324 protein-coding genes and 8 pseudogenes are annotated in these 381,966 nt (G+C 64.6%); 161 read left to right on the top strand and 171 right to left on the bottom strand.

What is annotated here, in order from left to right; all coding sequences use genetic code 11:
• Positions 1-223, bottom strand: a pseudogene (locus tag U8330_RS20735) (MFS transporter); the annotation flags it as partial.
• A 75-nt stretch (positions 224-298) separates the two neighbouring features.
• On the opposite strand from U8330_RS20735, the gene U8330_RS20740 reads away from it, so the two are divergent.
• Positions 299-664 carry an ArsR family transcriptional regulator gene (locus U8330_RS20740; protein ID WP_323107481.1) on the top strand — a complete coding sequence of 122 codons (366 nt, stop codon included), beginning with the start codon at positions 299-301 and terminating at the stop codon, positions 662-664.
• Between the two features lie 68 nt (positions 665-732).
• Here U8330_RS20740 and U8330_RS20745 read toward each other — a convergent pair whose 3' ends face one another.
• Positions 733-1,089 carry a helix-turn-helix domain-containing protein gene (locus tag U8330_RS20745; RefSeq protein WP_323107482.1) on the bottom strand — a complete coding sequence of 119 codons (357 nt, stop codon included), beginning with the start codon at positions 1,087-1,089 and terminating at the stop codon, positions 733-735.
• Positions 1,090-1,189: 100 nt separating this feature from the next.
• Here U8330_RS20745 and U8330_RS20750 point away from each other — a divergent pair, with 100 nt between their 5' ends.
• Entirely contained in the window at positions 1,190-2,152 is a 963-nt protein-coding gene (locus tag U8330_RS20750; RefSeq protein ID WP_323107483.1) for an NmrA/HSCARG family protein, read from the top strand.
• 659 nt (positions 2,153-2,811) lie between these two features.
• On the opposite strand, the gene U8330_RS20755 is transcribed toward U8330_RS20750, so the two are convergent.
• The 4 genes from U8330_RS20755 to U8330_RS20770 form a co-directional block, all read right to left on the bottom strand.
• Positions 2,812-3,030 (bottom strand): hypothetical protein, encoded by a 219-nt coding sequence (locus U8330_RS20755; protein ID WP_323107484.1) that lies wholly within the window; start codon positions 3,028-3,030, stop codon positions 2,812-2,814.
• Between the two features lie 11 nt (positions 3,031-3,041).
• Complete coding sequence (locus U8330_RS20760) at positions 3,042-4,832, bottom strand: EAL domain-containing protein (RefSeq protein ID WP_323107485.1); 1,791 nt, start codon at positions 4,830-4,832, stop codon at positions 3,042-3,044.
• A 474-nt stretch (positions 4,833-5,306) separates the two neighbouring features.
• Positions 5,307-6,311 (bottom strand): substrate-binding domain-containing protein, encoded by a 1,005-nt coding sequence (locus U8330_RS20765; RefSeq protein WP_323107486.1) that lies wholly within the window; start codon positions 6,309-6,311, stop codon positions 5,307-5,309.
• A 9-nt stretch (positions 6,312-6,320) separates the two neighbouring features.
• The gene (locus tag U8330_RS20770; protein ID WP_323107487.1) at positions 6,321-7,676 is read right to left on the bottom strand and encodes an ROK family protein; all 1,356 of its coding nucleotides are present in this window, start codon (positions 7,674-7,676) and stop codon (positions 6,321-6,323) included.
• 192 nt (positions 7,677-7,868) lie between these two features.
• Here U8330_RS20770 and U8330_RS20775 point away from each other — a divergent pair, with 192 nt between their 5' ends.
• The 9 genes and pseudogenes from U8330_RS20775 (at position 7,869) to U8330_RS20815 (ending at position 17,113) form a co-directional block, all read left to right on the top strand.
• A complete protein-coding gene (locus U8330_RS20775) occupies positions 7,869-8,696 on the top strand; it encodes a sugar phosphate isomerase/epimerase family protein (protein ID WP_323107488.1) in 828 nt (275 codons plus the stop codon).
• A 38-nt stretch (positions 8,697-8,734) separates the two neighbouring features.
• Positions 8,735-9,856: a substrate-binding domain-containing protein gene (locus tag U8330_RS20780; protein WP_323107489.1), complete on the top strand. Its 1,122-nt coding sequence runs from the start codon at positions 8,735-8,737 to the stop codon at positions 9,854-9,856.
• A gap of 123 nt (positions 9,857-9,979) precedes the next feature.
• On the top strand, positions 9,980-11,146 hold the full coding sequence (locus U8330_RS20785) for a Gfo/Idh/MocA family oxidoreductase (RefSeq protein WP_323107490.1): 1,167 nt from the start codon (positions 9,980-9,982) through the stop codon (positions 11,144-11,146).
• On the top strand, positions 11,143-12,717 hold the full coding sequence (locus tag U8330_RS20790) for a sugar ABC transporter ATP-binding protein (RefSeq protein ID WP_323107491.1): 1,575 nt from the start codon (positions 11,143-11,145) through the stop codon (positions 12,715-12,717). Before U8330_RS20785 ends, U8330_RS20790 begins: the two co-directional genes overlap by 4 nt.
• Entirely contained in the window at positions 12,710-13,651 is a 942-nt protein-coding gene (locus tag U8330_RS20795; protein WP_323107492.1) for an ABC transporter permease, read from the top strand. Before U8330_RS20790 ends, U8330_RS20795 begins: the two co-directional genes overlap by 8 nt.
• Entirely contained in the window at positions 13,648-13,950 is a 303-nt protein-coding gene (locus tag U8330_RS20800) for a putative quinol monooxygenase (protein WP_323107493.1), read from the top strand. The genes U8330_RS20795 and U8330_RS20800 overlap by 4 nt, the downstream gene beginning before the upstream one ends.
• Before the next feature lie 242 nt (positions 13,951-14,192).
• Positions 14,193-14,925: pseudogene (locus U8330_RS20805) on the top strand (transposase); the annotation flags it as partial.
• Positions 14,926-15,516: 591 nt separating this feature from the next.
• Complete coding sequence (locus tag U8330_RS20810; RefSeq protein ID WP_323107494.1) at positions 15,517-15,801, top strand: helix-turn-helix transcriptional regulator; 285 nt, start codon at positions 15,517-15,519, stop codon at positions 15,799-15,801.
• Positions 15,791-17,113, top strand: coding sequence for a type II toxin-antitoxin system HipA family toxin (locus U8330_RS20815; RefSeq protein ID WP_323107783.1), 1,323 nt, complete (start codon positions 15,791-15,793; stop codon positions 17,111-17,113). Before U8330_RS20810 ends, U8330_RS20815 begins: the two co-directional genes overlap by 11 nt.
• A 511-nt stretch (positions 17,114-17,624) precedes the next feature.
• On the opposite strand, the gene U8330_RS20820 is transcribed toward U8330_RS20815, so the two are convergent.
• The 12 genes and pseudogenes from U8330_RS20820 to U8330_RS20875 all read right to left on the bottom strand — a co-directional run bounded on the left by U8330_RS20820 (position 17,625) and on the right by U8330_RS20875 (position 31,423).
• Positions 17,625-18,917, bottom strand: a complete 1,293-nt coding sequence (locus U8330_RS20820) for a glycerate kinase type-2 family protein (RefSeq protein WP_416236949.1) — start codon at positions 18,915-18,917, stop codon at positions 17,625-17,627.
• A gap of 69 nt (positions 18,918-18,986) precedes the next feature.
• Positions 18,987-20,348, bottom strand: a pseudogene (locus U8330_RS20825) (NAD(P)-dependent oxidoreductase); the annotation flags it as partial.
• 75 nt (positions 20,349-20,423) lie between these two features.
• On the bottom strand, positions 20,424-21,857 hold the full coding sequence (locus U8330_RS20830; protein WP_323107496.1) for an NAD-dependent succinate-semialdehyde dehydrogenase: 1,434 nt from the start codon (positions 21,855-21,857) through the stop codon (positions 20,424-20,426).
• Positions 21,858-21,902: 45 nt separating this feature from the next.
• Entirely contained in the window at positions 21,903-23,162 is a 1,260-nt protein-coding gene (locus tag U8330_RS20835) for an NAD(P)/FAD-dependent oxidoreductase (protein WP_323107497.1), read from the bottom strand.
• Between the two features lie 41 nt (positions 23,163-23,203).
• Complete coding sequence (locus U8330_RS20840; protein ID WP_323107498.1) at positions 23,204-23,986, bottom strand: HpcH/HpaI aldolase family protein; 783 nt, start codon at positions 23,984-23,986, stop codon at positions 23,204-23,206.
• Between the two features lie 24 nt (positions 23,987-24,010).
• Entirely contained in the window at positions 24,011-25,702 is a 1,692-nt protein-coding gene (locus tag U8330_RS20845; protein ID WP_323107499.1) for a GMC family oxidoreductase, read from the bottom strand.
• Between the two features lie 11 nt (positions 25,703-25,713).
• A complete protein-coding gene (locus U8330_RS20850) occupies positions 25,714-27,192 on the bottom strand; it encodes an aldehyde dehydrogenase family protein (protein WP_323107500.1) in 1,479 nt (492 codons plus the stop codon).
• Between the two features lie 115 nt (positions 27,193-27,307).
• Positions 27,308-28,120, bottom strand: a complete 813-nt coding sequence (locus U8330_RS20855) for an amino acid ABC transporter ATP-binding protein (protein WP_323107501.1) — start codon at positions 28,118-28,120, stop codon at positions 27,308-27,310.
• On the bottom strand, positions 28,117-28,773 hold the full coding sequence (locus U8330_RS20860) for an amino acid ABC transporter permease (RefSeq protein ID WP_323107502.1): 657 nt from the start codon (positions 28,771-28,773) through the stop codon (positions 28,117-28,119). Before U8330_RS20860 ends, U8330_RS20855 begins: the two co-directional genes overlap by 4 nt.
• Positions 28,774-28,863: 90 nt before the next feature.
• On the bottom strand, positions 28,864-29,703 hold the full coding sequence (locus U8330_RS20865) for a transporter substrate-binding domain-containing protein (protein ID WP_323107503.1): 840 nt from the start codon (positions 29,701-29,703) through the stop codon (positions 28,864-28,866).
• A gap of 42 nt (positions 29,704-29,745) precedes the next feature.
• Positions 29,746-30,738, bottom strand: a complete 993-nt coding sequence (locus U8330_RS20870; protein ID WP_323107504.1) for a proline racemase family protein — start codon at positions 30,736-30,738, stop codon at positions 29,746-29,748.
• A gap of 1 nt (position 30,739) precedes the next feature.
• Positions 30,740-31,423 carry a GntR family transcriptional regulator gene (locus U8330_RS20875; RefSeq protein ID WP_323107505.1) on the bottom strand — a complete coding sequence of 228 codons (684 nt, stop codon included), beginning with the start codon at positions 31,421-31,423 and terminating at the stop codon, positions 30,740-30,742.
• A gap of 1,285 nt (positions 31,424-32,708) precedes the next feature.
• Here U8330_RS20875 and U8330_RS20880 point away from each other — a divergent pair.
• Positions 32,709-33,014 carry a hypothetical protein gene (locus U8330_RS20880; protein ID WP_323107506.1) on the top strand — a complete coding sequence of 102 codons (306 nt, stop codon included), beginning with the start codon at positions 32,709-32,711 and terminating at the stop codon, positions 33,012-33,014.
• A gap of 62 nt (positions 33,015-33,076) precedes the next feature.
• On the opposite strand, the gene U8330_RS20885 is transcribed toward U8330_RS20880, so the two are convergent.
• The 6 genes from U8330_RS20885 to U8330_RS20910 all read right to left on the bottom strand — a co-directional run bounded on the left by U8330_RS20885 (position 33,077) and on the right by U8330_RS20910 (position 40,383).
• Positions 33,077-34,135: a sn-glycerol-3-phosphate ABC transporter ATP-binding protein UgpC gene (locus U8330_RS20885; RefSeq protein WP_323107507.1), complete on the bottom strand. Its 1,059-nt coding sequence runs from the start codon at positions 34,133-34,135 to the stop codon at positions 33,077-33,079.
• Positions 34,136-34,146: 11 nt separating this feature from the next.
• Positions 34,147-36,237: an ADP-ribosylglycohydrolase family protein gene (locus U8330_RS20890; RefSeq protein WP_323107508.1), complete on the bottom strand. Its 2,091-nt coding sequence runs from the start codon at positions 36,235-36,237 to the stop codon at positions 34,147-34,149.
• Between the two features lie 12 nt (positions 36,238-36,249).
• A complete protein-coding gene (locus U8330_RS20895) occupies positions 36,250-37,083 on the bottom strand; it encodes a carbohydrate ABC transporter permease (RefSeq protein WP_323107509.1) in 834 nt (277 codons plus the stop codon).
• Positions 37,080-37,925 (bottom strand): sugar ABC transporter permease, encoded by an 846-nt coding sequence (locus U8330_RS20900; protein WP_323107510.1) that lies wholly within the window; start codon positions 37,923-37,925, stop codon positions 37,080-37,082. The genes U8330_RS20895 and U8330_RS20900 overlap by 4 nt, the downstream gene beginning before the upstream one ends.
• Positions 37,926-38,023: 98 nt before the next feature.
• A complete protein-coding gene (locus U8330_RS20905; protein ID WP_323107511.1) occupies positions 38,024-39,328 on the bottom strand; it encodes an ABC transporter substrate-binding protein in 1,305 nt (434 codons plus the stop codon).
• 14 nt (positions 39,329-39,342) lie between these two features.
• Positions 39,343-40,383: a LacI family DNA-binding transcriptional regulator gene (locus tag U8330_RS20910; RefSeq protein WP_323107785.1), complete on the bottom strand. Its 1,041-nt coding sequence runs from the start codon at positions 40,381-40,383 to the stop codon at positions 39,343-39,345.
• Positions 40,384-40,713: 330 nt separating this feature from the next.
• On the opposite strand from U8330_RS20910, the gene U8330_RS20915 reads away from it, so the two are divergent.
• Positions 40,714-41,142 carry a YeeE/YedE family protein gene (locus tag U8330_RS20915; RefSeq protein ID WP_323107512.1) on the top strand — a complete coding sequence of 143 codons (429 nt, stop codon included), beginning with the start codon at positions 40,714-40,716 and terminating at the stop codon, positions 41,140-41,142.
• Complete coding sequence (locus tag U8330_RS20920) at positions 41,142-41,588, top strand: DUF6691 family protein (protein WP_323107513.1); 447 nt, start codon at positions 41,142-41,144, stop codon at positions 41,586-41,588. Before U8330_RS20915 ends, U8330_RS20920 begins: the two co-directional genes overlap by 1 nt.
• A gap of 67 nt (positions 41,589-41,655) precedes the next feature.
• Here U8330_RS20920 and U8330_RS20925 read toward each other — a convergent pair whose 3' ends face one another.
• Complete coding sequence (locus U8330_RS20925; protein ID WP_323107514.1) at positions 41,656-43,614, bottom strand: putative bifunctional diguanylate cyclase/phosphodiesterase; 1,959 nt, start codon at positions 43,612-43,614, stop codon at positions 41,656-41,658.
• Positions 43,615-43,904: 290 nt separating this feature from the next.
• Here U8330_RS20925 and U8330_RS20930 point away from each other — a divergent pair, with 290 nt between their 5' ends.
• Positions 43,905-44,945, top strand: coding sequence for a class I SAM-dependent methyltransferase (locus U8330_RS20930; RefSeq protein WP_416236950.1), 1,041 nt, complete (start codon positions 43,905-43,907; stop codon positions 44,943-44,945).
• Positions 44,946-45,183: 238 nt separating this feature from the next.
• Here U8330_RS20930 and U8330_RS20935 read toward each other — a convergent pair whose 3' ends face one another.
• Positions 45,184-45,420: a hypothetical protein gene (locus U8330_RS20935; protein ID WP_323107516.1), complete on the bottom strand. Its 237-nt coding sequence runs from the start codon at positions 45,418-45,420 to the stop codon at positions 45,184-45,186.
• A gap of 253 nt (positions 45,421-45,673) precedes the next feature.
• On the opposite strand from U8330_RS20935, the gene U8330_RS20940 reads away from it, so the two are divergent.
• Positions 45,674-46,264, top strand: coding sequence for a DUF4360 domain-containing protein (locus U8330_RS20940; protein WP_323107517.1), 591 nt, complete (start codon positions 45,674-45,676; stop codon positions 46,262-46,264).
• Between the two features lie 189 nt (positions 46,265-46,453).
• Positions 46,454-47,851, top strand: a complete 1,398-nt coding sequence (locus U8330_RS20945) for a DUF4360 domain-containing protein (RefSeq protein WP_323107518.1) — start codon at positions 46,454-46,456, stop codon at positions 47,849-47,851.
• 96 nt (positions 47,852-47,947) lie between these two features.
• Here the strand turns inward: U8330_RS20945 and U8330_RS20950 are convergent, their stop codons facing one another.
• Positions 47,948-48,229 carry a WGR domain-containing protein gene (locus tag U8330_RS20950; protein WP_323107519.1) on the bottom strand — a complete coding sequence of 94 codons (282 nt, stop codon included), beginning with the start codon at positions 48,227-48,229 and terminating at the stop codon, positions 47,948-47,950.
• Between the two features lie 236 nt (positions 48,230-48,465).
• Here U8330_RS20950 and U8330_RS20955 point away from each other — a divergent pair, with 236 nt between their 5' ends.
• From U8330_RS20955 to repC, 8 genes are all read left to right on the top strand, one after another.
• Positions 48,466-49,779, top strand: coding sequence for a calcium-binding protein (locus U8330_RS20955; protein WP_323107520.1), 1,314 nt, complete (start codon positions 48,466-48,468; stop codon positions 49,777-49,779).
• A 388-nt stretch (positions 49,780-50,167) separates the two neighbouring features.
• The gene (bcsN, locus tag U8330_RS20960; protein ID WP_323107521.1) at positions 50,168-51,151 is read left to right on the top strand and encodes a cellulose biosynthesis protein BcsN; all 984 of its coding nucleotides are present in this window, start codon (positions 50,168-50,170) and stop codon (positions 51,149-51,151) included.
• 179 nt (positions 51,152-51,330) lie between these two features.
• Entirely contained in the window at positions 51,331-53,526 is a 2,196-nt protein-coding gene (gene bcsA, locus U8330_RS20965; protein WP_323107522.1) for a UDP-forming cellulose synthase catalytic subunit, read from the top strand.
• Positions 53,526-55,835 carry a cellulose biosynthesis cyclic di-GMP-binding regulatory protein BcsB gene (locus U8330_RS20970; RefSeq protein ID WP_323107523.1) on the top strand — a complete coding sequence of 770 codons (2,310 nt, stop codon included), beginning with the start codon at positions 53,526-53,528 and terminating at the stop codon, positions 55,833-55,835. The genes bcsA and U8330_RS20970 overlap by 1 nt, the downstream gene beginning before the upstream one ends.
• A gap of 90 nt (positions 55,836-55,925) precedes the next feature.
• The gene (locus U8330_RS20975; protein WP_323107524.1) at positions 55,926-58,403 is read left to right on the top strand and encodes a cellulose synthase; all 2,478 of its coding nucleotides are present in this window, start codon (positions 55,926-55,928) and stop codon (positions 58,401-58,403) included.
• 481 nt (positions 58,404-58,884) lie between these two features.
• The gene (gene repA, locus U8330_RS20980) at positions 58,885-60,096 is read left to right on the top strand and encodes a plasmid partitioning protein RepA (RefSeq protein WP_323107525.1); all 1,212 of its coding nucleotides are present in this window, start codon (positions 58,885-58,887) and stop codon (positions 60,094-60,096) included.
• Positions 60,093-61,058, top strand: coding sequence for a plasmid partitioning protein RepB (gene repB, locus U8330_RS20985; RefSeq protein ID WP_323107526.1), 966 nt, complete (start codon positions 60,093-60,095; stop codon positions 61,056-61,058). The genes repA (U8330_RS20980) and repB (U8330_RS20985) overlap by 4 nt, the downstream gene beginning before the upstream one ends.
• Before the next feature lie 152 nt (positions 61,059-61,210).
• Complete coding sequence (gene repC, locus U8330_RS20990) at positions 61,211-62,455, top strand: plasmid replication protein RepC (protein ID WP_323107527.1); 1,245 nt, start codon at positions 61,211-61,213, stop codon at positions 62,453-62,455.
• Positions 62,456-62,769: 314 nt separating this feature from the next.
• Here repC and U8330_RS20995 read toward each other — a convergent pair whose 3' ends face one another.
• Together U8330_RS20995 and U8330_RS21000 are read right to left on the bottom strand one after the other, a co-directional pair.
• The gene (locus U8330_RS20995; protein WP_323107528.1) at positions 62,770-64,068 is read right to left on the bottom strand and encodes a diguanylate cyclase; all 1,299 of its coding nucleotides are present in this window, start codon (positions 64,066-64,068) and stop codon (positions 62,770-62,772) included.
• Between the two features lie 228 nt (positions 64,069-64,296).
• Complete coding sequence (locus U8330_RS21000; protein WP_323107529.1) at positions 64,297-65,697, bottom strand: MFS transporter; 1,401 nt, start codon at positions 65,695-65,697, stop codon at positions 64,297-64,299.
• Between the two features lie 118 nt (positions 65,698-65,815).
• On the opposite strand from U8330_RS21000, the gene U8330_RS21005 reads away from it, so the two are divergent.
• Entirely contained in the window at positions 65,816-66,715 is a 900-nt protein-coding gene (locus U8330_RS21005) for a LysR family transcriptional regulator (protein ID WP_323107530.1), read from the top strand.
• Between the two features lie 111 nt (positions 66,716-66,826).
• Here U8330_RS21005 and U8330_RS21010 read toward each other — a convergent pair whose 3' ends face one another.
• The 9 genes from U8330_RS21010 to U8330_RS21050 form a co-directional block, all read right to left on the bottom strand.
• Complete coding sequence (locus U8330_RS21010) at positions 66,827-68,143, bottom strand: ArgE/DapE family deacylase (protein ID WP_323107531.1); 1,317 nt, start codon at positions 68,141-68,143, stop codon at positions 66,827-66,829.
• Positions 68,144-68,145: 2 nt separating this feature from the next.
• A complete protein-coding gene (locus U8330_RS21015; protein ID WP_323107532.1) occupies positions 68,146-69,102 on the bottom strand; it encodes an ABC transporter permease in 957 nt (318 codons plus the stop codon).
• On the bottom strand, positions 69,099-70,076 hold the full coding sequence (locus tag U8330_RS21020) for an ABC transporter permease (RefSeq protein WP_323107533.1): 978 nt from the start codon (positions 70,074-70,076) through the stop codon (positions 69,099-69,101). The genes U8330_RS21015 and U8330_RS21020 overlap by 4 nt, the downstream gene beginning before the upstream one ends.
• Positions 70,077-70,094: 18 nt before the next feature.
• A complete protein-coding gene (locus U8330_RS21025; RefSeq protein ID WP_323107534.1) occupies positions 70,095-71,081 on the bottom strand; it encodes an autoinducer 2 ABC transporter substrate-binding protein in 987 nt (328 codons plus the stop codon).
• A gap of 33 nt (positions 71,082-71,114) precedes the next feature.
• Positions 71,115-71,888 (bottom strand): ATP-binding cassette domain-containing protein, encoded by a 774-nt coding sequence (locus U8330_RS21030; RefSeq protein WP_323107535.1) that lies wholly within the window; start codon positions 71,886-71,888, stop codon positions 71,115-71,117.
• A 22-nt stretch (positions 71,889-71,910) separates the two neighbouring features.
• Positions 71,911-72,684: a glutamine amidotransferase gene (locus tag U8330_RS21035; RefSeq protein ID WP_323107536.1), complete on the bottom strand. Its 774-nt coding sequence runs from the start codon at positions 72,682-72,684 to the stop codon at positions 71,911-71,913.
• 39 nt (positions 72,685-72,723) lie between these two features.
• On the bottom strand, positions 72,724-73,902 hold the full coding sequence (locus U8330_RS21040) for a carbohydrate kinase family protein (protein ID WP_323107537.1): 1,179 nt from the start codon (positions 73,900-73,902) through the stop codon (positions 72,724-72,726).
• A gap of 249 nt (positions 73,903-74,151) precedes the next feature.
• Positions 74,152-74,916 (bottom strand): SDR family oxidoreductase, encoded by a 765-nt coding sequence (locus tag U8330_RS21045; RefSeq protein WP_323107538.1) that lies wholly within the window; start codon positions 74,914-74,916, stop codon positions 74,152-74,154.
• Positions 74,917-74,952: 36 nt separating this feature from the next.
• Positions 74,953-75,747: an SDR family oxidoreductase gene (locus tag U8330_RS21050; protein WP_323107539.1), complete on the bottom strand. Its 795-nt coding sequence runs from the start codon at positions 75,745-75,747 to the stop codon at positions 74,953-74,955.
• Between the two features lie 124 nt (positions 75,748-75,871).
• Here U8330_RS21050 and U8330_RS21055 point away from each other — a divergent pair, with 124 nt between their 5' ends.
• Positions 75,872-76,813, top strand: coding sequence for a GlxA family transcriptional regulator (locus U8330_RS21055; RefSeq protein WP_323107540.1), 942 nt, complete (start codon positions 75,872-75,874; stop codon positions 76,811-76,813).
• A gap of 76 nt (positions 76,814-76,889) precedes the next feature.
• Here the strand turns inward: U8330_RS21055 and rhaI are convergent, their stop codons facing one another.
• Positions 76,890-78,182: an L-rhamnose catabolism isomerase gene (rhaI, locus tag U8330_RS21060; RefSeq protein WP_323107541.1), complete on the bottom strand. Its 1,293-nt coding sequence runs from the start codon at positions 78,180-78,182 to the stop codon at positions 76,890-76,892.
• 93 nt (positions 78,183-78,275) lie between these two features.
• A complete protein-coding gene (locus tag U8330_RS21065) occupies positions 78,276-80,372 on the bottom strand; it encodes a bifunctional rhamnulose-1-phosphate aldolase/short-chain dehydrogenase (protein ID WP_323107542.1) in 2,097 nt (698 codons plus the stop codon).
• 201 nt (positions 80,373-80,573) lie between these two features.
• On the opposite strand from U8330_RS21065, the gene U8330_RS21070 reads away from it, so the two are divergent.
• The 12 genes from U8330_RS21070 (at position 80,574) to U8330_RS21125 (ending at position 92,207) form a co-directional block, all read left to right on the top strand.
• Positions 80,574-81,398 (top strand): DeoR/GlpR family DNA-binding transcription regulator, encoded by an 825-nt coding sequence (locus tag U8330_RS21070; protein ID WP_323107543.1) that lies wholly within the window; start codon positions 80,574-80,576, stop codon positions 81,396-81,398.
• A gap of 50 nt (positions 81,399-81,448) precedes the next feature.
• Positions 81,449-82,444: a rhamnose ABC transporter substrate-binding protein gene (gene rhaS / locus U8330_RS21075; protein ID WP_323107544.1), complete on the top strand. Its 996-nt coding sequence runs from the start codon at positions 81,449-81,451 to the stop codon at positions 82,442-82,444.
• A gap of 154 nt (positions 82,445-82,598) precedes the next feature.
• The gene (locus tag U8330_RS21080) at positions 82,599-84,134 is read left to right on the top strand and encodes a sugar ABC transporter ATP-binding protein (RefSeq protein ID WP_323107545.1); all 1,536 of its coding nucleotides are present in this window, start codon (positions 82,599-82,601) and stop codon (positions 84,132-84,134) included.
• Between the two features lie 7 nt (positions 84,135-84,141).
• Positions 84,142-85,143 carry an ABC transporter permease gene (locus U8330_RS21085; RefSeq protein WP_323107546.1) on the top strand — a complete coding sequence of 334 codons (1,002 nt, stop codon included), beginning with the start codon at positions 84,142-84,144 and terminating at the stop codon, positions 85,141-85,143.
• Complete coding sequence (locus U8330_RS21090; RefSeq protein ID WP_323107547.1) at positions 85,140-86,183, top strand: ABC transporter permease; 1,044 nt, start codon at positions 85,140-85,142, stop codon at positions 86,181-86,183. Before U8330_RS21085 ends, U8330_RS21090 begins: the two co-directional genes overlap by 4 nt.
• Positions 86,184-86,198: 15 nt before the next feature.
• Positions 86,199-86,513 carry an L-rhamnose mutarotase gene (gene rhaM / locus U8330_RS21095; protein WP_323107548.1) on the top strand — a complete coding sequence of 105 codons (315 nt, stop codon included), beginning with the start codon at positions 86,199-86,201 and terminating at the stop codon, positions 86,511-86,513.
• Positions 86,514-86,536: 23 nt separating this feature from the next.
• Positions 86,537-87,946: an FGGY-family carbohydrate kinase gene (locus tag U8330_RS21100; RefSeq protein WP_323107549.1), complete on the top strand. Its 1,410-nt coding sequence runs from the start codon at positions 86,537-86,539 to the stop codon at positions 87,944-87,946.
• A 378-nt stretch (positions 87,947-88,324) separates the two neighbouring features.
• Positions 88,325-88,780, top strand: coding sequence for a carboxymuconolactone decarboxylase family protein (locus U8330_RS21105; protein WP_323107550.1), 456 nt, complete (start codon positions 88,325-88,327; stop codon positions 88,778-88,780).
• A gap of 205 nt (positions 88,781-88,985) precedes the next feature.
• On the top strand, positions 88,986-89,735 hold the full coding sequence (locus U8330_RS21110; protein ID WP_323107551.1) for an SDR family oxidoreductase: 750 nt from the start codon (positions 88,986-88,988) through the stop codon (positions 89,733-89,735).
• A gap of 43 nt (positions 89,736-89,778) precedes the next feature.
• Complete coding sequence (locus tag U8330_RS21115) at positions 89,779-90,201, top strand: cupin domain-containing protein (protein WP_323107786.1); 423 nt, start codon at positions 89,779-89,781, stop codon at positions 90,199-90,201.
• A gap of 44 nt (positions 90,202-90,245) precedes the next feature.
• Positions 90,246-91,151 (top strand): sigma-70 family RNA polymerase sigma factor, encoded by a 906-nt coding sequence (locus U8330_RS21120; protein ID WP_323107552.1) that lies wholly within the window; start codon positions 90,246-90,248, stop codon positions 91,149-91,151.
• Positions 91,152-91,235: 84 nt separating this feature from the next.
• Entirely contained in the window at positions 91,236-92,207 is a 972-nt protein-coding gene (locus U8330_RS21125; RefSeq protein WP_323107553.1) for an oxidoreductase, read from the top strand.
• Between the two features lie 344 nt (positions 92,208-92,551).
• On the opposite strand, the gene U8330_RS21130 is transcribed toward U8330_RS21125, so the two are convergent.
• From U8330_RS21130 to U8330_RS21165, 8 genes are all read right to left on the bottom strand, one after another.
• Positions 92,552-94,045: a DHA2 family efflux MFS transporter permease subunit gene (locus tag U8330_RS21130; RefSeq protein WP_323107787.1), complete on the bottom strand. Its 1,494-nt coding sequence runs from the start codon at positions 94,043-94,045 to the stop codon at positions 92,552-92,554.
• Positions 94,046-94,082: 37 nt separating this feature from the next.
• Positions 94,083-94,592 (bottom strand): isoprenylcysteine carboxyl methyltransferase family protein, encoded by a 510-nt coding sequence (locus U8330_RS21135; protein WP_323107554.1) that lies wholly within the window; start codon positions 94,590-94,592, stop codon positions 94,083-94,085.
• Positions 94,589-95,641 carry a type III polyketide synthase gene (locus tag U8330_RS21140; RefSeq protein ID WP_323107555.1) on the bottom strand — a complete coding sequence of 351 codons (1,053 nt, stop codon included), beginning with the start codon at positions 95,639-95,641 and terminating at the stop codon, positions 94,589-94,591. Before U8330_RS21140 ends, U8330_RS21135 begins: the two co-directional genes overlap by 4 nt.
• 170 nt (positions 95,642-95,811) lie before the next feature.
• Positions 95,812-96,156: a DUF2147 domain-containing protein gene (locus U8330_RS21145; protein ID WP_323107556.1), complete on the bottom strand. Its 345-nt coding sequence runs from the start codon at positions 96,154-96,156 to the stop codon at positions 95,812-95,814.
• Positions 96,157-96,311: 155 nt separating this feature from the next.
• On the bottom strand, positions 96,312-97,568 hold the full coding sequence (locus tag U8330_RS21150) for an ABC transporter substrate-binding protein (RefSeq protein WP_323107557.1): 1,257 nt from the start codon (positions 97,566-97,568) through the stop codon (positions 96,312-96,314).
• On the bottom strand, positions 97,565-98,617 hold the full coding sequence (locus tag U8330_RS21155; RefSeq protein ID WP_323107558.1) for an aldo/keto reductase: 1,053 nt from the start codon (positions 98,615-98,617) through the stop codon (positions 97,565-97,567). Before U8330_RS21155 ends, U8330_RS21150 begins: the two co-directional genes overlap by 4 nt.
• A gap of 10 nt (positions 98,618-98,627) precedes the next feature.
• Complete coding sequence (locus U8330_RS21160) at positions 98,628-98,978, bottom strand: TIGR04076 family protein (protein WP_323107559.1); 351 nt, start codon at positions 98,976-98,978, stop codon at positions 98,628-98,630.
• Entirely contained in the window at positions 98,971-99,714 is a 744-nt protein-coding gene (locus U8330_RS21165) for a GntR family transcriptional regulator (RefSeq protein WP_323107560.1), read from the bottom strand. Before U8330_RS21165 ends, U8330_RS21160 begins: the two co-directional genes overlap by 8 nt.
• A 111-nt stretch (positions 99,715-99,825) precedes the next feature.
• Between U8330_RS21165 and U8330_RS21170 the strand changes: the two genes are divergently transcribed.
• From U8330_RS21170 to U8330_RS21190, 5 genes are read left to right on the top strand one after another with little or no spacing between them, the layout of a single operon-like run.
• A complete protein-coding gene (locus U8330_RS21170; RefSeq protein WP_323107561.1) occupies positions 99,826-100,635 on the top strand; it encodes an ABC transporter ATP-binding protein in 810 nt (269 codons plus the stop codon).
• Positions 100,632-101,375: an ABC transporter ATP-binding protein gene (locus U8330_RS21175; RefSeq protein ID WP_323107562.1), complete on the top strand. Its 744-nt coding sequence runs from the start codon at positions 100,632-100,634 to the stop codon at positions 101,373-101,375. Before U8330_RS21170 ends, U8330_RS21175 begins: the two co-directional genes overlap by 4 nt.
• Positions 101,372-102,283 (top strand): branched-chain amino acid ABC transporter permease, encoded by a 912-nt coding sequence (locus U8330_RS21180; protein ID WP_323107563.1) that lies wholly within the window; start codon positions 101,372-101,374, stop codon positions 102,281-102,283. The genes U8330_RS21175 and U8330_RS21180 overlap by 4 nt, the downstream gene beginning before the upstream one ends.
• A complete protein-coding gene (locus U8330_RS21185; protein WP_323107564.1) occupies positions 102,280-103,251 on the top strand; it encodes a branched-chain amino acid ABC transporter permease in 972 nt (323 codons plus the stop codon). The genes U8330_RS21180 and U8330_RS21185 overlap by 4 nt, the downstream gene beginning before the upstream one ends.
• Positions 103,252-103,255: 4 nt before the next feature.
• The gene (locus tag U8330_RS21190; RefSeq protein ID WP_323107565.1) at positions 103,256-104,716 is read left to right on the top strand and encodes an aldo/keto reductase; all 1,461 of its coding nucleotides are present in this window, start codon (positions 103,256-103,258) and stop codon (positions 104,714-104,716) included.
• Between the two features lie 106 nt (positions 104,717-104,822).
• Here the strand turns inward: U8330_RS21190 and U8330_RS21195 are convergent, their stop codons facing one another.
• From U8330_RS21195 to U8330_RS21220, 6 genes are all read right to left on the bottom strand, one after another.
• A complete protein-coding gene (locus U8330_RS21195) occupies positions 104,823-105,902 on the bottom strand; it encodes an ABC transporter ATP-binding protein (protein WP_323107566.1) in 1,080 nt (359 codons plus the stop codon).
• Positions 105,899-106,726 carry a carbohydrate ABC transporter permease gene (locus U8330_RS21200; RefSeq protein ID WP_323107567.1) on the bottom strand — a complete coding sequence of 276 codons (828 nt, stop codon included), beginning with the start codon at positions 106,724-106,726 and terminating at the stop codon, positions 105,899-105,901. Before U8330_RS21200 ends, U8330_RS21195 begins: the two co-directional genes overlap by 4 nt.
• On the bottom strand, positions 106,723-107,625 hold the full coding sequence (locus U8330_RS21205) for a sugar ABC transporter permease (RefSeq protein WP_323107568.1): 903 nt from the start codon (positions 107,623-107,625) through the stop codon (positions 106,723-106,725). Before U8330_RS21205 ends, U8330_RS21200 begins: the two co-directional genes overlap by 4 nt.
• Positions 107,626-107,826: 201 nt before the next feature.
• Complete coding sequence (locus tag U8330_RS21210) at positions 107,827-109,059, bottom strand: sugar ABC transporter substrate-binding protein (protein ID WP_323107569.1); 1,233 nt, start codon at positions 109,057-109,059, stop codon at positions 107,827-107,829.
• Positions 109,060-109,143: 84 nt separating this feature from the next.
• Positions 109,144-110,010 carry a sugar phosphate isomerase/epimerase gene (locus U8330_RS21215; RefSeq protein WP_323107788.1) on the bottom strand — a complete coding sequence of 289 codons (867 nt, stop codon included), beginning with the start codon at positions 110,008-110,010 and terminating at the stop codon, positions 109,144-109,146.
• Between the two features lie 48 nt (positions 110,011-110,058).
• Entirely contained in the window at positions 110,059-111,093 is a 1,035-nt protein-coding gene (locus tag U8330_RS21220) for a Gfo/Idh/MocA family oxidoreductase (RefSeq protein WP_323107570.1), read from the bottom strand.
• Positions 111,094-111,224: 131 nt separating this feature from the next.
• Here U8330_RS21220 and U8330_RS21225 point away from each other — a divergent pair, with 131 nt between their 5' ends.
• Positions 111,225-112,241: a LacI family DNA-binding transcriptional regulator gene (locus tag U8330_RS21225; RefSeq protein WP_323107789.1), complete on the top strand. Its 1,017-nt coding sequence runs from the start codon at positions 111,225-111,227 to the stop codon at positions 112,239-112,241.
• A 141-nt stretch (positions 112,242-112,382) separates the two neighbouring features.
• On the top strand, positions 112,383-113,516 hold the full coding sequence (locus U8330_RS21230; protein WP_323107572.1) for a VWA domain-containing protein: 1,134 nt from the start codon (positions 112,383-112,385) through the stop codon (positions 113,514-113,516).
• A gap of 65 nt (positions 113,517-113,581) precedes the next feature.
• Here U8330_RS21230 and cysG read toward each other — a convergent pair whose 3' ends face one another.
• From cysG to U8330_RS21295, 13 genes are all read right to left on the bottom strand, one after another.
• Entirely contained in the window at positions 113,582-115,057 is a 1,476-nt protein-coding gene (gene cysG / locus U8330_RS21235) for a siroheme synthase CysG (RefSeq protein ID WP_323107573.1), read from the bottom strand.
• Positions 115,029-117,686 (bottom strand): molybdopterin-dependent oxidoreductase, encoded by a 2,658-nt coding sequence (locus tag U8330_RS21240; RefSeq protein ID WP_323107574.1) that lies wholly within the window; start codon positions 117,684-117,686, stop codon positions 115,029-115,031. Before U8330_RS21240 ends, cysG begins: the two co-directional genes overlap by 29 nt.
• 174 nt (positions 117,687-117,860) lie before the next feature.
• Positions 117,861-118,199 carry a nitrite reductase small subunit NirD gene (gene nirD / locus U8330_RS21245; protein WP_323107575.1) on the bottom strand — a complete coding sequence of 113 codons (339 nt, stop codon included), beginning with the start codon at positions 118,197-118,199 and terminating at the stop codon, positions 117,861-117,863.
• Between the two features lie 4 nt (positions 118,200-118,203).
• Positions 118,204-120,654, bottom strand: coding sequence for a nitrite reductase large subunit NirB (gene nirB / locus U8330_RS21250; RefSeq protein ID WP_323107576.1), 2,451 nt, complete (start codon positions 120,652-120,654; stop codon positions 118,204-118,206).
• A gap of 5 nt (positions 120,655-120,659) precedes the next feature.
• Positions 120,660-121,457, bottom strand: a complete 798-nt coding sequence (locus tag U8330_RS21255; RefSeq protein ID WP_323107577.1) for an ABC transporter ATP-binding protein — start codon at positions 121,455-121,457, stop codon at positions 120,660-120,662.
• An 11-nt stretch (positions 121,458-121,468) separates the two neighbouring features.
• A complete protein-coding gene (gene ntrB / locus U8330_RS21260) occupies positions 121,469-122,365 on the bottom strand; it encodes a nitrate ABC transporter permease (protein ID WP_323107578.1) in 897 nt (298 codons plus the stop codon).
• A gap of 79 nt (positions 122,366-122,444) precedes the next feature.
• Positions 122,445-123,737, bottom strand: a complete 1,293-nt coding sequence (locus U8330_RS21265; protein ID WP_323107579.1) for a CmpA/NrtA family ABC transporter substrate-binding protein — start codon at positions 123,735-123,737, stop codon at positions 122,445-122,447.
• Positions 123,738-124,085: 348 nt separating this feature from the next.
• Complete coding sequence (locus tag U8330_RS21270; protein WP_416236951.1) at positions 124,086-125,366, bottom strand: CmpA/NrtA family ABC transporter substrate-binding protein; 1,281 nt, start codon at positions 125,364-125,366, stop codon at positions 124,086-124,088.
• 25 nt (positions 125,367-125,391) lie between these two features.
• Positions 125,392-125,985, bottom strand: coding sequence for an ANTAR domain-containing response regulator (locus U8330_RS21275; RefSeq protein WP_323107580.1), 594 nt, complete (start codon positions 125,983-125,985; stop codon positions 125,392-125,394).
• 682 nt (positions 125,986-126,667) lie between these two features.
• The gene (locus U8330_RS21280; RefSeq protein ID WP_323107581.1) at positions 126,668-127,732 is read right to left on the bottom strand and encodes a spore photoproduct lyase family protein; all 1,065 of its coding nucleotides are present in this window, start codon (positions 127,730-127,732) and stop codon (positions 126,668-126,670) included.
• 4 nt (positions 127,733-127,736) lie between these two features.
• Positions 127,737-128,387 carry a DUF2461 family protein gene (locus U8330_RS21285; protein WP_323107582.1) on the bottom strand — a complete coding sequence of 217 codons (651 nt, stop codon included), beginning with the start codon at positions 128,385-128,387 and terminating at the stop codon, positions 127,737-127,739.
• A gap of 164 nt (positions 128,388-128,551) precedes the next feature.
• Positions 128,552-129,049: an ABC transporter ATP-binding protein gene (locus U8330_RS21290; protein ID WP_323107583.1), complete on the bottom strand. Its 498-nt coding sequence runs from the start codon at positions 129,047-129,049 to the stop codon at positions 128,552-128,554.
• 296 nt (positions 129,050-129,345) lie between these two features.
• Positions 129,346-130,506 (bottom strand): DSD1 family PLP-dependent enzyme, encoded by a 1,161-nt coding sequence (locus U8330_RS21295; RefSeq protein ID WP_323107584.1) that lies wholly within the window; start codon positions 130,504-130,506, stop codon positions 129,346-129,348.
• Positions 130,507-130,628: 122 nt separating this feature from the next.
• Between U8330_RS21295 and U8330_RS21300 the strand changes: the two genes are divergently transcribed.
• Together U8330_RS21300 and U8330_RS21305 are read left to right on the top strand one after the other, a co-directional pair.
• Positions 130,629-131,702 (top strand): phosphosugar isomerase, encoded by a 1,074-nt coding sequence (locus U8330_RS21300; protein ID WP_323107585.1) that lies wholly within the window; start codon positions 130,629-130,631, stop codon positions 131,700-131,702.
• Between the two features lie 144 nt (positions 131,703-131,846).
• Positions 131,847-133,010 carry an ROK family protein gene (locus U8330_RS21305; protein ID WP_323107586.1) on the top strand — a complete coding sequence of 388 codons (1,164 nt, stop codon included), beginning with the start codon at positions 131,847-131,849 and terminating at the stop codon, positions 133,008-133,010.
• Here the strand turns inward: U8330_RS21305 and U8330_RS21310 are convergent.
• From U8330_RS21310 to U8330_RS21330, 5 genes are read right to left on the bottom strand one after another with little or no spacing between them, the layout of a single operon-like run.
• Positions 133,007-133,963 carry a sugar kinase gene (locus U8330_RS21310; RefSeq protein WP_323107587.1) on the bottom strand — a complete coding sequence of 319 codons (957 nt, stop codon included), beginning with the start codon at positions 133,961-133,963 and terminating at the stop codon, positions 133,007-133,009. The two genes, U8330_RS21305 and U8330_RS21310, sit on opposite strands and share 4 nt — an antisense overlap.
• Positions 133,960-135,069 (bottom strand): sn-glycerol-3-phosphate ABC transporter ATP-binding protein UgpC, encoded by a 1,110-nt coding sequence (locus U8330_RS21315; protein WP_323107588.1) that lies wholly within the window; start codon positions 135,067-135,069, stop codon positions 133,960-133,962. The genes U8330_RS21310 and U8330_RS21315 overlap by 4 nt, the downstream gene beginning before the upstream one ends.
• A gap of 12 nt (positions 135,070-135,081) precedes the next feature.
• Complete coding sequence (locus U8330_RS21320; protein ID WP_323107589.1) at positions 135,082-135,936, bottom strand: carbohydrate ABC transporter permease; 855 nt, start codon at positions 135,934-135,936, stop codon at positions 135,082-135,084.
• Complete coding sequence (locus tag U8330_RS21325; RefSeq protein ID WP_323107590.1) at positions 135,933-136,820, bottom strand: sugar ABC transporter permease; 888 nt, start codon at positions 136,818-136,820, stop codon at positions 135,933-135,935. The genes U8330_RS21320 and U8330_RS21325 overlap by 4 nt, the downstream gene beginning before the upstream one ends.
• Before the next feature lie 59 nt (positions 136,821-136,879).
• Complete coding sequence (locus tag U8330_RS21330) at positions 136,880-138,142, bottom strand: extracellular solute-binding protein (protein ID WP_323107591.1); 1,263 nt, start codon at positions 138,140-138,142, stop codon at positions 136,880-136,882.
• Positions 138,143-138,446: 304 nt separating this feature from the next.
• On the opposite strand from U8330_RS21330, the gene U8330_RS21335 reads away from it, so the two are divergent.
• Complete coding sequence (locus tag U8330_RS21335) at positions 138,447-139,079, top strand: FAD-dependent oxidoreductase (protein WP_323107592.1); 633 nt, start codon at positions 138,447-138,449, stop codon at positions 139,077-139,079.
• Positions 139,080-139,475: 396 nt separating this feature from the next.
• Here the strand turns inward: U8330_RS21335 and U8330_RS21340 are convergent, their stop codons facing one another.
• From U8330_RS21340 to U8330_RS21350, 3 genes are read right to left on the bottom strand one after another with little or no spacing between them, the layout of a single operon-like run.
• Positions 139,476-139,781, bottom strand: a complete 306-nt coding sequence (locus tag U8330_RS21340) for an antibiotic biosynthesis monooxygenase (protein WP_323107593.1) — start codon at positions 139,779-139,781, stop codon at positions 139,476-139,478.
• A gap of 41 nt (positions 139,782-139,822) precedes the next feature.
• Positions 139,823-141,385 (bottom strand): autoinducer-2 kinase, encoded by a 1,563-nt coding sequence (gene lsrK, locus U8330_RS21345; RefSeq protein WP_323107594.1) that lies wholly within the window; start codon positions 141,383-141,385, stop codon positions 139,823-139,825.
• Positions 141,386-141,389: 4 nt separating this feature from the next.
• On the bottom strand, positions 141,390-142,337 hold the full coding sequence (locus U8330_RS21350) for a sugar-binding transcriptional regulator (RefSeq protein ID WP_323107595.1): 948 nt from the start codon (positions 142,335-142,337) through the stop codon (positions 141,390-141,392).
• 237 nt (positions 142,338-142,574) lie between these two features.
• Here U8330_RS21350 and lsrA point away from each other — a divergent pair, with 237 nt between their 5' ends.
• From lsrA to U8330_RS21375, 5 genes are all read left to right on the top strand, one after another.
• A complete protein-coding gene (gene lsrA, locus U8330_RS21355) occupies positions 142,575-144,077 on the top strand; it encodes an autoinducer 2 ABC transporter ATP-binding protein LsrA (RefSeq protein WP_323107596.1) in 1,503 nt (500 codons plus the stop codon).
• Entirely contained in the window at positions 144,070-145,101 is a 1,032-nt protein-coding gene (locus U8330_RS21360; RefSeq protein WP_323107597.1) for an ABC transporter permease subunit, read from the top strand. The genes lsrA and U8330_RS21360 overlap by 8 nt, the downstream gene beginning before the upstream one ends.
• Positions 145,098-146,081, top strand: coding sequence for an ABC transporter permease subunit (locus U8330_RS21365; RefSeq protein ID WP_323107598.1), 984 nt, complete (start codon positions 145,098-145,100; stop codon positions 146,079-146,081). Before U8330_RS21360 ends, U8330_RS21365 begins: the two co-directional genes overlap by 4 nt.
• Positions 146,082-146,113: 32 nt before the next feature.
• Positions 146,114-147,145, top strand: a complete 1,032-nt coding sequence (lsrB, locus tag U8330_RS21370) for an autoinducer 2 ABC transporter substrate-binding protein LsrB (RefSeq protein ID WP_323107599.1) — start codon at positions 146,114-146,116, stop codon at positions 147,143-147,145.
• 66 nt (positions 147,146-147,211) lie between these two features.
• Positions 147,212-148,465: a class II aldolase gene (locus U8330_RS21375; protein WP_323107600.1), complete on the top strand. Its 1,254-nt coding sequence runs from the start codon at positions 147,212-147,214 to the stop codon at positions 148,463-148,465.
• Between the two features lie 264 nt (positions 148,466-148,729).
• On the opposite strand, the gene U8330_RS21380 is transcribed toward U8330_RS21375, so the two are convergent.
• Positions 148,730-149,923, bottom strand: a complete 1,194-nt coding sequence (locus U8330_RS21380; protein ID WP_323107601.1) for an ROK family transcriptional regulator — start codon at positions 149,921-149,923, stop codon at positions 148,730-148,732.
• A 311-nt stretch (positions 149,924-150,234) separates the two neighbouring features.
• On the opposite strand from U8330_RS21380, the gene U8330_RS21385 reads away from it, so the two are divergent.
• From U8330_RS21385 to U8330_RS21410, 6 genes are all read left to right on the top strand, one after another.
• Complete coding sequence (locus U8330_RS21385) at positions 150,235-151,443, top strand: ABC transporter substrate-binding protein (RefSeq protein ID WP_416236956.1); 1,209 nt, start codon at positions 150,235-150,237, stop codon at positions 151,441-151,443.
• Positions 151,444-151,545: 102 nt separating this feature from the next.
• Positions 151,546-152,445: a sugar ABC transporter permease gene (locus U8330_RS21390; protein WP_323107603.1), complete on the top strand. Its 900-nt coding sequence runs from the start codon at positions 151,546-151,548 to the stop codon at positions 152,443-152,445.
• Between the two features lie 2 nt (positions 152,446-152,447).
• Positions 152,448-153,314, top strand: a complete 867-nt coding sequence (locus U8330_RS21395; protein WP_323107604.1) for a carbohydrate ABC transporter permease — start codon at positions 152,448-152,450, stop codon at positions 153,312-153,314.
• 22 nt (positions 153,315-153,336) lie between these two features.
• Positions 153,337-154,851 (top strand): DUF5060 domain-containing protein, encoded by a 1,515-nt coding sequence (locus tag U8330_RS21400; RefSeq protein ID WP_323107605.1) that lies wholly within the window; start codon positions 153,337-153,339, stop codon positions 154,849-154,851.
• Between the two features lie 9 nt (positions 154,852-154,860).
• Positions 154,861-155,940, top strand: coding sequence for a sn-glycerol-3-phosphate ABC transporter ATP-binding protein UgpC (locus U8330_RS21405; protein WP_323107606.1), 1,080 nt, complete (start codon positions 154,861-154,863; stop codon positions 155,938-155,940).
• A 433-nt stretch (positions 155,941-156,373) separates the two neighbouring features.
• Entirely contained in the window at positions 156,374-156,919 is a 546-nt protein-coding gene (locus U8330_RS21410) for a LysR substrate-binding domain-containing protein (RefSeq protein WP_323107791.1), read from the top strand.
• A gap of 181 nt (positions 156,920-157,100) precedes the next feature.
• On the opposite strand, the gene U8330_RS21415 is transcribed toward U8330_RS21410, so the two are convergent.
• On the bottom strand, positions 157,101-158,249 hold the full coding sequence (locus U8330_RS21415; RefSeq protein WP_323107607.1) for an RHE_PE00001 family protein: 1,149 nt from the start codon (positions 158,247-158,249) through the stop codon (positions 157,101-157,103).
• A 185-nt stretch (positions 158,250-158,434) separates the two neighbouring features.
• On the opposite strand from U8330_RS21415, the gene U8330_RS21420 reads away from it, so the two are divergent.
• The 3 genes from U8330_RS21420 to U8330_RS21430 are packed head-to-tail and all read left to right on the top strand — an operon-like array spanning position 158,435 to position 160,235.
• Positions 158,435-158,692 (top strand): type II toxin-antitoxin system VapB family antitoxin, encoded by a 258-nt coding sequence (locus tag U8330_RS21420; RefSeq protein WP_323107608.1) that lies wholly within the window; start codon positions 158,435-158,437, stop codon positions 158,690-158,692.
• Positions 158,689-159,093, top strand: coding sequence for a type II toxin-antitoxin system VapC family toxin (locus U8330_RS21425; RefSeq protein WP_323107609.1), 405 nt, complete (start codon positions 158,689-158,691; stop codon positions 159,091-159,093). The genes U8330_RS21420 and U8330_RS21425 overlap by 4 nt, the downstream gene beginning before the upstream one ends.
• Positions 159,090-160,235, top strand: a complete 1,146-nt coding sequence (locus U8330_RS21430; RefSeq protein ID WP_323107610.1) for a tyrosine-type recombinase/integrase — start codon at positions 159,090-159,092, stop codon at positions 160,233-160,235. The genes U8330_RS21425 and U8330_RS21430 overlap by 4 nt, the downstream gene beginning before the upstream one ends.
• Before the next feature lie 123 nt (positions 160,236-160,358).
• Here the strand turns inward: U8330_RS21430 and U8330_RS21435 are convergent, their stop codons facing one another.
• Positions 160,359-160,607, bottom strand: coding sequence for a 2TM domain-containing protein (locus tag U8330_RS21435; RefSeq protein ID WP_323107792.1), 249 nt, complete (start codon positions 160,605-160,607; stop codon positions 160,359-160,361).
• Between the two features lie 320 nt (positions 160,608-160,927).
• Here U8330_RS21435 and U8330_RS21440 point away from each other — a divergent pair, with 320 nt between their 5' ends.
• From U8330_RS21440 to U8330_RS22460, 5 genes and pseudogenes are all read left to right on the top strand, one after another.
• Entirely contained in the window at positions 160,928-161,719 is a 792-nt protein-coding gene (locus U8330_RS21440; RefSeq protein WP_323107793.1) for an L-iditol 2-dehydrogenase, read from the top strand.
• 302 nt (positions 161,720-162,021) lie between these two features.
• Complete coding sequence (gene repA, locus U8330_RS21445; RefSeq protein ID WP_323107611.1) at positions 162,022-163,236, top strand: plasmid partitioning protein RepA; 1,215 nt, start codon at positions 162,022-162,024, stop codon at positions 163,234-163,236.
• Positions 163,233-164,228, top strand: coding sequence for a plasmid partitioning protein RepB (repB, locus tag U8330_RS21450; RefSeq protein WP_323107612.1), 996 nt, complete (start codon positions 163,233-163,235; stop codon positions 164,226-164,228). The genes repA (U8330_RS21445) and repB (U8330_RS21450) overlap by 4 nt, the downstream gene beginning before the upstream one ends.
• Positions 164,229-164,838: 610 nt before the next feature.
• Positions 164,839-165,546, top strand: a pseudogene (locus U8330_RS22455) (ketopantoate reductase family protein); the annotation flags it as partial.
• 112 nt (positions 165,547-165,658) lie between these two features.
• Positions 165,659-165,823 carry a ketopantoate reductase C-terminal domain-containing protein gene (locus U8330_RS22460; protein ID WP_416236957.1) on the top strand — a complete coding sequence of 55 codons (165 nt, stop codon included), beginning with the start codon at positions 165,659-165,661 and terminating at the stop codon, positions 165,821-165,823.
• Between the two features lie 61 nt (positions 165,824-165,884).
• Here U8330_RS22460 and U8330_RS21460 read toward each other — a convergent pair whose 3' ends face one another.
• The 9 genes from U8330_RS21460 to U8330_RS21500 all read right to left on the bottom strand — a co-directional run bounded on the left by U8330_RS21460 (position 165,885) and on the right by U8330_RS21500 (position 175,535).
• The gene (locus U8330_RS21460) at positions 165,885-166,952 is read right to left on the bottom strand and encodes a sn-glycerol-3-phosphate ABC transporter ATP-binding protein UgpC (RefSeq protein WP_323107614.1); all 1,068 of its coding nucleotides are present in this window, start codon (positions 166,950-166,952) and stop codon (positions 165,885-165,887) included.
• 47 nt (positions 166,953-166,999) lie between these two features.
• On the bottom strand, positions 167,000-168,298 hold the full coding sequence (locus tag U8330_RS21465) for a D-tagatose-bisphosphate aldolase, class II, non-catalytic subunit (RefSeq protein ID WP_323107615.1): 1,299 nt from the start codon (positions 168,296-168,298) through the stop codon (positions 167,000-167,002).
• The gene (locus U8330_RS21470; RefSeq protein ID WP_323107616.1) at positions 168,295-169,251 is read right to left on the bottom strand and encodes an SIS domain-containing protein; all 957 of its coding nucleotides are present in this window, start codon (positions 169,249-169,251) and stop codon (positions 168,295-168,297) included. Before U8330_RS21470 ends, U8330_RS21465 begins: the two co-directional genes overlap by 4 nt.
• Positions 169,252-169,262: 11 nt before the next feature.
• A complete protein-coding gene (locus U8330_RS21475; protein WP_323107617.1) occupies positions 169,263-170,120 on the bottom strand; it encodes a carbohydrate ABC transporter permease in 858 nt (285 codons plus the stop codon).
• Positions 170,120-171,037 carry a sugar ABC transporter permease gene (locus U8330_RS21480; protein WP_323107618.1) on the bottom strand — a complete coding sequence of 306 codons (918 nt, stop codon included), beginning with the start codon at positions 171,035-171,037 and terminating at the stop codon, positions 170,120-170,122. Before U8330_RS21480 ends, U8330_RS21475 begins: the two co-directional genes overlap by 1 nt.
• A complete protein-coding gene (locus U8330_RS21485; RefSeq protein WP_323107619.1) occupies positions 171,034-172,290 on the bottom strand; it encodes a sugar ABC transporter substrate-binding protein in 1,257 nt (418 codons plus the stop codon). The genes U8330_RS21480 and U8330_RS21485 overlap by 4 nt, the downstream gene beginning before the upstream one ends.
• Positions 172,291-172,307: 17 nt before the next feature.
• Entirely contained in the window at positions 172,308-173,279 is a 972-nt protein-coding gene (locus U8330_RS21490) for an N-acetylglucosamine kinase (RefSeq protein ID WP_323107620.1), read from the bottom strand.
• Complete coding sequence (locus U8330_RS21495) at positions 173,276-174,070, bottom strand: DeoR/GlpR family DNA-binding transcription regulator (protein WP_323107621.1); 795 nt, start codon at positions 174,068-174,070, stop codon at positions 173,276-173,278. Before U8330_RS21495 ends, U8330_RS21490 begins: the two co-directional genes overlap by 4 nt.
• Positions 174,071-174,218: 148 nt before the next feature.
• On the bottom strand, positions 174,219-175,535 hold the full coding sequence (locus U8330_RS21500; protein WP_323107622.1) for an alpha-glucosidase/alpha-galactosidase: 1,317 nt from the start codon (positions 175,533-175,535) through the stop codon (positions 174,219-174,221).
• Positions 175,536-175,705: 170 nt separating this feature from the next.
• Between U8330_RS21500 and U8330_RS21505 the strand changes: the two genes are divergently transcribed.
• Positions 175,706-176,482 (top strand): helix-turn-helix domain-containing protein, encoded by a 777-nt coding sequence (locus U8330_RS21505; RefSeq protein WP_323107623.1) that lies wholly within the window; start codon positions 175,706-175,708, stop codon positions 176,480-176,482.
• A gap of 50 nt (positions 176,483-176,532) precedes the next feature.
• Here U8330_RS21505 and U8330_RS21510 read toward each other — a convergent pair whose 3' ends face one another.
• The 4 genes from U8330_RS21510 to U8330_RS21525 all read right to left on the bottom strand — a co-directional run bounded on the left by U8330_RS21510 (position 176,533) and on the right by U8330_RS21525 (position 180,912).
• Positions 176,533-177,552 (bottom strand): LacI family DNA-binding transcriptional regulator, encoded by a 1,020-nt coding sequence (locus tag U8330_RS21510; protein ID WP_323107794.1) that lies wholly within the window; start codon positions 177,550-177,552, stop codon positions 176,533-176,535.
• Positions 177,553-177,675: 123 nt separating this feature from the next.
• Positions 177,676-178,686 carry a zinc-dependent alcohol dehydrogenase family protein gene (locus tag U8330_RS21515; RefSeq protein ID WP_323107624.1) on the bottom strand — a complete coding sequence of 337 codons (1,011 nt, stop codon included), beginning with the start codon at positions 178,684-178,686 and terminating at the stop codon, positions 177,676-177,678.
• Positions 178,687-178,696: 10 nt separating this feature from the next.
• Complete coding sequence (locus U8330_RS21520; RefSeq protein WP_323107625.1) at positions 178,697-179,467, bottom strand: L-iditol 2-dehydrogenase; 771 nt, start codon at positions 179,465-179,467, stop codon at positions 178,697-178,699.
• A 131-nt stretch (positions 179,468-179,598) separates the two neighbouring features.
• On the bottom strand, positions 179,599-180,912 hold the full coding sequence (locus tag U8330_RS21525) for a sugar ABC transporter substrate-binding protein (protein WP_323107626.1): 1,314 nt from the start codon (positions 180,910-180,912) through the stop codon (positions 179,599-179,601).
• A gap of 313 nt (positions 180,913-181,225) precedes the next feature.
• Here U8330_RS21525 and U8330_RS21530 point away from each other — a divergent pair, with 313 nt between their 5' ends.
• Together U8330_RS21530 and U8330_RS21535 are read left to right on the top strand one after the other, a co-directional pair.
• The gene (locus U8330_RS21530) at positions 181,226-182,206 is read left to right on the top strand and encodes a sugar kinase (RefSeq protein ID WP_323107627.1); all 981 of its coding nucleotides are present in this window, start codon (positions 181,226-181,228) and stop codon (positions 182,204-182,206) included.
• Positions 182,203-183,471, top strand: coding sequence for a D-tagatose-bisphosphate aldolase, class II, non-catalytic subunit (locus U8330_RS21535; RefSeq protein ID WP_323107628.1), 1,269 nt, complete (start codon positions 182,203-182,205; stop codon positions 183,469-183,471). The genes U8330_RS21530 and U8330_RS21535 overlap by 4 nt, the downstream gene beginning before the upstream one ends.
• Positions 183,472-183,522: 51 nt before the next feature.
• Here the strand turns inward: U8330_RS21535 and U8330_RS21540 are convergent, their stop codons facing one another.
• The 5 genes from U8330_RS21540 to U8330_RS21560 form a co-directional block, all read right to left on the bottom strand.
• Positions 183,523-186,279 carry a glycoside hydrolase family 2 protein gene (locus tag U8330_RS21540; protein ID WP_323107629.1) on the bottom strand — a complete coding sequence of 919 codons (2,757 nt, stop codon included), beginning with the start codon at positions 186,277-186,279 and terminating at the stop codon, positions 183,523-183,525.
• A gap of 111 nt (positions 186,280-186,390) precedes the next feature.
• Positions 186,391-187,719, bottom strand: coding sequence for an extracellular solute-binding protein (locus U8330_RS21545; RefSeq protein ID WP_323107630.1), 1,329 nt, complete (start codon positions 187,717-187,719; stop codon positions 186,391-186,393).
• 55 nt (positions 187,720-187,774) lie between these two features.
• Complete coding sequence (locus U8330_RS21550) at positions 187,775-188,656, bottom strand: carbohydrate ABC transporter permease (RefSeq protein WP_323107631.1); 882 nt, start codon at positions 188,654-188,656, stop codon at positions 187,775-187,777.
• Entirely contained in the window at positions 188,656-189,543 is an 888-nt protein-coding gene (locus tag U8330_RS21555; RefSeq protein ID WP_323107632.1) for a sugar ABC transporter permease, read from the bottom strand. Before U8330_RS21555 ends, U8330_RS21550 begins: the two co-directional genes overlap by 1 nt.
• Positions 189,530-190,657: a sn-glycerol-3-phosphate ABC transporter ATP-binding protein UgpC gene (locus tag U8330_RS21560; RefSeq protein WP_323107633.1), complete on the bottom strand. Its 1,128-nt coding sequence runs from the start codon at positions 190,655-190,657 to the stop codon at positions 189,530-189,532. Before U8330_RS21560 ends, U8330_RS21555 begins: the two co-directional genes overlap by 14 nt.
• 140 nt (positions 190,658-190,797) lie before the next feature.
• Between U8330_RS21560 and U8330_RS21565 the strand changes: the two genes are divergently transcribed.
• Positions 190,798-191,826 carry a LacI family DNA-binding transcriptional regulator gene (locus U8330_RS21565; protein WP_323107634.1) on the top strand — a complete coding sequence of 343 codons (1,029 nt, stop codon included), beginning with the start codon at positions 190,798-190,800 and terminating at the stop codon, positions 191,824-191,826.
• Between the two features lie 12 nt (positions 191,827-191,838).
• Here the strand turns inward: U8330_RS21565 and U8330_RS21570 are convergent, their stop codons facing one another.
• Positions 191,839-193,269 (bottom strand): FAD/NAD(P)-binding protein, encoded by a 1,431-nt coding sequence (locus U8330_RS21570; RefSeq protein WP_323107635.1) that lies wholly within the window; start codon positions 193,267-193,269, stop codon positions 191,839-191,841.
• A 69-nt stretch (positions 193,270-193,338) separates the two neighbouring features.
• Entirely contained in the window at positions 193,339-193,530 is a 192-nt protein-coding gene (locus U8330_RS21575; protein WP_323107636.1) for a hypothetical protein, read from the bottom strand.
• Between the two features lie 244 nt (positions 193,531-193,774).
• Here U8330_RS21575 and U8330_RS21580 point away from each other — a divergent pair, with 244 nt between their 5' ends.
• Genes U8330_RS21580 through U8330_RS21605 form a run of 6 tightly spaced genes read left to right on the top strand, consistent with a single transcriptional unit; the run spans position 193,775 to position 200,354 of the window.
• On the top strand, positions 193,775-194,572 hold the full coding sequence (locus U8330_RS21580) for a MetQ/NlpA family ABC transporter substrate-binding protein (protein ID WP_323107637.1): 798 nt from the start codon (positions 193,775-193,777) through the stop codon (positions 194,570-194,572).
• Between the two features lie 2 nt (positions 194,573-194,574).
• On the top strand, positions 194,575-195,762 hold the full coding sequence (locus U8330_RS21585; RefSeq protein ID WP_323107638.1) for a methionine ABC transporter ATP-binding protein: 1,188 nt from the start codon (positions 194,575-194,577) through the stop codon (positions 195,760-195,762).
• On the top strand, positions 195,743-196,396 hold the full coding sequence (locus U8330_RS21590; protein WP_323107639.1) for a methionine ABC transporter permease: 654 nt from the start codon (positions 195,743-195,745) through the stop codon (positions 196,394-196,396). Before U8330_RS21585 ends, U8330_RS21590 begins: the two co-directional genes overlap by 20 nt.
• Positions 196,397-196,427: 31 nt before the next feature.
• Entirely contained in the window at positions 196,428-197,693 is a 1,266-nt protein-coding gene (locus U8330_RS21595) for an SfnB family sulfur acquisition oxidoreductase (protein WP_323107640.1), read from the top strand.
• A 3-nt stretch (positions 197,694-197,696) separates the two neighbouring features.
• Positions 197,697-198,926, top strand: a complete 1,230-nt coding sequence (locus U8330_RS21600) for an SfnB family sulfur acquisition oxidoreductase (RefSeq protein ID WP_323107641.1) — start codon at positions 197,697-197,699, stop codon at positions 198,924-198,926.
• A 48-nt stretch (positions 198,927-198,974) separates the two neighbouring features.
• Complete coding sequence (locus U8330_RS21605) at positions 198,975-200,354, top strand: LLM class flavin-dependent oxidoreductase (protein WP_323107642.1); 1,380 nt, start codon at positions 198,975-198,977, stop codon at positions 200,352-200,354.
• 25 nt (positions 200,355-200,379) lie between these two features.
• Here U8330_RS21605 and U8330_RS21610 read toward each other — a convergent pair whose 3' ends face one another.
• The 9 genes from U8330_RS21610 to U8330_RS21650 all read right to left on the bottom strand — a co-directional run bounded on the left by U8330_RS21610 (position 200,380) and on the right by U8330_RS21650 (position 209,364).
• Complete coding sequence (locus U8330_RS21610) at positions 200,380-201,009, bottom strand: alpha/beta hydrolase (RefSeq protein WP_323107643.1); 630 nt, start codon at positions 201,007-201,009, stop codon at positions 200,380-200,382.
• 46 nt (positions 201,010-201,055) lie between these two features.
• A complete protein-coding gene (locus tag U8330_RS21615) occupies positions 201,056-201,922 on the bottom strand; it encodes an ABC transporter permease subunit (protein WP_323107644.1) in 867 nt (288 codons plus the stop codon).
• Positions 201,919-202,716 (bottom strand): ABC transporter ATP-binding protein, encoded by a 798-nt coding sequence (locus U8330_RS21620; protein WP_323107645.1) that lies wholly within the window; start codon positions 202,714-202,716, stop codon positions 201,919-201,921. The genes U8330_RS21615 and U8330_RS21620 overlap by 4 nt, the downstream gene beginning before the upstream one ends.
• 69 nt (positions 202,717-202,785) lie before the next feature.
• Positions 202,786-203,793, bottom strand: coding sequence for a taurine ABC transporter substrate-binding protein (tauA, locus tag U8330_RS21625; RefSeq protein WP_323107646.1), 1,008 nt, complete (start codon positions 203,791-203,793; stop codon positions 202,786-202,788).
• Positions 203,794-203,989: 196 nt separating this feature from the next.
• Positions 203,990-204,643 carry a methionine ABC transporter permease gene (locus tag U8330_RS21630; RefSeq protein WP_323107647.1) on the bottom strand — a complete coding sequence of 218 codons (654 nt, stop codon included), beginning with the start codon at positions 204,641-204,643 and terminating at the stop codon, positions 203,990-203,992.
• The gene (locus U8330_RS21635) at positions 204,624-205,706 is read right to left on the bottom strand and encodes a methionine ABC transporter ATP-binding protein (RefSeq protein ID WP_323107648.1); all 1,083 of its coding nucleotides are present in this window, start codon (positions 205,704-205,706) and stop codon (positions 204,624-204,626) included. The genes U8330_RS21630 and U8330_RS21635 overlap by 20 nt, the downstream gene beginning before the upstream one ends.
• Before the next feature lie 70 nt (positions 205,707-205,776).
• Positions 205,777-206,607: a MetQ/NlpA family lipoprotein gene (locus tag U8330_RS21640; RefSeq protein WP_323107649.1), complete on the bottom strand. Its 831-nt coding sequence runs from the start codon at positions 206,605-206,607 to the stop codon at positions 205,777-205,779.
• A 144-nt stretch (positions 206,608-206,751) separates the two neighbouring features.
• Positions 206,752-207,906, bottom strand: a complete 1,155-nt coding sequence (ssuD, locus tag U8330_RS21645) for an FMNH2-dependent alkanesulfonate monooxygenase (RefSeq protein WP_323107650.1) — start codon at positions 207,904-207,906, stop codon at positions 206,752-206,754.
• Positions 207,907-208,197: 291 nt separating this feature from the next.
• Positions 208,198-209,364, bottom strand: a complete 1,167-nt coding sequence (locus tag U8330_RS21650; protein WP_323107651.1) for a dihydrodipicolinate synthase family protein — start codon at positions 209,362-209,364, stop codon at positions 208,198-208,200.
• Positions 209,365-209,624: 260 nt separating this feature from the next.
• On the opposite strand from U8330_RS21650, the gene U8330_RS21655 reads away from it, so the two are divergent.
• From U8330_RS21655 to U8330_RS21775, 25 genes are all read left to right on the top strand, one after another.
• Complete coding sequence (locus U8330_RS21655; protein ID WP_323107652.1) at positions 209,625-210,671, top strand: LacI family DNA-binding transcriptional regulator; 1,047 nt, start codon at positions 209,625-209,627, stop codon at positions 210,669-210,671.
• Positions 210,668-211,672 carry a Gfo/Idh/MocA family oxidoreductase gene (locus U8330_RS21660; protein WP_323107653.1) on the top strand — a complete coding sequence of 335 codons (1,005 nt, stop codon included), beginning with the start codon at positions 210,668-210,670 and terminating at the stop codon, positions 211,670-211,672. Before U8330_RS21655 ends, U8330_RS21660 begins: the two co-directional genes overlap by 4 nt.
• An 8-nt stretch (positions 211,673-211,680) precedes the next feature.
• Positions 211,681-213,291 (top strand): acyl CoA:acetate/3-ketoacid CoA transferase, encoded by a 1,611-nt coding sequence (locus U8330_RS21665; RefSeq protein WP_323107654.1) that lies wholly within the window; start codon positions 211,681-211,683, stop codon positions 213,289-213,291.
• Positions 213,284-214,066 (top strand): enoyl-CoA hydratase/isomerase family protein, encoded by a 783-nt coding sequence (locus U8330_RS21670; RefSeq protein ID WP_323107655.1) that lies wholly within the window; start codon positions 213,284-213,286, stop codon positions 214,064-214,066. Before U8330_RS21665 ends, U8330_RS21670 begins: the two co-directional genes overlap by 8 nt.
• A complete protein-coding gene (locus tag U8330_RS21675) occupies positions 214,063-215,583 on the top strand; it encodes an aldehyde dehydrogenase family protein (RefSeq protein ID WP_323107656.1) in 1,521 nt (506 codons plus the stop codon). Before U8330_RS21670 ends, U8330_RS21675 begins: the two co-directional genes overlap by 4 nt.
• A 90-nt stretch (positions 215,584-215,673) precedes the next feature.
• A complete protein-coding gene (locus U8330_RS21680) occupies positions 215,674-216,930 on the top strand; it encodes an ABC transporter substrate-binding protein (RefSeq protein ID WP_416236952.1) in 1,257 nt (418 codons plus the stop codon).
• 170 nt (positions 216,931-217,100) lie between these two features.
• Positions 217,101-217,979 carry a sugar ABC transporter permease gene (locus U8330_RS21685; protein ID WP_323107657.1) on the top strand — a complete coding sequence of 293 codons (879 nt, stop codon included), beginning with the start codon at positions 217,101-217,103 and terminating at the stop codon, positions 217,977-217,979.
• Positions 217,979-218,863, top strand: coding sequence for a carbohydrate ABC transporter permease (locus U8330_RS21690; protein WP_323107658.1), 885 nt, complete (start codon positions 217,979-217,981; stop codon positions 218,861-218,863). Before U8330_RS21685 ends, U8330_RS21690 begins: the two co-directional genes overlap by 1 nt.
• Before the next feature lie 3 nt (positions 218,864-218,866).
• The gene (locus tag U8330_RS21695; protein WP_323107659.1) at positions 218,867-219,982 is read left to right on the top strand and encodes an ABC transporter ATP-binding protein; all 1,116 of its coding nucleotides are present in this window, start codon (positions 218,867-218,869) and stop codon (positions 219,980-219,982) included.
• A 19-nt stretch (positions 219,983-220,001) separates the two neighbouring features.
• Positions 220,002-221,507, top strand: coding sequence for a GMC family oxidoreductase (locus U8330_RS21700; protein WP_323107660.1), 1,506 nt, complete (start codon positions 220,002-220,004; stop codon positions 221,505-221,507).
• Positions 221,504-222,280, top strand: coding sequence for a 3-ketoacyl-ACP reductase (locus U8330_RS21705; RefSeq protein WP_323107661.1), 777 nt, complete (start codon positions 221,504-221,506; stop codon positions 222,278-222,280). Before U8330_RS21700 ends, U8330_RS21705 begins: the two co-directional genes overlap by 4 nt.
• Before the next feature lie 15 nt (positions 222,281-222,295).
• Entirely contained in the window at positions 222,296-223,951 is a 1,656-nt protein-coding gene (locus U8330_RS21710) for a GMC family oxidoreductase (protein ID WP_323107662.1), read from the top strand.
• A gap of 72 nt (positions 223,952-224,023) precedes the next feature.
• Positions 224,024-225,289: a glycerate kinase gene (locus tag U8330_RS21715; protein ID WP_323107663.1), complete on the top strand. Its 1,266-nt coding sequence runs from the start codon at positions 224,024-224,026 to the stop codon at positions 225,287-225,289.
• A gap of 139 nt (positions 225,290-225,428) precedes the next feature.
• Entirely contained in the window at positions 225,429-225,674 is a 246-nt protein-coding gene (locus U8330_RS21720) for a DUF982 domain-containing protein (protein WP_323107664.1), read from the top strand.
• A gap of 154 nt (positions 225,675-225,828) precedes the next feature.
• Positions 225,829-227,559 carry a dihydroxyacetone kinase family protein gene (locus tag U8330_RS21725; protein WP_323107665.1) on the top strand — a complete coding sequence of 577 codons (1,731 nt, stop codon included), beginning with the start codon at positions 225,829-225,831 and terminating at the stop codon, positions 227,557-227,559.
• 144 nt (positions 227,560-227,703) lie between these two features.
• Positions 227,704-228,708: a sensor domain-containing diguanylate cyclase gene (locus tag U8330_RS21730; protein WP_323107666.1), complete on the top strand. Its 1,005-nt coding sequence runs from the start codon at positions 227,704-227,706 to the stop codon at positions 228,706-228,708.
• A 142-nt stretch (positions 228,709-228,850) separates the two neighbouring features.
• The gene (locus U8330_RS21735) at positions 228,851-229,837 is read left to right on the top strand and encodes a BMP family protein (RefSeq protein WP_323107667.1); all 987 of its coding nucleotides are present in this window, start codon (positions 228,851-228,853) and stop codon (positions 229,835-229,837) included.
• Positions 229,838-229,845: 8 nt separating this feature from the next.
• Complete coding sequence (locus U8330_RS21740) at positions 229,846-231,252, top strand: amidase (RefSeq protein WP_323107668.1); 1,407 nt, start codon at positions 229,846-229,848, stop codon at positions 231,250-231,252.
• Positions 231,249-232,769, top strand: coding sequence for an ABC transporter ATP-binding protein (locus U8330_RS21745; protein ID WP_323107669.1), 1,521 nt, complete (start codon positions 231,249-231,251; stop codon positions 232,767-232,769). The genes U8330_RS21740 and U8330_RS21745 overlap by 4 nt, the downstream gene beginning before the upstream one ends.
• Positions 232,759-233,808 (top strand): ABC transporter permease, encoded by a 1,050-nt coding sequence (locus U8330_RS21750; protein ID WP_323107670.1) that lies wholly within the window; start codon positions 232,759-232,761, stop codon positions 233,806-233,808. Before U8330_RS21745 ends, U8330_RS21750 begins: the two co-directional genes overlap by 11 nt.
• A complete protein-coding gene (locus tag U8330_RS21755; RefSeq protein ID WP_323107671.1) occupies positions 233,805-234,749 on the top strand; it encodes an ABC transporter permease in 945 nt (314 codons plus the stop codon). Before U8330_RS21750 ends, U8330_RS21755 begins: the two co-directional genes overlap by 4 nt.
• Before the next feature lie 14 nt (positions 234,750-234,763).
• Positions 234,764-236,062 carry an amidohydrolase family protein gene (locus U8330_RS21760; RefSeq protein WP_323107672.1) on the top strand — a complete coding sequence of 433 codons (1,299 nt, stop codon included), beginning with the start codon at positions 234,764-234,766 and terminating at the stop codon, positions 236,060-236,062.
• Between the two features lie 122 nt (positions 236,063-236,184).
• Complete coding sequence (locus U8330_RS21765) at positions 236,185-236,442, top strand: DUF6894 family protein (RefSeq protein WP_323107673.1); 258 nt, start codon at positions 236,185-236,187, stop codon at positions 236,440-236,442.
• A gap of 106 nt (positions 236,443-236,548) precedes the next feature.
• Positions 236,549-237,226: a DUF2585 family protein gene (locus U8330_RS21770; RefSeq protein ID WP_323107674.1), complete on the top strand. Its 678-nt coding sequence runs from the start codon at positions 236,549-236,551 to the stop codon at positions 237,224-237,226.
• A 68-nt stretch (positions 237,227-237,294) separates the two neighbouring features.
• Positions 237,295-238,599, top strand: coding sequence for a glycosyltransferase (locus U8330_RS21775; RefSeq protein WP_323107675.1), 1,305 nt, complete (start codon positions 237,295-237,297; stop codon positions 238,597-238,599).
• On the opposite strand, the gene U8330_RS21780 is transcribed toward U8330_RS21775, so the two are convergent.
• Positions 238,596-239,423, bottom strand: a complete 828-nt coding sequence (locus U8330_RS21780; protein WP_323107676.1) for a polyprenyl synthetase family protein — start codon at positions 239,421-239,423, stop codon at positions 238,596-238,598. The two genes, U8330_RS21775 and U8330_RS21780, sit on opposite strands and share 4 nt — an antisense overlap.
• A gap of 238 nt (positions 239,424-239,661) precedes the next feature.
• On the opposite strand from U8330_RS21780, the gene fni reads away from it, so the two are divergent.
• From fni to U8330_RS21800, 4 genes are read left to right on the top strand one after another with little or no spacing between them, the layout of a single operon-like run.
• A complete protein-coding gene (gene fni / locus U8330_RS21785) occupies positions 239,662-240,693 on the top strand; it encodes a type 2 isopentenyl-diphosphate Delta-isomerase (protein WP_323107677.1) in 1,032 nt (343 codons plus the stop codon).
• A complete protein-coding gene (gene crtY / locus U8330_RS21790) occupies positions 240,690-241,952 on the top strand; it encodes a lycopene beta-cyclase CrtY (protein WP_323107678.1) in 1,263 nt (420 codons plus the stop codon). Before fni ends, crtY begins: the two co-directional genes overlap by 4 nt.
• Positions 241,949-243,442 (top strand): phytoene desaturase, encoded by a 1,494-nt coding sequence (locus tag U8330_RS21795; RefSeq protein WP_323107679.1) that lies wholly within the window; start codon positions 241,949-241,951, stop codon positions 243,440-243,442. The genes crtY and U8330_RS21795 overlap by 4 nt, the downstream gene beginning before the upstream one ends.
• Entirely contained in the window at positions 243,439-244,377 is a 939-nt protein-coding gene (locus U8330_RS21800; protein WP_323107680.1) for a phytoene/squalene synthase family protein, read from the top strand. The genes U8330_RS21795 and U8330_RS21800 overlap by 4 nt, the downstream gene beginning before the upstream one ends.
• On the opposite strand, the gene U8330_RS21805 is transcribed toward U8330_RS21800, so the two are convergent.
• The 11 genes from U8330_RS21805 to U8330_RS21855 form a co-directional block, all read right to left on the bottom strand.
• Positions 244,378-244,896 (bottom strand): sterol desaturase family protein, encoded by a 519-nt coding sequence (locus tag U8330_RS21805; protein ID WP_323107681.1) that lies wholly within the window; start codon positions 244,894-244,896, stop codon positions 244,378-244,380.
• An 11-nt stretch (positions 244,897-244,907) separates the two neighbouring features.
• The gene (locus U8330_RS21810) at positions 244,908-245,675 is read right to left on the bottom strand and encodes a fatty acid desaturase (protein WP_323107682.1); all 768 of its coding nucleotides are present in this window, start codon (positions 245,673-245,675) and stop codon (positions 244,908-244,910) included.
• A gap of 11 nt (positions 245,676-245,686) precedes the next feature.
• Positions 245,687-246,904, bottom strand: a complete 1,218-nt coding sequence (locus U8330_RS21815; RefSeq protein WP_323107683.1) for an ABC transporter permease — start codon at positions 246,902-246,904, stop codon at positions 245,687-245,689.
• Complete coding sequence (locus U8330_RS21820; protein WP_323107684.1) at positions 246,901-247,914, bottom strand: ABC transporter ATP-binding protein; 1,014 nt, start codon at positions 247,912-247,914, stop codon at positions 246,901-246,903. Before U8330_RS21820 ends, U8330_RS21815 begins: the two co-directional genes overlap by 4 nt.
• A 120-nt stretch (positions 247,915-248,034) precedes the next feature.
• Entirely contained in the window at positions 248,035-249,726 is a 1,692-nt protein-coding gene (locus U8330_RS21825) for an ABC transporter ATP-binding protein (protein WP_323107685.1), read from the bottom strand.
• On the bottom strand, positions 249,723-250,667 hold the full coding sequence (locus U8330_RS21830) for an acetamidase/formamidase family protein (protein ID WP_323107686.1): 945 nt from the start codon (positions 250,665-250,667) through the stop codon (positions 249,723-249,725). The genes U8330_RS21825 and U8330_RS21830 overlap by 4 nt, the downstream gene beginning before the upstream one ends.
• Before the next feature lie 79 nt (positions 250,668-250,746).
• Positions 250,747-252,366: an ABC transporter substrate-binding protein gene (locus U8330_RS21835; RefSeq protein ID WP_323107687.1), complete on the bottom strand. Its 1,620-nt coding sequence runs from the start codon at positions 252,364-252,366 to the stop codon at positions 250,747-250,749.
• A 28-nt stretch (positions 252,367-252,394) separates the two neighbouring features.
• Complete coding sequence (locus U8330_RS21840; RefSeq protein WP_323107688.1) at positions 252,395-253,315, bottom strand: ABC transporter permease; 921 nt, start codon at positions 253,313-253,315, stop codon at positions 252,395-252,397.
• Positions 253,315-254,163, bottom strand: coding sequence for an ABC transporter permease (locus U8330_RS21845; protein ID WP_323107689.1), 849 nt, complete (start codon positions 254,161-254,163; stop codon positions 253,315-253,317). The genes U8330_RS21840 and U8330_RS21845 overlap by 1 nt, the downstream gene beginning before the upstream one ends.
• A complete protein-coding gene (locus U8330_RS21850; RefSeq protein WP_323107796.1) occupies positions 254,163-254,744 on the bottom strand; it encodes an ANTAR domain-containing response regulator in 582 nt (193 codons plus the stop codon). The genes U8330_RS21845 and U8330_RS21850 overlap by 1 nt, the downstream gene beginning before the upstream one ends.
• On the bottom strand, positions 254,744-255,880 hold the full coding sequence (locus U8330_RS21855) for a transporter substrate-binding protein (protein ID WP_323107690.1): 1,137 nt from the start codon (positions 255,878-255,880) through the stop codon (positions 254,744-254,746). Before U8330_RS21855 ends, U8330_RS21850 begins: the two co-directional genes overlap by 1 nt.
• Positions 255,881-256,194: 314 nt before the next feature.
• Between U8330_RS21855 and U8330_RS21860 the strand changes: the two genes are divergently transcribed.
• Both U8330_RS21860 and U8330_RS21865 read left to right on the top strand, forming a co-directional pair.
• Positions 256,195-256,671, top strand: coding sequence for a DUF4126 family protein (locus tag U8330_RS21860; protein WP_323107691.1), 477 nt, complete (start codon positions 256,195-256,197; stop codon positions 256,669-256,671).
• Entirely contained in the window at positions 256,668-258,035 is a 1,368-nt protein-coding gene (locus tag U8330_RS21865) for an FAD-containing oxidoreductase (RefSeq protein WP_323107692.1), read from the top strand. Before U8330_RS21860 ends, U8330_RS21865 begins: the two co-directional genes overlap by 4 nt.
• Here the strand turns inward: U8330_RS21865 and U8330_RS21870 are convergent.
• From U8330_RS21870 to U8330_RS21895, 6 genes are all read right to left on the bottom strand, one after another.
• The gene (locus U8330_RS21870) at positions 258,026-260,305 is read right to left on the bottom strand and encodes a glycosyltransferase (protein ID WP_416236953.1); all 2,280 of its coding nucleotides are present in this window, start codon (positions 260,303-260,305) and stop codon (positions 258,026-258,028) included. The genes U8330_RS21865 and U8330_RS21870 overlap by 10 nt on opposite strands.
• 2 nt (positions 260,306-260,307) lie before the next feature.
• Positions 260,308-263,535 (bottom strand): glycosyltransferase, encoded by a 3,228-nt coding sequence (locus U8330_RS21875; protein ID WP_416236958.1) that lies wholly within the window; start codon positions 263,533-263,535, stop codon positions 260,308-260,310.
• A gap of 103 nt (positions 263,536-263,638) precedes the next feature.
• Entirely contained in the window at positions 263,639-266,083 is a 2,445-nt protein-coding gene (gene glf, locus U8330_RS21880; protein WP_323107694.1) for a UDP-galactopyranose mutase, read from the bottom strand.
• Positions 266,084-266,147: 64 nt separating this feature from the next.
• Positions 266,148-267,317, bottom strand: a complete 1,170-nt coding sequence (locus tag U8330_RS21885; RefSeq protein ID WP_323107695.1) for a glycosyltransferase — start codon at positions 267,315-267,317, stop codon at positions 266,148-266,150.
• A 92-nt stretch (positions 267,318-267,409) separates the two neighbouring features.
• A complete protein-coding gene (gene dinB / locus U8330_RS21890; RefSeq protein ID WP_323107696.1) occupies positions 267,410-268,507 on the bottom strand; it encodes a DNA polymerase IV in 1,098 nt (365 codons plus the stop codon).
• A 128-nt stretch (positions 268,508-268,635) separates the two neighbouring features.
• Positions 268,636-269,421, bottom strand: a complete 786-nt coding sequence (locus U8330_RS21895; protein WP_323107697.1) for a FadR/GntR family transcriptional regulator — start codon at positions 269,419-269,421, stop codon at positions 268,636-268,638.
• Between the two features lie 265 nt (positions 269,422-269,686).
• Here U8330_RS21895 and U8330_RS21900 point away from each other — a divergent pair, with 265 nt between their 5' ends.
• The 6 genes from U8330_RS21900 (at position 269,687) to U8330_RS21925 (ending at position 277,739) form a co-directional block, all read left to right on the top strand.
• A complete protein-coding gene (locus tag U8330_RS21900) occupies positions 269,687-270,658 on the top strand; it encodes a substrate-binding domain-containing protein (RefSeq protein WP_323107698.1) in 972 nt (323 codons plus the stop codon).
• A 103-nt stretch (positions 270,659-270,761) separates the two neighbouring features.
• Positions 270,762-272,294: a sugar ABC transporter ATP-binding protein gene (locus U8330_RS21905; RefSeq protein ID WP_323107699.1), complete on the top strand. Its 1,533-nt coding sequence runs from the start codon at positions 270,762-270,764 to the stop codon at positions 272,292-272,294.
• Between the two features lie 11 nt (positions 272,295-272,305).
• A complete protein-coding gene (locus U8330_RS21910) occupies positions 272,306-273,307 on the top strand; it encodes an ABC transporter permease (protein WP_323107700.1) in 1,002 nt (333 codons plus the stop codon).
• Between the two features lie 7 nt (positions 273,308-273,314).
• Complete coding sequence (locus U8330_RS21915) at positions 273,315-274,211, top strand: aldose 1-epimerase (protein WP_323107701.1); 897 nt, start codon at positions 273,315-273,317, stop codon at positions 274,209-274,211.
• Positions 274,212-274,247: 36 nt separating this feature from the next.
• Positions 274,248-275,885 (top strand): GMC family oxidoreductase, encoded by a 1,638-nt coding sequence (locus U8330_RS21920; RefSeq protein WP_323107702.1) that lies wholly within the window; start codon positions 274,248-274,250, stop codon positions 275,883-275,885.
• Between the two features lie 165 nt (positions 275,886-276,050).
• Positions 276,051-277,739 carry an FAD/NAD(P)-binding protein gene (locus U8330_RS21925; RefSeq protein WP_323107703.1) on the top strand — a complete coding sequence of 563 codons (1,689 nt, stop codon included), beginning with the start codon at positions 276,051-276,053 and terminating at the stop codon, positions 277,737-277,739.
• 24 nt (positions 277,740-277,763) lie between these two features.
• Here the strand turns inward: U8330_RS21925 and U8330_RS21930 are convergent, their stop codons facing one another.
• Entirely contained in the window at positions 277,764-278,072 is a 309-nt protein-coding gene (locus U8330_RS21930; protein WP_323107704.1) for a hypothetical protein, read from the bottom strand.
• A 192-nt stretch (positions 278,073-278,264) separates the two neighbouring features.
• Between U8330_RS21930 and U8330_RS21935 the strand changes: the two genes are divergently transcribed.
• Positions 278,265-278,573: a hypothetical protein gene (locus tag U8330_RS21935; RefSeq protein ID WP_323107705.1), complete on the top strand. Its 309-nt coding sequence runs from the start codon at positions 278,265-278,267 to the stop codon at positions 278,571-278,573.
• An 80-nt stretch (positions 278,574-278,653) separates the two neighbouring features.
• Here the strand turns inward: U8330_RS21935 and U8330_RS21940 are convergent, their stop codons facing one another.
• Positions 278,654-279,712, bottom strand: coding sequence for a LacI family DNA-binding transcriptional regulator (locus U8330_RS21940; protein WP_323107706.1), 1,059 nt, complete (start codon positions 279,710-279,712; stop codon positions 278,654-278,656).
• Positions 279,713-279,857: 145 nt separating this feature from the next.
• Between U8330_RS21940 and U8330_RS21945 the strand changes: the two genes are divergently transcribed.
• The 18 genes from U8330_RS21945 (at position 279,858) to U8330_RS22030 (ending at position 300,542) form a co-directional block, all read left to right on the top strand.
• Positions 279,858-280,952, top strand: a complete 1,095-nt coding sequence (locus U8330_RS21945) for a glycoside hydrolase family 88/105 protein (RefSeq protein WP_323107707.1) — start codon at positions 279,858-279,860, stop codon at positions 280,950-280,952.
• Complete coding sequence (kduI, locus tag U8330_RS21950; RefSeq protein WP_323107708.1) at positions 280,949-281,785, top strand: 5-dehydro-4-deoxy-D-glucuronate isomerase; 837 nt, start codon at positions 280,949-280,951, stop codon at positions 281,783-281,785. The genes U8330_RS21945 and kduI overlap by 4 nt, the downstream gene beginning before the upstream one ends.
• Complete coding sequence (locus tag U8330_RS21955) at positions 281,782-284,265, top strand: hypothetical protein (RefSeq protein WP_323107709.1); 2,484 nt, start codon at positions 281,782-281,784, stop codon at positions 284,263-284,265. The genes kduI and U8330_RS21955 overlap by 4 nt, the downstream gene beginning before the upstream one ends.
• 53 nt (positions 284,266-284,318) lie before the next feature.
• Positions 284,319-285,587 carry an ABC transporter substrate-binding protein gene (locus U8330_RS21960; protein ID WP_323107710.1) on the top strand — a complete coding sequence of 423 codons (1,269 nt, stop codon included), beginning with the start codon at positions 284,319-284,321 and terminating at the stop codon, positions 285,585-285,587.
• Between the two features lie 165 nt (positions 285,588-285,752).
• Positions 285,753-286,709, top strand: a complete 957-nt coding sequence (locus U8330_RS21965; RefSeq protein ID WP_323107798.1) for a sugar ABC transporter permease — start codon at positions 285,753-285,755, stop codon at positions 286,707-286,709.
• Complete coding sequence (locus U8330_RS21970; protein WP_323107711.1) at positions 286,706-287,773, top strand: carbohydrate ABC transporter permease; 1,068 nt, start codon at positions 286,706-286,708, stop codon at positions 287,771-287,773. The genes U8330_RS21965 and U8330_RS21970 overlap by 4 nt, the downstream gene beginning before the upstream one ends.
• A 10-nt stretch (positions 287,774-287,783) precedes the next feature.
• Complete coding sequence (locus tag U8330_RS21975; RefSeq protein ID WP_323107712.1) at positions 287,784-288,869, top strand: sn-glycerol-3-phosphate ABC transporter ATP-binding protein UgpC; 1,086 nt, start codon at positions 287,784-287,786, stop codon at positions 288,867-288,869.
• Positions 288,853-289,611 carry a 2-dehydro-3-deoxy-D-gluconate 5-dehydrogenase KduD gene (kduD, locus tag U8330_RS21980; RefSeq protein ID WP_323107713.1) on the top strand — a complete coding sequence of 253 codons (759 nt, stop codon included), beginning with the start codon at positions 288,853-288,855 and terminating at the stop codon, positions 289,609-289,611. Before U8330_RS21975 ends, kduD begins: the two co-directional genes overlap by 17 nt.
• Positions 289,612-289,802: 191 nt before the next feature.
• Positions 289,803-291,836 carry a vWA domain-containing protein gene (locus U8330_RS21985; RefSeq protein WP_323107714.1) on the top strand — a complete coding sequence of 678 codons (2,034 nt, stop codon included), beginning with the start codon at positions 289,803-289,805 and terminating at the stop codon, positions 291,834-291,836.
• 273 nt (positions 291,837-292,109) lie between these two features.
• Positions 292,110-293,123 carry a hypothetical protein gene (locus U8330_RS21990; protein WP_323107715.1) on the top strand — a complete coding sequence of 338 codons (1,014 nt, stop codon included), beginning with the start codon at positions 292,110-292,112 and terminating at the stop codon, positions 293,121-293,123.
• A gap of 34 nt (positions 293,124-293,157) precedes the next feature.
• Positions 293,158-293,664, top strand: a complete 507-nt coding sequence (locus U8330_RS21995; RefSeq protein WP_323107716.1) for a hypothetical protein — start codon at positions 293,158-293,160, stop codon at positions 293,662-293,664.
• 131 nt (positions 293,665-293,795) lie between these two features.
• Complete coding sequence (locus U8330_RS22000; protein WP_323107717.1) at positions 293,796-294,134, top strand: hypothetical protein; 339 nt, start codon at positions 293,796-293,798, stop codon at positions 294,132-294,134.
• Entirely contained in the window at positions 294,124-294,618 is a 495-nt protein-coding gene (locus U8330_RS22005; RefSeq protein WP_323107718.1) for a hypothetical protein, read from the top strand. Before U8330_RS22000 ends, U8330_RS22005 begins: the two co-directional genes overlap by 11 nt.
• A 169-nt stretch (positions 294,619-294,787) precedes the next feature.
• Positions 294,788-296,140, top strand: coding sequence for a pilus assembly protein TadG-related protein (locus tag U8330_RS22010; RefSeq protein ID WP_323107719.1), 1,353 nt, complete (start codon positions 294,788-294,790; stop codon positions 296,138-296,140).
• A gap of 421 nt (positions 296,141-296,561) precedes the next feature.
• Entirely contained in the window at positions 296,562-296,858 is a 297-nt protein-coding gene (locus tag U8330_RS22015) for a hypothetical protein (protein WP_323107720.1), read from the top strand.
• The gene (locus U8330_RS22020) at positions 296,855-297,904 is read left to right on the top strand and encodes a polysaccharide deacetylase family protein (protein ID WP_323107721.1); all 1,050 of its coding nucleotides are present in this window, start codon (positions 296,855-296,857) and stop codon (positions 297,902-297,904) included. The genes U8330_RS22015 and U8330_RS22020 overlap by 4 nt, the downstream gene beginning before the upstream one ends.
• A gap of 192 nt (positions 297,905-298,096) precedes the next feature.
• Positions 298,097-299,470 (top strand): oligosaccharide flippase family protein, encoded by a 1,374-nt coding sequence (locus tag U8330_RS22025; protein ID WP_323107722.1) that lies wholly within the window; start codon positions 298,097-298,099, stop codon positions 299,468-299,470.
• 88 nt (positions 299,471-299,558) lie between these two features.
• Positions 299,559-300,542, top strand: a complete 984-nt coding sequence (locus tag U8330_RS22030; RefSeq protein WP_323107723.1) for a glycosyltransferase family A protein — start codon at positions 299,559-299,561, stop codon at positions 300,540-300,542.
• A 13-nt stretch (positions 300,543-300,555) separates the two neighbouring features.
• On the opposite strand, the gene U8330_RS22035 is transcribed toward U8330_RS22030, so the two are convergent.
• The 5 genes from U8330_RS22035 to U8330_RS22055 all read right to left on the bottom strand — a co-directional run bounded on the left by U8330_RS22035 (position 300,556) and on the right by U8330_RS22055 (position 312,794).
• Positions 300,556-301,800 (bottom strand): glycosyltransferase family 4 protein, encoded by a 1,245-nt coding sequence (locus U8330_RS22035; RefSeq protein WP_323107724.1) that lies wholly within the window; start codon positions 301,798-301,800, stop codon positions 300,556-300,558.
• Between the two features lies 1 nt (position 301,801).
• Positions 301,802-303,424, bottom strand: coding sequence for an AAA family ATPase (locus U8330_RS22040; RefSeq protein WP_323107725.1), 1,623 nt, complete (start codon positions 303,422-303,424; stop codon positions 301,802-301,804).
• Positions 303,425-303,502: 78 nt separating this feature from the next.
• On the bottom strand, positions 303,503-304,774 hold the full coding sequence (locus U8330_RS22045; protein ID WP_323107726.1) for a polysaccharide biosynthesis/export family protein: 1,272 nt from the start codon (positions 304,772-304,774) through the stop codon (positions 303,503-303,505).
• Positions 304,775-304,866: 92 nt separating this feature from the next.
• Positions 304,867-306,276 carry an O-antigen ligase family protein gene (locus U8330_RS22050; RefSeq protein WP_323107727.1) on the bottom strand — a complete coding sequence of 470 codons (1,410 nt, stop codon included), beginning with the start codon at positions 306,274-306,276 and terminating at the stop codon, positions 304,867-304,869.
• Complete coding sequence (locus tag U8330_RS22055) at positions 306,273-312,794, bottom strand: polyketide synthase (RefSeq protein ID WP_323107728.1); 6,522 nt, start codon at positions 312,792-312,794, stop codon at positions 306,273-306,275. The genes U8330_RS22050 and U8330_RS22055 overlap by 4 nt, the downstream gene beginning before the upstream one ends.
• A gap of 293 nt (positions 312,795-313,087) precedes the next feature.
• On the opposite strand from U8330_RS22055, the pseudogene U8330_RS22465 reads away from it, so the two are divergent.
• From U8330_RS22465 to U8330_RS22065, 5 genes and pseudogenes are all read left to right on the top strand, one after another.
• Positions 313,088-313,531, top strand: a pseudogene (locus U8330_RS22465) (formyltransferase family protein); the annotation flags it as partial.
• Between the two features lie 411 nt (positions 313,532-313,942).
• Positions 313,943-315,304: pseudogene (locus tag U8330_RS22470) on the top strand (AMP-binding protein); the annotation flags it as partial.
• A gap of 129 nt (positions 315,305-315,433) precedes the next feature.
• A pseudogene (locus U8330_RS22475) lies at positions 315,434-317,293 on the top strand (MupA/Atu3671 family FMN-dependent luciferase-like monooxygenase); the annotation flags it as partial.
• Between the two features lie 90 nt (positions 317,294-317,383).
• Positions 317,384-317,689, top strand: coding sequence for a phosphopantetheine-binding protein (locus tag U8330_RS22480; RefSeq protein ID WP_416236959.1), 306 nt, complete (start codon positions 317,384-317,386; stop codon positions 317,687-317,689).
• A 34-nt stretch (positions 317,690-317,723) separates the two neighbouring features.
• On the top strand, positions 317,724-318,413 hold the full coding sequence (locus tag U8330_RS22065) for a 4'-phosphopantetheinyl transferase family protein (RefSeq protein ID WP_323107730.1): 690 nt from the start codon (positions 317,724-317,726) through the stop codon (positions 318,411-318,413).
• Here the strand turns inward: U8330_RS22065 and U8330_RS22070 are convergent.
• A complete protein-coding gene (locus U8330_RS22070; protein ID WP_323107731.1) occupies positions 318,376-319,365 on the bottom strand; it encodes a hypothetical protein in 990 nt (329 codons plus the stop codon). The two genes, U8330_RS22065 and U8330_RS22070, sit on opposite strands and share 38 nt — an antisense overlap.
• A gap of 294 nt (positions 319,366-319,659) precedes the next feature.
• On the opposite strand from U8330_RS22070, the gene U8330_RS22075 reads away from it, so the two are divergent.
• Positions 319,660-322,365, top strand: coding sequence for a glycoside hydrolase family 9 protein (locus tag U8330_RS22075; RefSeq protein ID WP_323107732.1), 2,706 nt, complete (start codon positions 319,660-319,662; stop codon positions 322,363-322,365).
• A gap of 130 nt (positions 322,366-322,495) precedes the next feature.
• Here the strand turns inward: U8330_RS22075 and U8330_RS22080 are convergent, their stop codons facing one another.
• Entirely contained in the window at positions 322,496-323,839 is a 1,344-nt protein-coding gene (locus U8330_RS22080; protein ID WP_323107733.1) for a glycosyltransferase, read from the bottom strand.
• Between the two features lie 6 nt (positions 323,840-323,845).
• The gene (locus tag U8330_RS22085) at positions 323,846-324,631 is read right to left on the bottom strand and encodes a WecB/TagA/CpsF family glycosyltransferase (protein WP_323107734.1); all 786 of its coding nucleotides are present in this window, start codon (positions 324,629-324,631) and stop codon (positions 323,846-323,848) included.
• A 353-nt stretch (positions 324,632-324,984) separates the two neighbouring features.
• On the opposite strand from U8330_RS22085, the gene U8330_RS22090 reads away from it, so the two are divergent.
• From U8330_RS22090 to U8330_RS22105, 4 genes are all read left to right on the top strand, one after another.
• Positions 324,985-326,181: a glycosyltransferase family 2 protein gene (locus U8330_RS22090; RefSeq protein ID WP_323107735.1), complete on the top strand. Its 1,197-nt coding sequence runs from the start codon at positions 324,985-324,987 to the stop codon at positions 326,179-326,181.
• Between the two features lie 280 nt (positions 326,182-326,461).
• Entirely contained in the window at positions 326,462-326,857 is a 396-nt protein-coding gene (locus tag U8330_RS22095; protein ID WP_323107736.1) for a hypothetical protein, read from the top strand.
• A 182-nt stretch (positions 326,858-327,039) separates the two neighbouring features.
• The gene (locus U8330_RS22100) at positions 327,040-327,471 is read left to right on the top strand and encodes a hypothetical protein (RefSeq protein WP_323107737.1); all 432 of its coding nucleotides are present in this window, start codon (positions 327,040-327,042) and stop codon (positions 327,469-327,471) included.
• 66 nt (positions 327,472-327,537) lie between these two features.
• On the top strand, positions 327,538-329,355 hold the full coding sequence (locus tag U8330_RS22105) for a GGDEF domain-containing protein (RefSeq protein WP_323107799.1): 1,818 nt from the start codon (positions 327,538-327,540) through the stop codon (positions 329,353-329,355).
• A 56-nt stretch (positions 329,356-329,411) separates the two neighbouring features.
• Here the strand turns inward: U8330_RS22105 and U8330_RS22110 are convergent, their stop codons facing one another.
• The 4 genes from U8330_RS22110 to U8330_RS22125 all read right to left on the bottom strand — a co-directional run bounded on the left by U8330_RS22110 (position 329,412) and on the right by U8330_RS22125 (position 333,243).
• Positions 329,412-330,077, bottom strand: coding sequence for a response regulator transcription factor (locus U8330_RS22110; RefSeq protein ID WP_323107738.1), 666 nt, complete (start codon positions 330,075-330,077; stop codon positions 329,412-329,414).
• A complete protein-coding gene (locus U8330_RS22115) occupies positions 330,074-331,453 on the bottom strand; it encodes a sensor histidine kinase (protein WP_323107739.1) in 1,380 nt (459 codons plus the stop codon). Before U8330_RS22115 ends, U8330_RS22110 begins: the two co-directional genes overlap by 4 nt.
• Before the next feature lie 129 nt (positions 331,454-331,582).
• Positions 331,583-332,902: an AarF/ABC1/UbiB kinase family protein gene (locus U8330_RS22120; protein ID WP_323107740.1), complete on the bottom strand. Its 1,320-nt coding sequence runs from the start codon at positions 332,900-332,902 to the stop codon at positions 331,583-331,585.
• The gene (locus U8330_RS22125; RefSeq protein ID WP_323107741.1) at positions 332,899-333,243 is read right to left on the bottom strand and encodes a DUF393 domain-containing protein; all 345 of its coding nucleotides are present in this window, start codon (positions 333,241-333,243) and stop codon (positions 332,899-332,901) included. Before U8330_RS22125 ends, U8330_RS22120 begins: the two co-directional genes overlap by 4 nt.
• A gap of 204 nt (positions 333,244-333,447) precedes the next feature.
• On the opposite strand from U8330_RS22125, the gene U8330_RS22130 reads away from it, so the two are divergent.
• Positions 333,448-333,954: a DUF427 domain-containing protein gene (locus U8330_RS22130; protein WP_323107742.1), complete on the top strand. Its 507-nt coding sequence runs from the start codon at positions 333,448-333,450 to the stop codon at positions 333,952-333,954.
• A 75-nt stretch (positions 333,955-334,029) separates the two neighbouring features.
• Here U8330_RS22130 and U8330_RS22135 read toward each other — a convergent pair whose 3' ends face one another.
• Genes U8330_RS22135 through U8330_RS22145 form a run of 3 tightly spaced genes read right to left on the bottom strand, consistent with a single transcriptional unit; the run spans position 334,030 to position 337,586 of the window.
• The gene (locus tag U8330_RS22135) at positions 334,030-334,848 is read right to left on the bottom strand and encodes an alpha/beta hydrolase (protein WP_323107743.1); all 819 of its coding nucleotides are present in this window, start codon (positions 334,846-334,848) and stop codon (positions 334,030-334,032) included.
• Positions 334,849-334,856: 8 nt separating this feature from the next.
• Positions 334,857-336,344: an NAD-dependent succinate-semialdehyde dehydrogenase gene (locus U8330_RS22140; protein WP_323107744.1), complete on the bottom strand. Its 1,488-nt coding sequence runs from the start codon at positions 336,342-336,344 to the stop codon at positions 334,857-334,859.
• Positions 336,345-336,359: 15 nt separating this feature from the next.
• Positions 336,360-337,586: an iron-containing alcohol dehydrogenase gene (locus U8330_RS22145; RefSeq protein WP_323107745.1), complete on the bottom strand. Its 1,227-nt coding sequence runs from the start codon at positions 337,584-337,586 to the stop codon at positions 336,360-336,362.
• A 202-nt stretch (positions 337,587-337,788) separates the two neighbouring features.
• Here U8330_RS22145 and U8330_RS22150 point away from each other — a divergent pair, with 202 nt between their 5' ends.
• Genes U8330_RS22150 through U8330_RS22170 form a run of 5 tightly spaced genes read left to right on the top strand, consistent with a single transcriptional unit; the run spans position 337,789 to position 342,708 of the window.
• Positions 337,789-338,481, top strand: a complete 693-nt coding sequence (locus U8330_RS22150) for a GntR family transcriptional regulator (protein ID WP_323107746.1) — start codon at positions 337,789-337,791, stop codon at positions 338,479-338,481.
• A 9-nt stretch (positions 338,482-338,490) separates the two neighbouring features.
• Entirely contained in the window at positions 338,491-340,065 is a 1,575-nt protein-coding gene (locus U8330_RS22155; protein ID WP_323107747.1) for a sugar ABC transporter ATP-binding protein, read from the top strand.
• Positions 340,062-341,054: an ABC transporter permease gene (locus U8330_RS22160; protein ID WP_323107748.1), complete on the top strand. Its 993-nt coding sequence runs from the start codon at positions 340,062-340,064 to the stop codon at positions 341,052-341,054. The genes U8330_RS22155 and U8330_RS22160 overlap by 4 nt, the downstream gene beginning before the upstream one ends.
• Positions 341,055-341,106: 52 nt before the next feature.
• Positions 341,107-342,057, top strand: a complete 951-nt coding sequence (locus U8330_RS22165) for a substrate-binding domain-containing protein (RefSeq protein WP_323107749.1) — start codon at positions 341,107-341,109, stop codon at positions 342,055-342,057.
• Positions 342,058-342,114: 57 nt separating this feature from the next.
• A complete protein-coding gene (locus U8330_RS22170) occupies positions 342,115-342,708 on the top strand; it encodes a DJ-1/PfpI family protein (protein WP_323107750.1) in 594 nt (197 codons plus the stop codon).
• A gap of 100 nt (positions 342,709-342,808) precedes the next feature.
• On the opposite strand, the gene U8330_RS22175 is transcribed toward U8330_RS22170, so the two are convergent.
• On the bottom strand, positions 342,809-343,432 hold the full coding sequence (locus U8330_RS22175) for a pyridoxamine 5'-phosphate oxidase family protein (protein ID WP_323107751.1): 624 nt from the start codon (positions 343,430-343,432) through the stop codon (positions 342,809-342,811).
• A 93-nt stretch (positions 343,433-343,525) separates the two neighbouring features.
• Positions 343,526-344,512 (bottom strand): MBL fold metallo-hydrolase, encoded by a 987-nt coding sequence (locus U8330_RS22180; RefSeq protein ID WP_323107752.1) that lies wholly within the window; start codon positions 344,510-344,512, stop codon positions 343,526-343,528.
• Positions 344,513-344,634: 122 nt separating this feature from the next.
• On the opposite strand from U8330_RS22180, the gene U8330_RS22185 reads away from it, so the two are divergent.
• A complete protein-coding gene (locus U8330_RS22185; RefSeq protein ID WP_323107753.1) occupies positions 344,635-345,531 on the top strand; it encodes a LysR family transcriptional regulator in 897 nt (298 codons plus the stop codon).
• Between the two features lie 316 nt (positions 345,532-345,847).
• Positions 345,848-346,360, top strand: coding sequence for a MucR family transcriptional regulator (locus U8330_RS22190; RefSeq protein WP_323107754.1), 513 nt, complete (start codon positions 345,848-345,850; stop codon positions 346,358-346,360).
• A gap of 51 nt (positions 346,361-346,411) precedes the next feature.
• Here U8330_RS22190 and U8330_RS22195 read toward each other — a convergent pair whose 3' ends face one another.
• The 4 genes from U8330_RS22195 to U8330_RS22210 are packed head-to-tail and all read right to left on the bottom strand — an operon-like array spanning position 346,412 to position 351,162.
• The gene (locus U8330_RS22195; protein WP_323107755.1) at positions 346,412-347,098 is read right to left on the bottom strand and encodes a hypothetical protein; all 687 of its coding nucleotides are present in this window, start codon (positions 347,096-347,098) and stop codon (positions 346,412-346,414) included.
• Positions 347,095-348,234, bottom strand: a complete 1,140-nt coding sequence (locus tag U8330_RS22200) for a glycosyltransferase (protein ID WP_323107756.1) — start codon at positions 348,232-348,234, stop codon at positions 347,095-347,097. The genes U8330_RS22195 and U8330_RS22200 overlap by 4 nt, the downstream gene beginning before the upstream one ends.
• A gap of 13 nt (positions 348,235-348,247) precedes the next feature.
• Positions 348,248-349,111: a glycosyltransferase family 2 protein gene (locus U8330_RS22205; RefSeq protein WP_323107757.1), complete on the bottom strand. Its 864-nt coding sequence runs from the start codon at positions 349,109-349,111 to the stop codon at positions 348,248-348,250.
• Positions 349,093-351,162: an HAD-IIB family hydrolase gene (locus U8330_RS22210; protein ID WP_323107758.1), complete on the bottom strand. Its 2,070-nt coding sequence runs from the start codon at positions 351,160-351,162 to the stop codon at positions 349,093-349,095. Before U8330_RS22210 ends, U8330_RS22205 begins: the two co-directional genes overlap by 19 nt.
• A gap of 99 nt (positions 351,163-351,261) precedes the next feature.
• Here U8330_RS22210 and U8330_RS22215 point away from each other — a divergent pair, with 99 nt between their 5' ends.
• The 5 genes from U8330_RS22215 to U8330_RS22235 all read left to right on the top strand — a co-directional run bounded on the left by U8330_RS22215 (position 351,262) and on the right by U8330_RS22235 (position 356,440).
• Positions 351,262-352,263 (top strand): glycosyltransferase family 4 protein, encoded by a 1,002-nt coding sequence (locus tag U8330_RS22215; protein ID WP_323107759.1) that lies wholly within the window; start codon positions 351,262-351,264, stop codon positions 352,261-352,263.
• Complete coding sequence (locus U8330_RS22220) at positions 352,260-353,486, top strand: glycosyltransferase family 4 protein (RefSeq protein WP_416236954.1); 1,227 nt, start codon at positions 352,260-352,262, stop codon at positions 353,484-353,486. The genes U8330_RS22215 and U8330_RS22220 overlap by 4 nt, the downstream gene beginning before the upstream one ends.
• A complete protein-coding gene (locus U8330_RS22225; RefSeq protein WP_323107760.1) occupies positions 353,483-354,061 on the top strand; it encodes a hypothetical protein in 579 nt (192 codons plus the stop codon). The genes U8330_RS22220 and U8330_RS22225 overlap by 4 nt, the downstream gene beginning before the upstream one ends.
• Entirely contained in the window at positions 354,061-355,050 is a 990-nt protein-coding gene (locus U8330_RS22230) for a hypothetical protein (protein ID WP_323107761.1), read from the top strand. The genes U8330_RS22225 and U8330_RS22230 overlap by 1 nt, the downstream gene beginning before the upstream one ends.
• Positions 355,051-355,135: 85 nt before the next feature.
• On the top strand, positions 355,136-356,440 hold the full coding sequence (locus tag U8330_RS22235; protein WP_323107762.1) for a DUF2254 domain-containing protein: 1,305 nt from the start codon (positions 355,136-355,138) through the stop codon (positions 356,438-356,440).
• 13 nt (positions 356,441-356,453) lie between these two features.
• On the opposite strand, the gene U8330_RS22240 is transcribed toward U8330_RS22235, so the two are convergent.
• Positions 356,454-356,705: a DUF982 domain-containing protein gene (locus U8330_RS22240; RefSeq protein ID WP_323107763.1), complete on the bottom strand. Its 252-nt coding sequence runs from the start codon at positions 356,703-356,705 to the stop codon at positions 356,454-356,456.
• Between the two features lie 203 nt (positions 356,706-356,908).
• Between U8330_RS22240 and U8330_RS22245 the strand changes: the two genes are divergently transcribed.
• Positions 356,909-357,670, top strand: coding sequence for a ZIP family zinc transporter (locus tag U8330_RS22245; RefSeq protein WP_323107764.1), 762 nt, complete (start codon positions 356,909-356,911; stop codon positions 357,668-357,670).
• 21 nt (positions 357,671-357,691) lie between these two features.
• Here U8330_RS22245 and U8330_RS22250 read toward each other — a convergent pair whose 3' ends face one another.
• Positions 357,692-358,510 (bottom strand): helix-turn-helix transcriptional regulator, encoded by an 819-nt coding sequence (locus U8330_RS22250; RefSeq protein ID WP_323107801.1) that lies wholly within the window; start codon positions 358,508-358,510, stop codon positions 357,692-357,694.
• A 111-nt stretch (positions 358,511-358,621) separates the two neighbouring features.
• On the opposite strand from U8330_RS22250, the gene U8330_RS22255 reads away from it, so the two are divergent.
• Positions 358,622-359,518, top strand: coding sequence for an SDR family oxidoreductase (locus tag U8330_RS22255; protein WP_323107765.1), 897 nt, complete (start codon positions 358,622-358,624; stop codon positions 359,516-359,518).
• A gap of 30 nt (positions 359,519-359,548) precedes the next feature.
• Here the strand turns inward: U8330_RS22255 and U8330_RS22260 are convergent, their stop codons facing one another.
• The 13 genes from U8330_RS22260 to phnG form a co-directional block, all read right to left on the bottom strand.
• Positions 359,549-360,124: a DUF1349 domain-containing protein gene (locus tag U8330_RS22260; RefSeq protein WP_323107766.1), complete on the bottom strand. Its 576-nt coding sequence runs from the start codon at positions 360,122-360,124 to the stop codon at positions 359,549-359,551.
• A gap of 80 nt (positions 360,125-360,204) precedes the next feature.
• On the bottom strand, positions 360,205-361,977 hold the full coding sequence (locus tag U8330_RS22265; RefSeq protein WP_323107767.1) for an SLC13 family permease: 1,773 nt from the start codon (positions 361,975-361,977) through the stop codon (positions 360,205-360,207).
• A gap of 147 nt (positions 361,978-362,124) precedes the next feature.
• Positions 362,125-363,264 (bottom strand): alpha-D-ribose 1-methylphosphonate 5-triphosphate diphosphatase, encoded by a 1,140-nt coding sequence (locus tag U8330_RS22270; RefSeq protein WP_323107768.1) that lies wholly within the window; start codon positions 363,262-363,264, stop codon positions 362,125-362,127.
• Between the two features lie 28 nt (positions 363,265-363,292).
• Positions 363,293-364,102: a phosphonate ABC transporter, permease protein PhnE gene (phnE, locus tag U8330_RS22275; protein ID WP_323107769.1), complete on the bottom strand. Its 810-nt coding sequence runs from the start codon at positions 364,100-364,102 to the stop codon at positions 363,293-363,295.
• 76 nt (positions 364,103-364,178) lie between these two features.
• Positions 364,179-365,174 carry a phosphonate ABC transporter substrate-binding protein gene (gene phnD, locus U8330_RS22280; protein WP_323107770.1) on the bottom strand — a complete coding sequence of 332 codons (996 nt, stop codon included), beginning with the start codon at positions 365,172-365,174 and terminating at the stop codon, positions 364,179-364,181.
• A 26-nt stretch (positions 365,175-365,200) separates the two neighbouring features.
• A complete protein-coding gene (phnC, locus tag U8330_RS22285; protein WP_323107771.1) occupies positions 365,201-366,040 on the bottom strand; it encodes a phosphonate ABC transporter ATP-binding protein in 840 nt (279 codons plus the stop codon).
• Positions 366,037-366,738: an acetyltransferase gene (locus U8330_RS22290; protein WP_323107802.1), complete on the bottom strand. Its 702-nt coding sequence runs from the start codon at positions 366,736-366,738 to the stop codon at positions 366,037-366,039. The genes phnC and U8330_RS22290 overlap by 4 nt, the downstream gene beginning before the upstream one ends.
• On the bottom strand, positions 366,738-367,451 hold the full coding sequence (phnL, locus tag U8330_RS22295; RefSeq protein WP_323107803.1) for a phosphonate C-P lyase system protein PhnL: 714 nt from the start codon (positions 367,449-367,451) through the stop codon (positions 366,738-366,740). The genes U8330_RS22290 and phnL overlap by 1 nt, the downstream gene beginning before the upstream one ends.
• Before the next feature lie 24 nt (positions 367,452-367,475).
• Positions 367,476-368,249: a phosphonate C-P lyase system protein PhnK gene (phnK, locus tag U8330_RS22300; protein WP_323107772.1), complete on the bottom strand. Its 774-nt coding sequence runs from the start codon at positions 368,247-368,249 to the stop codon at positions 367,476-367,478.
• Positions 368,246-369,136, bottom strand: a complete 891-nt coding sequence (locus U8330_RS22305; RefSeq protein WP_323107773.1) for an alpha-D-ribose 1-methylphosphonate 5-phosphate C-P-lyase PhnJ — start codon at positions 369,134-369,136, stop codon at positions 368,246-368,248. The genes phnK and U8330_RS22305 overlap by 4 nt, the downstream gene beginning before the upstream one ends.
• A complete protein-coding gene (locus tag U8330_RS22310; RefSeq protein ID WP_323107774.1) occupies positions 369,133-370,242 on the bottom strand; it encodes a carbon-phosphorus lyase complex subunit PhnI in 1,110 nt (369 codons plus the stop codon). Before U8330_RS22310 ends, U8330_RS22305 begins: the two co-directional genes overlap by 4 nt.
• A gap of 3 nt (positions 370,243-370,245) precedes the next feature.
• A complete protein-coding gene (gene phnH / locus U8330_RS22315) occupies positions 370,246-370,842 on the bottom strand; it encodes a phosphonate C-P lyase system protein PhnH (protein ID WP_323107775.1) in 597 nt (198 codons plus the stop codon).
• Complete coding sequence (gene phnG, locus U8330_RS22320) at positions 370,839-371,288, bottom strand: phosphonate C-P lyase system protein PhnG (protein WP_323107776.1); 450 nt, start codon at positions 371,286-371,288, stop codon at positions 370,839-370,841. Before phnG ends, phnH begins: the two co-directional genes overlap by 4 nt.
• Positions 371,289-371,407: 119 nt before the next feature.
• Between phnG and phnF the strand changes: the two genes are divergently transcribed.
• Positions 371,408-372,136 carry a phosphonate metabolism transcriptional regulator PhnF gene (phnF, locus tag U8330_RS22325; RefSeq protein WP_323107777.1) on the top strand — a complete coding sequence of 243 codons (729 nt, stop codon included), beginning with the start codon at positions 371,408-371,410 and terminating at the stop codon, positions 372,134-372,136.
• A 187-nt stretch (positions 372,137-372,323) separates the two neighbouring features.
• Here the strand turns inward: phnF and U8330_RS22330 are convergent, their stop codons facing one another.
• The 7 genes from U8330_RS22330 to U8330_RS22360 all read right to left on the bottom strand — a co-directional run bounded on the left by U8330_RS22330 (position 372,324) and on the right by U8330_RS22360 (position 379,483).
• Positions 372,324-373,277 (bottom strand): ABC transporter ATP-binding protein, encoded by a 954-nt coding sequence (locus U8330_RS22330; RefSeq protein WP_323107804.1) that lies wholly within the window; start codon positions 373,275-373,277, stop codon positions 372,324-372,326.
• A gap of 1 nt (position 373,278) precedes the next feature.
• Positions 373,279-374,295, bottom strand: a complete 1,017-nt coding sequence (locus tag U8330_RS22335; RefSeq protein WP_416236955.1) for an ABC transporter ATP-binding protein — start codon at positions 374,293-374,295, stop codon at positions 373,279-373,281.
• Between the two features lie 8 nt (positions 374,296-374,303).
• Positions 374,304-375,221, bottom strand: coding sequence for a dihydrodipicolinate synthase family protein (locus U8330_RS22340; RefSeq protein ID WP_323107806.1), 918 nt, complete (start codon positions 375,219-375,221; stop codon positions 374,304-374,306).
• Between the two features lie 19 nt (positions 375,222-375,240).
• Complete coding sequence (locus U8330_RS22345) at positions 375,241-376,131, bottom strand: ABC transporter permease (protein WP_323107778.1); 891 nt, start codon at positions 376,129-376,131, stop codon at positions 375,241-375,243.
• 3 nt (positions 376,132-376,134) lie between these two features.
• Complete coding sequence (locus U8330_RS22350; protein ID WP_323107779.1) at positions 376,135-377,094, bottom strand: ABC transporter permease; 960 nt, start codon at positions 377,092-377,094, stop codon at positions 376,135-376,137.
• Positions 377,095-377,168: 74 nt separating this feature from the next.
• Complete coding sequence (locus tag U8330_RS22355) at positions 377,169-378,710, bottom strand: ABC transporter substrate-binding protein (RefSeq protein ID WP_416236960.1); 1,542 nt, start codon at positions 378,708-378,710, stop codon at positions 377,169-377,171.
• A gap of 41 nt (positions 378,711-378,751) precedes the next feature.
• Entirely contained in the window at positions 378,752-379,483 is a 732-nt protein-coding gene (locus U8330_RS22360) for a FadR/GntR family transcriptional regulator (protein WP_323107781.1), read from the bottom strand.
• A 93-nt stretch (positions 379,484-379,576) separates the two neighbouring features.
• On the opposite strand from U8330_RS22360, the pseudogene U8330_RS22365 reads away from it, so the two are divergent.
• Positions 379,577-380,797 (top strand): annotated as a pseudogene (locus tag U8330_RS22365) (electron transfer flavoprotein-ubiquinone oxidoreductase); the annotation flags it as partial.
• Positions 380,798-380,992: 195 nt separating this feature from the next.
• Here the strand turns inward: U8330_RS22365 and U8330_RS22370 are convergent.
• A partial coding sequence (locus U8330_RS22370; protein ID WP_323107782.1) for an MFS transporter occupies positions 380,993-381,966 on the bottom strand: 974 nt, incomplete at its 5' end.

Below are 381,966 nucleotides of genomic sequence, written 5' to 3' on the forward strand. Positions count from 1 at the left end.
GGTCGGAGAGGGAACCCATGATCAGCAGCGAGACGAGCAGGGTTGCCGTATAAACTGCGAAGATGGCTGTGAGGGTCAACGGCGTGAAGCCGATCGCCTGTTGCAGAAGCGGATAGAAGGGCGAGGGAGCGCTGGCGGCCGCCATCATGACCACCATACCCGCCAGAGTGAAGCGGAGGCCGGCGGTCGAATGGGCCGGCGTGTTGGAAAGGACGTTGGGCATGGGGGCTCGATTGTTCGAAATTTTTCGAACGCAAATCTACTGGCAGTCCCCAGACGGTTCAACTAGAATCGAACCATGATCATCGATGAAGCGCCTGCCACCTCTCTCGACCTGCCCCATCCTGACGCCAGCGCGTTGAAGCTGACGCAGGTTCTGTTCGCACTCAGTGATGAAGAGCGCCTGGCGATCGTTCGCCAGCTTGCGGAAGGGCCGCTCGACATGGCGCGGTGTCACCTCTCGGATGCCTCGATCCCGAAGTCGACGAAATCGCATATGATGAAGGTGCTGCGCGAGGCGGGAATCATTCGCAACGAACCCTGCGGCCGCGGCCGTCGCCTGTCGCTGCGCGTGGACGATCTCGAGGCGCGCTTTCCTGGGTTGCTTGCTTCCGTGCTCGCTGCAGTCCCAGAGGCCGACGGCGCAGCCTCTCCGCTCGGTTAGGCCGTTCGCGGGCTACGCCAGATTGGGTTTCGCATGAGAAGACAACCTTTCGTTTCGCTCTTATGCGCTTACCGACGTTCGCGAAACGCAGCTTGAGCAGCGCGCACCTCATCGCGGTGGTCCTCCGTCCATTGGAGGATGGCGCGCAAATGCGGCTCCAGCGAACGACCAAGGGACGAGATCTCGTACACCACCGCCACAGGCGCCGTGCTGACGACGGAGCGGATGATGAAGCCACTTGCCTCTAGCCGGCGGAGGCATTGGGTCAGAGCCTTCTGCGTCACCCCGCTATTGGCGCGCCGAAGCGCATTGAAGCGCATTGGGCCGCTGCAAAGGCAGTCGAGCACCAGCAGCGACCATTTTGATGTGATCTCATCCAGCACTGCACGGTTGAGTTCCAGGCCCTCTCGGGATGAGGACGTCATGGCTCGGGATCCTTCAAGCAACCTGGTAGCAAACAGGTGCGTAATTGCATTCACGTATCATATGTATACCTAAGCAGTCTGCAGCAAAAAGGAGGCAGGCATGTCAGAGCGCGTTGTACGCAAAGCCGGCGGACCCGAGGGTAGTGAAACGGGGAAGACCATCCTGGTTTTCGGGGCCACCGGCCAGCAGGGCGGAGCAGTCGCGAAGGCGTTGATCGCGCGGGGATGGGCTGTCAGCGCGCTCGTGCGCGCGCCCGACCATCCCAAGGCACAGTCGCTGTCGCGGCTGGGCATAACACTCTTTGTCGGCGATTTTTCTGACCCCGGCTCACTCGCCAGCGCAATGAACGGCGTCTATGGCGTCTTTAGCGTCCAGCCGAGTTCCGGCCAGGGCGCTGTCTATAGCATGACGGATGAGCAGGAGATGTTGTACGGGAAGAGGGTTGCCGACATCGCCAATCAGAAAGGTGTCCGTCACTTCGTCTACACCTCTGTCAATGCGGCCGGGCCGGAGAAAACCGGCATGGGCCACTTCGACAGCAAGTCGGAGATCGAGGCACATCTCCGCAGCCTGCCCCTGACAAATACGATCATCCGCCCGTCCGGCTTCATGGAATTGTTGATGCTGCCCGGCATGGGGCTTGATAAGGGGAAATTTCTTTCTTTCGTGCGGCACGATCAGACGGCGCAGGTCATTGCCGTCGAGGATATTGGCAGGATCGTCGCCGCCATTTTTTCTGATCCCGCGCGCTACGGAGGGCGCACCCTGGAGATCGCCGGTGACGAGATCACCGGTCGTCGTCTCGAAGCGAGCCTCAGCCGCGCCTCCGGCCGGCCGATCACCTTCAGTCGCTTCCCCGACGGCCTTCTGCGCGAGAATGCGTTTCTCGGACGTCTCGCCGACCTTTTTGATGACGGGCGGCTGGCTGGTAACGCCGATCTAGAAGCGCTACGCCGCGAATTCGGGCCGTTGCTCAGCTTCGATGATTGGCTGGCCGGACCCGGGCGCCCGCTCCTCGAGAAAGCGTTAACAACACCCAGTACGCCTCTGGCGCTGCGATAGCGTCGTCCGTCGACAGCACATTTTGGCTGCTGTTCTTGCCGTCCCCGGGACGGCCCGGGCGGAGGACGAACCGCGAGAGAAATCAGCTTCAGATGACATTAACTGGAAGACCCGGCATCAGCACTTTGACGATGTCAGGCGAGGCCAGTGTATGCGTTGACACTGCATCTGACGTGGCAAGACCGATGTCGGATCCCTCAATCGAAGTCGTTGCTTCATCATGGAGTTCTTTCAGGGTATCCGGGCACCTCCGCAGGCTACGGGCCAATTCAGGACCGAGGACGGGTGATCTGCGACGGCTGGTCATGTCTTGATGGGCCGCGAAGCGCCTGGGAACTGCATTCATGCAAAGGCTGGTGCTGGACGCTACTTATCAGCATCCGGACATGATTCCCGAATGAGACGGGCGACAGGGTTCTTTCGCGCTGGGTCACGCGCGGGCGCAACGGCAGCACGTTCGAGCTGCCATCGACCGGCGAAGCAACCGAGGCATTCGAAGTCTTTCAGACGCTCCAAGAGGCGGGCGTGTAGGCACGCGGCGCGAATCGGGCCGTGGTCGCTTTGCCGTTCTGAAACTCTGGACGCTGAAATCTCGTACTCGTCCCCGTAATGGAGACGGCATGAGAATTTCAAGAACCGATTGGCTGGCATCCGCTGCCTCAAACCGCAGTCCTCGGCACATGCAGAGCCTCTGCTACCTCATCGCAAACGGTGCGGGCTTCAGCGCAAAAGAGCGATATCTCGCTGAGCGACTGCTGAGAAAAATGGATGGTGTCGTGCAGGAGGCCATTGCAGAAAGGGACCTGTTGCAAGCCATCATTCAGCGATTCATGCAGCTGGAGACGCAGGTAAGGAAGCGGCTCGATCTGCGCTCTCACCAAACTGGTCCTCAGCCAGCTGATCTTTCACGGCCAGCCGAGAGCCATTCTTCCAGCACGTGAGCTCTGACGGGGCGCGACATGAAAAATCCTTGCGCCTCGTTGCATCCCCACAGGCGCAACATGTCATAAGTCACTTGTGTCTCGATGCCCTCCGCCACCACCCTGTAGTGCAAATCGTGCCCCATCGACAGGATCGAGCGGACAAGGGTCCTGTCACGCTCTGACGTTTCCAGGCTACGGATAAAGGCCCTATCGATCTTGAGAACAGACGCCGGGAGGGACTGCAGGTACGAGAGGTTGCTGTAGCCGCTGCCAAAGTCGTCAATCGCGATGACGATGCCTGCGTCTCGCAATGCGTTAAGCTGTTCGACGACCCGCGCAGCGTTCCGAGCTACAGCGCTTTCCGTGAATTCGAACTCCAGCTGACTCGGCTTGGCGTAAGAGGCGCGAATGATGGCCAGTGCCCGTTGAGCGAAATCATGTTCATCAAGGTTGCGGGCTGATATGTTTAGAGAGACCTTCAAGCTGATGCCCCGGGCTTCCCAGGCCACTGCCTGCATTGCCGCCGCACGGATCACCCATTCGGTCAGCGGCCGTACGAGTGCGGTCTCTTCGACTGCCGGAATGAAATCGAATGGTGGGATCGGGCCAAGAACTGGATGCGTCCACCTCAGCAACGCTTCGGCGCCGATACACGCTCCAGATACGAGATCGATCCGTGGTTGGTAATGCAGGGATAGCTGCTCTGGATTGTCCAGGGCGGCCTTGAAGTCATTGATCAGCGTGAAGCTACGGGCGTGCTCATCGTCGCGTCTTGCGGAGTAATCGATCTCCTCACCGTCCGAGGCGATCGAGTCTTCGAGTGCGTTGAACAGTCGGCGCAACACGTCCTGAGGCGCAACCCGCCCCGAGGTAAAGCTGTAGCGGCCGAGTGACGGCTTTGGCAGCACGGGTATCCCGTTGCATTCGATCGGGAGCTCGAGCAGGCTCAAAATATCAGACGTTAGCTTGGGGATGTCCCCTCCGAAGTTGGAGGACAGCAGCAGCACGCATCGGGTAGGTGCCACCTGGTACAGTGTTGCTGAGTTGCCAACCAGTGACCGCAGTTGCGCCACCGCTCCCTGCATAAGAGCATTTGTGAAAGAGGCCCCAAGAACACGCTGCCCATGACCGGTCTGGTCCTGCGATGCAATTTCCAGCAAGAAGGCAGAGATTGCCTCATCCGCTTCGCGCGATGCCAGTTCCTCAAGGTGCTCTAGAAGCGCATACTGATTGGCAAGGCCTGTATTCGCGTCGACCCTTCCGATCGTGTTCTGGAGTTCGACTTGCGCCATGACCATGCCGGCCAGATCACGCAGCACCTGCCGGTCCGCGTCATCCAGTTCGCGCACCTTATCATCGACCACGCAAAGGGTGCCGAGCCCATGGCCCTGTTTTGTAAACAGTGGCGCACCGGCGTAGAACCGGATACCGGCGTTCACCAAAGGGCTGTCGATGAAACGCGGATCGGCTGACAGGTCCGATACGACGAAGACATCATTTCCTTCGATCGCATAAGAGCAGGGGGCTTGCTCGCGCGGGATCTCGGTGATGTCGACGCCGACCTTCGACTTGAACCACTGACGGTCCTGATCGGTCAAAGATATCGTCGATACGGGAGCGTTGAAGAGACGGCTGGCCAAGCGGGTCAGCCGGTCGAAGTTCTCGCTAGGCGATGTGTCGAGGAGGTTCAGGTTCCGTAGAGCGTTCAGCCGAGCCTGCTCATTGTGTGCGAAATCTACGACAAACCCGTCCATCATCAAAACATCCTTCTTGTACGACCTCTTGTCGCAAGCGATGCGTTAAGGCGGAGTATGCCGTCCGGCACGGCTTGCGGCGTGGTTAACACGCTGCTCTGCCGCACTCTTGGCCATTTGACGGGTATCAGAGGGTGACATCCGGGAACGTCTCGGCTGATCTATTCCTACGGTACTGGGGCTCGCCGCGACACCCGCGCCCTTAAAGAGGCGGTTCGCAGTCACACACGCAATTATAGTCCAAGCAATGCTCGTCTTTTCGTAGTCTGTTATGGACCATCTAACGTACGAGACAAGGTTTCTTTCTAGTTTCCGAGTACACCGGAACGCGTCGTGCTACTTCACGCCCGCTTTGATTGCGTTTAAATCCGTGGGGTCTAGACGAGGGCTCAAAAATTCCCGTCGAGGGGGCATGTCAGTTTCCATCCCGGCGCACCGAAAAAATCATTCACAGTATCAGCAAATTCCGGACCAAACTCAGCGGAGCAGGTTCTGCTGCCTTAAAACTTCCCGGGGTGCTGGAGACCTCCAGATCGTCTGGAAACATTCCACAACATTGGACGCCGTGACCGAGACGCCGGGCAGGGCAACCCAGGCTGGCGTCAGGCGATTGAGAAGGGCGGTGACCGTTGTTAAGGCGGCCGTCTGTCCCTGCCGGAACGGCTGCTGGGCCGCGATGGTCACGACGGGGCCGCCGCCCGACAGGCTGATAGCTGCTTCCTTGCCGAGATCTACCGTGCCAATCGAAACGGACAGACCTTTGGAGGCCAAGGCCGCAGCTGCCGCGATTGCGGGCGTATCCCAAACCACGAACAGGCCTTTTAGGCCCGGGTGCTTTTTCGCCAGCGCCGCGGCCGTCGTGCCAGCAAGGGCAAGAGCAGGGAAGCGGGCGACGTGCAGTCGATGGCGAGGACGGTTGATCCGCATCCATTTGACGAAGGCGATCTCGCGCTCGTTGGTCGCGAAGAAGTCCGAGTCGTAGCCGAGCACCCCCACATCGCCTTCCTCGCCGAGATGCGGCGCAAGACCTTCTGCCGCCATCTTGCCCAGGCCGAAATTGTCGGCGGAGATCAAAGACACGTAGTCCTTGCCCGGCAGCAGGCCCGTCGGGACATTGTCGAGCAGCACGAGCTTGATCCCGGCCGCGGAAACGCGGGCATGGGCGGCAGCGACTGTCGCATTGGCGACCGGCAGGGAAATGATCGCGTCCGGTGCTTCACGGATAAGCCGGTCCAGCGCCTCGATCTGAACCTCGGGCGTGAAGCCGCAATCAACCACGTCGATGACCGCCACACCGCAATCGCCGAGCGTTCCCACGATGCCTGCCAGCTGTTGCTTCGCCCAGTCGCTTGCGAGCGTATGAAGTACGATTGCAACGCGAAGGCCGGCAGCCCGTGCACGTGCCTTGTCCTCAGGCAAGAGCAGGACCCGTTCAGGGGCAGAGGCGCGTTCGCCGTGGGGTCCCAGGCCTTCAATCACCATTGGCGCACCTCATGCTTTCGGAGGCGGCACGACTGCGGCGACGTCTGCAGCCTGCGTCTCCAATCGGCCGCGAAGGGCTTCGAACTGCGGATGCGCCTGCGGGCGCCCTGCCATGATCCAATCCCGTAGAACCGCGGGTGAAAACAGGCTTTCCACGGCCACGATGGCCGCGCCAACGAGACCGGAGGAGCTGCCCATCTGAGAGCGGATGATCTGCAGATCCCGGCTGACCAGCGGGTGGGACGCGCCGTAGATGGCTTCGCGGGCCGCCGCCAAAAGGATGTCGTTGCTCTGGGCGATCGATCCGGAGAGCACAATCAGTTCGGGATTCAGCATGTTTGCCAGCGTCGCGACGACCTGGCCAATCATGCGCCCGCTTTGCGAGAGGATCTCGATCGCTGCGGCGTCGCCCATATGTGCAGCTTGCGCCACTTCGACGGCGGTGATCTCGCCGCCGCGCCGGACATGGTCCGACAAGATCGCGCTCAGACCCCTGTCCGCCTGAGCGCGGCCTTCACGGATGATCGCTTCCGAGCCAGCCATCGTTTCCAGCGTCCCGTGCCGCTCGCCGTAGCTGACCGGCACGGAGCCGATCAGTCCGACCGCGCCCTGGGCACCCCGAAAGAGGACGCCATCGTTGACCAGTCCAGCACCGATCCGCTTGCCTACCTTGACGAACAGCATGGTCCGACGGCCGGAGCCTGCGCCGGAGTGAAATTCCCCCATCGTCATCGTCTCGACGCTCGACCGTAGCCAGATCGGAACATCGAAGGCGTCCACCAATTTTTCAACCAGGAGAAAACTCTCCCAACCCGGCAGAACCGGCGGCGTTTCATCCTGAAAGAAACTTCCGCCGCTTTCCGTCACCACCCCGGGTACAGAAATAGAAATTCCCCAGAGTTCACCTGATCCCTGCTGCATGTCGAGAATCCAGCGGAAGAGGGTCGTCAGGCGATCGAGGAGAGCGGAGGCTGGCTGTGTCAAGTCGGCCGCCTCGTGGTGCTCCATCTTCAGATTACCACCGAGATCGGCAAGACCGACGCCGAGGGCCGTCTGGTCAAGTGTGGCGACGAGGATGCTGCCGCGACTGGCGGAGAACCGCACCAATCGCGGTGCGCGGCCGCCGGTCGCAGTTCCAAGCTCGCTTTCGTCCACGAACCCAAGATCCGTCAGCGTGCTTAGCCGGTCTGCCACGACAGCGCGCCCGAGTTCGCTCTGGCGCTCAAGCTCCTGACGGGTCGTGGCCCTCTCGGTTCGCACCAGGCTCAGGATTTCCACGAGGCTTGGCGCAGCCGTCTCTGCCGTGCGCGGCCGTCCTTTTCGGCGCGGTTGCACAGTGGCCTCATTCTTGGCCGTGGAAGGCATTTCCGATTCCTTTCAGCGCGAAGCAGGCGCTCAAACTCTTGATAATTCCGGCGCTTGCGGCGCGCAACCCAAAACTTCTGCATTAAATCAGCATAAGTACGGTGGTAAATGCATAAATATTGTTGACAAGCGCCTTATTTCGGCGCATTCAAGTCTCGCATTGGATGGAAATGTCTTTGGGAGGAGATGGCCATGGATGGTTGCAAGCTGGCCTATCACGCCAATTGTTGGGGCGACTTGGGTGGAAACGCTGTTGGCGTTACCTCGATCACGCAGCTTGCCTATCGCACCTTCGGCGACATGCGGCGCGCCTTTGCCGATATCGCCACGGCGGGGTACGAGGGTGTCGAGCTGTTCGATGGAAATCTGCTCGATTTCCCGGTGGGCGATATGCGCGCCCTGCTCGACGACACTGGTCTCTCGCTTGTCGCGACCTATGCTGGCGGAAACTTTATCTTCGACGATATCCTTCCGGAAGAGCTGGCCCGCGTGACTCGTGCCGCAGACCGGGCTGCCGAGCTCGGTGCTCCGCATCTGGTTGTCGGCGGCGGGGCGAAGCGCTTCGACGGTACCCGAGAGGCAGACTTCCACAAGCTTGCCGCCGCTCTCGATCGTGTCGATGAACTGGCGAAGGCGCGAGGCCTCAGCGCACATTATCATCCGCATCTATCGACCATCGTCGAGGGGCCGGCAGAGGTCGCCAAGATCTTCGCTCTCACGGGTATCGGTTTCTGTCCGGACACGGCGCATCTTGCTGCGGCCGGTGGCGATCCTGCCGTGCTCATCCGAGAGCATGCCGCGCGGATCACCTATGTCCATCTCAAGGGCTTGCAGCGCGAACCCTTCGCTTTCACACCGCTCGATCGGGGTGACGTGCCGACGGACAGCATCGTTGCCGCCTTGCGCGAGGTCGGCTTCGAGGGCTGGATCTGCGCTGAACTCGATGCCTGGCTCGACCCGTTGGAGGGCGCTCGTGCCAGCATGACTTATCTGAAATCGGCCCGTCTCAAGAAAGATTGAAGGCCGCTGGGGCAAGGCCCCATCCACGGGAGGAAACCATGATTACCAGACGCATTCTCTTATGCTCCGCGGCTATCGCGGCAGCTCTCTCCATCGCGGCTCCGACGCGTGCCGCCGATCCCGATGCCGCGCTTGCCAAGCTGCAGGAGACGGTTCTCTCGAAGGGGCCGTCGGGTGAGGACCCGTCGCCAGCCTCCGCCATCACGCTGACCGATGAGGAGTTGGCCAAGGTCAAGGGCATGAATGCAACGGCTGCCATCGTCATGCATTACGGCGGCAACGACTGGTCCCGCGCCCAGATCAATGGCTTGCAGACGCAGTTTGCCGCAATGGGCATCAAGGTGATTGCAGTCACCGATGCCGGCTTCAAGCCGGAAAAGCAGGTGGCCGATCTCGAAACCATCATGGCGCAGAAGCCGAACATCATCGTTTCGATCCCGACCGATCCGACCGCGACAGCGTCTGCTTACAAAGCCGCAGCGGATGCCGGCACCAAGCTCGTCTTCATGGACAATGTGCCGGCCGGCTTTAAGGCAGGCACGGACTACACGTCCGTGGTCTCGGCCGACAATTATGGCAATGGTGTCGCTGCCGCACATCTCATGGCCAAGGCTCTGGGTGGCAAGGGCGAGATCGGCCTGGTGTTCCACGCCGCGGATTTCTTTGTGACCAAGCAGCGCTACGACGCCTTCAAGAAAACGATCACTACCGACTATCCGGAGATCAAGATTGTCGCCGAACAGGGCATCGGCGGCCCCGATTTTTCCGGTGATGCCGAAAAGGCTGCCGGTGCCATTCTGACATCTAACCCGAATATCAACGGCATCTGGGCAGTCTGGGATGTCCCGGCCGAAGGCGTTATCGCCGCCGCACGCAACGCAGGGCGGGAGGACCTGATCATTACCACCATCGACCTCGGCGAAAACGTCGCGATCTCAATGGCGCAGAACGGTTTCGTCAAGGGCCTAGGCGCTCAGCGCCCCTATGATGCAGGCGTCGTCGAAGCCAAGCTTGCCGGTTATGCGCTGATCGGCAAGGAGGCCCCGGCCTTTGTTGCTCTGCCAGCCCTGCCAGTCACCCGTGACACTTTGAAGGATGCCTGGAAGACGGTCTACTCGACCGAGGCGACGGACAATATCAAGTCTAGTCTCGGCAATTGATAGCCTAGCGGGACGCGCGGCAACTGTGTGCCCCGCGTCCCCTGTTAGACCCGGTTGAAGGCAATCGCTGATCCCACCGGCACAGTCAGCAGCCCTTAGCTGCACCAATCAGGAGAAACCTCGATGACGAGAGTGATGAACGTCGCCATGATCGGCGGCGGCTTCATGGGCAAGGCGCATGCCATGGCCTATGCCGCCATGCCGATGTTCTTCTGGCCCGCCCCGGCCATTCCGCACCGCAAGGTGGTGGTGGATGTGACCGATGGCATGGCCGAGGAAGCCCGCCAGCGCTTCGGCTTCGAGGAAGCCTCCTCGGACTGGCGCGCCACCGTCAACCGGCCGGATGTGGATGTGGTCGATATCTGCACGCCGAACAATGTCCATGCCGAAATCGCCATCGAGGCGGCGAAGGCCGGCAAGCACATCATCTGTGAAAAGCCGCTGGCCCGCACCGTCGAGGAAGCCCGCGCCATGGCCGAAGCCGTCCGATCCGCCGGCGTCACCAACATGGTGGCCTTCAATTACCGCCGCACGCCAGCTGTTGCGCTGGCGAAGAAATACATCGAGGAAGGCCGGATCGGCCGCATCCTGAACTTCCGTGGCACCTATCTGCAGGACTGGTCGGCGGATCCGGATTCGCCGCTCTCCTGGCGCTTCCAGAAAAAGATCGCCGGTTCCGGCGCCGTCGGCGATATCGGCACGCATGTGGTCGATCTTGCGCACTACCTCGTCGGGCCAATCGCGGAAGTTATTGCGCTGACCACCACATACAACAAGAGCCGCCCGCTGCAGCAAGGTGGCATAGACAAGCTGGGTGCAGCAGAAAAAGCGGCCGATGCCGAACGCGGCGATGTGGATGTCGACGATGAGGTCGTTTCCATGCTCAAGTTTGCCAATGGCGCGATCGGCAGCCTCGAGGCGACCCGCAACGCCTATGGCCGAAATAACTTCATCACGCTTGAGATCCACGGCACGAAGGGTTCGATCCACTTCAACTATGAGCGCCGCGATGAGTTGCAGGTCATGTTCGCGGACGATCCTGCCGATGCAAGGGGTTTCCGCACCGTGTATACGGGTCCGGCGCATCCTTATGGTGGCGGTCTCTGGCCGATCCCCGGCCTCGGCATCGGGTATTCGGAAACGAAGATCGTCGAGTGCTATGATTTCTTCCAGGCGATCGCCAAGGGCAGGCCGGCGAGCCCGAATTTCGAAGACGGTCTGCTGACCGAACTCGTGGCCGATGCCTTCATCCGTTCCGGCGAGAGCGGTGTATGGGAGAGAGTGGGATGACCACGCCCGTCGCTGCCGTCCGGATGACCGGCATCTCGAAAACCTTCGGGGGCGTCCGCGCCCTTGAAGGCGTCGATCTGGAGGTAATGCCCGGTGAGGTCCACGCCCTTCTGGGCGGCAACGGCGCAGGCAAATCCACGATCCTTAAAATCCTGAACGGCGTCCACAAGCCGGATGAGGGCAGGGTCGTTGTCGCCGGCCATGAACTGACGGCGCATACGCCGGACGAGTCGCGCACCGCCGGTATTGCCATGAACTACCAGGAAATGAGCCTGATCCCGACGCTGACCGTAGCGCAGAACGTGTTCCTGACACGCGAAAGCCGCACCGTCGCGGGCTTGATCCACGATGCCGAGGCGGAGCGCCGCGCGGCGGACCTTTTTGCATTGCTTGAAGTCTCCGTCGATCCCAAGGCACTGGTCGGTGATCTCGGCGCCGGACAGAAACAGCTGACCGAGATTGCCAAGGCGATTTCTCAGAATGCGAAGGTTCTGGTGCTCGACGAGCCGTCGACGGCACTGGCCGTCTCCGACGTCGAGCGCCTGTTTTCCTTCCTGCGGAAGCTCAAGGCACAGGGCGTCGCGATCATTTATGTCAGCCATCGCATGGACGAGATTGCCCGCATTGCTGACCGCGCAACCATCCTCCGTGACGGCAAGCATGTCATCACAGCGCCGCTTTCCGAACTGCCGATCGACACCATGATCGAACATATTGTCGGCAAGCGCTCCAAGGGTCTCTCGGATGTCGTGCGCGGCTCGTCGGTCTGGGGTGAGGTTCTGCTGGAGGTTTCCGATCTCAGCGGCGTGCACAAACCGGACCATGTCTCCTTTACGCTTCATGCGGGCGAGGTCCTGGGCCTCGCAGGGCTGCTTGGCTCGGGACGGTCCTCGCTCGCCCGGCTCCTCGCCGGCATAGAACCCGCAGCCAGCGGCTCGATCCAGATCAGGGGCAGGGCGGCCACAATCCGCAAGCCCGGCGATGCGATCGCCAACGGCGTGGCCCTGGTGCCGGAAGCGCGCGCGACACAGGGCATCATCCCAGCGCATACTGTCGCCTCCAACATGGTGCTCGCCGTCATCGAGCGGCTGTCGCGCGCCGGCTTGGTCGACCGCAAAGCGGTGGCTGATCTCACCGATAAACAGATCAGCCGGCTTTCAATCAAAACCGCCAGCAGGGATCATGCCGTATCCACCCTTTCCGGCGGGAACCAGCAGAAGGTGGTGATCGGCAAGTGGCTGGCCACCGATCCCGATATCCTGATCCTTGACGAACCAACCGCCGGGATCGACATCGGCTCGAAGGCTGAAATCATTCGGCTGGTGCGTGACCTCGCCGCCTCCGGCAAGGCGGTCATCATGATCTCTTCGGAGCTGTCGGAATTGCTGACGGCCTGCGACCGCATCCTGGTCATGGCGGACGGCCGCGTCCACGCCGATCTTCCGCGCGAGACTTTCGACGACCCTACCGTGCCGGCCGAAGACATGGCGCATCGCCTGCAGGCAGCAGAGCAGAAGCTGCAGACCGAGATACAGCGGGCGCTCGCGGCCCAGGAGACATTCAATGCTTAAGTCTTTCGCTGCCAACTGGCGCCAGAACATCATCTATATTGGCTTCATCGCCATCTTTGTCGTCTTCGCGGTGGCGTTGAACGACAAGGGATTCCTCACGCCCAACAACCTGCTGAACATCGTTCGCCAGACGGCGATGATCGCGGTCATGGCAATCGCCATGACCTTCGTGTTGTCGGCAGGCGAGATCGATCTTTCGGTCGGTGCAGTCGCTGGCCTGACGACGGTGACCGTTGCCATGGCCATCGCCGTCGGCGGACCCATTGCCGGCGTGCTGGCTGGGATCGCCACGGGACTCGCAGTCGGCGCCTTCAATGGCTGGCTGACGACCCGCATCGGCATACCGTCCTTCCTTACGACGCTGGCAATGATGGGAATTGCCAAGGGCGTGGCGATGTGGATCTCGGCGACAGCGGCTGTTCCGATCCTCTCGCCCGGCTATACTTGGCTGTTCGGCGGCGGCAATTTCGGTCGGATCCCCGTGCTATTGATCTGGATGGTGGTGCTCGGCGTGATCGGCCATATTGTGCTGCGGCGCACCGGCTTTGGGCGGCGCGTGCTGGCGACGGGCGGCGGCGAAACTGCAGCCCGCTATTCCGGTATCGACACCCGCAATATCAAGTTCAAGGTCCTCGTCATGTCGTCCTCCGCGGCGGCTCTGGCGGGCATGCTCTATGCAGGCCGCCTGCAGTCAGGCCGCTTCCAGCTCGGCGAAGGCGACGAGCTCTCAGTCATCGCGGCGGCAGTGCTTGGCGGCACGAGCCTGTTCGGCGGCAAGGGCACAGTCGTCGGAACCATCGTCGGTGCGCTGATGATCGGCTTGATCAACAACGGGCTCATCCTCATGGGGCTGGAATTTAGCCAGCAGCTGATTGCCCGCGGCGGCATCATCATCCTCGCTGTCGCGCTTAGCCAGAAGAGGACCGCATCATGACCGTCACCATCATCGGAACGGTAACGGCGCGTCCAGACTGTCGCGATGAGCTGGAGGCCATACTCAGCAGACAGGTCGCCCCGACACGGTCGGAAGCCGGATGCATCAATTACGATTTCCATGTCGACGCGGCTGACGCGTGTGTCTTTGTTTTCTACGAGAACTGGCGAAGCCAGGAAGACCTGGATCAGCACATGAAAATGCCGCATCTCGTGCCGCTCCTGTCTGAGATGGACAGACTTCTGGCAAAGCCGATCGAGATCCGGCACCTGCGGATGTTCGGTTGCCTTGCCACCTAAGCAAGCTTCGCGGGGCTGCGCTTCTTGCGCGGAAAGGCGCAGCCAGATGCGCTCTGATCTCAATTTGGTGGATCTTGTCAGTCAAGAGCGTGAGGATTGCATATTGCCATTCCCGGATCTCGTATTGTGATGATGGCTTCGGCGAAACATGCAGCAGCTTTGCACCCAAAGCTGAAGAGGCAATCGCCAGGTTGTCGTTTGCTGCGATCGTGTCCCAAAACGTGGTGTGGCTGCATTCATAGCTGATCCGAGAGATGATCGGCGTTGCCGCTGATGGCGCTGAAGGGCGGGAAGACCGGCATGGGCCAGACGAGAGGAATGGCTTCCGGCTCGCCCAGTGCAACGGCTATCGCGACCGGGACTGGGAGACGCGTGCAGGAACCGTCGAGTCGCGCAGTCCCAAGCTCCGCACGAACAGCCACTCCCCGAGGCTCCTAGAGCCGCGCCGGAGACGGGGATGCCCTGACTGCGGTGATACAAGAGGCCTAGATCCAGGGCTGTTCGACCGGATCCGTGGATGACCACAGCGCAAACGAGGTTTGTCGCAACCTCAAGGCGCTGGGCATGTCGGGCATTTCCAAGAGCCAGGTATTCCGGTTCTGCGAAGAGATTGACGACAAGGTAAAGGCCTATCTCGACAGGCCGACCGGAGGCAAATACCCTTACCGGTGCATTATTGCCATCTGTCTGAAGGATCGTCGCGGCGGTCGCATCGTCTCGGTCGCTGTCATCATCTTCTTGGGGGTGAACACCGATGGCCGACGCGAGGTGCCGGGCTTGGAGATCGGCACATCCGAAGCCGAGCCGAGCTGGACAGAGCTTCTGTGCAAGGTGCCGAGGCGAGGGGCTCGGCGGCATGGACCTCGTGGTGTTCGATGCCATAAGGGCATCAAGGCAGCCGTGTCGAAGGTGCTTTCCGCTCCCTGGCAGAGGAGGAGGGTTCACTTTCGGCGCAATGCAGTGGGCCGTGCGGGGTAGAGCGGCCGGTGCGTCGTGTCGAGATGGCAAATCGAAATCGGGCGGCGGCCCGCAGGGTGGTGTCCGCAACCGCTCCTATCAGACGGAAGCGCTGCGCCTTTGAACTGCAGCCTAAGAGCGCTGCGTCGCGCGGGACCTGCGGACTTTTCCGGAAACTCAGGCCGACCTGAACTGGCTCGCTGGAAATGGTTTCAGGAGCGGGGCTGCCCGTCTCCGCCGCGCCCTCTCACGTTACAATCCTCGAGAAACAGAGACCGCTTTCAGCCAGGCGCTCTCTTCTCCCACCTGCCAAAACGCACGGCGAAGCTGCCCCATCAGGCGACGTCATACGCACACGCACCTATCCTGCTTTATCCGTGAACGTAGATCGCGCAACACCCCACGGTTCAACCTTCCCAAATGTACAACATTTTGGACACGATTAGCCTTGATGACCACTAGAATGAACAGCACTTGACGAACCATCAACCTCGTGGCTGAATGTACAAAATTATGGGCATAAGCCCGTTTCACGTCCACTCGAATGAACAATCGATAATCGTGTCCCGTCAAAGAGTCTATTCCAGGATCACACTCCAGGCGCTCATTATGCTCGGCAAGCTGATCCGCGTTGGGCGGACTCAGCGCGGCCTGACCGCGCAGGATCTGGCAGACCGCGCCGGTATCAGCCGCACGACCTTGTCCAGCATCGAAAAAGGCGCGCCAGGTCCCGAGATCGGCATCGTCTTCGAAGTCGCCTCCATCGTCGGCATACGCCTCTTCGACTACGACGAGCGCATGGTCCAGATGCACAATGCCCGCCTCGACGAAAAACTGACCCTGCTGCCCAGAAGCGTCCGCAACGCCGTGAAGGAGGTCGATGATGACTTCTGAGGCGGATGCTCGCGAAGCCTTCGTCTGGGTCTGGCTCCCGGGCGCAACGGAGCCGGTGGTTGCGGCCCGCCTCGATCAGGATGGCGAGCGCCTGCTCTTCACCTACGGGGCGAGCTACCGTCGCCGAAAAAGCGCCATTCCCATCTACGAGCCGGAACTGCCCCTCCAGGAAGGCACCATGGCGCCCATTCACGGCCTATCGATGGCCAGCTGCATCCGCGACGGCTCGCCGGACGCGTGGGGACGCCGCGTCATCATCAATCGGCTGACGGGCAAGAAACCTGATGCTGCCGGCCTACCCGAAATCAGCGAGCTCACCTTCCTGCTGCAGTCAGGCTCCGACCGGATTGGCGCTCTCGATTTCCAGGCATCGTCCACAGAATATATCCCCCGCCTTGCAGCACAGGCATCGCTTGACGAGCTTATGGAGGCAGCGACCCTCATTGAAGAAGGCGTCCCCTTGCCCCCGGCACTCGACCAGGCAATCAATCACGGCACGTCGATCGGCGGCGCGCGTCCCAAGGCACTGATCAATGACGGCGCGAAGAAATTCATCGCCAAATTCTCGGCCGCCAATGATACCTATAGCGTCGTAAAGGCCGAATTCATCGCGATGAAGCTGGCATCTGCCTGCGGACTGAACGCCGCGTTGGTATCGATGACTCGCGCCGCCCAAAAGGATGTGCTGCTTATCGAGCGCTTTGACCGCACACACACGAAAGGCGGTTGGACACGGCACGCTATGGTCTCAGCACTGACCATGCTTGGCCTTGACGAGATGATGGCACGCTACGCTTCCTACGAAGACCTAGCCGAACTCATCCGCCACCGCTTCAATGACCCAAAAGACACGCTCAAGGAGCTCTACGGACGGATGTGCTTCAACGTGCTGTGCGGCAATACAGACGACCACGCCCGCAACCATGCCGCCTTCTGGGACGGCAAGATGCTCACGATCACGCCGGCCTACGACATCTGCCCTCAGGGCCGCACCGGCAGTGAAGCGACGCAAGCCATGCTCATCAAGGGCGAGGGCCGCGCCAGCACGCTCGCTACGTTGCTCGCCGCCGCGCCCGATTATCACTTGAGGGAGGCGGAAGCCGCCGCGCTGATCGAACAGCAGATCACAACCATCGCCACCCTCTGGAAAGAGGTCTGCGACGAAGCCGACCTCAGCCCCGTCGACCGCAAGCTGTTCGCCGGACGACAGTTTCTCAACAGCTATGCTCTCGACGGCCTCGATACCCACAAGGCGCTACAGGACACCTTTTACAACGGCCGCAACACGCTGCTCACAAGCGCAGGCGCCTGAGCTGACAGCGCAAGGCAGCTCGAAAGACGCGCATGGCAGAAACCCTCTCTCCGCTTCCTCGGACATGCCCCATGGGCTGCCGAGCAACCCGCCTCCGGCATCATTTTCATGGCAGCCGCCACCAAGCGACCGCAGGCCTGCTCGGTCATTTGGCGTCTGTCTCTGACCTTTGCACCGTCGACCGACTCGGGTTCAAATAGCGCGGGGACGGGCTGGCTGACGGGGTTTTTCACGATGGAGATATCCACGGGAGTACGCAGTCCAGGCCTTATCGCAGAGGCTGAAGACGATCAAAGGCGCGTCAATGCTGCCGAAAACCCCTTTCGCAAACTTTACCGCAAAAACGCCGTGCCGGTCGGATCCGTCGATGCTCCAGATCAAGGGATGGGTAACCGGTACAATAGGTGCTCGACACATGCCGCGGCAGGTTTGCCGGCGATCCATCGGTGCATCGGCGGAAACCACGACCAGCGGCGTGTGTCAGCGCCCTCCGCTCATCGCGGCGCATGGATCATGTCATCAGGATCGCCCTGAAATCGTTCACATTGGTACCAGTCGGGCCTGTTTCGAAGAGGTCGCCGATCGCAGCAAAGGCCGAATAGCTGTCGTTGCGATTGAGGAGGCTGCGCGGATCAAGCCCGCAGGCGCGAAGCCGTCGGGCCGATGTCCCATCGGCGAAAGCGCCAGCATTGGTTTCCGAGCCATCGACGCCATCGGTATCAGCTGCCAGTAGCGCAATATCGAAACCATCGATGGCAAGCGCGCAGGCCAGCGCGAATTCCGCATTGCGCCCGCCCTTGCCGCCCTTCGAGCGCAGCGTCACGGTGGTCTCGCCGCCTGAGAGGAGGACGACCGGCTTTTCGAAGGGGCGGTTCCGGGTGGCGATCTCCCGGGCGAGCGCGGCATGCACGAAACCGACATCACGGGCCTCGCCTTCGATCGTATCGGACAGGATAACGGCCTCGATCCCGGATGCGCGCGCTGCGGCCGCGGCCGCTTCGAGCGACAGGCTGGCGGAGGCGACAATATGACAGCGATGTCCGGCAAGTCGGGCATCCTCCGAAAAGGGCGCGTCGGCGTCCGGCGACGACAGGTGGGCGATGGCGCGTTCGCTAAGCGTCAGGCCATATTGCCGGACGATGTCGAGTGCGTCGTGGCGCGTCGTGTTGTCAGGCACGGTCGGGCCCGAGGCAACGTGGGCGGGGTTGTCGCCGGGGATGTCCGACATGATGAGGCTGACGACACGCGCCTTTGTTGCCGCCGCCAGCCGGCCGCCCTTAATCATCGACAGGTGCTTGCGCACGACATTCATGGCCGAGATCGGCGCGCCGGAGGCGAGCAGCATCTCGTTCAGCGCGATCTCGTCAGCAAGCGTGAAGCCCGATGGCGGCGCGGGAAGCAGCGCCGATCCCCCGCCGGAGATGAGGGCGATCACCAGATCGTCCGCGGTGAGATCCTTCACGGCGTCCAACAGCCGCCTCGAGGCCGTAAGCCCGGCCGCATCCGGCACGGGGTGCGACGCCTCGATCACGTCGATCGACCGCGTGGCGCAGCCATATCCGTAACGCGTCACCACCACCCCGGACAGGGGACCGTCCCATAGAGCTTCGAGGGCGCGGGCCATCTGTGCGGCGCCTTTTCCGGCGCCGACGACGGCCGTGCGGCCTTTGGGCGGTGCAGGCAGATGGCGCCGCATGCCTTCTAGCGGATCGGCAGCGTCGACTGCCGCCCGAAAGAGGGTGGCGAGCAAGCGTCGGGCGTCGCTATCGGGACCATGAGGTCCCCCGATGCGCGGCTGGTTCAAGGGCTCCATCCTCCTTCAAGACTCGAACGACGCGAGCGCCGCGTCACATCCGTCACGGGCCGGTTTGCATCACCCCTGAAAGGGGCCTTCCAGAGCGTTTGCGCGCAGCGAAGCAGCCAGACCGTTGCTCTGCAACAGCACATCGCGCCCCGCCGCCTCTGCACCGTCGCTCACCAATCTGTCGAGCGCTTCGATCAGTCCGCGGGCTACGGCGCGCAGGGCGTCGATCCGCTCCGCATCGCCACGCAGTGCCTCCAGATCATTGGCCGTCACGCTACCGAGACCGGCAGGTGTCCGGGCACCCGCGTCAACATAGCCCTCGGCCAGATCGCCGACGCGATTGCGCACCACGCGGTGCTTGATGGCATCAAGGATCTGGTCTACCGCCTGAATCGCGCCCGACACGCGTGTCGGATGATCGGTGTCCGCGGTGGCATGCGGCAGCAGCGACAGCCGGGCGGCATGCTCCGGCAGAAGCGACAGATATGGCACCATCGGACCTGACAGGGCACCGCTCTCGGCATCACTGAAAAGATCCGCATCGATGGCGGCGTGAGATATCTGGCCCGAGGCAAGGGCGGCGGCTAAGGCAGGAACATCGACCAGCTGGCCGCGATCGTAGTTGATCAAGACCGCGCCTTTCGCCAGCGCGGACAGGGCCTGCGTGCCGATCAGGCCCGTATTGGCATGGCCGTCGGGACCAAGCGGACCGATGCCGAGATGAACGGACAGGACATCCGCGCCGGCGGCGGCATCGCTGACGCTCTCAGCATAGATGAAACCTTCGCTCTGGATCCATTCCTTGTGGCGGGGCCGAGCGAAGATGCGCACGGTCATCCCGAAGGCGCGCGCCAGTTTTGCGACTTCCCGGCCGATGTTGCCGTAGCCGATCACGGCGAAGACCCGTCCCTCCAGCTTGGCGGTCGGGAAACGCACGAGATCGCGGCCGGTGTCGAAACGACCGGCGGCGACCAGCCCATGCATCTTCTCAACCGGCAAATCGGGACAGACGCGCAGCAGCGCTTTCATCACCATCTGCGCAGTGGCGCGCGCATTGATGCCTGGCGTGTTCATCAGCGGCGCTACGCCGCCCCGGCCGTCGCCACCACCCCAGCTGGCGGACCCCATATTGCCGGTCCCGGCGCCGATCCGCACGCCGCCACGATCGAAACGCACGTTCTTCGGAAGGAAGGTGGCCGCTGCGATGACCGCGTCGTAGAGACCGTCACCCGCTTCGGCCAGAAGCTCGGCTTCGGTCGACAGCATCGGCTGGTAATAGAAATGCGGCCTGCCTGACTCCGGGGCCGACAGGGCACGCGCCGAGCCTTCATGGAAGACGCCGCCGCGGGTCTCGATATGCCGCTTGACCGCCGAATGATCGGGGCGGCCATCCGCACCGCGGGCAAGCCCCACGAGATCGACGATGAGGATTTTAGGCGTGGACGTGTCGGTCATCTTTTCTCCTGCGAGAGCTGGCGGATCTGCCGCCGGCCGCACCGCGCTCTTTCAAAACAGTTCGGAAACGAACTTGGTCCTCTGAAACGCCTCCAGCCCCTCGATCCCGCTTTCGGAACCGAAACCAGATTCGTTGACCCCGCCAAACGGTGTCTCGGGCGTCGAGATCATCGTGTGGTTGACGCCGACGAGCCCGGCATCCAGCGCCATCTCCGCGTCACGCGCAGTCGCACCATCCCTGGTGAAGACGAAGGACGCTAGGCCGAAGGGAAGCGCATTGGCCCGCGTAATCACCTCGTCGAAGGTCGAGAACGGCATGATTGCGGCAACCGGGCCGAACGGTTCTTCCGAAAGGATCCGGGCGCTTTCCGGAACGTTGTACAGCACGGTCGGCGCATAAAAATTGCCGGGCTGCTCGACGCGACGTCCGCCGGCCAGAAGCTCGGCTCCCTTGCCGACGGCGTCATCGACCAGCGCCTGGATCGCGTCGCAGCGGCGCGGGGCAATCATCGGGCCCATTCGCGTGTCGGGCTCGAGACCATTACCGAGCTTGAGCGCGGCCGCCTTTGCCGCCATGCCCTCGGCAAAGCGGGCCGCGATGCTCTCATGCACGAAGAAGCGCGTCGGCGAGGTGCAGACCTGACCGGCATTGCGGAACTTGGCCGCTGCCAGTGTCGCGACCGCGTGATCCACGTCGGCATCGGCGAAGACCAGCACGGGCGCATGGCCTCCGAGCTCCATCGTCGTACGCTTCAGCGTATCGGCCGCCCGCTTCTGCAGAAGCTTACCGACGGCTGTCGAGCCGGTCAGGGATACTTTTTTCGGGATCGGCGAGGCGAGAAGGTGGCGCGACACGTCATCCGGCACACCGAAAACGAGGTTCAGGACGCCGTTGGGCAGGCCGGCATCCTGAAAGCAGCGGGCAAACGCCACGGCCGTGCCGGGGGTTTCCTCGGCGGTCTTGAGGATGATCGTGCAACCGGCAGCGATCGCGCCGGAGATCTTGCGGATGACGTTCGAGGCGGGAAAATTCCAAGCGGCGAAGGCGACGACCACGCCCACCGGCTCCTTGTAGACCATCTGGCGCTGGCCCGGCACGCGACCCGGCACGATGCGCCCATAGGCGCGCTTGCCCTCCTCGGCATACCAGCGCGTCGCCTCGGCCGAGAAGGCCACCTCGCCGCGCGACTCGGCGAGCGGTTTGCCGTTTTCCATCGTCAGAACTCGCGCGATCATTTCCAGCCGGGCGTCGATCAGGTCGGCGGCTTTCATCATGATCTTGTAGCGGGCAACAGCGGTCTCAGCCTTCCAGGTGCCGAAGGCGCGCTGCGCCGCCGCAAGCGCCGCGTCAAGATCGGCGGCCGAGGCGTGCGGCACGGTGGCAATCTCGGCGCCGGTGGCGGGATTGACGAGCGGCTGCTCCTTGCCCTCGCTGCCCTTGCGGAACACGCCATCGATCAGCAGGTCGATTGTTTCTTCATACATAGGTGTCTCCTTGTCCGGCGTCTCGGCCGGGTTGCCGTCGCCCGGTCAGAACCGGGACGAGCGGAAATGCGACAGGTCAATCGAAGGGGAGCGTCCGGTAGCGAGTTCTGCGATCAGCCGACCGGTCACGGAACCGCCCATCAGCCCCTGATGACCGTGGCCAAAGGCCAGGATGACATTGTCGTGGCGCGGTGCGGTCTCGATTACGGGGATGCTGTCGGGCATGCCCGGTCGGTTTCCCATCCACCGTTCCATGCCGCCGAGGTCTGCGCCGGGGAACATATGAGCGGCCTGACGCAGCAGGATATCGGCCCGCCGCCAGTTGGGCTTCGCCTTCGGCCGGGCGAACTCCACCGTACCGGAAAGGCGCAGGCCGCCCTCCATCGGCGCGGCGACGAACTTGCGTTCGGCGGCGTTGACGTTGACCTTCAGACCCGTGTCGGCGTTCGGCAGCATGATGTGATAGCCGCGCTCGCTGATCAGCGGCACGCGCACGCCGACCTGCTTTGCGAAGGGGGACGAGAAAGCCCCGGCCGCGATCACGACCTTGTCGGCGTCGACCACGCCGCCTTCCGTCGCGACACCCGTGACTCGGCCCTGTTGCACCACGAGTGAGCGAACAGTGTGACGGGTGAAGACGGCGCCCTTGGCGGCGGCGAGCTTTGCAATGGCGGCGACCAGGCGGCCCGGATTGGGGCACTGTCCCTGCTCGGGCAGGAAGACGCCGGCACGATAGTCGGTTGATATGGCCGGCTCCAGCTCGCGCATCTGGCGGGCATCGAGGATCTCGACCTTGACGCCGCGTTCGCGACGCATGCCGATGGAAAGCGCGCTGCCTGCCGGTCCGTTCGGATTCTCATACGCAAAGAGCTGGCCGCGATGAAGGATCAGGTCCTCGCAGCCGGCCTCCTTCACGAGCGGCTCGTAGCAAGCAAGCGTCAGCCGGTTCAGCGCGATCATGCCATCCGAGATGCGCCTGACACGCGACAGGCGCGAATTGGCGAGGAAGCGCAGCAACCACGGCAAGGCGTGGGGCAGGTCGAAAAGGCGCAGGCCGATCGGTCCATCGGGGTCGAGCAGCATACCCGGCACCTGTCCGGCGATCCCCGGAAGGGAGTTGGGGATGCACGAGCCGGGGGAAAGCCCCCCGGCATTACCAAAGGAGCATTGCCCGGGGCTGCCAGGCTCCAGCGGATCGACCACCTTCACCGAGAAGCCTTCGTCCACGAGGGCATTGGCGGCACAGACACCGATGATGCCAGCGCCGATAACGACCACTTTTCCGCCGCGGTAAGATGGCACCATGGTGCGTGCTCCTGTCCTTCTTCTTCTGTTCTTTGGCGGGCTCAGGGAATGTTGGGCATCGGCGTGCCGGCGCGGAAGGCGGGAAGCGCGCGGCTGAAGGCCATCTGCAGCATGCGGAAGTCCGAGAGGTAGGCGATGAACTTGTAGCCGAGGTCGCGCATCTTCTGCCCGTATTCGATCGAACCGACATGGATGCCCGGTACGACGCCTGCCTTGATGCAGCGATCCGCGATCATGGCGATTGTTTCGTTCACGTCGTCCCATTTGGGATCGAAGCCGGGCGTGTAGCCCATGGAGACGGCAAGATCCGACGGACCGACGAAGATGGAATCGAGGCCGGGGGTCGCGAGGATCTCGTCGAGGTTGGCCACACCATCCTTGTGTTCGATCATCGCCATTGTGATGACTGTCGTGTTGGCATGGGCGAAATAGTCCGAACCGCCATAAAGACCGGCGCGGATCGGGCCGACCGAGCGACCGCCTTCGGGGTAGTAGCGGCACGCCTCGACAAAGGCGCGGCATTCGGCGGCGGTGTTGACCATCGGCACGATAACGCCATAGGCGCCGGCATCCAGCACGCGGCCGATGATAGCCGGGTCATTCCACGGCACCCGTACGAAGGGCGTCTTGTCAGTCGTGGAGATCGCCTGCAGCATCGACAGCATGTCGGAATAGTCGGCGCAGCCATGCTGCATATCGACGGTGACGGCATCGACGTCCTGCTGGGCCATCATCTCGGCCGACAGGCCCGACGGGATCGCCAGCCAGCCGGTGACGGCGCATTCGTCCTTGGACCACAGGGCCTTAACCTTGTTCTCACGCATGGGGAGTTCCTTTTTGTAATGCCATCAGGAGTTGAGGATGAGATCGGCGGCCTTCTCGGCCATGGCGATCGTGGTGATGTTGGTGTTGGCCGCAATGACCGAGGGCATGGCGGACGCGTCGACCACGCGCAGCCCTTCCACGCCGCGCACGCGGCACTGGTTGTCGAGCACGGCCATCGGGTCGTCGTCGCCGCCCATGCGGCAGCTGCAGGAGACGTGCCAGCCGGACCAGACCGCCTTCTTCGCCCAGTCGACAATCAGGTCGCGGTTCTGCATCATCTGGTGCATCCGCTCGGTCGTGCCGAACTTGCGGCGTAGCAGAGTGTCGCGGAAGAAGGGCGCATAGTCGAACAGGAGCGCGGCGGTACCGGTCTTGACATAGTTCGACAGCTTGCGAACGGAGAGCGCTCGCGCCTCCTCCGTATAGCCAGCGAGAAACCAGGTGTTCACATGCGCCCGCACGCGCGGGTCCTCCATGATCCGGTAGATCCGCTCGAAGCCATCGACGAGCCGCATCAGGTCGCGTTCGTCGCCGGCAAGGTTGAGGTTGATTATCGGCTCGTCACGCCAGTCGGACGACTTCAGGCTGACAGTGCCGCGCGAATAGGACTTGTTCACGCAGACATTCAGCGCGCCCATTGCCTTGCCGAGCGGATGCCAGCCCGCCCGGTTGACCGGCATCATCAGCATGTCCGACGGCGAACACCCCTCGTAACCCGAGGAATAGCGCACGCCGAGGAAGATGTGACGGCGCTGCCCGGACTTCAGCCGGGCGGAGCGCTTGAAATGGGCCCCCACGGCAAGATGCGGGTGGTCCATCAGATTGGCGCCGACACCCGGCAGATTGGAGACAACCGGAATGCCAAGGGCGCGCAGGTCGGCCGCCGGGCCGATGCCGGCGCGCAGCAGGATCGGCGGCGTGTGCAGCGCACCGGCGCAGAGAATGACTTCGCCCGCCCGCCACAGTTCCGGCGGACGATCACCGGTATGGGCATGAACGCCGGTGATGCGCCTGCCCTCCACCTCCAGCCCTTCGACCTGGGTATTGGCAAAGATGTGCAGGTTCTTGCGGGCCCGGACCTCGCGGGTGAGATAACCGAGCGCCGTTGACACGCGGTGATCGTTCTCGTTGGCGAGCGGCAGTGGAAAGGAGCCATCGTCGATGGAGGCGTTATAGTCCTCCTGGTAAGGGGCGTCCTTCTTGGTCACCGCCAGCACCGAGCGCGTGAAGCCCGCCCAGTCCTTGGGGAAGACGCGCCGGATCGGCATCGGTCCGCTCTTTCCGTGCAGCGGGCCGTCGAAATCGAGATCGCGCTCCAGCTTGCGGAAATAGGGAAGCATATCCTCCCAGCTCCAGCCTGAAACGCCCATCGCTTGCCACTCGTCATAGTCGGCCGGCAGACCGCGAACGGCGAACTGGCCGTTGATCGAGGAGCCGCCGCCCATGACACGGGCCTGCTCGAGACGGGTCGGCGGAACGATCTCCGAGTTGGAGCGCGGATTGCGCGCGTAGACGCGCAGTTTGGACCAATGGAACCGCGGATCGAAATAGGAAAGGCCGGGATAGCTGTCGGCAATCACATCCGGGACGTTGTCCGGCGGCGTATCAGGTCCCGCTTCCAGCAGCGCAACCTGTTTGGAGGGGTTTTCGGACAGGCGGCCCGCAAGCGCAGCGCCAGCCGACCCACCTCCCACAATGACGTAATCGTAGATCATTCGGGATGCTCTCAGAGATAGTTGATCCACACGGCCTTCTGCCGCGTGAATTCCTCGATGCCGGCGCGGCCCATGTCTTTGCCGAAGCCCGACCCCTTCCAGCCGCCGGCCGCATAGGTAAATTCAGGATCGCGTCCATGCTGATTGACCCAGACCATGCCGGCCTCCACGGCATCCGCGACTTTCATCGCGAGCTTCAGGTCCTGCGTGTGGACGGAGGCCGAAAGGCCGTAGGTGGGGTGCTGCGCCTCGGCGATGGCCTGCTCGATGTCGTCATAGGTCGTGACCGACATGACCGGACCGAAATACTCCTCACTAAAACCGACATTGTCGCGCGAGACTTTGGCGAGCACCGTTGGCGCGTAGAAGTTGCCTTCATTCGGGCCTTCCAGCCGTGTCGCGCCGGTCAGCACCTCCGCACCCTGCTTCACCGTCTCCTGCACCAGCGCGTCGATCCGATCGAACTGCCTTGCCGAGATGACGGGGGCAAAGGTGGTGGTCTCGTCCCAGGTGGGGCCGGCCTTGACCGCTTTCGTCTTGGCGATCACGCGGTCTATCAGTTCGTCGGAGATTGCGCTGTCGACGATGAGCCGCGAGGCGAGCGTACAGACCTGTCCGGCATTGACCATGAAGCCATTGGCAACGCGTGTCGCCACGGCATCCATGTCGCCTGGATTGCGAGTGACGATCTGCGGGCTCTTGCCACCGAGCTCCAGCACGACCGGCTTGATGCCCGACTGCGCGGCAAGTGACATGACCGCGGCCCCGGTGGCCGTGGAGCCGGTGAAGGAGACGATGCCGATGGCGGGATGAGCGACGATCGCGGCACCCGTGGTGTGGCCCCAGCCGTTGACCACATTGAGGAGGCCGCCCGGGAGCTCGGCCTCGGCTGCGCATTCGGCAAGCGCCAGAAGGCTGTGCGGCGTCAGCTCCGAGGTTTTCATTACGACGGCATTGCCGGCTGCCAGCGCAGGGGCGAACTTCCACGCCGCCGTGATCATCGGAAAATTCCAAGGCACGATCGCGCCCGCGATGCCATAGGGTTCGCGCCGCGTGTAGCTCAGCGTAGCGGCCTTGGTGGTCGTGACGATGCCTTCCAGCTTGTCGCAATATTCGGCGAAGTATCGCACCACGCCGGCGGTGCGCACCGCATCCCCCGTGATCGTGCCCGCCACCAGACGGCTGGAGCCCGCAGCCTCGAGACGGCCAAGATACTCGGCTTTCTCCTCGATCTTTTCGGCAAAGCGGAAGAGCGCCCTGGCGCGGTCGCGCGGGTTCATCCGCGCCCAGCCGGAGGAGGCGAGGGCGGTTTTGGCAGCCGTGACCGCCAGATCGACGGCGGCCTGTCCACCATCCCTGATCACGCCCATCGGCTGCGCATCCGAGGGGCGCAGCACCGCGATCTCTTCGCCCGGCAGGTCGACAAAACTGCCGCCAATATGATGTCCCGAGGGGATGGTGAGGGTGTCGGGATTGAAGCTGAGCGACATGAGCTTTCCTTCGTATGTGGCCTGCGCCTGGACGCAACGTGCCGCTCGGCCCCGCGACAGGGCCGACGCACGGATGAGAGGAGGGACGGACGGCTGCCCGTGGAAGCGTTCGGGATCAACCGCCTTCCAGGAAGGGCCGCAGCAAATCCGCGGTTTCGTGGAAGCGGCCGACGAAGCTTTTTAGGCGTGGATGGGTCGGACGCAGCAACACGTCCTTCGGCGGACCGTCCTCGGCGATCGTGCCGTGGTCGAGAAAGATTACGCGGTCGGCAATCTCGAAGGCAAAGCCGAGTTCGTGGGTAACAATGACCATGGTCATGCCGCTGCGGGCAAGATCGACCATCGCCTTCATCACCTCGCCCACCAGTTCGGGATCGAGCGCCGATGTCGGCTCGTCGAAGAGCATGACTTGGGGATGCATGGCGCAGGCCCGCGCAATGGCGACGCGCTGCTGCTGGCCACCGGACAGCTGGCGCGGATACTTGCCGACGTGATCCTGCAATCCCATCTGGGCCAAAAGGTCCAGCGCCTCCCTGCGGGTCGTTTCCACATTCGCCTTCTTGACCGTCACCGGCCCTTCCATGACGTTTTCCAGCGCGGTCATGTGCGGAAACAGGTTGAACTGCTGGAACACCATGCCGGTCTGCGAACGGATGCGGTTCACCGTCCCTGCCGGCACGGCGTTGCCATCGCGCGCCGCCGGACTGGCATCATAGATCGCCGCGCCGCCGATGGTGATGCGGCCCGCAGTGGGCATGTTGAGGAGGTTGATGCAGCGCAGCAACGAGGTTTTGCCGGAGCCGGACGCCCCGATCAGCACGACCACTTCGCCGGCTTCCACGCAGAGATCGACACCCTGTAACACTTCGCGCTGGCCGAATTTTAGCCGCACGCCTTCGAGCTTCAAGAGAGGATCGGACTTGCTCATTTGACGCGCTCCGAGATGGTTTCCAGCTTGCGCGACAGGAAGGTCAGCGGAACAAGCAGAGCGAGGAACATGACGCCGACCATGGTGTAGACTTCCATCGGCCGGTAGGTGAAGGAGCTGACGTAACTCGCTTGATACAGAAGGTCGGGCACGGTGATCATCGACATCAGCGTGGTGTTCTTGATCTGGATGATGGACTGGCCCGCAAGCGGCGGGATCATGCGGCGGAAGGCCTGCGGCAGGATCACGCGGCGCATGCGCTGGCCGTAGGTCATGCCGAGCGCGGTGGAGGCATCGGTCTGCCCCTTGTCGATCGACTGAACGCCGGCGCGCAGAATTTCCGCATAGAATGCGCCTGCATAGAGACTGAGGCCCGCAAAGCCGGCCCAGAACTTGGTGACCGCGAGACCCGCGAAAATGGGAAAGGCGTAATAGATCCACAGCAGGATCACCAGCAGCGGGATATTGCGGAAAATTTCGACATAGACCCGTCCGACGAGGGACAAAGCACGGGACCCGGTGAGCTGTATCAAGCCGATGAACAATCCGATCACCAGACCTGCGGCGATGGAAATCGCCGAGTAGAACAGCGTGACCAGGAGCCCGTTCCAGAACAATGGCCAGTTCTGCTGAATGACGGAAATATCGAACAAAAGCGTGACTCCAGGGCTGGTTCGACTGGCCGGGCTTTGTGCCCGGTACGAGGACCTGCCGAGCCTGAGCCCGGCAGGTCTTTCGGCAGATCAGAAGCTGAAGTTGCTGGGCAGGATCGACAGGTCGATACCGCGATCTTCCCAGGACTTGGCCAGGCGCCCCTGGGCCAGGCCCAGCGATCGCTGTTGCTGGATCCAGTTGATCAGGAAGTTGATGAAGCCCTCATTTCCCGGTTTGCGCGCGACGGCGAGCGTGGCCGGATTGCGCAGCATCGGCTCGGGAACCGAAACCTCGCCATTGACCTGCTTGGCGATCTGCAAAGCGTCGAAGATGGACTGGATCATGGCGTCGGCGCGACCGGCCTGCAGCTCCATGATTGCCAGATTGCGGTCCTCGACCACCGTGATCTTCGCCTTTGGCAGCAGCGACTCGGCAACGACCTGCATGGTCGAGCCCTTCTGGACGACAACGGTCTTGTCCGGCGAGTTCAGTTCGGCCCAGGTGGCGACCGGCTTGCCCTTCGGCGAGAAAACGCCCCAGGCATCCGTGAAGAGCGGCTCCCAGAGATAGTCGACTACCAGGCCGCGCTTCGGGTTCGGGTTCACGCCGATGGCGATATCGATCTTGTTGGACTGGAAATCGGCGGCGAGGTTGCCCCAGGTCGTCTCGACCGGAACGATCTTCACGCCGAGCGTCGTCGCCACGTCGGTCAGGAAATCGATGTAGAACCCGCTCCAGTTGCCGGTGGCCGGATCCTTGATGTAGCCGGGCTCCTCGCCGATCATGACGGGAACCTTGAGTTCGCCGCTGGCGCGGATCTGGTCGATTACCGCCGAAGGGCCTTCCTGAGCGGCTGCAGGGTTCCATGCGGCAATAGCTACCGCCGCCCCCAGGGCGCATGCCCGGAGGATTTTTCCGAAAAATGACATTTCAATTCTCCCTGTTTTGCGAAAGATTGAGGCCGGTTTTCCTCACCGGCTCAAGAACCCCTTGGAAAGTGGATCACCCTTTTCGAGGTAGAGTGTGCCCTGGGAGATAAGGTGAGCCTCTCCCCGGACGATGACGGAATAGCCCGTCGTACCAGCAACCTCGCTCTTTTCGGCGAGTTCGGCGGTAAATGGCACGCCGAAAATGTTCTCGGCGCGATAGGTATCGGTGTCGGAAAGCTCGCCACGCAGGAGCAGCTGCGCCAGTCGCGCGCAGGTGCCGGTGCCGCAGGGCGAACGATCGTATTTATTGGGCGCCAGCACCAGGAACTGGCGCGAATGGCCTTGGCCAAGATTGCTGTAGAACAGGACCGACGGGGCAGGCAGGCCGAGCATCTCTGGCAGGCCGTCCGTGACGTCAGCAATCGCCTGCTTGATCTTCCAGCCGAGCGCAAGGTTTGCCGACGCCGTGTCGGGGGTCAGCGCCACACCCAGCTGATCGGCATCCACCATCGCATACCACATGCCGGAATAGAGGATGTCCGTGCGGACCGCGCCGACCCCCTCGACATCGACCTCCAGCCCTTCGAAGCGCCTGTAGGCCGGGACATTCTTCAACGACACAGCGCCGAGACGCCCGTCTTCATGCCATTCCACCCGTACGTCGACGACGCCGGCCGGTGTCTCCAGAGTGAAGCGATCGCCGCTCTCCTGAGAGATCGCGCCCGTGAAGGCGAGTGTCTTTGCAAGGCCGATCGTGCCATGACCGCACATGCCGAGGTAGACATAGGACGAGATGAAGATGGCCCCGAAATCCGCCACCTCCGAGGGGACGGGGATCAGCCCGACCATGGCCGCATGGCCACGCGGCTCGTGCAGCAAGGCGGACCTCAGGTGGTCGAAGCGACGCTCGAAGTCTTCACGCTTTTCGCGCACGCTGCGGCCATGAAGAGGCGGAATCCCGCCCAGCACGGCGCGCGTCGGATGCCCGGCCGTATGGGTGTCGATATAGGGGAAAGCCGCCTCGAGGCCGATCATCTTACCGCCCCTCTCCGAATTCGGCGCGGATCGCATCGCGGGTCTCGTGCCAGATTTTCTCGATGAGATCGTGCTCCAGCCTATAAGCCTGCTCCGGCTGGCCATCGACAATCGCCCGGAAGACTCGCGCCGTGTCGTCGAGGGACAGATCAACGACAGAGCTGTCGTTGCGATAGAGATGGTAACGATAGCGCAGCGCCTGCTTCTCCAGCCCCTTCAGCAGGCGGCGAAGTGTCGCGTTATCGGCGATCTCGTAGATCAGCTGTGAGCCGCGCACATCATGCTGGAAGAACAGCCGGGCATTTTCCGCTTCCCGCGCCTGCTTCATATGGTCGAGGACATGCCAAAGCTGCTCCTTGAGCGCCCCGTTGGTCGAGCGGGCTGCCTGTTCCGCCGCAATGGCTTCGAGCGCGATGCGGCATCGATAGATGTCATCGAAATCCCGGAGCGACATGGGCGTGACCCAGATGCCCTTGCGCGCCTCGCGCAGCACAAGACCGTCATTCTCCAGGGAGCGCAGCGCCTCGCGGGCCGGAGAACGACTGACACCGTATCGTTCGGCAACGTCTTCTTCGGTCAGGCGCTCGCTGGGCGCGAGCTCGAGAAAGACAATTGCCTCTTCCAGAACCGCCACGAGGTTGCCAGCGATCCCCGCTGAAAGCTTGTGAGAAAACGTCATATCCATGAACCCACCATACTGCATCCTGTATACAATGCAAGCTCCTTTTGTGCTCGGCCCCCGCGAAGCCATGCTGCGCTTGACCATGTTGAATAGCAGTGAAAATCGCGACTGTGCACGCGCGCCGTGAGACGAATTGTGTAGCGGATTGTTCGGCGAAACCGGGGGCTGTGTTGAAACGGCGACTTGCATGCGGTCGAGGGAGTCACATTTTCGGCGGCCACGGGCGCTGCCCGCTTCCCTTTTGCGCCGCCCCCACCTTGTTCGCCTGCCTGCCACGCAACTCGGCGCAAACCGAACGGGACATCATGATGGAGCGGTCCGCGTCGGCAACCTGATCTTCAGGAAAAGCAGGACGGTCTAACTGTAAGTTAAGAAAAAAGTTATCGTTTACATTCTAATACGACGTAACAGAGCTGGCAGGCTGGCCAGCCGGTTTAGTCACTCATCTGCTTCGAATTGATCAACTCTTGCAGCCCGCTATGCTCCCCATTACGGCCTCGAACTTCGAAATATCATTGCTGACATGCGTTCGTAGTCGCGAGTGAGTTTTTCAAGCATCTTCGGGGTCGGAAGGAGCCGGTAGATGTCCGGGATGACGCGATCGTGGAGATGGTCCGGCGCGCGGAACATCAAATGTTTGTGGCTCTGCAGGCCTCGGCCGGTTCCCGCATTGAAGCCGTCGCTTTGCCGGACGCTTTGTTTGGCCAGATCTGATGGATATCGAAATAATGCCGTGAGTATAGATTGGGACCAGGAACTGGCCCTTCCGGCCGTTCCTCAAACCGCTCCCGGTCATTTCGGTCAACGGGAAGGATGAGCACCTTTTGCAGAAGGTTCTTTCCGGCTTCACCGTTGTCACGCCCTTAATCGTCAGGTGGTTGGCTGCGATCAGTTCTGAAGCGGTGTAGGAGGTGATCGTGCGTGCTTATACGTGCAACGGATCCGGCCGGGCTCCGCCCTTTATCCTGACCGCCGGCTGGACGTAATCAAGATCGCTTCCGAACACGCTCTTGTAGGTAACGATGAGAGTATCCAGTGCGTCCCGGAACGCAGGTTCATTTCCCCTCAGGAGCGCAATGCTGCAGCGCGAATCTTATGGGCCACTTGCGGCCCGCATGAAATGATCGCTTTGCGCTTTCATTTCGGACCAAGAGCTCAGCGTTAAAGGTAACCGAAAGCAGACATCGCTCCATGACGGTTTGATGTCGCCTGTGCCCCGATTGCAGTCACTCGTGAAATAGATAGTTTTATTTCGCCACCGCACTGATGGCTTACGGGACCAGGGTCGATGCATCTTGCCGCTATGAAAATTGTCGGCACCGTGTTGCGAGTTGATGGTACCCCTTGCGATTACCACAACAACTTGCAGCCTTCAGCCTTAGGGATTGGAGGGTTCGCGACCTGTGAAGTCGTGTTGACCGATCCAAATGGCTTCATCACGACGATACCACAGCCAGCCGAACTACATTTTTTTCGAGTCGTTCAGCTGCAGGACGGGGTCGCAGAGATTGATCTCTATGACGGCCCCAAGCTTATCATGAAATTCAGACCGGTGACCCTCGCGGAACTTCAGGCCGCTGGTGCCGCCGTATGATTGTCGGGAGGTCTGCTTTGGGACTCTTTGCGGAAATAATTTCCATTTAAAGCTTCCAAGGTTTAGCCCAGTCGCTCGCCTGTCTCCCCATCGAAGAGATGAACGGCTCCCCGGGAAAGCGAAAGGCTTTGTCGGCTTCCGACATCGAAGGTCGGGCGGTCGCGAAGCACAACAGAAATCAGGTTCTCGTCCATACGCGTTTCGACAAAAGTCTCCGATCCCGTCGGTTCGATATTGGTCACGACGGCCTCGATCCCCGTTCCAACGCTAATGGCGATTTCCTCCGGCCGTTTGCCGATGAGGACCTTCTGCCCCGGCTGCGCTGCGCCCGGCGCTCTTAAACCGGTTGGGCGGCTACCGTTTACGACCAACTCATCGTTGATGACTTCGGCTGAGAGGAGGTTCATCGCAGGCGATCCGATGAACTGTGCGACGAAGGCATTGGCAGGCCGATCATAGAGCTCCAGCGGCGTGCCGATCTGCTCGATCCGGCCGCCCTGCATCACCACGATCCGGTCGGCCATCGTCATGGCCTCGATCTGGTCATGGGTGACATAGACCATGGTCGTGCGCAAACGCCGGTGCAGGGCCTTGATCTCGCCCCGCATCTGCACCCGAAGCTTGGCATCGAGATTCGAGAGCGGCTCGTCGAACAGGAAAACCTGCGGATTGCGCACAATCGAGCGTCCCATGGCAACGCGCTGGCGTTGACCGCCCGAAAGAGCTTTCGGCTTGCGCTGAAGCAGCGGGACGAGACCGAGAATTTCGGCGGCCTCGCGCACCTTGCGCGCCTTCTCCTCCTTGGACGCGCCCGCCAGCGTCATCGAGAAGGCCATGTTCTCCTCCACCGTCATGTGCGGATAGAGCGCGTAGTTCTGGAACACCATCGAGATATCGCGGCTCTTCGGCGGGAGGTCGTTGACGACCCGGCCGCCGATCGCAATCGTGCCGCCGGAGATATCCTCCAACCCGGCGATCATTCTGAGCAATGTGGATTTGCCGCAGCCGGATGGCCCGACAAGGACGACGAATTCGCCATCGGCGATCTCGGCATCGATCCCGTGAACCACCTCCACGCTGCCATAGTTCTTGACGACCTTGCTGATCGTGACATTCGCCATGACGGATCCTCCTAGACTGCGCGGATGCGGATGCGGGTGGAGGAGAGGGCACCTTCGAAGATCTCCATCCCCGCTGCACCCCCGGCAAAGGTGTCGTCATGCGCCTCTAGGCGTGCATCGCCGACTGCAACCGACAGCCGTTTGCCCTTAGCCGAAGCGACCATGGTGAACGCGGTCTCGAACGGTGTTTCAAGCGGCATGGAGGCGAGAACCGTCTCCTCTGCATCGCGCCGCCTGACGATCTGCAGCGCGCCTGCACGCGTGACCCGCGCCGCATAATAGCGCCGCTGGCCCTCCGCCCGCAGCACAAGGCCGCCATACTCGCCGAGATGCAGCATCAGATCCGCCTCGACGGCATAATCGGTCCAGTCGCGCGTGCCCTGCAGAATGATGCCGGCGCCGCGGTTCTGGCTGATGCGGATATCCTGCGGAAAGTGCTTGGAGAAGAAGTGCACATTCGAGACCCAGGCGCGCCGCCAGAAATCGCCTGTTCCCTGTGGTCGGCGGAAGGTGACGTCGGGGCAGCCATCCCAGGTAAGCGAGGAAAGAAGAACCCGACCCTCGGCCCGTCCTGTCGGCGCTGTCAGCACAAGGCCCACCTCCGCGATTGGCTGATAGCCAGTCTGCGGAACCACCCAGTCAAGCATGGCCGTCTCTCCGGCCGAAAGAAGCGTACCGTTCGGCATGTCGAGGTCGACGAGCGTGTCCTCGCCCGAATAGTGGCGGATACGAAGCCTGGCTTCAACTGTACCCTTCAGTGCGACATCCGCTCGCACCGACGCGCGCAGCGTCTGGCCGGCGTGGAGGCGCGGGCTCGCCATCAGGTCATATGTGCGCATCTTCAGCACATCCTGGGGAATGAAAACCGGCGTCATCGCCGCAGCCTCGCGGCCCGGCGCCAGTGCACGGACGTCGATCGCCAGAGCGTGATCCTCGCCGCTGACTCGCAGATCTTCAAGCGCGATCTGGCTTTCCTGCGGGCGGAACCCCTGGACCGAGCCGGGGAGAGAGAAGTGGAACTTGGCACCGTCCTTCGGCGCCGGCTCGGCCGGCAGCCCGGCCAATGTGCGGCCGAGATTGGCAAGCCACAGCGAGACCTCGACCGCATCGGTGACCGACCGGCCGCCATCGGCCGAGGAGATGTAGAGCCGGTCGGCGACGGGACCACGCCAGTCCGGCCCGGCATCGAGCCCCTCGAGACCCAGCATGATGCCGTGCAGGCAGCCGAGATTGCCTGCATTGCAGTCGGTGTCCCAGCCGGAGGTGTTGACGATCATCTGCCCGCGCTGAAAGTCGTGCGGAGCATGCAGCAGCGCCATGATCATCAGCGCATGGTTCGGCACCACATGGCAATTGCCCGGATATCTGTCATAGCCATAATTGTCCTCGATCTTCTGGCGCGTCGCTTCCCAATCCTCGTTCCCCGAGGTCCAGGCACGGATATCGGCAACGAGCTTGGCGATCAGGCTGTCCTTCGGAATGAAGGACAGGCCGGTCTCCAGCAGATGATCGACATCCCTGCTGACGAAGGCCTCCGCTTCCATCGCGGCCCAGAGCACCGCTGCGTTGACCGCCTCACCGTCATGACTGACGGAACCGGCCGCCCGCGCCAGCTTTGCAGCCTGGGCCGGATTGCCCGGCGAAACCAGGGCCCAGCCATCGATGAAAATCTGCGCGCCGATCTGTTCGGCCACCGTCGCGCCGTTCGTTTCAATCGAACCGGAAGCCGGCGCCGGGATGCCGCGCGCGAGATTGAGCCAGGCGGTGTGCTCGGTGGAGTTGCCGGCGCCACCCCACCAGAGGATCGAGCGCTCCTCGATGATGTAGTTCAACCACGCCTTGCCGATATCTTCCGCCGACAGATCCGGGGAGATGCCGTAATCATCGAGCGCGCGCGGGAAGGTGAAGGTCCCCGCCACATCGTCATCGGTCACGACCAGCGGATCGCCCAGCCGATCGTGAACGTAATAGGTGATCGGCCCGAGCTTCTGCAGGATATCCTTGTAGCGCCAGTTCTCGAAGGGGCGTCCAAGATAGACGCCGATCAGCTTGCCGAGGACACCGGCATAGACGCGGTTTGTGTAGTCTGAGGGGAGGGACATGCTCTGCTCCTGTTAGCCCTTCACCGAGCCGCCAGCCATGCCGTCGATGAAGCGACGCTGCAGCAGGATAAAGAGAACGACGATGGGAAGGACGATGATGAGGGCGGCGGCCATGATGACGCCCCAGTCGGACGAGTACTGGCCGGAGAGAAGGAAGAAGGAGACGACCGCGGTCAGTTGATCCTGCCCCTGCAGGAAGGTTGTCGCGATCAGGAACTCGTTCCACGAATAAAGACCGATGATGAGCGCGACGGTGAGAATGCCCGGCGAGACGATCGGCAGGAAGACCTTCGTGAAGACCTGCCAGTGGCTGGCACCGTCAATCTGTGCGGCTTCCTCCAGCTCTTTGGGAACGGCGAGAAAATAGGTTCGCAGCAGCATGATCGCGAAGGGCGAATAGACGGCCGTGTAGATGAAGGCCACCGCGATCGGGTTGTTGATCAGGCCGAAGCGGGCGAAGCCGAAATAGAGCGGGAAGAGAAAGAGCTGGATCGGCGCTGTCGTGCTGGCAAGCAGATAGAAGGTGAGGATCTTCCAGCGCTTGATCTTGCGCCGGGCCAGGACATAAGCCGTAAGCGAACCCGTCGTGCAGACGAGAACGATGGTCATCGCTGTCAGTACGACGGAATTGAGGAGCGTTCGACCGAAATTGGCGTCGGCCCAGGCCCGGGTAAAGTTGTCCCAGCGCAGCTCGCTCGGCCAGGCGAGCGGGTTCTGTACGATCTCGGCGGATGGCTTGATGGCGTTGAGGACCATCAGCGCGATCGGGAAGAGCGTGATGATGAGGAGAAGGGCCAGCGTGATGTGCACGATCGCGCGCGTAAGACGGCTTTCGGTCATTGTCATTGGTCGAACTCCCTGGCCTGGATCCGGATATAGAGAAACGTTGCAGCGAGACCGAACAGGCTGATGACCACCGAGATCGCCGCAGCCTTGCCAACGGCGAGATCATAAAAGGCCGAGCGGTAGGCGAAGGTGGACAACACCTCGGAGGAATAGGCGGGGCCGCCCTGGGTCAGGATGTAGACGAAGTCGAAGACCAGGAAGGACCAGATCACCGTCATGATCATCATCAGCGTGATCGTCGGCATGATGCCGGGAAGCAGCACATAGCGGATCGTCTGGAAGAAGGTGGCGCCTTCGACACGCGCCGCTTCGATCTGTTCGGACGGGACCTGGCGCAGGGCTGCGAAGAAGATGACGCAGAGGAAGCCCCACCAGTGCCAGAGATCGACGACCGCGATGCCGTAGAGCGCGCTCGAGGTCTCGGTCAGTGGGTTCGCAATGTCGATGCCGAAACGCTGGAGAAGACCGGTCACGCCGGTGACCGGGGAATAGATCATGCCCTGCCAGACGCGGCCAGTGATGGCGGTCGCGATGATGACCGGCAGGAAGTAGATGACCTGGTAAAAATTGGCGCTGCGGCGGGCGACCAGCATCATCGTTGCTGCCAGCAGCCCCATGGCGATAGGCACGATCAGAAAGATGATCGTCCAGATGACATTGTTGGTCAGCGCCGTCCAGAAGACGCTGTCCTGGGAAAGCGCTCGGAAATTGTCGAGGCCGACGAAGATCGGATCGCTGATGCCGTCCCACTCGAAAAAGGCGAGCATGACCGTCAGCAGCGCAGGAATGGCGATCATGACGACATTGATAATTAATGTCGGCAGGACGTAGAGGCGGTGCATGGGTGGGATCCCTTCTGGAAACCAGCGCCGGCCCCCGACGGATCGGGGACCGGACGGCGCGCGCCAAGGCGATGTCGCGCGGTCTGGGAAAATGACAATCAGCGCGCCGGAACGGCAGGCACCTTTCCGGCCTTCTGTTCCTTCTGGAACGAGGCATCCAGTTTCGTCAGGAAGTCCGCGGTCGAGATCTTGTTCAACCAGACCTCCTCGATGCCGTTGATCAAGTAGCTGTCCGTCGCGGGTGGAAGAAAGGTCCAGGTCGTGTACCCATAGTCGCCGTCATTGACGGCAGCAGACAGCGTCTTCATCGTCTCGGTGAAGAGCGGCGTGACCTCGTTCGCCATCTTGACGGTGGAGATATCCTTCAGCGGAATGTTCCACTCACCCTGCCACGCCGAGTTCATCGTGCCGTAGACCTCCGGCGAGAAGACGTAGTTGATCACGGACGCAGCGCCGTCCGGGTTCTTCGCACGCGTCGCGATCGAGAAGGTTGAGCCGATGCCGAGCGGGAAGACCGGATCGCCGCTCGCGCTTGGGAACCCGACGAAACCAGCTTCCGATCCGGCCTTCTTGCCGTAGGCGGCAACGTTCTGGAACTGCCAGGTTCCCGTCGGCATCATGCCGGCTCGGCCGGAGGCCATCATGTCAGCCGCCTGTTCGCTGCTGGTCAGCGAGAAATAGTTCTTCCCGAAATAACCCTTCTGCCACCAGCCGTTCAGCCGGTCGACCGCCTTGGCGAAGGGCTCGGAGGTCCAAGGCGTTTCACCGCGCAGGGCCTTGTTAATTGCTTCCGGCCCGGCCACCGCATTCAGCGCCAGCGTGACGAACCATTCGTTCGCGCCGCGCCAGTCGGCATTGCCGGCCGCAAAGGGCGTTATGCCTTCCTTCAGCATGGCATCGGCGAGCGTCTCGAGCTCGTCGAGCGTCTTCGGCGCCGTCCATCCATGCTTCTCGAACAGCGTCTTGTTGTAGAAGAGGCCGACGGTTTCGTAGGTCTTCGGCAGGGCGTAAAGCCTGCCGTTATACTCCCCCATCTTGAGGAAGACGGGAAGGATGCGATCCTGCCACTGATACTTGGCGGCATAGTCATCGAGCGGAAGCAGTTGCCCCGACTGCGCCATCGGCGCGACATAGCTTGGGCCCGCCGTATAGACGACATCCGGCCCGTTTCCAGAGAGCATGGCGACCCGCAGCTGCTTGTCGAGCTCGCTTCCGCGATAATCGACGGCGAGCGCAACGCCCGGGTTCGCGGTATTGAACGGGGCGATGATGTATTCCTGAATCAGCTTCTGCTGGTCCGGCGTCGCCTGCTCATACCACCAGGAGACACGCTCCTGGCTTAAAGCCGCCGGCGCAGTTCCCAGCAGCAGCAGGGTCGCGATGGCAAGTGAACGTTTCCTCATGATCATTCCTCCCTTTATGACTTGGTTGGGCTTGCAGGCGAACGGGGTGGCGCAACAGATGCGCGGACGATCAGCTCGAAGGGCATCTCCTCCGCGCGGCCGGGATCGGTGTCGCCACTGGCAAGGCGGGCGAGCATGCAATCGGCTGCACGCGCCCCCATCCGGTCCTGAAACTGTGCGACTGTCGTAAGGGCGGGCGTGACGAGCGCGGAGGCGAGAATGTCGTCGAAGCCGGCAACCGAAACGTCGCCTGGAATGGAAAGGCCGTGCGCGATCAGGCTCTGCATGACGCCAATTGCCATCAGGTCATTGGCTGCAATGATGGCCGTAACCACCGGCCCCTTTTCCAGCAAACTGTCGGCCGCACGCCGGCCGCCTTCAACTGTGAAATGCGGCGCCTCGAGCGCAATCGGATCCGCTCCGATCGTCTGCATCGCACTCAAGTAACCTTTCATGCGGACCTGCTGCGGGCCACCCGGAGCGGCAATCATTGCAATAGCGCGGTGACCCATGTCGCCAAGATGGAGCGTCAGCGCCCGTGCGGCGGCCTCATTGTCGATGAACAGGTCATCGATCGGCAAGGCGCCGCCGGATTTCCGGCTCGCCTCGATTCGGACGACCGGCACGCCTGCTTTTTCCAAGGGCGCCAGATCCTTTGCACCGAGCCGGAAGAAGACGCCGACGATCCCATCAAAGCGGCCCTGCTGAGCAGCGGCGACCACCTGTCGCTCATTCGCGCGTTCACCCTCGGTATCGATGGTGATCACCTCGTAGCCGGCGGCTCGCACGACTCGCTGCACCGCGACCACGAGAGACGGATAAAACGGGTTCGCAAGGTCCGGCACGACGCAGGCAATCACGTAACTTCTCTGGGTGCGCAGCGCCTGGGCAAACCGGTTCGGCTGATAGCCGAGCTCTTCGATCGCCATCTCGATGCGCGCCGCCGTCTCGGCCGTTACCTTGTCGCGCCCGCCGTTCAGAACAAGCGACACAGTAGCCTGAGCCACGCCCGCCCGCTCCGCCACCTGGCGCTGAGTGACCCTCTGATCGCGCATCAAGTCCCCTATTGATACGTAACACTGATAATTGCTACGTATTAATAAGTCAATCGCCGAGTCGCACGATAGATGCTCTCCTCGACGGTGACGCGTGCGCTGAATTGTCACGAGGACGGTGGGAATGGGACGGAGCAGCACAGTTCATCGTGCTGCTACCATTCCGTTTCAGCATTGGCAGAGAGCCGGGCCACTATGCAGTCAGGCATAGTATGTGGTTCCATAAGATAGATTACGTGATCCAAACGCTTCCAGTCGATCTATCGCTTGCCCGCCTTCGCCGCCTCGATTAGGTTTGGCTGTTCTACTGTCGCGAGCGAGGAAGCGTTCATGCAGGGTTTGCCCTTCGTTTGGCCTCTTTCAGGTGGCCTGCTGATCGGTCTGTCTGCCGCGCTCTATCTGCTGCTCAACGGGCGTATCGCCGGGATCTCCGGGTTGGCGGCGGCGGCGTTCGTCGTTTCCAGAGCTGGTTCACGCGCTGGCGCGGTCGTCTTTCTCATCGGGCTCCTCGCCGGCGCGGCCGTCTCCTTGAAATTTATTCGTCAGGCTGAGCTGACTTTCACCGGGTCAACAGGGCTTCTCGTCGTCGGTGGTCTGCTGGTGGGCTTCGGCACGCGTCTCGGCTCCGGCTGCACGAGCGGACATGGCGTCTGCGGGCTGGCTCGGCTCTCGCCGCGCTCCATGGTCGCCACCGCGCTGTTCATGGCGGCGGCCGCGGCAACTGTCTTTCTCATGCGCCATGTCCTGGGGATGTCGTGATGAGCCGGCAAATCTTCGCCGCTCTGGTGTGCGGGGTGCTGTTCGGCGCCGGTCTCGTCGTCTCCGACATGATCAACCCGGCTCGTGTGCTTGCTTTTCTCGACGTTGCCGGGAATTGGGATCCCTCGCTCGCCTTGGTGATGGGCGGCGCGCTGGTGCCCTCGGCTCTTGGCTATGCGATCAGGCGGCGTCTGCGCCGGCCGGTGTTGGAGACGGCATTTCATGTACCCGAGCGGCGCGACATTGATGGCGCACTGGTCGGCGGTGCGCTTCTGTTCGGTCTCGGTTGGGGGCTGGTGGGTCTTTGCCCCGGCCCTGCTCTCGCCGCGCTGGTGACCGGCCGTATCGAGCCGCTGCTGTTCGTCGTCGCGATGCTGATCGGCATGATCGGCCACGCCCGTCTCGGTCCCACCCTCCGCCGACGGTTTTTCGCCAGGCGGGCTTAAGCCGCGCGCGTTGGAGACGATCGGTCGCAAGGGCCACCCGATCGGGGAGCGCTGGCGCAGTCCGGTGTCAGAAGCCGCTCGAAAGCTTCCATCGCGGATTGTCGTTCCGGGCGATGCTGGGGAGCATGATCGCATCGGTGCGCAGCTCTGCGGCCGGCATTGGCCGAGCGATGTGGTAGCCCTGTAGAAGGCCGATCCCGTATTGCTGCATCAGCCGCTGATGCTCGACGGTCTCGACCCCTTCGACGAGAATGCCGACCTGGCGGTTTCGCAAGAGGCTGATGATGTCGAGCATCATCCGCTTGCCTTTCTCGGTCGTGCAATCATGAAGGAAGGAGCGGTCGATCTTGACGGTGTCGAACTCGATCAGGCGCAACCAGGAGAGGCCGGCAAAGCCCGTGCCGAAGTCGTCCAGCCACATCTGCACGCCGAGCTTCTTCAGGTCGCTGATGCAGCGGACGACATCCTGGTTGATCTCCAGTTCCACGCCCTCCGTGACCTCGAAGGCAAGGCGCGAGCCCTGGAGATGGAATTCGGCCAGCGTGGCGGCGACATAGCTCGCGAAGCCGGGCATCTTCAGCTCGTTCGGAGAAACATTGATGCTGGCGACCTCGACACGGTTCGTGGCGAGCAGGTCCCGGCAGACGGTTCGGATGACCCATCGGCCGAGCGTGATGATCAGCCCCGTGCGTTCGGCGACGGGAATGAACTTGCCGGGCGAGACCGGCGTTCCGTCCAGCATCTTCAGCCGCATCAGCGCCTCGACCGCATCGGCCCGCCCGGTCTGCAGATTGTAGATCGGTTGGTAGACGAGCGAGACGAGATCGTGCTGGAAGGCGATCTTCAGCGTCGTCGCAATGTCCTCGCTCTCGTCGATATCCTGCGGGTCGTCGGGATCGAAGGCGACGAAGGTGTTTCGGCCGTTCGCCTTGGCGGAATAGAGCGCGCGATCGGCTTCCTGGACGATCCGGTCGACCTGCGTGGTCTGCGAGCGGGTGGAGGACATGCCGATGCTGACTGTGATGATGGAAAGTCCATCGCGCCGGTGCTCATGGGGCCAGGCAAGATTGCGGACCGCCGCGCTGACAGCGGCCGCCAAGGCCTCCGCCGCACCAGGACGGTCGATGGGCGTGATGAGGATGAATTCCTCCCCGCCATAGCGCCCGATCACCGCGCCGAATGAGGTCGCCACGGTCTTCAGGAGGCGGGATACCTCGATCAGACACCGGTCGCCCTGCTGGTGGCCATAACTGTCGTTGTAATGTTTGAAGTGATCGATATCGATCAGCAGGATAGCAAAGGGCGTCGCGTTGTCCTGCCACTTCTGCCAACACGCGCCCAGACGCTGGTCGATCGCGCGGCGGTTCTCGAGATTTGTCAGAGGGTCGGTGTTCGACAGCACCAACAGGGCCTCTCCCCTCTCCTCAGCCGCAGCTTGCTGCCAGCTTGCCTCGAGCGCGTTGAGGAAAACCTTGAAGCGCTCGCGGTTCAGTTGAAGGTTCACATAGGTGGTGAAGATGAAGCAGGAGATGCAGAACGCCGACAGGATCAGCTTGTGCATCGGCAACATGGGCGAGAAGGCGTAGAGGGCGCCCAGGAAAATGGCCATGTTGGTCGCCGACGCGATGAGGGCAAGCCTGAAACGGAACCGGAAAAACAGGTTGACGCTCATCATGAAGATTGCGCCGAACACCATGTAATAGGAGAAGTTGATCGCGTAGCTCGTCATCTGGCCGGTCAGCAGCCAGACGACATAGGCAAGCGAGACGGCGGTCGCGGCGACTACGTCGATCACATAAGCCTGCGCCCTGCGATAAAGAAGCAATTCCAGCACGAGAAGCGCCACGATGCCGACCGCGGAGCGGCCTGCCACCGCGAACGGCGCGACGTCGCCGATGAAAATGTAGTCCGTCATCGAATAGGCGAGATTGGCGGCGACCGCGATCCACAACCCGTTGCGCGTGGCTTGGCGGCGGCTGTCCTCATGGCTTTGGTCATAGAGGCGACGGAGTTCGGCCTGCGACATTTGCGGTCGCCCGGTTGCATCCGCCGTTCCAGCTGCTTCGTCCATCACTCACCTGTGGTCAACGTGTCGAGTAAGTCGGTCGGCAATAGATTCAGCTTAGCCGAATATCCCTTGACAAATTCTCTCTATAAATTAAAAAACTCTAATGTATAGAAATATAACTTTCAGCTTACTGCTCAGTTCGGCTTTCAATTCTGTTTAGAACGCGCCGTAACTTACGGCTGACGCATTGTGGATTGCTTAGGAATTTATATGGTATTTTAATCAAAACGGTTTGGATGAGGTTTTGCGTGACCCAGGCTCTTTTCTCTCTCGATGGACAAAGTTTGATTCTCCCGGCTTCGATCAACGGGAGGTTGGATCCTTCGGCCCCCTCCGATGACGCTGCCCGTCTTCAATTGGCACAGGCCGAATTTTCGATTCTCATCAGCCTCGCGCTGCAGCGCTTTTCCAACAGGGTGGATGTCCCGGAAACGGTCAAATGGCTGATCGGCGAACTGCACACGATCCGCCACAAGTTCGGTCCTCGTGTCTGGCAGCAGATGATCCCGTTCATCCAGGCGCACCCCTCGGCAGAAATTCTGCAGCAATGCCCCTTCACCCGCTGGTCGTTTGAGAAACCGCGCGGCTATTCGGGCGATGCCAGCCTGATCGACTTCATCTACCGCCACCCGGCCGTCGATGCGGAAATGGCTCGGTCCACCGAAATGGGCCTCGAAATCTTCGAATACACCATCAATGCGCCGGGTCCGGTGGCGGTGCGCGAGCGGCGCGACCTGCTGACGGCCCATGTGGACGCGACGGCAGACCGCGTGGACGATGGCGCCGAAATCCTGGCTGTCGCGGCCGGGCATCTGAGGGAAGCGGAAGCCTCGACGGCGCTCGCCGGGAAGCGCCTCAAGCGCTGGGTCGCGCTGGATCAGGATCCGCAAAGCATCGGCTCGATCGCCAGCCAGTTCCATGGCACGGCGGTGGAGGCCATCGACGGCTCGGTCCGCAGCCTTCTGGCCCGCAAGCATGCGATCGGCACCTTCGACCTGATCTATGCGGCCGGCCTCTATGACTATCTCGCCGATCGCGTGGCCATCAAACTGACGCAGACCTGCCTCGACATGCTCAAGCCGGGCGGCGTCTTCCTCTTCGCGAATTTCACCGACGAAATGGCCGATGACGGCTACATGGAATCCTACATGAACTGGGAGCTCCTGCAGCGGTCGGAAGCCGATATGTGGCGCATCGCCCATGAAAGTGCGGACGGCATCGGGGCGAGGAAGAAAGTGTGGTTCGGCACGAACCGCAACATCATCTACGCGACCATCGAAAAGCTGTGATGCGCGAATGGCCGGCACACCGCCGGCCGTCTTCTTCCTTAAGCAGCGGGCTGGTCTTCGCGTTCTGGCCTGTCGACCGGCAAGGCCGCGTGGCGCGCAGGGATGCCGTCCTCCCTCTGGGTAAGACCCGACAGCGCGGTGCGAATGGTCGCACCGTCAACGCTGGAACCGCGGCCCGCAATCGTCCTCTCCCCCCGCTTCAAGACGACGGGATTGTCTCATCCGTCAGAGACTGAGCCTAGTATGGCAGGCAGCCGCTGGTTGTCAGCCTGCAGGGCGGTGGCCGCACGACAGGGACGTAGCCGCCTTCCGCGGCACGCAGCGCCTGCTTGCGCTTGTGCGCAGCAAGCGCCTCGGCGGACGACGAGGCAGCGCTAGGACGACCTGTCTCGCCCGGTGCCGTCGTGCAGCCGGCGAGGACGGCGGCGACGAGAAGGCCAACCGTGGCCAGGCGCGCAAGGCGCAAGTTCTGCATGGTGACATCCTTCCCCGTAACCCTTGAGACGCCCTCTCCCAGCCACCGGCCAACCAGCACTTGGATGCGGACATGATCTTGCCACCATATGGCGGCATTTCCGACGCGTTTGATTAAAACACTGTTAAGTCTGTCGCTTTACCTCTGGCATCAGGGACATGAACGACGCCCCAACGATCCGCTCAGCGGTGGTTCATGTCGATGCTCTATCTTCTGCCAGGGATAAAGGCTCCCATCAAGTCGAGGACAATTCATGAAAAAGCTCGCCCTTCTGCTCGCATCACTGCTCGTGTCGTCGACGGCTTATGCCGATGACATTTCGCTGGGCGTCCCCGGTTATGGTGGCAGCGGCTGCCCGTCCAACAGCGTCTCCGCAACCATCAGCCCCGATGGCAAGGCGCTGAGCCTGCTGTTCGACGAATATGTCGTCCAGGCCGGCGGTGACACCGGCAAGAACTTCGACCGCAAGACCTGCAACGTCGCCATTCCAGTTCACGTGCCCCAGGGCCGGAGCGTTTCGGTTCTGGCGATCGATTATCGCGGCTTCAACCAGCTGCCGCGCGGCGCGCGGTCGCAGTTCAATGTCGAATATTTCTTCGCCGGCACGGCCGGTCCGGTGTTCCGCAAGACCTTCACCGGCCCGAACGAGCAGGATTACCTGATCTCGAACAAACTGACGGCGGACTCGCTGATCTGGTCGGCCTGCGGTGAGGACGTGAACCTGCGCACCAATTCCAGCATCCGCGTCAACACCACGCGCGGCCAGGAAGCCATGGCGACGGTCGACACGCAGGACGTCAGGGCTGCGATCGTCTATCAGCTGCAGTGGAAGACCTGCCGCTGACAAGCCGCTCGCCGCTTCAGCCGCGCTCGATCGAGGCCGCGGAAGGTCGCGGCGCGGCCATCCGGTCATCGGCACCTCGTGATGCCGATGACTGCCATGGCAGGGGGATGCGCTGTGGGTGACAGCCTGCCCTCCCCCCTGCCCGACCGGCGGCAGCGTCGCCCTCCCTCCTCGCTGAAAGAACTGCCGATGCGTCTGCGTCCGTCCCTCGCTTTGTGTCTTCTCGGCAGCGCCGCTGCCTTTCCCGCTCAGGCCATGGCCGCCAACGGATGCGCGGACGGAACCTTTTCCAGCGTCACCTCGCCGGACGGCAACGCCACCAGCCTTCTCTTCGACGACTTCTCGGCAACCGCCGGGGATGGCGCAGGACGCGGCCGGGCGCGCAGCACCTGTCGTGTCGAGGTTCCGGTCACGCAACCGGGCGGGTTCAGCGTGTACGGCGTGGATTATCGCGGCTTCGTAGCGACCGAAGCGGGCCAGACGGCCACGATCATCACGCGCCAGAACGGCGAGCAGGTGATGCGCTACCAGGTCACCGGTCCGCTGCAGGACGATGTCGAAACCGGCACCAAGGTCGGAACGTCCGGCACCGACAGGCTGGGGCTGACGGTCGTCGTCGAGGCCACCTCCCCGCTCGATCCGGCGCTTGGCGACGGGACGCTGCTTCTCGACACGATCGATATCGCGCGGCTCGGCTATACCACGCAGGCCTCGGTCGACGGCTCCGCCGATCAGCTGGCGCGCCAGCGGCAGGCGATCGCGACAGGGCTGATGACGACCGCGGACGGGCTTCTGGGTGCTGGCGAGCGCTTCGACGAAGGGAGCTCGCTGGGCCTCTTCGGCAGCTCGAGTGCCTCGGCCGGCTTCAAGGGCCGCTGGGAAGCCGGCAGCGGGATTACGGTTCTGGGCGGTGCCGCCTTCGTCGACCCGCATGAGGATGCCGTGTCGCTCGATCCCCTGGCCTTGATCGCAGGCGCCGTCCGTTACACGACCCCGCAGGCAACATGGCGCGGCTTCGGCGAGGTCGGTCTCTGGGGCTCGCCCAATGTCACGGCGCATCTTTCCCGCGACTATCTGAACGGAACCGATCGCGTTTTCGCAGGGGGCACCGTCGATGGGTCGCTCTTGAGCACCTATGCAAGGATCGGCGCCGTCTATGCGCCCGATGCGGCCAACGAGCTGGTCATTGCTGCGCGGCTTGGCCGCTCTTGGCTCGATCTTGACGGCTACAGCGAAGCGGCAACGGGCCGCAATCTTTTCGCAGCCACGGTGGAGGACGGAACCTCGCACCAGACCGTCGCCAGCGCGGAACTCGCCTGGAGCCACCAGACGGACGGTCGCTTCGATTATACGGTGTCCGGCGCCGCGGGTCGCATCTTCGCCGATGATCAGGCGGTACGCGCCAGGGTCGATTGGGTCGGGCGGGTTGATGGACAGGCACGCGACCAGAGCTTCGCCGCTCTCGCCGGCCGGCTGGGCTATCGTCTGGATGATGTCTGGCGGATCGACACATCCCTCTCCGCTACTTTCCGGGAGCACGAAAAGCCGGTCTGGAACCTCGGCGCGCAGGTCAAGGCCGCCTTCTGAGACCGTCATCCGCGTCTCCGAGCACCTCGCGGGCATCACGGCGACCGCCGTGACCATGCTTTGGGCCTATCCGCAGGGCTGCGGAGCTGCGCGCCGTCAATGCGCCGAAATAAGCCGTCTCGGCAGCTCGACTGCCGCACGCGGGCGATAGCCGCGTTTGCGCTTGGCTTTGAGCAGGTCGAGAAAAAGGGCAACGGCCTCCTGCTCCCGCTCGAAATGGTGGACCATCACCTGCCCCGTCGTCCCGATGCGGCCCCAGCGCCGCAAAAGGCAGACATCGCCGAAGAGGCTCCTCTCGATCGACAACGTATAATAGCGCGCCATCCGCCTGGAGGCATCACGTCGTTCGATCGTCACTCTGTAGGGTTGCGTGAGCATGGAGCGAAGATCGCGCGTCCGCGAATCCTCGTCCAACGAGAGTTATGAATCGATGAGGCGTGAGTGATTCATGAGCGTGATGGGTTCTCGGCGCGGGTGAGGACGGCGCTTCAGCTGCGACTATGCTCGGGGGTCGCTTGAGACGACGCTGGAGCCTAAAGGACGGCATTATATGTCTAGCATATTTTTTAGTGATGAGTAATATTGCGCCGTATTCACGCGTAAAGGATGCTGCGATGTTTGAATGGATTTCGAATTACGAAGGAACGTCCGACAACGACGATTATTCACCCGTAATGTGGGGCGAAAATCCGCTGAACATATGGTTCATGAACGGATATGGCGGAGACGACAGCCTCACAGGTGGTTACAATTCCGATGAAATTAATGGCGGGAATGGCAACGACACGCTGAACGGCCTGTCGGGCAACGACACGGTGACGGGCGGGAACGGCGACGACAAGCTTTACGGAGACAGCGGCGAAGATACGCTGAATGGCGGTCGGGGAGACGACAAGATCTATGGAGGGGCAGGGGCAGACGAGCTTAAAAGCGACCGTGGGGCGGATTTTCTGTCCGGCGGATCCGGCGACGATGTCATCTATCTGTCCGGCTACGGCGAGAAGACGGCGAACGGCGACTCCGGGGACGACACCTTCGTTCCGGATTGGGACTACGACACCATTAACGGCGGCACGGGGATCGACACGGTCGACTACTCCGGGAATGCCTTGAGAGGCGTCTGGGTCAACCTGCAACTCGGGCGGGGTGAGGGAGACATCGCGGATGGTGACACATACCGCTCGATCGAGAACGTGATCGGAACATCCTATTCCGACGTGCTGATCGGCAACGGAGCCTACAACATGCTGACCGGCGGGAAGGGCGACGACGTCATCCGTGGCGGTTTCGGAGGCGATGAACTGGATGGCGGGAAAGGTACCGATACGCTCAGCTATAACGGCTCGGGCGCCGGCGTCGTCATCGACTTGTCGACCGGGTCGGCCTCCGGCGGCGACGCTCAAGGCGATACTTATTTCAATTTCGAAAATGTCAGCGGGAGCGCCTTCAACGACAGCCTCACGGGTGACGAGGGTGACAATGTCTTGGTCGGCGGCGCCGGAGACGACGCCCTGTCGGGCGCGGGCGGTGCCGACATTCTGCGCGGCGGTGCAGGCAGCGACATCTTGACCGGCGGAGTGGGGAAGGATCTCCTCTACGGTGGAGGCGGAGCGGACAAATTTGTCTTCACGGATTTGACGGACTCGAGCGTTTCACGAGACAATCAGGATGTGATCATGGATTTCTCCGAAAGGCAGAAGGACAAGATCGATCTGTCAGCTCTTGATGCGAATGCAGCGGTCGCTGGCGACCAGGCTTTCCACTTCATCGGAAAGGCCCAGTTCAGCGGCCATGCCGGCGAGCTCCGCTTCAAGTCCACCTGGTATGAGACGATCGTCTACGCCGATGTCGACGGCGACAAGATCGCCGACTTCGCGATCCATCTCTATAATCCCATCAAGATGACCGACGGAATGTTCATCCTGTGACTGTATGAAGCAGAGGCAGGACGCGCGCGTTCTGCCTCTGCTCGCACTCTCCTATGGCTGCTGATCCAGAAACGCTCAATTGCGCCGAAACCTGCGCTCACCGCGGGTCATCCTGCGCTGGAAACGGCTCTTCTGTCCCGAAACGGGACGAATCGGACCGCGAAGCTTACGCGAGGCTGGTCATTTGGTCATACCCTTAGAAGGTGTGACCTCCGGACTCTTGTATTCCCGGAAATAAGTCAGAAAAGTCACTTGCAACGAATCTAATGTGGCGAGTGCGCTTGTGGCCCGATTGTTCTGCCGTTCCTTTTCCAAACACGCAATTCCGCAGCTGGCGGTCCTGGGTGTCGTCCTGGCAGCCCTGTCGGCCTGCAGCTCGACAGGCGGGATGAAGCAGAGTGCAGCACCGGCTGTCGTCGGCCGGGAGAAGGCGCTGGCCTTCCCGCCGCCCGGCGCCGCGGGCATCGTCAGCGTGATCGAACGCAAATATGCCAATGCCGTCGCGCAGGATATCATCCTGGAAACGGCAACTTCCACGCCCGGCGAGAATTATCTGAAGGTGCAGTTCTTCGGGCCTGCGGCCTCCGATTTCGCGGGGGCGGAGCGCCTGTCGCGCGCCGGGTTCAACCCTGCATTGATCGCCCGCGATCTTCGCAGCGAGTTCCCCGGAATCCGCATGGCGATGGCCGGAACCTACCAGCAGAATGGCTATGGCCCCTTCGCCTATGCCTATGGGGTCGATGAGCGCCGTGGGGAAAGCTGCCTCTATGCCTGGCAGCAGATCAGCTCCTCCGAACACGCCCGCAACGGCATCAACGATCTCGGCATGATCCGCACGCGGCTGCGGCTCTGCGAGCCGGACAGTTCGCTCGCCTCGCTCCTGTCGGTCATGCACCACTACACGCTGTCCGGCGGCTTCGCCGATCCGCGCTGGAACCCCTATGGCCCGCCGCCGGAGCCCGATCCGCGGATCGGCCAGGTGGGCAAGCCGATCTACAGTCTGCCGACGACAGTCGAGGTCGCAGCGCCCCGCGCCACTCCGGTTGCCGCACCGCGCCGGGCACCCCGTGTTGAGGCTGCCCGGGCCGAGATCGCAGCGCCAGCCCGGTCCGCGCGAAGCCCCATGCGTGAGGCCCTGATGCCCAGCCCGTCCGTCATGACACCGTCAGCGGTCAGCCCGACCGTCATGATCCCGGCACCGCGCCTGCCGCAACCGGCCGATGCCGCAGCCGAGGCGCGCACGGTGGGAATTCCTTCGTCCGGTCCTGCCCTTCCCGCCGCGACCACAGCGGGCGCTCCGGCAAATCCCGCGCCGCCTGCCATTCCTCCAGCGCCCTGCGCGGCGACAGGTGCCGGATGCGGCGGCTTTTGATCATTCCCGGCCGATGTGGCCGTCCGACGACGATCTTCCCCGGCGCAAGCGCTGGGGGAGTGCAGGAACATGACCGTATCTTAACGACAGGCCTCGTAAGGTCCGCGCATTCGCGGGCTGCGGCGCTGGTCGCGTCATTCGCAGCACAGTCCTCGCTCTATCGAGAGAAAGCGTAAGTCATGGCCAAGGCGATCACCATAATCAGCTGGATGCTCGTATCGCTGTTCGTCATCAATCTGGTGACCTTGCCGGTCAGCGTGTCGACGCACCTGGTCGCGGCCTTTCTCTGCATGGCTCTTCTGGCGGTGCTGAAGGTGTTCGACAAGACCGGCCGGTGGCGGCTGATCGGGCTCGGCTTCGGCACGGCCATCGTGTTGCGCTATGTTTACTGGCGCACGACGAACACGCTGCCGCCGCTGAGCCAGCTCGAGAACTTCATTCCCGGCTTCCTTCTCTACCTGGTGGAAATGTACAGCGTCGCCATGCTGGCGCTCAGCCTCTTCCTCGTGTCGATGCCGCTGCCGGAAAAGCAGAAGCGCGCGCCGCAGCCGACCGGCTCCCTGCCGAAGGTCGATGTGTTCGTGCCGACCTATAACGAGGACGCCCAGCTTCTGGCCAATACGCTGGCCGCCGCCAAGAACATGGACTACCCGGCAGACAAGCTGACGATCTGGCTGCTCGACGATGGCAGCACCGTGCAGAAGCGCTCGGTCAACGATGTGCCTTCGGCCAAGGCCGCCGAGCGGCGTCACGCCGAGCTGACTAAGCTCGCCGCCGATCTCGGGGTCAACTATCTGACGCGCGAGCGCAACGAGCACGCCAAGGCCGGCAATCTCAACAATGGGCTCAAGTATTCGGACGGCGAACTCGTCGTCGTCTTCGATGCCGACCATGCGCCGGCCCGCGACTTCCTTCACGAAACGGTCGGCTATTTCGAGGAGGATCCGCGCCTCTTCCTCGTGCAGACGCCGCATTTCTTCCTCAACCCCGATCCGATCGAACGCAATCTCAAGACCTTCGGCCATATGCCGAGCGAGAACGAGATGTTCTACGGGCTGATCCAGCGCGGACTGGACAAGTGGAACGCCTCCTTCTTCTGCGGCTCGGCCGCCGTGCTCCGCCGCAAGGCGCTGGAGGAAACCGATGGTTTCTCCGGCATCAGCATCACCGAGGATTGCGAAACGGCGCTGGCACTGCATTCGCGCGGCTGGAACAGCGTCTATGTCGACCGGCCGCTGATCGCCGGCCTGCAGCCGGCAACCTTTGCAAGCTTCATCGGCCAGCGCTCCCGCTGGGCTCAGGGAATGATGCAGATCCTCATGTTCCGTCTGCCCATGTTCAAGCGCGGTCTGACGCTTGCGCAGCGGCTTTGCTACATGTCCTCGACGCTGTTCTGGCTCTTCCCCTTCCCGCGCATGATGTTCCTCATCGCGCCGCTCTTCTATCTGTTCTTCGATCTCGAGATCTTCGTGGGCTCCGGCGGCGAGTTCTTCGCCTATACGATGACCTACATGCTCGTGAACCTGCTGATGCAGAACTATCTCTATGGTCGCTACCGCTGGCCGTGGATTTCAGAAATCTACGAATATGCGCAGACCGTGCATCTGCTGCCGGCCGTGATCTCGGTCATCCTCAACCCCAGCAAGCCGACCTTCAAGGTCACGGCCAAGGACGAATCCATCGCCGAAAGCCGTCTGTCGGAGATCGCCCTGCCCTTCTTCGTCATCTTCGCCGTGCTGCTTGCGGCCATGGGCATGGTGGTCTACCGGCTCTACACCGAGCCGGCGAAGACCGACGTGACGCTGGTGGTGGGCGCCTGGAACTTCCTCAACCTGATTATCGCCGGCTGCGCGCTCGGCGTGGTCACGGAACGGGGCGACAAGTCGGCCGCCCGCCGCGTCAAGATCATGCGGCGCTGCGAATTCAAGGTCGGCGAAAGCTGGTATCCGGCAGTGATCGAAAACGTCTCGGTCAACGGCATGCTCGTCCATGTCTACGACAAGGCGCTGATGCCGCTGACCCCCGGCACGTTCGAGGCGATCCGCGTCATCCCCTATAGCGACGGCGTGCCGGATACCTTGTCCGTCAACATCGTGCGCAGTTCCAAGGGCGAGGGTGAATCGATCAGCCTTGGCTGTGCCTTCGCGCCGCAATCGGCTGTCGATCACCGGCTCATCGCCGATCTGATGTTTGCCAATTCTGCGCAGTGGAGCGAGTTCCAGATGGGGCGGCGCAAGAACCCCGGCCTCATCCGCGGCACGGTGTCCTTCCTCGGCATCGCGCTTTTCCAGACCGGGCGCGGCCTCTACTACCTCCCGCGCGGCTTCTCCTCGATCCGCCCGAAACTGCCCGTTCTCGCTCCGAAGGCCCGGTGATGATGATGAAGCGCACCCTGCTCGCCTGCCTGCTCGCCGCCGTTGCCCTGCCTGCGCCTGTGCTTGCCCAGGATCAGCCGCGCGCGGCCGGCGTCATGCCCTTCGACATGTCGGGCGAGCGGAAGCCCGAGGCGGCATCTACCCCACAAACGGCCGCTTCCCCGCTGGAAGCACCGGCTGCCGATCCGCGCACCACGCGCCGCCTGATCCTGCCGCACGGCACGGTGCGGCTGTCTGGCGAAGAGGATCGCCGCAGCTTCGCCTTGACGCTGACGCCGGAACAAGCTGCCGCTGCTCAGTCGATCACGCTCGCCTATCGCAATGCCGTCGTGGTGGCGCCCGAGACCTCGCAACTCGTGCTCACGGTCAACAATGTGAAGATCGGCGAAACCCCGATCGCCGCGCCCGAGGACGAGGTCAGCATCGAGATGCCGATCCCGGGCGGGGTCATCCAGCCGGGCGTCAACATCGTCACGATCGCCAGCGCGCAGCGGCATCGCACCGATTGCAGCGTGCAATCTACCTTTGACCTGTGGACGGACGTGCAGGCCAAGGGCAGCTTCCTCTCCTTCTCCTCCCCCGTCGCCGGCCAGCTCCTGCGGCTGGAGGACCTGAACTCCGTCGGTCCGGACGAGGCCGGCCGGCAGACGATCACGATCGTGGCGCCAGCGCTGGCCACGGCGAGCCGCGCCGATGCCTTGATGCGCCTCTCGCAAGGCCTCGCGTTGCGCATGGGCGGCCAGAACGTCACCGTCCGCCCGGACCTGCCCTCGGCAGAAGAGAGCGGCGGACTGACCGTGCTGCTCGGAACCCACAGCGAGCTGGCGTCTCTCCTGCCGACCCTGCCGGCAGATTCCGCAAGCACGCCGACATTGGCCTTCGCCGCGCTTCCGGGCAATCCGGCCAGCGCGCTCATCGTCAGCGGGCCAACGCCTCAGGCCGTGCAAGCGGCGGCCGATCGCCTGGTCGAGCAGGCCACGACCGAAAACAGCAAGGAGCGCGGCCAGGAAACCGGCCTGAAGACCGTTCCGCTTCTCACCGGCAAATCGGCGCTCACCCTGGCGCAGCTCGGCGTGTCGACCACCGAGTTTTCCGGCCGCCGGCTGCGCACGGAATTCAGCGTCGGCCTGCCCGGCGATTTCTATGCGAGCGCCTATGGCGAGGCGGAGCTGCTGCTCGATGCGGCCTATGCCGCCGACGTGCTGCCCGGCAGCCGCGTCAATGTCTATGTCAACGGCAATATCGCCACGACGGCACCGCTGACGACGCGCGGCGGCGGCATTCTCAAGCACATGCCGATCCGCGTTACCATGCGTCATTTCCTGCCGGGCGAAAACCGCATCGCCATCGAGGCCGTGCTGCTGACCGATCAGGACGATGCCTGCGTTCTGGGAAGCGCCTCGCAGAGCGGGCTGCGCTTCGCGCTCTTCGATACGAGCGAGTTCCGCATGCCGGACTTCGGCCGCGTCGCGAATTTCCCGAACCTCGCGGCGACAGCCGGCATGGGCGCCCCCTACGGCACGGGCGAGGCGCCCCGCACGGCGCTCTTCCTCGACCAGCCGAATGCCGAGACGCTTTCGGCTGCCGCAACGCTGGTCGGCCGGTTGAGCGCGACCGCAGGCCAGGCCTTCCCGATCGAGACCGTCGATACGGTGGAAACGCTCGAAGGCCGCGATGCCCTGATCGTCGGGGCTCTGCCGAAACTTCCCCCCGCCTTCGTTACGCGCATGGGGGTTTCCGCCGGAACCGACACGGCCTGGGCGGGCGGCAAGTCGCCTGCAAACGGCAGCCGTGGCGATACGGTCGACAGCTGGCGCGACAAGGTTTCCGTGCCGGGCTGGCGCAGCAGCATCGATGGCATCGATACCTGGCTGCAGCGCACTTTCGATCTGTCGCTCGGCTCGCTGGCCATCCTGCCGGGGGAAGACGACAGCTATCCGCTGCCGGGAACAGCCGATGTCATGCTGGCCCAGGCGGAAACGGGCGGCGCGACCTGGACGCTCGCCGCCGCGCCGACGACGGCGGCTCTCTCCAACGGCATCGCCGCCCTCGTCGAACCGGATATGTGGCGCCGGCTCGCCGGTCGCGTCGCCGCCTATGATACGCGCGGCGCGCGGCTCGATACGATCGCGCCGCAGCGGATCGTTTTGGCGGCGACCCAGCCTTTCTCCTTCACCGGCTGGCGCCTGATCGCCGCCAACTGGATGTCGACCAACATCCTGCTCTTCTCCCTGCTCTTCGTCGCCGCCTTCGCGATGCTTGGTCTCATCACCACGCTCCTCCTGCGCGGCCTGGGACGCCGGCACTGATGCCGCAGTCCCGTTCACTTCGCCCTTGCAGGGGCGGCCTTCCCTCCAGGCTCCGCCCCGCACCGTTTTTCTTCCCTCTGGGAGATGGTCATGACTAGGTTCGCCGCTTTCCTGCTGTCGTCGACATTGTGTGTCACGGTCGGCTATCATCTTGGCCACCGCACCGCCGAGACTGCCGACATGGCGCCGCTCGGTCTTTCGATGGCGCCGAATGGTGCGTTTGCCACCGGCGCCATTCCTCGCACCTTCGTCAGGACGCCGGGCGACGACCAGCAAGGGCCTGGCGAACCCATGGACGTTGCACAGGCCATGTCTCCGCCGGTCACGGAGCCGGTCGCGGAGGGATCATCGCCGCCGATGCTGACCGCGGAAGCGGCACCCGCCGCACAGTCCATGGCCACGACGGCGGACGTCGAAGAGCCGCTCGACCCTGCTGATGCGGAACTGCTTCAGCAGATGGATGCGCCGCCGGCCCCGAAGGTGGACGAAAGCGCCTTGCGCTATTTCGCGCGCCAGGGCGACACGGCGCGGCTGCAGATCGAGATCAACCGTCTGAAGGCGCTCTATCCGGATTGGGAGCCGCCGGCCGATCCGCTTGCTCCGCGCGCGGCGCCGGACAAGGCGCTGGAGACCATGTGGTCGCTGGCAGGAGAAGGGCGCTTCGCTCTTCTGCGCAAGGCGATCGAGCGCCGGCAGCAGAAGCAGCCGGGCTGGACGCCCCCTGCCCCTCTGATCGCCCAGCTGGAGCTCGGCGAAGCCCGCCTGCGGCTGGTCGCGGCCTCGAACGACAAGGCTTATGAGCGCGTCATCGATGAGGGCGCCGCGCATCCGCAGCTTCTCGTCTGTGACGAGATGGACATTCTCTGGCGGGTCGCCGAGGCCTTCGCCAAGACGGGCCGCGAGCCTCGGTCTCAGGACACCTATCGCTATATCCTGACGAGCTGCGACGCAGCAAAGGAGCGGCTGGCGACGATGCAGAAGGCGGCGCAGCTGCTGCAGCCCACCGCGATCGTCGATCTGCTGACGCTTGAGCGACGGGACGCCGAGGGCAAGGGCGAGTTCGACAGCGTGCGCAACGATCTGGCTCGCCGCTTCCTTTCGGTCGCTGCCAAGGATCCGGCCGCCACGGTTCCGCGCGAGTTCTTGACCCATATGGAGGAGCTGGCGGAAAGCACGCATCAGGCCTCCGACGCCCTGCTTCTCGGCTGGTATCACGAACGGCGCCAGAAAATGGTGCAGGCCGAATACTGGTTCCGCAAGGCCCGTGCGATCGAGGACACGGCCGAAGCAGCGCAGGGCCTGGCCCTGACGCTGATTGCGCGTAAAATGCCGCAGGAAGCCGAGGACATCCTCTATCGCTGGCACGCGGAGTCCGACGAGGTCCACGCGACCTATCTCGCGGCCGCGGCCGAACTTCTGGCGCTCGATCCGCCCGTCGCCCTGCAGCCGGACGTTCTGGCGCGAATGGGCAGGGATGCCGCGGAAGTCAAGGATGCCGCGCTTGCCGAACAGTTCGGCTGGTATGCGCGCGCCTTCGGGCAATCGCAGCTCGCGGCGCAATGGTTCGCGACCTCGCTGAGCTGGAAGACGGACAATGAGCCTGCCGCCTTTGGCCTCGCCCTGACGGCAAACGATCTCAACCTTCCCGATGTCGTTGCCCGCATCCAAGCGGAGTGGCAGGGTCGTTCGCCCCGCATCGCGACGCTTGGCCAGGCAGCGCCAGAAACGTCAGCAGCCGACGGCGCGGCGCCAGCGCTGTCCAGTTACTACGCGCCGGCACAGGCTGCCGCCGATCCGACTGGCCGGCTGATGGATGTGGCTGCACCAATCGCCGCCTCGCCGGCTCAAAGAACGGCCGCTCCCGCCCCGCAGACTGCTGCGGCCCCTTCGCAGCGGTCCCAATCGCCTCAGGTTCAGCCGGCTGCGCGCATCGCACAGGCCGCCCCCGCAGCGGCCGCCACGCCCAGGCGACAGGCCTATGCGGCCGTGTCGCCGGAGGCCGCCCCGGCCCGCACGGCCCAGCCGAGACGGTCGGCCGGCGGCACGCGCGGTTGCTCCGGACGGGCCTCGTCCGCATCGCTCTCGCCGGCAGCCAGCCTGCAGCGCGGCTGGTGCCTGATGAATCTGAAGCGCCCGGCAGAAGCAAGCCGCGCCTTCGAGGCCGCGTTGGAGAGCAGCGATCCGCAGGTGCGCGGCGACGCAGCCTATGGACAGAGCCTCGCCTTCCTGCGTCTCGGCCTGACGGAAAACGCCGCCGCATCGGCGAGCCGCGGACCGATGGACCAGCGCAAGGCGAGCGAAATTCAGGTTGCCCTGCTGACCAACCAGGCGCTCGCCGCCTATCAGTCCAAGCGCTACACGGAGGCTTTGCTGTTGCTCGATCGCCGCGCCGAACTTGCGCCCGAACAGGCCGATCTGATGGTGCTGCGCGGCTATGCCTATCTGTCGATGCAGCGCTACCCGCAGGCAATCCGGATCTTCGAGACTCTGGCCTCGACCGGCAATCGCGACGCGCTCAAGGGCCTCGCCGAAGCCCGCGCCGCCAAAAACCCGATCCCGGGGCAATGACAGGCCGAGGGGCCGCCGCAGACTGGCGGATACCTCGATGAATGACGAAGGGCTGGCCCACGGGCCGGCCTTTTTCATGATTGTCTTTGAGGTATCGTTGCCTACCCAGATGCATGTCCCGGCGGATTGTCTGTCTTTTGCTCTGCGACTCGCAGTTCGGACACCAGCGATTCTCGCTCTCCCTTGATTCTCTTGGTCTTGCGCGCTGCAAACAAAGCGTCTTTCCGTTGGCGGAGCGGAGAGTTGGAGGCCCTATACAGATGAATCTTTCCATTCCTGCAGACCGGTTTTCCGGCTAACCTTTTGTTAACATCCTGTATCTGCGGCCCTTTTTGGAGAGAAGCTCTGAGCCCTAGCCCCGCGAGGGATCCTGACGTTCTGCAAGCCGCTTGCTCAGGTCTGAGAATCGCGGCTTATAGTGAGCAGCGGTTTATAAAACCATTTTCTCCACAAACCGCTGTTACCGAATTTTGGGCGGACGATGAAAACGAACGCAGAAGCGCTGGCATCCCGGGAGACGCTCGTCAGTCTCATCGACCGGCATTCGTCTGCGCTTGCCGTTCAGTTGCAGGCGCATCATCTAAATACCTTTCCGCCGACCTCGGAAAAAGGAATTCGCCACTTTCAGCCCTCCGAGGCCGCCCGGTTCCTGGGTGTCAAGGAGGTTTACCTCCGCCAGGTCTCTAACGACATCGACGATCTCGAGGTGACCACGACGCCTGGCGGCCGTCGGTCCTATTCCGTGGAAGATATTGACCGTATTCGTCGCCATCTGGACAAGGTCGGCCGAGCGGACCGCCGCTATCTGCCCCGTCGACGCGACGGCGAGGCGCTTCAGATCGTCTCGATCATGAACTTCAAGGGGGGGTCCGGCAAGACGACGACGTCGGTCCACCTCGCCCAGTATCTGGCGCTCAAGGGCTACCGCGTCCTCGCGATCGACCTCGACCCGCAGGCGAGCATGTCAGCCCTGTTCGGGCATCAGCCGGAACTCGACGTGCATGTGAACGACACGATGTACGGGGCGATCCGCTATGACGACGCCCGTCGCCCCGCGAAGGACGTCATCCGCAAGACCTATATTCCCGGCCTCGATCTCGTGCCCGGCAATCTCGAGCTCATGGAGTTCGAGCATGATACGCCGCGCGCCCTGATGCGGCGGCAGCCGGGCGACGTCATGTTCTTCCAGCGCCTTGCCGATGCGATCGACGAGGTGCGGGACGACTATGATGTGGTGATCATCGATTGCCCGCCACAGCTTGGCTATCTGACTCTCTCGGCGCTGAGCGCGGCCACCTCCGTCCTCGTAACGGTCCATCCGCAGATGCTCGATGTCATGTCGATGAACCAGTTCCTTGCGATGGTCGCCGACCTCCTGCGCGAGGTCGCCGAGGCGGGAGGCAATGTCGATTTCGCCTGGCTTCGCTACCTCATTACCCGCTTCGAGCCCTCCGACGGCCCGCAGAACCAGATGGTCGGCTATCTCCGCTCGATCTTCGGCGCCCATGTCCTGAATTTCCCCATGCTGAAATCGACCGCCGTCTCAGATGCGGGCCTGACCAACCAGACGCTGTACGAGGTCGCGCGTGGCCAGTTCACCCGCAGCACCTATGACCGGGCGATCGAGTCGATGAACAGCGTCAACGACGAGATCGAAACCCTGATCAAGAAGGCCTGGGGGCGCACGACATGAGCCGGAAGAACCTTCTGAACCTCATTCAGGTGGATGCCGGAACCCCGCTTAAAGGCGCGACATCCGACAACACGCTCGTCGGGCAGGTCGCCACCACCATGCGCGAGGAGAAAGCGCGCCAGGCGCGCGCCGACGAGATCGAGCGCCGTCTGGCAGCGGGCCAGTCCGTCATCGAGCTTGATGCGGCACTTGTCGAGCCCTCCTTCGTCAGCGATCGGATGCCGGGCGAGATAGATGGGCTTGTCGCTTCCATCCGCGACCAGGGGCAGCAGGTGCCGATCCTGGTTCGCCCGCATCCCGAAGCGTCAGGGCGCTATCAGGTCGCCTTCGGCCACCGCCGCCTGCGTGCGCTGAAGGCGCTTGGTCTGCCGGTCAAGACGGTCGTGCGGGCTTTGAGCGACGAGCAACTGGTTATTGCCCAAGGGCAGGAAAACAACGAACGCCAGGATCTCTCCTACATCGAAAAGGCGCGGTTTGCGCAGCGGCTGCGGGAGCGGTTCGCGCGTGACGTCATCACCGCTGCCATGTCAATCGACAAGACCGAATTGTCGCGCATGCTCTCCATCGTCGATGCGATCCCGGCCGAACTGATCGAGGCGATCGGGCCGGCGCCCGGTATTGGCCGGAGAAGCTGGCAGGAGGTGTCGGATCTCTTGGAGAAGACCGATCCCGCGGCTGCCCTTCAGCGTCTGCGAACAGACGAGATGCAGGAACGACCGTCGCAGGACCGGTTCAAGGCGCTGCTTGCCGCGCTGAAACCGAAGAACGCCGCGTCACGGGCGCCGGATGTGCTGACCACATCATCGGGTCGGCAGCTGGGCCATGTCCGGCAGAGCGCGTCGAAGATCGAAATCATACTCGACAGGAAGGACGCCGCGGACTTCGCCGCCTTCCTGCTCACCGATGCGATCGCTCTCTTCGAGGAGCATCGTGCCACGATCAACGCAACAGAGGACACGTAAGCGCAAAAGAAAAGAGCCCCCAAAACGTCGCCGTCTCGGAAGCCCCTATCTGTCTAAGCACCAGTAGAATCGCATTTCCGAGAATCATCGTCAAGAGCCTTGGCGCCGTTTCGGCGAACGAACTTCTTTTGCCTCTTGGAAGGTGAAGAACGATGCATTCGGATCATGTGACGACGCCCTTCGGGCGGCGGCCGATCACGCTTGCCCTTGTCCGAGGGCAGCAGGCGGCCGGCACGCTGTCGGGCAGCAAGACGGCTGACAAATGGAAGGTCTTTCGCGATGCCTGCGCCGCGATGGAGCCTCTCGGCCTTCAATCCGCGAGCCTCGCGGTGCTCGACGCCTTGTTGAGCTTCCATCCTCAGAAAGAGCTGCGCGGTGACGGTCAGCTGGTGGTTTTCCCATCGAACGTGCAGCTCTCGCTGCGTGCTCATGGCATGGCGCCGTCGACGCTCCGGCGGCATCTGGCGGCGCTGGTCGATGCGGGGCTGATCATCCGCAGGGACAGTGCCAACGGCAAGCGCTTCGCGCGGCGCGGGACGGGTGGTGAAGTCGAGACCGCCTTCGGCTTCGACCTCGCGCCGCTGCTCCTGCGCGCCGACGAGCTGGCCACACTCGCCGAGACGGTCTTGGCTGCGCGCGAAACGCTGCGAAAGCTTCGCGAGAAGCTGACGATCTGCCGGCGCGACACCCGCAAGCTGCTGTCCGCCGCAATAGAGGAGCAGGCAGAAGGCGATTGGCAGTCCGTAGAGGACATCTATATCGGCCTCGTTGCCCGAATTCCCAGACGCCCGACGCTGCGCGATGTCAGCGATGCGCTCGAAAGCATGGAACTGCTGAAGGAGGAGATCCTCAATCGGTTGCAAGACAACGGGAATTCGATGAATCCAAGCACCAGTGACGGTCAAAACGAGCGTCACATACAGAGTTCAAATCCCGAGCCCTCTCATGAATCTGAACCTAGCTCTCGAGAAGAGCTGGGGCGGCCGCTGGGGCAAGAACCTCCGCCGCTGTCTCTGCGGGAAGGGCGGGAGAAAGTGGTCCAAGCGCCGATCAAGGCCTTCCCGCTCGGGCTCGTGCTGCGGGCCTGCCCGCAGATCGTGGAGTACGGGCCGAATGGCCGCATCGAGCACTGGCGCGAGATGATGAAGGCGGCGGTTGTCGTGCGTTCCTTCCTGGGTGTCAGCCCTTCGGCCTATGAGGAGGCCTGTGAAACCATGGGGCCCGAAAATGCAGCGGTGGCGATCGCCTGCATCCTCGAGCGATCGAACGTCATCAACTCGGCCGGCGGCTATCTCCGCGACCTGACCCGACGCGCGCAACGCGGCGAGTTCTCGCTCGGGCCGATGCTGATGGCGCTGCTGAGAGCGAATGGTGAAAGTGGGGAGCGGACGGGGTGACGGGGCGGCACGTTGTGAAGAGCGGGGACTTCGCCCGGGCCACGGTCTCGCTCGTTCCGGATGGAACGGGCTGAGATGACGGTCAAGGCGGCCGGGCGCATCAGGATGTAGGTTGCCGAACCCGGATGCGGCGCTGCCGGAGGCCCTTAGACCGTAAGCGCAGGAAGCGTGTCGATGCAAAGGCGGTTGGTCGATACGGCAAGGCCACGGAACGTCAGTTGACCGCGGTCAACACCGAGCCTTGCTACTGCGTCATGCCTGGAGTGGACCGACCGACGTGGTCGAGCTGTCGTCGTCCCGGGTGGTCGGGAAACTCAATCGGATGGATGCCGCGACACGGTTTGGGTGCGCCCCGCCCGCCATTGATCCTTGCCTGCCATCTTGGCCTGGTAGAGCAGACGGTCCGCTTGTGCGGCAAGGTCTTCGAGATCGCTCTTCCTGTCGGTCCAGATGACGCCGACCGTGGCGCGAACCTCGACCACTGCCTCGCCGATCGCGATCGGCGCGCGCATGGCGTCCACCACTCTCTCGGCTGTCCCCTCGCCGGCTTCCGGCCGGCCGGCGGTAACGAGAAGGAACTCGTCACCGCCTCGCCGGCATACAAGGTCCGTTTCGCGCACGCTGCGCAGCAGCCGTCGCGCAGTCTCCACCAGCACCTCGTCGCCGGCCGAATGACCATAGGTGTCGTTGACGCCCTTGAATCCATCGAGATCCACAGCAGCCACCGACCAGCCTTGCGAGAGCGGCAACTGGCGGAAGTGATTGACGAGGCCGCGCCGGTTCAGGAGTCCGGTCAACTGGTCCGTTTCGGAATGATGGCGCGTGGCTTCGAGGCGCCGATGCTCTTCGGTGAAGTCGATGGCAACGCCGACGATGCGACGCGGGCGCCCATCCGCATCGCGGAGAAGCCGCCGGTCGCAGCGCATCCACTTCTCCCCGGCAAGCGTGTCGAGACGATATTCGGCGACCGACTGGTCCACCGTCCCTTGCAGCAGCGGCTCGAGATCCGCTGCCGACAGATCGTCCGGGTTCACCTTCTCCAGGTAGCGCCGCAGATCCAGCCGGGCAGCTTCGGGGCCGCCGATAAACTCGGCGAGGCGGTCGGACGTCTCGAAGGTGTTGCTGGGCACATCCATGTGCCAGAAGCCGCCGCGAACCGCCTCCATCGCCAATTCCAGCTGGGCGGCCTTTTCCGCCAGCTCCCGTTCATGCTGCTTGTGGAGGCTGATGTCCTCGATCTGCGACAGGAAACGCGCGACGCTTCCAGCCGCGTTGCGCATGGCGGCGACATGGATCAGCACATCGACGAGACTACCGTTCGGCCGCACATAGCGCTTCTCGATCGAATAACCATCGCGCCGTCCTGCAAGAACCTCCTTGAAGAGCGTGAGATCGGCCTCGAGATCGTCCGGATGCGTAAACGCCGCGAAGGGCGTTCCCCGCAGGTTCGTGCGTGCAATACCGACAAGCTTCGAAAAAGCATCGTTGCCGCGCATGATACGCCCGTGCACGTCCACCATGGCAATGCCGATCGGCGCATGCTCGAAGGCAAAATCGAAGAGCGACAAACGAGACTCAGCGCTCTCCTCGAGAGGATGATCGTCCGGGTTCATGAGTCCAACTCCGACATTCCACGTGAGATTGCAGATAGGTTTGCAGGTCACGGGCTCAAGTTTGAATAGGGCATTCGGAGGCCATTATGGTAAATAAACACTTACCCTTTACGGAGTATCACCCCGCTCGTGGTCATAAGACCCGCGCCGCGAGCTGCAGCGCCCGAATGGCACCGGGCAAGCTGAAGACCACGGATGAGGAACCGAGCAGACGCGCCGCTTGTTCCGTTACCCCTCCGCACGAGCAAGAGCAGGTGCCGCATCGAGGGTCGGTTCGTGGCGGCCGCGGGTCAGGCTGACGAGGCCGGCGAGAGCGGCGCAGGCGGCGGAGACCACCATTGCGCTGGTCAGCGCGGTGGATGGCGGCAGCAGGGCGAAGAGGATGGACATGAGGATGCCGCCTAGGGTCTGGCCGAGCAGACGCGCCGTTCCCTGCATGGCCCCGGCCGCGCCGTTGCGTGCCTTCGGGGCCGAGAGCAGCAGGATCCGGTTGTTCGGTGTCTGGAAGAGGCCGAAGCCGAGGCCCGAGACGACCGTGCCGAGGAGGAACAGCCTGCTGAGCGGCTCAGGCGGACTGACGGCGATCATCAGCAATCCGATGCTGAAGAGGCCGCCGCCGGCGGCGCAGAGCCAAGCCGTCTTGACGTGGTTTGCCAGGCGGCCGGACAGGGGCGCGATCAGTGCCGTGGCAAGCGGCCAGGGCATCATGGCAAAACCGGCCGAGACCGACGTCATATGCAGCCCATGCTGAAGATAGAAGGGAAGCGCGATGTAGCTCAGCATCTGTCCGCAGAAGCAGGCGACGGAGGCGATGACGGCGACGCGGAAGACCGGGGTTGCCAGCAGATCCGTCGGGATGATCGGTGCCTCGCTCCGGCGCTCCAGGCGCAGAAGGACGAGGAGGCACCCGATCGATGCGAGGATGAGCGCCGCGCCGCGAACGGGCGCGGTGGCGATCATGTCGGCGCCGCAGAAGAACAGGATGAACATCAGGGTGTTGGCGAGCAGGGCCCGCGCATTCAGCGGCCTCTTTCGTCCTTCGCTCTTTGCGAGCAGCCGGCCACCCAAGAGAATGAGCGCACCCATCGGGATATTGATGGCGAAAAGCCAGGGCCAGCTGGTGATCGACAGGATGGTGCCGGCAATCCCCGGCCCTGCCGCGGCCGAAATGCCGATGATCATGGCGTTGATGCCGATGATCGGCCCGAGCATGGACGGTGGCAGGAGCGCGCGCAGGTTCATCATGGCGAGCGCCATGATCGCTCCCGCACCTAAGCCTTGGGCAAATCGGCTGACGACAAGAACCGCAAGATCGCCTGCAAGAGCGCAGGCGGCAGAGGACAGGGTGAAAAGCACGACGCCGAAAAGATAGACCCGCCGCGCTCCATAGATATCGCCCAGCGCCCCGCAGGGCAGAAGCGCGACGAGAACCGCCAGCTGATAGGCCGAAACCACCCAGACCGTATCGTCCGCCTGCGCGCGCAGGGACAGCGCGATGCTTGGAAGCGCAACATTCGCGATCGCACCATCCAGCACGACGAGGATCGTCGCCAGCGAAATGACCGCGACGGCAAGATATTGCCGCGGCCTGACCGCGGTGTCAGGGGCAGAGGAAGCAGGCTGGGGCATCGGAACACTCGCCGTTTCAGGAGGCAAACCATGATCTAGCGCGATCGGACTGAGGGCGCCAGACGCAACGGGATCAAGCGACCGTTGCGTCTGACGCCCTTGGTTGGTAAGCAGGGATATGCCTGACCTCGACCTCAACCTTCTTGTGGCGCTCGATGCCCTGCTGAAGGAGCAGAGTGTGACGGCTGCCGCGCGTCGCCTGGGGCTCAGCACCTCGGCCATGAGCAGGACGCTGTCGCGCCTCAGGGCGCGGATCGGCGATCCCATCCTCGTGCCGGCAGGGCGTGGCCTGGTGGCGACGCCCCATGCGGTGAAACTTGCAGCCGAAGTGCACGCGTTGCATGAAGCCGTGCAGGCCGTTCTCAGTCGCCCTCCAGCCGTCGATCTTTCGAAAATCGACCGCCACATCACGATCCGCGCCAATGAAGCCTTCGTGCTGATCTTCGCAGCCGAGCTCAGTGCCGCGGTCGCGGCGTCCGCGCCGGGCATCCGGCTGCGGTTTGCGCCGCGGGCCGACAAGGACATCCGGCGCCTGCGGGATGCGGCCGTGGATCTGGATATCGGCCTCCTGCCGCCAGAAAGCGGGGAGCTGCGCTGCCAGACATTGTTTACCGACCGCTATGTCGGCCTCGCGCGGCCGGGGCACCCGATCTTCGAGAATGGGCCAATAACGGCCGCATCCTACAGCGCGTCCGGCCACGTCGTCTTTTCGCCGCAGGCGGATTATGCCGGCCCGGTGGATCGGGCGCTGGCCGAACTCGGCTTTCGGCGCGATGTGAGATTGATCGTGCCGAGCTTTCCCGCCGTGATCGCGGTCGCCGCCAGCTCCGATCTTCTCGGCTGCGTGCCGATGTCCTATCGGCAGTCGGTCACGAAGGGCGACGTCGAGACCTTCGAGCTGCCCTTCGCCGTGCCGAGCTTCACCATCGTGCAGGCCTGGCATCCGCGAATGGACGCCGATCCGGTGCATCGCTGGCTGCGGGGGCTCATCTTCGCGCGGTTCAAAACGATGGGGTGAGGAGCGGCGCGCCGCACTGCCCTTCAGGTGCCGTGCGACGATGAGAGCCAGCGCGCCGCCGTCCGGTCGGGGCGGCGAGCGCGTCGTTGGGCGGACAGAGACCGACCGGTGTCAGCTGCACCACTTCTGAACGGCAAGGGCGATCGCCTTGGTGCAGTCGATCAGGTCGCGGACGGAGACCCGCTCGTTCGGCTGGTGGGCCTGGGCGGGATCGCCGGGTCCGAAGTTGACGGTCGGTGTCTTCCCAAGTCCGGTTGGCAAGCCGATATCGCTGTGGGCGCCGAAGCCGGACAGCACGGGCGAGAGGCTGGCTTCCTCGACCGCCTGCTGGAACATCGAGACGAAGGGGCTGTCGGCAGGGATCTCGGCGCAATCGGCGTCGAGAATCCATTCGACCCGGGCCGGATGCTGGCGAAGATAGGGATCGGCCATGCAAACATTGTGCACATGCTCCTCGATCTCGCGCTTCACATGGCCGCCGAGCGCGAACTCGTCTTTCTCGCTCGGCAGATACTGGGCGTCGATGATGATCTCGGCGCGTCCTGCCATGGAGGAGGGGTGTTCGCCGGCATTGATCTGCGTGACGATGATCTGGTTCGGCAGGTCCATCAGCGGGTGATTCTTCTTCGGGTCGAACATCCAGCGGCGGTTGAGGATATCGATCCCGTCCAGCATCTGCCGGCAGAGTTGTACGGCATCGACCGGGCCGCTCGTGTACCAGGCATTGGGCGTCAGCTCCGCATGGCCGCCAATGCCGTCGATGATGATCTTGCCCCACAGGATGCCGTGACAGAGTGGCGCGATGCGGTTCGCCGTCGGTTCGGTCATGATCCCGGCATCGGCGGTGAAGCCGCGATCGACCATGGCGAGCGATCCCATGCCGCCGATCTCTTCGTCGACCACGGTGGTGAAGACCACGTCGCCCTTCAACGGCACGCCCATTTCCTGAAGGATCTCGACCGCCATCAGCATGCAGGCGACGCCGCCCTTCATGTCCACCGTGCCGCGTCCGTGCAGGAAGCCGTCCTTCAGAACCGGCTCGAAGGGATCGGTCGACCAATGTTCCGCCGCACCCGGCGGCACGACGTCGATATGCCCCGTCAGCATGATCGAGCGTCCGCCGCCCGTTCCCGCCAGCGTGCCGCCGAGGTTCGGCCGGCCTTCGAAGGTGCGGCCCTTGTTGGCACCGGGGCGGCCCTTGTATTTCTCGTAAAGGGCCGGACCATCCGGATCCCAGAGGTCGGTGGTGAAGCCGAGCGCCTCCAGGCGCTTCTGCAGATAGAGCTGGCAGTCGCGCTCGCCGGGGCCGGCCTCCTTCGGATTGGATTTGACGATCGAGGGGAAGGCGACGAGATCGCTGAGGGTCTGGACGATCCGCGCTTCGGCGGCCTCGACGCGTGTCGCGATCTGTTCTTCGATGGAAGGCATGCTTAACTCCAGCGTTTGGAAAGACGTTCGATGAGCAGGACGGCAATGAGCAGGGCCCCGACGATGCCGACCTGCCAGACCGTGTTGACGTTGAGCTGCAAGAGCCCGGTCTTGAGCGTGACGAGCAGGATGACGGCGGCGATGACCCCGCCGACACCGCCGATGCCGCCGGTAATCGCGATGCCGCCGAGCATGACGGCCGTCAGCGATTCAAGTTCGAGGTTCTGCCCGATATTAGGACGGGCACTGCCGAGCCAGGCGAGCGAAACGAGGCCTGCGAGCCCGGCCAGGAGGCCACTGAGCCCGTAGACCAGAAGCCGCGTGCGATCGACCGGAATGCCGACAAGGCGGGCCGAACGCTCGTTGTAGCCCATGGCGAGAAGCCAGCGGCCCCAGGCACTGGCAAGGAGCAGCACGGCCGCCAGCAGGAACACCGGCACCACGAGCGTGAGGAACGGCATGGGCAGCGACAGAACAGAGCCCCGCCCCCAAGCGAGCAACCAGGCCGGCACGCCCGATTGTGCGCCGCCCCCCGTGAGCGCGAGCGCCATGCCCGAATAGATGAACAGCGTTCCGAGCGTCGCGATCAGCGGCAGGATCTTCAGCCTGGTGACGAGCACGCCGTTGAAGAGGCCGAGCAGCAGCCCGACGCCGATGCAGACGAACGGGATCAGCCCCGGCGGCAGGCCGGCCTTGACCGCGAGCGTGGCGAGCACGACGGACAGCGACACCGTTCCGCCGACGGAGAGATCGATCCCCGCCCCGCCTGCCAGGATGACGAGCCCCTGACCGAGCGAGACCAGTGCGAGGATCGTCGAAAACTGCAGGATCGTCGTCACGGTCGACGCGCTGAACATGCCGGGCCGCAAGAGGGCGAACACCAGGATGACGAGCACCCAGAGGGCGGCAAGAAGCAGCAGGATGCGGCTCGAGCCGGATCGATTGAACAGAGCCATCATCGCAGAGCCCACCGTGCTTTCAGGTCCCCCATGCGCGCAAGCGGCATGTCCATCGCCAGCACGCCGATCAGAAGCGCGCCGGTGACCACCGGCTGCCAGAGCGAGGGGACGCCCATCAACAGAAGTCCGTTCTGCAAGACCCGGAGCAGAAGCACGCCGAGCGCCGTGCCGAGCAGGCTGCAGCGCCCGCCGAGAATGCTGGTGCCGCCGAGAACGACCGCCGCGATGGCGTCGAGCGCCAGCGTGCTGCCGATCGCCATTTCGACATTGCGGTAGCTCGCCACATAGAAGCTGGCCGCAAGCCCGGTCAGCGCGCCGCTGAGCACGAAGGTCGCGAAGCGGACCTTCGTGACCGGCACGCCGGAAAGCCGTGCCTTCTCCTCCGAATTGCCGATCGAAAGAAGATGCGGGCCGTAGGGCGTGGCGCGCAGCGCCAGCCACACGGCGAGATAGGCAAGAACGATCACCACCACAGACAGCGGCAGGCCCAGAAGCCGGGCGGAAAGCAGCTCCGTCAGCCCGGTCGGCAGGCCCGAGAGCCATTGTCCGCCGAGCAGGGCGAAGACCCCCATCCGGTAGACGCCGAGAAGGCCGAGGGTGCCGACGATGGCCGGCACCCGACCGAGCACGACGACGGACGCCGTGACCAGTCCCAGCGCGGCGCCGGTCAGCGGCCCGACAAGGACCGCCAGAGCCGGCGCCATGGACGCCAGCAGAGCATGGGCAACGGCAATGGCCGAAAGTCCCATGAGGATGCCGATCGAGACATCGATGCTGCCTATGGCGAGCAGCAGGGTCATGCCGAGACCGGCCAGCATCAGCTCCGTGCTGTTGCGGGCGATGGTCGCCGCATTCCCGGCTGTCGCGAAGAAGGGTGACGCGACAGAGAAGACGACCGAAGCGAGGAGAATGGCGCCGAGCAGGGCCCATTCCCGTCCGCCAATGGCAAGGAGACGTGAACGTGACTGTCGCATCGAGAGCTTTATCCGATCCTAGAAGTCGAACTGGTCGACATTGTCGGCGGTAAAGACGGCCGGAGGCCCGAGCAGCAGAACGCCGGTCTCGGCGTTGTAGGTCACCGGCTTGGCAAAGCCCGGAACGCTGTTCTCCGCCTCGAAGGTCTTGCCGTCGATCAGCTGCTTGCCGGCCCAGACCGTGAGATAGCCGAGCTGAGCCGGATCCCACAGGACCGAAAACCCGAAGGAGCCGCTTTTGAGATAGGCGCGCGCCGTGTTCGGGCTGCAATAGCCGGTGCCGACGACGCTGCCGGTCTTGCCGGCGGTCTCGATCGCCTGCGCGACGCCCGGGCAGGTCGAGGAGGCGACGGCGATAATGCCCTTGATGTCCGGGTTGGCCGTCATGAGGTCACCGGCGATCTGGGCGGCGCGCTGGGCGGTGCCGCCGGCAAATTGCGGCTCGAGCAGGGTCAGCTTGGGATATCTCTCCTTCGCCTGCTTCTGCATGAAGCCGATCCAGGCATTGAGGTTGGAGGCGGTCGCCTCGCCGGAAACGATGCCGATCTTGGCGTCTTCGCCGACGCGCTTGACCAGCTCGTCGATGATCGTCGCTCCGAGTCCCTCATCGGTTGCCTGCGCGACATAAACGGCGCGGCCGCTGTCCGGCGCGTCGCTGTCGCTGGTGAAGAGCTTGGCACCCTTTGCCTTGGCAGCCTCGACGACGGGGGCGATCGCGGATGCATCGAGCACGCTGACGGCAACGGCGTTGACGCCCTGGTCGATCAGGTTCTGGACGATCTGCAACTGATCGACTGGATTGGTATCGACCGGGCCGGAATAGATGAACTCGACGCCGAGCTCGTCGGCCGCCTTCTTGCCGCCGGCTTCCATGGCGTTGAAATAGGGAATGCCGATCAGCTGCGGCACGAACGCCACCTTCGGCTTGTCCTGTGCGACAGCCGGGGCGGCGAGAGCGATGCCAAGAAGCGACAAGGCTAGGGTCTTCTTGAAAGACGTATGCATGGTAGGACCTCTCTGGAACGGAAGTGACGCGCTTTATGAATTTTGGTTTTCAAGCGCTCGCACGTCGGGATGGGCGCCTGTGATGAGGGAGACGATCTCTTCGGGGTTGGTTTCGGCCTTGCGCCGCTCCGCCACCTTGCGGCCACGGCGGAAGACGACCATTCGGTCGGCCACCTCGAAGACATCGGCAATGTTGTGGCTGATCAGCACGACCGCGCAGCCGCGTTCGGCGAGCTTGCGGGTGAGCTGCAGCACCTTTCGGGTTTCCGCAACGGCGAGTGCTGCGGTCGGCTCGTCCATGATGATGAGCCTGGCGTTGAGATTGAGCGCCCGGCAGATCGCCACCGCCTGGCGCTGACCGCCGGAGAGACTGCCAACCGGCGCTTCCGGATCGGAGATATGGGCGTCGAGCTCCGTCAGGAGCCCGTCCACCCGTTCCCGCATGGCCTTGCGCTTGAGGAACGGGATGCCGAGCACGGATCGCTTTATCTCACGGCCAAGAAAAACGTTCTCGGCGATCGAGAGGTTTTCCGACAGAGCCAGCTCCTGGAAGATCGTCGCGATGCCGGAGCCTGCCGCATCCTTTGGCGAGGCGAACTGGACGGATTGGCCGCCGACCAGCAACTCGCCATCGCTTTGCGGATGGGCGCCGGCCAGGATCTTGATGAAGGTCGACTTGCCGGCGCCGTTGTCGCCGAGGAGCGCGAGCACCTCGCCTTCGTGGATGTCGAGATCGACGCCCCGCAGGGCCGTCAGCGCGCCGAAGCGCTTGGTAATGCCCCGCGCGCGCAGGAATGGGAGGGTCATGGGGTCATCCTTCGCGCGCTTGTCACTTGCCCTGGCTCGCCCAGCGCAGAATGTTCTTCCAGATCGTGGCGTAGCCCGGCCAGGCGACGAACTCGTTCGGCACCCAGTGCGGGCCGATATCCGAGGTCCAGGCCACGGTGCGGCCCTTGCCATATTCGCCGGTGACGAGCAGCGGATGGCCCCCCTCCTCCTCCGGCAAGGTCGCAAGAACCTCGACGCCGTCGGCCTCCTTCGCGACGACTTCGTTGGCACCGAGGAGAAGCGGCCAGTCGCCCTCGACACCGGCGAGGATCGGATGGGTCTTCGGGCCTGTCACCACGGCGCGGAAGCCATCCGGCACTTCCAGCCGGTCGTCATAGGAAAGGCAGGTCACGGGCAGTGCGTCTTCGACCGGCGTGCGGCGCCAGCGTGCCTTGCCGTCGATGCCCTGGAAGGAGAAATAGCCGCCCGCCATGACGAGGCCGCCGCCCGCCTTCGTCCAGTCGCGGATGAGCTTCAGGCGGTTCGGCACGGGCTTGCCATGCAGCCAGACGGCGGGCGGCAGGAGCAGCGAGTTGGCGCCGATATCGGAGAGCAGGATGACCTGGTATTCGGACAGTCCGTCCATCGTGAAGGGAAACTTCTCCACGCTGTCATGCGCGGTCATGTAGGTGATGTCGAACTCCTCACCCTGCAGCGCCGCGACCAGCGGCTCGGCCCCCAGGTGAAAGGTCACGCTGCCGAACTGGTCGAACCCCTTGTAGTGGGTGGCCGAGCTGACCCAGCTCTCTCCTACCAGCAATACCTTGGTCACCATGGGTGTCTCCTTCTCTGTCAATCACACTGTTTGGAACGCTTATCCGGCCTTGGCTTCGACGGCCGAAAGCAGGGCTTGAAGTTCTGCGGCCTTGGCGGTGCGCCCCTGCGCACCCTCCGCGGTCGTGGTCAGGCTGGCGCCGACGGCGGCATGACGCGCCGCTTCGGAAAGGGGCTGCCCGTGCAGCCACAGGCTGAGGAAGATCCCGGCAAAGGCATCGCCGGCCCCGGTCGCATCGACGCGGCTGACCGGCAAAGCGGGCACCTCGATCGGCGGGCCGCCGCTTCTGCGGAAGACGACCGCGCCGAATTCGCCGAGTGTCAGCACGACATCGCCGCGCGGGCGCACCCTGGCGATGGTGCGGGCGGCTTCCTCGATCATGGAGGCGAGCGGCGTGCGGATCTCGTAGATCTCCCGCAGCGTCTCGTCATTGATGAAGGTCAGATCGACCTGGCCGATCAACCGCTCGAAGGCAGCCGGATTGCGCGAGCCCTCGGGCAGGCCTGCCGTGTGCAGACTGACGCTCCACCCCGCCTCGTGAAAGCGCGGAATGGAAGGCATCATCCGCTCGTAGTGAAACCCTTCGATATGCAGGCAGGAGCGGACCGGACTGGGGGTGATGTCCATGTTCGCGGTCAGGTCGATCTCGCTGAGCTCGAACGTCTCGTGGATGATCGTGCGTCCACCATTGGCTTCGATGATGACCATCGCCCGCGGCAACCGGTTCTTGCCGGGCCGGCGGATCGGCAGAACATTGACATCTTGTGCCAGCAGTTCGGCCATGGCCCACTCGCTGTCGGCATCGTCGCCGACGGCGGTGGCGAGATCGACCTGCAGGCCGTAGGGCGCGCCGACCGCGGCAGCAGCCACGGCGAGGTTGGCGGCGGGACCGCCCAGCGCCTTGTCGATATGGCGTGCCGCGACCCGGTCGTCCCGGTGCGGAAGCACCTCGACGCGGCAGAGGTAGTCGACGCAGATGTGACCGACGACGAGCAGCCGGGGATTGCCCTCGGCCGCCTTGACCTTCCTTGCCGACATCATGGGCAGGGACCGCGCAAAGACGCTCGGCCGGTAGGCGAGCCGCTGGACCGCGGCTTGGATCTTCTCCGCCGTCTCCGCTTTGACAGGCACCGTGCCATTGAGGAAATTGGAGACGGTGCCGACCGAAACGCCGGCGGCCTCTGCAACATCCTTGATGGTCGGACGCTCTCTTCGCATCGCTTCCTCGGTCATTGAAACGCTTCAAAGCCTATGAAGGGATCGGGAGGTCGTCAAAAGAATTCTATTCTAAAGTAAACCATATCTCTGTGACGATCCTGCTAACGTCTGCTCGCAAGGGAAATATGAATCTTCAAAATGGCAGATTTGAAATTGGTTCAATTCACAGTGTCGCGTCGCGAAGGATTGCTCCGTCGATCATAGGGAGGCTGCGATGCCGGCCCAGTCCGCCGGCATCGCATGCTGCAGTCAGGCCCCGACGGGGATCGGGTTCGCGACGATGCTGCGATTGAAGGCGTCCACGAAAGCGTGTTCGTTCGCACCCGGGTTGTCGCGCAGCGGTCGGATGGCATCGACGATGACCTCCGGGTCGTCGGTGGCGAGGGCCTTGAGCGTCTGCTCGAAGAAACCGGGGAGCGGCATGGCGCGGGGGTCGCCGCTCTTGTAGATCAGATCGGTATCCACCCATGGCGGCGCGATTTCCTGAACGCGCACCGCGGTGTCGCGCAGCTGAAAGCGCTGCGACAGAGCGAAGGAGTGAAGCGCTGCCTTGGTTGCCGAATAGATCGCATTGCTGGCGATCGGGACGAAGGCGAGGACGCTCGTGGTGTAGAGCAGGGTCGCCGCGGGCCTGGTCTTCAAATGGTCGATCAGCGCCGAGGTGACACGGATCGGGCCGAGCAGGTTGGTGGCGATCAGCGCCTGCGCCACATCATCGTCGATCGGGCCGGAGACATCGTCGAACGGCATGAAGCCTGCGTTGTTGAAGACGACGTTCAAATCGGGATGGCGCGCGATGAGCGTCTCAGCTGCTGCCTGGATGCTGTCGGGGTCGGACACATCGAGCAGGAGCGCTTCCATGCCCGGATTGGCGCGGGTCACCTCGTCGAGCAAGGCCTTGCGCCGGCCGGCGATGATGACGGTGTTGCCGAGGCGATGGAAGGCTTCCGCAAATGCGCGGCCGATCCCGCTCGTGCCGCCGGTGATGAAGATGGTGTTGCCAGTCAGTTTCATGGGTTCGGCTTTCTTTCTGGAGAGGTTTTCGTTCGTTCAGGCGGCCGCGGTGAGGCGCGGGGCGGGACGGGTGGCGGAGAGTTGCGGGCCGAGGGCAAGCCGGGCCGCCTCGTACTCCGTCCAGAGCGCAATATCGCGGAGCGCAGGAATGGTGGTGGTTTCGCCCTGGTCGAGCCCGGCGAGTGCGGCATCGACCATGTCTTCGGCCGGCATGACGATCTCGCTCGGCAGATGGTCGACCGGCAGGCCGCCGAGCGCCCAGAAATCCGTGCGCGTCGCGCCGGGCAGCACGGCTTGGGCCCGGATGCCGCGCTCGCCGAGTTCATGGTTGAGCGAGGTCGTGAAGGCCTGAACGAAGGCCTTCGTGCCGCCATAGACACCGTTGAGCAGCTCCGGCGCGAGCGCCACGATCGAGGCGATGTTGATGATTGTGCCCCCACCTCGTGCCACGAAACCGGGCACGGCCGCATAGGTGAGGCGCATCAAAGCCGTCACGTTCAGGCGCACCATGGCCTCCATGCGATCGACATCGCTGTCGAGGAGCGTCGTGTGGGTGCCGATTCCGGCATTGTTGACCAGCGCCGTAATGCTGGCATCCTGGCGCAGCACCGTCTCCACGGCGTGGAGACCCTCGGCCTTGCCGAGATCCGCTGCAAGAACCTCGACCGTGCGTCCGGTTTCGTCGGCGATTGACGAAGCGAGCGCCTGAAGCTTGTCCCTGTTGCGGGCGACGAGGATCAGGTCGTAGCCGCGCTTGGCCAGGCGGTCGGCATAGATCGCGCCGATGCCTGTGGAGGCGCCGGTGATGAGGGCAGTTCCCTTGGTGGTCATTGGTCCATTCCTTGCTTGTGGCGTCAGCGCCATCGCTTTCGACAAGGACGTTATGGACCAAAGGCGCTTTGTCCGATATGACGTATAAAATACGTTTTTAGGACATGAGCACAGGGAGTGGACGATGCCGCAGGTGACGATGATGCTGACGCCCGGCTTCCAGTTCCTGGCGCTGGGCGTGCAGGCCGCCTTCGAGCTCGCCAATGTCCTGCAGGGCGAGCGCTATTACACTCTTTCGATTACTTCTGCGGAGGGCGGTGCCGTCCTGTCCTCGAGTGGATTTGCCGTGCCGACCACGCGGCTCGACGAGGCAGGTCCGATCGATACATTGCTGCTTCTCGCCGGCCTCGTTCCTCCGCCCCAGCAGGATGAGGAGATGCTTGCCATGGTGCGCGCGCGGGCGAAGGAGGCGCGCCGGGTCGCGGGGCTGTGCACCGGCGCGTTTCTGCTCGGGCAGATGGGACTTCTCGACGGACGGCGCGCCACGACTCACTGGTCCTATGCGCAGGAGATGCGCAAGGCTTTCCCGCAGGTGAAGGTGGAGGACGACCGCATCTTCATCAATGAGGGGCCGGTCTGGACATCCGCCGGGCTGACCGCCGGTCTCGACCTTGCGGTCGCCTTGGTCGAAAAGGATCTTGGACGCGAGGTCGCCGGCGCGGTCGCCCGCCGCCTGGTCATGCATCACCGCCGCGCCGGTGGCCAGTCCCAGCATTCGGAGCTGCTGGCGCTTGCGCCCAGCAGCGACCGCATCCAGAAGGCACTGCTCCATGCGAAGGCGCACCTGACCGATCCGCTGACCGTCGAGGACCTTGCCGGGGTTGCGGCGCTCTCTCCTCGCCAGTTCAGCCGGGCCTTCCACGCGGAAACCGGCCAGACGCCGGCCAAGGCGGTCGAGCAGATCCGCCTGGAGGCCGCCCGCCTGATGCTGGAGGATAGCCGGCTTTCCCTGGACCAGATCGCGCGCAACAGCGGCTTCGTCGACCTCCGGCGCATGCGCGAGGCCTTCATGCGCCACTACGGTCAACCGCCGCAAACCATCCGCCGGCTTTCGCGCGCGGCCTGAGAGCAGGCGAGGCCCTGCCCCTTCCCTTCAGCGGAAACGGAGGGCGAGTTCGTCTGAAGCAGGTCGGCGCCGCGGGCTAGATGATGCCGCCGCTGCCGGCTTTCGAGGCGGGGCGCTCGGCTGCGACGCGGGCGCGGTAGCCGCTGGCGCGGTAGGCGGCGATCGGGTCGATTGCGCCGCCTGCCCGCCGTCGCGCCTCGGCGAGGATCGGCTCGACATCGGTGCGGTAGGCCCGCTTGAGCGTCTCGCTTGCCATCAGCGCATCGTTCTCCTCCTGGAAGCCGGTCAGCGCCGTGCGGTCGACCAGCATGGCCTGGGCGTAGGCGCGGCGGATCTCGTTGGCGCTCGCCATCAGGCTTTCGATCGGATCGGTTACATTGTGCGACTGGTCGATCATATGGGCCGGGTGGAAGCCCTCGACGCCGCGCGCCTCCGCATCGACAAGCTCGTTGAAGACCAGGAACAGGCGGTAAGGCTCGATCGCCCCGGCATCGAGGTCGTCATCGCCATACTTGCTGTCGTTGAAATGGAAGCCGCCGAGCTTGCCGAACTGGATCAGCCGGGCGACGATCATCTCGATATTGGTGTTGGGCGCATGGTGGCCGAGGTCGACGAGACATTTGGCCTTGGGGCCCAGCGTCTGGGCAATGAGATAGTTGCTGCCCCAGTCCTGCACCACCGTCGAATAGAAGGCTGGCTCGTACATCTTGTGTTCCGAGAACAGCGTCCAGTCGTCCGGCAGGCCCTTGTAGATCTCGGCCATGGCCGCGAGATAGCGCTCGAAGGCGCGGGTGAAGTGGCTTTGGCCGGGGAAGTTGGAGCCGTCGCCGATCCACACGGTCAGGGCCTTGGAGCCGATCTTCTTTCCAAGCTCGATACAGGCGAGATTGTGCTCGACCGCCTGGGCGCGCGTCGCCGCATTCGTGTGGCTGAGCGAGCCGAACTTGTAGGATTGCGCCTGGTCCGGTGCGTCCGAAAAGGTGTTGGAGTTCATGGCATCGAAGCCGAGGCCGAGGCTTTCGGCCTTGGCAATCAGATCCTCGGCCGGCGCCAGGTCCCAGGGGATATGGAGCGAGACAGTCGGCGTCGCCCGCGTCAGCTCGTGGATGACGGCGCAATCATCGAGCTTGTCGAAGATGCCGGGCGGCTCGCCCTTCCCCGGGAAGCGCGCGAAACGGGTGCCTCCGGTGCCGACCCCCCAGGAAGGCACGGCGACCGAGAAGGCCTGGACCTTGGCCGTCACCGCCTCGATATCCATCCCGCGCCGGTCGAGCGCCGCGCCGAGCGCCGCATAATCCTGCGCCTGCGCATCCTCGCGCTTTTCGTTGTTGCGGGCCACATGCTCCGCGCCGATCCGTGCCTGGCTCATGGCCATCCTCCGCTTGCGACACCCACGTCCCGCGCCGCCTCATCTGTTCACGACGGCCAGCGCGCTCCCACGCGCCAGCCCCTTTTGCGTCCCCTATCGCGGGAAGCTGACGGCGTTGCCGGCATCAACGTTGAAGACATTGCCGGTCGACTTCGCGGAGAGATCCGAGGCGAGGAAATAGATCGTCTCGGCCACGTCCTCCGGGAAGACGTTGAGCTTCAGCATGGAGCGCTTGCGATAATGCTCCTCCAGCTCGTCGATCTCGATCTTCGAAGATGCGGCCCGCTGTTCGCGCCACTCGCCGTTCCAGATCTTCGAGCCGCGCAGGACCGCATCGGGGTTGACCGTGTTGACGCGAATGCCTGCCTCCGCGCCCTCGAGCGCGAGGCAGCGCGCCAGATGGATTTCGGCCGCCTTGGCCGTGCAGTAGGCTGCGGCATTGGGCGAAGACGCGAGACCGTTTTTCGACGCGACGAAGACGACGTTGCCGCCGAGCGACTGGCGACGGAACAGCTTGAAGGCTTCGCGCGAGACGAGGAAATAGCCGGTCGCCAGAATATCCATGTTGCGGTTCCACATGGAAAGCTCGGTCGCCTCGATGGGTGCGGAGGAGGCAATGCCGGCATTGGAGACAAGAATGTCGATGCCGCCAAAGGACGCGCAGGCTTCGGCGAAGGCGGAGACGACATTGTCTTCCTTCGTCACATCGAGCAGCACGCCGGAGACGGAGTCGGGTCCGAAACGCTTTCCGAAATCGGCAACCGCCTCGTCCAGCGCCGTCTGGTCGATATCGGCAAGCACCACGCAGGCCCCCTCCCCGATCAGCCGCGTCGCGGTCGCCCGACCGATGCCGCCGGCTCCGCCGGTCACGAAGGCGACGCGCCCTGCAAGGCTTTTCGGCTTCGGCATGCGCTGCAGCTTCGCTTCCTCCAGAAGCCAGTATTCGATGTCGAAGGCTTCCTGCTCCGGCAGGCCTTGATAGTCGGACACGGTCGAGGCGCCGCGCATGACATTGATGGCATTGACATAGAACTCGCCGGCGATGCGCGCCGTTGCCCTGTCGCGGGCGAAGGAGATCATGCCGACGCCGGGGATGAGGAAGATCACCGGGTTGGGATCGCGCATGGCCGGCGAATTGTCGTGGCGGCAGGTGTCGTAATAGCGCTGGTAGTCGGCGCGATAGGCATCGAGTGCCGCATCGAGCCCCGCCGCCACCGCATCCACGTCCGGATGAGCGGGGTCGAAATCGAGGATCAGGGGCCGGATCTTGGTGCGCAGGAAATGATCCGGGCAGCTGGTGCCGAGCGCGCCGAGGCTCACGAGGTCATGCGAATTGACGAATTCGAGCACGGCCGGCTGGTCATCGAAGGCGCCGAGCTTGCGCTCCTGCTTGCCGATCCGGCCGCGGATTTCCGGCATCAGGCGGGCAGCGATCGAGCGACGCTCCGCCGCCGGCAGGCTCTCGACCCTGGCACCGCCGAAGATCGTCTTGCCCGCGGTCTTTTCGCCAAACCAGGCGATCGCCCGGTTGATGATGTCCAGAGTCAGCAGGTAGCAGGCCTTGGCGTCGTTCGCCCAGGTGAAAAGACCATGGCTTTCGAGCACGACGCCCTTTGCTTGCGGATTGGCCTTGACGAAGGCTTCGAGATCGAGCCCCAGCTGGAAGCCGGGGCGACGCCAGGGGAGCCAGCCGATCTCGTCGCCGAAGATCTCGCGCGTCAGCTCACGCGAGTTCTTCGAGGCGGCAATGGCGATGATCGCGTCGGGATGCATGTGATCGACATGGGTAAAGGGCACGAAACCATGCAGCGGTGTGTCGATCGAGGCGGCGCGGCTGTTGAGGTTGAAGGTGCAGTGCGGCAGGAAACCGACCATGCGATCCTCGTCCTCGACGCCCTTGTAGAGGGTTTTGAGAGAGTCGAGCTTATCCTGATAGAGCGTCGCGAAGCCATCGAGCTTGATCGTGCCGACATCGCCGCCCGAGCCCTTGACCCAAAGCACCTTGACCGGCTTCCCGGTTAGGGGGTCGATCTCCTCCACCTTGGCGGAGGTATTGCCGCCGCCGTAATTGGTGATGCGCTTGTCGGCGCCGAGCAGATTGGAGCGATAGAGCAACTTGCCCGGCTCATCGAGCGAAGCGGCATAAGCATCGTCCCAGCGATTTTCGAGAAGCCCTGCGGCCGGCGTCATGTCATCCTCCCATGGCGGTTCGCCTTGCCGGTTCGACTATGTCGCGCCGGCCTTGTGGCATCGATATCGCGCAGCAAGACCATCACTGTCAACAAGTTTCGATCAAAACCGATTACGTTGCAGCGCAGCATGAAATTTCTTGATCGTTTATGATTGACACTATGCTGTTCTTGAGAAATAACCTTAGCCAGGAGGACCACTATGCACGAACGCGAGCGCCATCGCATCATTCTGAGCGCCGTCCAGGAGAAGTCCGTCGTGACCATCCAGGACATCGCCGAATTGACGGAAGCGTCGGAAGCGACGATCCGTCGGGACATCGCGGCGCTGCATGTGCAGGGGAAGATCCGGCGGGTGCGCGGCGGCGCGGAAGCCGTTCATCCGCCCCAACTCGGCAATCTCGCAGGTCGGCCGTTCAAGGTGTCCGAATCGGTCAATATCGACAAAAAGCGAGCAATAGCGCGCAAGGCGGTCGATCTCTGCGAGCCGGGCGATGCGGTGATCATCAATGGCGGAACCACCACATTCCAGATGGTGCACTTTCTTTCCAGCCACCGCATGCAGGTGATGACCAACTCCTTTGCCATTGCCGAGCATTTGATCAAGCACTCGAAGAACTCGGTGACGCTGCCGGGCGGCGCGGTCTATCGCGAGCAGAGCCTGATCCTCTCGCCCTTCGAGAACGATGCGATCCGCAATTTCTATGCGCGGCGCTTCTTCATCGGCGCGCAAGGGGTGGGGCCGCTCGGCATCATGGAAGCCGACGCGCTGATCATCCAGAGCGAACAGAAGATGATGCAGCAGGCCGACGAGCTGGTGGTGCTGGTCGACAGCAGCAAGTTCCGTCGCCGCTCGAGCCTGATCCTGTGTCCGCTGGAGCGCGTGACCACGATCATTACCGATGACGGCGTCAGCGAGGAGGCCCGCCAGATGGTGGAGGCCGCCGGCATCACGCTCATCATCGCCCCTGCCGTGCCGGCGTCGGCCGCGGGCGGCGAAAGAGGAGACTCTGCCTCGGTCGCGTGAGGAAGCGCCGGGGGAGGAACATGCAACGTTCAACCGGGAGGAAGACTGGAATGAAACTCGCAAGGAAACTCGCACTCGGCGTCGCGCTGGCCGTGGTCGCCCTGGCCAGCGGCGCCAACGCCGCCGACATGAAGATCGCGCTCGTCGTCAAGTCGCTCGGCAACGGCTTCTTCGAAGCCGCCGATAAGGGCGCCAAGGAAGCCGCCAAGGAACTCGGCGGCGTCGAGATCATCTATACCGGTCCCACCACCACGACGGCAGAAGGCCAGATCGAGGTGATCAATGCCCTGATCGCGCAAGGGGTGGACGCGATCGCCATTTCCGCCAACGACCCGGATGCGGTCGTCCCGGCGCTGAAGAAGGCCGCGCAGCGCGGCATCAAGGTCATTTCCTGGGATTCCGGCGTCGCGCCGGAAGGCCGGATCATGCACCTCAACCCCTCCTCCAACGAGCTGATCGGCAAGATGTGCCTGCAGCTCGCCAAGGATCATCTCGAAGGCGGCAAGGGTGATTTCGCGATCCTCTCGGCCACCACCACCTCGACCAACCAGAACATCTGGATCGAGGAAATGAAGAAGCAGCTGAAGGACTTCCCGGGCCTGAACCTCACGACCACGGTCTATGGCGACGACCTCGCCGACAAGTCCTATCGCGAAGCCCAGGGTCTTCTGACCTCGAGCCCGAATGTGAAGGTGATCGTGGCGCCGACGACGGTGGGCGTGCTCGCCGCCTCGCAGGCCGTCAAGGATGCCGGCAAGATCGGCCAGGTCTATGTGACCGGGCTCGGCCTCCCCTCCGAAATGGCCGGCGCCATCAAGTCCGGCGCGACGAAGGAATTCGCCATCTGGAACCCGATCGACCTCGGCTATTCCGCCACCCAGATCGCCTATCACCTCGTCAAGGGCGACACGGACGGCGCTCCGGGCTCGGAGATCGAAGCGGGCCGCATGGGCAAGATCAAGGTGGGCGAGAACGGCGAGGCGGCCATGGCCGATCCCTTCGTCTATGATGCCTCCAACATCGATCAGTTCTCGAAGATCTTCTGATCACCGCCACCGGGCCCGGCCTCGTGCCGGGTCCGGTGATGCCAGCCGCGCATCGTGCTGTCCCTGATCGCCCCGAAGGCCTTGAGGGGCGGCAAAAGCGCCGTGCCCTGCCCCGGCGACTGGTCGCGGGGATATGAAACCGGATTTCAGTCAGATGAACGCAGCCTTTGAACGGCCGACGATGGACCGTCCGCTCTCGTCCGGCGCACCGCTTCTGGAGATGCGCGCCATCTCGCAGATCTTTCCCGGCGTGAAGGCGCTGGATCAGGTCTCCATCGCGCTCTATCCCGGCGAGGTGACCGCCCTCATCGGCGAAAACGGCGCCGGCAAGTCGACGCTGGTCAAGGTGCTGACCGGCATCTACCGGCCGAACGAAGGCGAGATCCTGCTTGACGGCAAGCCCGTCCTCTTTTCGAGCGCGCAGGATGCCATCGATGCGGGCATCACCGCCATCCACCAGGAAACCGTGCTCTTCGACGAGCTGACGGTCGCCGAAAACATCTTTCTCGGCCATACGCCGCGCACGCGCTTCCGCACGATCGACTGGGCACGCATGAATGCCGAGGCGCGTCGCCTGCTGGTCTCACTGGAAAGCCCGATCGACCCGACCATCCGGCTAAAGGATCTCTCCATCGCCCAGCGCCATCTGGTGGCGATCGCGCGTGCACTCTCCATCGAGGCGCGCATCGTCATCATGGACGAACCGACGGCAGCCCTGTCGCGCAAGGAGATCGACGACCTCTTCCGCATCGTCGAAACGCTCAAAAGCCAGGGCAAGGCGATCCTGTTCATCAGCCACAAGTTCGACGAGCTCTACGAGATCGCCGACCGCTTTGCCGTCTTCCGTGACGGCAAGGCGGTTGGCCACGGCCTGCTGAGGACCACGCCGCAGGACGAAATCGTCCGGCTGATGGTCGGCCGCGACGTCAAGGAGACCTTCCCGAAGCTTGAGGTTGCGATCGGCGAGCCGGTGCTGGAGGTCGAGGGCTACGGCCATCCGACCGAGTTCCACGGCATCTCCCTGACCCTGCGCCGCGGCGAAATCCTCGGCCTCTACGGCCTGATCGGCGCCGGCCGGTCGGAGTTCTGCCAGTCGCTGTTCGGCATCACCCGCCCCTCTTCCGGCAGCCTGCGCCTCTCCGGCCAGCCGCTGACCATCTCCAGCCCGCAGGACGCAATCCGGGCCGGCATCGTCTATGTGCCCGAAGAGCGTGGCCGCCACGGCCTGGCGCTCCCCATGCCGATCTACCAGAACATGACCCTGCCCTCGCTGACCCGAACCTCGCGCAGCGGCTTCCTGAAGGCGGCCAACGAATTCGCGCTTGCCCGGCGCTATGCCGAGCGGCTGGATCTGCGCGCCGCCTCGCTGTCCGTGCCGGTCGGCACGCTTTCGGGCGGCAACCAGCAGAAGGTGGTGATCGGCAAATGGCTCGCCACCGCGCCCAAGGTGATCATTCTCGACGAGCCGACCAAGGGCATCGACATCGGCTCGAAGGCCGCCGTTCACGCCTTCATCTCGGAACTGGCTTCGGAGGGCCTCAGCATCATCATGGTGTCCTCGGAACTGCCGGAGATCCTCGGCATGTCCGACCGTGTGCTGGTCATGCGCGAAGGGCTTTCCGCCGGCCTTTTCGAGCGCGAGGGCCTTGAGCCCGAAACCCTGGTCCGCGCCGCAACCGGCAATGCGTGAGGTGAGCATGCTGAAGATCCTGAAAAAGCGCGAAACCGCCCTGGCCCTGATCATCCTGCTGATGATCGCCGGCTTTTCGACACGCGCCGCCGGCTTTGCCGCGCCCGCCAATCTCGCCAATATTTTCACGGACACTTCGATCCTGATCATCCTGGCGCTCGGGCAGATGACGGTGATCCTGACGAAGTCGATCGATCTTTCGGTCGCCGCCAATCTCGCCTTCACCGGCATGGCGGTGGCGATGCTGGACGCGGCCTTTCCCGGCCTGCCGCTTATCCTCCTGGTCCTGGTCGCCATCGGCATCGGCATGGCGCTCGGCACGATCAACGGCTTCCTTGTCTGGCGGCTGCAGATCCCGCCGATCGTCGTCACGCTCGGCACGCTCACCATCTATCGCGGCATGGCCTTCGTGCTGTCCGGCGGGGCCTGGGTCAACGCACATCAGATGACGCCGACCTTCCTGAATGTGCCGCGCACCGTCATCCTCGGCCTTCCCGTTCTCGGCTGGACGGCGCTGCTGATCGTGGTGCTGATGGCGCTTTTGCTGCGCCACACGCCGTTCGGCCGCGCCACCTATGCCTCCGGCGGCAATCCGGTCGCGGCGATCTATGCCGGCATCGATGTCGGCCACACACGCTTCCGCGCCTTCCAGCTCTCCGGCGCACTCGCGGGCCTCTGCGGCTATCTCTGGGTCTCGCGCTATGCGGTGGCCTATGTCGATATCGCCAACGGCTTCGAGCTCGACAGCATCGCCGCCTGCGTGATCGGCGGCATCGCGATTGCGGGCGGCATCGGGTCGGTGCTCGGCACCGTGCTGGGCGCCCTGTTTCTGGGCGTCATCAAGAACGCGCTGCCGGTCATCGGCATCTCGCCCTTCACGCAGATGGCCATTTCCGGAACCGTCATCATCCTCGCCGTGGTCGTCAATGCCCGGCGCGAGCAGGCCCGCGGCCGGATCATCCTCCGTCCCGGCAAGACCGACCTGACAGCCAAGGGAGCCGCCGCATGAGTGCGCCCAACCCCGTTCCCCACGCGACCGACCCCGGCCCAGCCGATGCCGCCACGCCGCGGCGCACGATCCCGGATCGGCTCGGCACGCCGCTCTCGCGCCTTCTCTCCAGCTGGGAAGTGCTGCTCTTCGGCGTCGCCATCGCGATCTTCATCTTCAACAGCCTCGCCTCGCCCTATTTCCTCGACGTCTGGAACCTGTCCGACGCGACCTTCAACTTCACGGAAAAGGCGATGATTGCCTTTGCCATGGCGCTCCTCGTCATTTCCGGGGAGATCGACCTCTCGGTCGCCGCCATCATCGCCCTCGCCTCCACCGCCATGGGCGCTGCGGCGCAGATGGGCGTCGGCGCGCCCGGCTTGGCCCTCATCGGGCTCGGGGTGGGGCTTGGCTGCGGCATCGTCAACGGCACGCTGGTCTCGGTGCTGAAACTGCCGTCAATCGTCGTCACCATCGGCACGATGAGCCTCTTCCGCGGCATTTCCTATATCGTTCTCGGCGACCAGGCCTATGGCAAATATCCGGCCGACTTCGCCTTCTTCGGCCAGGGCTATGTCGTCTGGGTCATCTCCTTCGAATTCGTGCTCTTCGCCGCGGTCGCCTGCGCCTTCGCCATCCTGCTGCACACGACCAATTTCGGCCGCCAGGTCTATGTCATTGGCAACAACGAATTCGCGGCACGCTTCTCCGGCATTCCCGTCGAGCGCGTGAAGTTCATCCTCTTCCTGCTGACCGGGCTGATGAGCGGCGTCGCCGCCGTCTGCCTGACCTCCCGCCTCGGCTCGACGCGTCCGTCGATCGCGCAGGGTTGGGAGCTTGAGGTGGTGACGATGGTCGTCCTTGGCGGTGTCTCGATCCTCGGCGGCGCCGGCACGATCGGCGGCGTCGTCATCGCCGCTTTCGTCATGGGCCTCGTCTCCTTTGGCCTCGGGCTGCTCAACGTGCCGGGCATCGTCATGTCGATCTTCATCGGCCTGCTGCTGATCATCACCATCGCCATTCCGATCATCGCCCGGCGCGTCCGGGCCATGTCCGCCTGACCGAAGGAGAGCTGCATGCCGCGCCAGGCCTTCACCATGACGCTCAACCCCGGAATGGAGGCAGAGTATCGCCGACGCCATGACGAGATCTGGCCAGAGCTCGTCGATCTGCTGCACGCAGCCGGCATCAGCGACTATTCGATCTTCCTCGACCCCGAGACCCGCACCCTGTTCGGGGTGCTCACCGTTCCGGAGGAGAACGGTCTCGACCAGCTGCCGGACCATCCGGTCATGAGGCGCTGGTGGGCGCATATGGCCGATATCATGGAAACCCATCCCGACAACCGTCCGGTGCAGACGGCGCTAACCCCGGTCTTCCACCTGCCATGATGGCGGCAAGCGAAAGCAAGAGAATGCCCACGCCCGAACGCGTCGCCGTGCTCGATATCGGCAAGACCAATGCCAAGGTCGTCGTGCTTGATGCGGCGAGCGGCGCGGAGCTGGCTGCGCGGCGCATCCGCAATCAGACGCGCAACGACGGACCCTACCCGCATTACGATACCGAGGCGCTCTGGGACTTCGTCTGCACGTCGCTGGCGGACCTTGCGCAGGCGCCGGGCTTCGATGCGATCTCGATCACGGCCCATGGCGCGGCCGCAGCGCTCCTCGCCGAGGACGGCAGCCTTGCCCTGCCCGTGCTCGATTACGAGCACAGCTATGACGACGCAATCCAGGCGCAATACCAGAGCCTCCGCCCTCCCTTTCTCGAAACCTTTTCCCCCGCCCAAGCCATGGGGCTCAATCTCGGAGCGCAACTTCACTATCAGAAAACCAGGTTTCCGGATGCCTTTGCCCGGGTCGCAACGCTTCTCACCTATCCGCAATATTGGGCCTACCGGCTGACGGGCGTCATGGCCACCGAGGTGACATCGCTCGGCTGCCACACCGATCTCTGGCGGCCGGCGGAGAGGACCATGTCGAGCCTCGTCGCCCGTCTCGATCTTGCAAGCCGCATGGCGCCGCTGCGATCCGCCTTCGACGTGCTCGGGCCGGTCCGGCCGGATCTTGCAAGCCGGCTCGGTCTCGGCCATCCGGTTCCCGTCCATTGCGGCATTCACGACTCCAACGCCTCGCTGCTGCCGCACCTGATGACGCGCAGCGGTGCCTTTTCGGTGGTTTCCACCGGAACCTGGGTCATCGGCTTTGCGATCGGCGGGGATCTCGACCATCTGGACCCCGGCCGCGATACGCTGGCCAATGTCGATACCTTCGCCCGTCCGGTGCCATCGGCCCGCTTCATGGGCGGGCGGGAATATGAGAGGCTCGCCGCCGAGATCGGACTTGCCGAGCCTGCCGCCATCGCCGCAGCCCTGCCCGCCGTGCTCGCCCGGCCCACCCTGCTGCTGCCCAATGTAGCGGAGGGGTCCGGCCCCTTCCCGGGGCGCAAGGCGCGCTGGGTGAATGCCGAAGGCGTGAGCACGCAGGAGCGACACGTCGCCGTCGCGCTTTATCTGGCGCTCATGACCGAGACCAGCCTCTCGCTGCTCGCCCGCAGCGGCCCGATCATCGTCGAAGGTCCTTTCGCCTCGAACCCGCTTTATCTGCGCGCCTTGGCGGCCTTGACCGGGGCCGAGGTCATTGCCGCCGCCGGCTCGACCGGCACCACCGCGGGCGCTGCCCTCCTCACCGGCATCACGCCCCCACCCCAAAACGGACCCTCCATCTCTCCGGACGGCCTGAACCTGACGGCCTATCGTCGTTATTGGCTCGAAGCCTTGGCGGCCGAAGACATGACCGGATCTGCGCACGCTGAGACGACATAGCAGCTCCATCGTCTCCGGTATGGCACGATCGCAGTGAGTCATTGAAGCCGCCGCGACACGATCCGAACAGACGGCAAACGTCGCGCTTGTGAGCAGTCATTGGACGATCCTCCGTCTTGCTTTACCCAGATGCGGAGGGCAGCAGGTAGCAAAGCTCAGATAGCGCCGACGACAGGACGCGCCTCGTCGTTTCGATACGTTTTGCCTCCTTCCCGCTGTGTTGTTGATCGCCGATCGAGTTCAGCGGTGACCCGGTTATTCACCACGGAGCCTCGGCAGCCTTGATTCAGGGTACTGCATTCGATGTCACATTCCGTGCCATCCGCTCGTCATGAGCGAGAACGTCGATGTCCGGCGTTCCGATCATGAGGACGGGACATGAGCGAGAGTGCGCGACTGATCTGGAACGAAGTAGCGCCGCAGGGCGCCAAGGCGCTCTATGGGATCCACCACTATATCACCACAAGCACCGATCTCCCGGAGGAGCTGATCCACCTTGTTTTTCTGCGGGTGTCGCAGATCAATGGCTGCGCGCATTGCATCGACCTGCATACGCGCGACCTGCTCAAGACCATGCCGATCGACAAGGTGGCGCTGGTTCCCGTCTGGGCGGAGGTGCCGCATCTGTTTTCCGATCGGTACCGCGCTGCGCTTGCCTGGGCGGAAGAGGTCACGCGCGTGAGCGAGACGCATGCCTCCGACGAGGCCTACGCCGCCGCCAGCGCAGCCTTCGGGCCGAAGGACCTCGTGGATCTGACGATCACCATCGCGGCAATGAATGCCTTCAACCGTCTCGGCGTCCCCTTCCGCCTCCCCGTCCGGGCGCAGGCCTGATCGCGGTGCCGACGGTCAAGATGGCAGCCGCGCATGGGTGCGCATCTCCCGATCCCGAGGCGGCGCTACCTCGGTCGAGAGCGTGATTCTTTTCGCGCATGTCACATCCGCCGAACCCGCCTCGTCTTGTCCTTGAACGAGACCCCAAAGCGGCATGGGCCGCTTGGCGGCCGCCTGTTCGGTCTGCAGCAAGGAGAGTGCAATCATGAAGATCGTGGTGATCGGTGGAAGCGGCCTGATCGGTCGGCAGCTGACGGCAAGGCTTTTGGAGAAAGGACATCAGGCAGTGGCGGCCTCGCCGCGCAGTGGGGTGAACACGCTGTCGGGCGAGGGCCTTGCGGAGGTGCTTAGCGGGGCCGAGGTCGTCGTCGATGTTTCGAACGCGCCATCCTTCGAGGATGCGGCGGTGCTCGACTTCTTCGAGCGCGGGGGCCGCATCCTCCTCGCTGCAGAGCGCCAGGCCGGCGTGAAGCACCATGTCGCCCTGTCGATCGTCGGCACGGACCGGCTGGAGGGAAATGGCTATTTCCGGGCCAAGGTGGCGCAGGAGCGGCTGGTCAAAGAGGCCGGCATCCCCTTCACCATCGTCCGCGCCACCCAATTCTTCGAATTCGTTGCGACGATTGCCGGCGCTTCTGTCGAGGGTGAGCGGCTCGTCGTGCCGGATGCCGACTTCCAGCCGATCGCGGCCGCCGATGTGGCCGAGGCGCTGGCCGACATCGCGCTTGCCCCGCCGCGCAATGCCATCTGCGAAATCGCCGGACCCGAACGCTTGCCGTTCCGCGCGTTCGTTGCCCGGCATCTCGCCGCCAGCGGCGACCATCGTTCCGTGCAGGCCGACGGGACAGCCCGCTATTTCGGGGCTCCGCTCGAAAAAGGCTCGCTCGTTCCCGCCGTTGCCGGCGAGGCCCGGCTTGGCGCGACGCGGTTCGATACCTGGCTTGCTACAGCCTGAACAAGACGCACGTTCAATGTTATCCGAGAGGTTCGCTTCGATGATGCGATCAACCCTTCTTTCCACATTTCTCGCCGTCTCCGCGCTCTCCGCCTGTCCCGCTCTCGCGGGGGAGGTCGCGAGAGGCCAGGCGCGCGTCACGACGATCTTCGACCATCCGCTGCCCTCAGATCCGGCCAAGAGCCTGCGCGGTGTTCTCGTCGAATATGGTCCGGGCGGGTCCTCGCCGTCGCACACCCATGCCGCATCGGCCTTCATCACCGCGACAGTGATCGAGGGCGCCGTTCGCAGCCGGATCAATGAGGGGCCGGAGAGGACCTTCCGCGTCGGCGAAAGCTTCGTCGAGATGCCGGGCGATCATCATGCTGTCAGCGCCAACGCGAGCGACGTCGCGCCCTCCAAGCTCCTGGCCGTCTTCGTCGTCGATACGGACGACAGGACGCTGACGACGCCGGATCGCCCTTGACGCGCATCGCCGGAGGGCGGAAAACCTTAGATGGAGCAGAGCCGATGCACCCGATCGACACCGGAACGACCATCTTCGAAACGCATCGGCCGCGGCTTCTGCGGCTCGCCTACCGCATGCTCGGCGCGCGCAGCGAAGCCGAAGACGTCGTGCAGAATGCCTGGCTGCGCTGGGTATCTGCAGACCGGACGGATGTCGCCGCTCCCTATTCCTATCTCGCCCGCGTCGTCACCCGGCTCTGCCTCGACGAGATGAAATCCGCCCGTGCCAGGCGTGAGACCTATGTCGGCGCCTGGCTACCCGAGCCGCTCATCGAGGCCGAGCCGGAAGGGCTGGAGGAGGACGAGCTGACACTGACGCTGATGATGGCGCTCGAGCGGTTGTCCCCCCTGGAGCGCGCGGCCTTCCTCCTCCACGATGTCTTCGGCGTGCCGCTTGGCGAGGTCGCGGAGGCGCTCGACCGGGAAGCGCCGGCCGTGCGGCAGCTCGCCGTTCGGGCGCGCAGACATGTGAAGGCTGCCCGCCCGCGCTTTCCCGTCGAACGCCAGGAGGGCGCGCGGATCGCCCGTGCCTTCTTCGCCGCGTCCACCAGCGGCGATACGGCGGCACTCCGCACGCTGCTCGCCGAGGATGCGGTTTTGCGGGCGGATGGCGGCGGCAAGGTACTGGCCTTCATCAACCCCATCGCGGGACTGGACCGGCTCTTGCGGCTCTACGAGTCCATGCGGACCAAATGGGGAGAGGGTTGGGCCGAGATGATCGAGCCCACCTGGATCGACGGGCTGCCGGGCTATATCAGCCGCGAGCGCGGCGATGTTCTCCAGACGACCGCGCTCGCCATCGAGAACGGCCGGATCACCGCGATCTACATCACCCGCAACCCCGAAAAGCTTCGCCACATCGCAAAGGCGTTGGCCGACAAGGCGAATCCGCTCTTACGGCCCCAGTAAGGCTCGAGGTGTCGCCTCTCTCAGCACTTGATCCGCAGGTCTTCGACGCTTCAAAGCGCGCCCCCCATGACAAAGGATATCAGCATGACCAGACAAGAACCGATCCAGTCCGCATTCGGCGCCGCCAGCACAGCCATGGAGGTCGTCTCGGGGATCGATCTGCAGCACAGGCTCGCCATCGTGACAGGAGGGGCCTCGGGCATCGGGCTTGAGACGACGCGGGCGCTTGTCCAGGCGGGCGCTGACGTCATCGTGCCCGCGCGCAGTCCCGAGCGGGCGAAAGCCGCCCTGCACGGGCTTTCCGGCGCAACTGTCGAACCGATGGACCTTGGCGAACCGGGCTCCGTGGCCTCCTTTGCCGAGCGTGTCCGGTCCGCGGGTCGGCCGGTTTCCATCCTCGTCAACTCGGCCGGCATCATGGCGACGCCGGAGATGCGGGATGCGCAGCGCCATGAGGCGCAGTTCTCGACCAATCATCTCGGGCATTTCCGATTGACGCTCGGCCTCTGGCCGGCCCTTGAAGCGGCAAACGGCGCCCGCGTCGTCAGCGTCTCCTCACGCGGCCACCAGATCGCCGGGATCGACTTCGACGACATCGATTTTCAGCGTCGGCCCTACGACAAATGGGTCGCCTACGGGCAGTCAAAGACGGCCAATGCCCTGTTCGCACTGGCGCTCGACAAGCGCGGGCAGAGCCGGGGCATCCGCGCTCTCTCGCTCCACCCCGGCCAGATCTTGACCGATCTCGCCCGCCACCTGAGCGCCGAGGAAATCGCCTCGTTCGACGCCTTGGACGAGACGGGACGCCCCATCATCGACCCGGAGCGTGGCATGAAGACGGTCGAGCAAGGGGCTGCGACGAGCGTCTGGTGCGCCACAAGCCCGGATCTCGATGGCATCGGCGGCGTTTACTGCGAGGACTGCAACGTCGCCCCTATCAACGAGTCAGCGCTCGGCCGGAAGGGCGTCAGCGCCTGGGCCTGCGATCCCGAGGCGGCGGAGCGGCTCTGGCAGCTCTCAGCCGCCTGGACGGGGTCTGACGTCGTTTCTTGGTAGCAAGCGTCTTGCAGCATGCGATGGCTTTGCGGTGTCAGATACGCGCCGTAAAGCGTTTGAAAGAAGGTAGACCGACCTTGACCGAGTTTCGTCTCACGATGTTTCTCAGAGGTGACTGCGCTTCTAGAAGCTGATCGGCAGGCTCCCCAGCCTCAGCCTCTCTCCTCCGCCCGCGCTCGTTAACGAGACGACGCCGTCCTGAGCTGGTGCCCCCTGCCACCGCCCGCCAAGTGATCGCGTGGTGCCGTCGGTCTTGCCGACGGCACCACGGCCATGCAGTGACGTCCGCGAGACTGGAATAGCTATCCCCTCAACACGTTCGACGACTGTCGCCTCCGACCGCGTCACGACGCTGCCGGCGCTGGCTGGCGCGCGAAGGGGAGGCAGAGGAGGGCCAGCGCGGTGAGGGTCGCGACGACCATCCAGGCCTCGTTGAGAGCCTCGACGGTCGCCGCGGTCTGGATCAGGGGGTCGAGCCGGGATGCGAGGTCTGGAGAGAGAGGGCCGGCTTGGCCGGTGATGGCGTCGATCGGCGCGCCGATGAAGCGGGCCGTGTCGAGATCGCCCTCCTGGAGACGGGCCGTCAGCGCGTGCATCAGCGGTTCGGAGCGGGTGTAGATGATCGTGTCGATCAGCGCGATGCCGATCGCCCCGCCCAGGTTGCGCATCAGGTTGAAGAGGCCGCTCGCATCCGGCACACGCTCGGGCGCGATGCTGCCCAGCGCCAGCCGGGTCGGCGGCAGAAGGCAGAACATGATCGCCACGCCGCGGATCACCTGCGGCCAGACCATCTGGTCGTAATCCGTGCGCGGATCCTGCCAGGCGCTGAGCGCCAGCCCAAGCGCGAACAGCGCAAAACCGAAGGCGGCCAGCAGGCGCGCGTCGATCCGCTTTTCAAGCGCGACGGCAACCGGTGCGGTGCAGAGCTGCGCGACCCCGGTGACGAGCATGGTCATGCCGATCTCAAGCGCGTTGTGCCCTCGCACGAAAGCCAGGAAGACCGGCATGAGATAGACCGAGCCGAACAGCCCGATGCCAAGCACGAAGCTCAAGGTCGATCCGACCAGGAAGTTCCGGTCCTGAAAGTGGCGCAGGTCGACCAAGGGTTTCGGTCGGCGCAGGGACCTGAGGATGAAGATCAGGGCCGTGGCGACCGAAAGCGCAAAGAGGCCGGCGCTCGTCGCCGACAGCCATCCGTTGGTCGGCGCGGCCTTCAGGCCGAGTTCCAGCGAAACGAGGGCCGCAGCCATCATCACCAGGCCAAGAAGGTCGATCTGCCTCGCCTTCGAAAGTGCCATTGCCTCGCGCGGCAGCGTGCGGGCCGCCACCAGGGCGGCGATGAGGCCGGGCAGGACATTGATGAGAAACAGCCAGTGCCAGGAGTAGCGCTCGGTGAGCCAGCCGCCGACGATCGGCCCGACAGTGGGCGCAAGCACGGCCAGCACGCCGGCAAGCGTGGTCGCCAAGGCCTGCCGGCGCTCGGGAAAGAGCAGGAAGACGGCAGAGAAGACGGAGGGAATCAGCGTTCCGCCGGAAAACCCCTGCAGGACCCGCCAGCCGACGAGCGCGCCGAAGCTCGAGCTCGCCGCGCAGCCGACCGAAGCGATCACGAAGAGGCTGAGCGAGACGACGAAGAGCCAGCGCATGGTGAGCACGCGCGTCAGAAAGCCGGTCAGGGGGATCGCGACGACCTCGGCGATCAGATAGGCCGTCTGGATCCAGCTCATCTGCTCGGGATCGATATCGAGCGCCGCCTGGATGGTCGGCAGCGAGGTCGCGACCACCTGGATGTCGAGGATCGCCATGAACATGCCGATGCACATGGCAAGGAAGCCCATCCAGACGAAGAGAGGGCTCTGGACGGCAGGCTGAGTGTCAGGGCGACTTGGCACGGAGCGATCCTGCAAGCGCGGAATTTTCTGCCTTGATGCGTATCGTCAGTATCGCCGCGTTGAGCGCGGAAAACAACAGTGCGTAAAGCGGCATGCCGAAGCAGAGCGGCAGGACGGCGAGTTCGCCGATCACCACCACATAGTTCGGGTGCCGCAGGAAGCGGTAGGGTCCCTTGGCGACCAGGGTTTCGCCGGGAAGAACGATGATGCGCGTCGTCCAGCGCCGGCCGAGCGTGAAGAGGGTCCAGAAGCGCAGGATCTGGAGAAGACCGAAGACCGAGAGCCAGCCGAGCGAGAGGGGCGCATCATGCGCCAGAAGCCACAGGCCGGCTAGCCACAGCGTATGGAGAAGGACGATCAGCGGATAGTGCCCGGCCGCAACCTCGACGGCGCCCCTTGCCTTCAACGCCGCGGTGTTGCGGCGTGCCAGGATGAGCTCGCCGAGCCGCTCGGCCGTCACTGCCAGAAGCAGCAGTACCGACCCGCTCATCATGCCGCAGCCTTCAGCGATACGCAGCTGGCGGTGAAGCCGGGGCCCATGGCCATCATCAGCGTGCGGGGAGGCAGGCCAGCCTTGACCAGCCTGTCGAGCACGAAAAGCACGGTCGGCGCCGACATATTGCCGTAGTCGGACAGGACGTCGCGTTCATGGTTGAGCGTGCCCTGCCCGAGATTCAGCGCGGTTTCGAGCGCATCGATGACCTTCGCCCCGCCGGGATGGCAGGCGAACCGGTCGACATCTGCGAGAGACAGGCCGGCGCCTGCGAGGATCGCGCTGATCGCCGGTTCGATATGGGCCTCTGCAAAGGGCGGGATAGCGCGATCGAAGATGACCCCCAGTCCCTCGGGCTCGACGCTCCAGCCCATGATGTCGAGCGTATTCGGCCATGTGTGCTGACCGCTCGCCTCGACCTCGGCGATTCCGTCGCGGGCGGCGCTGATGACGCAGGCGGCAGCGCCATCGCCGAACAGGGCCGTCGCCACGATGTTGGCCTTGGTCAGCTTGTCCATCCGGAACGCCAGCGTGCAGGTCTCCACCGTCACCAGAAGCACGATGCAGCCCGGCCTCGCCGCCGCGAGATTGGCGGCAATGGCGAAACCCGAGACGCCGCCGGCACAGCCAAGTCCGAAGACCGGTACGCGGAGGATATCCTCGCGAAAGCCGATGCGGCCGCTCACTTGAGCCTCGAGACTTGGCGTCGCGATGCCGGTGGAAGAGACGGTGACCACCACATCCACCTGCGAGGCCTCCAGCCCGGCGGCGGCGAGTGCCTGTGTCGCGGCTTCGAGAAACAGAGCGCCCGCGCCGTCGATATAGGCGGCGTTCCGCTCCTGCCAGCCGGAGGTGGTCAGATACCAATCGATCGGGCGAACGCCGTATCGACGGCGGATGCCAGCGCTCTCGAACACTTTCGACAGGCGCTCGAAATCTCCGAAGCGCGCGGCAAAGGCGGTATGGGCAGCGACGGCGGCATCGCCTTGCTCGATCACGTTGGGAGGAACAGCCACTCCGATCGACAGCAGCTTGACGGGGTCTGGCATGCGGATCTTTCTCAATGGAGGGCAAAAGCGTGCGCCTCGACAGGAGGCACTGACAGGAACGGTTCGGGGTACCGTTAAGTTTCAAGACGTCCTCGACGTCGCGTCGCTGGAGGGGCTGTCACGAAGAGCGGCTCGGCCGCGCGTGGAACCTCGACGCCATGCAGGCGGCCTCAGCGGGCGGCGCGGGTCCAGCTCTGCGTCTTGCAGAGAACAGGCGTCGCGCAGCCGCGCAGTTTCAGCCGGTCGCCGTCGACCGTCAGCTTGCCGCTATAGGTTGCCTTGTTGCGGGGATCGGTGATGCGACCGGTAAAGGCGTCCGGACCCGCCTTGAACGAGCCAAGCTTCTGTCCGGCATAGTCCCCTGTTTTGGCCGTGATGCAGAAGCTCGGGCCGCAGGGTGCGATGTCCGCGAGCTCGCCATTGTCGGTCTTCCAGGTTCCGACCACCGGATCGGCGGCTATAGCCGCACTCGCGATCCCGATCGAGGCGACGATGGTTGCGATCTTGCTCTTCACGGCGACATCCTCACTGGCTGCAAGAGAGATGAGGCCGTTCCGCGGCCTGGCAAGGGCATGGGCATTGAAAAAGCAGCCTGACAATCGTCTGCCCCGTGACGGGACCCGAGAGCAGGAAGGAGGGCCCTTGCCTCATGCCGGGCCCTCCCGAAGTCTTACTTCGCCGTCTTGATCGTGTTGACCTCGTCCGCGCTCATTTCGCCGACGGTCGTTACCTCGCCATTGGTGATCTTCCAGAGACGGAACGGGCCCGTGATGTCGCCATACTGGTCGAAGCTGACCGGGCCGATGACGCCTTCATATTTGACGGGCTTGCCCTCCTTGATCAGTTGCAGGGCCTTGGCGAATTCGTCCTTGCCGGCATGGATCGGCGTGCCGCCTTCGGCGACCACCTGCGGGATCGCCGCCTTGATGGCCGCCGCGTCCGGCTTGCCGGCCTTGGCGATGGCAAGCGCGACGATCGCACCGGCGTCATAGGAGCGATCCGCCGCCGGCGCCGAGGGCGAAATGCCCGAGAAGGCTTCATAGCTGCTGTTGAAGTACTCGGTCGACTGCGTCGGGCTGGTGCCGGACGAGGTGCCATAGGCGTTTTCGAGATACTGCGCGCCGACGCTCTCGATGAAGTCCTTAGAGTTCATGCCGTCGTTCAGCAGAAAGGTCTGCTTGCCGCCGCCGGAGATCCAGGCGCGGGCGATCGTGGCGCCATCGACCGGGGTGCTGACGAGATAGAGCGCATCCGGCTCGCCTTCGAGAGCGGCGCTCGCCTCGGAGGAATAGCTCGACTGCTTCTCGTTGTAGGGCGTGGTCGTGGTGATGGTTCCGCCAAGCTTGGTGTAGGCGGTGGTGAACTCGCGCACCATGTTGACGCCGAAGTCGTTGTTGACGTGGATGATGGCGATCTTCTTCAGCCCCTGATCCATCGCGAATTTCGCGGCCGCCGTGCCCTGCAGGGCGTCGGAGGTGATGGTGCGGAAGAACACGCCATTGGTTTTGCCCTCGCGGCCGAGCTCGGTCAGCGTCGGCGACGAGGAGGCCGGCGAGATCTGCACCACGCCGGCCGGGGCGGTGACGGAGGTCAGGATCGGAATCGAGACCGACGAGATGATGCCGCCGATAATGACCGGCACCTTCTTGATGTTGACGAGCTGAGTGGCCTGATCGACCGCGACGTTGCCCTGGCTCTGGCTGTCGCGCGTATCGGCAACGACCTTGCAGCCATTGGCCCCGCCGGCATCGTTGAAATCGCGCAAGGCCATTTCCACGGATTTCGCGCCCGCCTGCCCATATTCGCCGGCCGGTCCCGTGAGCTCCATGACGAGGCCGACGGTGACGTCGCAATCGGCGGCGCGGGTCGGTGCCGCCGAGGCTGCAAGCGCAGCCACCAGGGCGGAAAGCAGAAGTTTCGTTCTCATTGGTGGTCCCCCTTGTTGAGATTGTACTTCATGATGCTGCCGTGGCGGCCTTCCCGGTCCCGCTCCAGCGTGTAGACGTCGCCCTCGAGCGGCTGGGCCTGGCTGAGGATCGCCTCGATCTCGGCGTGATCCTGCTCCGTCAGCCTGATGTCGGCGATGGCGAGATTAGAGGGCAGGTGTGCGCGGTTGCGGGCCCCGACGATCACGGCGGCGACGCCCGGCTTCGTCAGCATCGCGGCGCTGGCGATGGTGGCGATATCCACCTGATGCCGGTCGGCAATGGTGCGAAGCGTCGACAGCAGAGCCTGGAAGAGCGGCCAGCCGCCGAGATCGTCGATGATCAGCTTGTATTTGGTCAGCGACCGGTTTTCGAGCGGATGATCGGGCTCCGGCTGCCCCAGCCAGCGGTCGCTGAGGAAGCCGCCCGCCACGGTGCCGTAGCAGAACAGGGCGAAATCCTTCTCCGCCGCGAGCGTGACCATCCGTTTTTCCGGACGCCGGTCGAGCAAAGAGTATTGCAGCTGCAGCGAGGTGAAGGGCACGCCGGCATCGATGATCGCCTCGACATGATCGGTGTCGAAGTTCGTGGCGCTGATCTTGCCGATCTTGCCGGCCTCATGCAGATCCTTCAACCAACCCGCCGTCTCCAGCCAGCCGGGAACGTCGTAGGCCCACCAATGGAACTGGACGAGATCGAGGCAATCGAGGTTGAGGCGCTTGCGCGAGGTATCGATGACGCTCTCGACATAGGCCTTGCTGATGACGGGCAGGACGGCGAGGTCCGGCACGAACTTCGTGTGGACGCGGATGCGCGACAGGGCCTCTGCCCCGCGCTGATTGCCATAAGCGAGACGAAAGCGGCCGATCAGCTCCTCGACGCCGGTATAGATATCCGCGCAGTCGAAGGTGGTGATCCCGGCATCGGCGAAGGCGATCATGTCCGCGATGGCCTGGTCGCCATCCACCGCCCCGTGCCCGCCGGCCAGCTGCCAGCCACCGCGGATGACGCGGGAGATGTCGTAGCCGGGCGCGATTGTGATGCGTTGCATGATGTCTTGCCTATTCGTCATCGAGGGGAACCGCTGTGGTCGCGGCATGGCTGAACCGGCGCAGCCCCAGGCGGGTCACTTTCAGCCGGGTGGAGCAATTGGGGTCCGGGCAGGCGATCTCGGCATCCGTCGTCATCCAGTCGTTCCGGTGTGCCGGCCGCTGCTTGGCGGCCAGCAGCGGAAGGACGGAAGAGAGCGAGTAGATCGAGATCCCCTGCCCCGCCGGCAGATGCAGCATTTCGCCCCGCAGCTCGAAATGATCGCCGGGCCTGGCACCGCAATAGACGGCGCCGCCTTCGGGAATGATCACGTCGACCCGCAGGTCGAACAGGTCGAAGCCATCGTCAACCGGATCAGCCATGCCTGACCTCGTCCCCCGCCGTGCCGGGCGCCATTTCCAGCCGACCGCGGATCAGGTTGAAGGAGCGGCTGATATCATCGGACAGCGATTGCAGGGCACCGGCCGGATCGCGCCTTTCCAGCGCATCGATCAGCGCCCAGTGGTGATTGGTCGCCGCCAGGCCCCCCTGCTCGTCGTGGATATGCGCCGCCTTGCGAATGATCGCGCCCGACTGCAGCCAGAGGCTTTCGACGATGGGGATCAGTACCTGCGAACGCGCGGCATGATAGATGTGGAAATGGAAGCGCTGGTTTAGCGCCGAGGTGACGCGGCCGATATCCTTGCCATGCTGCTCGAAGGCCAGATCGCAATCGACATTGATCTGCTTGAGCACCTTGAAGTCGTCCACCGTCAGGTTCGGCAAGGCGAGCGCCACCATCTGCCCCTCGATGAGGATCCGGGCGCGGGCAAGATCGTCCAGGCGCGCCCGGGTGATCAGCGGCACGCGCACGGACCGGTTCGGCAAGGATTCCAGCGCCTGTTCGGAAACGAGCCGCCCCAGTGCCTCGCGCACCGGCATGGTGCTGGTCTGCAGCCGGTCGGCAAGGTCCACGATGCGCAGAACATCGCCCGCGTCGAAGAGCCCGTTGATCAGCGATTGGCGCAGCTGGGCATAGACACGGTCGTGCAGCGTCTCGCGGCCAACGGGCGACAGCGCGTCGTCGCCTTGCGCCGGAATGTCGGCGTCCTTCCTCATCTGAACAGACATTCCTCGCGCTCCGCCCCATGCTGCTTTTTTTGATTGCAATTCTGCAGGCGGTAAAGTTTGATCAAACATCATCAATCAAATCAAGAGACTTCTTTCCGCATGCCGCCCTCCGCTTCACCAGCTCAGACCAGCCCTGCGCTGCAGGCGAAGGCCGTGATCGACGCCCGCGATCTGGTGAAGACGTTTAGCGGCAATCACCCTGTCGCCGGCATGTCGCTTCGGCTCGCGGCGGGCGAAATGATCGGGCTGATCGGGCCGAACGGGGCCGGCAAGACAACGCTCTTCAACCTGATCGCCGGCAGTCTCACCCCGACATCGGGCGAGATCTGGATCGACGGTGTCGATGTTTCGCAGGAACGGCCCGAGCAGCGGATCGGTCGCGGCGTCGGACGCACCTTCCAGATCCCGCGGCCCTTTCTCGACATGACCGTACTCGAGAACGTTCTGGCCGGCGCACAGGCGCAGGATGGCGAGACCCTGCTGGCGAACTTTTTTCGTGCTATCCATGTCCGGCAGCAGGAGAGGCTGGCGATCGACAAGGCCCGAACGCTCCTGGAGTTCGTCACGCTCTCGCATCTTGAGCACCAGCCGGCCCGGGTCCTGTCCGGCGGGCAGCGCAAGCTCCTGGAGCTTGCGCGCATCCTGATGGCCGATCCTCGCGCGATCCTCCTCGACGAGCCGGCAGCCGGCGTCAATCCGGCGCTTCTGGAGATCATCATGGAGCGCGTTCTCGCGCTCAACAGCAAGGGCACGTCGATCCTCCTCATCGAGCACAACATGGACATGGTTGCGCGGCTTTGCTCGCGGGTGGTCGCCATGGCGCTCGGCCGGCCGCTCGCCGAAGGCACGCCCGCCGATGTCGCGGCCAATCCGGCTGTCATCGCGGCCTATCTCGGAGCCGCGGCATGACCACTCCCGCCTTGCAGACCAAGGCGCTCGTTGCCGGCTACGAGCCCGACCTGCCGATCGTGCGCGGCGTCGATCTGTCCGTCGCGTCAGGCGAACTGCTGGTGTTGCTCGGTCCGAACGGCGCAGGCAAATCGACCCTGGTCAAGGCGATCGCCGGCGTCGTTCCCGTTCATTCCGGCGCGATCCTGCTCGGTTCGCGTGACATCACCCGTGTCGCGAGCCACCGCAAGATCGGCGAGGGACTGGGCTTCGTGCCGCAGACCGAGAACATCTTCGCGACACTGACCATTCAAGAGAACCTGCAGCTCGCCGCCGCCGTCCTGCCGAAACCCGTTCGTGCAGAGAAGATCGCCGCGCTCTACCGACGCTTTCCCGATCTTGCGGCGAAACCGTCCCGCCTCGCGGGCGCGCTTTCGGGTGGCCAGCGCCAGATGCTTGCGGTCGCCCGTGCGCTGATCGTCGATCCACCCGTGCTCATTCTCGACGAGCCATCGGCCGGCCTGTCGCCCAAGATCGTGGCGGAGGTGTTCGCGATGCTGGAAGAGATCAATGCCGGCGGCGTGACGGTCGTTCTGGTGGAGCAGAATGTGAAGGCGGCGCTGGCCATTGCCAGCCGCGCCGTCATTCTGGTCGAAGGACAGATCCGCCATGAAGGCGCGGCTTCGTCCCTGCTGGACGATCCGATCATCGCAAAACTCTATCTCGGCACGTCACAGCCGCAAAAGGCGCCGCAGCCATGAACCCGCAATTCGTGATGGACGGCCTGATTGCCGGCGCCATGATCGGCCTCGGCGCCATCGGCGTGACGCTGACCTACTCGATCCTGCGGTTCGCCAATTTCGCTCATGGCGAACTGCTTTCCTGGGGCGCCTATCTGGCGCTCGCCGTCGGCGGCGGTCTCGGCCTCCTGTCGACACGGTTGACGATGCCGATCGGTCCCTTCTCCTTCGGCTGGTCGCTGCCGCTCGCCACGATCGTCGCCATCCTTCTGACCGGCGTGCTGGCGCTTGCCGTCGATGCCGTGCTGTTCGGTCGCCTGCGGGCCCGCGGGAGCGCCGTCATCATTCTGGTCATGGCGAGTTTCGGCGCTTCGCTGGCGCTCCGCAGCCTGCTCGAATTCCTCTTCACCTCCAAGCCTGCCTATTACACCAAGGCGCTGCAGATCGCCGTGCCGGTGGGTGGCGGGCTGCGCGCGACACCGGATCAGCTCCTGTCGCTCGGCGTCGCGCTTGCCGCCGTCATCGCCATGCACCTCCTGCTGACGCGGACCGATATCGGCCGCTCCATGCGCGCCGTCAGCGAGAACCCGGCGCTGGCTGGCATCGCCGGCGTCGATGTGCGCCGGGTCATCCGGGTCGTGTGGTTCGTCGGCGCGGCGCTCGCCTGCATCGCCGGCATCATGACCGGCCTTTTGGTGCAGATCCGCCCCTATCTCGGGCATGATCTGCTCCTGCCGCTTTTTGCCGCCGCGATCCTCGGCGGCATCGGCAGCGTGCCGGGCGCGATGATCGCCGGGCTGATCGTCGGCCTGTCGGAGGCCGCCGCCGTGCAGGTCGTCGGTGCGGAATGGCGCGCCGCCGTCTCCTTCGTCATTCTTGTCGCCGTCCTTCTCCTGCGTCCGCGCGGCCTGTTCGGGAGGGCGACATGAGCCTCGATCTGATCGCCTATGCGGCCTTCTTCCTGACCATGGCGCTGACCTATGCGATCATGTGCCTCGGCCTGAACGTTCAATGGGGCCAGACCGGCCTCTTCAACGTCGGCATCGCCGCCTTCGTCGCGATCGGCGCCTATGTCTCGGCGCTTTTGACGACACCCGACGCGGCCGAGCGGGTCGGCGGTTTCGATCTGCCGATCGTGTTTGGCTGGCTGGGCGGCGCTGTGGCGGCCGGCCTCGCCGCCTGGCTCGTCGGCGCTTTGACCATCCGGCTCCGGTCGGATTATCTCGCCATTGCGACCTTCGGCGTCGCCGTCACCGTGCAGCTCTGCGTGCTCAACCTGCAGCCGCTGACGGGCGGCGCCTTCGGCATCGGCTTCATTCCTCGCCCGTTCGGCAGCCTCGCCGGCGATCCGCTCGCCTTCGCGCTGTCCAACCTTGCCCTGATGGCGGCGGTCGTGCTCGCGCTTTACCTCGCGCTCCAGCATCTCGCCAGAAGTCCGTGGGGACGCGTGCTTCGGGCCATTCGCGAAGACGAGACGGCGGCGCAGGCGCTCGGCAAGCGGTCGATCCGGTTCCGGCTGCAGGCCTTCACGATCGGCGGCGCCATCATGGGATTGGCCGGTGCGGCGCAAGGCCATTTCATCGGCTTCATCGCACCCGACAACTACCTGCCGATCCTCACCTTCCAGGTCTGGGCGATGCTGATCGTCGGCGGCTCCGGCAGCAATCGCGGCGCGATCCTCGGTGCCGTGCTTGTCTGGGGGCTGTGGGCCTTGTCGGCGGCCGCCGTTTCGGCCTTCGTGCCGCCGGATCAGCAGGCCCGCGCGGCGTCGCTGCAAATCGTCATGATCGGGGTCGGCCTGTGCCTGATCCTTCTCCTGCGCCCACGCGGCATTCTCGGCGCGTCCACCGCACCGGGACTGCGCGCGCTGAAGCGCACACCGAAAGCCAAGGACTGATCCCATGCCGCCTCTGCCCGACCGCATCGCGCTGACCGAAACCCTGTCCATCAGCCGCATCGTCTGCGGCCTCTGGCAGGTGGCGGATATCGAGAAGAGCGGCACGACCATCGATCCCGAAAGCGGCGCCGATGCCCTGCAGGCCTATGCCCGCGATGGGTTCGATACGTTCGACATGGCCGATCACTACGGCTCCGCCGAGCTGATCACCGGCCGGTTGCTTGCGCGCTACGGCGACGGCAACCGACCGGTCGCCTTCACCAAATGGTGTCCCGAACCCGGCCCGATGACGGCCGACGTGGTGCGCCGCGGTGTCGAGGAGCGGCTGACGCGGCTCGGCGTGGACACCGTCGACCTGCTGCAGTTTCATTGGTGGAGCTTCGAGCATCCCGGCTGGCTGGACGCCCTGCACGAACTGCAGCGCCTGCGCGAAGACGGCCTGATCGGCGCGCTCGGACTGACCAATTTCGACGCCGGCCATCTGGCGCTGGCGCTCGCCGACGGCGTCGAGATCGCCACCAACCAGGTCTCCTTCTCGCTCGTCGATCGCCGGGCGGCCGGCGCCCTCTCGCAGCTGTGCGCCGAGCGCGGCGTCAAGCTGCTCGCCTATGGCACGCTCTGCGGCGGCTTTCTCTCGGAGAGGTGGCTCGGCCGGTCGGAACCGACGACCATCGCCGACTGGAGCCGCTCCAAATACAAGCGCTTCATCGACACGGCCGGGGGCTGGGACGCGTTCCAAGAGATTTTGCGTGCCGCCGCCCGCATTGCGGCCAAGCACAAGGTTTCGATCTCGAACGTCGCGAGCCGCTGGGTCCTCGAACATCCCGCTGTTGCCGCCACCATCGTCGGCGCGCGGATCGGCGAAAGCGAGCATCGCGGCGACAATCTGAAGGTCTTCTCCTTCGCGCTCGACGGCGAGGACCATGAAGCGCTCGATGCGGCCTTCGCTGCGACACAGCCCATTCCGGGCGATTGCGGCGACGAATATCGAAAGCCCCCCTTCCTGACCGCATCCGGCGATCTCAGCCACCATCTGGACGCGATCCCGTCGATCTACACGGCCGTCCCGGTGCCCGGCCGTCCCGACCGCTCGCGCGTCTCCTCCGGCAGCATCTGGGAGCCGATCGCCGGTTACAGCCGTGCGGTGAGGATCGGGAACCGAATCTTCGTCTCCGGCACCACCGCCACCCATGGCGCCGACCGCTGCGTCGCACCGAACGATCCCGGCGCGCAGGCGACCTACATCCTCGACAAGATCGCCGCATCGATCTGCGCACTCGGCGGCCGCATGGACGACGTGGTCCGCACGCGGATCTATCTGCGCGACGCCAGCCAGTGGGAACCCGTCTCCCGCGCCCACGGCCGCGCCTTCTCGACCATCCTGCCCGCCAACACGCTGATCGAGGCCGGAAACCTGATCGGGGATTACCTCGTGGAAATCGAGGCGGAAGCCGTCTGCGACTAACGGGGGATCAGCGGTCCCAGGCGCCGGGCAGCCCTTCCCCCTCCATGCGATCGAGAACGGCCTCGCCGCAGGCTCCGCTTGGCCGGCAAGGGTCCAGGCTCTTGCCTCAATCGACCCGGTCGATCCGCATGTCGCTCTCCGCGTCGAAGACATGCACGTCCGCCGGAGCGATGGAGATCGAGATGGGGTCGCCGCGGGAAGCCGGGCTGCGGCCGTTGGTGACGAGGACGAGCTCCGGTTTCGTGTCGGTCGCGATGTAGCTGTTCGAGCCCGTGCTCTCGACGGTGGCCACCCGGCAGCGGATCGTTCCCGGCCTTTCCTCAACGACCGAGAGGTGCTCCGGGCGCAGGCCGGCGATCAGAGGCCGGCCTGGCGGCACGGCGCGGTCGAGGGCGATGGTCTGCGGCGTGCCGAGATTGAGCACCAGGGACCGCCCGTCGGGACCCGCCATGGCCGGCACGAAATTCATGGCCGGCGAGCCGATGAAACCCGCGACGAAACGGTTGACCGGCCGGTCGTAGAGATCGAGCGGCGCGCCCTGCTGCTCGATGATCCCCTGGCGCATCACGACCACATGGTCGGCCATGGTCATGGCCTCGATCTGGTCATGCGTCACATAGACGGAGGTGGCACCCAGCCGATCGTGCAGAGCGCGGATTTCCTTGCGCATGTGGACGCGCAGCGCCGCATCGAGGTTGGAAAGCGGCTCGTCGAACAGGAAGGCCTTGGGATGGCGGATGATCGCCCGGCTCATGGCGACGCGCTGGCGCTGGCCGCCGGAGAGTTCGCGCGGATAGCGCTTGAGCAAGGGCGTGAGGCCGGTGGTCGCCGCCACCTCCTCGGCTGCCTTGCGGCACTCGGCCTTCGGCACGCCGCGGATGCGCAGGCTGTAGGTCAGGTTCTCTTCCACCGTCATATGCGGATAGAGCGCATAGGACTGGAAGACCATGGCAAGGTCGCGCCGGCGGGGCGGCACGTTGGTCATCCTCTCGCCGGCAATCAGCAGGTCGCCGCTGGTGATCCGTTCAAGCCCGGCCATCGAGCGCAGCAGGGTGGACTTGCCGCAGCCCGACGGGCCGACCAGCGCGACGAAGCTTCCCTTGCGGATCTTGAGGTCGATGTTCTTCAGCGCGTGATAGGCGCCGTAGTGCTTGTTCACGCCCGTAAGCTCGATCTGGTTCATCACTTGAGGGCTCCTGAGGTGAGGCCGGAGACGATGCGGCGCTGGAGGAGGACGAAAAGAGCGAGGATCGGCGTCACATAGATCGTGGCGAAGGCCATGATGTTGTTCCACTCATTGGTGTTCGGCCCCATGAACGTGTTGAGCCCGACGCTCGCCGGCTGCAGGTCGACGCTCTGGATCATCGATTTGGAATAGACGAACTCGCCGAAGGCCTGCATGAAGATCAGGATCGCACTGACGAGAATGCCGTTGCGGGCGAGCGGCAGGACGATGTTGAAGAAGGCGCCGATGCGCGAATTGCCGTCGACGAGCGCCGCCTCCTCGAGCTCCATCGGCACGCTCATGAAGGTGGCTCGCACCAGGACGACGAAGAAGGGCATGGACTTGGCCGCAATGGCGATGATGACGGCAAGCCGCGGACTGCCGATCAGCCCCACCTGCGAGAAGCCGACGAAAATCGGCGTGATCATCAGCGACGCCGGCAGCACCTGCAGCATCAGAATGAGGAACAGCCCGGCATCCACCCAGCGATTGCGGTAGCGGGCCAGCACATAGGCGCAGCCGGTGCCGAGAAGGGTGACCAGCGTCACCGCACCAACGGCGATGAGCAGCGAGTTCCAGAGATAGCGGCCCATGTTGCGGCTTTCCCAGACGAAGGCATAGACGCCCCATTGCGGCTCGCTCGGGAAAAGCTCGGGCGGTGTCACGAACATGGCGGAGCCGGTTTTGAGCGCCGTGACGTACATCCAGTAGAGCGGAAAGAGATAGAGGGCGGCGAGCGCCAGCGCGATCGCGAACATCAGCCGGTGACGGGTGGCCTCGCTCATCCGCGCACCTCATGCCGGGTCGAGCGGACATAGATCACCGAGGCGATCATGACGAAGATGATCATGACCACGGAAATGGTGGCGCCGGCCGCGAAATCATATTGGCGGAAGGAGAGATCCCAGGCCCAATATTGCGTGACATTGGAGGAATTGTTCGGCCCGCCGGATGTGATGGCGGCGAAGAGGTCGAACTGCTGCAGGGTGAAGATCAGCCCGAGAGAGATGATGGCGCCGATGGTCGAGCGCATCATCGGCAGGGTAATGGTCCAGAACCGCTGCAGGGCGTTGGCACCATCCAGTTCGGCGGCCTCGTAGAGATCTTTGGGGATCGCCGACAGGCCTACGGAGAGCAGGATCATGTTGAAGGAGGTGCCGAGCCAGATATTGGCGATGATGACGGCGAAGAGCGAATAGTTCGGGTCCGAGCGCCAGAAGATATTGCCGTCGATCAGGCCGAGGCTGTTGAGGAGGAAGTTGAGGATGCCGAAATCGCCGGACAGGATCCAGTTCCAGATCGCACCCACCACCAGCCCCGGCATGACCCAGGAGACAAGGAACAGCCCGCGCAGCCAGGAGGCGCCCGGAAAATTGGTCCAGAAGAACAAAGCGAGCGAGAAGCCGATGATGAATTGCCCGGCGATCGAGGCGGCGACGAAGATCGCCGTGTTCTTGAGGATCGGCCAGGTCTCGGGTTGCGAGAAGAGCGTCACGTAATTCTTGAAGCCGACGAAGGGGCGCAAAAGCGTTCCGAGACTGAACATGTCGACCTCCTGGAAGCTCATCAACACGTTGTAGGCAAGCGGCAGGCCCGACAGGACGAGCAGATAGGCGAAGGGGATGGTGATCAGGACGAGATCGAACCCCTTTCCGTCCGCAATGCTGGCGATGACACGTTTCATGGATCGATCCCGTGTTCTCGGTGGCTGCCTGCCTTCTGGGGGGCAGCGGGTCTCTCGGTCGAAGGGCGCTGTCGAATGCGGTCGCGCCGCCTCCCCTGCCCGACCCTGCAGGCGGGCACCGGTTCGGCGCTCAGCCGCCCGATACCCGCCCCAGGTTCGCTTCCTGGGAGGAAAGCTTTGTCGTCCGCGCAGACGGGGCGGCTAGCCCAGCACGGCCTTGATCTTCTCGGCGGCCTGATCCAGCGCTTCCTGGGCGCTCATCTGGCCGGTCAGCGCTGCCTGGATGGCACCCTGGATCGCCTTGGAAATCTTCGGCCATTCGGGATGCGGGCCGCGGGGCTTGGCATATTTCAGCTGCTCCTCGAAGACCTTCAGCGCGGCGTCCTTCTTCTCGTTTCCGGTCGCCGGAATGGCGATGTCCGAGCGGGCCGGCAGCTGGCCGAAATCCTTGAACATCCGCTTGTCCTGCGAGGCGAAATATTCGAGCACCTTGAAGGCTTCCTGCGGGTGTTCGGTGTTGGAGAAGATCGCCCAGTTGAAGTCGCCCATGGCGGAAGACCGTTCGGCGCCGGCCTCCGGCACCGGAAGGAGCGCCACCGCCCAGTCGAACTTGGCCTCATCGCTCATCCGGTCGAGCTCCCAGGGACCGGAGATCGCCATGGCGGCATTGCCGGAATTGAAGGTGCCGGTCGAATCCCATTGGCCACGGGTCAGCGTATCGGGCGAGGCAAGCTTCTCGTCCATGATCGCCTTCCAGGTCTCCAGCGCCTTGACCGCGCCCGGAGAATTGATCGCCTGATAGGAGCCGCCGCCCATCTGCGCCCAGGGCAGGAACTGGAAGGTGCCTTCTTCGCTGGCCTTGGCGGAGAAGGCGAGGCCATAGACGTTCTTGGCCGGGTCGTTCAGCTTGCGCGCCGCATCGAGCAGTTCGGCCCAGGTCTGCGGCGGCTTGTTCGGGTCCAGGCCCTTCGCCTTGAACATGTCCTTGTTGTAGTAGAGCGCGATCGTGTTGGTGGCTTTCGGAACGCCAAAATACTTGCCGTCCCACATGACGGAGGCGAGCGGACCGGGATAGTAGTTTTCGGTCTTGATCTCGCTCGAGCCCTTGATCATGTCGGTCAGGTCGAGAAAGGCGCCGCGCGACGAGAAGAGTGCATGCTCGGGATTGTCGACGGCGATGATGTCCGGCGCCTGGCCGGTGGAGAAGGCGCGCATCGCCTCGCTCACCACGTCGTCGAACTGGATTTCGCGATATTCGACCGTGATGCCGGTCTCCATCGCGTTGAAGTCCTTGATCAGATTGGGGGCCGGCTGAATGGCGCGGTCGAGCGACCAGACGGTGATCTTGACGTCCTCGGCCCGGGCCGAAAGGCCGAAGCTCGAAACGGTTGCCAGCGCCAGGGCGCCGGCGGCAAGCCATGTCCTCATCATCATGTTCTCCTCCTTTGATGGTCTCCGTCGATCCGCCCGCCATCCTCCCGATGGCGGCCGGCAGTCTCGAGACGCGCGAGAGCGCGCTCAGCTCGGATCGGTAACGAAGCTGCCGCCCCGGCACCGCTTGAGGTATTCGAGGCCGTGGACCTGACCGGTCATTTCCAGGGCGTCCCGATAGACCGGGTCGTGCCAGCCTTCGATGTCGATCGAGCCGGACCAGCCGGCGAGACGCAGCTCCGAGATGATGTCGGTCCAGTTGCTGTCGCCGAAGCCCGGGGTGCGCATGAAGACGAAGGGAAGCTTGCCGAAAATGCCGTGCTCGCGAATGACGTCCCAGCGGATGGTCGCGTCCTTGCCATGCACGTGGAAGATCTTCGGCGCCCATTTGCGGATCTGCGGCAGCGGGTCGATCAGATAGACCATCTGGTGGCAGGGCTCCCATTCGAGCCCGATATGATCGTCCGGCGTCTCGTTGAAGATCAGCTCCCAGGCATCCGGGTTATGGGCGATGTTCCAGTCGCCGGTCTTCCAGTTGCCATCCATGGCGCAATTTTCAAAGGCGATCTTGATGCCCTTGTCGGCCGCCCGCTTGCCAAGCTCGCTCCAGATCTCCCTGTAGCGCGGCAGGCTGTCCGGGAGTGGCTTGCCCCGAACCCGGCCGGTGAAGCCGGCGACGCAGGTCGCGCCGAAGTGGTGGGCGTTGTCGATGCAGTCCTTCCAGCCCTGCAGGGTCTGGAGATCGAGATCCTCGCCCTCCAGCGGATTGCCGAACATGCCGAGCGTCGAGATGGTGATGTCCCGCTCCCCGATCGCCTCGAGGCAACGCTTGCCGAGATCGGCGAGATCCTGGCCGTTGGTCGTCTGCCAGAAAAAGGGCTCGAAGCTTTCGAAGCCCATGTCGGCGATCTGGCCGATCCGTTCGGCCGCCTTGCCGGCGCTGGCGCTGATCATGGTGCCGATACGGATGGAGGCGGTGGAGGTGCTCACGCTGGGTCGTCCTTATGCTGTCAGGGAAACCGGCTGGCCGGTGCGGGCGCTCTTAATGGCGCCGAACACCATCGCGAGACTGTGAATATTGTCGTGGCCGACCGTTTCGGGCCCCTCGCCCGTTTCGATCGCGCGCAGGAAGTCGATCAGCACGCTGGCGTGTCCGTGCGTCTTCGTCTCGTCCTCGGCCGGCGGAACCTCGACCGGCTGCGCGCCGCGCAGAAGTCCCGTCTCGCTGCCGGCAATCGAGGCCTCGAAGCGATCGGCACCGTCCCATGTCAGCATCCCCTTGGAGCCGACCAGGCGCCAGGCGCTCTCCCAGCTCGTCCGCTCGCCTTCCGCGCACCAGGAGCCGCGATAGGTGAAGACAGCGCCGCCCGAGAGCGTGAAGATGGCACTGGCCGCCGCGCCATGGGCGTACCAAGAGCCTTCCGGATTGGTCTCGACGCAATAGACCGTTTCAGGAACCCTGCCCGAGACGAAGCGTGCGGCGTCGAAGGTGTGGATCGCCATGTCGAGCAACAGCACATTGTCCATCTGCTCGCGGAAGCCGCCGAAATGCGGGGCCAGGAAGAAATCGCAATGAAGGCCGGTCAGCGTGCCGATGGCACCGCTTTCGACAAAGCGGCGCATGCGCCGGACGCCATCGATATAGCGGCGGTTCTGGACGACCGCATGGATGCGCCCGGCTTTCTCCGCAAGCGCCAGCAGCGCGCGGGCCTCTTCGAGCGAAGCCGCCATCGGCTTTTCGCTGAGCACATGGCAGCCGCGCGACAGCGCCAGCGAGACGACGGCCCGGCGCGCGGCCGGCACCACGATGTCGAAGACGAGCTCGGCGCCGGTACGCTCGATCATCTCACCGAGATCCGTACCGATTGCCGCCTGGGTCAGGCCGAACTCCTCGGCGCGGGCGCGGGCAGCGGATGCATCGAGATCGACGAGGCCGACGATCTCGACCCGGCCCTTCAGCTCCGGCTTCTCCAGCAGCGCATTAAGCCAGCCTCTGGCCATAGCTCCGCACCCGCATAAAACGGCTCGATATGCCACGAATGAATCCTCCTCAACGGGGCAAAAGCTCCTCAACCCGGCCCCGTAAACGTTTACGATCCTATTTACAGATGGTCGGACATGTCAATAGTTTAAGAGCGAATTGAGCAGGCACGGAAAACATGAGCGTCGTGAAGGGCATAAGGCAGCTGGCCGAGCATCTGGACATTTCGATCGGCACGGTGTCGCGCGCGCTGAACGGCAAGAAGGATGTCAACGAGGAAACACGGCGCCGGGTGCTCGATGCGGCCGAGCAGCTCGGCTATGTCGCCAACCAGTCGGGCCGGGCGCTGCGCAAGGGCTCGACCGGCGTCATCGGCTTCATGATGCAGACCGGCCACGAGATCACCGGCCATGGCGACACCTTTTTCATGAGCGTCTTCGACGGGGTGCAGACGGTCTTCGCCCGCCACGGCCTCGACCTCGTCGCCCTGCTCTGCTCCTCCGATGAGGACCCGGACGCCTATCTCAAGCGCGTCGTTGCGCGCGGCTTTGCCGACGGCATGATGCTGTCCGCGACACGGCGGATCGATCAGCGCTTCGAACTTCTCGACCGGCGCAAGATCCCCTTCGTCACGCTCGGCCGCAGCCAGACGGATGTCGGCCAGCCCTGGATCGATCTCGATTTTGAGGGCATGGCGGAAATCAGCATGCGTCGCCTGGTGGAACGCGGTCATCGGCGCATCGCCCTGCTCAGGCCGGTGGATGACCTCAATCTCGGCCACGTCTTTCTGGACACATGCCGGAAGACACTTGCGGATTGCGGCCTTACGCTTCCCGACGAGCTGGTCATCAGGGCCTTGCCGAGCGAAGCAGGTGGCTATCGCGCGGCGCAGATCATCGCAGCAATGGCTGAGCGGCCGAGCGCCGTCGTGGTCCTCAACGATGGCACGGTCACCGGCCTCTATCACGGCCTCGACGCTGCCGGCCTGACCGTCGGCACAGATATTGCGGTGATCGGCCTGCACAATCCGCAGGCGCGCTATCTCTCGCCGCGTCTCACCTGCTTCGAAGTGTCGTTGCGCGATCTCGGCATCGCGCTCGCCGAAACGCTGCTCTCGACGATGCCGGCCTACGCCCTTCACTATCCGGATGCCGCACGCCGGCGTCTCTGGCCGATGACGCTGGTCGAAGGGGAGAGCGGCTGATCCTTGTGCTTTCTTCTAGCCTGTATGTGTCAAGTAGCGAGGGCTGATAACGCAGATTCAGTGAATCTTAAGACCGTTCGTGAACGGAAAGGCATCCATTATCCGTCAGTATAAGCTTACAAATAAAAGCTGATGGAGTGAATGATGGTACACCGGATCCAGCTGCTGCGATGGGTCATGGCTCTTGCTGAAGAGCGCGGTGGCAACTTTGCGATGATGGGCGCGCTCCTCATGCCGATGCTGATCGGTGCTGCGGGGGTCGGCCTTGATGTAACCCGCCTCGTTCTCGCCAAGACCGAACTGCAGGACGCCGTGGATGTCGCGGCCCTGGCGGCCTCGTCCGGCCTGGCGAACGAGGTGATGACGCCGGACCAGGCCAAAGCCGCAGCGCGCAACCATCTGACCATCTCCATGGCCAATGCCAAGCGATCCGGCATGACGATCGATGAAGCCAAGGATGCCGACGACGTTGCGAAGGCAGCGCAGATCACGATCGATACGAGTTCGAACGGTGTCGGCTCGGGCAAGAAATACACGATCACCGTGGCGGCTTCGTTCCGCCAGAGGACGACGCCGCTTTCGAAGATGCTCGGTCTCGGCGATGTGACGATCACGGCGAGCAGCCAGTCGCTGGGTTCGACGGCAACGGAGAGCGCACTCTCGATGTTCCTTGTGCTCGACCGTTCCGGCTCGATGGGCGACAGCGCCAAGAAGAATAGTCTGACGAAGATGCAGGTCTTGAAACAGGCGGTCGCAGCCTTGCTGACGCAGCTGACCGAAGCGGATCCCAGCAATACCTATGTGCGCACCGGAGCCGTTGCCTATGAAGGGTCGATGAAAGACCCAAGCCCCATCACCTGGGACGAGACGACGACGCTCGCCTATGTCAACGCGCTCCCGGCATCCGGCAGCACCGACTCGAGCAAGGCGATGTCCAAGGCCTACACGTCGCTGACCGACGGGACGGAGGATCAGGTTCACAGGGACAAGAGCGGCCTGGTGCCGAAAAAGTTCATCGTGTTCATGACCGACGGCGACAACACGACGAAGGCGGCCGATGACAATACGAAGAAGACCTGCGACACGGCGAAGGCGGAAAAGGTCGTCGTCTACACCGTCGCCTTCCTGGCCCCGTCAAAGGGCAAGAACCTGCTGAAATATTGCGCCACCTCGGATGCTCACTTCTTCGCGGCCGAAGATGCGGACTCGCTCGTGCGCGCCTTCGCCTCCATCGGACGCGACGCATCGCAACTGGCCGTGCGGTTGACCAAGTAAGCGGAGCGTGCGCCGGTCTTCGTCCCTGCTCGACCAGAAGAAAATTCGCTGCAGGGGACGCCAGCTCAGACCGCGTAGGCCCGTGCGTCTCGGCATACCTGGCCTGGCATGCGCTGGCCGTCCTGGTCGAGTTCGCCGAAGACTGAGCCGATCCCGATCAGGACCGGTTGGTCATAGCCGATTGCCTGCATTGCGTCGGGCAGGTTCCTCAAGGGGCCGGACCAGCGGCGTTCCTGGGGGCGGCTGACGGAGGAGAGGATGGCGACGGGGGTTTCGGGGGACATGCCGTTGTCTCTCAGGCGCTGTTCGATCCGCTGCGCCATGCGCCCGCCCATGTAGAAGATGGAGGTCTGGTTCGGCCCGGCGAGCGAGGCCCAGTCGACGGTTCCCGGGACGTCGCCATCCTTGGAGTGACCGGTCACGAAGCGGACCTGCTGGGCGTGATGCCGGTTGGTGAGCGAGGTCTTCAGCGAGGCTGCCATCGCTGATGCGGCCGTGATCCCCGGCACGACTGCAACGGCGATCCCTTCGCTCTCCAGCCGGGCGATCTCCTCCCCTGCCCGGCCGAAGATCATCGGATCCCCGGATTTGAGCCGCACCACACGTTTCCCAGCCTTGGCGAAGCGCACCATCATGTCGTTGATGTCCTCCTGGCGGCAACTTTCGCGTCCGCCCCTCTTGCCGACAAGGAAGCGCTTGGCCTCGCGCCGGGCCAGTTCGAGAACTTCGGACGACACGAGATCGTCGAAGAGAATGACATCGGCGGCCTGCAGCGCCCGCATGGCCTTCAGCGTCAGAAGCTCGGGGTCGCCCGGCCCCGCGCCGACCAGCGTCACCGAGCCGACCCGTGGTGCGGACGCGATCTCCTGTGCCGTGTTCAGCAACGCCGTCGCCGTCTCCCCTGCCGGCGGCGCGTTCGTTGCGAAGCTGCGGTCGACGAAGCGCTCCCAGAACACCCGTCTGGCAGGCCCCTGCGGAAGGCGCTGATTGACCGCGTCTCTCAGCGTCTGCGCGAGGCTCGCCCAGTGCTTCAAGGCAGGCGGCAGCAAGGTCTCGATCCGCTGGCGGATCGCCTGGGCCAGGATCGGCGCCGCGCCGCTGGTCGAGATCGACACGATGACCGGCGAACGGTTGACGATGGAACCGAACTGGAACTGGCAGAAGGCCGGCTTGTCGATCACATTGACGGGCACGCCGGCCGCGCGCGCGGCACAGAAGAAGGCCTGCGCTTCGTCATCCGTCTCGCAGTCGGCCAGCGCCAGCGACGCGCCGGGGAAAATGCCGCAATGCCAGGGATGGACATGGTGGCGGAGCTGCGGGTGCCCGCCGAGCGCTGCCAAGGCATCGCTCATCGATCCGGCTTCGCAATAGAGATCGACCTCGGCGCCGCAGGCCAGCAGCAGCTCCGCCTTCCAGGCGGCCGCGTCCGATCCGCCTGCGAGCACAACCCGCTTGCCCGAAAGGTCCAGGAAGACCGGGAGCTTTGCCAGCGCGGCGATGCGGTGGTGGTCGTCACTCTGCTGCAAGGGGCTGCGTGGCATCGAGGATCCTCCTGATTTCGGGACGGCAGGAGCCGCAATTCGTTCCGGCACTCACCGCGACGCCAATAGCCTCGACCGAGCGACAGCCGCTCTGCACGGCGCGATCGATCTCGTTCGCGCCGACGGAAAAGCACGCGCAGACGATCGCGCCCTTGTCCGGCATGCCTTGAGCCGGCCGGCTCGCCAGAAGGCGGGACCGGGCACCGCGCTCCCGATGAGAAGCCCTGAGCTGCTCGACAGCCCACTGGCGCGACACCTGCACCGGTTGCGATGAGACGAACAACGCGGCGAGAAGGCTCTCGCCCTCGAAGGCCAGCAGACGATGATCGCCGGCCCGGCGATCGACGTAGCTCAAAAGTTCGTGGTGGCCCTCGAGCGCCAGATTGTGCCTCATCCACCGCTCCCAGCCGCGTTGCGGGGCATCGCCGGCGAGCTCGACACGGTAGCCGCCGTCGGTCCGGGCGATGGCCCAATAGGCAAAGGGGAGCGCGCGCGGCCGCCGGGCCGTCACCAGGAAGCCATGCATCTCGGCCTTGTAACGGGAGAGCGAAGCGCACGCGCTTTTCAAGGCCGGCTGGCCGGAGAGCGGATCGGTGCAGGCGGAGACCAGCCGATCGACCCGCGCGCTCGGCGCCGTTTCTCCGGTCCAATGCATGGGGACGAAGAGCGATCCCCGTTTCTGTCGATCGGTCAGCAAAGCCCGAACGAGGATCGACCTGCCATTCACGCCTTCGACCCGCACCAGATCGGCGTCGCCGATCTCCAGACGGCCCGCATCCGCCGGATGAATTTCGCAAAAGGGTTCGGCGATGTGCGCAGACAGCCGTGCGCTCCGGCCCGTGCGCGTCATCGTGTGCCAGTGGTCGCGGATGCGGCCGGTGTTCAGCACGAAGGGGTAGCGCTCGCTGCCGATATCCGGCCGCGGTGATGCGACGGGGACGAGCCGCGCCCGCCCGTCTGCGGTGAAAAACCGGCCGTCCGCGAAGAAGCGCGACCGGGTCGATCCATCGGCAAGAAGCGGCCATTGGAACGGGGCGAGCGCATCATAAGCGGCGGCATCGATCGCGGCATGGCCGCCGATGTCGAAGTCACGCGCGCCATCATTCTCGAAGGCGGACAGGGCGGCATGTTCCGCATAGATCCGGGCGGGGCCGGCATAGTTGAATTGGGCGGTGAACCCCATGCGCTTACCGACTTCGGCAAGCTGCCACCAGTCGGGTCTCGCTTCTCCCGGGGGCGGGAGAAACGGTCTCTGCCGGGAGATGCGCCGCTCGGAATTGGTGACGGTGCCGGATTTCTCGCCCCAGCCCGTGGCGGGAAGGAGCACATGGGCAAGTCGGGTCGTATCCGTTTCCAACTGGATATCCGAGACCACCACGAAGGGGCAGAGCTCGAGCGCAGCCTTGACGGCGTCTGCGTCCGGCATCGAGACCACCGGATTGGTCGACATGATCCAGATCGCCTTGATCCGTCCGTCCGCCACGGCCTCGAACATCTCGACGGCCTTCAATCCGGGGCGGTCCGCCATGACGGGCGCGTTCCAGAACCGCTGCACGCGGTCTCTGTGCACGGGGTTCTCGATGTCCATATGGGCGGCGAGCATATTGGCAAGACCGCCGACCTCGCGCCCGCCCATGGCGTTTGGCTGCCCGGTCAGCGAAAAGGGCCCCATGCCGGGCCGGCCGATCCGGCCGGTCGCCAGGTGGCAGTTAAGAATGGCGTTGACCTTGTCGGTGCCGGACGCCGACTGGTTGACGCCCTGGCTGTAGCAGGTGACGACCTTCTCCGTTTCGGCGAAGAGGCGGAAGAAGGCGCGCAGCATCATGCCGGACAGGCCTGTCGCCTCGCAGAGCGCCTCGACATCGAGCCGCGCGGCTGCCGTCAGCGTCTCCTCGAAACCGGACGTATGGTCCCGGACGAACGGTCCGTTGACCTGTCCGCTGTCGACGAGATGCTGAAAAAGCCCGTTGAACAGGGCCACGTCGCCATCGGCGCGGACAGCGAGATGCAGATCGGCAAGATCGCAGGTGGCAGTGCGTCGCGGATCGATCACGACGATCGTCATGTCCGGGCGAGCCGCCTTGGCTGCGGCAAGGCGCTGGTAGAGGACCGGGTGGCACCAGGCCATGTTGGACCCGGTCAGCACCACCAGATCGGCCAGCTCCAGGTCCTCGTAGCAACCCGGCACGGTGTCCGCACCGAAGGCTCGCCTGTGTCCGGCGACGGACGAGGCCATGCAGAGCCTGGAATTGGTATCGATATTGGCCGAGCCGATGAAGCCCTTCATCAGTTTGTTGGCGACATAATAGTCTTCGGTCAGCAACTGTCCGGACAGATAGAAGGCGACCGAGCCAGCGCCATGGTCGGCAATCGTCTCGCCGAAGCGTCGTGCGACGAGCGTCAGCGCCTCGTCCCAGCTCGTGCGGGCGCCATGGACCTGCGGGAAGAGCACACGACCGTCGAGGCCGAGCGTGTCGGCCAGCGCCGAGCCCTTGGAGCAAAGCCGGCCGAAATTGGCGGGATGATCGGGATCCCCCTTGATGCGGATCGCGCCATCGTCCTCGAAGCGGGCGATGACGCCGCAGCCGACACCGCAATAGGGGCAGGTGGTGCGGGTTTCAGTGGACACGGGCATCGCTCCGCAAGGCTGACCGGAGCCCCTGCATGCGAATGCGCCTTCCCGCGAGGATGTGCCGTTCAGGCGCCACCCTCGGCTCGACTCTCCCGCCCTTCGCTGGATCGCGTCCAGGCGGGATGTTCTCAGGCACGGCGGCGAACGGGAAAGGAGGGATCGCCATCGCGCTCATTCCGCCGCAACCAGGGCTGTCGTCTCCAGCGCGATCGACAGATGTCCATTGAGGTTCCGCAAGGGGATCGTCTTCACCTCGCCTTCGTCGGCCCCCAAGGCCTTTCCGTCTTCCAGCGAGATGACGACATTGTGCAGGGGGCAGGTCACGGCCTTGCCGTGGACGATGCCCTGGCTCAGCGGACCGCCCTTGTGCGGGCATCGGTCCTCGATGGCGAAGACCTCATCGGCTGCCGTGCGGAACACGGCGATCCTGCCGGCGGGTGTGCGGATGCAGCGCGCGCCGCGCAGCGGTATGTCGTCGAGATGGCCGATCGCGATCCAGGTCGTGGTCATGATCCTACTCCGCTGCCTGAGGGAAACCGAGCGTCGCCAGGGGCTTGAACTCGTGCTTGTCCTTGCCCGACACACGCTCCGACCACGGGTCGACCTGGGCAAACTTTTGCGAAAAGACAAAGCGCTCGAAATAGGCCCGGCGCTTTGCGGCATCCTCCATGATCTGCCGGCGAATCTCGTCATGGCCGATGCGCTTGGCCCATTTGTAGATGCGCTCGAGATAGCGGGCTTGCTCGCGATACATCTGTGTCAGCGCCACGATATGCTCCAGCGCCTCGTCCTCGGTCTTCACCAGCCCCAGAACATCGGTTCCCTTGATGTCGAGCCCGGCAGCGCCGGCGAAATGGATCTCGAAGCCGGAGTCGACGCAGATGACGCCGATATCCTTGCAGGTGGCCTCCGCGCAGTTGCGGGGACAGCCGGACACGGCGAGCTTGAGCTTGGCCGGCGTCCAGGAGCCCCACATGAATTTCTCGATGCGGATTCCAAGCCCGGTCGAATCCTGCGTGCCGAAGCGGCACCAGTCCGATCCGACACAGGTCTTCACCGTCCGCAGCCCCTTGGCATAGGCCTGGCCGGAGATGAAACCGGCCTTGCCGAGATCGGCCCAGACGGCGGGCAGGTCTTCCTTCTCGATGCCGAGCAGGTCGATGCGCTGGCCGCCCGTGACCTTGACCATCGGGATCTCGAATTTGTCCACTACATCGGCAATGGCGCGGAGCTCGGCGGAATTGGTGACACCCCCCCACATGCGCGGCACGACCGAATAGGTGCCGTCCTTCTGGATATTGGCGTGCACGCGCTCATTGATGAAGCGCGACTGGTAGTCGTCGGCATAGTCGCCCGGCCAATCGCAGACGAGATAGTAGTTGAGCGCCGGTCGGCATTTGGCACAGCCGCAGGAGGTCTTCCATTCCAGCTCCTGCATGACGGCAGGAATGGTCTTCAGCCCCTTGGCCTTGATCAGTCGACGCACGTCGTCATGGCTGAGATCCGTGCAGGTGCACATGGGCGTGACAGCGGCCGGATGATAGGCGTCGCCCAGCGTCAGCGACATCAGTTGCTCGACCAAGCCGGTACAGCTGCCGCAGGAGGCGGACGCCTTGGTATGGGCGCGCACGCCGTCCAGCGTCGTAAGGCCATGAGAAGTGATCGCACTGGTGATCTTGCCCTTGCATACGCCGTTGCAGCCGCAGATTTCCGCATCATCCGACAAGGCTGCAACGGCCGCCATAGGGTCCAGCGGCGCACCGCCCTGGAACGACTGGCCGAAGATCAGCGTCTCCCGCATGGCGGAAATATCGGTGCCCTTCTTCTTCAGTTCGTTAAACCAGGCGCCGTCGGAGGTTTCGCCGTAGAGGACCGTGCCGATGATGCGGTTGTCCTTCAGGACGACCCGTTTGTAGATGCCGGCAGCCGCGTCCCGCAGCACGATCTCCTCGCGGTCGTCGCCATCGGCGAAATCGCCGAGCGAATAGAGATTGATCCCCGTCACCTTCAGCTTGGTCGGCGTATCGGAGTGGACGAAGGACGGCGACGTGTCGCCGGCGAGATGCGCGGCAGCGATGCGGGCCATCTCGTAGAGAGGCGCGACAAGGCCGTAGACCATGCCGCCGACTTCGGCGCATTCGCCGATCGCCATAATGGCGCCATCCGAGGTCTGCATTCCGGCATCCACGACGATGCCGCGATTGACCGCCAGGCCGGCCTCCTTTGCCAGACCCGTATTTGGCCTGATCCCGACCGCCATGACGACCAGCGTGGCAGGGATGATTGCGCCGGTATCGAGCTCGATGCCCTCGACGCGATCGGTTCCGAGAATGCGGCGTGTGTTGGCCTTGGTGATGACCTTGATGCCGCGCTCCTCCACCGCCCTTTGCAGCAGGTAGCCGGCAGCGGGATCGAGCTGGCGTTCCATCAGCGTCGGCATGACATGGAGCACGGTCACATCCATCCCGCGCTGCGCAAGGCCGGCCGCCGCCTCCAACCCGAGAAGACCGCCGCCGATGACAATCGCCTTTTCGCGCGATTGCGCAGCCAGTAGCATGGCGTCGACATCGTCGAGATCGCGATAGGTGATGACGCCCGGCAGGTCCGCGCCGGGCACGGGGATCATGAAGGGCACGGAGCCGGTGGCGATCACCAGCCGGTCGTAGCGTTCCGTCACGCCGTGATCGGAGGTGACGGTGCGCGCCGCACGGTCGATGGCAACGATCCGATGGCCCTTGTAGAGCGTCACGTTGTTCTGGACGTACCAGCCATCGCCATGGATGATGATGTCCTCGAAGGTCTTCTCACCCGAGAGAACCGGCGAGAGCATGATGCGGTCATAATTGACGCGCGGCTCGGCGTTGAAGATCGTGACGTCGTACTGGCCGGGGGCCTGTTCGAACAGGTGTTCCAGCATGCGGCCAGGCGCCATGCCGTTGCCGATGATGACGAGTTTGCGGGCCATGGCTCTTACTCCGCAGCTTCGACGAAGCGATGGCGTTCGTAGAGGAAACGCAGCACGGCTTCGCGGGATTTGAGGTAGGTGCGGTCGGCGGCAAGCGCGATCCGGTCCCGCGGGCGCGGGATGGGGATGTCGAGGACTTCTCCGATGCGGGCGGCGGGCCCGTTGGTCATCATGACGATCCGGTCCGAAAGCAGCACGGCTTCGTCCACGTCATGGGTGATCATGATGATCGTGTTGCCGAGCCGGGTATGAATGTCCATCACGGCATCCTGGAGATGGGCGCGGGTCAGCGCGTCGAGGGCGCCGAAGGGCTCGTCGAGAAGCAGGATCTTCGGTTCCATAGAGAGAGCGCGGGCAATGCCGACACGCTGCTTCATGCCGCCGGAGATCTCCGCGGGCCGCTTGTCCTTGGCATGGGCCATCTGCACGAGATCGAGGTTGCGCATCACCCAATCGTGCTTTTCGCTCCTGGATTTGCGGCCGGCAAAGACCTTGGAGACGGCCAGGTTGACGTTCTCGTAAACCGTCAGCCACGGCAGCAGGGAGTGGTTCTGAAAGACCACCGCCCGATCCGGCCCCGGCGCGTTGACCTCCTGGTTTTCGAGCAGGATGGCGCCGGACGACACCTCGGTCAGTCCCGCGATCAGGTTCAGGAGCGTGGACTTGCCGCAGCCGGAATGACCGATGATCGACACGAACTCGCCTCTGCCGATGGTGAGCGTCACGTCCTTCAAGACATCGGTCCGTGTGCCGGAGCGCTCGAAGCTTTTGCCGATATGGTCGAGTTTGAGATAGGCATTCATGATCGCTCTCCTCAGCTCTTGGCTGTGCCGCGTGTGATGACGGCGCCGAGAAGGGCGACGAGCTTGTCGAGGACGAAGCCGGTCACGCCGATATAGGCGAGCGCCACGATGATGTCGGAGAGACGCGAGGAGTTCCAGGCATCCCAGATGAAGAACCCGATGCCGACGCCTCCGGTCAGCATCTCGGCCGCGACGATCGCGAGCCAGGACAGGCCGATGCCGATGCGAAGCCCGGTGAAGATGTAGGGGGCGGCGGCCGGCACCATGATGCGAACGAAGAACTCCAGCGGGTTCAGCCTCAGCACGCGGGCGATGTTGCGATAGTCGTCCGGAATGTTGCGGACGCCGACGGCGGTGTTGATGATGACCGGCCAGATGGACGTGATGAAGATGACGAAGACGGCCGAAGGGTTGGAGTTCTGGAAGGCGGCCAGAGACAGCGGCAGCCAGGCGAGCGGCGGCACCGTGCGGAGAATCTGGAAGATCGGGTCCAGCCCGCGCATCGCCCAGACCGACTGGCCGACGATGGCGCCGAGGAGAACGCCGACGACGGCAGCCAGGCCGAAGCCCATCGCCACCCGCTCGAGCGACACTAGGACGCGCCAGGCGAGGCCGATATCCTGCGAGCCGTAGTCGAAGAAGGGATAGGCGATGAGATCGTAGCTATCGCTCCAGACCTGCGAGGGTGGAGGCAGGCTTGCGCCCGGTTGCGCGCAGGCGGCCTGCCAGATGGCAAGCAGCGCGACGAGCACCGCCACGGGCGGCAGGACGTTGCGACAGACGAGGAGAAGCGGTCGCATCCCATCGAACTTGCGGGCAGGCCGTGGCGTCATCACGACGACGGTGCCTGTCCCAGTGTTCAATGACGCTCTCGCGCGCGTCTCGGCTGTGCGGGCTGGTGCGGTCATGGTCTCATTTCCCTTGGCAGGTGTTGGTCGGTGTGCGCGGGGTTGCGCCTCGCCCGTGGTGAAGCCAGGCGCGGTGCGGTCACGCGCTCGCCTTGATCGTCAGGCTATCGAGGTAAGCCTCAGGGTGTTCCGGGTCGAAGACCTTGCCGTCGAAGAAGGTCTCGGGGCCGCGGGAGGTCGAGGCCGGGATGTCGGTAATGCCGAGATCGGCGGCCGCCGCCCGCCAGATGTCCTCGCGATTGACCTTGTCCACCAGCCCCTTGATGTCCGTATCCGGCGCGAACTTGCCCCAGCGGATGTTCTCGGTCAGAAACCAGCGATCATGGCTCTTGAAGGGATAGGAGGCGTGGTCCTTCCAGAACTTCATTTCCAGCCCGGACCCTTCGACGACGCGTCCGTTGCCGTAGTTGATCGTGCCCTTCAGCCGCCCTGCGACGTCCTTCGGCGGCACGTTGAACCACTGGCGCTTGCCGAGGATGACCGACATTTCTTCCTTGTTGTCCATGCTGTCGGCCCAGATCTGAGCCTCCATCACGGCCATCATCAGCGCCTTCGCGGCGTTCGGGTTCGTCTCGATCCAATCGCTGCGCAGTCCGAGCGCCTTTTCCGGATGGCCTTTCCAAAGCTCGCCAGTGGTGCAGGCGGTGAAGCCGATGCCCTGGTTCACGAGCTGCTCGTTCCATGGCTCGCCGACGCAGAAGGCGTCCATGTTGCCGACCTTCATGTTGGCCACCATCTGCGGCGGCGGCACGACGATGGTCGAGACGTCCTTGTCCGGATGAATGCCGCCGGCTGCGAGCCAGTAGCGGATCCAGAGATCGTGCGTGCCGCCAGGGAAGGTCATCGCGACCTTGATTTCCCCGCCGGCCGCCTTCTTGGCGGCGAAGGCGTCCTTCAGCTTCGATGCGTCACGCTGAACCCCCGTGCCGGCATAGTCCTTGGCAACCGAGATGCCCTGGCTGTCGAGGTTGAGGCGCGCCACGATCGACATCGGCACCGGCACATTGTTCTGCGTCACCTTGCCGGTCGAGATGAGGTAGGGCATGGGGGTGAGGATATGGGCGCCATCGATCCCGTTCGCCGCACCGCCGAGCACCAGATTGTCGCGCGTGGCACCCCAGGAAGCCTGCTTCAAAAGCTCCACATCCGGCAGGCCATGTTTCTCGAACAGTCCCTTCTCCTTGGCGATGATGAGCGGTGCCGCATCGGTCAGCGCGATATAGCCGAGCTTGATGCCTGGCACTTCCGGCCCACGTCCCGCGGCAAAGGCGCCCGAGGGGAAGGCCGCGCGCACAGCGCTGACGACAGCCGCAGCGGCGCTTACCTTGAGGATCTGACGGCGGGAAATGCTCGGTCCTGTGTTCTTCGTCATGGTTCTTGGCCCCTCTGGCGTTCGACGGAGATCCGGAAAAACAAAAAAACGCCGCGTGCTTTCCTGCTGATGCCTGGCGAAAGGGCCGGACAGCGAGGAAGCCTGCGACGTCGGTGTCTGATGGTTATCTGCGCCGGGTGAGGCGCTCATCCGTCCTGCGATCGCCGTTGATCGTGGACGGAAAGAGCGATGCAAGGCCTATGCCAGATGAATGCTAGGCGAAAAACCAGAGGACCGGCTCGTGTTCCGCGGAGTTAGCTGCGCTTATCGCGCGGGCAGAAAGGCCTGTTGCACGATCTGCAGTCGCCTATCGGATGCAAATGCCTGCGCTCTGTGCAGACCGATCAATCAGGTTTCGCCCGCGTCCCCATCCGCGGGCAAGGTGGTGCGGACGGGGAAACCTTCGACATAGGCGTTGAGATCGGCGGGATCGAAGAGCCTGCCGTCTAGGAAGCCATCATAGCCCCCCGGTCCTCGCTCTGACGCAGGATCGGCGAGATCGGCCTCATTGCCAAGTGCTGCGCGGTAAAGGTCGGGCCGGAACGCGCTCCTGGCGCCGGCTTCGCCCTCGCTGCTGAAACCGGTTTGTCCCCAGCGGATCATCTGGCTGTAGATCCAGCTTGCCTGATCGGGACGCGGATCGTTGGCGGCTCCGCGGTGGAAGAGGAAATAGTCGGGGATATGCCGTTTCGTACCCTGCGCATCGAGACTGAACTCGCCGCTGAGCACGCGCCGGATGATTGTCGTCGGTGCGGCAAGGTAGGCGGGCGCGCTCAGGATCTCGGCGAGCTCGGTGTGATGGTCGGGATCGTCGCACCAGCGCGCGGCGCGATCGAGCGCGACGATGAGGCGGGAGACCGTATCGGCATTGGCCGCGGCCCAATCCGGGCGCAGGCCCAGCACCTTCTCCGGCGCCAGCGGCCAGATATCCTGCTTGGCCGCCACGATGCGCCCCGTGCCTCGCTCGGATGCGATCATGTTCCACGGTGCGCCGACGCAGAAGCCATCGATCGCGCCTGCGGCGAGCGCATCCGAGGTCAGGGGCGGCGGAACCACCACCAGCTTCACATCCCGATCCGGGTCGATGCCCCCGGCGGCAAGCCAGTAACGGAACTCGTAATTGTGCGAGGAGAAGGGATAGGTCATGCCGAAGGTCGGCACCGCCTCGCCGCGCGCGCGTCGGTCCGCGAGCAAGGCGGCCAGGGCGTTGGCCGTCGCACGCGCATCGGCGTCATCGGCAAGTCCGGTCAGGGCTTTGATTTGCTCGAAGATCCGGACGGACAGCGTGATCGCATTGCCGCCGCGGCCAAGCGAGAAGGGCGCGATGGTGGGAGAGGGATTGGAGCCCAAGCCCAGCATGGCGGCAACGGGCATCGGCGAGAGCATATGGGCGATGTCGAACTGGCGGAAGGCGAGCCGATCGCGGACATTGGCCCAGGTGACGTCCCGAACCAGATCGAGGCGCAGTCCCTCTCGCTCGGCAAACCCCTGCTCCGCCGCAACGATCAGGATCGAAGCGTCCATCAGCGGGATAAAGCCTGCCCTCAGCGTCTTCTGCTCCCTGCCGGCGCCGCGCACGGGTGCCGGAATGAGCGTGTCGATCGAGCCGGTCGCAATCCTCTCGTTCACCTGCAGTCTCCCTTCCAGGCCGCGATCACAGCAGCAGCCCTGCCGCCGTCACCACGCTTTGGGCGATGTCGGCCAGCTTTTTCTTTTCGTTCATCGCGGTCTGGCGGAGCAGGGCGAACGCCTGCTCCTCGCTCAGGCCCCGCATCTTCATCAGGATCCCCTTGGCGCGCTCGATGACCTTGCGCTCCTCGAGCGCCGTCCGCGCTTCGGCCAGCTCGCGCTGGAGGCGGCTGAAAGCGTTGAAGCGGCTGACGGCCATGTCGAGGATCGGCTTGATCCTCTCCTTCTTCAGCCCGTCGACGACATAGGCCGAGACGCCGGCATCGACCGCCGCCTCGATGGACGCCGTGTCCGAGCGATCGACGAACATGGCGATCGGCCGAGAGATCATGCGGGTCAGCTGGAACATGTGCTCCATCATGTCCCGATTGGGGTTCTCGATGTCGATGATGATCACGTCGGGATCCATCGTCTCGATCAGCCGTGCCACCCCCTGCATTTCGTGGATCACACTGACCTGCAGATGCCCTGCCTCCTTCAATCCCTCCTCGATGATCGAAGCGCGGATGGTGTTTTCATCGATGACCAGGATCCTCAGATCAATGGATTTCTTCGTCATCGGCAACGGAGGCCTGCCGCCGTTGCGTGTTTGAGAACAGCGATGCCTATGCAGGACGCAGGACGCAGCCTGAATCCAGAAGCACAGCGTCTCCACGGTATGGCGATCACATCCTCCCCCTCATCTGCAATCATCATCGTTGTTCGTGCCTCGTCACGACACGCCAACGTCCAAGGCTACTGGGCTCGAGGTGACACGCGCTCGGTTCCCCTCATCTATTTTCTGAACGCACGCAATTTTCGAGCCAGTTTTCCTCATCGACCTCTCGGAGAACAGGTTCTGTTGATCGGTCTCTCCTGACGAAGGCTCGACCACTCGACCTTACCATCACATCTGGACTGCAGCGGCTCTGGCCCTTCATTCAAGAGCAAGGCGGCTGGCGCCCGGTTTTCCGCTGGACGACCAGTCTTCCCGTCGCCGCGACTGGGGCTGCCACGCTTGCCGTTTAGGCACCGGGCGACTTGATACATCCCGCCAATTGCCAGATCTCGTTCCTTCCCTTGATCCGGGCCGGCGAAGCTGACCGATATCACCTCGCCGCTTCGGTCCCGATCTCGACGCACCGATCAGAGATGTCCATCCGAAGAGGCCGGCCATGTCGGCGTGCTGGTCATCATCGATCGGATCAAGGTCTGCGAAAGTCGAACGGCGAAGGTCCAAAGCAAGATTGAACCCTCTCCTCTCAGAACGCGTAGCGAACCTCGCAGTAAGGCATGGCGTCACCGAGCCAACCGATGAAACGATCGAGCCATTGCCGTTTCCAGGCCGCCTTATAGCGCAGGTTCCGCATGCCGGACTGGCTCCACTTCTGCTCCTGGATGTCTGGCCGCCATAGCCACTCTTCCGCACGAGGATGCCATTGCAGATTGACCTCGTGCAGCCCTTCATTGTGCGTGAGAAAGATGATTTCGCATTTGAGCTGCGCTTTCGCTGCCGGCGAAAGAACGTCGTTAAGCTCGGAAAACAGGCCCTTCCATTCCGCCTCCCAGGTTTCATGGACGATGACCGGCGAGAAGTTGACGTGGACCTCGTATCCTGCTGCGACGAAGTCGTTGATGGAGGCGATCCGCTCACTCATGGGCGAGGTACGGATGTCGACGATCTTGGCGATGGTTTCGGGCATGAGGGAGAAGCGAACCCGCGTGCGGCCCTGGGGATCGTAGTTGAGAAGGTCGCGGTTGACATATTTGGTGGCAAACGAGCCCTTGGCGCCGGGAATCGAACGGAACGCTGCGACGAGATCGCGGACATTGTCGGACAGAGACGCATCGACCGAGAGATCGCCGTTCTCGCCGAGGTCATAGACCCAGTCGATCGGATCGATCGTGTTCGGCTCCGTCTTTGGCCCGAGCTTCTTGGCATGGCGGGTCAGCGCACGGGTGATATCGTCGATGTTGACGAAGATGCTGATCGGATTGGCATAGCCTTTCCGCCGCCCGACGTAGCAATAGGCACACGCCATCGCGCACCCATTGGATGATGACGGCGCGATGAAGTCGGCCGAACGACCATTCGGCCGCATGGCAACACCCTTCTTGACACCCAGGACCAGCGTGTCGCGCTTCACTTTAAGCCAATCCTCGGCGAGCGCTGGATCCGAAAGTTGCGGGATGTTCCAATGGCTTGCGACCTCGACGCGCTTTGCGTCGGGAAACCGGGCAAGGACCTCGCGACCGCAAGGATAGTCGCGAACAGTCGGTTCCATGTAGATCAGCGTGGGGTCGATCAGTGTGCGGGGAAGCGCCATGCGGTTATCCAGCCTCGGGAAGCCTCGTCGTGGCACGATTGATGTAATCGACCAGGGCGCGGGCAGCGGCGAAGGATTTGACGGTTTCTTCTACCAGGCTGGTGGACATCAATCTCTCGTCCGAAACGCTGCGACAGGCACCAAAGTTCTTCAGGTTGAAAAAATCGAGCGCATCATGGTTTTTGACATAGCCTTTGGCATCGGCATCGTGTCCACCGGTCAGGCCATTCGGGAAATATGTTCGGAACAGCGGACCCTCGACGATGCCTCGCCATTTCCCGGTATGGCTCGCAATCGTTTGCCGGAGAATGCGGGCGAGGCGCGGCGGAGGCAACAACGCGCCGCCCCCACTGTAGGAACAGCCGGGTGAAATCCGCATGAAGTAGGTCGCGGCCGCATTCTTCGAGCGCGATACCCGCACGGCAATCGACCCTATTCCCTTCGCGATCGGTGCTCTGGCCAGGCATTTTCGCGGGTCAAGGTTGGCTTCCATAATGCGAGGATCCAGCAAGCCGGCACGTGCGATCAGCTGCGATGTCAACTCCATCAGGTCACGCCGCGCGGACTTGAGCCGGCTCTCGTTGTCGCTGAGCCACTCGGCTCCCTGATCGCAGGAAGCCTCCGACAGAAAGTTCAAGGTCGATTGATCGATCATTTCCGTTCCGAACGCACCTTACCACTGCTCGCACTCTTGACGCAGCACTGGAACAGAAAAGGAACAGAAATATGTTCGAAGCCGCTGTATGCTGACCGACCGGTCGTTGCGGGGACGCTTGCGGGTGGAGACCGGACGGCGGCCCTGTCGCCACCTTGGCCGTGTCAGATCTCGAAATGATCGAGCGACGCCCAGACCCGCTCCGTCAAATCCCGAAAACGGGCATTCCTTCGCAGCGCGACGGGATCGCGCGGGCGTTCGAGGTCGATCGCAAGGTCGAGCTTGATCCGGCCTGGTCTGGAGGAGAACACGATGACGCGGTCGGACAGCGTGACAGCCTCTTCGATGTCATGAGTCACGAAGAGAACGGACGCCTTGTGGCGGGACCAGACGCGCAGCAGCTCTCGGCCCATGGCGGCTTTGGTTTGCGAATCCAAGGCACCGAACGGCTCGTCAAGCAGATAGAGGTGCGGCTCGTAGGCCATGAGACGGCCGAGGGCAACGCGCTGCCGCATGCCGCCCGACAGCTCGTGCGGGAGATGGTTCTCGAAGGAGCCGATCAGCTCTGTCACGACGGCGCCGATCAGCGAAAGGCCAATGCCGATCCGCAAGGACGCGATGACCCATTGCACCAGCCAGGGAAAAATGACCTTTCGCAGCATATGATGGAGATTATAGGTATTTTGATTGCGTCTTTCGGGTGTGTGACGTTTGCAGGGCAGAAGGTCTGAATGGTCGTCGCGCTGTAAATATGTCGGTTCTGGTTGCGGTCGCCCAGACAGTCTTGGGACCGTCAACGACGTCTGCTCGGCGTATCGGCGATCCGCAGAGTGGCGAGGTGACGGCCGAATGTCGTCTCGACAGCACCCGTCGTTGGCGCGCGACGGGAGGATCGGTCGACGAGGCTCGGGCGCTGTCCACCATGCCTGTTCAAGGGCATGATCTCGCCCTGAGAGCCCTACCAGATCTTGCCGCGTGCCGTCACCGGCCAGAGCGTCTCGACGCGATCGCGGCGCAGGCCGACATACCAGTCATGGAGATTGACGGTAGGATCACAATGGCCCGGCACGAGTTTGAGCCGCTCGCCAAGACGAAGCGTACCTGCCGGGTCGTCGATCTGGCCATGCTCGTCTGATATTCCGCTGAAGGCAAGATCGGGGCGGCCGAAGACAGTTGGCAGGCCGCTATCGACAGCATGGGCCTTCAGCCCGGCATCGCAGACGACGCGGCCGGGTGCAGCGCGGCTCATCACCGATGTCAGAACAAAGAGCGCATGCTCGAAGCCGCCAAGCGGACCACCCCCTTGCCCGATGATCCGCGCGTAATCCGCGTCCATGAAGATATAAGAGCCGCATTGCAGCTCTGTATAGAGACCGGAGGTCCCCTCGAGGTCGAAGCTCCCGGTGCCTGCCCCGCCGACAATGCGGCAAATCAAGCCGACGTCGGCCAACATGGAGACGGTCCGGGCAGCCTTCTCCGTCGAGGCCGCAATGGCCGCACGTCGCTCGGCGGGATCCGCTATGTGCTGCGCCTTCCCGTGATAGGCCTGGATGCCGGCAAAAACGAGATGCGGTGCAGCATCGACCGCTTGCGCCAGCGCCACGGCCGATGCGCCCGGCTCCACGCCGCATCGCCCGGCGCCGCAGTCGATTTCGACGAGCACGTCGAGTGAGACGCCATGGCGCGCCATGATCCGCGAGAGATCGGCGACATTGTCCGCATCATCGACGCAGACGGCCATCCGCGCCCTCCCGGCAAGACGCGCCAGGCGCTCGATCTTCTTTTCTCCGATGACTTCATTGGAGACGAGAATGTCCGCGACGCCGCCTCGCACCAGCACTTCTGCTTCCGCCACCTTCTGGCAGCAAACGCCGCATGCGCCGCCTGCCTCCATTTGATAGAGCGCGATCGCTGCCGATTTGTGGGTTTTCGCGTGGGCTCGGAGCCGCACGCCCATCTGCTCACTCGCCACGCGCATCCGGGCGACGTTCCGCTCGAACGCGTCGAGATCGATCACAAGCGCCGGCGTCTCGATCTGGTCGAACCGATCGCCGACGGTGCAGGGCATGTCATAGCCGACCTCGCCTCCGGGTTCGCCAACCGTTTCGATCTCGAGCATCGCGTCGCTCCTCCAGAAAAGCAATTTACAGATTAGTTAGTTTACATTACTAACTCGCATAGGCCCTGTCCAGTATCGGGACCGACGGCTTCCAGGCAGGCCCTGGTGCGCCTCCGGATCCGATGGTCGATGCCCGCAACACCGGCCCGGCCGCCAGTCCGCAGCCTATCAAGGAGATCGTTTTGGAGCGTTTGCCCTTTCGCGACGCAGTCGCGCAACAACCTCAAGCCCTGCGAGAAGCACTCGTCAGTCTTCGCAGAACTCTGCAAACGTCCGATCTTGCAGCGCTTCGCGCGGGCACGATCGCCATCGTCGGCATCGGCGCCAGCTTCTACGCCGGCCTTGTTGCCGCGGCTCAGTTCCGCCGCCAAGGCCTGCGCGCCTTCGCCTTCGCCGGTGGCGAGCTCTATGACGCTGCCGACAATGCAGCCGACGCCTATATCGCCGTCTCCGCTTCCGGACGAAGCGTCGAGCCTGCCAAAGCCGCCGGCCTTCGCGACAAGGCCGTGACCATCGGCATCGCCAAGACGGCCGAAAGCCCGCTGGCCGCGGCTGTCGGCACGATGATCGGCACCGGCAGCGGCATCGACAGCGGCCCGAACACGACGAGCTATCTCGGCTCCCTGCTGGCGCTTGGCCTGATCGCAGATCGAGAAGGTCAGCCATCCAACACGAACTGGGACGCACTTGCCGACGATTTCGAGACGCTCGGCACGACGATCGCCGATTCGGTCAGGAAGGCGAGCGCGCTTCTTGCCGGCAAGCGGTCGATCGACTGTGTGGGCGCCAACGCCCAGCTCGGCACAGCCGGCTACGCGGCGTTGTTGCTGCGCGAGGCCGTGCGCGTTCCGGCACAGAACTGGGACACGCTCAACTACCTTCATGGCCCGATGGAGCCGAACGATGCCAACACGGGCGTCATCCTTTTCGGCGACGGCCGGGAGCGGCAACTGGCGGAGGACCTCTCAGGCTTCGGTATACCGACTGTGTTGGTGACAAGCGCTTCGGTCGACGATCGCGAAAACCTCGTCGTGATCCGCATTCCGGCCACGAAAAACGGGATCCTGGCCGCCATCTATGCAGCCCTTCCCACGCAGATCATGATGCAGGATCTCGCCGAGGGCGTCGGCCTGCCGAAATGCGAGTTCCGCTACCGCCAGACGGACACCAAGCTGCCGTTGGCCGATCACGCCTGAGCCCGCCTGTGGCCTGCGACGGCGCCCCGTCGCAGGCCTGACCATCCGTCGATGGCTGCTCACCGCCGAGGCGCGCTCTGCGTGACAAGCTGTGCCAATCAGCACTAGAATGGCAGCGTCTGCCTCTTCCCACAGCGAGCCTTCTTGACCCGACCCGTCGATTTCCCCTTGCCCCTGACCGAGAGCGCCCGGGCGGTCTTTCACCGTATCGTCGAGGTGGGCCAGGCCACCCGCCCGATGCTGTCGAGCGCACTGGAATTCTCCAAACCGACCATGTCGGCCGCCATCCTGGAACTCAGCAATCTTGGCCTCGTCCATCCGACCGGCACGACCCAGGGCGCGACTGGGCGCACCGCGACACTCTACGGCCTTGGCCATGAGGTCGGTTATGTGATCGGCGTCGATGCGGGCGTCACTCAGGTGCGCGCGATCGCACAGACATTGGACGGAACCATCCTCGCCGAGGTGGACCAGCCTTTGCCGCCAGCTGGTCGGATGACCCGCGACACTGGCAAGGCCGTGCAGACTGCACTGCAGGAACTTCGCCAGCTGGAGAGCAATCCCCGCCGCCCATTGCGAGCGATCTCACTCGCGGTCCCGGTCATCGTTTCGGAAAATCACCCGGAACTTGCCTCCGGGCTGGACGAGATCAAGGCCTCGATCGGCGACAGTGCCGGCGCCGAGATCGTGCTCGAGAACAACGTGAATTGTGCTGCGATCGCCGAGATGGATCTGGGTGCGGCCAGGGGCCGCTCCTCCTTCGCTTTCCTGCAGGTCGGCGTCAACATCGGCCTTGGCCTGATCCATGAGGGTCGCCTTTTGCGCGGCGCGAACGGCGCAGCGGGGGAAGTGACCCGCCTCCCCTTCCCCTTTGCCCCGAAGTCCAGGCCTCGCCGGCGCGGGCTCGAGGATCACATCAGCTCGCTCTCGCTCATGGAGCGAGTCCGAGCCGACTGGACGGAGACAACGCCGGCGCCGAACGATGCCCGAGACCTGTTCCGTCTCGCGGACGAGGGCGCGCCTTCTGCACTCCGTCATGTCGAGCGCCATGCCCGGGATATCGGGCTCGTCGCCGCGTCCGTCGTCGCGATCTGCGATCCTGGACTGATCGTCCTTGGCGGCGGGGTCGGGCAAAACGGTATTCTCGTGCCGATCATCGAGGACCTGATCGCAGAGCTCGCCTGGCCGACCGAGGTGATTACCACGGAATTGCCGGTGCGAGGCACAGTGCTCGGCGCCTCGCAGCTTGCCATGCGGCGCGCCGTCAAAATGCTGACCGGCGACGAGCATCGCAGGCGCGTTGGTTAGGGCATCGCGGCCATCCGGGACGTATCGGAGGCGGTTTGCTCCGTGAGTGTTTGGGCGAGATAGCAAGCGCCCTGGACCGGGCTGCCGGTGAAGAGATGAGCCTTGAGATGAGGGGCCGCGATGCCGAGTCCTTCAACGAAGGCCTGCCATAGACGCGGTTGGGCAGCGATCACGCTGCCGCCGGCCACCACATGTGCGGCGCCAGCCTCGCGCGCATCGAGGATCGCCGGCAGTTCGGCAAGCAGCCGCCCGCCGCGCAGGATCACGTTCCCTGCCAGTAGCGAGCCGCGTTCGGCGGCATCGAACACAACAATCGCATGCCGGCCAAGTTCAGCCGCCGAACGGTACGCGTTGAGAACGCTGCCAAGCCGTGGCACCGAGACGACCTCGAGCGCGGCGAGAATCGCGGCGGTCAGTGGCTCGTCCAGCGCCCCGCCGCGGTCGAGATGCTGCGCGACCGCGCGCACCGCGTCGCGCACGAGGCTCGCTGCGCTGCCTTCGTCGCTGATGATCCAGCCCCATCCGCCGGCGACGATCATCCGCTCCGGCGCCGGACGGCAGACGGCAATCGAGCCGGTGCCTGCGACGACGCCGATCTGGCCGCGAAGGCCGAGCGCGAGCGGCATCAGTTCGGCATCATTGACCACCGCAACGGGCGTGGCGACACGCGCTGCAAGCGCGTTCTGGAGCGCCATGCATTCGAGCGCGTCGTCGCAGCCATGCGCGCCGATACCGATCGCCGCGACCGCTGCTCCACCGGCGAGCCGCGCGACGAGGGCGAGCAGCGCCGCCGCATCGGCATCCCAGTCGCGTGTCCGCCATTCCGCGCTCGGAACGATCAAATCGCGAGGGCTCGTCCCGTCCTTTGTCTCTGCTCTGAGATGCGTCTTGGTGCCGCCGATGTCGATGCCGATCCTCAGGCCGGCCGAGGGGCTCGGGGACGAGACGCTCATTGGTTCGACCTCCCGCCGCGCAACCGCAGGCCGTCATCGGCAAAGAGCAGCGCTGCGGCGAGATCCGCCTCGACGCGCAGCGTTGCCTGGGCTTCCGCCGCCCGCCGCGCGGAGCGCACGATGATGCGCGTTCCGTCGGTCAACTGCATATGGACGAAGCTTTCCGAGCCGAGTTCCTCGACCAGCGTCACGCGCCCCTCGAGCACGAGCCCGGATCCGGACTCCCCCTTGGCGAGGATGCGCAGATGTTCCGGCCGCAGGCCGATCGTCACGGTGGACGATGGTGCCGCGAGCCCCGCAATCGGCAGGAAAGCCTCCGCGACACCGGCGACGCGCCCGAGATGCACGCCAGCCGGAGTGACCGAGCTTGTTTCGGCCGGGATGAAATTCATTTTCGGCGACCCGACGAAACCGGCCACGAAAAGATTGTCGGGGTCGTCATAAAGGGTCAGCGGCGCGCCCGCCTGCTGGATGCGGCCGCCATTCATCACCACCATCTTGTCGGCGAGCGTCATCGCCTCGACCTGGTCATGGGTGACATAGATCATCGTCGTGCCAAGCCGGCGGTGGAGATCGGTGAGTTCCGCGCGCATCTGGACGCGAAGCTCCGCATCGAGATTGGAGAGCGGTTCGTCGAAGAGAAACAGTCTCGGCTCGCGCACGATCGCCCGGCCAATCGCCACGCGCTGCTTCTGGCCGCCGGAAAGCTGCGACGGACGACGATCCACAAGACTGCCAAGCCGCAATATATCGGCGACCTTGCGCACGCTCTCGGCGATCACCGGCTTCGGCGTGCGTGCCATGCGCAGACCGAAGGAGACGTTTTCAGCGGTCGTCATGTGCGGGTAGAGGGCATAGGACTGGAAGACCATCGAGACGCCGCGTGCGGCCGGCTCGATGTCGTTGACGACCTCTCCGTCGATGGCAATCGTGCCGCCTGAAATGGTCTCGAGCCCGGATACCATGCGCAGGAGGGTGGACTTTCCACAGCCCGAAGGCCCGACGAACACGACGAATTCGCCGCGCTCGATGGTGAGATCGACATTGTCGAGGACCCGGACAGAGCCATAAGTTTTGCCGACGGAACGAATTTCTATGAATGACATGGGAAGCCCCGATTAGCCTTTGGTTCCGGACATGGCGACGCCTTCGACGATCTTGCGCTGGAAGATCAGGAAGAAGATGAGCGGCGGCAGGGCGGCAAGGAGGTTGGCGGTCATCACCGTATCCACGGTGTTGTGGGACAGTGGCGAGTTGTACAGCCCGACGACCTGACCGACCGTGTACATGTCCGTCTGGGTGCTGATGATCAGCGGCCACATGTAATTGCCCCAGGTCTGGATGAAGGTGAGGATAGCGAGCGTGACGAGCGCATTTCGGCAGAGCGGCAGAGCCACGTGCCAGTAGATCTGCAGGTGGCTCGCGCCATCAAGCCTGGCTGCTTCGATCATGTCCTTCGGAATGGCGCGCATGAACTGGACGAGCATGAAGAGACCGAAGGCTGAGGCAAGGCCGGGCACGACAAGGCCCTGCATCGTATTGAGCCAGCCGAGGCGCGAGGTGAGGAGATAAGTCGGGATGATCGTCACTGCCGTCGGCACCATGAGCGCCAGCAGCACGACGGCGAAGAACAGCCGTCGGCCAGGAAAGTCGAAAAGCGCGAATTCGAAGGCGGCGAGCGAGGCGACGGCGAGCACGCCGAGGATCGTCAGCAACGCATAGGCAACCGACACGCCGTAGGCGCGGAGATATCCGGTCTCGGCGAGGATGGCCTGAATCTTGGAGAGGCCGGCCGAGAGCGAGGTCGGCCAGAGCCGCGGATTGAGCGAGACCGGTTCTCCCGGATGGGCGAAGACGACGTTGAGCATCCACCAGATGGGGAAGATGGCGATCAGCGCGATCAAGAGCGCCAACGCAAACCGGAACACCGTCCAGGCGAGGCCCTTGTTGTTGCGGCGTGGGACGGCGATCATGTGCGCTCTCTCCAGGACCGAACGGCAAACATCAGGGCGGTCACGGCGACGATGGCGACGGTGAGGAGGAAGCCGTAGGCGGCGGCCTCGCCGAATTTCACGCCGCCAAAGGCGCGGCCCATCATGTCCATCACCGGGAACAGCAGCGCGTTGCGCCGTCCGCCGTAGCTCGCGAAGGACGAGCCGGTCAGCAGCCAGGGCTTGTCGAAAACCTGCATGGCCGAGATGAAGCCGTAGGTGAAGACGAAGAACAGCACCGGCCCAAGCATGGGAAGGGTGACGAACACGGTCTGCTGCCACTTCGAGGCGCCGTCGAGCCGCGCTGCCTCGTAGAGCTCGGTCGGGATGTTCTTCAGCCCAGCGAGGATGATCACCATGTTGAAGCCAGCCGAAACCCAGATGTCGACGGCGATCAGGGCATAAAGCATCGTGCCCGTATCATTGAGGAAATTGACCGACCCGACGCCGAACATGCCGAGGATCGTGTTGAGCAGGCCAAAATTGGGCGCATAGATCCAGCGCCAAATCGTGGCCGAAAGGAAGGCGGGGAGCACGACCGGCATGAAGAAGGCATTGCGAAAGACGTTCGACCAGCGTGGCGTGAAGCTGTCGACGAGCAGCGCCAGCCCGAGCGCAGCGAGGATGCCGAGCGGTACGGTCAGGGCGATGTAAGTCGCGAGATTGATCATCGCCCGATTGAAATCGCGCGACTGCAGGATCTTCGCGTAATTGCCAAGGCCGACATAGACCGGCGGCTGCACGCCGTTCCAGTCATGGAAGCTGTAGAACAGGCCACTGACGATCGGGTAGAGGAAGAAGGCGGCGAACAGGATCATGAACGGCGCGATCATCAGATAATGCGGGAGGTGGCGTCTGAAGGACATGCGGGCTCCGGAAAAGCTGTGGCCAGCAAAGGCCACAGCGCGGATCGATGGCGAAGGATTTACTCGGCGAGGCAGGCGTTGAGATCCTCGATCATCTGCGCGGCGCCGTCGGCCGGCGAGTCGTCTCCGTCCGCCACGGCCGAGGCATGGTCGATGACGGTCGAGTTGTAGCAGCTCGGAACGGTGCCTTTGAAATAGGGTGCCGCCACGTCGGTCGCGCCATGCGCCGCACGCACCGAGGCTTCGATCAGCGGAAGCTTGGCGACCTCGGGATCCGCCATTGCGGCAGCATTGGCATTATAGCGCGAAAGCAGCTTCGCCCAGCGCGTCATCTGCTCCTTCGCGGTGATGTAGGCGGCGAATTCGAAGGCCAGATCGACATTCTTGCCGGGTGCGACACTGACGATCTCGTAGCTGCGGATACCCCCCGTCTTGCCCTCGGTGTCCCCCGGGATCAAGACGAAGTCGTACTTTAAGCCGCTTGTCTTCGCCGCTTCGGCATAGGTCGGGTTCACCCAGGGGCCAACCGTGTGGAAGGCGAGCTGGTTGGAGATGAAGAGGTCCTTGGTGGCCTGGTCGTTGCGGCTGGTGCCGCTCGTCAAAGGCTTCATGTCGACGAACTTCTGCAGCACCTTGGTCATGATCTCGGGCTTGATCAGCGTCGTCTTGTCCTGCCAGTTGAAACCCCAGCTCGTGTTGTCGCCGGACGTCGCATAGATCTCGGCGATGGAGTTGAAGACCAGCGTCTCGTCCGGAATGGCGAAGAGGCCGGCGGCCTTCACACGCTTCATCTGCTCGAACCATTCAGCATAGGTGGCCGGCGGCTTCGACGTGTCGACGCCGGCCTTCTCGAGCACGGTCAGATTGCGGAAGAGCAGCGAGCCGAAGCCGGTATAAGGGAGGCAATAGAGCTCGGTCTCGCTCGGCATGCAGCTCTTCAACGCCTCGGCGTCGAACTGATTGCGGTAGTTTTCGGGAAGAGCCATGAACTTGTCGTGGATGTTCGCCATCGCCCCCACCTTGACAAGCTGTGCGCCGAAGGCCTGGCCGTTCATGAAGACGTCTGGCAACGTGCCGCTGGCAGCTCCTGCGACTTGGCCGGCGGTCAGATCGTCGTCACCCTTCCCGGTGATGTTGATCTTGACGCCCGGATGTGCGGTCTCGAATTCGGCGATGAACGTCTTTTGCAGGGCAAGAGCATCACCCTGCGCAAAGTCTGAATAGACCCAGTATTCGAGCGTGGTATCGGCTGCTGCTGCGGATGTGCCGGCTAGCGCCAGGGCGGCGACAGCGCCTCTGGCCAATGCGGAAAACATATTCATTTGAGGATCCCCTTTTTTATTGGCGCGACCGAGAACGATCTCCCGTAGAACGTTAGGAAGCTTAACTAATAAAATAGCGAGGTCAAGCGAGTTTTCGGCAGGAGTCCGGGAGTTGCAGGGGCTGCTGGCTGGAAGGTGCTCAATTCGAGGTCTATCAACCCTCTGCCATGATGACCGGTCTCGCGGGTGCGCTGGAGAGAAGGTGTGGCGATCTATGAAGACAGCCGTGGCACGCGCCTGGAGAAAGTCGAGTGCGGCTGGCGGGTCCATACGGCTCGGGGCAGCGTGACCGCGGCCAAGGGTCGTGCCCGAGACGCTGCGGGCGAAAATCCTGGCGGGAGATTCAGCCGTTTCCGACAGGCGGAACGATCTGCGCTACTTCCACTACGACATCGACCACCAGCTGGTCAGCGGCGGCACCCATACCGCCTGGATGGGCGAGGCCGCGCGCGGGCGGGCGAAGGTGGCACGCATGCTGGACAAGGCGTTTGCCGCCTTCGACGGCCCGCCGGAAATGGCGGAGTACTGGCACGGCACCTTCGCCTTCGTGCCAGACCGGCGACCCCGGCTCTACCGCCTTGCCCCTCGCCTCGTCTTCGGCGGCATCTATTCCGGACGTGGCGTGGCGCTCGCCCTTTCGCTCGGGCAGGAGATCGGCCGTTGGGCGGCGGGCCGGCGCCTCAATACCGACATGCCGCTGCCGGTTACCGCCATGAAGCCCAGCCCGTTCCATCCCGTTGCCGTTGCCTTCGCCAACAGAACGGAGACCGGAAGCACCGGGAGCCTTCGACCGGACTTCGATCCGAAGTTCCTTTCCCTGATGCTGAAGACGAATTCCTGCAGATGGGGACCCTTCTGGAGCTGCTGCGTGGAGGGCTGGTTCCGGCGTTCCGCTTCGAGGTCGGCGCGCCACAGTCGGGTGAGGAGAGCCCGGTGACGGGATGGAGCATGGATTCTTCGTTCGAGATATCCGACAGCTCTCAAGGCTGATGGTCACTGTCCGTTTCAAGGTTGGTTGCCGGAGCGTCCGGCCCGGGTGAATGACGAGGGCCGAGCCTCAGACGGGCATCGGGCGCGCTCCAGCGCTTGCACTCCTACTGTCCCGGAATACGGAACGGTCCAGGCGGGGTCAGTCGGTCCCGCTTCTCCTGCGGACCGCTATGCTGAAGCTCCTGCGGCTGACCTTTTTCCGCCTGGCCCGTGTCGAGAACGCCCGAAATCCCGCGTGCTGCGGCGCGATGCTGATTTCTCCGGTGCTCTTTGGAACACCTGCTCCGCGGCTCTCGGGGCAGGCCAGCCTGTAGTCGGCAGTGTAACGAGCACCGTGTCTGATTCAGGTGCCGAGAAAATCTGCCATTTCGGCATTGAAAAAGGTTTTGGTCCGTGGGCCTGCAAGGATCGGGTCGATGCGGCGTACGCATTCCCGATAGTGAGGGGTTTTACGGTGTTCGTCGACGGCCTCCGGCGAGGTGAACACTTCGTAGATCGTGAAGCTGTTTTCGTCTTCGGGATTGCGGAGCACGTCGAAGCGCACATTGCCCCGCTCCTGCCGGGTACCCTCGTAGTTGATGCGGAACGCCTCGAGGAACTCCGCGGCATGGCCCGGCTTGACGTTGATGCTGACCATCTGGATGAGCATGTCTTATTCCTTGTTAAATGTTGAAGTCCTGGGTGAAAGGGTCAAAGGCCCGGCGCTTTCCACATGGGGGTCGTGACGCACTCGTCGACGAGCTGACGCTGCAGCGCGTAGGCCCGTGCCCAGCGCTCACCTGCATCGTCGTAGATGGCCTTGTGCGTGAAATCCGGCTGGAACTGCCTGTCCCACCGCACCCAGCCATCCGCCACTTCTACGAAACTTCGACGCAGGCCAATGCCGATGGCCGCGGCTGCCGCGCAGCCGAGCGCGGTCGCTTCCTTTACGACGGGTGTAACGACGGGAAGGCCGGTGGCGCTCGACAGAATCTGCGACCAACGGGCAGATTTCGATGCGCCGGCGGCAAAGACGATCTTGTCGGGTGTCCTGCCCGACAGCTTGAAAATCGCATCGAGATTGCGCGCCGCGACGATCGCGGCATTCTCCTGCAATGCGCGGAAGATCGCGGCCTTGCCGGATTTTTCCGGATCGATGGAGAGATTCAGCAGCGAGGGGGCTGCGTGATACCAGTTGCCGTAGTGCATGACGTCGGAAAAGACCGGGATGATACCGTACGCTCCAACCGGCACCTTCGCAGCTTTCTCCTCCAACAGGCGGTAGGCATCGCCGCCAGGGCCGGCGGCCGCCACTTCCTCGGCGCCGAAACTGTCGCGGAACCAGCGCATGACGACGCCGACGAAGAAGCTGATGGCTTCGGCCTGATTGAGTCCGGTCACGACGTGCGGATTGATGCGCAGGTCCATTGACGGGTCCGAGACTTCGATGCCGACATTCACCACCTGCTGCCAGAAGGTGCCGCCGAGCACGGCGCAGTCACCCTCATTGACGACGCCGATGGCCGCGGCCCCGCTCTGGCAGTCTCCGCCGCCCATGACGACGGGCGTGCCGGGCGCAAGGTTGGTCTCGTCAGCCGCCGTTTTTGTGACGCGGCCGATGATCGTGCCGGGCTCGACACTTTCGGGGAAGATATCGTCCCGCATGCCCGCCTTGGCCACGGCTTCCGGCAGCCAATTGCGTTTCGCAAGGCTGTAGAGGCCAGTCGTTCCCGCGTTGGACGGATCGCTGGCGATGACGCCGGACAGGCGCGCCAGCACCCAGTCGGACAGCATGCTGATCCGGTCGATACGTGCATAGACGTCGGGCAGGTTGCGCTTCAGCCAGAGCAGACGTGGCAGTGCGCCGAGCGCGAAAGTCTGACCGCTTTGCGAGTAAAGCTCGCGTTCGAGCCCCGGAAAGTCGCGCTTGAGATCGCGCACTTCGCTGACGGCGCGGCTGTCGACATTGGCGCAGGCCCAGATTTCCCGTCCGCCGCGATCGTAGGCGACGATAGCCTCGCGCATGCTGGTGGCGCTGACGGCGCGGATGTCGGCGGCCGCAATGCCGGCCTCGGCGATCGCCTGCCGGATAGCCCGCGAAAGGAGCGACCAGTTGCCTTCTACATCAAAATCCATCGAGCCGGGAAAGCGCGGATCGGTCTTATGCCACCATTCTTGCTGGGCGCTGGCGACCTGATTGCCATTTTCGTCGAAGATCACTGCCCTGCCGCTGCCGGTGCCGGCATCGACGGCCAGCAGATATGTCGTCGTCATGCGCTCAGTCCTTGATTTGGAGGAGGCCGGCGGCCGTCGTCTCGTCCGTGATCAGGATGCCGACGAGCTTTCCGCGCAGCGCTGCGTGGATGGCGTGGACCTTTTGAATGCCGCCGGCCGCCGCAACGACCTTTTCGGCGCGAGAGAGCCCCGCGAGCTTCACGCCGATCACCCGGTCATGGAGGGGCAGGTCGAGCGCCTCGCCGCGCTCGTTGTAGAACTGGCAGAGGATATCTCCGACAGCGCCCTTGCGGCGCAGCGGCTCCACCTCGTCGGGGGTGACATAGCCGGCCCGCACCACCGTCGAGGCGACGGAAAGTTCGCCGATGCCGACGAGCTGGTAGGTGGCGTTGATCGCCATGTCGAGAAGGTTCGCGACGGCCGGTTCGGAAGAAAGATTGCGCGCCACGTTCGGGTCGCGCACGACGAGCGGCGCCGGAACCAGATGCACACTGCTGCCCCAATTGGCCGTGCGCATGCCGTCGACATAGGTGCCAACGCCGCCGGTGAGGCTGACAAGGCCGATATTGCGCTCGTTGGCGAGATGGCCGAGCCGTTGGATGGCGTTGGAGACGGTAGCCCCCCAGCCGACTGCGAGGAGGTCATCGGTCTGGAGACGTTGCATGAGGAACTGTGCAGCGGCCTGACCTAGCCGTTCGCTCGGTTCCTGATCGGGAAGCTGCGGCACGACATAGGCCTCAAGCAGGCCGTAGCGTTCTTTGATCTGCCGTTCGAGGGTAAGGCAGCCTTGATAACGCGAGTTGATGCGCACCTGGATGATACCGGAACGGCGGCCGCTTTCGAGCATGCGCGACACCTTGATGCGCGACATGTTCAGCTTTTCGCCGATCTCGCTCTGCGTCAGGCCGTCATTGTAATAGTACCAGGCGATGCGGGTGAGGATTTCCTCGTCCGTATCGGCATAGCTCCATTCCCCGTTATCCGTCGCCATCAACCGCCCCCTTCGGTCATATCTGATCATCTGGATAGCAAAAAAACTTTTGATACGTCAACGCATCACGACGGTAAAAGATTCTCTGCGCTATCAATCCATTGATTCTGGTCATGAAAGGAGTTTTTGCAGTGCAAAAGAGGGCTTGTGCAGGCATCTCTGGCGCTGCGAACATATTGACGATCGTCGGCCACTATGATCACTTGCTGTTCGTGAATACATATGAACAGGTGCAGAATGATGGATCAAGCGGCGACCGGGAGGGTCGCGCAGCTGACGGATATCTGGAAGTCCTATGGCGCCGTCCCGGTGCTGAAGGGCGTTTCGCTCGCTTTGCAGGCGGGGGAGGTGCATGCGCTTCTCGGCGGCAACGGTGCGGGCAAGTCGAGCCTCATGAAGATCATGTCGGGCGTCATCCCGGCTAATTCCGGCGCGATCGAAATCAACGGCCAGACCCTCACACACGCCTCACCCGCTCATGCGCAGGGTCTCGGCCTTTATCTCGTGCCGCAGGAAGCGCATATCCTGCCCAACCAGAGTGTTCTGGAGAACATCTGCCTTGGCCTTACCGCCTCGCCACGGGCACTGCGCCCGCGCGTCGCGCAGCTTGTGGCCGAGCTTGCGGTATCGCTCGATCTCGATGCGCAGGCTGCAGCACTGGAGATCGCCGAGCGGCAGATCGTCGAAATCTTGCGCGGCCTCGTGCGTGATGCGCGCGTTCTCATCCTCGACGAGCCCACATCGGCGCTAACGCCTTTCGAGACGAATGCGCTGTTCGAGCGGGTGCGAAAGTTGCAGGCCCAGGGCGTCGGCATCTTCTTCATTTCGCACAAGCTGCGGGAAATCCGCGAGATCTGCCGCACGATCAGCGTTCTGCGCGATGGCGTCATCGTGCTGTCCGGCCCGCTCGAAAGCTATAGCGATAGCGAAATCGTCGACGCCATGAGCCGGGTGCAGATCACCGAGGTGTCCGGCAAGGACCGTAGCGCCCGCAGGGTTTCCCAGATCGGCAAACCGCGCCTCAGCGTGCGCGCCCTGAGCGGCGAAGGCTTCCGCAACATCAGTCTCGATGTCCGGGCTGGCGAAATTCTCGGCCTTGCCGGCGTTGTCGGTGCGGGCCGCACGGAGTTCGCCGAAACGCTCTTCGGTCTGCGTCCCCAGTCAGCAGGAAACGTCGTCCTGGACGGCGCGGAACTGAAGACACGCTCGCCGCGTGCCTGCATCGACCGCGGCCTTGTCTATCTGCCGGAGGACAGGCAGCAGCACGGGCTCTTTCTCGAGGCGCCGCTCTTCTGGAACGTCTCGTCCTATCTTCTCCACCGCCTGCCCTTCTTCCTGCGCCCGGGTGCCGAGCGGAAGGTCTTTGAAACATTCCGGTCCTCGATGGGCATCAAGTGCACCGGGCCCGGCCAGGAAGCACGCGGCCTTTCGGGCGGCAACCAGCAGAAGGTCTTGCTGGCGAAGTGCCTGTCTGCTCAGCCGAAGGTGCTGATCCTCGACGAGCCGACCCGTGGCGTCGATGTGGCGGCGCGCAACGATATCTACGATCTCATCCGCAAGCTCGCCGCCGATGGCGTCGCCATCATCCTCATCTCATCGGATTTCGACGAGATCGAGCAGCTTGCCGACCGCGTTGCGGTCATGGCTTTCGGCCAGTCCGGCGGGGAGCTCACGGACAATATCTCGGTCGATGCCATCGCCCGGCTCGCCTTCGGCGCTTCGGAGGCCCGTCATGCTTGATCTTTTTGCGCGCAACCGCGTCGCAACGCTTATCGTCGTCCTCGCCGTTGCCAATGCTGCCATCGGCGCGGCCGCGCCCGGCTATCTCTCCGGTTCCACGGCCTCCGTGGTCATCTCCAACGGCCTCGTCCTGATGCTGATCTCGCTCGGCACGATGATCGTCATCCTGACGCGCAACATCGATGTGTCCAGCGGCTCGGTGCTGGGGCTCAGCGCCGCCGTACTGGGCCTCACGCTCAATGCCGGCATTGGCCTGCCGCTGGCCATCGCCTTCTGCCTGATGACCGGAGCCGCTGCGGGCGCTTTCAACGGATTGATGGTCGCCTATATCGGCATTCCATCCATCGTTGCCACGCTCGGCACGCTCGGCCTCTATCGCGGCATCATGCTGGTACTGACGGGAGGCCGCTGGATCGAGGACCTGCCGCAGGGCCTGAAGGCGCTCGCCGGCAATCTCGGCTTCGGCTTCTCGGCGCTGACCGTCGTGGTGCTTGCTCTCATCGTGCTCGCTTGGGTCTTCCTGCGCAAGACGCGCTTCGGTCGCTACTTCTATGCGGTCGGCGACAACCGTGCTGCCGCGCACCATCTGGGCGTGCCGGTCCGGCGCGTTCAGTTCACCGCTTTCGTCGCGACGGGTCTTTGCGCCGCACTTGCCGGCCTCGTCTTCGCCGCGCAGATCGGTTTCATCCCCAATCAGGCCGGCAACGGTGTCGAGCTCAAGGCGATCGCGGTCAACGTGCTTGGGGGCGTCAGCCTGCTCGGCGGCACCGGCTCGGTGGCGGGCGTGTTTTCCGCCGTTATCTTCATCACATCGATCGACAGCGCGCTCGTGTTTCTGAAAATCCCCGCCTACTGGAACGATTTCATCGCCGGCGCCATCCTGCTTTCAGTGCTTTTGCTCGACGGCCGCATCCGCCAGCTCATCGACCGGCGTATCCGTGCCCGCCGTTACGCCGTGCATGAGCGTGGCCCCGCTTCATCCGACGAAACGATAAAAGCGCAGTCCCTGGAGGCGGGCCGATGAACAGGTTGATCTTCCGCTGGGAGACCGCGCTGCTTGCGATGCTGGTCGCCGAACTTGCAATCTTCGGCATCATCAATCCGCGCTTCCTCCATGCCTCGAACCTGATCTACGGCACATCCGACTTCGTGCAGATCGGCATCGTCGCCCTGCCGCTTACACTGGTCATCATCGCCGGCGGCATTGATGTATCCTTCGCCTCGGTCATCGGCCTTGCGGCCATCGTGTTTGGCGTCGCCACCTTCTACGGTGCGCCGCTGCCGCTCTCGATCGCGCTGGCGCTGGTCTCGGGTGCACTGTGTGGGCTGCTCAATGCGACCGTCATCCACCTGTCGAAGATCCAGCCCCTGGTCGTGACACTCGGCAGTCTCTATCTCTTCCAGGGCACCGCGACGGTCGCCTCCGGCCTCGTCGGCGCGGGCGGTTATGAAGGCATCGGCAACTTCCCCGACACATTCAATGCCTTCGGTTATGCCCAGGTTCTGGGCCTGCCGGCGCCGCTCGCGCTGTTTCTCGTGCTTGCGCTGCTGCTGGTCGTCCTCCTTCATGTCACGCGCTTCGGCCGCGCCGTCTTCCTGTCCGGCCAGTCGGAAAGTGCCGCGCGCTTCGCAGGAATCCCGGTCGGGCGCGTGCAGACCATCACCTATGTGATCACCGGCATTTCGGCCGCCATCGCAGGCCTCGTCATGTCGGCCTATTTCGGCTCCGCCCGCGTCGACCTCGGTTCGGCGACGCTTCTGCCGGCCGTCACGGCCGCCGTGCTTGGCGGTGCCTCCATCTACGGTGGACAGGGTTCCATCCTCGGTACGCTGATCGCCACCTTCGTCATCGGCTATCTGCAGCAGGGCCTGCAGGCCACCGGTGTGCCCAGCCAAATTTCCAGCGCGCTTTCGGGAGGGTTGCTGGTTGTCGCGGTCGCATTGCGCCACGGAAGCGCAGTGCTGGCCGATTTCATCGCCGTCGCCCGGCAACAGAGAAAATAACGGGCGGCAGTCACTTCAGGAGGAGAATGAGAATGATCAAGTCCATGTTGAAATCCGGCGCTTTTGCCGCCGCCCTTATCTCGGGCACCATGCTCGCCTCGGGTACGGCCCGCGCCGAGAACCAGATTGCCTTCATCCCCAAGCTGGTGGGTGTCGGCTTCTTCACCTCCGGGGGCGCCGGTGCGACAAAGGCGGGCGAGGACCTCGGCGTCAAGGTCACCTATGACGGCCCAACCGAGCCGAGCGTCTCCGGCCAGGTGCAGTTCATCAACAATTTCGTCAACCAAGGCTACAATGCGCTGATTGTTTCCTCCGTCTCTCCGGATGGGCTGTGCCCGGCGCTGAAGCGAGCCATGGATCGCGGCGTGCTGGTCATGACCTGGGACAGCGACGTCAACCCGGACTGCCGCAGCTACTACATCAACCAGGGCACACCCGAGCAGCTCGGCGGCCTGCTGGTCGACATGGCGGCTGAGGGCGTGAAGAAGGAGAAGGCCAAGGTGGCGTTCTTCTATTCCAGCCCCACCGTGACCGACCAGAACGCCTGGGCCGAGGCCGCCAAGGCGAAGATCGCCAAGGAGCATCCGGGCTGGGAAATCGTTACCACCCAGTATGGCTATAACGATGCGCAGAAGTCGCTACAGACCGCGGAAAGCATCCTGCAGACCTATCCGGACCTCGACGCCATCATTGCTCCCGACGCCAACGCCCTGCCGGCAGCGGCACAGGCAGCCGAGAACCTGAAGCGCGCCGAGGGCGTTACCATCGTCGGCTTCTCCACGCCAAACGTCATGCGCCCCTATATCGAGCGCGGCACCATCCAGCGCTTCGGCCTTTGGGACGTGACGCAGCAGGGCAGGATTTCGGTGTATGTCGCTGAGCACGTCCTGAAGAATGGCCCGATGAAGGTCGGCGACAAGCTGGAAATTCCCGGCGTCGGCACCGTCGAAGTCTCTGCCAACAAGGTGCAGGGCTATGATTACGAAGCCGACGGCAACGGCATCATCCTGTTGCCCGAGCGCACCGTGTTCACCAAGGACAACATTTCAAAGTTCGACTTCTGATCACGCATAAACGGCGGGCGGCCCAGGCTGCCCGCCGCATCCATCGAAACCCACAGGACGATACGCATGCAAAGCCGCTGGAACGACGAGAACGCAGCCCGATATGCGGAAGCCGCCCTGGCGGCCGGGCAGAGCGAGGCGCTCGGTCTTCGCATCTACACCTCCCACCTCATCGGTGGCGACCCCGATCTCGTTCTGCACGGCGGCGGCAACACCTCCGTCAAGGTCACCTCCGGTAACGGCCAAGCGCTGATGCACATCAAGGGCAGCGGCTGGGATCTCGACACCATAGAGGCGCCGGGTCTGCCGGCTGTGCATCTCGAACCGCTGCTTGAAACACGCAACGGTCCGAAACTCTCCGATCCCGAGATGGTGGCGCTGCTGCGCGCAGCCCTCACCGATGCGGAGGCACCCAATCCATCCGTCGAGGCCTTGCTGCACGCCTTCCTGCCCGCTGCCTTCGTCGATCATACCCACGCAACGGCAATCCTGGCACTGGCGGACCAAACGGATATGCGCGACACGGTTCGGCACATCTATGGCGGGCGGCTTGCCTACGTGCCCTATGTGATGCCGGGCTTCGACCTATCCATCATCGCCGATCGCATCTACCACGAGCATCCGGACTGCGAGGGTCTTTGGCTCGAGAACCACGGCCTCTTTACCTTCGCCGACAATGCCCGCGCCTCCTACGAACGGATGATCGAATTCGTGACCATGGCCGAGCAGGAGCTTGCGCGGAAGGGCGTGACGCTTACCGGCCCGCAGCCGAGCGACGGCGCGGAGGACATGGCGCTGAGGGCACGGCTGGAGACGGCGCTTGTCCGTGACGGTTCGCCGTTCGCCAACGGTGTCGTCCTGGACTATCGCTCCACTGCCGCTATCCGCGACCATGCGGGCAAGGCTGATGTCGAGGAGATCGGCCTTCGCGGCACGGTAACGCCCGATCACGTTATCCGCATCAAACCCTGGCCGATGATCATCGACGCCGATTTCGATGCCGCCGCGATCAATGCTGCGCTTGCCGCCTATGCCGAGCGCTACAGGGCTTATTTCGCGCGCAATGCCACGCGCACCAGCGAGCCGAAGCAGATGCTCGATGTCTACCCGCGCGTCGTCCTCGTCAGGAATAAGGGGGTTTATGCGCTGGGTGCGAGCGCCAAGGCCGCCATGATCGCCGGCGATCTCTGCGAGCAGGCGACACGCGCCATCAACGCTGCCGAAGCCTATGGCCGCTTCACCCCCATCTGCGAGGCAGACCTGTTCGACATGGAGTACTGGTCTTTGGAGCAAGCAAAACTACAGGTCGCAAACACGTAGCGCCGACGCGTACCGTATTTCATGTGAGGCCTGGTGGTTCGAAAGGTGGGAGCTTTCTCGGAGTGTGGCCGCTATAAGGGCCGACTGCAAACATCGATACCAGGTGTGAGCACACTCCCGGTGTTGCTCGCTGTGGCTGCCGACGCTGAAGGCAAGACGGGACCTCGTTGACCGTTCTTGAGCATAGACCCTATCGCCTACCCCCAGAAAGTCGTTCGACGATCAGCGTCATCGGCGTGGCATTCCTAAGCGTGCCGGATGTGCCTAGACCAGCCGCCCATGATGCCGGAGGACGAGGCCGACGGCGCCCATGCAGTTGTCGTTGTCGAGGAAGCGGCCGGTCGTGAAGGTAGGATCGGCGCCGTCTCCATCGCCGGGCTTGACGAGCGTGTGGCGGAAATAGGCGGCCTGGATCGGCGCGAGAAGCATATCGCCCGCCGCCGCCATTCCGCCACTGATGACAAAAAGACCGGGGTTGAGGATCGTGCCGATCGTCGCGAGCCCGCGTCCGACGGCGTCGCCCGCATCCTCCAGAAGCCGTCGGAACCCGACATCTCCTCCCTGAGCCATCTTGACGAACTCCGCCATGCCGATGCTGCGCGCGAGGCGTCGCTCCGCCACGCTGAGAATGGCCGTGCCGCTGCAGGACAGCTCCATGCAGCCGCGGTTGCCGCAGGTGCAAAGGTCGCCGCGCGGGTCGAGGATCATGTGGCCGAACTCGCCGGCCGTCCCCGCAGCTCCAGTCAGGACCTTGCCGTTCGCCACAATTGCTCCGCCGATTCCAAGATCCAGTTTGAACAGGACGAAATTCTCGAACCCGGACGCGGCACCCCACATCATTTCCGCGAGCGCGGCGCAATTGCTTTCATTGTCGGCGAAGATCGGCTTCTGGAGCACCGGCTCGAAGGTGGCACGCAGGTCGACACCCTGCCAGCCTGGCAGCTGCGAGCCGCGCATGATCCGGCCGCTGGCTGCGATCGGCGCGGAGATGGCGAAGCCGACGCCGAGCAGGCCTGAATAGGGAAGGCTGTGCTCTTTGTAGATGTTGTCGATCGCCTGTTTGGCCATGCGCGTTGCCCGTTCGGGCTTGTAATCGCGCTCGAGCGGGACGGCGACGTCGGCGACGATATTGTGCGCCACATCGGCGAGGACCACGCGCAGTCCGTTTCGAGCGAGAAGGACACCCAGACAGGTTCCCGCTTCCGGGTTGAGGGAATGGGCGAGCGCCGGCCGCCCGATGCCGGGACTGCGCGTCTCCACCTCCACGACGAGGCTCGAGCGCTTCAGATCGGCGAGGATCGTGGAGACCGTCGAGCGGGCAAGACCCGTTGTCCGGGCGATCTGTGCCGCGCTGACTGCGCCATGGCCACTCAAGGCGCGAACCACGCGTGCCACGGGCGTGTCCACCTGACGTTCGTCGAGAAGGCCTCTGAGCCCGCCGCTGATCATATTGGCCATGTCGTCCAGCCCCTCCACAGAACCGAGCTTGCCTCAAGGAGCGGCTCTCGGAAAGCGGAGGCGTCGTGCCTGCCGAACCCTCAGACAAAATGTCTGCAACGAAAACCGCCAGCCTAACGACCAGCTTTACTCCATCTTCTATGACAGAACTGAACATATCACAAATCCGTTTTCGCTCGAGTTTTGTCATGGCTGACAGAATTCAGGTTGACAAACTTTGACGCCGCCGGTCTAAATGACGGTGAGGAAGAGAAAAAACACCAAGGGAGGAAATGATGAGCCTGAAAACCACCGCCTTGCGAACGGGCACGATGCTAGCGGCCTTGGCGCTTGGTAGCGCTGCGGCTTCTGCCGAAACCATCACGCTCTGGACGCTGAATTTCAGCTCCGAAGCCTCGAATGCCGCCATGCAGAAGATCGCCTCCGACTTCGAGGCGGCCAATCCGGGCGTCGATGTGGAGATCGTCACGCGTGGCGTTGACGATCACAAGACGGCGCTGCGCGTTGCCGCCGGATCGGACCGCGGGCCGGACATCTTCTTCAGCTGGGCGGGCCTCGGGCTCGGCGGCGAATATATCAAGGCCGGGCTCAGCCTTCCGCTCGACAAATATTACGCGGAATACAAGTGGGACGACGAGCTCGTTCCGGCCGCGGCCTCCTTCTCGAAGATCTATGAGGGCGGGCGCCACGGCGTGCCCTTCACCTTCAAAGGCGAGGCGCTCTACTACAACAAGGCGCTCTTCACGCAGGCCGGCATCACCGAGGCGCCGAAAAGCTATGATGATCTGGTTGCCGCCGCGGAGAAGCTGAAGACGGCCGGCATTCCGGCGATCACCTTCGGCGGCACCGTCAACTGGCACCTGATGCGCCTGATGGACGTGATCCTGGAATCGAAGTGCGGTGCGGAGAAGCACGACGCGCTGATGAACATGAAGGCGAGCTGGACGACGGAGCCCTGTGCCTCCGCCTCCTTCGGCGAGCTCGACAAGTGGAGCAAGAACTACATTCTGAGCCCTTTCATGGGCATCGACAATGCGCAGTCCTTCAATCTCTTCGTCGCCGGGCGTGCGGCGATGATGCTCGAAGGCGATTGGCTCGTGCAGCAGCTGGCGGAAGCCGGCAATCTCGACGACTACGATGTCTTCCCCTTCCCCACGGGAACGAACCGGCTCTATGGCTTTGCCGAATATCACTATATCAGCAGCAAGAGCAAAAGCCCGGATACGGCCGCCAAGTTCCTCGATTATTTCATGTCGACGCCGGTGCAGCAGGCCGTTCTCGGCCAGTTCAGCACGACGTCGATCAACAAGAACGTCGCCTATAAAGACCTGCGTCCCCTCGATCAGAAGTGGGTGGATATCTTCAACACCTATACGCAGGTCTACATGAACGGCGACCAGGCCTTCCCGCTCGATGTGACCACGGAATATTTCCGGGTCATCAACGAGGTGGCGAGCGGCAATCTCGCGCCCGCGGATGCCGGCGGCCAGCTTCAGGCCTTTATCGACAACAAGCGCTAGGCTCTCGCCGCAGCCGGCCTCTTCAAGGGGTCGGCTCCCCATTCGCCTCGCCACAATCACCCTGCAAACGGCACGGTCTGCCTGTGCCGTCCGGAGTGTCCGATGACGTCCCGACCTATCCTCCAAGACCAGCGCATGCAGGCTGCGATGCTGATCGCTCCGGCGATCGTCATCTATGCGGTCTTTGCCATCTACCCGATGGTGGACGTCGTGTTCTTAAGCTTTCAGCGATGGAACGGTCTGGATGCCGACAAGCAGTTCGTCGGCCTCGCCAATTATGTCGATATCTTCACCAAGGATCCGGTCTTCTGGGGTGCGTTTCGCAACACGGTGATCTGGACGATCCTGTCGACCATCTTCCCGCCACTGGTCGGGCTGCTGCTGGCGCTCGGCCTCAACCAGCCGATCTTCGGCCGCAACGGCCTGCGCGCGATCTTCTATCTGCCGGTCATCATCGCCCCGATCGCCGTCGCGACCATGTGGCGCTGGATGTATGATCCCTTTTTCGGTCTCTTCGGCCAGATCCTCACGTCCTTCGGTCTGCAAAACTGGATCCAGGACTGGCTCGGCAACCGGAACATCGCTCTCTACTCTGCCTTCGTCGCCTATCTCTGGCAAACCGTCGGCTTTTCCATGGTCCTGTTCCTGGCCGGCCTGCAGGGCGTCAGCAAGACGCTGATCGAGGCGGCGCGGATCGATGGTGCTAATCGCTGGAAGGTGTTCAAGCACGTGACCCTGCCGGCCTTGCGCCCGACGATCACCATTGTGCTGGTTCTCGCCATCATCTCCTCGCTGAAGGCCTTCGACATCATCTACGGGCTGACCGGGGGCGGTCCTGCTCAATCGACGCAGATGCTTGCGCTCTGGGCCTTCACCCAGTCCATGCAGATTTTCGACTTCGGGCGCGGCAGCGCGATCTCCGTCGTGCTCCTCCTGATCACGCTGTCGGTCGTCATCCCCTATCTGCGCTGGACGCGCAAAGCCGAGGAGGACGAGCAATGACCATGAACTCTGCATCTCTGGGCTTCGAGCAGGTCGAAAAGCCCCCGCGGGATTGGGTTCTGGTGGCCCTTTGGGTCACCTTGGCCATGGTGGCGCTGATCTGGGTCGCGCCCTTTGTCTTCATCATCTTCACCTCGCTGAAGTCCAACGCGGCGGTAATGGGCTCCAGCGCCTTCGCGCCGCCGGTCGATCCGAAATTCGCCAATTACTCCGGCGCATGGGATCGCGGCCGGTTCAATACGACCTTCTTCAACAGCGTGATCATCACCACCATCAAGGTGCCGCTCGGCCTCTTCATCTCCGCCATGGCGGCCTATGCGTTGGCGAAGATCGAGTTCTCTGGGCGCAAGCTCCTTCTGCTGGCGATCCTGTTCGGAACGATGATCCCCTTTCAGGTGATGCTGGCGCCACTCTTCACGCTCGTGAACGGGCTTCACCTGATCGACACCTATCCAGGCGTGATCCTGCCTTATCTCGCCTTTGGCATCCCCTATCAGGTCTTCATCCTGCAGAGCTTCTTCCGGGCGATCCCTAAAGAGCTGAGCGAAGCCGCGCGCATCGATGGCGCCTCGCATTTCACGATCTTCCGACGGATCTTCCTGCCGGTATCCCTGCCGGTGCTGGCCGCGCTGCTGATCCTCGATTTCGTCTCGACCTGGAACGAGTTCGCCATGGCGCTCGTCCTCTTGCAGGACCGTGCCATGTGGACCCTGCCGCTCGGGCTTTCCGCCTTCCAAGGCCAGTTTTCCAGGGACTACGGGCAGCTCAATGCGGCCATCGTCATGACGGTGCTCCCGGCCGCCATCGTCTACCTCATTTTCCAGCGCTACTTCGTATCGGGGCTGACCTCCGGTGCGGTGAAGGGCTGAGACAGACAGCAAGGACATGCCAATGACTGACACGACCATCGCCAAGTGGGACCTTTTCGAAGCCAGCTTCAGCGTTCCCACCGCCGGCAATCCCTTTATCGACGTCGAGATCGAGGCTATCTTCAGCCAGAAGAGCCGGATGGTGCGTGTGCCCGGATTCTATGATGGCGACGGCGTCTACAAGATCCGCTTCATGCCCGACAACGAAGGAGAATGGTCCTATGTGACGCGATCCTCGGCCGCCGATCTTGATGGGCAAACAGGAACCTTCCAGGCCGGTCCGGCGCGACCCGACGTCCACGGGCCCGTACAGGTCGCCAACAAGTTTCACTTCGCCTATGCCGATGGCACGCCCTATCTCGCCTTCGGCACCACCTGCTATGCCTGGACGCATCAGCCGCTCGATCTTCAGGCGAAGACGCTCGAGACACTGAAGCAGACGCGCTTCAACAAGATGCGCATGGGCGTCTTCCCGAAGGACTATCCCTTCAACATCAACGAGCCTTTGCACGACGTCTATGAACGCGATGCCGAGGGCGAACTCGACTTCGATCGGCCGAACCCGGCGAGCTTTCGGCACTTTGAAAACCAGGTGAAGGCACTTGGCGAGCTGGGGATCGAGGCGGACATCATCATCTTTCACCCCTATGATCGCTGGGGCTATTGCGACATGAGCGCCGAGCAGGATTACCGCTATGTCGCCTATCTGACCGCACGGCTGGCCGCCTATCGCAATGTCTGGTGGTCGCTCGCCAACGAATATGACTTCCTGCTCGACACAAAGCCGATGGGCCAGTGGGATCGCTACTTCCAGATCATTGAGGAAAACGATCCCTATCGCCACCTGAAATCGATCCACAATGGCGATGTGAACGCAAATTACGACCACCGCCGCCCTTGGGTCAGCCATGTCTGTATCCAGAACTGGGACGTGAAGCGCACGCAGGAATGGCGGGAGGCCTATGGCAAGCCAGTCGTCAACGATGAGCCGGAATATGAAGGCAACATCATCCTCTCCTGGGGCAACATTTCGGCCCGCGAACTGGTCCACCGCTATTGGATCACCCTTTTGCGCGGCGGCTATGCCGGGCATGGCGAGACCTTCATGCATCCGGACGACATCCTCTGGTGGGCGAAGGGCGGCGTTCTGCACGGCGAAGCCTGGCAACGGATCGGCTTCCTGCGCGATCTCCTGGAAGAGGACGTGGTCAACGGGCTGACGCCGATCGCGCGGGAGAGCAACTGGCCGTGGAGCCGGGTGTCCGGCGCGACGGATGGCGAGGTTACCTATATCTATCTCGGCGAGCATCAGCCGGTGATCTGGGCGCCGGGCCTGCCCCAGCAGGCGGGGGAGTACGACGTCGACATCATCGATATCTGGGAAATGACCGTCACGCCGGCCGTGCTCGTCGATGCACCCGCCAACCATCCCACCCGCCACGGCGCATCGCTGCGTCCGCGTCGGCCGGATGCGGCTTTCGCCGTGGAACTTCCGGGCAAGCCCAATCTTGCCATTCGCGTCCGGCCGAAGCGCTAGGAGGGGACCATGTCGACCGTCGAAATCCGTGACGTCCGCAAGTCCTATGGCGCCCATGCCGTGCTGCACGGCGTCGACATCGACATTGCCGACGGAGAATTCGTCATCCTGGTCGGGCCCTCTGGCTGCGGGAAGTCGACGCTGTTGCGCATGGTCGCGGGGCTCGAGACCATCACCGGGGGCACGATCAGCATCGATGGACGGGTGGTGAATGCCCTGGAGCCGAAGGATCGGGACATCGCCATGGTGTTCCAGAACTACGCGCTCTATCCCCAGATGACGGTCGCGCAGAACATGGGTTTCGCGCTGGAGCTTGCCGGTGCGCGCAAGGATGAAATCAAGCGCAAGGTCGATCATGCCGCCGGAATTCTCGGCCTGGAACCGCTGCTCGACCGCAAGCCGGCCCAGCTCTCCGGCGGCCAGCGCCAGCGCGTCGCCATGGGACGCGCGATCGTGCGCGATCCCAAGGTCTTCCTGTTCGACGAGCCGCTCTCCAATCTCGATGCGAAGCTGCGCGTCAAGATGCGCGCCGAAATCAAGGCCCTGCACCAGCGTCTGGGAACGACGATCGTCTACGTCACTCACGATCAGATCGAAGCCATGACCATGGCAGACAAGATCGTCGTCATGCAGGGCGGCCGCATCGAACAGATCGGCACGCCCTTGGAACTCTACGATCATCCGAGAAACATCTTCGTCGCCGGCTTCCTCGGCTCGCCCGCAATGAATTTCCTGGATGGCATCATCGTCGGGGAGGAGGGCCGCTTCGTGGAGCTGGACGGCGCTGGCCGCGTGACGCTGCCCGGTCCGATACAGACTGCGCCGGGCACACCCGTCGTCGTGGGCGTGCGACCGGAAGACATTGCGATCAGCGATGGTGATGGCATTCCGGCCGAGGTCGTTCTGGTCGAGCCGACGGGGTCGGAGACGCATCTGGCGGTGCGTGTCGGCGGCCAGGATCTCGTCGTCGTTCTTAGATCCCGCTTTGCCCTCGTTTCCGGGGAGAGTGTAAGACTTTCCTTCAACGAGTCGAAATTCCACCTGTTCGACAAGGTCACGCAGGAACGCATCTCCGTGGCGCGCCACTAAGGTCCGTTGCGTCTCCTCGCCCTTATGCCGCGCCATACAGCATCCTCTGCCCTTCGCAGGGGAGGAAGCGTCGATGGCTCCTTCGGCCGGTTGGTGGTGGCCGGCCACATCATGCCGATCGCGAACCGGCTCTGGCGAGAGTACAGTGTCCTTCCATCATTCGGTCCTGGCGGCCGGTGGTGGCGATCTGGAACGTATCTGCGCACATCGCCTCGAGGAACGTCCTTGCATCGATGCCAACCTTCGGCAATGACCGAGGGGGTCTCTGAACGGCTGGGTTTCAAGCGCGCAGCTGTCGTGGCTTTGCGCTCTCGATGGGGACGTTGGGCCGGCAAACCGATCGGGACTCAAGGGCCACGAAGCCGCTCACGCGCTACGGGACGGCACCAATTGCAATCCAGCGCATGTGGCGAGGATCGGCGACATCAGCTTGATGTGGGCGTCAAGCCGTCCCAACATTCTGTCGGGGAGAACAACTCGCGCAGGGGCGAGCGACATCCTGATCGGGGCGCTGCGCTCGGGAAGCGATCTTTCGGGTCTGAGAACCGAGGCACTTTTCGACGACCCTTATGCGATCGTCGGGCGGCCGGCGCATCCGCTTGTGTTACGAGGCAGGGGTGCAACTCTCGCTGATCTTGCACAACAGGAATGGGTGGCTCAGAGGCCCGGAACTCCAATTCGCGCCGCTTTCGACTCTCTTGTCGAGAACCAAACCGTGCCGCCTCGGACCAGCATCGAAACGAGTTCGCTCGTCCTCACGCGTGCGATCATTCTCCAAAGCGACCGGCTGTCCATGCTCTCCCGACGACAGATCGCCATTGAGGAGCGTGAGGGCCTTCTGACATGTGTACCGATCGCAGAGGATGTGCGAGAGCGTATGGGCACGCGCACGATCGGGATGACCATGCGCGAGACCTGGCTGCCGAGCAGGCTGCAATCGATATTTCTAGAACGCCTCCGGAGAGCCGCGGCGTCCTAGCGCGCGACCATGTCTTGAGGTCGTGCCGGAAGGTGAAACGCTGCGAGCCGTCATTCGTCTTTTTGGTCTTGAAAGGACCCGAGCCGCCGACCCGGCATTGTGGGGTCGAAACATCCGCTGTTTCGTGATGTCCATCGCGCTCGGGAGAATGACAGTTGGTTCCTTCAATGATTCTCAGCTCTCAAATTATGCCCCACGCCCGAAACCTTCCCCTCCCCGTCATCTCCCTCAAGCCCAGCTCCGACACAATCCGCCGCGCGGCCTGCGGCGTGATCTCGAGCGTCTTCGCCACCATCCCCGCCGAAACCAGCGGTTTCGCCATGACCAGCTCGACCAGTTCCGGCAGCTTCGATGACGTCCGCCGCCCTTCCAGCTTGCGGTCCATCATCGTTTTCGCGAGCGTCAACCTTCCATGGTCTTTCAGCCCGATTTCCGCGGCTGCGGCGAGGCCGTGGGCGATGGCGAGCAGCCGCGTCTCGCGGTTGCGATGACGCCGCCGGTCGACCGGAATGGTTCTGAGGCCGAGATTGACGGCAGCAAGATGCCCGCCGGTGGTGATGCCGGCCTCGCGCAAAATCGACGCGGCAAGCAGCCGGCCGAGCCAGGGCGCATGCTGAAGGACGGACAGCGCGTGCCAGGCATCGAGGGCAAGGATCGCCTGCAGCACCGCTGGCAGGTCCTGTCCCTGTCGCAGGACGCCGCGCCACTCTTCGATCCTGGCGTCCTCGTCCCAGTCGAGATCGTAGACCAGTGAATCCTTATCGGCGGACCTGATGCCGCCGGCGCTGCGGGGTCGTCCGGCTTCTTCGATGGCCGCCTCAGATCGGGCGAGCACGGCATCGATGGCGGCGAAATCGACGCCGAACGCGGCTCCCGCGTTATCCCCATCGTCCCCCTCCCCTTCCGCATTTGACGGGACGGGGCGCCGGGTCGCGCGTTCCGTTGATTCACCCTTGGATCCGCCAGACGTCATGTCCGAGGTTTGCCGGAGCGCCCGTAACCCATCGGCGGACAGCGCCCAGCTCGGGTCTCGGGCCGCGATCCGTCTGCGGGTGTGCAACACGTCATGGGAGATCGTGAGCTCATGCGTGGGTGTGCGGATATCGCGAAAGCTGTCGTGAAGCACGAGATCTTCCAGATGCACGAGCGCGCCGTCGATCCACAGCGAGGCGCAGGCATCGAGGAACTGCATGCGTTCGAGAAAGCCGCTCCCAACAGGAGACCGAGCGATGCGCTCGTCCAGGCGAGTGAGGGCGGCCCCGGCCTCGAAGGCAGGGCGGATCAGTGCGGTGACGTCGGTTCTAGAAAGATTGTAAGACATTGTAATCATGGTAAACGATTCGTTAAGAGAACTCTATCGGAATGTTGATGTTCTCTAGTTGGCGCACCTTACGAAGAGCGACTTCGCCATCGATAACTACTGTTTATCGCGGGTTAGCCATCTCATGACTGTTCGTTGCCATCAAAGCCCTTGACCGTTATATTGGACACATGCAATCCTCTGGAGATCCCGTCGTGTCCGAACCGCAGCTTTCCATTCGCAGCAGCAAAGCGCGCGATCTCGCGCATGCGCTCGCCCGCCGGACGGGCCAGCCGATCAACCGCCTGGTCGAACTGGCACTCGAACGCTATGATCAGGAACTTCGCCAGGAGAAGGCGCGGTATCCGATGGACGCGGTGTGGGAGTTGGCGGCGGAAGACCGGCGCAACATTCCACCCGGCACCACGTCCAATCACGACGAGTTCTATGACGAAAACGGCTTGCCGAGATGATCGCCATCGACACGTCGGTCATCATCGCGATCGCCGCAGATGAGCCGGAGGCTGAAATATTTAGGCCGCTCGTGGGACGGGAGCCGGTCATCATAGGCTGGCCGACGTTGCTCGAGGCGCGGATGGTCCTGACCGGCAAGGGGTTTGTCAGTGCAGCGAAGATGATCGGGCGCCTTGCCGAGACGCCGAATGTCACGACTGTCGCTTTTGACGAAAAACATTATCGTTGCGCCGAAGATGCGTTCGAGCGATTTGGCCGCGGTCGTCATTCCGCCGCGCTCAACATGGGCGACTGCTTTTCCTATGCTGTGGCAGCAGTCTCCAAGGCGCCATTGCTGTTCAAGGGGCGGGACTTCGGGCAAACGGATCTGAAACTTCATCCCGCGTCGTCGATGGCATGACGGGTCATGGCCAAAATCCTGTCGATCGCCGAGCCCTGACGTTGGACACGATCGCCGCCGTGCTTCCGATCGACCGGCGCGACAAGCTTGCCGAATTGCTCACGGACCAGGACATCGAAACGCTGCGGCACCTCGTCAACGAGGGAATGGGCGAAAACACGCTGCGGGCGCTGACATCCGACCTCGCCTATCTGCAGGCCTGGTGCCTGGCTGCCACCGGCCATCCCCTGCCCTGGCCTGCCCCCGAGGCGCTGTTGCTGAAGTTCGTCGCGCATCATCTCTGGAATCCGGAGCAGCGGCTGAAGGACTCGGAGCACGGAATGCCGTCCGTCATAGGCGGCCTCCTGCGCGACAAGGGTTTGCTGAGGGTCGACGGACCGCATGCGCCGGACACGGTGCGCCGCCGGCTGGCCTCCTGGTCGACGCTGACCAAATGGCGCGGCGTGACCGGGGCTTTCGCCTCCCCTGCCCTCCGGCAGGCGATCCGGCTTGCAGTCCGCGCGACGCCGCGGCCGCGCAAGCGCAAGAGCGCGAAGGCGGTGACGGGCGATGTGCTGGCCCAGCTTCTCGCAACATGCGGGGGTGGCACGCTGCGCGATCTCCGCGACCGCGCGATCCTGATGGTCGCTTTCGCATCCGGTGGCCGCCGCCGCAGCGAGGTCGCCGCCCTGCGGATCGACCAGCTGACCGTGGAGCCGCCGATCGAGCGGGAGGATGGCCCTCCCCTGCCCTCGCTGTCGATTCACTTCGGCCGCACAAAGACGTCCGGCGCCGATCACGACGCGCTGGTCTACCTCACCGGTCGGCCGGTGGAGGCGCTCCAGGCTTGGCTCCAGGCGGCGAAGATCCGCAATGGCAGTGTGTTCCGCAAGGTCGATCGGTGGGGCAATGTCTCGGACCGCGCCCTTGATGCGCAATCGATCAACGAGGTGGTCAAGCAGCGGGCGAGACAGGCCGGTCTCGACTCCAGAGAGTTTTCCGCCCATGGGCTGCGCTCGGGCTATCTGACCGAAGCCGCCAACCGGGGCGTGCCCCTGCCCGAGGCGATGGAGCAGTCGCGCCACCGCTCCGTTCAGCAGGCGTCGCGCTACTACAATCATGCGTCCCGACGCACTGGTAGGGCCGCGCGTCTCTTGCCCTGATAATCGTGCCGGTGGCGCTGGACTGGATGACGCGTCTGCGCCGCCCCGAGAGACGGAGTGAAAAGCGGACGGGCGCGGTGCCATCAAAGCGGCCGACCGAGCGTGCGCTCCACCATGTGTTTCTCAGTCGGCGGTGAGGAAGGGCACCTTGTCGAAGATCGCAAGAGCCTGAGAGACGACGCCCCCGCGCCAGCCAAGCGCCCGCCATACCGCCCAGATATACGCGGTACTGGTCAGGATATTGACGATGAACAGCATCGTGGTCACCACTACATGGTGCGTCAGATATACGTAGAACTGTTTGATCCTGCGGACGTGGGCGAATGCGAGGGTTGCCTCGTTCTGAAGCGCGGTCGTCGATGTGACCGGCACGTCCAAGGATTCTTCCCCCGCCGCTGGTCGCAGTCCCTGAGTTTTCTCGTCGGCCGGAGACGCGCGCGGCGGCGGCTTTCATGACCGGCGCCCTCCCCCGATGTCGGCAGATCAACCCATTCCGCATCCGCGCGGCGAAACATCCGCAGCGACGCCCGTCAGTTCTTGTGCGGCTGACCGTGGTGGCGGATGCGTGCCCCTCCAAACGTTGCGAGGTTTCGCGTGCACTCCGGCTCAGTCTTGATCGGATCCTCCACGCACCGCTGGCGTTGGCGGCTGTAGTTTGCTCTAAGTTTGTCCGCATAATGGAGGAAAGCTGCATGAGTCAGGCTTCTACGGGCAAAAATCTTTCGGGCAAGGTCGCGCTGGTCACGGGTGGGGCGAGTGGAATCGGACGCGCGGTCTGCGGGCGATTTATACACGAGGGCGCGAAGGTCGTGGTGGCGGATCTCGATCGCGCGGCCTGCGAAGGTGTTGCTGCGGCACTGGGGGCCATGGCATTCGGCGTCGCACTGGATGTCACGCGACAGGAAAGCATCGATCGCGCCGTTGCTGAGGCAGTCGCCTGGGCGGGCGGTCTCGACATCCTCGTCAATGCGGCTGGTGTCTACGAGGTGCAGCCCATTCTGGAGATGAACCGCGAACGCACATCCCGCGTCTTTGCCGTCAATGTCGAAGGTCTGATCTTCATGACGCAGGCCGCAGCCCGCGTGATGGTCGAGCAAGGCCGCGGTGGCCGCATCATCAATTTCTCGTCGCAAGCCGGACGGCGCGGAGAGCCGCTTTCGGTGGCCTACTGCGCGACCAAGGCTGCCGTCATCAGCATCACGCAGAGCTGCGCGCTCGATCTCATTCGGCATGGCATCAATGTCAACGCCATCGCGCCCGGCGTCGTCGATACGCCGATGTGGGACGTGGTGGATGCCAAGCTTGGGGCTGTCGAGGGCTTGGCTCCCGGTGCCGTCAAGCGTCGCGTCGCGGAAGCCGTGCCCGCAGGTCGCTTCGGAAAACCGTCCGAGCAAGCGGCCATGGCGGCGTTTCTGGCGGGGCCGGATGCCGAGTACATCGTGGCGCAATGCTACAACGTAGACGGTGGCAATGTGATGAGCTGACGCTCGCGATCGCGCGTGCGACGCGAAGATCTGGAACCGGACGTCGAGAGCTGGCGCCCTTCCAGCGCTGCGGGAAGAAGCTTTACAGTTGTAAAGGCGCCGGCTGAGGATCGCACCACGGTCCTCAAGCTTTACAATTGTAAACCTCTCGCCGGACGGGTCCGTGGCTCGTCCTCTCGGGCGAAATGGAACGGGTCACGAGAGTTGCAAGAGACGGGAACCGGTCTTGTGAAATCACGCCGCCTCTGGCAACGTGACGGTATGGAGCTCGAATACGGGCATTTAACCGTCAAGAGAAGTGAATGCCTCACCAAGCACGAAAAAACGTCAGGGACACCGCCTCGAAGATCGCCGGATACACGGCCCGGCTTTCGGCGGAGTTGCGCGATATGCGCGAAGCAGTCTACCCGCCCGAAGCCCGCAAGATCTTCGGCAAGACCTTCTCCACGATCGACCTTGCGCGGTTGCTTGGCGTGCCGGAAAGCACGCTTCGCCAGCTGACAATCGAGGGCAAGGGACCGGTGCCGGAGCGCGCCGAGAACAACCGCCGCACCTATTCGGTCGAGCAGGTGAAGGAGCTGCGGGCGTTTCTCGCTTCGCTCCGCCCGGACGAGGCCGCGCGCCTGCTGCCGAACCGGCGCGCTTCGGAAAAGCTACAGGTGATCGCAACGGTGAACTTCAAGGGCGGAAGCTCGAAGACGACTACGTCGATCCATCTGGCCCATTTCCTGGGTATCCAGGGCTACAGGGTTCTCTGCATCGATCTCGACCCGCAGGCATCGATGACAGCGCTGTTCGGGCTGCAGCCGGAGTTTGATCTCGGCGAAAACGAAACCGCCTATGCGGCCATCCGCTATGACAATGAACGGCGTGCCTTCGCGGACGTCATCCGCTCGACCTATTTTCCGGGCGTCGATCTCGTTCCCGGCAATCTCGAGCTGATGGACTTCGAATTCGACACCCCAACCTATCTCGGATCGAAGTCCCGCGACGAGCTCGGTCTCTTCTTCGAGCGCATGCGGATCGCCATCGACAGCGTCGGCGAGAACTACGATTTTGTCATTATCGATACGCCGCCTTCGCTCGGCTATTCCACGCTTGCCGCTCTTTATGCCGCCACCGCGCTGATCGTGACCGTGCATCCGGCCATGCTCGATGTCGCGTCCTGCAACCAGTTTCTAATCATGATCTCCGACCTGTCGGAGGTGCTGGCGCAGTTCGGTGCCCATTTCGAGCATGATTTCTTCCGGTTCCTTCTGACGCGCGTGAACCCGAATGACGGACCGCAGAAATATATGGCGGGCGTGATGCGCCGTCTGTTCGGCGAGGACGTGCTCGTTGCCGAGGCTCTGGAATCGACGGCCATCGCCGGCGCGGCGGTGGCGAAGAAGAGCCTCTACGAGCTCGAAGCGGGAGAGGTGGGGCGCGAGGCGCTCAGGCGCGCAGTCGAAAGTGCCGATCGCGTCAATTTCGAAATCCTTGGTTTGGCGCATCAGGTCTGGGGACGAAGCGCATGAAGAAGAGCATCCTGCGCCGCATGGCCGAAGAAGTGGAGAACCGTACGGAAGTGCCGCAGCCGGAGACGAACGAGCCCTCTGTCTCTCTGCGGCGTCACTCCTCGCCTGTCATTTCGAATGTCAGCAAGGCGCTTACCCATCTCGGCGAGGACACGATCGTTTCGATCGATCCCTCCAAGGTCGAGCGGTCTCCTTATCAGGACCGTTTCGATCTGGATGGAGAAGGGGAGGAGGAGCTGGAGGCTCTGAAACAGTCCATCGCCTCCGAGGGGCAGAAGATCCCCGTTCTCGTCCGCCCGCATCCTACCCGCCGCGATTCCTACCAGCTGGCCTACGGTCATCGACGCCTCAATGCCGTGAAGGCCCTCATGGCCGAAGCGGAGCGGCCGGAGACGGTCAAGATCAGGGCCTATGTCCGCGATCTCACCGACCGCCAACTCATCGAGGAACAGGCGGTCGAAAACGGTGTCCGGCAGAACCTGACCTGGATCGAGCAGGCGATGTGGGCCGTGCAGTTGAAGGCCGCCGGCCTCTCCAACCGCGCCATCTGCCCGGTTCTGGGGCTTTCCGAGGCGGCCGTGTCCCACCTCTTCCGGGTCACCGCCGCCATCCCGAGCGACATCATCCTTGCAATCGGACGCGCCCGGACCGTTGGCCGGCCGAAATGGACGGCACTCGCCGATCTTCTGAAGGATAGTGCGAAGGTCGAAGCGGTTCGCGCCGCAACCAGGGAGGACGGGTTTCGAAAGGCCGATGGTGTCGGCCGGATCGCGCTGGCGATGAGCGCGGCGTCGGGTTCTGCAGCGCGAAGCGCCGAAGCAGGTGAAACCGTCGACTTCTCGCATGCTGGGAGACATTTCGGCCGCATGAAACGTTCAGCGACCGGAACGACCGTGACGATTCCCAAGGCAGAGGACAGTTTCGCAAGCTGGCTGGCCGACCGGATGCCGGATCTCATGCGGGAGTTCGAAGACCAGTCCCGAAGTGGTTAGCGGCTACCCAGCCGCTCGACGGGGAGTGTCACCCCCCGCCATAGGTCTATCCCGATTGGGCGTGCTCTCCCAACAGTGAGTCAACCCGCGTATGACGGGTCCAGTATGCTTGCCTATAATGCCGAGCGACCCGTCATCCGAGTCTCTCCGCGTGGCGAAAGCCGCGAACCGACGCTGAGGACTAATGACGCGGTGTAGCCCCCTCGTCCTCCGGCAACCCAAGACAGGCCTCATCAACGGCGGTCCGACCCTGCGCGGGCTCCCGGGAGGGGAGGGGGGCGGCGATGAGGCAAAGCAAAAAGCTCGGATTATCCAGCTGAACCCGCGAAGCGCTTTGCAGGGCTCGTCACCCCGTTCCACTCTGCGTGAGCAAGCACGGAACATCAGAGATCCGTCATGTTGACATTGCTTCTTTAGGCCCTTATTCGTGGCCGCCAATATCGAAGTCCATCTTGTGCCGTATAGGTCAGCATCGGGTGACCAACGAAGCGCCTCTTTCAAGCAAGACAGGCTGTTGTGTTCAAACAAGGACAGCAAGTCCGAACATTGATCCTGGATCCTCTTAATCAAACGGTCGTTACATTTCACCTGCCGAGGAGAAGCTTTGGTGATGAACATCGCGATTCTCGGTGGCGGAGCAGTGGGTCTCGCCATTGCTTCCAGTCTCGCCCTCGCGACGCCGTTCACCATCAGCCTGCTGACCCGCAAGGAGACGGCGGCGGCGATCCGCAAGAATGGTCTTCTGGTCGAGATGCCGGACGGGCGCGTGGTTACCCTCCCGACCGGCAGGGTCGGGACACTCGTTCCTGGCGAGGACGATCTCGAGGCGCTCGCCGGATGCGTGCTTTTCGTCGCCACCAAAACCTATCAGGTAGCCGAGGCCTTGCGGGACCTTTCGCTGCATGAGCGCGGCGAAAAGACTCCTCGGGCGATCGTCCTGTTGCAGAATGGCTGGGGATCGGCCGAAGAGGCCCGCGCCGTAGTGCCCACCGTGATCCCGGTCTATTCCGGCGTCGTGTTCGCCGGGCTCAGCCGCGCCGAGGCTCATCATGTCATCGTCAACGGCGTCTCGGCCGCTCTTCCGATCGGTTCTCTGTTCGGCGGTTCGCTGGACTGGCTTAAGCCTCTTGCCGCAGCCTCGCAGGACAGCCTCATCCCGCTCGTCGCGGAGCCGAATATCGAGGCGACGATCCTGCGAAAATTCCTTCTCAACACGACCCTCAACGCCGCCAGCGCCTTGACGGGGTTGACCTACGGCGCGTTGCTCTCCCTCGATGTTGTCCGGCCAATCGTCCTGTCGGTAGCCGGCGAAGCACTTGACGTCGTCGACACGGCCTTCGGCTTTCGCGAGTTCGCAACCGCCGCGTCCTTCATCGATGATTTTCTCAAGCCATTGATCCTGCCGCGCAACCGCATCCCACCGGCCCTCCATGGCGCAGGATCTGGAGGCGGGCCGCAAGACCGAGATCGACTATCTGAACGGCGCCGTCGTGACGCTTGCCTCTGCCCACGCCCTCACCGCGCCGGTCAACGCCTGCCTGAGCGCCATGATCCGGTCGCGATCGTTTCGAGCGTTGCCCGACATCGCAAGCTAACCGAGAGCACCACGCAAGAGGCGGCAGTCGGTCGATCAAGCTTGGAGTGTCGGCAACGGTCTCAGAGCCCGACGCGGGCTTCGGTTTCCGCATCGAAAAGATGCACGGCGCTCAGGTCGAAGCCGAGGGTGACAGGGGCGCCCACGTGAAGGTCGAAGCGATCGCGGACGGACGCGATGATCGGCGTTTCGCCGAGCTTGGCGGTCAGCTGCGTTTCCGCGCCCGTGGGTTCGATCAAGGAAACTGTCGAAGCGATGCCGCCGCGATTGACGGTGACATGTTCCGGCCGGACGCCGTAGAGCAGCCCGTGCCCCGGCGGCAAGGCCAAACCCTGCGGCAGCGGCAGGCGGACGCCGCCATCCGCAATCATCACGGCTGGATCGTCCGGCGAGACCCGCCCGCGAAGAATGTTCATGCCGGGCGAGCCGATGAAGCCGGCGACGAAGAGATTGGCGGGTCGGTCGTAGAGGTCCAGCGGCGTGCCGATCTGCTCGACATAGCCGTCGCGCATCACGACGATCCGGTCCGCCATCGTCATGGCCTCGATCTGATCATGCGTCACATAGATCGTCGTTGTTTTCAGCCGCTGGTGCAGCTGCTTGATCTCCGAGCGCATCTGCACGCGCAGCTTGGCGTCCAGGTTCGACAGCGGCTCGTCGAAGAGAAAGACCTGCGGCTGACGGACGATGGCGCGCCCCATGGCCACACGCTGGCGCTGCCCGCCCGAAAGGTTGCGTGGATAGCGATCGAGCAGATGCTCCAGCCCGAGGATCTGCGCCGCTTCACCGACCCGCTGGCGGATCTCCGCCTTCGGTGCCTTGGCGAGCTTGAGGGAGAAGCCCATATTCGCGCCCACGGTCAGGTGCGGGTAGAGCGCATAGGATTGAAACACCATGGCGATATCGCGCTCCTTCGGCGCGACCTCGTTGACGACCCTGTCGCCGATCCGCATCTCCCCGCCGGAAATCTCCTCCAGCCCGGCGATCATGCGCAGCAGCGTCGATTTTCCGCAGCCAGAGGGGCCGACGAGGATGACGAACTCACCATCCGGAATATCGATGCTGACGCCATGCAGGACCTCGAAGTGACCATAGCTTTTGCGGACTGTGTTGATCGTGACAGATGCCATCGTCGTCTCCGGCGGGAATGAGGGGCGGCGTGCCTGCGGATGATGGCCTAGCGGCGCATCGTCGCCTGCGAGTAGGGGAGGAGGGCGCTATCGATCGCCGCAAGGCAGAGATCGCGCGGGGAGGGGGCAACCCGACCGGAGAGAACCTCGGGATAGAGCCGGGCCAGATACTGGCTGATCAGCGTTTCCGGAATGGCGGCCGGCAAATCCGAGAAGAGCCGGTCGACAGCGCCCGCAACGGCCGGGTCGGGCCAATAATAGCGAATCCGGTCGCTATAGCTGAAATGACGCTGCAGGCGTTGCGCTTCGCTCGATCCGCCATAGTGGCCGCTCCAGTGGTGCGGCATGGCGAGCATTCTCGCCTCCAGCACTGCCGAAAGGCTTTCCGTTTCGTTGGAGCCTCCAAGAACGCCGCGAATGGCATCCAAACCGTAGAGCGCTTCCCGGAGTGCGAAGGTCAGCCCCGGGCCCACCTTCAGGATGGCGAAGCCGCCATCGACGAGGCCGGCCAGTTCGGCCGTCGGCTGATAATCGGTCGAGTGGGCCTCGAACAGCAGACCGGGCAGGTCGTCCAGCACCTGGATCAGCCCCGTCGCCTTCTCCGGCTGATAGAGAACGACATTGGCATTGCCGAACTCCACGCCAGGCTGCACGACGATGGCGATAACCCGTTCGAGCGCCGGCTCGACGCCCGCGGCCCGAAAGGCAGCCTCATGCACCGCCATCGTCTTGCGCGCCGCTTCCGGCCGCGTCACCTCGATCCCGTCCAGGGCATGCGTTGCCCCACCCGGCGGCGGCACCTCGGTGCCGATCACATAGACGGGAGGCGTGCTGCCGATCCGCGCAGCCGTTTGCTCGGCAACCTTGGCAAGACGCGCCGCCCGTTCGGCCGTCCGTTCATCACTGAGCGCCGCGGGCTCGCCTGCGCAGCCCATGGAGGTGTCGAGATGGAGCTTCTCGAAGCCGGCCTCCACATAGGCGACGATCATGGCCTCGGCTTGTGCCATCGCCTCCTCGGCCGGAAGCTGCCGCCAGGGGTTGGGTCCCAGATGATCTCCGCCGAGGATGATGCGCTCGGCCGGAAAGGCGACGCGCGCCGCGCAGCTTTCCACGAACCGGCGGAAATCCGCCGGCGTCATGCCCGTATAGCCGCCATCCTGGTTCACCTGGTTGCAGGTCGCTTCGATGAGGAGGGCGGATCCGTCTCGCGCTGCGCTGAGCAACGCTGCCTCGATGACCAGCGGATGAGCCGAGCAGACGGAGGTGATGCCGCGCGGCAGGACCAGGTTCCGGGGCGCGAAGAGTTTGCCGAGCGCAATCTCCCGGTTCGTGTCGCGCGCGCTCATGATGCCAGCATCACGACTTTGGTCAGGTGTCGGGGCGACACCGTGTCGAGGTTGCGCGATTGCGCGGCGCGTTCGCCGAGGATCTGCAGAGCCGGCAAAAGGACGAGGCCAGCGGTCTCCTGACTGGCATCGACCGGCAGCGACAGATCGCCCGGGCCGCCGAGGCCGATCACGAAGGCGCCCTTGTCCTGCAACTCGCGAACCAGGGTGGCCTCCGCATCCTTCTGGTCGGCCGAGTAGAGCATCACGGCCGCCGTTTTCTCATCGACGAGGCTGATCGGGCCGTGGCGATATTCGAGCGGGTGGAAGGCCTGGGTCATGACCTGGCTCATCTCCATCAGCTTCAGCGCGCCTTCCGAGGCAATGCCATAGAGAGGGCCGCCGCCGAGGAAGACGACGTGAGAGCGCGAGAGGACAGCCTCGGGCAGCGCGTCGCTCAGCGCCTTAGCCAGGCGCTCGGCAGTGCCGACGACGGAGGAGGGGAGGGGGGTCCCGATCATCTGAAGGCCCATGAGCAGCATCAGGCTGGCCGAAACGGTCATGACGATGCCTTCGTCCGGGTGCGTGGGTGAGGCAAGCACGCTGTCGGAATTTTTCGCGAGCGCGCTCTCCGGCTCCACGGTCAGGCCAGTCACGAAGGCGCCGTGGGCGCGGCTGTGTCTGGCGGCTGCCACGGTCTCGCTCGTCTCGCCGCTGCGCGAGATCGCGACCACATGTGTCTTCGTCCAATCCGGCCAGAAGAACTGCGGGCGGTTCAGCCATTCCGCGCCCGGCACCGCGATCGCCGGCCGGCCGGCATGGTTGGCGTGGGCCGCCAGCGTCTGGGCAAGGTAATAGGAGGTGCCGCAGCCGACATAGACCAGGATCTCGCCTCTCTCCGTGGCGCCGTTCGCGCCGAGCGCCTTGTCCCAATAAGGAAATTGCTCGACAATCACCGTTTCGGTCGTGTTCATGCTGTCTCCGATTATTTGACCGATCCGGCCAGCAAGCCGCTGACGAGGTATCGGTTGAGGAAGATGACGACGAGGGCCGGGATCACGATCGCGATCGATCCGCTGGCGGTGATCAGCCCATAGTCGATGAAGTTCTTGGTGACGAATTCGGGAATCAGCACCGTCAGGGGCTTGGTGGCTTGCGGCGAGAAGATGAGCGGCACCAGATACTGGCCCCAAGCCCCGAGGAAGGTGAGGATGGCTGCCGCAGTCAGGCCCGGCCCGGCAAGCGGAAGCACGACATTGAAGAAGATGTAGAGCCGGCCGGCGCCATCGAGCTGCGCGGCCTCCTCCAAGGCGAGCGGCAGGGCGTCGAAGACGCTGCGCAGCAGCCAGAGCGACAGCGGCAGATAGGCCGAGACGTAGATCAACGCGACGCCGACATAGGTATCGACCAGCTGCATCTTGATCATGATCTGGTAGAGCGGGATCAGAACCGCATAGGCAGGCACTGCCAGGGTGGCGACGACGGCACCGAACAGCAGGTTGCGTGCCGGGAAGCGAATCCGCGTGAAGGCATAGGCCCCAAGCGCCGAGATCGCGACGCAGAGCAGCGTGGCGGCGATCGAGGTCACGATGCTGTTGAACAGCGCGGCGCGAAACTGCTTCCAGACCTCCACCCCCCCGATGCGGGCGATGTTGATGCCGAACAGGCGTGCATAATGGTCGAGCGTAAAGTGCTGCGGGAAGAAGTGGATCGGCCGGGCGGAGAAATCCTCGGTCGGCGTGACGGAGCTCGCGATCGTCCAGTAGATCGGCCCGAGCGACCAGAGGAGCAGGAGCGCGAGGCCGCACCAGACAAGCAGCCGATAGGAGAGGGAGGGTTTCATCAGTCGAACCTCGTATTGCGATAGACGCGCAGGATGTAGATGAGCGACACGAGAAGCGAGACGAAGGTGATGCTGACCGAGAGCGCCATGCCGTAGGAGAAACGCAGGTTCTGGAACGTCTCGAGATAGATCTGCACAAGGATCGGGCGCGTCTCGAGACTGCTGCCGGCCAGCACCCAGGCTTCGTCGAACAGGTTGAAGGCATTGACGGTCGCATTGGTCATCGACACGGCGATGGCGCTGCGCACCAGCGGCAGCGTGACCAGGGTGAACATTTGCGGGCGCGTCGCGCCGTCGATCCGTGCGGCTTCGTAGAGATGGCTCGGAATGCTCTGCATGGCGGCGAGCACGATGACGATCGTCAGCGGCATCATCCGCCAGACATGGACCACGGTGACGGCGAGGATCGCACTCGTCTTGTCGTTGAACCAGACATGGTTTTCGAAGGGTAGGCCGAACGCGGTGAGGATGCCGTTCAGCAGCCCGGCCCCCGGCTGGTAGATCCAGAGCCAGATGACCGAGTTGACGACGCCGGGCAGCGCCCAGGGCAGGATCACGGCCGCCAGGATCCACTGCCTGCCGGTCTTCACCTGGTTGATCAGTGCTGCCGCCAGTACGCCGAACACGGTTTCCGCCAGAACGGCGAGCACCACATAGATCAGCGTGTTCATCCAGGTGGAGGCGAGCGGCGCATCGGAGAACATCCGCGCGTAATTGTCGAGGCCGACGAAGGGCGTGCCCGCCTGCATCGGGTTGACCCGATGCAGGCTGTCCCACAGCGTGCGCGCCATCGGATAGAAGACCAGCGCCACCATGGTCAGCAGGATGGGGAGGACGAGGAGGACACCGAGCGAGGCGTCGGCCCGGAAGCCGACCCCCTTTCTGCCCGTTCGCCGTCCAACGATCGCGGTTGTCATTCCGCCATCGCCTGCTTGGCCGCTTCGGCGATGCTTTCGACAGCCTGGTCGACCGTCAGCTGGCCCTTGGCCGCGCTGTTGATCGCCGTGTTCACGCCGCTCGAGAACTGCGGATACCAGGGCGGCGTCCCCTGCGGGAACAGCGCTTCCACCGTCTTCGACTGGGCCACCAGCGCGTCACCGCTGTTGAGCTTGCCTTCCTGGTTCAGCTCCGCCAGCGCGCTGGTGCGGGTCGGCAGGAAACCATTGACGACGTTCTTCTTCTGGAACTCCCGGCTCGTGAACCATTTGACGAAGGCGATCGCCGCCTCCTGGTTTTGCGAGACCTTCGGGATGGCCAGCGCTTCCGGCAGGCCGAAGCTGCGGGTCTCGCCGCTTTCCGTCGGAACAAGGATCGCCTCCGCCTGGCCGGCGACCTTCGACTGCTTCGGATCGTTCATCTGTCCAAGCCGGCCGGGCTCGCCGGAGATCATGATGCTCGTCAGGCCCTGGGCGAACATGCTCTCGTTGATCTGGCTGTCCTTCAGCCCGGTCGAGGCCGGATCGACGAGGCCTTCCTTCAGCAGCATGAGTTCGAAGGCAAGCGCCTTGTAGCCGGCCGAGTCCGGCGTCGTGAACAGCGGCTTGAAGTCCTTGTCGAACAACTCGCCGCCAAAGGCCTTGGTCAGAAGGTACCAGCTGGTGGAGGCACCCTCCGTTGCCGAGAGCGGCAGGCCGATCGGATAGGTGGAGATGCCCTTGTCCTTGATCTGCTTGGCCGCCGCCACCATCGCATCGAGCGTTTTGGGCATCTCGCTGATGCCTGCATCGGCGAAGTGCTTCTTGTTGACCAGCATCACGCGGAAGTCGTTCGTGTAGGGGATGCCAAGCAGCTTGCCATCGACGGTGAAGATCTTCGAGACGCCGATGTCTTTCACCGTCTCCTCGTCGATGACGTCGTCAAGCGGCAGGTACCAGTCGGCAGCCGCGAACTGGCCGGTCCAGGACCAGTCGAACTCGGTAACATCGGCGGGGGCGGTGCCCGCAACGAGCGCGGTGACGAGCTTCGGCCGGATATCGTCCCAGGACAGCGTCTGGAGGTCGACATGGATGCCGGTCTCCGCTTCGAAATCGGCGGCGATGTTCGGGCCCTGGGGCGAGGGCATCAGAACCGTGATGGACTGGCCGGCAAGCGGCTTTCCGTCCTGCGCAAAGGCCGGTGCGGCAAGTGCGAAGGCGCTGGAGGCCAGCAGTGACAAGATGAATCTACGCATGTTCCCATCCTTTGTTGTTATCGAGGCAGTGGAGTCATCGTCTCAGTCACGGCCGCGCGCGCGGACGCGGCCGTCGTCGTCAGCCAGTCCTGGTCCTGCGACCAGCCGAGCATTTGCGCGGCGACCAGCAGTGCGCCGCCGATCGGCGGCAGCCGCGGGGCGAGGGCCGGTCGGCCGATGCGCTGTTCCAGCGCGGTCAGGAGAAGGCCGCTCGCAAAGGTGCCGCCGGCATGCGTCCAGTCTGCGCCGTTGGCGTCAGGCGCGACTGCCCGATAATGTTTCGCCAGCTCATCGGCAGCCTGGTCGAGCAGCCGGCGGGAAGCCATGTCCCCTTCGCGTGCCGCCTGATCGACGAGGCGGGAGAGGGCGGCGATCGCCGGCCGCGGATGGGCGAGATCCGTCACCCAGGCGCCAAGTCCGTTCATGGCATCGGCCGGGTCGATCTGCAGGTGGGACAGGACAAGCGGCGCAAGCCGGCTCTGCGGCTGGCGTCCGTCGAGACTTTGGCTCACGAGGCTCAAGGCAAGGCGGCCGATCCAGTAGCTGCTGCCCTCGTCGCCGATCACATCGCCCCAGCCGCCGGACCGTGTGGACGTCCCCTCGGTGTCGCGCGCCCAGGCCATCGATCCGGTGCCGGACAGGATGAGCACGCCCGCCTGCCCGGCGAAGGCGCCGCGATGGGCAGCATCGACGTCGTTGAGAACCTGTGTGCGGGCTGCCGGAAAGGCCTCGGCAATCACCTCTTGCTGTGCTTGCGAGAGATGACGAACCTCGCCGAAGACGGGGAAGGCCGCGGCGACGGCGGCGAGATGAGCCCGGCTGCGGAACGGCGCCAGCCCGCGGTCGAGCTCGGCGCGCCAGTTCGGATTGTCCATCGGATTGACGCCCCCGACGAGCGCCGTTTCGAGGATGTGTCCTTGCCGGTTGGCAAGCGCGAGCAGGGTCTTGCTGCCGCCGCCGTCGATGCCGAGGATCAGATCGCCGCTCATTCCTGGGCTCCGATCGTCACATAACGGGTCTCGACGGAGGCGTCTTCGAGCTGCCTGCGCCATTCAGCACCGAGCGCGGCATCGGTGATCAGACGCGCTTCGCTGAGCGGCGCCACCTTGTAGGTCGCGGTCGTTCCGAATTTGGTGCTGTCGGCGAGGACGGAGCGATTGGCCGAGCGCGTCAGCATGCGGCGGTTCAGGCTCGCTTCGGCGCTGTCGACGCTGTAGATCGCGCCGTCGGTGCTGATGGCGCTGGCGCCGAGGAACAGCTGATCGAACCAGATCGTTTCCAGCATGGCTTCGGCCTGCGGGCCGACCATCGACGCATTCTCGCTGCGCAGCTGTCCGCCGAGCAGCGTCACGTCCAGGGTCGGGACATTCAGGAACTCCTGCGCCACGATCAGCCCGTTCGTGAAGATGCGCAGCGGGATCGGGTTGATGCGGATGCGCCGTGCCAGCTGCAGCACCGTCGTCCCTGCATCAAGAAAGATGGCTGTGCGGGGTACCAGCGTCTCATAGGCTGCCGCTGCAATCGCCCGCTTCGCGGCGAGTTGACGCTTTTCGCGCTCCTGGAAGGCCAGCTCGACGGACGAACCTTCCGCGATGCGCGCACCGCCATGAACGCGGTCGATGACGCCGCTTTCCTCAAGGATCTGTAGATCACGCCGGACGGTGGCAAGCGACGCTCCGACCGCATCGGCGAGATCCTGGATGGTGGAGAAGCCGTGCGCGTAGAGATGGCTGCGGATACCGTCCAGCCGATCCGTTTTCAGTCCACCGCCCTGGCTCATGCTGCGTCCCCGCATCTCCGTCAGTAAGAGCAAGCTTTCATGTCATTCGATCAGAGTCAATCAGATTCGTGATTTATTTTGACGTGATCGGAAATGCTCGTCCCCATGGCCGCCGCGGGAGCAGCGACCACGGGTGCTTGATCCGACGTCAGTGATAAGCCGGCAGAAGATCGCCATGGGCTTCGATCAGATCGTCCACCAGATGCCAGATCTGGTCCGGAGAAAGCTCGGCAGCAGTATGGGGATCCAGCAGGGCAGCCTGATAGATCCGGTCGCGCTTTCTTGTCAGCGCCGCTTCCACGGTTAGTTCCTGCACGGAGGTGCTCAGCCGCATGACGGCGGCAAGCTGGGCGGGAAGGCGGCCGATCCGGGTCGGCTGGATGCCGTTGCGGTCGACATGGCAGGGTACTTCCACGATGCATTCGGGCGGCAGATTGTCGATCAGGCCGGCATTGGGGACATTGCCATAGATCAGCGCCGGCTCGCCGGTGACGGCAGCATGGATGATCCCGGCCGCATATTCGTGGCTGCGGCAGACCTCGATCGGCCGGTCGCCCTCCAGCGCCTTGCGCAGCGCCTGCCATTCGGCAATCTGCACCTCGCAGCGGCGGATATATTCGTCGAGGGGGATGTTGAGCGCCTGAACGAGGTCAGGCTGGCGAGCCTTGATGTACCACGCGGTATATTCGGAGAAGTGCTCGCTCGATTCCGTCACGAAATGGCCGAGCCGTTTCAGCACGTCGAACCGCACCCGGTCGTCCGCCGGCACGCGCCCTTCCTCCGCCAGTGCCTGGAGGCGCGGATAGAGATCTTCGCGTCGGCCGTCCCGATGGACCTTTTCGAAGTTGAGGAAGAAGGCAACATGGTTGATGCCGGCGGAACGATAGGTGATGTCGGCGATCTCTTCGCCAAGGCACTGCGCGAGATGGCCGGCGGTGTGCTGCACGCTGTGGCAAAGACCCACGGTGCGCAGCGATGGCGACAGTTCCTTGATCGCCCAACAGTTGATGGCCATCGGGTTCACATATTGCATCATCAGCGCGTTCGGGCAGACCTCTTCCATGTCCCGGCAGATGGCCTCCAGAACCGGGATGGTCCGCAAGCCGCGGAAGATGCCGCCGATCCCCAAGGTATCGGCAATCGTCTGCCGCAGGCCGTAGCGCTTCGGCACCTCGAAATCCGTCACCGTCGCCGGCTTGTAGCCGCCGACCTGCATCATCAGGATGACGAAATCCGAACCGCGCAGCGCCTCGCGCCGGTCGAGCGTCGCCTCGATCCGCACGCGGGTCAGTGCCAGCGCCTCGCAGATGCGGCGCGCAACGATCTCCGAGGTCTTCAGGCGCTCGGGATCGATGTCGAACAGGCTGATGACATAGTCATGCTCGCTGGGCGTGGAGAGAACGTCGCCCAGGATGTTCTGGGCAAAGACGGTGCTGCCCGCACCGATGAGACAAATTTTTGGCATGGAGACCTCCAGAGGTGTTTCTCCAGGGCACTCTTCCCCTTTGATCGCGGAACTTCTTCCTGTTAAACGGCCCATTATTCCTGGATCTGCGCGTCGGGACGATGAGAGAAGAGTTTTCCGAGTTCAACGATTGGGTTCTGCCGTCGAAGACCCTCTTCGTGGAGCAGCACATGGCCAGTCCCATGGCCGCGGCGCATTGGCATGATCATGTCGAGCTCAACCTGCTGACCGGCGGCGGCATGACCTATTTCTTCGACGGACGGCAGGAGCATGTCGAGGCCGGCCGGCTCGTGCTGTTCTGGGCGGCGATTCCGCACCAGACGATCGCGGTCACGGACGTCGCGCCGCTCATCTGCATCTACCTGCCCCTGACGGATTTCCTGGCCCTGCCGATCGACCCCTCCTCCCGCCAGGCGATCATGCAGGGCGCCTTTTTGAGGGGAGGGGAGGGCTGCGCGGCAGGCCTGGGGCTCGTCGAGACCTGGCTCGCGGACTGGCAAAGCCGCAGCGAGGTGCGCCGCCAGCTCGTGCAGGAAGAGATCAAGCTCGCCGTTCGCCGCCTGATCCTGGACCAGGCCGATCGGTCGATCGCCACTGACCGGGTGGGGCCGCCGGTCAGCCAGGCCGTCGGCCATGTCCAGCGGTTGACCGAAGTCATCAATGCCCGCTTCGGCGAGCCGCTGACGCTCTCCGCCCTGTCCGCATTCGCAGGCGTGCACCCCGCAACGGCGAACCGCGCCTTCCGCGAGGTGCTCGGCCTGTCGGTCATGGATTACCTGGCACGTGTCCGTTTGGCGCGCGCCATGCAGCAGCTGGTCGAAACCGACGCGGCGATCCTCGCCATCGCGCTCGATTCCGGGTTCGGATCGTTGTCGCGCTTCTACGACGTCTTCAAGGACAGGGTCGGCGTGACGCCGCGACAGTTTCGTCTCGCAACGCGAGCTTGAGGCTGGCGGGCTCTGCCAAGCGCAACAGGGTCGGACCCGATCGGTCGAACCTATGCCGATTGCCGCAGCATCAGCTCCGACTTCAGGAGGATCCTGTCCTGATGCAGCTTCGGCTCGTTAGGGTCGGTGCTTTCGCCGAGCTTTTTCAGAAGCAGGCCGATCGCCAGCCGGCCGATCTCACTGGTGTTCTGGGCCACCGTCGTCAGGGGCGGGCAGGTGTATCTCGACAGCGGATGATCGTCATGGCCGGCGACGCGCAGGTCGCAATCCGGCCCATGGCCGATCTTCAGCCCGCGCTGCCAGGCAGCGGCGATGACGCCGAAGGCGAGCCGATCATTGGCGCAGACGATCGTTCGGCTGGGAAAGCCGATCTTCTGCTCGAGGATGCGGGTCGTTTCCTCGAAGGCGAACTGCTCGAAATCCCAGCTGCGGATTTCTCGCAGCGCGATGAGCTGCGGCACCTGGCGGAGCGTTTCCATCGCCTCGATATAGGCCGTCTTGCGCTCGCCGGCATTGGCGTTGACCTCGGGCATGGCGAAGTAGCAGGGCGGCTCGCCGGACCGGCAGAGATAGTCGACCATCAAGGCGAAGCTCTGCCGGTTGTCCGTGCCGACGAAGGCCGCGTCGCCATCGAAGGGCGTATCGACATAGACGAGGGGAATGTCGCGACCGAGCTGTTCGAGCAGCGGGCTTCCCTCCGACTGGCCGACCGGGGCGATGATCGCGCCGGCGACATTCATCGAACGGAAGGTGCGGATCGCCTCTTCCTGGATGTCGCGCCGGCCATCGCAGGACAGGACGAAGACGAGAAACCCCGCCTGGCTCGCGAGAATCTCGATCCGCCGGATCAGGCCCATGAAGAACGGGTCGAGGCTGTTCGGGATGACGATGCCGATGATATTGCTGCGCCGCCGGTTCAGGTTGACCGCAAACATGTTGGGCCGGAAGCCGGACTTGCGCAGCGCCTCCTCGATCGCGTCTCGGGTCTTCTTGCGGACCGAACTGGGATCGTTGAAATATTTGGAGACGGTTGGCCGAGACAGTCCGACAAAATCGGAGAAGTCCTCCATCGTCCTGATCGTCTTGGCCAAGCCCGTCGCTCCGTTCCGCCTGTTCCCGATCGTCATAGTCGCTCGCGGCGCTCTCGAAAAGCGCCGCGACGCAGAGGAACCCGGTGCCGCGCGTTCCCGCCCTCAGTCCGCGACGAACTGCACCTTCATCGTGGCAGGATCCTGGGATTTGGCCGCGAAGAAGGGCAGCATGTCGGCAATCGGCAGCCGGTGCGAAACGAGCTTCGACAGCCGCTCGCCATCCCGAGCCAGGATACGAAGCGCATCCGGGATGTTGCCGTTCAACGAATGCGAGCCGGACACACGGATCTGGCGGCGGAAGATTTCGAAAGGGGAGAGGGCGATGCGGGCGTCCGGCGCGCAGACGCCGAAGATCATCACCGTGCCGTCATCGGCCACCTGATCGATCATGCCTTCGACGACGCTCGGCACCCCCGTCGCATCGGCCACGAGGTCGAAGCCATGGCGCCGTGCGGCAAGATCGGACGAGCCTGCCTCCACCGCCTCGAACCCGAGACCTTCGGCAAACTGCAAGCGGTAGGCGATAAGGTCGGCAACCGCCACATGCGCGACGCCGGCAGACTGCAACGCAAGCCCCAGAAGCAAGCCGATCGGGCCGGCGCCATAGATCAGGGCGGTCTCGGGCAGCCGTGCGCTGCGTCCGATCTCGGCAGCCTCCAGCCCGTTCAGCACGCAGGCCAGCGGCTCGGCGAGGGCGGCGCGTTCATAGGGCATGTCGCCGATATCGTGCAGATGATCGACGCGCACCACCGCATAGTCGGCAAAGCCGCCATCCTGGGTGACGCCATAGGCCTTGAGGTCGCTGCACAGATTGGTGAGTCCGCGGCGACAGGCCCGGCAATGGCCGCAGCTCAGGTTCGGATCGACAGCCACGCGCATGCCTTCGCGAATGCCTCCAGCGGTGTCGGCGGTGCGGACCACCTCGCCGGCGAATTCATGCCCTGGTACGACCGGGAAGGCGCCGGTGCCATAGCGCGCATGCAGCACGTCGATATCGGTATGGCAGAGGCCGGAGGCGCGGACGCGGACCAGCGCCTCGCCCGGCTTGAGATCGGCCACCGGCATCTCCGCCAGCCGCGCCACGCCCTTGTCGAAGAAACGGATCGCCTGCATCGCTGTCTCCTCAGCTCATCCAGTTGCCGCCGTCGACATTGTATGTCTGGGCGAGGATGTAATCGCTGTCGGGGGAGGCGAGGAACACGGCAAGGCCCTTGATGTCGTCGGGGGTGGCGAAGCGGCCGATCGGAACGGACTTGGCGACGGCGGCCTTCTTCTCGCCGGGCTTGAGACCCTCGTGTTCGGCGAATTTCGCATCGACCACGTCCCAATGCTCGCCATCGACGACGCCGGGCGCAATGGCATTGACCTTGATGCCATGCTTGACGAGCGCAAGGGCCGCCGACTGCGTGGCGGAGATGATGGCCGCCTTGGACGCGCAGTAAAGCGTCACCAGCGCCTCGCCGCGCCGGCCGGCCTGGCTCGCCATGTTGATGATCTTGCCGCCACGCCCACGGGCGATCATCACGTTGGACACGGCCTTCATCATGAAGAGCGGCCCCTTGAGGTTGACGGAGAAGACGCGCTCGTAGCTTTCGGGCGTGATCTCGTTGATCGGCGCCATGTCGAAGATGGCTGCATTGTTGACGAGGATGTCGATCCCGCCATGCTCGGCGTCGATCGCGGCAACCACACGGTCGATGCTCTCAAGATCGGTCACATCCAGCGCCACCGCCGTGGCGGACGCGCCGATCTTGGCCGCCGCCTCACGGGCGCGTGCGATGTTGATATCGGCGATGATGACGCGTGCGCCCTCGGCCACGAAGGCTTCCGCAAAGCCCAGCCCGATACCACGGGCACCGCCGGTAATCAGCGCGATCTTGTTGTGCAGTTTCATGGGAAATCCTCGAAGAAATGCTCTCTGTGCCAGGGGCGCGCGAAAGAACGTCGGCGCCTGGCACGTCAAGATGCCCGGCGGCGACCGCCGGGCATCTCCGGGAGGCCCGCCCGTCACCGAGCGGGATCGGATCAGTTGCCGTAGCCGGCGGCCTTCATGTCGCCTTCCACCTGGGCCTGGGAGGCTTCAAGCGCGGCATCCACCGTCTGCTGGCCGGACAGAGCCGAGCTGATCTGCTGGCCGACGAAGGTGCCGATCGCCTGGAATTCCGGAATGGCCACGAACTGGACGCCGGTATAGGGAACCGGATCCTTGGTCGGCTTGCTCGGATCGGCAGACATGATGGCGTCGAGCACGGTCGCGGCGAAAGGGGCAGCCTTCTGATATTCGGGCAGCGCGTAGGTGGACTTGCGCGTGCCCGGGGGAACGGCGACCCAGCCTTCGGACTCACCGACCAGCTTTACATACTCCTTAGACGTCGCCCATTTCAGGAATGACTTTGCCGCATCGACCTTGGTTGAGGTGGCAGGGATGGCCAGATCCCAGGACCAGGACCAGCTGGCGCCGTTCGGCGTGACCGCGACCGGGGCGCGGGCAAAGGCGATCTTGTCGGCCACCTGGCTCTGCTTGGGGTCGAAGACGCGGCCCGCTGCCGAGGTCGCGTCGATCCACATGGCGCAGCGGCCGGTCGCAAACAGCGTCTGGTTCTCGTTGAATCCGTTGGCGGTCGCACCCGGAGGGCCGTAGTTGGTCAGCAGCGCGACATAGTCGGTGACAGCCTTCTTCCACGGCTCGGAATTGATCTGCGGCTTCCAGTCCGTATCGAACCAGCGGCCGCCATAGGTGTTCACCATCGTGCCGATGAAGGCCATGTTCTCGCCCCAGCCCGGCTTGCCGCGCAGGCAGATGCCGTATTGCTGCTTCGACTTGTCGGTCAGCTTGGCGGCGAATTCCTTGATCTGCTCATAGGTCGGCTGTTCGGGCATGCTGAGCCCGGCCGCCTCGAACAGGTCCTTGCGATAGAGCGTGAAGGAGCTCTCGGTATAGAAAGGCACCGCATAGAGCTTGCCGTCGACCGTCAGGCCGTTCTTGATCGGCTCCAGAAGGTCGGCATAGTCGTAGGCATCGCCGAAATCGTCGACCGGCGTCAGCCAGCCCTGCTTGCCCCAGATCGGCGCTTCGTAGCCGCCGATGGTCAGGATGTCGAACTGGCCGCCCTTGGTGGCGATGTCCGTCGTCAGGCGTTCGCGCAGGACGTTCTCCTCGAGCACGATCCAGTTGATCGTGTTGCCCGTCTCCTTCTCCCAGATCGGCGACAGCTTCTGCATGATGATCATGTCACCATTGTTGACGGTGGCGATGTTGAGCGTTTCGGCCTGCGCTGCGCCGGCCAGCAGGCCCGCACCGACGACAGAGGCCAGCAATGACAGTGAAATCTTCCTCATGGGCTTCTCCCTCCCAATCCCTGAACACGCATAAAAGTGACATGCGTAAAGTTTTTATCTGGCGTGCGGTCGGTTTTGTCAAGCGGCTCGTGGAGGAAGGGGAACCCCGTATCGATGTGCGGTGCGGCAGATTCCATGCTGCATCTGCGTTATCGGGCTCGGTCAGGATCAGGTGAAGAGGATGCGCGCCTTGAAAGATATCAAGAACAAGATTTACGCATGATAATTTCTTATTGACAGGTCTGGCTGCCGCTCCTAATCGACAGGACCGAGAAAAGGGGTCGTCGGCAGGTCTTTCAAGCGGAGTGTTCGAATGGTGGAAGTCGCGGGAGTGGCGCCGGACGCGCTGGGGCCGACAATCACGATCGGGGAGATTCTGGTCGAGCTGATGGCCACCTCCATCGGCCATGGCTTCAAGGCGCCGCAAGCGCTCATCGGCCCCTTTGCAAGCGGCGCGCCGGCGATCTTCATTGACCAGGTGGCCAAGCTCGGCGGCGGCGCCGGCATCGTATCGGCGGTTGGCGACGATGACTTCGGCTGGCTGAACATCGACCGGCTGAAGGCGGACGGCGTCGATGTCTCGGCCATCGCCGTTTTGCCAGATTGGCCGACGGGGAGTGCCTTCGTGCGCTACCGCGAGGACGGCGCCCGCGACTTCGTTTTCAACATCGCCCGCTCCGCTGCCGGCCAGACGACGCTGACTGACGCGGCGGAGGCGCTGATCGCGCGGGCGGGCCATGTCCACGTCATGGGCTCCGCCTTCGCGATCCCCGGAATGGCACGCCTCATCCTGAAAGCGGTGGAGGTGGTGAAGGCCCGGGGCGGCACCGTCTCCTTCGACCCCAACCTCCGCAAGGAACTGATGGGCAGCGACCTCGGCCGGCAGGTCGAGGCCGTGATCGCTGTGACCGATCTTCTGCTGCCCTCCGGCGACGAGCTCTTTCTTGCAAGCGGCGAAACGCAGGAGGGCGCGGCGGTCAACCGCCTCTTCTCCCGCGGGATCGCCGAAGTGGTCGTCAAGCGCGGGCGCGAGGGCGCGACGCTCTTCTCGCAGCGCGAGGGCCGGATCGACGCTGCCGCCTTCACGGTCGAGGAGATCGACCCGACCGGGGCCGGAGACTGCTTCGGCGCAACCTATCTCACCCTCCGCCGGCAGGGGACCGATGCGCTCCCGGCGCTGCGCTACGCGAATGCCGCGGGCGCGCGCACCGTGACCCGACAGGGGCCCATGGAAGGAACATCCAGCAAGGCGGAGCTCGACCGCTTCATCGACGCGCAAGGAGCCCAGGCATGACCACGCTGCTCTCGACCTTCGCCGAGGCCCGACGCAGCGGCAGGCCGGTCGGCATCGCCTCGGTCTGCTCGGCCCATCCGACCGTCCTGCGCGCCGCGCTACGCCGCGCAAGGCGCAATGGGCGCCCGGTGCTGATCGAGGCGACCTGCAACCAGGTCAATCATCTCGGCGGCTATACGGGCATGACACCCCGGGACTTCGTGGCCCTGACCCGCTCGATCGCGGCGGAGGAGGGGCTCGACCCGTCTCTGATCCTGTTCGGCGGCGATCATCTTGGCCCCAACCCGTGGCGGGCGGAGCCGGCTGCCGCGGCCATGGAGAAGGCCCAGGCGATGGTGCGCGCCTATGTCGAGGCCGGTTTCACCAAGCTTCATCTCGATGCCTCGATGGCCTGCCGCGGTGATCCGCCGGCGCTCGACGACGCGACCGTCGCAACCCGGGCGGCCGCGCTCTGCGCCACGGCCGAGGCGGCGGCGCGGGAGAAGGGGCTTCCTCTGCCCGTCTATATTCTGGGCACGGAGGTTCCGGTTCCGGGCGGCGCGGATCACGCGCTCGACCATGTGGAGCCGACCGATCCGGATGCCGCACGGACGACGATCGAGATCCATCGGACACTCTTCGCGCAGGCGGGCCTTGACGATGCTTTCGCGCGCACGATCGCGTTCGTGGTCCAGCCGGGCGTCGAGTTCGGCAGCGATACGGTCATCGCCTATGATCCTGCAAAGGCGCAGGCCCTTTCCGCCTTGCTCGAGGCGTTTCCAACGTTGAACTTCGAGGCGCATTCGACCGACTACCAATCCGCCGCCGCGCTTGCTGCGCTGGTTCGCGATGGCTATCCGATCCTGAAAGTCGGCCCGGGCCTCACCTTCGCCTATCGCGAAGCCCTCTATGCGCTCGACCTGATCGCCACCGAACTCCTGCCCGGCTATGGCGATCGCCCGCTGATGCGGACGATGGAAACGCTGATGACCGCCGACCCCTCGGACTGGCGGGGACACTACCATGGCGATGAGGCCGCTCTCAGGCTGCAGCGCCATTACAGCTACAGCGACCGGATCCGCTACTATTGGACCCGGCCGGAAGCCCAGGCCGCCGTCAGCCGCCTCCTCGATGCGCTCGCCGGCCGGCGCATTCCGCCGACCCTGCTCCATCAGTTCCTGCCGCAGATGGCGGAGGCCGCCGCGGATGGCTCGCCGGCCGAAGCCCTGCTCATCGAAGCGGTCGACCGCGTGCTTGCCGACTACGACCAGGCCGCCAACCCCTGAGGCGGCCCGGACCCGACGCCTGACGCGGAAGCCTCTGCTTCCGGCTGGCGCTCAGTCTTGCGCCGCCAGCCTCATCAGACCGTCGAGGAGCGCGCTGGCGACCGGGTCCTCCTGCGTGTCCGGCCCCATGACGCGGAAGGTGGTCGCTACCAGCTTGCCGCGGCCAAGACGCTTCTCGATGAGGAAAGCGGCCGGCTTGTGCACCCAGCCGATGACCACGCCGGCATGGACGCGGCCATGGAACTCCCAGGGCCGGAACCCGGCCATGACCTGCAGCGGAACCACCGCGCCGAAGGAAAGGTCGAGCAGCGGTCCACCCGGAATGTGCGAGAATGCGCCATCCCGGCGCAGCCATGAAAAGTTGCCCACCCAGTCTCCCCGCCAGAGCGATTTGTGGCGATCGACCAGGCTGTAGCCAGGAAAGGAGAAGTAGGGGCCGGAGATCAGCCCGCCGCCCCCGGCATCGATTTCGATCGAGGTCGGCCCGTCGCGCGGTGGGGTGTCGTCGCGCAGCCGTCCCGGCGCCTTGTCGACAAGCTGCAGCACATGCAGCCCATCATGGATGGCGTCGATCAGCGCCGGTGTCAGCCTGTCTGTCACGAAGACAGGCGCCGACGCGTCCTGCCGGTAGCCGAGCGCGTCGAGCCGCTCCGCCATGCGGTCCTGATCGCTGGTAAAGAGGGGGAGGGGGGGGCGCTCGCGCGCCGCATACAGTGACAGCGTTTCGCTGTTGCGCGCGATCTCGTCTCCACCGGGCGCCAGGAGCCGGAACTCTACCTTGGCGCGTGAGGCCTCGGACTGAGAACCGATCGCGATCTCGAGCGGCGCCTCATGCACCTGCATCGGCTCGATCTCCGGCATGGCGAGGCTGCCGCTCTGGTTGCCGAGCGACCATTCGAGCCGGCTTCCCTGAGGAATGCGCGCGCCGCCCGTGGCGATGGCAAGGGCAAATTCGGCCGTGCCACCGGAGGCGACGGCGTAGGCGGACGCACCGGGTGCGATGATCACATCCGCATTCACCTCCGGCAAAGCGCTTGCGAAGACGCGCGGATTGCGCGCCATGTCCATCAGGCCGTTGCCTTCCCAATGCACGTCGGTCAGTTCCGTCACCACATAGCCGCCGATCTGCGGATGGCGGCGGATGACCTCGATCTCGTATTTGAGGTTCATATGCTGGTGCCACTGCACCTGCTCGATAAAGGCGGAAAAGGGGCCGAACACCTGGAAGAGGCCAAGCTCGCGGTAGCGCGCCTCGATCCCCTGCGGCAGGGCCGTGCCGTCTGCCCAGGTTGCGCCATAGCTGGTCCACCAGGGATCGCGCCCCTGCTCGTCGCGCAGCAGCGCAGGGTCGGGCAAACCCCAGACGCCGAATTCGGACAGGATCAGCGGCTCTTGGCCGGTCCGCACGGCCTCGGCATCCTTGGAGAAGGTCCAGTCGGCATTGGCAGCGAATTCCTGGCAAAGCAGGTCCCACTCCGCGCGCCGGTCGGTCGCCGTGCGGTAGAAGTGGTAGTCGTTGATGTCGGTCTTGACGTGATAGTTCGGGAAGCAGGCCGAATTGTCCACGACCAGCCGCAGCGGATCTTCCGCACGCAGCCAATCGACCATCTCGGAGATCCAGCGCCGCTGTTCGGCCGATTCGCGCAGGCGCGTGCCCCAGTCCTCGTTGATCAGCGTCCAGATGATGATCGAGGGATGGTTGCGATCGCGAGCAAGGATGCCCTCCATCGTCTCCTTCAAGCGTCTCGCGGAGGAGGGCGAGAACGTCTCGACATTGGGAATCTCGGTCCAGATCAGCATGCCGAGCCGGTCGGCAACCTCGTAGTAGCGGGGGTCCGGCACCTTGATATGGCAGCGCAGGCAGTTCAAGCCGAGTGCCTTCGACTTGCGCAGCTGGTCCTCGAGCATTTCCAGCGAGGGCGGCGTGCCGAAGCCGTCCGGATAGTAATCCTGGTCGAGCGCGCCGCGCAGATAGAGGGGCGAACCGTTCAGCCAAAGCGCCCCGTCGCGGGCCTCGAACCGGCGGAAGCCGAAGGTGGAGGCGATCACGTCGGACCGGGCACCCCCGTCAACAAGCTCGAGGCGTGCGAGATAAAGGTTCGGCGCATCCGGCGACCAGGCCTGCGGCGCGGGAAGGGTGAGCGCATGCGACAGGCGGCCGGCTGCGGCCTCGACCCGCTCCTCAGCCAGGATTTGCCCTGCGGGATCGGTGATCGTCAGCCGAAGGGAGGCATCGGCGTGGTTCGAAAGAGCGGCGCTGACCGTCAGCCGCCCGTCCGGCCAGGACGGATCGAGACGCAGGTTCTCGATATGGACGGCGGGGCGGGCTTCCAGCGTGACGGACTGCCAGATGCCGGCCTGCGGGCCATACCAGCTCTGCTTGCCATGCGGAATCTCGGCAAAATCCGCCGCATTTCCGCGCCGATGAGCATCCGGGAGCTCGGCCACCACCTCGATCTCGTTTTCAGCTCGCACCAGCGCCGGCGGAAGAACGAGCGTGAACGGCAGGTAGCCGCCGTCATGTTCACCGATCTGCGTACCGTTCAGCCGGACCTGGCAGCGCTCGCCGACCGCGCCGAAGTGCAGAGCGATCTCCAGGCCCGACCAGTCCTTCGGAATTACCACCCGGCGCCGGTAGGTCGCCCTCCCGAAGCTGACCGCAAGATCCTCGAAACAGGCCTGCCAGGGCGCAGGCACGCGGGCCTCACGCCAGACGCCGTCGCTGTCATGACAGAAATCCCAGAGGCCATCGAGCGAGAGGCGGCGCCGGGCGGAGGCAGGAGCGGAAGTCGGGGAAGACGAGGTCATGGCGATACCCAAGCCGCGCACGGCGGCCTTCAAAGAAGGAGAAGAGAAGGGGAATGGGGAGGCGCCGGGCGGCCTGAGGGGAGAGAGGCTCAGGCGCCCGGCGCAGCGCGGCTAGCGGTTTCGGCGCAGGACGCGGTCGACGCCGGCCTGCATGGCCTCGATCGCGGCCTGCGGTTCCGTGCCCGTCAGCCACATGGCGTTCAGGTCGGTGATCATGGCGTTGTAAACCGCCCGCTGGTTCTGGACCTGCGGGAGGGCGGTGGCATTGGCAGCGGTTGCCGAGAACTCGTTGCGGTGCGGCAGCGCCTTGAACGGCTCGGAATCAAGCACCGACTGGCGGACCGACAGATGGCCGGTGCGCGACCATTCGAAATTGTTGTCGTTCAGGAATTTGAGGAAGGCTTCGGCGGCCTTGGTTTCCTCCTCGCTGCGGCTGTCATCCTTCGGAATCACCCACATATGGCTGTCCGCCCAGACCTTCTGATTGGCAAAGAGCTGCGGCACATTGGCAACGCGGTAGTTCTTCAGCGTTGCCTTGCCGCTCTTGGCCTGACTGTCATAATTGTCGACGCCCCAGGTGCCGTTGATCAGGATGCCGGCCTCGCCGTTCAGGAACGCCTGTTCGGAGCCCGGGTAGTCGAGCGCCGGGTTGGCGAGCCCTTCCGAATAGATCGACGAGATCAGCTTGGCGGCGTTGAGGCCCTCGGGCGTGTTGATGCTCGCAGTCTTGCCGTCGGCCGAGACGACATCGACCCCCTGCTGCCACATCAGCGTATCGAAGAAGCGGACCATCATGCCTTCGGCGCTCTGGGATTCGGACGCGATGAACGCCTTGCCCGTCGCTTCCTTGAACTTCTTGCCTTGGGCGATCAGCTCTTCGGCCGTCGTCGGCAGCATGGGCGAGCCATCGGCATTGACCATGCCTGCCTGCTTCATCAGGTCCATGTTCACATGGAAAAGCAGAGCGTGGAGATCGAAGGGCAGCGCGTAGATCTCGTCCTGGGCGGTGGCGTTCTTCAGCGCTGCCGGCACGAAGTCCTGCGTCTCGATGCCGAGCGCCTTCATCGGGCCCGAGAGCGGGGTCAGCAGATCGCGGTTGGCGAAGTTCGGCAGGACGGAGGCGTGCATGACCGCGATATCGGGGATGTTGCCGGTCGAGTAGGTCGCGGTCAGCTGGTCGTAATAGGCGCCCCATTCCACGGTCTGGGTCACCACCTTGGCGCCCAGCGTGTTCTCCGCGTTGAACTTGTTGGTAAGCACGGTGATGATGCCGCACTCGCCGTTCGCCTTGGAGACGTCGGTCACCGCGCCGTATTCGGTGTTGCACTCGCCGAAGAAGCGCAGAAGCGAAAGCTCCACTGCCTGGGCCGAACCGGCAAAGGCCGTCGTGGTCAGCAGCGTGGCGAGCGCCATCGTCCGCAGGGTGTCAAAGGTACGCATCGTTTCCTCCTTGGTGATGCAGAACCGTTTGGCCGGCCTCCCGCCGGCCAACGGATTATTTGCCGGCGTTCATGGCGACGCCGGCCACGATGAAGCGCTGGAAGATCAGGAACAGAAGCATGATCGGCAGACTGGCGAAGACGGCCGACGCCATCACCGAGCCAAGCCCTTCGGAAAAGGCGAAGTTGCTCTGAATGGACGCGAGACCGACCGTCACCGTGTACATGTCGGCCCGGGTGGCCGAGACGAGCGGCCAGAGAAAGTCGTTCCAGGCGAAGATGAAGGTGAAGAGGCCAAGCGTCGTCAGCGCCGGCACGGAGAGCGGCAACATGATCTTCAAAAACACCGTGAGCCGCGAGGCGTGATCGATCTCGGCCGCCTCTTCCAGCTCCTTCGGGATTGAGCGGAAGAACTGCATCATCAGGAAGACGCCGATCGGCACGGCCACGCGCGGCATGACGAGGGCGACATGGCTGTTGTGCAGCCCCCATGCGGAAAACATGGTGTGAAGCGGAATGAAGATCGATTGTTCCGGCACCATCAGCCCTGCCATCACCAGCAGAAACAGCGTCTTCTTGAAGGGGAAGCGCAGTCGGGCGAAGGCGTAGCCTGCCATGGACGAAACGATGAGCACGAGCGCGGTCATCGTCACGGCAACGATGAGGCTGTGCATCAGCCAGCGCGGCACCGTCTCCATCTTCAGAAGGTTGATGTAGTTGTCGAGCGTGAAGGGCAGGGGGATGAAGCCGGCGGTCGAGCGCATCAGCTCGGCATTCGGCTTCAGCGACATGGTGACGACCCAGAGGATCGGCAGCAGCCAGAGAATGGCGAAGGCGACCGTGAGTGCCAGGATCGCTCCGTCCGTGGCGCGACGCAGGCTGCGCGATCGGCGGGCGGCAAGGGGCGAGGCAGCAGGAGGCGAAGACAAGACGGCCATCACGCATCCTCCCGTCGGCCGAGCCAGAGCTGCGCCATGGCGAAACCCAGCATCAGCAGGAAGAGGCCGAAGGCCATGGCGGAGGCAAAGCCGACCTGCCAGTCGCGGAAGCTCGTCTCGTAGATATATTGCACGAGCATTTTCGTCCGGTTGGCCGGTCCGCCCTGGGTCATCAGATGCGCCTGGCCGAAGATCTGGAACTGGCCGACGATCTGCAGCACGAGGACGAGCAGCACGGTGTTGCGGATGGAGGGCAGGGTGATGCGGAACAGCGTCGTCAGCCGACCGGCATGGTCGAGCTCGGCCGCCTCGTAGAGCTCCGGCGGGATCTGGCTGAGGGCGGCCAGGAACAGCGCCATCGGCAGCCCGACGCCCCACCACAGCGTGGTGACGGTCAGCGACGGCATCGCCAGCGCGCCATTGCCGAGGAAGTTGATCGGTTCGGCGCCGAACCAGCGGAAGAGCGGGACCAGCAGGCCGTTATCGGCGTTCAGCACCATCGACCAGATGAGCGTGACGACGGACACCGAAAAGACGCTGGACAGGAAGAAGATCGACCGCAGGACACCTCTGACCCGCCCGCCGCCATTGACGGCGAGCGCGAGAAGCAGGGCCAGCAGGGTCATGCTGGGCACGGTCATCGCCACGAATTGCAGCGTGTTGCCGACTGCCTTCCAGAAGATCGGGTCGGCAGAAAGATCTTCATAGTTCAAGAGGCCGACGAACTCGCGGAAGTTCCCCGCCAGCTCCCAGTCATGCAGGCTCATCCAGAGCCCCTTGAAGAAAGGATAGACGAGAAGCACCCCATAGGCGACAAGGAAGGGCGAGAGGAACAAGGCCGCCGCGACCGCCTCTTTCCGCCGGGCCGGGGTTTCAAAGGCGGACATGCCGGCTGCCCCCTTCGAGTCCTGTTGCGGCAAGGGCCGTGATGGCCAGCTCGTCCGCATCGAACACATGGCGGATGCCGTCGCCGATGGCGAACCGGACCGTTGCGCCGATGGCAGGCGCAGCACCGCCGCGCTGTTCGGCGACGATGCTGGTTCCATCGGCGAGCGTCGCATAGACGAGCTGCATCGCGCCCAGCTGTTCCACCACGTCGACGGTGCCGGCGATTTCGCCGTCGTCCCGAGGCGTCAGGTTTTCCGGCCGGAGACCGAGCGTGACCGTCGCACCCACGGCCACGGACTCCGGCTGGGCGCGCGCGTCGAGCGTGAAGCCGCCCGCGCCTTCCAGCGTCAGCCGGTCGCCGGCGACGGCCGTAACGCGCGCCGGGATCAGGTTGATGCGCGGTGCGCCGAGAAAGCCGGCGATGAAGGCGTTTGCCGGCCGGTCGTAGAGCTCGATCGGCGTTCCCACCTGTTCGATGCGCCCTGCGCGCAACACGACGATGCGGTCGGCCATGGTCATGGCTTCCGTCTGGTCATGCGTCACATAGATCATGGTGGCGCCGAGGCGGTGATGCAGCCGGGCGATCTCCGTGCGCATGGAGACGCGCAGCGCTGCATCGAGGTTGGACAAGGGCTCGTCGAAGAGGAAGACATCCGGCTCGCGCATGATCGCCCGGCCGATGGCGACCCGCTGACGCTGGCCGCCGGACAGCGCATTCGGCCGCCGCTCCAGATAGGGCTCCAGCTGCAGGATAGCCGCCGCCTTGGCGATGCGCGCCTCGATCTCGGCCTTGGGCGTCCCGATGTTCTTCAAACCGAAGGCCATGTTCTGGCGTGCGGTCATATGCGGGTAGAGCGCATAGTTCTGGAAGACCATGGCAACGCCGCGGTCGCGGGCTGCCTCGTGGCGAACGGAGCGCCCGCCGATCAACACGTCGCCACCGCTCGCCTCCTCAAAGCCGGCAATGATGCGCAGGAGGGTCGACTTGCCGCAGCCCGACGGGCCGACGAAGACGACGAACTCGCCGTCCCTGATGCTCAGCGAGACATCGTGGATGACCTGGACTGCGCCGAACCGCTTCGATACCCCTGAAGGGTCACTTCCGCCATCCACTCCTCCCAAAGTGTTTAGTTATATATCCATTCTTATAACTAAATTTTTTCAGTTATCAAGCGCTCAAGCTGTCGAAGCGCGATGGGTCGTGCTATGCGGAGGGGATCAGGAGGGCCGCAGCGGTGCCGAAAAAGCCTACCATGTCCGATATTGCAGTCGCCTGCGGGGTATCCCAGGCGACCGTTTCACTGGTCCTCAACAATGCGCCGGGCACGCGCATTTCGCCGGCGACGCGGGAAGCCGTGCTCGCGAAGGCGGCCGAGATCGGCTACACCACCGTCCACAGGCGAGCCGAGCGTCGTCCGATGATCGCGATGTTGATCAACGACGTGACCAGCTCTCCGCATGTCGCCGGGCTGATCGACGGCGTGACCGAGGCGGCCAACGAACTCGGCCTGATGGTCTCGGTGATGCCCACGTCCGGCGACAGCGACACGGAAGAGGCGGCGCTCGACTATCTCACCGCCATGCCGGTTGCCGGTGTCCTCTATGCACGCCTCATCACGCAACAGGTCCATCTGCCGCCGCGCCTTGCCAACCTGCCGACGGTGCTTCTCAATTGCTACAGCGCCGATCGCACAGTATCGAGCGTCGTGCCGGGCGATCTCGTTGCAGGCCAGGCGGCAGCGCTCTCCCTGATCAAGGCCGGCCATCGACGCATCGGCTATATCGGTGGTGAGGACTCGATCGAGGCGTCGCGCGAGCGGCTGAAGGGCTACCGCCGCGCCTTGATGATGCATGACATCGCCGTCGATCCGTCGATCATCTTCAAGGGCGGCTGGACGATCAAGGGCGGCTATGATGCCTTCAAGCAGATGATGCTGCTGCCAGATCCGCCGACGGCGACCTGCTGCTTCTGCGACAGGACTGCCATGGGTGTCTATTCGGCCGCCGCCGAACTCGGTCTGACGATCCCGGACGACATGTCGATCATCGGCTTCGACAATGAATCCTACACGGCCGACATGGTGCCGCCGCTGACGACATTGCAGCTGCCGCACAGCGAAATGGGGCGCTATGCCGTCGAGCATCTCGCCGAACTCCTCTCCACGCCGCGGGCAAAGCCGCGCCCCTTCAAGGTCAAGTTCGAATGTGAGCTGATCGAACGCCGCTCCGTAAAAACGCTCGCCGCGCCGGACGTGGGCGCGAAACGCAAGACGACGGTCTAGACGCTCGAAGTCTTACGCGGCGGAGCTTTCGCGGTGTTTCAACAGCCGTGCGCGCAGCTGGGCTGCGATGAAGACGGCATGGTCGGTGACTTGCGGCAAGCCCATGAGTTCGCCGACGGTGCCGCGGGCAAGCGGCCCGGCAATGAAGACCTCCTCGACCGGTCTGCCGTTGCCGGCAAGCGGGTGCCCGTCCTGGTCGCAGGCGATGCCGAGCCCGGTCGGGCAGGGCTGCAGCAGGCCCTCGCGTGCGAGGTCGGCGAGGAAGGGCTGGCTCTCCAGAATGCCGCCATGGGCCGGACCGGTCGTCACGATCACCGCATCCGCCTCCACTTGGCGCAGGGTCTTCGACCGGCGGTCCCGCACCTGCAACCGATAAACCCCGTCCTGATGGTCGACCGAGGCAACCGATGCGGCGAGAAGCTGCAGGCGGCCAGCATCGGTGGCACGGCGCAGAACATCGTCCACCTGGGGCGCGATGCGAAAGCGGTGGACGTCCCAGAACGGGCGGAGGTGGCGGACGATCCGGCGCCGTTCGGCCATCGGCAGGCCGGGCCAGATGGTCTGGCCCTGCGCCCGAACGGCGTCGATCACGGCATGCCAGGTCAAGCCTTCGCGCTCGGCCTGTCGGATCGTCTGCCGGATATCGCGCAACAGGGTACTTGCCGACGTCCGGGGGCCGTCGGCGAAGGCGCCATAGGCTGCCTGGCCTGCGGGACCGTGCGCGCGTGACCGCAATCCGCGGCGCGAAAGGGAGAGAAGAGGGCCGCGATGCCCCTGCCGCGCAAGGGAGGCGATCGCATCCGCCGAGGTCAGCCCATTGCCGAGGATCAGCACTCGATCTTCCGTCTCGATCGGCGCCAGCGCGTCCGGCAAGGTCACGTCGGCGATCAGCTTCGGCGCGCCGCGCAGGGCCTCGAAGCCACGCGGCAAGGCGGGGGCGGGGTGGCTGACTGCCAGCACCACCAGATCGGCCGTGAGCGCCCGTCCGTCTTCGCCGTCGATCCGATAGCCGGAGGCAAGAGCTTTCAGCGCCCGGACCCTGGTTTGCCAATGCTCCACCTGACCGGCTGCCAGAAGCGGCGCCAGCCGCGCCGCCATATAGGCGCCGAACACGGCACGCTGCGGATAGGGCAGACCATCACGGCCGATGAGGTCGGCGTCGTGCGCTGCGGCGCCGGTTGCCTGAAGATAGTCCTCGAAGTCCTGCGGCCGCTCCGGGTCCATGGTCATCTTGCCGGCGGGAACATTGATGCGGTGGGCCGGGTCGGTCGCGCCATAGGCGAGACCCTGCCCCAGCGCGGCACGCGGTTCGACGACGATGATGCGTGTGCCAGGTGGCAAGGCCGGACCGGATGCCAGATGGGCGGCAACCGTCGCGCCTGTGAACCCGCCGCCGATGATGGCGACGGTTGGATTGTGAGGTGCAACGGTCAGGCGCGACATGATGAAAGAACTGCTCGTGAGAAAGAAAGGGCCGAAGGCTTGATCGCCAAGGCTTGCGTCAAGGACCTGTCAGACAGAGGGCGTGCCCTCAAGGCCCCAGAATTTGATTTTGTCCGCCCATCGCTTCGGCTCTCGGGAGAGATCGTCCCGATCGTCGGGCGTTTCAATCCCCGTGCTCGACGCTGCCAGGCGTCCCTCATGCTTCGCGCGGCGCAGCGCGCCCAGGAAGTCGAAAGTGAAAAGACTGAAGCTCATCGGCATGGCGGTCTCCCTGCCTGTTGATGCAGATCAGTGTGAGCGCGGCGCAGCCTGAAGTCAATTTAGTCTACGAATTTTATATTCTATTCGCCGCTTGTCCGAACCCTCGCTTCGCGCCGACCAGACGCCGAAAGGCATCCTGCGTATTTGGAAAATTTTTCTCCTCGCAGCGCCAATGTCGGAACGATCCCGACTCTGCTTGTCTGTTAAATCTAGTAATTTAATCGACAACAAGAGAGGGTGATCCATGAAGTTGACGACAGTTCTTTCCGCATTCCTGATCGCCATGGCGGGCCCGGCCATGGCCGAGACCGTCAAGATCGGCGTTGTGCCCGGCGTTTACGGGGATTCCGTCGAGGCGCTGGTGCCGGAGGCCAAGGCGGCCGGCATCGACCTTGAGGTCATCGAGTTCAGCGACTGGACGACGCCGAACGAAGCACTTCAGGCAGGCGATCTCGACCTCAACTATTTCCAGCATGTGCCCTTCCTCACCAATGCCATCAAGCAGAAGGGCTACACGATCACGCCGATCGGCGTCGGCACGCTCGCCAACATCGGCATCTACTCGCTCAAGCACAGGGATTTCGCCAGCGTTCCGGAGGGCGCGACCGTCGCCATCGCCAATGATCCGGTGAACCAGGGGCGCGGGCTGCTGCTGCTCGAACGGGGCGGTCTGATCAAGCTGAAGGAGGGCGTCGGCTATCTCGGCACGCTCGACGATATCGTTGAGAATCCGAAGAATGTCACCTTCCGCGAAGTCGAAGGCCCGCAGCTTGCGCGCATCACCGCCGATGTCGATCTGGCGCTGGGGTACCCGCATTTCATCATCGCCGCCAAAACCTTCGATCCGGGTTCGGGCCTGATCTATTCCGGCGTCGATGACAAGCAGTTCGCCATCGTCTTCGCGGCGAATGCCGCCAAGGCCGACAATCCGGTGCTGAAGAAGGTGGTCGAGCTCTACCAGTCCTCCAAGGTGGTTCGTGCGGCGATCGATGAAGGCTTCGCGCACAATCCCAAGCTCTACACCATCGCATGGGAGAAATGAGCGTGGCTGCGGTCGAAGCCGGCAGCGCCCGAGCGGCGGCACGGGGTGAACGGTTCCATCCGCCGGGTCCGCAGCGGGCGCAGCCCAGTCCAGGCGACGCTGCCGTTCCGGCTGATTACCCGGACGCCGGCAAACAAGCCGCAGTCGCCGGCTACGTGCGCTTCGAGGCCGTGGAAAAACGCTATCGATCACCGGCAGGCTCCGTCGAGGCGCTGAAGGGGATCGACATTGCGGTACCGGCCGGCACGATCTTCGGCATCATCGGGCGCTCTGGTGCCGGCAAGTCGACCCTGCTGCGCATGGTCAACCGGCTGGAACGCCCAAGCTCCGGCCGCGTGCTCGTCGACGGCGTCGATATCGCCGCGCTTGGCGAGGACGATCTGGTCCGCCTGCGCCGGCGCGTCGGCATGATCTTCCAGCATTTCAACCTGCTCTCGGCCAAGACCGTGTTCGACAATGTCGCCCTGCCGCTGCTGGTTGCCGGCGTCCCCTCGGCGGACATCGCTGCGCAGGTCAGCGAGGTGCTGGCGCTGGTCGGGCTCGCCGGCAAGGAGACAACCTATCCGTCCCGCCTTTCCGGCGGACAGAAGCAGCGGGTCGGCATTGCGCGCGCGCTTGTCAGCCGTCCGGAGATCCTGCTCTGCGACGAGGCGACCTCGGCCCTCGATCCGGAGACCACGGTTTCGATCCTCTCCCTTCTCAAGGACATCAATCGCCGCCTGGGCCTCACCATCATCCTCATCACCCATGAAATGAGCGTGATCCGCGAGATCTGCGACCATGTGCTGGTGCTCGATCAGGGGGAGATCGCCGAGACAGGGCGGGTCTGGGAGGTTTTCGGCCGGCCGACGCATGAGGCGACCCGGGCTCTGCTCGCCCCGCTTGATCGCGGCCTGCCGGAGGATCTCGCCGCCCGTCTCCAACCGCAGTGGGACGGCAGGCCGGCACGCGCGCTTATCGAATTCGTCTATACGGGTGCTGCCGACCGCAGGCCGGATGTTTCCGGCCTCTCGGCGCTTCTCGGCGCGAACACGCTGATCGTCCAGAGCCAGCTGGATCGGATCGACGGCCATCTGGCCGGGCGGCTCATTCTCTCGACGCCGGCCGGCGATCGGCTCGACACCCTCATCGCGGGCCAGGATCTGGCCCATGCCGCAAGGATTCTCGGCTATGTCCCCGCAGATGATTGATCGCCTGTGCCAGGCATTCCTCGATACGGTGACGATGGTGGGCGTCTCCGCCCTGATCGCTCTGGTGATCGGCGTGCCCTTGGCGGTCTTCCTGGTTCTGTCCGCGCCGGGCGGGCTCATCACCGCGCCGCGCAGCCACCGTATCCTCGGGGCCGTCATCAACGGCTTTCGCGCAGCGCCCTTCATCGTCCTTCTGGTCGCGCTCCTGCCCTTCACCCGGCTTGTGACGGGAACGACGATCGGCGTCTGGGCCGCCATCGTCCCCTTGTCGATCAGCGCGACGCCGTTTCTCGCCCGCATCGCCGAGGTCAGCCTGCGTGAGGTGGAGCCGGGACTGATCGAAGCGGCGCAGGCGATCGGTTGCCGCCGCTGGCACATCATCCGCCACGTCCTGTTGCCGGAAGCGCTTCCAGGCCTGATCGGCGGCTTCACGATCACGCTTGTCTCGATGATTGGTGCGTCGGCCATGGCCGGTGCGGTGGGCGCGGGCGGGCTCGGCGACATGGCGATCCGCTATGGCTACCAGCGCTTCGATACGACCGTGATGCTCGCCGTGCTGGTCGTGCTGATCGCCACGGTGTGCCTCGTTCAATTCGCCGGAGACACCGCAGTGCGCCGCCTGCGCGCGCGCTGATCTTCCCGTCTTCTTCAACCGGACATCGACCATGACACCCCATTCATCCCGCTCCGCCGGCCAGACGGAGACCGGCTCGGCCGAGGCACTGCTCCGCCGGCCGCGCGAACCCCGTCCCGTCTATCGCATTCGCGATGACGACGAGGCTGTCGACATCGCGCATCGGCTTGCCGAGCGCTTCCGGACCGGCGCCTCGGAGCGCGACCGGCAGCGCCGCCTGCCGTTCGAGGAGATCGAGACCTACACCGAAAGCGGGCTGGGCGCGATCACGGTGCCCAAGGCCTATGGCGGCACCGGTGCCGGCTACGAGACGCTGGCCAGGGTCTTCGAAATCCTCTGCGCCGCCGACCCCTCGCTCGGCCAGATCCCGCAGAACCAGTTCGGCGTTCTGGCGCTGGTTGCCGATATTGGAACCGAGGCGCAGAAGGCGCGCGTCTATGCCGATGTTCTCGCCGGTCATCGCATCGGCAATGCCGGGCCGGAGCGGAAGACGAAGCTGGTGACGATCTCGACGACCCGACTGGAGGCGACCAGTCGAGGGCTGCGGCTGACGGGTGAGCGCTTCTATTCGACCGGCGCGCTCTTCGCCCATTACATCCCGACCCGGGCGGTTGACGACGAGGGGCGGGCCGTGCAGGTCTGGGCGCGCAGCGGGCAGCCGGGCGTGACGATCATCGACGATTGGGCGGCCTTCGGCCAGCGCACGACGGCCAGCGGAACGGTGGTCTTCCATCAGGTGGCGATCGAGCCGGAGCTCGTCTTCCCCGTCCATGCCTTCAAGGACAAGCCGGGTCTGGCCGGGCCGGTGTCCCAGCTGATCCAGGCAGCGATCGACGCCGGCATCGCCCGCGCCGCCTTCGAGGATGCCTTGGGCTTCGTGCGCGAGCGGGCCCGTCCCTGGGTGGATTCCGGTCTTTCCCAGGCGACCGACGACCCGACCATCCTGCACAGTGTCGGCGCTCTGGCGACCGACCTGCATGCCGCGCAGGAAATCCTCTACGAGGCCGGCCGCACCATCGATGCCATCGCCGCGGCCCCGGTAACGGCGGAAAGCAGTGCACGCGCCTCGGTAGCGGTTGCAGAAGCGAAGATCCTGACCACGGAGATCGCGCTGGAGGCAAGCGAAAGGCTCTTCGATCTCGCCGGTTCCGCCGCAACGCGCGCCGCCCACAATCTCGATCGCCACTGGCGCAACGCCCGGGTCCACACGCTGCACGATCCGGTGCGATGGAAGATTCATCTGATCGGCAATTATGCGCTGAACGGCATCCTGCCCAACCGTCATCAATGGAACTGACCCATGGCCGATCTGTATCCGGTCCCCGCCGCTGCGCGCCCTGAGGCCCGCCCGCATCTCATCACCTCGGATGCGGAGGCCATTGCCGTGGCGACCGCCTTTGCCGAGGAAATCCGACCTGGCGCCTCCGCGCGCGACGCGCAACGGCGGCTTCCCTGGCTGGAGCTCGACCGTTTCGTGGCGACGGGCCTCTGGGGTATCACAGTCCCCAAAGCCTTCGGCGGCGCGGGGGTTTCAGCGGGAACGCTCGCCCGGGTGACGGCGCTGATCGCCGCCAGCGATGGCTCGCTCGCCCAGATTCCGCAAAATCACTATTACTCGCTGGAAATCCTGCGGGTCGGCGGCAGCGAGGCGCAGAAACGTTTCTTCTACGATCGCGTCCTTGCCGGCGAGCGCACCGGCAATGCTCTGGCGGAGACCGGGCACCGCGACTTCAAGCGCCGCACGCGGCTGACGCTGGAGACCGGCACCTGGCGTGTCGACGGCACCAAATCCTACTGCACGGGAGCGATCTACGCCCACTGGATCCCGACGCTGGCGGTTCAGGCCGAGGGCGGCGAGGACAGAGGGCATCTCGTCTTCATTCCCCGCGATGCTCCCGGCGTGACGGTGGTGGACGACTGGGACGGCTTCGGGCAGCGGGTAACCGGCAGCGGCACGGTGCAGTTCGACCAGGTGGCGGTCGAGCCGGAGTGGATCCTGCCCTATCAGGCGTCGTTCGAAACGCCGACGACGATCGGCCCGGTGGCGCAGATCATCCACGCCGCCATCGATCTCGGTCTCGGCGAAGGCGCGTACCGCGATCTTCTCGATTTCGTGAGGACCCGCTCGCGCCCCTGGATCGATGCCGGAGTCGAAACGGCGGCCGAAGATCCGCTGACGCTGAGCGAGATCGGACAGGTGCGCTTGCGCCTGCGTGCCGCAGAGGCGCTGCTGCGGCGGGCAGGGGCGGTGGTGGATCTGGCCATGGACCAACCGGGCGAGGACACGGTGGCCGCGGCTTCCATCGCGGTCGCGCAAGCAAGGATCGCCAGCACCAAGGCCGGTCTTCTGGCGGCCACCAAACTGTTCGAGCTGTCGGGAACCTCCTCGACGGTCGACGAGGACAATTACGATCGGCACTGGCGCAATGTGCGAACCCACACATTGCACGATCCGGTCCGCTGGAAATATCAGGCGGTCGGCCAATACTATCTCAACAATCGCCGCCCGCCGCGCCATGGTGCCCTTTGAGGGCATCGCCCTCGCGCATACATATCCCTCAGGCAGTCAAAGCAGAGCATGTCGCAGAGAAAAGAGATCCTCCTCAACGCCTTCAGCATGAACTGCGTCGGCCATATCAACCACGGTCTGTGGACCCATCCGCGGGATCGGTCGCAGGACTATACGAAGATCTCCTACTGGACCGATCTCGCGCAGACGCTCGAGCGCGGTCTGTTCGATGGCCTGTTCCTGGCCGACATCATCGGCGTCTACGACGTCTATCAGAACTCGGTGGATCTGACGCTCAGGGAGTCGATCCAGCTTCCGGTCAACGATCCGCTCCTGCTCATTTCCGCCATGGCGGCGGCAACGCGCCATCTCGGCTTTGGCGTCACCGTCAATACCAGCGTGGAGGCGCCCTATAGCTTCGCGCGCCGCATGTCGACGCTCGATCACCTGACCGAGGGGCGCATCGGCTGGAACATCGTCACCGGCTATCTCGACAGTGCCGCTCGTGCGCTCGGCCAGACCGGTCTCGGCGAGCATGACAACCGGTACGACCGGGCGGACGATTACCTCGCCGTTCTCTACAAGCTCTGGGAGGCCAGCTGGTCCGACGATGCCGTGCCGCGCGACAAGGCGCGCCGGGTCTTCGCGGAGCCGGAGCGGGTGCGCAAGATCGAGCATGACGGCCCCTATTATCGCTGCGAGGGCTATCATCTGAGCGAACCCTCCGCCCAGCGAACGCCGGTGCTCTATCAGGCGGGCACCTCGGGTCGTGGCCGCCAGTTCGCCGCCCGCCATGCCGAGTGCATCTTCATCGGCGCGAGCGACCGGGCTTCCGCCGCCCGCACCGTCAAGACGCTGCGGGACGAGGCGGTGGCGGCCGGGCGCCGGGCCGAGGACATCAAGATCTTCGTCGGCATCACCGTTGTGACCGGCGTCACCCATGCCGAGGCGCAGGACAAGCTGGCCGACTATCTCGACCATGCGAGCCCGGAAGCGGGGCTTGCGCATTTTTCCGCCGGCAGCGGCATGGACCTGTCCCGTTTCGACCTCGACGAGACGATCGAGTACGGGGCGGGGAATGCCATCCAGTCGGTGACGCAGATGGCGCGCCAGAAAGGCTGGACCAAGCGCCAGCTCCTGAAGGAGCTCGCCATCGGCGGACGTTATCCGCTGATCGTCGGCGACGGGGCGAGGGTGGCTGAGGAGCTGATCGCCTGGGTGGAGGAAAGCGGGATCGACGGCTTCAACCTGACCCGCACCGTGGTGCCGGAGAGCTATGCCGACCTCGTCGACCGGGTGGTGCCGGAACTCCAGCAACGGGGCGTCTACAAGACCGCCTATCGCGGTGGCACGTTGCGTCACCAGCTTTTCGGAAAGGGCGACTATCTCCCCGAAAACCACCCAGGAAGCCAGGAAGCACGAACCGCGCGGCTTGCCGCCGAGGCCTGACGGCTTTTACCTGGTCCGCCAATCCTTACGGACGGGCGGAGCTGTGGCGGGAGGACGGAGGGGTGAGCGAAAGAGGCGTGCAGAGCGCTCGCCTTGAACGCGCCGCCCTGTCCTGAAGGCGATCGAGAAGCGTAAACCCGATTGGCCAGCGGCCGAAACCGCTTGCGATATTGATATGGCCGGCGGCGCCCAGATCAGCGAGATCGCTGCCCCAGCAGCGCGCCATCCGCTCCGCCATGTCGAAGTGCATGTAAGGATCGTTACGGCTGGCGACGACCAGGCTTGGAAAGGGCAGGCGCTTCGTCGGCATGGCGCCAAAGCGCACGACGCAGGGATGCAGCGTCTCGACGCGCGCGAGGTCGCAAGGGGCGACGAGCAGCGTGCCCTTGATCATCCGGGCCAGCGGGCGGTCCGCAAGCTGGGCTGCCAAGAGACAGCCAAGGCTGTGCGCGACGAGCCAGACGGGATCGGAGAAGGCGAGCGTTTCTTCCAGGCGACCCAGCCAGTCCTCGAGCGTCGGGCAGCCCCAATCGTCCTGCAGGAGCATCCGCGCGTCCGGCCGTTCCTCGGCCCACACAGCCTGCCAGTGACCGGCCGGCGAGCCGTTCAGGCCCGGCAAAAGAAGCGTTTCGACCGCAGGGCGCGAGGACGGCATGACAAAACCTCTCTGGCTCGATAGGGGGCCGGCAGCTGCCGACGGCTCAGCGCTCGCGGCTCTGATGGGACCAGGGAACAAAGCGGCGCTCGATCCAGCGGGCCAGCCACTCCAGGGCGAAGGCGACAATGGCAATGACCGCGATGCCGGCAATGACGATATCGGTCACCAGGAACTGTGCCGCCGACTGGATCATGAAGCCGAGGCCGCGCGTGGCGGCGACGAGCTCGGCCGCGACCAGCGTCGACCAGCCGGTTCCGAGCGCGATGCGCGTCCCGGTCAGGATCGAGGGAAGAGCGGCAGGCAGGATGACACGACCGAGCACCTGCCGCCGTGTCGCGCCGAAGGAGCGCGCGGCATTGACGAAGTCGCTGGGCACGCCACGCACGCCGGCGCTGGTGGACAGGATGATCGGCGGCAGCATGGACAGCGCGATTACCGTGACCTTCGACGCTTCGCCGATCCCCACCCAGATGATGATCAGGGGCAGATAGGCGAGCGGCGGCAGCGGACGAAGGAACTCGACGATCGGATCGAGCACGCCGCGCCCGATCCGGCTTGTGGCGATCAACAGTCCGGCGGGCACGCCGACCAGAACGGAGACGAAGAGCGCCCCCAGCACTCGGCCAAGACTGGCGAGAAGATGCTCGAGCAGGGTGGAATCCACGAAGCCGGTGGTGACGAGCGTTCCGAGCGATTGGGCGACGACGAGCGGCGAAGGGAGAAAGACCGGCGAAACCGCGCCATAGGCCGATGCGAGGAACCAGGCGAGAAACAGTCCGCTCACCGTCGCGGCCGAGACGATCCAGATCGGCACGCGGACGCCGCGGCGCGGGCTGGCCGCCGCCTTCAAACGTGTCAGGTCAGCCGTGTTGTCCGGCCGGTCGGTCGGGATCTCGGCAAGCGCGCTCATGCAGCGATCTCCTCGGTGCTATCGTCATGGATGAGGCCGGTCAGCTCGTCATGGAGCGCGCGGAACTGCGGCGACCGCCGCACCGCGCGTGGGTCGGCTCCCGCCAGGATCTCCGCCGAAAAGCCCGTCGTCAGGATCGTGCCGATCCGGCCGGGCTCCGGCTGGAGGACGACGATGCGTGTGGCCAGCAGCAGCGCTTCCTCGATGCTGTGCGTGATCAGCAGGGCGCCGGCCTGGCTCGTCCGCCAGATATCGAGCAGAAAGAGCTGCAATTTCGACCGGGTCAGGGCGTCCAGCGCCCCGAGCGGCTCGTCGAGCAGGAGAAAGCGTGGATCGGCCGCCAGTGCCCGTGCGATGCCGACGCGCTGGCGCATCCCGCCGGAAAGCTCCCAGATGCGCCGGTCGCCGGCCTCCTTCAGGCCGACGCGGGCCAGAAGGTCCTCGGCGATCGACCGCCGTTCCGCAACGCCGCGACCCTTGAGCGCCAAGGGGAAGGCGATATTGTCGCGCGCGGTCAGCCAGGGATAGAGCGCATCATCCTGGAACACCACGGCACGCTCCGCACCCGGGCCCGTGATGGGCACGCCATCGACGCTGACCAATCCGGCGCTCGGCGTCTGGAACCCGGCGGCGAGATTGAGCAGGCTCGTCTTGCCGGAGCCGGACCGCCCGATGATGACGACGAATTCGCCGGTCGAAACAGAAAGCGAGATCCGGTCCAGCACCAGATGCGGAGGCTGGCCGGGAAGCGCATAGGAGAGGCTGGTCTGGTCGAAAGTCAGGCGGGTCGTCATCGGGCCGTCCAGGGTCTGGGGAGGAAATGCGGGACCGGCCTGCCTCGGCAGACGGGCCGGTCCTATGCGTCAGAAGGAAAGCTTGGCGGCGTCCTTGACCCAGCGCGGCGAGACATAGGCGCTGTAATCGTCGAGCACGGAGGGGATCTTGCCCTGCTCCTTAAGGAAGGCCGAGGTGGCCGCGACGGCCTTCACCGTTCCACCACCGAGCAGGTCGGCACCCGCCTGTTCCTCAAGCGTCGGGAAGATGTAGCCCTTCAGCAGCGCCGGTACTTCCTCGGGCTTGGCGCCGGTCAGCCGCGCGATCTTTTCGGCCTGCGGCGATCCTGCACCCCAGCTGTCGGGATTGGCGCGGTAGGCGGCCGTCGCATCGCCGGTGACCTTGACGAAGGTGGCGACGAGATCGGGATGCTTCTCGGCAAAGCTCTTGCTGACGATCCAGGCGTCGAAGGTCGGGCCGCCCCACTGGGCGACATCGGCGGAGGTGGCGAGCACGGTGCCGCTGGTCTTGATCTGCGAGAGCACCGGATCCCAGACATAGGCGCCATCAATATCGCCGCGCGACCAGGCAGCCGCGATTTCCGGCGGGCGGAGATTGAGAATTTCGACCGACTTCGGATCGATCGACCAGTGCTTGAGCGCGGTCAGGAGGCTGTAATGGGCGGTGGAGACGAAGGGTGTAGCAATTTTCTTGCCGGCCAGGTCCTCCGGCTTGGAAATACCCCGCACCGCCAGCGCCTCGGCCTCGCTGATCAGCCCGACAAGGGCGATCGTTTCGATCGGCAGCTGACGACTGGCGGCGGCGGCGAGCGGGGAGGAGCCGACATAGCCGATATCCAGCGAACCCGAAGCAATGGCCGCGATCACGTCCGCGCCGCTGTCGAACTTCTTCCAGTCGATCGTGGCCTTCGTTGCCGCCTCATAGGTTCCGTCCGCCTGCGGGACGCGGGAGGGCTCGACGATCGGCTGGTAGCCGATGGTGATGGTCACGTCGGCGCTGAAGGCCGGTGTGCCGATGAGCGCGAGAGCAAGGGCGGTGCCAGCGGCGAGCAGGCTGCGGCGGGTGGGTGCGGTCATGTCGGGTTCTCCTCTCGGGTTAGTCGCATGACCGAAGCTTATGATATCGACAAATTATATAGAGATACAGTTCATCAGGAAGGACAGGCAGGACGACCGGTTCATTCCAAATAACCGGCGTTCGGGGAAAAGCGGTTTTCCATCCTGTGAAACCAGGACGAGGCGGCCGGTCGGACAGATCGGCCGCCTCCGTTGCCTACCGTCGCTCCAGCCTGGCGACCAGCCAGTCTCCGCCCCACTGGATCAGGCTGACGAGCACGATCAACACCACGACGACCGCCACCATGACCGCGGTTTCGAAGCGCTGGTAGCCATAGCGGATGGCCAGATCGCCAAGCCCGCCGGCGCCGATCGCGCCCGCCATGGCCGAGGCGCCGATCAGCGTGACGAGCGTGACGGTGAAGCCGGCCACGAGGCCCGGCAGCGCTTCCGGCACCAGCACCTCGCGCAGGATCGTCCAGCGGTTGCCGCCCATGGCGCGTACGGCATCGATCAGGCCGTCGTCGATCTCGCGCAGCGAGACCTCCGCGATCCGCGCGTAATAGGGCGTCGCGGCGATGGCGAGCGGCACGATGGCCGCCCAGGTGCCAAGCGCGGTGCCGACGATCAACCGCGTGACCGGGATCAGCGCCACGAGGAGGATGATGAAGGGCACGGAGCGGAAGCCGTTGACGACCGCTCCCAGCACGCGGTTGACCAACAGGTTTTCCGCGATGCCGCCCCTGGCCGTGGCCACGAGCGCAAGCCCCAGCGGCAGGCCCGCCACGAAGGAGATGGCCCCTGAAGCCAGAGTCATCAGGACGGTTTCCCACAGCGATTTCAGCAGCAGGTCAAACAGGATTGGCGACATGGCCGAGAACCTCCAGGCGCGCACCCTGCGCGCTCAACTGCGAATGGACCTGGTCGAGCACCGTCGGATCGCCGGGACAAGCGAGGAAGAAGCGGAGGACCGGTTGCGACTGGATCTGTTCGATGCCGCCATGCAGGATGCGAAGCCCCCGGCTCGACAGTTGCGCCAGCGCCGCCTGGACCGCATCGACCACCGGCCGCCCGGCCGCATCGAGGCAGAGGATGGCGCTGGTTCCCGAGCCCTGTGGGCCGAGACGATCGGCAAGCGCATCCGGAAGCTGAGGGCGGCTTCCCTGCAGGAGGCTGCGGGTGATCGCCGCCTGAGGATCGGAAAACACCCGCCAGACCTCGCCCTCTTCGACGATACGCCCGGCATCGATCACCGCCACCCGGTCGGCCACCGCCCGCACGACATCCATTTCATGGGTGATGAGCACGATGGTCAGGCCGAGCGTCCGGTTGATGTCCTTGAGCAGCGCCAGGATCGAGCGCGTCGTCTCCGGGTCGAGCGCGGAGGTGGCCTCGTCGGAAAGCAGCAGCGCCGGTTCGGCAGCCAGCGCCCGGGCAATGCCGACGCGCTGCTTCTGTCCGCCCGACAGCGCAGCCGGAAATGCCCGCGCCTTGTCGGTCAGGCCGACGAGGTCGAGCATCGCCTGGGCGCGCTTTACCCGTTCGGCTCGACCGACGCCGGCGATCTTCAGCGGCAGCGCGACATTTTCTTCCACCGTCTTGGCGGACAGGAGATTGAAATGCTGGAAAATCATCCCGATCCTGCGGCGCAGCGGCTGGAGCGCCGCCTCCGAGAGCTGAGAAATCTCCGTCCCTTCGATGTGGATCGTGCCGCTGTCCGGCCGCTCCAGCCCGTTGAGGCAGCGGATCAGCGTCGATTTGCCCGCGCCGCTGCGGCCGATGATGCCGAGCACCTCGCCCTTTCGAACATCGAGCGAAATGCCGTCCAGTGCCTGGACGCTTGCGAAGCGGCGACGGACATCCTGCAGGGCAATGACGCGGTCTTCGGCCGGTCCGCGCGCGCGGTCGGCCGGCGGGGAAGAGGAGGGGGGCATGAAAAAACTCCGAAAACGGCAACGAGGCGGCAGGTGAACCGGCCGCCTCGCGAACAGGATGGAAAGGCGCTCAATAGGCGGCGAGGCCCGTTCCCTTGTACACCCTATCGAAAACGGCCTTGACCGTCTCGTTCTGGTAGGAGGCCACCAAATCCTTCACCCAGCCTTCCGTCTCGCTGCCCTGCCTGACGGCGATGAAGTTGCGGTAGGGGTTGTCGGCGATGGGCTCCTGGGCGATCCGTTCGGCCGGCGTCAGGCCCGCCTTCAGCGCCCAGTCCGTATTGACCACGGCTGCGTCGAGATCGTCGATCGAACGACCGACGATGCCGGCGTCGAGCTCCTTGATCTCGATCGACTTCCGGTTCTCCGCAATGTCGGCAATCGTCGCCAGAATGCCGGCGCCGTCCTTGAGCTTGATCAGACCTTCGTGCTCCAGCACGCGCAGCGCCCGCCCCTCGTTCGACGGATCGTTCGGCACGCCGATCGTCGCCCCGTCCGCGATGTCGGCCACCGACTTTGCCTTCTTCGAATAAAGGCCGATCGGCCAGACCCCGGTGTAGCCGACGGCGACGATCTTGTAGCCGTGCTGGGCGATCTGGTTGTCGAGATAGGGCTGATGCTGGAAGGCGTTGGCATCGATCTCGCCACGCTCCAGCGCTTCGTTGGGCTGGGTGTAGTCGTTGAAGACGACGGTTTCGATCTTCAGTCCGCGCTTGGCCCCCTCTTCCTGCACGGCGCGCCAGACATCTTCGTCCTCCCCGCTCATGATTCCGACCTTGATCTCCTTGTCGGCCGCGACACCCGGCTGCGGGGCAAGAAAGGGCGCGAGACTTGCAGCGGCGAGTCCCGCCAGAAACCAGCGGCGAAGCAAGGCGGAGGTGTTTCCAGAAGTTTTGATCATTGTTCTTATCCTGTTTGTTCTCGTGGGAAATGAAGCCGGGCGTCACGCTCTCGCGACGTTACCTCCTTGGCCTGTCAGTGGATGGTTCGGTGTTCGCCGCTGTGGCCCGCCGGCGTCGAGCGCGGCGGGTCGCGAACAGGCTGGTCAGGAAGCCGACGCCGTCTTGACGTTGCCGCCATGGCCGCCGCCGCCGAACACCTGGTGTTCGCCGAAGGAGGACCGGATCTGCCCGTGCGGGCCGGGCAGGCCGAGCTCCGGGAAGAGCAGCTCCGAGACCCGATAGGCCTCTTCCAGATGCGGATAGCCGGAGGCGATCACGGTGTCGATACCGAGATCCTGATACTCACGCAGGCGCGCGGCGACGGTCTTCGGCGAGCCGACCAGCGCCGTGCCGGCGCCAGACCGGACGAGACCGATCCCGGCCCAGAGATTGGGCGACACCTCGAGCTTGTCGCGGCGGCCCTGATGCAGGGCCACCATGCGTGCCTGGCCGACGGAATCCGAGCTCTTGGCGAAAACCTGCTGCGCGGCGGCAATCGTCTCGTCCGAAAGCTTGGAGATCAGGCGGTCGGCCGCTGCCCAGGCCTCGTCATCCGTTTCACGCACGATGAAGTGCAGGCGGATCCCGAAGGTGACCTCCTTGCCATGCGCAGCAGCAGACTTGCGCACGGCGGCGATCTTTTCCGCAACCTGCGCCGCAGGCTCGCCCCAGGTCAGGTATTTGTCGGTCAGGCCGCCGGAAAAGGCGATGGCCGCATCGGACGAGCCGCCGAAATAGAGCGGCGGACGCGGCTCCTGCACCGGCGGCAGGCCGAGCCGGGCGTCGATGGCCTTGATGTAGCGCCCATCGAGACTGGCCTTGCCGGTTTCAATCAAGGTGTTGAAGACCTGAAAGAATTCCTCGGCATGATCGTAGCGCTCGTCATGCGCCAGGAAGATGCCGTCGCCCGCCAGTTCCTGCGCGCTGCCGCCCACGACGATGTTGAGGAGCAACCGGCCGTTCGATACCCGATCGAGCGTCGAGGCGAGGCGCGCGTAATAGGCGGGAGACGCCACGCCGGGGCGGATCGCCACCAGGAACTTGAGCCGTTCGGTATGGGCGGCGAGATCGGCGGCGAGAATGAAGGATTCCTCGCAGGCGGCGCCGGTAGGGATCAGCACGCCCGAATAGCCAAGCCTGTCCGCCGCCTTGGCGATCTCCCGGAAATAGCCGGGATCCACAGGCCGGCTGAGATCGTCGGACCCGAGATAGGCCCCGTCGCCGGAGGACGGGATGAACCAGAGAAAGTCAAGCGGCATGTCGAAATCCTGTCGCGGAGGGGGAACGTGAACCACGCTGCGCTAAAGATGATAAATTCGACGAATTTTATAGGAATTTCCTTCTAAAGATTCTGCCGGTGCGAGAGAAATCTTTGCTGCAAGCTCTCGCGCGACGCCGTGGATCGGTTTTCGAAGTCGCTGTGCGACCGAAGGGTGATGCCAGAAACAGCAGCCACCCTCACCGACCGCATCGACGGTCCGCGTCTTGATCCCTGATGCGGGGAGGCGCAGTCTCAGCGCGCCGCACCTACCCCGCCTTCGGCCGCCCCCTCACGAAATTCCGTGGACGGCAGCAAGCTGGCGCATCCGCGTTGTGGCGAGGTCGGGGTGGTCGAGGATGTTGGCCTGGTCGGCCAGGCGGAAGATTTCGGCGTAGTGGGTGATGCCGCGCGCCGATTGCATGCCGCCCGGCAGGATGAAGTGGGACTGGTGGCCGTTCAACCAGGCGAGGAAGACGACGCCAGCCTTGTAATATTGCGTCGGTGCTTCGAAGATCGTGCGGGAGAGAGGCACGGTCGGATCAATCACGGCCCTGAACGTGGCGCGATCGCCGGCGGCCAGAGCGGCCAACGCCTTGGAAGCTGCAGGGGCGACCGCATCGAAGATGCCGAGCAGCGCATGGCTGTGGCGCGCGCCGTCCCCTTCGATAAGGCCGGCATAGTTGAAGTCGTCCCCGGTAAAGCAGAGCACGCCGTCCGGCAGCCGGTCGCGCAGTGCGATTTCCTTCTCGTGTTCGAGCAGCGAAATCTTGATGCCTTCGACCTTGGCCTCGTTTTCGCGGATGATCCGCAGGGTGCAGTCGAGCGCCGGTTCGAACGCCGTGCTGCCCCAGTAGCCGCGCAGCTGCGGGTCGAACATGTCGCCCAGCCAGTGCAGAACCACCTTGTCCTTCGTCTGCGACAGGATGCGGCCATAGACCGTGGTGTAATCGTCGGCCGAGCGGGCGATGCGGGCCAGCGCCCGGCTCGCCATCAGGATCGCGCGGCCGCCATGTTTCTCGATGTGTTCGAGCTGCGTTTCGTAGGCGGCGATCACATCGTCGAGCGTCCGGGCATCGCGCGGGTCGAGATGGTCCGTGCCGGCGCCGCAGGCTAGATCCGCGCCCTCGACGGTGCGCGCTTCGGCGAGCGAGCGGGCAATCAGCTCCTGCGCGCCCGCCCAGTCGAGGCCCATGCCGCGCTGCGAGGTATCCATGGCTTCGGCGATCTTGAAGCCGAGGCGCCAGAGATGATGGCGGAAGGCAAGCGTCGTGTCCCAATCGATCGCCGGGTGGTTCCAGGGGTCGGTGTCCCGCTCCGGTGCCGAAACGACATGCGCCGCCGCATAGGCGATGCGGTTGAACACCGGTACCGTAGCCGGTCGTGCGATCGGCGTTCCCACAAGGCGGTAAGGCTCCACCGAGCCGTCGGCCGTTGGCAAATTGAGACGCTGCGTCATGATCACCCTCCCGAGAAAATGTCCACCGGATAATTTGGATCGATCCAAATTGCAAGCGGCAGTTTACGCATCTGGTCTGCTTATGCCGATCAAGCGGCGCGCACTCACTGTCCGAATTTTGCTGCAATGCGGTGCATATCCCGTATCCACTCTTGCCGAGATCCGGATTGGTAGAAAAGTTCCGCTTACCAAAAAGAAGGCTTGATATCTTGGAACGATCCAAATATCGATGAGCGCAAGGTGGAGGCGCATGAGAGTTCATGGCGAACGGGCGGGTCACGGTCATAGACATTGCGAGGGAGGCGGGGGTGTCGAAATCGACGGTCTCGCTCGTTCTCCAGGGCTCGCCGCTTGTCAACGAAGGCACGCGCGCCAAGGTCAATGCCGTCATGCGCGAGCTGGGCTATGTCTATAATCGCGGTGCGGCGAACCTGCGTCAGTCGAGCGCCAAGTCCCGGATCATCGGCGTGGTCGTCAACGACCTGACCAACAGTTTCTTTGCCGAACTCGCCGTCGGGATCGACCTCGTCGTGCAGGACGCGGGCTTCGTCCAGTTCCTCGCCAACACCAGCGAAAGTCTCGATCGTCAAACGGAGGTCATTGCCTCCATGCGTGAGCACGGGATTTCCGGGCTCGTCGTCTCGCCCGCCCGGGGCTCGCGCGCCGGTGACTTCAAGGCCGTGGTGTCCGCGGGTCTGCCGGTTGTGGCGGTCGTCCGCTCGGTGCCGGGGGCAAAGATGTCCTCCCTGATGTCGGACAATCACACCGGGATTTCTCTGGCCGTTGCCCATCTCGCCAAGCTCGGTCATCGCCGCATCGCCTTCTTCGGCGGGTTCGAGGACACGGCCATCTTCCAGGAGCGGCTTGCCGGCTACCGCGAGGGGCTGTCTGCGGCGGGGATCGGTTTCGATGCCGCCCTTGTCTTCCCCTGCGCGCCGTCGCGGGCCGAGGGCGCCAGGGCCGTGGCGCAGGCCATGGCAGTCGAGGATCGGCCGACCGGCGGCGTCTGCTTCAACGATGCGGTCGCCTTCGGCGCCTATGACGGCCTGCGCGCCCGGCGTCTGGAGCCCGGCGTCGATTTCGCCATCGTCGGCTTCGACGATGTCATCGAGGCGGCCACGTCCGTTCCGGCGTTGACAACCATCGCGGTCGATCCGCAGGGCATGGGCCGGCGGGCCGCGCAGCTTCTTTTGAAACAGATCAATGCCGGCAAGGCGGAGCCGGAAGCCGTGGTGACGCCCGTGCGACTGGTCGTGCGGGAAAGCTGCGGCGAAACGAGAGCAAAGTCGGAAAGGCGTTCGGCATGACGAACCGTTGGGGATTGATCGGCGCAAGCACGATCGCGCGGGAATGGGTGATCGATGCGATCCGGGCAACGGGCGGTGAGGTCGTTTCCGTGATGAGCAGCAGCGGGGAACGGGCCGCCCGCTACGCCTCCGAAAACGGGATCGGCCGCGGCCTCTCGGATCTCGACACGCTGCTCGCCGATCCCGAGCTCGATGCCGTCTATATCTCGACCACGAACGAGCTGCATCGCGATCAGGCAATTGCCGCGGCGCGGGCCGGCAAGCACATTCTGTGCGAAAAGCCGCTGGCCTTGACGCTTGATGACGCGCACGCCATGCGGCAGGCTGCCCGCGCCGCAGGCGTCGTGCTTGCCACCAACCACCATCTGCGCAACGCTGCCAGCCATGTTGCGATGCGCGATGCGGTGGCCGCGGGCCGCATCGGCACGCCGCTGTCGGCACGCGTGTTCCATGCGGTCTATCTGCCGCCGCATCTGCAAGGCTGGCGGCTGGACAAGCCCGAGGCCGGGGGCGGGGTCATCCTCGACATCACCGTGCACGATACGGATACGCTGCGCTTCGTGCTCGGCCGAAACCCTGTGGAGGTCACGGCCTTCGCCCAGTCCGGCGGCCTCGGCAAGGACGGGCTCGAAGATGCGGTCATGGGTGTCATGCGGTTCGAAGACGGGCTGATCGCCCAGTTCCATGACGGGTTCACGACGAAGTTCGCCGAAACCGGCTTCGAGGTTCATGGCACCGAAGGCTCGCTCGTCGCCCGCAATGTCATGACACAGCGACCGATCGGAACGGCGATGCTGCGCACGGCAGCCGGCGAGGAAGCGCTGCCGCTCGAGGCGCGCAATCTCTATGAGGCCGGCCTCGAGGCCTTCCACGCTGCAATGGCAGGCAGGGGTGCGCCCTCCGCCACCGTCGAGGACGGCATCTGGTCGCTGGCAACCGGGCTTGCCGTCGCCCAGTCGGCCCGTTCGGGCCATGCGGTCACGATTGAAACAGGGCTTTGAGAGCGACCATGGGCAAGCATATCACACCCGCCGAAGCGGCCGCTCTCATTCCGGACGGCGCCGTCGTCTCGGTCTCTTCCTCCAGCGGGCTCGGCTGCCCGGACCTGATGCTCAAAGCCATCGGCGAGCGTTTCGCGCAGACCGGTCACCCGCGCGAGATCACGACCCTGCATCCGATCGCCGCCGGCGATATGAGCGGGATCAAGGGCGTCGATCATATTGCGAAGAAGGGTCTCCTCAAGCGCATCCTCGCCGGATCCTATCCCTCCGGCCCCTCGACCGCCGAGCCGCCGCTGATCTGGCAGATGATCACCGGCAACGAGATTCCCGCCTACAACATCCCGTCCGGCATTCTCTTCGACATGCATCGTGAGGCGGCGGCGAAGCGGCCCGGCGTCCTGACCAAAGTCGGGCTCGAAACCTTCGTCGATCCTGATCGCCAGGGCTGCGCCATGAACGCGCTGGCCGCCGAAACGCCTGTCGTGAAGAGGGTCTCGTTCGAGAACGAGGAGTGGCTGTTCTTCCCGGCCATCGTGCCGCAGGTCGCGATCATCCGCGCCACCACCGCCGACGAGCACGGCAACCTCACCTATGAGCACGAGGGCGCGACGCTCGGCGGGCTCGACCAGGCGCTTGCGGCGCGCAACAATGGCGGCATCGTCATTGCACAGGTCAAGCGCATCACCAAGCAGGGGGCGCTGAAGCCGCATGACGTGCGCGTTCCCGGCATGCTGGTCGATTACGTCATCGTCGATCCCGAGCAGAAGCAGACGACGCTGACGGAGTATGACCCGGCGATCTCGGGCGAGATCTTCCGGCCGCTCGACAGCTTCTCCGTGCCGGACTTCAACGTGCAGAAGGTGATCGCGCGGCGGGTTGCCAGGGAACTCCAGGCGGCGAGCTGCGTCAATCTCGGCTTCGGCATCTCCGCCAACGTGCCGCGCATCCTTCTTGAGGAAGGGCTGCATGGGGCGGTCACCTGGGTGATCGAGCAGGGCGCCGTGGGCGGTGTGCCGCTTCTCGATTTCGCCTTCGGCTGTGCCTCCAATGCCGACGCCTACATGCCCTCGCCGTATCAGTTCACCTATTTCCAGGGCGGCGGTTTCGATGCGTCGCTGCTGTCCTTCCTGGAGATCGGCCGCGACGGTTCGGTCAACGTGTCCCGCCTGTCCTTCCGCCCGCATGTGACCGCCGGTGCCGGTGGCTTCGTCGATATCACCGCCCGGGCTCGCAAGATCGTCTTCTCCGGCATGTTCAACGCCGGCGCCAAACTTTCGGTCAGCAACGGCAAACTGGTGATCGAGAAGGAAGGCAAGCTGAAGAAGCTGGTCGAGGCGGTGGAGCATGTCACCTTCTCCGGTCCCCGCGCGATCGCGCAGGGGCAGGACATCACCTATGTCACCGAGCGCTGCGTGCTCAAGCTCACCCCGGAAGGACTCCTGCTGACCGAAATTGCGCCCGGCGTCGACCTGCAGACGCAGGTGCTCGACCAGTCGGAGTTCCCGCTCATCGTCTCCCCCGATCTCAGGCTGATGGACGCCGCCCTGTTTGACGAGGCGCTTATGGGCCTTTGGCTTCCGGCCAAGGCGCCGCGGGTTCTGGAGGGTGCGCATGTCTAGCGGAGAGGTGCGGATCGAGGTCGATGGCGCGCTGGCGGTTCTGACCGTGTCCAGGCCGGAAAAGCGCAATGCGCTCGATCTCGACATGCTGAAGGCGCTGGCCGGCGCGGCCGATCGGATCGAGGCGGATGCCCGAATCCGCGTCGCGATCCTGACCGGGGAGGGACCGGGCTTTTCGGCCGGCGGCGACATCTCCGCCTGGGGCGGCATGCGCCCGGAAGAGTTCGGCCATGGCTGGGTGCGCTATGGACACCGCGTCTTCGAACGCCTTGCGACGCTGCGCATGCCGCTGATTGCGGCCCTGAACGGCCATGCGCTCGGCGGCGGGCTCGAACTTGCCGGGATTGCCGACATCCGGATTGCCGAAGAGCAGATCAGGATCGGCCTGCCGGAAACGGGTCTCGGCATGGTGCCGGGCTGGTCGGGCACGCAACGCCTCGTCAAGCGCTTCGGCGCACAGCCCGTCCGTCGGATGGCGCTCGGCGGCGAAATCTTCACGGCCCGCGAGGCGCTGGCGCTCGGTCTCGTCGACCAGGTGGCCGGAACCGGGGAGGCCGTGTCCGCGGCCAGGGAGATGGCGCAGCGTATCGCAACGCGCGGGCCCGCAGCGCTCGAAATCGTCAAGCTGATGATCGCCAGCGCGAGCGGGGAAGACAACGGGACGGCCGTCGAGGCGCTGGGGTCGATCCTGGCTGCCAAGACGGGAGATCTCAAGGAGGGCGTTTCCGCATTCCGGGACAAACGCCCCGCACAGTTCAAGGGAGAATGGTCATGACGGTTCTGGTGAACCCGAAGGCGTTGGCGGATCAGCGCCCGCGCGACTTCAAGATGCTGATCGATGGCCGGTGGAGCGAAGGCACCGTCGATCCGATCGAGCGGGTCGCGCCCGGACACGGCGTCGTCGTCAGCCGGTTCCAGGCGGGAACGCGGGCCGATGCCGAGCGCGCCATCGCGGCCGCCCGCAAGGCCTTCGACACAGGCCCCTGGCCGCGCATGACGGCATCCGAACGGTCGGCCATCCTGCTGAAGGCGGCCGATCTCATCAGCGCCCGCGCCGAGGACCTCGCTTTCCTCGATGCGGTGGAGGCCGGCAAGCCGATCTCCCAGGTGCGCGGCGAAATTGCCGGGTCGGTCGATATCTGGCGCTATGCCGCGGCACTGGCGCGCGACCTGCATGGCGAAAGCTACAATACGCTCGGCGACGGCACGCTGGGCGTGGTGCTGCGTGAGGCGATCGGCGTGGTGTCGATCATCACGCCTTGGAACTTCCCCTTCCTGATCGTCGGCCAGAAGCTGCCTTTCGCGCTCGCTGCCGGCTGCACCACCGTCGTCAAGCCATCGGAACTGTCCTCCGGCTCGACCCTGGTGCTTGGCGAAATCCTCGAGGAAGCCGGCGTGCCCGCCGGCGTCGTCAACATCGTCACGGGAACGGGAGCCGAAGTCGGCGCGGTGATGACATCGCATCCCGACGTCGACATGGTGTCCTTCACCGGTTCCACCAGCGTCGGCAAGCTGACCATGGCGAATGCGGCGCAGACGCTAAAGAAGGTCTCGCTGGAGCTCGGCGGCAAGAACCCGCAGATCGTGTTTCCCGATGCCGATCTCGACAGCTTTATCGACGCGGCCGTGTTCGGCGCCTACTTCAACGCCGGCGAATGCTGCAATGCCGGTTCGCGGCTGATCCTGCACACGAGCCTCGCCGACGAGGTGGTCCGCCGCATCGCCGCTCTCTCGGCAAAGGTGCGTGTCGGCGATCCGCTCGATCCGCAGACGCAGGTCGGCGCGATCATCACGCCGCAGCATCTCGACAAGATCACCGGCTATGTGTCCGCGGCAGCGGACAAGGGCGCCGACATTGCCCATGGCGGGGCCGCACTTGATCTCGGCCGCGGCCAGTTCATGGCTCCCACCATCCTGTCCGGCGTGACGCCGGACATGCCGGTGGCGCGCGAGGAGGTTTTCGGCCCGGTTCTCTCGGTGCTGACCTTCGAGACGACGGCAGAGGCGATCGAGATCGCCAATGCGGTCGATTACGGGCTTTCGGCCGGGGTGTGGAGCCGCGATTTCGACACCTGCCTGACGATCGGCCGGCGGGTCAGGGCCGGCACCATCTGGATGAACACCTTCATGGATGGCGCCTCGGAGCTGCCCTTCGGCGGCTACAAGCAGTCGGGTCTGGGCCGCGAGCTCGGTCGCCACGCGGTGGAGGACTACACGGAGACGAAGACGCTCAACATGCATATCGGCGGCCGCACCAGCTGGTGGATGCCGCAGACGGAAAGGCTGGCCTGAGGAGGCCGGCACGGGACAGCGCCTGAGGAGGGCGCTTGAAAAGGGGCGGGATCAGTCCTGCCTTGGCAACTTGCAACATGGGAGGAACATATGCGCAAGTTTCTGACGACCACGGCGCTTGCCGTGACGATGACCGCCGGCCTGCTCTCCGCGGGCCTGGCGCGGGCGGCCGAAAATGTCGAGGTCCTGCACTGGTGGACCTCGGGTGGCGAGGCCGCCGCTCTCGATGTCCTGAAGAAGGATCTCGAAACCAAGAACATTTCCTGGACCGACATGCCGGTGGCTGGCGGCGGCGGTACGGAAGCCATGACGGTGCTGCGCGCCCGCGTCACCTCCGGCAATGCGCCGACCGCCGTGCAGATGCTCGGCTTCGATATTCTCGACTGGGCCAAGGAAGGCTCGCTCGGCAATCTCGACGACGTCGCCTCCAAGGAAGGCTGGGACAAGGTGATCCCCGCCGCCCTGCAGAAGTTCTCCAAATATGACGGCCACTGGATCGCCGCTCCCGTCAATGTCCATTCCACCAACTGGGTCTGGATCAACAAGGCCGCGCTCGACAAGGCCGGCGGCAAGGAGCCGCAGAACTGGGACGAGCTCGTTGCGCTGCTCGACAACTTCAAGGCCCAGGGCATCATCCCGATCGCCGCGGGCGGCCAGCCCTGGCAGGATGCGACGCTGTTCGATGCCGTCGTGCTGTCGCTCGGCACCGATTTCTACAAGCAGGCCTTTATCGATCTCGATCCGGCGGCACTCGGCGGCGACAAGATGAAGACCGCCTTCGAGCGGCTCGCCAAGCTGCGCACCTATGTGGACGACAATTTCTCCGGCCGCGACTGGAACCTCGCCTCCGCCATGGTGATCGAGGGCAAGGCCGGGCTGCAGTTCATGGGGGACTGGGCGAAGGGCGAGTTCATCAAGGCCGGCAAGAAGCCGGGCGCCGACTTCGTCTGCATGCGCTACCCGGAGACCCAAGGTGCGGTCACCTTCAACTCCGACCAGTTCGTCATGTTCAAGGTGGCGGCCGACAAGGAAGCAGCTCAGCGTGAAATGGCGGCTGCGATCGAAAGCCCGACCTTCCAGTCGGCCTTCAACGTGGTCAAGGGTTCGGCGCCGGCCCGCACCGACGTCTCCAACGAAGCCTTCGATGATTGCGGCAAGAAGGCGATCGCCGATCTCGCGGATGCCGACAAGAACGGCAAGCTCTTCGGTTCCATGGCGCACGGCCATGCCAACCCGGCCGCGGTGAAGAACGCCATCTACGACGTCGTCACCCGCGCCTTCAACGGCGACCTGTCGCCGGAAGACGCCGTAAAGGAACTGCCCGCCGCCGTGGCCGCCGCGCAGTAACGACCACAGCCGGACGGCATGATCTCCGGTCCGCGTCCCCGTCATCCTTCCTTGCGGAGGGTGCCGGCGGGCGGCGGACAGGTCTTGCCGCCCGGCGCCCCTGCCTTTGCCCGTTCATCGGTGCGGAAGGTTTCGTCCCCTCCGTTCCTCGTCAATTCTGGTGACCCCTCATGGAAAGTCGCAGCCGGCTGCAGGATCTGTTGCCAAAGCTCGTTCTGGCGCCGAGCTTCGTCATCGTCGTCATTTTCGTCTATGGGTTCATCGCCTATACCGGCTTCCTGTCGCTGACCGACAGCAAGATGCTGCCCTCCTACAACGTCATCGGGCTAACCAACTACGCCAAGCTCTGGGCGCTGCCGCACTGGTGGCGGGCGATCACCAATCTGGCGATCTTCGCCTCGCTCTACATCATCATCTGCTCGGTGCTGGGCCTCGTGCTCGCCATCCTGCTCGACCAGAAGATCCGCGGCGAGGGTCTTCTCCGGCCGATCTACCTCTATCCGATGGCGCTGTCCTTCATCGTCACCGGCACGGCCTGGAAGTGGTTTCTGGATCCCGGCATCGGCCTGCAGAACACCATGCGGCTCTGGGGCTGGGAAAGCTTCAGCTTCACCTGGATCAAGGACAGCCAGATGGCGATCTACTGCGTCGTCATCGCCGCGGTCTGGCAGTCCTCCGGCTTCGTCATGGCCATGTTCCTGGCGGGCCTGCGCGGCGTCGACAACGAGATGATCAAGGCGGCGCAGATCGACGGCGCCTCGCCGGTGACGATCTATCGCCGGATCATCATTCCCCTGATGCGGCCGGTCTTCCTCTCCGCCTTCGTCGTGCTCGCCCATCTCGCCATCAAGGCCTACGACCTGGTGGTGGCGCTGACCGGCGGCGGACCGGGGCAGGCGACCGAGCTGCCGGCCACCTTCATGTATTCCTACACCTTCACCCGCAATTCCATGGGCATCGGCGCCTCCTCGGCGATCATCATGCTCGTCATGATCTTCTCGATCATCATTCCCTACCTCTATTCCGAAGTCCGCGGAGGAAAACGCTGATGAGCGCCGGAGCTTCGCCCGAAAATGCTCTCTCGCACGGGATCCTGGTGCGCGCGCTGATCTATACGGCGCTGATCCTGTTCGCGATCTACTATCTGCTGCCGCTCTATGTGATGCTGGTCAATTCCTTCAAGCCGCTGGAGGAGATCCGCCAGGGCGGCATGCTCAACCTGCCTCAGGTCTGGACGATCGACCCCTGGCTCTCGGCCTGGTCGACGGCGCAGATCGGCGTGCAGCCGACCGGGCTCAAGCCCTTCTTCCTGAACTCGATCCTGATGGTCATCCCGGCTGTCGCGATCTCGACCATCGTCGGTGCGCTGAACGGCTATGTACTGACCAAGTGGCAGTTCCGCGGCTCGAACGTCTTCTTCGGCATGCTGCTATTGTCCTGCTTCATCCCGTTCCAGATCGTGCTGATCCCCATGGCACGCATCCTCGGCGTCCTGGGACTGGCAGGCAGCATCTGGGGGCTGATCCTCGTCCACGTAATCTACGGCCTCGGTTTCACCACGCTCTATTTCCGGAACTATTACGAGAACTTCCCGACCGAGCTGGTGCGCGCCGCGCAGATCGACGGGGCAAGCTTCTTCCAGATTTTCCGCCGCATTCTGCTGCCGTCCTCGGGACCGATCATCGTCGTCTCGGTCATCTGGCAGTTCACCAATATCTGGAACGACTTCCTGTTCGGGGCCTCCTTCTCCGGCCCCTATTCCACGCCGATGACGGTGGCGCTCAACAACCTCGTCTCCTCCTCGACCGGCGTGAAGGAATACAATGTCCATTTCGCCGGCGCGATCCTCGCCGCCCTGCCCACCCTCATCGTCTACATCGTCTCCGGTCGCTACTTCGTGCGCGGGCTGATGTCGGGCGCCGTGAAAGGATAAGCCATGTCGTTCCTGACCATCTCCCATTTGCGCAAATCCTATGGCGCGCTCGAGATCCTGAAGGATATCAATCTGGAGATCGAGGAAGGCGGCTTCCTGGTGCTGGTCGGCCCGTCCGGCTGCGGCAAGTCCACGCTTCTGAACACGATCGCCGGACTGGAGCCGATCACCTCCGGCGAGATTTCGATCAATGGCCGCAATGTCGCCTCGCTTCCACCCTCGCAGCGCGATATCGCCATGGTCTTCCAGTCCTATGCGCTCTATCCGAACATGACGGTGGCGGGAAACATCGCCTTCGGCATGGAAATCCGCAAGGTTCCGAAGGAGGAGCGGGAGAAGGCGATCAAGCAGGTCTCGGAGATCCTGCAGATCGGCCATCTGCTCGACCGCAAGCCGAGCCAGCTTTCCGGCGGCCAGCGCCAGCGTGTTGCCATGGGCCGGGCGCTGGTGCGCAATCCGCAGGTCTTCCTGTTCGACGAGCCGCTCTCCAACCTCGATGCCAAGCTGCGGGTCGACATGCGCACCGAGATCAAGCGCCTGCACCAGCGCATGAGGACCACGATCGTCTATGTGACGCATGACCAGATCGAGGCGATGACGCTCGCCACCAAGATCGCGGTGCTCAAGGATGGCATCCTGCAGCAGTTCGGCACGCCGGCGGAGATCTACAACAACCCGGTCAACATGTTCGTGGCCGACTTCATGGGCTCGCCGGCCATGAACCTGCTCTCCGCCACCGTCGAACGGTCCTCCGAAGGGCTGGCGATCAGCCTGCCGCGGCCGAGCGGCACGCCGATCCGCCTGCCGGTCGCCGCCACGCAGGAGGGCCTTGCCGCCCATGCAGGACGCGAGATCGTCTTCGGCATCCGCCCCGAGGCCTTGACCGATCCGGACGGCGCCGACCGCACTGCCCGCATGATCGCCGAGGGCGATTGCCTGATCGAGGTGGTCGAGCCTGCCGGGTCCGACACCTTCGCGGTCACCAAGCTTGGCGGCAAGGAGGTCGTGGCGCGGCTTCGGGCGGATGCCCGCATCCAGGCCGGCCAGATGGCCCGCCTCGCCTTCAATCTCGACAAGGCGGTGTTCTTCGACCCGAAGAGCCAGAGCCGGATCGCCTGAGATCGACATGAGCATTCCCATGAGCGAGACGCCAGACATCGTCATCATCGGATCGGGCATCGGCGGCGCCACGGTCGCGGCCGGGCTGGCGGCCAGCGGCGCCCGCATCCTCATCCTCGAGGCCGGCGACCATCTGCCCGATCGGCCGGAGAACCGCGATCCGCGCGCCATCTTCCAGCGCGGCCATTTCCGGCCGAAGGAAACCTGGTACGAGCGCGACGGCACCGGCTTCAACCCGGGCAATTACTACAATGTCGGCGGCAATTCGAAGTTCTTCGGCGCGGTCATGCTGCGCTACCGGCGCGAGGATTTCGCCGAGCTCGCTCATCTGGAGGGCGTTTCGCCGGCCTGGCCCTTTCCCTATGAGGAGCTTGAACCCTGGTACAGCCGGGCCGAGCACATGTATCACGTGCGCGGACGGCAGGGCGAGGATCCGAGCGAACCGCCGCATTCGGCCGACTATGCCTATCCTCCCATCCCCGACGAGCCGCCGATTGCCGATGTGCGGGCGCGGCTAAAGGCGCAGGGCCTGCACCCCTTCTCGCTGCCTCTGGCGGTGGACATCGACCGGTGGCTCGCCAAGGCCAAGACGCCCTGGGATGCGCATCCGAATTCCAATGACGGCAAGATGGATGCCGAGGCCTCCGCCCTGTCGATCGCGCTTCGCCATCCCAATGTGTCGCTGAAGACCCGCGCCAGGGTGCTTCGCCTGGAAGCCGGCGACAATGGCGCAATCGAGCGCATCCATTACGAGCATGACGGCGCAACCGCCGTCATGTCCCCCAAGCTCGTCATTCTGGCCGCAGGCGCCGTGCAATCGGCGGTGCTTCTCCTGCGTTCGGCCGATGGCCGCCGACCGCGCGGGCTTGCCAACGGCTCCGACCAGGTCGGCCGGAATTTCATGAACCACAACTCGTCCGCCGTCATTGCCATCGCGCCGCGCTACCGCAACACCTCGATCTATCAGAAGACCATCGGCTTCAACGATTTCTACCTTTCCGACGGCGAGGGTGGGCCGCCGCTCGGCAATGTCCAGCTTCTCGGGCGCATTTCGGCTCCGGTTCTCAAGGGCACGCTGCCGAAGATTCCGGAATGGGCGCTGGCGCAGATCACCGACCGCGCCATCGATTTCTACGCGATGAGCGAGGATATTCCCCATCCCGAAAGCCGGATCATGGTCGAGGGCGAGCGGATCGTGCTGCAATGGCACCGGACCAACTGGGATGCGCATCTCCGGCTCGTTTCCAAGCTCAAGGCCGTGCTCAAGGCGGCCGGCTTCCCGCTCGTGCTCTCCCGTCCCTTCGACAAGCGCACGCCCTCCCATCAATGCGGCACGGTGCGGATGGGCACCGATCCGGCGACGGCACCGCTCGACACGTTCTGCCGCGCCTTCGAACATCCGAACCTCTTCGTCGTCGATGCGAGCTTCCTGCCGACCTCGGCCGCCGTGAACCCCGCGCTGACCATCGCCGCTCAGGCGCTGCGCGTCGCCGATCATATCATCGCCACGGAGATCGCGGCATGAGCGGGACGGACAAGCGCCCGGTCGCGATCGTCACCGGCGGCCGGCGCGGGATCGGGCTCGGCATCGCGCTTTCGCTGGCGCGAAGCGGTTTCGATATCGCCGTGACCGGGCTCGGCCCGGCGCCGGACCGCGACGAGGCGCTGGAAGCGATCCGCGCCACGGGCGCCGACGCTCTTTATGTGCAGGCGGATCTCGGCGCTCTCGACACGCATGCCGGCTGCCTCGCCACCATTCTCGCCCGCTTCGGCCGGATCGACTGCCTCGTCAACAATGCCGGCATCTCGGCGCTGGTGCGCGGCGATTTCCTCGATCTGACGCCGGAAAACTTCGACGCGATCATGGCGATCAACCTGCGCGGCACCGTGTTCTTCACCCAGGCGGTCGTGCGGGCGATGCTGGAGGCGGACGGCGCAGAGCCGCGCTCGATCATCACCATCACCTCGGTTTCGGCGGCTGCAAGCTCGCCCGAGCGGCTCGACTATTGCATCAGCAAGGCGGCGCTGTCCTCTTTCTCCCAAGGCCTCGCCCTGCGGCTTGCCACGAGCGGCATCGCGGTCTTCGAGCTTCGTCCCGGCATCATCCGCACCGACATGACGGCTGGCGTGGCGGACAAATATGACGCGCTGATCGCCGGTGGCCTCGTGCCGGTCGGCCGCTGGGGCGAGCCCAGCGATATCGGCGGCATCTGTGCCGCGCTCGCCTCCGGCAGCTTCGCCTTTGCGACCGGCAGCGTCATCGATGCCGATGGCGGCCTTTCCATTCCGCGCCTCTGACAGGACAGACCGATCATGACCTATGACTACATCATCACCGGCGCCGGACCGGCCGGCTGCGTTCTCGCCAACCGGCTGAGCGAGGATCCCGACGTCACGGTGCTGCTGCTCGAAGCCGGCGGCGGAGACTGGAATCCGCTGTTCCACATGCCGGCCGGTTTTGCCAAGATGACCAAGGGGGTGGCGAGCTGGGGCTGGGAGACCGTGCCGCAGAAGCACATGAAGGGGCGGGTGCTGCGCTACACCCAGGCCAAGGTTCTGGGCGGCGGCTCCTCCATCAACGCCCAGCTCTACACCCGCGGCAATGCCGCCGATTACGATCTCTGGGCGCGCGAAGAGGGATGCGAAGGCTGGGACTATCGCTCGGTGCTGCCCTATTTCAAGCGCGCCGAGGACAATCAGCGTTTTGCCGACGATTATCACGGCTATGGCGGGCCGCTCGGCGTGTCCATGCCGGTCTCGGCGCTGCCGATCTGCGACGCCTATATCCGGGCCGGCCAGGAACTGGGCATTCCCTACAATCACGATTTCAACGGGCGCCAGCAGGCCGGCGTCGGCTTCTACCAGCTGACGCAGCGCAACCGGCGCCGCTCCTCCGCATCGCTCGCCTATCTCTCGCCGATCAAGGGGCGGAAGAACCTGACGATCCGCATGGGGGCGCGGGTCTCGCGCATTATCCTCGAAGGAACGACGGCCGTCGGTGTCGAGATCGCCACCAGCCGTGGCAGCGAGATCCTGCGCTGCGCGCGCGAGGTGCTGGTCACCTCGGGGGCAATCGGCTCGCCGAAGCTGCTGCTGCAATCCGGCATCGGCCCGGCCGATCATCTTCGCTCCGTCGGCGTTCCCGTGGCGCACGATCTGCCGGGCGTCGGCGGCAATCTGCAGGATCATCTCGACCTGTTCGTCATTGCCGAATGCACCGGCGACCACACCTATGACGGCGTGGCCAAGCTGCACCGCACGCTGTGGGCCGGGCTCGAATATGTGTTGTTCCGCACCGGCCCCGTCGCCTCGTCCCTCTTCGAGACCGGCGGCTTCTGGTATGCCGATCCGCAGGCGCGCTCTCCGGATATCCAGTTCCACCTTGGTCTCGGCTCGGGGATCGAAGCGGGCGTCGAGAAGCTCAAGAATGCCGGCGTGACCCTGAACTCGGCCTATCTTCACCCACGGTCGCGCGGCACCGTCCGGCTTTCCTCCTCCGACCCGGCCGCCGCTCCGCTCATCGACCCCAATTACTGGTCGGATCCGCATGATCGGACCATGTCGCTCGAAGGGTTGCGGATCGCCCGCGAGATTTTCGAGCAGGCGGCGCTCAAGCCCTATATCCTCGCCGAGCGGCTGCCCGGACCGGCGGTGCGCACGGAGGCCGAACTGTTCGACTATGGCTGCGCCAATGCCAAGACCGATCACCATCCTGTCGGCACCTGCCGCATGGGCACAGGCCCCGATGCCGTGGTCGGGCTCGACCTGCGGGTGCGCGGACTTCAGGGGCTCCGGGTTTGCGACTCCTCCGTCATGCCGCGCGTTCCCTCCTGCAACACCAATGCTCCCACCATCATGGTCGGCGAGAAGGGCGCCGATCTCATCCGCGGCCTCGATCCTCTGCCCGCCGCACTCTTTGCCGAGGAACGCAATGACCGTCGTCCGCGCGCCCGTTCCGAAGTCCGCTGAGCCGATGTGCGGGGCGGATCATCCGCGTGAACGCAGAGCGAGGGCCGGTGCGCGCAGAAAGGTGATGCTGTGATGCCGCTCGATAACCCGCGCGGCTTTCTCGCCGCGCTTTTCACGCAAGCCGTGCGCGCGGCCGACCCGCTGGAGGCGATCCGCGCCCATTTGCCCGCGCGGCCCGCCGGCCGCACGGTGGTGATCGGAGCGGGCAAGGCGGCGAGCCAGATGGCTCAGGCCTTCGAGAGCCTGTGGGATGGGCCGCTCGACGGCGTGGTGGTCGCCCGCCACGGCCCGATCGCCGCGTGCGATCGCATCCGGGTGCTGCAATCCGCCCACCCGGTTCCGGACCAGGCCGGCCTCAGCGCGGCGCAGGCGCTGATGACGGCCGTGCAGGGGCTGACACCGGAGGATCTGGTGGTCGCGCTGATCTCCGGCGGCGGCTCCGCCCTTCTGCCCGCGCCTCCACCGGGCTTCGGCCTTGCCGACGAGGTGGCGCTCAACGAGGCCCTGCTTGCCTCCGGCGCGCCGATCTCGGCCATGAATGTGGTGCGCAAGCATGTCTCGATGATCAAGGGCGGCCGGCTCGCCGCGCTGGCTTCCCCGGCGCGTCTCGTCAGCCTCGTCGTCTCCGATGTGCCGGGCGACAATCCGGCCTATGTGGCCTCCGGTCCGACCATTCCGGATGCCGCCGGGCGCGAGGAGGCGCTGCGCGCCATTCGAGACTATCGCATTACCCTTCCGCAGACCCTTCTCGACTACATCGCCCGCAGCGAAACACCACGCCCTGAAGACCCGACTTTCGCCGGGCACGAATCCCACGTCATCGCCTCGGCCCGCCTCTCGCTGCAGGCGGCGGCATCGGCGAGCAGGGAGGCGGGGGTCACGCCGTTGATCCTCTCCGACAGGATCGAGGGAGAGGCGCGCGACATCGGGCGAATGCATGCGGCGCTCTCGATCGAGTTCCAGGCGGGCCGCAGGGCGGGCGACGCGCCGATGGTCCTGCTTTCGGGCGGTGAAACGACGGTGACGATCGGCGCGAACGGTGCCGGAAAGGGCGGTCGAAACACCGAGTTCCTGCTCTCCGCCGCGCTCGATCTCGACGGTACCGCCGGCATCACCGCGCTTTCCGCCGATACGGACGGGATCGACGGATCCGAAAGCAATGCCGGTGCCTTCTGCGACGGCCGGACCGCGGCGCGGATCCGTTCCCACGGTCACCAACCCCGCGCCCTCCTCGCCGCCCACGACGCCTGGACCGCCTTCTCCCTCTCCGGCGACCTGTTCGAACCCGGCCCAACCGGCACCAATGTCAACGACTTCCGGGCGTTTTTGCTGGGGTAACACGAGCCACGGAAGCGGGCGCATCAGATCGCGACGTCGCCATGCTGCTTGCCTGCACCGGCTTCTCCCTCCTTGCACCCGACGGTGAACTTCCCCTATTCCAGACCTTGTGACCAAGGGATCGGCCGGAGGGTGTGGTGTGAGTGGGGACTGGAACAAGGCGGTGACGCTGGCGATCGGGGAGGATGGCGGGTTTGCCACCATTCGCAACACCCAGGAGGCATCCTGGGCATTGATCGAGGATTGGCCGCTGGAGGAGGGCGAGGCGCTCGATGCGGCCCTTCTGACGCTGGAAGCGGCGATGAAGGGCAAGGCCTCGGCCGAAACCGCACGGCTCGCCTTTATCGCCGCCGCGCATGAAGCGGGGATTGCGATCAAGCCGTAAGCTCTGCCAGCTGTCGATCGCGAAGAGGCACGCTTCGTGCCCTGCGATTCAGCCGCTCAACTTGGTTCAGCGACGCTTTCCAACCCGCCTCTGCCCGGTGGACAGAGCGTCGCGCGCGGTTTACGGCTCGTTTCTTGCAGCAGGGGAGGGAGCCATGACGACGATTTTCGACAGACCCGAGCATTTCGCGCAGGACGCGCTGCGCGGCTATGCCGCGATCTACGGCCGTTATGTCAAGGCCGTGCCCGGTGGGGTTCTGCGGTCGACGCCGCGGGCGGCACGGAAGGTGGCGCTCGTCGTCGGGGGAGGGTCCGGTCATTACCCGGCTTTTGCCGGCTATGTCGGCGAAGGCATGGCGGATGCGGCGGTTGCGGGCGATGTGTTCGCCTCGCCCTCCACCGCCGCCGTCGCGCGGATCTGCCGGCTGGCGGAGCGCAAGGCCGGCATCCTGCTCGGCTATGGCAATTATGCGGGCGACGTCCTGAATTTCGGGCTGGCGGCGGAACGGCTGCGTGCGGAGGGGATCGACGTGCGGGTGCTGCCGGTGACCGACGATGTGGCCAGCGCCAGCCCGGAAGAGCATCTGCGTCGCCGCGGCATTGCCGGCGATCTCGTCGTCTTCAAACTGGCAGGTGCCGCGGCGGAAGAGGGCCGGGACCTCGACGCGGTGGAAGCCCTGGCCAAGCATGCTAATCGACGCACTGTCTCCTTCGGGGTGGCCTTTGGCGGCTGCACGCTTCCCGGTGCCGCCGGGCCGCTCTTCTCCGTCGAGAAGGGCCGGATGGCGCTGGGCCTTGGCATTCACGGCGAGCCCGGCATTGCCGAGCAGGCGCTGGTGCCGGCGCGCGACCTCGCCGCTCTTCTGGTCGATCGGCTGCTGGCGGAGCGTCCGGATGGAACGCGCAAGGTTGCGGCCGTTCTTAACGGGCTCGGCGCCACGAAATATGAAGAGCTCTTCGGTCTCTGGACGCATGTCTCCGCGCGGCTTGAATCGGCTGGGCTGGAAGTCGTGCTTCCCGAGGTCGGAGAATATGTCACCAGCCTCGATATGCAGGGCTGCTCCCTGACCCTGCTCTGGCTCGACGAGGCACTGGAACGGCTCTGGCGCGCGCCCTGCGAAACGGCCGTGCTGACGCGGCGTGAGGGGCATCGCCTCGCGGACGAGATCGTGGACGAGGCTGAGGCGGACCTGACGCTGCCGCCTTCGAGCGAGGCCGGTCGTCAGGCAGGCCGCCGGATCGTCGCACTCATCGGCGCGCTCGCTGCGGCCCTTTCGGTTGCGGAAGAGGCGCTCGGTCGCCTCGATGCCCAGGCCGGCGATGGCGACCATGGGCAGGGCATGGCGCGTGGCTCGTCTGCGGCCCGCGACGCCGCGCGCGCCGCGCTTTCGGCCGGTGCCGGCGCGAGAAGCGTTCTGGCGATGGCGGGCGATGCCTGGGCGGACCGGGCCGGGGGGACCTCCGGTGCGCTCTGGGGCCTGATGCTGCGCGCCTGGAGCAACGCGCTTTCGGACGAGGCGGCGCCGGAGCCGGCAGCCGTGGCGGATGGGGCGCGCCAGGCGTTGGAGGCCGTCATGCGTCTGGGCGGCGCGCGGCCAGGCGACAAGACGCTGGTCGATGCGCTGGTGCCCTTTGTCGAAACGCTGGAGCGGGAGGCAAGCGCTGGCCAGCCGCTCGATGAGGCCTGGGCCAAGGCCGCGCAGGCGGCGGAGGCGGCGGCGGTGGCGACTGCATCGCTCACCCCCAGGCTCGGCCGGGCGCGGCCGATTGCGGCGCGCAGCCTCGGCCATCGCGATGCCGGCGCCGTCTCGCTGGCGCTCTGCGCGACCGCCGTCGGCAAGGTCCTTGCCCGCCCTCTGCGGTCAAGGAACGACCGGTCGTTTTAGAAAGTCAGAGATTACATAGTTTTAACGTGCGTCAGGCATGGTGCGGGCCTCCGGATGATCGAGGGGCCGAGGTTCATGGGTGCACAGGCTGGCGAAGACGCGCAGGGCGGTGACCGCGCATTCTGTCTTTCGAGGCCTCAGTCGGTGGCGACGCTGAGCCTTGAGGCCTGCCATGCCGAGATCGCCCGCCTGCGTCTGGAGCTTTCGGCGCGGACCTTGGATATCGCCGAGACGCAATCGGTCCTCAGTCATCAGAAGCAGACATTCGTCCGCGCCCTGACGCTGGCGCGCATGGGCGTTTGGGAATGCACCCTGCCTGAAAACCGGCTCGAATGGTCGGACGGGGTCTATGACATCTTCGGCCTGCCGCGCGGCGCGCGGCTGGAGCGCAACGACATCGCCGGCCACTACAAGCCGGCGTCCCTGATCGAGCTCGAACGCCTGCGGAGCGCGGCGATCGCCGAGGGCACGGGCTTTTCCTTCGATGCGGAGATCGTCACGCGCATGGGGGATCACCGCTGGATCCGCATCACGGCGACGGCGGAGACGGAAGCCGGCAGCGTCAGGCGCATCTTCGGAACAAAGCAGGACATTACCGACGAAAAGATTGCCGTCGATCACATTCGCTATCTCGCCGCCCATGACGTGATGACGGGTCTCGCCAACAGGTCCACGTTTCAGGAGCGGCTCGCCATGCTCGACCGCCGGGAGGACGGGCTCTGTCTCCTGTTGATCGACCTCGATGGGTTCAAGCTGCTGAACGATACGTTCGGACATGCGGTCGGTGACGACTGCCTGAAGGAGACGGCGCAGCGCCTCGAAGGCCTCGTTCAGGACCGGTCTCTCGTGGCGCGGATCGGCGGCGACGAATTCGCGGTGATCATCGAGCAGAAAAGCGAGGCCCATGCGGTCCGACGCCTGGCGCAGAAGATCGTCGACGACCTGCGGCGGACGATCACAATCGGCGAGGCAAGCGTGGAGATCGGCGCTTCGGTCGGCCTTGCATTCGGCGATGGTTCGGGTCCGGAGAGGCTGGTCAAGAATGCGGATGTGGCGCTCTACGCCGCCAAGGCCGGCGGGCGAAATCAGTTCCGTGTCTTCGCGCCGCCGGAGAGCGAAGCACTGGGCAAACGGCGCAAAACCGGCTGATGCCCGGGCGCAGGCAGGCTGCGCCGAAGATCATGTTTATAAAGGCTCTTCGCTTATTTGGTGGGCACGGCGCATCCTTGACTTCAAATTAGGCGGCCACTAACAATTTTCACCAGTTGGTAAAAACTGGGGAACAGATCAAATGACCAGCAAGCTTATGATGTCCCGGCGCACCGTTCTGGCCTCCGGCCTCGCGCTCGGCGCTTCCACTTTCATTCCATCCGTTCGCGCCGCCACACCGGTCAAGGTGGCGGGCATCCATGGCTCGCCGGTCGAGAATGCTTGGAACTCCGTGCTCCACAAGGCGCTGCAGGAAGCGGCCTCCGAGGGTGCGATCGAGTATGTCTTCTCCGAAGGTGTTTCCGGCACCGATTATCCTCGCGCCATGCGGGAATATGCCGAGCAGGGCGCCAAGCTTGTCATCGGCGAAACCTTTCCGGTGGAGAAGCAGGCGCGCGAGGTCGCGATGGACTATCCGGACACGGCCTTCGTCATGGGCTCAAGCGGCAAGGAGGCCGGCGAGAATTTCGGGGTCTTCGGCACCTGGAACTTCGACGGCGCCTACCTTGCCGGCATGCTGGCCGGCAAGATGACCAAGACCAATGTCGTCGGCTCGGTCGGCGCCATGCCAATCCCCGAAGTCAACATGCTGATCAACGCCTTTGCGCTCGGCGTGAAGGCGGTGAACCCGGATGCCAAGCATCTGGTCACCTTCATCGGCACCTTCTTCGATCCGCCGAAGGCGCGCGAGGCCGGTCTTGCCCAGATCGATGCCGGCGCCGATATCCTGTTCGGCGAACGCATCGGCACCGCTGATGCCGCCAAGGAGCGCGGCATCAAGTCGGTGGGGTCGCTGATCGACTACACGCCGCGTTACCCGGATACGGTGTTTGCCAATGCGCTGTGGAACTTCCGCCCGATCCTCAACGCCGCGCTGGCCGATGTCGCCGCCGGCAAGCCGACCGGTCGCGACTATACCAGCTATGGCTTGATGAAGGAGGGCGGCAGCGACATCGTCTTCGTCAAGGGCGTGGCGCCGGCGGATGCGGAAGCCGCCATGGAAGCCAAGCGCAGCGAGATCAAGGCAGGCACCTTCGAGGTGCCGCGCGTGATGGACGAGCCGAAGTAAGCCGGATCATGGGCGACGACGCAACCGCACTGGCTGAGGCGATCCGTCAGGGTCGCCTTTCCGCGTCGGCCGCCATGCGCGCCGCGATCGAGGACGCCGAGCGCCGCTCCTCCCTTGGGGCCATCGCTTACCTCGATCCGGCACGTGGTCTTGCCGAAGCGGAGGACGCAGAGGCGCGGCTGCGCGGCGATCCCGCCGCTCCGGCGCCCTTCGCCGGCGTTCCGAGCCTCGCCAAGGATCTGGGCGGGCCGTTTTCCGGCTTCCCGGTCGCGGCGGGCTCGGCGATGCTGGCGCGCGCGCCATCCTCGGCCGACTCCGATCTCGCGACCCGCCTGCGCGCGGCGGGGCTTTGCGTCTTCGGTCTGACCACCGTTCCGGAAATGGGGCTGTCTCTGTCCAGCGAACCGGCGGTCGGTGCTCCCTGTCGCAACCCCCTGGACGAGACGCTGACGCCGGGCGGCTCCTCCGGTGGCGCGGCCGCGGCCGTCTGCGCCGGCATCGTCGCCATCGCGCATGCCACGGATGCCGGCGGCTCGATCCGCGTGCCGGCCGCCTGCTGCGGGCTGGTCGGGCTGAAGGCCAGCCGCGGTGCCCTTCCCGCCGGTCCGCTGTTTTCCAATCATCTCGGCGGCATTGCCAGCGAGCTCGCCATCTGCCGCTCCGTCAGGGATCTCGCGACGATCTTCGACAGTGCCAGGGGCGGGTCCCGAGGGCCCTTCGCCGACCCCCTCGTCGAGCAGCCGGCTGAATGCCCCATGCGGATCGGTCTCGTGACCGACTTCGGCAGCCGCACTCCGCTCGATCCCGAACGCGCCGGTGCCGTCGAGGCGGCAGCCCGCGCGCTGGAGGCCCGCGGCCACAGGATCGCGCCGATCGGCTGGAGCCGGCTCGAGGCGGCAGTTGCGCAGAGCGGCCGGGCTTTCGCCGATATCGTTGCCGTCAATCTCGCGCAGTTCGTCGAGGTCGCCGCCTTGGACCCCGACGTCGCGCAACGCCTGACCCGGGCCTTCATCGCCCGCGGTCGTTCGCTCAGTGGCACGCAGCTCTGGTCCACGCTCGATGCAAGCGTTCGCGTCGCGCGGGCGATGTGGGATCTGTTCGAGGAGGTCGATTGCCTGCTGACCCCCATGCTTGCCCAGGCGCCGCTGCCCCTCGGCGCCTTTCCCTTCGACCATGACGACACGGACCTGCAGATCGATCGCATGACGGCCTTCGCCCCCCTAGCCGCGCTCGCCAATATCTCCGGCGTTCCCGCGCTGACGCTGCCCTTCGGCGCCGACGAGAAAGGCCTGCCCCTGCCGGTTCAGCTCCTGGCCCCGATGGGGCGGGATCTGCACCTCATCGCGCTCGCGAGGGCGCTCGAGGCCGAGGGACGCTGGCGGCATCGCTTCCCGCTGGCGGGGCTTGCCGCATGAGCACGCCGATCCTTCACATCGAGCATGTCAGCAAGCGGTTCGGCGCGACACTTGCCAATGACGACATTTCCCTGTCGCTGGCCAAGGGCGAGATCGTCGCGCTGCTCGGCGAGAACGGCGCCGGCAAGACGACGCTGATGAACATCCTCTTCGGTCATTACATGCCCGATAGCGGGCGCGTGCTGATCGACGGCCAGGAGCTGGCCGCCGGCAAGCCGCGCGCCGCGATCCGCGCCGGCGTCGGCATGGTCCACCAGCATTTCGCGCTGGCGCCCAACCTCACCGTGCTCGAAAACGTCACCACCGGGACGCAACGGCTCTGGTCCCTGCGCGCCGACAAGGCCGGCGCACGGGCGAAGCTGCTGGCCCTGTCGCAGCGGTTCGGACTGAAGATCGACCCGGAGGCGCGCGTCGGCGATCTCTCCGTCGGCGAACAGCAGCGCGTCGAAATAGTGAAGGCGCTCTATAACGAGGCCCGCATTCTGATCCTCGATGAGCCGACGGCAGTTCTGACGCAGATCGAAGCCGAACATCTCTTCAAGACCCTGAAGGGCATGGCGGCCCAGGGCCTGTCGCTCATCTTCATCTCCCACAAGCTCGACGATGTCATGTCGACGGCCGACCGCGTCGTCGTCCTAAGGGGCGGTCGTCATATTGCCGAGCGTGCGGCGTCCGAAACCAGCAAGGCGGAGCTTGCCGAGCTGATGGTGGGGCGCAGCGTCGTCCGCCCGGTCCGCGAGCCTTCGGTTCCCGGCTCGCTAGCGCTCAGCGCGGCAGGCGTCACGCTTCGCCTGGACGGCGTCGACCGGCTGAAGGCGATCGATCTCCAGCTCCATGCAGGCGAGGTTCTGGGCATCATCGGCGTGTCGGGCAACGGCCAAGCGGAGCTGGCACGGCTCATCTCCGGGACACTGGCAAGGACGTCGGGCGATATCCGCCTGTTCGGCACGCCGGTCGAGACCCTGTCGGTGCGCGATGTCGTGGCGGCCGGGATCGGCCGTGTTCCCGAAGATCGCAACAAGGAAGGCGCCATCGGCGACATGGCGATCTGGGAGAACGTCATCCTGGAACGGCTCTCCGCTTTTTCCCGCAGCGGTCTGGTGGACCGTCCACGCGCCATGGCCTTCGCGCAGCGGATCATCGATCGTTTCGACGTGCGCGGCGGTGCGCCGGCAAGCCGGATCCGCCTGCTTTCGGGCGGCAACATGCAGAAGCTGATCCTGGGCCGCAATCTTATCGACCGGCCGCGCATCCTGCTCGCGGCCCAGCCGACGCGCGGGCTGGACGAAGGGGCCGTCGCCGCCGTCCACGAGCGGCTTCTCGAGGCCAAGCGGCAGGGTACCGCCGTGCTGCTGATTTCGGAAGATCTGGACGAGGTCATGGCGCTTGCCGACCGTATTCAGGCGATTGTCGGCGGCCGGCTGTCGCCGCCGATCCGCGCCGAGGAGGCTTCGACCCGCCGGCTTGGCCTGATGATGGCCGGCGAATGGACGAAGGAGACGGCCCATGCAGTTTGAACGGCGCGAGCACCGCCCCGTCGCCCTCGTTCTCCTGACGCCGCTGATCGCCATTGGCGCGGCGCTGGCGATTGCGGGTGTGCTGATCGCCATTGCCGGCGCGCCGGTGCTGGAGGCCTATTGGCGCATTCTTCTCGGTGCCTTCGGCTCGCGCCTGTCCGCCACCGAAACATTGACCCGCGCCACTCCTTTGATCCTCACCGGCCTGGCGGCTGCCGTCGCCTTCCGGGCGCGGCTGTGGAATATCGGCGGCGAGGGGCAGTTCCATCTCGGCGCGATCGCCGCCGCCTGGGCCGGATCGCAGCTCTTCTCCGCCTGGCCGTCGATCCTTCAGATCCCTCTGCTCTTCGTTTTCGGTGCCATCGCCGGGATGATCCTGCTGCTTATCCCGCTCTGGCTTCGGCTACGCTTCTCGGTCGACGAGGTGGTAACGACCCTGCTGCTCAATTTCGTCGCCGTGCTGTTCGTCTCCATGCTGATCGATACTGTCCTCAAGGACCCGGCGGCCTTCGGCTGGCCGCAGTCGCAATCGGTGTCCGATGCCGCGATGCTGCCGAAACTGCTGGCGCGCTCGCGCCTCCATCTCGGGCTGGTCATCGCCATTGTGCTGGCGCTTGCCGTCGCCTTCGTCCAGTCCCGCACGGTTTTCGGCCTGCAGTCGCGCGCCGCCGGCCTCAGTCCGCAGGCAGCCGCCTTTGCCGGCGTGCCCCTCGGACGGACACTGGTGCTGGTCGCCTGCATCTCCGGCGGCCTGGCCGGCCTCGCCGGTGCCGTGGAGGTCATGGGTGTGCAGGGCTATGTCACCACCAATCTCTCGCCCGGCTACGGCTATTCGGGGATCGTGGTGGCGATGCTCGCCAATCTCAATCCGCTCGGCGTCGTTCTCGCCGGCCTCTTCACCGCCACCATGTTCGTCGGCGCCGACGGCATGAGCCGCAGCCTCGGCATTCCGAGCTATATTGCCGACGTGATCGTCGCCCTCTCGCTCCTCTCCATGCTGGTCGCCGTCTTCTTCACCCAATACAGGATCCGTCGATGAGCGCCGTTCTCGACATCGTCGCCTCTGCCGGGCTCTGGGCCGCCGTGCTGCGCATCGCGACGCCGCTGATCCTCGGGACGCTCGGCGCGCTGCTCAGCGAACGGTCCGGGGTGCTCAATCTCGGTATCGAAGGCATCATGACCTTCGGTGCGATGATCGGCTGGCTGGCGGTCTATCATGGCGCCGATCTCTGGGTCGGGTTCCTGCTCGCCGCCCTTGCCGGGGCGATCTTCGGCCTGCTGCATGCCGCACTGACCGTCACGCTCGGTCTCTCCCAGCACGTGGCGGGGCTGGGCGTCACGCTTTTTGCCGGAAGTTTCAGCTACTATGTCTTTCGCCTGGTGGTGCCGGTTGCCGGAACGCCGCCCACCATCACGCCGTTTCAGCCGATCGCCATTCCGGGCCTCAGCGACCTGCCTTTCGTGGGTCCTGCCTTCTTCGCGCAGACGCCGCCGACCTATGTCGCAATCCTGCTTGCGCTCTGCCTCGCCTACATGCTCTTCCGCACCCCGCTCGGCTTGGCGATCCGCATGACGGGCGAGAACCCGCATGCGGCGGAGGCACAGGGCATCAACCCGATGGTCATCCGTTATGGTGCGGTAATCGCCGGCAGCGCCCTCATGGGCATGGCGGGCGCCTTCCTGACGCTTTCGGCCTTCAACAGCTTCTTCCCGACCATGGTGCAGGGCCGCGGTTGGATCTGCATCGCGCTCGTCGTCTTCTCCTCCTGGCGGCCGGGCCGTGCGCTGCTCTGCGCCCTGCTGTTCGCCTTCTTCGACGGCTTCCAGCTCCGCCTTCAAACGACGCTCGGCGGCGCGGTGCCCTATCAGCTCTTCCTGATGGTCCCCTATCTCCTGTCGATCGCGGCGCTCGCCGTCATGGCCCGGCGCGCCCGCGTGCCGCAGGCCCTCATGCAACCCTATCGGCGCGGGGAGCGCTGAACGGAGGATTTTCCATGTTCGACCTCATCATTCGCAACGGCAACCTGCCGGATGGCCGCGAAGGCTTCGATATCGGCCTCGCCGGTGGTGTCATCACGGCGATCGAGAAGCACATCGACGCCGGGGCGAAGGAAGAAATCGCCGCGGATGGCAGGCTCGTCAGCCCGCCCTTCTGCGACCCGCATTTCCACATGGATGCCACCCTGTCGCTCGGCCTGCCGCGCATGAACGTGTCCGGCACGCTACTCGAAGGCATTGCGCTCTGGGGCGAGCTGCGGCCGCTGCTGACCAAGGAGGCGCTGGTCGAGCGGGCGCTGCGCTATTGCGATCTCGCCGTCAGCCAGGGGTTGCTGTTCATCCGCAGCCATGTCGATACCTCCGATCCGAGGCTGGTGACCGCCGAGGCGCTGATCGAGGTGCGCGAGCGCGTTGCGCCCTACATCACGCTGCAGCTCGTCGCTTTCCCGCAGGATGGCTATTACCGCGCGGCGGAGGGCGAGGCCTCGCTGGCCCGCGCGCTGGACATGGGGCTCGATATCGTCGGCGGCATTCCGCATTTCGAACGGACCATGGATGACGGACGGCGCTCCGTGGAGGCGCTGTGCCGCATCGCCGCCGAGCGCGGGCTGCCGGTCGACATCCATTGCGACGAAAGCGACGATCCGCTCTCGCGCCACATCGAGACCCTGGCGGCCGAAACCATTCGCCATGGTCTTCAGGGCCGGGTTGCCGGCTCGCACCTGACGTCCATGCACTCCATGGACAATTACTACGTTTCCAAGCTGATCCCGCTGATGGCGGAAGCCGAGATCAACGTGATCCCCAACCCGCTCATCAACATCATGCTGCAGGGCCGGCACGACACCTATCCGAAGCGCCGCGGCATGACGCGGGTGCGCGAGCTGATGGCGGCGGGTCTTAACGTTTCCTTCGGCCAGGACTGCACCATGGACCCCTGGTATTCGATGGGGTCCGCCGACATGCTGGAGGTCGGCCACATGGCGATCCATGTCGCGCAGATGAGCGGTATCGAGGACAAGAAGAAAGTCTACGAAGCCCTGACCGTGAATTCGGCAAAAACCATGGGTCTCGAAGGCTACGGCCTTGCGGTCGGCTGCAAGGCGGATCTGATCGTGCTGCAGGCGGCCGATGTGGTGGAGGCCCTTCGGCTGAAGCCGGCCCGGCTCGTCGTGATCAAGGGCGGCAGGATCATTTCCAGGAGCGCGCCGCGCATCGGCGAACTCTTCCTCAAGGGCCGTCCGGCGGCCATCGATCCCGGCCGCGATTATGTGCCGGTTGCGGCGAAACTATAGGGCTCAGAGACCCTGACCCGTGGTGCCGTGGCCGACCGGCCACGCTTCACGCAGTCTTTCGAGCAAGGTCGGGAACCGGGGCCAGCCCTCATAGTTGTGCCGGCGAGCAAGAGGGGCCCGGCATGCCGCGATTTTACTTTCACGTGCGACTGCATGATCTCGTCGTAGAGGATGCCGACGGGCTCGTTCTCCCCGATCTGGCGGCCGCCCGCGCCGAAGCGATCCGCGGCGCCCGCGTCATCACGGCGGGCGAGGACGAGGGTGGCGAGGACGAGGGCTGTTTCGAAATCTCATCCGAGGACGGGGAGTTGCTGCTGGAGGTCCCCTTCCACCAACCGCAGCCGAAAGAACCGGCACGTTCCGATCGATGCATCCACTGACCCTGACGCCGCCAAGCCGCCTGCGGACTGGTCCGAAACGATCGGCGAACGACGCTGAAGGCATCGCAACTGCGTTCGCCGGCCGTTGGACGCACGGACACGGCCGATGACCCTCGAGCACACGGAACGCCAGGCGGCGAAACCCAGCCTGCATCGTCAAACCCGCACCGCGCAGCGCCCTGGGACACGCGGCCGCGGGGCGCGTGTTTCCGCTTTCGAGATGGGATGCGCTGGCTTCTCTTCGCCTCACCAGAGCGCGCTCTGTGGCGTGATCCTGGCCTTCCAGATCGGCGTCCTGCTCCTGCTCGGCCGGCCATGGATCTGTCCCTGCGGCGATGTTCTCGTCTGGCAGGGCGCTCTCGATCCCGTGCATAACTCGCAGCAACTGGCAGACCCCTACACGATCCTGCACATCGCCTTCGGCTGCGGGCTGTTTCTCTGGCTGACGACGATCCGCCCGGACTGGCCGCTTGCGCGGCGCGCGACATACGCCGTTGCCAGCAGCGCCATCTGGGAGATCGTCGAGAACCTGCCGCTCGTCATCGATCTCTTCGCCAATGATGGAAGCAGCCTCGATTATCGTGGCGACAGCATCGTCAACTCGGTCTCCGATACGCTGGCCGTCAGCCTCGGCTTCCTGATCTCCTCCCGCCTACCGAAATCCTTGACGCTTGCCCTTGTCGTGGCTCTGGAAGGTATCACTTACCTCCTGATCCAGGACAGCATCCTCGCCGGAATCCTGCGGCTTCTGGCGGCGCTGCCCGGGCTCCCGCTCGCACCGTAAGCCGGCATGCCCCACGGCGGGGCGGGGCTGGACGGGTTTCGCTCTTCAGGACACCAAGGGTCCGGCTCGTGCATCTCGCTCTCTTCTGCCCACCCTACAAGAGCCATATCGCCGTGTTCCAGTGTCTGGCAGGCGCGCTGGAACGGCGGGGCCACCGGGTGACACTGATGGTCAATGCGGGCGTCGAGCCCTTTCTCGACCAGCACGTCCCGGTTGCGACGATCGAGGGAACCAGCCGCGCCGAGATCGAGGCGATCATCGCCCGCGCCGCCGCGCCGGGTGGCCCTCTCGGCATCCTGCGGACGGTTCATGATGGGGTGACGCTTTCCGAGGCGATCTGCCGGTCCGCGCCGTCGCGGCTTGCCGCGCTCCGTGTCGATGCAATCGTCGCCGACCAGACGGAGCCGGCGGCAGGCCTCGTCGCGCGGTTCCTGAACCTGCCTCTGATCAGCATCGCCTGCGCGGTGCCCATGGAGAGGGGGAGTGGTATTCCACTGCCCTTTCTCCCCTGGCCCTATGACGCGAGCGAAAAGGGTCTGAAGCGCAATGCCGGGGGAGAGCGCGTGTCCCGCCTGTTGCTGAGCGAGCAGAGGCGCCTGATCCGGCGCTGGGCTGGGCGGTTCGCCCTCGCCGGCGACTTCGACGATCTGCTCTCCTGCAGTTCAGACCTTGCGACGATCGCGCAGATTACGACGGAGTTCGATTTCCCGCGCGAGAATGCCGGCCTGCTGCACTGCGTTGGGCCGATCCGCGATGCAGTGCCCGCCGCGCCCTTGCCGATCGAGCCAGAACCAGGCCGCCCCTTCGTCTTCATGTCGCTCGGAACCCTGCAGGGCCATCGGTTCCGTCTTTTCAAGACGGTCGCCGCGGCCTGTCGGAAGATCGGTGCGCAGCTGCTGGTCGCCCATTGCGGCGGTCTCAGCAAGAGCCAGGAGAAGGCGCTGGGGGCGACATGGGTGACGGATTTCGTTCCGCAGCGCGCGGTGCTTGAACGGGCGGACCTCTGCGTCACCCATGGCGGCATCAATACCGTCCTGGATGCGCTTTCCTGCGGCACGCCCATGCTGGTGCTGCCGATCGCCTTCGACCAGCCGGGCGTCGGCGCACGGGTCGTCCATCACGGTGTCGGCCTGCGCCTTTCCCCCCGCTTCCTTACGCAAGGGCGGGTGACGGAGGCGCTCGCCCGCCTGCTGGCCGATCCAACCTACGCGCAGAGGGCCTCGGCCTTTGGCGGGCGGATCACTGCCGCCGGTGGGCTGCAGGAGGCAGCGAGCCTCATCGAAGACCGCGTGGACGCCCGGCTTGCGGGCGGCCGAGGCGCGGTCTTGCGCTCGCCGGATCCAAGCCTTGCGGATCGAACCACGTCGGCCTAGCCGGCGATCGTCTGCGGGGGGACCAGCCGGTGGATGGAGCGGAGCATGTAGCGGATCGGCTCTTCCTCGACCCCGCATCGGCTCAGCGCGGAGTTGGCGGCCTTGAGGTGCGACTGATAGGAATGCCGCGTGGCGGCTTCGCCACGATAGCTCATCATGGTCCGCTTGCCGATATCCTTGCCGCTGTCCTTGCCGAGCGACTGGGTGAGCGCGAGCACGTCCAAGAGGTCGTCGAGCGCCTGGAAGGCGGAGCCGACATGGAAGGCCATTTCCGCCAGCGCGTCCGACTGCTCGCGCGGCCGCTGGTCGAGAATGCTCGCCATCTCGGCCATGGCGGCAAAGAGGCGCCCGGTTTTCAGGAAGTTCTTGCGCTCGACATCGACATCCGGGCTCTGCCCGTCATTCAGATCGACCTCCTGCCCGGCGGCCAGGCCGGTGGCGCCGACGGCGAGGCTGAGAGAGGCGACCAGACGGGCGCGGGCCTCGCCGGGCAGGCCCTCGATGGTGGCCAGAATGTTCATGCCGCGGGTGAGCAGCGAAATGCCGGCCAGGATCGCTGTCGCCTGACCGAAGACGACATGCGTCGTCGGCTTGTCGCGCCGCAGCGCCGCGTCGTCCATGCAGGGCAGATCGTCAAGGATCAGCGAGGCCGTGTGCACCATCTCGATCGCGCATCCGACATCCACCGCCAGATCCAGATGCGCAGGCTGCGGAACGGTCAGGACGAAGAGCAGCGGACGGAAACGCTTGCCACCCCCGAGCACGGCATGGCGCATGGCGGCGGCGAGGTTCGGCGGCGTGTAGTCCTCGGTATCGAGAAGCACCCGGAGGCGGTTCTCGATCCTGAACGTCAAGTCTTTTATGGTCAGGCGACTGTCTTCTTCGGCAGACTCCCGGTCCAGCCAAGAAATGCGGCTTCTCTCATTTAGTGTATCGTCATGCTTGAGAGAAATTTGGTCCACCATGGAGGACATTCTGCAGGCCTAACCTATATGTCGCTTCAGTCCGGCTTGCCGGTTTTCATTTCTATTTGTAGCACCAAACTGTGGATGAAAGGACCCTATGCTCGCCGATCGAAAAAAACAGCACCTGGACATCGTTCTGGCTGGCCAGGCTGTCTCTTCGAGCATCGGCGCAGGCTTTGCCGAGGTCCGGTTCGAGCATGTCGCGCTGCCCGAAATCGACATGGGGGCCATTGATTTGACAATGGAATTTCTGGGACGGCGGATCGCCATCCCCTTCCTCGTCTCGTCGATGACCGGCGGGGCCGAGAAGGCGCAGGCCATCAATCACAATATTGCTATCGCCTGCGAGGCGCTGAAAATTCCGTTCGGGGTCGGCTCCCAGCGCGTGGCGATCGAGACGGCCACCGATTGGGGCATGAACCGCGAACTGCGACGCCTGGCGCCCTCCGTGCCGATCCTTGCCAATATCGGGGCTGCCCAGCTCAACACCGGGTTCGGCCTCGACCAGGCCCGCCGTGCCGTGGAGATGATCGATGCGGACGCGCTCATCATCCACCTCAACCCCCTGCAGGAGGCTGTTCAGCCGGAGGGGGATCGCGATTGGCGCGGCCTCGCCGGCAAGATCGGCGCGCTCGGCAAGGCGCTGTCTGTGCCGCTGGTGATCAAGGAGGTCGGGTCCGCGATTTCGCCAGCCACGGCCGCGACGCTGGTCGACCTCGGCGTGCGGATCATCGACGTCGCCGGCGCAGGGGGCACGAGCTGGGCCTCGGTCGAAGCGCAGCGTGCCCGAACGCCGGCAGAGGCCGCGATAGCCTCCGCCTTCAGCGACTGGGGCCAGCCGACGGCCTTCGCCATCGCCGCCCTGCGCCGCGCCATGCCCGACCTCTTCATCATCGGGTCCGGCGGCGTGCGGACGGGCGTGGATGCTGCGAAGGCGATCCGTCTCGGCGCGGATCTCGTCGGGCAGGCTGCCTCCGTGCTGCCATCAGCCACCACCTCGCCGGAACAGATCGCCGAGCACTTCGGCATCATGGCCGCACAATTGCGGGTCGCTTGCTTCTGCACGGGATCCTCGACCCTGGCCGAGCTGCGCAAGGCCAAACTGGAGGCCGCTCCAGTCTGGGGATGACCGACACCGACCGCCCACCACGCCGCCCGCCGGCAGAAACTGAAAGGCCCTTCGATGCGGCGGGAGCATCTGTCCACAGTGCCGGGCGGGCGGCTGCCGGGCCGCTGGTTCTGGTCGGCGCGGGTCTTTCCAGCGCGCTCATTGCCTGCTCGCTCGCCCACCGCTTTCCGGATGTGCCGATTCTGATTCTGGAGGGAACCGCGCAGCCCTTCGGCGAGCACACCTGGTCGTTTCACGATGCCGATGTGGCGGAGGAGGCGCAGGCCTGGCTCACGCCGCTCGTTGCCCATCGCTGGGCCGGCCAGGAGGTTCGCTTCCGCGGCCATCGGCGCCATCTTGCCTCCGGCTATGCCTCTCTGACCTCTGCTTCGGTTCTGTCTGCCCTGCGCGGACGGACGTCCGTGACGGTCGAAACGGGCGCCGCGGCCGTCGAGCTAGCCGAGGACCATGTGCTTCTCGCCGATGGTCGACGGATCACGGCGACCTGCATCATCGACTGCCGCGGCTTCCGGCCAAGCGACAGTCTGGTCCTCGGCTATCAGAAGTTCCTGGGTCTCGAGGTGGACCTCGAAGCGCCGCATGGTCTCGCCTATCCGGTCATCATGGATGCCACGGTCGACCAGAAGGATGGCTATCGCTTTCTCTACCTTCTGCCACTGTCTGCGACCCGGCTGCTGATCGAAGACACCCGCTATGCCGACGGGCCGGACCTCGATCATCAGGCGCTCGGCCGCGACATCGAGGCCTATGCGAGGAGCCAAGGTTTTGCCATTCGCCAGGTGCTGCGCCGCGAGGAGGGAGTGCTGCCGATCACGCTGGCGCATGATGCACAACGCTTCTGGTCGCAAGCGCCGCGCGCCATCCCGCAGGCGGGCTTGCGGGCTGCGCTGTTTCACCCGACGACGGGCTACAGCCTTCCCGATGCGGTGCGGCTGGCAACGCTCGTTGCCGCGCATTGGCCGGTGTCCAGCGCGGACCTCGCGCAGGTGATCAAGAATTTCGCTCTCGAACGCCACGGCGCGCAGCGCTTCTACCGCCTTCTCAACCGCATGCTGTTCCTCGCCGCCCAGCCCGCCGAGCGCCACCGCGTCCTCGAACGGTTCTACCGTCTGCCGACCCCGCTGATCGAGCGGTTCTATGCGGGGCGGACGACGCGGCTCGATGCCCTGCGCATCCTGACCGGAAAGCCGCCGGTCCCTATCCACCGGGCACTCGCCTGCCTGCGCGAAGCCCCTCTTTTGAAAAACGGGTCCCCATGAGCAGTGAAGTCAGATCAGCGGCCGTCATCGGGGCCGGTTTCGGCGGCCTGGCGCTTGCCATCCGCCTGCAAAGCGCCGGCATCAAGACCACCATCTTCGAGCGGCGGGACAAGCCGGGCGGGCGGGCCTATGTCTATGAGGATGCCGGCTTCACCTTCGATGCCGGTCCGACGGTCATCACCGATCCCGATTGTCTCGAACAGCTCTGGGCTCTCTCGGGGCGCAGTCTCGCCGATTACGTCACGCTTCTGCCGGTCTTCCCGTTCTATCAACTGTGCTGGGAGGATGGATATCGGTTCGATTATGCCGACGACCAGGCGGAGATCGACCGGCAGATCGCTGCGAAGTCGCCGGAGGATGTGGAAGGCTATCGCCGCTTCCTCGCCTATTCGCAGGATCTGTTCCGCGAAGGCTATGAGAAGCTCGGAACCGTGCCGTTCCTCGACTTCGCCTCGATGATCAAGGTCGCGCCGCAGCTCGTGCGGCTGGAGAGCTATCGCAGCGTCTACTCGAAGGTCAGCCAGTTCATCAAGGATGACCAGCTGCGCCAGGCCTTCAGCTTTCATTCGCTGCTGGTCGGCGGCAATCCCTTTCGAACCTCCTCGATCTACGGCCTCATCCATGCACTGGAGCGCAATGGCGGCGTTTGGTTCGCCAAGGGTGGCACCGGCGCCCTGATCGCCGGGATGGCGCGGCTTTTCGAGGATCTCGGCGGCCGGATCGTCCTCAATGCCGAAATCGACCGGATCGAGGCGGACGAAGGGCGCGTGCAGGCCGTCGTGCTGAAGGACGGGAGCCGCCACGCCTTCGGCCAGATCGCCTCCAACGCCGATGTGGTACATACCTACAAGCACCTGCTCAGGGATACCGCACGCGGAAAGAGCTACGGGCGATCGCTCGAGAAGAAGAGCTTTTCCATGTCGCTCTTCGTCATCTATTTCGGGCTGAAGCGGCTTCATCCGGAGCTCAAGCACCATATGGTGCTCTTCGGGCCGCGGTATCGCGAGCTGATCGCCGAAATCTTCGGCACGGCCCAGTTGGCGGAAGATTTCTCCCTTTACCTCCATGCGCCCTCCGTGACGGATGACAGCCTCGCCCCGCCCGGATCGAGCGCCTATTACGTGCTCTCGCCCGTCCCGCATCTGGGAACCGCGGAGATCGACTGGGCGGTCGAGGGGCCGAAATATCGTGACAGGATCCTCAGATATCTGAACGATCGCTACATTCCGGGTCTCCTCGACGATCTCGTCACCGTCCGGCATTTCTCGCCGTTCGATTTTCGCGACGAACTCAACGCTCACCTCGGCTCGGCCTTCTCGGTGGAGCCTGTTCTGACCCAGAGCGCCTGGTTCCGGCCGCACAACCGCGATGACAAACTTTCCAACCTTTACATCGTCGGGGCTGGAACGCATCCGGGCGCCGGCATTCCGGGCGTCGTCGGCTCGGCCAAGGCGACGGCGCAGCTGATGATCGAGGATGCGCGGCCATGAGCGACAGCGTCGTCACGTCCAGCGAGACGGCGATCGCTCAAGGGTCGCAGAGCTTTGCCGCCGCGGCGAAGCTTTTCCGTCGCGAGACGCGGGACGATGCGGTCATGCTCTATGCCTGGTGCCGCTATTGCGACGACGTGATCGACGGGCAGACGCTGGGACATGATCAGGAGGCGCGCTATCGCGACGGGCAGGAACAGCGCCTCGCCAGGTTGCAAACCGAGACCGCGCGCGCTCTCTCCGGCGAGCCGCACCCCGAGCCCGTGTTCGAGGCGCTTCGCCGCGTGGTGGCACGTCATCAGATCCCGGCTCGCCATCCGCAGGAGCTGCTCGCCGGCTTCGAGATGGACGTGATCGAGCGACGCTACGAAACCGTCTCCGAGACGCTCGACTATTGCTATCATGTGGCAGGCGTCGTCGGCGTGATGATGGCGATGATCATGGGGGTGCGAGACGAGGAAACGCTCGACCGCGCCTGCGATCTCGGCCTTGCCTTCCAGTTGACCAATATCGCCCGAGACGTGATCGACGATGCGCGGGTCGGTCGGGTCTACGTGCCCGCAGAGCTCTTGAGCCGGCATGGGATCGATCGGGTGGATACGGAGGATCCGGCGCAGCGGGCGGCGCTGCATGCCGCTGCCCTCGATCTGTTGGACCTTGCCGAGCGCTATTACGCCTCTGCCATGGCCGGCCTCTCCGCCCTGCCGCCACGCTCGGCCTGGGCGATCGCTGCGGCACGGCGGATCTATCGCGCAATCGGCCTGAAGCTGCGTGCCGGGGGGCCGGCTGCCTGGGAGCGCCGGGTCTCGACGACGAAGCCAGAAAAGCTGCGCCTGCTCGCGCTCGCGCTCGGCGATGTCGCGAAAAGCCGGACGGCAGGGCCAGGCGCTCCGCGAACCGGCCTTTGGCAGCGTCCCCGTCCTCAGCGTCCCTAGTCAGCGCCCTTCGGTGCCCGGCACATCGGCATCCACGGGATTCTGGCTTGGTGCGCGCCGGTTCGTCTGCAGTTTCTTGACGAGCGTTTCCACTGGTTCGGCATAGACGAAGCCGAAGGAAACGCAGCCATCGCGGCCTTCGACCGCGTGATGCAGGCGATGGGCCTGGTAGACCCGCTTCAGATAGCCCTTGCGGGGCACGTAGCGGAACGGCCAGCGCTGATGCACGAGACCGTCATGCATGAAGAAATAGAGAATTCCATAAAGCGAGATGCCGACCGCCACCCACCAGATCGGCCAGAAGAAAGCCGAGCCGATCCAGAACAGGAAGATGGCGAAGCCCGCGAAGATGACCGCATAGAGATCGTTCTTTTCCAGCGTCTCATCATGCGGTTCGTGATGCGACTTGTGCCAGCGCCATCCCCAGCCATGCATGATGTGCTCATGCGACCAGGCCGCGAACCACTCCATGAACACGACCGTGCCGACAACCAGAAACAGGGGGATCAGGAAATTCATCAGGCTGTCCATCATCGACCTCGGCTCGGTTGTGTCTGCGCCAGGGCATGGCGATGGTGCGGCAGTTTCCACCAGGGCACCCAGGGCATGTCATGGTGCTCGTGGTGGTAGCCGAAGTGGAAGCAGGTCAGCAGCGACAGGAGCGGCGGAAAATCATTGCTGCGCGCCTTGTGCCGATCCGCGAAGGGCTGTTCGTCGATGCGGTGCGGACGATAGGTGCCGAAATAGAACAATTGCAAGGACGAAAGAATGGCAGGAAGCGCCCAGAAGACCAGCATGGTCGGGAAACGCTCCCTGAGAATGACGAGATAGACGACGACGGCGACCGTCAGGATCCCGAATTCGCGCCAGCCGAAATAATAGCGGAAGAAGCGCAGATACCAGGGCCAGAAGCTGGAGGGATGTTCGGGATCGAAATCCGGATCCTCGTCCGTTCCCGCATGCCGATGGTGGGCATGGTGGTTCTCGAACAGCTTTTCGTAGCTGAAACCGGCATAGATGAACACGCAGAAGCGCCCGATCGCCCGATTGAGCGCCGGGTGGCCAGGGGCGAGCGAGCCATGCATTGTGTCATGCGCGACGATGAAGAGGCCGACGCTCAGCCAGCACTGAACCAGGATGACGAGCGGCGCCAGCGCCAGCCTCCAGCCGCTCCAGTCGATCAGGAAGATCGCGGAAATGTGAATGCCGGCCCAGGCGAGCACGACGAGACATGCCAGGGCCAGTCCGGTGACCATGTCCGCTTTGCCTGGCTTGGCGGCGCTTGCCCGAGCGTTCATCGAAACGTCCTTCACAGTCGGAGCCGGATGCGGGAAACGATCAGCGCGGCAAGCAGGCCGACCACCGCCATCGCACACAGGCGAACTATCTCCGGAAACAGATCCGGCAACCCCTCTCCACGCCCGACCGTGCCGTAATAGGCTTCGATTGCCCAGGCATTGGGCGTGAAGCGGCCGAGCGTCTGCGCCCAATCCGGCATCATGAAGCGCGGAACCATGGATCCGCCGATTGCCGAGAACACCAGCACCAGAAAGGTCGAGACGGTCTGTGCCTGCTGGCGTGTCGTGCAGAGCGCGGCAACCGCCAGTGCCAGTCCGGCCGCGGCCGCCGCGGCCGCACCGGTCGTCAGCAGCCAGAAGCCGAAGGCATCGGTGATGTCCACACCATAGATCAGGGCTGCGATCGCGAAAATCAAGCCGACCTGCACAATGCCTTGAAGCGTGAGGAACAGGAACTTGCCGGCGATGACCGCATCCGTTCCGCCGGGGCCGACGGCGAGACGGTCGAGAATGCCCGCCTGCCGCTCCTCGATCAGGGTCGCCGCGCTTTGCATGGCAGAAAACAGCAGGAAGAGAATGGCGATCGCACCGGCATAATAGGTGATCGTGGCATTCATCCCCGTCGGCCCGTCCACGACAGTGCGCGCGATCAGGCTGCCGTCGGGCGCCCCCGGCTGCTCCGCCCCTTCGGCAAAGGCGGCGGCCGCGGCGGACAGGCGCCGGCGCTGCTCGTCCGTGAAGCCGCCGGCAATCGCTTCCACGGACGTCGCGCTGCGGCTGAGAAGAAGATCCGGAAGCCGGCGAGCGAGCATGTCCTGCATCTGGCCGGTCAGCAGCGCACCGGCCATCGGCTTGGAAGGATCGACCAGAACGGTGAGGAGCGGTTGGCTTTCGGGCACGGCGCCATCCGCTGCGTCGTGACCGATCACCACGCCGACATCGATCAGACCCTGCCGGATCAGCCGGTTCGCCTCGTCCCTTGTGGAGAAGGTCGCCCCGGCAACCTGCAGCAGCGGCTCGTTGCGCAGCGCCTGTTCGAGCCGCGCGGCGACAGGCCCCTGGTCGAGCCTGACGATCGCGATCGTCAGCGGCAACCGATCCTTCGTGCTTGCGGCGAAGATCGAGGCGAAGATCAGGAAGATCATGGGCGGCAGCACGAAGGCGAGGACCAGAGCGCCGCGGTCGCGCAAAAGCCCGAGCAGCATGACGCGGACGATGGCGAGGATCATCGCGCTGCCTCCTCGGACGCCGGTTGGCGCGGGTTCGGCAGATCCCGGAACAGGCTTTCGAGGCCCGGGCGTCGAAACCGCATCTCGGCTGGCGCGATCCCCGCGCGTGTCAGTTCGGCAGGCAGTGTCGAGGCGGGGTCCTCGGCGGTCAATGTCCATTGATCGTCGTGGGACGGCCTGAAACCGAGGCGGGTCAGGGCCTGCCGGTCTGCCTCGGTCAGGTCCGTCCTGAAGTCCAGGATCATCTCCACCCGCGTGCCGAAGGCAGCCTGCAGCAGATCGCGCGGTGCACCCTGTGGGGCGAGAATGCCGTTCTGCAGGAACCCGACCCGGCTGCAGAGGCTTTCCGCCTCCGCCAGGTCGTGGGTGATCAGCAGAATACCCATGCCGGTTTGCTGCAGCGCCCGGATCACGCCGTCCAACTGGCGGCGGGCTTCGAGGTCGATCCCTGCCATCGGCTCATCCAGAATGAGAAGATCGGGCCGGTGCAGCAGTGCGGCGGCGAGATTGACCCGCCGCTTCCAACCGCCCGAAAGCGTCGCGACGCGCTCGGAACGGCGATGCTCCAGCCCGGTCGCGCGCACGACGTCGTCGAGCGCCAGGTCGGTATCTCGGCGGCTCAAGCCCGACAACCGGCCGAAGAGCTGCAGGTTTTCCCGGATGGTGAGATGCGGATAGAGAGCGATTTCCTGAGGAACGAGGCCGATCCGATCCCGCGCTCCAGCCTTTCCGGCGACGCGGATCTCGCCCCGAAGCGGGCGCAGACGGCCGCAGATCGCGCGGACCAGCGTCGTCTTTCCTGCACCGTTGCGGCCGAGCAGACCGAAGATTTCGCCGCAGCCGATGGTCAGGTCGATGCGGTCGAGAATGGGGGTGCGGCCATAGGCGGCGTGCAGGTCTCTCACTTCGAGAGCGGCAGGGCGTGTGGACAGGTGCAGCTCCCGGTACCCCATTCTCAGTGAGCGGACGACGACGAACCGGTGAGGGCCTGCGAAAACCTGGTCGACCAAGCCCAAGCGCCGGGTCGGGCAGGACGCGGCAGGAGGGGCGCTGCGTCGACCGACGTCACGGCGCACCCTCCCATAGGCGGAGTGTCTTTGCAACCCATCGCTTGCGGACGAAGCCTGCGATCAGGCCTGCCGTCTCGCCTGATACTGGGTCGGGTCAGGCACGGGGACGGCGGCCATCAGGGCGCGGGTGTAGTCGTCCTGCGGAGTTTCGAAGACGGCACGGCGGGTGCCGATTTCGACGATCCGTCCGCCGCGCATCACCGCGACATTGTGCGACATCTTCTCGATGACCGCCATGTCATGGGAGATGAAGAGATAGGCGAGCCCCATGCGCTCCTGCAGTTCCAGCATCAGATCGAGCACGCGGGCGCGCACGGAGACATCGAGCGCCGCGACACTTTCATCGGCAACGATCAGCTTCGGTTCCAGCGCGAGCGCCCGGGCAATGCAGATGCGCTGCCGCTGGCCGCCGGAAAACTCGTGCGGATAGCGCTCGGCGGCATCCGGCGTCAGTCCGACGCAGCGCAACAGCTCGGCCACCCGCTCGCGCCGCTCCGCCTTGGTCGCGATGTCGTGAATGACGAGCGGTTCGGCGATTGCCGCGCCGATGCTCATGCGCGGGTCGAGCGAGGCGTAAGGGTCCTGGAAGATCATCTGTGCGGCGCGGCGGATCGGGCGCATGATGGCGCTCGAGGCTGGGAAGACCTCCTGTCCGGCGATCCGGACGCTGCCCTCGAAGGGGATGAGGCCCAGCACAGCCTTGCCGGTGGTCGATTTTCCGGAGCCGCTCTCACCGACGAGACCGAGCGTTTCGCCGGCCTTCAAGGTGAAACCGACACCCTTGACTGTCGGCTCCGGCTGCGCGCCACGCTGCAGCCAGCCGGTCTTGCGCCCGTAGGTGACGCTGAGATCGGCGACCTCGAGGACGGGCAGGGGCGCCGTGTTCCCGGCGGCGGCGGCGGGCGATGCGGCGCTGACCCGCGGCGGTGCGTCCGTGCCGGACAATGCACCGAGGCGGGGAACGGCGGCCAGCAACTGCTGCGTATAAGGATGGGTCGGCCGGGCGAAGATGTCGATCACCGGTCCCTGCTCGACGATATTGCCCGATTGCATGATCGCGACACGGTCGGCCATTTCCGCGACCACGCCCATGTCGTGGGTGATCATGAGGATCGAGGTCTGGAACTCCTGCCGCAGCTCGCGCATCAGCCTGAGGATCTGGGCCTGGACGGTGACATCGAGCGCCGTTGTCGGCTCGTCGGCGATCAGCACCTTCGGACGGCATGACAGGGCCATGGCGATCATCACGCGCTGGCGCATGCCGCCGGAGAGTTCATGGGGATATTGCGTCAGGCGACGGGCAGGATCCGTCATGTGCACGGCATCGAGCATCTGGCGCGCGACGGCTTCGGGCCGTTCCGTCAGGCTGCTGCGGTGCGCGCGGATCGCTTCGGTCAATTGCGCGCCGACGGTCATCACCGGATTGAGCGAGGTCATCGGCTCCTGGAAGATCATGGCGATCTGTCCGCCGCGGATGCCGCGCATCGTGCGTTCGGAGGTGCGCGCAAGATCGGTCTCGCCGAGGCGAATGCTGCCCGAGGTGACCCGCAGCGAGGCCTTGGGCAAAAGCCCCATCACTGCGAGCGAGGTGACCGACTTTCCCGAGCCGGATTCGCCGGCGAGACACAGCGTCTCGCCGGCCTTCAGGTCGAAGGAGACGGCGTTCAGGATGCGCTTGAGGCCTGTCGGCGTGCGGGCATCGACTGAGAGGTCCCGGACGGAGAGAACGGGACCTTGATGGGGAAGGGTCACGAGAGAACGATCCTCGGGAAGTAGAAGGAGACGACCCAGTTCGGCATGTCGACGATCTCGCTGATGCGCAGGTCGCCGCACACAGAGCAGAGCATGTAGGCATCGACCGGGTTCATGCCGTGCTCGGCCGAGAGCAGGTCGATCATCCGCATCACGGCTTCCTGCGCGCCGGTCATCAGATCCGGGCCGACGCCGGTCGTCACTTCGTAGCCGGCGCCGTCGAGATGGCGGGTCACCGGTTCGGTGGTGGTGAAGCGCGGCGACTTCAGATTGGCGCCCTTGACGAGGTCGAGGGTCAGTTCGACGTTCATCTGGCTTTCGATGGCGGTGCCGCAGACTTCGCCGTCGCCCTGGGCAGCATGGGTGTCGCCCACCGAGAAGAGAGCGCCTTCGACCTCGATCGGCAGGTAGAGCGTCACGCCCGCGGTCAGGTCGCGAATGTCGAGATTGCCGCCGACGCGACGCGGCGGAACGACGGAATGCAGGCCGGCTTCCGCCGGCGCCACGCCGATCGTGCCGGTAAACGGCTTCAGCGGCACCTTGCCGCCCGGGCCGAAGGCGGCTGGCGCCATCGAGCCGGTGTCATAGGACCAGACATGCAGGGCCGGATCCTTGAACTGGTCGGCCAGCAGCCCGAAGCCCGGAATATTCGCCGTCCAGCCATGGCCGCACGGATGGAACTTGCGGATCGTCACCTTCAAGGCGTCGCCCGGCTCTGCCCCCTCGACATAGACCGGACCGGACACGGGATTGATCTTGCCGAAATCCAGGTTGGCGAGCGTCTCGAGCGTCGCATCCGCGCCAAGCTGGCCGCCGGAGGAATCCAGGCATTCGAAAAGGATCGTTTCGCCGGGGCGCGCGGTAAGGGCGGGAGCGAAATCTCGGTTCCAGCCGAAATTATGCTGGGCCCGGTGAATGGTATGGTTGCAGGCGACGCACATGGGGATGCCTCCGGTGTTTTTCTTGTGTTTCCTCAAGGCTCCTCCCCCCGCCGGGGAGGGAGGAGCAGGGGTCTCGCCCTTACTGCTTCACATAGATGGCGTCGTAATTGATGACGCGGGTCGGATCGATGTAGATGTTGTCCGGACCGCCCATGCGCAGCGACTTGGCGACGACACGCCGCTCGTTGATGACCGGCACCCACGGGGCGTCCGCCATGATGTCGGTGAAGATCTTGCCCCAGACGGCCTGGCGCTCGGATGCCTTGGCCGGGTCGGACATGGAATCCGCCTCGACCGCCCGCTTGTCGAGCGCCTCGTTGCAGTACCAGGACCAGTTCCAGCCACCCTGCACCGCGCCGCTGCAGCCGAGGATCGGGCCGTAGAAGTTGGACGGATCCGGGAAGTCGGCGATCCAGGCCATGCCGCCCGACCAGACCATCGGGGCCTCGCCTTCCGTGCCGCCGGCCGCGATCACATTGCCCTGGGCAAGCGCGCGAACCTCGGCCTTGACGCCGATCGCAGCCAGATCCTGCTGGATCGCCTGGGCGATGCGCGGCTGCGGATCGGTGTTGGTCGAGTAGAGCACGGTCTCGAACCCATCGGCGAAGCCTGCTTCGGCGAGCAGTGCCTTGGCCTTCTCGACGTCGAAGGCATAGCCGGTGAAGCTCTTGTCGTAGCCGGGCATGAGCGGCGGCAGCGGCTGGTTGGCCGGCGTCGCCCGTCCGTTGAGGATGCGCGTGATGCGCTCCTTGTTGACCGCCATGTTGATCGCCTGGCGAACCTTGACGTTGTCGAGCGGCTTGACCTTGGTGTTGAGCGTCAGGTAGCCGGTGTGCAGCTGTTCGCCATCGACGATCATCTGCGCGCCGTCCGGCGAGTTCTTGATTTCCAGGAACTTGGCCGGCGGAATGCCGTCGCCGGCGATGTCCACCTCGCCGCGCTGCAGGCGCAGCAGTGCCACCAGCGGCTCCTGGCCGACCTCGACCGTGACCTTGTCGACGAAGGGCAGGTCCTTGTTGAAGTAGTCGGGGTTGCGGTCCAGCACGAGCTTCTGGCCGATGGTCCAGGAATTCAGCACGAAGGTGCCGGAGCCGACCGGCTTCTTGCCGAAATCGCCGCCGGCGGCCTCGACGGCCTCCTTCGGCACGACCGAGGCGAAGTTGATCGCCAGAACGTGCAGGAAGGTCGCATCGGGGCGGGAAAGCTTGAAGACGACCGTCTGGTCATCCGGCGTCTCGATGCCCGAAAGCGTTTCGGAAGTGCCGCCGGAGACTGCGTCGAAGCCGGCGATCGCGCCGAAGAAGCCGGCGCCGGGCCCCTGGGTCTTCGGGTTGACGGCCCGTTCGATCGAGTATTTCACGTCGGAGGCCACGACCGTGCGGCCGTTCGAGAACTTGACGTTGGGCCGCAGCTTGAACGTATAGGTCAGGCCGTCCGGGGAAACCTCGAAACTTTCGGCGAGCGAGGGGATGAGCTTGGCCGTGCCCGGCTCGTAATCCATCAGGCGCGAATAGAGGCTCTTGATCATCGACCAGTTGACCCAGTCATAGCCGATGGCCGGATCGAGGGTCGTGATGTCGTCCTTGTAGGTGACGACGATATCGCCGCCCTTGGCGGGCGTATCCTGGGCGCTGGCCGAAAACGGCATCAGCGCCATCAGGGCGGCGGCGGTTGAACCGAGAAGCAGACTTTTGAACATGGATGTGTTCCCCTTTCGTCGTTTGGCTTCACTGTGTGCGGATGCGGGGGTCGATGACCGGCGCAACGAGGTCGGCAACGAGGTTGCCGAGAATGATGGCGAGCGCGGAGGTGAGCGTGACGCCCATGATGATCGGAATGTCGACCTGCTGGATCGCCTGCCAGGCCAGCTGGCCGATGCCAGGCCAGCCATAGACGGCCTCGACCACCACGACGCCGCCCATGAACTGGCCGATATCGATGCCGATCATGGCGATGATCGGCAGGATGGCATTGGGCAGCACATGGCGCAGCGTGACGCGGGCGGCGGACAGGCCCTTGGCCCGGGCCGTGCGGATGTAATCCTGGTTGAGCACGTCGATCATCGCCGAGCGGACCATGCGCGCATACCAGCCGGCGCCGAGAATGCCGAGCGTGGCGGCCGGCAGCACCACATGGGCGGCCGACCCGTAGCCCGACATCGGAAACCAGCCGAGCGTCGCCGCGAAGACATAGAGAAGCAGCAGCGCTACCACGAACTGCGGCGCCGAGACGCCGACGAAGGCCGACATCATGACGATGCGGTCGACCAGGCCGCCGCGCTTCAGCGCTGCGATCGAGCCGAGGAGGACGCCGAGCAGCACTTCGATGACGATTCCGGCCGCCATCAGCGTCAGGGTTGCCGGCAGACGCGCGGCGATGAGCGTCACCACTTCGGTCTTCTGCGCATAGGAGCGGCCGAGATCGCCCTGCACCAGACCGCCGACATAATGGGCGAACTGCACGGGGAGCGGCTGGTCGAGGCCGAGTTCGCGACGGATGTTTTCCACCGTCTGTGCCGTCGCGCTCCGGCCGGCCAGCATGCGCGCCGGATCGGCGGGCAGGGCGTAGAGCAGCACGAAGGTGATGGCTGCGACGCCGAACAGGATCAGGACGCATTGGACGAGACGTTTTGCCAGAAGCGTGAGCATCAGCCTCTCCCCCTCTGGGTCGGATCGAGAATGTCGCGCAGTGCATCCCCGACAAGGTTGAAGGCGAGCGCGGTGACGAGGATGAGGGCGCCGGGGAAGAAGACCAGCCACGGGGCTGCCTGGAAGTAGCTCTGGCTTTCGAAAATGATATTGCCCCAGGAAGGATCCGGCGGCTGCACGCCGATGCCGAGGAAGGAGAGCGTCGCCTCGAGCAGGACGGTGGTGGCGATGCCGAGCGTGCCCCAGACGATCGCCGTCGGCACGAGATGCGGCAGGATATGCAGGAAAAGAATGCGGGCATGCCCGGCGCCGAGAGAGCGCTCGGCCAGGATGAAGTCGCGCTCCACCAGTCCGCGCGTCTCGGTAAAGACGATGCGCGCCACCTGTACCCAGTTGACGAGGGCGATGACCATGGCGACGATCCAGAGACTGGGCTTGAGCAGGGCAGCCAGCACGATGGCAAGCAGCAATGCGGGGAAGGCCATCATCAGATCCGTGAAGCGCATCATGAGGTTGCCGGCCCAGCCGCGCAGGTAGCCCGCGGTAATGCCGACGAGCAGTCCGATCGCGACTGCCACGCCGTTGGCCACGAGGCCGATGACGAGCGAAGTGCGTGCGCCGAACAGCATGCGGGAAAGCAGATCGCGACCGAGCGTATCGGTCCCGAGCGGGAAGGCGCCGCCGGGCGGCATGGGCGCGCCTTCCAGGGTCAGCCCGTCGAACATCTGCTCGTCGGGATTGAAGGGCGCGAAGACCGGCGCGCCGAGCGCCGCGACGACCACGAAGACGATGACCAGCAGGCCGAACAGCGCCGCCGGCTGCCGGCCGAGTTCTTTGAGGATTCGCATCAGCCTGCCTCGCTCAGGGTTTCGAGGCCGCCCACCAGGAGCGCCGCCAGTTGTTCGATGGGCATGCGCCGGCGCATGGCGCCGCTGCGCAAGAGGACGAAGGCCTGCTCGTCGTCGATCCGCCGGTCGGCCTTGATCTGGTTGACGGCGGCGAAGACGATCGGCCGCAGTTTCAGCCGTTCCTCCAGCTTCGCGATCCGCGCCTCGTCTTCCATCCGCTGCTCATGCGCCGTGACGGCGAGCACGAGGGCGGGATAGATGGTCGAGGCAGCGACCGGCTTTGGAATGAAGGCGGTCGCGCCGCAATCGATTGCCCAGGCGATCCGGCCCGGTGCTTCCGAGCCGAGCAGGGCCGCGACCGGGCGGGCGGGCTTGCGCCGCGCCCAGGGCAGCAGCTCGTCCCAGCCGCGATCGGCATCGACGATCACGAGATCGGGCAGCTGGTCGTCGGCAAGCGGCAGCCATTGCAGCGACGCGGCGATGCCGAGCAGGGCCAGCTGGCGGCGCAGCTTCTCGGTGTTGGCATCCTCCTCCGCGAGAATGACGACGCGCCAGCCGGTGAAATTCGGGGTCTTCGCCATCATGATACGACCCTCAAGAGCGGGTCGCGCCGCGTCATGTTGCCGGTCAGATAGGGGTCGGCCAGGAGAGGCGGCCGCGAGGCGATCACGTCGAAGGCCCGCTCGCCATTGATCTGGCCGAGCAGGAACGGCAGCGCGGCATGGTTGGTGGCGGGATCGATGGTCATCGCGCCGAAGAGGCCTGGCCAGGTCTGCGCCTGGACATGGCGGCGGATGCTGGCAGGCGTGCTGTCGGAGGTCGATTCAATCGCGGCGATGCAGATCGTGGCGGCCATGTAGGCGCTGGCGAAGATGCTGGAGACCCGCCGCGAACCGGGCTTATAGGCGCGAAGCCGCGCCTTGAATGCATGGTTCTCGGGGCTTTCCAGCGTGTCGAAATAGGAGGCGGCGCAGAGCTGGCCGACGGCGGCACCGGGGGCGATCTCCTCCAGCTCGCTTTCCTGCAGGTCGCAGCTCGCCACCGGGCAGTTCCTGGGCAGGAAGGCCGGGTCGCGCTGGCCGAGCGCATGCATCGCCTCGAGGAAGGCGTAGCTCGACGGACCGATGAGATTGTTGAGGATGAAGCTCGGACGCTTCTCGACGATATCGGCGATGATGCGTTCGACCGACGTTTCCTCGAGCGGCAGGTAGCGTTCGCCAAGCACCGTGCCGCCGGCATTGCTGACCAGCTCGCGCGCCAGGCGGTTCATCTCCCAACCCCAGACATAGTTCGCACCGACGAGATAGGGGCGGGCGCCATAACGCGGGATGAGGTGATCGAAGAGGGGGATCAGGTGCTGGTTCGGGCAGCCGCCGAGATAGATGACATTCTCGTTCGCCTCGAACCCTTCATAGGGGCACATGTACCAGAGCAGCCCGTCATGCTTCTCGACCAGCGGCAGCACCTCCTTGCGCGCGGCGGAGGTGATGGTGCCGATGATGTGTCGGCAGCCGCTATCGCGGATCAGGCTGCGCGCGCCTTCCAGATAGGCGGAGAGATCGGCATGCGGATCGAAGAACACCGGCTGGATACGGCTGCCGCCGGCCTCGCGGTAATCGTGGAAGGCAAAGTCCACGCCGTCGAAGGCATCGCGACCCATGGCGCCGTAAGGCCCGGTCGTCGAATAGAGAATGCCGATCTTCACAGGGTCCAGCATATGCCTTCCAAACGCAAAAAAACCCACAACGCGGTCTCCCGGTAACCGGGGCGTTGTGGGGCCATGTTGCCCGCTGACGGATGTCGTCGATGTGGCACCATCGGGCGAATGCCTCAATGATGAGCATGATTAAAATCTATCCATCCGTCACTTGTCAAGCACGGAAAATGGAAGCGTTTGAAAGAGACATGCGCCGTGGGCCGTGTCATCGGTCGAGGGAGAGGCACGCCGCGCGTCGCGAGACATGAAAGCAGGTGATGACGGATGCCGGTGATCGGAGTAGGCTGAGGATGCGGCCATTTCCGGGGGGTATCATGGTTTACCTGCTTGCATGTCTGATCGGCATCATTGCCGGCCTTCGAGCCATGACGGCGCCGGCGGCAGTTGCCTGGGCCGCATATCTCGGCGTGCTCGATCTTTCCTCGTCCTGGCTGTCCTTCCTCGGCTCGGTCTGGGCCGTCGGTCTCCTGACGGCGCTGGCTCTGGCGGAATTGGTCACCGACCAGCTTCCCTCCACGCCCAGCCGCCTCGTGCCGCAGCAGTTCGGGGCGCGCGTGGTGACCGGCGCCCTTTCGGGAGCTGCGATCGCCCTGCCCAACGCTGCTTGGGGTCTGGGGCTGCTCGCCGGAATTCTCGGCGCCGTCATCGGCACCTATGGCGGAGCGGCCTTGCGCGGCTGGCTCGCCGCCCGCTTCCGCCGCGATCCGCCTGCGGCCATCATCGAAGACGCCATCGCGGTGATCGGCGCCGTTCTCGTCATCTCTGCCCTCTCGCCCCCGGTGGCGGCATGAGGGCGTTCGATGCGATCATCGTCGGCGCCGGACAGGCCGGCCCCTCTCTGGCCGGCCGGCTGAGCGACGCCGGGAAAACCGTGGCCATCATCGAGCGGAAGCATGTGGGCGGAACCTGCGTCAACACCGGCTGCAAGCCCACCAAGACGCTGGTCGCCAGCGCCTATGCCGCGCGGCTGGCGCAACGGGCTTCCGACTATGGTGTGCAACTGGGCGGGCCCGTCACGATCGACATGCCGGCGGTCATGCGGCGGGCGTATCAGGTGACGCTCGACAGCCGGCACGGCAACGAACGCTGGCTTGGCAGCATGGCAGGCTGCACGCTGATCCGCGGACATGCGCGGTTTACGGACAGGACCACTCTTCGCGTCGGCGAGGATTTCTTGACCGCGCCGCAGATCTTCCTCAACGTGGGCGGCCGTGCGGCAATCCCGGACTTTCCGGGTCTTGCGGACATCCCATACCTGACCAACAGCGACATGGTGAGGCTCGACCGCGTGCCCGGCCACCTCGTCATCATCGGCGGCAGCTATATCGGGCTCGAATTCGCGCAGATGTTTCGCCGCTTCGGTGCCGAGGTGACCGTCATCGAAAAGGGTCCCCGCCTCGTCGGCCGCGAGGACGAGAAGACCTCAACTGCCATCCGCGAGATCCTGGAAGCCGAGGGGGTGTGCGTGGTGACGGGCGCGGACGACATCCGCTTTCGAAAGGAGGGACGCGTCGTCGTCGTTCATCCGGGCGACGGCAAGGCGGATGTGACGGGGACCGACGTCCTGCTCGCGGTCGGCCGCCGTCCGAACACCGATGATCTCGGGCTGGAGACGGCGGGGGTGGAGGTGGATGCGCGCGGCTATATCCGGGTCGACGATCAGCTCGCGACGACGGCTGAAGGCATCTGGGCGCTGGGCGATTGCAACGGCAAGGGCGCTTTCACCCACACGGCCTATAATGATTTCGAGATCGTCGCGGCCAACCTCATCGATGGGGAGGCCCGCAGGGTCTCCGACCGCATTCCCGGCTACGCGCTCTATATCGATCCGCCGCTCGGGCGGGTGGGTATGAGCGAGGCGGAGGCGCGCAAGACCGGCAGGCCGATCCTCGTCAGCCATATCCCGATGAGCAAGGTCGGCCGAGCGGTCGAGAAGGGCGAGACCCAAGGCTTCATGACGCTCGTGGCCGATGCCGAGACGCGGCAGATCCTCGGCGCCGCCATTCTCGGCACAGGCGGGGACGAGGCCATTCACGGCGTGCTCGACATGATGAATGCCGGGGCGACCGTCGACCAGCTGCGTTGGGCCGTCCCGATCCATCCGACCGTTTCGGAATTCTGGCCGACGGTCGTCACCGGTCTCGGTCAGGGCTGAGAGAGACTGCGTGGATCGGTGCGAATGCCGCTCTGTGCCAACTCCCCCATCCCCTTACGGATTGCGTCCAGAAGCGGCGAGTAAGCGATGCGGCCGGTTTCTCCCGGCGTTGCCGAGAGCAGCCCGTTCTGGCAGGCGCGGCCGTCGTCCCAGCCGGGGTGATTGACGATCGGGTAAAGGCAGAGCCCCTCGAGCGGCACGCCGGCCTTCATCGCGGCCAGCGATTCCTGCAGGACATAGTTGAACCATGCCGGCCGCCGCCCGTCCTCGATCCCGGTTTCGGCGATCGTCACCGGCCGCCCGTAGCGGGCATAGGTTTCGGCGAGGATGGCGCGGAAGGGCTTGTAAAGCGGATGACCATGGTCGATCGGCGGGCCGCCATGGATCCACTGGTTGTTGAAGTAGTAATTGACGCCGAGAATATCGAGATAGCGTGGATGACCGCCGATCTGCGGCCACATGCGCCCGCAGAGCAGATCCCAGCCCTGGAACTGCGATTGCCGATGCCCCTCGGCCACCTGCGCCTCGTGCGGGCGGGAGGGGTCGGGGATGACGTTGATGACCGGATCGCAATGGACGAAGCGCGCCCGCGGGTCCACGGCCCAGATGGCATCCATCGCCGCGATCGAGGCGCGGGCGAGCTGGACTTTCAGCTCGAAGCCACGGCCATTCGCAAAGGGGTTGAGATAACCGGCATCGCCAGCCCCCCAGGAGAAGAACGAGATCTCGTTGACGGGGCAATAGAAGGGGACGTCATCGCTGACGCTGCGGACCAGGTGCGCGCAGGCTCCGGCAAAGGCCGCGAAGCGCTCGACGAAGCGCGGCGACCAGATGTCGAGACCGTCCGGCCAGCCATAATGCAGGAGATCCCAGATGACCTGCGTCCGGCTTCGCGCCGCCGCCTCCAGCATCGGCCGGATGCTCGCCATGTCATACTGTCCGGGGGATGTCTCGATCAGATGCCAGCGGAAGCCGTCGCGCACGGTGCGGATGCCGAGGCCGCTCAGCTGGCGGTAATCTGCCTCCGCGAACCGGTCGTGGCCGATGGCGGCCAGCATGTCGAGCCGCGCCCCCTCGCCATCATGGCCGCGCAGACGATGCGTCGAACATTCGAAGCCGCCCTGGACGAAGGACTGGAACAGGCCGCTCGGCCGACCCTCAGCACGCTCCTCAAGAACCTCCGTAAACAGCGCCGTCCATTGCGGCGCGACGGCATCGACGGCATATCGGGTCTCGACGCTCTTGCGCAGCGCGTGGCCAAGCCGCGCACGAAGCGACGGGTCGCCAATGAGCCGCAGCATGGCCGCCGCCACGGCGGAAGGATCGGAATAGGGGACGAAGAGGCCGGAGACCTCGTCCTCGATCTGCTGCAGCGCGCCGTTGTCCGGCGTTGCGATGACCGGCAGCGAAGCGGCGCCGGCCTCGGCGATGACATGCGGCATGCCTTCGCCCCTGGAAAGCCAGGCAAAGATGTCGAGGGCCGAGAGCAGGTCGGGAATGTCCTTTCTGTCGCCCAGGAACTGCAGAATCGGGGAGAGGCCGAGCTTCTGCGCGAGCGTCCGCAGGCGCACCGCATAGTCCGGCAGGAAGGCGTCGGGTCCGCCGATCACCACGAAGCGCGCCTCCGGAACCTCCGCATGGACGCGCGCCGCCGCCTCGATGAAATCCTCGACATTCTTCTTCGGATCGAGCCGGCCCACCCAGCCGATGAGGATCTGCCCCTCCGCGACCCCCAGCGCTGCGCGCATTGCAGGGCGGCGTGCGGGATCGAAGGCCTTTAGGTCGACCATGGAGGGGATCTCGAGCGCCTGCGCCTCGCGGCCTTGCATCCGCGACGCCGCCGCATCCCGGATCGAGCGGCAGACGCCGACATACCGGCTGGTGAAATGCTTCGGCCCTGCCAGCGCTTCGGACACCAGCCCGCCATGCTCGATCAGCGGCGGGCGCAGATGCAGGCGCTCCAGGGCCGGATAGACATCGGCGACGTTCTGGCAGGACACGATCACGTCGTAGCCCGGCATCTTGCCGGCGAGATAAGTGACCGTGTCGTCGAAGGAGAGCGCATAGGGCGCTGTGTCGACATGGACGCCGAGCGCGCGCAGTTGCTCGTGCGTCTGTTCCGGCATCTCCTGCTTGCGGAAGCAGGCGACGACGTCGATCTGGTAGCGTGTCCGGTCGAGATGCTCGGCCAGCAGGCGCACCTCCGTTTCCTCTCCGCCCACCACCAGCCAGGCGAAGACGAAGAGGATCCTGATCGGGCTTTCCTCCATTCCTATTCACCCACCTGGAAGACGACCTGCAGGAAGTCCGGACGCTCTTCCACCAGATGCGACAGGAAGCGGGGTGCCTCGTCGATCGGGATGATGTGGGTGATCATATGCTCGCGGATCGCCGCACCATGGCTTTTCAGAAGCGTGACCGTCGCCTGCGCCAGGCGGCGGCGGTCCCAAAGGGGGCCGAGCCCGCGCGGCACGCGGTTGATCTGCGCGCAGCGGATCGACAGGCCATTGTGGTGGAACTCCTCGCCAAGGCGCAGCGCGTCCGCACCGCCCTGGTAGAAGGCGAGATCGATCACGGTGCCTTGCGGGCGCAGCGCCTTCAGCGCGGTGTGCAGGCTGCCGGCATGGGCGCGCGTCTGGAAGACGAGGTCTGCGCCGCGGCCCATGGCGCCGTCGTGCCAGCGCGCCTTGGCATGCTGCCAGGCCTGCTCCTCCGTCATCGCGCTGAAGCCCAGCGCCTCGGCCTTGGACCGGCGGAACTCGGACGGATCGGTGATGACGACCTCCGACGCGCCGAGCGACTTGGCAAAGAGCGCCGTCATCAGCCCGACCGTGCCAGCTCCGATCACGATCACCGGCCGGTCGCGCACGCCGGCGCCGAGTGCGGGCACATGGGCGCCGAACGCTTCGGCATCGGCATGGAGAATGCCGTTGGCGGCGATCGGGCCCATCTGCGCGACAAGCACGCCGAGCACGGGGTCGATTGCGTCGGGCAGCGGGATCAGCACGTCGTGGAAGGGATCGGCGGTATGACCCGTCTTGTGTCCGAAGGTCGTCGCGACGATCTCGCCGGCGGCGAAGCCGTGCGCGCGGCTTTCACTGACCCGGCCAACTTCCATATAGCCGAGGAAGGGCACCGGGTAATGCAGGTCGGGCTCGTTGTCGATGAACACGCCGCGGCCGCCGTCGAAGCGCGAGCGGAAATAGGGATTGGTGTTCTTGAGAAAGGTCAGCTCGGTGCCGGCGGAAAGGCCGGTGTAAAGCGTATCGAGCCGGACATGGCCGTCTGCCGGAGGCCCTTCCTCATACTCGAAGAAATAGGCGCGGCCCGGGGCCTCGATGCCCAGCGAGCGGACCTTGCGGTGCCCCGGCGGCATGCCTTGCGGCGGCGCTTCGGGGCGCGGCTGCGGCATCAGCGGCGCCAGCGCCGGCCGTTCGATACCGGGGTTCTCGAGGTGGACCGGCTGGCCCGACCGGGCGGACGCCACGACGGCAAGCGCCAGGCGATGGGTCGCCAGCGCATCGTGATAGGGGCAGCGGATCCGGTTCTCGCCGCCGCGCACGGCATCGATGAAGTCCCGGTCCTCGCGCCAGACCGGGTCGCCATCCGCACCGCGCACCGGGCGCCCGCGTCCGACATCGACCATGATGTCGCGGTCGGTCAGCTCGATGGCCAGCCGGTCGGCGAAGATATGGAGGCCGACACGGTGGTTCCAGCCGAGCAGGCAGGTGGAGGCGATGTTGGCAATGACGCCGCTGTCGAAGGTGAGGCTGGCTGTCGTCACGGTCGGAACGTCAAGGCCCGGAAACTCCGGCCGGTCCTTGTGACCTGCCTGTCCGTAGACATCGGTCACCTCGCCGACGAGGAAGCGTGCCAAGTCGAGGAGGTGCGTGGTCTGTTCTACCATCTGCCCGCCGGACTGGTCCTCCTTCCACCACCATTGTGGCGGTGGGGTGCTGTCCAGCCAATAGCCGGAAAGAAGCTGAGCCGGGTTCTCGGCCAGAAGGCTGCGGGCTTCATCGACGATGTCGAGATAGCGCCAGTGATAGCCGACGGCCGTGACGAGGTTCTTCTCGGCGATCGCCGCCGCGATGCCTTCCGCCGTCGCCAGATCGAGGCTGACCGGCTTTTCGACGAAGAAGGGAATGGAGCGGGCGATGAGATCATGTTCCGGTGCGCCATGCGCGAAGGGCGGAATGCAGACATAGACGGCATCGAGCGGGACGGCATCCAGCATGGCGCGATGATCGGAGAAGGCTTTCGCGCCGAAGCGCATGCCCGCCGCTTCGGCGCGGCCCATGTCTGGATCCGAGAAGGCGACCAGCGCCACATCATCGAAGCCGGCAAGGATATCGAGATGGCGGTTGGCGATGCCGCCCGCGCCGATGAAGCCGATGCGTAGTTTTTGCATGGAAGGGTCCTTGTGCATGACGCTGTTTGATCCCGGCTGGCCTTGCGCCAGGACCTGCCGGTAGAGCGCAGCGGTTTCCGCCGCCATTCGCTCTGCCGAAAACTGGTGGAGAAAGCGCGCGTGGCCGGCCTTGCCGGCAGCGGACCGCATCTGCGGATCGCCGAGCGCGCGCGTGAGGAGGGCCGCGAGTGCCTGCGGATCGCCCGGCGGGCAGTAGAGGGCATGCTGGTCGCCCAGCGCTTCGAGCGTGCCGCCGATCCTGGTCGCCGCCACCGGAAGACCGAGCGACATGGCTTCCAGCACGGCCAGCGGCAGCCCTTCGAAACGGGAGGGAAGAACGAAGAGATCGGCCGCCGCCATCAGCGCCGCGATATCGGCGCGGTGTCCGAGGAAGCGGATCGCGCGGTTGAGGCCGAGCCTTGCCACCTGCTGCTCGGCCGCCGCCTGCCTGTCGCCGCTGCCGACGAGAAGCAGGACTGTATCCGGATGCGCCGCGAGCACGGCCGGCATCGCCCCGATCAGCGTCTCATGGTCCTTCTGCGGCGTGAACCGGGCGACAGTCAGCAAGACGGGTCGCTTGCCAAGGCTCAGCGACTGCCGAAGCACGGCGGGGTCGCCCGTGTGCTCAAGCGGGAAAACGCCATTGCGCACCACCGCGCATTTCGCCCTTTCGAGGCCTGCGGCCTCGTAACTGCGGGCCGAGGCCTCGGAGACGGTGATGTGGCGGGCGACGGAGGCGCTGTGATGCTCGAACGCCTGCCGCTGGTCCGGGTCGGTCAAGAGATAGGGCAGGTGCTCGGTGCGGATCGTCGGGATCGCGCAGTCTGCCCCGGCCTGCGTAAGGCCATGGCCTTCCCAGCCGATGCCGGCATGGACATGCAGCAGATCGACGCCCGCCTGCCTCAGCCACGCGGCGAGAGCCTCCTGCCTGTCCGCCTGTTTGACCGCAAGCCCCAGACGGGCCGCTTTCTGCAGCAGCGGCATCGCCTTTTCAGAGGTTGCGACCAGGGTCACGGACCAGGTGAGCGGCGACGCTCCTTCAGCCATCGCCACCCGCGTGCCGTCCAGCGCGCGGGCAAGCGTGATCATGTGCTCGCCCAGGCCGGAAGGGTCGTCGCTGTCTGTCGCCAGCGCAAGGCGCAGAACCGCCTGCCGGCCCGGATCGGGCAGGGGCGGCGCGATGGACCGCCTGTCACTCATGCAGGCTGCCAGCCACCAGAGCAACCGTATCCTTCGGTTTCGACAGCCGGCGATAGGTGGCCAGCGCCTGGCCCACCACCTGGTCCATATTGTAATAGCGATAGGTGCCGAGACGCCCGACGAAGGTGACGTCGTCGCGCGCGCGGGCCAGGGCCTCGTATCGCTTGTAGAGCGCCTGGTTCTCCGGCCGGGGGATCGGATAGTAGGGATCGCCGTCGGCCCGCGCGAATTCGTAGCTGATGCTGGTCTTCGGGTGGATCTGTCCCGTCAGATGCTTGTACTCCGTCACCCGCGTATAGGGCACGGTTTCGGACGGGAAGTTGACGACGGCCACCGGCAGCAGCCGACGCGCATCATGGGTCTCGTGACGGAACTCGAGGCTGCGATAGGGCAGTGGGCCGTAGCAATGGTCGAAATATTCGTCGATCGGCCCGGTGAAGATCGTCTGCGGGGCGAGCCGCTCGCGCTTCAGGTCGGCATGATCGGTGCCGGTCATGACCGTGATGCCGTCGTGGTCGAGCATGCGCTCGAACATGCGCGTGTAGCCATCGCGCGGCATGGCCTGGAACGTGTCGGAGAAATAGCGGTCGTCGGTGCTCGTGCGCGTCGGAACCCGCGCGGTCACGGCGCGGTCGAGCTCGGACGGATCGAGGCCCCACTGCTTGCGCGTATAGCCCTCAAAGAAGGCTTCGTAGAGGGCGGTGCCCACCTGCGAGACGACGACGTCGCGCGAGGTCAGGATCGGTTCCTGCGGCTCCGCGCGTGCGGCGAGGAAGGATGCGGCGTCGGCATCGCAGCGCAGATCGAGGCCGTAAAGCGCGTTCAGCGTCGTGCGGTTGATCGGGATGGGAAGTCGCTTGTCGCCGACCTCCGCCAGCACCCGGTGCTCGTAGGGCCGCCATTCGGTGAAGCGGGAGAGATAGTTGAACACGTCTTCGCTGTTGGTATGAAAGATGTGCGGGCCATAGCGATGCACGAGGATGCCGGCCGCATCGTAGTGATCATAGGCGTTGCCGGCGATATGGGGGCGTTTGTCGCAGACGAGGACACGCTTGCCTCCATCCGCGGCAAGACGCTCCGCGAGAACCGATCCCGCAAAACCCGCGCCGACGATCAGGTAGTCGTAAGGGTGCTTGCCGGAGCGGTCGCCAGACCGGAGAGCGGGGGCGGAGAGGCGCACATCCGCGGCCCGGCTGCCAAGAGGCAGGATCGATGCGCGGGAGCCCGTCGTGGCGAGTCCCTCGATCTTCGCGGATGGCTCAGCCTTCGCCGGCACCGCGCCGCGCGCGACGGCCTGGCACAGGAGCTGCGCCATCGAGCGGAAGGTCATGTCCCACGACGTCTGCTTGAGCCGCTCGTCGACGGCGCTCAACCAGGACTCGTCGGAGCCTGCGAGACGGAGAGCCTCGTCGCAGGCGCGGGCGAAGGCCTCCGCGTCGTTCTCCAGAAAGACACCGGGCACATCGCTGTAGCTGCGCACCACATCGGCAATCCGCGTCCCGACCACCGGGCGCCCGGCGGCGAGATATTCGGGCGTCTTGGTCGGGCTGATGAACCGGGTCGCCTCGTTCAAGGCAAAGGGCATCAGGGCCACGTCCCAGCCGGCGAGATAGGCCGGCAGATCGCCATAGGCTTTCTGGCCGAGATAATGGATGTTTTCCGCCCGCGGCAGATCGTCCTGCGAGATCTTGACGACCGGACCCAGGAACACGAAGGACAGCGCCGGCCGCGCGGCGGCCACTTTGGCGATCAGCGCGAGATCGAGCCGCTCGTCGATGACGCCGTAATAGCCAAGGCGGGGGCCCTTGATCGCGGCCTGGTCTGCCGGCTCCTGCAGGGAGCCGCGCGCAGCCCGGAAATGCGCAACATCGACGCTGGAAGGAAAGGGGTGGATGTTGTCGTGCTGGGCGCGGCGAGCCTCGTAAAGGCTGTGGCCGCCGGTGAAGACCACGTCGGCCCGCGCCATCAGCGCCCGCTCGGTCTCTTTCAGCTGCGGCGGGGCGAATTTGAAATTGGCAAGTTCGTCCATGCAGTCGTAGACGACCGCCGCCGCATCGACGTGGCGCGCGAAGGAAAACATCATCGGCGTATAGAACCACAGGATCGGCTTGCGCCCGCCATGGAGCGCAATGAGATCGGCCAGAAGCTTGCCGAGTGCGGCCTCGCGGTCCGCCTCGTTCCACCAATGCGGCACGCGCGGACGGATCGCTTTGACGGTCGTGCCCTCGAACGGGTGGATCTCCAGATAGGCCAGGTGATGGTCCGTTGGGATATATTCCTCGAAGTAGAAGACCTGCCGATGGGCGGCAAAGCGCTGCATGAGGTGCTGCGGTCGCTGAAGCACGAAGTCCCAGCGCAGATGCGAGAAGCAGATGAGGGGAATATCCGGAGGGAGCTTCGTCTCGGGGGTAGGCAGAAACGAGCTCAACACATCCATGGGCCATCCTCACACAGCAGGTGCTGTCGAACTGAGGCTCGGCAAGAAGGTTCCCTCGGGTTCTCTATTTCTTTTTGCGGGCGGCTTCGAGAAGCGGCCGGAGCTTCTCGGTGGTGTGCGACCAGGTCCACCGATCAAGGACGGTTTGGCGCGGCGAGAAGCGGGCGGCGGCGGAGAGCATGTCGACGATGGCGTGATGAAATTCGTCAGCGGGAGCCATGCGGCCGGTCTCCGGCGTAATGTAGTGGAGGCCGCAACTGAGCGCGCTGTTGGCCAGCACCGGAATGCCGGCCAGCATGTATTCGGTCAGGATCGCCGGCGCGCCATCGTCCACGCCGCAGACGACGCCGAGCCGCGACTGGTTCATGAGCCGGTTCACCTCCTCGAATGGGACGCCGGGTGGATCGATGATGTCGACGGAGAGCCCGAGCTCGCCGATCCGGTGGCGAAACTGCTCCGTCAGCTCGCCATAGCCGCAGACGCAGAGCGCGCGGATGCTGCGCGGCAGCTTGGCCAAAGCGTCGAAGAGAATGTCGTGCCGCTTGTAGGCCTGCGCCGCGGCCACATAGATGACGTCGTAGATCTTCGGCATGTCGAGCGGGCGGAAGGTGGTGTCCGAAGCGAATTCCGGCCCGACGGGCATGATGGCGGTCGCCATCTCGGGATGGCGGCTCAGCACCGCCTGCGACTGCCACTCGGCCCCGGTCAGGACCAGATCGAAATGGCGGCTGACGGTCGTCGGAATGCGAAGGGCTGGCGCGTCGATCGAGTTGTAGATGCAGATGCTGTCGCGGCAGGCCTCCAGGATCTCCTCGCTGATGCCGAGTCCCCAGACGCAGAGGATCTCCGGCGGGCCGAAGGCGGCGATATGGCCCAGCATGTCGTTCGAGGCGAAGGGAGCCTCCGGCCCGTTCATGCGGAAGGCGCGACGCAGGAGGTGCGGGCTGCCGCGCGTCCAGGCCGGCGGCGGCGTTTCACCGCGCCAGTGCGTCCAGATCTCCGCGGTGTCCGCCAGTCCGGCTTTGAGGCAGGCGAGCGGCAGGCGTTCGATATAGCCGCCATCGACCGCGACACTCTCCCTCTGCGGCGCCTGCGTGACGGGCAGGCCGCGATGACCGGTGAGCCATTCGCGACGGAAGGCCTCGACATCGGGAAGCTCCGATTCCTCCCACGGCCCATCCTGAAAATCGCTGATGACGACGATCCGGCGCGGCAGGGAAGAAGGCTGAGGCATACGACGATCCGGAAACGAGGACTGGGTTTGGGTAGCGAGGAAGTATTTTCCGGCCGTTCCGTTCCCGATCGTGCGCACCTTTCGGTGCGCGCTTACAGGAGGAGACCCAGCTGGCTTTCCTCTTTGCGTAGAGGGGTGCGGTCGTTCGTCAGCGAGGACAGGGTGACGCCCAGCAGGCGGACCGGCAGCTTGAAGGGGTGGACCGTTGCCAGAAGCGCCTCCGCCGCATCCAGCATGTCCTCGACGCCGGTGCAGGCTTGTCCAACGGTGCGGCTGCGGGTCGCTTGCGTGAAATCGGCATATTTGATCTTCACGGTGACGGTCTTGCCGCTGATGCCCTGCGTCGAGCAATGGCGCCAGACCTTTTCGGCCAGCGGACGCAGTTCCGCCTTGGCGAGGCCGAGATCGGCAATATCCGAAACGAAGGTGTCTTCCGCGCCGACGGATTTGCGAATCCGGTCGGCGCGCACCTGCCGATGGTCGATTCCCCGCGCAATGCCATAAAAATAGGGCCCTGCCTTGCCGAAATGCTGCGTCAGGAACGGCAGGGACTTGGCGCCGAGATCCGCGCCGGTCTCGATGCCGAGCTTGCGCATCCGCTCGGCCGTGGCCGGGCCGACGCCGTGGAACTTCTTCACCGGCAGCGCGGCAACGAAGGAAGGCCCGTTCTTCGGCGTGATGACCGCCTGTCCGTTCGGCTTGTTGAGGTCGCTCGCCATCTTGGCGAGGAACTTGTTGTAGGAGATGCCGGCCGAGGCGTTGAGCCCGGTCGCGACCTTGATCTTGGCCCGGATCTCGGTGGCAATCTCGGTGGCGATCTCCATGCCCTTCAGATTTTCCGTCACGTCCAGATAGGCCTCGTCGAGCGACAGGGGCTCGATCAACGGGGTGTACTCCGCAAAGATCTCGCGGATCTGGCGGGACACGGTCTTGTAGACCTCGAAGCGCGGCGGCACGAAAATGAGCGACGGACAGCGGCGTTTCGCGGTGACCGAGGGCATGGCCGAGTGAACGCCGAAGGTGCGGGCCTCATAACTCGCCGCCGCCACGACGCCGCGGGCCGCAGATCCGCCGACGGCGATCGGCAGGCCGCGAAGCTCAGGATTGTCGCGCTGCTCCACCGAGGCATAGAAGGCGTCCATGTCGACATGGATGATCTTGCGGATCGCGGGGGGAGCGGAAGAGGTCATGGCGCGGCGTCGCAGGCAAGTCTCAAAGGAAACAAAATGAGAACATAGCAGGCTTGACGGGGAAATCCAACCGGTGCATCGGCGCGCTCGGACCGACATGGCAACGCCGCTTGGAGGCGGTTCGGTCGTCAGCGCGCCGGCTCATCCGGCATCTTGCGCTGGCGGCGAAGAGCGTCGGTGATTTCGCTGCGCGCGACGCCGATCAGCTGCTCCATGGCGTAGCGCGCGGCATCCGGCCGGCGCATGCGGATGGCTTCCAGCACGTCCTGATGCTTGGCGATCGCCTGCTGGTGCGACTGGCTGGCGCGATTGGTCAGCCGGAAGCTCGCCAGCAAGGCCGCGCGGATGGCGGTTGCGAACTGGCGATAGACCCAATTGCCGCTGGCGTTGATGATGGCGGTGTGGAATTCGAGGTCGGCACGGCTCCAGGCCTCGGTATCGCGGGAATTGGCCTCCACCATGTCCTCGAACGCCCGCGCGATCTGCGACAGAGCGCGGGCATCGGCATTGGCCGCCGCCTGCGCCGCTGCGGCCGGCTCCAGGAGCTGGCGAGCGTCGATCAGCGAGGTGTAGAAGGTCTCGTCCGCGCCGATCTTCAGCATCACGTCGAGAAGCAGCGGGTCGAGGTAGTTCCAGTTTTCGCGCGGCAGCACCGTGGTCCCGGCCCGCGTGCGCGAGCGCACCATGCCCAGCGCCGACATATATTGCATGGCTTCGCGCAGGCTTGTGCGGCTGACGCCGAACTGCTCGGTCAGCTCAGCCTCGTTGGGAATGGTCGATCCTTCCGGCAGTTCGCCCGAAACGATCTTTTCGACGATCTGCCGGAGAAGCGTTTCGCGCACGCTGCGCTTGCCGCGCCCGGCAATCGGGTCGCCGTTCTGCGTCAGGTGACGTGCCACGGCCGATGCCGTCATTCTCTGCCTCCTTGTTCCCGCTGCAGCATTCCGCCGCTTTTCCACGCGCGTCAAGCCGGCGTCACCGGCGCATTCATATTATTTATTTCGCCGCAGAGTTCGGACTGCAAACCGCTGGAACGCCGAATTCAGCCGCTTCGACCATCTGCGCCAAAATAAATCGTATTTATATTGACATTCATATGATCAGGTTTAGGGTGTGGGTCAGTCTTGGGAGCCGGCGGGTATGCAGGCCGAAGGCGGATCATCGCGTTGGGAGGAAGCTATGAAACTGGGATTGAGAGCAGCCGTTACATCTCTTGCCATGCTGACGGCATCGGCCGCGTTCGCGCAGGACAAGGACCTGAAGGTCGGGGCGATCTACATGGACGCGCAGGGCTTCTATGCCGGCGTTCGCAAGGGCATTCAAACCGGCGCAACCGAAGCCGGCCGCAAGCTCGACATCATCGAGACCAATGCGCAGGGCGATGTCAGCAAGGAATCCTCGTTCATCGATTCGCTGATCTCCGCCGGGGTGCAGGCGATCATCGTGTCGCCGGTCTCGGCCGACGGTTCCTTCCGCGCGATCCGCCGCGCCCATGATGCCGGCATTCCGGTGGTCTGCTACAACACCTGCCTCAGCGAAACCGACATGAAGGATTATGTCTCGGCCTATGCCGTCGGCGATCCCTATCAGTTCGGCCACAAGCTGGGTGAGGCCGCTGCCGATTATTTCCTGGCCGAGAAGAAGGATGCGCCGACGATCGGCGTACTGAACTGCGAGTTCGTCGAGGTCTGCGTCACGCGCCGGAAGGGCTTCGAAGAGGCGCTGATGGCCAAGGTGCCGAATGCGAAGATCGTCGACAACCAGGAAGGCGCGACGCTCGACAAGGCCGTCTCGGTTGCAAGCACCATGCTCTCCTCCCATCCCGATCTCGACGCCTTCTTCGGCGAAGCGGGCGGGGCGACGCTGGGCGCCGCACGCGCCGTCAAGAGCCAGGGCCGCACCGGCAAGACCGTGGTCTTCGGCGGCGACATGACGACCGAGATCGCCCAGGAGCTGGCCGATTTCAGCGTCATCAAGGCCGTCGTCGACATTTCGGGCCAGGGGCTCGGCAAGCTTGCCCTGACGCAGGCGATCAGCGCGATCGACGGCAAGGCGCCGGCCGATATCAAGGTCGCCTACGACATCGACCTCTACAAGAGCGCAGAGGACGGCAAGGCCTGGCTGGAGGCCCACTCCGACGGCGTTCCGTAACCATCGGGACGGCTTGACCGTCCTCCTTCGTCCCGGCCGGGTCTCCGAGGACTGCGGCCGGGCTTGCCCATCCTTCTTCTTCTCGCTTTGAATTGGGCTCGTGATGATCCATTCCGCAAGCGCGCCGTCACATAATCCGGATGTCACCGCCATCGCCGCGCTTTCGTCGTGCACCAAGCGCTATCCGGGCGTGCTGGCGCTCGACAAGGCCTCGTTCCGGGTCGAACCGGGCGAGGTGCGGGCACTGCTCGGCAAGAACGGCGCCGGCAAATCCACCCTGATCCGGCTGTTGACCGGCGCCGAAGTGCCGGACAGCGGGGCCGTCTCGATCGGCGGGGTCGCGCTTTCGGGCAGCGGTTCGGCGCGCGCACAGGATGCCTTTTCGCGCGGCGTGCGCGTGGTCTATCAGGAACTGAGCCTCGTTCCCGGCATGTCGATTGCCGAGAACCTGTTTCTCGGTCGCTGGCCGCGGCGCGCCGGCGTGCTCGACTATGCCGGAATGGAGCAGGAGGCCCGCGACGCCATGCGGCGTCTGGGCCTGACCATGTCGCCGGCCGATCTCGTCGCCGGTCTCAGCCCCGCCGAACGCCAGCTCGTCGAGATCGCGCGCGTGCTGCTCGGCAAGCCGAAGCTCGTTATTCTCGACGAACCGACCAGCTCGCTTGCCGCCGCCGAGGCCGAGAAGGTCATGGCCGCCGTCAAGCGGATCGCCGCCGAGGGCATTGCCGTCATCTATATCAGCCACCGCATGAACGAGATCCGCCAGATCGCCCGCTCCGCCACCGTGATGCGCGACGGGCGGATCATCGACACGGTCGATGTGGCCGGTGCCGACACGCGCGAGATCGTTCGGCTCATGCTGGGGTCCGAAGCGGCGCAGGCCGCGCGGATCGAACCCAAGACGCGCGAAAAGATCGTGCTTGCGGTCGAGGATCTCACCCTGCCGCCCAAGCTCGACCGCATCTCCTTCGCGCTTCGCCAGGGCGAAGTCTTAGGGATTGCCGGATTGCTGGGTGCGGGGCGGACCGAATTGCTGCAGGCGATCATGGGCGTGCGGCCTTTCGAAAGCGGCCGAATCTCGGTCGATGGTGCCGATCTTCGCCGGCCGAGCTACCGGGCCATGCTGGAGCGCGGCTTCGGCTACACGCCTGAAAGCCGTAAAGAGGAGGGCATCGTGCCTCTTCTCGGCGTGGACGAAAACACGGTCGCCACCGACTTCGCGGCCGTCAGCCATCGCGGCATTCTGTCGGCGCGAAGGATCGCGGAGGCGACGCGCAGCGTGATCGGCCGGCTTCATGTCAAGACGGCTGCCACCGACACGCCGATCGGTACGCTCTCCGGCGGCAACCAGCAGAAGGTGGTGATCGGCCGCTGGGTCCATGCCGGCAGCCGTGTCCTGCTGCTCGACGAACCGACGCGGGGCGTCGATGTCGAGGCGAAGGCGCAGATCTACGCGATCATCCGCCAGCTTGCAGCGGAAGGCCGCAGCGTCATCTTCGTCTCCAGCGAGATCGAGGAACTGCCCCTCGTCTGCGATCGCGTGCTCGTGCTTCGGGATGGCCGGCTGACGGACGAATTTCTTTCCCCGGCCATCGATCAGGACGCCGTCATGGCCGCCTGCATCGCCGGACATTGATGGAGGCCAGAATGCCCAATGACCAGGCCGTCCGGACCGTGGACAGCGCCGCGCCGCGCCGCCGCGGTTTCTCCCAGCACATGAACGAGATCAGCCTCTTCATCGCGATCCTGGTGCTCTATGTCGTCTTCTCGACCACCGCCAACGGCTTCATGAGCTTCAACAACCAGATCAACATCCTGCGCGATGCGGCAACGATCGGCATTGCGGCATGGGCGGCGACGCTGATCATCATTTCCGGCGAGATCGATGTCAGCGTCGGCCCCATGGTCGCCTTCATCTCGGTCGCGCTCGCCTATCTGCTGCAATGGGGTGTTCCGACGCCGCTGGCCTTTGTTCTCGCCATCGTCATCGGTGCGGCGTTGGGCTCGATCGCCGGCATCCTTCGCGCCTATTTCGACGTGCCCTCCTTTGTCGGCACGCTCGGCCTGTGGAGCGCGTTGCGCGGAACGGCGCTGTTCATGACCGATGCGCTTCCGGTGTCGATCGGCCGCAATGATCTGGTCGACCTTCTCGACCGACCGATCCTCAGCATTCCCCCGGCGGCGATCATCATGCTCGTGCTCTTCGCCGTTTTTGCCTTCGTCAGCCGCAAGACCGCGTTCGGTCGCTCCGTCTATGCGATCGGCGGGAATCCACAGGCCGCCCTTCTGTCCGGCATCAATGTCGCGCGCATCCGCGTCCAATTGTTCGCGATTGCCGGCGCCATGGCCGCGGTGTCGGGCATTCTTCTCCTGTCGCGGCTTGGATCCGGCAATGCGACGGCGGCGAGCGGGCTTGAATTCGATGTGATCGCGGCAGTCGTCGTCGGCGGAACGGCGCTTTCGGGCGGACGGGGGTCGATGCTCGGCACCCTGCTCGGCGTTCTCGTCATCACGCTGATCGGCAACGGGCTGGTCCTGCTCGGCATCAACCCCTTCTTCCAGCAGGTCGTGCGCGGCCTCATCATCGTCGTGGCGGTGCTCGCCAATATCCAGGCGATCAAGCGCGGCGCAGCGCGCAGCCGGCAGTGAGGCAAACATGACCCTGTTCTCTATCGAAAAGGACGGCCTCAAGGCGCGTGTCTCAACGCAGGGCGGCGTGGTGCAGGATCTCTTCTGGTCGAGGGGAGGGGACACCGTTCCCCTTCTGCGGCCAGGGCCGCAGGACGAGGCAGGGGCGCTGGCTGCGGGCTGCTTTCCACTGGTGCCCTTCGGCAACCGCGTCCGCAACAACCGCTTCCAGTTCGAGCACCAGGTCTATGCCCTCTCGCCCAACACGGCGTGGGATCCGCATTATCTGCATGGCGAAGGCTGGCTGGCGAACTGGCAGGTCGCGGATCAGAGCCCGGAAGCCATCATGCTCCGTTTCGAGCATACCGATGGTGAGGGAACACCCTATCGTTACGAGGCCACGCAGCGCTTCGCGATCACCGATGGCGGCTTGCACCTGACGCTGTCGGTGACGAACGGAGGAAAGGTGGCTCTGCCGTTCGGCCTCGGATGGCATCCCTATTTCCCGATGACACCGCAGACCCGGCTGACAGCGCCGGCCGCCTTGCACTGGACCGAGGTCGAAGGATGGCTGCCCGGCGAGCGGGCGCCGATCCCCGAGGATATCGATTTCCACACGGCGCGCGGTCTGCCGCATCGCTGGGTCAACAACGGGTTCGAGGATTGGAGCGGCGAGGCCATCATCGACTGGCCGGAGCTCAAGACGCGTTTGACGCTGTCGGCGGACCCGCTCTTCCGCCACGCCTTCGTCTTCGTCTCGGATACGACATTCGACCCGACCTTTCATCGCGACTACTTCTGCTTCGAGCCGATGTCGCATCTGGCCGATGGCCAGAACCTGAGCGACCTTGGCGGGCTGACCGTGCTGCAGCCGGGCGAGACTCTGGCCGGCAGCATCCGGCTGACGCCGTCATCGATCCGTTAATGCGTGTCGCCCGAAATCGGGCAGGGAGACAGCGGGATGCCGCAGACAGCCACTTATGACTACATCATCGTCGGCGGCGGCAGCGCCGCCTGCGTCGTGGCGGCCAAGCTGGTCACGACCGCCCGCGCCCGGGTGCTGCTGCTCGAGCGGGGGCCGCGGAAAGCCAACCCGATCATGCACTTCCCGGCGGGCTACATGAAGTTCCTGGCCAAGGATACCTATCTCGCCATGCACCAGACCGAGCCGCAGCCGCAGCTAAGCGGACGGGGGCCGATCGTGCCGCAGGGGAAGGTGCTGGGCGGCGGCAGCACGGTCAACGCCATGGTCTATATGCGCGGCCAGGCCGCCGACTATGACCGCTGGAACGCGGCCGTCACCACGCCCGGTACCAACAATGACGGCGCCTGGTCCTATCGCGACATGCTGCCCTACTTCAAGGCGCAGGAGGACAACGACCATCTGGGCGGTGAATTCCACGGCGTCGGCGGGCCGCTGAAGATCTCCAATCTTGGCCATACAAGCCCCATGACCCGCGCCTACATCAAGACGCTGCAGGGCATGGGCATCCCCTGGAACCCGGATTTCAACGGGGCCGAGCAGTTCGGCGTCGGCATGATGCAGCATACGATCGACTGGGAAACCCGCCGCCGCTGCAGCGCCGTGGATGCTTTTCTGGCGCCGGTGATGGACAATCCGCTGCTGACGATCGAAACGGAGGCGACCGTGACGCGGCTGATCATGGAGGGGGAGACGGCCACCGGCGTCGACTATCTCCATCGCGGTTCGCCACGCCGCGCCCATGCGGGCACGGAGGTCATTCTGGCGGCGGGGGCCTACCAGACGCCGAAGCTCTTGATGCTGTCCGGCATCGGCCCCGAAAGCGAGCTCGCCCGCCACGCTATCAGGACGCTGATCGATCTGCCGGGCGTCGGGCAGAACCTGCAGGACCATTACGAGTGTCCGGTGGTGGCAACGACCAGAGGCGCCTTCGGCTATTACGGGCAGGATCGCGGCTGGCCGATGATCAGGGCCGGCTTGCAATATCTCCTGTTCCGCTCCGGACCGGCAACGACGACTGGCGTCGAGACCTGCGCCTTCTACGACCCCGACGGCAACTCGGCCGAGCCGACCATCCAGATGTTCTGCGTGCCGACCGTTTATCTCGACCGGGACGTCTTGGGCACCGACCCTGGCCATGGGGTCACGATCAACTCGCTCCTGCTGCGGCCGAAGGCGCGCGGCAGCGTCACCCTTGCTTCAGCCGATCCGCTTGCCAATGCCATCGTCAGCACCGGCATCTTCAACCATCCCGACGATCTGCGGCTGACCGTGAAGAGCTTCCGCTTCGCCCGCTCCGTTCTCTCCAATTCGCCGATCCGCGAGATGATCGAGCGCGAGATCTTCCCCGGAGCGGACATCACGAGCGACGAGGCGATCGCCGAGCATTGCCGGCGCACCGTCAAGACCGGCTATCACCCGGTCGGCACCTGCCGCATGGGCCATGAGGCGGACGAAATGGCCGTGCTGACGCCACGGCTGACCGTGCGCGGCGCGCGCAGGCTGCGCGTGATCGACGCCTCGATCATGCCGAACATCGTCAGCGGCAACACCAATGCCGCCGTGCTCGGCGCGGCCGCCAAGGCTGCGGATCTGATCCTCGCGCGCGCTGCCTAGGGCCTGGACATTGAGAAGCTCGGGAGGGCGCCTGCATCGCCGGCGCTCGCGGGGGGGGGCGTCAGAGGTTACTTACGCAATTAATTGCGAGGGAGTGGAACGCCGCCCGGTCTGGCATAGTTCACGGATGTTCCTGTTCATCCTCTTCCAGTGAAAGTATGGCGTATGACCCTCAATGTCGCGATCATTGGCTCCGGCCCTACCGGCATCTATACGTTGAAGGGGCTGAACGATATCGCTCTGCCGCTGACGATCACCATTTTCGAAAGCGATGCCGAACCCGGCAAGGGAACGCCGTACCATCCCGATCTCAACGACCGGGCCATGCTGTCCAACATCGCCAGCATCGAGCTGCCGCCGATCTGCGAAAGCCTGACCGCCTGGCTCTCCCGCCAGTCCGACGAACGCCTGGCGACGCTGGGCGTCGCGCGCGATGCGATCGACGAGCGCGAGTTCTATCCGCGGGTCGTGCTGGGGGACTATCTGCAGGACCAGCTTGCGCAGCTGATCGAAAAAGGTCGTGCCAAGGGCCACCACATCGATATCAAGGCCTCCAGCCGCGTCGTCGATATCGCGCTCCACAAGAGCGACATCAGCCTCACCGTGCAATCGCAAAACGGCGAAAGAACCGACTACAGCTTCGACCACGTCGTTCTCGCCACCGGCCACGATTTTCCGGAGACCACCGAGGTCAAGCCCGGCTATTTCGTTTCGCCCTGGCCCGCGCCGGTGCTCAAGACGATACCGGCCTGCGAAGTCGGCATTCTCGGAACCTCGCTCAGCGGCATCGACGCGCTGATCACCGTCGCGACCAAGCACGGGGTCTTCCTGCTGGATGAGTCCGGTACGCTCCAATATCATCCGAAGGCAGAGACTGAGGCCTTCAAGGCGACGATGATGTCGCGCAAGGGCGTTTTGCCGGAAGCGGACTTCTACTGCGATATTCCCTATCGCCCGCTTGCCATCTGCACGCCGCAGGCGATCGACGCGCTGATCGAAACGCAGGGCGGCCAGCTGCTGGACGCCGTCTTTGACCTGTTCAAGCAGGAACTGGCGGCCTGCGATCCGGACTATGCGGAGCGGATCGGTCTTGGCATGCTGACGGTCGAGACGATCGACAAGGCCTATTTCAAGGCGCGGGAGGAAGCCGATCCGTTCACCTGGGCGGCGCAGAACCTGGCGCAGGCCGAGGCCAACAAGGCGCAGAAGCGGACGGTGGAATGGCGCTACGCCATTCTGCGCATGCATGAAGTCGTCGCACGCGCGATCCCGCATCTGCACGAAGAGGATCTGAAGCGCTTCCACAAGCATTTCAAGACCGTTTTCGTCGACGACTATGCGACCGTGCCGCACCAGTCGATCCACCGTCTCCTGGCTCTCCACCGCGCCGGCAAGCTCGCCATCAAATCGCTCGGCGGCGATGGCGATATCGACAATGACAGCGTCGACCATGGCGCGGTGGTGAAGACCGAGACCGAGACCCTGAGCTTCGATGCCTTCATCGACGCGACCGGCCAGCATCCGCTCTCCGCGCGCGATATTCCCTTCCCGACGCTCAAAGCCCAGGGCGTGGTGCGCAAGGCGGCGACGATCGCCTCGAGCCCGAGCGGTGAGGACGCGCCGCGCGTGGTGCGGACAGGCGGCGTCGATCTCGATGAGAAATTCCGGCCCGTCTTCGAGGAGGATCTCACCAACAGGCTTTACTGCGGCTCGATCTCCTTCCTCCTCCACAAGCTGCCCTTCGTCCAGGGCATCACCAGCGCCCGCGACATCGGTGCGGTCATCTCCCGGGCGATCGCCGAGGACTTGACGGCGGACGAGACCCTCGCGGCGCGGCAAAGGGCGTTCGCGTGAACGGTGGTCAGCCGAAGCTGGGGCTCAATAGTGATAGTGCAGGCTGGCGCCCGACATGCGGGCGCTGAACAGCCGGTCCATCGCCTCTGTGTAGTGCTCGAGGCCCTTTTCGCAGATCCGCGCCCTCTCGCGGGGGGAAAACTGTTCCACCATGGCCACGTTGAACAGGAAGATGGCGGTCTGGAACTCGCCCAGGATGGCGAAGATCGTCTTCAAGCGCGCAGCATCCTTCTGGCGGATCGCCTGATCGCGAAACACGGAGAGTTTCGCGACATGCGCTTCTGCGCGACCTCTGAAATCGCCCGCAAGGCTCTGTAGCGGCTTGTCCTTCATGCTCCCCCGCACCGACCACGTCCCAGTGCGTTCTCACGTAAGCATAAAGGCACATTCGATGAAAGGCTTGGTCAGTTCCGCACAGAGGAGGATAGAGCGGAGCTATTCTGTCACACTGCGTTCGGGAACGATCCATCCGCTCGTCTCTTGGGACGTCCGGCATCTGTAGGAGCCGATACAGCTGGGGGGAACATGAAGGCAGAAGACATTTCGAAAGCCTTGCTCGCCGATTATCTGAACGGAGCGAAGGCGCTTCTCGATGAGGTTCACCGGGAGCAGAGGGCCGCGCTGAACGACTTCGATTGCCGGCACTATTCCCGCCTGCTCGAAATCTCGGCCGATCTGTCGCGCGCGGTGGAAGGGTTCGAGGCGCTCGGCGTCCGGTGCCTGACCCCCGATCTGTTCGCGATCGAATTCGAAACTGCGCGCCAACGTTATGAACGTGGCAGAGCGCGGCTGCTGGGAATGGAGCCGCACGCGGATGGCATAAGATTTCATTGATTCCGAAACAGCCGGCTGGCCGCTTGCGGCCGCCATCCCTGTTTCGCGCGAGAGACAAGTCCTGAGATCGAGGTGCAGGTTCAGCGAGCAGGCGAAGTGTAGGCAGCCACCGATTGCCGATCGACCAGGTGGCAGGCGAGCTCGATCCGCCGGGCGGGCATCGGCGAGCCGGCGACACTGTCGCGCAGGAGATCGAGCGCCACCGAACCCAGTTCGCGCATCGGCACATGCATGGTCGTCAGCGGCGGATGCACGAAGGCGGCCTGCGGCAGATCATCGATCCCCATGACGGAGACATCGTCGGGTACGCTGTAGCCCTGCTCCTGCAAGCCCATCATCGCGCCGACGGCCAGGCTGTCCCCTGCTGCAAGAACCGCGGAAAAGTCGAGACCATTCTGCGAAATCCGAGCCGCGATGGCCTGCGCGGCAAGATTCGGCAGCCAATCGTCCACCGGCACGACGAGATCGTCGGGGCTGGGTAGGCCGCGATGCTGCAGGGCGTCCCGCCATCCCTCGCGGCGGCGCTCGATCGTGTGCCGCCCGGGACGCATGAGGAAGAGAATGCGGTGGTGGCCGAGGCTGATGAGATGCTCGGCGGCAAGCCGGGCGGCCGAGCGGTTGCAGGGCGTCACACTCGACAGTCTCATCAGCGGATCGTCGCCATTGATCATCACCGCCGGCTTGGAGAAGTTGCGCGTGGCGGCGAGCGTCGCTTCGTCGTCGACCGTGAGAAACAGAAGTCCGAGCACCGCCGGATCGGCAGCGGCCTCCTCGAGCATCGTCCGCTCCTCCGCCTGGCCGGCCACCGAGCGGGTGACGATCTCGAGATCCAGGGCCAGCGCCCGTTCCCGCAGACCCTCCAGCACATAGAGCGTGAACTGGTTGCGGACGTAGTCGATCATCGCGGCGCTCGATGCGGCCAGGATGACTTTCTTGCCCGCCACGGGCGTCGGGATCACGTAATTCGCGGTCTTCGCCGCCTCCAGAATACGCTCCCTAATGTCGGCGCGCACGCCTTTCTCCCCTGAGAGGGCGCGGGACACAGTGCTCAGCGAAACGCCGACTTTCGTAGCGATGTCTTCCAGCCGCACGCGCCGGCTCTTCGTTCCGCGCTTACCTGGCAGAGGGGTTGCAGCCATGGGTTTCAGTCTCCTGTCTCGACCCATTCTGCAAAAAATTTTCAGATTGCGCAAAGACATTCTCGGTGTTTTCATCTGCCTGCCGCCGGGGAGAAGCGGTGCGGCTGGCCGGACAAAGGTCAGTCGGGGGAGAGGAGATTTCGACATGACGGTTTCCAGGGAGGAGATCCGGGCGAAGCTCGATCTGATCGTTGCGGGCATGACGGGCCTGCGTCACGACGGTCGGTTCGACGAGCCCAATCTCGATGGGACGGCCGGCGACTATATTTCCTTCGACAGCTGGGAGTGGCCGCAGGGTGTCGGCCTCTACGGTCTCGTCCGCCTCTGGCTCCATACCGGTCGCGACGACCTGCGGCGGCTTGTCGAAGCGTGGTATGACCGGCGGCTCGAAGCGGGCCTGCCGAGCCTGAACGTCAACACGACCGCCCCGATGCTGGCCCTCTCCATCCTCTGGAGGGAAACGAAGGAACCGCGCTGGAAGGCCCCTCTCGACGACTGGGCCACCCGTGTCCTGTCAGAGTTGGGTCGCACCGCGGAAGGTGCGTTCGAACATCACGTCTCGGACAAGGTGAACGATCACGAACTCTGGGACGATACGCTCTACATGGTCGGTCTGTTCCTTGCCGCCTATGGGGAGGCAAGCGGACGCAAGGAACTGACGGACGAAGCGGCGCTGCAGTTCCTTGTTCACACCCGCTATCTGGCCGACACCAGAACCGGCCTCTGGTTTCACGGCTGGACCTTCGACGGGCGACACAATTTCGCCGAAGCACGTTGGGCACGCGGCAATGCCTGGATTACGGCCGGCATGCTGGATCTGTTCGATCTCGCCCAGATGCCGCCGCCCGTCAAAACGTTCCTGCTCGGCGTTCTCAAGGCGCAGGTCGAAGCCCTGCTTCCGCTTCAGGCGCCGTCGGGCGCCTGGCGGACCCTGCTCGACGACGAGAGTTCCTATGAGGAGATTTCGGCCACGGCCGGTATCGGCTACGGCCTGCTGAAGGGTTTCAGGCTCGGGATCGGAGGACCGGCATGGAGAGATGCCGGAATGAGAGCCGTCCGCGCCGTACTCGACAATGTCGATGAGACCGGCACCGTCCTCAATGTCTCCTACGGGACACGCATGGGACACGACCTGCAATTCTACAGGGATATTCCCCTCCAGCCGACGGGCTATGGGCAGGCCCTGTCTATCCTGTGCCTGTGCGAAGCCCTGCATCATGCGGAAACGAGGACGCGATGACGATGAAGACGCTCTATGGGGCCGGCCCAAGCGACATCAGGACCTATGATACAGCGCGGCTGCGAGCCGAATTCCTGATGGACGACCTGTTTCAGGACGGCGCGTTGCGCTTTACCTACACCCATGTCGACCGGTTGATCGTCGGCGGCGCTGTGCCCACCGATCAGCCGATCCGCTTCGGTTCGGGAGAAGAGATCGGCACGGCTTTTCTTCTCTCGGCGCGCGAAATGGGCATTGCCAACTTGGGCGGCGCCGGCACGATCTCCATCGACGGCGAGACCTTCGCGCTCGCCAATCGTGACGTGCTCTACATCGGCCGGGGGGCGCGGGACATCGTCGCCGAAAGTGCTAATCCGGCAGCCCCGGCGCGCCTCTACATGAACTCGGTTCCCGCCGGTGCCGATCTGCCGCACCGGTTGATCACGGCCGCGCAATCCAAGCTGCTTTCCTTGGGCGATGCGCAGCGCGCGAATGTCCGGCAGCTGCGCATGTACATCCATCCCGAAGTCGCGCCGTCCTGCCTGCTTCTGATGGGTATCACCGACCTTGCGCCGGGCAGTGTCTGGAACACCATGCCGCCGCATGTGCATGAGCGGCGGATGGAGGCCTATTGCTACTTCGACCTCGCGCCGCAGGACCGGATCATCCACCTGATGGGCCGCCCGGAAGAAACCCGCCATCTGGTCGTCGCCAATCTCGAGGCGCTGATTTCGCCTGCCTGGTCGATCCACATGGGCGCGGGCACCGGTCCCTACGCCTTCGTCTGGGGCATGACCGGAGAAAACCAGGAATATACCGACGTGACACCCGTAGCCTTGGCGGATTTGAAATGACCGCGACATCCCACTTTCTCGACAAGCCGCTCCAGCCTGGCGACCCTCTCTGCTACTGGCAGCTCGGCGGAACGGACGAAACCCGTTTCGACGTGCCCGACATGCCGATGAAGGGCGACATGGATCCCTTCTTCTTCCTGACGAAGGTCAAGAACTTCATCCCGCACGAATATCCCTGCCGGACGATTTTCGCCGACGGGCACCGGGGGAAGCGGCCGGCCGTGTCAGGAAGCTTCAAGCCCGCCCGCTGGTGGCTGCCCTTCGGGTCGCCGCGGGTCGATCTCTCCGGTTTCTGGTTCCGCCCCACACGTCTCGCCACCTGGGCAAGAACGACGATCGAGGCGGAGACGGACGGCATGGCGACCGTCCGCCTCGGCACCTGCGGCGGAGCCGTCCTGTGGGCGAACGGCGCGGAGATCGCCTGGATGGCGCCCTACAGCCGCAATCTCGAGGTGAAGCAGGAGATCGCGCTGCCGCTCGTCAAGGGCATGAACGAGATCACGCTGTTCTTCGACGATCTGGCCGAGCGCGATGCCCGCTATTTCTTCCAGCTCGATTACCTCGCCGGCCCGGCCGCGCGCCTGCGGCTTCCCGTTCCTCTGTCGGGTTCTCTGGCCGAAAGCCTGGAGGCCGCGTTGACGGGCATGCATTTCGACCGTCCGCACTATTTCGGCGGCGATATCACGCTCTGTTTCGCCGAACCCTTGGCCGTTGATGTTGATGTGCGCGTGGCGATCGAAGGCGACTTCATGTCGCATGAGCGCTTCGATCTCGCCTTCGCCCTCAAGGCTGGCGATACCGCTTTACGGGTCGGATCGTCCGAGACGATGCCTGCGGATTTCCGGCATTTCCGCATCACGCTCGACGCCGGCGGCTTCGTCGCCTCCCGCTCGATCGGGGTCGAGATCTGCCACGCCGACCGCCAGGGTCCGGCCCCGGCAGCGCTTAAGGACCGCATCGCGGAAGCGCTCGATACGATTTCGGCGGAATCCGAGCGCGACACGGTGCGGGCCTTTGCCCGGCTGGCCAGCGGGCGGGGCGGCAGCGAGACCGATGCGATGATTGCCGAGATCCTGCCGTCGATCGAAGATTGCCATGATTGCGCGGATTTCTCGCTCGTGCCGCTGATCTGGTCGCGCACCGTCTGGGGCGCCGATATCGAGGCCGGTCTGAGGGCGCGGATCGACGCCGCCATCCTCAATTACCGGTTCTGGATGGACGAGCCGGGCAACGACGTCCAATGGTACTTCTCTGAAAATCACGCCTTGCTCTTCCATACCAGCGCCTATCTGGCCGGGGCCCTGTTGCCGGAGGCGACCTTCGTGCGGTCCAGGCGATCGGGACGGGAGCAATGCGCGGTGGGTGCTGCCCGCGTCCGCGCCTGGCTCGATCACTTCGAGCGCTGGGAAATGGCGGAGTTCAACTCTGCCCCCTATTTCCCGATCGACCTCAAGGGTCTGACGGCGCTCGTCGCGCTTTCGCCCGATGCCGATATTGCCGAGCGCGCCAAGGCCGGCATCGTACGGCTTTGCGAAGTCATTGCCCGCTCCGCCCATCACGGCATGATCACCGCCGCCCAGGGCCGATCCTACGAGCATACGCTCTGTGCCGGGCGTTCGCTCGAACTGTCCGGCGTGGCCCGGCTCCTTTGGGGCCGAGGCTGGTATGGCCGAAGGGTGCACGCTTTGCCGCAGCTTGCCGTCTGCCTGCGCGATCATCAGCTGGTCATTCCGCCTGAACTGGCCGAGATCGCCGACCACCAGCAGGCCGAGCACCAGGAATGGCGCTTTGCGCAGGGCGAAAACGCCTTCGCCGCCCTTTACCACTACAAGAGCGCGGACTTCGCCATGGGATCGGCGGCGCATTATCGCTGGAACGAGTGGGGCTACCAGGAGACCATCCTGCATCTGCGTCTCGGCTCGAAGCCGGAGGCTGCGGTCTGGATCAACCATCCCGGCGAAACCATCCAGTTCGGCTATGGGCGCCCGTCCTACTGGGGCGGCTGCGGCACGGTCGCGCGCACCCAGCAATATCGCGGCCTGGCCTTGCTGGACTTCATCGTCCATGACGAACAGCCGCAGTTTACCCACGCCTGGTTCCCGGCCGCGGAGTTCGACGAGGCGGTCGTCTCCGGCAGGATCGCGCTCGCCCGCTGTGGGCAGGGCGCGGTGATGCTGAAGGCGTCCTCGCCGCTACTGGCCGTCACGGAGGGGCCTTCGGCTGGTGTCGAACTTCGGCAGGAAGGCCGGAGAACGCGGTGGATCGTTCGGGTCTCTACCGCAAACGACCTCGGCGGTGTCGAGGCGCGGTTCCACATGCTGGAAGCCCGGGACGAGGCCGATGGCACGATTAGGATCGACGATCCCGACTATGGCACGGTCATCTTTCGTGCCGATGGCAGCATCGAGGCGGAGGGTCGGCGCCTGCTGCGCTCGGACTATACGGTCGCGGGAGAGGCGACGATGCTCGCTGCAGACTGAGCGATTTGCTTTCGACGGGTGGAGGCCCGTCTTCACAAGGAGGAGACATGCGCATGACACTGAAAACGCTTCTGGCGGGCGCCACGCTCGCCCTCTTGTCCTCGACCGTCGCCCATGCCGGCGACGTGAGGATCATGTGGTATTCCGACGGCGTCGAGGGTGAGGTTCTCGCCGATCTGATCAGCCGTTTCACAAAGCAGAATCCCGACATCAACGTCATCATCGACAATGTCGCCTATGGCGTCGTCAAGGAGCAGCTGCCGATCCAGCTCGAGGCCGGCAACGGACCCGACATCGCCCGCGTGACCGCCTTGAAGGACCTGAGTCGTCACTGGCTGGACCTTCGCCCGCTGGTGGCCGATCCCAGCTACTGGGACACCAACTTCGGCGCGCAGGCCGACTGGATGCGCCCCGACGGCTCCAACCAGATCTCCGGCTTTATGACGCAGATCACCCTGACCGGTGGCTTTGCCAACAAGACGTTGTTCGATCAGGCCGGTGTGCCGCTTCCCGGCAAGGATGCCACCTGGGACGACTGGGCGGCCGCTGCGAAAAAGGTGGCGGAGAGCCAGAAGATCCCCTTCGCCATGGCGCTCGATCGCTCCGGTCACCGGATCTCGGCACCCAACATCGCCTATGGCACGAACTATTTCGGCAGCGACGGCAAGCCTGCGCCGCTCGATGATGGCGCGAAAGCCTTCATCGGCAAGTTTGTCGGCTGGGCCAATGACGGGATGATCAACAAGGACGTCTGGGTTTCTGCCGCCGGCCAGACCTATCGTGCGGCCGCCGAGGACTTCATCAACGCGCAGCTCGCCTATTACTATTCCGGTTCCTGGCAGATCGCCAATTTCTCCACCAAGATCGGCAATGGTTTCGACTGGGTGGCAACGGGCAGCCCCTGCGGTACGGCCTCCTGCACCGGCATGCCGGGCGGCGCCGGCCTGGTTGCGATCAGGTACACCAAGAACCCGAAGGACGTCGCCAAGGTGATGGACTATCTGGCGAGCGAAGCCGTTGTGAAGGAGTTCTCCGAGCGCACTCTGTTCATCCCTGCCCACAAGGGCGTGCTGGACAAGGGCAATCTCGATTTCCAGACCAAGGACCCGCAGGTCAAGGCGGCGCTCGACACCTTTGTTGCGGCGACCAAGACGACCTCGGCCGAAGCGCTGAAGATGCCGAGCTGGCGCTGGTCGGATACGGTCTACGGGGCGCTTGTTTCCCGCGTCGGGCAGGCCATTGCCGGCGAATTGTCGCTCGAAGATGCCTTCGCCCGGATCGACGCGGACATCGCCACCAAGGTCAAGGATTCCGCGCTCTAGGCGGACGTGGCAGGATCGCGACATCACGAAGGGCCGGTGCGGGAGGTTCCGGCTCTTCATCGATACGGCACGCAAGGGGAGGAACGCGTGAGCTCATCCATCGTACAGCGCACGAGGCTGTCGGAGCGTCTCGGTCCGATCATCAAGGCGCCCATCGGCTTGGTGATGGGACTGATCGACAGGCCGATGCGCGCTCTGCAGAGGGCGACGGGCTTGAACGGCATGGCGCTCCTGTTCCTTGCGCCGAACATGCTCGTCTTCGGCATTTTCGTCCTGCTGCCGCTCGCCATCAATATCGTCTATTCCGCGACCGGCGGATCGGCGCTGTTCCTGCCGGAGCGCAGCTATGTCGGCCTTGCCCAGTATCGCCGCCTGTTCGACTGCGGCAATTATCTCGACCCGTTGACTTGCCAGGAAGATCCGTTCTGGACGGCGGTCGGCAACACTTTCTGGTTCGTGGTGCTGCAGGTCAGCCTCATGATCCTGGCCGCCCTCATCACCGCCCTCATTCTCAACCGCAGGCTCGCCGCGCGATCCTTCTGGCGGGCGGTGTTCTTCTTTCCCGTTCTCCTGTCGCCGGTCGTGGTCGGCCTCATCTGGCGCTGGATCCTGCAGCGGCAGGGTTTGCTGAACTTCCTCCTCTATCCGCTCGGTATCGAGCCCTACAATTGGCTGACGGACCGCGACTGGTCGTTCCTGGCGGCGGTCGGCGTTTCGCTCTGGGCGCATATGGGCTTCTACACCCTGATCCTGCTCGCCGGCCTCCAGGCCATTCCGAAGGATCTCTATGAAGCCGCCGCCATGGACGGGACGCGGCCCGGCCGTGTCTTCTGGCGCATCACCCTGCCGCTGCTCGCCCCGAACCTGATCGTCGTCATCGTCCTCGCGCTGATCCGTGCGGTCCAGGTGTTCGACGAGGTCTACGTGCTGACGGGGGGCGGACCGGGGACCAGCACGCTTTTCCTGACGCAATATATCTACGAGACCGGCTTCGTCTCCCAGCCGCGCAATCCGGGGCTGGCCGCCGCCGCCTCGATCCTGATGGGGCTTGTGCTGGTGGTGCTGACGCTTCTGCAACTCGGGCTTGGCAAGCGCGGCGAGACGAAGGGGAGGCGTGCATGAGCCGCTTCATGGGTTTCCTTCTCCGCCGCCGAGGCAGCCAGGGACAGGGCAAGGGCTGGCATTGGACGGACATCGTCACCTGGCTCTGGCTGACGGGCGGGCTGATCGTCATGTTCGGTCCGGCGCTCTGGCTGGTCTTCTCCTCCTTCAAGACCCCGGCGGCGCTCGCGGAATTTCCGCCCTCGATCCTGCCCTATGCGAACGAGCAGATCGCCGTTCCCGGCCATGAGCAGCCGCTGACGCTTTACGACGTGACATTGCCGGATGGCTCGACGAAACGGCTGGCCGAGCTCAGGCGCATCGGGCTCGTCAGCCAGATGATCGATCCCGCCGCCCCGGACGCCGCCCCTGTCCGCGTACCGATCGATCAGCGCCAGCCCGTGCGCGCGCTCTCCTTCGCGACGGAGAACTACACCGAGCCCTTCGTCCATTTCGATTTCTTCCGCTATCTCTGGAACTCGGTCTTCGTCACTGTCATGGCGACGCTCATCACGCTCGTGGTCAATTCCATGGCTGCGTTCGCTCTGTCGAAATATGAGTTTCGCGGACGCGGCTTCGCGATGCTGATCATTCTCGCCACGTTGATGGTGCCGCTCTCGGTCATCATGGTGCCGCTCTATTCGATCATCTCCTCGCTCGGGCTGTTCAACTCGCTCTGGGGCGTGATCCTGCCGACGGTGGCGACACCCACCGGCGTGTTCATCCTGCGCCAGTACATGCTGACGATTCCGGACGAACTGCTGGATGCCGCCCGCATGGACAAAGCCTCCGAATGGCAGATCTACTGGCGGATCGTGCTGCCGCTGACAGCGCCGGCGCTGGCCGTTCTCGCCATCTTCTCCGTCGTCTGGCGCTGGAACGACTTCCTCTGGCCGCTTATCGTCCTGTCTCGCAAGGAGCTCTACACGCTGCAGGTGGGTCTCAGCATCTATTCCGGCGAGCTGAATGTGCAGTGGCACTTCATCCTGGCAATGACTGTCGTCACCATGATCCCGGTCGTGCTCGTCTTCATCTTTTTGCAGCGCTTCATCACCACCGGCATTGCCGGCTCGGGCCTCAAGTAAGGAACCGGTCATGGGCCAGATCAAACTGTCCAAAGTGAAGAAGTCGTTCGGCGCGATCGACGTGCTGCACGACATCGACCTCGACATCGGCGATGGCGAACTCGTCGTCTTCGTGGGACCTTCCGGCTGCGGGAAGTCGACGCTGCTGCGCGCGATCGCCGGGCTGGAGAAGATCAGCGGCGGCGATATCGAAATCGATGGCCGCAACGTCAATGCGGTGACGGCCGCCGATCGGGGCCTTGCCATGGTCTTCCAGTCCTATGCGCTCTACCCGCATATGACCGTGCGCCAGAACCTCGCCTTCGGGCTGGAAAATGCCCGCATGCCGAAAGCCGAAATCGACAGCCGGATTGCAGAGGCGGCGCGCATGCTGGAGATCGAGCCCTACCTCACCCGGCGTCCGGGCCAGCTGTCGGGCGGCCAGCGCCAGCGGGTGGCGATCGGCCGGGCGATCGTGCGCAGTCCGGTCGGCTTCCTGCTCGACGAGCCCCTGTCCAATCTCGATGCCGAATTGCGCGGCTCGACGCGGGCGGAGCTCGCCGCGCTGCATGCCCGGCTGAAGGCGACGATGATCTACGTCACGCACGACCAGGTCGAGGCGATGACGCTGGCCGATCGCATCGTCGTGCTGCGCGCCGGGCGGATCGAGCAGGTCGGAACACCGCTCGAGCTTTACAACAGGCCCGCCAACCGCTTCGTCGCCGGCTTCATCGGCGCGCCGCACATGAATTTCCTCGAGACGGTGGTGGAGCGGGCCGGCGGAAGGCAGGCCGTTCTCGTCCTGCCCGATGGAAGCCGGCTGACGGTGGACGCTCCGGATACGAGCCTCCAACCCGGCGCGCGTCTCACGCTCGGCGTCCGCCCCCAGCATATGACGATCGGACAAGGCGAGCGGTCGCTGAAAGGAACCGTGCGCATGATCGAGGCGCTCGGCTCGGAGACCGTTCTGCATGCCGACCTCGCGGGTCAGAAACTGCTGGTGGTCCTGCCCGGACAGCACCGTTTTGCCCCCGGCGCCGCGCTCGACCTCTCGCTGGACGGCGCACCGATCCACCTCTTCGATGAAAAGGGCCTGCGCCTTGCACAGTCTGTTTGACCTCACCGGGAAGACCGCGCTCGTCACCGGAGCGCGGACCGGCCTCGGCCAGGGGCTTGCCCTTGCTCTGGCCGAAGCGGGCGCCGATATTGCCGCCATCGGCTCGTCTCCCATGCCGGAGACCGAGCGGCTGATCCGTGACACCGGCCGGCGCTTCCATGCCCAGGAGGTGGATCTGTCTCGCCCCTTCGACGCCGAGCAGCATCTGGCCGCAGCCGTTTCGGTCCTCGGCGGCGTCGACATCCTCGTCAACAATGCGGGCATCATCCGACGCGCCGATCTTCTCGATGTTCAGGCGGAAGACTGGGACGCCGTGATGGATGTCAATCTCCGCTCGGCCTTCTTTCTCTCCCAGGCCGCCGCGCGGCACATGATCGCGACCGGACGGGCCGGTCGGATCGTCAACATCGCCTCCATGCTCAGCTTGGAGGGCGGCGTGCGCGTGCCGGCCTATGCGGCATCCAAGCACGGCGTGGCGGGGCTGACCAAGGCGATGGCCAACGAACTTGCGGCAAAGGCCATAACAGTGAACGCGATTGCCCCTGGCTATATGGACACCGACAATACGGAGGCCCTGCGCAGGGATCCCGAGCGGCAGGCCCAGATCCTGGCGCGGATACCGACGGGCCGCTGGGGCCTGCCTGCCGATCTCGCCACCGCCATCCTCTTCTTCGCTGCGCCGGCATCCTCCTATGTCACCGGCACCGTGCTCCCGGTCGATGGCGGCTGGATGGTGCGGTAGCAACGCTGAGGGCGAGGCCTGCCGCTTGCCAGCGCCCGCCCCGGGGTGCGTCCTCTCCGTCCCACGAAAGCGCGACTGTCAGAATTCGCATGCCGTCCTGCCGAAATCGGCACGCGCCGCCCGTCTCGCGGTGCTAGCGAAGCGGGCGAGGTGAACGGGCGAACTGCCCGGCTGAAGGCGGCAGGCATGTCATGATGACGGCATGGAGCAGAGTGGAGAAGGCGATGCGGGGGGTCGGCAGCGTTTCGCGCCGGCTGCTGCTGGTCCTCGCAATGCTGCTTGCCCATCCGCCTGCGACCGGCTTTGCGGCGGAGCGGACGCTGCTGCCGGCTGCGCACGGGCCTGTCGTGCTCGTCCTGGACGCATCCGGCAGCATGGCGGCGGCGCTCGGCAAGGAGACGCGGCTCGATGCGGCGCGGCGGGTCCTGCTGGACACGATCGCCCTCTTCCCCGACGACCGGCCGGTCGCGCTCGTCGCCTATGGCCATCGCCGCAAGCGCGACTGCGGGGATATCGAGACCCTGGCCCGGCTCGGCCCGGTGGACCGGGCGGCCATCCGCCGCTCGCTGTCGGCGCTGCAGGCGAAGGGCAAGACTCCGCTGTCGGGCGCCCTCAGCCACGCTGCCGGCCTGCTTCCGCCCAGCGGCGGCACGATCATGCTGGTCAGCGACGGGCTTGAAACATGCGCGGCCGACCCCTGCGCCGTCGCCGAGGCGCTGAAGGCCGCCCATGCCGGCCTCGTCATCCATGTCGTCGGCTTCGGTCTGGCGGAGGGCGAAATGAAGCGGCTCGCCTGCATCGCCGACAAGGGCGGCGGGCGGGCGATCGAGACACTCAGCGCAACAGGCCTGGCGAAGGCGCTTCAAACGCTCGCGGGGCCACAGACGGCCGGCCCGGACGAAGACGGGCCGGCACCGGCAAGCGAGAGGAAGCCGACAGAGCCGCCGCCACCGACGCCGAAGCCCGTGACGCTTTCGGCGGTGATCGGCGACCGGGCGGTTCCCGCCGCCGTCGCTTTCACGGTTACGGATCAAAGCGGCGCAACCGTCTATTCCGGAAAGGGCAAAGACGTCTCGCCGAGCCTCGTGCCCGGGCGCTACACTGTCCGTCTGGCCGCCAGCAATCTCGCCACGCAGACCACAGTCACCGTGACCGGCGAGCCGGACGAACGGCACAGCCTGCCGCTCGGCGCAGGTCTGGTTCGCTTCTCGGTCGTCGCAGCCGAGGGGGTGGCAATCGGCGAGACGGATCTGAAGGGTGACCCGGTCTGGACGCTTGCTGCCAGGGACGGTCAGGCGCAGGCGAGCCTGGAGGGAGTCCTCGCGCCCGAGACGATGCTCGCCCCAGGCCGCTACGACGTGATGCTCTCGCTCGGCGGCGTCCAATCGACGGCCGAAATCGCCGTGCGGGCCGGGGAAACCCTTCAGACCACCCTCAACCTGCGGCTTGGCAAGGTCACGCTCGAGGCCGGCCTGCCGGGTGCGAAGGCGCCGATCGAGAGCGGAACGGGCCTTTCCTGGACGCTTTCCAGCGGAAAGGCGGCCGACGACCGCAAGGCGGAGGCGGTTGCGCGGCCGACCTTCCTCGTCCCGTCAGGGCGCTATACCGCCACGCTTTCGCTTTCCGGCGCGGTGATCGAGGCGACGGCTGAGGTCGAGGAGGGGAAGACGGCTCTCGTCCATCTGGATCTCCCCTCCGCGACATTAACCCTCGAAGGCAGCCTCGGCCCTGGCGCGCCGGCCTTCACCGACTGGCGCGACGCCTCCTGGACCGTGCGGCCTGTCCGCCTCATCGGCGACATTCAGGCGGGGCCGGCGCTCGAAGACCAGCTGGAGGCCACACCCTCGCTGGTTCTGACCCCGGGCGAATGGGCGGTGACGCTCGTGTCGGGTGCCGCCCGCGTCACGCGGACCATCACGCTTGCTCCCGGCGCGAAGGGGAGGGAGCGCCTCGACCTTGACGCTAGCCGACTGTCGATCTCGGCTCAGCCAGCGCCTGGCTCCGCGCCGCCGGCCAATGTCCTTCTGTCGATCTTCCCGGCCAAGGCGGATGGCGGCTTTGCGGAGACGCCGATCGTCCAGGTCGGCACGCCGCGCGACTACGCGACGATCCTGCCCGCGGGACGCTACCGGGTCGATGCCGCCGACGAGCAGGGGCGTAAGGGCTCAAAAACCATCGACTTGACCGAAGGTCAGTCTCCCGAAATCGGAGTGACTCTGAAATGACGATCCAATGGCAGCGCCTCGAACCGGCTCTGTACGGGCACCACGGGCATCCTGTCCCTTTGCTTTAGGACCCGCACAACACGGAGATATCGCATGAAACGCCTGCTCATCCTCTGCTCGTTGCTCATGTGCGGTGTGGCTATGGCCGAGCCTGTCGCGCCGGTTCCCCCACCGTAGAGAGCGACGAAGAATCTGCAACTTCTCTCTCCCTACTCGGAGCCGGGCCTCGCCCTCGAAGCTAGCGAATTCACTGGTCAGATGTATGAGTACACTATGCTCGCCTCTGATTGGTTCAATCAGGCAAACGAGAGCTTTGTCTTGCTCGAAGGCAAGGTGAAGAACCTTGAGGAGGAGGTTGACGACCTGAAGAACCGCGTCGCGCAGCTGGAAGCTGCCCAGCCCGGCGGCAAACCTCAGCCCGATCCCAGGATTGATAACTTAATTGCCCGGGTCGAAGCGCTGGAGAAGGCCAAGGGTACGGTGAGCGCCCCCTTCAAGGTGGTCAGCGCTGGCGGAAAGACGCTCTTCCAGGTCGATTCCTATGGCAACAGCCTGTTTCAGGGCGCGACCGGAGATGGCCTGATCCATGTCGGCTTTGTCGGCAACGGCGCGTCGGTTTCAGCGATCAGCCCGGATGGCGGCTTTGCGGCCAGCATCGGGGAAAGCGGCGGCATGCTGCAGGTCCAGAGCGCGGAAGCCAAGACCAGCGCCTACGTGCTCGCCAGCGACAAGGCCGGTCTCCATCTGACATCGGGCGAGAAACACGCGGATCTTGCAGCGGACGAGGATCTTTTCGGCCTTAAGCTCAGCCGGGGCGAAAAGCCCGCCGCCTCCTTCGGCACGCTGCCCGGCAAGGGTGTGGCACTGCGGCTCTTCAACGAGGCGGGAGATCAGGTGGTGTCGGCCGGGCCCAATCCGGCCAAGGGCGATGCCGGCCTCGTCAGCGTCGGCGCCGGCAGCAAGACGGCGGCCTGGATCTTGGCCGAGGCCGATGGATCGGGCTTGGCGCAGGTCTTTGCGGCCGATGGCACGGGAGCGGCAGCCCTGGTCGGCAAGGAGCGCGCCGCGGTCGCCTATAACCAGGCCGGCAATCCGGTCGCCACCATCTCCAAGAGCGGCAAATCCGAGGGCGGCACGGTGGTCGCCCGCAACCCGGATGGCGACGGCATCTTCGCCGCCGGCTTTGCGGCCGAGTATGGCGGCGGCGAGGCCTGCGTCTGGCGCGCAAAACGCAGCAACACCTTCTGCCTCGGCCTTGGAATGCCGGGCATGGGTGTCGGCAAATGACGATCCTTGACCTCAAGAAAAAGGCAATGACCGCATGAGATCTCTGCGCGGAACGACCGCTTTGCTGACCTGTTTCCTCCTGACCGCCGCGCCCTCCAGGGCCGCGTCGGACTGCCAGCCGATCTACGATGCCTATGCCGCCATGTTCCAGAAGCCGGCGGTCAAACGAACGATCACGACGCCTGGCATGGCGGCTCCGGTGGAGATGGTCCTGACGCCGGACGCGATTTACAGCCGTATCGGGGCCAAGGACAGCTGGGGGAAGGTAGAGCTCGATGCGGCGACGCGTTCGGTGATGAGGACGGGTACGCCGTCGCCGGAGACGGTGACCGAGTGCCGGCGTATTGGCCCGAGCGAAAGTGAGGGCGTCACCGCTACGGCCTATGAGTTCACGCCTGCGACGATGAGCGGAAATGCGCCGGGCGAGAAGATCACGGTTGTGCTCGACGACACAACCGGTCTTCCCCTTTCCGAAACAGCGCTGAAGGCCGGCACGAAGGTGACGAACGTCTATGACGGCGTCACGATTCCCTCCCAGTGAGCCGGGATCGGCAAAAGCGGGGTCGGGAGGCGAGGGAAAGGCGGCTCATCCCCTTTCACGCAACCTTTCTCGCGATCGTCGCTCCACCGCTGGCCGCTGCTCTGTGCCTTCGGGTTCTGGGCGCCGAACCGGTGGGCTTCCGCCTTCTGGCAAGCGTGCTCGCGCCCGCCTACCTGCTCGGCGCCGTGCCGGCTTTTCTGGGCGGGCGACTCGACCGGACGCTCGCGGAGCGCGGCGCCACCGTCCTTGCCCGCCTGCTTGTCGCAGCCCTCTTCGGCGGCGGCCTCGGCCTCGTGATCCTGCTGCCGCTTTACCTTGCGGGGTCGATCCACGGGACCATGCCACTGCTGGTGCCGGCCGCCTCCGGCCTTGCTGCCGTGGTGACGCTCGGGCTCGCCATGAGCCTTGCTTGGATGCTCGCCAGGATGAATGGCAACAAGCGAACGCGGGAGACCACGAATGATGCGTGACCACAGCCTGTCCCAAAAGGCCGGTCTTGTGGCGGTGCTGATGCCGATGATCTTGGTCTTCTCACCACCGCCGGCCTACAGCGGGAACCCGCCTCCGACAGCGCCGGCACGGCACGGCTCGGTTCACGATGTCGAACGAGGCGATCCCGAGCGAAAGGCCATTCTCGACGCCGTGCGGGCGGCGAATGCTGACCTGAACGACCGTGTCCCGATCGTCTTTCTTGTCGAACGCCTGCGGAGCGACGGGCGCGTCGCCTATTTCCGCGGCGGCGTTCGACGCAAGACCGACGGTCTGCCGCTCGACCGTCGGACCTGGGGAGAGTGCGAACAGGAGCCGGACACCGCAATTCTCGAAGCGCTTCTTGTAAAGCGGTCGGGGCGCTGGCAGGCGATCAAGGCCAACCGCTGCGCCGACGACGTGTTCCTCAACGAGCAGGAGCGCGTTTCCTATGCGGCGCTCATCGGGGATGACCCGGCCCGCTGATTTCAACCCGGACGTTTCGTGCCCCATCACCGCCGTCGCTTCGTCCCTTCGAGGCACGATGGCAAGGTTTTACGGAATCGACGTAAACAATTGATTTCGTAATGAGCAATTAACTCATCAGGCCCAGAATATCGGTCGTCACCTTCATTCTCCATGTCAGGATCAGACCATGTTTTGGGGCGATCGCGCCGGCAATATCAGTATCACCTTTGCCGTCATGCTGGTTCCGCTGCTTGCCGTGGTCGGCATGGGCGTTGACCTGTCGGTCGCCATGTCGCGCCGGGCAGAGCTGCAGGGGGCTGCCGATGCCGGCGTCCTCGCCGCAGCCTCGCTCGCCACCTCCGACAAGGACGCGATGAAGAAGGAGGTCGCCAAGACCTTCAAGGCCAATCTTCGTGCCGACCTGGTCGGTAGCGCCGTCGTCGATTCGCTGACCGTCTCCACGGACAATTTCATCACCATGACGGTCAGCAGCCAGGTGCCGCTGACGATCGGCCGCATCGCCTTCGGCAAGACGGTGGAGATCAAGGCGACGGCGCAGGCGGTGCGGGGCGATTACCAGAAAGCCGAGATCGCCATGGTGCTGGATAACACCTATTCCATGACCGGGCAGAAGCTGACCGATCTGAAATCGGCGGCCAACGCACTGCTCGATGTGTTCCAGAAGGCGAACAATCCCAATGTGCGGCTGTCGCTCGTGCCCTTCTCGCGCTACGTCAATGTCGGTCTCGGCAATCGCGGCAAGCCATGGCTCTCCGTGCAGGACGATTATTCGACGACGAAGAACGTGTGCACCACCTCGCGGCCGGTGACCTCCAAATCCGGCTGCCGGACGGTGACGACGACGGGGTCCAATGATGGCGTTCAGACGACGTCGACGCGCGAGCAGTGCGACAGCTACACCTATGGCGAGCCGGTGACGACCTGCAAGAACCAGACCACGGACTATAAGTGGAGCGGGTGCGTCGGCTCGCGCGCCTCGCCGCTCGACGTCTCGGACACGGCACCGACGAACAAATATACCGGGCTGCTCGCCACCAGCTGCGGATCGGCGCTGATGCCGCTCACCAGCAACTACGCGGCGCTCCGCACCGCCGTCTCGAAGATGGTCGCCAACAACGAAACCTATATTCCGGCCGGGATCCTGTGGGGCTGGAACACGCTATCGGTCGAAGAGCCGCTCAACGAGGCCGCGCCGAAGGGCGCCGACGTGACGAAATATCTGATCGTCATGACCGATGGGGCGAACACGCTGTCGCCCAACAAGTCCAACTACACGCTTCACACCGGCACGGATGCCGCCAAGGCCGATCAGCTGATGGGCAATGTCTGCGGCAATGCCAAGATGGCCGGCATCACCATCTTCACCGTCGCCGTCGGCGTCTCCCCCTCCGCCTCCTCCGCTTTGTCCGCCTGCGCCAGCGATGGCTCGAAGGCCTACACCGTCGAGCAATCCTCCAAACTGGTCGACATCTTCCGCCAGATCGCCAGCCAGATCATGACGCCGCGGCTGACGCAGTAGGACGAAGGAATGGCCGCATTTCCGCCTTGTTGCAAAGGCAGTTCTGCGTCCCTCCACCAACTGTCTGCTCCAACCCCCTGTCGCCAGGTATTGCGCTCAACCACTTCAGCGTCTGCAAGCTCCGAGGCACAGCTCCGTCATGACGTGTGTACTCGGCGAGGGATGCCGCTGATCGGTCGACCGCTCGCCGGCCTTGCCGTATGGCATTGCGCAGCGCACCTGCGCCGCTTCGTGAAACTTGTGCCGGTCCCGTTAATCATCTGTTAACGAAGTTCGGGCTAGCGTGCGGATCCGGGGAAGAGCAGAGTTCATTGATTCACCCGGGTCTGGCCGATGGTAGGCGTCGATCCAGGTGACAGCGGTATTGTTCGGTGCTGTCCGGCAATACGGAACGGGAATGATGATGACGTCTGTCTTGTGCATGGCCTATGCGTCGATCGGTTTGATCTTCCTTCTTTTCGTGATCGTCGAGGGCCGGCGCAACCGGTCGGGGTGGACGCCGCTCCGGATCGGGGGGATCCTTGCCTGTGCGGTGTGGCCCCTGGCCTTGCTTGGCGTCGTGGCTCTCGTCCTGGTCCAGAAGAGTTCCGCGCCCCTGGCGCGTCGCCGGCGCATCGCCATGCCGGTCGAGCGGCCGCTTGATCGGGCCGAGCGGCACTATCGCCGGATCGAACGCGCCGAGCCGGAGCGCCGGCTGCGTCAGCACGGCGCGCGATGAGCCTCTCGCGCAGGCTTCGCCTGGTCGAACCGGCGAAGTTTGCCGCCAAGACGATCATCCTCGAAGCCGCTTCGCTCGCGGCGGGCTTTCGCGGGTCCACACCGCCTGGACCAAGCGGGCTGATCCTTACGCTCCACCATGTACGCCCAAGACCAAGCGAAGCCTTCGATCCCAACGGGCACCTGAGCGTCACGCCGGAATTTCTCGATGTGACGATCGCGGAGCTCGCAGCACTCGGCTACGAGATCATCCCGATCGACGCCCTGCTGCAAAGACTGTCCGCGCCGGACGGGAGGCCCTTCGCGGTCGTCACGCTCGATGATGGCTATCGCGACAATGTCGTACATGCCTTACCGGTCTTCGAGCGGCACGCTGCGCCGTTCACCGTCTTTGCCTGCACCGGTTTCATTCGCCGAACCCACAGCATGTGGTGGGAAACGGCGCTCGCCCTGGTCCGCTCCCAGGCGCAGCTTGCACTCGATTTCGGTGAGGGTGCCGTGCTCCTGCCTGTGACGCGCGACAGCGAGCGGCAGCGGGCCTTCGATATGATCGGCCGGGCTGTCATGCAGGGCGACGAGGCGCGGGCGATTGCCGTGCTCGATGCGGCGGCGCGCAAGGCAGGGATCGACCCCTTGTCCTTCGTCGACGCGCAGATCCTCGATGAGAGCGAGCTGCAGGCCCTTGCGCGTCACCCGCTCGCGACGATCGGAGCCCATTCCGTCAGCCACAGGGCCATGGCACGGCTTTCCCCCGCCGAACTTTACGAGGAAATTTCGGTCTCGCGCCAGGTGTTGACCGATCTGCTTGGCATGGCGCCCTCCGCCTTCGCCTTTCCCTACGGCCATCACGCGCAGGCGGGGCCGCGCGATTACCGGGCCTTACGCGAACTCGGCTTCACGATCGGCGTCACGACGGTGCAGGCGCGGCTGACCGACGCCGACCAGAAGCGTTTGACGGCCCTTCCGCGCATCAATCTCGATGGGCGCTGGCAGAAACGGCGTTATATCCGCGGGCTCGTCTCCGGCCTTGCCTTCAAACGCGGCTGAAAGTCGGGCGTATCCCTGTAAAAGGTCATTCGAGGGCTTTTCTTCGTTCGTGAAATCGTTGATGGTCGATCCGCCGGTCTGCGCGGCAGACCGGCGCTTATTTTATTCTTTTTCTATCCGATCCCGCGCGTATTCGTCGTTTCGTCAATCGCGCTCAGTATTGTGTTTTATTTCTAGATTGGACGAAGTCGCTTGGCGCTGGACACTGCGGAGAAAATCAACCCCTTCCGTCGGCGTGCCGCGGCGGGTGGCCTGCTGACGATCGGCGCCTTCGGGCTGACGGTCGTCCTGCGCTTCGGGACGAATGTCGTTCTGTCGCGGCTCGTCGCGCCGGAAATCTTCGGCATTGCGGCGATCATCAACACGCTGAAGACCGGGGTCGAGCTGATCACCGATGTCGGGATCGGCCAGAGCGTTGTGCGCAATGCCAAGGGCGGCGACCCGACCTTCTACAACACCGCCTGGACCGTGCAGGCGATGCGCGGCCTGGCGCTGTTCGTCATCCTCTTCGTGATGGCCTTTCCGCTGTCGCAGTTCTACGGCATTTCCGCCGGCGCCATCCAGCTCGGCGCCTTGACGCTGCTGCTCCTCGGCCTCTCCTCGACCTCGCTCTTCCTTCTGCAGCGCGACCTCAAGGTCGGGCGGCTGAACAGTTTCGATCTGTGCATGGATCTGGCCGGCTCGGCGCTCGTCATCCTTCTGACCTATCTCAGCCCAACGATCTGGGGTCTGGTGATCGCCAGCGTGCTTGCCGCATCCGTGCGCCTCGTGGCGAGCCACGCGATCGTGCCGCGCCACGCCCGCAACCGGTTCATGCTCGACCGGCGTCACCTGAACGAAATCCTCTCCTTCGGGAAATGGATCTTCGTCTCCTCGCTGCTGGCCTTCTTCTGCGCCAATTTCGACAAGCTCTATCTCGCCTATTCCATGCCGCTCGCCATCCTCGGCATCTACGGCATCGCCCGCAATATTGCCGATCTCCCGGTCATGCTGATGGGGCGGCTTGGTCATCTCGTGCTGTTTCCGCTGATCGCGTCGCATTCGCAGGACAGCAGCGTCGATGTGCGCGAGCAGCTCCGACCGATCCGGTTGAAGGTTCTCTCGGTGGCGGCGCTGGCCATCGGGTTCGGTGTTTCCGTGTCCGACCTTGCTGTCGATCTCGTTTATGATCCGCGGTATCAGGAGGCGGGATGGATGCTGTCCCTGTCGCTCCTCGGCGCCTGGGCCGCCATCCTGTGTACGGTCAACGAATATTCCGTGCTCGGCATGGGGCGCCCGGTCTATGGCGCGACGGCGAACCTGTTGAAGCTCGGCTGCATGCTGGTCGGTCTGCCGCTCGCCTTTGCGCTTTCCGGGCTCGAAGCGGTCATTCTGGTAATTGCCGGCTGCGAGGCCGTTCGCTACCTGCCGATCGCCATTGGCCAGCGCCGGCTTAAACTGTCGTTCCTGCGCCAGGACATCATGCTGTCGATCCTGATGCTCTGCATGGTGGCTGCCGTGCTGTCCGTTCGGCATGCGGCCGGTTACCCATATCCGCTGGAAACGATCTTTCCGGCTTTCCTTTAGGGATGACTGGACGTTTGGGGCGGGTGGATCCTTTGGTGCGTGAGGGGCGCGGCCGGTCGGGCGGCGCGAGGGAATGCGAGGGCAGGGCATGGACGGACAGTCTTCACTTGGAATCGTTGTCATCGGCCGCAATGAGGGGCAGCGCCTGATCGACTGCCTGACCTCTCTCGGTCCCCACATCGTCCGAACCATCTATGTCGATTCCGGCTCCACCGATGGCAGCGTCGCTGCGGCGGAAGGTCTGGGCGCGCGAACCCTGCGGCTGGATATGTCGGCCGGTTTCACGGCTGCACGGGCGCGCAATGCCGGCTTCGCGGCCCTGACGAGCGCCGTGCCGGAGATCACGATGGTGCAGTTCGTCGATGGCGACTGCATGGTCGATGAGGACTGGCTGGCGCGGGCCGCGCAGGAACTCGACGATCACGCGGATCTGGCCGTGGTCTGCGGACGGCGTCGCGAACGGTTTCCGGAGGCGACGATCTACAACTGGCTCTGCGACCGGGAGTGGGACACGCCGATCGGCGAGGCGGACGCCTGCGGCGGCGACGCGCTGTTCCGTCGCTCTGCCTTCGAGGCGGCGCGGGGCTATCGCGAAGACCTGGTGGCGGGCGAGGAACCGGAACTCTGCCTCCGGCTTCGCCGCCAGAACTGGAAGATCCGGCGCATCGATGCGGAGATGACGCTGCATGACGCCGCAATCACGCGCTTTCGCCAATGGTGGCGTCGGTCCGTGCGCGCCGGGCATGCCTATGCCGAGGTCTCCTGGAGATATCGCGGGTCGGCGGATGCGATCTGGACGACGAACACGCGGCGCGCGTTGCTGTGGAGCGCGCTGCTACCGGCGGCCCTGCTGCTCGCTCTTCTCGTGGGGCCCGTGGCGCTTCTTCTTCTGCTTGCCTATCCGGCGCAGATCGCCCGCCTCGCCTTGAAGGGTGGCTGGCGGGAGGCGCGGCACTGGCAGGCCGGCCTCTTCAGCGTCCTCGGCAAGTTTGCCGAGGCGGAGGGCATCGCCCGCTTCCACCTGCGGCGCCTGCAAAACCGCCGCAGCCAGTTGATCGAATACAAGAGCTGAGCACGGTGCCGGCTCAGCCGGCGTTGACGACCGAGCGTTGAAAGAGCGAGCGAAGCGTTGTCGCCAGCGTCGTCAGATCATGCATCCGCTCGACCCGGGCCCGCCCGGTCCGACCCATGGTGGCGAGCGTTTCGCTGGAGCAGGTCAGGCAGTCGGTGAAGGCCTCGGCGAGTTGTTCGTCATTGCCGGGCTCGACAAGCCAGCCACAGCTTTCATCGACCAGCTCGGGAATCCCGGCGACGCGGGTGGTGATGGCGGGGCGGGCGAGCGCCAGTGCTTCCATCAACACCACAGGCAAGCCTTCGGCATAGCTCGGCAACAGAAGCGCCCGGCTTTCGCTGATCATGCGCCGAACCTCGGGGTTGGATGCCCAGCCATGGATGGTGACCATATCCTCGACCCCATGCCGGCGAATTTCCGCCTCGATCTCAGGCCGGCTTTCCCCATCGCCGACGAGCACGACCCGCATGTTCGGGAACCGATCCTTTACCCGGGCCACGGCGGCCGGAATATGGACCTGGCCTTTGGCCGCGCAGAGACGGCCGACGCAGACGATCGACTGGTTGTGCTCGGGATCGCTCGGTTCGCTCGGCTGGAAGTCCTGAAGCCGCAGGCCGCAGCGCGCAATGGCGATCTTCGTCGCGTCCGCGGGCGTTTCCGAGAGGGCCTGCAGGCGCGAACGACAATAGTCGGAAATCGCGACCACAAAGGCCGCATTCTTGATTTTCTTCGAAAAACTGAGCCGGCCGGGGTCGATGAATTCGTCCGGACCATGCGCGGTGAAACTGTAGGCGGCGCCGCCGAGCGCATGGGCGAGCATGACGACAGACGCAGAGTTCGTGGCGTAATGGGCGTGGACATGGCGGATGCCGTGTCGCGCCGCCTGCTGCCGGAAGTAGACGGCCTGCAGCAGGTAGGCGCAATGTGGAACCACCTGCCATCCCGCATTGCGCATCAGCGTGAGCCAGAGGGGAACAGTTCGCGCGAGCCCGAGCGGGTTCGTCAGCAGCTCCTTGCCGAAGGCCGCCAGCAGCGCGCGGTGGTTGCCCGCCAGGATATAGGTCACCTTCTCCTGCTCGCGGCGGTCATTCTCGTCGACCAGCGTTCCGTCGAAGGGACGGACCGCAAAGCGGCGAATGCTGAATCCGAGCTGCTCGACGGCCTCGATCTCCCGGCGGATGAACGTGGCGCTGGGAACGGGGTAGGTGTTGAGCAGATAGGCGACGGAGGTGTCCGGTTTTACAAGGCGGGCGTCCACGTCATGCCTTCTTTGCCAGCAGCTTCTGCTTCGTCAGCAGCGTTGCATCCGGCGAGAAGACCCGCCGCATCTTGCGCGCGCGCACCCGGTTCAAGATCGCCCCGCCGAGCCTGTCCTTGACGGACGGCACGAGAGCAAGAGCGGATCTGAGTTCCGCTTCCGTTACCTTGCCCCACTGGACGACATGGAACAGGCCGTCGAGATGGTTGGACGCAGCCAGAATATCGCCGCTGGCGATCATCGGCGGGAGATCGAAGACGATGACGTCATACTGCTCCATGCCCGTGGCGAAACGATCGATGCCGCCCGACCACAGCACTTGGGAAACCTGGCCACGGTCGGCCTCGAGATCGAGCGGCAGCACGTCGTAGCTCACGCCGGCATCGCGGCAGGTGAAGGCGCTGATCGGCTGGGTCTTGCTTGCCAGGAAGGCCAGGAGGCCACGGCCGGCAGCCGGCGAAATCTCCTGGCTGATCGTCGGATTGTAGGGCTGGGCGTCGACCAGCAGCACCTTCTTGCCCGCATTGGCCATCAACGCGGCGAAATTGGTCGCCATCAGCGTCTTGCCTTCGCCGGGGAGGGTAGAGGTGAAGCCGACCATGCGAAGGCGTGCACCAAGACCCGCGCCTTCGGCGATGACCGCGGCCTGGCGGAGCGACTGCCAGAGCGGGGAAAACCTGTCCTGCAGCACCTTGTTCTTGAGCTTGTCATGTGTGCCGCGCAGCGAGGGGATCATGCCGATGCAGGCGATGCCGCTGCTGTTGCGAAGCTGCTCGGGCGAGCGGATGGTCGTGTCCAGAAGTTCGCGGACAAGGGCGACGAACACGGCGATGGTGAAGCCGATCATCGCGGCCACGATGACCATCAGCAGCCCGGACATTCCGTCCTTGTTGGTGGGTACGGCTGCGGCCGAGAGGATGCGCGCCTTGGGGCCGACTTCCTGAAGACGCGTGCGCAACCAGCTGCTGCCCGACTGGGCGCTATCGACGCGGTCAGCGTCGACCTTCGCGATGTATTTCTGCGCGATCTCGTTGGCGATGACGGTGGCGTTCGTCGCGGAGGTGTCGGTGAAGCGGATATCGAGCAGATCGCTCTGGCCGATGCGCGTCACCGACAGGCTCTCGGCAAAGGCGCGCAGCTGTGCGGCACGCTGGGTCTCGCCGGTCTCAACCTCCGGCTCGCGGGACACCACGGTGCCCAGCAGACCGACGATGGACTCCTTGACCGTATCGATCAGCCCCGGTTCGGACGGCGGCGGGGCGATCTTCAGGCTGTCGATGACACTCTCGGCCACGGCCTTGGAATTGACGATCTGAACCTGCGTATCGACGAAGCTCGGATCGAACTGGGATTCCGCGAAATAAGCGTCCTCGCGGCCGCTCATCGAGAGGCGAAGATTGGTGACCTGAACAGTGGTCGAGGCGGAATAGGTCGGCGTGCGCAGCAGGACCAGCACGATCGCCACCAGAACGGCAGCGGCCGTGATGCCGGCGATCAGAGCCGGCTGGCCGATGATCGTCTGCAGGATCCATTTCCAATTGTAACGGGACGGCACGGTCTCCGTGGCCGTTTCCCACAGCGACTGCGGCGGTGCGGCTGCGATGGTTTGATTGGAATGTCTCACGTCCAGTCCTTTCCGGCCCTCAAAAACCAGCCGTGCTCAGTATAATATTGGCGGTCCGGAGCCCGGACCCTTGAAAAATCAGTTCGAGCCGGCCGGCGGCGTGGTGATCGAGGCCGACTGCGTTTTCGGCAGAACCCGCTCCACCTTGACGATATCACCGGGGAGCACGCGGGTGACTTCGCTTGCCTCGATCTGCACCGTCGCATCGCCCTGCAGGCGGACGATCGTGTAGGTGAGAACCGGGGTCGCTTCCTCGCTCTCGTCCTGCGCCAGATCAGCCGAATAGTTCGAGGCCGACTGCAGGAGCGATTTCAGCGAACCTTCCTGCTTTTCGATTTCGAGCAGCTGCGACTTGATCGACTGCAACCCGCCCATGGCGTCCGACTTGCGGGTGCCTTCGAGTTCGACCAATTGCCCGGTGACCTCGTTCAGGTCCTTCTCGGCGCGCAGGCGGCGGATTTCGAGATCGCCTAGTTCGTTGCGCACCTCGGACAGCGTCCGCTCCATCGGATAGAGCCGGTTGGAGGCGAGACCGCGCTTGGTCAGGCTGCGGACATTTTCGAGCTCGACCTTCGCCGCCTCGATATTGTCCTTGCCGACGGCGATCTGGTCGGCGAGCGAATTGACCTCGCGCGTATGGATCTCCTTGGAGGCCTCCAGCGCCCGCTTCTGATCCTGGAAGCGCTGCAGGCGGACATCGAAAAGCAGTTTCTGGCCGCTCATGGCGCGAACGAATTCGACCGGTGCGTTCGGCGGCGGGCTCGGGAACACGGTGTCGCCCGCCGCTTCCAGCGTCAGTCGCTGCCGTTCCGCCTCAAGATCGAGCTTGCGGGATTTGAGAAGCGACAGCTGGCCGACCGAATTGATCGCCGAGGCATCGAGCGCCCATTCGCCACCGCGCACGCTGCGGTAAAGACCGCCCGCCAGGCTGAGCGCGTTCAAGACGACCATGCCCGGCCGGTAGGAATATTCGCCGGGCGTCGCAACCTGTCCCAGAATGTAGAAGGGCCGGTAGGAAGCGATGTCGACCGCCGTGTCCGGCGGATCCTTCAGCGCGCCCTTTTCCTGCAGGCGCCGCGAGATCGTGGCGGCCAGCTCACCGGTGAGGAGCCCCATGGCCTTGATTTCGCCGACGATCGGCAGCGAAACCTGTCCATCGGCGCCCACGGTGAACTCGCCCGTCAGGGCCGGCCACTCGGAAACATGGATCTTCAGCTTGTCCTGCACGCCCAGCCGATAGGTCTCCGCCTGGGCGCCGGTGACGCCGAGAAAGCTGACGGCCAGCGCCAGGCCGCTGACCGTCAGGCGGCGGAGTGTGGTTGCGAAAGAGGCGGATGTCGGACTGCTCATGAATGGTCTCCAGAGCTGCTGCACTAAAATGAAGGCCGAGCATGCTCTGCCAGATGTACTGAAATGCGTCTTAAGTATCGAGCAATGAGAATTTACTGCTTGTTTACTTTACTAAGAGACCCGACCGCGAGTCCAGACGACGCCAGGCGTCTCTCCAACAAAGTGATGGAGGATGGTAAATTTCCGAAAGCGTGAGCCGGTCTTGTCCGTCGGAACCGGGCGGCGGATTGCACGGCGACGAGCGAGACGAGACCGATGGTCAGGCCGAGCGCATATTGGACGTCCTTGATGAAGATGATCCATTCCAGCGTCGAGTGGATGGACGCCATGGTGATGGCGACCAGAAATCCGCACAGAAGCGCCCGATAGGTCGAGTTCGGGATGGCGAAGGCCGAGCGCGCCGCAAGAACGAAGGCCGAGAGCAGGGTCAGCGAGAAGGCGATGAGGCCCAGGAAACCTGTTTCCGCTGCCGACAGCCAGTAGGCATTGTGAACGATGTTGCTGCGGTTGGTCTCGTTGTCCGCCACGCCGCCACGCTGGGCATAGCCACCATCCTTGGCGAAGGAGACATAGTGGTTGATGCCGACGCCGAACGGGTGATCGTGGAAGATGTAGAGCGCGGCGCGGTTGAAGGCGGCGCGCTCGTCATACACGTCTTCTGAAAGCGGCGACTTGTCGAAGCGGCTGTTGAAGGCGGAAACGGCGAGTGGCGCGAGAAGGCCCGCGCAGACCGTGCCCGCCAGCGCAATGGCAATCAGCCGCTGCGTCGCGCCGGAGAGGAAGACCACGACATAGGTCAAGGCGACGCCGGCCAGCGCGAAGCCCACCGTGGCGCGCGAGGCGGTCAGCACCACGACGAGCAGGCAGGCAAATACGGTGCCGGACACGTAGAGATTCTCGCGCCTCGTGGCGAGCAGCAGCGCCAGATGCGGGAAGAGCACGAAATGGGTGATCATGCCGAGCGTGTTCTGATGCACGAACAGGCCGGGCGACTGCGCAAGGCCAAGGCCGAAATGCTGCCAGATACTGGCCGCCGCGTTCAGGAACAGGCCGAGCGCCATGCCCTTCAAGATCAGGAACGGAACCCGCACGTCCTCCACGGCCGAGACGACCACGGCCGTGACGAGCAGGACGCGCAGGAGCTGCCAGACACCGAAAAATGCCGCCATCGGCTGTGGCGCCTGCGTCATGGAGATCGCGGCCGTCGCAATCCACAGCATTAGCGGGACGAGATGCCAGACGGCGAGCCATGGCCGCTTGAGCGAGAGGAAGCAGAGGATCGCCACGAAATCGACGGCCGAAACTTCGACCCCATGCACGAAGCCGATCCACTGATCGCCCCAGGAAAGGATGCCGATGTCGAAGAACGGAATCGCGCTCAACAGAAACGGGAAACAGCCGAGGCAGAACCAGAGCACGCGAAAGATCGCATCGTACCGGCGTGACAGGATCGTCACCGGCAGGATGGTGACAAGGGCCATGGTCAGGACGACGAACTTCATGCCACGCCCTCCGGACGGCTGGTGCTTGAACTGTGCGCGGCGGTGGCGGTCTCGATCTCCGCCGTCCGCTCTGCGCCGGGGCTCTGCGCCTGCCGCAGCTTCGTCTCGGTTGCCACCAGAACGCGCTTAATCAGCGCTGCCAAACCGCGAACCTGCGGTTCGAGCACCATGCTGTCATGATTGCCGGCAACCTCGTGAATGGTCAGATCGGCGATGAAAGGCGACCAGCCATTGTCCTCGCGCGCCTCCTTGCGGCCGCCCTGGATCCGCCGCCCATCGCGCAGCGTGTAGAGCACTTCGAGCTTCGGCCGCAGCAGCAGGACCGGTCCGGCATAGGGCTTGATCACATAGCGCGCCAGCGCGCGATAGAAGGCCGCCTCGATGTCGCGATTGTGGAACTGCGTTTCCCCCGTTTCCGACCGCAGCCCGCTGCGCCGCTCGCGGATTTCGCGGAACCAGCGCACATAGCCCATCGCCCAGTTGGAGAAGAAGGACAGGCGATGGCGACGCAGATCCTGGATCTTCATCTCCAGCCGGCTGAGCGGCGAGAGCACGGCGTTGCCGGGAATCGGCGTGTCAAGCATCACCACCTGGGCAACCGTCTCGCCCTCTGCGGTCAGCCGCTGCGCCATTTCATAGGCGACCAGGCCGCCACCGGAGAAGCCGGCGAGGTAATAGGGGCCGCTCGGCTGGATCTGGCGGATTTCCGCCAGATAGTCCTCGGCCATGTCCTCGAAGGTTTCATGCGGCGCCAGGCCGCCGAACAGGCCGCGGGCCTGCATGCCGTAGACCGGCCGATCGGTGCTCAGGTGAAGCGCAAGCTGGCGAAGGTTGAGGATATTGCCGAACATGCCGGCGCAGATGAAGAGCGGCGTCCCCTGCCGGTCGCGCGGCGACATCAGCACGGCATGGCGGGTGGAGAGAGCCGGCGCCTTGGTCCGCGCCGGTTCGCCGGCCGAAGCCTCCGCGCCGCCAGCCGGCGGCGAAGTCGCGGGCTCGGTGCCGATTTGCTCTTCGATCAGCCGCGCGCACTGGGCAATCGTCGGCGCTTCGAACAGAACCGACATCGGGATATCGATGGCGAACGCCTTCTTGATCGACCGGAACAGGCGGACTGCGATGAGGGAGTGCCCGCCGATCTCGAAGAAGTCGTCATCCAGGCCCACATGCGGGACGCCGAGCAGGTCTTTCCAGAAAGCCGTCAGCGTCTGCTCGACCGGGCTGCGGGGCGCGCCGTCACCCGGATCGGCGTCGAGGGACGCGCGGACGGGCCGTGCCTCCTGCGATGCGTCGGGCTTCGCCGCCTCTGTGAGCGCTGCGAGATCGATGGATGTCACGATCGGCTGGCTGCGTCCGGTGGCGAGCGCCCGCTCCAGAGCCGTCAGGCCTTCGGCCCGGCGGATGCCCAAACGCAGCGTGCGGGCGAGGCGGGTCTGTTCGGCGGAGGCGGTCGCTGCAGCGCGCGTGCGGCGGCCGGTTTCGCCTGCGGTGCGGGCCGACGGCGCGAAGGCGTCGTCGCCGTCCAGCCGCTTCATCACATACTGGCCGACACTTGCAACGCGCTGCCCGTCGAGATCGAAGAGCTCGATATCGAAGCTCGCAAACCCGTCCGGCTGGTCGTCGTCCGAGCGGGTCGCCGCCACGACGAGATCGGCCGGGAGCGCGCGGTAGACGTCGAGACGGCCATAGACCACGGGGATCCAGAGACCGTCGCCAAGCGCCTCGTTCGGCAGAAGGGCGAGTGCGGAGCCGGTAGCGATATCCATCAGGCCGGGATGCAGGGCATAACCTGCCTTGACGTCGTCCTCTCCGGCGCCCGGCAGAGCGAGGCGCGCGTGGAGGGACTGACCCTGCGTGCGAACCTGCCGCAGAACCTGCCAGCGCGGCCCGAAACGGATGCGATCCTCCTGGATCGAAGGAATTGCTGGGGACGTGGCGAGAGACCGATCGAGCCCATCCCAGTCGTGCGGGAAGGCGAGGCGGCCGCTCTTGCCCGTCTCGCGCGTCTGCAGCTGCGCATCCGCCACGGTGACGAAATCGTCGCCCGTCTCGGCGACGATCAGCACCTGATAAGCGCCGCCGGAGGGCTTCAGCCGCACGCGCAGACGGCGCGTCTGGCGGTCCTCCAGGAAGACAGGCTGAAGGAAGCGCAGATTGGTCAGGCTGACGGGCAGGGTGAAGCCATAGTCGCGCACGGCCTGGACGATGAATTCCAGATAGGCCGTGCCCGGAACGACGGCGGATCCGTCGAGCAGGCGGTGCTCGTCGATGAACCAATGCGTCTTCGCGCCCAGCGCCACTTCCAGCCAGGACTGACCTTCCCCGTCCTTTACCCAATGCTCGAAGACGGGCCCGTCGGCCGGCTCGACGACCGTCTCGCCGTGTCCGGGCAGCTCCCGGGCGGCCAGGGCCCGGGCGGCAATGCCGATATCGCTCCAGATGCCCCAGTGGATGGCGACCGTGCTGCGGGTCGGGTGCCCCTTGCGGCTGTCCGCGTAAGCATTGAGGAAGGCATTCGCGGCCACATAATCGACTTGGCCAACAGGTGCCAGATCCGAGCTCGTGGAGGAGAAAAGGGCCAGGAAATCGAGCTCCGCGGTCTCGAAAACGCGGTCGAGCACCAGCGTGCCGTGCACCTTCGGCGCCAGCACGGCATCCATGTCCTGCAGCGTCTTCATCGGAATGAGGTCGTCCTTGACGACGCCGGCCGTGTGCAGCACACCGTTGATCGGCCCGAATGCCGCCTCGGCCTTGGCGCGCGCGGCGGTCATGTCGTCCACGCTCGTCACATCGGCCTTCAACGTCAGGATCCGTGCTCCGCGCTCCAGGAGCGGCGCGATGGCGCGGATGGCGCGCACGATCGAGTCCGTTTCCGGCAAGAGCCGGAGATAGAGCGGCCACTGCTCCCGCTCCGGCAGCGGGTTGCGTCCGACGAGAATGATCGCGGCGTCGTATCGGTCGACGAGATCGGTGGCGAGCGTCAGAGCGATATCGCCGAGGCCGCCCGTCAGCATGTAGACGCCGCGCGTACGGAAGGAGACGCGCGGGGCCGCGCGTTCGGCAAGGGAGAGCCGGCGCGTGTCGCGCCGCCACCGCTTTCCATTACGATAGGCAATCATCTCGCTGGACGGATTCGAGGTCAGGTCGTCCCACAGAAGAGCCGCCTCGTCCGACTGGGGCGCGAGGGGCGCGGACCGGCCGATTGCCCAGCGTGGCCGGGCAGCCGGAGCCACCTGTCCGTCGTTGAGGTCGATGAGGCGGATGGTGATCCCGGGATATTCCTTGGGGATCACGAGCGCGGGGCCGAGGATCAGCGCCTTTTCCGGATAGGGCAGGTCTTCCGACCCTACCGACTGCATGCCGGTGGTCACGACGTCCATGTGCATCGCATCGGCCATGCCGACGGCGTCGAGCGCCCGAACCAGCGAGAACAGGCTGAGGAAGCCGGAATCCTGATGGGCAAGGAACCGGTCCGCCCCCATGCGGATCGTGCTCATCGGCGAGACCAGGAGGGCGTGGAGGATGCGTGTCGGCCGATACCCGTCCTCCTTGATCGCGTCCAGCAGGCGTCGATAGGCCTCCTCGCCATCTTCGACGCACAGGCCGTACTCGGTCGCGGAGAACCGGGCAAAGGCGTCGGCGCGCCGGACGGTGATGACCGTATGGCCGAGGCCGCGCAGCCGCTCCAGCGCGGCCGTGGTCGTCGCCGCACCGTCCGTCAGGGCGAGCCAGCAGCTCGTCTCAGGCTCTGCGAGAGGTTCGGCATAGGTCGGCTTCCAGACCGGCTCGAAACCCCAATCGGCCATGTCGTCCTGCCGCTGAAGCTTCGGCTCGGCGCGGGTTTCGGCCGGAGCCGCCCGTTCGATGAAGTAGCGCTTGTGCTGGAAGGCATAGGTGGGCAGGGACACGTGGCGCGCGCTCAGCCCCGCCGCCGGATCGACATCGAGACCCACCGCCCAGAGACGGCCAAGGGCCGAGAGGAAGGAGAGATCGTCGGCGATCTCTTCGGCCGGGTGCGGCAGGCTGTTGATGACCTGATTGGCGGCAATCCCCGCCTGGAGCTTGGCCATCGACGACAGGACACGACCCGGCCCGACTTCGAGATAGATGTGCTGGGGGTTTTGCGCCAGCAGAGCCAGGCCGGCTGAAAACTGGACGGTCGACCGCAGGTGGCGCACCCAATAGAGCGGATCGCGCGCTTCGCTTTCCGTCAGCCAGGTCCCGGTTACGTTGGAAAGAATCGGAATGGCTGGGGCGGACAAGGCAATCGTGCGCAGAAAGGCTTCGAACTCCGCCAGGATGCCGTCGAGCATGTGCGAATGCGCGGCAATGTCGATCGGCACGCGGTTGCAGTCGATGTCGCGCGCGGCCAGCACTGCCTGGAAACGCGACAGCGCCTCGTCCGCGCCCGACACGACGCAAAGCCCCGGCGCATTCACGGAGGCAAGGCTGAGATCGCCCGGCATCAGCGGCTGCAACGCATCCACTGGCATCGACACGGCCAGCATGCCGCCACGCGGCACGGTTTCGAACAAGCGGCCGCGCAGGTGCACCAGGCGCACCATGTCCCGGAAACTCATGACCCCCGCAATGCAGGCGGCGGCGTTCTCGCCCATGGAATGGCCGAGCAGGGCGCCCGGCTTCACGCCCTTCGACATCCACAACCGCGCGAGCGCCACCTCGAGAATGGCGATCGCCGGAAGCTGGATCGAGGGCGGTTGAAGGGCCGCGTCCGCTTCGGCGCGCGTCCCTTCCTTGAAGAGCCAGGCGCCGCGGATGCGCTGCGCCGTTTCGAGCGACAGATAGCCGAGGCCTTCTTCGACCCAGCCGCGGAATTCCGCCTGTGAGCGATGCAGCTCCCGCGCCATGCCGGCATATTGCGCGCCGCCGCCGGGCAGAAGGAAGACCACGGGCCCTGGCGTCGCGACCACATCGTGGATCACCAGCCGGCGCGGATCGGCCGCCCGCAGGGCGGCGATCGCATCCGCGCGATCGCGCGCGGCGAGAACGGCGCGACGATCGAAGGGCCGGCGCCGCTTGGCGAGCGTATAGGCTGCATCGTCGAGCCGAAGTTCGGGGTGGATCTCAAACGCGTCGGCGAGCCTCTGCGCGTTTGCGATCACCGCCTCGCGGCTGCGCCCGGACAGAGGCAGCAGGATCGCCTGATCCTCGCCGCTTTTTGCAACCGGGAGGGGCTCATACGCCTCGAGAATGGCATGCGCATTCGTTCCGCCGACGCCGAGCGAATTGACGGCGGCGCGGCGGCGGCCGCTTGCCTGCGGCCAGGGCAGCAGCCGGTCGGCGACGCGGAAGGGGCCCTTGTCGAAGGGGATGGCCGGGTTCGGCTTTTCGAAGCCGAGCGTCGGCGGGATCTGGCCATGCTTGAGGGCCAGCACCGTCTTGATCAGGCTGACGACGCCGGCCGCCGTGTCCAGATGGCCGATATTGCTCTTGACCGACCCGACATAGCAGCGGCTGTTCGCCCCGCCCGACTGGCGGAACGCCTCGGTCAGCGCCTGGATTTCGATCGGGTCGCCCAGATAGGTGCCCGTGCCATGGCATTCGACATAGTGGATCGTATCGGCGGAGATGCCGGCCATGCCCATGGCCTCGATCGCCGCACTGGCCTGGCCCGTGACGCTCGGTGCCAGATAGCCGGACTTCTGACCGCCATCATTGTTGACGGCCGTGGCCTTGATGACCGCGTGGATCACGTCACCGTCGGCGACGGCATCGGCCAAGCGCTTGAGCACCACCACGCCGGCGCCGCTGCCGAAGATGGTGCCGGCGGCCCGATGGTCAAACGGCCGGCAATGGCCGTCGGGAGAAAGGATCTCGCCTTCCTGGGCAAGATAGCCGCGGCGGTGCGGCTGTTCAATGGTGACGCCGCCGGCCAGCGCCGCGTCACATTCGCCGTTGAGCAGGCTCTGGCAGGCCTGATGCACTGCGACGAGCGAGGTGGAGCAGGCAGTCTGGACGGTCACGCTCGGGCCGCGCAGGTCGAAGGCGAAGGAGACGCGCGTCGCCAGAAAATCCTTGTCGTTGCCGGTGTGGCGCAGCAGGAACATGCCGACATCGTCGACCAGTTGCTTCTGGCTGCAGAGATTGAAGTAGAAGTAGCTGCCCATGCCGCAGCCGGCAAAAACGCCGATCGGCCCGTCCTGCCTGTCCGCCACCAGACCGGCATCTTCCATCGCCGACCAGGCGCATTCCAGGAAGTGGCGATGCTGCGGATCCATGATCGCGGCATCTTTCGGGCTCATGCCAAAGAAATCGGCGTCGAACATTTCCATGTCGGGCAGTTCGGCCGTGCGCGCAACATAGTTCGGCCGGTCGATCAGCTCCGCCGCCTCGCCACTCGCCTCGAGCTCCTCGCGCGAGAGGGTCCGGACGGACTCCACGCCCTCTTTGAGGTTGTGCCAAAACGCATCCGGCGTCGACGCGCCGGGGACGCGCAGCGCCATGCCAACGATCGCAATATCACTGGGCGAGGCATCATCCATAGGACCGGCCATCATTCACCTACGCAATTACAGAATTTACATCGAAAACAGGTAATTAAAGTTTTATATTAAAGCCGCTCTACGTCAGCTCTCAAGAAATTATTCTTTTTTTCATGGAGCGCAATCGAAAGGTTACACCGTTAGCCATTTTTCAAGGGAGCTGTGCTTTCCGCACCTCAAAATTGCGCCGTCATATTGACGTCCGGCGGGAAACCGTCATTCACTCCTGCAATATTCCATTCATTCTATCTCGGCATTCCGGGGGTTAAGTCGTGTTCAGTTGCGTAATCATTGGCGAGCAGTGGCTCGTGGCCGAATGCGGCGAAATCCTCCTGAGGCGGGGCCACCGGATCGAGCAGGTTCTTTCCTCCAATCCGCGGCTGCAGGAATGGGCGCGTTCCCATGATCTCCCCGTTCGGGACTGGGCGCGCAAGGCTGGTAACCCGCTGCCGGACACCGGCTTCGACTGGCTCTTCAGCATCTCCAACCTGCGGATCATTCCGGACGACATGGTTGCCCGCGCTCGGCAGGGCGCCATCAACTTTCACGATGGGCCATTGCCTTGGCTCGCCGGCCTGAACACGCCGTCCTGGGCCATCCTCGAAGGCCGCGAAGACCACGGCGTGACCTGGCATCGCATCGCCGGCGGCATTGACGAGGGCGGCATCTGCGCGCGCGCCGTTTTCCCGATCCAGCCCGACGACACGGCGTTCACCCTGAACAGCCGCTGCTTCGAGGCGGGGATCCGCAGTTTCGCCGAGGTTGTCGACGGGATCGAGAGCGGCACGCTGGCCGATACGCCGCAGGATTTTTCCGAGCGCCGCTATTATGCGCGCGACCGCCGGCCGGACGCCGCAGGCATCCTCGATTTCGGCAAGCCTTCCGAGGAGTTGGACCGGCTCGTCCGGGCGCTCGATTTCGGGGTCGGCTATCGTAATCCGCTCGTTACGCCAAAGATCGTCACGCCGGGCGGTACCTACCGTGTCGTGCGGCTGGAGTGCGGGGAGCCGACCGTTCTCCCGCCCGGATCTGTGGCCTCGGTGACTGGCGCCCGTCTGACCGTCGCGGCTGCAGACCACCTGGTCACCCTGGAGCTTGCTGGCCTTGGCGGGAAGCTGCCGGCCGATCTTACCGCCGTGGTCAAGGCAGGCGACCGTCTTCCGGTGCTTTCCGAGGCCGATCGGTCCCGCATCACGGCCCTGATCGCCGATGCGGTCGCGGAGGAGGGACGGTTCCGTCGCAAGCTTCTCGATGCGCGCGACCTGACGCTCGCCGATTTCCGCGAGGCCGGCGAAAGGCGGGCGGTACGAACCCTTCCGCTGCGGTTTGCCGAGCGCGGGTCGGCGAGCGCACGCGCTGGAGCCGTGGCGGCGCTGCTGTTCCGCCTTTCCGGGGAGGGCGACTTCAGCCTCGCCTATTCCGATCCGGCCCTCGATGCCGTCGCCAGCGGCAGTGCCGGAACGCTCTCGTCCGAACTGCCCCTTCGCATGGTGTTGACGGCGGAGACCGCCGTCTCTGCGCTCGCATCGTCCCTGGAGGGTCATCTCGCCGACCTCGGTCGCGGCAAGTCCTATCCGGTCGATCTGCCATTGCGTCTGCCGGAGCTTTCCGAGAAAGCCTCGACGTCCACGCTCTCGGTCGGCCTGCGCGTCGGGCAGGCGCGGTCGGAGGAGGCGCTGCCGGTTGGCCGCATTCTCGAATTTGTGCTGTTGCCCCAGGAGGGCGGCGGGGACCATCTCGTCTATGATGCCACCCGTCTGTCCGACGAGAGTGCGCAGGCCTATGTCGACGCCCTGGCGGCGCTGTCCGCCTCGCTCCTCGCCAAGGACCAGCCGCTCGGCGATCTGCGGCTGATGACGGAGGACGACGAGCGGCGACTGCTGATCGAGTGGAACGCCTCGGCGCGTGACTATGACACCGCTGCCTGCGTGCACCACCTCTTCGAGCGGCAGGTGCGGCGCACCCCCGATGCCGTGGCGGTCGCCATGGGCAGCGACAGCCTCACCTATGCCGCGCTCGATGCCCGGGCGGAGGAGATCGCCGAGGCGCTCGTCGATCTCGGCGCCGGACCGGATGCGATTGTCGGCCTCTATCTGTCCCGCTCGCCGGACATGGTGGCGGCCATGCTGGCGATCCACAAGGCCGGGGCCGCCTATCTCCCGCTCGATCCGAATTTTCCGGTCGATCGGCTGGCCTATATGCTGGAGGATAGCGGCGCGCGGATCGTCGTCACCGATCTCGACCATCGCCGCGCTCTGGCAGCCAAGGATGTGACGGCGCTTTGCGTCGACAGCCTGCCGCCGCGCTCGGAGGCGGTGCGCGCCGTCCGTCCCGCGGCCACTGCCGTCAATCTCGCCTATGTCATCTACACCTCGGGCTCCACCGGCCGGCCGAAGGGCGTGATGGTGGAACACCGCAATGCGGTCAATTTCTTCGCCGGCATGGACGACCGGATCGCAGTGCCGGAAGACCGGCAGCCTGTCTGGCTGGCGGTCACCAGCCTGTCCTTCGACATTTCCGTGCTCGAGCTTCTTTGGACGCTGACCCGCGGGTTCAAGGTTGTGATCTTCGAATCCGAGGCTTCGCGTCTGGTTGCCGAAGGCGAGATGTCCCGCAGCCGTGCGGCCGCGCGGGAAATGGATTTCGGCCTGTTCTTCTGGGGTGCGGACGACGCGAAGAGCGACGACAAATACAGCCTTCTTTTAAAGAGCGCGCAGTTTGCCGATACGCACGGCTTCGACTCGATCTGGGTGCCCGAGCGGCATTTCCACGCGTTCGGCGGCCCCTATCCGAACCCGGCCGTGGCCGCTGCCGCTCTGGCCGTGACCACGCGGACGCTGAAGATCCGCGCCGGAAGCTGCGTGCTACCGCTCCATCATCCGGCCCGCGTGGCGGAGGAATGGGCGATGATCGACAATCTGAGCGCCGGCCGCGTGGCGATCGCCTTCGCCTCCGGCTGGATGCCGGAAGACTTCATTCTGCGGCCGGAAAACGCCGTTCCCCGCAACAAGCAGGCGATGCTGCGCGACATCGATGTCGTCAAGCGCCTCTGGCGTGGCGAGGCGGTGGAGTTCGACCTTTCGCCGGACAAGAAGGTCGCCGTCACCACGCAGCCGCGCCCGGTGCAGGCGGAACTGCCGATCTGGCTCACCACCGCCGGCAATATCGAGACCTATCGCGAGGCCGGCAGGCTTGGGGCCAATATCCTGACCCACCTGCTCGGCCAGTCGATCGCGGAGCTTTCCGACAAGATCAAGGCCTATCGCGAAAGCCTCGCCGCGCATGGCTTCGATCCGAAAGCGCATACGGTGACGCTGATGCTGCATACCCATCTTGGCGAGGATCGCGAGGTGGTGAAGGCACAGGCGCGCGGGCCGATGACCTCCTATCTGCGCAGCGCCACGGCGCTCATCAAGAACTACGCCTGGGTCTTCCCGGCCTTCAAGCGTCCGGAGGGGGTGGCGGAGCCCTCGGGCCTCGAGCTTCAGTCGCTCTCGGAGGCGGATCTGGAGGCGATCCTCGAATTCGCCTTCCTGCGCTATTTCGAGGACAGCGGCCTGTTCGGCACGGTGGATGATGGGCTGCGGCGGATCGAGCAGGTCTCCGAAGCCGGCGTCGATGACATCGCCTGCCTGGTCGATTTCGGCTTGGCGAATGCCACGGTCGAAACCGGTCTCGTGCACCTCGCCGACCTCATCCAGCGGCAGGCGCGTGCGGCATCGCGGGCGCATCAGCCCTCGCAGCGGCAGGGCTTTGCGGATGCCGTGCGGGCGCATGGCGTGACGCATCTGCAGTGCACGCCCTCCATGGCGCGCATGTTCCTGCTGGATGCCGACAATCGGGCCGCTCTTTCCTCGATCGAGCATCTGTTCATCGGCGGCGAAGCCTTCCCGGCTGCTCTTGTCGAGGAGCTGAAGGCCGCGACCTCGGCGCATATTCTCAACATGTACGGCCCGACCGAAACGACCATCTGGTCGGCGACCGCGGTCGCCGAGAGCACCGGCAGCGTCGTGCCGCTCGGCCGGCCGATCGCCAACACCCAGCTCTATGTTCTGGATGCCGATGAGCGGCCGGTGCCGCCGCTGCAGCCGGGCGAGCTCTGCATCGGCGGCGATGGCGTCACGCGCGGCTATCTCAACCGGCCGGAGCTGACGGCCGAGCGGTTCCGGACGAACCCGTTCGCCCCAGGGCGCTATTACCGCACGGGCGATCTGGTGCGCTTCGACCGCGAGGGCACGTTGCACTTCCTCGGGCGCATCGACCATCAGGTAAAGATTCGCGGCTATCGGATCGAGCTCGGCGAGATCGAGGCGGCGTTAAGCAGCCAGGACGGGGTCGCCGAGGCGGTCGTCATGCTGCGCGAGGACCGCGCCGGCGATGCGCGGCTGGTGGCCTATCTCCGCGCCTCGGGCGGCAAGGCGGACGAGGCGGCGATCGACGCGGCGCTGCGCGAGTCCCTGCCCGATTACATGGTGCCCGCGCATTATGTCTGGCTCGAGGCTTTCCCGCTGACGCCGAATGCCAAGGTCGACCGCAAGGCGCTGCCCGCGGTGAAGGCCGCCGCTGCACCGGCGCCGGCCGCGTACACGCCGCCGGGCACGATCATGGAACGCGAGATCGCCGAGGTTTTCCGCCGCGTCCTCGGCCTGGAGCAGATTAGCATTTCGGACAATTTCTTCGCGCTCGGCGGGCATTCCCTGCTTGCCGTGCGGGCGCATGGCGAGTTGAAGGCCCGGATTGCGCCGGATTCCACCATCACCGATCTGTTCCAATATCCCTCCGTTGCGGCCTTGGCCGGCCACTGGAGCCAGCGCGACGGGCTGCAGCAGCAGCTCAGCAGCGTCTCCGACCGCGCCTCGCGGCGGCGCGCCATGCTGGAGGGCCGGCGCGGTGGCCGTCTCGACGGCTGAGGGCAGGTTCGGCGCGCAGGCGCTGCAGCGCCTTATGGCGGAGTCGTGCGATGCGCAGCCGGGGCCGGGAACGGCCCTGGCAATCCTTGCTGAGGTCGATCGTCCCGCTGAAGCCTGGACCGGGTTTTCGGCGTTCGAGTGCGAAGCCATGGCGCGCCTTCGCCGCCCGGATGATCGGGCTGCCTATGCCATGGCGCATGGGCTGCTGAGACGCGCCGTCCTGCGCTTGATGGGAGAACCCGGAAAGGCGCTTACGCTCGCCTATGCGCCGGGCGGCCGACCTTTCCTGGCTGGATACGAGGCTCTGTCAGTCTCTCTGTCCCATGCCCGGTCGCACGTCGCGGTGGCAATCGGTTGGGATGTGGCGGTCGGGATCGATGTCGAGCCGCTGTCGGGAGGCGCGCCGGATGGCGGCGTGATGGAGGAGGCGCTGACCGCCAGGGAACGCGCGCTGGTCGACACAGCGGGGGCAGGGGAGGCGCAGGAGCGCTGTTTCCTGCGTCTCTGGACGGCGAAGGAGGCGATCCTGAAGGCCAATGGCCTCGGACTTCCCGCCGGCCTGCAGCAGGTGTGCTTGGCCGACGGCTATGATCGTCCGCGGATCACGCTGCCGGATGCGCTCGATTTGCAGGTCGCCCTCTTCGAGCCGGCCGGTGCTGTCTGTGTTTTGGCTGTTGAGAGAAATATCAAGCAGCTGATTGTCGAGCACCGACCTGTTCCTTGAGCCACCGGGCGTGCACGTCGCCGAGCTCCCTCAAGAAGACGATATGCTGGCGGAATTCGCGAATGATGAAGCGCTGCATCAGCTCGTCATAGATGTTCTTCTTCTGCGAGCGATGCTTGTAGGGCGCCAGATAGAGAGACACCGGGCCCTTGCGGCGCGGAAGGCTGTATTTTGACGTCCCGGTGCGATGATCGACGAGCGGTGTGCCGTCATGCCAGAAATGGCGCGTGACGATGGCATTATAGCGCTTGCACGGTGGCGCCAGCAGGTAGGGGGCGTCGAAGGCGCGAAGGCCGAGATAGAACGTATCCTTGTCGCCCATGACATGGTCATACCAGAAGGTGCTGTGGTTGTTTAGCCATTGGGTCATGTAGAAGCTGCGCCAGTGACGGACCTTGTCCAGCGCGAAGATGCCTGTCTCGAATTCCGTATCGCCGCGATAGGCGATCCCGGTCAGGTCCCAGATGGTTCCCTCCTCCGTCATCTTGTAATGCTTGTTGTCCGGCCAGAAGAGTGCGCCGTGGCTTTCGTATTCCTTGGACTCGAGGATGAAGCTGAGATCACGAAGCGGGAAGCAATCTGCGTCGAGGAACAGGACGTGACGGAAGCGACTGCTCATCAACGCCGCCGGCTTGATCGGCCAGCCGCGCAATTCCTTGACCGGTCGGCCGGGGTAATAGGGTGTCACGTCGTTGAGGGCGACATTCCACGGCTCGAAGGCCATGGCTGCCCAGTCGGGCATCTCGTCCGGTCCTGCGTACCAGATCTCGATCGGGAGAGTGACACCCTTGTCGCGCAGCAGACGAACGACTGTGTAGGCGCTCGGCACGAACGGTCCTCCGGCGCAGATCACGATGCCGGAGCCGGAATAGGGTGGAGCCGGAGGGATATTGGCCGCCGCCGCCTCGAATGTGGCACGCGCGGTCGCGAGTGTGATGGTATCATCGCTCATTGAGCCAACTCCGAACAAGATTCACTCAAGCTGGCGGCTTCCGACAGGGAAAGCCGCGTCCACACCGGCCGACACGCTGGCACAGACACGTGATCGTTGACAACCAGATTCATGCTTGCGAACGCATGATGAATGGCCGTACTGTCAATATCTATTTCGATTATTTGATGTTTTGCTTTTATGCTCGTCCGTTCAGTCGTGATCCGATCCTGCGCGGCCTGGTCCGCCCAAGGTGGGCCTGCGCTTCGCGTTGGTCTGGTTTTCTTATCGCTAATATTTTCCTATCTGTCCATCGTGCCGCGCCTCGCTGCCGCTGCGGACGGGCTGCGCGTCGAGGAGATCACCATTGCTGCGCCGGATATCCTGGCGGTCGAGCTGCGTGAGCCCGCCTACAGCCGCGGGCGCATCGTCACGCTGCCGACGCCGGTGTCCTCCCCCGCCGGAAGCTGGATCGACAGCGCACAGGGCTATGGCATGGTCATCGGGCCGAAGCGCGATCATCTGCGCCTCCCCGACACGCCGCCGTCGATCCGCCTCGACCGCGCTGCGGCCGATGACGCCTCCGCCTATGGCCCAATCGGCGGCCATAAGGTCATTGACGTCTTCCGGAAATCAGTTCCCTACGATTCGGGCTTCTACAGCGAAGGCGGTGCGTCGCGCACCGGGGCGAGCTTCAAGCACTATCTCTACCTCCAGCTCGACGGGCCGCTGGAGCCCGGCACCTATTCGATTGCCTGGCCGCGGCAGATGCTGCCGCCAGCCGCTTTCACCTACGACCCTGCCGCAACACGCGCCATCGCGCTGCGCACCACCCAGGTCGGCCATACGGCAGGCGATGTCGCGAAGACCGCCTTCCTCAGCCTTTGGCTGCCCGGCGGCCCGGAGGACGGCGCGGTCGACTTTCGGCGCTATGGGCTCGATCGCTTCCGTGTGGTCGACGCGTCGGGCAAGGCTGTCTTCGAGGGTGCGATCACGCTGCGCAAGGGACCGAAGGATCCCGAGCCAGGCAATGGCGTTGCCGAGCCGCTCGGCGACTATACCCATGTTCGCAGTCCGCGTGTTGCCGTTCGCGGTATCGAACAGACGGATCCGGTGCGCATTCTTGCGCCGGGCCACGGGTTCAAGGCGGGTGACCGGATCGCTCTCGAAGGGATTGGCGGCGATCAGGACGCCGGCGCCACCTTCGCGACCGTGGCCGACGCGACACCCGATGATTTTGCTCTGTCCGACGTGAAAGGGCCGATCGCAAGCGCCTTCGACGGCGAGGGCACGGCGACGCTGGCCTATTCCAGTGGTCGATCCGGCACCTATGTCTTCGAACTCGACTATTCGCGCTTCACGCCTGCTGCCTCCGGAATTTATCGAATCGCCATTCCGGGCCTCGGTGTTTCCGATCCGATCGCCATTTCTCCCGAGACCTGGTTCGACCTCGGGGCCTTGTCGCTGGCCGGGCTCTACAACCATCGCAGCGGGATCGCTCTCGATGGACGCTTCGGCTATACGCGGCCGGCAGCGTTTCGTCCGGGGCCGGGTCTGACGATCCACCAGAGCCGTCTGCCTCTCGCCTGGTCGCAGGAATTCGGCGGACCTCTCTCCCTCGAAAAAGGGGCAGAAGCCGGCTGGATCACTGAAGAGGCCGCGCCCGAGACCTACTGGGGCGGCTATATGGACGCCGGCGATTGGGACCGGCGGATCCAGCATGTCGAGATCGCCTCGCTGTTGCTGGATGTCTTCGAATGGATGCCGGAGGCGATGCGCGAGCGGCGCGTCAAGGTCCCGCAATCGTCCGAGGTGCTCGACGATCCGGCCTACAAGGCAGCCGGAGACCTGCCGGATCTGATCAATGAGGCCCTCTGGCCCATGGACTTCTTTCGCCGGCTGCAGGCGCCCGATGGCAGCATTCACGGCGGCATCGAAAGCGCGAGCTTTCCTTTGCTTGGTGAGCCAAGCTATCTCGAGCATCAGGCCGTCTTCGCCTACGCGCCGGATGTGGTCTCGACCTTCAAATATGCCGCCGTCGCCGCCCGTCTTGCGCGTGTTCTGACCGAGATCGGCAAGACCGAGCTCGCCGATCTCTACGCAACAAGCGCGCGCGCCGCCTGGAAGGCCGGCGAGGCCGGCTTTGCCGATCCCGACCGCTTCTACGCTGCGGCCATCGCGGCGGGGGAGGAAACCGGGCTTTTCGCCGAAACGCCGTGGGAAACGCTGAAGGAGACACTGCAGAAGAACGCCGGCGAATATCGCGCGACGGCAGCAGCGTCGCTCTTCCGGCTGACCGGGGAGGCAGAGTTCAAGACGGTGTTCGAAACGGCGGTCTCCGGCGGCTTGTCGATCTACGCCCACACGGCGGATGGTGCCTGGGACTATCTCTCTAGCCCCGGTGGCGATCTGACGCTGCAGGGGCGGCTGCGTCAGCAGTTCCTGGACGAAGCGCGCATGGTCAGCAAGGCGCAGGACGCACTGGCCTATCCAAGCATGAAGCATCCCGGCGCGCCCGCCGGCTGGGGTCAAGGCACGGCGCCCGATTACAATATGGTGCAGCTCTTCATGCGAGCCTATCGGCTGCAGCCGGACGATCAGCTCCTGCGCATCATGGAACAGACCTCCGCCGTCATCCTCGGCGCGAATCAGGTGGGCCTCAGCTTCACCACCGGCGCAGGAACCCGCCAGATCCTGCATCCCCTGCAAGAGGATCACCGCGCCATGGGCGTGGCGGCGCCGCGCGGCATCACGGTCTATGGGTTCGGCCCCCAGAGCCAGGCCGCCTATGGCTGGGTCTTCGGCCCCCCATGGTCGCCTCTGCCGGAATCGGGCACGGACGAGGACGCCGCGGCCCGCCGCATCTTCCCGCCGCGCTTCTCCATGCCCTATCTCGAATTTCTCATCGAGCATCCCGGCGTCATCATGCAGCAGGAATATACCGTCCAGCAGCCGATCGCCACGACGGCCGCCCTGTGGTTCTTCCTCGCCATCGCCGAATCGAATCGCACGCCGCGGTAAAAATCAGTCTCATCGCGCGACGACTGAATCATGTCAGCGTGTCGGTCGACCGGGTGAGCGATGGCGACGCGCTCGGCCGCAGCGAGGTCGAACCTCCTGTTGCCCTACCGTGCCTGATCGAGCCGTTGTGTCAGAATGCGAAGCTTGGCTTCGACGCGCGTTTCAGGGTCCAATTGTAGATCGCGAGGATCTGCTGTGCCTTGGCGTCCCAGGTAAAGGTGCTGGCGATTCGCGCGATTGCCCCGCGGCTCAGATGCTCGAGGCGGGTCGGCTCTGCAAGAAGCCCGGCGAGCGCAGCCTCGAAGCCGTCGACGAGGCTTTGCCGGTCGGTAAAGGGAACCGCGATGCCGGATTGCGGATCGATCAGCTCCGCCGGCCCCCCGTAACGCGCCACCACCGGCACCATGCCGAGCGCCATGGCCTCCAGCACCACCCCGCCGCCGAACTCGCGAATGCTGGGCAAGGCGAGGCAGTGACATCCGGCGAGCCGGGCCGCCAGCGCGTCATGCTGCACCCAGCCCGCGAAGGTGACATGGGCAGCGAGCCCGCGCGCCGCCACCAGCGCCTCCAGCTCCTCGCGCTGTGGACCATCGCCGATGATGAGGATCTCGACCTGCCGGTTTCGGCAAAACGCCTCGGCCGCCTCGATCAAGATATCAGCGCCCTTATAGGGCACCAACCGCCCGACAAAGGCGAGGCGCAGCGGCCCGCTGTCCAGAGGCCGCACGCGCGGCTGAAACCGGGCGGGATCGACCCCGTTCTCGGGAATGAGATAGGCACGATCAGCCAGAGTGGTCGGAAGTTCCGACAGGGTGTGGCAGGAGCCGGCGATGATCGCCGCCGCATCGTGGCGCGTCGCCTTGTAGGCCGGCATCAGCTGATAGGCCTTGCGCAGCGGTGCGAGCCATTCGCGCTCCTTGCGGCGCACGCCGTCAAATGCTTTCGGCCAGGGAAGGCCGCCGTTCAGCGGCCCGATCACGAAGGGAATGCCGAGACGGCGAAGCTTGCGGGCCAGCAGGCTCTGGCTTGTCGGGCTGAGCGGGGTGATTCGATGGACAAGATCGAACTCGCCGGCAGACAGCCGGCCGCGGAATTGACGCCACACCGCCTGCTCGAAGCTGTAATAGGCGAGCGCCTCCATGGCTGTGACGATCGTCCAGCCCTTTCCGCTTCCGCCGCGCAGGACATCGGCCAGCCGGTTCGTGCGCCGCGCCACATGTTCGTTGTCGATCGCGACGAAATCGGTGCCTTCAACGAGACCCTGCCGCAGAAAGGCGTCACGGTTGCGCACCTGCGTCACGATGAGAACATCCGCATGGCGTCGAAGCGCAGTCGACAGGCTCCAGCCGATCAGCGGGACGCTGGTCCATTCCGGATTGGCCGCCTCCGCGATGACGAGGACGCGCGGTTTGGCGCGGTCGGCAGCGCCGTTGTCGCCATGGTTGCGTTTCGCACCGTCCCTTATCGCGTGCATCGGCGGCTAACGCCGGCCGCGAACGGTCTTGACCACTTCTGCGCCCATCAGCCGCAGCAGGGGAGCAACGGTCGAGGCATAGCGCTTGAACAGGCGGCGGGGGTCGTTGGCCATGCGAAACAGCCATTCGAAGCCGGATCCACGCAGCACATGCGGCGCCCGCTTCTGCATGCCGACCAGGAACTCGATCGATGCGCCACAGCAGACCGCCAGGCCGCGCGCCTCGGGATGCGTCGTCAGCCCGCAAGCAATCCGTTCGGACTGCGGGGAGCCGACGGCGATGAAGGTGAAGCGCGAAGGTTCGCAGGCAATGAAGTCGATGCAGGCTTCCATGGCATCCGGATTGCAGGCGAGGTTCTGCGGCGGCACCATGGTTCGAAACGAGACATGCGGAAAAGTCTGCATCGCACGATCGGCCACCTGCTGGTTGGCGACGATCAGGGTCACCCGGTCACCATCGCGAATGACCTCGCGAAACATCGCTTCGGTCAGGTCCGATCCGGTGACGATCGGCAGATCAACCCACAGCAGAAGGGCAAATGCGGAGATCGGCGCGCTGTCGCACAGTGAAAGCCAGGCCTTGCTATAGTATTCGCGAAGTGAAGAATCGCGGTTGAGCCGCACGACGTGGTCGACATTGGGCGTAACGATATATTTGAAAGGCGATGTTTCGTCGATCGTGCGGATTCTCTCCAGCACTTCTTCGAAGGCCAGCGGGTCGAACGGCGCGTTAAGAAAATCCGACCGCTCGCGGCTCGCCGGGACCGACAGATTATAACTCACAAGGGTCATGAGGGTTCGACTCCCGGCATAAAATCATTAAATTTTGAATAATAGAAATAAGACGGCGATTGTTTTATCTAGAAACGCCAATTAACTATTTTTTACAAGCGGAAAATGAGGATTGCGCACCGAAAACAGGGGGATTCGCGCTCCCACTTCCTCACGCTTGAGTGATCGCGCCCTTACCGCCATTCCCTATGGTCAAACAAGCCGTAAACAGGCATGGTGGATGGGGTTGCAGGGCCTCGCTCGGCCGGGAATCATGCCTCCCATCGCAGGCTGGTTGGCGACTCAGTGGGCCGTATTTTATTTCATTCTTCTACTTGAATTGTTGTTGCGCGCGTTATTTTGCGGAGGTTGTCATGGGTTTCATCTTGTTCTGTCTTTGGGTCGTGGCCATTCTTATCTCGATTCCGGCCCTGATCTACGGCCTCGAGATCGCCATGTCCTTCCTTCGCCGCTCATCCGAACAACCTGTCGGCGAGCGTCCGGCTGCCGCGATCATCGTGCCCGCTCATGACGAGGAGGGTGGGATTCGTGAAACGGTTCAGGGCATCCGCAAACAGATGCGTGCGGGAGACCGTCTGTTGGTGGTGGCTGACAATTGCCGCGACCGCACGGCCGAGATTGCCCGCGACGCCGGCGCCGAAGTGGTGGAGCGCTTCGATGACGTTTTGCGTGGCAAGGGCTATGCACTCGATGCCGGGCTGCGCACCATGGCGCTCGCAAATCTCCCCTATGTCGTCTTTATCGATGCCGATTGCTGGCTCGAAGAAGGCGCGCTCGATGCCTTGCTGGAGGCCTCGCACCAGCGCAACGGCGCGGTGCAAGGTGTCAATCTGATGATCGCGCCGCCGGACGCCGACATCAAGATGCGCGTCGCCGAACTTGCCTTCCTCATCAAGAACAAGGTGCGCCCGCTCGGGCTGGCCCGGCTCGGGCTCGGTTGCCATTTGACCGGCAGCGCCATGGCGATCCCCACGCCGCTGATCAACCAGGCCACGGTCGCCAATGGCAATCTGGTCGAGGACATGAAGCTCGGCCTCGATCTCGCCGAGATGGGCCGCCTGCCGACATTTTGCGAGGGGTCGAGGGTCTTCAGCTATTTTCCGCATACGAAGAAGGGCCGCACGACGCAGCGTCAGCGCTGGGAAAGCGGGCACCTGGCGCTGATTGCCAAGGCGCTGCGTCATCTGGCGGCGCCGGGCATCCTCGCGCGCCCGAAGGCCGTGCTGTTCATTCTCGACCTCGTCATTCCACCGCTGAGCTTGCTCCTCGTCCTTTTGACCCTTTCCATGCTCGCGATCCTGGCCGTCACCGTTTCCCTCGGTCTGTCGCACGGGCCGGTCCTGCTGCTCGGCGCCTCGCTTCTCTGGTTCCTCGCAATGACGATCGTCGCCTGGCTCGGCTATGGGCTGACCGTGCTGCCCGTCCGCTCGGCCTTGCAGGTCGTCCCCTACATCTTCGGCAAGCTCCCCCTGTACCTCGCCACGTTACGCGGTCGCAAAGAACTCGCCTGGATCCGCACCGACCGCTCCAAGGAGCAGGACCGGGCATAGGGCGAACGGCTCGCCCATGTCACCTCGGTCTCGCCTGCTCAAGGGGAGGTCGGGACCCGGAGCAGCCAGGCTACTTCTTGTTTTTGCTCTGTTCGGCTTCACGCTGCTGCCCAACAGTCCCACTCTCCTTGTAAGCGGTTCGGACCATGGTCCGACCTGGCAGCGCAATGGTCTGCGGGACGTTTTCCGCGAAACGGGAAGGCGGCAAGGTCTCACTCGTCAAGTCCGGGAGCAGGTCCCGGCTGGTCCCGACGAACGGGATCTTGCGAGGAGAGACACCATGACCACGAAGCATCTTTTTCTGAGCGCCACCACGGGCATCGCCATGTTCGGGTTCGCGCTGTCGGCCGAGGCTGCCCTGATGCCGTCGACCACCCCGAGCCTTTCAACGATGACCGTTGGCGCTCAGATCCTTGCCCGCAAGGGAGCAGACGATCGTGGTGGGGCGTCGCGCAAGGGCCGTCATCGCGATGATCCGGCCGGGCATGCGGCGGCCGGTGCTCCGGTTCCTGTGGAGCTTGCCCGCCGCGGCGCTGACGACAAGCCGGGCCATGTCCGCAAGGGACGGGGACAGGACGATGCGCCAGGCCATATCCGCCATGGCCGCGGCCGGGACGATGCGCCGGGCGATGATCGCGGCAACCGCCGCGGCCGCGGCAGCGACGATCGCGCCTGATCGCACGAGCGCCGAAGATTCGGCGAGAAGAGCAAGGGTAGACCGAAGCGCGGCTTGAAACAGGCGTAAACGCGGGCTTCTCAGGCTTCGAAACTCTTCTCCGCGGGCACTCTCGCGGAGGAGATATCCTTTTCATTCAGCGGGCGGCCAGGATTGTGGCGCCTTGGATCGAAGATCGACGAATGGTCCAGCATGTCCTCCGCTTTGTCATCCTCAGCCTGCTTGTCCTCACCTGTGTGCTGCCAGGGCCGCGCGCAGCACTGGCGGACAAGGGCAGCGGCCACGGGGGCGGGGGCAGCGACGGGAGCGGCGGCGGTCGTGGCGGTGATCATGGTGGAGGATCGAACGGGAGATCGGATGGGCACTCGGATCGGGGTGGGTCTGGCTCTCGCGACGATGAGGATCACGGCCCGGGGAAATCAGGTCGCAGTGACAGCGATCGCGGCGATGACGGGCGGGAGCGCGACCGAAACGACGACCAGACGCAGGAAAGCCGCTCCTACAAGGGCGGCTGGCGCGAGCGCATCGAGAATGGAAGCTACGAGGTCTTCGATCCCGCCGGACGCCTCGTCATCCGCCGACCGGTGACCCTTCGCGATTATCTGCGGTTCTGAGCTTAGTGTTTCCGAGACGCGGACCTGCCGCCATCGCGCTCCATTCAAAGATCTGCCCGCCGGTTGATGATCTCGCTCGTAAAGACGTCGGCTTATCCTAAACAAATTGTTGAGAAGTCTAATGTAGAAAGAGTCAAAACATGGGACCGTGACGCGGCTATGCTCAGTTTAGACCTCACCGAATACCCTTGCCATCTGACATCCGAACCGCCGATGTCCAGCGCCTCCGGTGCCAGCGACGACCGTTCCGCCTGGACGGCGCGCGAGTGGTTTGCGGAGTGTTGTCGGCTGGACGACCTGGAAGCGCCCGTCGAGCAGGTGGTCGCCGCAGGCGAAAAGGGCCGGTGGATTGCGCGCGCCGGGCTTGACCATGCCGCAGTTATCGAGGGGACGGTGCTGATCGCCGGCAGCTACGCCAACCGGGGGCTTTATGCGGATGCGGTGCGGATCATGGCCGAGGAGGTCGATGGTCTGCCACTCTGCACCGATCGGTCGCAGGTGGCGGGGTTCCTCGGTGCGTTTGCCTCAAGCCTCGGCAACGTCGGGGATTATGTGCGGGCCATCCGATACTACGAGGAAGCCATCGCCACCCTGGACACCACGCTTTCGGACGACCCCGTCATCAAGGGTCGCGTCTTCGGCAACTACCTCGAACTGCTCATCAAACTGGACCGGGCGGCGGATGCGGACGCGTTCGCGTCGATCTTCCGAGAGACGCGGGAGCGCATTCCGGACGATGTCCTGAAGCCGTTTCGGACCTGTTACAGCTGTGTGATCCTGACGCTCGTTGCCGTCGATCGGATGATGGCCGCGATGCGCACAGCTGTGCCCGACCTTGCCGGGATCGAGGATGCGCTGACGATGACGGAGGAGAGCCTGCGGGTCGCCAGAGACGCCGCGCCCGCCTCGGTTGCCTTGGTCCAGGTGGCGCGTTCGCTCTGCCTGCTGCTTCTGGCCAGGGACGACCCGGAGGGTGAGGCGATGCTGGCCGGCAGCGACCGCGGTTCCTATGCGGATGCCGGCTCGCTGATGATTCAGGCGGTCATCCGATGGGCTGCCCTCGAACTCGGCCGCTCTAGCAGGCCTGAGCGCGCGCGGCGCATTCTCGAGCTTGTCGCGCCATCGTCCGACATTGGCCAGGGCAATGCGCCAGATCTGCGCTGGTATGTCGTCTCGGCCGAGATCAACGAGAAGGCGGGCGACTTTGCGGCGGCCTGCGCGGATTATCGCGCTCACCTTGCGGCCTTGGAGCGGTCCCAGGCGACGATCCTGTCGTTGCGCAGCGAAATTGCAGATGTCGTCGGACATGCCGAGGAGGCGCGCCGGCAGGCGCATCGGGCACGGGAGAAGGCCGTTGCGCTGCAGCAGCGCAACAGCGAGCTCGCCGATGATCATGCGCGCATGACACGAATGGCACGGACGGATCCGCTTACAGCTGTCGGCAATCGCCGCGCGCTGATGGAGGTGGTGGAGCAGCTGTCGGCCGAGAGCGAACGTGACACCCATCTTCTGGTGGTTGTCGACATCGATCATTTCAAGGCCGTCAACGATCTCTTCTCTCATCAGGTGGGGGACGAGGTCATTGCCCTGGTTGCCCGGATCCTCGACAGCCGCATCCGCCGGGCCGACAGCCTGTTCCGGTTTGGCGGGGAGGAGTTCGTCGTCCTTCTCAAGAGCATCGCCTCTCTCGAGCGCGTGGAGTCGTGGCGCTCGGCGATCGAACGCTACGACTGGTCGACCGTTGCTGCCGAGCTGAGGGTGACCGCGAGCTTCGGCGTCTCGACATGGCAAGAGGACGAACCGTTCGACAGTGCTTTCCAACGTGCCGACCAAAGCCTCTACAAAGCTAAGAAAACCGGACGCAACCGCGTCGTCTTCAGCTAAGGTGCTCACACCAATCGGGTCGTAGGCCGAGGGCTAGGTTTTCTTTCACCGCAGAATTACGCCTTGCGGGACTCCTTGAGCAGGATCGCAGCCTCGGTCCGGTTGCGGACGTTCAGCTTTTGCAGGATGCGCGTCATGTGGTGCTTGATCGTCTTTTCCTGCAGGTCGATCCGGCGTGCCACTTCCTTGTTGCTGTTGCCGCTGGCAACCAGTCGCAAAATCTCTTCCTCCCGGCGGGTGAGCGTCTGCAACGGATCGGTGGTCTCCTCCGCCCGTTCCGGGGAGCGCGGGCCCTCCGTGCGCAGCTCGGTCAGGATCCGGGCTGCGAGCGTCGGCGAGACGTAGCTTTCGCCGTTCATCGCGCCGCGGACGACCTCCACCAGCGCGGCGGCTCCGACGCCCTTGAGGACGTAGCCGCGCGCGCCGCTTTTGAGCGCCCGTAAAACGTCGTCATCATCTTCGGAGGCGGTCAGGACAAGGACCTTTGCGTCCGGCGACTGATCCCGGATGGCGGCGAGCGCGCTATGGCCGCCGCCCGGCATCGACAGATCGAGCAGGACGACATCGGGCTTCATCGCCCGGTCGAGACGCACGGCATCCTCCGCCGAAGCGCCTTCGCCGCAGACCTCGAAGTCCGGCTGGCCGGACAGGCTGCGGGCCACGCCTTCCCGGAACAGAGGATGATCGTCGACGACGAGGATGCGGATCTTGGTGTCGGTCATGAGCTTTTCCTTGGCAGATGCATGGTCAGCCGCGCGCCCTGTCCCGGCGCCGCGTCGATCTCCAGCCGGCCGCCGAGCGTGGCGATCCGTTCCTTGAGCCCGATCAGGCCCAGGCCCTCGCCGGGTTGCGACGGGTCGAAGCCGGGTCCCTCGTCGGCAACCGTCACGGCAAGATCCTCTTGCCTTGTTTCGACCCTGACCGTCTGGCGCTTGCCCTCGGCGTGGTGGGCCGCATTGTTCAGCGCCTCCTGCAGGAAGCGATAGGTGCAGATCTTTTCGGCCTGGGAAAGAACGGGCAGGGTGGCGGGTCGTTGCAGCGCGACGGGTGTGCCGGTGCGTGTCTCATGCGCGGAAACGGCGCGCTCAATCGTCTCGGCCGTCGACAGGCCGGCCAGCTCGGGAAGGGTCAGGCCGCGGCAGATGTTGCGGATATCGCGCATCGCCTCGGTCAGCGCATCCTTCACCCGTTCGGCTTCGCCCGGTTCCGCCTGGCCCTCCGCCACAGCGCCGAGGCGAAGCGAGGCGAAGGCGAGGAGCTGCGCTGGCCCATCATGGAGCTCCGCCGAAATTCGGCGAAGGTAACGTTCGTTCAGATCTGCGGAGCGGCGCGTCGCCTGCTCCACGCGGCCGTGCAGCGCGGCGTTCTGCTTAAGCAGCGTCGAAAGCGTTTCGACCTTGTCGTTGAGTTCGGCGCGCTGCGAGACGATCAGGCGGCTGCCGCGCGCCACGATGCCATAGAGCATGGCAAGCATGGCGATCGTCACCGTGGCGACGACCAGCCAGCTCTGCAACTGGGCGAGGTTGAGCTCCCGCCGCAGATCCTGAGCCGCCTCATAAAACTCCGCGACGGCGATGATGCGGCCTGACCATGGCTCGCGGATGGGGCTGTAGATCTCCAGAAGCGGAATCCCGCTCTGGCTTTCCAGCCGATTTTCTTCCTCGTCCAGATGTTCGAACTCGGCGTGGATCCGCCCCGCTCCCGCTTCCGACAGGCCTTCCGTCATGGGGAAGCGTTTGCCGACCAAGCTCTCTTCGTTGCTGAAGACGATCGTACCGTCCGGCGTCCAGATCTTGAAGGAGAACATCTTCTGGCTGAGCACGCCCTGGCTCAGCGTCTCGCGCAGGGCAAGCTTGGCGCCCTCCGTCAGTTCGTGCGATTGCGCCATGTCCTGGGTGAGAGGCGCGATGATGCTGTCGACATAGAGCGCGGTTGCCGCCGCCGCATTGTGCGTCACCGCTTCCTCGATGCGGGTGCTGACCCAGAAGCCGATCGCCCCCATGCCGAAGAGAAGAACGAGGGCCGCGGCAAGCACGAATTGCCGCGCCAGGCTGGGGCTCTGCCCGGCAGACCGCGCCCCGTCTTGTCCCTCACTCATCGCCCGCTGCCTTCGCGCCATGCGTCATTCTAGGCTAACGAAACGCCGGTCGGAAGACGGACGAAGGTCTGATCGTGTCTCGGACCCTCTCCGTCTCCACGCCGCGCGAGGACGGGGACGCTCGATGCCTCAGGCGTAGGCGCGCAGCAGGGCGGGAAGCGGCAGGCGCGCCTGCAGCTTCACGGCGAGGAGCGCCAGGCCGCCGATCTTGCGCTGCAGGAACAGAAGATCGGGCGCGGGCAGGCTGAGCATCGACCGATCCGAAAAGAGCGGCAGCGCCCGCTCGCGCGCATCGGCAAGAGCGCCGCGATCGCCGAAATCGACGAGGCCGTTTGGCGCATGGAGAAATTGCTCGAGTGCAATGCCGACGATGCTGGCGAGCAGAGCGTCGTGGACGCGGTCCTGCGCCGGCGAGAGGAAGCCGAGATGGCGCAGGGCATCGCGGACCGCGCGCACCTCCCCCTGCATCGCAGCGTGAAGCAGGCGGCGATAGGACGCAGCGCTCTCCGGCGCAACGGGGCGAACAGCGCCGAAGTCGAGCAGCACGATCCGTCCGTCCTCCGGCCGCCAAAGATAGTTCGCGAAATTGGGATCGGTCTGCATGCGACCGAAGACGAAGAGTTCTTTCAGCGTCAGATCGGCAAGCGCCGTCATCGCCCGATCGCGCGCGTCCTGCGAGGCCGAGGCGAGTGTTTCGAGCGGCCGGCCCTCGGCGAAACTCATCGGCAGAATGTTCGGCGTCAGAAGATCGTCGATCGGGGTGGGCATAACGAAGCGGGAGTCGTTCTGGAGCAGGGCGGCGAATGCGCGCATCTGCTCGGCCTCGCGCAGGTAGTCGGCCTCCTCATGCAGCTGCCGCTCGGCTTCGCGCAAGTGGGGGGTGATGTCGAGCTGCGGCGGGACAAAGGACGTCATCCTGAGGAGTGTGGCGACATTGTTGATGTCGGAGTCGATGCTTGCCGCGATGCCGGGAAACTGGACCTTGACGGCGAGCGGGCGGCCATCGGCAAGCACAGCGCGATGCACCTGGCCGATGGAGGCTGCGGCCATCGGCTTCATGTCGAAGGTCTGGAATCGCTGACGCCAGTCGTGCCCCCAGCCGCGCGCGAGAGTGGCGACAAGCTGATGCGCCGGCATAGTATGCGCGCTGTTGCGCAGCTGCGCGAAGATCGCCTGGATCTCGGGCGGTAGCAGCTCGTCCGGCTCCAGCGAGATCATCTGTCCGAGCTTCATCGCGGCACCGCGCATGCGCGACAGCTGCTCGGCGGTCTTGCGCGCATTGGACGGCGTCAGGATCAGGTCCCGCAGATGCGGGCGCTCGCCCCTGGCAAGCCGGCTCGCTCCCTCCGCTGCCATGCCGACGGCAATGCCGCCGGCGATCTGGCCAAGAGCGGCCAGCCGGCCGAGCCGCGTGCCCGGCACCTTCCGCGCGCGGTCGGGGCCGCTCATGCGAAAAGCCTCTGCAGGCGCGGGCGAAGCCGGAGGAAGACCCGGTAGCCGGCCTCGAACAGCGGGCGGAAGACCGGCAGATCGGCGATCAGGCCCAGCGGGCGGAGAAGAGGGATGGCGCGCCACATGGCCGCGAAGGCGCGGGCGCCGGAAAGCAAGGTTCCCTTCTCCAGGGCATGGAAGCGGGCGAGGAGCTCGGCCCGATCGATCGGACAGGAAGCGTCGCCGTTCGCCACGTCCACGAACGCGATGGCGCGCCGACGATCGAGCCGCCGCATCATGGCGATCTCGCGGCGGCAGAGCGGGCAGCTTCCATCGAAAAACACCGTCACATGCGTCATGTTCGCCAGTCTCTTTGCAGGTCACGCCATCCAGCCAGGCAGAGTGCCCTCGGCACCGCGATCATGAAGGGTACGGCGGCACCGACGTTCTGGATCAGCGGGCCAGCGCCGGGCCGACTGTAGCGCCGCCTGCGCGGCTTCGACCTGCCACCCATCTTGCAAAGTCGCGAGCCCGCATCATGTTCCGGACAAGAGGAGGAGAGCATGGCCCAGCTTCCGCATCCCGTTCCCGATCCCTGCCAGCCTGGGCAGGAAAGCGTCTGGTCGTTTCCACGACCAAGCATCGCTCAGCCGGTGCGCAATCATCTCAAGATCATCTTCGACGGACGTGTGCTGGCCGAAACGTCGGCCGGAATCAGGACAATCGAAACCAGCCACCCGCCGACCTATTATTTCCCGCCGACGGACGTCGACCTGACCTGCCTGCGGGAGAGCAGCAGCACCTCCTTCTGCGAATGGAAGGGGCAGGCGCGCTATTTCGATGTCGTCTCGCACGGCAAGACGAGCCGGAATGCCGCCTGGTCCTATCCCCGGCCGACACCCGATTTCGAGGCGATCCGCGACTATATCGCCTTCTACCCGCAGCACATGGACCAATGTCTTGTGGATGGGGAGATCGTTATTCCACAGGCCGGACAGTTCTATGGCGGCTGGATCACCTCTACGCTCGCCGGCCCCTTCAAGGGGACGCCCGGAACCGAACGGTGGTAGGCGGCCAGGCAGGGGGCTGACGGCCGGACCTTGCAAGGCGAGGCTGTGCCTCACACCGACATGGGGAACGCCTCTTCAGGTCCGGGCGATCATCCCCTGCAGAGCCCGGCTGAGCGCATTGCCCGGAATGCCGAGCTTCAGCACGCTGCTCATATGGTTTTCGCCCGCGATGGTCTGTGCCTGCACGGCCAGCCCCTGGGTGCGAAGGTGATCGGCGAAGCGGTTCGCCTGATCATGAAAAGGCGCCGTCTCGTCGCCGCCGACAAGAATGGTGGTGCGGCAGGTCGGATCATGGTCCTGCGTCAAGGGCGTGAAACGCGCGACCTCCTCATCCGTCAGGCCGATTTCCTCTTGCAGAAAGGAATGCTGCAGCGGTTTGAGATCATAGAGACCGCCGAGGAGGAGCGCGTTCCGGAAAGCCGGTCGCTCCTGCTCCGCATGGAGGAGGAAGGTCGCGAGATGCGCCCCGGCGGAATGGCCGCTGACGCTCAGGCGCGCCGGGTCGCCGCCGAAATCGGCGATGTGCGCGCGGATCCAGTCCGCCGCGTTTCGCGTCTGGCTGACGAGCGTGGCAAGCCTTTCGCCGGGCATCAAGGCGTAATCGAGAATCACGGCGATGGCGCCGGCCGCAGTGATGCTCTCGGCCATCATCGCGTAGTCTCGCTTCGAGAACATCCGCCAATAGCCGCCGTGGATGAAGAGGTGGACCGGCAGTCCTTGTCTCGGCCCGGGCGGAAAGAACAGGTCGACCGTCTCGGCCTCACCGGGTCCATAGGCAAGGTCTGCGACCATCGGCACCGCTTGCCGCGCCGCCGCGCTTCGCCGGCGTATCTCGTCGACGATGGCGTCGAAGTCGGCGACGTGGCTGCGGATGTGGAACGGATCAGGCTGCACGGCCGGGCTCAGAAGCTGGTCGCGATATATTTGGCTTCCATGAACTCGGCGATGCCATGGTGCTGGCCCCCCTCGCGGCCGAGGCCGCTCTGCTTGACGCCACCGAAGGGGGCGGCCGGATCGGACACGAGGCCGCGATTGAGCCCGATCATGCCGGCATCGACGCGGGAGGAAACCCGCAGGCCCCGCCCGACATCGCGGGTGTAGATATAGGCGGCCAGCCCGTATTCCGTGTCGTTGGCGAGATCGATCACCTCGGACTCGTCGGTGAAGCGATAGAGCGGCGCGACCGGACCGAAGATCTCCTCGCGCGCCATCAGCGACTCCCGGTCGACATCGACAAGCACCGTCGGCGGATAGAAGAAACCGGCTCCATCCGAAGGCGCGCCGCCGCACAGCGCCCTTGCGCCCCTCTGCCTGGCATCCTCCACCAGCCGATCGATCTTCTCCACCGCCTTGCGTGTGATCATCGGTCCACACTCCGTCTGCTCGGAGGCGCCGGCGCCGATTGAGAGCGCCTGCATCCGGCGGGTCAGGGCAGCGGCGAAGGCGTCATAGATGCCGTCCTGGACGAAAATGCGGTTTGCGGCCGTGCAGGCCTCGCCGGCATTGCGCATCTTGGCGATCATCGCTCCATCGAGTGCGGCCTCCAGGTCCGCATCGTCGAACACGATGAAGGGCGCGTTGCCGCCAAGTTCCATCGAACAGGAAATGACATGCTTCGACGCTTCGGCCAAGAGCGCGCGGCCGACGCCGGTGGAGCCGGTGAAGGAGAGTTTGCGCACGCGCGGATCGGCCAGGATGGCGGCGGTCATGCTGCCCGGATCGCTCGTCGTCAGCACGTTGACGACGCCGGCCGGCACGCCCGCCTCTTCATAAAGCGCGGCCAGCGCATAGGCGGTCAGCGGCGTTTCGCTTGCCGGCTTCAGGATGACCGTGCAACCGGCGGCAAGGGCCGGCGCGATCTTGCGGGTCGCCATGGCGGCCGGGAAGTTCCAGGGCGTGATCAGCAGGCAGATGCCGATCGGCTGGTAATCGACGATGATCCTGTTCGTGCCGGCCGGGGCAAGCGCGAACTCGCCGCTGATGCGCACCGCCTCTTCCGCGTTCCAGCGGAAGAACTCGGCGGCATAGGCGACCTCGCCGCGCGCGTCCTTGAGCGCCTTGCCGTTTTCCATCGAGATCAGCTGCGCCAGCATCTCGGCCCGCTCGACCATCAGTTCGAAGCAGCGACGCAGGATTTCCGATCGCTTGCGGGGCGGGGTGTCGCGCCAGAGAGGCGCTGCCAAGGCAGCGGCCTCCACGGCTTTGGCCACCTCGTCCGGGCCCGCATCCGCTACGTGAGCGAGCACGGCTTCCGTCGAGGGATCGACGACGGCGATCGCGCGGCCCGTGCTGGACGGGGTCCATTGCCCGCCGATGAAGAGACCGCGCGACGCAGCGGCAAGGTCGGGCAAGGCGTGGTCGGCCTGGAGACGGGCATGGGCGAGGGTCATGGTCAATCGTCCTGATTAGAGTGCGCTGGCGGCGATGTCGCCGTTGTAGGCGGCCGTCACCAACCGCTTCATGGCGTCGAGATCGAAGGCGCGCGGGTTGTTCTTGATGAGGCGGTCGATGCCGATGGCCTGTTCGGCGGTCCACTCCAGTTGATCGGCGGCAAGGCCGAGCGACTGGAGCGTGGTGGTGATGCCGATCGCCGCGAAGATGCGCTGAACTTCCTCGATCGCGGCCTGCGCCATGTCGAGGGTGGAGCGGCCGGCGGACGGAAGACCGAGAGCGATCGCGACTTCGGCCAGCTCCGGCGCGGCCGCACGTCTGTTGTAGCTCATGACATAGGGGAGAAGGGTGGCAACGCCCTGGCCATGCGCCGTATGCGTCAACGCGCCGGCCGGATACTGGATCGCATGCGCCGCCGCCGTGCCCGCCGTGCCGAAGGCACAGCCGGCGGCGAGCGCGCCCATCATGACATCGGCCCGCGCCTCCTCGTCGGTGCCGTCGGCATAGGCCTTTTCAAGGCTGCGCCCGAGGAGCTTGATGGCGAGAAGCGCGAAATGATCGGTCAGCGCGCTCTTGCCGATGAAGACATGGTTCTGGGCAAGCAGCGGATCGGCGCTGCGCCTCGCGGCGGTGAAAGCCTCGATCGCATGGGTCAGTGCGTCAGCGCCGGCGACGGCGGTCAGGCCGGGCGGGCAGGTCATGGTCAGCTCGGGATCGCAGAGTGCGGCCGTGGCGATCAGATGCGGGCTGGAAATGCCGACCTTCAGCGTCCGGTCAGGATCGGTAATGACCGCCACTGGCGTCACCTCGGACCCTGTTCCGGCCGTCGTCGGAACGGCGATGACCGGCAGCACAGGCCCCGGCACCTTGAACTCACCATAGTAATCCTGCAGCCGGCCGCCGTGGCTGAGAAGCAGGGCGGCGCATTTCGCCATGTCCAGGCAGCTTCCGCCGCCAAGCCCGATCACCATTTCCGGCCCGAAGGCCCGCGCGTCTTCCAAGCAGGCGGCAACGCTCTCGCGCGGCACGTCGGGCAGGACGCCGTCATGCACGAAGACCTCGACGGAGGCGGCGCGAAGGGCATCCATCATCTCCTGGAACACCTGGATCTCGGCGAAGCGGCGGTCGGTGCAGACCAGCGCCCTCCGGCCGAGGCGCGAGGCGACTGCCGGCAGGGCGTGGCGCTGGCCTTTCCCGAACAGGATTTCATGCGGCAGCCGGATCGCGGCGAACTGGGTCATTCTGGTGTCCTTAGAGGGAGCGAGGGCGCGAGAGGCTTGCAGCTGGCGAACCGGAAAACGGCATTCCGCCGCCTGCCGAAAAGATCCACCTGATCCAACTGTCTCATCACTGCTGCGTTACCGGATATAAAATCGTATAGGATATAGGATTGCATGTGCCGGAGCATCGTGATAGCGCTTGATCATGTCAAGGGGCAAACTCATGCAGAACAGAATTTCCCGGCAGTCCGAACCCGCACTCGGCTCTCCGATCCAGAGATCGACCAGCCTGGCCGGTGACGTCTATGACGCGATCTTCGCGCAGCTCATGTCGCTCAAGATCGCGCCCGGCGCTCGCATCACGGTCGACAATCTGGTCAAGGAGTTCAGCGTCTCCCATACGCCGATCCGCGAGGCGCTCGGCCGGCTCGAGGGCGAGGGGCTGGTCATCAAGACCCATCTGATCGGCTACAGCGCTGCACCGCAGATCACCCGCCGACGCTTCGACGAACTCTATGCTCTGCGCCTGCTTCTCGAGCCGAACGGCGCGGCCGGGGCCGCGAAGGTCATGACGGAGGAGAGCCTGGCGGCCCTGAAGGACGCGGCCGGGGTGATGGGGCGAGGCAGCGCGGACGACCGGGTGCGCTATTCGACCTTCGCCCGCCAGGACGCGATTTTCCACGACATGGTCATGCAGCTCGCCGGCAATGAACTCATCCGGGAAACGCTCAATCATCAGCACACCCATTTCCACATCTTCCGGCTGATGTTCCATTCCCGCGTCACCGAGGAGGCTCTGGACGAGCACCAAGCCCTGCTCGAGGCTTTTGCGGCGGGCGATCCGAAGGCGGCCGAGCAGGCGATGCGCGCCCATATCGAACACTCGCGGGATCGGCTTCTGCCGGCCTTCGACTGAGGGCGGCCGATGTCCACTCTGTCGATTGTCGCCCGCGAGCCGGCCGTGCAGGCTCCGATCACGAGGCCGCAGCCTGCGCTGCCGGTGTTGCGCGCCGAGGGCCTGAGCAAGGCCTATGACACCGTCACCGTTCTGTCCGATGTCAGTCTCGACATCTTTCCCGGCGAAGTGCATGCCGTCATCGGCGAGAACGGTGCGGGCAAGTCCACCTTCATGCGGCTTCTCGCCGGCTACGCGGCGCCCACCACCGGCACGCTCGTCATGGAAGGCCAGCCGATCGCCTTCGCCAAGCCGGAGCAGGCGCAGAAGGCGGGGATCGTCCTTGTCCATCAGGAGATTTTGCTCGCCGACGGACTGACCGTTGCAGAGAACCTGTTTCTCGGCCGTGAGCTGATGCGGGGCGCGATCGTCGACGACCGCACCATGCGCCGCCTCGCGACCGAGAAGCTCGCCGAACTCGGCTGCTTCGTCTCGCCCAACGCGCTCGTGCGCGATATCCCGCTCGCCGACCGGCAACTGGTGCAGATTGCCCGGGCGCTGCTCGACGACTACCGGCTGGTGATCTTCGATGAGCCGACGGCGGTGCTGACGGGCGGGGAGGTCGAACGGCTCCTCTCGATCATTGCCCAGCTCAAGGCGCGCGGTATCGCCGTGCTTTATATCAGCCACCGGCTGGACGAGGTCCAGCGTCTCGCCGACAAGGTGACGGTGCTGCGGGACGGCACGATGATCGGCACCTATCCGGCCGAAGGCCTGTCGCAGCTGGACATGGCCAAGCTGATGGTCGGCCGCGACCTGGCGGCCATGTATCCGGAGCGGCGGGCGAAGAGTCTCGGCGAAACCCTGCTCGAAGTCCGGCAGTTCACCGTTCCCGGCTACGCGAAGGACATTTCGTTTTCGGCGCGGATGGGCGAGATTCTCGGCTTCGCCGGAATGATCGGCGCTGGGCGGACCGAGCTCTTCGAAGGCATCACCGGTTTGCGCGCGGCGTCGGGCCGCGTTCTGCTGCGCGGCCAGCCGCTCGAAATCCGCAGCCCGCGTGCCGCGATGGATGCCGGCATCGGCTACCTGACCGAGGACCGCAAGGGCAAGGGCCTGCTGCTGCACGACCGGCTGGCGCCCAATCTGACGCTCTCCGCCATCAACCGCTTCCACCCCGGCCTCATGCTGCGCCGACGGCGCGAGCAGGCGGCCTTGGGCGAGGCGGTCGGCACCTACGACATCCGGCTGAAGAGCCTCGGGGTTGATGCGGGACACCTCTCCGGCGGCAACCAGCAGAAGCTGCTGCTCGCCAAGGTCATGCTGACCAACCCCTCCGTCGTCATCATCGACGAACCGACACGCGGTATCGATATCGCCAACAAGGCGCAGATCTACGCCTTTATCCAGACGCTGGTCGAGGAGGGGCGGACCTGCATCGTCATCTCGTCCGAAATGCAGGAGCTGATCGGCATCTGCGACCGGATCCTCGTGATGCGGGAGGGGCGCATCGCCGGGGAGGTTTCGGGCGAGCGGACGACGGAACACGAGATTGCGCTGCTGGCCACGACCGATGGCACGACGGCCGAGGGAGGAACACCATGACTGCGATCACCGAGGTGGGCACTGCGCGCCCACCGCGCGACTGGACGATCAACTGGGCCGATATCGGACCCTTTCTGGCGCTCGCCGCCCTGCTCGTCATCGGCTTCGGCATCAATCCGGATTTCCTGTCCGGCACGAACCTTGCCAATGTGATCACCCGCAGCGCCTTCATCGCGATCATTGCGGTCGGTGCCACCTTCGTCATCTCGTCGGGCGGACTGGATCTCTCCGTCGGCTCCATGGCGGCCTTCATCACCGGCATCACCATCCTGTTCATGAACAGCCTGGCGCCCGGCTGGGGTGCCTGGGCGATCCCGATCGGCATGGCGGTCGCGGTCGGAACGGGCCTTCTTTGCGGCCTGGCAAATGGCCTGATCGTCACCGTCGGCAAGATCGAACCGTTCATCGCCACGCTCGGCACGATGGGGATCTTCCGCGCGCTGATCACCTATATGTCGGACGGCGGCACGATCCCGATCGACCGGAGCCTGCGCGAGGCCTATCGGCCCGTCTATTTCGGCACGGTCGGCGGCATTTCCTACCCGATCCTGATCTCGCTTGCGGTGGCTGCCGTCGCCTCTTTCGCGCTCTACAAGATGAAATACGGACGCAAATGCGCAGCCGTCGGTGCGAATGAGGATGTTGCCCGCTACTCCGGCATTTCCGTCATCCGCACGCGCACCGCGGCCTACGCGATCCAGGGCGTCTGCGTGGCGATCGCCGCGATCTGCTACGTGCCGCGTCTCGGCGCGGCGACGCCGACGACCGGCGTTCTCTGGGAGCTTCAGGTGATCACCGCCGTCGTGATCGGCGGGACGGCCTTGCGGGGAGGCAAGGGCCATATCTGGGGAACCGTGGCCGGCGCCGTGATCCTCGAACTGATCGCCAATCTGATGGTGCTGTCGGATCTCGTCTCGGAATACCTCGTGGCGGGCGTTCAGGGCGTGATCATCATCATCGCCATGCTCATTCAGAGGTTTTCAAAGTAACCCGCCATCGGACCGGCGGAGGAGTTTTAAAGGTCCATTTTGGGAGGAACGCATGCTGACGAAAAAAAGACTGGCGGCCCTGGCCGTCACATCACTGATCATGGCCGGCCAGGCGCTGGCCGCGGAGAAGAAGGTGGTCGCAGTGTCGATCCCCGCGGCCGACCATGGCTGGACGGCGGGCATCGTCTATCACGCCCAGGCGGCGGCCAAGGAGGTCAACGCGGCCTTTCCGGATGTCGAGGTGGTGGTGAAGACCTCGCCGTCGGCGACGGCACAGGTCAGCGCGCTCGAGGATCTCTCCGCCGGCCGCAAGCTCGATGCGCTTGTGATCCTGCCCTACACTTCCGAAGAACTGACGACCCCGGTCCAGGCCGTCAAGGACGCCGGAGCCTTTATCACGGTGGTCGACCGCGGGCTCAACGATCCGTCCATCCAGGATCTCTATCTCGCCGGCGACAACATCGCCGTCGGCCGCAACACCGCGAAATACATGATCGACAAGCTGGGCGGGAAGGGCAACCTCGTCGTCCTGCGCGGCATCCCGACGGTCATCGACGATGAACGGATCAAGGGCTTCCAGGACGCGATCCAGGGCACCGATCTCAAGGTTCTCGACATCCAGTACGCCAACTGGAACAGCGACGAAGCCTTCAAGCTGATGCAGGATTACCTGGCGAAATATCCGCAGATCGACGCCGTCTGGGCCAACGACGACGACATGCTGCTCGGCGTTCTCGAAGCGGTGAAGGAATCCGGCCGCAAGGACATCAAGCTGGCGCTCGGCGGCAACGGCATGAAGGACATCGTCAAGAAGGTCATCGACGGCGATCCCATGACGCCGGTCGAAACGCCCTATCCGCCGGCCATGATCAAGACCGCAATCTACATGACCGTCGCCAATCTGGTCGGCCAGGCGCCGGTTCGCGGCACGGTCAAGCTCGATGCGCCGCTGATCACGAAGGAGAACGCGCAGGAATATTACTTCCCGGATTCGCCCTTCTGAGATTTCCAACGGGGCGGCACAGGCCGCCCCCGACCATCATGACGCAAGGAGCAACTTATGCCAGGCAAGAAGATACTGATGCTGACCGGTGAATTCACCGAGGAATACGAGATTTTCGTCTTTCAGCAGGCGATGGAAGCCGTGGGCCACACTGTGCATGTCATCTGCCCCGACAAGAAGGCCGGCGACCTCATCAAGACCTCGCTGCACGATTTCGAGGGCGACCAGACCTACACGGAAAAGCTCGGCCACTTCTTCACGATCAACAAGACCTTCTCGGAAGCGGAAAACCAGTTGGACCAGTATCACGCCGTCTATGCCGCCGGCGGCCGAGGCCCGGAATATATCCGCACGGACAAGCGCGTTCAGGCGATCGTCCGGCATTTCCACGAGGCGCAGAAGCCGATCTTCACCATCTGCCATGGCGTGCAGATCCTGATTGCCGTGGATGGCGTCGTGCGCGGCAAGCGCGTCGGCGCGCTGGCGGCCTGCGAGCCCGAGGTCACGCTGGCGGGTGGGACCTATGTCGATCTCTCGCCGACAGAGGCCCTCGTCGATGGCACGATGGTGTCCGGCAAGGGCTGGACGGCGCTCGCGGCCTTCATCCGCGAATGCCTGAAGGTGCTGGGCACCGAGATCGTCCACCACTGACGACCCTGGCGCGGCGGGGGGCTTGCCGCGATGACAGGACCAGGGGGGGAGGAGGCTGGCGCGCAGGCGCCGGCCTTTTCGTCGGTTGCAGCCATGCTGCTCAATGCTCGGCCCCGGAAAGCCTTGCCCGCAGCGCTGCGTTCTCGCTCTCAAGCTGCTCCAGCCGGTCGCGCAAGGGGCGGACGGCGGCGTCGATCTGCGCCTCCGTGTAGCGGGGAACGATATGCTGCGGGCAGTTCCAGTCGAAGGCTTCGAGCCGCAGCTTGACGATTCTCTCGGGCTTTCCCCGGTAGCTTGGATCCGCAAGCCGGGCAGTCAGCGCCGGATCCTCATCGAGCGTCAGCCGCTCGACATGGGCGTAGATCTTCAGCCGGGCGCGACGCGGGTAATCCATCCGGAACAGGCAGGCCCGATCATTGGTCGAGAAATTGCCGGCGCTGATGTATTGCCGGTTGCCCCGATAGTCGGGGAAGGCCAGCGTCTGCTCGTCGAGCACGGCCAGGAAGCCTGCCTTGCCGCCGCGATGCTGCACATAGGGCCAGCCTGTTTCGGAGACGGATGCCATGTAGAAGCTGTCGCGCTCGGCGATGAAGCCGATCTCGCTCTCGGTGAACCGGTCGGAGGGGCGATCGTGACCGCCGAGCCAGATCTGCTCCGCCCCCATTTCGGCCTGCGCAGCCCTGACGCTCGGCGTCACGGCGACTTCCAGAAAATGGTACGGCATCGGAATCATCCTTTCCGGGGCGGCGCCATTGCGGCCCGCCCGCCTGTTGCCCGCAAAGGCAGCGCCTCGGCTTGGCTTTTTTCGAGGGCAGTCTCAATCCTGTAGCGCCCAATCGGCAACCTGCCAGCGCAAGGCTCCGCCCTCCCGCACGAGATGGCCGAGCCCGGGGAACGGCATATGGGTGGCGGCGACCAGCGCGCCTTCGGCTGCGGCCTGGGGAAAGAACCGGTCGCGCATGGCCTTTGCCGCCGCTCGGTCCTGCTCGAAGAGAAAGAAGACATCGGTTGCCATGGGGTGGACGACGGGGAAGATCATGTCGGAGACCATGATCATGCTCTTGCCCGCGTCCTCGACGCGGACGCCGATATGGCCCGGCGTGTGTCCGGTGAGATCGACGACCGAGATACCGGGCATGATGTCCCGCTCGCCATCGATGGCCTGCAGCCGCGGATAAAGGCGCACGACCTCCTCGGCCATCCGGAAACTGGTCTGGAGGTAGTCGGGCGCGCCATTCCGTTTTCCGGCATCCGTCCAGTGGGCGACATCGCGGCGGTCGATAAAGATCTCGGCCTCCGGAAAGACCTGCCTCCCGCCCGCAACCAGCCCGCCCATGTGATCCTGATGCATATGGGTGACGATGACGGCGTCGATCTGCTCCGGCTTCAGCCCGAGCGTGCCGAGCGCCTGCGGGAGCTGGCCGGTCTTGCCGATCGAACCCGCGGCCCCGGCATCGATCAGCACGCGCCGCTGCCCGTCTTCGATGAGATACTGGTTGAAGAGGAAGCGGACACCGCTCTGGCGCGCCGTCAACTGTCGCTTCGCCGCATCTTCCACCTCCTGCGGCGTCCGGCCCGGAAAGAAGTCGTAGGGCATGTCGGCGAAGCCATCGGTCAGTGCCGTCACGGTGAAGCGGCCGATGCGGATCTGCGCAAGCGGCGTGATGCCGGCGACCGGCTTCTCGATGGCCGGAACTGCCGCACGGGCAGGAGAGGTAAAACTGCTCCCTGAAACCAATGCGCCTGCGCCGATCAGGCCGAGGGGAAGAGCGCCGGCAAAAGCGCGACGGGACAGGTGGGTCATGTCAGTCCTCCATCGAGACAGGATGCGCTCCATGCGTCATCTATCGCTTACTCTATGCTCTCGGGATCCGATAGGGTATCATGGGCATCCGAGAAGGTTCCTCCTGAAAACTGGAAGGGTTCATGGACCGGTTGGAAGCGATGTCGATCCTGCTCGCCGTGGTGGATGCCGGCAGCCTTTCGGCCGGCGCACGGCAGTTGAAGGCGCCGCTGGCCACCGTCAGCCGCAAGGTTGCCGAGCTCGAAAGGCACCTCGGTGCGCCGCTCGTCATCAGGACGCGGCATGGCCTTTCGCTGACTGAAGAAGGCCGCGCATATGTGGCCGCGTCCCGCCGAATCCTGGACGATGTGGAGACGGCGGAGCGGGACGTGAGCGGCGACGGCCTCGGCCCGCGCGGGACGCTGCATGTGACCGCGCCGATCGTCTTCGGCGAGCGTCATGTGCTTCCGCAGACGCTCGCCTTCATGCAGGCTCAGCCGGAAATCACCGTGCGGCTGGCTCTCGTCGACCAGCAGGTCAGTCTGAGCGAAGACCATGTCGATGTTGCCGTTCGGATCGGTCATCTCCTCGATAGCGCTCTGATCGCAACAGGGGTCGGCAGCGTACGCCGCGTTGTCTGCGCCAGCCCCGACTATCTCGCACGCCGCGGCGTCCCGGCGCAGCCGTCCGATCTTGCGCACCATGACGGCATCAGCTTCCAGGGGTTCGCCACAGCGCCGGAATGGCGCTACCGGCGCGACAGTGCCGCCTTCACCGTCGAGCCCCGGCCGCGCCTCTCGGTCAACACAACGGATGCGGCGATCCAGGCTGCGGTGGCCGGGATCGGCATCCTGCGCGTGCTCTCCTACCAGGTCGCCGACCAGCTAAGCTCCGGCGAACTCGTCGAACTGCTGCCGGACTTCGCCCCCGACCCGCTGCCCGTCCACGCCCTCCACCGCCCCCTCGACCCGCTGCCATCGAAGATCCGCGCCTTCCTGGACTGGGTCGTTCCACGTTTGAGGGCGCAGGGGGCATTTTAGGTCGCGCTCGAAAGTCACGACTTAGGTATTCAGGCAATATCCGCTGTTGAACTGGCCTCGAGATGGCAGAGCGCAAATGTCACATCACGATATTTCGAGTGCTTCCGTTGATGATGGCACAACCCAGCGGAAACTGGTCGCGCGATTCATATCTCCGTGGTCTGTCCAATGCAGCATGGACGTCTGCTGCTCGAACAAAGCTTTGCGAGTGGTGGAAAAACAACTCCATCCTTGCTCAGTGGCCAGACATTTCTTCCTTTCATCGATCTTTCTGTTTAAATGATGCATCGCCACGTGATTCAAAGATGGAGGCTCTATGTCTGACCAGCCCGAGACAAAGCAGGCACTGATCCCGCTGACCGCTGCCATCGTCAGTGCCTATGTCACCAGCCATCGGCTGCCGGCGGGACAGTTGACCGGGCTGATCGGCGAAGTGCATCTGGCGCTGAGCGGGCTGGGCAATCCGGTCGCTGTGCCGGAACCGGAAAGCAAGCCGGTGCCGGCCGTCCCGATCCGCAAGTCGGTCCAGGATGATTATCTGATCTGCCTGGAGGACGGGAAGAAGTTCAAGACTCTCAAGCGCCACCTGATGGTGCATTATGGAATGACGGCGGAGGACTACCGCGCCAAATGGGGCCTGCCGGCCGATTATCCGATGACGGCGCCGGCCTATGCTGCACGCCGTTCGGAATTGGCGGTCTCGGCAGGGCTCGGCCAACGACGGGCGGCAGCCACCAAGGCGGCGCCGGCTGTCGAGGATGAGGGGGAACCGAGCGTCCAACCGCGCAAGCGGGCAGGGCGGCCGGCCAAGCAGCCCGCCTCTTCCTGAGCGACAGGGGCAGTGCCGGCACAGGTGTTCGATGCGGTCTGGCTTCAGCAATCAGGCAAGCGCAGGTGATGCTTGCCCGGGAAACGTGCCGTCATCGTCGCCATACCAGAGTGTTTGGAGCTCGCGAGGCACCTTGTCCGGCTTGGAGTCGCCGATGAAGATGATGATCGGGCCCTGATCGGTCTTTTCGGGATCGTAGAAGTCGAGCAGATCGGGATGGCGCTGCTGGAGGAAATCCGGCAGGCGGCCGCTTCGGCGAAGAAGATGGTCGACGACGACCTGGTCTCCATGGACGGAGTTCGGCACGGCGCCGCAGGACCCCGGCATCATCCAGCGCTGCGGCTCGGCTTTGAAGGTTTCATAGAGATCGGCAAACGCCGTGCCGCGCCAGCGCATCAGTGCGGTTGAAAGCCGGCCTTTCAAAAAATAGTCCTCCATTGCCGCCGACCCCTCGTCCGTGATCGCCGAGGCATCGCCGCAGAAGACGGTGTCGAGGTCGCAGAGGATGGTCAGATCGTCGCTCACCTCGGGGCGAAAGGCCTCGAACTTCGCCCACCAGGCGGGCCAGTCGTGGCGAAGCGGGATAAGCTCCACACCCGGCACCGCGATCGGCAGGTCGCTCAGGCAGACGACGCGATCCAGGCCAGCAATCGACCGCCGCGCGCCGCGGTGCAGCCGATCCACCCAGCCCGCATCATAGCGCCCGCCGCTCTTCAGCACCGTCAGAAGCGTCGTCATTCGGCAGCGACCACCGTCAGGCGTGGCGCGGCCGCGTCCGAACCGGTCCAGAGCTCGTCCGCGAGGCTCTCCAGCCAGGTGGCCGCGTTGCGTGCCGCGTCTGGGTCGTGCAGCGCGCGAAGAGCGGCAGGGTCCAGAGCCTCGGCAGCGCCGAGAAGCGCCTGCCAGGCCGCATAGTCACCGGGCCAGGCGGGGGCCGTCACAGCAGCGCCGAGCGCGCAAAGCGCGTCCGCCTTGCGGTGCTGCTCGGCGAAGTATCGCCATTCCGGCATGACGACGAACTTGGCGCCGACGCGGGCGATCTCATGCACCGTATTGTCGCCCGCCGATGCGATGACGATATCGGCGGCGGCGATATGGTCGGTGACATTGCTGACCCAGCCGAGCTCGCGCAGGTTTGCAAAATCCGTCTCGTGCCCCTCCCGGTGCACCGGTCCGGCCACGAGCCACAGCGCGTCCGGGACGGCGCGGGCGCCCATGGTCAGCGGTGCGAACGGCGTTCCGCTGCCGCCGCCGCCGGTCAGCACGAGGATCACGGTCTGATCATCCGGAAGCCCAAGCTTCAATCGTGCCTCCGCCCGGCTCGGCACAGGATCGCGCGTCGTGCAGAGACCGCCGGTATAGGTCGTCTTGGCGCGCAGCCTGGCCGGGTAATCCGCCTGCTCCAGCCGCTCGTTAAAGGGCGCAATCAAGCCGACGGCCGCCTCGTAGGAGCCGATATGACCAATGTCGCTGCGATCGCCATGCATGCGGATCTGAACGGTCGGGACACTGGCGATCCGGCCGAGCATGCCGATCTCGGAGGAAACGTCCACCACGAAGAGGCCGACATCGCGGTCGTCCAGGTGATCGAGAATGGTGCGCATGGTGTGGCGCATCGAGGAAAGGCCAAGCGGCACGCAATGCATGACGGAAGGTGTCGGCTCCTCGAAGAGGCGCGGGGTGGGGACCGTGTCGCCGATCATGTTGGGAAGCGCGATCACCTCGATGCGGGGATCGGCGCCGGCAAACTGTTCGGGCGCCGCCGTCATGACCGAGACCGGCCGGTCCGAGCTCAGATGTTCGGCGATCGCCATGGTGCGGTTGGCATGGCCGCGGCCCTGATGATGGACGAAGAAGGCAATCGGCTTTTTCATGGGGCGGGTCCTGTCAGGAAAAGAGAACAGTGTCGGGCTGGCGGGCGGCGGCGATTTCCTGCGTGCCTGGATGACGAAGGATGCGGATGTCCGGCCTGTCGGCGGACCAGGCAATCAGGCCCCGTTCGGCGAACTGGCCGAGCCAGTAATCCATGCACCAGACGCCATGCTTGGCGCGGTAGAGGGCTGCATTGCGCAGAATATCGTCGAAGTGCTGGAGCGGGGGGATATGGACCGTGTGGTGCTGATGCAGCGCGCGGGCACCGCCCACGCGAAAGGTCGGAAGCCCGGCCTCGGCCGCACGCCGGGCGAGATCGGTTTCCTCGCCTCCATAGCCGTAGAACTTCTCGTCCATACCGCCGAGCAGCATCCAGCTTTTCCGCCGCAGCGCGAAGGAGAGGCCCCAGAGCTGGCCGGAGTCCGGCTCCTCGGCCATGCCGTGCGAAGGGAAGGCGGGCTTCGAGGGGTGCAGGACGCCGTCGCGCAGCAGCGTGTCGAAGGATAAGGTTTCGGAAGGCAGTCCGCCCGGCAGATAGAGCACCTCGCCGAGCATGACGCCGTCCCGCTGCGCCAGCGCCGATCCATAGGCCTCGACGGTGGTGGGCGAGGGAATGCAGTCGACGTCGAGAAAGATGAGATGCTCGCCGGCCGCCGCATCCGCCGCCCTGTTCCGCGCGGCCGCGAGCGGCAAAGCGTCGCCGGAGACGAAGACATGGCGAACGGGGAAGGGGAGATCCGGCAGCGTGTGCTCACGCTGCGGCTGCATCCAGGCAATGACCAGTTCCAGCGGCGCCACGGTCTGTCGCGCCAGCCCGCTCATGAGGGCACGGAGGTGGTCGATCCGACCCCGGACGATCGTCAGGACGCTCGCGGACATGCAGCCTCCGCCTTGCGACGAAAATGCAGGACGCCTTCGATGATACCGGCGGCATGCGTGTTCGAGGCAATGTAGGAGTGCTTGAGGGCAGGAAGCTTGCCGAGATCGTCTGAGTAGTTGGCGACGATGATCGACTGCGGGATCGATTGCAGCATCTCGATATCGTTGCCGGAATCCCCCGCAACGAAGACGGCGGTCTGGGCAAGGCCGTAGCGGCGGCGCACGTGATCGACCGCCGTGCCCTTGGATGCCTTGATGGGAAGAATATCGAGATAGCGCCTGTGGCTGTGGATGACGGAGGCGAGCAGGCCGGCATTCTGCAGGGCCCGTTTCACCCGCTCGATCGTGGCATGCGTGCCGTCGCTGAAATAGCTGAGCTTGAAGTCCCGCTGTTCCAGCGGTGCCTGCGGGGTCACGCCCTTGATCGTCCGCAACACGCGCTCGACGGACGAACGTTGCCAGTTGCCGCCGATCTGGTGCAGCCAGTCGTGGTCCTGCACATAGGACACGCCGTTTTCGTCCAGCGTGTAGATTTCCGAGCCGACGGAGGTGATCATCACCTCCGGGCGCGGAACGTCCTGCTGTTCCAGCACGGCCATGGCACTGTGGAAGGACCGACCCGTCGCGACCCCGAAGGCCAGGTTTTCCTGAACGCGCCGCCAGTTCCCGAATGCATGAAGATGGGGGACCGAACCGACGAGCGTGTTGTCGATGTCGCTGATCAGGAGCTGGATCGGCCGCTGAACGGCGGGCTCGGGCGGATGGACGAGGTCTGTCAGAAGCTCGCTGTATCGCGTCACGTGCCGCGACCAGTCGTAGGTGCGCACGGCAACATCCCCGTACTGCGAGAAGCGGTCCCAGAGGGTGTCGTCGTTCAGGATCTGCAGCAGGGCATCGGCAATGCCGTTCGCGTCGCGCGGATCGACCAGAAGGCCGTTGCCGCAGGTCTCGATGATGTCGTTCGGTCCGCCGCTGTCGGTGGCGACAAGCGGCAGGCCGACGGCCGCGGCTTCGAGCAGGGTCAGGCCAAAGGGTTCGTTCAGCGCAGGATTGACGAAGATGCCGCGGCGGTCGCGGGCATAGGCATAATAGGCCGGGATATCTTCGCTGCGGTGCGACTTCGGATAGGCGACCTTGCCGTAGAGATCGTGGCGGTCGATCAGTTGAAGCAGCTCCTTGAGGTTTTCCGCCATCTCCGCCTCGAGCGCATCGATGTCCCCGCGCGTGCCGGCGACGATGACGAGATTGGCGAGCGCCTGCAACGGCTTGGAGCGGCCGTAAGCCTCCACGAGGCCCGCAAGGTTCTTCTTCGTCACCGGTCGGGCGATGGCGAGGAGAACGGGCTTCTCCGGCTCGGTAAGAAAGCGGCCCAGCTCCTGCTCGACGGCGGACGAGGACTGCGCGCCGCGAAACGCCTTCAGGTCGCTGCCGGGCGGGAGCACGCGAATACGGCCGGGATCATAGTTGCGATAGCTCTTGTACTGCAGCTCCGCCTCGTCGCGCGAAGAGGCGATGACCAGCGAAGCCTGGTCGAGCGCCAGCTCTTCGGCGGCGATGCGCTCCTTGAAGCCGCGGTCGCCGGCGCAGGACGGCATGGCCTTCTGCTTGACCTTGCCCAGCGAGTGTCCGGTGAAGACGAAGGGAATGCTGAGCCGCGCCTTGACCTCCGCCGCCACCGCCGCCGCATCGGCATAATGGGCATGCAGCAGATCCGGCCGCTCCTGCGCGGACTCCAGATGCGCGATCAGCGCGTCCGAGAAGCTCTGGATCTCGCTGTGAAGATCTTCCTTGGCGAGATAGGCGGGGTCGTCAGTGGGGAAGCGAAGGATGGTCGTCTTCGGATCGACGACCTCTACGGCCCGGCGGTAGGCCTCGCCAAATCCATCGAAGGCCCGGGTCGCGATCACGGTCCTCGTCTCGGGAACCTCCGCCGTGCAGGCAGAGACGAGATCGAGAAGGTAGCGGATGTGTCCGCCCGTATCGGTTGTTATGCCATATTCGACATTGTTTCCGCGAAGGCACCCTTGAAGTGCGACATGAAGAACGAACATACATGATCTCCAACGCAGTCAGGACCATGCATGCCAAACCGCGACAGTGAACTGAGTAGGCCCATAAAAGTTGCACAGGTTGCTCCAAATATTTTCCCTGTGCCGCCGCACAACCATGGCGGGACGGAGCGCGTCATCCATGACCTCTCCGTCGGGCTTCAGGAGCTCGGCTGCGCGGTCACCCTCTTCGCCCCTTCGGACAGCACATGCCCCGTGCCGCAGGTCGGCGCGCTGCCGAGCCTGCAGTACCTGGAAAACCAGCACGGAACGGTGCCTCCGTCCATCCCATCCGTACTCGAAGCGGTGCGGATGGAGGAGCTGCGACAGGTCATGGATGCGTTCGACATCCTTCACTTCCATGGCGAATTCTTCCATGCGGCCCTGCTTGGTCCGCGCCGCCGAACCTCGCTGACGACCATCCACTGGCGGGTGGACGAGCTCGACCGGGCGTTGTTTTTCGGGGCTTTCCCCGATCTGCCGGTCGCCGCGATTTCGCAGGCGCAGGAGCGGGCGCTGCCTGTTTCGAACCGCGCCGGCGTGGTCCTCCATGGCGTCGATCCGACCCGTTTCGAACCGAACGAGACCCCACAACCGTACCTGGCTTTCATCGGGCGGATGACCGATCAGAAGCGGCCCGATGTGGCGATCCGTGTGGCGAAGGCCGCCGGCCGGCCGATCCGGCTGGCCGGCACGATCGACGTCGGCAACCCGCTCTATTTCGACACCTATGTCCGGCCGCAGCTCTCCGGCGAGGCCGAGTATATCGGCCCCGTGGACGACGCCGCGAAGAATCTCCTGCTGCGCGATGCAAGCGCGCTGCTTTTTCCGATCGACTGGCCGGAGCCCTTCGGCCTCGTCATGATCGAGGCCATGGCCTGCGGCACGCCGGTCATCGCCTGGAACCGGGGATCGGTGTCCGAAGTGGTCGAGCATGGCGTCACCGGCTTCATCGTTGACAGCGAAGACGAGGCCATTGCCGCGATCGGCCGGCTGGATCAGCTCGATCGCCGCCGCGTGCGTGCCAGGTTCGAAGCGCGGTTCACGGCGCGGCGCATGGCGCAGGATTATCTCGACCTCTATGAAAAGCTCCTGCAGTCATGATGCGCACGGCCCTGATCGCCTGGGACTACCCACCTTCGCCCAGCGGCCTTTCAACGGCGGCGCGTGAAATTGCCGAAAGCCTCGTGATGCAGGGCTGTGACGTGACCGTCTTTACCGGTGATCGGAGCGGCACCGGCGTCACCAACGGCGTTCGAGTTGTTGGGTGCGAGATCCCGCAACGATCGCGCTTGGGCCGGATGCGCAGGTATGCCGCGCTCGGCCACCTCGCCGCGCCGCTGCGCTTCCGCGATGCGGTGCTGGCCGCCCATGCCGAGACGCCGTTCGACGTGGTGGAGGCGACCAACTGGTATGCCCCCGCAGTCCTGCTGGCGGGGCGGACGGGACTGCCGCTCGTCACCCGCAATTCCACCCCAGCAGCCTGGTCGCGGGAGGCGGCCCAGTCGCCCCGCAACCGGTTCGACAGCTGGGCGGCGGACCGCTTGGAGCGCCGCCAGGCCGCGGGCAGTGCTGCCCTCATCTCGAACACCGCCGAGCATGGGCGGCGGATCGAGACGCTGTATGCGCTTGCAGCAGCGCGGGGCGGTCGGCAGCAAGCCCATGAAACGATCGGCCTCTCGCTGGCCTCGTCCGTTCTGGAGCGGGCTGCGCGCGCGGCTTATCCAAGAGGCGCCGGCCCCCTCAGCATCCTCTTCGTCGGCCGGGCCGAACCGCGGAAAGGCTTTCACGAGCTTGTGGAGGCTGTCGGACTTCTCGCTCCGCTCGTGGAGCGCGCCGAGCTTCCGGATTTCCGCGTCGCCCTTCTGGGAGTCCCCGAGGCCGATCTGCCCGCCAACCTCGATCCCGCCACGCGTCGCCACCTAAACCCTCTCGGGCGCCAGCCGGACGGCGTGCTGTTCGACCTTTACGAGGCCGCCCATTTCGTCGCCGCTCCCTCCCGCTATGAAAGCTTCGGCCTTGTCTACCAGGAGGCGATCGCCTTCGGCCGGCCGGTCGTCGCCTCGGCGGAGGATCCGAGCGCGCGCGCCTTTATCGGCAAGACCGGCGCGGGCCTGCTGGCCGAGCGGACGGACGCGCCAAGCATTGCGCAACAGCTGCGGCGCCTGCTCCAGTCCGAAGAGCTGCGCAGCCAGGTCCGCAGGCAGGCGCTGGAGGCGGCTGGCACGTTTACCCGCGCCACGCTGGGCGAGCAGACGGTGGCGCTCTATCGGAAAGCCATCGCGAACGCGGCAGCGAGCAGTAGACTAGACGGGAGCACACAATGAGACGCACTGCCATTATCGGCAATGCTCCGGAGTTCGACGGCACGAGCTTCGAACTCGACGCCTACGATCATGTGGTCCGCTTCAACAACACCGCAGGCCTCGGGGCGACGGCCGGCGCGCGGACGAATGAGCTGGTGCTGGTCAGCCGCGGCGGCCAGCCGGCCGAATGGCTGGCGGATCCGGGCTTCGTCGCGCGGCGCGCCGTGCAGGATGCCGCGCAGATCACGCTCGTTTTCCCACCCTCGACCAAGCCGGCGGACGAATGCCATGCGCATGGCCTGATCGCGCGCCTCGCGCCGCTGGGCAAGGTGATCGGCTGGATCGACGAGGAGACGGAGGAGCGAGCCCGCACGGCGCTGACGGACCAAGGCGGCGACGCGCGGGCGGCGCTCAGCTCCGGTTATCTCTACACGTTCCGCGTGCTGGAAGCCGATCCCGGTGGCGTGCCGCATGTCTTCGGCTTCGGTTTTGCAGGCTGGGACGGCCATGCCTGGGCTGCGGAGCGAGCCTGGTTTCAGGCCGCTCACGAGGCCGGCCGTCTCGTTCTCCACCCGCTTGATCCGCCGGTCCGGTGATGGGGCCGGATGACACGCCGCAGCTCTCCGGACGCTGCCCGCTCTGCCGCGCGCGGGGTCTTCAGCCGACCGCGCGGAGCCTGCGTCACGGCGATGGACGACGCCACTTCGCCTATGTCTGCTCGCATTGTGGTCTGCTCCTCGATGAGAATAGCCGGAATGATGAGGCGGCGAACGCCTTCTTCCAACGGCTCATGTCCTGCGACGTGATAGAGCCGTCCCTGAATGACCCTGTAGGGTTCGATCTCTACACGCTGCGAACGCTTGCCAGCCGGTTCGACCTTGCAGCGCTGCCGGCCGATGCGGCCCAGGCCGAGGGCCTCGAAATGCCCCATGCGGACCTCGCCGCCCGCGCGCGCCTCCTTCCTCTTGCGGCGCTGGCGCCGACGCCAGTATCGGTTGGCGTCATATGCAGCGAGAGGGAGCTGGCGACGGTGCTCGATCGGGCAGGAGACATGCGCTCCTGGGCGCGGGAACTCGTCGTTCTCGTCGATCGTCCGGCGACCACGCCCGCGATCCGCGACGCGTTCGTGGCGGTCCTGTCCCGTCCGCTCGAGGGCAATTTCGCTGCACAGCGCAATGCCCTGCAGGCGCACTGCGCAAGCCCCTGGGTGCTGCAGCTCGATGCCGACGAAAGCCTGTCGGACGGTCTCGGGTCTCGGCTTGGCCGCTTCGCCGCGCTCGCCGATCAGCAGGGCGCAGTGTCAGTCGGCCTGCCGCGGGAAAACCTGGTCGAAGGGCGCCTGACGGACCTTTATCCGGATATCCAGTATCGCCTGAACCGCCGAGAGATTCTCTTCGAGGGTGTCGTGCACGAGCGCCCCGTCCGCCCCTGGCAGAAGAGCTTCATCACCCTTTCCGGTGCCATCCGCCACCATCTGACCGCCGAGCATGTCGCGAACCGATCCGGGACCTACGAAGCTCTGAACCCAGGTGGTGGTCGATTGTTCGAGGCGGCCGCGCTTTCACGCGCCTATTCGCCTTTTTAGGGATGGTGCCGAATGCGGGGACAGGTTCGAGAACGGATCGGTTTGCAGAAGGGCTCGGGGTTTTCATAGCGAGAGGAGGGGCGGGATGAGATCGAAATGGGCGTGGTGGCTGTCGCAGATCGCACGGCGGATCTGGTTTCGCGCGACGCTGTTTTCCGTGCTGGCGGTCGCAACGGCGCTGCTCGCCGCCGTCGCGGCCCCGTATATTCCGGCCACGCTCCCTGGCCAGATCGGCGCGGATGCGGTGGACAACATCCTCAGCATCATTGCCTCCAGCATGCTGGCGGTGACGACCTTTTCGCTGAGCACGATGGTTTCCGCCTATTCCGCAGCATCGAGCAGCGTGACGCCGCGGGCAACGAGCCTGATCATGGAGGACAGCACGACCCAGAACGTGCTGGCGACCTTCATCGGCTCGTTTCTGTTCAGCCTCGTCGGCATCATCGCGCTCACCACCGGCGCCTATGGGGAAACGGGTCGGCTCGTGCTGTTCCTCGTGACCATCGGCGTGATCATTCTGGTCGTCGTGACGCTTCTGCGCTGGATCGATCACCTGTCCCGCCTCGGCAGCGTGACCGAGACGACGGAGCGCGTGGAAAAGGCCACGGCCCGCGCGCTGGAGACGCTGGCAGCCGCGCCCTATCTCGGCGGCCAGCCGCTGCGCGACGCGCAAGGGTGGAACAGCCCGACAGCTGCCCCGGTATTTGCTCCCCACGTGGGCTATGTGCAGCACGTCGACGTAGGCGCTCTATCAAACCTCGCCGAAGAGTTCGACATCGACATCGCCGTCGTGGCGATTGCCGGCACGCTCGTTTCGCCGAACATGCCTGTCGGCCTGACCAGCCGTTCAGTAAGCAAGGAAGTATGCGACCGCATCGCCGCCTCATTCTCTCTCGCCCATGTTCGCTCCTTCGATCAGGATCCGCGGTTCGGGGCCTCGGTGCTGACCGAGATCGCCTCCCGGGCTCTGTCTCCGGCCGTCAACGATCCAGGGACGGCCATCGATGTGATCTCGCGGGCGCTCCGGCTGCTCGTCCAGCATGCCGGCAATCTTGCGCCGGCGGACGCCGAGGTTTCGCATCCTCGGCTTCATGTCAAACCGGTGGCGCTCGCCGACCTGTTCGACGATCTGTTCATGCCCATCGCGCGCGACGGCGCGGCCCTCGTCGAAGTGGGTCTCAGGCTTCAGAAAGCCTTCGAGGCGCTCGCCTGCCTTCCCAATCGTGAGGTTCGTGCCGAGGCGCATCGCCACTCCGCAGAAGCGCTCAACCGCGCCGAGGCGGCCCTCGTCATCGACGCGGACAAGGATCGCCTGCGGCGGGAGGCGGAAGCGGTCAGGGTGCTCTGCATTCGGGAGGACGTGTCGCTGACAGGAATTTCCCGAGGGTGAGCCACGAGACCGTCTATCCCCGCCGGACATAGAGCTTGGCATCCGTCGCGGCCGCAAGAAAGGCGGCTCTGGCATCCTCCGGCTCACGCTCGCCCATCAGCACGGCAAGTGCCACTTCTCGTGCTTCCCGATAGGCTTTGGTGCCGAAGACCGGCCATCGCTCGAGGAGCGTGCGAGCCGCCTCCTCGGTGCTGCTGATCGTTCGAAATCCACCGCGATCGTTCTCCTCGAACGTCACCGGGCGTGCCCAACGCTTGGGATCCATACGCAATACCTCGTCAACGCAATACTCTCGCCATGAAACGAGACAAGACGCGACTCGTTCCGAACGAGGTGGGGTCTCACGCAGCGCCTCGCCGAAAGTCGGCCCATGATTGCCCCACCCCGCGGCGTCGGCGCTGGTGTGCGCGGACGGTGGAACAGGGGTGAGGGATTTGAGTTTCACTCGTCGGACTGCAAGGAGAGACCATGCCGCTCTGGCTGCAAGCGGGCCTTTGGGGCCTGGTCGGGGGATCTGCGCTTCTCATCGGCGCGGCCATCCCCTTCGTGGCGACGCTTTCGCAACGTGTCATCGCAGCCGTCATGGCGCTCGGCTCCGGTGTGCTCATCTCCGCTGTTGCCTTCGAACTGATGGATGAAGCCTTCGCTCGGGGCGGCTTCGACTCGACCGCCATCGGCTTCATTGCGGGAGCGGCCCTGTACACGGCTGCCAACCTCTATCTGTCACGGCGTGGAGCGCGGCACCGGAAGAGATCGGGATTTCATTCCGAGCAGAAACAGCAGGATGCTTCGGAAGGGTCCGGCGCAGCCCTTGCCGTTGGTGCGCTGCTCGATGGAATACCGGAGTCCATGGTCATCGGGGTCAGCCTGCTCAGCGGTGCGCATGTCAGCCTCGTCACAGTCTTTGCGATCTTTCTTTCCAATATTCCCGAAGGTCTGGCCAGCGCAGCCGGGATGCGAAAGGCGGGCCGCTCGACGCGCTACATCTTCGGCGTCTGGGGCGGCATCGCCGTCATATCGGGGCTCGCCGCGCTTCTCGGCAATGTGGCCTTCGCCAACACCAGTCCCGATGTGATCGCGGCGACAACGGCGCTCGCTGCGGGCGCAATCCTGGCAATGCTGTCCGATACGATGATCCCGGAGGCCTTCGAAGAGACGCATGACTATGCGGGCCTGATCACCGTAATCGGCTTCCTGCTCGCCTTCGTTCTTTCCAAAAGCGGGGGATGACGGCGGTTTCGCTTGGCCGGCTCAGCTCTGTCGTTTCTGCGTGATCAAGGCGCTGATCTGGTCCACAACCTCGGGTGCCACGGGTTGATAGACCATCATCGTCAGGTCCGGCCGGCCCTCGACGCTGAAGCTCGAAAACTCCAGTTCGATCGTTCCGAGGGTCGCGTGATGCAGGCGCTTGATGCCGTCTCGGATGCCGGTGACCTCATTGTCGTCCCACATCGCCCTGAACTCGGGGCTTGCGGTGCAAAGTTCGTCGACGAGCTGCGCGATCTCGCTTCCGGCGCCGGCGCGTGCGGCATCGGCCCGGAAGGCGCCGACGACGTAGCGCGCCACGGCGCGCCAATCGTCCTGCGCGGCGCGGACCCGCTCGTCGGCAAAGATCAGCCGCAGGATGTTGCGGCCGTCGCGCGGCAGCTTCGAATAATCGGTCAGGACCACCGTCGCCGCAAGGTTCCAGGCCAGCACGTCCCAGGTCGCGGTGCGAATGATGGCGGGGCTCAAGGGCATGGCGTCGAGCACATGCTGGAGACGCTGGCTGACAGCCTCGACCTGGCGATAGCGCTGCTCCGGTGGATGGCCGAAGGCGAGGATATGCAGGTGATCGCGCTCGGGGTCTGTCAACATCAGCCCTTTTGCCAGCCTGTCGAGCACGTCGGCGGAAGGCAGGCCGCCACGTCCCTGCTCCAGCCAGGTATACCAGGTGGCGCTGATGTTGGAGCGCTGGGCGACTTCCTCCCGCCGCAGGCCCGGCACGCGCCGCCGTTCGGCCGGGAGGCCGAAGGCAGCGGGGTCGAGCCGCCTGCGCCGGTCCCGCAGGAAGGTGCTCAGCGCATTCATCTTGCTGGGAGGCTCACGCAAACGGGTAGCTCCTATACTAGGATAAGATCACGTCTTTCATGGAACAGAGTGACAGTGCGAGGTGATCTCCGTCAAGACAGGAGATCAGTCATGCATGTTTATCTGACCGGCGCGACCGGCTTTATCGGCTCGCGCGTCATCGACCAGTTGCTCGAAGCGGGGCATCAGGTGACGGGATCGACACGGTCCGAAGAGGGGGCTCGCCGCCTGGCCAAGCGGGGCGTGACGCCCTATTCCGCGACGCTCGAAGATCCTGCGGCGCTTGCGCGCGGCGCGGAGCAGGCGGATGCCGTCATCCACACGGCCTTCGACCACGAATTCGTCAATTTCGCCGCCAATTGCGAAAAGGACCGCCGTGTGATTTCCGCCCTTGGCGCGGTCTTGCGCGGCTCCAGCCGGCCGATCCTGATCACGTCCGGCGTGGGCATGGGCGACCCGGGGGACGGCAGTCTGGCGCGGGAGGAGGTCTTCAACCGGTCGCACAGCATGCCCCGCGTCGCCTCCGAGCTGGCAGGTCAGGATCTGCTGGACGCCGGCGTCAATCTCGGTGTCGTGCGCCTTCCGCAGGTTCATGATCCGGTCAAGCAGGGCCTGATTACGCCATACATCGATTTGGCGCGGGAGAAGGGCACGGTGGCCTATATCGCGGACGGAGCCAACCGTTTCGCGGCCGCTCCGGTCGAGGATGTCGCACGGCTTTATGTCAGCGCACTCGAACGCGCGGCGCCGGGGGCGCGCTACCATGCGGTGGCGGAGGAAGGGGTCGCGCTGCGCGAAATCGCCGAGGTCGTGGCCGCCGGCATGGGGCTGCCGGCCGTTTCTCTTTCGCCGGATGAGGCCCGCACGCATTTCGGCTGGTTCGCGATGTTCGCTGCGGCGAACTTCGCCGCATCCGGCGCCTGGACGAAGCAGACGCTTGGCTGGCAGCCAAAAGGCCCGTCACTTCTCGAAAACCTGCGCAGGATGGACTATGCGCCGGTGGCTTGAGGGGTGAGGACGACGCTCAGGCGAGGCGCCCTATGTCAGGTCGTGCAGCGCCTTGCCGAGCGGCGGTCCGATCTCGAATTGCGAGAAGCGAACGTCGAGGCCCGCGCGTTCCGGCGTGCAGCACATCGGCCCGACCTGATAGTGCGCGGCGACAGGGAAGGGGCAGAGGCGCAAAAGCGGCCAGCGCTTCCCGTCCGGAGAGCACTGCAGGCGCAGGACGCCTTGCGATACCGTGACACGCAGGAAGAAGTCTGATGGATCGCCTTGGTAGGGGGTCGACGTCCAGTCGGAACGTCCCAGCGTCAGCACGCTGCCGATGCAGGCGCTGCCATCCGATAGCTCGATCCCCGCCTTGATCCACCGCGTCTCATCGATGCGCAGCATGATCTCTGCCTGGTCGTAGAGCGCCTCATAGCACGCCTGGATCCGCAGGCTCGCGGTGAAGTCCCCCTCCCAGGATGCCGCGAAGAAATGGCCGTTGTCGTGGGTGAAGCCGTAGTACGTCTCCCGCCAGAAATCGGTCTTTTCGTCGGTGGTGACCGACAGAACCTCGTCCTCTAGAGACCAGATGCGCGGCTCGTTCTGCCATGTGCACAGATTAAACAACGCCTGTCCTCCCGCCTGTTTCCGCCTGCTGCGAGCCACTATCGGGCAGATCATGCGCCGACATCAAGGGTGTGATGCACCTATTGGATCGGCCAGACGAACATCAGCGCCGGGATCGAGACCAGGATGATGATGAGCGAGAGCGGCAGGCCAAGACGCGGATAATCGGAAAACTTGTAGCCGCCGGGCCCGAAGACAAGCGTGTTGCACTGATGACCGACGGGCGTCAGGAAGTCCGATCCGGCGCCGATGGCGACGGCCATGAGGAAGGGTTCGGGACGGAAGCCGAGATTGGTGGCAAAGGTCGCCGCGATCGGCCCCATCACCAGCACCGTCGCCGCATTGTTGAGGAAGGGCGTGACGGCCATGGCGGTAATGAGGATGAGCGCAAGCGCCGCCCAGGGTGGAAGGCTGGCCGCCACGCCGCCGAGCCAGCTTGCGATCAGATCGCTCGCGCCGGTGCTGCGCAGCGAGTCGGAAACGGGAATGAGAGCCGCGAGCATGATCAGGATCGGTCCGTCGACCGATTTATAGATGTCGCGCAGCGGAATGGCCTTGAAGATGACCATGCCGAGCGCCGCGGCGAAGAAGGCGACCGAGACGGGCGCGATACCGACGGCCGTTGCCGCCATGGCAAGCGCCAGGATGATGAGCGGGATGAAGGCGCGGCGCTGTGTGCCGAGCAGAACCTCGCGCTGGGCAAGGGGCAGCAGCGAGAGATCCTGCAGGATCGTCGTCAGGCTGGCGGGGCTGCCCTGGAGAACGAGAACATCGCCCGGCGCGATTGTCAGGCTGCCCAACCTCTCCTTCAACCGTTCGCCGCGTCGGCTGATGGCGATCAGATTGACGCCGCGCGTGTAGGAGAGAGCCAGCGCCTTGGCGGACGACCCTGCGAGCGGGGACTCCTGCGTGACGATCGCTTCCAGCGCGGTCAGGTCCGCCGGTCCTTCAGGCGTCTTGTCCAGCGGTTTGCCGGAGAGTTTCAGCGAACCGCCGGACACGACGCGATCGATCGCTGCGGACGACCCTTCGAGCAGAACGACATCATCCTGCCGCAGCGTCAGATCCGGGAAGGGAGCCATGCGGGTCGCACCGCGCAGAACGGCGCTGGCCACCACCTCGCCGTCGCCGAGGCTGAGAAGATCGCTCAGGGCCTTGCCGAGCAGCGGCGACTCCTCGGCGATCGACACTTCGCTCACGTAGTTCTTGATCTCGACGGCATCCTCGATCGAACCGCCCTGCTTGGTGCGGCTCGGGACCAGCCAGTGGAAGAACAGCAGGAAGGAGATGCCGACCAGCGCCAGCATGCCGCCGACGGGCGTGAAGTCGAACATGGTGAAAGGCGTGCCCGTCAGTTCCTGTCTCAGCCGGGAAACGACAATGTTCGGAGAAGTGCCGATCTGCGTCATCAGTCCGCCGAGCAGGGCCGCGAAAGCCATCGGCATCAGATATTTGGACGGCGACGCGCCGGATTTCTTGGCGAACTGGAAGGCGACCGGCATCATGATCGCCAGGGCGCCGATGTTCTTGATGAAGGCGGAGAGGAGCGCGACCACGATCATCAGCAGCGCCAGCTGCGTATGCAGCGTGTTCAGGTTCGGGAAGAATTTCTTGATCAGGATATCGACCACACCGGAGCGGGCGACGCCGGCGCTAACCACGAGCGCGCTGCCGACGATGATGACGATATCGTCCGAGAAGCCCGAGAAGGCCTTGTCGGCCGGCACGATCCCGACGGCGACGGCAACGAGGAGGGCGGAGCAGGCGACGATGTCGTAGCGGAACCGATCCCAGATGAACACGACCATCATTGCGGCAATGACGGCAAAGGCGAGGATCTGCGGCGTTGTCATGAAGAACCATGCTGGGAGGCTGAGAGCCGAAGGCCATCAGGCGCGCGACGGCGCTGCCCTAAACAATGCGCGTCCCAACTGGTTCCGGCAAGCACCCTCGTAAGCTGAAGATGACGTCCGCTGCCGGAAACGTCGTCGCACCGCAGCCTAGCAGACCCGCACTCCCTCGCGCCAGACGCCTGAGACGAGCGGCGGACGGTCAGGCGTTGTCCGCACGCGGATGAGATCGGCGCGACGGCCGATTTCGATCCGGCCACGGTCGTCGAGCCCGGCAGCTTCCGCTGGATTGGCGGTCACCAGCCCGACTGCGGCGGGGAGGTTCATGAGGCCCCGCTCGGCCAGCAGGAACACGGCCTGGAGGAGGCTGAAGGGCACATAGTCGGAGGAGAGGATGTCGAGCGCGTCGTCGGCCAGAAGGTCAAGCGCCGAGACATTGCCGGAATGCGACCCCCCACGCACTACATTGGGCGCTCCCATCAGCACCTGCAGGCCATGGGCGCGGGAAAGGGTTGCCGCTTCGCGTGTCGTCGGGAATTCGGCGAGCGCGATACCGAGCGTGATACCCTCCGCCACGTGGTCCGCCGTCGCATCGTCATGCGAGGCGATGGCGATGCCCGCGGCCCGGCAGCGCTCGGCAAGCATCGCGCGGTGTCGATCGGAATAGAGCGCGGAGTCGGCCAGTCGGCGCTGGCTGAAGGCCTCGAATTCGACATCCGACAGCTTCTTCTTGCCCTGATAATAGATCCTGTAGGCCTCCAGGCTGACGAACTGACGCTGGCCCGGCGCATGGTCCATCAGCGAGGCAAGCCGGACGCGGCTGTTGCCGCTGATCTCGTCGAACCGTTCGACGACGTCGGGGACCGAAACCTCGCAGCGCAGATGAATGAAATGCTCGGCCCGCAGGCGGCCCGCTGCCTCGGCGGCGGAGATGGTTTCGGCCATGGCGGCCATGTCCGCCGAGCCGAGCTCGGTGTCGCCGTCAAGGCCCACCCGCAGTGCATCGAAGACCGTGGTGATGCCCGAGCTCGCGATCTGCCCGTCATGGGCCTGCAAAGCGGCCTCCATGTTCCAGCGGACCTTGGGCCGCGGCTGGAAATGGGTTTCCAGATGGTCGGTATGCAGCTCGACGCAGCCCGGCATCAGAACATCGCCCCCAAGATCGATGCCGCGGGTCGAGGAAGAGCTGTCGATCTCGGCAATCCGCCCGTCGCGCACCAGAAGGCTGCCGGTGAAGCTCTCCTCGGGCAGGACGAGCGTGCAATTGGTGAAGATGGTTTCAGCGGACATGGGCGACTCTTGAAGGACGGATACGGGACTACAGGACGAGTTTGCGCAGCTGCTGGGACAGAAGGTCCATCAGCGAGACGGTGATGACGACGATGACGAGGACGGCGGCGGCCTGCGAATAATAGAAGCCGCGAATGGTCTCGAACATCACCTGCCCAATTCCGCCGGCGCCGATCAGGCCGAGCACGGTGGCAGAGCGGATGTTCGATTCCAGCCGGTAAAGGGAAAACGAGATCCAGAGCGGCAGGACCTGCGGAATGACGCCGAAGATTACCTGCTGCAGGCGCGAGGCGCCGGTGGTGCGGATGGCCTCCACAGGGCGTGGATCGATCGCCTCTACCGCTTCGGAGAAGAGTTTGGCGAGAATGCCGGTCGTGTGCACGAAGAGCGCCATGACACCCGCAAAGGGGCCAAGGCCGACGGCGACGACGAAGAGCACGGCGAAGACGACCTCATGGATGGCGCGGAAGAAATCCATGAGCCGGCGAACGGGCTGCAGCATCCACCAGGGCGCCATGTTGTGGGCGGAAAGAATGCCGAACGGAATGGACAGGAGGATGGCGAGAACCGTGCCCCACAGCGCGATCTGCACCGTGACGATCATCTCTTCGAGATAGTAGCGCCACTGGCCGAAATCCGGCTGCAGGAAGCCGCTGGCATAATCGGCCATGTTGCCGGAATCGGTGAAAAGATAGGTCCAGCGGCTCATTTCCGCCGGTCCCCAGCTAAGGCCAAGGGCTGCGAGCAGCCCGGCGAGCAGAAGCAGGTTTCGCACACTGGAGCGGGAGGCCCGGGTCCGGCTGGCCGCTTCGGCATGGGTCAGGGTCGCGTGGCTCATGGCATCGGCTCCGGTTGGGATCGCTGATCGGCGGCAGGGCGGGGAGGCAAGGGGCCTCCCCGCCGCCTCCGTCAAATCAGCCCTTGGTGGCTGCGGCGAGTTCGGCCTCGTAGGCGGCCTTCTTCTCGTTGAGCGGCTTCAGCTGTTCGGCCTTGGCCTCGGCGGTGAGCGTCGCGTCGGCATTGATCTTTGCGATCGACTTCGACACTTCCATGACCCGGATCGGCAGGAGCTGGCGGTCGTCGGAGGCGCGGAAGGGCGCCCATTTCAGCCCGGCCAGGATTTCCTTTTCCTTGGCCACGTCACCGGTCGACTTTTCGGTGCCGTAGGTCAGGAAGAAGTCGCGGATCTTGGTCTTGGTGGCATCCGGCAGATCCTTGCGCCAGACGATCGGGTCGGACGGGATCAGCGGCGAGCGCCAGATCTCGCGGACCTTCTCGAAGGCGGCCGGGTTGTTCTGCTTGATCAGCGCCATGTTCTCGGTGTTGTTGGCGGCGGCATCCACCTGACGGTTGGCGACCGCGAGCGCGTTGGTCTCGTGATTGGCATTGGTGACCGTCTTGAAGCAGGTCTTGGGATCGATGCCGCGGTTGCCGAACACGAAGGTCATCGGCACGAGATAGCCGGAGGTCGAATTGACGTCGCCGAGACCGAAGCTCTTGGTCTTGTCGCAGGTCAGGAGCTCGTCGACCGTCTGGATCGGGCTGTCCTTGGGCACGAGGATCACCGACCAGTAGCCCGGCTCGCCGCCCTTCGGCACGCTCTGTACGAAGATCTCGCCATCGGCGCGGTCGACCGCTTCCATGGCCGACTTGTTGCCATACCAGGCGACCTGCACCTTGTTGAAGCGCATGCCTTCGATGATGCCGGCATAGTCGGAGGCGAAGAAAGGCTTCACATCGAGGCCGGTCTTGGCCTTCATGTCGTCGAGCAGCGGCTGCCAGCTCGTCTTCAGGTTCTGCTGGCTCTCGGTCGAGATGATGCCGAAGTTCAGGGTCTCCTCCGCGAGCGCCGCCGAGGACAGGGTGAGGGCGACGGACATCGCCGCCATGCTTTTCAGGATCGCGTTCATTTTCGTCTCCGGTGGTGTCGTTGGTCTCAGGCCGGGATCAGCCCCGGCTGCAGCTGCTTCGGTCCTGCCGTGGCAGGGGCCGACAGATCCGCCGGTCCATCCGGCAGAACGAGTTCTTCCGAGGCGGCGCCGTAGAGCTCGGCCAGGAAGCTGTTGGAAAGCGCGGTCGAGGGGCCGTCATAGACGATCGCGCCGTCCCGCATGGCGATGGTGCGCCGGCAATAGCGCCGCGCATATTCGACCTGGTGGAGCGAGACGAGCACGGTGATGCCGTCTTTCACGTTGATGTCGGAGAGCACATCCATCACCCGCCGCGCGGCCGATGGATCGAGCGCGGAAATCGGTTCGTCGGCAATCAGGATCTGCGCTTCCTGCACGAGGCAGCGGGCAATGGCCGCGCGCTGCTGCTGCCCGCCCGACAAGGTCGAGGCGCGCTGGGCGGCGACCTGGGGAATGCCGACCCGGGCGAGCGCGGCCTGCGCGCTGTCCTTCTCCACCCGGTTGAACAGGCCGAAGGTGCCCCGCCAGCGCGGGCAGCGGCCGAGATGACCGATGAGCACGTTGGTCAGCACCGAGAGGCGGCCGACGAGATTGAATTGCTGGAAGATGACCGCAACGCGGCCACGCCGCGCCCGGCGGATGAAACGGCCGCCGCTCTGCGTCAGCTCATCCAGAATGGTGATCCGCCCGCTCCCCTGATCGGCCGCTTCGAGCCCGGCGATATGGCGGATCAGCGTGCTCTTGCCGGAGCCGGAGGCGCCGATCAGCGCCACCATCTCGCCGCGTTCGAGCTCCAGGCTGACGGCCTTGAGAGCCTGCGTATGACCATAGGTCTTCGACAGACCGGAAACAGCGATCGCACTCATGCGGCATCCCCCTCGTTTCCGGCTATTGTCGCGCCGTTCCTCACGGCATGATGAAGGTTGGGTAACGGTTCGATGACATCTGCGCTGTCATGGCGGTCGACGAAGGCTTCCGCCGACAGGGTGCGGAAATCGGCGAGAGCCCGTTCGAGCGCGTCATGCGGCCAGTCCCACCAGGCGAGCCGGTCCATGCGCGCGCCGAGCGCTGCGGGAAAGCGCGGCTTGATCAGCCGGGCCGGCACGCCGCCGACGATCGTATAGGGCGCGACATCGCGGGAGACGACGGCGTCGGCCCCGATCACCGCGCCATTGCCGATCGTGACGCCGGACAGCACGGTTGCACCATGGCCGATCCAGACATCATGCCCGATCACCACCCGCCGCGCCCGCCGCCACTCGAAGAACTCAGCCTCGTTTTCTGCGCCGTCGAAATAGTCCGCGGCACGATAGGTGAAATGATGCAGCGTCGCCCGCCAGGTTGGATGGTTGGGGGCGTTGATGCGCACCGCGGAGGCGATGTTGGCGAACTTGCCGATCGTGGCACACCAGATCGCGCAGTCCTCCATCACGTAGGAATAGTCGCCGAGTTCGGTCTCGGAGAGGCGTGCGCCGGACGCCACTTCGGTGAAGCGACCGAGCGTCGACTGGCTGATTTCCGCTGTCGCGTCGACATGGGGTTTAAACGCGCTGAGCTTCGGCATCATGCAGCCCTCCGGGCGGAAAAGGCGGAGACGTCGATGGTGCGGGTCGCCACCGCATCGCGCACCGGCTGGTCGTGGAAGATGCCGAGGATCGCCGTGCCCAAGGCGAGCTTCTCGCGGATCATTGCGATGACCACATCGCGATTGACCGGGTCGAGCGACGCCGTCGGCTCGTCGAGGAGCAGGATCGGGTGGTCGGTGATGAAGCCGCGTGCGATGTTGACGCGCTGCCTCTCACCGCCCGAGAAGGTGGCTGGCGGCAGCGAGAACAGCGGCTCGGGCAGGTGCAGGCGGTGCAGCAGCGTGGCGGCCCGCGCCCGCGCCTTCTCCCGGTCCACGCCGCGTGCGACCAGCGGTTCCGCCACCACATCGAGGGCGGCCACGCGCGGAACGGCGCGCAGGAACTGGCTGACATAGCCGATCGACGACTGCCTCAGGGACAGGACGAGATGCGGATCGCCGGCGCCGAGATCGCGCGGCGCGCCGGCGCCGTCACGGATCAGGATCGCGCCGCGGTCGATGGCATAGTTGCCGTAGACCATGCGCAGGATCGAGGACTTGCCGATGCCGGAGGGGCCGCCGAGGACGACGCACTCACCGGCCGAGAGATCGAAGGCGACATGATCGACAACCGGCAGCCGCAGGCCGCCGCGCAGATGCATGGTGAAGGATTTGGCGACATCGCGCAGGCTGAGCACGGCATCGTCCGGCATGGGAAGGACGGGAGACGACATGGTTCAGCTCTCCGGGATCGAGGCGACGAGAAGTTGGGTATAGGCGTGATGCGGATCGTCCAGCACCCGGTCGGTCAGGCCTGCTTCCACGATGCGCCCGCTCTTCATCACGATCATGCGCTGCGACAGGAGGCGCGCGACGGCGAGGTCGTGGGTGACGAGAATGACGGACAGGCCGAGATCGGCGACGAGGGTGCGCAGGAGATCGAGCACGCGCGCCTGGACGGAGACATCGAGACCGCCGGTCGGCTCGTCCATGAAGATCAGCCGCGGCCGGGTGACGAGGTTGCGCGCGATCTGCAGGCGCTGGCGCATGCCGCCCGAGAAGGCGACCGGCTGATCGTCGATCCGCTCGGCGGCGATCTCCACCCGGCCGAGCCAGTCGATCGCCGTCTGGCGAAGGGCGCCGTAATGCCGCTCGCCTACCGCCATCAGCCGCTCGCCGACATTGGCGCCGGCAGAGACCCGCATGCGCAGCCCGTCGGCCGGGTTCTGGTGCACGAAGCCCCAGTCGGTGCGCATCAGGAAGCGGCGTTCCGCTTCGCCAAGCGCGGCAAGGTCGGCGAAGCGACCGTCGCGCATCCGATACTGCACGATCCCGCTCGTGGGCATCAGCCGGCCGGACATGCAGTTGAGCAGAGTCGTCTTGCCGGAGCCCGATTCCCCGACGATCGCCATGACCTCGCCGGGATGGACATCGAAATCAATGCCCGTGCAGCCGATGAAGCTGCCATAGCGGTGTTCGAGAGCGCGAACGGACAGGATGGGCTCGCTCATGGCCGGACCTCCAAGGGACGGCTTTCGGACTGAGGCAGCTCCGCGCCGTGATGGCCGTCTGCGCGGCGGGTTTCGCAATGATCGGTGTCGGAGCAGACGAACATTCGCCCGCCGCGATCGTCGGTGACCACCTCGTCCAGGTACACGCCGGCCGCGTCGCAGAGCGCGCAGCGCTGCGAGAAGCGCTGGACGGCAAAGGGGTGATCCTCGAAATCGAGGCTGACCACTTTGGTGAAGGGTGGCAGCGCATAGATGCGCTTTTCCCGCCCGGCGCCGAAAAGCTGCAGCGCCGGATTGTCGCTCATCTTTGGATTGTCGAATTTGGGGATGGGGGAGGGATCCATCACATAGCGCCCCTCGACCTTGACCGGATAGGCATAGGAGGTTGCGATATGGCCGTGCTGGGCGATGTCCTCATAGAGCTTCACATGGATAAGGCCATATTCCTCGAGCCCGTGCATGACCCGCGTCTCGGTCTCCCGCGGTTCGAGGAAGCGCAGCGGTTCGGGGATCGGCACCTGGTAGACCAGTGTCTGGCCTTCCTTCAGCGGAGTCTCGGGGATGCGGTGCCGGGTCTGGATGATCGTCGCCGCCTCGGTCCGCGTCGTCGTCTCGACGCCGGCGGTCTTGGCGAAGAAGGCGCGGATCGAGACGGCGTTGGTGGTGTCGTCCGCCCCCTGGTCGATCACCTTCAGCACATCCTCCGGGCCGAGAATGGCGGCCGTCACCTGAACGCCGCCCGTACCCCAGCCATAGGGCATCGGCATTTCGCGCGAGGCGAAGGGCACCTGATAGCCGGGAATGGCGATCGCTTTCAGGATCGCGCGGCGGATCATGCGCTTGGTCTGTTCGTCGAGATAAGCGAAGTTATAGGCGGGAAGGGTCATTCCGCGGCCTCCTGCTGGACAGGATCGAGATCGTCGCCCGTTTCATGAGCGGCCGCCGCACGGAGCCGGCGCAACAGGTCGAGTTCGGCGTGGAAGTCGACATAGTGGGGGAGCTTGAGATGTTCGACGAAGCCGGTCGCCTGGACATTGTCACAATGAGCAATGACGAATTCCTCGTCCTGGGCCGGCGCCAGCCGCTGCTCGTCGAACTCGTCGGCGCGCAACGCGCGGTCGACGAGGCTCATGGCCATGGCCTTGCGCTCGGACTGGCCGAAGACGAGGCCATAGCCGCGGGTAAAGCGCGGGCCCTCGCCCGACGTGCCCTTGAACTGCGACACCATCTGGCATTCGGTCACCCGGACTTCGCCGATGACCACCGAAAAGCCCAGTTCCGGGACTTCGATTTCGAGATCGACGAGACCGATGCGGATTTCGCCGACGAAGGGATGGGTCCGGCCATAGCCGCGCTGGGTGGAATAGCCGAGTGCCAGCAGAAACCCTTCGTCGCCGCGGGCCAGCGCCTGAAGGCGCAGGTCGCGCCCGACGGGAAAATCGACGGGATCGCGGGTGAGGTCGCCGGGCTGCGCATCGGAAGGGCGGTCGGGTTCGATCAGCCCTTCTGCATCGAGCAGATCGGTGACGCGCGGCGCCGCCTCCTGCGCCTCGACCGGCCGCCGGTTCGGCGGGGCGACGGGATGGTCGCCAGCCATGTCCGGGTCGATCAGGCGATGGGTATAATCGAAGGTCGGGCCGAGCAGCTGTCCGCCGGGAAGGTCCTTGTAGGTGGCGGAGATCCGCCGTTCGATATGCATCGCGGCCGTATCGACCGGCGTGCTGGCGCCGAAGCGCGGCAAGGTTGTACGATAGGCCCGCACGAGGAAGATCGCCTCGATGAGATCCCCCCGCGCCTGGCGGACAGCCATGGCGGCCAGCGCCGGATCGAACAGCGACCCCTCGGCCATCACCCGATCGACGGCAAGCGACAGCTGCCCGGCGATCTGGTCGATGGAGAGCGCGGGGACGTCGCGATCCCCTCGCCGACGATCGGCGAGAAGACGATGGGCCTCCTCGATGGCGGCTTCGCCACCCTTCACGGCAACATACATGGATCAACCCTCCTCGATCATGGTCGTGCGCGGCAATGCCAGCGCCTGCCCGCCGCAGGTCAGAAGGAGATCGTGCCCAAGCGGGAAGAGCGCGCGATTGGCGGCCTGCGCCGCGACGAAATCCGGAACGAGCCCCAGGGGCGCGATCCGCACCTGATGCTCGATGCCCGGCCCTTTCAGGATCAGCGACGGCCCGCCTGCAAAGGCAGAAACGGGAAGGATCAGAGTGGTGGAACGATCCGGATAGGCGCTCTCGCCCTTCGCGAAGGCAGCCCATCGCGCCGACAGCGTGGATGGAGCCAGGACCGCAAAGGCGGCGGATGCCGCTTCCGAAGCAAGGGGCGCCCCCGTCTGGAAGCCGAGCCAGGCGGCGCAGGACGCACGCAGATCCGGATCCTCGAGCCAGACCGGCGTATCATAATCGGAAAGCGCCAGGAGGAACGCGCCGGTCGCCATGCCGAGACGGGGCGGGGGCGCGCAGAACCCGTCCAGCGAGACGATCGTCCCCGGTCTGGAGAAGGCATCCATCACCCGCCGGAACACGGCCTGTGCCGAGAACGCCGTATCCTTGAACCCGCCGTCGGCAAGCAACGTGCTCATGCGTCTTCTCCCCGAACCATGGTGAAGAACTCGACCCGCGTCGCGGCGGTCTCTTCGGCTCTCTTGCGCCTCCGTTCGTTCGCCTCCGCCAGGGAGGGGGCGACAATTTGCGCATCGACCACCCTCTGCCACTCCGCCGTTTGCCCGAGAGCATCGCAGTGCGCGACGAGCGCGGCCTTGGCGGGGTCGCGGCCGAGGATGACGGCATGGCCGAGTTCGCCGCTCGGCAGGCGGACCGAGGCGCGGGTGACGCTGGCCTCGCCGAGATTGAAGGGCGCGCCGCCTCCGCCGATCCGCCCACGCACCATGACGAGGCCAACCTCCGGGCCGCGCACTGCCTCTGCGCGCGGCGCAGCCGACAGGTGGCGGTCATGCAGCCTCTGGAGGGTTTCGAGATCGAGCGCCGCCAGGGCGTCCAGTGTCCGTTTCCGTCTATTTCCGCTCATCTGCATCTCTCGTCGTAAGTTGTCTAATTGTTTAGACAACCAGTCTTGAGGCGTGTTATAGACCGTGGTCGATGACACTGTGATGACGAGCGGAGCCAGCAGGGCTGCCGGAGAATGCGATGAACGATCTTGATGACGGTGTGGCGCGGTGGCGGCGGGTTGCGGATGCCTTGCGGGGCGGCATCGCCGATGGATCGCTCGTCGGGCAACTGCCGCCGGAAGCGGAGCTCGCCGAACGCCACGGCGTCAACCGGCATACGGTGCGCCGGGCGATCGCCATGCTCGCGGCCGAAGGGATCCTGCGGGCAGAGCGCGGCCGCGGCACCTTCATCAATTCCGTTGCGCCGCGCATCACCTATCCCATCGGCGCGCGCGCGCGCTTTTCGGAAAATATGACACGCCAGTCGCTCGAGCCCTCGGGGCGGTTGATCGGCGCGGAAAAGGTTTCGGCGTCTGCGGGCCTTGCTGCGAAACTCTCGCTCTCACCCGGCGCGCCGCTCTTCAGGCTGGAACATCTGGCCGTGGTCGGCGGCGTTCCGCTGTCGCGATCCACCTCGCATTTTCCGGCGGAGCGGTTCCCGGAGATCGTCACCGCCTATGCCGAAACCGGCTCGATCACCCAGGCCTTGGCGCGATCGGGGCTCAGCGATTATCGACGGCTGGAAACAAGGGTAAGCGCGATGCATGTCCCGCCCGCCGATGCCGAACTCCTGCACTGCAGCCACGACGCCATCATCCTTATCAGCGAAGCGATCGACGTCGACCCCTCCGACACCCCGATCCAACACATCCGCACCCGCTTCCTCGCCGACCGGCTCGACCTGGTCTTCACGACGCCGATGGGGTGAGCGCTCCGGCAACGGAACCTGTCTTAAGCGATTGTGGAAATGCAGGTAGGAATTCCACGTTCGAAGAAGCAGATATTCAGATTTCTTGGCCGAGTTTAACGAATTCGATGCTGTCATCCTCTGCGATCGGCAGGAGGAGGTTTGCCCAGTCCCCGCCGATCGTATGGCGTCACATCGTATCACTTTCTTAATCAAGGTCGTCGCGGATGCAGGCTTTGTAAAGCCCCTGTGATGTTTCCCTTAGATCTGGAACCACCTGACTGCATTCCGCGAGAACGTTCGGACAGCGCGTCCGGAACACGCAGCCGCTTGGCGGGTTGGCAGGGCTCGGGATGTCGCCCGTCAGGATCTGCCGATCGCGTTTCGCATCGACATCGGGTGTAGGGATCGCGGACAGCAGCGCGCGCGTGTAGGGATGCTGCGGACGGCTGTAGAGCTCTTCGCTGCGGGCGATTTCCATGATCCGGCCGAGATAGAGGACGATCACGCGATCGCATATGTATTCGACTACGGCCAGATCATGGCTGATGAACAGCATGGTCAGTCCGAGACGCTGTTGCAGGTCTCGGAGCAGGTTGATGACCTGGGCCTGGATCGAAACGTCGAGCGCCGACACCGGCTCGTCGGCGACGATGAACTCAGGGGCAAGCGTCAAGGCGCGGGCGATGCCGATGCGCTGGCGTTGCCCGCCGGAGAATTCATAGGCGTAGCGGTTCATCGCATCGCCGGGCAGGTCGACCAATTCCAGGGACTGCCGCGCGCGAGCCACTCTTTCCGCGGCGTTGCCGATCCCCTGGATCCCGAGGCCCTCCGTCAGGATCTGCCCCACGGTCATCCGTGGCGAAAGACTTGCGAACGGGTCCTGGAAAACATACTGCATGCGCGGCCGGGCCTTCTGCATCTCCTTCGCAGAAAGCGTCGTCAGTTCCACCCCGTCGTAGCGGACGCTTCCGGAGGACGGTTCGACAAGACGCAGGACCGATCGTCCGATCGTGGTCTTGCCGCTACCGGACTCGCCGACGAGACCGACGACTTCGCCCTTGCCGATCTCGAAGGAAACGTCATGGAGGATCGTGAGCCTCGAGCCGCGGTCGTCGTAATGTTTCGAGAGGTTGCGAACCGACAGGAGAGGAACCGCCATCTCACAACTCCTCCCAACGAATGCATCGGCTGCCATGATGTGGATTGACGTGTAGAAGTGGTGGTATCGCCTGGCGGCATGCTTCGACAGCGAAGCGGCAACGCGGTTCGAAGGCACAGCCCGGAGGCATGTTCGTGAGGCTCGGCACGACGCCCGGGATCGCGGCAAGCTGCTCGCCGGCCTGCTTCATACGGGACGCATCACCGAGCCTGGGCATCGAAGCGAGCAGGCCGATCGTGTAGGGATGACGCGGTCTGCGGAACACCTCGCTGACCGGGCCAGTCTCAACGATCCTCCCCGCATACATGACTGCGACCCGATGAGCAATTTCCGCGACGACCCCCAGATTGTGCGTGACGAACAGCATGGCCATCCCGCGTTCGCGTTGAAGCTTTCGAAGGAGGTCCAGGATCTGGGCTTGGATGGTGACGTCCAGCGCCGTGGTCGGTTCGTCGGCGATCAGCAGAGTGGGATCGCAGGCCAATGCCATGGCGATTGTCACCCGCTGCCGCATGCCGCCCGATAGCTCATGAGGATACTGGCCGGCCCGTCGCCGCGCGTCCGGAATGCCAACCATTTCGAGAAGGGCGACCGCGGTCTCCATTGCCGATTTCCGGTCTGCATTCCGATGGATTCGGATCGGTTCCGCGATCTGGTCGCCGACGGTGAAGACCGGGTTCAAGCTGGACATCGGCTCCTGGAAGACCATTCCGATATCGTCGCCGCGGATCGACCGCATCTCGCTTTCACCGAGGCGGACGAGGTCCGCCACGGTATCGTTCTTCCGTTTCAGCCGGACGCTGCCGGAGGCGATCACGCCCACCTTTTCGGTCAACAGGCGCATCACCGACAGGCTGGTGACGGACTTCCCGGAGCCGGACTCCCCGACCAACGCCACTGTTTCTCCAGCGGCGATGCTCAGGTCGATGTCACTGACCGCCGTCACGTCACCCGAACGCAGACGGAAGACCGTTCGTAACCCGCTGACTTCCAGGATCGTATCGACGACCGGCATCATGGTCTCCATCACGGAAGCAAGCCTGTGGCATGCAGGATGGAATCGATCTTCGCGGTTTCCGCTTCGTTCAAGGCGGCGCGGGGGCGTGGCATCAGTGCCGTATCGATGACGCCGAGACTCTTCATGGCGGCCTTGAAGGCTCCGATGCCCGATGCGCCCCCGCTAACCCGGTTCCTGCCGACCCAGACGATTTCGAAGAGACGGCACAGACGTTCCTGTTCTTTCCGTGCCGCCGACCAATCGCCACGCTGAGCGGCATCCCAGAGACGGACGTATCCGTGCGGATCGACATTCGCGATCCCGGGGACGACGCCGTGTGCGCCCATCAGAAGGGCGCTGTCGACCACGATCTCCGAGCCCGTCATCGCGAAGAACTCCTTGTTGTCGGCAAGGTCCAGCAGCACATAGCGGAAGTTCCCGTCGTCTCCGCTGGAGTCCTTCAGGCCGACAATGGTTCCTTCCTTCGCGAGCGCCACCGTTGTCTGACGCTGCAGTTTGGCATGCACGCAAACGGGAATGTCGTAGGCGATCAGCGGCACGTCGACAGCGTCATGGATATAGCGGAAGTGGTCCAGGATCTCGGCCTGACTGGTGACGGTGTAGTACGGTGCGGTGACGACAACCGCGTCCGCACCGGCGGCCTTCGCGACTATCGCATGTTCGATGACGAGGTCCGTCGTCGCATCGATCACGCCGGCGATGAGCGGAACGCGGCCGTTTACGATCTCCGCAGAATGCTCGATGATCCGCTGTCGCGTTTCCTTGTCGAAAAACACCACCTCGCTCGACGATCCGAGCACGAACAGGCCGTGGCAGCCCGCATCCAGCAGACGTTCGAGGACCCGCGTATAGGACGGATAGTCGACGGTAAAGTCGGCATTCAGCGGCGTGACGACCGGGGGGACAACACCCTTAAACTTGTTCATTCTCTTTTCTCTTTCTGTATCATCTGTTGTCGGCACGCGGGTCGAACGCGTCCCGTAGACCGTCGCCGATGAAGTTGATGGCCAGGACGGTGGCGACCAAGGCAAGGCCGGGGAACATCCATTGCCAGGGATATTGTTCGAGGACCGCAGTGGAGCGCGCGGCGTTCAGCATGTTGCCCCAGCTCGCTGCCGGAGGGGCGATCCCGAGTCCAAGGAACGAAAGGCCGGCCTCGAGCAGGATCGCGTTGGCGATCTGCAAGGTGGAGAAGACCACGAGGATGTCGATCGAGTTCGGCAGTCCATGACGGAAAAGCAGGTGTGGCAGGCCAGCGCCCATTCCGCGAGCGGCGACGACGAAGTCACGCTCGCGCAGCTCCAGAAGACGGGAGCGCACCAGGCGTGCCAGCAGCGGCCATGACAGGAGCGAGATGACGAAGATCGTCGGCCAGATGCCCGTACCCGCGATGGACGCCATCACCAGCAGGAAAATGACGGGCGGAAGCGTCATGACGAGATCCACGAACCGCATGGTCACGGTGTCAGCCCAGCGTCCGGCAAGGGCAGAGATCGCTCCCACCAGAAAGCCGATGATTGCCGAGATCGCCGTCGAAACGATCGCTACCAGCAGGGAAACACGCCCCCCATCCATCACGCGAGCGAAAATGTCTCGTCCGACCCCGTCGGTACCGAGCCAATGCTTGGCCGATGGCCCCGTATTCATGGCCAGAAGATCGATGTCGTTCGGCTTGAATGCCCACCAATAGGGATAGGTAAGAAGAGTGGCCATCAGCGGAATGATGATCGCGATCCCCACCAGCGCCGCGCGATTGAAGCGAAAGCGTTCGAGAGCGCGGGCGACCGGGCCGGGGCTGCGCGGTATGGGGCGTGTCGTCAGTGTGGGCTCTTGCATCACTCAACCGACCTTGATCCGCGGATCGACCAGCGCGTAGGCGAGATCGGTCGCCAGGTTGACGACGATCACGCAGGCCCCGATGACAAGGGTCGCACCCATGATCACCGGATAGTCGCGTGTCTCGACTGCCGTCACCAACAGCAGGCCCATCCCCGGCCAGTTGAAAACGCTCTCTATAAAAATCGCGCCGCCGATGGCCAGGCCGATCGTCGAGCCGATCAGCGTCACCACGGGGAGCAGGGCGTTTCGGAGCGCGTGCTTGGAAATCACCCAGAATTCGAAGACGCCCTTTGCGCGCGCTGTCCTCACATAGTCCTGATTAAGAACCTCGAGCATCGAGGCGCGCATATACCGCATGATCATTGCTGCCTGCGCCATCGACAGCAACGCTGCCGGAAGGATCAGGTGATGGAGGAGATCGACGATCGAAAAGGTGCTCCCGGGCGTCAGCATTCCCCCTGATGGCATCCATTTGAAATAGACGGAGAAAACGTAAAGGCCGACGAGGCCGCTCAAGAAAGCGGGGCTGGAGATGCCTGTGACAGCCAGAACAGAGAAGGTGACGTCCGCAACGGAGTTTCGCCGTACCGCGCTGATGATCCCAGAGGCGATGCCAATCACGATCGCGAGCAGGATCGCGGTTCCCATCAAGAGGACGGTGGGTCCGATCCGCGACATGACGAGGGACAGGACCGGTTGGTCGGGCCGTTTGATCGAGAATCCGAGATTGCCCATAGCAGCCTGCTGCAACCACGCGACATATTGGATGGGAAGGGGTTGATCGAGTCCGAGGCTCGTGCGGAGGTTCTCCATGTCCGCGCGCGACATCGGCGTGTTGGGATTGATATAGGCATCGATCGGATCACCCGGCGTCAGGCGGAGCAAAACGAAGACGAGAGCGCTCAACGCAAGCAGCATGCCTGCGCCGATCAGCAAGCGCCGAAGACTGTAGTTCAGCATGACCAGTTACTCCGGTGGACCCTGAAGTCGGCTGGTATCGATCCAGCCGACCTCGCTACCCTCTGAGGGTATGTCTATTCGGAAACGGTCAATTTCTCGGGTTGGGCGGCATAGGGGCCCCCACCCGGTGCCGGCGTCCAGACGAAGTCCTTCAGTTTGGAGGACGCAACGCCGTAGCGGTTGGCGACCCAGAGGGTTGCCCATGGCAGTTGGCTGTTCATGACGCGGCAGACGTCCTGATAGCGATTGTCGCGCTTGGTAACATCGGGCTCGGCGAGTGCCCCATCGAGCGCCGCGTTCAGCTCGGGCATGCGGGCGCGGACCACGTTCGGTCCTGCCGGCGGGATCTGCTTTTCATTCAGGCCGACATTGATGATGCTCGGATCTGGTCCGTTCTGGAGGCCAGCATAGACCATCTGGAACTGCGCCGTATCAGGTGTCGGGTTCAGGACGATGCTGTTGTAGGTCGGCGTGTCGACCGCACGTGGCGTCACGTTGATGCCGACCTGGGCAAGCATGGCCTGGACCGCTGCCAGCACATTCGTGGCGAGAGGGGTTGTGTAGTAGGTCAGCAAGGTAATCGGCATATCGCCGTTGATCGTATCCCACCCGGCCTCGCTGAGCAGCTGCTTGGCCTTCTCGGGGTCGTAGGCGTAGGCGTCGAGGTTATCTGGAACGAGCTTGTCGACGACATATGCGCAGTTCGCGGCCTTCGCGGCGCCGCCGTAGAGGCTCTGGACGATAGCGTCACGGTTGATGGCATGCATGACCGCTTGGCGAACGCGCAGGTCCTTCCAGATCGGCGAGTCGTGATTGAAGCCGAGGTAGTTGACCACGAACGAGTTCCCCTCGATGACGCGGTAGTCCTCGTTGTTCTGGAAGGCAGCTAGGTCATTGGAGTCGACGTAGGTAAACTGGATCTCGCCCGCCCGAAGGGCGGCGGTCGCTGCGGCAGGGTTTGCAAAATACCGGTTGATAACTTTCTCCAGTGCCGGCTTCCCAGCCCGGTAGTCCGTGTTGGCGGCGAGCTCGACGTACTGGTCTGTCACGTATCGTGTGAACTTGAACGGTCCGGTGCCGATGGGCGCGGTGGACCACCAGCTGTTCTTGGCGAGCTGGTCAGGAGCGATCTTGGACAGCGCGTGCTCCGGCAGCATCAGAACTTTGGTCATGGTGTCCATGAACCCTGCGGCTGGTGCGGACAGCTTGACCACCAGGGTCCTGTCGTCCGGCGTTTCGATCGCCGAAACAGTAATGAGCCGCGCCGCGAGCACTGAACCCGTCTTTGCATTCCGGGCTAGGTCGAGCGTGAATTTGGCGTCTTTCGCTGTGAACGCCTGCCCGTCATGCCACTTCGCATCGCTAAGTTTGAACGTGTAGGTGAGCTTGTCTTCACTTTCCTCATAGGAAGACGCAAGCACGCCGACGATCGTCCCGAGCGTCTCGTCGTAACTGACCAAAGGTTCGAAGTAGATGCTCAGCCAGGTGAAGCCGCTGGTCGCCGCCAGCGGATTGAAGTTGCCCTGAAGCCCTCCCGGCCCGACATCAAAGCCGCCAGAAAGCGTTGCAGCGGATGCTGCGGAGTTCAACGTCATCATCGCAGTGCTGGCAGTCATGGCCGACACAGCGATCGCGACCGCGACCTTCGATAATCTATTCACTGGCTTCCTCCCATGGGTGAACTCTTCTTATTGATCGCGATAACCTGCGAGATGCCCTCGTAGTGATCATGCATTCGGCGTTGTGCCTCCGCGATGTCCTTCGCTTCGACGGCTTCCACGATCGCAGCATGGGCTCTCCATGTGCCGATCGGATCGGAGTTGTCGAGGTTGACGAAGTCGGAGGCCTTGTAGAAGGCCAGCCAGAACACGTCGATCAAACGAGCGAGGGTCTCGTTGTTCTGGCATCGGAACAGGAGGGTATGGAACAGTTGATCCTCCGCGGGGAAGGGCTGCCCGCGTTCGGCAAGGACGCGCATCCGGTCGACGACATCCTGCAATTCGGCCAGGTCATCGTCAGTGATCATCGTCACGGTCTTTGCAATCAGTCCGACTTCCAGCGTCTTCCGGATTTCTATGACTTCTTCGATCTGGCGAAGGGCGCCACCCAAACCGTAGGCAAGGTTGTCAAGCAGCGGCTCGAAGGAAAAGGCCTTGACGAAGATTCCAATGCCGCGCCTGGATTCGAGGACACCCAGCGACTCCAGGGCCTTGATGCCTTCTCGCAGTGAGTTGCGGCTCACATTCAGTTGACTAGCGAGATCGGACTCCGCGGGGAGGGCCGCTCCAGGCGCCAGGCCATTCTCACTGATATAGGCCCTCAAGCTTTCCTGCACCGTAATGTGCAGGAGCGGCGCTCTCACCAGGGGTTTCATCGACTTGAGCGCCATCTGCCCAACAACTCCTTTTGACAGTCGTTAAGGGATATCCACTTGTAGGATAACCGTCAACCGGAATTTTGTTCACCTGCACTTGATGAGCTGCTCTTTGACGATGCCGGCGCGGTGATCGGCGTCGCGACCGGCGATATGGGCATCGAGAAGAGCGGAGAGCCGGGGCCGAACTTTGCGCGCGGCATGGCGCTGCTCGGCAAATATGTGCTGATCGGCGAAGGTGTGCGCGGCTCGCTCGCCAAGCAGCTGATCGCCCGCTTCGATCTCGCCAAGGACCGGGAACCGCAGAAATTCGGCATCGGCATCAAGGAACTCTGGCAGGTGAAGCCCGAGCATCATCGCCAGGGCCTCGTGCAGCACTCCTTCGGCTGGCCGCTCGATCTCGCCACCGGCGGCGGCTCCTTCCTCTACCACATGGAAGACAATCAGGTCGTCGTCGGCTTCGTCGTCCATCTGAACTACAAGAACCCCTATCTCTCGCCCTTCGAGGAATTCCAGCGTTTCAAGACGCATCCGAGCATCCGCGGTGTCTTCGAGGGCGGCAAGCGCATTTCCTATGGCGCACGCGCCATCACCGAAGGCGGCTACCAATCGGTGCCGAAACTGACCTTCCCCGGCGGCGCGCTGATTGGCTGCTCGGCCGGCTTCGTCAACGTGCCGCGCATCAAGGGCAGCCACAATGCCGTGCTCTCCGGCATGCTGGCGGCCGAGAAGATCGCTGCGGCAATCGCCGCCGGTCGTCAGAACGACGAGGTGGCCGAAATCGAAGCCGAGTGGCGCGCAGGCCCCATCGGCCGCGATCTCAAGCGGGTGCGCAACGTCAAGCCGCTCTGGTCGCGGTTCGGCACGGCGCTGGGCGTCGCCATGGGCGGCATCGATATGTGGATCAACCAGATCTTCGGCAGCTCGCCCTTCACGCTCAAGCACGGCAAGACCGATGCCGCGAGCTCGGAGCCCGCCGCCCGGCACCGGCCGATCGCCTATCCGAAGCCGGATGGCGTGCTCACCTTCGACCGTCTGTCCTCCGTGTTCCTGTCCAACACCAACCACGAGGAGGACCAGCCGGTTCACCTCAAGGTCAAGGACATGGAGCTCCAGAAGCGCTCCGAGCACGATGTCTATGCCGGTCCTTCGGCCCGCTATTGCCCGGCCGGGGTGTATGAATGGGTGGAAAAGGACGGCAACCCCGCCTTCGTCATCACCGCGCAGAACTGCGTCCACTGCAAGACCTGCGACATCAAGGACCCGAACGGCAACATCACCTGGGTCCCGCCGCAGGGCGGGGAAGGGCCGGTCTATCCGAATATGTGAGCAGGGCTCATGCAGGCGATTTCAAGTCGTTGGCAGGACTTCACGCTTTGGTTTATGCTGAACGAGCTACTGTAGCCGCTTGCGATCATCTGCGGGTTGGTGCGCGTCTTAACAATCGGATCCAAATCGTGTGCAGTCCCCGTCATGTCTTACGGCGGCGTTCTGGTCTGACCCGCTGGGCCCTGTACTGCCTTGTCAATCCCCCGTACCAAACCGCCTGAGAAGTCCGGCGAGGGCGGAGAAAAGAACGATCAGGCTGCCATAGACGAGCGCCGTGGGCACGAGACCATAGAGGCCGATCGACAAGCCGGCGAGCAGGGTCGGCAGGCCGAATGCGAGGTAGCTCAGCGTGAAGAGGGCTGCGAAGAGTTCGCCGCGTTCATGGGGCGCAACGATCGGCACGATCGAGCGCAGCACCCCATAGAAGCAGGTGCCAAAGCCGGTTCCCGCAATCGACAGGGCGAGGAGATAGGCCGGAAGCGAGGTCATTGCGATCGCTGCCAGCGTCAGCGCCGTGCCGAGCGCAAGGGCCGAGGTTCCGAACAGCGTCACGCTGCGCGACGAGCGGCCGCGAGCGCCAGCACAGGCAGCAGCCCCGACGCCGCACAGGATGACGATGACGATCGCCTGCGTCGTGTGATCTTCCGCGCCGAAGACGGCATGCACCAAGGGCGCGCCGAGTGCGAGATAGAGTCCGCCGGTCGCCCAGCCGGCGATGACAGCCGGCGCGCTGCGCCAGAAAGCTGTCGCTGCCGTTAGCGGCACGCCGATCCGCGGCAGAAGCGAGCGCCAGACGCCCTCGTAGCGTGGCGCGGTTTCCGGAACGGACCAGACAAGGAGGGCAAGCACGCTGCACCCGCCCACGAGTGCTCCGAAGACCGTGGCTTTCGCCGAGGAGGTCGCGTCCAGCAGCACGCCCGAGACAAGAGCGCCGAGAGCCAAGCCGCCAAGCGGAACGACAGAATTCCAGATGGAGGCGGACCCCGGCCTGTCCATTGGCTCAAAATCAACAACGGCCGCCGAGAGCGTCGACATGAGAAGGCCTGCGGCAACGCCCTGTAGCACCCGCGCCAGGATCAGGCCGGTGACATCCTGTGCATGCCAGAAGACAAAGAGGCTGGCCGCCATCAAAGCAAAGCCGGCCGAGATCACCGGGCGCCGGCCGATGT

The organism is Rhizobium sp. CC-YZS058 (assembly GCF_034720595.1).
GTDB lineage: Bacteria > Pseudomonadota > Alphaproteobacteria > Rhizobiales > Rhizobiaceae > Ferranicluibacter.

Coding starts and splice junctions, on each gene's coding strand:
- U8330_RS20740 (WP_323107481.1), top strand. CDS start 299: ATGATCATCGATGAAGCGCCTGCCACCTCTCTCGACCTGCCCCATCCT.
- U8330_RS20745 (WP_323107482.1), bottom strand. CDS start 1,089: ATGACGTCCTCATCCCGAGAGGGCCTGGAACTCAACCGTGCAGTGCTG.
- U8330_RS20750 (WP_323107483.1), top strand. CDS start 1,190: ATGTCAGAGCGCGTTGTACGCAAAGCCGGCGGACCCGAGGGTAGTGAA.
- U8330_RS20760 (WP_323107485.1), bottom strand. CDS start 4,832: ATGATGGACGGGTTTGTCGTAGATTTCGCACACAATGAGCAGGCTCGG.
- U8330_RS20765 (WP_323107486.1), bottom strand. CDS start 6,311: ATGGTGATTGAAGGCCTGGGACCCCACGGCGAACGCGCCTCTGCCCCT.
- U8330_RS20770 (WP_323107487.1), bottom strand. CDS start 7,676: ATGCCTTCCACGGCCAAGAATGAGGCCACTGTGCAACCGCGCCGAAAA.
- U8330_RS20775 (WP_323107488.1), top strand. CDS start 7,869: ATGGATGGTTGCAAGCTGGCCTATCACGCCAATTGTTGGGGCGACTTG.
- U8330_RS20780 (WP_323107489.1), top strand. CDS start 8,735: ATGATTACCAGACGCATTCTCTTATGCTCCGCGGCTATCGCGGCAGCT.
- U8330_RS20785 (WP_323107490.1), top strand. CDS start 9,980: ATGACGAGAGTGATGAACGTCGCCATGATCGGCGGCGGCTTCATGGGC.
- U8330_RS20790 (WP_323107491.1), top strand. CDS start 11,143: ATGACCACGCCCGTCGCTGCCGTCCGGATGACCGGCATCTCGAAAACC.
- U8330_RS20795 (WP_323107492.1), top strand. CDS start 12,710: ATGCTTAAGTCTTTCGCTGCCAACTGGCGCCAGAACATCATCTATATT.
- U8330_RS20800 (WP_323107493.1), top strand. CDS start 13,648: ATGACCGTCACCATCATCGGAACGGTAACGGCGCGTCCAGACTGTCGC.
- U8330_RS20810 (WP_323107494.1), top strand. CDS start 15,517: ATGCTCGGCAAGCTGATCCGCGTTGGGCGGACTCAGCGCGGCCTGACC.
- U8330_RS20815 (WP_323107783.1), top strand. CDS start 15,791: ATGACTTCTGAGGCGGATGCTCGCGAAGCCTTCGTCTGGGTCTGGCTC.
- U8330_RS20830 (WP_323107496.1), bottom strand. CDS start 21,857: ATGTATGAAGAAACAATCGACCTGCTGATCGATGGCGTGTTCCGCAAG.
- U8330_RS20835 (WP_323107497.1), bottom strand. CDS start 23,162: ATGGTGCCATCTTACCGCGGCGGAAAAGTGGTCGTTATCGGCGCTGGC.
- U8330_RS20840 (WP_323107498.1), bottom strand. CDS start 23,986: ATGCGTGAGAACAAGGTTAAGGCCCTGTGGTCCAAGGACGAATGCGCC.
- U8330_RS20845 (WP_323107499.1), bottom strand. CDS start 25,702: ATGATCTACGATTACGTCATTGTGGGAGGTGGGTCGGCTGGCGCTGCG.
- U8330_RS20850 (WP_323107500.1), bottom strand. CDS start 27,192: ATGTCGCTCAGCTTCAATCCCGACACCCTCACCATCCCCTCGGGACAT.
- U8330_RS20855 (WP_323107501.1), bottom strand. CDS start 28,120: ATGAGCAAGTCCGATCCTCTCTTGAAGCTCGAAGGCGTGCGGCTAAAA.
- U8330_RS20865 (WP_323107503.1), bottom strand. CDS start 29,703: ATGTCATTTTTCGGAAAAATCCTCCGGGCATGCGCCCTGGGGGCGGCG.
- U8330_RS20870 (WP_323107504.1), bottom strand. CDS start 30,738: ATGATCGGCCTCGAGGCGGCTTTCCCCTATATCGACACCCATACGGCC.
- U8330_RS20875 (WP_323107505.1), bottom strand. CDS start 31,423: ATGGATATGACGTTTTCTCACAAGCTTTCAGCGGGGATCGCTGGCAAC.
- U8330_RS20880 (WP_323107506.1), top strand. CDS start 32,709: ATGCATCTTGCCGCTATGAAAATTGTCGGCACCGTGTTGCGAGTTGAT.
- U8330_RS20885 (WP_323107507.1), bottom strand. CDS start 34,135: ATGGCGAATGTCACGATCAGCAAGGTCGTCAAGAACTATGGCAGCGTG.
- U8330_RS20890 (WP_323107508.1), bottom strand. CDS start 36,237: ATGTCCCTCCCCTCAGACTACACAAACCGCGTCTATGCCGGTGTCCTC.
- U8330_RS20895 (WP_323107509.1), bottom strand. CDS start 37,083: ATGACAATGACCGAAAGCCGTCTTACGCGCGCGATCGTGCACATCACG.
- U8330_RS20900 (WP_323107510.1), bottom strand. CDS start 37,925: ATGCACCGCCTCTACGTCCTGCCGACATTAATTATCAATGTCGTCATG.
- U8330_RS20905 (WP_323107511.1), bottom strand. CDS start 39,328: ATGAGGAAACGTTCACTTGCCATCGCGACCCTGCTGCTGCTGGGAACT.
- U8330_RS20910 (WP_323107785.1), bottom strand. CDS start 40,383: ATGCGCGATCAGAGGGTCACTCAGCGCCAGGTGGCGGAGCGGGCGGGC.
- U8330_RS20915 (WP_323107512.1), top strand. CDS start 40,714: ATGCAGGGTTTGCCCTTCGTTTGGCCTCTTTCAGGTGGCCTGCTGATC.
- U8330_RS20920 (WP_323107513.1), top strand. CDS start 41,142: ATGAGCCGGCAAATCTTCGCCGCTCTGGTGTGCGGGGTGCTGTTCGGC.
- U8330_RS20925 (WP_323107514.1), bottom strand. CDS start 43,614: ATGTCGCAGGCCGAACTCCGTCGCCTCTATGACCAAAGCCATGAGGAC.
- U8330_RS20935 (WP_323107516.1), bottom strand. CDS start 45,420: ATGCAGAACTTGCGCCTTGCGCGCCTGGCCACGGTTGGCCTTCTCGTC.
- U8330_RS20940 (WP_323107517.1), top strand. CDS start 45,674: ATGAAAAAGCTCGCCCTTCTGCTCGCATCACTGCTCGTGTCGTCGACG.
- U8330_RS20945 (WP_323107518.1), top strand. CDS start 46,454: ATGCGTCTGCGTCCGTCCCTCGCTTTGTGTCTTCTCGGCAGCGCCGCT.
- U8330_RS20950 (WP_323107519.1), bottom strand. CDS start 48,229: ATGCTCACGCAACCCTACAGAGTGACGATCGAACGACGTGATGCCTCC.
- U8330_RS20955 (WP_323107520.1), top strand. CDS start 48,466: ATGTTTGAATGGATTTCGAATTACGAAGGAACGTCCGACAACGACGAT.
- bcsN (WP_323107521.1), top strand. CDS start 50,168: ATGAAGCAGAGTGCAGCACCGGCTGTCGTCGGCCGGGAGAAGGCGCTG.
- bcsA (WP_323107522.1), top strand. CDS start 51,331: ATGGCCAAGGCGATCACCATAATCAGCTGGATGCTCGTATCGCTGTTC.
- U8330_RS20970 (WP_323107523.1), top strand. CDS start 53,526: ATGATGATGAAGCGCACCCTGCTCGCCTGCCTGCTCGCCGCCGTTGCC.
- U8330_RS20975 (WP_323107524.1), top strand. CDS start 55,926: ATGACTAGGTTCGCCGCTTTCCTGCTGTCGTCGACATTGTGTGTCACG.
- repA (WP_323107525.1), top strand. CDS start 58,885: ATGAAAACGAACGCAGAAGCGCTGGCATCCCGGGAGACGCTCGTCAGT.
- repB (WP_323107526.1), top strand. CDS start 60,093: ATGAGCCGGAAGAACCTTCTGAACCTCATTCAGGTGGATGCCGGAACC.
- repC (WP_323107527.1), top strand. CDS start 61,211: ATGCATTCGGATCATGTGACGACGCCCTTCGGGCGGCGGCCGATCACG.
- U8330_RS20995 (WP_323107528.1), bottom strand. CDS start 64,068: ATGAACCCGGACGATCATCCTCTCGAGGAGAGCGCTGAGTCTCGTTTG.
- U8330_RS21000 (WP_323107529.1), bottom strand. CDS start 65,697: ATGCCCCAGCCTGCTTCCTCTGCCCCTGACACCGCGGTCAGGCCGCGG.
- U8330_RS21005 (WP_323107530.1), top strand. CDS start 65,816: ATGCCTGACCTCGACCTCAACCTTCTTGTGGCGCTCGATGCCCTGCTG.
- U8330_RS21010 (WP_323107531.1), bottom strand. CDS start 68,143: ATGCCTTCCATCGAAGAACAGATCGCGACACGCGTCGAGGCCGCCGAA.
- U8330_RS21015 (WP_323107532.1), bottom strand. CDS start 69,102: ATGATGGCTCTGTTCAATCGATCCGGCTCGAGCCGCATCCTGCTGCTT.
- U8330_RS21020 (WP_323107533.1), bottom strand. CDS start 70,076: ATGCGACAGTCACGTTCACGTCTCCTTGCCATTGGCGGACGGGAATGG.
- U8330_RS21025 (WP_323107534.1), bottom strand. CDS start 71,081: ATGCATACGTCTTTCAAGAAGACCCTAGCCTTGTCGCTTCTTGGCATC.
- U8330_RS21030 (WP_323107535.1), bottom strand. CDS start 71,888: ATGACCCTCCCATTCCTGCGCGCGCGGGGCATTACCAAGCGCTTCGGC.
- U8330_RS21035 (WP_323107536.1), bottom strand. CDS start 72,684: ATGGTGACCAAGGTATTGCTGGTAGGAGAGAGCTGGGTCAGCTCGGCC.
- U8330_RS21040 (WP_323107537.1), bottom strand. CDS start 73,902: ATGCGAAGAGAGCGTCCGACCATCAAGGATGTTGCAGAGGCCGCCGGC.
- U8330_RS21045 (WP_323107538.1), bottom strand. CDS start 74,916: ATGAAACTGACTGGCAACACCATCTTCATCACCGGCGGCACGAGCGGG.
- U8330_RS21050 (WP_323107539.1), bottom strand. CDS start 75,747: ATGACCACCAAGGGAACTGCCCTCATCACCGGCGCCTCCACAGGCATC.
- U8330_RS21055 (WP_323107540.1), top strand. CDS start 75,872: ATGCCGCAGGTGACGATGATGCTGACGCCCGGCTTCCAGTTCCTGGCG.
- rhaI (WP_323107541.1), bottom strand. CDS start 78,182: ATGAGCCAGGCACGGATCGGCGCGGAGCATGTGGCCCGCAACAACGAA.
- U8330_RS21065 (WP_323107542.1), bottom strand. CDS start 80,372: ATGACGCCGGCCGCAGGGCTTCTCGAAAATCGCTGGGACGATGCTTAT.
- U8330_RS21070 (WP_323107543.1), top strand. CDS start 80,574: ATGCACGAACGCGAGCGCCATCGCATCATTCTGAGCGCCGTCCAGGAG.
- rhaS (WP_323107544.1), top strand. CDS start 81,449: ATGAAACTCGCAAGGAAACTCGCACTCGGCGTCGCGCTGGCCGTGGTC.
- U8330_RS21080 (WP_323107545.1), top strand. CDS start 82,599: ATGAACGCAGCCTTTGAACGGCCGACGATGGACCGTCCGCTCTCGTCC.
- U8330_RS21085 (WP_323107546.1), top strand. CDS start 84,142: ATGCTGAAGATCCTGAAAAAGCGCGAAACCGCCCTGGCCCTGATCATC.
- U8330_RS21090 (WP_323107547.1), top strand. CDS start 85,140: ATGAGTGCGCCCAACCCCGTTCCCCACGCGACCGACCCCGGCCCAGCC.
- rhaM (WP_323107548.1), top strand. CDS start 86,199: ATGCCGCGCCAGGCCTTCACCATGACGCTCAACCCCGGAATGGAGGCA.
- U8330_RS21100 (WP_323107549.1), top strand. CDS start 86,537: ATGCCCACGCCCGAACGCGTCGCCGTGCTCGATATCGGCAAGACCAAT.
- U8330_RS21105 (WP_323107550.1), top strand. CDS start 88,325: ATGAGCGAGAGTGCGCGACTGATCTGGAACGAAGTAGCGCCGCAGGGC.
- U8330_RS21110 (WP_323107551.1), top strand. CDS start 88,986: ATGAAGATCGTGGTGATCGGTGGAAGCGGCCTGATCGGTCGGCAGCTG.
- U8330_RS21115 (WP_323107786.1), top strand. CDS start 89,779: ATGCGATCAACCCTTCTTTCCACATTTCTCGCCGTCTCCGCGCTCTCC.
- U8330_RS21120 (WP_323107552.1), top strand. CDS start 90,246: ATGCACCCGATCGACACCGGAACGACCATCTTCGAAACGCATCGGCCG.
- U8330_RS21125 (WP_323107553.1), top strand. CDS start 91,236: ATGACCAGACAAGAACCGATCCAGTCCGCATTCGGCGCCGCCAGCACA.
- U8330_RS21130 (WP_323107787.1), bottom strand. CDS start 94,045: ATGGGCTTCCTTGCCATGTGCATCGGCATGTTCATGGCGATCCTCGAC.
- U8330_RS21135 (WP_323107554.1), bottom strand. CDS start 94,592: ATGATGAGCGGGTCGGTACTGCTGCTTCTGGCAGTGACGGCCGAGCGG.
- U8330_RS21140 (WP_323107555.1), bottom strand. CDS start 95,641: ATGCCAGACCCCGTCAAGCTGCTGTCGATCGGAGTGGCTGTTCCTCCC.
- U8330_RS21150 (WP_323107557.1), bottom strand. CDS start 97,568: ATGAGAACGAAACTTCTGCTTTCCGCCCTGGTGGCTGCGCTTGCAGCC.
- U8330_RS21155 (WP_323107558.1), bottom strand. CDS start 98,617: ATGCAACGCATCACAATCGCGCCCGGCTACGACATCTCCCGCGTCATC.
- U8330_RS21160 (WP_323107559.1), bottom strand. CDS start 98,978: ATGGCTGATCCGGTTGACGATGGCTTCGACCTGTTCGACCTGCGGGTC.
- U8330_RS21165 (WP_323107560.1), bottom strand. CDS start 99,714: ATGAGGAAGGACGCCGACATTCCGGCGCAAGGCGACGACGCGCTGTCG.
- U8330_RS21170 (WP_323107561.1), top strand. CDS start 99,826: ATGCCGCCCTCCGCTTCACCAGCTCAGACCAGCCCTGCGCTGCAGGCG.
- U8330_RS21175 (WP_323107562.1), top strand. CDS start 100,632: ATGACCACTCCCGCCTTGCAGACCAAGGCGCTCGTTGCCGGCTACGAG.
- U8330_RS21180 (WP_323107563.1), top strand. CDS start 101,372: ATGAACCCGCAATTCGTGATGGACGGCCTGATTGCCGGCGCCATGATC.
- U8330_RS21185 (WP_323107564.1), top strand. CDS start 102,280: ATGAGCCTCGATCTGATCGCCTATGCGGCCTTCTTCCTGACCATGGCG.
- U8330_RS21190 (WP_323107565.1), top strand. CDS start 103,256: ATGCCGCCTCTGCCCGACCGCATCGCGCTGACCGAAACCCTGTCCATC.
- U8330_RS21200 (WP_323107567.1), bottom strand. CDS start 106,726: ATGAGCGAGGCCACCCGTCACCGGCTGATGTTCGCGATCGCGCTGGCG.
- U8330_RS21205 (WP_323107568.1), bottom strand. CDS start 107,625: ATGAAACGTGTCATCGCCAGCATTGCGGACGGAAAGGGGTTCGATCTC.
- U8330_RS21210 (WP_323107569.1), bottom strand. CDS start 109,059: ATGATGATGAGGACATGGCTTGCCGCCGGCGCCCTGGCGCTGGCAACC.
- U8330_RS21215 (WP_323107788.1), bottom strand. CDS start 110,010: ATGATCAGCGCCAGCGCCGGCAAGGCGGCCGAACGGATCGGCCAGATC.
- U8330_RS21230 (WP_323107572.1), top strand. CDS start 112,383: ATGATGGTACACCGGATCCAGCTGCTGCGATGGGTCATGGCTCTTGCT.
- cysG (WP_323107573.1), bottom strand. CDS start 115,057: ATGCCACGCAGCCCCTTGCAGCAGAGTGACGACCACCACCGCATCGCC.
- nirD (WP_323107575.1), bottom strand. CDS start 118,199: ATGACCACGACCTGGATCGCGATCGGCCATCTCGACGACATACCGCTG.
- nirB (WP_323107576.1), bottom strand. CDS start 120,654: ATGGCCCGCAAACTCGTCATCATCGGCAACGGCATGGCGCCTGGCCGC.
- U8330_RS21255 (WP_323107577.1), bottom strand. CDS start 121,457: ATGAATGCCTATCTCAAACTCGACCATATCGGCAAAAGCTTCGAGCGC.
- ntrB (WP_323107578.1), bottom strand. CDS start 122,365: ATGACCGCACCAGCCCGCACAGCCGAGACGCGCGCGAGAGCGTCATTG.
- U8330_RS21265 (WP_323107579.1), bottom strand. CDS start 123,737: ATGACGAAGAACACAGGACCGAGCATTTCCCGCCGTCAGATCCTCAAG.
- U8330_RS21275 (WP_323107580.1), bottom strand. CDS start 125,985: ATGACGAAGAAATCCATTGATCTGAGGATCCTGGTCATCGATGAAAAC.
- U8330_RS21280 (WP_323107581.1), bottom strand. CDS start 127,732: ATGGCGCTTCCCCGCACACTGATCGACCCCACGCTGATCTACATGGAA.
- U8330_RS21285 (WP_323107582.1), bottom strand. CDS start 128,387: ATGATCGATCAATCGACCTTGAACTTTCTGTCGGAGGCTTCCTGCGAT.
- U8330_RS21290 (WP_323107583.1), bottom strand. CDS start 129,049: ATGCTGCGAAAGGTCATTTTTCCCTGGCTGGTGCAATGGGTCATCGCG.
- U8330_RS21295 (WP_323107584.1), bottom strand. CDS start 130,506: ATGCTCGAGATCGAAACGGTTGGCGAACCCGGAGGCGAGGTCGGCTAT.
- U8330_RS21300 (WP_323107585.1), top strand. CDS start 130,629: ATGGTCGATGCCCGCAACACCGGCCCGGCCGCCAGTCCGCAGCCTATC.
- U8330_RS21310 (WP_323107587.1), bottom strand. CDS start 133,963: ATGAGCGTCTCGTCCCCGAGCCCCTCGGCCGGCCTGAGGATCGGCATC.
- U8330_RS21315 (WP_323107588.1), bottom strand. CDS start 135,069: ATGTCATTCATAGAAATTCGTTCCGTCGGCAAAACTTATGGCTCTGTC.
- U8330_RS21320 (WP_323107589.1), bottom strand. CDS start 135,936: ATGATCGCCGTCCCACGCCGCAACAACAAGGGCCTCGCCTGGACGGTG.
- U8330_RS21325 (WP_323107590.1), bottom strand. CDS start 136,820: ATGTCCTTCAGACGCCACCTCCCGCATTATCTGATGATCGCGCCGTTC.
- U8330_RS21330 (WP_323107591.1), bottom strand. CDS start 138,142: ATGAATATGTTTTCCGCATTGGCCAGAGGCGCTGTCGCCGCCCTGGCG.
- U8330_RS21340 (WP_323107593.1), bottom strand. CDS start 139,781: ATGCTCATCCAGATGGTCAGCATCAACGTCAAGCCGGGCCATGCCGCG.
- lsrK (WP_323107594.1), bottom strand. CDS start 141,385: ATGACGACGACATATCTGCTGGCCGTCGATGCCGGCACCGGCAGCGGC.
- U8330_RS21350 (WP_323107595.1), bottom strand. CDS start 142,337: ATGGCGACGGATAACGGGGAATGGAGCTATGCCGATACGGACGAGGAA.
- lsrA (WP_323107596.1), top strand. CDS start 142,575: ATGATGGATCAAGCGGCGACCGGGAGGGTCGCGCAGCTGACGGATATC.
- U8330_RS21360 (WP_323107597.1), top strand. CDS start 144,070: ATGCTTGATCTTTTTGCGCGCAACCGCGTCGCAACGCTTATCGTCGTC.
- U8330_RS21365 (WP_323107598.1), top strand. CDS start 145,098: ATGAACAGGTTGATCTTCCGCTGGGAGACCGCGCTGCTTGCGATGCTG.
- lsrB (WP_323107599.1), top strand. CDS start 146,114: ATGATCAAGTCCATGTTGAAATCCGGCGCTTTTGCCGCCGCCCTTATC.
- U8330_RS21375 (WP_323107600.1), top strand. CDS start 147,212: ATGCAAAGCCGCTGGAACGACGAGAACGCAGCCCGATATGCGGAAGCC.
- U8330_RS21380 (WP_323107601.1), bottom strand. CDS start 149,923: ATGGCCAATATGATCAGCGGCGGGCTCAGAGGCCTTCTCGACGAACGT.
- U8330_RS21385 (WP_416236956.1), top strand. CDS start 150,235: ATGCTAGCGGCCTTGGCGCTTGGTAGCGCTGCGGCTTCTGCCGAAACC.
- U8330_RS21390 (WP_323107603.1), top strand. CDS start 151,546: ATGACGTCCCGACCTATCCTCCAAGACCAGCGCATGCAGGCTGCGATG.
- U8330_RS21395 (WP_323107604.1), top strand. CDS start 152,448: ATGAACTCTGCATCTCTGGGCTTCGAGCAGGTCGAAAAGCCCCCGCGG.
- U8330_RS21400 (WP_323107605.1), top strand. CDS start 153,337: ATGACTGACACGACCATCGCCAAGTGGGACCTTTTCGAAGCCAGCTTC.
- U8330_RS21405 (WP_323107606.1), top strand. CDS start 154,861: ATGTCGACCGTCGAAATCCGTGACGTCCGCAAGTCCTATGGCGCCCAT.
- U8330_RS21410 (WP_323107791.1), top strand. CDS start 156,374: ATGTGGGCGTCAAGCCGTCCCAACATTCTGTCGGGGAGAACAACTCGC.
- U8330_RS21415 (WP_323107607.1), bottom strand. CDS start 158,249: ATGATTACAATGTCTTACAATCTTTCTAGAACCGACGTCACCGCACTG.
- U8330_RS21425 (WP_323107609.1), top strand. CDS start 158,689: ATGATCGCCATCGACACGTCGGTCATCATCGCGATCGCCGCAGATGAG.
- U8330_RS21430 (WP_323107610.1), top strand. CDS start 159,090: ATGACGGGTCATGGCCAAAATCCTGTCGATCGCCGAGCCCTGACGTTG.
- U8330_RS21440 (WP_323107793.1), top strand. CDS start 160,928: ATGAGTCAGGCTTCTACGGGCAAAAATCTTTCGGGCAAGGTCGCGCTG.
- repA (WP_323107611.1), top strand. CDS start 162,022: ATGCCTCACCAAGCACGAAAAAACGTCAGGGACACCGCCTCGAAGATC.
- repB (WP_323107612.1), top strand. CDS start 163,233: ATGAAGAAGAGCATCCTGCGCCGCATGGCCGAAGAAGTGGAGAACCGT.
- U8330_RS22460 (WP_416236957.1), top strand. CDS start 165,659: ATGGCGCAGGATCTGGAGGCGGGCCGCAAGACCGAGATCGACTATCTG.
- U8330_RS21460 (WP_323107614.1), bottom strand. CDS start 166,952: ATGGCATCTGTCACGATCAACACAGTCCGCAAAAGCTATGGTCACTTC.
- U8330_RS21465 (WP_323107615.1), bottom strand. CDS start 168,298: ATGAGCGCGCGCGACACGAACCGGGAGATTGCGCTCGGCAAACTCTTC.
- U8330_RS21470 (WP_323107616.1), bottom strand. CDS start 169,251: ATGAACACGACCGAAACGGTGATTGTCGAGCAATTTCCTTATTGGGAC.
- U8330_RS21475 (WP_323107617.1), bottom strand. CDS start 170,120: ATGAAACCCTCCCTCTCCTATCGGCTGCTTGTCTGGTGCGGCCTCGCG.
- U8330_RS21480 (WP_323107618.1), bottom strand. CDS start 171,037: ATGACAACCGCGATCGTTGGACGGCGAACGGGCAGAAAGGGGGTCGGC.
- U8330_RS21485 (WP_323107619.1), bottom strand. CDS start 172,290: ATGCGTAGATTCATCTTGTCACTGCTGGCCTCCAGCGCCTTCGCACTT.
- U8330_RS21490 (WP_323107620.1), bottom strand. CDS start 173,279: ATGAGCGGCGATCTGATCCTCGGCATCGACGGCGGCGGCAGCAAGACC.
- U8330_RS21495 (WP_323107621.1), bottom strand. CDS start 174,070: ATGAGCCAGGGCGGTGGACTGAAAACGGATCGGCTGGACGGTATCCGC.
- U8330_RS21500 (WP_323107622.1), bottom strand. CDS start 175,535: ATGCCAAAAATTTGTCTCATCGGTGCGGGCAGCACCGTCTTTGCCCAG.
- U8330_RS21505 (WP_323107623.1), top strand. CDS start 175,706: ATGGCCAGTCCCATGGCCGCGGCGCATTGGCATGATCATGTCGAGCTC.
- U8330_RS21510 (WP_323107794.1), bottom strand. CDS start 177,552: ATGGAGGACTTCTCCGATTTTGTCGGACTGTCTCGGCCAACCGTCTCC.
- U8330_RS21515 (WP_323107624.1), bottom strand. CDS start 178,686: ATGCAGGCGATCCGTTTCTTCGACAAGGGCGTGGCGCGGCTGGCGGAG.
- U8330_RS21520 (WP_323107625.1), bottom strand. CDS start 179,467: ATGAAACTGCACAACAAGATCGCGCTGATTACCGGCGGTGCCCGTGGT.
- U8330_RS21525 (WP_323107626.1), bottom strand. CDS start 180,912: ATGAGGAAGATTTCACTGTCATTGCTGGCCTCTGTCGTCGGTGCGGGC.
- U8330_RS21530 (WP_323107627.1), top strand. CDS start 181,226: ATGGTGGAAGTCGCGGGAGTGGCGCCGGACGCGCTGGGGCCGACAATC.
- U8330_RS21535 (WP_323107628.1), top strand. CDS start 182,203: ATGACCACGCTGCTCTCGACCTTCGCCGAGGCCCGACGCAGCGGCAGG.
- U8330_RS21540 (WP_323107629.1), bottom strand. CDS start 186,279: ATGACCTCGTCTTCCCCGACTTCCGCTCCTGCCTCCGCCCGGCGCCGC.
- U8330_RS21545 (WP_323107630.1), bottom strand. CDS start 187,719: ATGCGTACCTTTGACACCCTGCGGACGATGGCGCTCGCCACGCTGCTG.
- U8330_RS21550 (WP_323107631.1), bottom strand. CDS start 188,656: ATGGCCGTCTTGTCTTCGCCTCCTGCTGCCTCGCCCCTTGCCGCCCGC.
- U8330_RS21555 (WP_323107632.1), bottom strand. CDS start 189,543: ATGTCCGCCTTTGAAACCCCGGCCCGGCGGAAAGAGGCGGTCGCGGCG.
- U8330_RS21565 (WP_323107634.1), top strand. CDS start 190,798: ATGTCCGATATTGCAGTCGCCTGCGGGGTATCCCAGGCGACCGTTTCA.
- U8330_RS21570 (WP_323107635.1), bottom strand. CDS start 193,269: ATGTCGCGCCTGACCGTTGCACCTCACAATCCAACCGTCGCCATCATC.
- U8330_RS21575 (WP_323107636.1), bottom strand. CDS start 193,530: ATGCCGATGAGCTTCAGTCTTTTCACTTTCGACTTCCTGGGCGCGCTG.
- U8330_RS21580 (WP_323107637.1), top strand. CDS start 193,775: ATGAAGTTGACGACAGTTCTTTCCGCATTCCTGATCGCCATGGCGGGC.
- U8330_RS21590 (WP_323107639.1), top strand. CDS start 195,743: ATGTCCCCGCAGATGATTGATCGCCTGTGCCAGGCATTCCTCGATACG.
- U8330_RS21595 (WP_323107640.1), top strand. CDS start 196,428: ATGACACCCCATTCATCCCGCTCCGCCGGCCAGACGGAGACCGGCTCG.
- U8330_RS21600 (WP_323107641.1), top strand. CDS start 197,697: ATGGCCGATCTGTATCCGGTCCCCGCCGCTGCGCGCCCTGAGGCCCGC.
- U8330_RS21605 (WP_323107642.1), top strand. CDS start 198,975: ATGTCGCAGAGAAAAGAGATCCTCCTCAACGCCTTCAGCATGAACTGC.
- U8330_RS21610 (WP_323107643.1), bottom strand. CDS start 201,009: ATGCCGTCCTCGCGCCCTGCGGTCGAAACGCTTCTTTTGCCGGGCCTG.
- U8330_RS21615 (WP_323107644.1), bottom strand. CDS start 201,922: ATGAGCGCGCTTGCCGAGATCCCGACCGACCGGCCGGACAACACGGCT.
- U8330_RS21620 (WP_323107645.1), bottom strand. CDS start 202,716: ATGACGACCCGCCTGACTTTCGACCAGACCAGCCTCTCCTATGCGCTT.
- tauA (WP_323107646.1), bottom strand. CDS start 203,793: ATGACCGCACCCACCCGCCGCAGCCTGCTCGCCGCTGGCACCGCCCTT.
- U8330_RS21630 (WP_323107647.1), bottom strand. CDS start 204,643: ATGTCGCCAATCCTGTTTGACCTGCTGCTGAAATCGCTGTGGGAAACC.
- U8330_RS21635 (WP_323107648.1), bottom strand. CDS start 205,706: ATGCCCCCCTCCTCTTCCCCGCCGGCCGACCGCGCGCGCGGACCGGCC.
- U8330_RS21640 (WP_323107649.1), bottom strand. CDS start 206,607: ATGATCAAAACTTCTGGAAACACCTCCGCCTTGCTTCGCCGCTGGTTT.
- ssuD (WP_323107650.1), bottom strand. CDS start 207,906: ATGCCGCTTGACTTTCTCTGGTTCATCCCGTCCTCCGGCGACGGGGCC.
- U8330_RS21650 (WP_323107651.1), bottom strand. CDS start 209,364: ATGACGCAGCGTCTCAATTTGCCAACGGCCGACGGCTCGGTGGAGCCT.
- U8330_RS21655 (WP_323107652.1), top strand. CDS start 209,625: ATGGCGAACGGGCGGGTCACGGTCATAGACATTGCGAGGGAGGCGGGG.
- U8330_RS21660 (WP_323107653.1), top strand. CDS start 210,668: ATGACGAACCGTTGGGGATTGATCGGCGCAAGCACGATCGCGCGGGAA.
- U8330_RS21665 (WP_323107654.1), top strand. CDS start 211,681: ATGGGCAAGCATATCACACCCGCCGAAGCGGCCGCTCTCATTCCGGAC.
- U8330_RS21670 (WP_323107655.1), top strand. CDS start 213,284: ATGTCTAGCGGAGAGGTGCGGATCGAGGTCGATGGCGCGCTGGCGGTT.
- U8330_RS21675 (WP_323107656.1), top strand. CDS start 214,063: ATGACGGTTCTGGTGAACCCGAAGGCGTTGGCGGATCAGCGCCCGCGC.
- U8330_RS21680 (WP_416236952.1), top strand. CDS start 215,674: ATGCGCAAGTTTCTGACGACCACGGCGCTTGCCGTGACGATGACCGCC.
- U8330_RS21685 (WP_323107657.1), top strand. CDS start 217,101: ATGGAAAGTCGCAGCCGGCTGCAGGATCTGTTGCCAAAGCTCGTTCTG.
- U8330_RS21690 (WP_323107658.1), top strand. CDS start 217,979: ATGAGCGCCGGAGCTTCGCCCGAAAATGCTCTCTCGCACGGGATCCTG.
- U8330_RS21695 (WP_323107659.1), top strand. CDS start 218,867: ATGTCGTTCCTGACCATCTCCCATTTGCGCAAATCCTATGGCGCGCTC.
- U8330_RS21700 (WP_323107660.1), top strand. CDS start 220,002: ATGAGCGAGACGCCAGACATCGTCATCATCGGATCGGGCATCGGCGGC.
- U8330_RS21705 (WP_323107661.1), top strand. CDS start 221,504: ATGAGCGGGACGGACAAGCGCCCGGTCGCGATCGTCACCGGCGGCCGG.
- U8330_RS21710 (WP_323107662.1), top strand. CDS start 222,296: ATGACCTATGACTACATCATCACCGGCGCCGGACCGGCCGGCTGCGTT.
- U8330_RS21715 (WP_323107663.1), top strand. CDS start 224,024: ATGCCGCTCGATAACCCGCGCGGCTTTCTCGCCGCGCTTTTCACGCAA.
- U8330_RS21725 (WP_323107665.1), top strand. CDS start 225,829: ATGACGACGATTTTCGACAGACCCGAGCATTTCGCGCAGGACGCGCTG.
- U8330_RS21735 (WP_323107667.1), top strand. CDS start 228,851: ATGACCAGCAAGCTTATGATGTCCCGGCGCACCGTTCTGGCCTCCGGC.
- U8330_RS21740 (WP_323107668.1), top strand. CDS start 229,846: ATGGGCGACGACGCAACCGCACTGGCTGAGGCGATCCGTCAGGGTCGC.
- U8330_RS21745 (WP_323107669.1), top strand. CDS start 231,249: ATGAGCACGCCGATCCTTCACATCGAGCATGTCAGCAAGCGGTTCGGC.
- U8330_RS21750 (WP_323107670.1), top strand. CDS start 232,759: ATGCAGTTTGAACGGCGCGAGCACCGCCCCGTCGCCCTCGTTCTCCTG.
- U8330_RS21755 (WP_323107671.1), top strand. CDS start 233,805: ATGAGCGCCGTTCTCGACATCGTCGCCTCTGCCGGGCTCTGGGCCGCC.
- U8330_RS21760 (WP_323107672.1), top strand. CDS start 234,764: ATGTTCGACCTCATCATTCGCAACGGCAACCTGCCGGATGGCCGCGAA.
- U8330_RS21765 (WP_323107673.1), top strand. CDS start 236,185: ATGCCGCGATTTTACTTTCACGTGCGACTGCATGATCTCGTCGTAGAG.
- U8330_RS21770 (WP_323107674.1), top strand. CDS start 236,549: ATGACCCTCGAGCACACGGAACGCCAGGCGGCGAAACCCAGCCTGCAT.
- fni (WP_323107677.1), top strand. CDS start 239,662: ATGCTCGCCGATCGAAAAAAACAGCACCTGGACATCGTTCTGGCTGGC.
- crtY (WP_323107678.1), top strand. CDS start 240,690: ATGACCGACACCGACCGCCCACCACGCCGCCCGCCGGCAGAAACTGAA.
- U8330_RS21795 (WP_323107679.1), top strand. CDS start 241,949: ATGAGCAGTGAAGTCAGATCAGCGGCCGTCATCGGGGCCGGTTTCGGC.
- U8330_RS21800 (WP_323107680.1), top strand. CDS start 243,439: ATGAGCGACAGCGTCGTCACGTCCAGCGAGACGGCGATCGCTCAAGGG.
- U8330_RS21805 (WP_323107681.1), bottom strand. CDS start 244,896: ATGAATTTCCTGATCCCCCTGTTTCTGGTTGTCGGCACGGTCGTGTTC.
- U8330_RS21810 (WP_323107682.1), bottom strand. CDS start 245,675: ATGAACGCTCGGGCAAGCGCCGCCAAGCCAGGCAAAGCGGACATGGTC.
- U8330_RS21815 (WP_323107683.1), bottom strand. CDS start 246,904: ATGATCCTCGCCATCGTCCGCGTCATGCTGCTCGGGCTTTTGCGCGAC.
- U8330_RS21830 (WP_323107686.1), bottom strand. CDS start 250,667: ATGTGCGTCGCCTGCAACCATACCATTCACCGGGCCCAGCATAATTTC.
- U8330_RS21835 (WP_323107687.1), bottom strand. CDS start 252,366: ATGTTCAAAAGTCTGCTTCTCGGTTCAACCGCCGCCGCCCTGATGGCG.
- U8330_RS21840 (WP_323107688.1), bottom strand. CDS start 253,315: ATGCTCACGCTTCTGGCAAAACGTCTCGTCCAATGCGTCCTGATCCTG.
- U8330_RS21845 (WP_323107689.1), bottom strand. CDS start 254,163: ATGCGAATCCTCAAAGAACTCGGCCGGCAGCCGGCGGCGCTGTTCGGC.
- U8330_RS21850 (WP_323107796.1), bottom strand. CDS start 254,744: ATGGCGAAGACCCCGAATTTCACCGGCTGGCGCGTCGTCATTCTCGCG.
- U8330_RS21855 (WP_323107690.1), bottom strand. CDS start 255,880: ATGCTGGACCCTGTGAAGATCGGCATTCTCTATTCGACGACCGGGCCT.
- U8330_RS21860 (WP_323107691.1), top strand. CDS start 256,195: ATGGTTTACCTGCTTGCATGTCTGATCGGCATCATTGCCGGCCTTCGA.
- U8330_RS21865 (WP_323107692.1), top strand. CDS start 256,668: ATGAGGGCGTTCGATGCGATCATCGTCGGCGCCGGACAGGCCGGCCCC.
- U8330_RS21870 (WP_416236953.1), bottom strand. CDS start 260,305: ATGGAGGAAAGCCCGATCAGGATCCTCTTCGTCTTCGCCTGGCTGGTG.
- U8330_RS21875 (WP_416236958.1), bottom strand. CDS start 263,535: ATGATCACGCTTGCCCGCGCGCTGGACGGCACGCGGGTGGCGATGGCT.
- glf (WP_323107694.1), bottom strand. CDS start 266,083: ATGGATGTGTTGAGCTCGTTTCTGCCTACCCCCGAGACGAAGCTCCCT.
- U8330_RS21885 (WP_323107695.1), bottom strand. CDS start 267,317: ATGCCTCAGCCTTCTTCCCTGCCGCGCCGGATCGTCGTCATCAGCGAT.
- dinB (WP_323107696.1), bottom strand. CDS start 268,507: ATGACCTCTTCCGCTCCCCCCGCGATCCGCAAGATCATCCATGTCGAC.
- U8330_RS21895 (WP_323107697.1), bottom strand. CDS start 269,421: ATGACGGCATCGGCCGTGGCACGTCACCTGACGCAGAACGGCGACCCG.
- U8330_RS21900 (WP_323107698.1), top strand. CDS start 269,687: ATGAAACTGGGATTGAGAGCAGCCGTTACATCTCTTGCCATGCTGACG.
- U8330_RS21905 (WP_323107699.1), top strand. CDS start 270,762: ATGATCCATTCCGCAAGCGCGCCGTCACATAATCCGGATGTCACCGCC.
- U8330_RS21910 (WP_323107700.1), top strand. CDS start 272,306: ATGCCCAATGACCAGGCCGTCCGGACCGTGGACAGCGCCGCGCCGCGC.
- U8330_RS21915 (WP_323107701.1), top strand. CDS start 273,315: ATGACCCTGTTCTCTATCGAAAAGGACGGCCTCAAGGCGCGTGTCTCA.
- U8330_RS21920 (WP_323107702.1), top strand. CDS start 274,248: ATGCCGCAGACAGCCACTTATGACTACATCATCGTCGGCGGCGGCAGC.
- U8330_RS21925 (WP_323107703.1), top strand. CDS start 276,051: ATGACCCTCAATGTCGCGATCATTGGCTCCGGCCCTACCGGCATCTAT.
- U8330_RS21930 (WP_323107704.1), bottom strand. CDS start 278,072: ATGAAGGACAAGCCGCTACAGAGCCTTGCGGGCGATTTCAGAGGTCGC.
- U8330_RS21935 (WP_323107705.1), top strand. CDS start 278,265: ATGAAGGCAGAAGACATTTCGAAAGCCTTGCTCGCCGATTATCTGAAC.
- U8330_RS21940 (WP_323107706.1), bottom strand. CDS start 279,712: ATGGCTGCAACCCCTCTGCCAGGTAAGCGCGGAACGAAGAGCCGGCGC.
- U8330_RS21945 (WP_323107707.1), top strand. CDS start 279,858: ATGACGGTTTCCAGGGAGGAGATCCGGGCGAAGCTCGATCTGATCGTT.
- kduI (WP_323107708.1), top strand. CDS start 280,949: ATGACGATGAAGACGCTCTATGGGGCCGGCCCAAGCGACATCAGGACC.
- U8330_RS21955 (WP_323107709.1), top strand. CDS start 281,782: ATGACCGCGACATCCCACTTTCTCGACAAGCCGCTCCAGCCTGGCGAC.
- U8330_RS21960 (WP_323107710.1), top strand. CDS start 284,319: ATGACACTGAAAACGCTTCTGGCGGGCGCCACGCTCGCCCTCTTGTCC.
- U8330_RS21965 (WP_323107798.1), top strand. CDS start 285,753: ATGGGACTGATCGACAGGCCGATGCGCGCTCTGCAGAGGGCGACGGGC.
- U8330_RS21970 (WP_323107711.1), top strand. CDS start 286,706: ATGAGCCGCTTCATGGGTTTCCTTCTCCGCCGCCGAGGCAGCCAGGGA.
- U8330_RS21975 (WP_323107712.1), top strand. CDS start 287,784: ATGGGCCAGATCAAACTGTCCAAAGTGAAGAAGTCGTTCGGCGCGATC.
- U8330_RS21985 (WP_323107714.1), top strand. CDS start 289,803: ATGATGACGGCATGGAGCAGAGTGGAGAAGGCGATGCGGGGGGTCGGC.
- U8330_RS21990 (WP_323107715.1), top strand. CDS start 292,110: ATGCTCGCCTCTGATTGGTTCAATCAGGCAAACGAGAGCTTTGTCTTG.
- U8330_RS21995 (WP_323107716.1), top strand. CDS start 293,158: ATGAGATCTCTGCGCGGAACGACCGCTTTGCTGACCTGTTTCCTCCTG.
- U8330_RS22005 (WP_323107718.1), top strand. CDS start 294,124: ATGATGCGTGACCACAGCCTGTCCCAAAAGGCCGGTCTTGTGGCGGTG.
- U8330_RS22010 (WP_323107719.1), top strand. CDS start 294,788: ATGTTTTGGGGCGATCGCGCCGGCAATATCAGTATCACCTTTGCCGTC.
- U8330_RS22015 (WP_323107720.1), top strand. CDS start 296,562: ATGGCCTATGCGTCGATCGGTTTGATCTTCCTTCTTTTCGTGATCGTC.
- U8330_RS22020 (WP_323107721.1), top strand. CDS start 296,855: ATGAGCCTCTCGCGCAGGCTTCGCCTGGTCGAACCGGCGAAGTTTGCC.
- U8330_RS22030 (WP_323107723.1), top strand. CDS start 299,559: ATGGACGGACAGTCTTCACTTGGAATCGTTGTCATCGGCCGCAATGAG.
- U8330_RS22045 (WP_323107726.1), bottom strand. CDS start 304,774: ATGAGCAGTCCGACATCCGCCTCTTTCGCAACCACACTCCGCCGCCTG.
- U8330_RS22050 (WP_323107727.1), bottom strand. CDS start 306,276: ATGAAGTTCGTCGTCCTGACCATGGCCCTTGTCACCATCCTGCCGGTG.
- U8330_RS22055 (WP_323107728.1), bottom strand. CDS start 312,794: ATGATGGCCGGTCCTATGGATGATGCCTCGCCCAGTGATATTGCGATC.
- U8330_RS22480 (WP_416236959.1), top strand. CDS start 317,384: ATGGAACGCGAGATCGCCGAGGTTTTCCGCCGCGTCCTCGGCCTGGAG.
- U8330_RS22065 (WP_323107730.1), top strand. CDS start 317,724: ATGGCGGAGTCGTGCGATGCGCAGCCGGGGCCGGGAACGGCCCTGGCA.
- U8330_RS22070 (WP_323107731.1), bottom strand. CDS start 319,365: ATGAGCGATGATACCATCACACTCGCGACCGCGCGTGCCACATTCGAG.
- U8330_RS22080 (WP_323107733.1), bottom strand. CDS start 323,839: ATGCACGCGATAAGGGACGGTGCGAAACGCAACCATGGCGACAACGGC.
- U8330_RS22085 (WP_323107734.1), bottom strand. CDS start 324,631: ATGACCCTTGTGAGTTATAATCTGTCGGTCCCGGCGAGCCGCGAGCGG.
- U8330_RS22090 (WP_323107735.1), top strand. CDS start 324,985: ATGGGTTTCATCTTGTTCTGTCTTTGGGTCGTGGCCATTCTTATCTCG.
- U8330_RS22095 (WP_323107736.1), top strand. CDS start 326,462: ATGACCACGAAGCATCTTTTTCTGAGCGCCACCACGGGCATCGCCATG.
- U8330_RS22100 (WP_323107737.1), top strand. CDS start 327,040: ATGGTCCAGCATGTCCTCCGCTTTGTCATCCTCAGCCTGCTTGTCCTC.
- U8330_RS22105 (WP_323107799.1), top strand. CDS start 327,538: ATGATCTCGCTCGTAAAGACGTCGGCTTATCCTAAACAAATTGTTGAG.
- U8330_RS22110 (WP_323107738.1), bottom strand. CDS start 330,077: ATGACCGACACCAAGATCCGCATCCTCGTCGTCGACGATCATCCTCTG.
- U8330_RS22115 (WP_323107739.1), bottom strand. CDS start 331,453: ATGAGTGAGGGACAAGACGGGGCGCGGTCTGCCGGGCAGAGCCCCAGC.
- U8330_RS22120 (WP_323107740.1), bottom strand. CDS start 332,902: ATGAGCGGCCCCGACCGCGCGCGGAAGGTGCCGGGCACGCGGCTCGGC.
- U8330_RS22125 (WP_323107741.1), bottom strand. CDS start 333,243: ATGACGCATGTGACGGTGTTTTTCGATGGAAGCTGCCCGCTCTGCCGC.
- U8330_RS22130 (WP_323107742.1), top strand. CDS start 333,448: ATGGCCCAGCTTCCGCATCCCGTTCCCGATCCCTGCCAGCCTGGGCAG.
- U8330_RS22140 (WP_323107744.1), bottom strand. CDS start 336,344: ATGACCCTCGCCCATGCCCGTCTCCAGGCCGACCACGCCTTGCCCGAC.
- U8330_RS22145 (WP_323107745.1), bottom strand. CDS start 337,586: ATGACCCAGTTCGCCGCGATCCGGCTGCCGCATGAAATCCTGTTCGGG.
- U8330_RS22150 (WP_323107746.1), top strand. CDS start 337,789: ATGCAGAACAGAATTTCCCGGCAGTCCGAACCCGCACTCGGCTCTCCG.
- U8330_RS22155 (WP_323107747.1), top strand. CDS start 338,491: ATGTCCACTCTGTCGATTGTCGCCCGCGAGCCGGCCGTGCAGGCTCCG.
- U8330_RS22160 (WP_323107748.1), top strand. CDS start 340,062: ATGACTGCGATCACCGAGGTGGGCACTGCGCGCCCACCGCGCGACTGG.
- U8330_RS22165 (WP_323107749.1), top strand. CDS start 341,107: ATGCTGACGAAAAAAAGACTGGCGGCCCTGGCCGTCACATCACTGATC.
- U8330_RS22170 (WP_323107750.1), top strand. CDS start 342,115: ATGCCAGGCAAGAAGATACTGATGCTGACCGGTGAATTCACCGAGGAA.
- U8330_RS22175 (WP_323107751.1), bottom strand. CDS start 343,432: ATGCCGTACCATTTTCTGGAAGTCGCCGTGACGCCGAGCGTCAGGGCT.
- U8330_RS22180 (WP_323107752.1), bottom strand. CDS start 344,512: ATGACCCACCTGTCCCGTCGCGCTTTTGCCGGCGCTCTTCCCCTCGGC.
- U8330_RS22185 (WP_323107753.1), top strand. CDS start 344,635: ATGGACCGGTTGGAAGCGATGTCGATCCTGCTCGCCGTGGTGGATGCC.
- U8330_RS22190 (WP_323107754.1), top strand. CDS start 345,848: ATGTCTGACCAGCCCGAGACAAAGCAGGCACTGATCCCGCTGACCGCT.
- U8330_RS22195 (WP_323107755.1), bottom strand. CDS start 347,098: ATGACGACGCTTCTGACGGTGCTGAAGAGCGGCGGGCGCTATGATGCG.
- U8330_RS22200 (WP_323107756.1), bottom strand. CDS start 348,234: ATGAAAAAGCCGATTGCCTTCTTCGTCCATCATCAGGGCCGCGGCCAT.
- U8330_RS22205 (WP_323107757.1), bottom strand. CDS start 349,111: ATGTCCGCGAGCGTCCTGACGATCGTCCGGGGTCGGATCGACCACCTC.
- U8330_RS22210 (WP_323107758.1), bottom strand. CDS start 351,162: ATGTTCGTTCTTCATGTCGCACTTCAAGGGTGCCTTCGCGGAAACAAT.
- U8330_RS22220 (WP_416236954.1), top strand. CDS start 352,260: ATGATGCGCACGGCCCTGATCGCCTGGGACTACCCACCTTCGCCCAGC.
- U8330_RS22225 (WP_323107760.1), top strand. CDS start 353,483: ATGAGACGCACTGCCATTATCGGCAATGCTCCGGAGTTCGACGGCACG.
- U8330_RS22230 (WP_323107761.1), top strand. CDS start 354,061: ATGGGGCCGGATGACACGCCGCAGCTCTCCGGACGCTGCCCGCTCTGC.
- U8330_RS22235 (WP_323107762.1), top strand. CDS start 355,136: ATGAGATCGAAATGGGCGTGGTGGCTGTCGCAGATCGCACGGCGGATC.
- U8330_RS22240 (WP_323107763.1), bottom strand. CDS start 356,705: ATGGATCCCAAGCGTTGGGCACGCCCGGTGACGTTCGAGGAGAACGAT.
- U8330_RS22245 (WP_323107764.1), top strand. CDS start 356,909: ATGCCGCTCTGGCTGCAAGCGGGCCTTTGGGGCCTGGTCGGGGGATCT.
- U8330_RS22250 (WP_323107801.1), bottom strand. CDS start 358,510: ATGAATGCGCTGAGCACCTTCCTGCGGGACCGGCGCAGGCGGCTCGAC.
- U8330_RS22255 (WP_323107765.1), top strand. CDS start 358,622: ATGCATGTTTATCTGACCGGCGCGACCGGCTTTATCGGCTCGCGCGTC.
- U8330_RS22265 (WP_323107767.1), bottom strand. CDS start 361,977: ATGACAACGCCGCAGATCCTCGCCTTTGCCGTCATTGCCGCAATGATG.
- U8330_RS22270 (WP_323107768.1), bottom strand. CDS start 363,264: ATGTCCGCTGAAACCATCTTCACCAATTGCACGCTCGTCCTGCCCGAG.
- phnE (WP_323107769.1), bottom strand. CDS start 364,102: ATGAGCCACGCGACCCTGACCCATGCCGAAGCGGCCAGCCGGACCCGG.
- phnD (WP_323107770.1), bottom strand. CDS start 365,174: ATGAACGCGATCCTGAAAAGCATGGCGGCGATGTCCGTCGCCCTCACC.
- phnC (WP_323107771.1), bottom strand. CDS start 366,040: ATGAGTGCGATCGCTGTTTCCGGTCTGTCGAAGACCTATGGTCATACG.
- U8330_RS22290 (WP_323107802.1), bottom strand. CDS start 366,738: ATGCCGAAGCTCAGCGCGTTTAAACCCCATGTCGACGCGACAGCGGAA.
- phnL (WP_323107803.1), bottom strand. CDS start 367,451: ATGCCGGACGATGCCGTGCTCAGCCTGCGCGATGTCGCCAAATCCTTC.
- phnK (WP_323107772.1), bottom strand. CDS start 368,249: ATGAGCGAGCCCATCCTGTCCGTTCGCGCTCTCGAACACCGCTATGGC.
- U8330_RS22305 (WP_323107773.1), bottom strand. CDS start 369,136: ATGACCCTTCCCGCCTATAACTTCGCTTATCTCGACGAACAGACCAAG.
- U8330_RS22310 (WP_323107774.1), bottom strand. CDS start 370,242: ATGTATGTTGCCGTGAAGGGTGGCGAAGCCGCCATCGAGGAGGCCCAT.
- phnH (WP_323107775.1), bottom strand. CDS start 370,842: ATGAGCACGTTGCTTGCCGACGGCGGGTTCAAGGATACGGCGTTCTCG.
- phnG (WP_323107776.1), bottom strand. CDS start 371,288: ATGAGCGGAAATAGACGGAAACGGACACTGGACGCCCTGGCGGCGCTC.
- phnF (WP_323107777.1), top strand. CDS start 371,408: ATGAACGATCTTGATGACGGTGTGGCGCGGTGGCGGCGGGTTGCGGAT.
- U8330_RS22330 (WP_323107804.1), bottom strand. CDS start 373,277: ATGGCGGTTCCTCTCCTGTCGGTTCGCAACCTCTCGAAACATTACGAC.
- U8330_RS22335 (WP_416236955.1), bottom strand. CDS start 374,295: ATGATGCCGGTCGTCGATACGATCCTGGAAGTCAGCGGGTTACGAACG.
- U8330_RS22340 (WP_323107806.1), bottom strand. CDS start 375,221: ATGAACAAGTTTAAGGGTGTTGTCCCCCCGGTCGTCACGCCGCTGAAT.
- U8330_RS22345 (WP_323107778.1), bottom strand. CDS start 376,131: ATGCAAGAGCCCACACTGACGACACGCCCCATACCGCGCAGCCCCGGC.
- U8330_RS22350 (WP_323107779.1), bottom strand. CDS start 377,094: ATGCTGAACTACAGTCTTCGGCGCTTGCTGATCGGCGCAGGCATGCTG.
- U8330_RS22355 (WP_416236960.1), bottom strand. CDS start 378,710: ATGACTGCCAGCACTGCGATGATGACGTTGAACTCCGCAGCATCCGCT.
- U8330_RS22360 (WP_323107781.1), bottom strand. CDS start 379,483: ATGGCGCTCAAGTCGATGAAACCCCTGGTGAGAGCGCCGCTCCTGCAC.